The organism is Clostridium sp. Marseille-P2415 (assembly GCF_900155545.1).
Classification (GTDB): domain Bacteria; phylum Bacillota; class Clostridia; order Lachnospirales; family Lachnospiraceae; genus Lacrimispora.
On the sequence record NZ_LT732525.1, the window covers coordinates 577,581 to 943,740 of the forward strand.

The following is a 366,160-nucleotide window of genomic DNA, read 5'->3' on the forward strand; positions in this document are numbered from 1 at the left end:
TGCCATAGGAGGAAGCATTACCGATACCACCCAGGCCAGGACCCGGTAGACTCCATGAATGAGAAGATTTGAAATAAGAGCCGGCACACCTGCCGTTTCCGCCATTCTGCTTAACCATTCTTCAAAACGGAATAACGTGGTGCTTAAAAGTTCTGACGGATAATTGGCTCCCGTTATGGTGAGCCAGAAGATTCCCAGCAAGATCAGGAACATAATGGGGAAGCCTGTAAGCCTGCTGGTAAAAAACTGGTCCAGCTTCCGGTCCCTCCGGTTGTAGGTCTGATTCTCATATACCACAACACCTCTGCATAAATATTCTGCCTTTTTTATAAAGACAGCAGCCATATCATCACTTGCTTTTTCCTGGGTGATTCCTCTGGCCTTCCACTCGCTGTGGATATCATCAAGACATGCGGCAACTTCTTCGGATTCGGCAACCGGCTGCAAGTATTTCCTTACAGCTCCAATTAAGTTCTCATTGGCGTCTAACAGTCTGGCACATAACCAACGGGGCTCTGCCTTTCCTTCGGATGCTATTTCTACTGCCGGTAATAACCTGGCTATGGCTTCTTCGATGTATTCGGGATAGCGGATAAGTATGTTTTTTTCTGTTTCCTCCTCTTTCTCATCAAAGCATTGTCTTAAGCCTATGTAAATCTGATCCAGGCCCTTTTTGCTCCTGGCTGCCGTCCCCGCTACCGGAACGCCCAGGCGCTGCTCCAATAAATCCAGCCTTATGAGGATCTTCTTCTTTTTGGCTTCATCCATAAGGTTTACGCATACCACAACATTTGGAGAGGCTTCCATGATCTGCAGCACCAGATTCAAATTTCTCTCCAGGCACGTAGCATCACAGACCACCACTACGGCATCCGGGTTCTCAAAACAGATAAAGTCCCTGGCCACTTCCTCTTCCGTGGAATGCGCCATTAAAGAATAGCAGCCCGGAATGTCCACCATAACATATCCCCGGGAACCATCGCTGCACCAGCCCTGGGCATTGGCTACGGTTTTTCCGGGCCAGTTTCCTGTCGGTTAATTTGTTTAAAGGTAAATACAATTTCATTTTATAATACAGGACTTTCCACTAACTATCAATATTAAGTTCTCAATGTACCACCTTCTTTCACAAACTCTTCACAATTCCATCAAAAATTTGTCACATTTCTCCAGTATATTAAAAACTGCAAAAAGGCAATGACCTTTTAATATAAACTTTTTTTCATACAGCCGGCAGGACCTCCCCAATCTTGCCGGCCACCTCCCTCTTAAATCTCGCTATATCCGCCGTTATCGGCTTCACTAACCTCCTCACTCAACGTTCAATCATCAGTCAAAGCTATGAGCTTGTCCATGCATGCCGGATTTATCCGGCTTTCTCTGGCTTCCATCAGCCAGTTCCCTGTTTGCCCTCTTCCTCTTTTTTCTTGAGGCTTTTCAGAGTAATTTCTACCCCCTCTTTATCCCCGATAATTCTTGCCAAGGCTTCAAATGCCTTTACCGGATCAGCAGCGTTTACTGTGGTAACAGTATCTCCCATGGTATCAACTCCTTCCTGGTTAAGTGTATGAAGCACAGTTTGTACTTGTTTCTTATAAAATAGATTGTATTATCCTCACCCCATTTAAAATGAGCTGCTGCATAATAAACGCATGAGTAAATAAATAATGAACAAAATCATTTTTTCTGTTATAATGGAAAGAAAACAGGCGGGGTGTCAATGAAACACTTAGAAAAAATACCAGAGTTATAAATTTTAAAAAGTGATTTTAGATATGTACTTTGAAAGTATAATATATTTAACCGGGGAACCGTTGGGGCGATATGTCCAGCCGCTGGATTTTTATACGAAGGAGGCTGGTGCTTATGATTACATACTCTGATTTATTCACATTTGTAATTATGCTTTGTGCTGTTATCACTCTTGTCAGACACAAAAAATAGCGCCCCCGCTCTGGTAAAGTAAGGCGCTATTTTATAAAACACTTCACCGGCGGCTAGGCTTTATCTAGTCAACGGCTCTCTTGTTAAGTATATTATATGTCAATCTGCATTATTTGTCAAATTCAGAAATTGCTCCGCACTGGTAACACCAAATTAAGATTAAAATAGCCTATGGCTTTTTAATAAAAAACATAAGAATAAAATAAAGGGGAATTATTAAGTATGAAAAAATTAAAGTTATTGGTAACAGCAATCCTTTTCTCCGTATCAGTTTTCCTGACTGGCTGCAACAAAAATACAGACAGTGCTTCCACGACATCTGAAACGGCCAGCATTGAGAGTTCCATTGAAGAATCCAATCCGTCCAGTGAAACAAACAGTGACTTGGAGGCTGTTGGAGATGTGGGGGTAGAAAAAGGACTGTTTTATGTTGAGCTAAATATTCCAGCTAAATTTGTTGGAGAGCAAACACAGGAAGATCTCAATGAATTGTGTAAAGAAAAAGGGTATAAGTCTATCACCTTGAATGATGATGGAAGTGCTGCCTATCTATTAACAAAACAGCAGCATAAACAAATGATGAATGAAATCAAAGATAATATTAACTCATCTATAACAGAAATGATTGGTTCAGAAGATTATCCGAATTATACAAATATAACGGCTAATGAAAATTTTACTGAATTTGAGGTAACCACAAAATCCGCTGAATTGAGCATGGCAGAATCTTTTTCTGTATTAGGCTTTTATATGTACGGCGGTATGTATAATATTTTTAATGGAACGGCTGTTGACAATGTTTCTGTAAAATTTATCAATGCCGATACTGGAGAAGTAATTTCAACCACAAATTCCAAAGACATGGGCGAATGATATAAAATAGCCAATGGCTTTTTAATAAATACAAAAGAAAAAGAGGGAATGAATATGAAAGAGATATTAAAGATACTCGCAATCATTGAACTAATTGGAGGAGCAATTGCAGGTTTTTTCTTTGCTAAGTTTTACGGCGTAAATATTCTACTGAGTGGGGACTTGGAAAGAGACTGGTTATTGACAATTATTATTTTTGTTTTTATCCTGTTTTGTTCCTTCATTAGCTTTGTAATTCTAATGGCAATTTATGAGATATTAGACAATCAACACCATATCTACGAAAAACTAACTCAAATAACAGCAAAGATTGATAAGCAAGTAGAAAATGAACCTTCTCCAAATAAATGGAAATGTTCTAAATGCGGAAAATACAATATGAATTATGTCGGAACCTGTAGTTGTGGAAATACAAAGTAATTGATTATTTTAAGCAAATACCGCCCGGTGCTGCCAACGCCGGGCGGTTTCACATGGATTTTTTCGGACCGTCCTGACAAGGGGCGTATTTTTTATACCTAAAATGAGTAATATCTACTAGGAGATGATGAAATGAAAAAATCCCAGGAACCAGAGAAGCTTCTTCGTGTAGCTGTCTACGTCCGTGTTTCCTCCGACGAACAGGCAGAGCGCGGGGATTCCGTTCGCGATCAGAAAGAGCGCGGGATAAAATACATAGACGACCATAAGAATATGATCTTACAAGACATATACCTGGACGACGGCGTGTCCGGACAGAAAATAGACCGTGACGACTTTACCCGCCTTATCCATAATGTAAAAGAGGGCCTTGTTGATTTGATTATATTCACGAAATTAGATCGTTGGTTCCGCAGCTTGCGCCATTACCTCAATACCCAGGCTATCTTAGAAAAGCATAATGCCGCTTGGACTGCCATCGACCAGCCTTATTTCGATACGTCCACTCCCTACGGCAGAGCCTTCGTGGCCCAATCCATGACCTGGGCAGAGCTGGAAGCCCAGAACGACGGCATCCGTGTATCCGATGTTTTCCGGACAAAGGTGGAACACGGAGAAGTCATAACCGGTAAAGTACCTCGGGGATATAAGATCGAAAACAAGCGAATGGTATTATCCGAAGAAGCCCCGGCTATCTATGACGGTATCATGCACTTCCTTAAATATCAATCTATGAACAAGACGGTCTTATACATGAAGGACAAATACGGTATTGTTATGACATTGCAGAACTTCAGGCAATCACTCCTGAGAAACGAAAAAATCACCGGGCGCTACAGAGGGAATGAAAGTTATTGTCCACGCCTGGTATCCGATGATACTTTCAAAGAGATCCAGCGCATTCTGGATCAGAATAGCAACATCAAATCCAGCCAGAAATACTCCTATGTTTTTTCCGGTCTTCTGGTGTGTGATGAGTGCGGCTATAAAATGGGCGGCTGCCATATAAACGTACTCACGAAACGTAAAAATGGAGATACCGTCCGGTATAAATATCCAGCCTATGAGTGCAAGCAATACAGAGTATATAAAAAATGTGATAACGGTGGGGAGATCAGAGAAGTGCGTATCGAAGAATACCTTCTGAAAAATGTTCGTGAACAATTCAGTTCTTACATTGCAGACTTTGAAACCAACAGCAGACGTATGATTGATAATCGGGCAAAGAAGAACCAGATCCGTAAGAAAATCGGACGATTAAAAGATTTGTATTTGAATGAAGCCATTACATTAGAAGAATTTAAAACAGACAAAGCCAAATTTGAGAGCCAGTTAGAAGAACTGCCTGACATAGAGCAACCGGCGCAGGACCCAGGCACTTTAAAAAGTATCCTTAACACTGACTTCGAAAGTATGTATCTGCACCTTGACAACGATCAAAAGCGCCTGTTTTGGAGGTCTGTCATCAAGGAAATCCGCGTAAGTAAAAGCTCTGACCGCCATCGGGAATACACGGTAATTTTTTTATAAAACATTTACCGCTAACAACATCATCCAGTATGCTGATTCATCCCTGTAAGCTGATTAAAGACCGTACTCTTTCCCACATTGGGATTTCCCGCCAGGGCTATTACTTTATCATCTTCCTTCCGTTTTTTAATTTCCAGGCCGCAGTCCACAGACTTTATGCCCACCGAATCTCTGCTTAATCCCATACCCGCTCCTCCATCGATACGGTTAATGCCGATATTTCCTCTCCATAGCGGAGTTTTACTTCATCCTCTTTTTTGGGGTCCACGAGAACACGCCCGGATTCCTCGCTTCTGAGTGCAATCACAGCACCGCGGATTAAGTATGCCGTAGGATCCCCCAGCGGGCTTTTTCCCAGACATTCCACGACGGTCCCCTCAATGAGACCGATATCCTGCAGGCGTCTTCTCATATCATCATAGGCAGCCAGCTTCGCGATGACCGCTCTCTGCCCCCTTTTTAAATCTGCTAAACAAACGTTATCTGACATCCTTCTTACCTCCAAAATGTTTCCATATCCTAACATATGCAGATAGCAAAATTCAGGTTCCTCCCTAAACCTGTTTTATTTAAAATTTACTTTTCTGCAATCATAGAACTGTCTTGCAGAGAATAGATATAAAAATATCCATAGAAATGAAAGAGGAAATATACATGACCAAAACCGATAATTTCTATACCCTGAAAGGTTACTCTCTTTTGGAGCATACTGAAATTACTTCCTCTATGGAAGATTATCTGGAAATGATCTGCAGGCTCCATCACATCGGACACACTGTCCGCATTAAGGAGCTGGCCGAATGCCTTCATGTAAAGCCTTCTTCCGCATCGAAAATGTCCGGGAACCTAAAGAAGCAGGGCCTGGTGCGCTTTGAAAAATATGGTACAGTTTCTTTGACCCGTGACGGCCTGCAGCTGGGAGAATACTTATTATTCCGTCATGAAGTCCTTCAGCGTTTCTTCTGTTATGTCAACCAAAAGGCCGATGAACTGGAACAGGTGGAAAAGGTCGAGCATTTTATTGAACCGGAAACTGTGTATAATATTCAAAAATGGCTGGATAAATTTACATAGACAGGCTTGTGTGATTTTATAATTCGTCGTATACTATAGCATAACACGAACATTTCTAAGGAGGACAAACACATGGATAAGATTAAGATGACAACCCCCATCGTCGAAATGGATGGCGACGAGATGACCAGGATTCTCTGGCAGATGATCAAAGATAACCTTCTGTTGCCATATATCGATCTAAAGACAGAATATTATGACCTGGGCCTGGAGTACCGTGATGAGACAAATGACCAGGTAACCATCGACTCCGCCACTGCCACGAAGAAATATAAGGTTGCCGTTAAGTGCGCCACCATCACCCCCAATGCCGCCCGTGTAAAAGAATATCATTTAAAGGAGATGTGGAAGAGCCCAAACGGCACGATCCGTGCAATCTTAGATGGAACCGTATTCCGCGCTCCAATTGTTGTCAAAGGGATCGAACCATGTGTTATGAACTGGAAAAAGCCGATTACCATCGCAAGACATGCGTATGGTGATGTTTATAAGGGTTCTGAGATGAAGATACCCGGAGCCGGAAAGGTAGAGCTTGTTTATACCGCAGAGGACGGAACCGAGGTGCGGGAACCGGTTCATTCCTTTAACGGACCTGGTATCGTTCAGGGCATGCATAACTTAAACGGGTCCATTGAAAGCTTTGCAAGAAGCTGCTTTAACTACGCTCTGGATACCAGACAGGATTTATGGTTCGCCACCAAGGATACCATTTCCAAAAAGTATGACCACACCTTCAAGGACATTTTCCAGGAAATCTTTGATGCAGACTATACGGATAAATTTAAGGAAGCAGGCATTACCTATTTTTATACCCTGATTGACGATGCGGTTGCCCGTGTTATGAAATCAGAAGGCGGCTACATCTGGGCCTGCAAGAACTACGACGGCGATGTCATGAGCGATATGGTGTCATCTGCCTTTGGCTCTCTGGCCATGATGACTTCCGTTCTGGTATCTCCGGACGGAGATTATGAATATGAGGCGGCTCACGGAACCGTACAGCGCCACTACTACAAGCATTTAAAAGGGGAAGAAACCTCCACGAACTCCGTTGCGACCATCTTTGCCTGGACCGGGGCCTTAAGAAAGCGCGGGGAGCTGGACGGAAACGCTGAGCTGTCGGCTTTCGCAGACAAGCTGGAGCAGGCTACCATTGATACCATTGAGGCCGGTGAAATGACGAAGGATCTGGCGCTGATCACAACCATACCAAATCCAACGGTATTAAACAGTGAGGAATTTATCAAGGCCATTGCAAAACGGCTGTAAGGGCTGCCTGGTTTTTGATGGATCGGAAAAAGAAAGCCGCTTAAACCAGCTGCTTTCTTTTTTATTTTAAGGAGGTAACGCGATTATGGAATACAAACCCCAAAAGGTCCTGTTAAAGAACGGAATTCCCTGCATTTTAAAAAGCCCGGGCCCCAACGACGCCGCAGCTATTATCCACATTATGCAGGTCACATCAGAGGAAACCAACTACATGGCCAGATACGCGGATGAAATCAACACCCCCCTCCATCAGGAACAGCATTTTCTGTATTCCACCCTGCGGAGCAGAAAAGATTTATTGGTCTGTGCCACGGTAAACGAAAAGATCATTGCAAACGCCGGGATAAATCCCATTGCCGACCGGGAACGTTATGCACACCGGGNATGCTGATTCATCCCTGTAAGCTGATTAAAGACCGTACTCTTTCCCACATTGGGATTTCCCGCCAGGGCTATTACTTTATCATCTTCCTTCCGTTTTTTAATTTCCAGGCCGCAGTCCACAGACTTTATGCCCACCGAATCTCTGCTTAATCCCATACCCGCTCCTCCATCGATACGGTTAATGCCGATATTTCCTCTCCATAGCGGAGTTTTACTTCATCCTCTTTTTTGGGGTCCACGAGAACACGCCCGGATTCCTCGCTTCTGAGTGCAATCACAGCACCGCGGATTAAGTATGCCGTAGGATCCCCCAGCGGGCTTTTTCCCAGACATTCCACGACGGTCCCCTCAATGAGACCGATATCCTGCAGGCGTCTTCTCATATCATCATAGGCAGCCAGCTTCGCGATGACCGCTCTCTGCCCCCTTTTTAAATCTGCTAAACAAACGTTATCTGACATCCTTCTTACCTCCAAAATGTTTCCATATCCTAACATATGCAGATAGCAAAATTCAGGTTCCTCCCTAAACCTGTTTTATTTAAAATTTACTTTTCTGCAATCATAGAACTGTCTTGCAGAGAATAGATATAAAAATATCCATAGAAATGAAAGAGGAAATATACATGACCAAAACCGATAATTTCTATACCCTGAAAGGTTACTCTCTTTTGGAGCATACTGAAATTACTTCCTCTATGGAAGATTATCTGGAAATGATCTGCAGGCTCCATCACATCGGACACACTGTCCGCATTAAGGAGCTGGCCGAATGCCTTCATGTAAAGCCTTCTTCCGCATCGAAAATGTCCGGGAACCTAAAGAAGCAGGGCCTGGTGCGCTTTGAAAAATATGGTACAGTTTCTTTGACCCGTGACGGCCTGCAGCTGGGAGAATACTTATTATTCCGTCATGAAGTCCTTCAGCGTTTCTTCTGTTATGTCAACCAAAAGGCCGATGAACTGGAACAGGTGGAAAAGGTCGAGCATTTTATTGAACCGGAAACTGTGTATAATATTCAAAAATGGCTGGATAAATTTACATAGACAGGCTTGTGTGATTTTATAATTCGTCGTATACTATAGCATAACACGAACATTTCTAAGGAGGACAAACACATGGATAAGATTAAGATGACAACCCCCATCGTCGAAATGGATGGCGACGAGATGACCAGGATTCTCTGGCAGATGATCAAAGATAACCTTCTGTTGCCATATATCGATCTAAAGACAGAATATTATGACCTGGGCCTGGAGTACCGTGATGAGACAAATGACCAGGTAACCATCGACTCCGCCACTGCCACGAAGAAATATAAGGTTGCCGTTAAGTGCGCCACCATCACCCCCAATGCCGCCCGTGTAAAAGAATATCATTTAAAGGAGATGTGGAAGAGCCCAAACGGCACGATCCGTGCAATCTTAGATGGAACCGTATTCCGCGCTCCAATTGTTGTCAAAGGGATCGAACCATGTGTTATGAACTGGAAAAAGCCGATTACCATCGCAAGACATGCGTATGGTGATGTTTATAAGGGTTCTGAGATGAAGATACCCGGAGCCGGAAAGGTAGAGCTTGTTTATACCGCAGAGGACGGAACCGAGGTGCGGGAACCGGTTCATTCCTTTAACGGACCTGGTATCGTTCAGGGCATGCATAACTTAAACGGGTCCATTGAAAGCTTTGCAAGAAGCTGCTTTAACTACGCTCTGGATACCAGACAGGATTTATGGTTCGCCACCAAGGATACCATTTCCAAAAAGTATGACCACACCTTCAAGGACATTTTCCAGGAAATCTTTGATGCAGACTATACGGATAAATTTAAGGAAGCAGGCATTACCTATTTTTATACCCTGATTGACGATGCGGTTGCCCGTGTTATGAAATCAGAAGGCGGCTACATCTGGGCCTGCAAGAACTACGACGGCGATGTCATGAGCGATATGGTGTCATCTGCCTTTGGCTCTCTGGCCATGATGACTTCCGTTCTGGTATCTCCGGACGGAGATTATGAATATGAGGCGGCTCACGGAACCGTACAGCGCCACTACTACAAGCATTTAAAAGGGGAAGAAACCTCCACGAACTCCGTTGCGACCATCTTTGCCTGGACCGGGGCCTTAAGAAAGCGCGGGGAGCTGGACGGAAACGCTGAGCTGTCGGCTTTCGCAGACAAGCTGGAGCAGGCTACCATTGATACCATTGAGGCCGGTGAAATGACGAAGGATCTGGCGCTGATCACAACCATACCAAATCCAACGGTATTAAACAGTGAGGAATTTATCAAGGCCATTGCAAAACGGCTGTAAGGGCTGCCTGGTTTTTGATGGATCGGAAAAAGAAAGCCGCTTAAACCAGCTGCTTTCTTTTTTATTTTAAGGAGGTAACGCGATTATGGAATACAAACCCCAAAAGGTCCTGTTAAAGAACGGAATTCCCTGCATTTTAAAAAGCCCGGGCCCCAACGACGCCGCAGCTATTATCCACATTATGCAGGTCACATCAGAGGAAACCAACTACATGGCCAGATACGCGGATGAAATCAACACCCCCCTCCATCAGGAACAGCATTTTCTGTATTCCACCCTGCGGAGCAGAAAAGATTTATTGGTCTGTGCCACGGTAAACGAAAAGATCATTGCAAACGCCGGGATAAATCCCATTGCCGACCGGGAACGTTATGCACACCGGGCATCCTTTGGCATATCCATATGCAAAGAATACTGGGGGCTTGGAATCGGTTCCCATCTGCTTGCCGCCATCATAAGCGGAGCACGTGAAATGGGCTATGAACAGCTGGAGCTGGAAGTGGTATGCGAAAATGAACGCGGCCTGGCCCTTTACAAAAAGTACGGCTTCGAAATTTACGGTACCAGGGAACACTGCTTTAAATACCGGGACGGAAGCTATGCAGACGTACATCTGATGATGCGGAAGCTATAAAATTCTTTCCACATTTTTTTCAAAATCCCTGTTCATACCATTATCAAAATGATATAATGAGGATTGTCATATGACACATTGGTAATGGAAGGATCGCTAACATGAACTTAAGACATCTTACTATCTTTAAAACGGTGTGTGAAGAAGGCAGCATCACCGGAGCGGCCAGGACGCTGTCCATGACCCAGCCTGCTATCTCCCACGCTATCAATGAACTGGAAGAATCCGTTGGTTCTCCCCTGTTTGACCGTGTATCCCGCAGAGTCGTGATCAATGAGAATGGAAAATTTTATCTGTCAAAAGTCATCCCTCTTCTGGAATTGTACCAGGACCTGGAAAATTACTCCGGTTCCCTGCACCTCCAGGCACCCCTGCGGATCGGTTCCTGCGTAACCCTGGCCAGTTACCTGCTTCCGAAAGTGGTATCCCGTTTTACGCTTACCAATCCGGATACCCAGTTAAAGGTCACAGTAGACAATTCCCAGGAGGTTACAAACAAACTTCTGAAAAACGAACTGGACATCGGTCTTGTTGAAGGTGTCATCGCTGATGACCAGCTGGAAAAGATCCCTTTCTCATCCTATCCCATGGCTGTTATCTGCGCCCCCGGCCATCCCTTTGCAGAACGCTCTGCCCAGCCGGTCCCGTTAGACCGTCTCATAGAAGAACCGCTTCTGTTAAGAGAACAGGGCTGCACCATCCGGGATACCTTTGACTGTGCCCTCTCCTTAAGCAATTTATCTGCGGACCCCCTTTGGACCAGCACCAACTCCGATGTGATCCTGCAGGCAGTGAAAGAAAATATCGGGATCGGAGTTGTTCCCAGAATCCTTGCCGATGAATCCGTCAAACGGGGGGAAATCATTGAAATAGAAGTGAAAGACCTTGATATCAGCTGTATGAACCATGTGGTGTTCCATAAAGACAAATTCCAGACAGAGGCATTTCAGGCTTTTATCAATCTGGTTTTATTCGATTAAAGAAATCACAGCCCCAGGCTGCATATCCATACGAAAAAATCCGCTCATCTTTTCTCCGGCAGCCCGGAGCGATAAGCGGATTTCATTTTTTATTCCTTCTCAGCCAGGATCTTGTCAATGCTTACAATCTTCACACAGAGTGCAAACAATTCCATGGCTAAAATCAGATCAGATAACGGAGGATAGGATGGAGCGATACGAATGTTGCTGTCGTGAGGATCCTTGCCGTATGGGTAAGTCGCTCCGGCACCGGTCATGATCAGACCGGACTTTTTGCACCTTGCTACAATGGCCTTTGCACATCCGTCCAGGGAGTCAAAGGAAATGAAATATCCTCCCTTTGGACTGGTCCATTCGCCGATCCCAAGGCCGCCCAGCTCTCTTTCCAGAATCTCGATCACAGCCTCAAATTTCGGTCTCATGATATCTGCATGCTTTCTCATATGCTCCACCATACCATGGATATCTCCAAAGAAACGTACATGGCGCAGCTGATTCACCTTATCATGGCCAATGGTCTGGATCTTTAACTGCTTCATGATGTCCACCAGGTTGTTCTGGCTGGCAGCGATGGCTGCAATGCCGGAACCAGGGAAGCTTACCTTTGAGGTGGAAGCAAATTTATAAACCATATCCGGATTTCCGGCTCTCTTACACTCAGCAAGGATCTCAATCAGATGATCCTGGTCGTGATCGTATAAATGATGGATGGTGTAAGCATTATCCCAGTAAATGCGGAAGTCGCTTGCAGCCGGTTTTAAACGGGCGAAACGGCGGACGGTATCATCCGAATAGGAAATTCCCTGAGGATTGGAGTATTTCGGAACACACCAGATCCCTTTGATGGAATCATCGTTTGCAACCAGCTCTTCCACCATATCCATATCCGGACCGGCCGGGGTCATGGGGACATTCACCATCTCGATACCAAAGTATTCGGTTATGGAAAAATGCCTGTCGTACCCGGGGACCGGACAGAGGAATTTCACTTTATCCAGCTTGCACCAGGGAGTACTTCCCATAACACCGTGAGTCATGGAGCGGGAAACCGTATCATACATTACATTTAAGCTGGAATTGCCGTAAATGATGATATGGTCAGGTGAAACCTCCATCATATCGGCGAGAAGCTCTTTTGCTTCCTTGATCCCGTCAAGCACACCATAGTTCCGGCAGTCCGTACCGTCATCACAGGTTAAATCGTCATTGCTGCTCAATACATCCATCATCCCCATGGATATATCCAGCTGTTCGGTGCTTGGCTTTCCCCTGGACATATCAAGCTTTAAATCCTTGGCCTGAAACTCCTTGTACTGTGCGGAAAGCTGTTTTCTCAATCCCTGTAACTCTTCCTTTGTCATTTCAACATACGGCTTCATAGATCTCTTCTTCCTCCTCATATAGACTCCTTTAACCTAATAGTTCCTTAAGTATCCTGTTGACCGCTCCCGGATCGGCTTTTCCCTTCATGGACCGCATGGTCTGGCCTACCAGAAAGCCCATGGCTTTCTCCTTTCCGCCCCGGTAATCCTCCACAGACTGCGGATTGGCGGCAACAATCCCCTCAATGACCGTGCGCAGTTCCCCTTCGTCATTTACAACCTTTAATCCTTTTTCTTCTACATATTGTTCCGGATCGACATCTTCTGCAAAAATTTTCTCGAAAACTCCCTTGCCCACGGTACGGTTAATGGTACCATTATCCACTAATTCAATCAATTTTGCAAGGTTTTCCGGGGAAAATGTCATTTTTTCAGGTTCTGTTTCTGTCTCTTTTAAAAGGCGCATGGCCTCTACCATCAGCCAGTTGGCCGCTTCTTTCGGCTTTTTGCAGACAGCGGTGACCGCCTCGAAAATATCTGCCATGTGCTTGGAGCCGGTGATGATATCGGCATCGTATTCAGAAAGCCCCAGCTCTTCCTGATACCTGGCCATTTTCTCCGTCTTAAGCTCCGGCTGTCTGTCCTTTATGATTTGGATCCATTCATCGCTTATGACCACCGGAGGCAGATCCGGGTCCGGGAAATAGCGGTAATCCCTGGCATCCTCCTTGGAACGCATGGCATGGGAAGACTCTTTGTTATCATCCCACCGTCTGGTTTCCTGAATGACCTTTTTCCCTTCCTCCAGTAACTCGATCTGGCGCTTTTTCTCCCCTTCGATGGCACGTGCAATGGCCTTAAAGGAGTTTAAGTTCTTCATTTCCGTTCTGGTTCCGAATTCAGGGGCCCCGATCTCACGGACAGATAAGTTCACATCGGCTCTCATGGAGCCTTCCTGAAGCTTGCAGTCAGAGGCGCCTAAGTACTGAATGATCAGTCTCAGCTTTTCCAGATAGGCGATCACCTCATCCGCACTTCTCATGTCAGGCTCTGAAACGATTTCGATCAGCGGAACTCCGCTTCGGTTGAAATCTACCAGGGAACAGTCCTCCCATTCATCATGAATCAGTTTTCCCGCATCCTCTTCCATATGGATCTCATGGATCCCGATTTTCTTCTTTCCTGCCGACGTGCCGATCTCCACGTAACCGTCATGGCAGATGGGAAGATAAAGCTGGGAAATCTGGTAGTTTTGTGGATTGTCAGGGTAGAAATAATTCTTCCGGTCAAATTTGCAGTACTGGTTGATCCGGCAGTCTGCCGCCAGCCCCACCGCAAGAGCGTATTCCACCACCTGCTTGTTAAGGACCGGAAGGGAACCCGGCATACCGGTACAGACCGGGCATGTATGGGTATTTGGCGCTCCGCCGAATTCCGTGGAGCAGGAGCAGAAGATTTTGGTTTTGGTGGCAAGTTCCACATGAACCTCCAGACCGATGACTGTCTCATACTGTTTGCTCATTTACTTCTCCTCCCTTCCGGAAATGGCGTCTGCCGCCACTTTGGGCATCTCATAGCTTCTGCCCTGTTCAAAGGCAAAACCAGCCCGGATGATGTTATTTTCTTTAAAACAGTCCCCGATAAACTGAACTCCGATCGGCAGTCCCTTCGAATCCTTACCGCAGGGGACCGTAAGGCCCGGAAGTCCGGCAAGGTTCACTGAAATGGTATAAATATCGCCCAGGTACATCTTTAAGGGATCGCTTAAGCTCTCTCCAAGCTTTGGCGCTGTGGACGGGGAAGCCGGCCCCAGAATTACATCGTATTTTGAAAATGCCTCATCAAAAGCTTTCTTAATAAGCGCCTTTGTTCTTAAAGCCTTCAGATAATAAGCGTCATAATAACCGGAGCTTAACACAAAGGAACCAAGCATGATGCGGCGTTTTACCTCCGGCCCAAAGCCCTCGGAACGGCTCTTTTTATACATGCCGTGAAGCCCCTCGTATTCCTTCGCACGATAGCCGTATTTGACACCGTCAAATCTGGATAAGTTGGAGCTGGCCTCTGCGGATGCGATCACATAGTAGGCAGGAATCGCATATTCCACCATTCCCAGATCAAAGGTCTCCACAACGGCTCCCTTTTCCTTTAATATCTCTGCTGTTTTTAAAACAGCCTCTTTTACTTCCGGATCCAGGCCCTCTCCTAAGTAATCTGCCGGAATCCCTATCCGTAAGCCTTTCACATCCTCTTTCAAAGCTTCCGTAAAGTCACAGTCCTTCCGCTCCACAGATGTGCTGTCCTTCCCGTCATGGGAAGCGAGAACCTCCAGAACCGCAGCACAATCCGTCACATCCTTTGCAACGGGCCCGATCTGGTCTAAGGAAGAACCGTAGGCAATGAGTCCATATCTGGAAATGGTCCCGTAAGTAGGCTTTAGCCCCGTAACCCCGCAGAAGGAAGCCGGCTGTCTTATGGAACCTCCGGTATCCGAACCTAAGGCATAAAAGCATTCTGCCGCCGCAACTGCCGCACAGGAACCGCCGGAGGAACCGCCGGGAACATGCTCCGGGTTCCATGGGTTTCTCGTAACCCCGTAAGCCGATGTTTCCGTGGTGCTCCCCATGGCAAACTCATCCATGTTGGTCTTCCCGAGGATCACTGCTCCGGCCTTTTTTAAATTCTCCACTGCCTGAGCCGTATAAGCAGGAACAAAATCGGAAAGGATTTTGGAACTGCAGGTAGTCCTCATGCCCTCAATGCAGATGTTATCCTTCACCGCTGCCGGTACGCCTGCCAAAGGCCCGGTAAGCTCACCGGATTCGATCCGTTTCTGCACAGCCTCCGCCTGCTTTAGCGCTTTTTCTTCCTCTATTGTTACAAAGCTGTTAAGCACCGGCTCCATGGCCTTAATCTGGCTAAGAGCCGCTTTTACCGCTTCCACGGAGGTAACCTCTCCGCTTTTTATCTTTTTACCCAGCTGCACCGCAGTCAGGGCTAATATTTCTTTTTCTGTCATCCGGACTCCCCCTATTCCACTGTTTTCGGCACCTTAAAAGCTCCATCCTTGCTTTCCGGAGCATTCTTTAAGATGTTCTCTCTGTCATCCCCGTTTTCCACCACATCTTCACGGAAAACATTGTGTACCGGGAAAACATGGGACATGGGTTCCACTCCGTCTGTGTCCAGTTCATTTAATTTATCAATATAATCCAGCATGCGGCCCATATCTTTTTTTGCCGCTTCCTTTTCTGCTTCATCAAGCTCAAGCTTTGCCAGGATTCCTACGTATTCGATCGTTGCATCATCAATGATGTGCGCCATTTTTTCCTGCCTCCTTTCCCTATGGTTCCAGTCTCGTTACATCCCTTGGAAACAGGGTGGTCTCTCTTACGTTTGCTTCATCAAGAAGCCGCATGGTAAGACGCTCCAAACCGATTCCCAAACCTCCGTGAGGCGGCATGCCGTATTGGAATATCATTAAATAGGAAGAAATATCCTCCGGGTTCATGCCGCGGGCTTCCATTTTTTTGATAATTGTATCATAATCATGGATTCTCTGGCCACCGGTGGTGATTTCCAGTCCCTTGAACAATAAGTCAAAGCTTAAGGTAAATTTAGGGTCTGCGGGATCATCCATGGCGTAGAAGGGACGTTTCTTTGAGGGATAATGTGTGACAAATACGAAATCGCTGCCATACTCTTCCTTAAAATAACGGCCGATCAGCACTTCCTCTTCCGGCTCCAGGTCATAGGGGTTTTTGATCTTACGGCTGTATTTCTCCGCAACCAGTTCCTTCGCTTCTGCAAAGCGGACCGTTGGGATGTTGGATACATCCGGAAGCGTGATCTTTAGCATCTTAAGCTCCGCCGCATACTCTTCACAAAGAAGCCCAAAGGTATATTGAAGCACAGCTGTTTCCATTTCCATGATCTCCTCAAAGCTGTCAATGTACCCCATTTCAAAATCCATGCTGGTATATTCATTTAAATGTCTTGTAGTATTATGCTTTTCCGCACGGAAGACAGGTGCGACTTCAAAAACCCGGTCATATACGCCCACCATAGTCTGCTTATAAAACTGCGGGCTCTGCCCCAGTTCTGCCTTCTTATTAAAATAATCCAGTTTAAATACATTGGATCCACCTTCTGCACCGCGGGCTACGATCTTTGGTGTACGGATTTCCGTAAATTCCTGGGAATGAAGAAAATCCCGGAATCCTCTTACGATCCCTTCCTGGATGCGGAATTTTGCCCGCTCCATGGGATTTCTTAACGTAATGGGACGCAGAGCCAGCTTCGTCTCAAGGGAGGTGTTCAGCTTCCATTTGCTGATGGCGATGGGCAGCACTTCTGCAGGCTGTGACAGTACCTCGATACCTAAAAGGCGGAGCTCAAATCCGTGAGGAGCTCTCTCCTCTGCCGATACGACTCCGGTAACCCGGATGGCGGACTCTTCTTTTAAAAGACTTAAATCAAAATCCGTCTTTCCTTCCTCGAATACGCACTGTACCAGACCCGCCCCTTTCCGAAGGATCACAAAGGCGACCTCGCCCATATCCCGGATGGTGTGGACGCTGCCCTCCATTTTAACGGTCTTTCCTGCATAATCACCGGATCCAAGCTCTTCCATTCCGATTGTTTCTTTCTGTTTTACACCACTGATAAATTCCATATCTGCATTCTCCTTACCTAAATGTAAATGCTTTGATTCCGGTAAAGGGATTTTCTGACAACAAAACATCCCGCCCCGGAATACAGTTACATATTCCGGGACGGGATTTATATGGCTATAAGTTCCCGCGGTACCACCCGCATTGAGACAGCTGCCTCTTCTTCCATCCGCAGATATGACAGACGGATAAGCAAATGCCCCCACTCAAACATTTAACGCATGTGTACGGATAAGTCTACTCATGTCACCGTAATCCTTCAAAGAATTTCCGGCCGCTTCGGCTTACCGGCTCCGGAGTGTTCCCTTGGCAAAGTCCCACATGACGGCGCTCTCAGTCGGTGACGCCCTCTTCCTGTTGAGGTCCATAAGCCAGAGTCTCCTTCTCTGCCTTTTTCAGTATATCTTCTGAACTCCTGTAGTTCATGATTCCCCGTTCAGGCCTGTTTTATGACAGTTCATCACTTCACTACAATGAATTGCACTTATAATATCACAATCTTTTTTTTCGTGCAATATTTATTTTTCACAAATTCTCTCCCCTTCCGGAAAAAGATCTTTTAAAAAGCTCACAATGTTGACTTTTCCTGTCGAAAAGGTTACAATTAGGACCACGCTTACTAAGGGGTGACAAGAATGAGTTCCGATTATCTTCTGGTAGATGGTTACAACATCATATTCGCCTGGCCCGAGCTTAAGGAACTGGCCGGGACCAACATGGATTCAGCCAGAACCAGGCTTCAGGATGTGCTCTGCAATTACCAGGGTTATAAAAAATGCAATGTAATCCTTGTCTTTGACGGCTACAAAGTCAAGGGAAATCCCGGCACTGTGATGGAATACCACAACATCCATGTAATTTTTACCAAGGAAGCCGAAACCGCAGACCAGTATATCGAAAAGGTCTCCCAGCAGATCGGCAGGCAGTATCAGGTGCGGGTGGCCACCTCGGACAAACTGGAGCAGATAATCATCCTGGGAAAAGGCTGCACACGCCTTTCCGCCAGAGATTTAAAGAAAGAGATCGAGGAGACAAATTCCGAGATAAAAAAAGAACACCTGGAACGAATTCCCTCAAAGAAAAACCGCCTCTTCGACAATGTGGATCCGGAGCTGTTCGAATATCTGGAGAAAATCAGGCTGAATAAAAAAGATTAATGGGTGGTTATATTTTCCCCGGTAGGTTGTGAGGAAAATGGAACGCTGCCCATAAGTTTTTGGATGAAAATGAGGAAAGGCCCCTCGGATGCGGCTCATGGTTTCGGACGGGATAGGTGTTCTCTCCCTAACGCCTATCGACGTCCTGCAAAAATCGCCGCATCCGAGGGGCCTTTCCTCATTTTCCAGCCAGAATTTCAGCAGCGCTCCATTTTCCGCCTAAGGTATTGGCGAAAGCAAAAAAATTTCTTTCTGTTTTATATTTTTTACCCCAAACTGTCAGTTATTTCTGCAGCGGGGCCAGTACACAGTGGACTTTTTAGAAAACCTTGCCGGGAAAAAAGACAGAGGCGGGAGGGGCAGCGGGTTGATTTGCAGGCTGGTTAGAGTTACTTAGGCCGGAAGGGTGCAAAAAACGTGGGTGAGGAATTGGCTTCCAAGCCAATTTCTCAAGGAAACCCGGAGCGCGAATTTCTTTCAGAAATTCGGGCGTAGTTTTCCGGTCCCATGTTTTTTGTACCCTTCCGGCCTTAGTAACTCTCCTGCCGAAACCACAACCGCTGCCCCTCCCGCCTCTGTCTTTTTTCCCCCAATACCTTCCCAAAAGTCCACGTAACTCCTTCAACAAAATGAGAAATATTCTTGACATCCCCCTCTCCATACAGTAGAATAAGCAGAAGATGAGGGAGTAGTCAGCACATCCATGGGTCAAACGGAGTGCCTGCAAAGTCAACATACTGGCAGAGGAATCTGTCTGGCTTTGCTAATTTGCTTTCTGCAAAAAGATGAGACTTATCTGTGTGTTTTTCCTGCACACAGATAAGTCTTTTTGTTTGTATCGAAAATTCTATCTCCTTTTTCGACTGCATATACTTATTAAGCTTATACACAGGAGGAATATCACATGTCATTAGTCGAATTGTTCATCATTGCAGTAGGCTTATCCATGGATGCCTTTGCTGTCTCCATCTGCAAGGGCTTAAGCATGCCAAAGATGAACTGGAACAATGGGGTCGTTACAGGTCTGTACTTCGGTGGCTTTCAGTCAGGAATGCCTCTGATCGGATACCTTTTGGGGTCACAATTCAAGGAGACTATCACTTCTTTCGATCACTGGATCGCTTTTATTTTGCTGGGGATCATCGGCTTCAATATGATCAAGGAATCCTTCAGCAAAGAGGTGGAAGAATGTACGGACTGCACCATGGATCCGAAAAACATGATCATGATGGCGGTAGCAACCAGCATTGACGCCCTGGCAGTAGGAGTTACCTTTGCATTCTTACAGGTTCAGATCATACCTGCGGTATCCTTTATCGGAGCCACCACCTTTACCCTGTCTGTTCTGGGTGTAAAGGTGGGAAATGTGTTTGGTGCACGCTATAAATCAAAGGCTGAGTTCACAGGAGGCCTGATCCTGATTTTCATGGGTATAAAAATCCTGCTTCAGCACATGTTAGGAATTTGACTTTTTCCACTTCCCGGTGCTGTCCGGCAGGACAATCCTCAAAATGAGATTGTGCCGGAAACCGTCACATCGGCAGCCGCGATCTCTCCGCCTGCCGCACCGGCACTCTCCACAGCTCCTTCCGTCGAAATGCCCGCTGACAGCATGTCTGTCCCGGATATCCGGCTTCCTTCATACTCCTCTTTTAACTTCCGGTAGTGCCTGTATCCTCTGATGTATGCCTCGACCGCACTTCCTTCCATTACAAGAGAATGATCGGAACCGGTCTTTCCGGCCCGTATTCTCTTCATTTCCTGTCTTGCCTGCTCCGCCTTTTTTTCCTCTTGTTCTTTTTCCGCTCTTTTTTTCTTAAGAGCGGCCAGCTGCTCTTTGTTCAAGCGGCTGATTTTCCTATTTCCTCTTGCCAGAAGCTTCTTAAGTGAACGCAGCGCACGGCTTGCTTTTACTTTCTCCTCATCATCGCCATAAACAGCTGTCATTTGAAGATTTCCTATGCTTCTTTGAACATCTGCCATTACGGTCTGAACCTGCCCCTTTGTACGGGCGCCTGCCAACCTGGAATAATGTCTGGATACGGAAACGGCCGCTGTCTTCGATAACTGATTGGTGAGGATATTATTTTTATCTGCGGAGGTATCCGAAAATCCGGAAAAGCCCGCCAGTCTCCCCTCACCCGTTTCCGGCCTATTGCCAGCCGTCCAAAAGGCCGCACCTGACTGTCCCACATATGCGCCTGAAGCCATGCTGCTTCCTTCCTGGCAGGCAAGCTGTTTTGCAATGCCGGTAAGCACTGAGCTGCATTTGCCAAATTCCTCAGTACTGCTTCCCATACGCTCTAAAAACTTCTGGGAAATGACAAGATGGGTGCCCCTTCCCAAGCCGGCGGCCAGCCCCGGAAGTTCTCCTACACTCTCTTTCTCATCTATAACGATGTCGATGGAAGGATATTGCTCCTTTAAACAGTCGAGCGCCTTTTTAACGATATCTTTTAAGTCCATACCGGACCATTCTTCCGAGAATTCAACCCGGTCTTTCACAATCCGGCCGGATGAAAGCTCATTTAAATTCACCGCAGTTCCTTCCTCTTTCGTTCCTGCAGCCTGTACCTTTTCCCACCGGGTCTTGGGATTTCCGTTAACAGCCGAAACCTGACTCACATCGTTTCCTCCTCTCTGGATGCCTTTATATCTCATTTCGGCAAAAATCCCAAAATATAAAGTCCGGCAGAGGATAAGAAAACTCTATTTATAACTTTATCCGGCATCCACCCGGTATTTCCACCTTTTTCCCGTCAATGCTGATCCACACGCCGGCCGCTGACGGATTGTAAACCAGATCTCCGTCAATGGTAAATTTTAAGCCGGCGGCTGCCTTCATATAATCTACGATCTCGATGTTGGTCGCATACCAGATATCCTCTCTTCCGCCCAGCATGCGGCAGAATTCCTCCATTACCTCCCAGTTGTCATCTCTGGGAAATTCAAAGCTGTGTCCCCATACATACATCATATAGAGATACTGGGTTTTAAAAAGCTCAGCAAAACGCTTTCCGTTTTCCAGAAGGTTATGGTTATGATGACAGGTGGACTTCCATTTTAAGAAATCGTCTGGCATGGCAAAATCGTCGGTGTTCCCAACCACCCTGCAATATTCTATGCCCAGGCAAGGGAGCATATCCACAATTTCCTGCGTATAGGAGCCATTGGGATAGGACATTCCCCGCACCGGATAACCAACCGCCCGCTCCAGGGCCCTCCGGTCCTCTAAAACCTGCAGGGCCACCTGGGGAAGCGGGCACCGCGCAATGGTCGGGTGGAGTACCGTATGGCAGGAAACCTCATGTCCCTCATACACCGCCTTCCACTCATCCGGTTTTAACCGCATTTCATCATCCGTAAGTCCGGAATTCACATGAAAGGTGGCTTTGATGCCATTTCGGTTGAAAATATCAACCAGCCTCCGGTCCTCGGCCCGTCCGTCATCGTAGCTCATGGTGAGGACCTTGTGCCTGCCTCCCGGAAAGCAAATATAAATATTTTTAATGTTTTCCATCATAACGCCCCGTCTCCTGCTCTTGTATCATAATCTAAAACCGCGGCAAAGAATGCCAGAGCCATGCCCTGTCCCCAGCCCTGGATCCATTTTTTTGAAATATTCCGGTAGCCCTCCCGGTCCTTCATCACTGCGGTTCCGCCGGAAACATCGGTCACTCTTCCGTCAGGAGCCACATGAGACAGCACGCCGTCAATGGATTTCTCAATGTATTTGATGTGAAGCGGGTTTCCCTTTAATGTCATGGCTGCCGCGATTCCGGCGGAAGCGGAAACCTCCTCATAGGATTCCTCATCATTTAAAATGGTCCTCCAGAGACCATGCTCTGTCTGCAAAAGCTTTAATGCGGACAGCTGCTCGTTTAAGCTTCCCACGATCTCCAGATACTGGGGATAGAGATAGCATTCCGGTAATATAAGGCCAACCTTGCTCATGGTATAAGCTGCCCAGCAGTTGGCTCTTCCCCAGTAAAAGCCTGACATATGGTCCCCGGTGATGTGATTGTATCCGTGATACCACAGGCCGGTATCTTCATCCTGCAAGTACTGAATATGCCAGTAATACTGATTTAAGGCATCGCCGATCAGCTCATCGTCCTTTGTCATGACGCCCACCCTCAGCAGAAAGAATGCCGCCATAAACAAGGTGTCTGCCCAGCACTGCTCCGGAAAATCATTGGCGGCTGAAACCGTATGCTGAAGCACACGGTCGCCAAAACGCAGGGCATCCTTTCTTAAATATTCCACCTTGGACCGGATTACATCCATATACTTATCTTCTCCGGTCGCCTCATACAGGGTAATGAGGCAATGACCCATGGCGCAGGTGTTTACCGTCCACACCGGAAGCCCCAGTTCCATGAGCTCATCCACACGTTCTTTTAAGAAATCCAGATATCCTTCCTTTTTCGTTACCTCATAGGCCTCCGCAAGGCCATAATAAGCCACTCCACAGGGCCAGTCCCAGGACATGTCCATACGTTTCGTCCGCTCCAGAATGCGGTCCATGGCCTCTGATAGCCCGGCTCTGTCATACTGAATTTTACCCATAACACAATCCTTCGCCTTTCTCCGGCTCCTGCCGGTCCATTTGTTATTATTTTCCTTCTATTATAAACTTGTTCACTTCATTTGCCAATAACCCGGCATAGCAATCCGCCCCTTTTTCGGATAAATGGACTAGATCCGGCATGTAGAGCTTTCGAGCCCCGGCTTCTCCCGATTTTTTACAATACTCTTTCGTAAGACGGTACATATCCACAAAAGGAACACATTCTTTTTTCGCAAACGCTTTCATCGTCCGGCTGTACCGGGGGAGCAGCCGTGCGATTTCTCCTTTCTCTCCCTTTTCATTCTCTTTGCAGGGACATAAGCAGACCGGAGATATCAAAACCGGGAACGCTCCGGCTTTTTCAGCCGCTTCCACGTACTGTTTCAAATACAATGGAAAGCAGGAAACCGGCACATAGCGTTCTTCCTTCGCTGCGGATGCATCGTTATGACCAAACTGGATCAGGAGATAATCTCCTTCTCTTATATGTTGTTTTATATCCTCAAGACGTCCCTCCTCCAGAAATGTTCTGGAGGACCTCCCTGCCATGGCGCAGTTATCCACGATCAGATGACGGCTTTCATAACGCATTTCCTGCTCATAGGAACTGTCTTCCCTGTGATAAATCTGATAGCAGTTTCCTTCATCCAGATGTTTCAAAAGCTGTTCCCCCAGCCCCACCCTGGGCCTTTCCGCTTCTCCGGCCGTCTGGGCAATGGAATCTCCGGCCAGATAAATCACCGGCTTCCGCTTCATATAAGGGAGAACCCGGTCAAAATCCATATCTGAGGCATAGTAGAACCTGGTATAGCAGGGCTGGTTGTAGCAGTTATTCTGCCAGGCCACACCGCAGCGGTACTGGGAATCGTGCATCAGGGTAAACAGCTTATGGCCCGTGATCCCGGTATTGGTATAGATGCGGATGGCAGAGCTGTCCCCGGTCCGCAAAAGGAGCTCTTCCCGGAAATCCCCGAAGATATCAGCTGTCAGACAGGGATTTCCCTTTGTGCCGTTGTTCGTTAAGGTGTCCTCCGGTTCAAGCATGATCCCATGGGTAAAATCATTGATCACTCCTGTTGATCTTTGTTTTAGGTAGTCCGCCCCATCCGTGATCTGCGTGCTTAAATCCCCGGCCCACCGGATGGACATATTGCTTCCCAGGGTTTCCTTCTTTAAAAGCTTCCCATGGCAATCGTATGTCCCCATTCCATTGACCCAGCACTGCAGTCCTCTTACCTCCGGGACCACATCGCCGGTCATGCAGCGGCCCAAGTCGCTCTCAGCATACTCACCGAAAAGAACCTCCCCGGTCTCTCCATCCCGCAGGGCGTAGCCATAGGGAGCATGGCTGGCGCCTTCAAATACATTGAATATCTCAAGGCCCGGCCGGTCCGGGTCAATGTCCGCCACATGCATGGCATCTCCATGCCCAAGCTTTGCTTCCCTGCCATCCGGCAGCTTATCCTTTGAACTGTAAAGCAGGCTTCCATCGTGGTCAATGCAGGCGGCACCGTAGATGATCTCCATGAAGCCATCTCCATCCACATCGGAAGCCGCCACCGAATGATTCCCCTGCCCTGCCAGCTCCCCATAGACCGGATCGGTTCCGCACCCTTCATGTGGATTGTCACAGAACGGGTTCTTCATGGGCACAAAACCGCTGTCTGCAGACCATACCTTTTGAAAGCGGTTTTTAAAAAAATGATAAGCAGCTACAGCGGCTCTGGTATAATACCCCCGGCAGACCACAAGATAAGGCCGTTTTCCGTCTAAATATGCCACAGTGGACAGGAAACGGTCCACCCGGTTGCAGGGCTCAATGCGGTTCATGGCATAATCGCCCCACAAAAGACCGTCATCCACCCGTTCAAAGGGAAACGGAATGGTTTGAAGCTCTCTTCCATCTCCTCCAAACATGGTTAAGTACTCCGGCCCCCGAAAGATAAAGCCTTCAAATTCCCGCAGCTTGTTTTTCGGGCTTCTGAGCGGCGCATATTCATCCAGGAAGTAATCCACCAGCCGCTCTGCATCCCCCTCACTCAGAGGATAGGAAGCAGTCTCCGGAATCCCAAAGCACTGTTCCAGACTCTTGGGCCAATGCCCTGCTTTCACCTCCGGATGGTCCTGCCAGGAGCGGAATACTTGAGTTAAATGTCTGCGGTAATCACCAGAGCTGCACACATAAGAGTCCTCATGACTGTATCCCCTGTTTCGGTCTTTTTTTGGCATGGTAACGAAGAATTCCTCCCTTGGCGCTCCGTCTGGCCCGTAGATGGTCATCCTGGTTCCGGGAGCAGTTTTTAATGCCATTTCCGCCTTTCCGTCTCCGTTGAAATCATAGCACATAAATTGGGTGTAATGGGCGCCCGCCCGGATGTTAGGTCCCATGTCAAGCCGCCAAAGAAGAGTTCCGTCAAGCTTATAACAATCCAGGTAACAGCGGCCCGTATAACCCTTATGAGACACATCATGGGAATTGGACGGATCCCATTTGACGATGTATTCATATTCTCCGTCTCCATCCACATCCGCCACGGACATGTCATTGGCGGAATAGGTAAAAGCCTCTCCGGAAGGTGTCACGCCTGACTCCGGCTTTTGGACAGGAATGTCTAAATATTCCTTATCCCACACCTTTACAGGCGGGCAGACATCATATTCCACCCCGTTTATGGCAGGGGCTACCCCATACTCTGAGTCTGCATCCCCTTCCGCATCCAGATAGTTTGTACTGTCTCTTATTTCCGCAATTTTCTTTCCATTTCGATAGAGGATAAAATAGGCGCCGGTCAACCCGCCTTTTCCGGAACCGGTAACCTCAGTCAGAAACAGTCTCCAGCTCACAAACACCCCGTTCTTCGTCAAAACAGCGATCAGCCCTCTGTTAAGAGTTTCCAGCTGTTCCCTTTTTATATAGTGAACCGGTGTTACATACACCTCTTCGCGCTCTGTACCGCTGTCCTTTTTCACTGCACAGATCCTGATATAATGTGGAATATGAGTGGATTTTCGCAGAGTAAACCGCAGCCTGTCATCTGCTTTCACTTCCTTCATAAAGCGGAACTTCTCCGGCTTTAAATCCCGGTCGGACCAATAGATGCGGTAGGCCTCCGCTCCCTCCACCCGGTCCCAGGAAACCGTCACCTCCTGGTTTGAGATATTTTGTATCCTGATCATGTCTTCCTCCATTTCTTTTGCCTTCAACCCAAACTTCTCCTGTCGGCAAATCCTGAGCATCAGCCTTTATGCCTTGCGGAATGAGTCTTCCGGTATATTTTCTAATAATTCATCTGCTTCCTTCAGCGTTTCCGGAAGATCACTGCGGATGAATTCAAGAACTACGATAACATTGAGACACCACTGTGCCGTAAAATTCGTAGATATCCATGGGATCTCCCTCAATTTTTCCTGATTTCCCTGATTGGAAACGGGAAAAGTCCTGAATCCGTCATGGTTTCCCTGACTGATAGAAGCATGAAGTAAATGGCACCACGTTCTTGCTGCCAGTACCTCATCGCCCAGATACTCTGCTCCATAGGCTCCCATGGCTGAGGCCATAAACGGAAAGCTGAATTCCCTTTTGCCTATGATTCCATTTGACGCTTCCATCTTCTGCTGTACGGGCAGATAGTAAAACCTTCCGTAATCCGCCAGCATCCCTTTCCACTCCTCATCATCCAACAGATCGGCCAACTCCATCCATATCTCAGGGGCCCCCATGCAGATTTGGAGATGGGTGCCTCCTGTCGTCCGCTCTCCGATGTAGCGCAGATGAACATCAGCCGGATTAAATTCAAAATCAGGACCGGATATCAGCTTTAACGGTGACTTCTTAATATCTCCCATTCCGGTCACGATCTTATCTCTGTACCTTTTATCGTTGAACCGCTCCCATTCCGTCATCCAGTTTGCACATAGAGAAGACCAATCCGGGCCGCTTCTTGCATGGCTCGGATAAACCATTTTCTCCTTTTCATAGAAATCCCCCAGCGGATCCCTGTTCAAAAAAGTCATTTCATTGTCCTTCAGCTCTTCAAATATATCTTCCATTCTCCGGTCTCCGGTCAGATAATAGTAAAAACGGTGATGGGCCGCCATGGCAATTCTCGCTTCCTTACAGGGACAACCCCAGTGCCGGACATTGTGGCGGGATCCCAATCCCTTGTATTTTCCCATATGATATACGTCTACCTCGGAAGTGTGTCTCGACAGCTTCTCCGCCAGAACAAAGACATCTTCCCGTCCGGTTCTCATGAATTCATACCATAACCACAGCGTCGGAACAAGCTCCGTATTGTCCCAGGCATAGCCTCCCATATCATACCGCCACTGATGCCGCTCCCTGTCGTAGGAATGCATGAAATCACCATAATTGAACATGCCGTACCAATTCCTCTGAACTACTTCATTCCGGTAAAAGTCCACGGCCATGTCAAGCTGGTCCTCCAGCCAGTTTTCCGTCTCAGTTCCCCGTTCCGGCATGGACCAGTATCCAAAAGCCCTCCTCTTATGATAATATTCCGGCGTCCCCACATACTGGACCGGTCTTTTTACGGCTTCAGCAAAAACCTTTAAGCTCTGATCTTCCGGAATCATCTCTTCGGAAACCATAACGGAGAATTCGCTGGTACACGCGATTCCATAAGGCTCAGCGCCTTTATAATCATAGCCTTCGTAATATACCTGGTTATAGCCTCTGTTTGCATAGTGGCGGAAGTCCATGGCTTCTGCCTTAGGAGACCACAGCCATATGACAGCTTCTGCCGTATCCCCATCCAGATTCCGAAAGGTATAGCCGGACGGATACTTTTCCCAAAAATCCCGGATAGAAAATGATATGGAGCCATGCTCCGATCCGAATGCGGCTCCTCCTTCCGTCTTATTTCCATGAAGACAGTCCAGATAGCAGCAGTTCTCATCCCTGATTTTCTTTTTGATGCAGAAATGACTTACGCTGTCCTGGCACAAATCATATTCACTCCAAAACGGCATATCTTTTAAAACCGTGTCCACCGTCTCCTTATCAGCCTTCTCAAGCTCCAGCTTTTCTCCCCGAACCTGTTTTGCATAGATTTCCTGAGGAACTCCGGGCCGCCAGGTCAGAAGCTGCGCCATGCTTTCGTGGAACACACCATGGTCTCCCATGAATTTTACGTGACGGTTGTAAATATTTCCCTCTAACGGAGATTGAAAGCGGATGCCGATCCCTTTTAAAAAATCCTTTTCCTCATCTCCATCATATAAAAACGTATGTACAAAATCAATGCGGGGGCTGTCAAGCCCGATTTTCATACGGAGGATAAACGGAATCTTTTTATCTCCATCGCCGGATTCATGATGCCCGGTATATTTCACAATAACCTGTAAGGCTCCCTCTTCCTCCAGTGACAGCCCGGTGATCCTGGAATCATACTTTTTTTCAATTTTCACCGGATTGCCATTCCAAACGGAAGGTTCCTCCAAAAGCAGAACCGGCGTGGCATCCGTCAGAAACTTTATTTCATGAAAGGATATGGTATCAAACAGCCTTTTTCCGTCACAGGTGATTTTCACCTCCATACTTCCGGCCAGTATCTCCAGAAAGCCATCTTTCTTCACGACCCGGATTTTTTTCTCCGGTTGGACAGGGGTTCCGGGTACGACTTCAATCTCCTTTCCCATAAGAGCAGCATCTGCCGTATGGGCGGTCCATTTCACGGAACCATCGGGCCACCACGCCGTGATCCGGCTCTGCATGGGCACGTTTTCCTTCTTTTGGTTTTTTAACAGGTACTCCGTTTCTTTCGCGCAGCAGCCTTTCTCCCACATGCAGCCCCATATGGTATAACCGGTCAGCCTTCTGTCTCCCAAACTATGTAATATCATTCCTGTTTCCCTCCCAAAAATGCGGTCTGCTTAAAAGGCTTCAACCGTTCACTCACGCTTGAAGCCTCTCTTTTCCATTTCCTGTTTATTTATTTCGCCGTATCTTCCTGATAAAGCTTATTTACTTCCTCTACCAGCCTATCACCGCCGCGGTCCAGCCACTGTTTTGCAGCAGCTTCCAGACCTGCATCATCAATCTGTCCGCAGATATACTGAGTTCTGGCATCATCGATAATCTGCTCAATATCCGTACCGACCTCTGCGTTTACTTCCGAGTTTGCCAGATATCCAAGAGCCGGATTAAAGACTGCGAACTGTTCATTATATTCATAAGCCTCATCCTGCGCCTTCATTGGTTCTGTTTTTTCCAGTAACGGTTTTAAAGCAGTCTGGTTGGGAATATAGCAAACACTCTGGTTAAGCCCGGCTGAAGGAGAATATTGAGGTTCCATTTCCCCTTTTTTCACAACATTTCCAGCCTCATTCAAATCATAGGTAACGCCCTCTAAGCCGTAGTCAGCCAGTACAAGCATCTCATCATCGCACATTTTATCCAGGAAATGCAGACAGTTCTTTACATCTTCCTCAGTCTTTGCCCCAGCCTTTGTAATCAGATAATATCCGTTAAAACCGCTGGTCGCCAGTGTTTTATCATTGATCGGTCCTGCCATTGTCATGGAAGCATTCTTAGACGGATCGGTCACTGACTTCACGCCATTCATATCGTAATATTCCCAGATTCTTTTTGCGCCATCCATAACATCGATGAATGCACCTGCTTCCCCCTTTTTACAGCTGTCCTGAAACGTTCCGGAATCAACCGTTGCCCAGTCTTTTCTGATCAGACCGTCTTCATAGATCTTTCTCATCCATTTTAAAGCTTCCAGGTACTCTTCCGTCTGATGAACCGGAACCAGCTTCCCGTCTTTTTCCACCCATTCATTGCCGCATCCAAACCATGTCTGGATAATATCGATGGGCCCCGTATATTTGGTCATTTCCAGGCCATAGGTATCATCTTCCCCATTGCCATCCGGATCTTCGTAGGTAAATTTGTAAAGCATATTGTAAACATCCTCGACCGTCTTCGGCTTCTCGGTAATTCCTACCGCTTCCGCCCAGTCCGTGCGGTAAGAGAAGCCGTAGCGGCCGATAACCCTGGCCCGGTAGATACCAATGATTTTTCCATCCACAGTCAATGCCTTTAATACATCAGGATTTGCTTTCGACAGGTTCGGATAGCTCTCCTTATCCTGCAAAAAGGCCGTCAGATCCCAGAAGGCCCCCTTTCTGGCCGCATCCACCACATTGGCCGTTAAGTCTCCCGAAGAGGTAAGTACCATGGGCATATTGTCCTTATCCATCAAAGTAAGTCCAAGCTTTTCTTTATACGTATCATTGGATTCCCATTGCCAGTTCACATGAATGCCGGTGTGATCCTCATATCTCTTAATGACCTCATCAGATTTTTCATTCTTTAAGTCGGTACCGTGAAAGGAAGGCGCCATAAATGTAATAGTTGGCTTTCCGTCTGCGGAAGCAGCGGCCACATCCGTTTTAACGGAACCGCCCGAGCCGCCGCAGGCAGTTAAGGACCATGCCATAGCCCCCGTTAATGCTGCCGATAATGCTTTTTTCCATGTTTTTTTCATCATACACTTCTCCTTTAATAATAAATATTTATGATTGCACTCAGCCCTTAACCGAGCCTACCATGACACCCTGGGTAAAATATTTCTGGATAAATGGATATATTACTAAAATCGGGATTGTAGCTACCACAGTTGTGGCCATCTTCACCGCTTTTTCCGGAGGCATGCCAAACGGTCCCCAGTCAAATCCGCTTTCTGTTGCCACAGAAGAAGTCATGAAAATGATTCTCCTCAGCACAATCTGAATGACTTCTTTATTTTTATCGGAAATATACATCATTGCATCGAAGTAGGAATTCCAATGGGTTACCGCATAGAACAGAGAAACGCTTGCCAGTACCGGTTTGGAAAGGGGGAGAATGATCCTTACAAATATCTGTAAATCATTCGAGCCATCCATCCTGGCTGCCTCCTCCAATTCCACGGGAAGTCCCTGAAAATAATTCTTTATGATAATCATATTAAAGGGGTTGATTGCTGCCGGAAGCCACAATGCCCAAAAGGTATTTTTTAAATGAAGCACATTGGACACCAGCATGTAGCTTGGGACCATACCGCCGGAAAACAGCATCGTGATGATGACCATGTTGGTAAATAATAATCTCCCTTTGAAATATGGCCTGGAGAGCGGATAAGCCAGGGTACAGGAAAAAAACATATTGATCAATACCCCTACTAAAGTTACAATAAGGGAGTTCATCAATCCGTGTATGGCATCCCCGCTTTTAAATATGTACTGGTACGCATTCATGGATAGGGTACGGGGAAAAAGAAAGAAGGCCCGCTCTGTCAGCTCCCTTTCTGTTGCAAAGGAACCTGCTACGATGTACACAAACGGAAGCAGGGTAACCAGGGCCAACAATCCCACAAAAAGATAGATGAAAACCTGAACCAGCTGATCCCCCGGGCTTCTTTTAATTTTCATATGATTCGTCTTTGCCATTGCTTTGTTCTCCTTATCAATAGAATCCTGATTCTCCGAAAACTTTCGCCAGCCTGTTGGCTCCTAATACCATGATCATGCTGACTACCGATTTAAACATGCCGGCTGCCGTTGCCATGGAATAATTTCCGTTTACAACACCTTTCGTATAAATATAAGTGTCAAATACATCGGAAACCGACCGGTTCATGGAATTCTGCATCAGGAATATCTGCTCATAGCCTGTATTTAAGATGGTGCCGACCCTTAAGATCAGCATGATGACAATGGTCGACCGGATGGCCGGTAACGTTATATGCCACATCTTCTGCCAGCGGTTTGCGCCATCCACCTCTGCCGCTTCATAAAGCTGCACGTCAACGCCGGAAAGAGCAGCCAGGAAGATGATGGTGCCGTAACCGGTCTCCTTCCACATGCTCTGGCCCACGATCATGTGAACGAACAGCCTGGGATTGGACATGATATCCGGCGCATTTTCCCGCCCGAAAAGCTGGACCAGATTGTGGTATACCAGTCCGTCCGTGGTGCTGAAAAGCTGTGCGGTAAGTGCTGCTACAATGACCATGGATATAAAATGGGGAATATAAACCATCGTCTGTGCAACACGCTTAAAAGCCGCATTCTTTATCTCATTTAAGAGTAATGCCAGAATGATCGGTGCGGGAAAGTAAAAGATCAGGCTGGCAATGGAAATGGATAACGTATTCTTAAGAACCTGTAAAAAATCGGGACCCGTAAAAAATTTTTTAAAAATACGAAGTCCTACAAAGGGGCTCTCAAAAAACGCACCGATCATGGAATTGCCGTTATACGGGCTGAAATCCTGAAACGCCATTACCAGTCCGCCCATAGGCAGATATTTAAATACCAGCATGTAAAGCACACCCGGTATGATCATGATGTACAGCCACTTATGTACTGACAGCGCATGTTTCCAGGTGCCCGCCCTGGCTTTTGCATTGCTTTGAATCTTTTCCATATGCTCTCCTTTTCAATTTCCTTTTTCCATAATGCCAACATGAATTGGTAATTATGTCAGTTTTTTATATTTTGCGGTACCGCTTTGTGAGCATATTCTATACACAGGGGCAGGCATTTGTAAATAATCATTTTATGACCGGTTTTTCTTTGGAAAAAAGCCTCATATCCCGCATAGTTAAACGGTTTTATGAGGCTTGTGTACTAAAATAATCATTTTATTCCATCACTTCCGGTGCTCTTTGCGGAATGCCGCCGGTGTAAATCCAACATGATTTTTAAAAAAGCGGATAAAATTTTGTACATTATTATACATCAGCTTCTCCGAAATCTCGGCCACGGAATATTCTGTTGTTAAAAGCATATATTTTGCCTGTTTCAATTTCTCTTCATTTGCCATATCGGTAAATGTCACGCCCTTTTCCCGTTTCAGAATCTTACTTAAATAATTGGGATGATAGGACAGCTGATCCGCACAGTCGTTCAGGCTCATATTCCCTTTGCTGTCTTTAATAAGCGCTACCATATGTTTTACAACTTCCGATTCCTCTCCCTCCTGTCTTTTTTTTACCAGCGTTGCAATGATCGGGTGAATGATTTCTCCGCTGACGGCTGCGACGACTTTTTTCTTATCATAAATCCGGGTAACGGAATTGAGTACATTGTATTGTTCACTGTCAAACACATCGGAAAGGGGAATATCTGCGGCTGCCGGAATATTTAACATTGCAGTCAAAAGCCGGTTCCAATAAAAGTTACGTTCAATTCCCACCACGTTTTTTCTTTCCATACGGTCAATGATCAGCTCCAGAAGACATGCCGATTCCTCTTCCTTACAGCTGATGATCGCCTGGATCAGCTCATTTTCCATAATCATATCGTAAACATTTCCCACAGGGCCCCTGATTAAAAAGTCATCAAACAGAACCAGCGAGGAATTATTCATGTCCGCCTGATTGGATTTGTTATACAATGCCTCCGTACATTCACTGTATGCGCGCCGTACATGATGGAGTTTGTGGAACGGCTGGCTGATGCCTGATGCAGTGGCAAACCCATAAGTTTTTGCAATATGATCCTTCAGTCCCTTATAAAGAAGGGCCGTCCTGGAGTCCACATCCGTATCATCAGCAGCTCCTGTTATGAATATCAGCTTATCCCGATAATAAACAGGAGCAATGAATATGTCTTTTTTCAATCCCTCCGGAAGGTCTGAAAGAATTGCAGCATAATCCGGCTGGTCCGTTTTACAGTTCATGGCGATCATCCGGTAAGCCGGCCATGGGACTATTTCCGATTTTTTCAATGCATCCTCAATATTTTTCACATTCAGTTCCCCTTCAATCAAGTTGGAAACCAAAAGCTTTTTTATCTGCTGATCCTGGTCATCCACAAATTTTTCCAGCCTCCGGAGCGGTTTGGCAAATGCCACCGCAGTCAGCCGTACCGCAAACAGGATCAATGCAAATCCTGCCAATACGGCAAAAGAGGCGAAAATGAATACAATGGCATCCTTTTTTACCTCTGCCGCATTATAGCCCACCAGATAAGTCAGACCGCTTATATCCTCTGTCCGCACGCTGATATGATATTTTGTCCCATTTTCCCCCTTATAGACTCCTGAGCCCTCTCTATTGCTGTTTAAATACAGCTCGGCCATCCCTGGACCTGTTTCCATCAGCACTTTCCCCCTGCTGATGATCGCAACATCATATCCCATCGTTTTATAGGTCTGAGACATTTCCTTCAATTCGTTTTCATCGATCTTAATGGTGAGAAGCCAGGATATCCCGTCAATGCCCCGCTCTTTTTTCACAACCAGACGAAGACCGGAGGTGTCGATTGTATTGGTAGCCCGCATGCTTCCGGACATGGGAGTGACCGCCTCCGGCCGGTTCAGCCAGTAAACAGACAAAAGCATCTTCTCCTGTTCCTCCAAAAAACGCTGTGCCTCTTCCCGGTTCTTCATCTGTTCAAAACGGAACATTCCGTAATTATTAAAAACCCAGCCATAATTTACATTGATAAATTCATAATCCGCAATATATTTTGCCATGAAATAATTGCCTTCCATGATCCTCTGTGCCTGCTTTAAATTGCTGAATGTGGAAAATGGCGGCTCCTCCTGCCTCCCCATCCACCGGACTGCATCTCCGTTCGCTGCTTCGATATAATACTCTTTTAAGGAAGATAAAATATTTTCATATTCCCGGGAAACCTCATCACTATAGGAGTTTAAAGCCATCTGGTTTTTGGAGGTTTCTCCCTTAATATAAATATTGCATGATACGATCCCCATAACAATGAGCGGCAGCGTCACCAGCCCCAAAAGTCTCATAAACATCTGCTTTTCATAGGTTAATGAGCTTATAATTTTTTTAATCCGCATAATCCCCAATCCTTACTCTTTGATTTTGCTATCTTAATCTTATTTGCCTTTTCCGTCCCGCATGCTTTCAGGCATAAAAAAAGAGAGCAAAAGCTGCGCATTTTATATGAACGCAGCTTTTGTTCCATTCTATCTTCCTGTTTCAATACGGAATACGCCTACCCTCTCGTCGTATAATGCAGTTACTCCTTTGATATAAGGAATCAATGCATTCACTTCCATGACAAAGCTTCCCTCCGGTGTAACATACGGTTCTCCATCCATCAGGTTTTCTTTTCCGTTTACCAGAAGATGGGTTCTTCCTGCTTCCGCCTCCACCGTTTCATTTCCTGATACCAGTATCAGCTTTTTTTCATCTGGCAGATACGTATAGGAAAATTCATTCCCCCACTCCAGCTTAAGCCTTTCCAGGATACACAGAACTGCCCCCCAAATGCTGCCATTTTTATTGATACTCCTGACACCTCTGGTATCAGGCTCCTGCCCATTCACCAGAATTTTGCAGTATTGCCGGTCTTCCGGCACGTACTTGCAGGAATCCGCCAAAGGAATAGCAGGAAACGCCGGGGTTATTACCGGAGCTTCCTCAGAATACGCCTGGTACCACACTGCCGGGCCTTCCTCAGTCAGAGGAGACAGGTCCACAAAAGTGCTTTCCCACCGGATACACGCTTCAGGAACATCTGCCATTTTCGCACTTAACATAATCTTCCCGGGTTTCCTGGTGGAACGGATAAAAACTCTATTTATCCCGCACTCAGAATATACATAATTCTCGTGTATCACGCTGTCATCCCTGCCATAGCCTGCGAAGCGTCCGCTATTATATCCGCCTAAAAATACGCCTTCCCCTTCCAGAGTGAAGCCGATCCTGTCCCCGCAGAGGGGGCAGATCCTTCCATCTTTGTCTACCACCTTTACATCAACATAAGCCACGTCCGCTCCATCCGCATACATGCCTTTCGGTGATGTATGCAATTGAAGCTTTAATCCGGCAGGATCGCTGGCCGTATGGATTTCATCCTTTGCTGCCAGCCTGCCATCGTACCCATATCCATGGGCTTCAATAACTCCATGCTCCGTTACATTCACATCAGGGAATGCAAATACAAATGTATCCTGTGGCTTTTCACAGGCTCCGGCCTTTTTTCCATTTACAAAAAGCAGGATCTTTTCAGTGCTGTAGCTGCCTATGACATAAACGGTCTTATGCTTCGGATCCCTGTATTTCACTGTCCCGTTCTCTTCCCAATAACTGCCGTTAAAGCTCTTATCTATGTAACGGTAATTGATCCCGTCTTCCGGAGGATAATTCCAGTGGCCCATGATCCGTATCAGAGGTACCGGTGACTGCATCACTGAAAAAACATCAAAGCTCTGCTTTTTTATCCGCACAGGATCTACCCGCCCGCTCATACGGCCATTTTCACTAAAGGACTGGCGTCCATGCTGAGCGGAATCTGTCCAGCAAAGTGCGGCACATGCACTGTAATAGTTTTTTCCCGAAGCGCCGCCGATCCTGTCATGAAAAAATTCGCTGTAACCTTTGGCTGCAGTTAAGGCAAAATCCTCGGAAGTCAGGTCATAAAAATCCATTCCGACCTGTTTTTTCCCTCCTTTTCCGAGCCACTTATTTTTATAATCAAAATCCGGCGGTGTAAAATCATCCCATATGCGCCTGGGGGCTTCTTCTCTTGCATATTCTGTTTCCGTCACCGGACCATGTTCCGCCAGGAAGCGTGCTGCATGGCGGTTCAGCATGGTGCCCGCATACTCCGATTCCTTTACCACATCTTCTGTATTTATTGTACGGCATCCCATGAAGCGTCCGCCCTTCGGGTCCAGCTTTTCCTTTAATAAACGCATTTCTCTCATATGTTCACTGCTGATGGAATTATTTCCCGCCTCCCAGAAGAAGATAGATGGATGATTGCGAAACGAAATAATAACATCACGCATCAGTTCCACTCTCTGATCCCACTGTCTTCCGAAATTCTCTCTTTCCTTATCCCCGGCCGGCTGGGTACATACGATCCCATGACGGTCACAGGAACGGATATCGGCGGGAGAGGCAGCCACATGCATAAAGCGCAGATGATTGCTGTTGCTTTCCCGTATCCACATCGTATCCTGGTCTTTGAGCCATTCCGGAGCAATTCCGATGGCAGCCCATTCATTGGATGCCCGCTGGGCATAACCGGTCAGCCAGACAGGGACTTCATTGACCCGTATTCCGCGGTCCTTATGATAATCCACAAACCGGAATCCGGTCTCAATGACTGCGCTGTCTGCCCTGTGGCCTTCTACATATAACTGAACCTCGATCCGGTAAAGGTACGGATCCTCAATGCTCCAGAAACGGACCTCCGTCCGCGGTGACAAAGCGGAAATCACGGAAACCGACCGGGAGTCCGTCACTGTTTCCCTTACCATTTTTTCATCCTCTACCGGCATGTACTGATCTGCATCCTTATCCCATATATACGCATCTTCCGGCGTAATGGAAAGCTCCGGCCGGACCTTTCCTGCGGGGGCAATCTGCTGTTTTTCGGAAAGGAAACGAATGACTTCCGTTCCTTTTAAGTCTTTGACAGAAATATCCAGCCATGCGGTCACACGTTCCCGGCCTTCATTGCGTATCTCCGCTTCTGTCCCGATCTGAACACTTTTTTCATCAATATGGTAATCCTGCCCGTAAATATAAACTCCCTTTGTCTGCAGGTTGCTGTAGAGCGGAAGGGTCAAATAAACTTCCGGCTTAAAATGAAGTTTTACCGGCCGGGTAATCCCTCCCACGGACGGGTTAAAATCATTACAGTTCCAGAAAAATCCTACCCCCTTTTTATAGCCGGGCTCCTCACGGCCCTGGGGAAGCAGATAGGTGCCCGGTACTGCATCCGGCTTATTCGGTGTCTCAGCGATACAGAAATCAATGTTTCTTGTGGAGGTATTATCGGTAGCTACCGCAATCAGATTCGGGGCATCGTAGCGGACCCAGGGGGTGAGATCAAATCCAAAGGGCGCGACTCCTGCTTCGTAATATCCCGCCATACACCCATTGATATAAAGATAACAGGTCTGGCGCATTCCTTCAAATTCTATCAGCACTTTCTGTCCCCGGTGCTTTTCCGGTACCGGGAACCATTTCCGGTAAAAGGCCGACGTTCTTTTCTGTCCGCTTCCTGCATCCTGAATCCTGTCCCGGAATAAGTCCTTGTCATTGAACGTATGGGGAATGGTAACGGTCTGCCAGCCCTCTTCAGAATATTCTTTTTCAAAAAAGCAATGCCCGCTGCCATCACATGTTTTTTTAACCGCCTGATCCATCGGGAATGCATCTGCCAACAGGAATTTCCAGCCGTTATGAAAATAATATGTTTTTCCAGGTACGTTTTTTTCCGGTTCCATAATACTCCCTTCTTTCCGATTTCTTCTTGTTAGGGTATTATAGCTTCGGCCTCATCCTTTGTAAACAATCATTTTCTATCCATTTTTCATTGCGGCGGGTCCTTACAGATCAAGAACTTTCCTGCATTTAATACCCGGATTATCAATTTATGCCCGTTTTATTTTTCCCGTAAAGCGATGTTTATGATAATTCATATACCTTTAAATTCCTGTAATCCGCTGTCAGGGGTGCCAATTGGCGGAACCCGATTTTCCCTCTCCCCAGAACCTCCCCAAAGGTCCGGCCATCGTCAGAATATTCGAATACCGTTAATTCATTGATGGAAAAGCTGATATGGTTATGGTATTTGCGGATGGATATCCGGTAAAAACCGGAGGCATCCTCTGCACCCGGAAGCGGGTCCGCCCCCTGGGCTGCCAGATGGAAGCCGCAGCTCTTCCTTAAGTTGCAGGTATGAAAGGCTCTCTCATCCGGCTCCTTCCGCCTGAAATAGGAGACATGAAAAGCATTGATATCCCCGCTGTGGTACTGGGGATATTCCCCGGTGCGCTCCGAAAGGGACGGGTCAAATAAATCTTTTCCCTCCTTTCCGGAAGCCGCAAAGAACATGATGCAAAGCCCCTGATCTGTGACAGGCTTAAATTCCCATGTGATTTTCACATCCTCCGGGAAATCCTCAGGACACCACAGCACATAATTGGCCTTCTGCCCAAGATCATTGTCCAGTGCGTTCTTTAAGCGCATACAGCCATCCTCAAAGCTTATTCGTGCATTGCCCTCTAGAATAAAACCGTCAATGTCTTTATTTTTTGACATCGGATTATCATAGATCAATTTTTCCTCAATAAGCTTCACATAACATGTTGCATTGTTCTTCATGCTAATCCCTCCATAAAATAACCTTCATTAATATAACACAATAAAGTTATTATACAACTCCTGAAAATTATTCACAATCGCTTTTCCATACTTGAGTAGCTCCGTCGAACTGAGCTTGTGGGGGAATGATTCTTTTATGCCCAATGGGTACAGACACTCTATCTAAGCGGCCAGCTTAAGTCAAAATTGACACTACTTCGGGCGCTTTGTCCGAAACCATAGCCTGATGCCTTATTTCGCATACAACAGTATGCCTGTGATGCCTTTCACCAGCCTATAATATCAGAATTGTACCTTTTCCTTTATAGGGGCTACTGTTTCCATGATGGAAACCTTCAGTTCATTTGTTTCTGGTTTCATAGACATCTGACCCAGAAATGCCGTGTACACGACTCTTAATAATAAGAAAGAAAAATGATCTACCTTAAGCCATCACAGAAATGTGGCTACTTTCTCTAAGTACAAATATAACAATCAGAGCACCGGTTCCATGGATATTAAAAAAATGCAAAGTAGATAAATCCTTAGCGTCCTATTGACAATTCTGTTCTACTGGAGTAAAATAACATCAAAACAATTCTACTGGAGTAAAATATTTTTGTATAGGAGTTTAACAATGCAAATCAAATTATTCGATTCAGAACTAAAGATAATGGCTGTTCTATGGAAAAACGGTGACACCACTGCAAAGCAAATAGCGGAAATACTTAAGGAGCAAGTGGGTTGGAATAAAACTACGACCTACACCTTGATCAAAAGGTGTATTAATAAGGGAGCTATTGAGCGTATTGAGCCGAATTTTGTATGCCGCCCACTTGTAACCATTGAACAGGTAAGAGAACTTGAAACAACGGAACTTATTAACAAAATGTATGATGGTGCTGCCGACCAGCTTGTTGCTTCCATTTTAGGACGTCAAAACCTATCACCGGAAGAAATTGAAAGGCTAAAGCAGCTAGTCAATATTCTGGAATAAGGAGGGTGGCTATGAGCCTATTAAAAATGAGTTTTTCTACTACTATTCTTATTCTGGCCATTGTGGTAATCCGTGCGTTGCTATTGTACAAACTACCCAAAAAAACATTCCTTGTGCTGTGGGGAGTAGTGTTGTACCACTTGTTGATTCCTTTTTCTATTCCTTCAAAGTTCAGTATTTTTACTGTTGTAGATAATCTTAGAAACCAAATTTATAAAGAGGATTTGCCCCTAACTGGGACACCTATTCCCTTTAACGGTACAATAATTGCATCTACAGTATCAATTTCGCCGGATTCGGCATCTGTGAGCATATCACCCATCTTAATTTTATGGATTGTGGGTTCGTTTGTTTGTGCCCTATGTTTCATTATAACGCACCTTCGTTGCCGTAGGGAGTATAAAACTGCTTTGCCGCTTGACAACGAATTTGTGAAAGACTGGCAGCAAAAGCATCTGACCAGGCGCAGGGTAAAAATCCAGCAGTTGGATAAGATTTCCACTCCGTTGACCTATGGAATATTTCGACCAGTTGTACTTCTGCCCAAGCAAACAGATTGGACAGATGAAACGCGGTTAAACTATATCCTAATGCATGAGTTTGTGCATATCCGGCGATTTGACATACTAACAAAGCTATTGATGGCAACGGCATTATGCATACACTGGTTCAATCCTTTTGTATGGCTGATGTATATACTTGCAAACCGTGATATCGAACTGTCCTGTGATGAATCGGTTGTAAGAACGTTTGGAGTAAATATGAAATCGGCCTATGCTTTGACTTTGATTGGGCTAGAGGAAAAGAAAAGCCGTCTAACCCCACTTGTTAATAGTTTCAGCAAAAATGCGATTGAAGAAAGGATTGTATCTATTATGAAAATGAAGAAAACTTCCTTTGTAGGAATACTGTTGGCCTTAACCTTAGTTATTGGAACGACAACTGTTTTTGCTACGAGTGCATTAGCTATAAATAATGAATCCAAAGATAAATTAATTAATAATTCTCTTATGAGTCAAGCAGAAGTTATTGATAGTGAAAATCGTAATTTAATTGGAACAAGTGTCCAAGATAATTCTACGCCTTTCCAATCAGCACATACACCTAATACTACATCAAATAACATCAACAATGATGCAGACTTAAGTGTGCCTGAAAATTCCCTTGTTAATAAATTAGCTTCTCAAGATATGTTATCTCCAAGTAGTATTACAGAATTTGAAGCCACGGATAATATTACTCCTGAAATTATTATGCCCAATGGGAGTGCGGCAATCTTTTCAGAAAATGACCATCAAGGCTGGACTTGTAAAAAGGGTGATAGTCTAGTATATAAATTTGAGAAATATCCATCAGAAGTAACGGATTCTCAAACAATTATTGTTGGCTATTCTTTGGATGGCGTTTTATATCCTGGAGAAGAATTTAAAGGTTCAAGCGGAACATATCAATTAAACATCACAAAAGGAGGCGATTACTATATCTATGTCATCAGCGCAACATCTGACTATCTCGCACTAAAACAAGGTACAATTTCTATTTTGAATAATTAAATCAATAATTAATCTTATGAGGAGGTACATCATGAATAAGCTCAGAAAACTTTGTGGCTTTTTACTTTCAATTGTTATGGTTGTGACTCTTTGCATTCCAGCAAGTGCGGCGGCATCTAGTAATATCACAGGTGGAATTGATTACGTGGTTTACAATCAAAACGGTGAGATTGTTGAAGAAGGAACTATACCACCAAGTAACGCGAATTACCATTGGTCAGGTATAACTCTGGACAATGGGTGGTATACATCTTTTATGCCATCTAATTCATCTGCTAGAGGTTTTTATGTTACAGACGGAACAAAGATGAAGTTTTCTTACACATTAAATAGAAGTGCAACAATGAAATATCAATTTATCAAAACTAACTATAATGGTACTGATGATGAATATGATTGGAAAAGCGGCACTAAAACTGGAAAGAGTGCTACTGTATACGCAACTGCTGATGAGACAAAATATTATCGTGTAGGCATTACAAATGCGTCTTCAGATCGTGTAACTCTTACTTCTGTAAATTTTACATTTTAACTGAACTTAACTCTTTAATTGCCAAAATATTATAGGGAAGTACATACAATTTAAAAGTTTTTATTCAAAATAGTTTGTACCTTTATAAATATCTCCTTTCCGATGTCATAATTCTTATCGGAAAGGAGTTTTTTCATACGCTTTTCCAATAGCGTCCTATCCACTCAGGTAATCTGATTACAGCAAAATGATAGAGCATGATGCCATTCACCACGCTCTGCCATCACTTCATATTATCTAACAGCATGACACACCTCCCAGTATGGTTAAAAAACAATGTATTGTTATTAAGATTTTAACATATAAGGAATGTATTTACCAATGGCTTTTTCCTGAACCACATACTTGTACCAAAGCCCCTCAATCTTTTCTTTCCATATCTGGGTTAATATGGTAAACTATTTTCCAGAGACTACAAAGGAGGAATCATGCATGCAAATGCAATATACGAAAAATATAAATAATAAAAGCGTTCTCGGCATCATCCGGCGTTTCTGTAATTACATTGACCCACGGCTTACGGAACACGGATCCCATGTCGCTTACATCGTCTTTTGCATGCTTCGGGGAACCGGGCAGTATTCCGGACAGGAACTCCGCGATATCTGTTTTGCAGCCCAGCTCCACGATGTGGGAGCGTACAAAACAGAGGAGATTTCCAGGATGATTCAATTTGAGACCAGTGATGTCTGGGATCATTCGTTCTATGGATATCTCTTCATACGGTATTTCTCTCCTCTTAAGGAATTAGCTCCCGCAGTACTCCTGCACCATATCACCTGGAAATTTCTGGAAAATGAAAAAGAGCTCTGCCCGAAGCTAAAAGATTTGTCCCAGCTCATCCACATCGCAGACCGCATCGATGTCTCCATGTCTTTGGAAAACCGTTCCTGGGAACAGACGCTTCCATCTTTCATGGAGGGAAAGAGAACTATCTTTGCTCCGCATATCGTGGATCTTGCAGCCAAATTGGATTTTCACGGATCCATTGAAGAGGAATGGAGGAAAGATTCGGAGTATTTTGACTTCTTAACCCGTATCCCCCTTTCCGGAGAAGAAATTACAAACTATTTGAAAATGCTGGTGTTTATCATTGACTTCAGAAGCCATTATACCGTAACCCATACCATAGCCACCACCAGCATCAGCTATGAGCTGGGAAAACTGCTTTCCCTGGGTGAAGACCGTTTAAACCAGGTTCTCTGCGGCGCACTGCTTCATGATCTGGGCAAGATCGCCATTCCGGTAGATATTCTTGAATCCCCCGGAAAATTAAGCGATCAGGCTATGACGGTCATGCGGACTCACGTAAATCTGACGGAAGAAATATTCGGAGGCAGCATAGACGAAACCATTGCACGCATCGCTCTTCGCCACCATGAGAAGTTAAATGGATCCGGATATCCGGGAGGGCTTACTGCCGGTGACTTGACCACAGAAGAACGGCTTGTGGCCATTGCGGATATCATCAGCGCTCTGACCGGAACAAGAAGCTATAAGGACTCCTTCCCTACAGAACGCATCCGGTCCATACTTACCAGGATGAAAACGGATGGTCTCTTAGACCCTTCCATCGTTGGCCTGGCTGTTGAGAATCTGGAGGAGATTCTTGAAACAACCGCCGTACGCTGTCAGCCCATATTAAGCATTTACGATAAGCTGAAAACGGAATACGAAGCCCTTCTTCCATTACAGTCTTTAAGCGATAAGCTTCACTTTGCGCTTGCCCTGAAAGAGCCGGACCATGCGCTGTTGTGGCCATGACGGCTGAAAGGAAAGGATGCGCCGCATCATAACTTAACCAGCTATTTTGCAGCGCATCCTTTTCTTTATTTCGCAATAACCTTTACAAATTTTTTCTTCCCGCGCTTTACTACTACGCCCTCTCCGGATAACTGCTCTTTTGCGAAAACAGCCTTCACATCAGAAACAGCCTCTCCCTCTACGGTCACTCCTCCCTGCTCCACATTTCTTCTTGCCTCGGAACGGGTCGGAGCCAGGCCGGATTTCTGGAGTATGGTCAGGATATCAACGCTTCCGTCCGTAAAATCTGTCTCTTCCAGCTCGCAGGTCGGCATGTTGGCCGCATTGCCGCCGGTAAACAGTTCTCTGGCACTTTTCTTTACTTTTTCCGCTTCCTCCTCACCGTGCACCAGCTTGGTCAGTTCATAAGCAAGGATTTCCTTGGCCTGATTTAACTGGCTGCCTTCCCAGCTGTCCATATCGTCGATCTGCTCAATGGGAAGGAAGGTCAGCATACGCAGGCATTTTAACACATCTGCATCGGCAACGTTTCTCCAGTACTGGAAAAAGTCAAAGGGGGAAGTCTTTTCCGGGTCAAGCCATACCGCACCTGACTGGGTCTTGCCCATCTTCTTGCCTTCGGAATTTAAGAGCAGGGTAATGGTCATGGCATGGGCATCCTTCCCTAATTTCCGGCGGATCAGTTCCGTACCTCCAAGCATATTGCTCCACTGGTCATCCCCGCCGAACTGCATGTTACAGCCGTAACGCTTAAATAACTCATAGAAGTCATAGCTCTGCATGATCATGTAGTTGAATTCCAGGAAGCTCAAGCCCTTTTCCATGCGCTGCTTGTAGCATTCTGCAGTCAGCATGCGGTTAACGGAAAAATGAGGGCCGATCTCACGAAGGAAATCAATGTAATTAAGCTCCATCAGCCAGTCTGCATTGTTGACCATAAGAGCCTTTCCATCGGAAAAATCAATGAAACGGCTCATCTGCTTTTTAAAGCAGTCACAGTTATGCTGGATCATTTCCACAGTCATCATCTGACGCATGTCGCTGCGGCCGGAGGGATCTCCTACCATGCCGGTACCACCGCCGATTAAGGCAATGGGCTTATTGCCTGCCTCCTGAAGGCGCTTCATTAAGCACAGAGCCATGAAATGGCCTACGTGCAGGCTGTCTGCCGTGGGGTCGAATCCGATATAAAATACGGCTTTTCCTTCATTTACCATCTTGCTGATCTCTTCTTCATTTGTCACCTGGGCGATCAGGCCCCGGGCTTTCAGCTCTTCATAAATTGTCATCGCAATTCTCCTTTTTCATAAAAAAATAAACCCCGTCCTATCAAAAGGACGAGGCGAATGTCTCGTGTTACCACCTTAAGTTTATAAACAGCTCACGCTGCTTACCTCTTCGAGTACCTGATGCGATACTCTAGCACAATAACGGGTGCGGGAATCCGTCACAGCCTACTGGGCATCTCTGCCGTTGGGTGTGAAGCTCAAAGATGTATTCGCAATCCGTTTTCCACGCGCCTCTCATCAGCCGGCTGCTTTCTGTGTGGTCTTTCGCACTGCTACTTGTTCTTATCTGCGCTTTTACTTGTTTATGAAGTTATTGACTAGTATATGTTGGTTTGATTGATTTGTCAAGAGGGGGGTTCCTTGAAATTCCATCAAAAAATAAACTGAGGTCCGGACTCTTGACATTAAGGCTGCACGATGAAAAGGAATATGTTACCATGGTGATACGGAACAATCGTGTCACTGCAAGGGCGTTGGCCTTCCATCATACATAGATGGGAGGTGGTGCGGATGAAATATGACTTTTAGGACCTTATGGCCTTTGGTATGTTCATAATCGCATTACTTACCTTTATTTTCATTAATTGTAAGTAGCGTTTTTCTTTAAAGTCCTGGAAACAGGCATAGAAAAACCACCCTTGTATACTTTGGCCGGTATCGGGTGGAATTTCTACCTAACGGCTAACCCCTTGTAGGGGGGCGATTGTTCCTTTTGTAATTCTAATATAGCATATCTGGAGCGGCATTGCAATGGTTCTTTCAAAAAGGCCCTTCTATTTACCCTTTCATCAGGCCGGACATAATGCACATGCCCTGCCATAATATAAGAGGCTCCCAGCTTTTCTGCCATCTGTGCTTCCTACACAGAATGGACCGAAGCACCTATAACAGAAAACGATTTTACCGCTCCTTCTTGTTCCTGTAATTTCCATAGAGGTAAATGAATCTTATCCACATGGGTTACACCACTTTAGAAATTTAAAAAGCAATGCCCCCCTGAATACTGATTGAATATTCATAATAAAGCCAAAATTAATCTTTATAATCTTTCTTTCATTTTCTTTTGAGATTATATATAACTTATAACATATTTTTCCAATTTTTTCCATTTTATTTATGTGTATTCAATATATAAACCTGTTTATGTAAGAGCCACCAGAGAGAATTGTAAAAATACAAAAAAAGCAGTCCATGATTATCATAATTTCACAGGAAAGAGTATTATTTCCTGATATATGAAAAAAGTTCACAAAGAAATACACCCGTAGTGGTGTACCCCTTCGTGAACTTTCGATTCCTTATGGCTCATTTTACATCAAGTACTTATCAAACAGGAAATTTTAATTTTTTAAATAAAATTTTAAGAAATAAACTGAGGAAATAGGTATAGATTACCCTTTCATCAGTCCGGACATAACGCACATTCCCGCTGCACCCCTTTCCTTTATCTCCTTTAAGCAGCTCCCGGCAAGCTGCATCCCTCCAATGGCATAAACAGGAATGCTGACAGCGCCGCATACTTCTTCCAGAAAATCAAGTCCTCTGGGAGGCACGCCGGGTTTGCAGCCGGTTTCAAAAATATGCCCGGCAATGACATAAGCGGCTCCCAGTTCCTCTGCTCTTCGCGCCTCCTTTACCGAATGAACGGAAGTGCCTATGACAGAAAACTCCCGTCCCGGCTTTCCTTGTTCCTGCAATTTCAACAGAGGCAAATGGATCTTATCCACATGCAGCCTCTTCGCCGTATCGGAAAAAGAATGAAGGATACAGGGCACCCGAAAGGTTTCGCAAATTGGAAGCACAAGACGGGCCAGCCTTTCGTATTCTTCCTCCTCCATGTCGTTTTCCCTCAGGACCAATGCCCTGGGCCGCTGCCTGCAGACAGATTCTATTTGTTCTAAAAATGGACGGCTGCATAAATGCCGGTTGGTCACTGCTATGATTTCGTGATAAAATTCGTTCGATTCCATAAATTCCACCCCCTGTTATACATACAGATAATCACTCATGACCGGCTGCATGCCCAGCCTTAACAAATCCTTCATGACCGCGTCCACGGAACGGCCGTCTGAAATCTCAAACTGGCTGTCCCCCATTTGCTCCGTTTTATCTGCATGTCCGCCGATTCCGGTACTCACCCCTGCGGATATTTTTGTAGCTGCAATGTTTACCAGGTTATCCCGTACCCGGGCACATTCCCTGGTGGAAACCGTAATGCCTGCAAAGGGCATGAACAGGCGGTATGCCGTTACCACCTGCAAAAGCTGGGGCTCATGAACATCCATGGGATTGATTTTATCATTGTTGATGATCGGACGCAGGCGGGGGCATGAAAAGGAAATTTCCGCATGAGGATACTTTCGCTGCAGCAGGTAGGCGTGCATACCGGCCGCAAATGCATCTTTCCGGAAATCATCCAGTCCCAGAAGGGCGGCGATCCCCACTCCCCGCATTCCTCCCTTCAGGGCCCTCTCCTGGGCTGCAAAGCGGTAGGGAAAAATCCGTTTGTGCCCGGCCAGATGCAGAGTCTCATATTTCTCAGTATGGTAAGTTTCCTGAAAGACCGTTACATAATCGGCACCGCACCGGTGAAGAAAGGCATATTCATCCGAATTCATGGGATACACCTCCACCCCCACTGCCTTAAAATACTTCCGGGCAATTTTACAGGCTTCCCCTATGTATTTCACATCCGACATTTTCCTGCTTTCCCCTGTCAGGATCAGGACCTCCTTAAGCCCGCTTTTGGCAACAGCCCTCATTTCCTTCTCAATGTCTTCCTCCCCCAGCCTGGCCCGGCTGATCCGGTTATGACAATGAAAACCGCAGTAAATGCAGAAATTTTCACAGTAATTGGAAATATAAACCGGAGTAAAGAGATTCACACTGTTGCCAAAATATCTTCTGGTCTCCTTTCTCGCCATACAGGCCATCTCCTCCAGAAACGGCATTGCTGCCGGCGAAAGCAGCGCCGCAAAATCTTCCGGGGACCGGTTCTCATGGGCCAGGGCATTTTTTACATCCGCTTCGGTGTATCTGTCATAATCATAGCTTTCCATGGCCTTTATCACCCGGTCCTGTATGTCTGACTGCAAAACCTCCATATCCGGCAGATAGGTCATATGGTCGATCCGGTTTTTTTTCTGCCATTCCTTGATTTCTTCATTTAAAATACTTTCGTTGGTATAAGATTCCTTACTCATGATTTCCTCCTTACTCCCGTAAAAATCCGGTCAGGGGCGACGAAGGGCTGGCACCCTTTTCCATGACCCGGCCCATACCGGCCAGATAAGCCTTTCTGCCTGCCTCAACAGCATTTTTAAAGGCCTCCGCCATAAGCCGGACATCCCCGGCCGTGGCGATCCCCGTATTGGCCATGACCGCAGCAGCTCCCATTTCCATGGCTTCACATGCCTGGGATGGTTTTCCAATACCTGCATCCACAATAATGGGCAGGTCGATCTCATCAATGAGAATACGGATGAACTCTTTGGTGCATAAGCCTTTATTGGAGCCGATCGGAGCACCTAACGGCATGATGGATGAAGCCCCGGCATTTACCAGATCTCTGGCCGCATTTAAATCCGGATACATATAAGGCATAACGATAAATCCCTCCTTTGCCAGGATTTCCGTTGCTTTTATGGTTTCCTGATTATCCGGAAGCAGATATTTGGAATCACGGATCACTTCAATCTTTATAAAATCTCCGCTTCCTGCTTCCCTTGCCATACAGGCGATCCGTACGGCCTCCTCTGCATTTCTCGCCCCTGAAGTATTGGGGAGAAGGGTGATGCCTTTCGGTATGTAATCCAGGATATTAGCAGTTCCTCCTGCATTGGCTCTCCGGAGAGCCAGAGTGATAATCTCTGCTCCCGCCCTTTCTATGGCCGACTGGATTAAATCCAGGGAATATTTTCCCGATCCCAGGATGAACCTGGATGTAAATTCATGGCCCCCTATTACCAGCTTATCTTCTTCTAAAGAATTCATTTTGTGTCCCTCCTATTTGTTTTTATAATTCCGGCTGAAGAATCAATTGGGTTATCATATTGGCCTCATGGGCAGCACAGATCGCCACCCTGGGAGCCATCAGCCCGTTTCCGTACTCCGGCTCTGATATTCCGTCGCCGCAAAGATAAAAATTCCGGCTTATCTTCCTGGTACGGATCTCATTACTGTCCCCGTATCCTGCCATCCCTGATGCAGAGACCAGCTTTTTATCCGGGAAATGCTCCATCACACCGTTCACCAGCATGGCTTTCATTTCCGGCACATCAAACGCTTCGCAGATGATATCCTCTGATTCAAATAACCCGGGCAGGTTATGCTCTGTTACTTTTACACAATCCGCAGCAATCTGCAGATAAGGATTTATTGCCTTAAGCTCTTCCTTAAGAGCATCCGTCTTATACATTCCAATATGATGGATAAAATACTGCTGTCGGTTCAGATTACTGATATCCACTCTGTCAAAATCAATCAAATGCAGATGTCCCACACCGATACGGGCCAGGGCAAAGGCTACATTGGAGCCCAGTCCTCCCAGGCCCGCTATTGCCACTCTGGCCTGATTCAATTTCGCCTGAACCTCCGGGGAATGACGCTTTTTTAATGCTTCCTGAATTTCTGATTTGCTTAAAATTCCATGTTCCAGTTTCATGTTATCTCCCTTTTATTCTAATCTTTCTGAAAGTCCCCGGCTGCATTCCTGTAATCAGCCGCCACCTACAAAGCTGACGACCTCCAGGGTGTCGCCATCCTTTATAGTCGTTTCCGAAAGTCTGGATCTGGGAATCATACGGCCGTTATGCTCTACCGCAACCCGGTCTGCCTGATAGCCCATAAGCTCCAGCAGCTCTGAGATCAGGATCTCTTCTGACAGCTCCTGCTCCTTTCCGTTAACCATAACCATGTCTTATTCCTCCTCTCTTGTCTGGCAGGATTTTTTCAAGAAAAAAAGTTCACAAAGAAATACACCCGCGGTGGTGTACCCCTTCGTGAACTTTCATTCACTCACAATAAAAATCCTATCCGATTATACATCAAACCGGAAGAAACACGCTTTGCGGATTTCTCCGGTTATCGCAGCAGTCGCCAAGTAAACATGTTCGTTTGGCTCGTTGCCTGCGTAAAAAAAGCGGAAAATGCCCGCAGCACCTTCCGCAATAATTCCTTAAGCGTCCGTCCCTACGTTGGCATTATCCAAATCAGGTATATGAGTCGAAGTTCATAACTTCCTCTCAGCCTATTACATAAGCTCCTCTTTTGACGTATATAGTATAAAACAGAAAATCCGGTATGTCAACAGAATTTCCATATTTCACTTTAATGATAGCTGATGATGACCGTTTCTCCTGCCTTTGCCATTCCGGTACAGGGTATGAGCTCCTGGAAAGAATCCTGATTCAGAATCAAAACCGGTGTGATCATGTTGTAACCTCTGGACTTAAGCAGTTCCAGATCAACTTCCATCAGAAGGTCACCGGCATGGACCTTCTGCCCGCCGGTCACGTGAGGTTTAAATCCCTCTCCTTTGAGCTCCACGGTTTCCAGACCGATATGGATCAGGATCTGGGCTCCATCCTCCGCCACGATCGCCAGCGCATGTCCCGTATCCATCACATTGTCCACGGTTCCGTCAACCGGGCTGTAAATTTTGCCTTCCTCCGGGATAATGGCAACACCATCTCCCAGCACCTTCTGTGAAAATACCGGGTCCGGCACCTCCTCTATGGAAACCACGTTCCCGCTCTGAACGGCCAGAATCCGGCCTTCGGCTTTTTCTTTTTCTTTTCTTCCTCCAAATAACCTGCTAAACATATGAAAACTCCTCTTTAACTCTCTGCTTACTTTAATTCCGGCCAGTACTCCTTATTGACTTCAATGAAATCGTCCAAAATCTGTTTTGCAACCGCAGCGCTTGGCACGGTCTTTGAAAGGGTCAGGGCCTGCCAGAGCTTTAAATAGCTTCCCTCGGTCCACGACTCCACCACAAGGCGCTCCACTGCAAGCTGCTCCTCCATCATGCCCTTTTCAAAGGTAGGTATATCCCCCTGGCACAATGGTTCCGGACCTTCATTTCCCACCAGACAGGGCACTTCCACCATGGCAGTGGGGTCAAAATTGGAGATGGCCCCTTTGTTTTCCACAATACAAAGCATCTGCTCATGGGTATTAAAGGCAATGGCACAAGCTAAATCTACAATAAAAGAAGCATGGTTGTCAATGGAGAATTTCCCGCCTTTGGCAGTTCCTGCCTGAATAATGGCCTTAGCGGCTCCGAACACCTCTTTTTCTCTTCCCTCCATGACCTCATTGGCTCTGGTATGCTGGGGATTGGTATGTTCTACTACATAGTCCGGATAAAGGTAATATTTCAAATACGTATTCGGAAGAAAATCTGGATCCAGCTTTAATAAGTCAGCGGCTTTTTTATGAGTCAGCTGCCAGCTCTCATCCAGATGCTGAGTCTCCACCGCTTTATCGGTCAGATATCCGTTCTTAGATACATAATCCAAAAGCCGGGGCATCAGATCGGTCCCATCCTTGTCCTTCACGCCGGTCCACCAGCCAAAGTGGTTCAGTCCGAAATACTTTACCTCAAGGTCCTTCGGGTCCCTGCCCACAATATACCCCATGCGCCGCTTGGTTCCCACCGGCATGTCACAGATATTTAAGACTCTGGAATGAGGTCTTAATACACGGCAGGCCTCAGCCACAATAGAAGCCGGATTGGAGTAGTTTAACATCCAGCAGTCCGGAGAATACTTTTCCATGAAATCGATCAGCTCCAGCATCCCGCCGATACTTCTCATCCCGTAAGCAATGCCGCCGGGACCACAGGTTTCCTGTCCCACTACATGATATTTCATGGGAATCTTTTCATCCATCTCCCGCATGGCATATTTTCCGACCCGGATATGGGCCATGCAGAAATCCACATCCGTAAAGGCTTCCTTCGGGTCAGTGGTATAGGTAAATTCTACATCCGGCGCGGTTTCCTTCATGACAATTTTAAGAGCCTCTGCAATGGTCTCCTGACGCTCCCCGTCATTGTCATATAGTTTCAGCGAACGGATGGGGAACCGGTGCAGGTTGTCCATCAGCATCATGACAATACCGGGTGTATAAGTGCTTCCTCCCCCGGCGATTACGATTGAAAACTTTTTCATAATTGTTCTCCTCCTCTATCTTTCTGATTCATCAGTTATTTCCGGTGTTACCCAGTTCTTCGTCAACCGCCCTTCTCACGGCACTTATTTTTAAGCCGTATACCACTTGAACGTTATTACCTTTCCTGACCACCGCATTCGCTCCGGTATCATTTTTCAGAATCTCTTCTTTTACCAGATCCGGATTCGTAAGGATCAGGCGCAGGCGGGTATAGCAATTGTCTACCTTTTCAATGTTCCCGGCGCCGCCCAGGGCTTCAATGATCAAGGCAGCATTCACTTCGCCGCCTTCTTTTTTGTCCTTCCCGGCGGCCACCTTCTCTTTGTACTCCGCTTTTGTATGGAGCTTCATCTCCATGCCCTCTGTTTCCCGTCCCAGAGTGTTTAAATTCAACTTTGTAATAAGAACACGGAATACCAGGTAGTAGACCACAAAAAATCCAAGGCCCACCAGGATGTACATCGGCCAGCCGGTCTTCTGAATTCCCAGCGGCACATTATAAAGCAGGAAGTCAAGGAAACCGTTGGGACCGATCGACCGGACACTTAAAACGTTTAAGACGACCATACTCAGTCCGCTTAAAGCCGCATGTACGACAAAGAGGACCGGCGCTACGAACATAAAGGAAAATTCAATAGGTTCCGTTACCCCTGCAATAAAAGAAGTAAAGGCTGCAGGAATCAGGATCGCCTTTATCTTGAAGCGGTTTTCCGGCCTTGCCGTATGGTACATGGCAAGACAGGCACCGATCAGGCCGAACATCTTGGAAATACCCCTGGCATCCCAGATGACGGACTGTGACAGCACTCCAATGGAAGGGTCGGCCATTTCCGCATAGTAAATGTTTCTGGCTCCTTCGAATACCTGTCCTCCTATGGTTTCCACGCCTCCAAGGGATGTATAAAGGAATGGGGTATAGACCAGATGATGAAGACCGGTAGGAATGAGCAGGCGCTCTAAGGCACCATAAATAAAAAGCCCGAAGTTGCCGGAGCGGTTGATGAACACGCCAAGGCTTGTAATTCCTAACTGCACAAAGGGCCATACATAGGTAAGCACGACCACCAGAAGAACGGCCACAGGGATCAGTACGATGAATACGAACCTGGATCCGCCGTAAATCTGAAAGGCATTGCGAAACTCAATCTCGCAGAACCTGTTATGAACCATGGCGGCGGTGATTCCAAGAATAATTCCTAAAAATACCCCCATATCCAGGATCTGTACACCCAACACCATAGCCTGGCCCGTTCCTCTTAAGGATTCGCCCGTGAACAGGATTCCCGTCAGGGCCATGAATTTGTTCATGGCGTTAATAAATACCAAAAAGCCTAAAAGAGCTGTAAATCCGGCTTCGGATTTCTTCTTATCTGCAAGGCCTACCGCAAGCCCCACACAGAATATCAGGCCCAGATTATTTAAGATAGCGACCAGGGAACCGGAGAGGATGCTGCCAAAGCCTTTGGTCGCCGGATTATCAAGAAAGGGCAGAAGCTCCAGTAATTTTGCATTGGTAAACAGGTTCCCGACAGCGATTAAGATCCCTGCGATCGGCAGGATCAAAACCGGGATGAACATTGCTTTTGAAAAGCGCTGCAGCTGATCCATCACTTTTTCCTTCATTCTCATATCCTCCAATATCAATCATTTATTTGCTGAACTTTATCCTTCCACGTGAAATTCATATCTGTATTATATCCATGCGCTCTCCCATTGTACATACTTTGGCCCGGGATAGGAACCTGTTATTCCAGGTCGTAACATGTTTCACAGGAATGAGTCTGACTTGTCAAACGCCAGCATAGACGTACTGTCACTTCAGTGACATCTTTGCTGTAAAATAAAAAAGCCCTGTATGCCGGTAATAAATCGGCATACAGGGCCATTATTCTTCTTTTTTATCCATATTTTGAAGTACCTTGTGATATTCATAGACCAAAAGCTCCATCAGCATGAGCACATTGGGAAAAAACGTGTTAGCCATCATATTCCGGTCATCTAACTTATTACTGTCCTCAATGCGAAACTGCATATCCGTCATGGCGCTGACCCGGTTTTCGACCTCATTGGTAAAGGATACCGTAAAAACACCGTTCTCCCTGGCCGTTTTCACCCGGTCTGCCACCCAGTCCGTTTCCCCTGACCGGGAAACTACGATTAACATTTCCATGTTTTCTAAGTTGTTTTCAAAGACTCCGATGGAATCCATCCCGTTGGAATAAATGCATTTTATCCCAAGCACCAGAAGCTTTTTCGTTAAGTATTCCACCGGAATGGCGGAAAATCCGGTTGCGTATAAAAATACGTATCCGCTTCCCAGCCGGCTGATCCGGCTGGCAAATTCCCGGATATCGTCATAAGAATTGTGCTTTAAAAGAGAATTGCTGCAGAAGCTGTTCATAAACTGCAAATCCGCACTTATATTGTCCAGGACCCGGTTCACAAGAGGAAGCAGCTTGTAATACATGTCCACAAATCCGTTATACCCCAGTTTTTTCGTCAGACGCATGATGGTGGAGGTGGAGGTAAAATTCTCCTTAGCCACTCCCCGTACCCCCATTTTAAGCATGGAATCCATGTGTTCAATAATATAGCGGAGAACACTGTCCTCAACTTCTGTCAGGTTCTTTCCTACTGTCAACTTGCTTAAATCCACCATTCCTGCCATCTTTTTCCCCATTCCCATTTCCTTTTCTATATAATATAACCCATTTTATTCATTTACGCAAACGGCAAACAGAATTGTCCTATTCTTCCATAATTTCATACCGGAACCAGTCAAAATCTGCAAAATTATCCGTAATTTCATGGCCGGAGGAAGCATACATTCCCAGATAAGCTCCCACATACCCATCCGCCACCAATGTGCTCAAAATGGAACCATCCTCATTTAATGCCAGAGGAATGAATTCCCGCTCGCTGTTTCCGTAATAAAAATGATAAAAGCCTTCATTGCCTTCTATCATCAGATAGATTTTTCCGCAACCTGCTTCCACTGACCTGATCCGTTCCCGGACTCCATTTACAACCCGGTAACAGCTGACTGTTATCCGGTTGTTCTGCATCTGTTTCAAAATAAGAAAACTAAACCGTTCATTCTGGGTTATGACCAATCCGGCCTCTTCTCCGTTTTTTCCAGGTTTAAACTCCATTTTAAGGCCTGCCTGGAAATGATAATGCTGCTGGCGCCTTACAAGCATGGACGGCGTCCGGGTGTCTTCGATCATGACCGGACGCAGGTTCATCCGCAAATACCCCGGGCGCTCTGTTAACGAATAGAAAGGAGTCTGTACCGGACGCCTCATACACCAGATCATATCCAGTGTCTCCTCTTCAAAATTATCGACTCTGCTGTGAAGATGGGGCCTGTGCACCGGAAGGTCAGGCCTGCGTTCTATCAGATTAACCATTCCGTTGTGATTGTCCACCAGGGGCCAGCCGTCATAATCCCATGCCATCGGTATGATAAACACTTCTCTCCCCAAATTAAACTGCGCATTTTTGTTTCTGTCAGGCGTGCGGATCCATTTCCTCGGCTGATAGCGGTCATAGTCATCAATATGATGTTCATAAGGCCTGATTCCCAGCAAAGCCATATACCACTCACCATTCTGGGTTTCTACCAGGTCCCCGTGGCCTGTAACCGCTACGCCTAACGGATTGATCAGCCGCAGGTTCCGGTTTGTAACGACCGGATTTCTCGGACACGGTTCATACGGGCCAAAAAGATGATCGCTCCGCGAAATATTCACACAATGGTTGGTCTGGGTCCCTCCGCAGGCGGTTGTAAGATAATACCTGCCATTTATGTGATAAATATGAGGGGCCTCCATGTACAGGCTGCGGTCAATATTTCCATCGTAGATGATGCGGCGGTTTCCAATAAACTGAAATGTTACTTTGTCCAGTTCACTGAGATAGATCAGCTTATGGGACGGATATTTCTCTTTCTCAGGTACCATATTTCCGCAATACCACATTCTGCCCTTTTCATCAAAATACAGGGAAGGATCAATTCCGTCAGCGCCTTCAATGATCACTGCATCCGACCATTCCCCGGCCGGATCTTTTGCTGTAAGAATAAAATTATACCGGTATGTCCTCCCCTGAACGTCCAGTGTATTTACGATATAAAATATACCGTCATAATACCGGATCGTTGCTGCCCAGAGGCCTTCCGAGCTGTCACAGTTTCTATAATCAAGCTGACCGGGCCTGGAGACCGCATTGCCGATCTGCTCCCAATGTACCAGATCCCGGCTCTTAAAAACAGGAAGCCCCGGAAAATAACAGAAGGAGGAGGTCACCATATAATAATCTTCCCCCACTCTGCAGACCGACGGGTCCGGATATCCGCCCCGGATAACCGGATTGTAAAATATGTTGTCTTTCATAATCAAACCTCTGAAAATCACTCTTTGACCGCGCCTGCTGTCATGCCTGCGATCAGATATTTCTGCATTATTACAAATACTGCTAACGTAGGGATACTGGAAATAAGCGCCGCGCACATCAGATAATTCCACTGGATCTTATACGCATCGGCCATAGTGCTTATTGCATACGTAATTGTTTTCTTTTCATCTGCTGACATAAGAACGGATGCAAACATGTATTCATTCCAGTTCTGCAGGAATGCATATATGACTGTGGCCACCAGCCCCGGCAGAGCAATTGGCAGAATAATCTTATAAAATGTATGGAATGCACTGCTTCCGTCTACTCTTGCCGCTTCATCAAGCCCTGTTGGAATGCTTTTAAAGTATCCGTACATCATCCAGGTGCAAAACGGAATGCTGAAGGAAGCATATACAACCAGAAGACCTGTTCTCGTATTATTGAGATTTACAGAGCAGAGGATCTTATAATAAGGAATAATCTTCATGACTGCAGGAAACATCTGAGTCACCAGTAAAAAACCAAGAAGAAATGATTTTCCTTTAAAGTCATATCTGGAAAGGCTATATCCGCAAAGAGCTGCACATATCACTCCGAATACGGTGGATCCGCCAACGGATATTGTGCTATTTTTTATGTAAACTGCAATAGGATATTCCTTCCATATATTTATATAATTTTCCAGAGAGGGACCTGATGGAAACAGCCCCAGCCCTTTTGATAAGGTAATATCCGCCATGGATTTAAGTGAAGTGATCCCCATCCAGGACAATGGAAGCAAAACCCCAAGACAGCCGATGGTTAAAATCAGATATCCCAATGCGAATACGATTCTGTTCTTATTTTTCTTAGTCATCCCGTAACAACCTCCTGAACACTACGCCGATAAGGTAACATATAACAAGAATATAGACGGACTGCGCCGATGCGAATCCATATTTAAAATATGAGAATGCATTTTTATAAATTTCAATTGCAGAGACCATCGTGGAGCTTCCAGGGCCTCCGGAAGTCATCAGCCAGATCATCGTAAACTGCTTAAATACCCAGACAGTATCCAGGATCAGAATGGTTGTAAGAATGGGCTTTAACGCAGGGATCGTAATAAACCGGAACTTCTGCCAGGCATTCGCGCCATCGATCTTTGCTGCCTCATACATATCATTGGAGATCGTCTGAATGCCTGCCAATACCTGTACCATGACCAGGGGATATCCCTTCCAGATACTTACCAGGATTACACATGGAAACGCTGTTGCCGAAGTACTGAGCCAGCCTATGGGAGCAGACACCAGTTTATAGTGCAGGAGCAGTTCATTTATAATGCCGCCCTGGGTATTTAAAATCCATTTAAACAAATATGCGATCACCACATCGGGAAACAACCACGGAAGAATCAGGATTCCCCGGAAAAGTGTGCGCATTTTAATCTTCATATTCAGAATTGATGCAAAAATAAATCCGAATATAAAATGACCGGAAACGACAGTCACGGTAAAAATCAGGGTTTTCAAAAGACTATGCAGAAAGGAAGAATCTGTCAGTGCCTTTATATAATACTTCAGTCCTGTAAAACTCCATTTATTCACCAGGTTCGTGTCAAAGAAACTGATGTATATTCCGTAAAGGATCGGATATACGACCAGGAGCAGTATGGTCAGCGCTGCCGGGGCAATGAAACCATATGGCGTAAGTGCTGATTTTCGTTTATAACTGCTTACACTCTGAATTTTTTCCTTCAAAATCTTACCTCCCTCATAAAGAATGCCATGCATTACCGGGTAACACATGACATTCTTTCATACAGCAGCTAGTTGCCGTATGATTTTGCTATCTCCTCTGCTTTCGAAGCCGCTGCTTCTACCGCATCCTCAACAGATACCCCTTCCGATACAACGGACTGCCAGCATTTCCCGCAGGCATCCCTGAGTTCTGCCAGTCCTGCAAAAGCAGGGTAAATAACGGCATCATCCGATGCTTCTGTAAATCCGGAATATGCATCATCTTTTTCACATATTGCCGTCAGAGCATCTTTCACAACAGGGAGGCGGCAGGTAGCCTCGTTCCACGCCACACTATTATCCACGCTCGTCATAAATTTAAGAAAATCTGCAGCAACCTCAGGATTTTTACAAGTATTGCTGATGGCCATGCCTACACTGGAAAAGGAAGTCACAGGATCCACTCCTTCTGCCGTCGGCATGGGAAAGCTTCCCATTTTCCCCCGCATTTCAGGGTTTGCATTGTAAATACCGCCCAGAACATTTGATGCACTGAAGAACATGCAGGCTTTATCAGCAGCAAGCATGGTGTAGGCTTCCGAGTAGCCGGTCTCAATAAATCCAGGAGGTGTTACTCCCTCATTGGCTGCCATATCCACAAAAGACGCCATGGCACTCCGAAACGCATCGGTACCAAACCCGGACGTAAAACTGCCATCCTGATTGGGAGTTATAAAATCACAGCCATAGGTAAGTGCAAATGTCTGGAATCTTGACTCAGCAGAATCATTTCTTGTTCCGGCAAACGTGCAGCCATACCGGTCAGGCGTGCCATCTCCATTCAGATCTTCCGTAAGAGTTTTGGCGGCCTTGCGGAATTCGTCCCAGGTTTTAGGAATTTCAATCCCCTTCTCCTCAAAAAGATCTTTTCTATATACCATAGCCGTAACATTATTCTGCCATGGCATATATACCAGGGTTCCGTCAACCGTTGCATTCTCAACCGCAACATCCATCAGCCCGTTTAAATACTCCTCTCCTAACAGTTCCGCCATGTTGCCTACATTCATTCCCATCTCTAAGCAGTTAGCCGAGTAAGCTTCTGTCATTGTGAAAATATCAGGAAGAGTACCTGCGGTGGATTGTGTGATAAGTGTCGTATACAGATCATTCATGGAGCACTCTACGGGATTCAGCTTTACATTTGGATACATGGACATATACTCATCCATCACGTTCCTTAAATACGGGCCGCCGTCTGAATCACCCAATGATGTAATCATGACATCAAGCGTTACATCTCCTGCATTTGCAACATCATAGGTGCTGCAATAGTTTTTCCCTGCCCCATTTGCGCTTGTTTCCTGTGAGGCAGATGATGTCTGGGCTGCATCTGTTTCTACAGGATCCTGCTTTGTATCCGAACTGCCGCAGGCGCTCAGTGCCGAGCCAACCATAAATGCGGTGGCTGCAGCAAGGAACATTCCTCTTTTTTTCATAAACCCGTCCTCCTCTTGGTATAATTGTTCATTTTTATTTGCATTTTCACTTGTTTTTTGAACATTTTTATTATATAAATAAAGTAAATGTAAGTCAACTTAATCAAATTAAACTCATCTTTAGAATTTCTAACATTAGTTGTTCAACATTTACACTAAAGGAGTCGTTCAGAGAGGGATTTTATATTATGGAGACAAAACTGATTGAATATATCGTAACAATAGCAAAACATAAGAGTATATCAAGAGCCGCAGAAGAACTCTACGTCACACAGTCCGCTTTAAACCAACAGCTGTTGAAGCTGGAAAAGGAACTTGACGCTCCATTATTCTGCCGGGCAAGAAATAACTGGGAATTAACCGAAATCGGAAAACTTTATGTGGAAAATTCTGAACGCATTCTGCAGATCAAGAGAGAAACCTATGATCAGATCCAGGACATGTCCCAAAAATGGAAAGGCACCATAACCATCCGGCTTACTCCTGAGCGTGGAATTCAGATGTTCACCGCTATCTATCCGAAAATCCATGCTAAATATCCGGATACGACCTTTCAGCCCATAGAGGCAGATGTTGATTCCCAGGTCAGATTGCTGGATTCCAATGAACTTGATATCAGCTTTCAGACGATTTATGAAAGAAAATATAAGCACCTGGTATATAAAGAAATATTTAAGGAGCCATTTTATCTTTGCATACCCAAAACCCATCCTCTGGCATACAAGGAAAAACTGGCCCCTGAACACTATCCCGAAATATCCCTCACCGAATTCCGCAATGACTTATTTACGCTGGTAAAAAAATCCTCTACCATGCGCGTTGTGATAGACCGCCTGTTTGAAGAATCTGCTTTCAAACCAAAGCTTCTTTTTGAATCGACCAGCATGAGGACCATGCAGAAACTGACAGAGAACGGCCAGTGCTGCTCCATTATCCCACGCTGCTATGCCATCTCCAGCGATGGTGTATCTTATTATTCTTTAGGACAGAATGCAAGCTGGGAATTAGCGGCTGTATATACCAAAAACCACTATATTACCCTTGCTGCAAAAGACTTCATTTATATGGCTTCTGATTATTGGACCGCACATCCTTATATTGAATGATTCCTTTCCCTGCGGCTGGCATCTCTCATTTCCATTTTACACCGGTACATATTGGCATCGGCATTTAATATCACTTTATGTAAATCATCTCCCGGATGATATTCGGCAACTCCATAGGCAAAGGAAAGCGAAACTCCATGAACCATTTCGCAGTATTCCTGGGCCTCCTGCAGAACCTTCTTCATCTCATCGCCGCATAACCTGCTGCTGAGCAGGACAAATTCATCACCGCCGTACCGGTAAAGCTGCATATGCCTCAATTTCACCTTCAGAATGGCCGTCGCAGCACCGCAGATCGCAGCATCTCCGACAGAATGCCCAAACCGGTCATTCACCTTTTTCAAATGATTCAAATCAATCATTGCTACGGTACACACGGTCCGGCAATTTATTTTTTCCAGACGTTTTTCATAGGCTATCCGGCTGAAAGTACCGGTCAAAGGGTCGTATAGAATTTTCTGAGTCGTAAGCAGCAGCAAATAAAGGATAAAAGAAACCTCCGATACGCTCCATACCATAAAGCGCAGAGCCAAAAAAATCTCCATCACAACAGCCAGTCCAATGGCTCCCATGATCACCGTCAATAGGGCTGTTTCCGCCTTGCGGTTTGGCTTATCCTTTTGTTTTGCAGAACAGAAAATAAGATAAAAAAGATAGAACGCCGATACTGCAAACGGAACAATAAATAAAGGCCCCCGGGCATAGATATTTTCGCTGTTTATATGAAATACCCACCCTGACCATATACTTACCATACACAGGAAAATATTCAAAACCACCGGTAGAAAAAACAATTTCGGAAACCTCTTGGATCCTTCTGTCTCATAAATCAGCGCAAGAATCATAGGAGAAAACGGACTCATTGCGAAATTGATCCATGCCGTCACAGTCCTCAATTTCCATGCCAGCCCTTTAAGCACCACGGTACTTAAGCACTGGTCGGTCCAGGTAGTTGCAATCATTAGAAATATAACGCCGCTTTCCCAAAGGAGCAGCCGCTTTATGCGTTTTGAAAAAAGTTTGTCTGCCATGATCATTACCGTAAAAATCAGCAAAGTCACAACAGGAGTATAATAGGATTGCAGTGCATCAAAAAACATGGATTCCCCCTAAACGGTCTGATAATGTTTATTGCTGTTAAATCCCCGTTTTTTCTTTAAACAGAAAAACACAGGAGACGCTGCCAATGTATTTATGGTAGCACCTCCTGCATTTTTTTACAATTTCTTATTCTTTAATATTTTCAAAATAATATTCATTGACTTCCGTTCTATTCCAATATATCATATACTATCGGCACTAAAATTAAATTAATAACCATAGCAACCGCCAATCCTGCCATCATAAGTCTTGCCATAGGAACAAACAGCGCGTCTCCTCCAAATCCGAGCGGGATCAATCCCAGTACAGTAGTCATGGTACTCATAAGGATCGGACGGAACCTCCTTTGTCCTGCCGCACGGCATGCTTCATCCACAGTCGCACCTGCCGCCCTTTCCTCGTTGATAAATTCCACCAGCACAATCGCATTGGCAAGCACACACCCAAGAAGGCTGACAGCACCCAGCAGCGCGAAAAATGTCAAACGTTCCCCGGTTATAAACAGTCCCGCCACCCCTGACAGCACCCCAAAAGGAACGGATATAAAGATCAGCAGCGGGATTCGTATGGAATTGAACTGGAACAGCAAAATCATGAATATAATTGCTGCGGACAAAACAGCAACCCCGGCAATTGAAGTCAATACATCCATAAAATCGTGCTTCATACCTGATTTTTCCAGCGTCACTCCATCTGGAAACTTTGCAGTTTCCAACATCTTTTCCAGTTTCATCTGCAGTGTGATATCACTGTATTTTGACATATAATAACAGCCTACGGCCCGCCCACGCCGTCCGTCAATCCGTGTGATCGCACTGATTTCCGGATTCAGCTCCAATTCTGCAAACTGCTGGAGGGCATACTTATTTTGGCTGGCCGAGGATTTAATCCGGTAATTCTTCATTGAATTCTGAGCCTCTATATTGCTGTCCAGTTTAATCTCATATTCCTTGCCCTGATTACGGTAAAGGGAAACATCTCTTCCCATCAATGCAATGCTCAGTTCATTCTGCACTTCCGCTTTTGTAAGCCCAAGGCTGTTGAGCTTTTTCGTATCCATATTGACATAATAATTGTAAGTAGAAATTTCCTGTCCCGCGTCTATGTATTTTGTCCCCTCTAACTGCCGCATGAGGCCGGCCACTGTTTCCGCCGCCTGATTTAAGTCATCCAAATCCTCACTGTAAACCTTCATTTCAATAGGTTTTGATGTGAATGCGAAAATGCCCAGTTCATCCACCAGAACCGTACCGCCGCCAATCTTCGCATCCAATTCATTTTGCAGAAAATCAACCATTTCATGGGTTTCTTTAAAACGTCCGCCCTTTGATAAGTCCACTTTCACAAAAATATCTCCTATATTTTTTCCTGTTGACTTTGGCATTACGGAAAAATCATATCTGGGAATTCCGGTCCCGATTCCAGACAGATAGTATCTTGTCTCCGGCTGTTCATCCAGAACCCCCTCAATTTGGCGGATTACCGCCTCTGTTTTCTTAATATCATTTTCATCACTGCCCTTTAAGTCAATGGTTACCACATCCTTGTATGCTTTTGGGATGACCTGCATATCGATGATTGGCAGTGTCAAGGCACATACAGCCATGAAAATCAATGCAATCAGAATTGTACGCTTCTTATGCCGAAACGCTTTTTCAAACAGGCGGTCATATATCATAGCCAATTTCTGGGAGCCATCTTTTTTTACCTGAGCCGGTTTCAGAAATAAATAGGAGAAAAGCGGAGTAACCAGGAGTGATACCAGGAAAGATGCCGCCAGACAGGTGATAATCACAACCGGCAGAGTAAACGCCAGCTGACGGTACGCTCCAGACAACGCCAGCNGAATGGCCGTCGCAGCACCGCAGATCGCAGCATCTCCGACAGAATGCCCAAACCGGTCATTCACCTTTTTCAAATGATTCAAATCAATCATTGCTACGGTACACACGGTCCGGCAATTTATTTTTTCCAGACGTTTTTCATAGGCTATCCGGCTGAAAGTACCGGTCAAAGGGTCGTATAGAATTTTCTGAGTCGTAAGCAGCAGCAAATAAAGGATAAAAGAAACCTCCGATACGCTCCATACCATAAAGCGCAGAGCCAAAAAAATCTCCATCACAACAGCCAGTCCAATGGCTCCCATGATCACCGTCAATAGGGCTGTTTCCGCCTTGCGGTTTGGCTTATCCTTTTGTTTTGCAGAACAGAAAATAAGATAAAAAAGATAGAACGCCGATACTGCAAACGGAACAATAAATAAAGGCCCCCGGGCATAGATATTTTCGCTGTTTATATGAAATACCCACCCTGACCATATACTTACCATACACAGGAAAATATTCAAAACCACCGGTAGAAAAAACAATTTCGGAAACCTCTTGGATCCTTCTGTCTCATAAATCAGCGCAAGAATCATAGGAGAAAACGGACTCATTGCGAAATTGATCCATGCCGTCACAGTCCTCAATTTCCATGCCAGCCCTTTAAGCACCACGGTACTTAAGCACTGGTCGGTCCAGGTAGTTGCAATCATTAGAAATATAACGCCGCTTTCCCAAAGGAGCAGCCGCTTTATGCGTTTTGAAAAAAGTTTGTCTGCCATGATCATTACCGTAAAAATCAGCAAAGTCACAACAGGAGTATAATAGGATTGCAGTGCATCAAAAAACATGGATTCCCCCTAAACGGTCTGATAATGTTTATTGCTGTTAAATCCCCGTTTTTTCTTTAAACAGAAAAACACAGGAGACGCTGCCAATGTATTTATGGTAGCACCTCCTGCATTTTTTTACAATTTCTTATTCTTTAATATTTTCAAAATAATATTCATTGACTTCCGTTCTATTCCAATATATCATATACTATCGGCACTAAAATTAAATTAATAACCATAGCAACCGCCAATCCTGCCATCATAAGTCTTGCCATAGGAACAAACAGCGCGTCTCCTCCAAATCCGAGCGGGATCAATCCCAGTACAGTAGTCATGGTACTCATAAGGATCGGACGGAACCTCCTTTGTCCTGCCGCACGGCATGCTTCATCCACAGTCGCACCTGCCGCCCTTTCCTCGTTGATAAATTCCACCAGCACAATCGCATTGGCAAGCACACACCCAAGAAGGCTGACAGCACCCAGCAGCGCGAAAAATGTCAAACGTTCCCCGGTTATAAACAGTCCCGCCACCCCTGACAGCACCCCAAAAGGAACGGATATAAAGATCAGCAGCGGGATTCGTATGGAATTGAACTGGAACAGCAAAATCATGAATATAATTGCTGCGGACAAAACAGCAACCCCGGCAATTGAAGTCAATACATCCATAAAATCGTGCTTCATACCTGATTTTTCCAGCGTCACTCCATCTGGAAACTTTGCAGTTTCCAACATCTTTTCCAGTTTCATCTGCAGTGTGATATCACTGTATTTTGACATATAATAACAGCCTACGGCCCGCCCACGCCGTCCGTCAATCCGTGTGATCGCACTGATTTCCGGATTCAGCTCCAATTCTGCAAACTGCTGGAGGGCATACTTATTTTGGCTGGCCGAGGATTTAATCCGGTAATTCTTCATTGAATTCTGAGCCTCTATATTGCTGTCCAGTTTAATCTCATATTCCTTGCCCTGATTACGGTAAAGGGAAACATCTCTTCCCATCAATGCAATGCTCAGTTCATTCTGCACTTCCGCTTTTGTAAGCCCAAGGCTGTTGAGCTTTTTCGTATCCATATTGACATAATAATTGTAAGTAGAAATTTCCTGTCCCGCGTCTATGTATTTTGTCCCCTCTAACTGCCGCATGAGGCCGGCCACTGTTTCCGCCGCCTGATTTAAGTCATCCAAATCCTCACTGTAAACCTTCATTTCAATAGGTTTTGATGTGAATGCGAAAATGCCCAGTTCATCCACCAGAACCGTACCGCCGCCAATCTTCGCATCCAATTCATTTTGCAGAAAATCAACCATTTCATGGGTTTCTTTAAAACGTCCGCCCTTTGATAAGTCCACTTTCACAAAAATATCTCCTATATTTTTTCCTGTTGACTTTGGCATTACGGAAAAATCATATCTGGGAATTCCGGTCCCGATTCCAGACAGATAGTATCTTGTCTCCGGCTGTTCATCCAGAACCCCCTCAATTTGGCGGATTACCGCCTCTGTTTTCTTAATATCATTTTCATCACTGCCCTTTAAGTCAATGGTTACCACATCCTTGTATGCTTTTGGGATGACCTGCATATCGATGATTGGCAGTGTCAAGGCACATACAGCCATGAAAATCAATGCAATCAGAATTGTACGCTTCTTATGCCGAAACGCTTTTTCAAACAGGCGGTCATATATCATAGCCAATTTCTGGGAGCCATCTTTTTTTACCTGAGCCGGTTTCAGAAATAAATAGGAGAAAAGCGGAGTAACCAGGAGTGATACCAGGAAAGATGCCGCCAGACAGGTGATAATCACAACCGGCAGAGTAAACGCCAGCTGACGGTACGCTCCAGACAACGCCAGCAGGGAAGCAAACGCGCTGACCGTTGTCAGCATGGATATGAACACCGGAACCACCATTTCCTGCGTCCCCTCTATTGCCGCACTTACCCGGTCCTTTCCTTGGTCCAGCTTTGTCTGGATTGAGTCACTGATTACAATCGCATTATCCACAAGCATTCCCAGCACAATAATCAACGCCGCGAGAGAAACAAACTGAATCTGTGTTCCCATGATCTTCATAACGATAAAGTTAATCAGGATAGAAAGTGGGATTGCAATGGAAACAACGAGGCCATTGCGGAAATTCATCCCCAGCATGACCACAACCAGAACCAGCAGAACGGATTCCAGAAGATTCCAAAGGAAGTTGTTCACGGCATCCGATACCACATCCGGCTGGAAGTATACCTCATTCACTTGGATATTGGAAGGAGTCGAACTGTGGTACTGACCAATGCACTGGCGGATGGAATCTCCAAAATCTACTACGTTGATTCCAGAGTTAAAATACAGCGCAATCAGGTTTGCCTCCTCGCTGTTGTAAGTATAATGGGCACTGTCTTCGGGGCTCTGAATCTGAATATCCGCCACATCCGAAAGCCGGATAACCGTTCCCGCTTCTGATTGGCCAATAACAATATTTCTGATTTCATCCAGGCTCTCAAATTTTCCATTTGAGTTCACTGTCATAACGCTGTCATCTACATCAATGGTTCCCGTCGGGATAATACTATTTTGCGCCCCAATGATATTCGCTATTTCTGAGAGAGACACATCCAATGCATTCAGCCGGTCTGCATCCACATGAATCGCTGCTTCGGACTTCTGCTGGCCATAGACCTCTACCTTTCGGACGCCCTCCAAAAGCTTCAGCTGATCCTTTAGATCATCCGTCCTCTCAGCCAGTTCATCCCCCGTAAACCCGTTTCCGGTGACCGCCACAATCATGCCTGCCGTCTCCATTATATCTGTGTCAATGGACACAGACGTCACTCCGGAAGGAAGTGATGCCTTCAGTTCCTGCAGCCGGTTTCTCAAATCATCAAAGCTTTCATCCACTTCTTTCTGGCTGATATCCATGCTCAAAGACACCATAACTGCACTAACGCTGTTCATAGTGGTGGAGGTACAGGAATCAAATCCTTCCGTTTCCCGTATTACCTCCTCCAGTTTTTTTGTCACCAGTTCTTCCATATCCTCCGCTGAGGCCCCTGGATATACAACGCTGACAGAAGCCACCGGCAAAACCACTTCCGGAAAATGCTGTTTCGGTATGGACAGGTAGCTGATCATGCCGCTGATTGCTATCATTGCAACGATAATCAAGACTATAAATTTTTTCTTGATAATTATACTTACATATCCTTTTTTCATGACCTGTTTCCCTCATCTTGGCGGCTGCCTGTACCTGCGGTCTTCCCGGCTGCGGTTGACGGTGATGCGACAACGACAATATCCTGCTCTTTTACGTTTTTTACCCCATCGCTTACTACGGTCATTCCTTCCTCCAGCCCCTCTACCTGTACCATATCCTCCCGCAGTTCACACCGAATGATCTGTTTACGGGATACAAGGCCGCTTTCATCCACGACATAGACATAATCCAGGCCGTCTATATTGAAAATACTCTGTACCGGAACAAAGCATCCGTTTGTCTTCCCCGTGTTGACCTGCACATGTACCATGTCCCCGATCGCGTACTCATCTGAGTTAAAAACCACATCCACAATATAGGCCCTGGTCTTCTCGTCAGGATACTGTCCAATACTGTCAATCCGGGCATCCAGCCTCCCATCGATCTTCACCGCGCTTGTCAGGGTAACTTTGGAAATATCATCAGTCGAGACCCCTATGGAGACTACCTTCCGGCTGCTTTTCATGACGGCCACCGGATAACCGGCGGCAACCACTTCCCCCTCTTTATACGGCACTTCCATCACATAGCCGTCCGCATCCGCGTAAAGGACAGAGTCCTTTAAATTCTTTTCCGCCTGCTTTAAGTTATCCAGTGCTACTTCATAATTTCCGGCCAGCGTAACATACTGGCTTTCTTGCGCCTCCCACTCCTTGTCAGCAATATAACCGCTGCTATGCAGGGCTGCCGATGCATCCAATGCAGACTTAGCGGTATCCAATGATTTTTTTAAACCGTTGACATTTGCCCTGGCTTTATTTACATTGATTTCCAGGTCGAAAGTGTCCAGCTTCGCAAGCGGTGCGCCCGCATTCACCTCTTCACCTGCTTTTATATATACAGCTTCCAGTTTTCCTCCTGACAAAAATGAATAGTTTTTCGTTTCTTTCGCACGAATGATCCCCAGGTAATCCAGTCCGGTTTCATATTCCATAACATTGACCGATGTCGCATTTACGGTTTTCTGCTCTTTCAGCGCCGCATTTGTATCAGAGCACCCGGCAAGAAGAACCGTTATGGTAAGCATTACAATCAAATATCCTTTTCTCATATTGTTGTACCTCTCCTTTTCTGAATTCTGCCTTACTGTAAAATCATACAAAAAAGTCAAATTACATACAATGGACAATAATTTTCATTCAGTTACTTTTAGGACACTATGCGTGATATTTTTCAAAATTTATTGAATTAATGTTTTAACTCTGATAATATAAAATCAAATATTGTGATGGGCGGGGAATAGAATGGAAAAAAGAGAGGATCTGCGCACACTAAAAAGCAAACGCTTAATGAAAAACACATTTTTAGAACTGATAAAAGAAAAGGGATACCAGCATATTACGGTCATGGACATTTCCCGGCGCGCGCTTATTAATCGAAAAACATTTTATTTCCATTATGAAACCATAGAAGCCCTTTATGAAGAAATGACGAATGAGTATCTCCACCTGCTGGATTTCTCTGTACTGCTTCCAACCCTCCAGATTGATTTAAGACATTCGGATTTTTTGACAAAGGCTACCTTTGTTCTTGAGAAAATAAAAGAACAGAAAGAACCGTTTCAAATTATGATGAATGACCCAACCAACAACCGCTTTAATGAAAAGCTGAAGCACTTTCTATCTCTTTTCCTGACCGATACGATGAAATTGAACGACTACGCTGCTGCAAAAACGCTTCCTGGTCCCTTAATCCAGAACATTTACAGTTCTATTTTTTTTGAAATTATCAAATGGTGGATCGACCAGAATGATATTCCCGCAGAACGGGCTATTGCTCTAATGCTGTCCATGTTTTCAGATAATATGCTGGATGCGTTGGGTATCCGGATTATATCGTGACCCGCATGTATGACCTCTGTGATATTTTAAATCATTAAAACACAAATGAAAAACAACTCCTGCAATACTGTAGGAGTTGTTTCAGACTGCTCTGAATGTTACAATATACGTAACATTCAGGTGTTTTTATTGCTCCAGATTCCTTAAATAAATTTCTATTCTTTCTCAAAAATCTTCAATCTTCTCGCAATCTCTTCCGGTTCTGGTAGCATCTCCTTCATATCTTCTGGTAGTGAATTACTTAACTGATATGTTGCCACACCTATAGGCGCATTTGATTGCTTTAAAGCATATTCTACAAAAGTCTTGTCTTTATTCTTACAAATAATAATCCCAATAGAAGGATTCTCCTCTGGCAGCTTAACCTGTTCGTCCAGAACAGTAAGATATAATTGCATTTTCCCAGCATACTCTGCTTCAAACTCACCTATTTTAAGTTCTATTGCTATTAAACTCCGCAATCTTCTGTGAAAAAGCAATAAATCAATATATAAGTCTTTACTTCCAGCTACCAAATGATATTGATTTCCAACAAAGGCAAAATCCCCACCCATTTCTATTAAAAACGCCCGAATATGATTTACCAGTTGTATCTCCAACTCATGTTCTGAATACTCTGGTGACAGTTCCGCAAAATCAAAAGTATATTCATCTTTTACTGCCAATTTTGCCTGCACCCTCCGCTCTGGCGGTAATGTCAAATCAAAATTAGTCTGGTTGAGTAAGTATTTTTCGTATGTTTTTGCCTCAATAAAATTTGTTAAAATTCGTTTTGTCCATCCATAACGTTTTGTCATCTGAATATAAAATTCTTTCTGCAAATCTTCTTTACACTTTTCCATAATGACAATATTGTTACTCCAGCTAATTTCTCGCACCAGTGGTGCGAGTTTTTCAGACTCTCGATAACTCAAGTAAAAATTTCACATCCTCCATAGGTTTGCAGCCGAATATCCCTTTGCTCCGGGAAATTCTTTTTGTAATTCTTTTGATAAAACTTGTACAATGGATTTTCCCCACCCCTTCTCCTCTTGCTGTCTATATATTTCTTCACCAATTTCCCAATATAGATTTATTGTTTCAGCATTTATAATTTTTAGAACTTCAAATTGCTTCTTATGTATCAATCCTTTTATTTCATCAAGTAATGGCTCATATCCCATAATATCTATTTCATTCATTCTTACCTCCAAATCTCGCACCACTGGTGCGACAAATACAACAACATTATTCCTTCTTAGACTTCCTACGTAATTTCAGCTCAATTCCCTGTTCCTCTGCCACATTCTGAAACAGACCCACAACATAAGCAGCCCTTTCCTTAATCGCCCTATTCTCCAATTCCTTATTATCGTCTACCATTTCTATAATATCTTTTAATCTATAAGATTTACAGCAACGCAGAAAAAAGTTTTTCTTCTCCCATCATTTTTGTCTATTAAAATCTTTCATCTTATCATGTCACTACCACTTAAGAAATACTATATTAACTTTATCATAATTACCTTATTTTTTCTACCCTCGGCATTTGAAATAACGAAGTAAATAACGAAGTAGTTTCCTACTCCGCCCTATCAGCAATATACCAATTCACGCAATACAACTTCTTCCGCTAAACTCCGGATATTATTCATTCTTCCAACCCATAACATCTGATTTTCTGCCTTTAACTGCTCTGTCACTCCCTGCACCTTTTTCATTTGCTCAATTAGCAATTCCTCCATTTCATAACATTCCACATCAACCCCATGCAAATATTCATTCAGCTTGGATACTCCCAACTCGTCAGCAACTTCTTGTACACTCATAAAAATTTTGTTCTCCATATCGTTTCCTCCTCTTTCTTAACTAAACTATTTTGTTTAAGTTATATATGTATAATACTAAACATTTTAAGTTAAGTTAATAGGTTTTCAAAAAAATACTAACTTTTTTTGTTTAGTTATTCTTGCTATCTCAAATCACTCGTGCTATACTGTTTATAAACAAATAAGTTTAGGAGGTTTGCTATGGCAATTGGACAACGTATCAAATTCTTTCGTAACAGAAAGGGAATGACACAAAAGCAACTTGGGGAAATTCTCGGCTTTCTTGGTAAGACTTCTGACGTCCGCATGGCACAATATGAGTCAGAAACCAGAGTTCCCAAAACAGAACTGGTAAAGGAGATGGCTCACATTTTTGATGTCAGTGCACATGCCCTTACTGTACCAGATATAGATACCTATGTTGGTCTTATGCATACGCTTTTTACTTTGGAAGATATGTATGGACTGAAAATAGGAGAGATCGATGGAGAACTCTGCCTACGTCTGGATAAATCTGTTGGTACTTCATACCTTTCCATATTCGATATGTTCCTTGCTTGGCAAAAGGAAGCATCTCGGCTGGAAAGCAGAGAAATTACAAAAGACGAATATGACGAATGGCGATATAAATATCCAGAACTGGAAACTCTACAGACATCAAAGCTCATTAAAAAATCTAACAAGAAAAAATATTTTGCTCTGAGGTGATCCATGAAAATAATAAAAGAATTTTTACAAAGTGTATGGACTTTAAACACTGAACAAATCGCCATAATTTCTCTGCTAATCACACTCTTACTTTTTGTATTAGGAAAATATTATGAAAATCACATTAAGGTTTATGAAACCCGAAAAGCTGAGTATCAAAAGTTAATAGATTTCTTCCAAAAAATGTTTAGTACTACAGAAACTGATGCAGACAAACTGGCTTATGATATAACTCTAAAAAAAGATTTTTTAGATATGGGAGCCTCCCTAGCCATTTATGGATCTAAAAAGTTATACAAAACCTATTGCTTCTATCGTTGGCTTGCACTTGACGAAAATCTTCAAAAGAATCGTTGGTACTCAAAAGATATGCTAATATACTCATTAGGTGAAATGTACCAAATAATGCGCAGGGAAATAGGTTTAAATCATGAACTAATTCGTATTGATGTACCTGATATTTTAGCCTTCTATATCAATGATTTTACAAAGCCCGAATTCAAGAAAAAATTTTACATTTATCACTTTAATAAATATGCTCTTAAATCAGCTATTTTCTGGGGTAAAATAGAAGAATTTATCCCATTTGTATGGATTCAAAACTACATAATTAAGCCTCTATTCTTTCTTCTCTTTTGCATTATTCGTTTTCCTATTAAGTTAATTATTTTTACGCCTTTAAAATTCATAAAAAAACAAGTCACAGAATCTAAAAACAAGTAAAAAAACCTTACCAATTTTCAGTTATCATTTCTAAAAATCAGTAAGGTTTTTCTATGTTTATTAAAATAAATTATTCTTTGAGTTAGAGTCATATGTTGCCATATTGTTGCCAATTCCTAAACAAATTTGTTTGGAACCCCTCATAAATACTGGATTCTTTTAGGATCCAAATCACTCAAACTCATTGCCAGACCCCATTCTCATCAACCTGATATCCATCCGGCGTGACCGTATTCATCAGGCATTCTCCTGTCTGACTCAAATAATACCATTTGTCATGAACATTGATCCAGCCAACGGCCATACAGCCGTCTAAATTCATAAAATACCATTTTCCGTCCGTCAAAATCCAGTCCGTCTTCATTGCACCACTCTGGTCCATAAAGTACCAGACCCCGTTAACCTGATTCCAGCCGGTTGTCATATAACCTGTCTGACCAAAATAGTACCACATTCCATGGACCTTCACCCACTCTTCTTTCGGATAAGTCCCATCCTGTTTCTGGAAGCGCCAGCCGTTTGAATCCTTTAGCCAGTCTCCCTTTGTTTCATCGGAGCGGGTTTTTATGCCGTAGTCTCTGTCAGAATCAGAACCGCCATTGCCGGAATCCTTTCCCGGGGCCGGCTCAGGCTCAGGAGTTGGTGCCGGATTCGGATTAGGTTCCGCTCCGTTCCACTCCGCTTCCGGGCCGCTGTTGGTCCAATGGAACGGCCCGGTCCCATTTAAGGCTTTCCACCAGCGGTCCGCTGCTTCCACGCGGAATGTGTGATGCACAGCCGGATTCAGTCCTGTTACCGTACAGGAAGTGTCCTTCGTTGTATAAGCGCCGTTGACATGGTTAAAATAGTCCCCGTCCGCTGCATACACAGGCTTCCCGTCCGCATAAACGCGGTATGCGTAAATGCCTGATTCATCCTTGGGTTCTTTCCATGACAGGATTATGTCATTGCCGGCAGAAGAAACCGTTATCGCATCACTGGTCCATACCGGTGCAAGATAATCATAAGCCTTCGTCGTTTTTACCGAGGCATCCTCATACTTATAGGTCTGGTCTGAATCCGTAAATGCTTCCAGATATACTTCATTGCTGTCCTCCAGCATGCGGCCGATGGTCATGCTGATCTCATCCGCTTCCGGTTTTTCAAGCTGGTAATTATAAACCTCAGAAGCCAGCTCACCGTTTACATAGGCACGGTAACCCCGTACTCTGGAATCCGCCGCCTTTGCCGATTTGAATCTGGCGGTTCCCCAGGTATACCCGATCCCGCTGAATGTGAGCTTGCCATCCGGGGGTTCTTTTACCTCCGGGTCTTCTCCTCCGGATGTGGTCCAGTCATATTGGAGCCCCAAGACCCTGTTTCCCGGAGCATCGACCGCATATACCTTAAATACATAGGATGTATCAGGAGAAAGTCCTCCCAGTTCACAGGACGTACCTGTCACAGGCTTTGTAACATCGATCAATTCATCATTTAAATAAGTCTCTACGATATAGCCTTTTATTCCTCCGCTGCCGGCCTCCTGTTCCCCGTCTTCTGCCGCAGGCCACTTTAACTTCACCTTTCGTTCCGATCCGCCCTTTGAAGCTTCCGATGCGCTGGCAACCATCAGGACATCATCCGGCCATACCGGCTTTGCCATGGCATCACAGGAAGCGGCGGACTGGGTCGTGGTTCCCGTAAAGCTTAAGTCATTGCAGAAGTTTATGGATCCCCACGCCTTATAATCGGAGGCCGCAGCATCGTTATCATTTTTTTCGATCCCCTTCCAGTTCATGACCACGTTATGGAAGGCGGCATTGGAGACACCTGCCAGCTTTTCCGAACTTTTTGCCAGCGACGGATCAATATTTGTAAACGTAATATCCTGGAAATACAAATCGTGGTGGGTATGCCACGGCTGATACATCTTTTCATAATCCACAGATGCCGCTATTTCAAACGTATTCGTTGTAATGGTATCTGCCGTAATATGATACGCATCAATATTATGAAACTCCGCCGGCTTATCTGCCGGTTCTACTGTTACCGTCTGATTTACATCGGAATAGGAAGTGCTGAAGGTAAATACCTGTTTCGCATCCCCCACGGCGCAGTCGCGGATCAGGACATCGTATACCCCGCCGCCGTTTGCAGGGGCGCTTTTGAACCGGAACGGCATATCACTGTGGTTTAAGACATTATCCTCCACCAGCATTTCACCGATGCCCGCTCCGGTGTGGCTGCCTGCCGCAATGGCTCCGCCATGGCATTCGCGGAGAAAATTGTTAAAGGTCCAGATATTGCTTGATGGCTTCTGTTCCGTATCCAGTACGCCTTTTCCCATGCCGGTGGCAAAATTGACCGCATCATCACCCGTATCGAAAAAATTGTTAAAAACCATGGCATTTTGGGTATTGCCAAGTTCGATCCCATCCCCATTATTTGCATCGTATGTAATGTATTTTACATTATCAGAAACCACATTTTCACTGTCAAGGACTGCAATGGTGTGATTGGCAGGATTTTCCGCCGTAATGCCTTCGATATAAACCCCATTTACGCCGCGGAGTACAATCAGATTCGGCCTCGTCGCATAGGCTTCACTGTTACTTAACCCATTACTTTTCCCATTGTCAAAAGCACTCTTAGCCAAAATGCCAAAATTACTGCTTCCGGAAACCTTGCTGTTGCTTCCTGCCACCCAGTTCTTCAGCGCATATTTCTGAAGATCTGCTTTTGTCCAGTCAGGGTCACCGCTTTTTCTTTCCTGATAAGCGGGTGAATAACCGTCTCCGCTTATGGTACTTCCGGAGCCATATTTCCACCCATTGCCATAAACCGTACCTTTTCCGACAATACGGATATTTTCAAACATTCCGTTTTCATCCGCGCTGTAGGCATTGATCAAAGCCCAGGACCTGGTATCGGTGGAATAGGGATACAGCAGGTAGTTCCGGTCATAATGGTCCACATTCGGAGAACCGAAAAGAACCGCCCCTTCCTCCAGTTCCAGAGTCATGTTACTCTTTAAATACAAAGAACCTGACATATAGATTCCGGCCGGAATCACCACCTTACCTCCTTCGGTACAGGCATCAATGGCGCTCTGGATCGCTTTTGTATTCTTTTCAATAAAGGCATCTGTTTCTTCATCACAGGAGGTAATGCCTGCTTCTGCCGGCTCCGCTCCGTAATCCCGGATATCGAATACTTCCGGCGTCCCTGTGGTAGACCATGTGACGGAAGCCTTATCCCCCAGCTCTGTCCCATCCGCATCCACCGCCACAACGGAAAATGTATAATTTGTGTCCGGTGTGAGCCCGTCTGCCCGGAAGGTATGGATATCCGCCTTCACCATATCAATGTCCTGAGCATCATAATAATCGTAAAAAGCGTTCATATAGGTATTTGCCCAGTCCGCATGCTCTGCAAAGCTGCTCCTCGCATCCCCTATCTTTGCATCATCACGGTATACATAGTAATTTGCCACATCCGCATAATTCTCCGGCTTATCCCAAACCAGAGTAATGGATGTATCATCATAAGCAAGTTCAGGTACTCTTACATTTGTCACGTCGCTGCTTCCTTCCGACCTGCTGTAACGGCTTTCAGCCATCAGCGGGAGTGATGCATTGGATGCCGAGGCAATTGCAGCCGAAGGCGTGGCCGCTTTCTCCAATAACGAGACAGCCCCATAAGCCTGGGAAGCATCCGCTTCGGATTGCGTGGCTGCTGCTTCGGATGGTGTGGCTGTATTTCTGCCATTTAAATCCGAGAACAATTCTGCATATGCTATGCCCCCGCCCGATACTCCAAGCGGAAACAGCATGGCCACGGTAAGGATTACCGATAATGCCTTCCTGCACCGTTTCAATATGACATTCATTTTGCTGCCCTCCCAAATAGTAGTGTAAGCGCTTACAAAATCATTCTACAGCGAGGAAATTAATTAAGCAACTATTTTCTAACCTCTTTTCCATTTTTTGTAAATAAGCCATAAGTTCATTTGGCATTTTTATACAAGTATCCCTTTTCATGGTTTTACTTTTTGTACTTTTCCACTATATTATTTTAATTATTTTTAGTTAAGTTTTCTGTGGTTAAGTACTTACATTTTTCGACATTTTTTGTAACAAGTAAGCGCACCAACGAAAAAAGCTAAACAATCTTTAAGACAGAATCTTATTCCTTATTAAGGTTTTTCCTTTATCATGAATCTAATTCTATAAAAAGGAGGCAGATTATGATTGAAGAAATATTAAAGTACAATGATATTTTTGTAAACAGCGGTTTTTATAAACCTTTTGCTTCAAACAAATATCCCAGAAAAAGGCTCGCCATATTAACCTGTATGGATACCAGACTGGTAGAACTTCTGCCGGCTGCACTTGGAATCCATAACGGAGATGTAAAGTTAATAAAAAATGCAGGCGGTATGATTTCAGACCCTTTTGACAGCACAATCCGCAGCCTGTTGATCGCTGTTCTGGAATTCGGCGTGGAAGAAGTCATGGTCATAGGCCACACCGATTGCGGAGCAGCCGCCATATCCCCGGAAACCATCATCACCCATCTGATCCAGCGCGGCATTACAAGGGAAACCATACTCCGGCTGAAAGAGGAAGGACTGGACTTTGAATCCTGGTTCCAGGGCTTTGAAAACACGAAATCTTCTGTTCAGAATTCAGTCTCCCTGCTTAAGGACCATCCTCTTATGCCGGCCAATGTGGTGATCCGGGGCTTTGTAATGGATATTACGTGCGGCAGGCTGGACCCGGTCTCTTAATCCGTACATAGAAACAGCGCCGGAATCAGATTCCGGCGCTGTTTCTAAATTTGGATTTTATTTTAGGATTCTATTAAATAGACAGTACACCAAGTAAAAGGCCAGCCACCAGGCAAACAAGACTCACTCCCCATATCCACAGGAAACAGGTCTTAATATGGTCTTTGATCTCCACTCCCGCTAAGCCGATTCCCAGGAAGGTAGCCGGTACAACAGGGCTTATAAAGGTTGCGCAGTTGCGGCATACCACCATGGCGATTGCAATATGCGCAGGATCTACGCCAAAACTGTTTCCCACACTGATCAAAACCGGGAGAAGCCCATAGAAATAGGAATCCGTACAGAACATTAAGGTTAACGGCACGGACAATACTCCGATGATCAATGGCAGGAAGTGTCCCATGGACTGCGGTATGAATGCCGCCAGCACACTGGCCATATGGTTCATGATCTCACTGTCTTCCAATACTCCGAGGAATACACCGGCAGCAAGAATGGTGGAAGCCATCATAAGGGCAGGGCCTGCATGGGACTTAATGATCTTATTCTGCATTTTAGCGCCCGGATAGTTGACTAAAAGCGCAACGACACATCCGATCATAAACGTATAATAAGACGGTACCGGCAGGAAAATAAGACAAACAATGATAAATAATGTCAGGATCACGTTGAAGGCAAACAGCTTAGGCCTTGCCAGTTCCCCGATTTCAGCGGCAGAAGCGCTTTCTTCCAGAGCTTCGGTATCTTCCATGACAAGAGTGCTGTTGATTCCGGCCCCTCTCTTCTTTTCAACAACTCCCCAGAAAAACGCAGTAAACAGAGCAACTACGATGCCCACCAGCTGCATTGGCAAAAGCTTCATCCAAAGGACATTGGCTTCTACCTCCAATACGGAGGCCGCACGCATGGTAGGGCCGCCCCACGGAAGCAGGTTCATAACGCCCATGGAGGTGACACATATTAAAAGCAGCGTTGTCGGACGCATTCTTAATTTCTTATAAACAGGCAGCATGGCCGGAATGGTGATCAAAAATGTAGAGGCACCGCCTCCATCCAGATGGCCGATCATGGCGATAATGCAGGTCATAAATGCCACACCTACCACATTATTCCCCACTTTTTTCATCAGCGCGTTTATGATGCGGTCAAACATTCCCGCATCGGTCATAATTCCGAAAAACAGAACGGAAAATATGAACAGCGCAGCAGTAGAGTGTACCCCGGATACCCCTTTCTTTATAAAATCCCCAACTTCACTGACTGTAAAGGTTCCGGTCAGGACCAGGATCAGCGCACTTATGGTAGATACACCGATAAATGCCAGTGCCGGAACAGTAACATTTTTCAGCAGTAAAACAATGATCATGATAATGGTTGCAAATCCCAATAATGCAAGCATTGTCTCATTCATGTTTTCTTCCTCCTCAATTTTTTTATTTATGAGAACAGTATAAAAGCCCAACCTTACACCCTTCCTCCTTCTCTCTTTCATTTCTTTAAGAGAAAAATTAAAAGTTATTAAGATTAGGCTTTTCTTTTATACTCTTTCCTTGCAGTTCTTTACCGCTTTTAAAATGGCGGAATCGGAAACCGGTTTGTCGATGTATTCATCAATTATTTTCCGTTTCTTGGCCTCCAGAATTTCCCTCGTCACCCGGTCCGTCATAATGATCCGGATGATGTCCGGATATTGCCCCTGGAGGGACATGCAGAAATCCGTGCCGCTTTTCCCGGCAATATAATGCTCCGTCACAATGGTATCCACTTCCTGCTCCTTCAAAACTCTCCTGGCCTCCTCAAAGTCCATACAGGCCATCAAGGGCACATGAAGCCTGTTAAAATTCTTTTCCAGCAGTCTTAATACCTTTGGATTGTCGTCCACGACCAGAAGCCTTAAAAGGTCCCCGCTTTCCTCCTCTGTTTCCTGCTGCCCTTCCTGCTCCTTCTGTTCATTCACAGGAAGGTAAACATGAAAGACACTGCCTTCTCCCAGTCTGCTTTCGGCAAAAACATATCCTTTGTGGGAATGAACAATCTGCTCTACCAGAGAAAGGCCCAGGCCCGTTCCGGCCCCATTTTTCTTTGTCGTAAAAAACGGATCGAAAATCTGCTTTAGCACCTCTTCGCTCATGCCTTCCCCATCGTCTGCAATGTCGATCCGGATGTAATGATTCCACTCTTCCGAAACAGAAGAAAGCTTGTACTGTTTTAATTCCTCCGGCCCTACCTCGCTTCCCGTAATGGTTATATTTCCTTCCCTGTGACCGATCGCATGGATCGCGTTCACGCAAATATTTAATATGACCTGATTCATCTGGGTTTCATTTCCCAGAAAGCATTCATCGGTTAATATAATTTCCACCTTTAAATGAACATGGGCCGGACACACGGAGCTTACCATTTTTATGGCACGGCCCAGCACCTTTTCAGCGTTTATGTTTTTAAAGGCGGTCTCCATATTTTTTCTGCTTAAGGAAGAAATCTGCTGGATGATCTCTTTTGCCTTTCCGGAAGCCTCATAAATCTCCGATGCGCTGTCATAGCTTTCCGAATCCCCGGGAAGATCAAGCATCAGCAGTTCGGCATATCCCATGATCGGCGTGAGTAAGTTGTTAAACTCATGGGCAATGCCTCCGGTCATGGTCCCCATAACCTGAAGCCTCTGTTGGTGGGCAATTGTTTCTTCACTCTGATGCAGTTCCTCCAAAATTTTATTAAGCTCCCAGAGATAGGCGATTTCTTCTGTATCCTTCCTCTTCTGGACCCGCAAGTCCCCGATGTAGAATACCATTCCGAGGACCACTGCAACGATTCCGAAAAAGACCAGGCCCAGCTTAAAAAATCCTGCTGCAACCGGGATATAAATATCATTGTAATCAATGACCGCACTGACCACTAAAAAGCTGTCTCCTATGACAGCCGGGGAATAGGCGCTGATCTTTTTCACTTCCGGCACCCCCGGGTCGGTCCACCAGTAGGAATAGTACTCGGAGACCCCCGCCTCTCCTCTGTTCTGCTTTTCAATCATCTTCTGAAGGCTGGTTAAATCCTTATCCGGAAACATCTCCTGCCGGCCTGAAATTACATTGATCCCCCACTGGCTTTCCTGGGGGTGAATGAGGATGATACCTTTTGAATCCTTTATTATCACATATCCATTGGTTCCAAGGCGGATATTGGAAACCAGTGACTTGTAATAATTTTTTTCATTTATGACAACGGAAATGGAGTTACCGTCGGTAAGATTCTTCTTTAAAATCAGATACAATTCCCCATTTTCCAGTCTGCACTGCCGAAAGCTTACATCCTGGCTGATTTTCGTCACGGAATAGGTTTGTGTTACCCCATATCCATGGATGCTTTTTAACAGTTTTCCGTCTTCATTCTCCAGAATGACATCATAAACAAACCGGTTATGATAAGTGACATAATCCTGAAGCAAGCTCCAATCCTTCCTCCCGGTTTTTTTATAATTCTCTTCTTCCATGGAACACAGGGTGTTTAAGTCCGCCTGATATCCTTCAATAAAAACCTTTAAATTTTCTCCCATGGTCTGGGTCGTCAAAATCATCTGTCTCTTTTGATTGTCTATGATCGCCTCTTTATATTCCTCCCAGATGCTGAATACAAGACAACAAAAAATAAGCAGTACGGCTGCCATAGCACAAAACATGAATACCGCCGCATATTTCTTATTCTCTTTTATTTTGTTCATGAATCTGCCCCTCATTTGTCTGTTCCTCATTGACTTGTCTCCAGGTTAATATTATAATATTTTTAGACTTATTTCGATCTATTTCAACATTATTTTTAATTTGGGGGAAGCTATGTCTGATAAAGTATTAATTGTGGATGACGATCCGGCTGTTTGTAAGTTATTAGAGAAAGTTATGCACAGCAATGATTTGGAAACCACCATTGCGGACAGCGGACTTGCTGCATTGAATTATTTAAAGAACCATAACTATGATATGATCCTCATGGATGTGATGCTGGGTGATATGGAAGGCTTTGAGGTCATCAAGCGGCTCAGAAGCCAGGGCGTTCAGACTCCGGTCATGATCGTAAGCGGAAGAAACGAGGATTACGATTCTCTCTACGGCCTTTCTCTCGGCGCAGATGATTACATAACCAAGCCCTTCCGCCCCTTAGTCCTGGGAGCCAAGGTCAAGGCGCTGATCCGCCGCAACAAAAACCAGGTGCTGGACAGCTCGGATATTCTGGAATGCGGACCTTTCACCTACAATACTTCCACCATGCGGTTTTATAAAAACGGAGAAGAGATTGTTCTTTCTTCCAAAGAAAGCAGCCTGATGCTGCTGTTCTTAAAGCATACGGGCCAGGTATTTACAAAAGACATGATTTACGAGCATGTGTGGGGAAACAGCTTTGCCGTAGACGATAATGCCATCATGGTGTACATCAACCGCCTGCGCAGTAAAATCGAAGAGGACCGGCAAAAGCCGGCCCATATCGTAACAGTCAGAGGCCTGGGATACCGGTTCAACCCATAGGCCTCCGGCCTTTTTTTCTGTTTATCAGATATTCCAGTGTCGTTTGGGGCACCAGACCTTTTATCCGTTCAAAATCTTCCTTTTCATACCATTTCCGTACCACAGATGCGCTGATCGCCTCTCCTTCGGAACCCTTCCTCTCGATTTCCTTCACAGAGATTCCATACAGGGGCAGGATCTTCTTCATTTCCTCATTATAATGACCTGTTACGGCACATACCGGTTCGGTTCCCACAAAGCGCGTTGTTATCCCGAGAGCCGGAGCGATGCGCCTGCCGAAGAGCTCCAGATCCAGACGGCAGTTGGCCCTTTCTGCATGGACCTTTTCCTTCATGAAATAGGTTGGAAAGGTTGCTGCGGATATGACAAAATCAGAAGCCTGATGGACGATCGCCCGGGGAAGATCTCCGGTTCCTTCCCGGACCATGGAAAATCGTTCTTCCGCCCCAAAGCTGCTTCGGTTATCGGCAAGAACCAGCACATGGACATAGTCACAGCAGTTAAGGGCCTGTTCGATCAGATACCGGTGCCCATAAGTAAACGGATTGCAATTGGCAACAATGGAGCCGATCACCATACCCGGGGTTAAAGCCTCTGTCGGAGATTCTGAAACCAGACGGTTCACAAACTCGTCAAACCCGTTTTTCCTGTTTTCCATAAAAAGGACATCTTCGGTCATAAGAACCGTATAAAATCCCAGATCCTCAAACATTTCCCTGTTTTTCGGTTTCGTGTACATAAGAATGTGGGATCTGCCGTTCTCAAATTCATACTGGGTAAGACACGAGATAATTGACCCGGATAAGCCAAGCCCCCGTGCGCTTTTATCAACCGCAATGCATTTTAAAACATTCTGTTCCGCAGAGCCTGCGGCCAGGATCCGGTCATCCTCATCAAGCAGGCATACACTGTATTCGATCCCCTGGTCATAATCCAAGTCATTCCGGTCTAAGAAATCCTTTAACCGTTCCAGCTCTTTCCCTTTTAACGGCCTTCCTTCCAGCTTCTTAAATTCCATAAAATACTCCTTTTCACAGGTCCCTTTAACAGCTCCGCCATGAATATGGCCACAGCCAGAAGATCCGCACACCCTCCGGCACTTATATTCCTCTTTATAAAATCCGCATCCATGCGCTTCAGTTCCAGCATGCTTTCGTCCCTGTAGGCCCCTCCGGCACGTAAGAAATCCCTTGCCAGACTCTGGACCTTAAAAAGGACATCCGGATCGTGTCTTGCAAGGATGTTGGAATCATCGACCCGGCTCATGAGCATAAACAGCGTTTCCAGCTTGATCCGGTTCCAGTCCCGGCCCTCCCTGAGCCCTTTTGCCATGGCCGGAAGCGCGATCCTGCGTACGGAAGCATAGCCGCTTATGGCTTCCCCTCTGGCACCGGTGGTCCCGTATTGATGCAGGTTTTTTTCCCCGTTGCTGGTAAATTTCCGCATTTCCTCCACCTCTCTAATCAGGGTCTCCCTTACCATGGCCTGCTCCATTTCCATCAGGCGATCTGCGGTCACAGCTCCATGGGCGCGGATGCATGCCCCTGCAGCTGCGCTTAAGACTCCCATGTGAAAGATCAGCCCTTTGTGGGTATTCACCCCGGCCGTGGCCTTGTACATGGCCTTCTCCGCTGACAGGCCGGTCTTTCGGATGCTGTCAAACAGCAGTCTGGGAGCGCCCGGAAACCTCATGCCTTCCAGAGCCATGGATGCAAAATATGGCTCCAGGGCCGCCGCACTCCGCTCAAAGTCGGCAACATCCATGTCTTTATGGGCACCTGTGGAATACAGATCCACAAGCCCGGGCTTTGGGGAGGTATAGACCTCCTCAAGCATTGCCCGGTAAGCCATGTTCCCAATATGGAAAGCTGTCTTTTCCAATGTCTTTTGGGGATTCACACAAGAACTGCCATGCATCGTTTATTCTCCTGCAAATTGAAACTCTTTTATTTTACGCACCACATCCATGATAGTTCCGTCCCGGCTCTCAATGATCCCTACTACCTTATCATCAAATTGCACCTTTTCCGGCTCTCCCACGATGGAGTATGCGATATCCCTCAGCTCCTCTATGGTCTTAAACGGCAGATCCACGTCTTTCATGCACTCGATCAGATCCTGCCTTGCCGGATTGACCGCAATGCCATAATCCGTAATCACCACATCAATGGATTCGCCCGGAGTCGTGACCGTCGTGACCTCAGAGCAGACAGCCGGAATCCTTCCCTGCAGCAGCGGGGCGATCACTATGGTACATTTCGCTCCGGCCGCAGTGTCCGGATGTCCGCCCTGGGCACCGGTGATCACGCCGTCAGAACCCACGACCACATTGCAGTTAAAATTCACATCCACTTCCAATGCTGCAAGGATCACGAAATCCAGCTTATTCACAACAGCACCCTTATTAAAGGGATCGGCATATTCCCCTGCGCTGATCCGGAAATGCTTAGGATTGATGACCGATTCCACTGCATCCAGGTCGAAATCCTGGGTATCTAAAAGGGCATCGACCTGATTGTTCTCCAATAAGTCGCACATTGGCTTTGTAAGGCCTCCCACTCCAAAGCGCATGCGCACATTTCTCTCATTCATGATTTTGGCGAGAGAAACGGTAGAAGCGATGGAAGCTCCGCCTACCCCGGTCTGGTAGGAAAATCCATCCTTAAAATAAGGGGTATTCACAACAAACCGGGTACAGTAATCGGCCATCATAAGCTTGCGCATATCCGTGGTCGGCTTTGCGGCCCCGGTTGCGATCTTATCCGGATTTCCGATTTCATCTGCAACTACCACATAATCCACTTTCGTCATGGAAATATGGGCGGGGAAGTTGGGGAATGGAACCAGACAGTCAGTAACTGCCACTACCTTATCGGCATAGTCCGCATCCACCATGGAATAGGAAAGCACGCCGCAGTCCGATTTTCCGCCGATGCCCCGGCAGTTACCATAGTCATCGCAGGTGGGCGCACCGATAAATGCAATATCGATCCTCACCTCTCCGGTTTCAATAGCACGGACTCTTCCGCCGTGGGAGCGCATGACGGCCAGACCCTTTAATTTGCCTTCCGATATGGCCCTGCCGATTTTCCCCCGGACGCCTGAGGACTGGATTCCCACAATGGTTCCATCCTCGATATAATCCACCAGCTTGTCATGGGCCTTCCCAAGGGAACTTGCGCAGATGGTGATATCCTTGATCCCCATGTTATGGATCTCCTCCATCACCATATTTACCACATAGTCACCTTCCCGGAAATGATGATGAAAGCCCAGGGTCATGCCATCCCTGATCCCGCATTTCACCAGACAATCGTGAATGCTGTCCACCAGCTTGCTTCCCTCCGAATTGATCACACACTTCGTGACCGGGCCGTCTTTTTTATACTCATATCCATCAAAGTGATGAACTCCCATAAAGGGCTCTTTTCCTGTCTGCTTTAAGATTTCTTCCGGAATCTCTCTCCCTACTGCATTAATCATCTTACAAATCTCCTTTATACACGCCGGAGGCCTTGGCCAGCTCTATGGTTCTCTTAGCTCCGTCATAGAACGCAATGTCGATCATCTTTCCGTCCACGGTAAATACTCCGATACCCTTTGCCTTTTTGTCCTCAATTTCCTTAACGACCTTTTCTGCAAAGGTGATATCCTTCCGGGTCGGCGTAAAGATCTCATGGACAACCGGAATCTGGCGCGGATTGATAATGGATTTCCCGTCAAAGCCCATTAAATGAATGGTTTCCACATCCCGCCGGAAGCCTTCCATATCATCAAGGTCGGTATAAACCGTATCAAAGCACTGGACCTTTGCCGCTCTGGCCGCAATGATCATGTTCTGTCTGGCTCCCATCAGTTCAATTCCGGTTCCGGTGATATGAGTCTGAAGGTCTTTGGTATAGTCCCCGCCGGAAAGCGCGATTCCAAACAGGCGTCCGGAAGCTTCACAGACATCCAACGCCTTCATCACGCCTCTTGCGGATTCAATGGCAGCCATAATGAGGGTTCTTCCTTCCGGAATGCCGAAATCCTCTTCCGCAGCCCGGATCTCCGTTTCTACTGCTTTTACGTCCTCAGGACTTTCTGTCTTTGGAATCCGGATGGCATCACAGCCGCCTGCAACCGCACAACGGATATCTTCTTTCCAGTAGGGAGTATCCAGTCCATTGATCCGGACCACCCGCTCGCAGCCCCTGTAATCAATCTCTTTCAGTGCATGGTAAAGGGAAAATCTGGCTGCATCCTTCTGGTTCTCTGCGACCGCATCCTCTAAATCCAACATGATGGAATCCGGCTTATAAATGTACGGATCCTTAATGAGGCCCGGTTTCTGGGCATTTAAAAACATCATGGTTCTTCTGAGCCGTTTCTTATTCGGATTCATCGTTTCGTTCCGCCTCCCCAAAGAATATTTTCAAACTGGTCTGTGGAACGGGATACCGCTCCCTCTACACGCGCCTTAATGGTGCAATCCAGTGCCCCTTTATCAACAACCGTAATTTTCACATTGTCGACTCCGAGATTCTTAAGGTTCTCCATGACCACCTTCCGGATTCTGTTGCCAAACTGGTTTATTACCGCGCTTTCCAGCGCAAAATCGATTTTACCATCACCTGGCTCTACGGTCACCTGACAGTCGCTGGACTCCAATGTACCGGCCATGGCTGGTTTTTTTATCTCCATTTTGCTTAAAGCCTCCCTTTTATTTTCGTATGATTTCATTTTATAGGGAGAATCTTAACCAGGGAAAAAAGGAACCTTAAAATTTATTAAGAAAGAGACAGACTCTCATCCGCCCCCTTCTTTCAACCAGGAATCTATGATATTTTCTACACGGCAGTAAAGCTCCTCCACCGTATGGTTCCGGCTGCGGCCGCATATCTTTGCATCCTTTTCACAAATCAGGCATTTCCGCACAGAGGCGCCCAGTTCCTCCCTGCTGATCCCTCTTCCTGCCCCATCGTATACGTCAATGTCGAACAGCCTTCCCAAAGGGTGGGTTTCTTCCAGCCGGACCGTTATCTTTTTCACAAAAAGGTGGTCCAGGCTTTTCACAGCATAAAGCTTCAGATAACCCGCCTTCTCTTTTATTACGGCTTCTTCTGTCACATGCAGCCCATTACCGGAAAACAACCGGTCCAGCGCTTCTCCCCCTTCGGTAAATGCCAGCAGGATGGCGGGAGAGGTTTTCCTTGGGCCGGGAACATTCATCCCAAGGGCCACAATGGTAACTCCCTCATGCTTTTTTCGCAGTTCTTCCTGCATTCTTACTTTTTCTTCACGGAAATAAAGCATTTCTTCCAATGTTACATTTTCTTCCATTCTGCTTTTTCCCTCTTTTCTTCCTATCTGCTGTTACAGGAGGGCGGTACGATTACAAAAAATCCTCATGGCCCGGAATCATGGGGTAAGGCGCGCAGTCTTTCAAAGGTGCAGTAATGGTTCCCTTTACGCAAAAGCTGAACGCCGGGCGGCGAAAGTTATCTTTTGTTTTATTCTTTATAAGCCGGTCGTTTCTGCCCGGTTCTCCTATGTAATTCCCGTTCTGGTCATAAATTTCCTTCCCATAGAATTTTCCGAGAATCGTTCCGTCACAGGCCACCAGATAATCCCTCTGCCTGACGCCGATATAGCGTCCTCCCCAATTCCAATATTTTACCATCCTGTATACACCTTTCCTGTTTTCATTATTTATCATCATACACCATTTTTCAGGAAAAAGGAACACTTAAGCTGCAGCACATTGCTAAAATTTCATTGGGCACTGGATTTTTCCTACGTTCTGTTATATAATCAACTGCAAAAATACAGAATAACCACATGCACAGGAGGATATCATGGGATTTCAATATGTTAACAATCTGCCAAGCCCGGAAGAGATCAAGGAACGCTTTCCGCTTCCGGCAGAATTTAAAGCCCTTAAAATAAAACGAGATCAGGCCATCAGCGACGTACTCACCGGGATAAGCGATAAATTCCTTGTTATAATTGGTCCCTGTTCCGCTGACAATGAAGAGGCTGTATGTGACTATGCAAGCCGCCTTATAAAAGTGCAGGAAAAAACAAAGGACCGTTTGATCCTCATCCCCAGGATTTACACCAACAAGCCCAGGACCACGGGCGAAGGCTACAAAGGAATGCTCCACCAGCCTGACCCGGAAAAAAAGCCGGACATGCACGAAGGACTGATCGCCATCCGAAAAATGCACATGAAGGTGTTCTTGGAAACCGGATTATCCACAGCAGACGAGATGCTGTATCCGGAAAATCTTGGATATATGGATGACATTATGTCCTACATTGCCATAGGCGCCCGTTCCGTAGAAAACCAGCAGCACCGGCTGACTTCCAGTGCCTGTGATGTTGCCGTAGGCATGAAAAATCCAACCAGCGGCGACTTATCCGTTATGCTCAATTCCGTTGTGGCCGCACAGCAGGCTCATGATTTCACCTACCGTGGCTGGGAAGTGAAGAGCGATGGGAACCCGCTCGCTCATACCATCCTCCGCGGTGCGGTCAATAAGCATGGCCAGTGCAGCCCCAACTACCATTTTGAAGATCTGTTCCTGCTCCATGAGATGTACAGCCGGCGTAATTTAAAAAATCCCGCCTGCATCGTGGACTCCAACCACTCCAATTCCAATAAGAAATACAAAGAACAGATCCGTATTTCCAAAGAAGTTCTGCACAGCCGGAAGCACGCAGCCGAAGTCCGGACTCTGGTAAAGGGCCTGATGATTGAAAGCTACATCGAACCTGGCTGCCAGAAGGTAAGCGAGCACTGCTACGGGAAATCCATCACCGATCCATGTCTGGGATGGGAGGATTCCGAACGTCTTATTTATGAAATCGCTGAAAACGCATAAAAAATGCTTTTTAAACCGGAGGAAACACGCTTTGCGAGTTTCTCCGGTTATGGCTGCAGGCCCAAAAGATAATCCGTGTTCCGGGCAGTCTGCGGCGATATTAAAATTTTCCTGAATATTTTTCTTGGTTCTCCTCTATATCTATTTATAAGTACTCTGCTGCATTTTTTAGTTTTTCACTATTAATACCACTAAAACCCTCATGTAATTACAGGCATGTTCTCACCGGGGTTACTCCGGCCATCAGGAAAAGGAGGCATGGGTATGCGGACAATCGAAGTCGATATCCAGCTGCGTTGTACCCCAATTCCACTCGCACTTTTAATCAACACCGCCAATGCCTTCGACTGCGATATCTATATCGATTACGGTATAACAAAAGTAAATGTCAAGGACTACGACGAGATGAAAAAAGGGCTTAACACGCAGAATCGGAATCTACAATTTTATTTCGACGGCATTGACGAGCAGGCCGCCGAGGGACGGATCGGAATGCTGTTTCAACCGTGAGCCGTCAGAAAGGAACCTTTATGACTTATCATCCAAAAGAGAGTTGATCTCAGCAGACTGCTGATGATCAACTCTCTTTTTCCTAACCAAGGATTGCCGTAATGCCAAAATACAATAGAACCACCGCTCCCAGAACGATCCTGTAATACCCAAAGAATTTAAAATCATGCTGTCTGATATATCCCATCAAAAACTTAATGGCATAAACAGAAACAACAAAGGCGATCACCATTCCTAATACCAGATAGAAAATCTGGGGGCCGGTGAAATTCATGCCGTATTTCACAATCTTTAAGAGGCTGGCACCGAACATGACCGGAATTCCCAGGAAAAAGGAAAACTCTGCCGAAGCGGCCCGGGAGCAGCCTAAGATCATGGCGCCCAGAATGGTGGAGCCGGACCGTGACGTACCGGGAATCAGTGACAAAAGCTGGAACAGACCGATCGAAAGGGCTGTCTGATAGGAAATATCCCCTACCTTCTGCACGTCAAAATTCCGGTACTGGTTCCGGTTCTCGATGACCAGAAACAGCACGCCATAGATAATCAGGGTCGCTGCCACCACATACCCGTTCATCAGATACTTGTCAAGGATGTCATCCACCAGTAATCCAATCACAGCCGCGGGAATACAGGCCAGGACGATCTTGGACCACAATACCATGGTTGCTTTCTTCTGTGCCGGCTTTTTCCCGGTTGAAAACGGGTTCAGTTTGTCAAAATACAGTACGACCACTGCCAGGATCGCTCCCAGCTGGATTACTACCAAAAACATATTTTTAAAGTCAGACGGCTGGTTTAGATGTATGATCTCATCCACCAGGATCATATGTCCTGTGCTGCTGATGGGCAGCCATTCCGTAAAGCCTTCCACGATTCCCAGAACAACTACTTTTAAAATTTCAATTATATTCATTCCATTTCCCCTATCTCTTTAAATATTTTCAATCTGCCAGTCAATGGGTTTTAACCCGCCCGCCTCTAAAAAGGCGTTGGTCCTGCTGAAGTGCTTACAGCCAAAGAATCCCCGGTATGCGGAAAGCGGACTCGGATGGGGCGCTTCCAGGATCAGATGCTTTGGATTTGTGAGCATCCCCTTCTTATTCTGGGCCGGACGGCCCCATAAGAGGAATACCATAGGCCGGTCCTGCCCGTTAAGGATCTGAATGGCCGCATCCGTAAACTGCTCCCAGCCGATCCCCTGATGGGAATTCGCTGCATGGGCCCGCACCGTAAGAACCGTGTTAAGAAGCATGACCCCCTGATCCGACCATTTTTTCAAATACCCGTTATTCGGTATCTCACAGCCTAAATCATCCCGAAGCTCCTGATAAATATTCACAAGCGACGGCGGTATCTCCACATCAGGCTTTACGGAAAAGCACAGCCCGTGTGCCTGCCCGTAATTATGGTAGGGGTCCTGCCCCAAAATCACCACCTTTACGTTCGAAAGAGGCGTGAATTGAAATGCATTAAAGATATCATCCGGATCCGGAAAGACCTGTCTGGTTTCATATTCATGCTTCACCTTCTGATAAAGTTCCCTGTAATATGGCTTTTTAAATTCCCCGCTTAAGGGGCTCAGCCAGTCGTTATCAATTGCTCCCATTTTTTTCTCCTTTGTATATCCATGGGGAAATCCCCATCTTTAAATCNCCAATTCCAATAAGAAATACAAAGAACAGATCCGTATTTCCAAAGAAGTTCTGCACAGCCGGAAGCACGCAGCCGAAGTCCGGACTCTGGTAAAGGGCCTGATGATTGAAAGCTACATCGAACCTGGCTGCCAGAAGGTAAGCGAGCACTGCTACGGGAAATCCATCACCGATCCATGTCTGGGATGGGAGGATTCCGAACGTCTTATTTATGAAATCGCTGAAAACGCATAAAAAATGCTTTTTAAACCGGAGGAAACACGCTTTGCGAGTTTCTCCGGTTATGGCTGCAGGCCCAAAAGATAATCCGTGTTCCGGGCAGTCTGCGGCGATATTAAAATTTTCCTGAATATTTTTCTTGGTTCTCCTCTATATCTATTTATAAGTACTCTGCTGCATTTTTTAGTTTTTCACTATTAATACCACTAAAACCCTCATGTAATTACAGGCATGTTCTCACCGGGGTTACTCCGGCCATCAGGAAAAGGAGGCATGGGTATGCGGACAATCGAAGTCGATATCCAGCTGCGTTGTACCCCAATTCCACTCGCACTTTTAATCAACACCGCCAATGCCTTCGACTGCGATATCTATATCGATTACGGTATAACAAAAGTAAATGTCAAGGACTACGACGAGATGAAAAAAGGGCTTAACACGCAGAATCGGAATCTACAATTTTATTTCGACGGCATTGACGAGCAGGCCGCCGAGGGACGGATCGGAATGCTGTTTCAACCGTGAGCCGTCAGAAAGGAACCTTTATGACTTATCATCCAAAAGAGAGTTGATCTCAGCAGACTGCTGATGATCAACTCTCTTTTTCCTAACCAAGGATTGCCGTAATGCCAAAATACAATAGAACCACCGCTCCCAGAACGATCCTGTAATACCCAAAGAATTTAAAATCATGCTGTCTGATATATCCCATCAAAAACTTAATGGCATAAACAGAAACAACAAAGGCGATCACCATTCCTAATACCAGATAGAAAATCTGGGGGCCGGTGAAATTCATGCCGTATTTCACAATCTTTAAGAGGCTGGCACCGAACATGACCGGAATTCCCAGGAAAAAGGAAAACTCTGCCGAAGCGGCCCGGGAGCAGCCTAAGATCATGGCGCCCAGAATGGTGGAGCCGGACCGTGACGTACCGGGAATCAGTGACAAAAGCTGGAACAGACCGATCGAAAGGGCTGTCTGATAGGAAATATCCCCTACCTTCTGCACGTCAAAATTCCGGTACTGGTTCCGGTTCTCGATGACCAGAAACAGCACGCCATAGATAATCAGGGTCGCTGCCACCACATACCCGTTCATCAGATACTTGTCAAGGATGTCATCCACCAGTAATCCAATCACAGCCGCGGGAATACAGGCCAGGACGATCTTGGACCACAATACCATGGTTGCTTTCTTCTGTGCCGGCTTTTTCCCGGTTGAAAACGGGTTCAGTTTGTCAAAATACAGTACGACCACTGCCAGGATCGCTCCCAGCTGGATTACTACCAAAAACATATTTTTAAAGTCAGACGGCTGGTTTAGATGTATGATCTCATCCACCAGGATCATATGTCCTGTGCTGCTGATGGGCAGCCATTCCGTAAAGCCTTCCACGATTCCCAGAACAACTACTTTTAAAATTTCAATTATATTCATTCCATTTCCCCTATCTCTTTAAATATTTTCAATCTGCCAGTCAATGGGTTTTAACCCGCCCGCCTCTAAAAAGGCGTTGGTCCTGCTGAAGTGCTTACAGCCAAAGAATCCCCGGTATGCGGAAAGCGGACTCGGATGGGGCGCTTCCAGGATCAGATGCTTTGGATTTGTGAGCATCCCCTTCTTATTCTGGGCCGGACGGCCCCATAAGAGGAATACCATAGGCCGGTCCTGCCCGTTAAGGATCTGAATGGCCGCATCCGTAAACTGCTCCCAGCCGATCCCCTGATGGGAATTCGCTGCATGGGCCCGCACCGTAAGAACCGTGTTAAGAAGCATGACCCCCTGATCCGACCATTTTTTCAAATACCCGTTATTCGGTATCTCACAGCCTAAATCATCCCGAAGCTCCTGATAAATATTCACAAGCGACGGCGGTATCTCCACATCAGGCTTTACGGAAAAGCACAGCCCGTGTGCCTGCCCGTAATTATGGTAGGGGTCCTGCCCCAAAATCACCACCTTTACGTTCGAAAGAGGCGTGAATTGAAATGCATTAAAGATATCATCCGGATCCGGAAAGACCTGTCTGGTTTCATATTCATGCTTCACCTTCTGATAAAGTTCCCTGTAATATGGCTTTTTAAATTCCCCGCTTAAGGGGCTCAGCCAGTCGTTATCAATTGCTCCCATTTTTTTCTCCTTTGTATATCCATGGGGAAATCCCCATCTTTAAATCCTTACCGGTACTCCCATATTGCTTAAATACCGTTTTAATTCCGTAATCTCCAATTCTCTGTAATGAAACAGGGATGCCGCCAGAGCCGCATCCGCCTTTCCTTCTGTCAGGGCATGATGAAAATGCTCCATGGTTCCGGCACCTCCGGAAGCGATCACCGGAACCGAAACATGCTCCGCTATGACACGGTTCAGCCCGTTATCGTATCCGGCCTTTGTTCCGTCGCAGTCCATGCTGGTAAGCAGTATCTCCCCTGCCCCCAGGCGGTCTGCCTCCATGGCCCATTCCACCGCATCCAGTCCGGTATCAATGCGTCCGCCGTTCTTAAATACGTTCCAGCCGCTTCCATCCGGTCTCCTCCTGGCATCAATGGCAACTACCACGCACTGGCGCCCGAACTTATCCGCCGCATCGGAAATCAGCCGGGGCGTATTGATGGCAGAGGAGTTAATGGATATCTTATCCGCTCCTTCCCGCAAGAGCATCCGGAAATCGTCCACCGTACGGATCCCGCCGCCCACGGTAAACGGGATAAACACCTTTTCCGCCACCCGGCGCACCATATCCACCACCGTATTCCGGTTATCGGAGGACGCGGTTATATCAAGAAACACCAGCTCGTCGGCACCTGCCCTGTCATAGGCCGCAGCGATCTCCACCGGGTCCCCGGCATCCTTTAAATTCACAAAATTTACACCCTTTACCACCCTTCCGCCCAGTACATCCAGGCATGGGATAATTCTCTTCGTAAGCATCCGGCACCTCCTTAAGCCAGTTCAATGAAATTTCTCAATATCTTTAAGCCCGTATCACTGCTCTTCTCCGGATGGAACTGGCAGGCAAAAAGATTTCCCCGCTCCACAGAAGCGCCGAATCTGACACCATAATCCGCAGATGCGGCCACATCGGATTCCTCGCCGGCCTCTAAATAATATGAATGGACAAAATACACATATGCCCCTGATCCTATCCCTTTAAAAAGTTTTGCACCAGGCTTTATGTCCAGGCAGTTCCAGCCCATATGGGGGACTTTAAGCCCCGGCGTATCCGGGAATTTCACAATTTTCCCCGGAAGCAGGGAAAGGCCCTTAACGCCCCGGCACTCTTCACTGCTTTCAAAGAAAAGCTGAAGTCCCAGACATATCCCCAGAAAGGGCGTTCCCTGATCTGCCACCTGACGGATCACATCCACCAGTCCATATTGACGGAGCTTTTCCATGGCATCGCCAAAGGACCCGACTCCCGGCAGGATCACCTTATCCGCAGAAAGAATGGTTTCCTTCTCCCGGCTCACCACCGGCTTTTCCCCCAATGCGGTCAGAGCCTTCTCCACACTCTTCAAGTTACCAGCATCATAGTCAATGATCGCTATCACGTCCGTCACCTCTTTACGCCTTTTTTCAACATTTTAACACAGGACAGGTCAATGTACAACGCAAAATATTCCTACAAAAAGCGAAAGAATTCCACAGAATTTTCTGAAACAGAATCTGCTTTTCCCTTAATGCCTTCCGGTAACTGTGCAAATTTCCCATGTATCCGGTACATTCTGGCTTTCTTGTTCACAGTTACGGTTTTCTCAAATGGCCAGCGGATGACCGTGGGAGTCGGAAACCCTGCCCCCAGTTCCAGGATCAGCAGCTTTTTATTAAGGGTTCCGGCCAGCCAGCCGGTATATTCGTTCCACTGGGGAAGATAGCCCTCTTCAATGTAATCGTCCGCCTCTATGGTATTCCCTGTAAGAGGCGCTTTGCAATGAGGACAGATATCATCCGGAATCTCTCCCGGCTCCCAGATATCCCTGGTGCAGGATTTGGAACACTGCCTCCAGGTCACATTCCCGCAGGGAGCCGTGATCCGCCTCTGATCCAGAGAAGACTTCCGGATTTCCCCATCGGTAACAGTTGTGACAATAAAAAAATCCTTCTCCTTGATAAGTCCGTTCATCTTTTCATAAAGGCTCCTGATATCCGGTACCCCTTCTGCCCTCCATTCCTCGCCGATTCCGATCAAAAGCTTCTCACAAGCTGTTATTTCTTCTAAAATCTGTTCATTTCCAACCATTTTCATCCACCTTTTCATCAAACAATACCTGTCCATTATACATCAGGAGGTATTTTAAGAAAAGATGGAAATTCTGTTCTTGCGGCACTCCATATATTTATGCTATACTTATCCATGCATTCTAATAATGAAAAAGGAAGTCAGCAGACCATGAATAAATTTAAAAGGCTCTCTCCCTTTTGGGGAGCCTGTGCAGCTATCGCAGTCCTGGCACTGCTGTTAGTGATATATTCCCTAACAAAACCGGTCCCCATGGCAGGAACAAAAAATATTTCCATTGATATGGTATATGAAAACGGAGTCCGGGACCATTACCAGATAACCACCGAAGCACAGTATCTGCTAGAAGCTCTGAAATCCATACCGGATCTTGAAATAGACGGAACCACGTCAGAGGAATCGGGTCTCATGGTCATCACCATAAACGGCAAACGGGCGGATTACCAGAAGGACGGCGCTTACTGGGCTATTCTCTGCGACGGAGACCCCTGCAGCTACGGAGTCAGCAAGCAGGCCATCAAGGATGGGGAAAGCTACACCTTCCAGTATACGAAAGCCGTCAAAGAAAGCAGGAAATCATGAAAGACCGTCCCCGTTTAACCACCGGAGAGCTGGTGTCGGACGCACTGCTGTCGGCCCTTTTGTTTGTAAGCCAGGTCAGTCTGTCCTGGCTTTCCAATGTGGAACTGGTATCCCTGCTGCTAATTTTATACACCCTTGTATTCCGCAGACACGTATGGTTCATCCTATACGTGTTTGTTGTATTGGAAGGATTGGTCTACGGCTTCGGTCTTTGGTGGTTTTCTTACCTTTATGTATGGGCCGTTCTTCCTGCATCCATATTCCTGATCTACAAAAACAGGATTCCGGGGCCCTTTGGCATATCCCTGCTTTCCGGCATATTCGGAATGCTGTTCGGATTATTCTGCACCATCTCCTACCTAATCACCGGAGGACCCGGCGCAGCCCTCACCTGGTGGACAGCAGGGATTCCTTATGACATCGTCCACGGGATCAGCAATTTTATACTGTCCCTCATTCTGTTTCAGCCGCTGTACCGGCTGCTCACCTCATTGAAACGGGGTCAATTGAAACGATAAAGGAGTAAAACGCTTATGGAACAGGCAACTGTAAGAATCAAAAAAGGAGAAGGCCGCTCTCTGAAAGCCGGCGGCATGTGGATCTATGACAATGAAATCGATACGGTTACCGGGGATTTTGCCAATGGAGATTTGGTATCCGTAGAGGACTTTGACGGCTATTTCCTGGGTCACGGCTTCATCAATACCAATTCAAAGATAACCGTCCGCATCTTATCCCGAAAAAAAGACAGCAAAATAAATGATGACTTTATTGAAATGCGGGTCCGCAATGTCTGGGAATACCGCAAAGCCACCGTGGATACGGAGAGCTGCCGCCTCATCTTCGGAGAAGCAGACTTCCTTCCCGGCATCGTGGTGGACAAGTTCTCCGACGTACTGGTCGTAGAATCCCTGGCCCTTGGCATTGACCGCTTAAAACCCACGATCCTGGAAAAACTAAAAAAAGTCCTGGAAGAGGACGGCATTACGATACGGGGGATTTACGAACGCAGCGATGCCAAGGTCCGCCTCCAGGAAGGGCTGGAACGTTACAAAGGCTTTATCGGCGAGCCCTTTGACACGAAGGTAGAAATCATGGAAAACGGGGTCAAATACTTAGTCGACGTCCAGGATGGCCAGAAAACCGGATTTTTCCTCGACCAGAAATACAACCGTCTTGCCATTCAGCGCTTATGCAAAGACAAGCGGGTCTTAGACTGCTTCACCCACACCGGATCCTTTGCCTTAAACGCAGGAATCGCCGGAGCAAGGGAAGTTCTTGGCGTGGATGCCTCGGAGCTTGGTGTTGCCCAGGCAAGAGAAAATGCCGAGCTTAACGGCCTGTCCGGCCTGGTAACCTTCCAGTGTGCCGATGTCTTCGAACTCCTGCCGGAGTTAGAGAAAAACGGCGAAAAATTCGATGTGGTGATCCTGGATCCGCCGGCCTTCACCAAATCCAGGAACTCCGTAAAAAACGCTGTAAAAGGCTACCGTGAGATCAACCTCCGGGGCATGAAGCTGGTCAGGGACGGCGGCTATCTTGCCACCTGCTCCTGCTCCCACTTCATGACTCCCGAACTCTTTACCAAAACCATCCGGGAAGCCGCCGGAAACGTCCACAAACGCCTCCGCCAGGTAGAATACCGGACCCAGGCCGCAGACCACCCCATTTTATGGTCCGGAGAAGATACCTCTTATTATTTAAAATTCTACATCTTCCAGGTTTGCGATGAGAAATAGATAAAAACCCGCGGTTCCTTTACGCTGGCTCAGTACATGCTATTGAGCCAGCTTTTATTTTTTAGCCGAAGCTGCTGCAACGCTCTGGGAATCTGGGCAAAATGATCTTTAATAGTATTTTTATAATTAAATATTTCTAAAAAGCAAAAATCATTACAACAAATCATTATATTTTCGATATTTTATCAAAATGTAACTTGACGTTTGAAATTAAATCACATATAGTAAACTCTAGGACGGTTAGCTTCCAATTACTTTTACCAACCGCTGCCGGCCAAATTCACCATTACAGCATTTCAACGCTTTACGCGATGTTAAAAATAGAGAGGTGTGTGGAACATATATGAGAAAAATAATTAAAAAAGCAGTGGCCTTTGTAACGGCGGTTGTTTTGGCATCAACCGGCAGTTTCATGAGCAGTTCAGCAATTGCCTTAGCAGAAACAGGAAAACGGACATTTATACATCCGGGTATGCTGCATACTGATGAATCCTTTGAGGCTATGAATGAAGCAATAAACAATAAACTTTATCCTAATTACGATACATGGAATGCGCTTAAAAGCAATGGATTTTCAGCTTCAGACTGGCAGCCCAGGGAAGTTGAGACTATTATAAGGGACAACAGCGGTTCAAATTGCTCCGCTTTTTATATTGATCTGAGACGTGCATATCAAAATGCTTTAATCTGGAAGCTAAGCGGAAGTAAGGCAAACGGTGAGGCCGCATGCAGGATCCTTAACGCGTGGTCAGCAAAAACCACAAATATCACCGGCAATGCAGACCGGTATCTTGCTGCAGGAATCTACGGCTACCAGCTGGCTAATGTCGCAGAGATTATGCGTGACCATCCGGACTTTAACAAAAGTTCAATGGACACTCTGCTTCTAAATGTTTTTTATCCGAAGAACAACGAATTCTTAACAAAGCACAACGACGCTCATATTGGTAATTACTGGGCAAACTGGGATCTGTGCAATATTGCCTCCATGATTTCCATCGGTATCTTCACAGACCGGGAGGACATCTACAATCAGGCAGTGGACTACTTTAAAACCGGACTTGGAAACGGTTCCATATACAATTGTATTCCATTTGTATATGATGACGGGACTGCCCAATGGCAGGAATCAGGCAGGGATCAGGGACACACCACACTTGGCATCAGCTTATATGGCTCCATTTGCGAAATGGCCTGGAACCAGGGAGATGATCTCTACAGCCTGTCAGACAACCGTTTCTTAAAGGCCGCGGAATACGTCGCAAAGTATAATAACATGGAAGAAGTTCAATATACTCCTTATGAATGGTTAAAAGGCCAAAAGGGTAATTCAGACTGGATGAACTCCATAAGCGCCGACTCAAGAGGCTCCATTAGACCTGTTTACTCTTTGATTTATAATCATTATGTAAAAAGAATGGGACTGCCGGCTCCCAATATTGAAAAAGTGCTGAACGGAAGGCTGGAAAAGGAACAGAGCAATGGAGATGAACTTGGCTGGCAGTCCCTTACCTTTGCCAATACCGGGAAAGCTACTGAGCGAAAATATATTAAGGGAGACTTTGCAGACGGAAAATACCGGATTGTTTCAGTTTTAACAGGGAAATCACTTGTTGTTAATTCCAACGGTGAACTAGCATCTGCGGATAAAGGTACAAAGAACGAAGAGATATGGAGACTTGAAAATACCGGAGACGGAGAATACATAGTAATCAATCAGGTGACCAATAAAGCAATTCAGATTTCAAAAGATTATTATACCAAAGGCTCTGTGGCTGAAACAGGAGAAAATACCAGTGCTCTTAATCAAAAGTTTGCTTTTATAAAAAACAGCACGGGCGATTACAGGATTATATCATCTGCCAGCGACTATTCCTTATGTCTCAGTGGAGCCGGACAAACGGATAATACACCGGTGATACAGTGGAGATATCTGAGCCAAAAGGAACAACGGTGGATCTTGGAAAAAGTTCAATGATCTAACGTGGCTGAAGCTGCAAAGCCGAAAATACAGAAATAAAATATACAGATACTACAGCCGGGGAGATAATAAGAGCCGCTGGCAGAGTATCCTGGCGTTTGTGTAAAGGGCTGCCGCACTAGTGCGACAGCCTCTTTTATTTTTGGGCCGAAGCCGCTGCGCTTAAATATTCCGTGATGATATGTAATACATTTCTGTCATACTCAATTACTGCATGTTGAAATGCTATCCTCAACCTGTCCGAACTGTGTTTCAATGCTTCTTCTGCTGCTATAAGAGACGGCGCCCATCATAGTCACCAATAATACCAATTCTAACTTTTGAATTCATGATTATCCCTCCGGATCAAATGGTTAATTTATGGATAAAAATGAGAATACACGCCGCCGGCCGCCGCACCGCCGCGTAACTGGGCCATTTCACTGACCGTCACCAGCTGGTATCCAGCCTCCGTAAGCCTTGGAATGATCTCAAGAGCCGCTGACCCGCTCTGGGAATAGAGCTCGTGCATCAGCACGATATCCCCGTCCCGGACCTGGCTTAGCACCGCATTCACGGTCTTTCCGGCATTTCTCGTCTTCCAGTCCAGGGTATCAATGCTCCACATGATCATGGGAGCCTGAACATTTGCAAGAACCGTACCATTTTTTAACCCGCCCGGAAGCCTTACCAGTGTGGGCCTGACACCGCAGACAGCCTGTACCGCATCGTTACAGCGGTTGATCTGGTTCTGGATCTGCGCCCCGTTCAGTTTGGTCAGATACTTATGTTCGTAGGTATGGTTGCCGATTTCATGTCCCTCCGCGACCATGCGCTGAAGCTCCGTCTGATAAGCCGCCGCCCGGTTCCCAACTACGAAAAAAGTGGCCTTTCCGCCGTATTGAGCCAGACAATCCATGATTTGATTTCCCACCGGAGCAAAAGGGCCGTCATCAAAGGTCAGTGCCACCATGGGCCTTGCAGGATCAATCTGACGGCCCGCCGGGACCTGTTCCTGGCTTTCCTGAGAAGCTGCCTCCTGCTGCCCCTGCTCCTCCGTACTGCTCTGGCTGTCCGCGCCGGAAGACTCTTCTTCGTGTTTTCCGGTCTGCTCCGAAACATTTCCGTTCTCATCTACCCACCTGGCCACACCAGGACCCAGGTTTTCATCTATCCAGTCATTCCGTACCTCTGACCCTTCCTGGGCCGGTGCCGTTTCATCCGCCATGGAGGCGGATTGGGCGGCCGGTACAAAAGCTGTCACAAGTACTACGGCCATCAGGACGCAGCCCCATTGTAATAGTTTTTTCATGTTCCATCTCTCCTTTCCCTGATACTATTCCTTACTATACAGGAAACAGGTAAAAAATGGAAGTCCATCTCCGAACTTATTTTCGTCAAACTCACGTCTTGGGAACCAGACTTCGGATTGTATGCAGATTTTTCAAATTTCTCTCTCAATATCTTTTTGCAGAAAACATTCTTTTAATATCAGTTCACGTTTTGTTAATTTATCATCTCCACCAGTAAGCAGATTTTTATAAAATTTTTCCAGAAATTCATTGGTTTCTACAATTCCTTTTGCATATGCAGCATAGTTTGCCCGTACCAGAGCATTCCTGAAATATTGGCTGTAATCTTTAAACATCTTATTATCTGCCTGAAAGCCCATATTATTTAGATAGCATTCCATAAATACCGCTGTTGTTCTGGTGTTACCCTCCATAAAAGGATGCGCTTGCCATATAGAAGACGTAAAGGCTGCAATTCTTTTTATTATCTGTTCTTGCGTAAATCCGGAATAACTTTTATTTTTCTCAGCATTAAAATCATATTCCAAGGTATCGTCTAAAGCCGTATAATTTGTATATTTTACAGTTGCTCCATTTAGAATTGGTTCCTGCTTATAAATATTAACCTTTCTAAATTGTCCTGCATGATCGTAAATATCCTTAAAAAGCTCTCTATGAATAGCTTTTAGTGAAGCAATCTGAAGAGGATAGCCAGGGCTGTCAAGGATATGTGCAATTCTGGCAGCAACAAGATCTGCCTCCTTATTTCGATTCTTGATATCTTCTGGTGTTTCATCTTCATAACGCTTATATAATAACCCCTCCACTTCGTCATAAGACAATTCGCCTTCAATATTTGCTTCTGCCAGCTCTGAAAGGTATTGTGTCGGAGTAAGACCATCGACCCGTTGAAGGCCTTTCGCAGCATCCCAGTATGATTTTTTAACGCTCTTATCAGGGCTTTCCCCATAAACCTTATATTCACTTTCTGCCATATTCTATCCTCCTCTTGCTATTTACTTCTCTTATTTTGAATTCTTTCAAGATTTAATAATTCATTGTATCTATCAAGTGTGATCATTACAAGATCATCGTATCCGTTACTGTGTATAATCGCTTCTTCGCCTTCATTTACCCTTTGTCTAATACCTTTCATCCTGGTCTGAAGGTCACGGCTTGTGACAACAAACATATATAACCCCTTCCATATGATATACGTATTTATGTACGTATATCATACCGCTTTTATGAGGAAAAATCAAGGATTATTCTAACCTTGATTTTCCATAAATATTTTAAGCGAAAGTACTCTCTTCCCGATTTTTTTAAATTATAAATCATATCGACAATTAATTTTACGCTATGGTTTTAGAAGATTTTTTGAGACTTTATTTTACTTACAAAACGTAACAGGTCACCGGCCGCTACTGCCTTATCATGGCAAAGCAATTGTTAACCTCTTTTTATTTTTGGTTGACATTAAAAGCAGTTTATTCTATACTGCAATTAATTGTCCGGTATAAAGCTGCGCAGCTTCCCACAAAAAAATTCAAGCAAAAGGAATTAAAATCATGAAGACAACCTTAAAAACAAAAGACATGATTCTTTGTGCCATGTTCACCACTCTGACAGCCGCAGGCGCGTTTATCCGCATCCCCATTCCGGTTGTGCCCTTTACGCTGCAATTTCTCTTCACCATGCTGGCAGGCCTGCTGCTTGGCCCAAAGCTTGGCGCGATCAGCGTTCTGACTTACATACTTCTTGGACTTGCCGGGCTGCCGGTTTTTGCGGAGGGCGGCGGAATCTATTACATTTTCAAACCCAGCTTCGGTTATCTGACCGGCTTTCTGGCCGGTGCCTATGTAACCGGAAAAATCGCAGGTCAGGTCGCCAGGCCATCCTATAAACGCCTGCTTGCAGCCAACTTTACAGGACTCTTCCTGGTCTATGCCTTCGGGATGATCTACTACTGGGCAATCAGTAACTACTACCTGGGAACCGGAATCGGCCTGTGGCCGCTGTTTCTCTACTGCTTCATTCTGGCTGTGCCCGGAGACATTTTCCTGTGTATTCTTGCCGCCATTCTTGGAAAGCGCCTGATTCCAATCCTGAAAAACTATCTGTAAGAGGTGTTAAATGGATACGATTAGAAATTACCATTGAAACTGATAAAAAAATGTTACAAAAACTTGGATATAAGGCGGTAATATTAAATGAGTAAAGGAATATTTATAACAGCTACGGGAACTGATGTAGGAAAAACTTATGTGACAGCCCTTCTGGTCAGGAAATTAAGGGAATCGGGAATGAATGCAGGGTATTATAAGGCTGCTCTCAGCGGGGCAGACTCTCTGGAGGAAAGCGATGCGGGATATGTAAACCGGGTGGCTTCCATCGGGCAGAACCCGGACACCCTGATCTCCTATCTATATAAAAATGCCTATTCCCCCCATCTGGCAGCACAAGTGGAAGGAAATCCTCTGGACATGGACCGGATTCCGGCCGATTTTAACAGGGTAAAAGAAACCTATGATTACGTTGTAATGGAGGGAAGCGGAGGCATCATCTGCCCCATCCGTTATGATGAAAAGGCCCACATTTTCCTGGAGGACATCATAAAAGCCTTAAACTTAGATACTCTCCTTATCGCGGATGCCGGCCTGGGTACCATTAACGCAGTAGTCCTGACGGCAGAATATATGAAGCAGAAGGGTATAGCCATCCGCGGCATTATTCTGAACCGCTATACGGGAACCATCATTGAAAACGACAATGTGAAAATGATCGAAGAAATGACAGGAATACCGGTCATCGCACTGGTAAGGCCCGGAGATACGAACCTTCACATGGATGAACAGACATTAAAAAGGGTTTTTGAGGAGGAATCGAAATGAACTGGGCAGAAAAAGATTTGAAACTTATCTGGCATCCCTGTTCCCAGATGAAGGATTATGAGGAATTACCGCCGATTATCATTGATCACGGAAAGGGCTGCTGCCTTTATGACATCGAGGGAAAAGAATACATTGACATCGTAAGCTCCTGGTGGTGCAATCTGCTGGGGCACTGCAATCCCAGGATCAATGAATCCATCAAAGCACAGCTGGACAAGCTGGAGCATGTGATCTTCGCTAATTTCTCCCATATTCCGGCTATTACGCTCTGTGAACAGTTAATTCAGATCATCCCAAAGGGACTGACCAGATTCAATTTTTCCGATAACGGTTCGGCCGCCGTAGAATGCGCCCTGAAAATGGCCTTCCAGTACCAGTACCAAACCGGAAACCCAAAGAAAAAGCGCTTCATGTGCCTGACCGAGGGCTATCACGGAGAAACCATCGGGGCTCTTTCTGTCGGCAGCATGGACTTATATGCCAAAATTTATAAGCCAATGCTGATGGATGCCATTCATGTAGAGGCTCCGGACTGCTACCGCTGCCCTTACGGAAAATGCCGTGACACCTGTGAGGCCCAATGCCTGGAACGTGCAGGGAAAGCCTTTTTAAACTATGGAGAGGAAACCTGCGCCATCATTGTGGAACCCCTTCTTCAGGGAAGTGCGGGTATGCGTATTTATCCGCCGGTATACTTAAAAAAGCTCCGCAGCCTGTGCAGCCAATACCAGGTCCTGCTGATTGCCGATGAAATTGCCACCGGCTTCGGGCGGACCGGTAAAATGTTCGCCTGTGACCATGCGGGAATCACTCCCGATATCATGTGCATTTCCAAAGGTCTGACCGGAGGATATATGCCCATGGCCATTACCATAACAACCGACAAAATCTACGATGCTTTTTATGCGGATTATAACGAAGGCAGGGCGTTCATGCACAGCCATACCTACAGCGGCAATCCGCTGGGCTGCAGCGCAGCCCTGGCTGTACAGAAGATCCTTAAGGAGGACCGCATTCTGGAACAGGCCGCCGTCCGTTCTGCCTATCTTACTGAAAAACTGAACACAGCTCTTCTGGACCATCCTAATGTAGGCGAAATCCGGCACATCGGCCTGATTCACGCCATAGAACTGGTAACAGACAAAAAAACAAAAACAGGCTTTGACGGATCCCTGCGTTTAGGTTATCAAATCTATAAAAAAGCCCTGAAACACGGCCTGCTTTTAAGGCCTTTGGGAAACGTCCTGTATTTCAATCCACCGTTAATTATTAACGAAGAAGAAATCAATAAGGCCGTCCACCGGTGTTTCAGGGCAATTCATGAAGTTTTATAGCTTAGTCAAGCGGATATTCGCAATCCGCTTCGCTACTTACTTGATTCGGTTAAATGTGGTTTGCCACCTCAAAGGCATCCCAGATCCCATACATAATGTTGGATACTTTTTTCGCATCTCCCAGGAGATAGATTTCCGGAATATCAAATTCCAGCTGTTTATATAAGCTGTCCTCTTCCTGATAGCCGACCGCTAAGATCACGCTGTCGCAGGCGACTTCCTTTTCCTCGCCGGAAACAGTGACAGACAGCTTTCCATCCTGATGTTTCGTAACCTTGGCTCCGGTCATCACATCCACGCCTTCATAAGGAACCAGTTTTTCCAGCATGTCCTTGTTGGCGTGGCATAATGGGCCGTTCACTGCCAGAAGCTTAGGAAGAGCCTCGATCAGGGTCACCTTTTTCCCCTGTTCTGCCAGCCACAGGGCAAGTTCACAGCCAACCAGGCCTCCGCCGATCACTGCCGTTGTTTCGCCGCAGTCCTTTTCCTTTAACAGCACATCAACCGCGGTATAAACATGTTCGTCGTCTCCGAGGGAAAATACCTTTGGCTTGGAACCGGTGGCAATGATGACCGTATCATAGCCGCCTGCCAGCACGTCTTCCCTTGTCACCTCCGTATTCATATGAAGCGGGACATTTAAGATTTCCATCTGTGTCTGATACCAGTTTGCCAGAGCAATATCATCTTCCTTAAAATCCGGCGCACCTCCCGGAATCAGGTTCCCGCCCAGACGGTCCCCCTTTTCGAACAGTTCCGGCTTGTGGCCCCGGAGTGCCAGAACCCTGGCCGCCTCGCAGCCTGCCACACCTCCGCCTACGATCATGACCTTTTTGGGAGACAGAATGGGTTCATAGGACGTGACCCGCTCTCTGGCGGCCTGAGGATTGACCGCACAGTTAATCATGGAATACTCCTGGATTCTTCCCATGCAGCCTTCCTGGCAGGAAATGCACGGACGGATCTCCCTGCCTCTTTGAGACCGCAGCTTGTTTACATAATCCGGATCGGCAAGTAACGGCCGGCCAAGGCTGATGATATCGCATTCCCCCTGTTCAATGGCTTCCGACGCCATTTCAGGATTATCCATACGGCCCGCACAGAGAACCGGGACATCCACCGCTTCCTTCACCAGCTTGCAGTATGGCCGGTAAAGCCCTTTCTTCTGATACATCGGGGGATGATTCCACCACCAGGCATCGTAGGTCCCCACATCCGTATCCAGCGCATCGTAACCATATTGGACCAGAAGCCTGGCAGCTTCCAGGCCTTCCCCGATGTCACGGCCTTTTTCCTCAAATTCCTCTCCCGGAAGGGCACCTTCCCGCCAGTCCTTGATCATGCTCTTTAAGCTGAACCGGAGCGCTACCGGGAAATCCTCTCCGCAGCGGGCCTTGATCTCTTCTACCACCTCTTTTGCAAAGCGGAGACGGTTCTCCAGAGAACCGCCGTATTCATCGTTTCTCAAATTGAACATGGAAATGGCAAACTGGTCGAGTAAATATCCTTCGTGGACCGCATGGATCTCAACTCCGTCAAAGCCTCCGCGTTTGGCGTTGTGGGCTCCATCCCCAAAGGATTTTACAATGCTTTTGATCTCCTCCACGGTAAGAGGCCGGCACATCTTATCCAGCCAGCGGTGAGGGATGGCGGAAGGTGCCACAGGCGGGAATTCGCCCAGATTGGTCGGGATGGTCACCCGTCCGAATCCTGCGGACATCATTAAGAATATCTTGCTTCCATAGGCATGTACCCGCTCCGTCATCTCTTTGCTGGTGCGGACGAAATGCACGGGATTGTAGGTGGAATTGGGACAGTTTGGCATGCTGGTGACTTCCACTTTACAGTCGGAAAAGGTGACCCCTGTAATGATCAGGCCTGTCCCGCCCTTGGCCCGCTCCGTGTAATAATCAATCCCCCTCTGGTTAAAACCGCCTTCGGCATCCGCAAGACCTAAAGGTCCCATAGGGGCTAATGCAAACCGGTTCTTAATGGTCACAGAACCGATTTTTACTGGTGTGAACAGATTCTCGTATTTCATAGCGTCCTCCTTGTTATTTTCTTAACAACTCTAACAGCATTATACTTCTATTTTAGCCGGAAACGCTATCAACCAATCATTGACATCTGACAACTTATTTTTACTATGTATTTTGCTTTAAAAATTCATCAAACAGCCTGACCGCCTCATAATTTCTGTTATCCTCCCGGAAAGCCCCGTAGACATCCCATTTTAACTTTTCCCGGAACGGAAGAGCCTTTACATGATCCAGACGGAAATCCTCCAGCACAAAGCCCGGTACCACTGCCAGCCCGAATTTCTGCAGGCACAGCTTATAAAGGAAATTGGGGTCCGCGGTCTTCGCCACGATCCGGGGTTTAAAGCCTCTTATCAGGCACGCTTCGATAAAATCCTGAAACATGTGAAAATGCTCATTCATCAGAATCAGGTTTTCATCCCTTACCTTATCAAAAGAAATCTGATCCAGTCCGTAAAACGGGTGGCCTTCATAAACCAGAAGATATATCTCCCGGCTCGCCAGCTTTCTCTGACTGATTCCAGGCTCCTTCCATTCTCCCACAATAACCCCATATTCCAGCTTGGAGTCCGCCACCCGTTCCTTTACCTCCTGGTTGGGATATTCGTTCCATTCCACCCGGATGCGGCTGTTTTCCTCCGTAAACCTCTGCACCAGACGAAAAGGAAGCACGTTAAAAACCCCGCACGCACATCCGATCCGAAGGACGATCCCCCGGTTTTTCAATTGGCGGATTCCATTTTCCACCGCCTTAAACTGGCGGATCAATACTTCCGCCCTGTCATAGAGGAGACAGGCACTTTCCGTCGGCTTTACGCCCTGCCTGGTCCTCTCGAACAGTACCGTATCCAGTTCCGTTTCCAGAGCCCTGATATTCTTACTGAGCCCCTGGGGCGTGATAAATAATTTTTTAGCGGCCTGATTGATGCTGCGCTCTTCGTATACGGCCTTAAAGCTTTTTAAATCCTTTGTATTCATAAAAATATCTCCAATCTTAAGCATATCCGGACACCACCTATAAAAGTGCCCGGATGACTGCCTCCATGCTCTTTTCCTCCACTTCCATGAAAAGCCCCGGTTCCTGAATGTCCTCCAGGCAATGGGCATCGGAATTGCTTATGATCCGGCAGCCCTCCAGATAGGGATTCCTTCTCTTAAGCTCAGGAAGCCTGGTCAAATCCTTTACTTCCGCCGTGGTGAACCGGCTGCCGTCCGGCACAAAGCCCAGGTTCGAGATCAGGCTGTTGGCCGGCTTGTCGATATGGGCCGGAAACATGACTCCCCCATAAGACCGGACCAGCTCCCACAGCCCGTCAAAGGAGATATGGGCCCGGTTGATCAGAAGGTACGGCTCGGTCCCGCATACGGTATCTTCCTCATTATATATCTGCTGTTTCCCGAATATCTCTTCCTTATTGGGAAACAGCATCAGCCGCTGATAAACATATTCATCAAACTCCATGGCCTTTTTAAGCGCTGGAAAAAGACAAACCGCATGTACCTCTTCCGAGGTACAGATTTCCATTCCCGGCACGGCAAGCGCCCCGTACTTCTCTGCAAAATGCAGCACAGCCGGACAGTTTCTGCAGGAATTGTGATCCGTGACCGCAATCACATCAAGCCCTTTTAAGGCTGCCATCCCCACAATATTGGCCGGTGTCATATCGTCATCCCCGCACGGTGACAAGCAGGAATGAATGTGAAGATCATAAGTGAGATTCATCATGGTCCAGACTTTGATATACCAGAAGAGCTGCCTCGAAAACCGGCATTCCGGTTTTCAGAACCGTAATGTTCTGATCCTTTGCCTTTTTCACCGCCGCCTCATCGAGGGCACTCCCTTCCGCCATGATCACACAGGCTGCATCTGTAAGGGATGCCACTGCAAGGGTGTTCATGTTTCCCATCACCGTTACCCATGCACAGCCTTCCGGTGCCTTTCCCATGGCAATGCTTAGCAGATCACAGCAAAATGGCTTCGTGATCTGCCGCGTAAGCCCCTCACCCACATTTACCACTTCAAAAAATCCACTGTCAATCAGTTTCCCTACCGTCATTTCGGTTCCTCCCATCCTTCCTGTCAAGCTGAGTCATTTCATCGGAAATTCTCTGGATATATTTGGTCAGTACTTTAAATTTTTCATAACTTTCGCTGTCGCCCTCCACGATATCGGCGGCCAGCCTGGAAACCTCCTCCGACAGCTTATGCACATTGTCCCTTAAGAAATAAACGCAGTCCGATTCTGCCGCTTCCCCCCGGACGATATCCTCCGCCAGAGCCTTGCAGGTGGGCGCCCCGCAGGAGCCGCAGTCTAATCCCGGAAGCTTTTTTAATAGCCGTTCCACCTGATTTAGGCGCGCAAAGCTTTCCATCATGGTCTCACCCAAATGGAACACCGGCTCATACCGGACTTCATCAGTCCATTTCACCAGCTCTTCCGCCTCCACCTGCATATGACTTCTCGCTACGGGCATGTACTTGCGCAGACGTTTTAGCTTTACTTCCGCTACATAGGGGTTCTCTACCGTGAGCACGCCTCCCACACAGCCGCCGTTGCAGGCGTTCAATTCCACAAACTTCAAATTTGTGAATTTCTGGTCCTCCATATCCTCCAGGACCCGGATCACATTTTCTATGCCATCCGCAGCCAGATAATCCTCGGTAAACAGGCCGCTGGCCTCCCCGCCGCTGCGCCCCCAGCTGATCCCGATCTTCCCGGAGGTCCCGATCTCAGGCGGGTCCTCCCCCACCGCCTTCATACAGGGAAGAAGCTGCGGATATAAATCCTTAATGGCAAGTACCTTATCCACTTCACTGTGTTCCGTCCCCAGCGGAGACCGGGCATAAGTCACCTTGGAAGGACAGGGAGAAATAAATATGATCCCGATTTTTTCCCTTTCAAATCCCGTCTTTTCCATAGCCCTTCTGGCTGCAAGGATGGCAGCTACCTCCACCGGAGGATTAAGGGGCAGTAAATTCGGAATCAGGTTTGGAAACCTGACCCGTATGAGCCGCACCACAGAAGGACATGCCGTACTGATCGCCGGAAGCTTGTCCGGGTTTTCACTTAAATACTCCCTGGTCGCTTCACTTACCAGCTCTGCTGCCGCACTCACTTCAAATACATCATCAAACCCCATCATCAGAAGGGCATTTAAAACGATATTCACATCATCCAGATTGTTAAACTGGCTGTACAGGGACGGCGCCGGTAAAGCTACCGTGTATTCATACTGCTTTAAATCCTCCAGCTTGTCATAGGTCGCATGCTTTGCGTGATGGGGACATACCCTGATGCACTCCCCACAGTCAATGCAGAACTTGCTGTTGATCTGTGCCTTCCCGTTTCTTACCCGGATGGCCTGAGTCGGGCAGCGCTTGATGCAATTGATGCATCCCATGCACAGCTCTTCATCAAGCCTCACGGAATGATAAAATTTATCCACCTTCTCACCCCATTTGCCGCTAATTTGCCGCTATATATTTTGCAGCGCTTCCTGATATGGAAGGCGCTTTATAAGTACACTACCATGCGTATGGCCGTTCCCTTTCCTATTACCGTATCGATCTCCATCTCATCCGAATACTTCTTCATGTTCGGAAGCCCCATACCGGCTCCAAATCCCAGGGAACGCACTGCATCCGGGGCGGTGGAATATCCTTCCTGCATGGCTAAACCGATATCCGGTATTCCGGGCCCCACATCAGCCAGAAGCATCTCGATCCGGTCCGGTGTAATATTGACCGTGATCTCCCCGCCTTCCGCATGGATCACCATGTTTAACTCCCCCTCGTACATGGCAATGGCCGCCTTGCGGACCGCTTCCGGGCTGACCCCCATCTTTTTTAACTTGCTCTTAACATCGCTGCTGGCCTCTCCGGCCCTGGTAAAATCATCCGGAGAGATCCTGTAATGATACGTTATCATATCCGCCATCAGACCGCACCTCCACGAAGCCCTGCCTCATAGAGCATGCCGCAGGCTGAGAACATGCGGTGCCCTGTGGAAAGGATGATCAGATTCCGTTCCTCTGCCATCAGAAGCATGGCTTCATCCGGCTTCTTTCCCCTGACAAAAACAATGCAGACAATGTCTAACATTTCCGCCGTGCGAATGACCTGGGGGTTGCACAAACCGGTAAGAAGAACCGAATGGTCTTTGGAAAATGCCAGCACATCGCTCATCATGTCAGAACCGCAGGCGCTTCTGACCTCATCATCCAGGTGGCTTTCCCCTGCCAGCACCCGGGCGCCCAGTATATCCCTCACATCTCTAGCTGTCAAAATACCACTCTCCTTTCCTCTATTCACTCTATTCACACAATTCATAACATTATTGATAATTATATCATAAATACAGCATCTGGTATAGAAATATTATACGAAATGTTTGTTATTTTTTTGTCGAATTTTGATTAAAACTATAGATTTTTTCTCAATAACATGTTAAAATATCAGTACATTGCATAAGCAACATTTAAGGAGGTTATAAGATGGCTTGTAAAAAACAAGGTGTCCGGTTTAACGGGACAAAAGAGCAGGAAGCCGCGTTAAAAGAAGCGGTCTCCCTGCTCAAAGACACAAAAGGATCTCTGATGCCTATCATGCAGAAGGCACAGGAGATTTATGGTTATCTTCCAATCGAAGTCCAAACCATGATTTCTGATGAAACAGGTATACCGCTTGAGAAAATTTATGGTGTTGCAACCTTTTATGCCCAGTTTGCACTTCAGCCAAAGGGTAAATATCAGATATCTGTTTGTCTGGGAACCGCCTGCTATGTGAAGGGTTCCGGAGACATCTTCCATAAACTTGAGGAAATCCTTGGGATCACCAACGGAGAATGCACTCCGGATGGCAAGTACTCTCTTGATTCCTGCCGCTGTGTAGGTGCCTGCGGCCTTGCTCCCGTCATGATGGTGAACGGGGAAGTTTACGGAAGGCTGACGGCTGATGATGTTCCAGGCATTCTTGCCAAGTATGAATAACAAACCACGCTTATGATGACAGAGATTTCTTTAAATATACTGGATATAGCAGAAAACTCCACGCGGGCAGGGGCATCCCTGGTTACCATTACCGTTTCTGTTGATACATCCGCAGATAAGCTGACCGTCACCGTGAAAGATAATGGCTGCGGTATGACGGAAGAAGAAGTATCCCAGGTAACTGACCCGTTTTTTACCACGCGCAAGACCAGAAAGGCAGGCCTTGGCATTCCGTTTTTCAAATATGCGGCGGAAAGCACAGGGGGGAGTTTTTCCATTGAGTCAGAACCAGGCATAGGAACGGCAGTAACCGCTGTTTTCGGACTGTCACACATTGACCGCATGCCTCTCGGTGATATGAACAGCACCATCGAGACGCTGATCACCTGCCATCCGGTTACAGATTTTCTCTATATATACCGTTATGATAAAGCGTCCTTTGAGCTTGATACCAGAGATTTCCGCGAAATTTTAGGGGACATCCCCTTTGACACGCCGGAGGTATCGGCTTACATAAAGGAATTCTTAAGTGAGAACAAATTGGAAACAGATGGAGGCGCGGCCATTTAGGCCCGTTAGAATTGGAGGAATAACATGAAGACTCTTGAAGAATTAAAAGTAATTCGGGAAAAGATGCAGAGTCAGGTCAGCATGCGGGGAGAAGATCATGCGCGTACCCGCGTCCTGGTCGGCATGGCTACATGCGGAATTGCCAGCGGTGCAAGACCTGTTCTTAATAAATTGTCAACCCTGGTTCAGGAAAACCATATGACGGACCGTTTTTCCGTTACCCAGACCGGCTGTATCGGCTTATGCCAGTATGAGCCAATCGTTGAGATCCTGGAACCCGGAAGAGAAAAAGTAACTTATATCAAGATGACCCCGGAAAAGGCAGAAGAAGTTTACAAAGAGCATTTACTGGGCGGTCACATTGTTCAAAACTACACATTAGCTTCAGCTGACATCAAATAAGGAGGAAACAAGATGTATCGTTCACATGTATTAGTTTGCGGCGGCACGGGATGCACTTCCTCCGGAAGCCAGCAGATTATGGTTAAATTAAGAGATGAGTTAAAAAAACAGGGTCTGGCTGATGAAGTATCAGTGGTACAGACCGGCTGCCATGGTCTTTGTGCATTAGGCCCGATCATGATCGTTTATCCGGATGCGGCCTTCTATGCCATGGTAAAGGAAGAAGATATTCCTGAAATCGTATCCGAGCACTTATTAAAAGGACGTCCGGTGGAAAGACTGTTATATGATGAGACAGTGACTCCGGCTGGGATCAAGTCCTTAAGTGATACGGATTTCTATAAGAAACAGCACCGGATCGCTCTCCGCAACTGCGGTGTCATCAATCCGGAGGTGATTGAAGAGTACATTGGGACCGGCGGATATCAGGCACTTGGCAAAGTCCTTACCGAGATGACTCCTGACGAGGTGATCCAGGTTCTTTTAGACAGCGGATTAAGAGGACGGGGCGGCGCAGGCTTCCCAACCGGCCTTAAATGGAAGCTGGCAAAGCAGAATGATGCGGACCAGAAGTATGTCTGCTGTAATGCGGATGAAGGTGACCCGGGAGCATTCATGGACCGTTCCGTTCTGGAAGGCGATCCTCATGCACTTCTGGAGGCCATGACCATCGCAGGTTACGCCATCGGCGCTTCCCAGGGTTACATTTACGTACGTGCAGAGTACCCCATTGCCGTACAGCGTTTAAAAATCGCTATCGACCAGGCAAGAGAGATGGAGCTCTTAGGCGGCGATATTTTCGGGAGCGGCTTCTCCTTTAACATTGATCTGCGTTTGGGTGCAGGCGCATTCGTATGCGGCGAAGAAACTGCCCTCATGGTTTCCATCGAAGGCAACCGCGGTGAACCAAGGCCACGTCCTCCGTTCCCGGCACAGAAAGGTCTGTTCGGCAAGCCAACCATATTAAATAACGTTGAAACTTATGCAAATATCCCTCAGATCATCTTAAACGGCCCGGAATGGTTTGCTTCCATGGGTACTGAGAAATCCAAGGGAACCAAAGTGTTCGCTTTAGGCGGAAAGATCCACAACACAGGACTTGTGGAAGTTCCGATGGGAACGACCCTGCGTGAGATTATTGAAGAAATCGGCGGCGGCATTCCAAACGGCAAAAAATTCAAAGCGGCTCAGACCGGCGGCCCATCCGGCGGATGCATCCCGACTGAACACTATGACATTCCGATCGATTATGATAACCTGATCGCCATCGGCTCCATGATGGGATCCGGCGGTCTGATCGTTATGGATGAAACCGACTGTATGGTGGATATCGCGAAATTCTTCCTGGAATTCACCGTAGAGGAATCCTGCGGGAAATGTACGCCATGCCGGATCGGTACAAAACGCATGCTGGAAATTCTTGATAAGATCACAAAAGGGCAGGCGAAGCTGGAAGATTTAGACCGTCTGGAAGAGCTGTGCTACTACGTAAAGGCAAACTCTGCCTGCGGCCTTGGCCAGACAGCCCCAAACCCGGTTCTGTCAACCCTTAAGTTCTTCCGTGACGAATACAATGCCCACATTATTGATAAGACATGTCCGGCAGGTGTATGCAAGGCACTGCTTTCCTATCATATTGATGCGGAGAAGTGTAAGGGATGTACGCTCTGTGCCAGAAACTGTCCGGCTAACGCAATCTCCGGTTCTGTTAAGAACCCGCACGTCATTGATCCGGAAAAGTGTATCAAATGCGGCGTATGCATGGAGAAATGTAAATTTGGCGCTGTCTACAAGAAATAATGGAGGGAGATTGTATCATGGAGAATATCACAATTAAAATCAATGGCATGGACGTAAGCGCTCCGGCAGGCTCCACCATTCTGGAAGCTGCCAGGCTTGCCCATGTCGAGATACCAACTTTATGCTTTTTAAAAGACATCAATGAAATTGCCGCCTGCCGCATCTGTACCGTTGAAATTAACGGAGGCAGACTGGCCGCTTCCTGTGTATACCCCATTAATCCGGGTATGGAGGTATGGACCAATACACCGAAGCTTCGTGAATACAGAAAGAAAACGCTTCAGCTGATCCTGTCCAATCATGACCGTTCCTGCTTGTCCTGCGTACGCAGCGGAAACTGTGAATTGCAGACCCTATGCAAGGAGCTGGGGGTTGATGCGGATGATTATTATGACGGCGATAAGACACCTTCCACCCTTGACGAAAGCGCAGCCCATATGGTACGTGATAACAGCAAGTGCATCCTGTGCCGCCGCTGCTCCGCTGTCTGTGAAAGGGTTCAGGGCATTGGCGTTATCGGACCGAACGAGCGCGGTTTCGCCACCTTTATCGGCTCCGCCTTTGACATGGGCCTTGGTGAAACAAGCTGTGTATCCTGCGGACAGTGTATCGCAGTCTGCCCGACCGGTGCGCTCTATGAGAAGAGCAGCATCGATGAGGTAGCTGCCTTAATCGCAGATCCGGCCAAGCACGTGATCGTTCAGACCGCTCCTGCTGTCCGCGCAGGCCTTGGCGAAGAATTCGGCTATCCGATCGGAACCAATGTGGAAGGCAGGATGGTGGCCGCCCTCAGAAGACTTGGTTTTGACAAAGTATTTGATACCAATTTCAGTGCCGATTTAACCATTATGGAAGAGGCACACGAATTCATTGGCCGTGTACAAAACGGCGGCGTTCTTCCGATGATCACCTCCTGTTCTCCAGGATGGATCAAATACTGCGAACACTACTTCCCGGATATGACAGAGAACTTATCCTCCTGCAAATCCCCCCAGCAGATGTTCGGCGCCATCGCCAAATCCTATTATGCGGATAAGATGGGCTTAAAACCGGAGGATATCGTATCCGTCAGCGTGATGCCATGTACCGCTAAAAAATTCGAGATCGGAAGAGACGACCAGGATGCCAACGGTGTTCCGGATGTAGACTATTCCCTGACCACCAGAGAGTTAGCCAGGATGATCAAGCAGGCCGGTATCAAGTTTACAGAACTTCCGGATGAAGATTTTGATGCTCCGTTGGGACTTGGCACCGGTGCCGCTGTCATCTTCGGCACCACCGGAGGTGTCATGGAAGCAGCCTTAAGAACCGCTGTGGAAAGCCTGACCGGAGAAGAGCTTAAAAAGCCTGACTTTACCGATGTACGGGGGACAGAAGGAATTAAAGAAGCCACCTACCATGTGGGTGATATGGATGTGAACGTAGCGGTTGCTTCGGGTCTTGGAAATGCAAGAGAACTCCTTAACCGCGTAAAATCCGGAGAAGCCAATTATCACTTCATTGAGATCATGGGATGTCCCGGCGGCTGTGTAAACGGCGGCGGTCAGCCTCAGCAGCCAGGTTTCGTGCGCAATACGACCGATATCCGCGCCCTGCGTGCCAAGGTTCTTTACGATGTGGATGCTGCAAAGACCATCCGCAAGTCTCATGAGAATCCGGCTATTAAGGAATTGTATGAGACCTATCTTGGAGAGCCTGGCAGTGAAAAGGCTCATCATCTGCTGCATACAACCTATGTAAAGAGAAAAATCAACCAAATCTAACCTTTCTGAAACTCCTTCTGTTTTTTAAGCAGAGGGAGTTTTTTTCCTGCCCTATGCATGAATTACCAGAAAATCTCCATACTATGACTGGAGGTGATGAAACATGAGCCCAAAGGAATTAAATTATATCGAAGATGCTCTTGGCCATGAAAATTTTTTAAAAACTCAGTGTCAGGAAGCGGTACAGAACCTGCAGGATCCTGAATTAAAGGCTTGCGCACAGCAGCTTTTGGATAAGCACCAGCAGATTTTTGACAGCTTCTATAACTTAGTGTAAGGAGGAATCATATATGGATGACAAAAGTATTATGGAAAATCTGCTCAACACTGCCAAAGGAGCGTGTGACTTATATCTGCATGGAACCATTGAATCCCCTACCATGGACGTGCATCAGGCTTTTGATAACGCATTAAATGACAACCTGTGCATGGAGGACGATATTTTTAAAAAAATGTCCGCAAAGGGATGGTACACCACAGAGAAGGCAGAGCAGAAGAAAATCGACAAGGTAAGAAGCCAGTTTTCCGGAATGTAACAAAAAGCTATGGGAGGTTCTCAAAAAAGGACCGGCCCATAGCTTTTTATTCTTTTCCGTTCATAATAAAATTTAATGTCTGTGCATCGGCACTTCCTGCAGATCCTGATTCTTTAAGTTCTCGTGAACTTCCCTTGCGTCCGCCTGGCTGATCAGTAAGTCACGGGCTCTTTTTGCCTCGCTCTCACTCTTATGCTTGCTTGGACCGCCTACACAGCCTCCCACACATGCCATGCCTTCTATAAAGTCCGCAGGAAGCTTACCGACTTTAAGAAGCATCAGCGCCTTCTTGCACTCTGCCGCCCCATTGCACTTCATGACTTCAATATCCGTGTTTTCTCCGGATTCTTTTAAACATTCCAGGACAGCTGCGGTCACACCACCTCCATTTCCGAAACGTTTTCCAAACACAGAACCTGCCTGGTAAGTATTCTCCTCCGGCTCCAGTTCCACCCCATTTGCCACCATCATGGCATGGGCTTCTCCCAGAGTCAGGACATAATCCGCATTATCCTTAATGTTTAAATCCAGAGTCTCGCTCTTCTTGGCAATACACGGGCCGATGAAAACGCTGATGGTCTCGGGATCTTTTTCCTTTAACATTCTGGATACCGCGCACATGGGGGAAACGGTTGTGGACATATTCTCAAGCAGAGCAGGATAATGCTGTTTGATCATGTTAACAAATGCCGGACAGCAGGAAGTTGTCATCTTCTTGCCTTCCCGATAAGCTTCCGCCCATTCCGCGGCTTCTGCAGCAGCGGTCAGATCACCGCCTAAAGCCACCTCAACCATATCTGCGAAACCGATTTTCTTTAAAGCCGTTCTCCAGCTTGCCATGGTAATTTCCGGACCGTACTGGCCTTCAATCGCCGGAGCGACCATGGCAACTACCTTTTTCCCGGCTTTGATCAGGTTTATCACATCCACCAGAAATGTCTTAGAACCAATGGCTCCAAATGGGCAGCTATGGATGCAGGCTCCGCACTGGATGCACTTACTCTCATCAATGACAACAATGCTGTTTTCATCCATTGTAATCGCATCCACCGGGCAGCTCTTCTTGCATGGACGTGTTAAGTCCGCAATGGCGTTGTAAGGGCATGCCTGGGAACATTTTCCGCATTCCTTGCACTTATCCGGATCAATATGGGCACGGTCATGGCCCATGCTTATCGCTCCGAAATGGCAGGAATTCTGGCATGCCTTGCCCATACAGAGCTGGCAGTTATCCGTTACCACATAACGGGCAATGGGACAGCCTTCACAGGCTGAACTGATCACCTGAACCACGTTTGTAGTATCTTTCCCGCTCGGACAAAATCCTTCCGCAAGCCGGACTCTCTCCCGGATGATCTCCCTTTCCCTGTAAATGCAGCAGCGGAACTGGGCCTTTGGGCCTGGAATGATATTATAAGGGATCTCATTCCTCTTTTCTTCCAGTCTACCTTCCCAGGCAAGCTTCGCCACTTCATACAAAACCTGATGCTTTATGCGAAGTAATGTTGCATCATTTGTTACCATAATTTTCCTCCTCGTAACTTCCACTTGCGTGGCTGTGTGAATATCTGTCATGAATTTAATAATAAGTTACTGTAACTTTCTTTCCCATTTCTTCCACCGCGTGCTTTAACTGCTCCACAAGATTCTGCCGGATTCCTAAATCAAAGGGCAGACCGGGATTCTGATAGGCACTGTTGATGGCTTTTCCAACATATAAATTCAGCTCCGTACAATCCTCAATGATCATCTTGGCTGCCATGGAAGCGCCGTTCTGTTTATCCAGTTCCAGGAAAAAATCCTCCGTGACCGACTCATTTCTTACATAACGCCTTAAAAGCTGCAGCACCCTGTTTAAGGTCAGAACCCCTTCCGTGACCAGTTCAATGCCGTCAATATAGGCAATCGGGGGGAGGTCCGGGTCATTGTAATCCAGAGAAACGGAAAGCTTCTTACCGGTTATTCTGGAAACAATATTGGCACTTGTTCCTCCGCAGACGATCCTCTTGGCGGTATCATCTCCCAACAGAAAATCCTCCACCATGGTTTTATCATCATCCGGATTCCTGGGGGGGCCTGTCATCAAATGCACCGGCTTCTGGTCAATGATCCGCATGACCGACACAGTGGTATCGTCACCGGGACGGTACTGATAAAGCTCATCGCAGGCGCGGCTTAAGGAAGAAGCCAGACGTGCCGCGGATATGGTCAGGCGGTACTGCTTTACCGCATAGGAAGCAACGTCTTCCCACAGCCAGCCAAAGTTTAACAGCTGTCCCACCCCTGCATGAATGGTTCCGTCGCTCATGAGAATCAGCGCATCCCCTTTTTTCACCTGAAAGCGGTACTCATTGATCTTTTTATCCCGGATGATCCTGGTGTTCTGAGGTATGGGAACCAGCTCCCCGTTCCGGATAAAGATGCAGCCGGGATTATCAAATTCCACCAGATAAGCATCGCCATTGTTAAACACCTGCAGGATGCTGAAGGTTGAATAAGCCACCTGGCGCACCTGGCATACCGGAAGGGTCTCTACGATGGTTTCCACACATTCCTCCAGGGTCGCACCGTTTAGAAACATAGTTCCCAGAATCTTGGAGGTCATGGTCGCCAGAATATTCGCCTTTACCCCGCTTCCCATGCCGTCTGCAAGAATCATAATATTGGAATTTTCCGTTTGCAAAAGCTCTACCTTGTCGCCGCACAGGACTTCATTGAATTTATTCAGGCTTTTGTATGCAACGTCTACTGTAACTCCCATCACTTGACCTCGCTTTCGCTTCCCTCATCCAATAAGGATCTGCAAAGCTTTGTTAAGGTGGTCTTGGTCTCCGCCGTCGTTTCTCCCAGAAGGCCGGCAATCTCCTGGGCTACCATCATCTGCTTGTGAATGACCTTCTGCGCCAGATCAATGGTTTCCAGCTTCTTTTCGTATTCCTGCTTTGCCTGCTCTTCTTCCTTTGTGATATCGATGAAGGTAGCCAGCACCACATCTTCTTTCTCAATGTAAACAATATTCTGCAGGGTGGAAAAACGGTATTCCCCATAAGTCACCTTTTTTCCATGGATCTTCTGATGGGAATCATATACCCACTGAAAATCAGAAGGGTCGATGAATTCATATAAATACATGCTTAAAGCTTCCTGCCTGGTTTTTCCAAAGTACTTTTCCCCCACTGCGGAATACTCCAGAATTTTCATATCTTTATCCACGATCAAAACAATGTTCGGAGAAGTTTCCATTACAAGATTTGATAAGGATTCCGCTTTTTCATGCATAAACGGAATGCACATGTTAAGTTCCGCCTTTTTCTGGAAAACCGCAATGGCCTTTTCCCGGCATGTGGAATAACCGCAGGCACCGCAGTTCAATTCGTCCTCCGGCTTGGTCTTTCCGGTCTTTTTTAATATTTCCTGAACCTGGACTTCTGTTGGCATGATGTCCCTGGGGGAACGGTCCAAAAACCGTTTACGGAACGATATCCGCCTGATAACAGGCTCCACCTCTTCCCCTGGAACTGCTTCTTTTTCAATGGTTTCCTCCATATCCAGCTTCACCTTGAATCTGGATACGTTTTCATCATCCACAGTAGGCCCCTTGATACAGCCGCCGGAGCACATATTCATCTCGATGAAGCAGCCCTGAATCCCTCCCCTCAGCATGCTTTCACACAGATCCATGCAATTGCGGCAGCCATGGACATAAAATTTCCGGTAACTGTCCCGTTCCTCTTCCGTGGCAAGAACAGAATTCACAACCCCGTTTGTAACCGGGTAAAGCCGGTTGATCCTGGGGTTTATATTGGTAAACGGAATATCCTCGCAATCCTCAATGGTGATCTCTTCTTCAGAAAGCCACCTGGAAATGTCATTGAAATTGAGGACCGCATCAATATAGCCCTCATGACGGATATCTCCGGCTTCTTTTTTCTTTGCAATGCACGGGCCCAGAAATACCACCTTCACATCCGGACCCAGTTCTTCCTTTAACATCTTTCCATGGGCGATCATAGGGGATACCACAGGGGCCATATAAGGAATCAGCTGGGGATAATAGATCTCAATCAAGTCATTAACGCTGGGACAGCAGGTGGTGATGATGTTCTCCATCTCCCCTTCCTTAAGGAGCCTGGCATATTCCGCTGTTACCACAGCCGCACCTTCCGATGTCTCACGGACGTCGGCAAAGCCCAGCTTCCGGAGCGCCGCATTCACCTGACCGATGGTTTTATATTTTAACAGGCCCATATAGGATGGGGCCAGGGAAATGACCGTCCGGAGCCCATCATCAATATAGCCTTTGACCAGTTCCAGATCACTGATCAGGGTTTTGGCCGACTGGGGACATACCTGCATGCATTTTCCGCATAAAATGCATTTATCCGGCATGATTTCAGCCCGTTCGTCTTTAATCATGACCGCCTTGACTTCACAGTTACGGACACATTTATAGCAGTGCTTGCATTTGGTAGCCTTGAAATCAATGATCCCCATGATTACAGCCTCCCCATAATTTCTTTATCAAAAAACTCCTTTGTATCTTCTGGTTTTAAAGAATAGATCTGGCCATCCACGGTTACGCAGACACCATTGACACAGTTGCCGCTGCAGAAGGAACCATTCAAATCCACGTTATCTTCCAGGTGGTTCTCTTTTACAAGCGTCTGCAGCCGGGCTATGATCTCTCTGGAGCCCTTTAAATGGCATGCACTTCCGATACATATTGTTACTCTCATGAATATTCTCCCTCCAAATTTCGTACCTTGCTCTTGATTGCCCTTTTTGAACATTATCGCATGTCGTTATATTTATATCAATATAAATTTACTGATTGTCTGTATTTTTTGAAATACAGGAAATCATTACATCTGCTATCTTTTGTTCCTCTACGTCAATGAGGCCGTATGTATTCAATCTCAGCTTGGGTATGACCGGAAGGCTGGCGAATGCAAGGGTCATAAACGGGTCAATGCCCTCTCCGATTCCCAGCTCCCTGGTACGGGCCTTTAACTCTTCCAGCTTTTCATCCACCCATTCCGCCGGCTCCTCGCTCATAAGCCCGGCAATGGGAAGGGGCAGTTCTCCTAAAACCTTACCACCGGCTGCAACAGCCAGGCCTCCCCGGTTCTTTCTCACGGCGTTGCCGGCCAGGGCCATATCAATGTCATTGGTCCCCGCAATGATCAGGTTATGGGAGTCATGGGCAATGCTGGTGGCAACCGCACCGCGTTTCAGCCCATAACCGCCCAAAAAGCCCAGTCCGATATGGCCGGTACCCTGGTGGCGTTCCAGTACTGCCATTTTCACGATGTCCTGTTCCACACAGACTCCCGGTGCAAACCCTTCCTTCTCCACCCATGGCGCCAGTCGGGGCCTGGTGGTCAGCTCTCCGGGAGTCAGACAAAGCACCCGAATGCCGGCCCCCTTTTTCTCTATACGGAAGTCCTCCGGGCGAATCTCTTTTAAACGGAAGGAATCCCCGACCCGGACAGGCATTTCTGCGTTCCGCATTTCTGCCGCCCGGATTTCCGTCTTCATCACGCCGTTTTCTGCAACCAGCTTTCCGTCTTTATAAACCTGTCTGACACAAAAATCCTTTAAATCGGAAACGACCATGAAATTTGCCTTATATCCCGGCGCGATGGCTCCTACCTCAGGAAGGCCGAAATACTGGGCCGCATGGAAGGATCCCATCATGACCGCATGGATCGGATCGGCACCCAGGCTTACCGCTTTTTTTATGATATAGTCCAGATGGCCCAGCCGGATTAAATCTCCCGGATGCCTGTCATCGGTCACCAGCATACAGCGGCGGTAATATGGCTCCTCAAACAGCGGCAGTAAGGCCTCTAAATTCCTTGCTGCCGTACCTTCCCTTATCATGACCCACTGGCCCCGGCCAATCTTTTCCATGGCCTCTTCTGCATTCGAGCATTCATGATCCGAACGCACCCCTGCAGTTATATAAGCATTCAGTTCTCTGCCGGAAAGCCCGGGTGCATGGCCGTCGATCAGCAGATTCCTTTTTCTGGCTTCCTCTACCTTTTCAAGAATCTCCCGGTCGGCCCTTATGGTCCCATAGGAGTTCATAAGCTCTGCCAGTCCCAGCACCCGTTTCTCCCCATAGAGGGGTGCCAGTTTTTCTGCGGTCAGAACTGCGCCTGATTCATCCAGTCCTGTGGACGGAACACAGGAAGGAAGCATGAAATACACATCAAGGATAAGCCCGCTTGTCCGTTCCATCATGAAGCTGATTCCCTCCACTCCTGCCACATTGGCAATTTCATGGGGATCCGTAATGACTGCCTGGGTCCCATGGGGCACCACGGAGCGTTCGAACTCTTCAGGTGCCACCATGGAGCTTTCCATGTGAATGTGGCCGTCGATCAGGCCGGGACAGACCACCAGGCCCCCCAGCTCGATCTCCCTTTGTCCCTCGTAATCTCCCACTCCGACAATGCAGCCATCCTCAATGGCAATATCCCCAGTCTCCAGTTTTGCCGAAAAAACATTGACTATCCTGGCATGTTTTAATACCAGGGACGCTTTTTTCGCCCCTGACGCTGCCAGGATCCGTTCAGCCAGCATCCGGTCCATAAGAAACATCCCCCTTCTACTTTCCGGCAAGCTTTGTAATGGAAGCCGTAATCAGCTTTTTAAACAGCGGTGCGACCCGGTCTGCAGTCTCCTGCACTTCCGTATGGCTTAAAGGCTGCTCCGTTATGCCGCAGGCCATATTGGTGATACAGGAAATACCGCATACCTTCATTCCCATATGGTTTGCCGCAACCGCCTCACAGGCTGTGCTCATTCCCACTGCATCAGCTCCCAGAATGCGGCACATCCGGACCTCTGACGGGGATTCATATGCCGGACCGGAAAGCTGCATGTAAACGCCCTCTCTAAGACCGATTCCTTCTTTCCCCGCGGCATCCCGGATGATCTGCTGCAGTTCCTTACCGTAGACATCACTCATATCCGGGAATCTGGGGCCCAGTTCTTCCAAATTTGCCCCGATTAACGGAGATGGAACAAAGCTTGCGATATGATCCTTTATAAGCATGAAATCTCCTGGCTCAAAGTCCTTATTAACCCCGCCGGAGGCATTGGTCAGGAACAGTATCTTCGCCCCCATAAGTCCCATCAGTCTGGCCGGAAGCACCACATCAGTCATTGGATATCCCTCATAATAATGCACGCGGCCCTGCATGATCACCACCGGAACCTGATTTACATATCCGAAAATAAATCTGCCCTTGTGGCCGGCAACCGTTGATACAGGAAAGCCTTCAATGTCTTTATAATCAATGGCAGCGGACACTTCGATCTCCTCTGCATATTCCCCAAGGCCAGACCCAAGAACCAGGGCTACTTCCGGGACAAAATCAGTTTTCTCCCTAACGCTTTTCAAACAGTTCTGCAGCTTTTCATATACTTCATTCATATGCCTTTTTTCTCCCTTCCAATTTCTATCGGTGTTACCAGTATATCATATTTTCAGATATATCTGTATCTATATTTATCTGCATCTATATTTTGACAATTAAGGTGGAATAATGGTATACTGAAGCTGTTCGTACTAACCCAAAAGGAATACCTGACGGAGAAGGCGAGGAGAATACGTAAAGCCGGAAATCCATGCCTCTTGGCGTGGATTTTTTAGATGTACGTAAATCAATAAGAATAGTTACCTGTACGGACAGAAAGCGAGGATCATTATGAAAAAAGCATTACCAGTATTGATGGCATTAGCTGTGACAGCCGCCGTTTTAACCGGCTGCGCCAAAGGCAGTACAGAAACCACTGCAGCAAGCGCTGCAGAGACCACAGAAGCCTCTTCTGCGGCGGAAGAATCCGCTTCCGTGACAACGGCGGAAACATCAGAGGCCGAAGAAACCGCCGACTATTATACCTTAAAAATCGGCTCCTTAAAGGGACCTACTTCCATGGGGCTTGTGGAGCTGATGGACAAGTCTGAAAAAGGCAAGGCAAAAGGCTCCTATGAATTTACCATGGTAACCGCTGCCGATGAACTGCTCGGAAAAGTTGTGAGCGGAGAACTGGATGCCGCACTGGTACCGGCGAATATGGCTTCTATTATTTACAACAAAAGCAATCATGGCATAAGTGTCATTGATATCAACACTCTGGGCGTTCTCTACGGGGTGTCCGCTGACAAATCCATTAAAACCACGAAAGACTTAAAGGGAAAGACCATTTACTTAACCGGCAAGGGAACCACACCGGATTATGTGCTCCAGCATGTGCTGAAGGCCAACGGTTTAACCACCGACGATGTTACCCTGGAATATAAATCGGAGTCGGCAGAGGTTGCTGCTATTCTGAAGGAAAAGCCGGATGCTGTCGGACTTCTTCCCCAGCCATTTGCACTGGCCGCCGTTGCCCAGAATAACACCCTTAAAATGGTTCTTGACTTAACAAAGGAATGGGATGCTGCTGCGGACGAAAACAGCGGAAGCCTGGTGACCGGGGTTACCATCTGCCGCAACGATGTGCTGAACGATCACAAGGAGGCCGTCCAGACCTTTATGGCCGAGCATAAGACTTCTGCCGAATACGCCAATACCAATGCCGCCGAAGTTGCTGTTCTGGTGGCTGCTGCCGGAATCATTGAAAAAGCCCCCATTGCGGAAATGGCCATTCCTTACTGCAGCATCACCTACATTGACGGAGATAAAATGAAATCCCAGTTAAGCGGATACCTTAAAGTTCTGTTCGATATGGATCCGTCTACGGTTGGAGGAACTCTGCCAGACGATGATTTCTACTATCTGCCATAGTCACGGAAAAACCGGTACGCCCTGCGGGCATCCCTTTATGCCCAGAAAGCGGGGCAGGAAAGAGGTAATTATGAAATTAGCAGTCCGGCCTTTCAAAAAGGCCGGTATCATCATTTTCTGGCTTATGGTGTGGCAGGCAGTAAGCCTGGCCGTGCATAACAGCATTATACTGGTAGGTCCTCCGGAGGTAATCCGGGCTTTATGGACCCAGGCAGCGGTGCCGGATTTCTGGAAAACCATAGTTCTCTCTTTTGGCAAGATCAGCCTCGGATTCATCCTGGCTTTTGCAGCCGGAATCCTGGCAGGAGGTGTTTCTTACCGTTTTCCAGTTTTCAAAGACTTGCTGGAACCGCTTATGTCACTCCTGAAATCGGTTCCTGTGGCTTCCTTTGTCATTCTGGCACTTATTTGGATCGGCTCTGAAAATCTATCCATTTTTATTTCTTTTCTGGTGGTATTTCCCATGATTTACGTAAATACCATGGCGGGATTCCTAAATACCGATCCCAGGCTCCTTGAAATGGCCGAGGTCTTTCATATGCCCGCCGGGAAAAAACTTATTTACATTTACCGTCCCGCCCTTCTTCCTTACCTCATAAGCGGATGCCGGGTGGCTCTGGGCATGAGCTGGAAATCAGGCATTGCCGCAGAGGTCATCGGAGTTCCGGGCTATTCCATCGGTGAAAAATTATATATGGCAAAGATTTACTTGAGTACTGCGGATCTGTTTGCCTGGACACTGGTGATTATTGTAATCAGTGCATTCCTTGAAAAATTCGCGTTATGGCTCTTAAGCCTGGCGGACCCGGGATCGCTGAACTTAAGAGAAGGGAGGTTTCGTCCATGGAGCTAAAAGTGAATGGGCTTTCAAAAGCATTTGGAAACCTCAATGTATTAAATCAGGTAAATCTCTCCCTTCACTCAGGCCGTATCTATTGTCTCATGGGGCCTTCAGGCTCCGGAAAAACTACATTTTTCCAGATTCTGCTGGGACTTGAACAGGCAGATTCCGGTACCCTGGAAGGGCTTCATGGCATAAGAACCTCTGCCGTATTTCAGGAGGACCGGCTGTGCGAGGCATTTAGTCCGGTTGATAACATCACCATGGTATTGCCTGGCCGTTCTTCCCGGATCAGGCAATGGGCTCATGAGGAGCTTTTACGGCTGCTGCCGGAAGAATCCCTTACCCGTCCCGTATCCACTTTAAGCGGCGGCATGAAGCGCCGCGTTGCCATTGTAAGGGCCGTAGCGGTTCCTTCTGACATGGTCCTGATGGATGAACCGTTTACCGGGCTCGATGAAGATACCAAACGGAATGTAATTCAATATGTAAAAGAAAAATCAGTAAATAAACTGGTCATGATCAGCACACACCAGGAGGAAGATGCAGCGCTCCTTCACGGAACGCTCATAAAACTATAAAAGCCAGTGGGAAAAACCGGAATTGCCTGCTCCTGTTAACAATTCCGGTTTTCACCACTGGCTCACTCTATATTTTGCTTTTATTACTTCAGTTTTAAGGTATCCAGGGCCGCCTCAATCTGGCCTTCTACCGCGCTGTCCGGTGACACAATGCTTCCGGCTGCACTGATATATTTCTTTGCTGCGGCATTATAGGAACCGGATATGGAATAATAGCGGACTCCGTCCTGAGGAGTCTTATAACGGATGGCATAGCGGAAAGTCTGGCTTCCATCGCTGCCATTCTCTACATTATAACGAACAAATTCCATGTCTTCTCCACGGCTGATTAATTTCTTGTATTCTTCCATGGTATCCGGATAAACCTCTCGTGCGCTGTCAGCATCCTCGCCTTCAATATAGGTAACTTCAAGCATATCGCTGCCATTGGGAGAAGTGAAAGCTACTGCGCTCTCATCACCATCTTCTTCAATGGTCCAGCCCTGCGGAGGCGTAATCTGATATTTTCCTGATACAGATGTAAAGACACCGGAGACAAGACTCCCCGCCTCGGATGCGGTCTCCTGGGTTGGTTCGGTTGTTTCCTCTCCTTCCCCTTCGGAAGTCTCCTCACTTCCCACTGTTTCTCCTGCATTTTTTGTATCTTCCGTATTTGTCCCGGTTGTTTCTGCGGCGTTTACCTCTGTAGGAGCCCCCTGCTTTGAGCCGGATTTTGTATTATCTTTGGATCCACAGGCTGTAGCCGCCATCATGACTGCCATCGCAATGGCCGTTACTGCCAACAATTTGTTTTTTCTCATTTTAATCACTCCTCATAATCAATATCATTCCTTGTGACGATGAGGATTATATCATTATCTGTACCAAATGTATAGGGGATTAAAGGAACTGAAAGAAACACAAAGAATTCTTAATAATTTTTCCATAAAAACCCCGGTTGCTCCAGCTCCAGTAATTTTACTTTAATATCCAGTCCGCCGCCATAGCCGACCAGGCTGCCGCCGGCTCCGATTATCCGATGGCACGGAATGATGATGGGAATGGGATTACGGTTGTTCGCCATACCGACAGCCCTGAATGCTTTTGGATTATCGATCTGAACTGCAATATCTCCATAGCTTCTGGTCTCTCCATAGGGAACCGTTAACAGCGCATTCCAGACCTTTTTTTGAAACGCTGTACCTTCAGGCTTAAGGGGCAGCTCAAATACCTGTCTCCTTCCAGCCAGATATTCCTTTAATTGTCCTGCAGTTTTTTCTATCATCTCCGTATGCTTCCTTATAGCACCCTGAGGCTCTGTTTCTCCAAAATCTATGCACAAAAGTGCCTCTTCATCGCATACAACCGTAAGTGCTCCCAAATCTGTCTCAAAGGTTTCCCAGAACTTCATTCCAATGTCCCCTCTTTCTTCTTATTATATGTATCAGGCTTTGAATAATTATGAAGGAACAACCCGGTGTTGGTACAAACTATCTGTTTTTTCAATTATTCCTCATAATTCTTTTAGTTTTTTTATGAAATGTTTATGGGTTAGTCAAACTTCTGTCATATTTTCCTCGTATACTAAATATTGTAAAGGAACCCCACCCTTTTAACATTGACTTTTTATTTTTCATACTCAGCCGGCAGGAACATCATCGATGTGACTGCCGGTTCCTCCCATTTCAGGGGCTTTTTCTCAAGAGAAATTAAGTACATACGGACTACCATACGAATTTGTAATTTTTTCTAAAATATTGTTGACAAAATGGTGGCCATCATATATAATAACTCTTGCGTTGCGGAAAAGCAATCGAAAAATGAAGGGAAATACCTTCGGGGTGTGGCTCAGCTTGGCTAGAGCGCCTGGTTTGGGACCAGGAAGTCGCAGGTTCGAATCCTGTCACCCCGACTTGAGAGGAAGACTGTTTCTGTAGTTCCTGCCTTTCATGTTAATATGCGGGTGTAGTTCAATGGTAGAACACCAGCCTTCCAAGCTGGATACGTGGGTTCGATTCCCATCACCCGCTTTTGAGTCTGTAGCTCAGTTGGATAGAGCAACGGCCTTCTAAGCCGTGGGTCGGGGGTTCGAATCCCTTCAGGCTCGTTTCACATCTCAGACCAAAGGTGTGAAATTTATGGTGGGTATGGCGAAGTTGGTTATCGCGCCAGATTGTGGCTCTGGAGGCCCAGGGTTCGAATCCCTGTACTCACCTTTCCCTTTAGGGGAATTTTTTTTTATCAGGATATGTTATTGGGCTATCGCCAAGCGGTAAGGCACAGGACTTTGACTCCTGCACTCGTTGGTTCGAATCCAACTAGCCCAGTATGGGATACTAGCTCAGGTGGTAGAGCACTTGACTTTTAATCAAGTTGTCCGGGGTTCGAATCCCCGGTGTCTCATGAATGACAGAGAAAGCGGAATCTGGTGACAGAATCCGCTTTTTTTAATTTCTGTCTCCTATCTGCTTTGACTTCCTGAAAAACTTTTAGTATACCTAACTTTTTTTGTATATTCTATTTTAAAATCAATTCTTTCCTTCTTCTTTTTTAGATATAATGTAGATTGTTCTTTCCAGACTTCAATACTATAATGGTTTTATCAAAGGAAAGAGAGGTGTTATTTATGACATTCCTTGCTTATATCGTAGTTTTCTCACTGCTTGCATTGGACATCTATCCGATTATCCGCAAAGAGACCCGCGAGGTTTAATTGATCGACACGCTTAACTATAAATTCTTGACAATTCCCTCATCAAATGGTATCATCTATGTTGTGTGTCAGCGGGTATGGCGGAATTGGCAGACGCGCCAGATTTAGGTTCTGGTGGGAGACCGTGCAGGTTCAAGTCCTGTTACCCGCATTGCTTAAAGGCCCTAGTAAATACAAGAATTCCTTGTAAATACTAGGGCCTTTGTATATTAGACATTGCAGCAAATTGCTGAATAAGGAACACTTATACCTATAAATACAACATGATATCACACGAAAATGCAGTCAGAAAATGATATAATTCACTCATGAAATAGGCGGGCCCGGAATATCGGATACCGCCTGTATTAGTTTGTCAATATTCAATTAAGCCACTTTGGATTTATGCGGTTTTCAGCCGTTTTTATGTATTACAAGTATATGGCGTATTTGTTCTTATTAAATCGAACTCGTATTATAATAAGGAAAGAACTGATTATTTTCTATCTTAAATTAGTGAATTATAGAAACTAAATACCTTCCAAAATCTGCCTTTGACTTTCAGAATTTCTATATGTATCACCATTCCTTTCTTGTAAAATTTCCCATTTCTCCTTATACTGTACTTACAGGCTCCTGCCAGAGCTGAGTACGAAAGAAAGGCGAAAAATATGAGTACGATTTCTATTTCAGATATAATTCAACTGTTTGGTATTTTAATTTCTTTAATTACAGGTATCATTGCTATAGTAATTTCTGTAAAAACATTAACTCAAAATAATCAAATGATTGAGGAGTCCACGCGCCCATACCTTACAATTTACACTGGAACTACTTATTTCCAAGATACTGCATACTTCATAATTCTTAAAAATTTCGGACAAAGCGGTGCGTACATTACCAATTTTAGTTGTAATAGAAGCTTTGAAGAATATACGTGTCTTGGGAACAGCATCCCCTTTCGACATATAATCAATACTCACATTGCCCCAGGGCAGTCCTTCCGCTATAGAATAGATAGTACTAAATTGCTTGAAGATCGGGATCCATTAGTTTTTTCTATTGAATACAAGACTCAAGAAAAAAGTTATAGCGAATCTATTGTTATTAACATAGAAGCGGATCTCGATGTAGTACATTCCAGAGCTAATTCCAAGGATAAAGAACTACGCACAATTTCATTTGCCCTGCAAGATATTGCTGAAAAAATGCTATAAGATAATTTTCTTAGTATTTAACAAATCTTTGCATTCACCTAATATGAATTCATACACCTGATGGGAGTGCGCTTCTTCCGGAAGTTCACTCTCTATAGTCTTTAATACACTCTCACAGACATTATCAATTGCAGACCGTTTTAAACATACCTCATTATCAAAAGAAATAGCTGCATCAATCAGCCTCTCTCTCCTCCTCATTTTCAATGTGCTGTTAAGCGTCCTGATTTTCTTCCAGCAGACTGTCTACCGTTACGCCCAGTAGCTTTGCTACTTTTTGAATCTTCAGCTAATAAGCCAAAACAATACTTCTCAATCTGAACTAGAAAAGGCTTTAGGTTTTGGAAAAGGAACTATAACGAAATGGAAAGGAACTACCGCCCCTTCTGCCGACAAATTATTGAAAATCGCAGAATATTTCGGAGTGACAATTGATTACCTCATGACTGGGCGAACGGGTAATGATGTTGGTTCGCCATGTCCAGACTGTGGATTAATGTATGAACCTAATGATGTTGATGATGTAAAATATCACGAACGACTACACTCGTCTTGGGAAAAAGCCGTTGAAAAATATGGAAAATTATATTGTGATTATGCAGAAAGAGAAAAAATCAAAGGGAAAAACAGAACTATCAGAAGCAACATTTTGCTTCCATTAATTGAGAGGTATAATGCCGAACTTTTAGTTCTGAAATGCTTATTTTCAAGAAGTCTTCAGCGAAATCAATTTGAACTAGACCATGTAAACTTTGAAGGATATGTTGCAATGATGATGAACAATGAAAAGTACCGCAGCTACCTAGATGAAGAATTATGTCAAAAATTAATAGATGAATACGGTACCTTACCAGGAATTAGAAATGGGGAATCATATTACTACCCTGAAGAGAATACTGCTGATTTTAACAAATTAGCTTCATCCTATACTCAGCTAAATTCCAATAACAAAAAAAAGATTATTAATTATGGTAAAAGTCTTCTTAATATACAGCAAGCCGAAGAAGAACAGAAACATCTTATGCCAGATGCCGCCCACCAACGTACAGACCTTTCAAAAGACGAATTAAACAATGCAGCAAGAAATAAACATGATGACGATATCATGGACGATTCAAATTTCTAGGGGGATGAATTATTATTGAGCTATGAAGAACTATTAGAGGAAGCAGAAGTGGCCGGGCTTATCGTAAAAGAAAAGCCTCTCCTGAATAATGATAGGCGGGTCAAAGGCAAGAGAATAGCTATAAGGCAGAACAATACCTACTCTTACAAAGAAAGCTGATGTTCTGGCAGAAGAAATGGGACATTATTATACTACGGTGGGGCGAATTGTTGAACAGGACAATGTCGATAGCGTAAAGCAGGAGCGGGCTGCCCGCTTATGGGGATATAATAAAAGAATTGGCTTTATAAAAATATGAGATTAAAATAACTATTTTTCACTGAACCATGATAATATAATATACTTACCCAGGCAGCCAGTAGAGCGGCTGCGGCACCCGTCCTGAGTCTTGACAGGAGGGATGCTTATGAGTACATATGAAGAATTTATGGTTATCATAGCTGTTGCTGGATTAATCGTATCTATCCTGAATTATACACATAAGAATTAGCCGCCCTGCTCCTGACAAAGTAGACGGCTATTCTTAGTTAATTATTTCGCCAGGACGGGGAGCCTTAACCTCCCTTACTGACTGTCTTGTTAAGTATATTATATGTCAATCTGCATTATTTGTCAAATTCAAAAATCGCTCCATGCAGATAACACCAAATTAAGATTAAAACAGCTTAAGGCTTTTTAATAAAAAACAAAAGAAAAGAGGGTATGAGTATGGGAACACAAGAATCTTATTTTGACGGAGGCCTTCTTCAGTTAATTGGCTGGCATTTATTGGGAGGTTTAATCACAATGTTTACCTTAGGTATCTGTTACCCTTGGGCATGCTGCATGATTTACAATTGGGAGATTAAGCACACAGTTATTGAAGGCCGTCGCCTACGTTTTACCGGAACTGCCATACAGCTTTTTGGTAACTGGATTAAATGGTTTTTGCTTTGCGTTATAACTCTAGGCATTTATAGCTTCTGGATGAGAATTGCCTTAATGAAATGGAAAGCGAAACATACGGAATTTGTAAATTAAAAAAATAAAAAACCCCAGGAGCTGCGAACTCCCAGAGCTTTTCACATAGATTTTCTCTTACCGGGCTTCCGGAAAGATACAATCACCTTAGACAAGTGAATTATATCATTTTCGGAACGTCCTGGCAAGGGGCGTTATTTTTATATTCAAAATAGAAAGACGTCCAGGTATTTGATTACGTGGATGAAAACAAAAAGAAGCATTACAAATCTTTTACCGCACCTACCAGGAAAGAAGCTGAATTCCTGGCCTTGCAATGGCGAAATAATAAAGAAGCTGAAATATCCGATATCACGGTATATGACGCTGTGACAAGGATATTGATTCAAAGCGCGGGGTCTTATCGCCAAGCACGGTCAGAACCTACGAGGGAACACAAAGAAACTACTTTAGCGGAAAGTTTGGAGTACTGCACTTAAAGAAGCTTGACAGTACAACGGTTCAGATATGGATAAGCGGTCTAGCCAAGGACTTAAGTCCAAAAACATGCGCCCTTACATCAGATGACATTAAGGGAAACACGGTTGATGTTAATAAAAGCATGGTTCTTGGACCTGATGGACAATGGCATGTTAAGCAACCCAAGACTTATAGCAGTTATCGCCAGATTGTCTTCCCTGATTTTGTGATGTCAAAATTAAAAGGAATAGTAGGAAAGAACTGATTCTTTTTTATGATTGCGGGCCCGGAATATGTACCGTATCCCATCCATAAATGATCTGTCACACTTTCTTGTCTGCTGTCATATTATTAAAGTGCATATCTGTCAAGGTGGAACTCTGAAACCTTTTTATATCCACCACATTTCAGGGCGGAAGCTTTCATCTACTGTAGACTTCCGCCTATCCTCATTATGGCACACAACTGCCATCACCAGTTACATCTATTATTACAGCCGCTGTTCCATAAGTGATTACTCATCTCTTATGCAGCAGCTCTCCGTTAAAAAATTTTATTTCAGAAGCTTTGCCAGCTGATCCGCATCAGGAATATCATCAAGCACCTTTGCATAATGGGCGAAAGTTACCGTAAGATCCGGCAGTAAAACGAACGAAGCCGGCAGCTGCAGTTCTTCTCCCTCATACCTTCCGTGACTAAAGCCAGCCGCCATTGCTTTTTCAACTTTAAGCATGGTTGCAGGTCCGGCAATATCCTTCTCGCTGGCCGCCGGAAGAATCTCAAACTCCCGATAAAGCTCTTCTTCGGGATCACATATGATTTCAAATGGCAGCGCATCTTCACTGCCCAGTTCCTCCTTCAACAGATCCGGATCACTTTGAAGCACCACAAGCAATTTTCCGCCGGACGCCTGGATCTTTTCATAATTCCGGACGTACTGTGCAAGATCATACTGACACAGCGTGCAGCCGTAATAACGCAGGAACACCAGCGCAACCTTCTTGCCGTCTGCCGCTTCACTCATCCGGACATCCTTCCGGAACGGCGTGGAAAAGGTAAAATCAGGCATTCTGTCATTGACATAAATTTTTGCCATATATCTCTCCTTTCTTCCCATTCAGGAAATTGTCATGCGCGAAAAACGTACTGGTCCAGTCGCCTCATAGCTTCCTCAACTCTGCTGAAAGGAAGTGCCAGATTTAAACGGATCGAGCATGGTCCATGGAACATGCGTCCGTCCTGCCAGGCAACCCCCACATCCCAGCCCCTCTTTTCCAGTTCATCAATCGTCCTGCCATTTCGTTCGCACCATTCCGTACAGTCCAGGAAAAGCATATACGTGCCCTGAGGCTTGGACAGCTTCACACCTTCAAAATGCTTCGTAATGTAATCATAAGCGTAATTTACATTGCCGCTGAGAACCTCACACAGCTGATCCACCCACTCACTGCCCTCCGGCTTATAGGCGCCGATCAGCGCATGCATGCTCAACACGTTCATGTCATTGTAATGGGGCTTGCTGCTCTGGGCACGCACACGGTCACGCAGATATTTGTTATAAATGATATGGTAGGAGCCGATCAGGCCGGCCAGATTGAAGGTCTTGCTGGGCGCATACAGGGCTGCCGTACGCTTCCGGGCATCTTCACTGACAGACTGCACCGGAATATGCTTATGGCCGTTTAAAAGAATATCGGACCAGATCTCATCGGAGATGACTACACAGTCATTGGATTGATAGACCTCCATGGCCTTTTCGATCTCCCATTTTTCCCATACACGTCCGCAGGGATTATGAGGATTGCAAAAAATCGCAACATGAATATTGCGAGCTTTGATTTTGGCATCCATGTCCTCATAGTCCATGCGCCATACACCGTTTTCGTCCAGCTTGAGAGGGCTGTGAATGATTTTACGGCCATTGTTTTCCACACTCATGGTAAAGCCAATATAGGTAGGTGAGTGAAGCAGAACCGAATCACCTGGTGCGGAAAATGCGTTCAGGACAGAAATGACGCCGCCCAGAACGCCGTTTTCGTATCCAACACACTCCTTCGTCAGGCCGGTCACTCCGTTGCGTGTCTCGTGCCACCGGATGATGGAGCTGTAATACTCTTCCACCGGACTAAAATACCCGAATGCCGGATGCTTGGCCCGTTCAATAATAGCTTCCGGAATTGTCGGAACAGTAGGAAAATTCATATCGGCAACCCACATGGGTATAATATCAAATCCGGCCTTTGGAAGATCCGGTGTAAAACCAGGCATTGTCCCCAAACCGTCCACTGCAATGGCGTCTTTGCCTCTGCGGTCGATAATAGAAGTAAAATCATATTTCATCGCATTGTTCTCCTTTTTCATTATCCGGCCTTTTCGGACGGAAACCCGTCTGAAAAAGCAACATATAATTTGTATACAATCTCATTTTATCAGTCCTGATCATCTGCAAGCGCCTGGTTAATAATCATCTGTTTATTTGTTTCCAGGCTCTCTTTATTTACCGCACCTGATTTTATTCGTAACAGCGAAAAGCCCCAGCACACAGCCAGTATAACTACAGAAGCAATAATATCCATTCCCTTTAAATCTTTAAACAAATTGTAAGCTACGATCCCGGCGCAAACTGCAGACAGCACGCATATTACGTTATACAAGGGAATCGGCATGCGAAGCGTACATTTTTCCCACTGGTCCGGGTACTGTTTCGGAAGGGCGATGCAGGCCAGATTCAGGTATACGTTCATCAGCATGGAAGGAATCATTACCAGGGAAATTATGGAGTCAAGGCTGAATCCAAGCAGGATCGGCAGCACGCTGAGCAGGTAAAAGATCAGCTGGATCACCCATGGGTAACCGCTTTTTGTGGTCTTTTTAAAAACTGGAGGAAGCCATCCGTCTTCGGCTATTTTCATCAGGGGATAGCGCAGCATGGCAATCCCTCCCAACAGGCTGGTTGCAATGGTAAATACACCTCCCCCCAGGACAAACATGATATAAATGCTGATCAGATTACCCGGGATCAGCTCTACAAAACACAGGATTTTCTCACCAATTATCATGGTGTCAGCAAAAGTAAAAATTTCATTTCCAATACGTATTTTATCAAAAATGAAAACCGTCTCATTGGCTTGCTTTGTGTCAACCGTAATATAACTGCCATTCATAATCTGGATCTGGCTTTGTCAAATTTGAAAAAACAATATAATTTGTCAGAAGGAAGAAATGATATTCAGGAAGATCTGGGTACTCCAGTGGAAGAGATGCTCTCCACACTTGTGGCTCAGGCTGTAAAAAAAGTGGGAATCTCACCGCAGCGCATGTCGCGTCAGGAAAAGATAAATATTGTCCATCAGCTAAACGAGCAGGGCGTTCTGACAATGAAGGGAGCCGTTTCCGAAATTGCACAACAGCTTTTCATTTCTGAACCTACGGTTTACCGTTACTTAAAACGAAAATGACGCCCAGCGATTCAGATGGCAGAAGAAAAATCAGAATAATAGATATGTGTTACTGTACACATATTCAGGGCGGAAATCTCATCTTTTTACAGATTTCCGCCCATCTTGTCTTAATCACAGTCGCAATCATCGTCACAATCACAATCATCATCGCAATCACAATCATCATCGCAATCACAATCATGGCCGCAATCATAATCATGGCCGCAATCACAATCATGGCCGCAATCACAATCATGGTCGCAATCACAATCGTCATTATTATCAGGATCATTCTGCCAGCGGCATCGAGGATTTCTACAGCCATCTCTGAAACCAGCCCAGTAAGCTTCTTTTCTTTCCCGTTCGCACCGGTTACGATTCCGGTCACGGTCCCAATCACCGTTACGATCCCAATCACCGTCACGATTCCAATCACCGTTACGATCCCAATCACGGTCACGGTCCCAATCACCGTTACGACCCCAATCACGGTTACGGTTCCAATCACCGTTACGACCCCAATCACGGTTACAATCCCAATCACGGTTACCCCAGTTACGTCTGTTACATCCGCTATTAAAGCAACTCATACATTTCACTCCCTCTCAATCATAATTATACTATATTATATAGGACATGTAGAAAAGATGTGAAAATGAGGGAGCCTGTCCAAAATCAAAGTTGTCCGCATTCATAATATTCGTAACTTTTTCCATTTTATAATATTGGGGCTTTACAACCGTTATATAATTTTCTGGGAGGTGATAATTTGAAACATTGGAAAAAGAAATGCGAAGAAAAATTGGCAAAAGAATTTGACCAGCTGGAGGCTTCCAGCAGAGAGTTGAAAGTTCCTCCTGCGCCGCCAGGAGAATTTGAAGACATCATAGCCGAAATGGAGCGCAGAGGAATCAAACCCAGAATCAGAAAAGAATTAAAAGAAAGGAAGTAGGCGGGCCGGGTTACCGAAAACCCGCCATTTGACCCATGCTCTGAGAATTTCTCAAGAGTCGGGAGACATTCCGGATCCAGATCAAAAAAAGCTTGTCATTTTATTCTGATAATCTGCATGGAATCCACCATTGAGTTGAAAATTTTATATCAAAACACCTAACAGCTGATCAAATATTCCCTCCGCATCCACCCGGCCATATCCCCATATATTATTGGGATACGTATTTGTATCGTCACGCTGTGCTCCGCGTATTATCAGACGGTTGACCTGATTTCCGGTAACAGCAGTGTAATTGCCCTTGCTGTAAGCCCATTCCATAACCATGGCTGCGATCCCGGCCGCATGAGCTGCTGCTGCTCCGGTACCGGTGGCCGTACCATATTGGTTATCCGGAATCGCGCAGGGAAGCTGGTAACCCGGAGCCCCTACATCGGGTTTGACCTGCGCCAGCCTGGTATAGCCTCTGCTTGATTCGTTTAAGATATTGTTATTCAGCTGATTATAAGCAGTAACCGTGAGCGGGTGTACGGCGTCTCCCGGAGAGGTTATGGTCGTATCTGGATTTGCATTCAGGAAAAAGGTCTCATTGGATATCAGATTTCCAGAAGGCAGCCAGCAATGAAATGAAAATGGTTCATTGTCTTCGCTGCCGACCCGAAAATACCACATTCCCGGATCTGCATTTTGAAAACGCACTAAAATCAACTGATCCCCTGTTTCTTCTTCAAAAATTATGTTGTTAATCCAGATAACGCTCTGGCTTGATTGAAAGACGATTCTCTGACATCCGTCAAATGTGGGATAGATGATTTGCGAAGATTCCCGGGTTGGTGTGGAAATCTCTATAAAAAGCCTTGACGGTATATAAGGCCAGATTTCCATAGAAAATTGTCTGTCATAATTCCCTATCTTTAACTGGAAATCGTTAAAGTAAGGGGCCGTCTGCGTATTATTATAATAATGTCTCAAACTATTTCCTTCATTTCCGGCAGAAACTGTTACACCAATTCTGGGAAGCTGTACAAGATAATCCAGATAAACACTGGAAGCGGAACGCCCGTCATGTCCCCCCTGGCTGCTTCCGAGAGCAATGCATATTACAATAGGACGGTTCAGTCTTTGAGCCATAGATACCAAATACCGGACTCCGAGTATGATATCTGATTCCTGGTAGCATAGAGCTCCCCCCGGGACAAAAAAAAGACTCTTCAGATTATCCTTGGCCTCTTTCAGCTTTACAACTATTAAATCAGCATTTGGAACAACGCCGCTGAAGGTGGAATCCTCATTAGGCCTTCCCGCGATAATGCTTGCAATTGCAGTTCCGTGCCGGCTGATATCAACGGATGGAACAATCGCCAGAGGATCCTCTGATAACAATGCAAAATTTATAAGTTCCCTGGTGTATTCAGCTCCATAAGTAAAGCCCTGGGGAGGCGTGCCGCCCTGTATTGTCTGGTCCCATATGGCAAGGATCCGGGTCGTCTTGTCATTATGCATAAATACCGGATGCCTGTAATCAATGCCGGTATCAACAATTCCAATGATTACTCCTCTTCCAAACAGATTAAGGCCTGGGTTATTCTGAACGGCTGAAATACCGGATTTCTCAATGCTTACCATAGACTCCAGTGTATATAAATTGGGAAAGGAATGATATGCGTTTATACCTAAGTCACAGATATCCACCTCTTCTTTCAGAATATGAAGCAAAGAATGCGTTTCATTCAGAATCGTAATATTATCGCCGGTATTATAGGACGGAACCACAGCATTACTTATGATCAGGTCATAATACCTATTGTCCAGTATTTTTTCCATATTTTAGTCTCCCGCCTGTTTCTATGGAGCATTTGGTATATTTTATGCAGCAAAGCTCCCATTATGAGTATAAGAACGGCTATGGCTGAAGGATAAAATATCAAAATCCCGCATTTAATCCGTATATTGGTCTTTTAATAGGTTTAATCACTTTATATATTCATAATTACCCGGTATTTACAAGAAATTATCTATAAATACATAAAAAATTACTTATTTTACTTTACTAAAATCATTTCTTGCGTTATAATTTATGTAACTCTTCTTAGGAGTGCCGTATTTCCCCAATCCTGCGGTGCTCCATTTTTTATTTTATCTTCCATCCCAAGTCCGCTTTTTTCTTTCTTTCACAGACTCTTCACATTTCCATCAAATTCTAAACACATTTTCAAGGTATAGTAATTCCTGTAAACAGGCCAGAGAGACCTTTTATATAAACTTTTTTTCATACTCAGCCGGCAGGATTCCCCCCTGCCGGCTTCCTCCATGGTATTTCACATGAAGCAGGAACTGATACCGGGCTTCATCGATCCATTTCCATAATATTTCTCAAGCTTATCCTCAAACACTTCCTCACCGGTTTTCATTCCTCTCTGCAGCCAGCTCCATCTGCGTATCCCTCCCTTATTCGGATCATATGGCACTATAATGGATCTATTATATTCCATATGATCCGGAGCGGCTACGCATTGCTTGCCAAATCCCATGGGAGAGCTTACATTTCTTGCAGGATCCGGCAGAACCGGATTCTCAGGCAGACATCACTATTTTTTTATCTTTATGGTTTTAATTTCATAAGGCTTAAACAGAATTTCCAAGACCCCATTGCTGCTGCTTAACTGGTTTTTCTCCTCTTCCATGCAGGTGCACTCCACAAAAGAAGCTTCTCCTGTTACAGGGAAACTTATATGAGCCCTGGTCTGCTTTCCATAAGACTCATAGAAACGGATCACGATTCCATCACCTTCCTCTGAAAGCTTCACCGTATCCGCCAGCACATTTTCTTCTTCTATCTCAAGAAGGGAGCAGGCTGCCGGCCCATTTCCATGAACCACAATTCCATGCAACGGACAATTCAGATCATAAGCTTCCTGTACCACGCCTCCGGTACGGAAATCCCCTCTGTGCGGATACAGGGAATACGTAAATGCATGCTCTCCCTGATCAGCGTCCGGATTTGGGAATATGCCGGATTTCAACAGCGTCAGACGGATTACAGAATCATGGATATCATAACCGTACTTGCAGTCATTTAACAATGCCGCCCCATATCCTGCCTCGGATATATCCGCCCATTTATGAGCACATACCTCAAATCTTGCCTGGTCCCAGCTGGTATTCCTGTGAACCGGACGGCTTACATTGCCAAACTGAATGTCATAATTAGCTTCCCTGCAGAGAATATCAAGAGGAAAGGCAGCTTTTAACAGCATCTGGTGCTCCTTCCACAGGATCCTGGTCTTAAAATCAATTCTGGCGGTATGCCTATAAAAACAGATTTTCTGTTCCAGTTCGGAATCCATAAACCGGCGTCTTACCAGGATACAGCCTCTTACCGGCCCATTTTCCAAAAGCTTCATTTCCCGGACCTGGCTTACCGGCCAGACCTTTTCCTCATACGTGGAATCAATGTTCCAGGCATCAAATTCCAGAGGCCGGTCCTCAAAGACAAGAAGTTCATTGCCGGAAGCGCCCTCTTTTAACAGGTTCCTCTCTTCCCTCCTGTCATAGAGCCTGGCAATATTTCCGTTGGCATCAAATTCCACCTCATAAAATGGGGTGGTTATTTTTACCGGTTTATCTTCTGAATCCTTTTCAACCGAAACAAAGACAGCCGAATCCTCCGCAGAAGGCTCACCGGATGCTTTCTTAAATACCTTAAATCCTTTGGAGGCCACATCGTCAGCCAGACAGATGACGCCTCCGTCAGAGGTCTCCTGAGATAAAAGAGCAATTCCCTTAACCGGTTGATCCAGTTCAACGATACCGGTTCTTGCAAAGCTCAGGGAGTTCCATACAGCCAGAGCTTCTCCTTTCTCCTGCTCTTCTTCATAACCAATCGCCTTTAAAACCCGGCTGCGGCTTTTGTCTATGATTTCCTGCCCTGACTTTAATATCTGCTCATACTGGACCTCTGAGTCCTTATATACTTCCCCTATGGAAGATCCCGGAAGGATATCATGGAACTGGTTAAGCAGCAGAAGCTTCCAGTTTTCTTCCAGCGTTTTAACCGGATATTCCGCTCCTTCCGTAAGCATTAAGTCAAGAACAGAATAAAATTCCGCATCTCCGTTTAAGAATTCACAGGTTCTGTTATACTTTTTATTTTTAGCCATGGACGTATAGGTTCCCCGGTGGGACTCCAGATATAATTCACCTGACCAGACCGGAAGCCGCTTTGCATCCATCCGCTCCTCTAAAAGATGGAAAAAGTCCTTCACAAACGTCTGCCTGGTCTTGGGGCAGCTGGCCACACTATGCTCCAAACGGCGGCTCTGTTCCAGCATTTCTTCTGTCGGTCCGCCGCCTCCGTCTCCATATCCGTAGCAGGTGAGCACTTCCCTGCTCACATCTTTGTTCTGATACCTCTGCCACGTTCCCATTACCTGTCCGGCATCCTGCCTGCCGTTATAAGTAGTGCTGAAATTCCGTACGGGCTGGTCCTTTTTATGGTAATCCCTGGTTGAAATGAGATAGGTCAGAACCTCGCTTCCATCAATTCCCCTCCAGCGGAAGGTATCATAAGGGAACTGGTTGTATTCATTCCAGCCAAGCTTTGTGGTCATAAAATAATGCAGTCCTGACTGCTTCATGATCTGGGGAATGGCGGCGCTGTATCCAAATACATCCGGAAGCCAGAGGACTTCATTGACAGAGCCTCCAAGCTCCTTTTCAAAAAAACTCCTGCCATAGAGGATATGGCGGATCAGAGATTCTCCTGAGGCCAGGTTACAATCCGGCTCCAGCCACATGGCACCTTCCGTTTCCCAACGTCCCTCTTTGACCCTATTCCTGATCTCTTCAAACAATTCCGGAGCCTCTTCCTTTACAAACTCATAAAGCTGAGGCTGGCTGGACATGAATTTATATTCCGGATACCGCTCCATTAAGTTCAACACCGTACGGAAGCTTCTTACCGCCTTTTGCCTTGTCTGCTTCAAAGGCCATTTCCAGGCCACATCAATGTGGGTATGGCCGATGCTGTGCACGGTTACCGGATTTTCCGGTCTGTTTTCATAGTAGTTCTTTAAGAGCCAGGTGTCTGCCTCTCTTACGGAAGAGAAAAAATTCTCAGAAAACGGCCTGGAAAGATCCAGCCTGTTTACGGCCTCTAAAAGGATTTTATAGGTGTCGATCTGTTCCATATCCTCGTCTTCCAAAAGTTCCGCCGCCTCAAACGGTACCTTTAAATCATAATAAAGCTTAGCCACCTCTTCATGATACTTCGCAATCTCCAGATGAAAGAAATTAGTAAGACCCGGACTGTTTGAATAAGCGTAAAACGCCAGTTCAAATGCTTCGCCTCCCAGGGCGTTCCTAGTCAGAATGTGATCCTGATGGTTCATATCCATGGTACCGGAAAGCTTTCCGTTTAAGTAGACCATGACCTGGGGATTATCCGTATTCCAGATATCCGCAGCTCCCGTATTAAGTATTGCCCTTACCTGAGACCCTTTAAAATCCTCCGGCAATGTAACAGAGGTCATAAACCAGTAATGCTTATCCCCTCCCCCCCATGTCTCATCCACCCCAAAAGGCTTCCAGGACAGGCTTCTGCTGTCAAACACCTCATTAAACTCATAATTCCCCGGACTGACCTTTATACATTTTGCCGGTTCGGAGTCCGAATAGCGCAGAGGTCCCAATGCTTCCACCGCTGCTTTTAATCTGTTTCTGATAGGATTCATACGTTATTCCGCCTTTTTATAAAATTTTAAAAAGGCGGGAAACTGCGCAAAGCGGGTCTCCCACCTGAAAAACTTTTTTCAGCCCTTGATTCCTGTTGATGCGATTCCTTCTACCAGGTACTTCTGCATGGTTAAGAAAATCAGGAAAATCGGAATCAGGGATAAAGTTGCCATTGCAAACATTGCGCCCCAGTCTGAACCGGCTGTGGGGTCTGAGAACATTTTAAGTGCATAGCTGACCGGATATTTTATCGGGTCGCTTAAGTAGAGCAAAGCCGCAAGGAAATCATCCCATCTCCACATAAAGGAGAAAATGGCGCTTGTAACCAGAGACGGCTTTATGAGCGGAAGGATGATCCGGATAAATATAGAGTATACGGTACAGCCGTCCATTCTGGCAGCTTCATCCAAATCAATAGGAATTCCCTTAATAAACTGTACATTCAGGAAAATGAAAAAGCCCTGACCGAAAAACTGAGGTACAATGATGGGAAGATAGCTCCCTACCCAGCCCATCTGGTTGAATATGATGTACTGTGGGATCATGATGACCTGGAACGGAAGCATCATGGCCAACAGCATACAGCCAAACCAGAAGTTTTTGAATTTAAAATCTATCCGGGCAAATCCGTAGCCCACGATGGCGGAAGATACGACCGCTCCAAAGGTGGACAGGCCTGCGATAATAAAGGAATTTTTAAAAAATGTAGAGAAACCGTAGCCGGCGAAGCCCTGCCAGCCTGCCAGGTAGTTACCAAAGGAAAACTTATCCGGTAAAAGTTTGGCTGCGGTCCGGAATATCTCATTGGTGTTCTTAAAGGAACTCATCACCATCCATACAAGCGGATATATCATAATACATGCAAACAAAAAGGTAAACACATGATAAACCACTGTGGTGGCTGTTCTTCTTTCTTTATATCCTGTTTTCATATTTCATCACCCTTCTGATTCGTAATATACCCACTTTTTCTGGGTCTTGAACAGTATCAGAGTCAAAAGACCCACTACGAATACCATGAACCATGCCATGGCGCATCCGTAACCAAGCTTATTATAAGTAAAGGAATTCTGGTACATGTACACCGTATAAAAAAGTGTGCTGTCCCTTGGCTTTCCCTGGGTGATAATATAGCTTTGGGTAAATGCCATAAATCCATTGATCAGCTGATTGATCAGGTTGAAGAAAATGGTTGGTGTCAGCATTGGAATCGTAATCTTAAAGAAACGCTGAATACCGTTTGCCCCGTCCACGGTAGCTGCCTCATAAAGGCTTACCGGTATCTGCTTTAACCCGGATAAAAATATGAGCATAGAAGAACCAAACTGCCAGACCGCAAGGATGATCAGGGTCCAGATCGCGGTATCCGATCTCCCCAGCCATGCAATATCAGACGGCAGTCCAATTACCTTTAAAAGTGCATTGATCACACCGTCGCTGGCAAACATCCGCTTCCATAGTATAGCCACAGCCACGCTGGAACCAATGATGGAAGGCAGATAGTAAACAGCCCTGTAAAAACCGGATAATTTAGTGCTTTTTACAAGCAGCATAGCCACAATAAGGGCCATGATAAGCCGGAGAGGAACCGAAAACAGAACATAGTACATGGTCACTCCGAATACCTTCCAGAACTTTGGATCGGCTGTGAACATGGTCTTGTAATTTTCCAGACCTATAAAAACCGGTGACTTTAAAATATTGTATCTGGTGAATGAAAACCCTAAAGATAAAATCATGGGAACCGCCATAAAAGCCAGGAAGCCTATGATGAAGGGCAGGATAAATACATATCCTGCAACCTTCGGTGTGTTCATGACCTGGCCAAATGATTTTTTTCTTTTCGGGATCATTTGATTGTTCTTCATCTTATCCCCTCCAGACCTTATTCCTGCTATTTCGCTGCTTCTTCCAGAATCTTCTGGGATTCAGAAACGAACTGAGCAGTCGCATCGTCTGCAGTCGCATCTCCGTAACGGACTGCTTCTACAATTGTTTTTCCTAATGCTTCTACCTCACCCTTCCCGGCTGGGTCCGGAGCATCAATGGTAGTTGCAATTTCAGAAACCTGTGCAATATAATCAAAAATTTTCTGGGAAACAGCATCTGCATTTGGCTTGATTGCGTCTGCTACCTCACTGTTGATCGGTATTCCTCTTTCTGCCATGAGGATCTCATTGCATTCCACGCTGTTGACAAACCAGTCAATAAATTTAGCCGCTTCCTCTTTGTTCTGGGAAGTTTCAGCAACAGAATAGAACTGGCTTGGCTTTAAATACATAGGCTGTGTCTTGGCATCGGTCAAGGTTGGGTACATGGTAATTCCAAGCTCTCTTCCAGCTGTACTGGATATGCTGATAAACTGATTGGAGTATGCGAAATCATTCCATGTCGTTTCGTCAATGATCGGCTTTGTTTCTACAACGTCAGGATTCTTTTCTGCCAGTAAGTCTGCGGAAATGCTGAATTCTGCTTTTGCGAATTTTTCAACATTGGCGAAATGTACTTTCATGGAATCTGTGGTACCCGCATTTAATTCGTCAAAGAGATGGGAACCGTTGGCTCTTGCAACGATCTGCATCATATTAATCCAGCCGTCATAATATGTCTTTACACCTGTTTTTTCATAAATGGTCTTGGAAATGTCATATAACTCGTCAATGGTCATCTGCTCCGGAATGGTCACGCCAGCCTTCTCAACAATGGCTTTGTCATAAACCATTAATGGTGCATTGCTTCCCAGGCTGATGGCATAACACTTGCCGTCAATGGAGCCGCTTTCGATAATGCTCTCCGGAATCTTAGACGTATCAATGGCTCCGTTAGATACGAACTCAGATAAATCTGCTAACTGTCCGCTCTTCTGATACTGGTTTAAATAGGAATAGTCCATCTGAATGATATCCGGAAGATTCCCGCCGGCTGCCATTGCAGAAAGCTTATCCCAGTAACCGGACCAGTCTGTAAACTCTACCTTAATATCCACATTCGGATTCTGGCTCATGTACAGATCGACTGCTTTTTTAGTTACATCATTTCTGGTCTGGTTCCCCCACCAGCAAAGATTTAATGTTACCTTATCCCCGGTTGCTGCCGCTGTATCTCCGGCTGACTTTGTGGTTGCCGCTTCTGTTGAATTCGCTCCCGTTGTCGGTGTTTCCGTTGGCTCTGTCTTTGAGCCGCAGGCCGTTAAAGAAGCTGCTGCAAGAAGAGCTGCAAGTGTTGTTGCTAATAGTCTCTTTCTCATTGTAAAACCTCCCTTTCAAATTAAGATAACCATATTTTATGGCAAATATGCACAATGGTAAAGTTAAAATATGGCTTTTTATGGTTAAAAAAACATCTTTCTGTAATTTTAGGAGGTTTTGCAATTTTCTTTTTCGTACTTTTACTATATAATAACGAGTAAGAAGAAAGGTCGGATAAATATGAAACGAAGTGCAATCTGGTTTAACAACCTATCCTTATACAAAAAAATACTGACCATTTTCCTGCTGGCCATGGTGGCCATTTGCATTACTTTCTCTGTAAGCATTAAGATTCTGACTGTCCGCTATAACGAAGAGCTGTACCGCACCAATGCAAATTCCTTAAACCATGTGACCACATATTTAGAGTCTGAAATGCTGATGATCCAGTCCATATCAGACGGTATGATCGGTGATCAGGTCATTCAGGATAATCTGGCATTTTTAGCTGAAAATCCTTACAGCAACCGACGGTCACTGGCACGCCGCGATATTTACCAGCAGCTTTATTCCTATATTTACCGCAGCAGCTATATCAAATCCATTAACATCATTCTGGCTGACGGGACAAACATCTGTATGGGAAGTTCGGATGAAATCCTTAAATTCAATTTAAGAGAGCTGGACGGAACGCTCAGCAGCTTAAAAGGCAAAGCCACCTGGGCTTCCGGCATGGAACCGGGGGAGGATACGGTGTGTGCCAGACAGATATTAAAATTAAAATATTTAAGCCTGCGGAAACTGGCCGGCCTCTATATCACCGTGGATATGGAAGGTATGATCGAAGACGGCCTTAAAAATGCCGGGAGCCTTGCGGAAAATTCCAATTTTATCCTGATGTCCGGCCAGAAGAGGATCTATCCGGCCGCTCCATTTCACGATGAATACTGTATGGAAATCATTGCCGGCAATGAGCAGAAGGAAAACGCCTACCTCATTTCCACACTGGATGGAAAAAAGGAATTTATCATCTCCGGCCATGTCCCTTATGTGGGATGGGATTATATTTATTTCAGGGATTATGATCCGCTTTTTTACAGGATCCGGCTGGTGAGCCTGCAAATTCTGATTTTTACCACATGCATCATTTTCACCACCGCAGTTTGTGTCAGCCTGGTTTTACGCCACATCTTCCGACACCTGGATTACTTAATTGAAAAGATCCAGCGTTTCGGAAGCGGGGAATCTCCTGCCTGCAAAGTAAAATGCTATGACTATGAAAGCCGCCAGGATGAAATCGGCCAGCTTCACCGCAGCTTTGATGAGATGACTCACAGCGTCAAGGTTCTCCGGGATGAAAACTATGACAAGCAGCTTCTGGTCAGGGATTCCACCATTAAGATGCTCCAGCAGCAGATCAATCCTCATTTTTTATACAATACTCTGGACACCATTAACTGGATGGCACAAAAATACGGCGCTGACGATATTTCTGTCATGGTCCGTTCCCTTGGGAACCTGTTTCGGGCCTCCATTGCCGGTCAGAAGGACATCATTCCTCTTGCAGAAGAACTGGAGGTGCTGGATAATTACATTCGGATACAGGAAATACGTTTTAAGGACAGGCTCCACTTTGATCTGGAAACGCCGGAGAACATTGCCCATATCTTCATCCCAAAGCTCTGTATCCAGCCTCTGGTTGAAAATGCTTTGAAGCATGCCATGGAGGATACCGATGAAATGTGCACCATCCGGGTTATAATACAGGAGATGGGCAAGGATTATCAGATCAGGGTAGCCAATACCGGTTCCCGGTTTGAACCGGATCTGCTGTGGAAAATTGAACACAAAGAAATAAGGCCCCAGGGCTCCGGCGTGGGGCTGGTCAATATTAATTCCCGGCTGAAGCTGCTATACGGAGATCAATATGGCCTGAATTTTTACAATGAAAACGGAATGGCAGTTGTGATGCTGTCCATCCCCAAGGAACAGGAGGTTTGATATGCTGAGACTGATGATTGTTGATGATGAGCAGATTATAAGAGAGGCGCTTTCCCAGATGATCGACTATGAATCCATTGGCTACGAATTAATAGCTACCGCCAAAAACGGCATGGAGGCTTACGATATCATCTGCGACGATTATCCGGATGTGGTGATCACGGATATCCGAATGCCCATATTAAACGGTCTGGATCTTATTGAACGTTCCATGAAATCAGATTCCCGGATCACGTTTATTCTGCTTTCGGGCTATAACGATTTTGAATATGCCAAGCAGGCCATGAAATACGGAGTCCGGTATTATATTTTAAAACCAACGGACAAAAATGAGCTGATCGAATCCCTGGCATCCATACGGAAGGAACGCCTTCAGGAAGAGGAAAACCGGAAAATGCAGCAGCAGGATTTTTTAAGAAGCCTGCATGTTCCGCTTGAACAGAGCTTCATTATGGAGGCATTGGAGCATCAGGATTCCTTTCCATCCGTATTCCGCAAATACCAGGCTCTCCTGTCCCTGCCCAAGGACTGCTACTACGCCTGCATCTGTTCTTTTGTAGAAGAAAGCTACTTAAAAAGCTTTGCCTGCGATGTAAGAAAGGTTTTAGAGGCTTCCAAGGTTCCCCTGCAGTTTTCCATCCTTTATGTTAAAAATTCTGCAGTTCTTATTTTCCCTGCTTCCACCCTGGCGATTCAGGAGCAGATGAAAAATTCGATCATCAGCCTTCGGTATCCGGGCCAGTCCGTCACCTTTGAAGCTGAGTTTCTGCACAGGGAAGGGGCGGAAAAGCTTTTCCAGGAGGTCATTCAGAAAGTCTCCAGGTTTGAGCGGATTCTCCTCATTGGAGAGGGAGGGGATATCCATGAGATCAAGAACCACATCGCCTCCCCCTGGATGGTCAGGAGGATCGAGGACTCCATTACCTCTGCAGCGGATCCCTCACAGGCTGCGGAGCTTCTTAACTCTGTTTTCATGGAATCCATGCCTCCGGCTACCGCCAGAAATCTTGCCTTAAGTCTGTTCCTCCAGGCTGGGATGGTTTTAGAGAAACCGTCCGTGGACGCTGCCTGCGATTTTTTCCGGCGCCTCTATTCCTGCGATACGGTATCAGGCATCCGGGAACTTCTGCAGGTAGTCATGCTTCAAAAAAACACAGGTCCCGGCTGCCGCAAAACAAGCTCCAACATCGCTCTGTTAAAAACCTATATCAGAGAACATCTGGATTCTGAAAATCTTTCTTTAAAATGGCTGGCTGAGAATTATCTTTTTGTAAGCGTGGGATACTTAAGCAAGCAATTCATTAAGGAAGAGGGGATGCGTTTTTCCGATTATCTCAATAAGGAACGGATGGAGGAAGCCATCCGGCTGATGACATACTATCACAATGATAACGTAAAGCACATTGCCCGCCAGGTAGGCTTCGGCAGCAATCCCCAGTACTTCAGCCAGGTATTTAAGCGGTATACCGGCCTTCCGCCGACCGAATATATAGAAAAATTAAAAAACAAATTTGAAAAGTAAACAAAAAGGAGAAAAACATGATGTCGAATGAACAGCTGCTTGAAAAAATCCATTTGGTTGTGGAGAAACTGATGAACCTCGGAGGATGCGACTATGACAAAGATAAGACAGTCAGCCGTACCGATACCAGAAAAGGGATCATCCAAAGGGATTTTGGAATTGAAGAATGGGACTGGCCCCAGGGCGTAGGTTTATACGGCTTATATAAGCTTCAGGAGTTCTACGGAGATGACCGGTATCTTCCATTTTTTGAAAAATGGTACAGCGGCCACCAGAAGAACGGCCTTCCCTCTAAGAATATCAACACCACCGCCCCATTCCTCCCTCTGGCTTTTCTGTATGAAAAGTTTGAAAGCCCCGATGAATTTTACAGGCTTTGTACCGAACGGGCGGACTGGCTCATAAATAACCTTCCCAAAACCCGGGATGGCGGCTTCCAGCATGTGACCAGTGCCATCGGAAACCGGGATGGCGTGTCATTAAATGAAGGACAGCTCTGGGTGGATACCCTGTTCATGTCCGTCCTTTTCTTAAATAAAATAGGCTGCAAGACGGATAATCCGGTCTGGAAAAACGAGTCCATCCACCAGTTCCTGGTCCATATCAAATATCTGTATGATAAACAGACCGGTCTCTTCCATCATGGCTTCAGCTTTGAACGTATGGACAATTTTGGCGGCATCTTCTGGTGCAGAGGAAATTCCTGGTTCACCTACGGTGTCATGGAATATTTAGATACCTGCGGCGAGGACTTGAATGAGGGGATCAGGACCTACCTGACCGATACTTACAAATCCCAGGCCGCCTCCCTTCTCCGCCTTCAGGCTCCATCCGGACTCTGGTACACCGTTCTCACCGATGAAACCAGCTACGAAGAAGTTTCCGGCTCAGCCGCCATTGCCGCAGGGTTTTTAAAAGGGGTAAAGGCAGGAATCCTGGATGAATCTTATAAAGCCGCAGCCGACCGTGCCATCGAAGCCATCTGTGCCAGCGTGTCAGAGGCTGGAACCGTGCTTAACGTATCTGCGGGAACCGGGATCGGCATGGATGCAGACCATTATAAAAACATATCCATCATGCCAATGGCTTACGGACAGGCTCTTGCATTATCCGCGCTTTGCGAAGCGCTGAACAAGGAATAAGAATGTTATCCTGAACATTTTTCGGGGAAAGCAGACCGTTATTTTGCTTTCCCCACTTTTTTTCTATATTTTAACGGTGTTAAGTCCGCATGCTTTTTAAATACCCGTTCAAAATAGGTAACGCTTTCAAATCCAAGAATTTCCGATATTTCCGTGATCGAATATCCGCTGTTTGCCAAAAACTCCCGCGCCTTTCTCACTCTGGCGAGATTCCGGTATTCATTTACGGAGAACCCTGTCACTTCCCGGAAAATTCTGCTTAAATAGGATTTGCTGATGAAAAACCGCTTTGCCAGTTCCTCTAAACTCTCTCCTGTCTCACAATGAAATGTCAGATATTCTGCCACTTCATGCACCTTCCCATGCTTTGCGGTCTGCACTGTCGGAGGCATTTCCTTCAGCACGCTTTTTTTTCTGCTGCGGCAGACCATCAAAAGGATCTGGAAAAGCTTCAGCCGGACCATGATCTCATACCGCTCTTTCCGATGGCTTAACTCCTCTCCGATCCCCAATAAAAGCTCCTTCATTTCCACCCATTCCGGTTCCGTAAGCCTGGCTACCCCATAATAATCCCCAAACATCTTCTCCAGGGTATACAGTCCGGCACCCTTAAGCCAGGGCTCCAAAACCTTCCCATTCAACTGCAGGAGAATCCGGTCATGTCTCCGGCTGCCCGCCTGGCTCGTCTTATGGACCTGCTGCCGGTTTACCAAAACGACGTCTCCGGTTTTTACATAATATGTTTCTTTCTCTATGAAGTAATAACGTTCCCCATCCAGGAGAAAATAAAGCTCATAGGTATCGTGAAAATGCTTCATAGCCATAGAATATTCCTGATCCCGGACCACCTCATCAATGGTAATGCCCTCCATGCTTTCCGAAAATATTTTCTTTTCCATTTTTTCCTCCATATGAGTAGCCAAAAGTATGATTTTATTTAAATAGGCCCCAATAATATGAGAATATAATACTATAATCCATTATAATATGCAATATAGAGCCAAACCAACCGTTTCGACCCGAAATCATTGAACAGGAGGATAACCTTATGAATTATGAGAATAACAAAGTAAGTGATATTAACATCGCCTACATCGGAGGCGGCTCCAGAGGCTGGGCCTGGACCTTTATGACCGACCTCTCCATGGACGATTCCTTAAGCGGGACCATCCGCTTATACGACATCGATGAATCTGCCGCAAAAAACAATGAAATCATCGGCAGCAAACTGACAGACAGAGGGGATACCAAAGGAAAGTGGAATTATGTGACCTCCCCTTCCTTAAAGGATGCCCTGACAGGCTGTGACTTCGTAGTCATCTCCATCCTGCCGGGAACCTTTGATGAGATGAATTCCGACGTCCATCTGCCGGAAAGGCTTGGCATCTACCAGTCCGTAGGCGATACTGCCGGCCCGGGAGGAATGATCCGTGCCCTCCGCACCATCCCCATGTTTGTGACCATCGCGGAAGCGGTCAGAGAATACTCGCCGCAAGCCTGGGTCATTAACTACACAAACCCAATGTCCTTATGCGTAAAGACCCTTTACCATGTATTCCCGCAGATCAAAGCCTTCGGTTGCTGCCACGAAGTATTCGGCACCCAGAAGGTCTTAAAAGGGATCTGCCAACAAACCTTTGGCTTTGAAAACGTTGACCGCCGTGATATCCATGTAAATGTTCTCGGAATCAACCATTTTACCTGGTTTGACCAGGCTTCCTACAAGGGAATCGACTTATTCCCGGTTTACCGCAATTATATCGATGCCCATTACGAAGAAGGCTACAGCGAGCCCGACAAGAACTGGGCAAACAACACCTTTGAATGTGCTCACAGAGTTAAATTTGACCTTTTCCGCCGCTATGGACTTATCGCTGCCGCCGGTGACCGCCACCTTGCCGAATTCATGCCGGGAAGCGATTACTTAAAAGACCCGGAAACCGTAAAAGGCTGGAAATTCGGCCTTACGACCGTAGACTGGAGAAAACAGGATTTAAAAAACCGTCTGGCTAAAAGTCATCGCCTGGTAAGCGGGGAAGAAGAAATCGAGCTCAAGCCATCCGGCGAAGAGGGAATCCTTTTAATCAAGTCCTTATGCGGCCTTGAAAGAACCATCAGCAACGTCAACATTCCAAACTCCTGCTTACAGATTCCAAACCTGCCGGCAGAAGCCGTAGTCGAGACTAACGCAGTATTCAGCCGGGACAGCATCAAACCGGCCGTTGCCGGTGCCATACCGGAAAATGTCCTCGAATTAATCAAGCCACACGTTGCCAACCACGAGCGGATCCTGGAAGCCGCTCTTACCTTCGACCGTTCCCTGGTATACGAGGCATTTTTAAACGATCCTCTGGTAACAGGCCGCGGTACCGAAGAAGAGATTAAAAAACTGGCAGACGACATGATTGGTAATACAGCCGCTTATCTTCCTGACGCCTGGAAGGTTGTGACGAAATAAAAAGCTGCTCTAATAGATTCTGGCTGGAAAATGAGGGGAGCATTCCCTCATTTTCCAGCCAGGATTCTTCATTCTATTTAAAAAATTTTAGTAATATCTTGAAACCTGTTCACTACCCTATAAATTTCAAGAAAATTCATCTAAGGTCAACCAACTATCCCCGTCATTTACAGCTTCTTCCGCTTCCTGCAGCTTCATCAGTAATTTTTTCTCTACTTTCTCACGTTCATAATCCTCAATATCCATAACTACAAAACGACCCCTGCCGTTCTTAGTCAAGAAAACAGGCTCTCCTATCTGACAGTTTTTCAATACTTCGTTATAATTTCTCAAATCTGAAACTGGTAATATATTTGGCATAAAATCACGCTTCCTTTCATAATGCACCTCTTTATTTTATATTTATCAAAATGGTGCTGTAAAATTCAACGTAATATTTTACACATCAAAAGTCCACGTAACTTTAAAGAAAATTCAAAGTAAAATGTGCCTCCCCCTCCTCATCAATCTCCATAAGCATATAAGAAGGCCTCCTTCCTTCCTGACGGGGATAGGAAAGGCTGCCCGGATTCAGGATAATCATTCCGTTATGTACCTCATAAAAGGGCCTGTGTGTATGCCCGTACATAGCGATATCAATATTTCTTTCCCTTGCCTCCTGCTCCAGGCGCTCAACACCAAGGGATACATTATAATAATGTCCATGGGTCAAAAGGACCCGGTATTGCCCGATCTTCAATTCCTTCTCCCGGTCCAGGTCCGAAAAGAAATCATTATTTCCCAGAACCATATGAAGTTCACAGTCTTCCCCCGCCCAGCCGGCAATTTTTCCTTCGCTGCCTTCGGAATCTCCCAGATGGATCAGCATATCAAGGGGGGCATTTTCTGCAATGACTCTCTGTAAGTTTTCATCCTTACGGTGCGTATCACTGACAATCAGTATCTTCATCCTTCTCCCCCCTGTAAATTTCTTTAAGCTTCCGCTTCATGGCCTCCAGGGCCTTTCCCCGGTGGCTGATCTTATTCTTCTGTTCCATGGTAAGCTCAGCGCAGGTCTTACCAAATTCCGGGATATAGAGGATCGGATCATAGCCAAATCCGCCGTCTCCGGACGGACGGTCTGGCAGAATCCCCTCCATGGCTTCCTCTGTATGAAGGACCTGTCCATCCGGCAGTACTGCCGCAATATTGCAAATGAAACGGGCGCTTCTTTCCCTCCCCTTTGCATTTGCGGCCCGGTCGAGGATATTCTGGTTTTTGATTTCATAGGACGTATCCTCTCCCATGTATCTGGCGGACAGGATCCCCGGTTCTCCGTTTATGCAGTCCACCACAAGGCCGGAATCGTCCGCAAGCACGATTCCGCCGGTCTCTTTCCACACTGCCCTGGCCTTGATTTCAGCGTTTTCCCCAAATGTATTTTCATCCTCCACAATAACAGGATCTGCACCAGCCTCTTTCATGGACAGGATCTCCATTCCAAGATCCTTTAAGATCTCCCTGATCTCCCGCATCTTTCCTTCATTGCCTGTGGCAAATACAATTCTTTTATCATTCATCTGTTCTCTCCTTTTTAACCTTCTCTGCCGGACCTTTCGTGTACGCCTTCAGACACAAATTACAGTTCTGTTTTTTCTCAACCCGTTCCCAGGCCGAACCGTCGGCACTGATATAGCCTTCTCCATCCGTAATATCCACGAAAGTGCGCCCATCTCCGGCATCGTATTCAATGGCTGCCGGATGAATGGCATCCGGTGTCGTGATTTTCACAATTACCGCAAAACGCTCCCCCTGCGAAAGTTCCAGGTTTTCCGGCTGGTTCTCTAAAAGAGGAACGGTATAAAATCCCCCATAGTCAAAACTGCCCTGTGCCGCCAGGACCTTTCGATCAAAGTCTCCGCCCTTCACGATGTCCGGTTCTTCTCCCACCTGGCGTACCACATAAACCTCATAGGAGGTATGAGAACCTGTGGCATAGAAACCAACTGCCCGAAGCCGCTCGAAATCCCCGGACTCATACACATTGGAAAACCAGGCCGTTTCTTCCCCATATCCCAGCTGTCCGGCCCAGCCCCGGAGATCCGTCTGGTAGATATGGTCATAATTGTCCGTATCTTCCACGGCTGTATAAACAATGTTGTTAAGTCCAATATTGGAATCATAATAGGATACATAAAAATATCCCTGTTCCCCAAATCCGCTTCCCCAGCTGTTCATGCAGATAAACGCCCCGTCTCCATTGACCCCGGCATTGAAATTCTCTTTCGGATAATGATCATCCCAGCCAATGATTACGGAATCGTGGTTCGGCGGTTCGGAACCTATGTAACAATAGGCAAAAGCCTCTTCATTATAGGAAACAGACCGGCTGTCCTCATTGGTCATGGAGGTATAGAGGGAACTCTGAACCCCGCCGTACAAAAGGACAGCCCGTTTGATTTTCTCATAATCCTTACCAGGTATCATCTGGATTTCCTGGACGTGTTTTACTGCTTTTACTCCATCCGGCGAAATGCCATCGCCATAAGGGTCTTCCGTTTCCGTTACCGGCCCTCTCCACGACAGCAAATAAGCCATGGACATGGTATATTCCCCGCCCTCTTCCTGAGGAATGCAAAAGCCGTTGTTAAGGGACATGTGGTCCTCTGAGAAATCATAGGATTCTTTTGGAAGAAGCCTGGCTTCCAGGGCCTGCAGCGAAGCGAATGCCCAACAGGTGCCAAGGTTTCCCTGGTTCTTCACGTCAGGAACGCGGCCTTCCTTCCTCCCATCATAGGAGGCGGGAAGCTCTCCGTCTTCCGCCTCATTTGGCTGCCACTCTCCGTTAACCGGAACGGTCTTCAATCCGAAATACCAGAATCCTGCCGCGAAACAAAATGCCGCTAAGAACAGGAACAGAAACTTTTTATTCATCTTCAACCGAATCGCCCGCTTTTCTTCTGGGAGGCTTTGGCCCCATAAACTGATAGAAATAGGTTTTCATCATTCCATTATAGATCTTCCGGTTCTTATCCGCTTTCCTGCCGATATATTTCTCCGCGTCTTCAAAGGCGGTTATCATATACAGGGACCAGGCATCCAGGGCTTTGTACCGTTCTCCGATCCGGCGGTACAGCTCCGGTAAATCCTTTTTATCCTCAAGCCGCTCCCCATAAGGGGGATTTGTAATGATAAAACCATATTTTTTCGGATGGCTTAAGGCGCTCAACGGTCTTTGCTGAAAATGGATCATATGATCCACTCCGGCTGACTCCGCATTGGCTCTGGCCGCTTTCACAATATCGCCGTCAATGTCATACCCCTGTATATCCGCCTTCACATGGCTGTCCACAAGGTCACCTGCCTCATCCATGGTCTCATACCAGCACTTCCTCGGAATCAGGTTTTTCCAATCCTCAGCCAGAAAAGAACGGTTCATGCCGGGAGCCATATTCGCCGCCATCATGGCAGCTTCAATGAGAAAGGTTCCGCTTCCGCAGAATGGATCCACAAGAATCCGTTCTTTGTTCCATGGAGTCAGCAAAATAAGTGCCGCAGCAAGAGTTTCCGTAATCGGAGCCTTGCTGGTTAAAGTACGGTAACCTCTCTTATGAAGGGAATCTCCGGTCGTATCAATGCCCACGGTCACTTCATCTTTATAAAGGAAAACGCGCAGAGGATAGCTGCTTCCGTTCTCCTGGAACCATTCCACACCATAGGCCCCTTTCAGACGCTCGACCATGGCTTTCTTCATGATGGACTGGATATCAGAAGGGCTGAACAGCCTGCTTTTGATGGAAGATGCCTTTGCCACCCAGAATTTACCGTCCTGTGGAACGTAATCCTCCCAATGAATGGACCTGGTACCTTGAAAAAGTTCTTCAAAGGATTCCGCATGGAAGCTTCCCACCTTTAAAAGAACCCTCTCTGCCGTACGAAGAAAAACATTGGCACGGCAGACCGCTTCATCATCACCGATGAATGTCACCCTTCCATCTTCTACCATGGCAATATCGTAGCCCAAATCAATAATTTCTCTTTTCAATACCGCTTCCATGCCGAAATGGCAGGGAGCAATGAGTTCGAATGTCTTTTTCACCTTATTCTCCTAAGTTTATTTCTTTTACTGCATTCCCGTCAAAATCCAGAACCCGGAACACCTTTTCCTCAAGTACCGCATAGGTAGGCGGATTGCCGCCCTTTGGAATGGATACGGAACCTGGGTTTAAAATGGTGACATCCCCAAAATGCTCCGCAGTCAGGATATGAGTATGTCCATGAAGCAGGATATCTCCCTTCTGAAGCGGGGGCAGATGATCCTTATTGTAAATGTGCCCATGGGTAGCATAAATCATCAAACCATCGATGGCAAGCAGGGCATAATCCGCAAGGACGGGAAATTCCAGCACCATCTGATCTACTTCTGTGTCACAGTTTCCCCGCACACTGTAAATCCGGTCCTTATAGCCGTTTAACATGGAAATTACTTCCTTTGGAGCATATTCCTTTGGAAGATCATTTCTGGGACCATGGTAAAGAATATCGCCTAACAGGATCAGCCTGCCTGCCCCGGAACTTTTATATGCGTTTAACAGCTCCCTGCAATAATAGGCAGAACCATGGATGTCGGAAGCAATCATATATTTCATAAGTTATTTTCTCCTTCTGCAGTTAATAGGTATATTTTAAAGCCAGCGGGGTATTTCTGTCAATGACATGCCTTGATTTTCCCTACCCGCGGACCATATATTTTCCTCTGTAATACGAGATTCCATTGGCTATATTCACCACATTATATCCCTGTGGCTCTAAATTTCTGCAGACCAACATGCTTTGTCCGCCCCTTGAGCAGTAAAATATATAAAATTTATCCTTTGGTAAGCTGTTTATCCAGCTGTCCATTTCTTCATATGGCAGATTCACCGCCCCCTTAATATGACTCTTCCTGTAAGAGGCGGGGCTGCGAAGATCTATGAGCATCACATCACTGTAATTATCTATATAATAGTCGACTTCCCAAATTGGTATGGTCCTGAACATACTATCACCTGTCCTTTCTAGTAATAATATATTCCATATTTTGAGGAATGCGAAAATCTAATAAGTCCATAGCAATTTCGGCAAAAAAAAACGCAGGAAAGGACCCCTTTGTCTCTTTCCCACGCCTTTTTCTAATTTGTTTTTTCAGATCTGCTGATTAGTTGAATCTGTTCTGGTTGTTGTTACGGCTGCTGTCACGGCTGGAATCACGGCTGCTGTCGCGGCTGGAATCACGGCTGCTGTCACGGCTGGTATTGCGACTGGTACTCTGAGTTTTGTTCTGAGTGTCGTTCTGAGTTCTGTTCTGAGTGTCGTTCTGAGTCCTGTTCTGAGTGTCGTTCTGAGTTCTGTTTTGAGTTCTGTTCTGAGTGTCATTCTGAGTTGTGCTATGGAAATTTCTGGTAGAATTGTCCATATCATTATAGCTATCGTTCTTAGACATTTCAATACCTCCTGTCGGTGTTTTTTGTTACATGGTCTAGTATGGCGAGATTCCGACAGAATATACTATCATTTTTTTATTTTATTTTTTAACAAAAAAATTAAGAACCCTTCAGCCAGGCCGTCCATCTGCCTTTTACTAAATGAAAACTATGCCAGGCATTTATAAAAAATAACTTTGCATTTTTACCAAGGCTATATTATAATTAGAATGAGGAATCTCTATTCCTCATCCTTATTAATTATTTATACTCCCCTCAGAAACGGCCGGATAGCTCCCCTATCACGGCTGTTTCTCTTTGGCAGAAACATCCCAAAATTCAAAAGACCTTCGGCAATCCCATGCCGAAGGCCCTATATCCCTTTCCGAAATCCGGTTGTCCGCTATGTTATTAATCGCCAAGAACATTGACAATTTTTACAGGTGTCCGATAAGTCCACGGAGATGTCTTAATACCTGTTCTGTAAGTTGAAGAATGTACCACCTGGCCATTGCCGATGTACATTGCAACATGGTTTATGGATCTGCCGCTTCCATAAAAAATCAAATCTCCCGGGCGCATCTGATCCGCGCTTACTGCTTTCCCCTGGGAAGCCTGTCCACCTGAGGAACGGCTTATGTTAATACCGGCCGCATGCTGCATCACATATCTGGTAAATCCGGAGCAATCTACTCCTGTATGAGGATCACTGCCGCCATAAGCATAACGTCCGCCTACAAACTGCAGTGCATAATTAACAATGCTTTGTCTGAAATCGACAGCTGCATCAGCCTGGGTTTTCACTTCCAGTGCAGCCAGAGTGGCCTCATCGGTTGAGGATACGGTTGCATTACCGTCTACCGGAAGATAACCGTATGTATCATTTATCTTAACCTTAAAATATCCGCCACCCATATCTTCCACAACTTCAAAGGAAGATCCTTTGGAAGCAGTCATCAATGCTTCCTGACCTGCTTCATCTTTACTGATCGTAACACTATCTGCATTAACGGTCACCATATAGTTCCCATAACTGAGACCTGGACCTGATATTTCATCTGCTCTTACATCTGAAGGACCTGCAAGTACAATTGCGCCGCAAAAAGCCATAAGGCCTAACGTTTTCCATGTATTATTTATCATCGGGAAATCTGCTCCTATTTTTACTTTTTGATTTTCAAATGTTACGTAAATATTAAATTCATTACGGTTATTATACATTTATTTTATCTTTTCGTCAAGTATTATTTAAATCTGCACGAATTATAAAATATTTCATTCTAAAACATTGACAAATTTCACAGGCTTGCGATACATGACATTTGTTACAATTATTCCTGTCTTTTCTGTGGAGGCGTGGACGACACGGCCGTCTCCCATATACAGGGCAACATGGTTAATGGAACCATTTTTCCCATAAAATACCAGATCACCGGGACGGGCCTCTTCATAGCTTACAGTGCGTCCTTCCCCTGCCTGTGACTTCGAGCTGTGGCTTAAGTTTACGCCTGCCGCATATTTTAGCACATATCTGGTAAATCCGGAACAGTCTACTCCGGTGCTTGGATTTACCCCGCCATATACATAACGTCCGCCCACAAACTGCAGGGCATAGTCCACAACCTGCCGGCGCTGTATGACAGACTCATCCACCTTTTCCTGTGTCTTTTCGATCAGAGTCGCGGAACCGCTCTGTATGTATCCTTCTCCCTCCGGAGTCTTTATCTTTATCCAGCCATCCTTTGAGGACTCTACCACCTCATAAGTCTGACCCGCTGCGGCCTGGGACATATCCGCCCCCGCCGTCCGGGCAGTTTCCTTTACAGACACAGGTACATCCATCTTAGCATAAAGTGTCGTGCTGGTTTCTACTGCAATTTCCGCCGCTTCTGCTTCTGCCGGCATCCCCCAGCTTAAAGCTGTACAAAGCCCCAAAAGCCCCATCGCCTTCCACATTTTATTTTTCATATACGAATCTCCTGTTTTACGGTTTTCGGTCAATCCCGCAAAGATTTGACTTAAATGTTACATAATTGTTACATTTCAGAGTATACACTTTTTCCCTGTTTTTGTCAAGCAAAAAGGCAGCTACGGCGCTTCGCGCGCCATAACTGCCGTTACACTTTTGTAATATTTGTATTATATTGTTAAATATTCCAGACGTTATCGCTTCATTCCCCTTACAAACCAGATAATGAGAAATACCAGAAGCAAAGGTCCCATGAGAGGCATCAGCAGGCTGAATATCCCTGTCAGAATACTGGCTGCCAGGAAGAAAAACAGGATCAGCACCCCGATTCCCAACAGCTTCCAGTACCATTTATTCAAGTCAATATAATGCATATGGCGTCCGGAATCCCCTGACTGCTCATACACGTTCTGGCCCTGGCCGGAATGGGATTCATAATAAGTCCTTCCCGTTCCCCCGTCCTTCGCATTCTCGCTGGCCTCCATGATCGTCTTGGCGATCAGCCTTGGATCACCGATGGATGCGATCACCTCATCTTCCGCCGCGCCATTTCTCACTTCCGTGCTGATATATTCATCATAATACCTGATATTTTCCTCAATCACGTTACCGGGTACCTCACCCGACAAAGCCTCCCTTAAACGCTGTAAAAATTCCTGTCTGCTCATCTGAGCCTCCTTCAACTAAGTAAATAACTTTGATTATTGTACCATCTGACAGGGACGTCGTAAAGAAATCTTCTCTGAAAAATTTCTTAAAATTTCATAATATGACAGACTACTCTACCTTTTCCTTAATAGCGCCTTCCCGGTAAGCGGCTACCAGCTCCTTTAAGTCGCCAATCCGTTCTGCCAGTTCCACACCCTTATCCGTATCGGCCACCATGACGCGGTGCTTCATATTCTCAACAACGGAAACCCGGGGCGTGTTCTCCTTATTGGGATCAAAGGGCTTATGCTCCGCAAGGATCAGGTGATTGGAATTATAAATCAAAGTATAGCCTGCGATCCCTGTCTTGGACTGGTAAGCCTTTGATAAGCCTCCGTCTATCAGAAACAGCTTGCCTCCCGCCTTCACCGGAGATTCCCCCTCTTTGATTTTCACCGGAACATGGCCGTTAATGATATGGGACCCTTTTTTCGGAAGGCCGAACTCTTCTAAAATCTTATCGCAGTATTCTTCTTTTACACTGAGTCTGTAATAGGGATTCATGGGCTCCCTGTGGGTTTCATGATCTGCTATGAAATAATGCTCAAACGTCGTCATTTTCCCCTTTCCATAGACCGGAGACTTGGCTCCGCACCATAGATACCACATGAAATCCCTGGAATCCTCGTTCTCTTGTGAATCTTCCGGCATAAAATATGCATTTTGGACCTTCCGGTCCACATAATCCATCAGAGCCCGCCCGGAATAAGCATGATGGTCCACTACGATTTCCTCAAAGGTCCCGTCTTCCTTCATGGGAATGCAGCCATGGTAAAGCAGGTTGGAATTATAGCATTTATACATGCTGCCATGAGAATACAGAAAACGGACATGTTTATGAAGAAGCTCGTTATGCTTAAAGGAAAGCTGCAATGTATGAAGCAGCTCTTCCTCCTCTTTGCTGAGCTTAAGGGGATCTTTCGGATCAACCGTTGGGAAGGACATATCAAGCATGGGATACTCCCTGCCTTCCACAGCCACAACACCACGTTTAAAATCAATGGCTTCCAAAAGAATCCGGTGACTCATCTCATATTCCGGGTGGCGCTTTATAATCTGCCCCTCTACCTTAAACTGAATCATGGCAATGGCCTTATGCATCTTGGCCGCCAAACCAGGATCTACCGCATCATAAATATTCTCATCAAGAATCTGCGGAGTAAACCGCTCACAGGGATCCTCCCGGTAAACCCTGGCCGCGAACATGGACAAAGGCCGTAAGTTAATGCCATATCCGTCCTCCAGTACATCAAAGCTGTTATAGCTGATGGCTATCCGCAATACGTTGCAGATGCACGCCAGATTCCCGGTGGCTGCCCCCATCCAGGAAATGTCATGATTGCCCCACTGGATATCCACATCATGGAACTGAAGAAGTTCGTTCATAATAATATCCGCCCTGGGGCCACGGTCAAAAATATCACCGATAATATGCAGGCTGTCAATGGTTAAATTCTGGATCAGTTCACATAAAGCTATGACAAACTTATCTCCGACCCGGATATCAATAATGGACCTGATTATCTCACTATAGTATACACGTTTATTGTCATCATTATAATCCACATGAAGGAGCTCATCAATGATATAGGCAAACTCCGGCGGCATTTTCTTCCTCACCTTAGACCGGGTGTACTTGGAAGATACCACCTTGCATATCTGCACCAGACGGTAAATGGTCACTCTCTGCCAGTCATCGTCCGCCTTTCCGCTTATTTCCAGCTGGTTCACGACCCGCTCCGGATAGTAAATTAAGTTAGCTAATTCCACTTCCTCTTTCTCCGGTATGATGTGGCTGAATGTTTCGGTGATTTTTTCCCGGATAATACCGGAGGCACTTTTTAAAAGATGTATAAATGCCTCGTATTCGCCATGCAGGTCACTGAAAAAATACTCCGTTCCCTTTGGAAGCCCCTGAATGGCAGTCAGATTGATTATTTCACTGGAAGCAGCCTTAATCGTCGGATACTCCCTCGCTATCAGTTTCAGATAAGCCAAATCTCTCATAATACTCTCTCTCCCTCTCCATGAAGCGCAGTTGCATTTCTGTTTTAAGTTATAGTAACATAAAAAGCTGCAATTTAAAACCCTTTTTAGATAGGCGTTTTCCTTATAGGTTCGATGTTTTATGGGATTGGGTGCCCCGTCCTGATCCGGTGTAAGCGTTACCGGCTGCGCAGCTATCTCAATTTACTTTCTATTGTAATCTCCTCGCCTCTAATATATAATTAATTACAAAATGTCTACAATAGGAGGTTTCCCATGGTTACTTATTTTGCGCTGTTTTTACAGATATGTGAAATTTTTAAATTTATCGTTTATATCATGGTGTTCTTATGCTGCATCAAATATTTAAAGAAATGATATAATTCCTAATAATCTGACCTTACTATCTAACAACGTATAAGATATTATGGAGGAAAAAAATGTATAGCTTACTTGATTTAATTGCAGATTTAGTTGATTTTTTCCTTGATCTTCGGATCATAAAAAGTTTCCGGAAAAAGAAATAGCATCATTACTTTTCCAGATTGATCTGCTCCGCCGGCTCAAAATTCATCCACAACGTTTCTACCCGCAGAAGGCTATTCTGCGCCCTAACCGGAATCCGCAATCTACGTCAGTCCCTTAAATACCGCTCATACAATTCGCAGCCATTACTGTTCCATGTTTTGTTAAATTAGTAACAAATGCCCCCATAACCCCAGATAAAATAAAGGGTTGCGGGGATTTTAAATTTATAGTAACATAATTTCAGAAAACCCCGCATAAAAAAGGAGACTCAAATGGATCAATTATATGTTTTCGGAACCGGAAATGCTGCTGTTACCCGGTGCTATAATACCTGCTTTGCCATAAAAAAAGACGATGAATACTTTATGACCGATGCCGGCGGCGGCAATGGAATCCTGCGGATCCTGGACGATATGAATGTGGACATGTCCCATATCCACCACATCTTCGCAACACACGAACATACCGACCACATACTTGGAATTGTATGGATGGTCCGTTTCATTGGAACAAAAATCAAATCCGGCAAGTATGAAGGCGATCTTTTTATCTACAGCCATGCCAACCTGGTTCCTGTCATTGACACCCTCTGCCGGCTGACTCTCCAGAGCAAATTTTATGAACTCATTGGGAAACGCATTCACTTAACTGCGGTTGCCGACGGGGAAACCAGAAGCATTCTTGGAAATGACGTGACATTTTTTGATATTCATTCCACCAAAGCCGAGCAGTACGGATTTACCGCCACCCTGGAAAGCGGAAAACGCTTGACCTTCTGCGGGGACGAGCCCTTTCATCCCGCCTGCTCCCAATACGCAATGGGCAGCAGCTGGCTGCTTCATGAAGCCTTCTGCCTCTTTCAGGAACAGGAACGCTTCCGGCCATACGAAAAGCATCACAGCACCGTAAAGGATGCCTGTGAGCTGGCACGGCATATGATGGCGGAAAATCTGGTCCTGTGGCATACAGAGGACAGCAACCTGGCCGAACGGAAGGAACTCTACAAAAAAGAAGGGCGTCCCTATTTTTCCGGAAATCTGTATGTGCCGGACGATGGGGAAATTATCAACCTCTGATTATATCGTACATAACGAAAGGATATCACGCTCGTCCCCGGAGCCGCATATGATATAACAATAGAAAAAGCAAAGGAGTTTCTCGTATGCACTGCCCAGGCAGATTTACCCCCTTTCGCGATGTGAACTGTAAAGATCTGGTCATTTTCCATGAGGCCACCAGGGATTTACGCGGCGCTACCTATAAGCCCTATCTGGTAGCCATCCAAGAAACCAGGGGAATTAATTTCCGCTTTGTTTGTAATTCAACGATCATGACCCGTCCTCCCCAGAACGCTATTACCATGGTATCCATTTATAAACCCTTTTGCAAAGATATTGAAAAAGAAAAATTCAAGGCGTTTGTAACCGATATATGCAAAATGGGCTGCTATAGGGATTGAGAGAAAAACGCAGAAAAATTGAATGAGACATCGAAAAGCATATATAAAAAATTACAAATCAAAACGTGATATGATAAATAAGCAGATGTATCCTCTTAAAACTGCATGAGGATACATCCGCTTAAATCAGAGGTTTAAAACGCCATCCGATAAATATCAACCATTTCCGCCTTCCCCAACACCCGGATTCCGGACAATGTTCTGGTACCTTTCGCGGAACATTTATCAGCCATTTCTTCCAGATCCTCTTCTTTTATACCGGCATTTAATTCCCTTAAGCTGACCGGCATACCAAGGCTTCTAAAGAATTCTTCCAATCTCCCAATCCCACCTAAGGCCGTTTTTACCGGTTCTTCAAAATTCATCTCCTGATTCAGCACCCGGACAGCCAGCTGGGCAAATCTCATAGGATCGGCTTTACACACATATCTGGCCCAGGAACAGAACAGTGCGGACAGTCCTGCTCCATGGGCAACGGACGGATACATACCGGACAGCTCATGCTCAAGCTGATGGACCTGCATCAGGTATTCCCTTCCCAGACCGGTAAGATCATTGTGGGAAAGGCTCCCCGCCCACATAAGCGTTGCACGGGCTTCATAATCTTCCGGAGCCTTGTCCGCAGCGGCTCCTGCTTCCATGACAGAGGTTAAGAGGCCCTCTGCAATTCGGTCTGTCAAAGGCGTATTCCTGGTCTTTCCGCCCAGATACCGTTCCAATGTGTGCATCATAATGTCCACGGTTCCGCATCCGGTCTGAAAATGATTCACCGTAAAGGTCAGCTCCGGATTGCAGATGGCAAACAGGGGGCGGTGGGTAGGGCTGTTAAATCCCCGCTTAAAGCCTCCGTCTTCATTGGTAATGACACAGGATAAGCTCGTTTCACTTCCGGAAGCAGACAAGGTAAGAATATTCCCATGAGGCAGGGCCTTCGCAGGAACTGCTTTCTTTAAAAAGAATTTCCATGGATCAATTTCCGGGTTCAGGGTTCCGTCAGCAATGCACTTGGCTGAATCGATGACACTTCCTCCGCCCACGGCCAGGATAAACTCCACCTTTTCCTTCCTGCAAAGCTCCATGCCTTCCTTAGCTAAGGACAGGGTGGGGTTTGGCTGCACTCCGCCAAAGAGCACGTATTCCACTCCATGCTCCTTTAAGGAATTTGTGACCAGATCAAGCAGTCCGCTTTTCTTTACGCTGCCGCCTCCATAATGAATCATGATCTTATGAAATCCATACTCTTTCACGACCGCTCCCACCTTTTTGTGGGTATCACGTCCGAACATCACCCTTGTGGGTACACAATACTCAAAATTATTCATTCTTAACCTCACTTTCCGCTGCGGGCTTCTTCATTTTCCGCACTATTTTTGTTCCTAATCAGGATTATACCACGAACGCTTCCTATTTCCAATACGGACTCTCTCCGCCTGTTTGCGTCATATTCTTAACTCTTTTTGCATATCTTATATGGGAAAGCCATTAAAGCCTGCTTTCCTTTTTCACATGTATTTCTCATGGAATGACAAGGAGAACGCTTATGAACCGATTCAAAAAAGTTATCAAACTTTCTCAGGTACCCAGACATCAACTCATCATTTACATAGAAGTTTTCATTTTAACCTTTCTGCTGGTTTCCCTCTTTTTCATATCCCCAGGCGGGAAGTTCTCCTTTCCGGTTGTAAATCAGGACGAAAATGCCAGTCCCTCAGAAGCAAAAAAATTTATTAAATGGGTGGATTTTGACGTGACTTCCAAGGCTATGCAGGAAGCATTCCGTTACGACGTAAACACCTGCCAGTCAGAAATCCATTTAAACTGGGTGGATTTGCTCGCCTATCTTGGAGCCAGGTACGGCGGAGATTTCTCTAGGTATTCCACCAAAGATTTAGATGGACTGGCAGAACAGCTGCTTTCCGGTAAGACCATGGCTGAGCTGACAGCTAAGATGAAATATTATTCTTATTACAGAGAAGCCTATGGTGCTGTGTTAGATGGCCTTGTGGGCCAGTATGAGATTGAAATTCCTTCTGATAATGCTCCCCTCTACGCCACTCCTGCCCTCCTTCCTGACGGTTCCGTGGACCCGGATAAGGTCTGGGTTAAAAAATATGGCCTAAAAGGCTTTTCTCCCATTGCAAAGGGCTTCCCTTATAATGACTTTGATGATTTTGGAGTTGCACGGTCTTATGGTTACAAACGGCAGCATCTGGGGCATGATATGATGGGGCAGACCGGAACTCCCATTATTGCAGTAGAAAGCGGTTATGTGGAAGCCATAGGCTGGAACCAGTACGGAGGATGGCGTCTGGGAATCCGCAGCTTTGACGGGAGACGGTATTATTATTACGCTCATTTAAGGCAAAATTACCCTTATCATAAATCTTTAAAACAAGGCAGTATCGTCACTGCCGGAGATGTGATCGGCTATCTGGGTCATACCGGATACAGCCGGAAAGAAAATACCAATAACATCAATCAGCCCCATCTCCATTTTGGGCTTCAGCTCATTTTTGATGAGTCCCAAAAGGAAGGGAACAATGAGATCTGGGTGAGCTGCTACGAACTTACCAAATTCCTTTCCCTGAACCGGTCCGAGACCCTTAAAAATCAGGAGACAAAGGAGTATAACCGGGTTTATGATATGAAGGATCCCGGAATTCCTGAAAACTTTGTGGCTCCGGAACCTCCTGAGAAAGAAAATTAATGCTTTTATTTAAAAACGGCATCTCCTTAATCCGCTTCGGATTATTGGGATGCCGTCTTTTTATGCGCTAGTCCTTTTCTCTTCCCCAAAAGCGGGAATGCGAAACCAAGTCTGGCTAACTATTGTTGCCTCAGAGATAATAGCCTAACGTGATAAAGCAACAACAATAAGTATTTATAAGGGTACCAATTGCTAATGCGGCTCCTCCTGATAGTCCCAAAGCTTTAATTATAAAACCAGCAGCAGTACTAGTACCACTAACACTAACAGTATTTTTTGTTCTGCAGCCTCTTTTATAGTTAGTTGGTCATTTTAACCTATATGCACTAATCTTCAATGGCTGTGGGGATACATGTATCAGGACGATTGTTTTTACATTCTTCTACTAGTGTATCTATAAGAACGTCAGTAGGCGAGCCTTCCATTTCCTTTTTTACTAGTAGAAAATCTTTTGGTAGGTCATGAACTAGATTACATACATTTGTTAAATAATCTGCATCATCCAATCTATCGGTATTATCCGAAAGTAGATAAAGTAAATTGCGATTTTCTTCAAAAATGATAATTACTATATCAATATTAAAACAATCCTTAGTTTTACTATAAACCGTCCAGCCTTCAACATTGCCTTCAAATAAGATTCTCCGTAGTGTAACCTCCATAATAAACATCTCCTTTTAAAAGAATTATATCATCGTAATCTAGCTATGTAAATAATTTATAGTAAAAAAACTACTCATTTAAGCATTGACAAGGTCCAGTTGCTGGAACAAATGAATCTTGAGTATGTTCCAAAAAATCCTCATAACCGAAATTCACATATACCAAACTTTTATATCCGTTTTCGCTTAAATAATTAAAGACTTGCGACGAACGATTCCCTGAATAGCAGAGTAAGTATATGGTCTTATTTTTCGAGTTGTGTTTAGATAAATAGGCATCAATTTCACTTGCATCTACAAAAGGCAGATTTATAGTATTTTTGATATGTGAGGCTTCATAATCCTCACGGTCCCGTAAATCAATAATAAGTTTATTCACTGCACCTTCTTCAGCTATGTTTAGTAATTCCATGGGATCAACTAATATTCTGTAATCCCTTTTAAAAACATTGCTTATTGTAATGATAAAAAATACAAATATAGTGAGAACTATAAGCAAAATGAAAATATTTTTATGGTTAAATTTTCTTCTCCATTTATCCATGTTCCTTTATCCTTTCAAATTTGAGAAATAATTAGAATTTCATTATGCCTTGTACGTTTTTTTGTGAAATAAAATATTTGTAAAGTACGAAATCATAATCACAAGTAAAACAGATACTAAAAATATAATTGTCCAATACCAAAGTGCAGATATAGTGGAATGTACACCAAGTTCATAGAACACTATATCACTCATTAAAATTCCGGAAATTTTGTTGCGGATAATACCGAAAGGTAAAAAATAGTTATCTTCGCCATGTGACGATATAAAAATGCCGATGAAAATTGCCTGTATTATAGCAATAAGTTCTCGTTTAGTATTTAAAAATAATAGTACTGAAGAAATCAAATAACCGATGCAGGCAATGAAAATAGTGCCAATAAACACAGGAATCATTAAAGCCAAATAGTTTTTAATATCTGCAATTAGCCCGCCCGCTGATAGTATTATGATAAATGATAAAATATTCACCAGGAATGCTTTGATAATTTTAAGGAAAATCCTTGTTGAAAGCAACCACTCTATATTAAAGCCAATTATAGGTTGTTTGAGAAGCAGGTCATTTGTTGTGAACTCGGTATTCAAAACTTCATATGGAATACTTATCCCACTCAAAACAATCCTTGCAATAATATATAGCAGCATATAGTTACATATTACTATATTTTCAACATTAGAACGATTTAAAAGTTGACTTTTTTGAAATGCAAAAAAAATATATATGCCAACAAACATTAGAAAAGATATGATTTGCATAATATACCTATTTCTACATTCAAACTTTAAATACCTAATCTGTGATAAAAGGACTTTGTGCAATGTTATTCACCACCTCTGTTATATTTTCCTCGCTACAATCGTATCTTGAGTCAAATAGAGAAAAAAACTCCTTTTCATGAGTTGAAATTATTATGGTTTTGTTACTTTTAAGAATTTTTTGTATAAATTTATGACTGACATCATCATCCATTCCTAATGTAGGTTCATCTAGAATAATAAACTCTTTAGTTGATAATAGAGCAAGTACTGCTACTATTTTTTGCTTTGTACCAAGGGAAAGTTTGCTTATAGGCTTCTCGAGAGGTTCAGTTATTTCTAGCAATTCAAGTGTATTCTCTATTTCTGATGTGTTATACTCGTCTAAACCAATATAATACGTTAAATTTTGAACGATTGAGAAATTTTCATATAATAGCGAATGTCCTTCAGCGTAAAAGATATTTTTTTGAACGATTCTAAATAAATGCCCATATAATAATAGTTTGAGCGGAAATTTGAAAGAATCGTTACCATAAATCATTATTCCAGAATCAGGAATACAAATTCCGGCAAGCATCCTAATAAAGGTGGTCTTTCCAGTTCCGTTCTTTCCAGTAATTACAATATGTTGTCCATCATTTATTTTCATCGATGTTGGTTTAATGATTTTGTTTTTTTTCACATTTTCTAAAATAATCATAAAAACCACCTCCTAAAAAATATTTAAGTTATATCGGTGTTAGATTTGAAATCTAACACCGATACTATTCAGCTTTAACCTGCGATAGCTTTGAGGAACAAGGTCCAAGCAGCTAAATCATCTGCTGGGCCAGCAAAGATATTAAGTGCTGCCAAAATTACAAGTATTCCAGTTCCTGCTATCAATAACCCATGAATGAAACCGCTATTATTTTGTACAGAAGGATTATATTGACTAATTCGCTCCTGCACTTTTGAATTATCCATAGCTTCTTTCATTAGCCACTCAGGAACCTTGCTTCTGTCTGAGTTCTTCTTGTCGCATACTTGGAGGTTGTCTAGACGCATACAATAGATATGCGTACTTTTCTTGTAGAAATGAACGTGGTATACGTCACCGTTAAAATGCGGTGAATCAAGGCGGATACTATATGCAGTATTTTTTCCATCGCCATAGATCCATTGATTGCTGGCAGCAGACGCAGGGATTTCTAATATGAAAACGAGCGTCAGAATAAGTAAAAGACTTGTAACTAGATTTTGGATTTTTGTACTTGTTTTTATCATATGATTACCTCCTTTACATATCGGTAGTGTTAAGGTTTCTACTACTTAAATCGGCTTACCCCAGTAAAACAATGGTTCCGGATTTCATTTACCCCGATTAGACTGTAACTTCCCTATTTCTTCCTCTGAGTGACTAGGTATTTTTGTATTTTGCTTTTCAATCCATGTCAAACCAGGATTGAAGGCTCGTTTATTTTATGTTTTAAAGGGACAGGGATTAATAAAGCATAAATATAATGGCACAAGAGGATAGAATGGGGTCACTTTTTATACACTACCTACATATTACATACTACTTTTTCCATTCATTATATGCCTACGTACTTTTTTGAACCATATAATCACCTCCTTGAATGAGGTCAGCAGCCATGAGAAAAACTCAAAAGGCGCAGTAGTAATGAATTTTACGAAAGCTGATGACTTCTCACTCCAAAATTTATAGAGACAACCAGCTAAAAAGGGTATAATTTGCCGAGAAAATACGCCAAAAGGAGCTGGTCATATCCACCAAAAGGAACTTTTACAAGACATCAGTCTGCTCACATCATAATCCAAAGCAAAGTTTTACGATAAATTATTTTTGCATTTGTATCTAATGGTGCCTGAGATCAATGCATACCAAAACCGGAAGAATGCAAAAAGGGAATTTACCAGTTATCACAGACCACCTTAGATAATGCACTTGATACATATTTAGGCGGCTTGCAATCAGATATCGAAGCTGTAAAAAATGGCATTGATTAGAAATACAATAATGGCCTCACTTCAGGAAGCGTCAATAAGATCAAGTTTACCAAGCGTAACATGTATGGTCGGAACAACTTTCAATTGCTACGAGCCAAGCCTCTTTTGAATGATTGTTTTAAAGATGTTAGGGTATTTTATTATTGGAAACATGCCTTTTGTTTAATCACCTTTTCATAATATCTCATAAATAACAAGCAACATGTTGAGCCTAAAGTAAATACTGTCTCACTTTTTATTTTATAGTCTCTCAATATTCCATCATCTCCTCCAATTAATATAGGCTGCAAACTTCATATTTAACTCATGCTTATTTAACGTTTTTTATCTCTCCCTTAATCTGATATGCAATATGTAAATATTCTGTTTTAAAGAGATCGTTCGCCTTTAATGTATACCAATATTACGCTCATTGCAATCCATGTTCCAAAATTATACACGTTAAGTGCCAAAATTTGCACATTTCCAACTAAATAAGTATTAACCTGATAAAAAAAAAATAGCGTTAGGCCATTCAGCCTAAAAAGAGCCGCTGCTCTATAGGTAAAAATTCACCTATAGAGCAGCGGCTCCCATTACTCAATATGACGACAGATGCAGGCTATAAAAGCGAGGAGACACACTGGCTCCCCCCTTCTTATACATTTGAAGAGATAACGTGTTTATCTCATTATTTCACTTTTGGCTGCTGCTGAGTGATACAGTGGATATTTCCACCTCCAAATGCAATTTCTTCGGTACGGACACCAACCACTTTACGTTCCGGGTACATTTCCTGAACCTGCCTCAGAGCCAAAGCATCGTTTTCATCCCCATATTGCGGAACGATCACGCCGCCGTTCACTACAAGGAAATTCATATAAGAGGCAATGGATATTTCCCCGTTTTCCCGCGGAAGCGTTCCCTCTACCATATCAATGGCATCTGCCCCCTGTAACAATACCGGTTTTTTCGTAAGGCAGAGCTTATGTACTTTTAATCTGCGCCCCTTTGCATCCACTGCTTCGGATAATGCCTTATAAGCAGCCTGTGCCTCTTTATAAAAAGGATTCCCTTCATCCTCCGTCCAGATACATGCAACCTCTCCAGGTCTCACATACTGGACAACATCATCAATGTGCCCATTTGTTTCATTGGGATCAATGCCCTCCTTAATCCAGATCACTTTCCGGCAATTCAGATATTCATCCAGCATATTTTCGATTTCTTCTTTTGTTAAATGAGGATTCCTTCCTTCACTTAACAGGCACATCTCCGTTGTAATGACAGTTCCCTCTCCATCAACATGGAAGGATCCGCCTTCCAGCACAAAGCCTTCCGTACGATAGGAATCGATTTCTTCCATATCACATACTTTTTGTGCTACAAGGTCATCCTGATCCCAGGGGAAGTACAGTCCGTCTACCAGACCGCCCCATGCATTAAAGGTCCAGTCACAGCCCCGGATGCCGCCTTTATCATTGATTACAAAGGTCGGTCCGCAATCCCGGATCCAGGAATCATTGCTTGTCATTTCAACTACCCGTATATCAGAAGGAAGATGCGCACGGCAGTTTTGAAACTGCACAGGAGATGCGCATACCGTGACCGGTTCAAACCGGCGAATGGCTTTTGCCACTTCGGTAAATACAACCTGAGCAGGCTTTGCACCATTTCTCCAGTTGTCCGGCCTTTCCGGCCATAACATCCATATCCGTTCCTGTTCTTCGAATTCAGCAGGCATACGGTATCCGTCCTGCTTTGGAGTTGTATTTTCAATTCTCTTTGCCATGATTCATACCTTCTCTTTCTTATTTATCTCGTTTCCTGTTAACAATTGCCTCGCCTAATATGATGAATATCACCGCACCGATCGTAATCGGAAGAACTCCTTCCAGGGTTTCTGGATCAAAGCTTAAGGGAACAGCCGTAAAAATCAGGGCAACAACGATCAGCATCATTGGAATACCTGCTAAAACCTTTAAGAAAAACGAGCTTCCGGGGACTCGAAACGGCCGCTCTGTATCCGGGTCCAGCCTTCTAAGCTTTAGAAATGCCGGAAAAACCGGCAGGTAAGAAAGCAAAAACATAACCAGGTTCAATGCGAAGAAGCACCAGAATAAGTCCTGATTGGGGATAAACGGGGCAATGATCAAAACCAGGCTGGCGACCAGTCCGTTCATGATTGCTGCACCGACAGGCATATCATTCTTTTTACTTCTTATCTTAAATATCTTTGGCATATCTCCGTTATCCGCCGCATAGGCTGCCACGTTATTGACGCCCAGGGACCAGGAAATCATATTTCCAAAAAGTGTAAGCAGAAAACCAATGGCAACAACCGTTACGATGATCCCTCTCGTACTGCCTGTCAAAAGCTGGACACTTGCGATCAGACCGGTGCTGGTGCTGATCTGGTCAGAAGGAATCGCAACACCGATTCCGAATGCCATAAAAATATAAATGGCTGCTATGACCAGGCCGCCTGCGATGATCGACTGGGGGATCTGCTTTTTGGGATTTTCCATATCACCTGCAAAGGTACAGACCACTTCAAACCCAAGGCAGTTAAACAAAATAACTGATATGTAGGATAAGCTGTTTAAATCAAAGCTCGGAAGCAATGAGGATAATGTGTATTCGTTGGCAACTCCATGAGTGACCGCCCCATAAATGCCAAGGCCTCCCAGTGTCAGCGCTATTAAAATCTTGATAACGGCCGCTCCGTTTAAGATCCAGGCACTGTCACAAACCGAATAAAAGCTGATAAAAACAATAATCCATACAAAAGTAAGCTCGATCAACAAAGACGGTAGAAATCCCATCGGACTGCCGGTCAGCAGGTTTATGACCTCGGGGAACATCAGCGCCAAAGAAGCCATCCAAAGCGGAAAATTGATCCAGTAATACCAGGACACCCTTCCTCCCCATTTTTTCCCAAAGGCTTTTGACACCCAGTCATACAATCCACCATCCCCCTCATAGGTTGTCCCCAATTCTGATGAGATCAAGCCATATGGCAGTAAAAATGTTATTAAGAGGAAAATCCACCAGAAATACTGTGAATTACCGATCGCTGCCACCGGACCTGCTGCTTCTGCCACGAATACAACGCATATTACTGTCATAATGGCATCAATTAAACGAAACTTTTTCTTTGGCGCTTCCGACATAAGTACTCCCCCTATCTGATATGTCTTTCATTCATGAATGTCTCTAACTGTTCCTTTGCCGCTGCCATCTGCAGCTCACTGGGTGCCTGTTCTCTCTGATACTGGGTAAAATAAACCAGCAGGCCTCTCATTGCGGTCAGACGGTTTCCTGCTTCCAGAAATGCGATGGAGCTTTCACTGTCAAGCACTTCATCGGTTACATCTTCCCCTCTTGTCGCCGGCAGGCAGTGCATGAATTTGCAGCCGATATTTCCAAGAGACATCAAATCCCTGTTTACCTGATAATCCTTAAATGTAGCGACCCGCTCTTCCTTAGGAGTCTCGTTTTCATACAGTCCATACCACACATCCGTATAAATGAAGTCTGCGCCCCTCACGCTTTCACGGTTATCGGTTACTTCCCAGGTACCGCCGGAAATCCTGCAGTTCTCTTCCATGATCTTTTTGTGTTCTTCTAATAACTGGTTATTCTTAGGTCCGTAATGAACGAAATGCATTCCAAGCTTTGTGGTGATAAATCCAAGAGAAGCACATACCTGGGTTCCGTCACCGACAAAAACGACCTTGCATTCTTCCAGTTTCCTGCCTCTTGGCAGATGTTCTACTATGGTACAAAGATCACCGATTTCCTGGGTCGGGTGATTGTAGTCGCTCATGCCGTTTAATACAGGTATGGTGCATGATTTGGCTAATTCCACCACTGTCTTGTGCTCAATGACCCGGGTCATGACCACATCAATCATCTGGGACAGCACTCTTCCGGTATCTCCGATGGTCTCATGACCTCCAAGCTGAATCATGCCAGGTCCTAAGTACTGGGCATGTCCGCCAAGCTGTTCCATTGCGGTTTCAAAGGAAACCCGGGTTCTTGTAGAAGATTGCTGGAAAATCATCCCCAGTGTTTTGCCTTTCATCAAAGGCGGATTATAACCTGCTCTGATGCTTTTTTTAATTGCTAAAGACAGATCGATGATGTCCAGTAACTCCTCCTTTGTAAAATCATTGGTGTCAATAAAATGTGTTATTCCGTTTGCTTTCATGGCAAATCCTCCTTGAATAATTTTTAATGAATCAGTTAAATGTAAATGCCGTGCCTGTTTTTCCATCCAGGGCATCGATCGCCTTATCCAGGGATGTGATGATCGCCCGTTTTGATGGATTGGATCTTACAAATTTCATAGCTGCCTGAACCTTGGGCAGCATGCTTCCCGGGGCAAACTGGCCTTCCTCACAATACCTGTGTGCTTCATTAAGACTAAGATGATCCAGGTTCTTCTGATCCGGTTTATTGTAATTTACCGCCACCTTTTCAACTTCCGTTAAAATCATGAGTATGTCCGCATTCACCTGTTCTGCCAAAAGCTCCGCCGCAAAATCCTTATCAATGACAGCCGCTGTTCCATGTAAGGAACCCGTGGGATTTTCAATGACAGGAACTCCTCCTCCTCCGCATGTGATCACAATGGCCTTGGGCCACAACTCCTTAACCGCTTCCATTTCTACAATCTTTTTTGGTATGGGGGACGCAACCACCCTGCGGTATCCGCGGCCGGCATCCTCTTTCATGACGTATCCTTTTTCCGCTGTCAGAACGTCGGCTTCTTCTTTTGTATAGAAAGGCCCGATTGGTTTCGTTGGATTCTGAAAGGCCGGATCATTTTCCTCTACAACCACCTGGGTTGTGATGGTGACAACCGGAAAATTCTGATTCCGCTTATTGAGTGCATACTTCAGCCCCTGCTGCAAATGATATCCGATGTACCCCTGGGACATTGCTCCGCATACATCAAACGGCATGGGGGGTGTTACATTTTTTGCAGTTTCAGATGCCAGCAGGATTCTGCCGACCTGTGGTCCGTTTCCATGTACAATGGCCATTTCATACCCGCGCTCATTCAGTTCTGCTATATACCCGCAAGTCTTATGAACGACTGCAAGCTGCGCTTCGGCGGTTGCTTCTCCTTTTCCTGACTGGAGCGCATTTCCGCCTAAAGCAAGAACTATTTTTTCTGCCACCTGTAAAACCTCCTTTTTCTTTGTTTTGCTGTGATTTGCAGATCCACTGCGTTCTCACAAGACGAAAATAGCAGTTCACAAGCCGGTTGAGAATGCAACTGAGAGTTAGATATTTATAACACTTTACACCTTAATTCACATAAACTCTTCTAAACTTTTGTGCATTATGCACTAAAAAATGAGCTTTTTCTGAAATTTAACAGTTGAAAAAACTTTTTTATTTGCTATACTGTTAATAAATTACAACCGGGTTGACAAAAGACAGGAGGCATATATGACAAAGGGCATAACATTCATTTACAATCTGATTTTAATCATGGTTTATTCCGGCATCCTTTGGATGTCGTTCTCACTTTTTTTAAATGGGAAAGAAAAAATCCTGCTGTGGACAGGCATTTTATTCGGGGCAGCTTTGACGGATGATATTGTGATTTTCATGTCAGAAATGTTTGAGAATTTTGCGGAGTATTATAATAAGATTTTTATGATCGTTCCAACCCATAAAACATTGCTTTATCTAATCATGTCCCTGGGCTATCTGACCATTTTCAAGCGATTAGTAAATAAAAAAATCACCTGGTATGATTATGGAATCTTAGCAGTTTACGTGATTTTCATGCTTTTTGTACCTGCTATGAATAACAGTGCGTGGAAGATATGGCTTTATTTCCTGCCCAGCCAGCTTTATAATGCTTATATAGGTGCGGAAGTCTTAAGGATAATAAAAAAGAACCCTGAGGAATATCAGGATCCTTTCTATAAATGGTGTAAAAGACTTTTTTATATTACAGTTATCATGAATATCTGCATTATTGCGGAAGATACCATTGTAATTTTTCATTTTGATACTTATTCAAAATATTACATCAATATGAATAACAGAAGCTTTACCTCTGATATCTTATACCTTATCCACGCAGCGTTTTCTGCCGGTTACATTATGTACTACTTAAAAATATCATTCAGGAATAACACCATAGTGTCGAACGTAACCAGCCATACCCGGGAAAGCCTGCCCTCCGATATCGAAGAAAGCATATTGTATCATTTCAGTGATGAATACCATCTGACAGCCCGGGAACGTGAGATTTTAAAAGTGCTTCTCATGGATAAGACCAATCAGGAAATAAGCGATGATTTCTATATCTCACTTGGAACCGCGAAAACCCATGTTCATAACATTTTCCAAAAGATAGGGGTTGTAAAACGTCCTCAGCTCCTTGATATCTATGAAATATACCGCAAAGAACAATTAAAAAAAGAACCGGAAAATGAAACACCGGCCCCATAAGCCTTACCCGGCCTGGGAACGGTGTGTTTTTATTTCAGCATATGAATAAATAGCCCGCTGCGCAGCTTTGGTTCGAACCAGGTGGATTTCGGAGGCATCAGCCGTCCTGCATCCGCCACGTCAAACAGTTCTTCAATGGATGTGGGATACATGGAAAATGCCACCGTCATATCCTCGGCACAACGCTTTTCCAACTCCTTAAGTCCCCGGATCCCACCGATAAAATCAATTCTCTTATCCGTTCTTGGATCTCCAATCCCCAGAACAGGGCCTAAGAGATTGTCCTGAAGAATGGATACGTCAAGGCCTTTTACCGGATCCGGTGATTTCAATGAATCCCTGGCCTTTAAACAGTACCACGTCTGATTCAGATACAATCCAAACATTCCTTTTTCCGAAGGCGCATAAGGCTCCGCTCCGACGCAGGCCACTTCAAAGAACTCCTGTATGTTATGAAGAAAATCCGTTTCCGAAAGTCCGTTTAAATCCTTTACCACACGGTTATAAGGCATAATCATCAGCTGATCATCGGGAAACAGCACGGAAAGAAAATAATTAAACGGTTCCTCTCCCGTAAATCCCTGATTTTCCCGGCGTCTTTTTAAACCTACCTTAACAGCGGAAGCAGCCCTGTGATGGCCATCCGCTATATAAGTGGCCGGAATTCCATGAAAAGCCTCTTCAATCATATGGATCATATCTGCATTATCAATCCGCCATACCTTGTGGCTGATCCCATCTTCTAAGACGAAATCATAGAGCGGCTTTGTGCCTGTTTTTAAATCCACAATTTTATTAATCGCTTCATTGGAACGGTAAGCCAGGAAAATGGGACCGGTCTGGGCGTCTGTGGTATCCACATGGCGGATCCGGTCCACTTCCTTTTCCTCCCTGGTGTTTTCGTGTTTTTTGATCACGCCGTTTATGTAATCATCAATGGAGGAGCAGGCCACAATTCCGGTCTGGCTCCGCCCGTCCATGATCAGCTTATAAATATAATAGGCTTCCAGACGGTCTTCCTCGAAAATTCCGTCCTTGATCCAGCTATTCAGCATTTCGCCGGCCTTTTCATAGACACGGTCATCATAGATGTCCACATCATCGGAAAACTGGGTTTCCGGCCTGTCTATGTTTAAAAATGACTTAGGATTGGCTGCCGTCACCTGACAGGCCTCCCTACGGTTATATACATCATAAGGAAGGGCTGCCACCAGATGGGCATACCGTTCATCCGGCCGGACGCATTGAAATGGTTTTACAATCGCCATAGTATCTCCTTTATTTAATGACTCTCACCCGGAGTACGCCTTTGATGGCGTTTAACTTCTGTATGCTCACGGCATCTGCGGCACTCTCTAAATCAAGCAGGGTATAAGCGTACTTTTCGCGGCTCTTATTGGTCATATCGGAGATGTTTACGTCTCCTGCTGCCAGCGTTCCCGTGATCTGTCCGATCATGTTCGGAATATTTAAGTGAAGCACCGCGATACGGCTGGCCGCCTTGCATATTCCCATGTCACAGGCAGGGAAGTTTACGGAGTTGCGGATGTTGCCGTTATCAATGTAATCCATGATTTCCTCTACTGCCATCCTGGCGCAGTTATCCTCGGATTCTTCCGTGGAGGCACCTAAATGGGGAATCACAATGGCTCCTTCCATATGAATGGACTTGGGATTCGGAAAATCCGTCACATATTTCTTTACCTTGCCGGATTTTAAGGCAGCCGCCATATCGTCCTCATTGACCAGGACATCTCTTGCAAAGTTCAGGACTACAACACCATCCTTCATGTTATCCAGAGCGGCTTTGTCAATCATGCCCTTTGTGGCATCCAATAACGGAACATGAAGGGTTATGTAATCGCACTCCTTGTAAATGGTATCCACAGAGGTGATATGCTTGATGTTTCTGGAAAGTCTCCATGCCGCGTTTACGGAAATAAACGGGTCATATCCATAGACCTCCATCCCAAGAGAGGAGCAGGCATTGGCCACTTCTGCTCCAATGGCGCCAAGGCCGATGACTCCCAGCTTCTTGCCCTTAATCTCACAGCCTGCAAATGCTTTCTTGGCTTTTTCCGCGGATTTTGCAATGTTTTCGTCGCCCTTGTTGGCCTTGCACCAGTCAATGCCTCCATCAATATCGCGGGAAGCCAGCATGAGTCCTGCAATGACCAGTTCCTTCACTCCATTGGCATTGGCTCCCGGCGTATTAAACACCACGATCCCCTCTCCGGCACATGCATCCAGAGGGATGTTATTGACTCCGGCACCGGCTCTTGCAATTGCTAAAAGCCCCTCCGGCAGTTCCATTTCATGCATGGAAGCGCTTCGGACCAGAACGCCTTCTGCTTCCTTTATCTCATCCGTTAGCGTGTAATCTTCTGTAAACAATGCGGTGCCATAACCGGAAATCGCATTGAGGCAATGAATCTTTTTCATGGTTTCTAATCCCCTTCCTGTATGCTTATTTCGTGTACTTCGCTTCAAAATCCTTCATAAAGGATACCAGCGCCTCCACGCCTTCGGTTGGCATGGCATTATAAATGCTGGCACGCATACCGCCTACGGTCCTGTGGCCTTTTAAGTTTTCGAATCCTGCTGCCTTGGACTCTTTTACAAACAACGCATCCAGTTCTTCCTTTCCGGTTACAAATGGAACGTTCATAAGAGAACGGTCCTTCTTTACTACCGTACCGGTAAACATCCGGCTCTGATCCAGATAATCGTAAAGGAGGGCTGCTTTCTTTTCATTGGTTTCTTTCATGGCAGAAAGGCCGCCCCGGTTCTTTAACCATTTAAACACCTTTCCGCATATGTAAATGCCATAAGCAGGCGGTGTGTTATAAAGTGAATCCGCATCGGCATGGGTCTTATAACGGAGCATGGTAGGCGTTTCCGGAAGTACGTCCTCCCGGATTAAATCTTCCCGGATGATGGTGATGACCACTCCTGCAGGCCCCACATTTTTCTGGGCGCCGGCAAAAATCAGGCCGTATTTTGAAACGTCAACAGGTTCAGATAAGAAACAGGAGGAGAGGTCAGCTACCAGTGTTTTTCCTTTTGTATTCGGCAATGTTTTGTACTTTGTGCCGTAAATCGTATTGTTTTCACAGATGTAGACATAATCCGCATTCCCGGAAATCGGTAAATCCGAAACATCCGGGATATAACTGAAGGTCTTATCAGCGCTTGATGCGACCGCATTGGCCGTACCGTAAAGCTTCGCTTCCTGATATGCCTTTTTCGCCCACTGTCCTGTGATGATGTAATCTCCCACACGGTTCTTAAATAAGTTCATCGGAACCATGGCAAACTGCTGGGAGGCACCGCCCTGCAAAAACAATACCTTATAATTGTCCGGAATACCCATTAAGTCCCGTAAATCCGCTTCTGCTTCGCCTATGATGGTCTCGAACATTTTTGACCTGTGGCTCATCTCCATTACGGACATTCCACAGCCCCTGTAATCCATCATTTCTTCCGCGGCTTCTCTTAAGACTTCTTCCGGCAGTACGGCTGGTCCTGCGGAAAAATTGTACACTCTGCTCATATCTCTTCCTCCTCATATTTGGGGATTTTCTCCCCTGAATTACTGATTGTTAAATCTTTAAATCTTCTGCGTCAAAAACATCCTGAATCGGCGCTCCCGGAGATACCATAGGAAACACCTTGTCATCACAATGGATCTGACAATCTATAACAACAGGAACGTTTCGCTCCATGGCCTCCTTAAGAACCGGCTCAAATTCTTCCTTGCTGGTTACCCGGTAAGCCTTAGCTCCCATTCCTTCTGCTACCTTTACAAAATCTACCTGGTCATTAAGTACTGTATGTGAATAACGCTTTCCATAGAACAGGGTCTGCCACTGGCGGACCATGCCCAGCACATGGTTGTTTAAAACCACCTGGATAATGGGAACGTTATAACGGACTGCCGTGGCGATCTCATTCATATTCATACGGAAACACCCGTCTCCGGCTATATTTATGACCACCTTATCCTTACAGCCAAGCTTTGCTCCGATGGACGCTCCCAGTCCGTAGCCCATGGTTCCAAGGCCTCCGGAAGTAATAAAGCTTCTTGGATATTTATACTGATAAAACTGGGCCGCCCACATCTGATGCTGCCCTACTTCCGTAGTAATGACAGCATCGCCCTGGGTCATCTCATAAATCTTTTCTATGATATAAGGTCCGGTCAGAATGCTCTTATCGTAGCGCATGGGGTACATATCCTTCATGCGGTCAATGTGTGCCCGCCATTCCTCATGGTTTATGGGATCCAGGCGGGCATTTAACTTCTTTAAGATCACCTTTACATCACCGATCACACTGGCATAGGCTTTTACATTCTTATTGATTTCTGCCGGGTCTACATCAAACTGAAGGATCTTTGCTTTCCGCGCGAACCTGGATGCATTGCCGGTCACCCGGTCGCTGAACCGGGCTCCCACTACGATCAGAAGGTCGCACTCGGTTATTCCGAAATTTGAGGTTTTGGTCCCGTGCATACCAACCATTCCGGTATACAGTTCATCGGTCCCGTTAAATGCCCCTTTTCCCATAAGGCTGTCTGCCACCGGGGCCTGGATCTTGTGAGCGAAGCAATGGAGTTCTTCCGACGCATTGGCCGTAACCGCACCGCCGCCTACAAAAATATACGGTTTTTCCGATTTCCGGATCAGCTGCAATGCTGTTTCCAAGTCCTCTGACCGGATCGTATCCTCCTGCCGTACGATTGGCTCCGGAGCCTGATATTCATACTCATAGGTGCTGGCTGTTACATCCTTTGTAATGTCTACCAGCACAGGACCCGGTCTGCCGGTCTGTGCGATTTCAAAGGCCCGGCGTATGGTGTCCGCCAGCTTTGTGATATCCTTCACAATGAAGTTGTATTTGGTAATGGGCATGGTTACACCGGTAATATCGATTTCCTGAAAGCTGTCACGTCCCAGCATGCCAACAGCCACGTTACACGTAATTGCCACCATTGGGATGGAGTCCATAAACGCGGTAGCAATACCGGTTACCAGATTAGTGGCCCCAGGCCCTGAGGTTGCCATGCAAACCCCAACTTTCCCGGTAGCCCTTGCATATCCGTCAGCCGCATGGGCCGCTCCCTGTTCGTGGGCGGGCAGGATATGATTTATCTCATCCTGATATTTATAAAGGGCATCGTATATATTCAGGATCGTGCCGCCAGGATATCCGAAAACAGTATCCACTCCCTGTTCCTTCAGGCATTCTATTACAATCTCTGCTCCTTTTAATGTCTTCATAGGCTGCTCTCCTTTATCTTTATATTTCCAGAATGGCTCCCCGGCTTGCAGGGGCTGCCATAGCCGCATAGCGGGCCAGATATCCTGAGGTCACCTGTGGCTTTCTTGGCTGCCACTTTGCCTTTCTTGCAGTCATTTCTTCGTCCGATACGTTTACGTCCAGCCGGTGGTTATCAATATCGATGGAAATGATGTCTCCCTCTTCTACCAGGGCAATGGGACCTCCCACTGCCGCCTCCGGACATGCATGCCCGATGGAAGCGCCTCTGGAAGCGCCGCTGAAACGGCCGTCTGTAATGAGCGCCACTGAAGAACCAAGCCCCATGCCTGCAATGGCGGAGGTCGGATTTAACATTTCTCTCATGCCGGGGCCTCCCTTTGGACCTTCGTAGCGGATAACGACCACATCCCCGGCCACGATCCTGCCGCCCTTGATGGCTGCAATGGCATCCTCTTCACAGTCAAATACTCTTGCCGGGCCTTCATGCTTTAACATCTCAGGTGCCACAGCAGAGCGTTTTACCACTGCAGAATCGGGAGCCAGGTTTCCTTTTAAAATGGCAATGCCGCCGGTCTGGCTGTAAGGATTTTCCACCGGCCGGATCACATCCGGATCTTTATTTACACAGTCCCTTATATTCTTTCCGACCGTTTTCCCTGTCACGGTCATACAGTCTAATTCCAGAAGCCCCAGCTTGCTGATCTCATTCATGACTGCGTAAATGCCGCCCGCTTCATTCAGATCTTCTATATAAGTAGGACCTGCCGGAGCCAGGTGGCAAAGGTTGGGAGTTTTTGCGCTGATTTCATTTGCAATCTCCAAATTTAGATCCACACCCGCCTCATGAGCGATAGCCGGAAGGTGAAGCATGCTGTTGGTACTGCATCCAAGCGCCATATCCATGGTCAGGGCATTGCGGAATGCTTTTTCTGTCATGATATCGCGGGGGCAGATATTTTCCCGGAACATTTCCATAACCGCCATTCCCGCGTGCTTTGCTAATTTAAGCCGTTCGGAATACACTGCCGGTATGGTTCCATTTCCGCGTAATCCCATACCGAGAACTTCGGTCAGACAGTTCATGCTGTTGGCCGTATACATACCGGAGCAGGAGCCGCAGGTCGGACATGCCTTTTGCTCAAATTCCTTTACATCCTCTTCCGTCATATTCCCTGCAGCATAAGCGCCGACCGCTTCAAACATGCTGGATAAGCTGGTTTTATGCCCATGCACACGTCCTGCCAACATTGGTCCGCCGCTGACGAACACTGTAGGTATATTAATACGGGCTGCTGCCATTAAAAGTCCAGGTACATTCTTATCACAGTTGGGAACCATAACCAATGCATCAAAGGCGTGGGCTCTAGCAAGACATTCAGTAGAATCCGCAACCAGGTCCCTGGTAACCAGTGAGTACTTCATGCCGATATGTCCCATGGCAATTCCATCGCAGACCGCAATGGCGGGGACCATCACCGGTGTGCCGCCTGCCATGGCGACTCCCATTTTGACGGCATCGACTATTTTGTCCAGGTTCATATGGCCCGGTACGATTTCATTATAAGAACTGACAATACCGACCAGAGGCTTCTCCATCTCTTCCTCAGTCATTCCCAGCGCGTTAAACAGGGAACGGTGAGGTGCCTGCTGCATTCCTTTTTTTACTGAATCACTCTTCATCTGCTGCACACTCCTTTTCTTTTTTCATAACTTTCTGATTATATGGAAATCCGGGAGCGGTCAAAAACGATACGTTTTCTTCCGCTTCCGGCAATTATCTTCCTATCCGCTCTGCGATAAGATCGCCCATCTCAGCCGTGGAAGCTTTTTTACAACTCTCAGACATAATATCAGCCGTCCGGTACCCTTCCGCTAACACCTTCTGCACCGCAGCTTCCACTGCATCCGCTTCCCTGTCTAAATCAAAGGAATAACGAAGCATCATGGCCCCCGAAAGAATGGTGGCTATGGGATTTGCAATATTCCTGCCCGCAATATCCGGTGCTGAACCATGGCTTGGTTCGTACATGCCAAATTTGCTTTCATTCATGCTGGCCGAAGAGAGCATTCCGATGGACCCGGTAATCATGCTGGCTTCATCGGATAAAATATCACCGAACATGTTCTCCGTCAGAATTACATCGAACTGTCCCGGATTCATGACAAGCTGCATCGCACAGTTATCAACCAGCATATGGGACAGTGCAACTTCCGGATAATCCTTTGCCACTTCTTCCACCACGCTTCTCCAAAGTCTGGAAGAATCCAGCACATTTGCTTTATCCACGCTGACCACCCGTTTCTTCCGTTTCATGGCAATATCAAAAGCTTTAACGGCAATTCTTCTGATCTCATTCTCATTATAGGTAAGAGTATCCACAGCAGTCATCACGCCATCCACTTCTTTGGTATACCGGTCCCCGAAATACAGGCCGCCCGTCAGTTCTCTCATAATGACCATATCAAAGCCTTCCCCGATGATCTCTTTCTTTAAGGGACAGGCCCCAGCCAGTTCTTTATAGAGATAAGCAGGACGGATATTGGCAAATAAATTAAGACCCTTGCGGATTGCCAGCAGCCCCGCTTCAGGTCTCAGATCCGGTGCCACATCGTACCATCTTGAATTTCCCACATTTCCGCCAACTGCTCCAAGAAGGACGGAATCACTGTTTTTTGCTGTTTCCAATGCTTCCTTCGTTAAGGGAACACCATACGTATCAATGGAAATACCGCCCATTAAAACTTCCGTATACTGAAATTCATGGCCGTATACAATTCCCACTTTATCAAGAACCTTTCTCGCTTCGCCAATGATTTCAGGCCCAATCCCGTCACCAGGGATCACTGCAATGTTGTAATTCATCTCTACTTCTCCCTCTATGTCACTGTACTATGCTAATGTATTTCTTCTCATAATAGAACATTTATCGGGATTTTTCAACTAAAATAAAATAATTTTACTGGAAAAGAATATATGAGATTGGAATTGAAACCATAAATGTAAGTTATGGAAGAGCTAAACAAGGCTTTTTCGCTAAATACAAAGCAATCGTATCGTTAAGTATTATTTTATTTCCCGCATTTATAATAGCTTCACGAACTCCGTTATAGAAGTTTGATTTATATGGTTCTTGTAATGTAATATGTTCTACCTGGGTACTGGCTAAGTATTCAATATACTCCTCCGCGGTATACACTCTTGTCCTTTTCCAATCACGGTAATTGTAATCAACAAAACCGTAATTGACAACATTATCGTAATTCAGACTGCATGTATATTTTGTTTCAACATGGAAATGTTCATCATATACTTTTTGTATTGCATCATACAATGCTCTATTCGATGTTTTTTCATCTGTAAGCGTCATAAACATCGCTAATGTTCCTCCGCTATTAAGAAGATTATACACCTTCGGAAAACAGATTTTTTCCGGTATCCACTGTATCGTTGCCGCTGAGAAAACCAAGTCGAATTTTTGATTGCCAAAGTCATGGATTTCAAAGTCGTCGTTTACTATATTGAAATTAATATAAGAACCGAATTTCTTCTTTGTAAAATCCACAAAATGTTCACCGAGTTCAATTGCTGAATAATTGCAGCCGGTTTTTAGAAAAGGCTCGGTGGCCTGCCCCGTTCCAGGGCCAATCTCAAGTACTGATTTACTTGCATCAATTTCTGCATAATTAATCACATCAGCAAAAAGTTCATCACAATAGCGTGATCTCCATTTATCAAACTTCTCTGGAATTGTATCAAATGTTTTTCGAAAATCCATACCATTCACCTCCACATAATATAAAAAATCTTATCTAAAATAGAATTTATCAGGATAACCTCATGTATAAGATCAGATAGGGATTTCCTTGTTCATCTGTATCAGACCGTTTATAAACATGAAATCCCATATGTTCGTAAAACCCTATTGCTTGTGGGTTTTGTTCATTTACACCTAATTCATTTACATTATATTTTTCTATTCCGTATTGAAGAAGTTCCTTTCCGACTCCTCTGCCCTGCTCATCTGGGGAAACAAAAAGCATTTCTAGCTTTTGTTCCTCAATTCCCATAAATGCGATGGGTTCGTCATTATTTGTTGCAATTATCAAGTGTGCAACACCATTTAAAGCATTTGGAACATATTCTGCAATCTTCTCAATTTCATCATCTGTTAAAAACATATGAGTAGCTTTTACTGACTTTTTCCAGACCTTAAACAACTTATCTATTAGTATTTTGTCTCTATTTTCTGCATTAACAATATTCATGATATACCGCCTTTGATTTTTCGATGTCTAATTTATTTTCTACTGCAAACCAAACTCAGATTTCAGATTTTCAAATCTAACTTTTTCATGCTCTGCCACATCTAATAGAGGGTTATATAAACAGTGTTGCATAACATCCGCATCGATTAATACCTCATCAAAAGAAGAATGTCTTACACCTTTCCTGCTATGGTTATAAATTGCACTGCAAATCATATCAATTTCCTTACTGTCAAAAATACATAGAGAGTTTAAAATTTCCCTTGCCATGAGAGAACCTTTATGGGCATGATCTTTTGTATCCAAGGTTGAATAGGAATAAATATCATGAAGCATACCCGCTATTGTTGCTAACTCCACATTTTCACTTCTTTTTATGGCTATCATTGCACAAGCTTGTGAAACACCATACAAATGCAAATAACCACATCTTCTTTCTGCAGGATCTGACATATTCAAAAGTACGATGTCCACATATTCTCTCACTTTTTCAATTCTATTCATGTTCAGCGCTCCTTAGCCTAATACAAATAATCTTAATAAATAGAATACTACTGATCTTACTAACTAACAATAAAAATTTTTAATATTCAACAATGCGTTAAATTATACATAAAAAACTACTAACTATATAGCTAGTAGTTTTTTATGTATAATTTAACTTTATAGGCTTCGTATTACGCTCAAAATGGGAAAATTTTTAAATATATAGCTTATTAACTTCTCCATTCATAATATAGGGTAAAAATTGCTGTATCTTATTAAAAGGCCAATTCCACCATTGTATCTGCTGTAATTTATTAATTGTTTCTTCATTAAAACGCCTTTTGACTTCTTTTGCAGGAATACCGCCAACAACTGTATATGGAGGGACATCCTTTGTTACGACTGCTCTCGTCCCTATGATTGCACCGTCACCAATATGAACGCCAGATAATATAACTGCTTCATATCCTATCCAAACATCATTACCAATTACAATATCACCTTTATTATCCCATGCTGATTTAACATGTATTTTATCTAAATCCCATTCTTCAAAGAATATTGGAAACGGATAGGTTGAAAGTGATTTAAGGGTGTGATTGGCACTGGTAAACAGGAACTTTGCACCACAGGCTATGGAACAAAACTTGCCAATAATCAATTTGTCATTATTAACAGGATAGTGATATAGTACATTATTCTTCTCAAAATGCGCAGGGTCCGAAACAAAATCATTATACATAGTATAATCGCCAACTATAATATTGGGATTTGTAATTATATCTTTTAAATATACTGTTTCAAAGTCATTGGTCCGCGGATATACTTTTTTATCTGGAATAGTCATAAAATCCTCCTGATTTTTATTCTTTACTCAACTATTCCAGTCATTACAATGCACATTTTCACTTTATCACCAGCCTTAAATTATATAAATAAGCTTCATGAATAGAGTACCACACAGCTTACTAACTATCAATATTGATTTTTCAATGCCTAACAACTTATTTAAATCCTGATTGAATCATTAATCTATTTCCCAATTATTGCTTTGCATTCCATTTTTTATATATTACATATCTATTACATTTATGTTACAATAAAATCACTTCAAAGAAAGCAAAAAAATAAGGGAGGTTATGTATCATGACTTTTGACTTTAGCTCATGTAACTTTAGTGATTTACTAGAATTGATTTCCCAGTTTTGCAAATAGTTTTTCACAACAGGTTCAGCCATAAAGGCTGAACCTGTTTTAATTTTATACCTCTGTAAATATCTCTTTTCCATCATTGTTATTATAAAATGTAAATTGTAAAATGAACTATAACTTTATCGCTTTTATTATAAAAGATAATGGAAAATACTGTAATGCTGTCACACCAAACCAACTGTCAGCCATTTTATCCCACCCAGCCTTATTATTGCTTAATATTACTGACCCCATTTGAAAAAGGCAGAAAAGGGAAAGTCATCCCTTTCGGTTCCGGTCTTAATAACTCTCCTGCCGAAACGGATAACTTACCCTTCTCTATCTTTTTTCCTTTATGTATCCCACCTAAATTCCTTTTTCCACAGTAAGGCACTTATCAATGGAAGCCTTTTCAATTTCATTAATATTGGAAGAATCTTCTGTGCGTGTGTAATAGCAGCTTGAATCGTCATTTAATGAGCCTACGAACAGGGTAAATGTCTCATCCTTGCCATTTTTCTCATAGGTATAGGAGATAACGGCAGTAGGATTATCCAGCCCGTAGCCGGCCAGCTCGCTGTCCTGTACCTTATAATTGGGACAGCTTTTCACCGTCAGGCTGCATAGGGAATCTGCCAGGACATTTAAACCGGAGTTGTCGGAGAGCTTATTGTCCGGTTTATCTGCTGAATCCCGGTACCATTCAATGGTCCCTTTCTCATCATCAAGCTTTTTTTTCACGTAATATTCCCTGTTCCCGGCTTTTGTTATGGTTATACTCTGTATATCGGTTCCTGCAATGGAAGGAAATTCTTCCAGGGCCATTAAATCGTCAAGTCCGCTGTCTGTCTCACTGTAAAGGGAAGAACTGATCAGATAAGGCATATCTTCTCCTTCAATGATAGCATAATAATTGCCGTCCTGGGTGGAATTGCCCAGCAAGATTACTGATTTCTTTCCGTCACCGGAGGTGACAGTTACCTTCCGCACCGGTTTATCCAGGCCATAAGCGCTTAAACTGTCGCCTCCATCAAGTTTCCGCAAAGCCTCCAGCTTTGATGCCGTCGATGCCAGAGAATCGATTTTCATCTGCTTTACCGGGAATATCTCATCCCCATCATATTTCCATGTACCGTCTTTTTTCGTGAAGGACAGCTCCTGGCCGTTAAAATCATAGGAAACAGCGGAAACCGATGAGAGGTCCGTCATATAAACTTTGGACTCCTCCTCTTGTTTTTTCGTTTTTTCCTGGGAGCGGTCCATATACTGTCCCACTCCCACATAAACCACACAAAGAACTGCCAGGGCTGCCACTCCGTATAAAAGGCCGTTTTTCTTTTTCATTTCTGCTCCTCCTTCTACAAACGCCGGCGTTTCAGCCAGATGACCAGCCCGGCCGCCAGTGTCACGACTGGAATAACAAAGATGAACAGGATTCCCCACATACCGCCGTGAGTCACGGTATTATACGTTACCTCCAGACTCTTTGACGGAATTGACACATTGGAAACGTCATCGAAATTGGCTGTTACCGCGTTCATGAAAAGGCGCAGGTTTGTCAAATTGGAAAAGCTGGTGTTCAGCCCCTCATCGATAAGAGAAGGTGTGCTGAGCACGGTTAAACGGGCGGATCCGGAATCCAGGGTCTTCACGGATACCGCGCCCAGGATATAGGTCCCCTTTGTCTGCTTGTCAGCCGTTACTAACATGCCGCCGTCGCTTGTCTGCATAAAGGCCGTTACTTCCACGCCTTCCGGTAAGTCTTTTTTCTGGGTCAACGCCGCGGACTGAAGCACCAGGGCCGCGCTTTTCGTATCAATACCGTTTGTTATTTCACTTCCTGCCTGGATGGACGGGAAGATGTAATATGGGTTGTTCTGGTAAAAGCTCTTAGTGTCTGCCGCCAGGCCATTTTCCAGATTCAGGCCGTAATCATTGATCAGAGCATTGAGATTGGGCCGGTCCTTATCCGAGTATCCGGCAAGTATCATCACATTACCGCCGCTGTTTAAGTACTTAGAAATCATTTCCTTTTCATCCTTTGCCAGGTCGGCAGACGGAGCATTGAGAAGCAAAAGCTCGCAGTCTTCCGGAATACCGCCCCCGGTAAGAAGATTTAAGGAAGTTACCGTTAAGCTGGATTTTTTAAGCATATCGGAAACCGTTGCTCCGAGAGCGGTTTCTCCATGCCCCTCTGTCACATAAACCGTTTTCTGTACATCACTGGTTATGTGGGAAATGGCTCCGGTAAGCTGGCCTTCTCCGTCAAATTCCGTTTCCTTGGCCTGCCCATAGTAATAGTACGACATTTCATCCATTTTGATGATATCCGCCAAAGCAATGGTTTCTGTCTTGTTTGTGGAATCACAGCTTACCAAAAGTGTGTTGTCCTCTGCCTTTAATTTCTTCACCTGATCCGGATGAAGGACGGAATCCACGGTTACTACTTTAATGTGTCCGGATAAATCCTCATACCGTTTTAAAAAGCTTGTGATCCGTTTGTCTACGGATTCCGGATTGGCCACCACATAAATCGTAACGTCTTTATCAAGCGCTGCAAGCAGATCCCGGGTGGTTCCGCCCAGTGTATAAATCTGGGTGCTGCTCATATCCCATTGCCGTACCTTTTCCGGAAGACGGCCTACTATCATGTTTAATATCACCACGGCAGCTATGACAATCACGGAAAGTATCGCCGTATAGCCGCCTTTTTTTAATTTTCTGGTCATTTCCATCCTCCTAACTCCATCTGCGTTTCTCTACGGACTGTACGGTCAAGAATATCAGCAGGAATATAATGCTGATATAATAGACCAGCCCGCCCGCGTCAAAGATGTAATGATCGGCAAAATTCTGGAATACATCCGTTACCGCGATCTTTCCCATAACGTTTGTCAGGGCGCGGTCAAAAAGGTCTTTTTTCACAAGATAGAACCCCACAATGCAAAGGATACCAGCCACCTCCAGAATGGCTGCGAGCAGATTGTGGTTTGTCACCCGGTAAATGATAAAGACAGCCAGAGTCCACAGGATCAGAAAGCCTGCCGCAGAGCCTGAGGCTGTCGTAGGAAGAAATCCTGTCAGGCTGGGCCATAAAAGCAGCAGTAAAATGATTCCAAAGGTTCCTACCGCGGCAATGATCTGGCTTTCAGTCAGGGATGAGAGGAACATCCCGATTGCAATGTAAACACATCCCAGCAGGAAAAAAGCCAGGATAGCGGCATAATCCGCTTTTAAATGAGCCGTTCCGTTCATCTTAATGATGAGAGGACAGATGCCGGAAAGCAATACCGGAACCGCAAATACGGTTATCATGGAAAAATATTTTCCCAGCACCATTTTGGTAACCGATACGGGAGAAGTAAGCAGGAGCTGGTCCGTCTTCGTCTTTCTGTCATCTGCAAAGCTTCTCATAGTCAGTACCGGAATGCCGATCATAATGATGGTCACCATGCCGGAAAGAGTATAGGAAAAGTACGGATATCCGCTCATCATGTTATAAGCCATAAAATAAATTCCTACGAACAATACCATAAAGGCAATAAATACGTATCCGGTCATGGACTGGAAGTAGGATTTTAATTCTCTTTTATAGATTGCAGCCATTATTCTTCATCCCCCTCTCCGCTTTCTTCCTCTTCCGGCAGGTCTTCGCCGGTAAGACCTGTGTCTTCATCGTTCTCTGCCCGGTCCGCGTTCTCTGTCTCTTCTTCCGCTTCTGTACCGGCTGCTTCCGCGTCGGCGGTCAGTTCAAGGAATACTTCCTCCAGCGATGCCTTTGTGGACTGCATGGAAAGAATGGGAAGCCTCTGGCCGGCAAATGCAAAGAAAATGGCTTCACGGATATCGTCTCCGTTCCCTTTCTCCTCCGTGCTGATGCGGAAAGCCACCTTTCTGATTCCTTCCTCGCCGCTCTCCCGGACCGTTACATCCACTGCCTGCACAATGGCCTCCAGGGTCTCATGTATCTGCTCCTCTGTCGCTTTCACCAAAAGCTCCATGCCGGCCGTACCGGCCATCTGCCGTTCCAGATTCTCCGGAGTATCGCTGGCTATCAGCCTGCCACGGTCAATGATCATGATGTGGTCGCATACCGCGCTGACCTCTGAAAGAATATGAGAGCTTAAAATAACCGTATGCTCCCGCCCAAGCTTTCGGATCGTATCCCGGATCTCAATGATCTGCTTCGGATCCAGGCCTACGGTCGGCTCATCCAGTATGATCACCGGAGGCAGCCCGAGGACCGCCTGTGCCAGGCCCACACGCTGTTTGTAGCCCTTGGACAGATTCCGGATCAGACGTCCTTTTACATCGGTAAGCTTTGCAAGTTCCATTGCCTCTGCAACGGACTCACTTCGTTCCTTTTTGGGGATCTTTTTTAATTCCGCTGCAAACATCAGCTGCTCTTCTACGGTCATGTCCATATAAAGCGGGGGCTGCTCCGGCAGATAGCCGATGCATTTCTTTGCTTCCTCCGCATCTTCCAGAATGTTGTGGCCGTTGATCAGTACATCGCCCTCCGTAGCACCGATGTATCCGGTCATAATGTTCATAGTGGTGGATTTCCCGGCTCCATTTGGTCCCAAAAAACCATAAATCTGGCCATCATGGATGGTAAAGCTCAAATGATCCACAGCCAGATGTCCGCCATAATCCTTTACCAGGTTCCTGACTTCAATCAACTCTTTCTCCTCCTGTTCTTCTTTTCGCATTTTTGCGTCCTTACATAGGTTAAAAGGGAATTGTGAAAATTGTGTGATATATTTTTGATTATTGTGTGATAAAAGTATGAAATATTTCGACATAAAACGCACAAAAAGCCTGGGCGGCGGCCGCTGCCCAGGCAATCCGGATCATTTAAATGATCACTTTACTGCTAACTTATTTACCTTATAGTAAAACATATACTGCTGAAGGATCCCGGCATAGCCCTGATACCGTTTAAGCGGAAATCCCTGCGGATAGTGGAGCTCTAATATCTGTTTTACATGAGTATCCACCGGAAACGCTCCAATATGGTGAAGGCCGAACAGGCAGACGCAGTCCGCTACCTTCCGCCCGATCCCGTACTGTTCCATTAACATGCTGTGGGCCCCTTCATATTCCGCCTTTTTTAAGTCCTCAAGCCACGCCTTTCCCTCCGGCCCGCTGCATTTTTCGGCAATGGCCAGAATGTATTTGTCCCGGTAACCGAGGCCCAGACCGGAAAGTCCCTCCATACCGGCCCCGGCGATCACCTCCGGCTCCGGAAACGCATGATAGCCTCTTTCCTCTTCTTTCCAGTCCCCATCGGAAGACAGAAAGAAACCGGTCGCCTTCTTTTTGACGCCGAACCGGTTACATAGTTCTTCCACGCTTCCTGTAATCCGGGTGATGTTATTGTTCTGGGAGATTAAAAAGGTCACAATCATTTCCCATAAGTCCTGATTTAAGATCCGTACGCCCCAGCCCCATTTCACGGCTTCCTTAAGGTAAGTATCTTCCGGAGATACATGCTTTTTATAGTTGCCGTAATCGGTCTGCAGGTCAAAATAACCGGCCCACCTTTCGTTAAATTCTGTTTCCTCACAGGAAAACAGAAAACCATCCGTTTCCTTGACTGCTTCCACATAATCCCCTGCTGCCGCAACCGCCCAGACTTTGTTTTTCTCATCCCTTCTCCGAATGCGGAAGCACTGGCCGGATCTGGCAATCTGCTCTAAATCCATATCATTTATCTGAATCCGGTACATATTAAGCATCTCTCCATTCTCTTATGCGCATCGTCACGATCAGTAGATTCACCTTATGGCCGGTTTTCATTTAAATGAGACAGAAATTCCCTGAGCCTTCCAATATTCCCGTCGGCAAAACAGTATCCGTCCATGCCGCACGCTCTGGCGCCCTCGATATTCATGGGAACGTCATCAATAAAAAAGCATTCCTCCGGCTTTAAATGAAACCGTTGGAATAAATGGCCGTACATTTCCTTCTGAGGTTTCATGCACTTTACCTCCGCGGAAAATAAAATCCCATCAAAATATTCAATTCCAGGAATGATCTTATAGCAATCCAAAAGACGGAGAGAGGCATTGGAGCATAAGTATATTCCATATCCTTCCTTCTTGAGCTGTACCACCAGTTCTCCCATCTCCCCGACAGGCCACATGTTGTATTCATGCCAGTGCTTCAGACAATCGGCTGCCATTTCCCTCGCATGGCCGGTATCAAGGCGCGCCTGCATTCTCTTTAAAGCGTCTTCCTCTGAGATCAGCCCCATATCGAGAAGCAGCCATTCCTGGGAATCAAACACAGCCGCACTTACTGCCTTCCGCTCTGCCTCATCCTCTATAAAATACCGGCATACCCTGTCTCCTTCATAATTTACCAGCACTCTTCCCATGTCAAATACGATATTTTTAATCATTGATTTTCTCCTGTAATAATTCATTCCTCTTTTTAAACCAGAAATAGTACGGAACCTCCGCAAGCAGCATACAGGCCCAGCCGGCGAGGCAGGCGAATGCAACGCCTTTCATTCCCATAACCGGAACCAGCAGATAGACGAATATGACCCGGACGGATATCTGGATCAGGGTCGAAATCAGGGTGATGGACATATTCCCCATCCCCCTGAAAAATCCCTGAATCCCATTGGTAAAGGCCGGCATCAGGTAGAAAAATGCCATGAGGCTTAAATATTCCACGCCGATCGCCACCATTCCCGTATCCCCTCCTGATACAAACAGCCTCATCACGGGCTCTTTCATGAGCAGAATAACGGCGCAGATGATCACCCAGTAGCCGGCCTCAACAAAAAGTCCGGTCCGGAAACCCTTCATTACCCGTTCCCTGTTTCCGGCTCCCCGGTTCTGGGCCACAAAGGTCATCATTCCGCTGGAAATGCTCTGTTCCGGAGTAAAGGCGAAGTCATCTACCCGGTTTACCGCGTTGAACGCTGCAATGGTGCTGACCCCTAAGGGATTGATCACCCCCTGGATCAAAAGCTTGCCAATGGGCTGACAGGATTGCTGCAGGGCCGTAATAGCCCCCTGCCTTAATGTAAGGCTCAAAAGCCCGCGGTCCATACGGACGTCTTTGGCCCCGAGCTTAAGAAGCGGAACCTTTTTATATATGTATATAACGCACAGAAAAGCGGAGACAGCCTCAGCAATGTCCGTAGCCAGCGCTGCTCCCAATACTCCCATATCAAATCCTGCCACAAACACCACATCCAGGAAACCGTTTAACACCGATGCCAGAGCCAGAAACCGGACCGGAGTCCTGGAATCGCCTACACTCCTTAAAGCTGAGGCTACCGCATTATAAAAAAAGGTGAAAGGCATACCCAGAAATATAATTCTTAAATATAACGTCGCATCCCCCATGATCTGGTCCGGCACATGGAGAAGCCGCATGATTCCGCCGGAAAAAAGCACCCCAAAAACCACAACAGCAAGAGAAAAATAACAGCCGAACAAGAGAGTGGTGGCCACCTCCTGTTTTAGTTTCCCGTACTTTCCGGCACCGAAGAATTCGCTCATCAGCACCGATGCCCCGATGCAGATCCCGGTGATCCCCAGGATCACAATGCTCATAACCGGATTGGCCGTACCGACTGCAGCCAGAGCATCCTCCCCCGCAAACCGTCCCACTACAATGGAATCCACCGCATTATAGGTAAGCTGGAATAAGTTTCCCAAAACCAGTGGAATGGAAAACCGTATCAGCTGGGACGGGATGTTTCCCTTTGTCATGTCCTTCATCATTTCAACCAATTCCTCCGGCAGATTAATAGCTTCTCAGCTTATCACTGCCATCATCTTTTGTATTTTCCAGGTGCTTTACTACCACATAATACCCGGTCTTATCATTGACTTTTACGTAAATCCGGTCTCCGACCTTATGCCCCATGATGGCGCTTCCAAGAGGAGACTCCGAACTGATAAGCCCCTTCATGGAGTTTCCCCTAACTGTCGTTACCAATTTGTAGGTTTCCAGTTCATCATCCTCTTCAAAATACAAGTCCACCGTATTATAGAGCCCGATTTCGTCCTCACTGGATTCATCGGATATGATCTGGGCCGTCTTAATCATCTTTTCCAGATACCGGATTCTGCTCTCGTTCTGGTTCTTGTCCTTTTTTGCAGCATGGTATTCAAAATTTTCGCTTAAATCCCCATGAGCCCTGGCCTCTTTTACCGCTTCCAGGGCCTCCTTTCGAACGACCAGTTTCCGGTGGTCGATTTCTTCCTGCATTTTTTTAATATCATTTTCCGTTAATTTATCAAACACGTTACCGCTTCCTTTTTTCTTCTTTCTGATCCACTTAACCGTTTTCCGCTCCCTGGACATTGCCTTCGGAAGTCTTCTTTTTATAAAGGGATATGAGCCGGTCCAAATAAATGGATTTTAACTGTTTGCTGGCTAAAGCCTGTTTCACCGGCGGAAGCTTTAAGACCGTTTCAAAGAGCGCTGCCATGGCCCTGTGACTGGCAAAGGCCTGATTGTCAAAGACCAGGTTCTGCAGGGTCCCCTTTTCAATGGCCTGAAGCACGAACCTGTGGGTGCTGTTGACCGGTGTGATGATCTGCTTCGGCCTTCTTTTCAGCTCAATGGCCTTAACGGCGCAGTTTCTGGCACAGACACCGCAGCCTAAGCAGATTTCCTCGTCCACTTCCGCTTTTTTCTTCCCATCCGGCCCTTCCTTCATGGATATGGCAAGTATAGGGCAGACTTTGGCACACTTTCCGCATCCCACGCAGGCTTCTTCCGCAATATGGGGAATATAATTGGTGGTGGCAACAGGCTGCATTGGGCTGAATTTTCTGGCTGCCTGAAGTGCCTCGCAGCAGCATCCGCAGCAGTTGCAGATAAATGCCGGATGCTCCCGTACATTTTCTCCGATCTGCACCAGATTGCTGGCATAAGAGCGTTCCAGTGCATCAAGAGCTTCCTCCTTGGAAATGAGCCTTGCGTAATCCCCATGCTCCGCCAGGGAACGGGCCACATTGTCAAAGGTCAGGCACACATCCCAGGGAGCATCGATCTCGCAGGGATGGCCGGCATGATACATCTTATGGCGGCAATAACACAGCCCCAGCCCAATGTACTCTGCCTCCTCCACGATATGTGTGGCCCTCTCATAATCCAGGATGTGATTGGTCTTATCATTGGCCAGGACCGGCTCCTGGACATAGACCCGTCCCAGCTTTGTTTCCGTAGCAAAGAAAAGATCCTTGATAAAGTCCTCTTCCACGTTCATGTATTGATAGTAAAGCTCGCCTAAGTATTTCTGGTCGATATCTCCTCTGGTCCTCATCAGGGCAAATTCAATAAATCCTGCCATGGGAGGCGGCATCACGAACTTCCGGACTCCGTTGTGCAAGGAGTCCACCAACAGGGCCTTCTCACAGAGATGGTCCAAAAGCCTTTCTGCTTTGTATTCCGTTGTCCCCCAGATTTTAGCAGCCTTTTTTGCAGTAAATGGCCGCACCGGAAGCAGCGAAACCCATTTGGCCTCTTTTTCCGTATACAAAACCTGCAGAATCTTATAAAGCGTCTCCGACGCAGGCGCGCCTTGTGTAAACCAGTTGATGCGGTCACTTAAATTTAAGTAAGCATCGCGTGTTGTCAGATGCCCCATATCTCATTCCTTCTTTCAGACTAATTTTTCTGCAATGACCTCAATGCGCCCCGAAGCTTTCCCAACATGGCGGTATGATTTTATGGAAAGTCCGCATTTTTCCGCCAGCGTTTCCATACCATCATCCGTTAAACATACCTCAGCCGCCTCTCCCTTCCACATGGAGGATCCCTTTTTCTCCAGATTGCGCATGGATTTTTCCAGATCTGGCCCGTCAAACCAGAGGATCCCGTCATCCGCCAGGTATTCTGCTGCCTGTGTCAGGATCATCTTCATATCCTGGGTCCGGGATATCCGGTCAATGAGCACGATCCGGTATGTTTCTTTTCCCATATCCGTCCCATGAACGGGTTCCTCTAAGGATATGGCCTTGGGGAAGTATCCGGCCTTCAATGCTTCTTTATATAATTGACTCCTTTCTTCTCCGATAAACAGCATGGTGCCTTCCGGCACAAATTCACCAATGTCAGCCAGAAGCCTTTCGCATCTTGTTTTCGTACGGCGCAGCCCCTTCTTCCCATCCAAGGGTCCGCCCTCCTCCTTTGCAAGATAATAATTTCCGCAATCCCTGCACTTCATGAAGACGCGGACCGGCTCCATCACATATCCGTCCTTCTCTCCGCCTTCCATATAGAATATTGCACTATAATGAGGAAGGCCTTTCCCCGCGCAAACCGGACACCTCTCTGTTTCTGCCGTCATCAGTTTCCGCAGTTCCTTTAAAGCAGAGCAATACCACCGGTGCAGCCGGCTCTCAAATTCCCGGTCATAAACAAACAGCCAGCTTTTTATGACTTCTGCAATCCATCTCGTTTCATGGATCACGGAACTATCCGCCTTAAGCCCCCTTAAATTCTCTTCCAGGGTGAGGAGCCCGTTTACAGCATCCTCCTTCAGCCGTTCATTCCCCTGATAGGCCATAAGGTGCTCGATTCCTTCCACAACGCTGCTGCATAAGCCTACCATTACCACCAACTGATTCATTCTGCCTGTTGCCATAACCATTTCCTTTCTTTCCATTCCAGCACTCGTTCACGCATACCCTTTTATATTAGCATTTTTAAAGGGGGAAAAGCAAGATGCAATCATTCGTAAATTTTAACCGCATCGGCTGGGAGGCCATAAACCGCTCTGGTACGTTCATCCCTTCTGGCCGTGCCGATTATTAACTCATACATTTCCTGTTCCGTTCTCATCGCATTCACCTGCCCTCCTCCAATAACAATATTTCAGCAATTCCATAAAGCAAACTCAACCTTGTTTAAAAAAGCCACTCTGCTCTTTTTTTATGCATTCCGTCAACTGGCTGAACCGGTCGATCCGGTAATCTGCATCCCTTAAAAGGAGGGTTCTCTTCTCCTGTGGTTTTTTCTCCAGAAATTCCGTAAAAACGGTTCTCATACCGGCCAGTTTTGCACCGTTTAACTCATTTGAGCCGCCGTCACCTACAAACATGCTGTCTGCCGGCATCACATTCATTTTCTCCATTGCATATTGATAGATTTTTATGTCTGGTTTCATCATTCCTACATTACATGAAAATACGGCCAAATCAAAAAATTTGCTTAAAGGAGAATCCTTCCAATATTTACAATCAATAATATCCGCATTACTGATAAGACCCATATAAATACCTTTATTTTTTATTTTATTTAAAGTTTCTAATATTTCTTCATCAATCTTCCTCATGGCATTCTTCATTCTATTTTCACGCCTGATCAAAATTTCCTGCTTCTGTACTTCCGTCAGGGAAAATGGTGTTTTTGCAGTAAGATTTTCAATGATCGCCTGCTCTGTTTTAATTATCCCCAATGCCCGTTCCTCATACAGGGAATCCTCTTCTGCATATTTCTCCCACTCAGATTGGGTGATATTTAAAATATCGTATTCATTATCCGCGGAATACTCAGGATTGATTAATGTAAAAAACAAATCAAAGAATAATGCTTTTACCATGCCGGCCTCCTGTACCTCATGACAATAATCTCCTTCCAAAATTATAACACGGACTGCTTTGTTTTGCATCCTTCAAGGCAAATCAAACGTAGGATTTCACTCATAGCTTCCCGGCTTCCATACGATGAAAATACCTCTTGACAATGGGATCTTGCAATAGTACCATATATCTAATGATATTATTTTATATCGTTTCATAGAGATTTATATCAATGAGAGGAATATGCAATGCCAAACTACTCCAAGGAAAACAGACACAATGAAATTTTAGAATCAGCAACAGAGCTATTATCTTTAAAGCCCACGGCGACCCTTCAGGAAATTGCCGATTATGCGAATATCGGAATCGCAACATTGCATCGGCATTTTGCCTCGCGGGAAGCGCTTCTGGATGAGCTTGCCATCAACGCAATCGAATTGGTAGAACATTCTCTTAAGGAAATAACATTCCCCGGGCATGATATAAAAAAATCGCTGGAAGAATTATTTAACAGGCTCATCCCCTTAGGGGATAAAATATATTTCCTGGCTTACGCTGCTTCTGTTGATGAAAACCAGGCAATCGCCGAAAGGGAAGACAGAATAAAACAGCCCCATACAAACGCCATTGATATATGGAAGGAGCAGGGACTTCTGAACAATGCCATCTCCACCAAATGGATGGTCACTGTCATATACAACTTATTGTTTGTCACATGGCAGGAAATACATTCCGGAAACATTGCCAAAAATGATGCTGCTGATTTACTCGTGACAACTGTACTGAACGGTTTCTTAAAATGATCCGCAGTTGAAACAGCTTATTATGCAAGATAGAAAGGAAGCAAGCATGGATATGAAAAATCTAAGGATCACCAACACGCTCAATGAAAAACAAAAACGCGAAGTAGCCAGGCTGTACTATCAGGCATTTCCAAAGAAATTCAGTTCCCTATGGATATTTACCAAGAATGAATCACAGGCAGTCCGTGTCCTGGCAAAAAGCCTGCGATACAAAAGCGGACTTTATGTCTTGAGTGAGGACACTGTTTTAGGTTTTATTGGACTTGAAAAAGGAAATGGTTTTTATGCTCCGTTGCGTTATTCTTCCTTTCGGGAGGCATTCAATATTTTCAGCGCGGGATGGCGTTACGCGGCCTATTGCATTTACCGTTTATTCCATGGTGATATGGGAAGCAGAACCATGCACATCGATCCGATCGTTGTTGCCAGATATACCAGGGGAATGGGCATCGGATCAGGACTCCTTAAAACAACATTTGAGTATGCGAAAAAGCTTGGAAAAAGAAAAGTCGTGTTAGAAGTTGTTGATACCAATCCAATGGCCAGGAGACTCTATGAGAGGCATGGGTTCCGGGTCGTAAAAGCAGAGCATTTATCCTTGCTGACCCGCCGCGCCGGATTTGACAAGTTATACCATATGGCTAAGGATTTATAAAATTGAAATTAATTTTCCAGGAAGCAGCAAATGAACTCCAGAGTAAATTTGCTGCTTCCTGTGTATGGAATCACGTTATATTTCTGCTGAATAAGTCCGTTTCCTCTAACAAGCTTTCAATACTGTCCAGTTCAAGCCGGTGCAACAGTTCAATGACATATGGATTTTCAGCCGGATGCTGATAGGTCGCCTTTTCCCCGTAGTCATTAACCAGTTCCGTTCCCTGCTCTACTCCTAAAATAGCTCTTGGCCCTCCGACACAGCCGCCGACGCAGCCCATACCTTCATAAAAGTTGGCTTCGATCTTTCCATCCATGATATCCTGAATCATCTTCTTGCATGCGGGCACTCCATCGGCCTGTTTGGTGCGGATCTCGGTCTTTTTCCTGGGGTTGATGGCCTTTACCGTATTCTCGACCGCTTCGCTGACTCCGCCCTTTCTGGCATAAATCCTTCCTGCTTTTGAAGAATGGTCCTTTTCACTCTCCTCCATGGCAGCGGGATCAATTCCCAGCGCATCAAATATATTCTTTACTTCCTGAAATGTAAGTACAAAATCAACCGCACCGGCCAGATCCTTTTCACGGGCTTCCGCCTTTTTTGCAAGACACGGACCAATAAATACGGTCAGAGCATCGGGGTGCAGTGCTTTTACCACTCTGGCACAGGCAACCATAGGAGAAACCGAACCCGGCACATGGGGAATAAGCTGGTGATAAACCTTGCGGATCATGCCGATCCACATGGGACAGCAGCAGCTTGTCAGCTGAAAATCATTGATATCGTTAATATTCTTATCAAACTCAAGAGCTTCCTTTAGTGTCAGGATGTCTGCGAATAAGGCAACTTCCAGCATCCCATCAAACCCGACCTCTTTTAACGCAGTCCTTAATTTACCAGGAGTAACGTCCTTTGAAAACTGGCCCAAAAACGCCGGTGCTATCATTGCATACACCAATCCCTTTGAACTTCTGATTGCTTTCAATGCCGGAATAATGTCCGTACTGGCTGTGAGTTTTTCACTCGCACATCCATCGATACACTTTTCGCAGCCCAGGCATAAATCCGGATCAACCGCTACCCCATCCTTTTCGATGCGCAATGCTCCGAAAGGACACCGCTCCAGGCATTCCTTCTCTTCCTCTTTTGAACAGTTGCATGTACCTGTGCGAATCACGATCGGATGCTTCTTTGGATTTAAAAGACAGTCCAGATGATAGGGATCATAGGAATTCGCCCCGTCTGCCGCCGAATCCGTATTGTTATCCAATACGGCTCGAACCGTACTTTCATACAATTGCTTAAATGTCTGCATAAAATACCTCCCGCATGTATGCTTTGATTTTCTGTATAACCTTGTAGTTGATATGATTTCAGCTGTTGTATTACGATTAACATTATAATACCTTTTCTGAATTCTTACTATACCATAAACGGCAAATATCATGTTTTTCCGTCTCCCATTCATTCCGTTCATTGTCGAGTTTTAACATTTGCCTTACCGCTTTGCATTTCATATAAAAAAAGATGGCAGAATCATAAGCTTTTCTGCCATCTTATTATAAAGTTTAAAATATCAATCAAAAATGTGCTTGCTGAAATAACGGTCTCCCCTGTCCGGAAAGATAACAACGATGCTGCCGGAAGAAACCGTTTCCGCCAGTTTCTTAGCAACCGCCAGTGCTGCTCCGGATGATGACCCTGCAAAAATCCCTTCATATTTCGCAATGTTTTTTACCTCTTCATAAGCTTCCGGATCACTTATTTTAATCACCTTATCAACGAGAGACATATCCATTGTATCAGCGATAAAATCATTGCCGATCCCTTCAATGTCGTAATTCGAGTGTTCGCCGCCTCCCATCGTGGAGCCGATGGGATCGGCCAGAATCCCTTTGATATCAGGATTCTGCTCTTTTAAGTATTTCACAATACCTGAAAATGTGCCTCCGCTTCCAGCACCTGCAACCACATAATCAATGTTTCCCTTCAAGTCACAATATATTTCAGGGCCGGTGGTCTCATAGTGGGCAAGGGGATTTGCCATATTTTTAAACTGCTCAAGTGTTACGGAATCCGGAATTTCAGCACGGAGCTCCTCCGCTTTTCTTGCTGCTCCAAGCATGCCTTCATCCAGCGGCGTATTTACAATTTCTGCTCCTAATGCTTTTAACAGGATCTGCTTCTCCTGAGAAAATTTTTCCGGAACAATGAAAATCAGCTTATATCCTTGATTGAGCGCCGCAAATGCAATTCCAAGCCCTGTGTTTCCTGCGGTGGCTTCAATGATCGTATATCCGGGCTTTAAGATTCCCTGTTTCCTGGCATCCTCGATCATATATTTTCCGATCCTGTCCTTTACACTTCCGGAAGGATTATAAAGCTCAAGCTTTGCATAAACCTGTAACCCGTCCGGGAAGCCTGAATGATTCAGTCTGACAATGGGGGTATTGCCAATCAGTTCTTTCATTGAGTTATACAGGCTCATAGCTTTGCCTCCCCGATTGCCGTCCGCAAATCTCTGGCAAGGTCTTTCTCATTTTCAATGCCCACGGAAAGACGGATAAGACCATCCGTAATGCCGACTTTTTCACGAATCTCCTTCGGAATGGAAGCGTGCGTCATACTGGCCGGATGGCATACAAGAGACTCTACGCCCCCCAGACTTTCGGCCAGTGCAATGAGTCTGAGCCCTTCAAAAAACCGGTTGATGTCATATCCTTCTTTCAGTTCAAATGAAATCATTGCTCCGCCATTTTTTGCCTGCTTCCTGTTGATATCATATCCCTGCGAATCCGGAAGCCCGGGATAATACACGGTCTTGACCGCTTCGTGCTTTTGAAGCAGTTCTGCAAGCTCCAGAGCGTTTTCCACATGCCGGTCCATTCTGACCCCCAGAGTTTTTATGCTTCGGATCAGAAGAAAAGTATCGAATGGCTGAAGCACTCCCCCCGTTGCATTCTGTATAAAATGGAGCTTTTCTGCAAGCTCCTTTGTCTTCACCACAACAAGGCCGGCAATGATGTCGCTATGGCCTCCGAGATACTTTGTGGCCGAATGAATCACAATGTCCGCACCAAGCTCCAATGGGCGTTGGATATAAGGTGTCATAAAGGTATTGTCCACAATAAGCAATACCCCTCTGCTTTTTGCAAGCTCAGCCACAGCCCGAATGTCCGTTATCGTCAAAAGCGGATTTGCCGGACTCTCAATCAGGACCGCTTTTACATCCGGTGTAAGAGCTTCTGAGAGTGCGGATAAGTCTGTCGTATCGGCGATCGTATACCGGAATCCGAATTTTTTGAATACCTTATCCAGGACCCGGAAGGTACCGCCGTAGACGTTGCTTGACAGAACGACCCTGTCACCGTTTTCAAAAAGGCTGAGTACCGCAGTGACCGCCGCCATACCGGAAGCAAAAGCAAAGCCTGAGACTCCGCCTTCCAATTCGGCGATCAGTGATTCCATCGCCTCTCTTGTCGGATTACCCGTTCGGGAATATTCATATCCTCTGTGTTTTCCCAATCCATCCTGCTTATAGGTTGATGTCTGGTACACCGGAGTATTCACCGCACCTGTGCGTTCATCCCCATAAATGCCGCCATGAATCAAAGCGGATTCGATATACTCATAGTTTTTCAAAATAATAAGCCTCCTTTTTGGAAATGATAATCTAGACTGCCTTACTCTCCTTCCGGCATTTCGCCCGTTCATTACATAGTAAATTTATATGTATTATATGTATTAGTATTCCGCCTGTCAATTAATAATAGAACAAAAATTGCAGTTATGGAACAGCATTTCTGTTCTATAACTGCAATTGGGGTAATTGGCGGTACTCTCTTTTTTTTAATAAATCTGCAGGCAATCATGCATCAGATAAAGTATTCGATTGTATCCGCCGGCTTTTTCTGTGTCTCTGTGTTATAAATTATGATCGCCTCTCTTGTTTCCCCGGGTCCAAGGGCATAAGGGCCTTTTCCCGTGTTGTTAAGCATTTCCCAGGGTACGCACCGGTTCATGCTGTAAGGCATGTCTGTAATCAGCTCCAGTTCTTTTTGCTTAAAAGGCTTTTTTCTGAAATAAGGATCAAACATGTAAACGCGCTGATGACCGGCTCCTGTCAGCAGTACATAATGCCAGCAGCCATACATAACGCGAACCGCCACAACCCCGTCCTGCTGCAATGCATACATAACCTTGCTGTTTTCCCCGATATACACCTCTTCCCCGGTCAGGTACTCACTATGGACAGGAAACTTTTTCATCTTGCCAAATTGGTTGAGCCAGTTGCTTAAAAACATCATAGCCATTCGTGAGGTCCCATTTTTTCCAAACTCCCCCTTCGCATTATAGGAGTCAAGACAAAAAAGCATAATATGTTTTATAATATCGGGCGGAATCTGCTCCCGTCGGAACAAATAACTCATTGCATTTAGCAATGTAGTCGGGCCGCAGTCATATTCCGTAATTTGATAATTCAGCGGGTTCTTCATGTTGTATTCACTTCCTTATCCAATAGCATTTTTACCGGATTACTTACCTCCATGACTCCAATCCACATTAAGGCTCTTCATCACATTTTTCTTAACAGCTTACACCTGTATTATTTCTTATAAGCATTATTTATATCATTCCAATTACTACTAATATCGTCTCATTCCGTTCAGTAATTCTGCAAATACAGACAAGCTTTTTATTCTTCTAAGCTTAATCCCACATAATTTACAAATCTGTTTAAGCGTTGCTTCAACGAGCACATTACTGACTCGTATTTCCTTCGGTGCGCCATATGTAAAAATAAAACCAATAATTTCCTTTGCAAGATTCACATTTGCGTCATCATCTGGTTCTATCATATCAGCCTTCAATATCATGCCGTTTAATGAATCTCCCAGAAGGCATAACCGGGGGTTAGCTGGCCGGCCATATTTTTTATCATCAACGGATACTCCCAAGTAAGCAATATCCGCTTCTAACACAAACTTGCTTTTCTTCACTTTACAAAGTTCCTGCATCAATTTTTCATCTGTCAGAACAAGATTCTGGTATTGGTACATTGTAAACGGAAGTTCTCGTTCGCAGCCAGCCCATCGCCTGGTATTCAGATCATAAGAAAAGAGATACATATTCCCATGTTCAAAATCAATTGTAAGATTATCATGAGAATAATATTCCAATGCGTCTTTCAGATATGTCAGATATCGAATCATTCTTTGCACTTCTTCCTGGTCGAAGTTATATGGATAGTAACCCGATTGATAGGACATAAAATATAACCACTGATTCTTCCCCCGATACCTATACCCCAGTTCTTTAATAATTGAACGTTGCTTTTCTGATAATTCTTCCCTGTTTCCCCAATAACAGGAAAGATTATTCTGACTGAACATAGCATATTCAACAGAAATGTTCAGCCTCTCCTGCATTGTCAACATTAAAAAATCATTCAAACCCTCATACCCTTCATATATAGAAAGTCCATAACAGTCCCCGCCTCTGCCAAGTGTACTAATAAATACTGTATCTTCCTCTTCACCTTCCTGGATTCCAATAATATCCACATCCCAGAAATTCTCCCATGGCTCTAACTCTTTGATTCTTGTTGCCAGTTCATACAGTTTCTTCCATTCATTCATTGTTGCGTCCTTCCTCATATTTCACTATCCTTTCATCTAAACGGCAGAATTTCTTCACGCTCTTCTGTTTCACTATTACCAAGTTCTTCCCATGTCAGTCCATATGGAAATCCTCCTTCTGTATATCCGGCGATAAACGCAAAAGTATTGTCTGATTCTATTGTTTTCTCCATCTCCCGTTTATCTTTTTTTCGTCTTAAATCCATATTGTTTTTTGAGCCTTTCCCATATCTCACATGAAACCGGGCAGATCCATAAAGCCTCCACCATTGATAACAAACTCCACAATCGTTCCGGCTTATTTGTATATGGATACTCTTTGCAATTTTCCGGCCTGTAATCCCCTAATAAACAGGAACCGTCTTCCTGTAAAAAATCACAAGGCTTATGCTTTGTGATGTACTGAATTTCTAAATCATCTAGTTTCAAGTATTTTTCTACGAATTCATCTTTTGATATATTCAGAATTTTCGCATCCCGGGCAATATCTGCCTCTGGAATAGAACCATGATACTCCTTACAGCATCTACGGCACTGGGAACAGTCATATGACTCAAAAATCTCTTTATGTAATTCTGCAAATTGCTCATCCAGTTTTGTTTCATCTGCATGATTCTTTAAAAAAGCACGAAATCGTAGATTTTGATTTTCTTTCTTTTTTGCATATTCTTCTACTTCTTCTGGCTTTATCATTCTTTTCTCCTATATGTGCTCAACTACGTATTTTTAAACACTTATATCGTAACACAATTTCTATACAATACTATTTTACCACAGCCAGCTGAAAAAATATACCAAAAAACCTCCCAGAACAAACGTCCTGAGAGGTCCTGAATCGATTTGAATTGTAATACGGTGTGCTGAGAATTATCTCTTTGAGAACTGTGGAGCACGACGAGCTGACTTTAAGCCGTACTTCTTTCTTTCTTTCATTCTCGGATCTCTTGTTAAGAAACCAGCCTTCTTAAGAATCGGACGGTATTCCGCATCTGCCTGAAGCAAAGCTCTTGAGATACCGTGTCTGATCGCACCGGCCTGTCCGGTGAATCCACCGCCATGAACGTTAACTAAAACGTCAAACTTATCAACAGTCTCCGTAGCAACCAGTGGCTGACGGACAACAACCTTTAATGTCTCAAGACCTAAATACTGGTCAATATCTCTCTTATTGATGGTGATCTTACCTGTACCCGGTACTAAATATACTCTAGCGATAGATTTTTTTCTTCTACCTGTTCCGTAAAATTTTGCATTAGCCATGATAACTTCCTCCTTTCAGCGCCTCTGATTAAAATTTGAACTCTAAAACTTCTGGTTTCTGAGCAGCATGGTCATGTTCCGCACCAGCATATACGTGAAGTTTCGTTATCATGCTTCTTCCTAAAGGTCCCTTTGGAAGCATACCCTTAACCGCTAATTCGATTACTTTCTCAGGCTTTTTCGCCATCATTTCTCTTAAAGTTGTTTCCTTCATACCGCCAACATATTCAGAATGGCTGTAGTAAATCTTCTGATCTAATTTTTTACCGGTTACGGAAACCTTATCTGCATTTACAACGATTACATAATCGCCGCAATCCATATGTGGTGTGTAAATCGGTTTGTTCTTACCTCTTAATACTTTAGCTACTTCTGAAGCCAAGCGTCCTAATGTATATCCTGTAGCGTCAACTACGTACCATTTTCTTTCAATTGTTGCTGGACTAGCCATAAAAGTCTTCATTGGACAACCTCCTGTAAATTATGGTGTTATTAAGCATAACTATATTATGAAAACAAGTTTTCATAATCGGATGGACGATGCCAGAAAAAGCGGCACCTTTTATGAAAAGTCAAAAAACAGCTTCTCATAAGTTGTATTACAAAATGCTCACTCCGGGGCTTTGGCTGAACATTTTCGTCTAACGTCACAGTTATACATTATATTACATTCTTCCGGGTGTGTCAACCTCTTTTTCCCATAAAAGAAAGGTTTCCCAGCCTATTTTTGCACCGCATACCACCCCTGGCTCCCATCATCGGCCTGAAAGGTATAAAATCCATAAGACTTCCCGGGTATGATACGCCCGGTCTTTTCTTCATCCCTTACATAAACAATCTGAGCACCGTTGCGCACCGCCTGATGGACCACCCGGATAAGCAGCCTTTCGAAATCTTCTTCCCGGCACCGGTGAATCTTGAGATACGCTTTTCCCTCAGAAACAATCTTATCCTGAAAGAGGGTATAGTTCCATTCCTTATTTTCCCCTTGAATCCGTTCCGGAAGCTCGGTTTCATAATCAAGGCTTATCAATGTAAGCCCCTTGGCCGCCGCCTTTGGCCCTGCTGCCTTCCGGTCCCTGGCATCCAGAATTTCTTCCACATGCGCCGGGGGGTACACCCCCATCCCCACCTTCATCAGGGTCCCTGCAATAATCCGCACCATGTTATATAAAAAACCGCTTCCTTTAATGCGGATTATAATCAAATCCCCGCTCTTTTCGATGTCCAGGCTATAAATGGTCCGCACCGTTTCTTCCGCCTGTCCACGGGCCGTACAGAAGCTTTTAAAGTCATGTTCCCCTACAAGATATGCCGCCCCCTCCCGCATCCTTTCCACATTCAAAGGAAAATAACAGAAATGGCTGTAAAGCCGCATGGTAGGCACTTCAATTTTCCGGTTCATAATTTTATATTCATAGGTTTTAACACAGTTTTGCTTTCTCGGATGATAATCCGGAGCCACTTCTCCGGATTGCAGAATCCGGATATCCTCCGGCAGTCTCTGATTCAGGGCAAAGCATATCTTATCAGCGGGCATCCGGTTCTCTGTATCAAAGACCGCCACATTTCCCTCAGAGTGAACCCCGGAATCGGTCCTGCTGGCCCCGGTTACTGTTATCGGCTCCCTCAATAAACCGGTCAGAGTTTTATTGAGAACCTCCTCGATGGTGATTCCGTTTTTCTGAATCTGCCATCCGCAGTAATTGGTACCGTCATAGGCCACAATCATTTTAACCCGTTTCATATATCCTCCTTTTTCATGGGATACGCTATCCCATCAGGCGAAGCCCTGCGATGGCAGTCAGATAACCCAGAAATACCAGATAGGTGAGCCGGTCCCGTCTTTCATACCGGAGAGGCTTCATTTTTGTTCTTCCTTCCCCGCCCCGGTAGCATCTGGCCTCCATAGCCATAGCCAGATCCGTGGCGCGGCGGAACGCGGAAATAAATAATGGAACCAGAAGGGGAATCATGTTCTTTGCCTTCCGGATCAGGTTTCCGGTTTCAAAATCAGCTCCCCTCGCCATCTGGGCCTTCATGATCTTATCGGTTTCCTCCACAAGAATCGGTATAAACCGCAGAGCAATGGACATCATCATGGATACCTCATGAACCGGTACTCCCACCTTGTTTAAAAAGCCAAGGCTCTTTTCCAGGCCATCGGTCAGCTGGTTCGGAGTCGTGGTGAGGGTCATAATAGAGGAACCAACGACCAGATAAATGAGCCTGACTCCCATAAATCCCGCCATTTTAACGCCCTCTTTCGTCATTTTCAAAAATCCAAGCCGGAAAACCGCTTCTCCCGGAGTCAGGAACAGATTAAAGCTGACGCTGATCAATAGCAGAAAAACGATGGCCTTCAACCCACGAACCATGAACTTAAAAGGAACATGGCTTAGCCGGATCGCCAAACCTAAGAAAAGGGTAGCTATCAAATACGCCCATATATCGTTTGCAATAAAAAGGGATATGATGAAAACCATAGTCCCAAACAGTTTCGTCCGCGGATCCAGCCTGTGTAAAATTGAGTCCACAGGATAGTACTGTCCCAAAGTAATATCTTTCAGCATAATTTCTCCCGACCTATTTCCCCAGAAGCCGTAAAATCTCGTCTCTGGCTTCCTCTATTGTTGTAATATTATTATCAATGGGAACGCCATGCTCCCGCAGCGTATGGATAACATAAGTAATACGGGGCGCTGCCAGGCCGATGGCTTCCAATTCCTTATAATGCTTGAACACTTCCTTTGGCGTGTCATCAAACACCTTTTCCCCCTGTTTCATGACCAGGATCCGGTCCACATAACGGGCAATGTCTTCCATGCTGTGGGAAACCAGAATGATGGTCATGTTCCTTTCCCTGTGCAGCTGTTCGATCTGATCCAAAATCTCGTCCCGTCCCTTAGGGTCTAAGCCTGCAGTGGGTTCGTCCAGGATCAGGACATCCGGCTTCATAGCCAGAACGCCTGCAATGGCAACCCGGCGCTTCTGGCCCCCGGAGAGCTCAAACGGAGACTGCTTATAAAAACTCTCATCCAGCCCTACCATGGCAAGAGCCTCTTTGGCCCTGCTTTCAACCTCTTCCCTTGAAAGCCCCTGGTTCTTAGGTCCAAAGCATACATCCGTAAATACATCGATCTCAAAGAGCTGATGCTCCGGATACTGAAATACAAGGCCCACATGGCTTCTTAATGCCCGCATATCGTATCCTTCCTCATAAATATTCTTTCCTTTGTAATAGATGGAGCCGCCAGTCGCCTTCAGCAATCCGTTTAAATGCTGGATCAGTGTCGATTTTCCGGAACCTGTATGGCCGATAAGTCCCACAAATTCGCCGTCTTCAATTTCCAGGTTCACATCCTTTAACGCATGCTGCTCAAAGGCTGTTCCCTGTCCGTAAATATAATTCAAATGCTCTACTTTAATTGCCATCATTTACTCCATCTCCCAGAGTCACTTTACCAGGAAAACGTTCTGCGAACTTTGGAAGCAGATTCTCCATCAACTCTTCCAATGTCAGTATCCCATCCGGCAAGTCTACACCGTTCTTTTGCAGTTCATAAGCCAGCTCAGTCACCTGGGGAACATCAAGGCGGTATGACTTAAGCTCTTCCACCTTCGAAAAGACTTCCTTCGGGGTGCCATCCATGACCACTTTACCGGCGTCCATAACAATGACCCGGTCCGCATCTATGACTTCTTCCATATAGTGAGTGATAAGAATCACGGTAATGCCTTCCTTCCGGTTTAATTCCCGCACGGTCTTCACAACCTCTTTCCGCCCATTCGGGTCCAGCATGGCCGTAGGTTCATCTAAAACAATGCACTGAGGCCGCATCGCCATGACACCGGCAATGGCAACCCTCTGCTTCTGTCCCCCGGAAAGCTTATTGGGGGACTTTAGCCGGTACGCTGCCATGCCGACTCCTTCCAGACTCTCGTCCACCCTTTTCCATATCTCCTCCGTAGGAACTCCCAGATTTTCGGGACCGAATCCTACATCTTCTTCCACGATATTGCCGATGATCTGATTGTCCGGGTTCTGGAAGACCATCCCCGTCCTTTTACGCACTTCCCATAAATTCTCTTCTCTGGAGGTATCCAGATCCTGTATCCATACCGTTCCCTCCGTTGGAAGCAGAATCGCATCCAGCTGTTTCGCGAAGGTAGACTTTCCGGAACCATTGTGCCCCAGGACGGCTACAAACTGCCCTGTCTCAATTTCCACACTAACCCCGTCAATGGCACGCCTTACTTCTTCAATCTTTTCTTCCTCATCTCTTCTGATATAATCAAATATCAGCTTTGACGTTTTTATTATTCCCATAGCAGACCTTTCTCTGATTATCATACATTCATATGTCACATAATTTTAGATGAATATTCCATAACAGTCAAGCATCGATACGAATCTTTTGAAATTTATCCAGCCTTCAAATGTACTTACATATTCAATTGTTTTATATTGATTAGCGTATCCATTCGGAATTATTTTGGTAATCCTTCATTATTTAGCTTCTCCTTGTTCAAAATAATTTCGTGTTTATCTTTTACATTTTCACGAACATAATAGAAAGCACAAGCCAGAAGTGTAAATGCGGCTGCTACTGCCGCAGACATTCCTATTTGAAACAAAGATGGATCCGGCTTCCTGCTTGCAAAATAAGCGTAAGGTATTCTGACAAGAAAGATAGCGCACAATCCCTGTGCCATAACAAAAGAGGTTTTTCCAAGTCCATTGTAATATCCAGTAAAGCAATATGCAATAGACAGGATAAAGCATTCAATCGCGGTTGCCTTTAAAAACTCGGAAGAAGCCTTTATAACTACAGGCTCTTTTATAAAAATGGAGGATAGCATATCTCCATGGTAAAATGATAGATATGACATGATACCTCCCAAAAGAACCGCTGTCAGCATTCCAAGCCACATAGATTTCTTTGCCCGTTCTTTCTGTCCGGCACCGGCATTCTGTGCCGCAAAAGCCGAAATTGAAGACATATAAGACATAGGTATCAGTAGGATAAACATGACGAGCCTTTCGGCAATCCCCACTCCAGCAGAAGTAATTACGCCTAAGGTATTTACAAGTCCAATTAAAATCAGATAGGACATTTCATTACACATATCTTGAAGCGCAATCGGTGAACCGAGCTTTACTAACCTTTTTGCAGTTCCTTTGTCAAAACGCATATTTTCTTTTGTAAAGGGAAACGGTAAGCCCTCTCTTTTTACCAGTACAAGAGAAAGTACCACGCTGACAGCCTGTGCTGAAACTGTGGCAAGGGCAACTCCGGCAGTTCCCATATCAAATATACGAATGAGTACAATATCTCCAATAACATTGACGATGCAGGCTATCGTAACGAACAGCAGCGGAGCTTTAGAGTTCCCCATTCCACGGAAAATACTGCTCATTGCATTATAGCCTACGATAAAAAGAATTCCTGCACCACAAATTCTAATATAATGGACCGTTTTATCCAAGGCCTCAGCTGGGGCGTGCATTAGAATAGTAATCATGGGTGCCGCAATCACCATTACAATCGTAAGGATAATACCCAGCCCAGCAAAAATCCATATGCTTGTTCCAATTACATTGGCTGCACTCTTATAATCCTTTTCTCCAAATCTCTGCCCAAGCAGGATTGTAGCTCCCATGGAAAGCCCTGTTATGGCACCTGTAACAATAAGCATGGTCTGACTGCCTGTTGCCACAGCCGAAACATCAGCGGAACCACAAAATCTGCCGACTGCCCATAAATCAACCGCGCCATAGAGTGCCTGCAAAAATAAAGCCAATAAAACAGGCATTGCAAAGCGCAGCAATGAAGGTAAAATAGGACCTTCCAGAAATGTATTATTTGTTTTTTGCATATTTCGCCTCAATTAATTTTCTCAAAATTAATGTCAGAAAGAATATTCAGCATTTCGCAGAACTTTTGAATATCCTGCCCGGAGTAACGATCTGTTATCTTTCTAATTGCCAAATCGTCCTGCTGACGATAGACCTTATATTTAGGAATAGCATTCTCATTAACAGATAAAAGATTTTGCCTGTGATCGTTTGAGTCTACCGTTTTTGTGACAAGCCCCTGTTTAATCAGTTCATTGATTTTCAGCGTAACGGCAGGCTTCGAAATATAGAGTAATTCTGCAATTTTGGATGCAGTACACTTACCGTTCATGGAAAAAATCAATTCAAGATACAGCAAGCTGTTATAAGTGATATTTTTATCGACAAATTGCTGGTTCATCAGCCTTAAATCACATAAAGCTGTACTGTAATAAAACGAGTCTAATGCTTTGCGTAATTCCATAGCTTCCTCCATTTATTTAAGATATAATAATTATTATGGCTTAACTATTTGAAATTGTCAATAGAACTTTGGGAGAAGTTACAAAATGTTACCATTCACAACATGCTCTATTTCTATCAGAACAATGATATGTATACTCATATTTTAAAAGTGAGGTGAACCGTAAGATGCTATAGGTTGAGATATGATGAAGTGTGAAGTCGAGAAATATGATTTTAAGGCTTTCGGTCAAGCAATAATAGCAGCAAGAAAACAAAAAAATGGTACAGATGCAACCATCTGTACCATCCATTTCCTATTACTGTACCCAAAGCCCGGAGCTGTCAATCTGGTAAATACCGCTAACTTTCGTATTCTCCGCCATGCTTCCGTCACTGTAGAGGTAATACCATTTTCCCGGCTGAGGCTGTATCCAGCCCGTCGCCATATCACCATCCGAATTCAGATAATACCACTTTCCGTTTACCCGCTGCCAGCCGGTTGTCATCTGGGCATCGGCGCCCATGTAATACCACTTACCGTTTAAAAACTGCCAGCCGGTAGCTGCATATCCATCATTGTTAAAATAGTACCATTTTCCACTGATCATCCACCAGCCGCCTGTAACGTAGTTGCCATCCTCACCCCGGTACTTTTTCCCATTCTGGTATTCCGCCCAGGTACCGGCGGTTTCCCCTAACTCCTGTAATACGGAATCATCCGAAGTGGTTTCTTCACCCTCTTCTAAGTAATCTTCCTCTGAAGAATCTTTCAAAATGGCTTTTACGGTATAGTAATATTTATAGCCTCCATCCATGTACTGTAAAAGATCCACAGAAGTAGATGAGGTGGTCAGGCTCTTAATCCAGATACCGCCTTCCCTGTACAGCACCACCTGATATCTGGAAGCAAAGGGAACCTTTTTCCATGAGGCCTTTGTTTTTGCCGCATCACTCCAGCCTGCCTTTTCCGGGGATTCCAGCTTTGCCACCGGGGTGTAAGAAACCTTTATAACAGTCTCTCCGTCTTCCGCTTTTACAGAAACAAGGCCGCCTCCGTATATGGTACAGTCTGTTCTGGAGTAAGTACCGGAAACACGGATGGTACCGGTTATCTTCTTCCCGGGCACCCAGTCATCCACGTCCTTCTTGCTCCACTCCGGACTTTCCTCAGAATAATTAACCGTGACAGCAGGAACCTGGATTCCTTCCGTCCAACTGCTCTTACTCCCATTATCCAGGCGGATCTTTAAGCTTCCCGAAGCCGAAGCTGTCATCCCGGTTCCCAGAGTCATGACTGCACAAAAAAGAATCAGCCACTTTCCCTTCCCCTTCATCCATATCATCCACTTCCACTTCCTTTCCTGTTATTACTTATGCCATATACCATTGGCATCTACCGGGAATCCACTGATCGTGGTGCTTACTGCTTTGGAACAATCTCCCGGATAGAAATAATACCAGTTACCGTCTACCTGTTTCCAGCCTTCCTGCATAGCACCGGTGGAATCGGCATAATACCATTTATTATTATGGTTGATCCATCCGGTCATCATGGCTCCTTCCACCCCACTGGTAGTAGAAGGATTTAAATAATACCACTTATTATTTGTTTTGTTCCAGCCGGTCACCATGTCTCCATCGTTGTTAAGATAATACCATATATTGTTTTTCTGCTGCCAGCCGTTTACCATGGTTCCGTTGGCATCAAATAAATACCACTTATTATTGATCTTCGCCCAGTTGTTTTTCTGATAGGACCCATCCGGATAGCGGTAATGCCAGGCGTTCCCGTCTCTGATCCAGCCGACTTCTCCGTTGGATCCGGGAGTCCCGTTATCCTGCCCGCTTCCATCCGAGACTTTCTCCTCCGGCAGATACACCTCATCGGACTCCGTCCAGTCACTGTTTTTGCCATACTTCTGCTCGCTATCGCTATAAGAAACCGTGCGCACCTTAAAGGTATAGGTACCTGCCTTTGTCATATAAGGATAGAAATTATAAGAGGTAGCCTTAAGCCCTTCTACCTTCTTCACTACGCTGCTTCCACGATATAGGTAAACATCATAGGCACCGGAACTGTTATCCACAGAACTCCATCTGGCGTTGCCATATCCCGAATCCCTCCAGGTGGCATCCTCAGGAGAATCATAAGTACCTTTTACAGGCTTAAACGTAAAGGTAACATACAGCGTATCCGTTCCTGACCTGTTGGAAGATACATAGGTTCCTCCCTTAATGGAAACGTTACTGGACTGATATCCGCCCTTAAAAGCATATTCATCGGAATCAGTCGCCCTTAGGGTTGCCTTCATCTTTGGTTCGGAACCAATCTTCATTTCCTTACTGTCTGATGTGATCCAGTCCAGATCCGTCACTTCGTATCTGTTGTTATTCGTATAAACATAATTACCGGTTCCTTCTGTGGTCTTGAAGGAAGTCTCTGACGGCAGGGTATCCCCTGATTCAATCTCTTCCAGCCCCACGTACAGGGTAACCGATGAAATTGTCTTTGCAGAGGCTGCTAATGCCTCAAATGGGATACTAAGTCCCAGCATGCTTACCACAGAGGTCAAAGCCACCAACCTCTTAAAATGCTTCATAAATAATACCTCCCGTTCTCTAAATTAGCGTAATCTGACAAATTAGTCATTTTATTCTATTTATTATATTATAGTCTGTGAAGTCATTAACCGTCAACTTACGATATTCTTTCTTTATTCTTGCTTTTCTTAGAAGAATACCGGAATAAGAAAGCGTCTGACTTGTCTGACTCTGGCGCTGAGGTGCTGTCACGTCAGTATTCGGAGAACTTTCCTATAAAATAAAAAATTCCCGATAGAGAGTTAACTCTTATACCGGGATAAGTCCGTAATTCAAACTGGTAAGTCCGTAATTCAAACTGGTAAGTCCGTAATTCAAACTGGTAAGTCCGCAGTGCAAGCCGGCAAATCCTGCGGATTTGCCGGCTCACGGGCATTCGCCCTATGAATAAGGGTTCGGAAAGATTTTCTTATGTGCCAGCACAACGAAAATTTTTCCGAACCCTTATTCAGCACTGCTCATTGCTTTCGTGTATGTTATACCAGTTCAAGTAACACAGCCATAGCTCCGTCACCCTTACGCTGGCCGATCTTCACGATTCGTGTGTAACCACCGTTACGGGATACATACTTTGGTGCAACTTCCTCAAACAGCTTCTTTGGCAAATCAACAGATTTTGTATTTTTCTTTCTTCCGGCAGCCTGTGCAGGAACTTCTGTTACATCGTAAAGAACCTTTAACATCTGTCTTCTGGCATGAAGTCTGGAAGGAAGGTCTTTCTTGATTTCTTTCTCAACTTCATCGTATACGGTAACTTTCTTGCCGTTAACAACTTCTTTCACTCTCTTGCCGTCTTTATCTTTACGTGCAACCTTTGCTGTGACCTTAACAGTCTCAAAGTTATCTTTTTCTTTTACCGCTAATGCAATGAGGCCTTCTGCTGCCTTGCGGATTTCCTTTGCTCTTGCCTCTGTTGTCACGATTTTGCCATTGTATAATAATGCAGTTACCTGGCTTCTGATTAATGCTTTTCTCTGACTGGAAGTTCTTCCCAGCTTTCTATATCCTGCCATTTTTATATTCCTCCATTTGTGGAACACAGATACATGCTTCTTCGGGCTTACTGTACCGGTGCTTAATCTCCATAAATCAGCTGCTTCAAGCGTACCAATTATACATTGGTATCGTCGCTTGGGTTAAGCTGTAAGCCTAACTCTTTTAACTTGGCCAGCACTTCTTCCAAAGACTTGCGGCCCAGATTGCGAACCTTCATCATGTCTTCTGAAGTCCGGTTGCACAGTTCTTCTACCGTATTGATGCCGGCTCTCTTCAGACAATTGTATGAACGGACAGAAAGCTCCAGTTCATCAATGTTCATCTCCAGGACTTTTTCCTTTTCATTATCTTCCTTTTCCACCATGACTTCAGCAGTCTTGGCGTTTTCAGATAAATCAATGAACAGGTTCAAATGTTCACTTAACACCTTTGCAGCGAGGCTGACTGCCTCATCCGGTGCCAAGGTACCGTTTGTAAATACATCTAATGTCAGCTTATCATAATCGGTAACCTGACCTACTCGGGTGTTTTCTACCGTCATGTTGACGCGCTCTACTGGTGTATAGATAGAATCAACGGCAATTACGCCAATCGGTAAATCTTCACTCTTATTCTTGTCTGCACTTACGTAGCCGCGGCCTTTTGTAATGGTAAGCTCCATATAGAACTTGCTGTCCGTGCCGCCGCTGAGCGTAGCGATAACCTGTTCCGGATTCATGACCTCAATATCGGGATCTGCCTGGATATCCGCACCTGTTACAACACCTTCGCCTTCAAACTCAATGTATGCAACTTTTGCTTCGTTGGTATCGCTGTTATTTTTAATAGATAAGCTCTTGATGTTCATAATGATCTCAGTTACATCCTCTTTTACGCCCGGAATAGAACTGAATTCATGCAAAACGCCGTCGATTTTTACCTGACTGACTGCAGCGCCCGGTAAGGAAGAAAGCATGATTCTTCTTAAGGAATTACCTAAAGTCGTGCCATAACCTCTTTCAAGCGGTTCAACTACAAATTTGCCATATTTCTTGTCTTCTGAGATTTCAGCAATCTCAATGTTTGGTTTTTCAAAATCGAACACTAATAGCCCCTCCTTTTGGGTATTTTGTATCGAGGGTCTTATACTCAAACCTTGCCCGGGAACGGAACAGCCCCGGGCGAAAGCCGGCTTCTATCAACAGACTTTCAATTATTTGGAGTACAACTCGACGATAAGCATTTCATTCACTGGAACATCAATCTCATCTCTTGTTGGTAACTCTTTTACAGTACCACGTAAATTCTCATGGTCAACATCAAGCCATGCCGGAACCATACGTCCGGCCGTTGTTTCCTGAACGTCCTTGAATCTTGCATTGGTTTTGCTTTTTTCTTTTACTTCGATCACATCACCAGCTTTAACCAGGTAAGAAGGGATGTTTACGCATTTCCCGTTTACAAGGATGCTCTTGTGGTCAACCATCTGTCTGGTCTCTCTTCTTGTTCTTCCGAATCCCATACGGAATACTACATTGTCAAGTCTTCTTTCCAGAAGGATCATCAGGTTTTCACCGACCATACCATTCATTCTGGAAGCCTTGGCATAGTAATTACGGAAAGGTTTCTCAAGAACGCCGTAGATGAATTTAGCCTTCTGCTTTTCTCTAAGCTGAATGCCGTACTCACTCATCTTTCTGTTAGCTCTTTTTAATTCTCTTTTTGATTTTTTATCTATTCCTAAATAGATCGGATCAAGACCAAGGGATCTACATCTTTTAAGAACAGGAACTCTGTCAACTGCCACTGTAATTACCTCCTAATTAAACTCTTCTACGTTTTGGTGGACGACAACCGTTATGTGGAACCGGTGTTACATCCTTAATGCTGGTTACCTCTAATCCGCATGCCTGAAGTGCACGAATAGCTGCTTCACGGCCTGAACCAGGACCTTTAACCATAACGTCTACTGATTTTAAACCATGTACAAGAGCTGCCTTAGTAGCAGTTTCTGCCGCCATCTGAGCTGCATATGGAGTAGATTTCCTTGAACCTCTAAATCCCAGACCACCAGCACTTGCCCAGGATAATGCATTACCCTGTGTATCCGTTAATGTCACGATTGTGTTATTAAAAGATGACTGGATATGTGCTTGTCCGCGTTCAACGTTTTTCTTTACGCGCTTTTTTGTCACTTTTTTAGTAGTGGACACTTTTTTAGCCATTTTAAACTAACCTACTTTCTTTTTACTTGCTCCGCCCTGGCCTCCCCGGACATAAGGAGCCGGCACAGGGTACGAATATCTGAATCCTGTTATTCCTGTTTTTAAAACATGTAACGTGATTCGCTGTGAGTTACCGGGATACTTATTTCTTCTTGTTTGCTACAGTCTTTCTCGGACCCTTACGAGTTCTTGCATTGGTCTTTGTCTTCTGACCGCGAACCGGAAGGCTCTTTCTGTGACGAATGCCGCGATAACAGCCGATTTCCTGAAGTCTCTTGATGTTCATAGCGATTTCTCTGCGTAAATCACCTTCAACCATCTGGGATTCAGTAATCACTGCTGCAATTCTCTTCACTTCGTCATCTGTTAAGTCCTTAACGCGAGTGTCAGGATTAACGCCAGCTTCTGTAAGAATGCGGTTTGAACTTGCTCTACCGATACCGTAGATATAAGTTAAGCCGATTTCAACACGTTTTTCTCTTGGTAAATCAACACCTGAAATACGAGCCATTTGTGTAGTACACCTCCATTAATTATTTTTAACCTTGTCTCTGCTTATGCTTAGGATTTTCACAGATTACTCTGATACTGCCTTTTCTCTTGATGATTTTGCACTTTTCGCAAATCGGTTTGACTGATGATCTAACCTTCACAGCAATTCTCCTTTCCGTTATGCGCCCTTCATAATAAAGGACCTCCAGGTATACCCGCAGTGTGTTTTATCGTAAAACCAGTGCTGCCCAAATGGGCATAATACACCCAGTATTTCAACAAAGTCGCTATAGCATTATAACATCCATCGTTTTAAAATGCAAGCGCTTTTTCCTATATATTTATTAACCCTTTCCCCTGGCGTGTCGCGCGCAGGAAAGGGGGAGCGTTCCGTACGGCAACGCTTTATTTGTCTCTCCAGATGATTCTTCCCTTGCTTAAATCATAAGGAGACATCTCAATGGTTACCTTATCTCCCGGTAAAATACGAATGTAGTTCATGCGAAGTTTCCCGCTGATGTGGGCTAACACCTGATGTCCATTCTCCAGTTCTACCTGGAACATGGCATTGGGAAGCTTCTCCACAACGGTTCCTTCAATTTCAATAACATCTGCTTTTGACATAAAGCTTACCTCCTAACAACCTGTTCTTCTCTTTTGAAACATCTGATGAAATGTTTGATCTCTTCATCGGTGACTTTTTTATTTTCCCGGATCTTCTCTCCGGGAGAATGTTTCTCCCATAAAAGGGCTTCCACATGCTTTTTCTTTTTCCTCTTCGGGCAGTCCAGACGTCTGTATTTTCCGTCCACCAGATATATATATTCGCCTTCCTCCCGAAATATGAAGAAATAACCGCCTTTATCGTGTCCCGCCACAGATTTTACAAATGACCCGTTTTCTATCTTCATGGGCACAACCCTAACGGACATCGGAAACCAGGCTTAAGAGCTCCGGTTCACCCTCTGTAATCAACACGGTATTTTCATAATGGGCGGAAAGACTTCCATCCTCTGTTACCACGGTCCAATCATCATCAAGCCAAACCACATCCGGTGTTCCGCCGTTGATCATGGGTTCGATGGCCAGCGTCATGCCCGGCCTCAGCTTAATTCCCCGCCTTTTCTGCGCAAAGTTCGGCACCTCAGGCTCCTCGTGGAGACGGGAACCGATTCCATGGCCCACCAGATCGCGTACGACTCCAAACCCAAATTTTTCAGCATACTTCTGGATTGCAGCGGATATATCATTCAGATGATTGCCAGATTTTGCAAATTTAATCCCTTCAAAGAAACATTGTCTTGTCACTTCTATGAGTTGTCCTGCCTCAGGAGTAATTTCTCCGATCCCATAAGTCCTTGCCGCATCGGAATGGTATCCTTTGTAAATGACGCCGGCATCCAGGCTGACTATATCGCCTTCCCTTAAAACACGCTTCCTGCTCGGGATTCCATGAACGACTTCATCGTTTACGGAAACACAAATGGAAGCCGGGTAACCGTTATAATTCAAAAAGGATGGCGTACAGCCGTAACTCCTTATGATCTCTTCTCCCAGATGGTCAATATCCCAGGTTGTCATGCCTGGCTTCAAGGCTTTTGAAAGCTCTTCGTGAGTTTTACTGAGAATCTTCCCCGCCTCTCTCATAAGTTCTATCTCTCTTGCAGATTTAATCGTAACTGACATAAACTATGCTCCTAAAATGGCAGCGATATCAGAGAACACTTTATTTAACTCCTGTGTTCCGTCAATATTCACTAACACACCGGCTTCTTTATAATAATCAATCAGAGGCTGTGTCTGGTCATGGTAGACTGACAAACGCTTCTTAACGGTCTCCGGCTTATCATCATCTCTTAAAATAAGCTTTTCGCCGCAGACATCGCATACATCCAGAATTTTGCTTGGATTGTATACAATGTGATATGTAGCTCCGCAGGAAATGCAGGCGCGGCGTCCTGACATTCTGTTAATGATATTCTCATCCGGTACATCAACATTAATAGCAAAGTCAATCTTCTGTCCCATTCCGGAAAGAGCCTTCTTAAGGCTTTCTGCCTGCGGAATGGTTCTTGGAAAACCATCCAGAACATAGCCGTTTTCGCAGTCTTTCTTCTGTATACGGTCCATCAGCATACCAATGGTCAGTTCATCCGGCACCAGCTCGCCCTGATCCATGTATTCCTTCGCCTTTCTGCCTAACTCTGTTCCTTCCTTGATATTGGAACGGAAAATATCTCCGGTAGAAATATGCGGAATCTGATATTTTTCAGCAATTTTTTTTGCCTGGGTACCTTTGCCGGCACCAGGGGCACCTAACATGATGATCTTCATCAACAGTCCCTCCCTTGCATGAAATACGTAACTTTCTTAAGGTTAAATGATAAGAAACATGCTTTACGAGTTTCTTATCATTATCGCGGCAGCCGCCACATGAACATGCAAGCATGCTCATTCGGCTCGTCGCCCGCGTAAATGCATAAATCCCAAGGAAAACACGCATAGCGTGTTTCCCTTGGTTTGTCCTCTAATCGTTTAAAAAGCCTTTATAATAACGTACAAGCATCTGAGATTCAACCGCCTTAATTGTCTCAAGTACTACACTGACGATGATGATCAGGGATGTACCTCCAAATGACAAACGGCTTACATTAAACAAGCCGGATACCATAATGGGGATGATACAGATGATCGTCAGACCGCATGCACCTATAAATACGATATAGTTCAAAATAGAATTGAGGTAATCACTGGTCGGTTTTCCCGGACGGATACCCGGAATAAAGCCGCCGGACTTCTTCATGTTATTCGCTACTTCCAGCGGATTAAAAGTAATCGATGTATAGAAGTAAGCAAACACAATAATAAGAGCCACGTAAACGATCAGACCGACAGAGTACACCGGTTTCTCCGGTTTGAACCAGCTGGAAGAATTGAGTGCCATCAAAATGTGGCCTCCAATGCCATTGTAGTTGATCTTATTGCCTAAAAACTGGGCGATCACTACCGGAAAAGACAGGATAGAGGAAGCGAAAATAACCGGAATAACGCCGGCAGTATTCACTTTTAACGGAATGTTGGTGGCTTGTCCGCCGACCATCTTCCGTCCCTGCATCTTTTTGGAGTATTGCACAGGAATTCTTCTTTCCCCATCCTGAAGGATAATGACAAATACGACAATCGCTACGATAACTGCAAAAATGATAATGGCTGCTACTGCCGCTACTGCGACCGACTTTCCAGACATAAATCTGGTATATAAGGTCGACGCATCAGACGGGAAGCTGGATATGATGTTAAATAACAGGACTATGGAAATACCATTTCCCACACCATTCTCCGTAATACGTTCCCCGATCCACATCAGAAGAGCACTGCCTGCCGTCATGGTAACGACTGCAATGATAACGCTTAATGCATTAAATTCTTTTAACAGCCCCTGGCCGCCGAATCCGATCGCCATAGCGATGGATTCGATTAAAGCCAGACCAACTGTTACATAACGGGTGTATTCCGCAATCTTTTTTCTTCCGTCTTCCCCATCTTTCTGCATCTCCTCCAGCTTTGGAATTGCAATGGTCAAAAGCTGCATGATAATGGAAGATGTGATGTATGGGGTAATGCTCAGTGCGAATACGGACATATTGGTAAAGGAACTGCCCGTCACAGCGTTAAAGAAACCGAACGCATCGTTATTCTGTTGAGTAAAAAAATCTTTAAAAAAACTTGTTTCAACTCCTGGAATCGGCAATTGAGAACCGATTCTGGTAACCACCAGCATCAGGAACGTATAGATAAGCTTCTTTCTTACGTCCTTGACCTTGAATGCATTACGGAGTGTTTTTAACATATTAGATCACCTCGCAGGTTCCACCTAAAGCCTCGATTTTGGTTTTTGCGCCTTCGCTGAAAGCATCTACCTTTATTGTAAGCTTTTTGGTTAATTCTCCATTTCCAAGGATCTTAACGCCATCACGCGGATTCTTAACGATACCGCTCTCTAATAAAGTTTCAACTGTAACAACCGTATCGTTGTCGAAACCTTCCAAAGCGCCTACATTGATACCAATAATAGTCTTAGTATTTCTATTTTTAAAGCCTCTCTTAGGAAGACGCCTGTATAAAGGCATCTGACCGCCTTCAAAACCCGGTCTGGTCGCACCGGAACGAGCCTTCTGTCCTTTATGGCCTTTTCCTGCGGTCTTGCCGTTTCCTGAACCATGTCCGCGGCCTCTTCTGAAGTTATCGCTGTGTTTGGAACCTAACGCAGGCTGTAAATTTGATAAATCCATTGCTTGCACCTCCTTACTGTTCTCTCTTAAATCTCTTCCACTTTTACTAAATGACGCACGCTGGCAATCATACCTCTTACAGCGCCATTGTCCGGCATTTCAACTGTCTTATGAAGCTTCTTTAAGCCTAACGCTAAAACGGTTGCTTTCTGCTTCGGAACTGCGCCGATCGGGGATTTCACCAATGTGATTTTTAATTTATCTGCCATCTTCTTATCCTCCTTAGCCTAAAATCTCTTCAACAGATTTGCCGCGAAGCTTTGCAACTTCCTCAGGAGTCTTTAACTGAGTTAATCCCTCGATCGTAGCTAAAACTACATTCGTCTTGTTATTGGAACCTAAGGACTTTGAATGGATATTCTTGATACCTGCAAGCTCTATAACAGCACGGGCAGGACCTCCTGCAATTACTCCGGTACCTTCGGAAGCTCTCTTAAGAAGTACGGATGAACTTCCAAAGTATCCGATCAGGTCATGAGGAATACTGTTGTTCTCATCGATCGGAACGGTAACCATATTCTTAATAGCAGCCTCTTTTCCTTTGCGGATTGCTTCCGGAACTTCACCTGCTTTACCAAGACCAGCACCTACGTGGCCGTTGCCATCGCCTACGACTACTAAAGCAGAGAATCTCATGGTACGTCCACCCTTAACGGTTTTAGATACGCGCTTGATAGCAACTACTCTGTCGTTTAATTCTAACTGACTTGCATCAATAATTGTACGTTTCACGCTGTCATTCTCCTCTCTACTAGAATTCCAGACCAGCTTCTCTGGCTGCGTCTGCTAATGCCTGAATCTTACCCTGATATATAAAACCGCCTCTGTCAAAGACAACTTCCTTAATACCTTTTTCAATAGCCCTCTTTGCAACTACGGTACCTACATATGCTGCAGCATCAACGTCGTTAGTTTTCTCTAATTCTGCCTTTACTTCTTTTTCTACTGTAGAAGCAGCGACTAAAGTCTTACCAACTGTATCGTCAATAATTTGAGCATACATATGATTATTACTTCTAAACACAGCTAAACGTGGTCTTTCTGCAGTGCCTGCAAAACGATTACGTAATCTGTTGTGCTTTTTAACGCGAATTTCGCTTCTTGACTGTTTGCTAACCATCTTTACACTCTCCTTAATTATTTCTTACCAGTCTTACCAACTTTACGTCTGATCACTTCGTCAGCATACTTGATACCCTTACCCTTATACGGCTCAGGTCTTCTCTTATCTCTGATTTCAGCAGCGTACTGGCCAACTTTTTCTTTATCGATACCTTTAATGATGATGGTGTTCTGTCCATCCATAGCAGATTCAATGCCTTCCGGATCTTCCATCTCTACCGGGTGGGAGTAACCAAGAGAAAGAACCAGCTTCTTTCCCTGCTTCTGCGCTCTGTAACCAACACCATTGATTTCCAGCTTCTTCTCATACCCTTCCGTAACACCAACGATCATGTTGTTCACTAATGTTCTGGTCAGACCATGTAAAGATTTCATTTTCTTTAAATCATTTGGTCTTGTAACGACGATATGACCATCTTCTTCTTTGATCGTCATCTCAGTCGGTAATACTCTCTCAAGAGTTCCCTTAGGACCTTTTACAGTCACTTTGTTATTTTCTGCGATTGTAACAGTTACGCCTGCCGGAATCGCGATAGGCATTCTTCCAATACGTGACATGCCGTTTACCTCCTTAAATTTTCGGAAGGAACCTTTTCGTTCCCTCTGTTTTCAGATGCTGCAGTAATTACCAAATGAATGCTAATACTTCTCCGCCAACGCCCTGTGTGCGTGCTTCCTTATCGGTAATTACGCCCTGGTTTGTGGAGATGATAGCTGTTCCTAAGCCGCCAAGTACCTTCGGTAACTCTTCCTTGTTTGCATATACACGTAAACCTGGCTTGGAGATTCTCTTAATACCTGTGATGATTTTTTCGTTTTTATCTTTTCCGTATTTTAAGGTGATCCGGATTGTCTGGAATGCACCGTCTTCTACGAGATCGTATTTTTTAATGTAACCCTCTTTCACAAGGATATCAGCAATAGCTATTTTCATCTTGGATGAAGGTACATCTACTGTATCATGTTTTGCAGTATTTGCATTACGGATTCTTGTAAGCATATCTGCGATTGGATCGCTCATTGTCATTTTGAAATTGCCTCCTTCCTTATTTTACCAGCTTGCTTTTTTAACGCCTGGGATCTGGCCCTTGTATGCTAATTCACGGAAGCAGATTCTGCAGATTCCGTATTTTCTTAAATAAGCATGTGGACGACCACAGATTCTGCAACGATTGTATTCTCTTGAGGAGAATTTTGCAGGTTTCTGCTGTTTGATCTTCATTGAAGTCTTAGCCATGGATTATTCCTCCTACTATTTTGCAAATGGCATATTGAATAATGTCAAAAGTTCACGGGCTTCTTCGTCTGTCTTAGCGGTAGTTACGAAAATAACGTCCATACCTCTTACCTTGTCAACTTTATCGTACTCAATTTCAGGGAAAATAAGCTGTTCCTTAATGCCAAGGGCATAGTTTCCTCTGCCATCAAATGCGTTAGGATTCACACCTCTGAAGTCACGTACACGAGGAAGTGCAAGGTTGATCAGACGATCCGCAAACTCATACATTCTCTCGCCGCGTAACGTTACTTTACAGCCGATCGGCATACCTTCTCTGATTTTGAAGTTAGCAACTGATTTTTTAGCCTTTGTTAAGACTGCCTTCTGTCCGGAGATGATTTCCAAATCTCTTACTGCAGAGTCTAAAATCTTGGCATTTTCCTTTGCTTCACCAATACCCATATTGATGACAATCTTATTTAACTTCGGTACTTCCATGATGTTCTTATATCCAAATTTCTTGATCATAGCGTCTACGATCTCTGTCTGGTACATCTCTTTTAATCTAGCCAATTTTTATTCCTCCTCTCCGAATTAATCAATTACTTTACCGGTTGCTTTTGCAACACGGACTTTTTTACCGTCTTTTACTTCAAAGCCAACTCTGGTCGCTTTTCCGTCGACAACAAGCATTACATTGGAGATATCAAATGCAGCTTCCTTCTGTACGATACCGCCCTGTGGGCTGCTTGGGCCTGGTTTCACATGCTTTGTGATCATGTTAACGCCTTCCACTACCACTTTGTTATTCTTCGTATCCACGTGAAGAACTTTGCCCTGTTTGTCTTTATCTTTTCCTGTGATAACCTTTACCAGGTCATCTCTTTTAATTTTATGCACAGTCCGACACCTCCTTATAATACTTCCGGAGCTAAGGAAACAATCTTCATGAACTGTTTCTCTCTTAACTCTCTGGCAACCGGTCCAAAGATACGAGTTCCTTTTGGAGTCTTGTCATCTTTGATAATTACGGCAGCATTCTCATCGAACTTGATATAAGAACCGTCTCTGCGGCGTGCGCCCTTAACGGTGCGTACGACAACGGCCTTTACAACGTCGCCTTTCTTCACAACACCGCCAGGTGTTGCGTCTTTTACGCTGGCAACGATAACATCACCAATATTAGCATATCTTCTTGTAGATCCGCCCATAACACGGATACAAAGCAATTCTTTTGCACCGGTATTGTCGGCAACCTTTAATCTGGTTTCCTGCTGAATCATGCCTGTTACTCCTTCCTGGAAATAAATTATTTCGCTCTTTCGAGAATCTCAACAAGTCTCCATCTCTTGTCTTTGGACAGCGGTCTTGTTTCCATTACTTTTACGGTATCGCCCATGTTGCAGTCATTGTTCTCATCATGAGCTTTTAATTTATACGTTCTTTTTACGATCTTGCCGTATAAAGGATGTTCTACATGGTCTTCAATCGCTACAACGATGGTCTTATCCATCTTGCTGCTCACAACCTTACCAGTACGGGTTTTTCTTAAATTTCTTTCCACGTTCGGTATTCTCCTTTCGAGTTTTGGCCGCTATGGACCCTATATATAAGTTTACACACAGTCGTGTGTGTCATGCTTTTAAAATCAATCGCAACTTAAGCTAATTTAGCCTTCTCAGTTATAACAGTCTGAATTCTGGCAATGTTCTTGCGAACATCTTTGATCCTGCTTGTGTTATCAAGCTGATTGGTCGCATTCTGAAATCTTAAGTTGAAAAGTTCTTTCTTTGCAGCTACTAATTCTTCGTTCAGTTCTGCAACTGATTTTCCTTTTAATTCTTCAACATACTTATTAATTTTCACTGTCATTCACCGCCTTCTAAATCTGCTTTAGCAGCAATTTTACATTTGCATGGCAACTTATGCATAGCAAGACGTAAAGCTTCACGTGCTGTTTCTTCAGGTACTCCAGCGATTTCGAATAATACACGGCCTGGTTTCACTACTGCTACCCAGTATTCCAGAGCGCCCTTACCGGAACCCATACGGGTTTCTGCTGGCTTTGCTGTTACAGGTTTATCCGGGAAAATCTTGATCCAGACTTTACCGCCACGCTTGATGTAACGAGTCATAGCAACACGGGCTGCCTCGATCTGGTTCGATTTGATCCAGCATGGTTCTAAAGATACTAAACCGAACTCACCGTTGCTGATTGTATTGCCTCTTAACGCTTTACCAGCCATGGAACCACGGAACTGTTTACGACGTTTTACTCTCTTAGGCATTAACATTATTTATCGCTCCCTTCCTTGTTTCCTTTAGTTGGAAGTATTTCGCCATTGTAGATCCATACCTTAACGCCAATCTTGCCAAAGGTTGTATCTGCTTCAGCGAAACCATAGTCAATATCTGCTCTCAGTGTCTGTAACGGAATGGTTCCTTCACTGTAGAACTCGGTACGAGCCATATCAGCGCCGCCAAGACGTCCTGCAACTGCAGTCTTGATCCCCTTTACGCCAGCCTTCATGGAACGGCCCATGGTGGACTTCATAGCGCGGCGGAAGGATATACGGTTCTCTAACTGCTGTGCAATGGATTCAGCTACTAACTGAGCATCTTTGTCAGGTCTCTTGATTTCTTTGATATCAACAAATAATTTTTTATCTGTAAGCTTCTGAACTTCAGCTTTTAATTTTTCAATCTCAGCTCCGCCCTTACCGATAACAACGCCTGGCTTTGCTGTGTGGATGATAACTTTCACGCGGTCAGATGCCCGTTCAATTTCGATGCCAGAAATACCGGCGCTGTATAATCTCTTTTTAAGAAACTTTCTGATTGCATAATCTTCTACTAAGTTGTCTGCGAAATCAGCTTCAGCATACCATTTTGAGTCCCAGTCTTTAATAACACCGACTCTTAAGCCGTGTGGATTAACTTTCTGTCCCATTATTTGCCTCCTTATCTTTCATTAAGCACGATGGTGATGTGGCTCATTCTCTTTTCGATCCTGTAAGCGCGGCCCTGTGCTCTCGGTTTTACTCTCTTCATTGTCGGTCCCTTGTTTGCAAAACATTCCTCTACGTAAAGCTTTGCCGGGTCCATTCCGTTGTTATTCTCAGCGTTGGCGATAGCTGATTTTAATAACTTCTCTATCAAAGTAGAAGCATATCTGGGATTGTAAGTTACAATACCAAGTGCTGTCTGAATGTCTTTGCCTCTGATGGCATCTAATACGAAGCATGCTTTCTGAACAGAAACCCTAGCATAGGATAACTTTGCTGACGGTCTGGTGTCCTTCTCGGCATTTCTTTCTCTCTTAATCTGGCTTCTATGTCCCTTAGCCATTGGTGAATCCTCCTTTCAACTTTAACGCCCTTTGGAAATCTGCAAATATATCCGAAGGGTGTTTGTCTCTATAATTACTTACGGCCTGACTTTTTCTCGTCCTTGCCATGTCCTCTGTAAGTTCTTGTAGCAACGAATTCACCCAGTTTATGTCCAACCATATCCTCTGTAACATATACCGGAACGTGCTTTCTGCCATCATGAACTGCAATTGTATGTCCAACCATCTGCGGGAAGATCGTAGAACGGCGGGACCAGGTCTTGATTACCTGCTTCTGTCCTGCTGCGTTCATAGCATCTACTTTTTTCAGTAAATGAGCATCTGCAAACGGTCCTTTTTTAAGTGAGCGAGCCATAGGTTCTAACCTCCTTCAATTATTTAACGGTCTTTCCATCTCTTCTTCTAACGATTAACTTGTTAGACTGCTTGTGTTTCTTTCTGGTCTTTAAGCCAAGCGCCGGTTTGCCCCATGGTGTACATGGACCCGGACGTCCGATACCGGTCTTGCCTTCACCACCGCCGTGAGGATGGTCATTGGGGTTCATAACAGAACCGCGTACGGTAGGACGGAAGCCCATATGGCGTTTTCTGCCGGCTTTACCGATATTGATCAGGTTATGGTCGCCATTGCCTACAACACCGATGGTTGCTCTGCATCCGATCGGAACCATTCTCATCTCACCGGAAGGTAAACGAAGCGTTGCATATTTTCCTTCCTTTGCCATTAACTGTGCTGCGTTACCGGCAGAACGAACCAACTGTCCGCCTTTTCCAGGATAAAGCTCTATGTTATGAACCTGAGCACCGACCGGAATCTGGCTTAACGGTAAGCAGTTGCCGACTTTTGCCTCTGCCATCTCACCGCTCATAACCTTCATGCCGTCTGTTAAACCAGCCGGAGCAAGGATATAAGACTTTGTACCGTCTGTATAGCAGATTAATGCGATGTTGGCAGTTCTGTTCGGATCGTACTCAATACCGATAACAGTTGCTGCAATACCATCTTTGCTGTTTCTCTTGAAGTCAATGATTCTATATTTTCTCTTAACGCCGCCTCCGCGATGTCTGACAGTGATCTTACCCTGATTATTACGGCCGGCTGTTTTATTAATGGTCTTGCTGATTAAGGATTTCTCAGGAGTGGTCTTTGTGATCTCGCTGAAATCAGAACCGGTCATGTGTCTTCTGGAAGGGGTATATGGGTTATACTTTTTGATTCCCATGATTGTTTCTCCTTTCTTCTTTACTGCCCACGCTCTTTGGGCATAAAGGTATGCCTGCTAGGCGTTTCTTCCTGATCTCCGCATTTCCCCGGACATACAAGTATCAACGCCACCTGGCGTATCTTAATTATTGTGATATAATGTTCATCACATAGGTTGGCTGATGGTTTTCCCCCACCGCCTACAGTCCTTCAAAGATTTCGATATCTTTGCTGTCAGCTGTTAACTGAACGATAGCCTTCTTTGTCTTAGCGGTCTTACCGAAGGTCATTCCTCTTCTTTTGGTCTTTCCATCTAAGTTCATGGTGTTCACACTGGCAACCTTGGTGCCTGGGAACATCTTCTCAACAGCTTCCTTGATCATAGCCTTGTTAGCTTCCGTGTGTACTATAAATGTGTACTTCCTGGACGCCATAGCGTTCATGCTCTTCTCAGTTACTACAGGCTTCTGGATTACGTCGTAATACTTTATATCTGCCATTATGCGTACACCTCCTCGATTGCTGCAACAGCAGTCTTGGTAGCAACAACTGTGTTGTACTTTAAGATATCGTATACGTTGATCGTGTTAGCAAAAGCAGTCTTAACAGCAGCGATGTTTCTTGCGCTTATTACTGCATTTGTGCTGTCATCACCAACAACAACCAGAGCCTTGGATACCTTTAAGTTATTTAATACAGTCTGGAACTTCTTTGTCTTAATTTCATCAAACTTTAATTCGTCAACAACGATGAACTTATTCTCATTTACTCTGCTGGTCAGAGCGGACTTAAGAGCAAGTCTTCTTTCCTTCTTGTTAAGTCTGATTGTATAATCTCTTGGAGTCGGAGCGAAAACAATTCCGCCGCCTGTCCACTGCGGAGATCTTGTTGAACCCTGTCTTGCATGACCGGTTCCTTTCTGCTTCCACGGTTTTCTTCCGCCGCCGGATACTTCAGCACGTGTTTTTGCTTTCTGTGTGCCCTGGCGTTTATTTGCGAGCTGGCTTACGACTGCCATGTGTACGAGATGTTCATTAACATCAACACCAAACACTGCATCGTTTAACTCTAATGTGCCAACTTCTTTACCTTCCATATTGTAAACAGATACGTTTGCCATCTGTATGATCCTCCTTTCTTATAAAAGCATTAGTTCGCTGCTTTTACTGTTTCCTTGATTGTTACTAAAGACTTCTTAGGTCCTGGTACAGCACCCCTAACCAGAATCAGGTTATTCTCGGCATCAACCTTAACGATTTCAAGATTCTGGATTGTTACCCTTTTGTTACCCATCTGGCCAGGCATCTTTTTGCCCTTGAATACCTTGCTCGGATCAGAACATGCACCGTTGGAACCTGCATGACGATGGAACTTGGAACCGTGAGCCATAGGTCCTCTGGACTGTCCGTGTCTCTTAATAGCGCCCTGGAAACCTTTACCTTTGGAGATTGCTGTTGCATCGATCTTATCGCCTGCAGCGAAGACTTCTGCTTTGATTTCATCTTTTACGGAATACTCGGAAGCATTCTCAAGCTTAAATTCTCTTACGTATCTCTTATAAGATACACCGGCCTTATCAAAATGGCCCTTAATCGGCTTGCTGATAAGTTTTTCTCTCTTATCAACGAAACCAACCTGTACTGCACTGTAACCATCGTTCTCAACTGTCTTAACCTGTGTTACTACACAAGGACCAGCCTGGAGAACCGTTACCGGAGTTAATACTCCGTTCTCATTGAAGATCTGTGTCATTCCGACTTTGGTAGCTAAAATACCCTTCTTCATGTTTTTACCTCCTGTTTGTTAATTCTACAGCGGATTGCTTTCGCAATCATCCTAGAACAGCCCAATATACATGGAACACTATGACTCCGCCCGGCGGTATCATGATTACAGCACAATCATGATCACCATTCGCCGCTCGCCGAAAGTGCAAACACTTTCTTCTCACTTTCGCTCATGGAGATGTTGATTCCTTACAGGAAAAAGTGTCGCTTCTATATTAAAACCCTTCAGGACATGCATGGAACAATTTCCATAATGGTTCTGATGAAGATTATTTATTCTTCATCTTGATATCAATGTACACACCTGCCGGCATTTCCAGTCTGGATAATGCATCAACAGTCTTCTGGCTTGGTGTAATGATATCAATGAGTCTCTTATGCGTTCTCTGCTCGAACTGCTCTCTGGAATCTTTGTATTTGTGAACCGCTCTTAAGATGGTTACCACTTCCTTCTTGGTTGGTAACGGCACCGGTCCGCTCACTTTAGATCCTGTCTTTTTTACAGTGTCGATGATTTTGCCTGCAGACTGATCAACTAACTGGTGATCATACGCTTTTAATGTGATTCTCATTACTTGACTTGCCATAAAAAAAGTCGCCTCCTTTTCGCACTTAGTAGAAGTACGACAAGCGGTGACTGTACACGTTCCCGTGTGTGTCCTTCCGGACCTCACACTGACTTTCTGTTTACAAAAACAGAATTTTAAATTGTACAGTGACTTGTCGCCAGTTTCCTAACTTGACATTCGCTCCGCGGAAAACCTGCTTTTGTAAGCAGCAACCTCACGCTTCACAGCTATCATGCCACAGCCTTTACAGGATAGCATATTTTTTTTTACTTTGCAAGCCTTTTTTTCAAAAAAATGGCGCAAAATCTGATTTTTCTCAGGTTTTACGCCACTATCGTGATTCTTCTTAATTCCAGTTTGGTTCGTAAGGTTCTCTGCCTTTGGTTGGGGCTTCATCGTCAACCTTTAACAAGTTTCCGTTGCTGCCGGTCTTATACTTTACTCCCTCGGAGTTCTTTACGGTGGTACCCTTAGCCACTTTGCCGGAGGCATTCACCACATAAGTCGTGGTCGTACTTCCTGTAGGTATGGCAATGGGTTCATACTTGGTTCCATCATCGGCGCACTGGAGTTTTCCCATATAATACAGGTAACCATCTTTTACGCCGGTATAACCGCGGCCGCTGTCACTGAAATAATAAGTCCATTCGCTGCCATCGCCCTCAGTCACCTTTATTCTTCCCTTCTGCATGGTGCTGGTCTTCTTATCACCAAAATAATATGACGTATATTCCGAGCTGCTTCCGATTGTAACTTTCTGCAGCCCGTAAACAGGATTTCCAAGATTATTGAATAAATAGGTCTTATCGTTAATTTTCGTTAAGTTCTGTGTGCTGGCCTCTCCTTCCTTGGGACCGGTTTTGGGAACTCCGGCACTGGAAAAATAAAACCACTCCACATTCTCTTCATACCCGGAAAGCTCTTCCGGCGGCTCGATCGAATACCAGCCCACTCTCAGTTTCCCGTTGCTGTCATAGTATTTATAGTTCTGGATCTCATATTCGGCATTGTCAACTCCCACATTCTTCCAGCCGGTCTGAAGAGCCCCGTCAGAATCAAAACAATAAGCGACACCGTCAATCTTATAGGTGTTGTAGTCCCCGGACATATCCTTAGGAACATACTTTTTTCCGCTTTCGTTAAAATAGTACCAGGATTTCCCATCATCACCGTCCCCGGGGGTGACACGGTCCGGATCATAGTCGCTGTCCGGTGATAAGAGTTTCTGCCACCCGGTGCGCATAGCTCCATCCGTCCCGCAATAATACGTGTTATCCAGAACCCATCCGGTCTGCATCTCACCGTTGGAATCAAAGTAATACCACTTATTGTTAATCTTAGACCAATTGTCCATAATGGCTTTTCCGCTGCTGCCGAAATAATACCATTTATATTTAGAACTTCCCGAATCCTGAAACTTCATCCATTTATCGGTTACCAAGATTCCGTTGGTATCCATATAATAGGTATTTTCTACCCAGGTATTTACCGCCATCTCACCATAGCTGTTTAAATAACGCCAAAGGTTGTCCGCACCCTTTTTCCAGGTATTGGTTAATTTATTTCCGCTTGAATCATAGTAAACCCAGGTGCTTCCCGACTGAGCCCAGCCTTCCGCCGCCCAGGCATCCACAGATGCAGCACCAAGCGCCAGCATGGCAGTGGCAGCCAGCACAATGAGACCTTTTCTTTTCATATCTTCACTCCTTACAGGGATTTCCTTTTTTGCTATAATTTATTTTAACAATTAATTTTAGATTATTCAACTGTTTTAATCTTTCAATTCTATTACGAAATTATTTCCCCGGACAGCCTTTCTCAATCGTTTCCCCCGTACTTGACGCTCCAGGCTCCATCCAGTATAATCATAGAATCATCTGATAAAACTAATATTTATGATTGACAGAAAGAAAGGGCGGCACCAAATATGTGGATTGCAGACGGCTGGAAAGATTACGAAGTAATAGATTGTTCAGAAGGAGAAAAGCTGGAGCGCTGGGGAAAATATCTCCTTGTACGTCCTGACCCACAGGTTATCTGGTCCACTCCCCGGATGGAAAAGGGGTGGAAGAAAATGAACGGCCACTATCACCGGAGCTCCAAGGGCGGCGGTGAGTGGGAATTCTTTGACTTACCCGAGCAGTGGACGATCAGTTACAGGGATCTGACCTTTCAGTTAAAGCCATTTAGTTTTAAGCATACCGGTCTTTTCCCGGAACAGGCTGCGAACTGGGATTGGTTCGGGGAAAAAATAAAACAGGCCGGGCGGCCTGTAAAGGTACTTAACCTATTCGCCTATACGGGTGGGGCTACATTAGCGGCCGCAAAAGCAGGGGCTTCTGTTACCCATGTGGATGCTTCTAAGGGAATGGTCGGCTGGGCAAAGGAAAACGCCCGCTCCTCAGGACTTGAATCCGCGTCCATCCGCTGGATCGTAGATGACTGTGTGAAATTCGTTGAACGGGAGATCAGGCGGGGGAACCATTATGATGCCGTCATCATGGACCCTCCCTCCTATGGAAGAGGACCAAAAGGTGAAATCTGGAAAATCGAGGATGCCATTCATCCGTTTGTTAAACTCTGCGCACAGCTCTTGTCCGATAAGCCTCTGTTTTTCCTGATCAATTCCTATACGACAGGGCTGGCTCCATCCGTATTGTCTTACATGATCTCCCTGGAAGTGGGACAAAAGTTCGGAGGTACCGTGCAGTCCGAAGAAGTGGGACTCCCGGTTACAAGCCGCGGCCTGGTTCTCCCCTGCGGCGCATCCGGAAGATGGTCGGCTGAACAATAAAAGCCTCTTTAACGGCCTCCGTTCAACAGGTACCACAAGGCCGGAAGAAAACGCCTTAAAAAGCGCCCAATCTGATAGCTGAAAAAAACGCATAAAACCGGCATGAAAAGAAAAAGCCCAAAAGGCACTGCCGGAACAGCCGGGAGCAGCAATGCTCCCGTTTTGTTTATCAGCCTCACCATAGCAAAGTGAATGGCATACAGAAAAAAATTCTGCTTCATCCATTCCTTTGCTTCTGTAAGATAATTCTCCGGCACAAGAAGCCATAGCCCCAATGGAGCAAGAAGCCGGTAGAATACGACGGAAGCCGCCAGCTCTCCTCTGATATTACCTGGAAAATCAAGCCCTTTTAAGAAAAAGGCAGCTATGAGAACTGCAGCACCTGCAGCGAAATGTTTAAGATCCCAGGATCTCTCCACTATTTTTTTTCCATGGACAGCCGCGAACGCTCCAAAGGTATAATAAAGAAGGGCATCCAGATTTAAAAGCGGAAGAACTTCTCCCAAATAAATGGCAGTCAATATCCCGGCCATAAACAGGCACCCGGCCTGCCAGCGTTTCACCAAAAGGAAAATGAGCGGAGCCAGAAGGATCAACAAAATCAGCTGGTTTAAATACCAGAATACATAGTTATAGGTAAAATGAAGGACTGCTTCAGCAGCCTTTAAAAAAGTAAAGGGTATTTTCCCTTTCCCAATCACGGCTGACAATAGCGGGACCCGGCTGCCTATGACATATCCGAGATAATAAAGGAAATTCCATATGATATAGGGAACCAATACGCTCCGTATTCTGGAATTCCATTTAACCCAAAGCCGTTCCAGGGTAAACCCCCGGAAGAAAAGATAGGATGAAATCAAAAAGAATCCCGGTACTGCAATCTGTGCCACCGTATCTCCCAAAAAGCGCTCCATCCAGTCTGTTTTATAAGCGGTTCTTGTGTTTCCTAAAAAAAGCACTGCATTATAGGAATGGACCCAAATTACCAGAAGACTGTACAGAAATGTAAACCATGTTATTTTATTACGAAAATCTTTTTCTTCCATAAGGGCCCTCCTTCCGGTATTTTTCTATTCTATCACAGGACGGGAAATTTTATCAAACTATTTTATTCTGGTCCGGATCGAACAAACACCCATAAGCGTACGGGCCGGAAAGAAAATAATATTTCTTTCCGGCCCGTCATCGGAGTCATAACCGCTTAACACATTTTATCCAAAACGGAAGCGGAAACCTTTTCATTATTCTTGTTGCACCGCTCGAAATACCTTCTGTAATACTCCGTATACATTAAGTCAATGAGAAATAACTGGCTGATTTCCGAAGAAGTGGACCCCCCCTGCAAGGGACCCTCATTTGCTCCGCAAAGCAGCGTCACGTCAGAAAATGAGGTCAGGGGAGATTTCACAAATCTGGTAACGCAGACGGTCACCGCACCTGCTTTTTGGGCAAGCTCTGCTACATGAATGGTATCCTTGGTAGCGCCGGAATAGGAAAAAATTACCGCAACTTCTCCTTCTCCCATCATGGAAGCAACCATAGCCTGCATATGAGAATCCTGTATACAGTATACCTTTGGTTCGATCCGTAAAAATTTATTGGCTGCCTTCATGGCTGACAGCATGCTTGCACCTACGCCAAAAAAACAAATCCGCTTTGCTTCATGAAGATAATGGATGACCTTATCGAAATGCTCCTCGTTTAACAGGGAATACGTTTCCTCTAAGGCACTCATATTGGTGTTCAGCACTTTTCTGGACAGCTCCGCAAAGGAATCCTCCAGGCGGATATCGCCTTCCAGCCTGCCCTGCCCTGTTTTCTCATCGTGGAGGCTTAATGAAAGCATCATCTTAAATTCCTGATATCCTTTTAAATCTAAAGTCTTGCAAAAACGAAAAACACTTGTATCCCCCACTTCACAGGCTTCTGCCAGATCGGTAATCGACATGAATAATACTTCTCTGTAATTTTGCAGTATGTAATCGGCTACCTTTTTTTCAGCCTTTGTAAATTGATTGTATTCCGCTCTGATCTTTGTTAAAAAGTCCCCCTGCATGATCTGATTCTCCCTTTTCATCTTTCCATATTATAAAAAAGCATGGTGGATGTTCCATCCCCATCCGCCACACCTAAGCCATTCTTACTATAAGCATAAACAAGAAATACCACTTTGTCAATTTAGAGAAATTTATTTCAGATAAATATACAATGTTATTCCCTGCTCCTGCAGCCGGACCCTGTTATAAAATATTTCGTTATTTCTCTCGGCCTTGTTATGGCCGTGCCCACTACGGCTGCCAGGACTCCGGTGGATAATGCTGCTTTTAACTGCCCGGGCGTCCAGATCCCTCCTTCTGCAATGACCGGCTTTCCGGAATCCTTTACCAGCCGTTTCATTAAGTCCAGGTTGGGAAGGCCCGAATCCCTGGTATACTCCGTATAACCGCTCAAGGTCGTCCCGATCAAATCAAAGCCAATACATGCCGCATGAATCCCTTCTTCATAGTTGGAACAGTCAGCCATAAAAAGCTGGTCCGGATATTTTGCACGCACTTCGGAAAAGAACTCATCCAGGCTCTTCCCATTGGGGCGGGTTCTTTTTGTACCGTCTGCAGCAATGATATTTACACCACACGCAACCAGGGCATCCACTTCCTCCATGGTAGAAGTAATATATACATCACTGTCCTTATATTCCCGCTTCACAATGCCGATAATGGGAATATCCACGATCTTCCTTATTTCTGTAATATCCTCCACAGAATTGGCACGGATTCCTGCTGCACCGCCTTCCATGGCCGCATAAGCCATGCGGGACATAATATAAGGACTGTGCAGTGGTTCATCCTTTAATGCCTGACAGGATACAATCAGGCCGCCTTTTAACTTGTCCGGTAATTCCTGCTTCATGACAGGCCTCCTTCTATCTTTATATAGCCTTATCATAACACATGTGAAAATGATATTTCAATGACAGCCTGCATTTCAGACTGATTTCACAATTCATGCTCAAAAAGGTGCAACAGCTCTTTTCAGCAGAATACTATAAAATTTAAAATATTTTTCACATATTTTTCAAGTCTGTTGCGTAGGGTTTATGGTATAATAGGAACAATCTGGATGATCGCTTCATATATAAGGAGAAAGAAAACATGAAAAAAACAACTCGCGCTGCCTGTCTATCCCTTGCTTTCCTACTTGCAGGACTGTCTCTTCCAGTCAGCCTGACGCCGCAGGAAGGCGGAAAGGAGACTATAACCAACGCGCTTCAATCATTTTCATCTGACAGCGGACAGGCTCTTAAGTCCCTGGCTCTTGGCCCTGGCCTTGTAAACCTATCGCCTTCGGATGAATTTTCCACCTACCAGTGGGGTTTAAAAAATGACGGAGAATTCCGCCTGGTGGAACTGCAATCAAAATTTCAGTCCGTAGACAATATTTACGACGGACGGAAGTTAAAGGCCGGCATCGGCAACTCTCAGCCAGGGCCCGGAGATTATGAATCAAAAGTAACAGAAGCAGTCACAGGCATTGACATCAACATCCAGCCTGCCTGGGATCTGTATGATAAAGCTCAGAACAAGCGCTCTGTCACCGTCGCCATCATTGATACCGGCATTGATATCAATCATCTGGAGCTTAAGAATGCCATCTGGACAAACCCCGGCGAAATCGACGGGGACGGCATTGATAACGATGGAAACGGATTTGTGGATGACATTCACGGCTGGAACTTTTTTTCCGGTAACAATCAGGTTTTCGTCGGCAGCGAGGACAGTCACGGGACCCATGCGGCAGGAACCATCGGTGCCGCCCGCGGAGCTTATGGCATTGCAGGAATTACGGATAACAATTATGTAAAAATCATGCCGTTAAAGGCGCTGGGCGGTGAAGACGGTGTCGGCTCTCCGGAGGCGGTGATTAAGGCGATCAAATATGCCGAAGCAAACGGGGCGTCCATCTGCAACTTAAGCATGGGAACCTCATCCTACAGCGAAGAACTGGCCCAGGCAATAAGAAATTCCGGCATGTTATTTGTAGTTTCCTGCGGAAACGGAGGCGTTTCCGGACTTGGATATGATACGGACACCTATCCGGTATATCCGTCCTCCCTCCCTTACGATAACGTGATTTCCGTAGCAAATCTCCTGTTTGACGGCAGCTTAAGCAAGGACTCTAATTACGGCGCGACCAGCGTCGATATCGCAGCTCCCGGCAGCTACATATTAAGCACCGTGCCAGGGAACGCCTACGGCTTTATGAGCGGTACCTCCATGGCGGCTCCTATGGTAACAGGCGTGGCTGCCATGCTCTACTCCTACCGGCAGGATATTACCCTGTCCGATGTAAAGAATATCATATTAAACTCCAGCAGGAAGTTAGACAGTCTTTCAGGGAAGATGGTAAGCGGAGGCCTTTTGGATGCATATGCCGCCCTGGCCTGGCAATAAAATAAAACATAAAAAAGATACTGTAAGAAAGGAATGACAAAAACCTTTCTGCAGTATCTTTTTAATTACTTATTATTTCTCCAATGATCTCCACCTGAAGTTAGGAATGGCATCAGACCACTTCTCAATCCCGATAATCGATTTTGCGAATTCGGTAGATTCCAGTGTATATTTCTTTTTATCAATATTACGGAATACCTCCCATATCTTACGGCGCTTTGTAGCTACGATATCATCGCCGCGGTCCATGGCACATTCCCAAAGGCCAAAGGATAAGCCGCTTCTCACTTCCAGAGGGGCATCCACCTGCCGGCTTAAAATATAAGCGTCAATATATGGGTTGCTGTCAACCAGGTAATAGGAATAGGCATAAGCTGCTGCCTGGATCTGCGCTACATTGCCCCTTGTCTGGCTCGTTGCTGTAAATCCCTGCTCTGTCAGAATGATATGGCGTACGTGTCCGGTTGGGGATTTTAAAGCATCCTGTGCCATGTAATCAGTCAAAGTCGTCAGGTTCTTGAAATTGATGACCGGTGAGTTAAAATCATTGGTAAACAGCCCGGTCTGGTCATCATCCCAGAATTCCGGCTCTGTCATGGGACAGGGATATGGGTGATAGGATAGGCCCCAGTCCATCTGCCCCTGTTCATTGGCAATGGAATTAAAGTAATCTACAATGGCTTTTCCGCCATATTTTACCTTGTTGTCAATCTCATTGTTCCAGTTATAATCCAGGGAGAAATATACCCGGTCATTGGCACTGGTACTCTTAATTGCCGTGTAGAAGACACGGAACGCGTTCTGAAAAGCCTGAACGTAGCTGGTAATATCTCTGGCTCCTACGTAATTCCACTGCTGGTTATTGATCTCATTGCCGATGATCCAGTTGGAAATCTTGCCGTGGTCCGGATTGGTACCGTTGTACCGTTCTGCCAGGAAGGAAGCTATGGCTCTGGTCTGGTCCAGGCCTTCCTGTGTTGCCACATTAAACATATAGTAAAATGCATTGGCATTTTTCTTAGTTCCAGGATAGATTAAATCCGGTGTTGCCTCGTTCCAGCCATTTAAGATAATAGCAGTTACGGTCATACCCTTCCCGGATAAGGCGCTGATGGTCTCATCATAGCTTGCGATCGCATTCTTATCAAAATGATACGTCTTTCCATCGTATTGATAGTCAATGCCCTGACCCAGGATCTGGTGAAAGGAAATATTGGTAGCAACGTGCTTAACACCTAATTCAAATGCATCGCCCAGCATATTAAGCTGGATGTTTAAGCCCTTCTTGGTCAGCGGATCATTAAACGGCTGCGCATTGGCTGCAACCATCTCAGGGTTTGTAATATAATGAGGCTTGCTGATCTCTATGTACTTCGTTCCATCCCAGACAGCCACAACAAACTTGCTGTAAAGTCTGTCCTGGGCTGTATTGCGGTTTAACGGAAACGTAAATGAAACCGTATCTCCCGGTGCTGCAGATGCTGCATAATCCGTTCTGCCATCCAGATTGGTCTGGTACGGCTGCATCTCTACCAGATAGAGAACGCCATCCGTTCCCTCCATATTGGCGCTGCCGGACACTTTAACTGTCACAGTATTCTTGTCTGAACTAATCAAACAGGACTGAATCGTAGCCTGTACTCCGGCGGCACCTACATCCGCCAATGAAACAAAGGCAGAAGCACAGCACAAAAACGCGGCGGAAAGCAGCCCGGTCACGGTCCTGCCTATATTTATTTTCTTCATCTTCGCATTCCTCCATGTAGTCATTATCAGATCCTATACAATAATAACCAATTTCCCTGATTTTTACAATAACGTTTTTATTACTTATTTGTAATAAAACCTTAAGGCGCATCCACTAATTTCCAATCCCCAGAGTAAACATCTCCTTATATTTTTTTCCGTCAAATATGTGGTTATATACCAGGTACTCATAGTCCTTTATCAATCCCCGATAAGGGCTTCCTTCCTCTTCCAATGCCTCCCAGGTGTAATAGGTTCCGGCCTTATTATAGCATCCGATCGGATGCACCACCGGAAATGTCTCTTCCATTGATAAAAGGAACTTCTGAAAAGGCGTCATCTCAAGCCTGGCTCTTTTTAACAGCTCTGAGGACAGATAAATTGCCCCCATTTTCCCTTTTTCTTCCGGCTGGGTCTCATAATTGGTCCAGATAATAAACGGAGTCTGATACCACATCAGACGGTCTTTATTGGAAACTTCACTGCTGGGCACTCCGGCAATCTCGTCAAAAAACTCATCCTCCACACTCGGCTGATGGTCCCCGAACAGAACGATCATGGTAGGCTCTGTACTCTGTTCAAAATAGGAAATCAAATATTCCAAAGCTTCATCGGACCGTTTCATCAGGGATAAATACTGATCTGCCTTGGGATATTTTCCTTTCAGATCTCCGGTCAGCCATACCTCCTGGTTGAAGTTATCATACTGGGACTCATAACCTCCGTGGTTCTGCATGGTCACATTGAAAAGAAACAGTTTATCTGTGGGATCCTCTTTGGATTCCACCTTTTCGATCAGCTTCCCATAATCTGCACGGTCGCTGACATAATCCCTCAACTGTTCTCTGTCTTCATATTCTTCTATATCGAAAAATTCATCAATGCCCATATTCCGATAGCATTCCTCCCGATTCCAGTTCTCCTTCGGATATGGATGCATGGCGACCGTTTCATAGCCCTGTGACTTTAAGGTACTCACAAGGCTGTACGTATTCGGCTTAACATTGAACTGATAAGCAATGCTGTTGGCAGGGAGAAGCGCAATGGAATCCCCTGTCAGAAATTCAAATTCAGAGTTGCTTGTCATGGAGCCAAAAACAGGAACACAGAGGCTTCCCTTCACCGTATTCTCCTTTAAGCTGTTCAAAAAAGGAAAATATTCCCGGTTCGTCTCAAATTCCCCCGCCGCCTTTAAATCAGAAAGGCTCTCATTCATGATGCAGATAATATTTACCGGCGATACCGTATTTTCCCCTTCTGCATCCACATCTCCTGCGGAGGCCGTCAGGACCTGATTCTCTTCCCGTATGGAATCATAAATCTGTTCTACCTTTGAAAGGCTGTAGCCTTCCGGCTTCTTTTTTACCGCATAACTGCAGGAAACCGCGGTTGACAGCACATAGCCGTATTCCTGGTAGGTTTCATTAACCGCCCACATATTAATTCCAAGGCCCATATATGGGATTAAATATGTATAAAACCATAAACCAAAGCTGATGACCACACCCGCACTTCCTCCGGCGAAAAACAAACGCATCTTTTTCCCCTTTACTCTTTTGGGAAATATGAGAGCAAACAGACAAATAGCCTGGACCGCCAGGCATGAAAGATACATTTCCTCCGTTAATACGAATTCATAATTTCCAGCTACACTCATCGCAGTCTGAAAAGCCAGTACATCCCAGAACATGATCGGTCTGTCTCTGAACCCTACAACCAGATATTCTGCCACGGATACAGCATACAGAAGGACAGATACAACCGGTATGGCTATCCTTGTGCTACCGCTGACAGCGAATGCCACCAGATACAGTATGTAGACCCAGCTTATGTTCAGAATGGCCTTGGACAGGGGAATAGCGGCCAGATTTCCCGTTACATATTCGAACAGGAGAAAAGAAATACAGGGAATCAGAAGCAGAATGGTGCCCGTTATAAAATTACCTGCAGTTTTACACCACTTTAATAGTCGTTGCTTTGTCACAAATAACATCCTCTTTTTCTAATACAGAATAATTTAATCGTACCATAAAGAGGCCTCGCCAGCAATAGACAATTTATAACAACATTTCCTTGGCTTTCCCCAAAAAACTCCACATTCAGCAGTAAGGAATTAGTGCTGCAAGACAAAAAGAAAGAGCCGAAGCCCCTATAAATAAAGGGTTCGGCTCTAAAATTTAATTATTTAACGATAGAAACAACTCTACCGGAACCTACTGTACGGCCGCCTTCACGGATAGCAAAACGAAGACCCTGCTCCATAGCTACCGGATGAATCAGCTCTACAGACATTTCTACGTTATCGCCAGGCATACACATCTCTGTGCCGGCTGGTAATTCGCAAACACCGGTAACGTCTGTTGTTCTGAAGTAGAACTGCGGTCTGTAGTTATTGAAGAATGGTGTATGACGACCACCTTCATCTTTTGTCAAAACGTAAACCTGAGCGGTGAACTTGTTATGGCAGGTTACAGAACCTGGCTTGCACAGACACTGTCCTCTTTCGATTTCGTTTCTCTGAACACCACGAAGTAATGCACCGATGTTATCACCAGCCTGTGCTTCGTCAAGTAACTTACGGAACATCTCGATACCGGTTACAACAACTTTACGTGTTTCTTCATGGATACCAACGATTTCAACTTCGTCAGATACGTGTAATGTACCACGCTCTACTCTACCGGTAGCAACAGTACCACGGCCTGTGATGGAGAAAACGTCCTCAACTGGCATTAAGAATGGCTTATCTGTTTCACGTACAGGATCTGGAATGTAGCTGTCAACTGCATTCATTAATTCAAGGATCTTATCGCCCCAGGAACCGCTTGGATCTTCGAGAGCCTTTAATGCAGAACCCTGGATGACAGGAGTATCATCGCCTGGGAATTCATACTCGTTTAACAGTTCACGGATTTCCATGTCTACTAATTCAAGTAATTCTGCATCATCAACCATATCGCACTTGTTCATGAATACAACGATGTAAGGAACACCTACCTGACGGGAAAGCAGGATGTGCTCTCTTGTCTGAGCCATAACACCATCGGTAGCAGCTACAACTAAGATAGCGCCGTCCATCTGAGCAGCACCAGTGATCATGTTCTTAACGTAGTCCGCATGTCCTGGGCAGTCAACGTGTGCATAGTGTCTCTTCTCTGTCTCGTACTCAACGTGGGAAGTAGAAATTGTGATACCACGCTCTCTCTCTTCCGGAGCCTTATCGATATTCTCGAAAGCTACTGCCTGTCCAGTACCTAATCTTTCGTGAAGAGTCTTTGTGATAGCAGCTGTTAAAGTAGTTTTGCCGTGGTCAACGTGACCGATGGTACCGATGTTACAATGTGGTTTGTTTCTTTCAAACTTAGCTTTAGCCATTTTATAACGTCCTCCTTAATTTATGCTCTATTGAGCTTTAATTTTTATGTTAGGCTGTTTTTTATTATATGCTATTTGTGCACTATTTTCAAGCCTATTTGATGGATTCCAGGCAGTTTTGACTGCCCGGAATTCAGTGGAACCTGTTCGAAATTATTTATCCTTTTTATCAGCAAGAACTTTTTCCTGTACACTCTTCGGAACCTGCTCATACTTTTCAAAGAACATAGAGAAGTTACCGCGCCCCTGGGTTCTGGAACGTAAGTCTGTGGAATAGCCGAACATCTCTGAAAGCGGTACATAGGCCTTAACCATCTTACCGCCGCCGATGTCTTCCATACCTTCGATACGGCCACGACGGGAGTTGATATCACCGATAACATCACCCATGTAATCCTCTGGCATGGTTACTTCTACTTTCATGATCGGTTCAAGAAGGATGGAGCCGCCCTTGTTCATCGCATCCTTAAACGCCATGGAACCGGCGATGTGGAATGCCATTTCACTGGAATCGACTTCATGGTAAGAACCATCGTATACAGTAGCTTTTACACCAACTACAGGGAATCCGCCAAGTACACCGGCCTTTGTTGCTTCCTCGATACCTTCCCCAACTGCAGGAATGTATTCCTTCGGGATCGCACCGCCGACAACGCTGGACTCAAACTTAAACAGCTCTTCGCCATTGGCATCCATGGGCTCAAAGCGAACCTTACAGTGACCGTACTGGCCACGTCCGCCAGACTGCTTCGCATACTTGCTGTCAACTTCTACAGTCTTTGTAAAGGTCTCCTTGTAAGCAACCTGAGGAGCACCTACATTAGCTTCTACATTGAACTCGCGAAGCAGACGGTCTACGATGATCTCCAGATGGAGCTCTCCCATACCGGAAATAATAACCTGGCCTGTTTCCTGGTTGGTCTTGGCACGGAAAGTAGGATCTTCTTCTGCAAGCTTTGCTAAAGCCTCGCCCATCTTGCCCTGGCCGGCTTTGGTCTTCGGCTCGATCGCGATATCAATAACCGGCTCCGGGAATTCCATGGATTCCAGAATTACCGGATGCTGTTCGTCACAGATAGTATCACCAGTCGTTGTTACTTTAAAACCAACGGCTGCAGCGATATCACCCGAATATACCTTATCCAGCTCGGATCTCTTGTTGGCATGCATCTGAAGGATACGGCCAACACGCTCTTTCTTGCCCTTCGTTGCATTCAGCACATAGGAACCGGAATTCATGATACCGGAATATACACGGAAGAACGCCAGCTTTCCAACGAATGGGTCTGTCATGATCTTGAATGCAAGAGCTGCAAACGGTTCTTCGTCGGAAGAATGCCGTTCGATCTCATTGCCGTCCATATCAACACCCTTGATAGAAGGGATATCGGTCGGAGCCGGCATATATTCAAGAATCGCATCAAGGAGTTTCTGTACGCCCTTGTTTCTGTATGCGCTTCCGCAGCATACCGGAATAGCTGTACATTCACAGGTTGCTTTTCTCAATGCTTTCTTTAATGCTTCTGTAGATGGCTCTTCCCCTTCCAGGTACACCATCATTAAGTCATCATCTAACTCACAAATCTTCTCTATCAACTCTGCGCGGTAAAGTTCTGCATCGTCCTTTAAATCCTCAGGGATATCAATGATATCGATGTCATCACCCTTGTCATCATTGTAGATATAAGCCTTCATCTCGAACAGATCGATGATTCCTTTGAATTCATCTTCTGCTCCGATCGGCAGCTGAATGCAGATCGCGTTCTTGCCCAGACGGGTCTTGATCTGCTCCACAGCGCCGTAGAAATTTGCGCCCATGATATCCATCTTGTTGATGAATGCCATACGGGGTACGTTATAGGTATCAGCCTGACGCCATACGTTTTCGGACTGTGGCTCAACACCGCCCTTTGCACAGAATACGCCTACGGCGCCATCCAGTACACGTAAGGAACGTTCAACCTCTACTGTAAAGTCAACGTGTCCTGGAGTATCAATGATGTTGATACGGTGCTCCAGAGCGCCCGGCTTTACTTTGGTGTTTTCATGCATGGTCCAGTGGCAGGTTGTAGCAGCTGAAGTAATTGTAATACCTCTTTCCTGCTCCTGCTCCATCCAGTCCATGGTAGCTGTACCTTCGTGAGTATCACCAATTTTGTAATTTACGCCAGTATAATAGAGGATACGCTCGGTCAATGTAGTTTTACCTGCATCGATGTGGGCCATAATACCAATATTTCTGGTTCTTTCCAATGGATATTCTCTTCCAGCCAAAGCTTTTTCCTCCTATTAGAATCTGTAATGAGCAAATGCCTTGTTTGCCTCAGCCATCTTGTGCATATCTTCTTTCTTCTTTACAGCAGCACCGGTGTTATTGGCAGCATCCATGATCTCATTCGCAAGTCTTTCCTCCTGAGTCTTCTCGCCTCTCTTACGAGAGTACAGAGTGATCCATCTCAGGGCTAATGCCTGTCTTCTCTCCGGTTTCACTTCGATCGGCACCTGATAGGTAGCACCACCGATACGTTTTGCCTTTACCTCAAGTACAGGCATAATGTTATTCATCGCTTCTTCGAATACTTCAACGGCTGGTTTGCCCGCCTTTTCTTCTACACGGCCGAATGCACCGTATACGATCTTCTGAGCAACTCCCCTTTTACCATCATACATAATGTTGTTGATTAACTTTGTAACAACCTTATTATTGTAAAGCGGGTCTGCTAATACGTCTCTCTTCTGAGTATGTCCTTTACGTGGCACGTTACTTCCCTCCTTAATATCGCCGTGCACCCTTTACGGTTCACAGCTATTCATTAGATCCTAGGTACTCACAAACATTGAAGTTGCGTTCGCGCTCGGTTTCTATATATATAATCCTGCAACCTACAGGTTCAATATCTAAAGTCCGGCACTGAAAATTCAAATGTGTGGTTCTAATTATTTTTTATCTTTCGGTCTCTTAGCACCGTACTTGGAACGAGCCTGTTTTCTGTTAGCTACGCCCGCAGTATCCAGGGTACCTCTAACAATGTGGTATCTGGTACCTGGTAAGTCTTTTACTCTGCCGCCGCGGATTAAAACAACGCTATGCTCCTGAAGGTTATGACCCTCACCCGGGATGTAACTTGTTACTTCGATACCGTTAGAAAGACGAACTCTGGCGATCTTTCTAAGAGCTGAGTTAGGCTTCTTAGGTGTAGCAGTCTTAACTGCCGTACAAACGCCTCTCTTCTGTGGAGCAGAAATATCAGTCGCCTTCTTCTGTAAAGAGTTGTAACCCTTCTGCAGAGCCGGTGCTGTGGATTTCTTTGCGCTTGTCTGTCTTCCCTTTCTTACTAACTGGTTAAATGTTGGCATTCCATTCACCTCCTGTGATATTGTCTGTGGTTGCTGTTATCATCAGCTTAATTTACGCACAAAAACATGACGTGTTTATGCACGCCTAATCATTATATACATATTGTATTTTTCTGTCAAGGATTTTTTTTGTTATGACCGATGCCGGCTTGAATCAGGCAATCCTTATGAAAAAACGGAGGGGGAATTTTAATGATACATTCCCGCTCCGTTTTTCCGGCTTTACGTTTCCATATTTACTTAATTTCCTTGAGTGTATCCGAGATCATTCCATCCATTTCTTTTACATACTGGTCCACAGTGAGCTTCCCTGCCAGAACCTCGATAAGCTTATCTCTTAAATCATTCTGGACTGCTCCGGTAAACTCCTGGTGCCCCCACTCTGATCCGGGCTGGGAATCCGTAGCGGCCAGTTCCTTTGAAAAGATATCAAAAAATTCTTTTCCGTACTCATAATCCAGACTCTCGTTTCCCTTTACCTGGGATAAGTAACTGTTCTCTTTGCAGTACCAGGCATTATTTTCTGCTTTTGAAATCCATTCTATAAATTCCGCAGCCTCTTTTTCCACGCCTGTATTCTGAAATGCAGCCAGATACTTGCCGCCCGGTACGGAAGAACGTCTGACTTCCTTTGGAAGGTAAGTCACTCCCCATTCAAAGTCTGTAATCTGGTCCTTGTAGTTGGCGATCATCCAGCTTCCCGATAAATGCATGGCCACCTGACCGGTCCGGAACAAATTGTTGGGATTTTCGGAGCCAAGCCAAACAGAGGCCGGAATGATTTCTTCGTCATGAAGCTCTTTAAAGAAGCTTACCGCACGTCTGGTTTCCTCCGTATCGAAATTAGACGCATTTAAATTTGCGTTTAACAAGCTGCCGCCTGCCTCATAAAGCAGTGTGGTAAAACGCTGAGGGGACTTGTCATATACAAGGCCATATTTGCAGCCGCTCTTCTCCATAACTGTTTTCATGGCAGCCTTCCATTCATCCCACGTCCAGACTTCATCCTCTGACTGGGGAACCGGCACACCGGCCTTCTCAAAAGCCGTCTTGTTATAAATCAGTCCATTTGCAGTCACATCCATGGGGGCTGCCAGGACCTTGCCGTCAAAAACAAACTTAAGCCCTTCGCCAAAGCTGTTTACAAATGCGTTCTTATCAGATACATACTGGCCTAAATCCACCAGCTGGTTCTGAAACGGCCCTAAATTGGTAAGCCTGGCCAGCGCCGGAGCTTCTTTACCGTTCAGCATATTTTTAATTTTACTCTCTAAATCCGCATAGGGAACCTCGATCAGTTCAATTTTGATATTTGGATGCTCTGTCATATATTGATCTGCCAGCTTAAGAAAGGATTCCCCCTCTTTCCCATCACTAAACCATACTACATCCAGAGTTTTCACTTCACTGTCTGCCTTTTTCCCCCCGCCGGAGCAGCCAGTGAGCGAGCCAAATGCCAATGCCCCTGCCAACACCAATGATACCGCTTTCCTCATAAATAACCTCTCCTTTTTCATTTGATACCTTATTTTATCAGTTGCCCTGTATAAAAAACCGCACATTTAAGACAGGAAATCATTCATTATTGCTCTTTTGGAACTGGGCATATTTTTTCGGCGTGATCCCTGTCAGTTTTTTAAAAACTGCGATGAAATGACTGTCGCTGTTATAGGAGAGCCTCAAAGCCACATCCGTTACAGAATGACCTTCTTTTAAAAGTGCTTTTGCTGCGATGATCTTCTGATTTGCCACATACTGCATAAGCGTAAAGCCCGTTTCCTTTTTAAAATAATGGCTCAGATAATAACGGTTCATATAAAATCTCCGGGATATCTCATCAAGATCCAGCCGTTCCTCCGCATGGGCCGCTATGTATTTTTTCAGCTGCTCGATCCTTTCCCGGTATAAAATGGGATCCTTGAATTCCTGTCTCCTCCGCTCTTCCTCCCAGCCCACGAAATGTTTGTTTTTTTCTTCTTCTATAAAAAACTGATACATCTCATTAACCGCTGTTATCAGTTCTAAAATAGACAGTTTAACCCTTACGGAAGACTCCTTACGGTTCTCAGAGTTCATATTCCGTTCAATTTTCCCAAACAGCTTCTCCACCTTTTCAAGCTTTTCTCCCGCAAGATGAAGCCTGTGGATAAATGGATCCGGCCGCTCTTCAAAGAACATAGCGAAATCATAATGAAACGCTTCCGCCATCTGTGTAAGAAGCTCCGGTTCAAACATCAGGACATAGCGGTTATGGTTTTTTCCCTCGGGACCGCTGGTCCTGTGATATTCCTTATTGTTGATGAAAAACAAATCCCCGGCTTTTACGTGGTACGTGCGGTTTCCTATTTCCATTAACGCTCCATCCGTAAGGAACAAAATGATTTCATACTGGTTGTGAAAATGGAACCCCTGCATCGCCCAGTTCTCGGAACTTCCATGAAAATAGTACAGTGAATCGAATTCTTCAAAAAAAACCCTTTCTTTCATTTCCACAACCAAACCTTTCTAATGCCAATAGGGAAGCAGGGCCTCCTGCAGTACCAAAATCATAAGTGCCTGTCCATAGGTCATGGGACAGCATGGGATCGTCTTATAAAAATCCCCGTCCATTCCAATGGGTGTTCCATAGGATACGTTTAATACAGTTCCGTCTTCTCCGATATAATCCATCAGACTTCCCATGGCTTTCCTGATAAACTCCCAGAACTCTTCTTTATTTAAGATTCCCAGCCTCACGCCTTTCATGATCCCATAAAGGAATGCAGCACTTGCAGACAATTCTATATAGGAAGAACTGTCGTTAAGGATGGTATGCCATAGTCCGCTTTCCGGATCCGCATATTGTTTGAGTGCTTTCACCTGGTTCTCATATACATTGAGGAAATAACGTTTCAGGCCTTCATCTAGAGGAATTTCCTCCAAAAGTTCCATAACGACAATGGTATACCAGCAATTCCCTCTTCCCCATAATATCCCGCCGTAATTATCATTCCGTTTAAAATTAAAGCCATGATAGAAAAGCCCTTCCTCTTTATTTAAAAGGTATTTGATATGGCTTAAAATCTGATAATTGGCTTCATCCAGATAATCCTGCCGGTTTAACAGCTTACCGGCTCTTGCGAGAAACAAAACAGCCATGAACAATGTATCAATGAGAATTTCATCATCATTGGGATCTCCGGTTATCATATGCTGAAAACAGCCGTCTCCGGTGCGTATCAGCTTCTTATCCTTCATGATCCAGTCCGCCCATTCCTGAATGAAGGTCCGGTATTCCTCTTTTCCTGTTTTCTCATAAAGATGCGTAAGGGTCAGCATGGGAGATGTGGTGTTCACATTCCGTTCCGGAATCCCTTCCCCGATCCGCTTATCATACCAGCCGGTCAGAAAATCCAGGATTTCTTCCTTCCCGCTGACTTCATAATATTTATAAAGCCCGAAGATTCCCACGCCCTGAGGCCATTCCCAGCAGTTAATGTCAATGAGGCTGATGGGATACTTTTCCTTCATCCCATTGTTTTTCAGTGTCATCATCTTCCTGGACACAAGGTTCAGTTTTTCGTCAATCACCTTTTTTTCAATCACCTTATTTCTTCTCCCTTAATAATATTTTTCCTTTTACACCTAACGGATAATCATAAACGGCTTTTCCATTTACCCTTAAGAGAAATTCTTTATCAACGAGATATTTGTCTCCTCTGTCATCAACTACCGCAGCAGCCTCTCCATTCAAGGTGATTTCTATTTTCTTAAAGGCTTCGAAAACTCCGTCAAGGGTTCCGTATTCTTCCAGGCTTCCGACTCTAACCACCCATACATTATCTCTTCCCATGCTTATGAACTCCCGGAACCGGTTCGGTCCCTCTTCCTGCATGGTCAGGCCGTTTAAAGCCTTTACTGCCAGATATGCTCCATCTTTTTCCAGTACCAGCACGCCGTTTTCTCCCTTGTAGCGGGAAAACGCACTGATCGGAATATAGGCATGAGTATAATCGATCCGTTCTCCTTCTTCCATATGGTATCTTAAAATCCCCGTATCCCGGTACTGGACTCCCAAAGGCAGCACTCCGTTGCCAGCCCAGAAATTAGGCCTGCCGCTGCCATAAGGGAAGGATTCTCCCGGATGGTTTATGAAAGCCTGGGCCATTTCATCAATGGCCGCCTGCATGATATGCTCCTGATACCCTTTTTGGAAGGGCTTAAAGCCGACTGCTGTCGATAAAAGCGCATGGCTGTTTTTATATAGATACAGGTTCACATGGCCTTCAAACCCCTGGGTATTCTGAAATATCATTTCCTGGTTTTTTTTCAGCATCGCATAGTCCCTGTATTCTTCCGGGGCCTCATAATCTCCCAATATCAAAGAAATATAGCCGATGCAGGCCCTGTTTAAATATCCTGCATTGTATGCAACATACAGCAAAGACGTGGTCCCGGCGTTATAATTGCCTTTCATTTCTTTCTCATAGGTCCGGCCGAAGCTGGTCATGACAGCTCCTTTATGGGCATTTACGGCGAGGGAATAAAAAATCATATCCAGAGCCTTCCCGGCCTTTTCGTGAAGAAGACTTCCCTTGTCCGTCAGATTATACAGGGTGCCGATTCCCAGAACATCCACCGGAATGTAAGCGTTGGAATTCCATTCCGTAATGAATTCCCGGAAAAATTCATCAAACCACTGATGGAGCAGCTCTTCTCCCCGTTCCTTTACCTGTGTCCCGGTTTTCCCGCTGTTGGTGAAAACACGGTCCGGCAGATAACTGCCTGCCAGATATTGGCAGCAATGAAACAGGAGCGCATGGTTCTCACTGAAAAACCACATGACATCATCCCCTGGCTCATCAATCCAATACCGGTAATTCAGCATGGCTTCTTCCAGGGCTTCCTTAAGCTGATCCGATATCCGGTCTCTATAGGTACGGTAAATATAAATCATGATGATAAAATGAAAGTCCGAGCAGTCTTTTCTGCTTCTCACCCCCTCCAGTTCTGAAAGAATGATGCGCTCTGCTCTCTGGTATTCCCTTTCTGCCTGGAACAACGCAGCGGCCTTATAGGTATTTTCCGGTGCAAGCCGGATGACGGTTTCCAGGGCACGGCGTTTCCGGGCCTTAAGTTCTTCCTCACGGCAGGCCAGGAATTCCTTCTGCACAAGCTGATTTCCGATTTTTCGCTTCACATGAATTCCCATATAGGATAGGGAAGCCGTAAAGTAATAATATCCGGGCGGCATCTCGTCCGTTTCAAACAATTCAAGTCCCTTTTGTCCAGGCTCCATGCAGTAATGCTTTGTCGTGACCATTTTCCAGGCTTCCTGCATTTTCTCAATAAATTCCCCCGGTGTTACGGTAACATCGAGACCGAGAGGGACTTCAAACGGATTATTGAGATTCATTTTGACCGGTTCGCTTATGTATGCTTCCTTATCAAAACTCATTCCATGAAGCATCTGCTCCATCTTTTTTAAAACAGTCTCATCCACCTCATCACCTGCGGGAAGCAACTGTCTTAAAGCCGTATGGCCCAGCCGCTTCATGCGGAAATAATAATCCGTATCCCTTTCTGCCAGATCGTCAAGACAGACTATTACCTTATTTTGCCCCTGCATAAGCGGTACGGATACCACGGTTTTCTTCACCAGATTTCTGGTGAATGGCGTGAAATCCGTAATGAGCTGATCATTGACCCACAGCGTAAGTCCTCCGCAGGTCTCCAGCTCAAAGTCCACCCTTCCTTCTTCCTGTGCCCATAATTCCACATAACCATACTGCCGCAGATAAGTTGGCTGATAATAAAATCCGGAAGCATCCACTCCGGTATTGCCAAACGGAAAATAAAGCTTCACAGGTTTTGTCTGCCCAAATACGGTAACAGAGTCCCCATTTTTCATCCCGCCAAGGTCCATGCAGAGAGGAATTTCTTCCCTTCTTTTCGATACAAACTCCTTTCTGCAGGGATTTTCATGTATGGCAAACCCCTTTTTCAGCCATTCATTCACCCGTCCGCTCAAGGTTGATCTCGTAAACTGCTGGATTTGTGTATATACTTCAGTTATTAAGAAACGGTTTACAAATCCTTCCGCAAACAGCGGATATTCCAGATATTTCATGTCTTCCCATCCTCTCAATTATTCTTTCACCCCGCCGGCCGTCATGCCGCCGATGATATATTTCTGCAATGTGATAAATACAACAATAACCGGAATCATGGAAACAACCGACATGGCAAGCAGACTGTTCCAATCCACCGAATATTCACCGGAATAGTTTGCCAGAGCCAGCTGAATAGTGTATCGCTCCCTGCTGTTGATAACCAGCTTCGGCCACAGATAATCATTCCATCTCCACATAAAGGAAAAAATACAGAGCACGGAAATGACCGGTTTCACAAGGGGAAGCATGACCCGCATCAGGATGTTTGATTCAGAAGCTCCGTCGATCCTGGCCGCCTCCATATAGGCATCCGGAATACCCATATAATACTGCCTTACGAGAAATACCGCTGTCGGTGACGCCACTGCCGGAATGATCAACCCCCACAGGCTGTTGTACAGGTTGACAGCTACAATGACCTTGAAAATCGGAATCATAATGACCTCCAGCGGTACCATTAAGGTGGCAAGCACAATGCCAAAGAGGATCTTCTCCCCTTTGAAATGATATTTTGCAAAGGCATAACCGGACATAACATTTACCACAATGGTCAAAAATGTGGCGATCAGACTGGTAAACACGGTATTGAAGAAATAAATTCCGAAATAACCTTCCTCCAGCGCTCTCTGATAATTGTCAAGGGAAGGCTTCTTGCCAAACAGGCTCGGGGGCCAGGAAAAGAGTTCCGCCGCGCTTTTAAAGGAAGAACCGATCACCCAGATAACAGGCATCAGAAACAGAAAGGTAAGAAACAATAAAAGAACCCACCGGATTCCCGACATAAAACCTCTTTTCATTTTAGTCTGCATCCTGTTCTCCTCCCTTGTTAGCCTGAAACTGTACCGCAGTGAACAGTGCCAATATCATAAACAATATCATGGTCATGGAACTGGCATACCCCATCTGATTCTTCTCAAAGCCTGTCTCCTGTATGGTCTGAACCATAAACTTCGTGGCTCCTGCCGGCCCGCCCTGGGTCAGGGCATATACCAGGGGGTATGTTTTTATGACGGTAACGGTGGAAAGAACAATGACTAACAGGCTGGTAGGCTTTAACAGCGGAAGGGTGATATAACAGAACTGATGCCAGGCCCCCGCGCCATCAATCCGCGCAGCCTCATAATAGGTTTCGGAAATCGACTTGATGCCTGAAACGAACATGACCATATAATATCCGGCCATACTCCAGGCTGTAATAAAAATCACAACCCCCATTGCATGGTCCGGATCGGTCAGCCACTTCACCGGGATCTTACCAATGGCAGTCAACAGGTAATTGATGACCCCGAAATCCTCTCCCAACAAAAATCTCCAGGTTAACCCCACAATGATGCTGGAAATCATGGTCGGCCAGTAAAACACCGCCCGGAAAAAATCACTTCCTTTGATATCTCCGGTTAAAAGTACCGCCAGCCCCAATGCCGATGCGTAAATCGCGGGAACCGTAACCGCAGTAAAAAACACGGTCCGTAAAAACGCTTCCCAAAATCCTCTGTCAGACAGAAGCTTTGCATAATTTTGGATTCCGACAAATTTCTGCGGATTCACTCCATCCCATTTTGTCAAAGAAATCCACATTCCATTTATGGCCGGAAAGAACAAAAACAACCCGAATATGACCAGGGTGGGCGCCAGCATAAGGTATGGAAATACTTTCTGCTCAAAACTTCTCATTTACTCTACCTCCTCTTTTTTAAAATTATAGCATAGAAAAATAAAGAAAAACCTTGTTTTATTATGCAAATATCACAAAATATTGCCATAAAAAAAGCCCCTGGCAGTCTAATCCTGCCAGGGGCCTTTCCATTCCTTTATTCTTCTGTATCGTTTTCGTCGATGTTTAAAACCTCTTCCGCCTCATCAAATTTATCTTCTGTCAGCAGAATCTCATCGTCATCGGAAAGCATGATTTCATCATCTTCCTCGAAAGCAGCATCCGTATTAAGCCGGATGGTGCGATAGCGCTTCATACCGGTACCGGCCGGGATCGGTTTTCCGATGATAACGTTCTCCTTCAGGCCGATCAGGTGGTCGACCTTGCCGTTAATTGCAGCTTCGGTCAGAACCTTTGTGGTCTCCTGGAAGGAAGCAGCGGATAAGAAGGAATCGGTAGCAAGAGATGCCTTGGTAATACCGAGCATGACCTGTTTTCCTTCCGCCGGCTCCTTGCCTTGCGCAAGAAGTTCTTCATTTAAATCATTATAATCAAGAACATCCATCGAGGTTCCCGGAAGCACTTCGCTGTCCCCGCTCTCCTCGATTTTGATCTTCTTAAGCATCTGTCTTACAATCATCTCAACGTGCTTGTCGTTGATTTCTACACCCTGTAAACGGTATACGCGCTGTACTTCCTGGATCATATAATCCTGAACCGCACGAACACCCTTGATCTTTAAGATATCATGGGGGTTTACGCTGCCTTCTGTCAGCTCGTCACCGGCCTCCAGCACCTGGCCATCCTGAACCTTGATTCTGGAACCATATGGGATCAGATAGGTCTTGGAATTGCCGGTCTCATTCTCGGTCACTATGATTTCACGCTTTTTCTTGGTATCCTTTATGGTTACCACTCCGCCAAACTCTGCAATGATTGCAAGACCCTTCGGTTTCCGTGCCTCAAAAAGCTCCTCGACACGGGGAAGACCCTGTGTGATATCGCCGCCGGCAACACCGCCGGTATGGAAGGTACGCATGGTCAGCTGGGTACCAGGCTCACCGATGGACTGGGCAGCAATGATACCAACTGCCTCACCTACCTGAACCGGCTGTCCGGTAGCCATATTGGCGCCGTAACATTTCGCACAGACACCCAGATGAGATTTACAGGTTAAAACGGTACGGATCTTCACAGAATCACGGCCAAGTTTCTTTAGTACGTTCATAACCGCTGCCGCACGCTTTGGTGTACACATGTGATTTGCCTTCACGATCACTTCCCCGGTGTCCGGATCCGTAATGGTTTCTGCAATAAACCGGCCTGTGAGGCGCTCCTGCAGGCTTTCAATGGTTTCCTGACCATCCGTAAATGCCTTGATTTCCATAAACGGAATATCCTTGCCTTCACAGCAGTCTATTTCACGGATAATCAGGTCCTGGGATACGTCTACCAGACGTCTGGTCAAGTAACCGGAGTCTGCAGTACGCAGTGCCGTATCGGAAAGTCCCTTCCGGGCTCCGTGAGCGGAGATGAAATACTCCAATACGTCAAGACCTTCACGGAAGTTGGACTTGATCGGAAGTTCGATGGTATGGCCGGTTGTATCGGCCATAAGTCCACGCATACCGGCCAGCTGTTTGATCTGCTTGTCAGAACCACGGGCTCCGGAATCGGCCATCATGTAGATGTTGTTGTATTTGTCAAGTCCGGTTAACAGGTCATGGGTCAGCTGATCATCAGTCGCCTTCCATGTGTCAATCACTTCTTTATAACGCTCCTCCTCCGTAATAAGACCGCGGCGGAAGTTCTTTGCAATCTGGTCAACCGTTGACTGGGCATCTGCGATCAGCTTCGGTTTGCTCTCCGGTACGGTCATGTCGGAAATGGATACGGTCATAGCGGCTCTGGTAGAATACTTATAGCCAATGGCCTTGATGTCATCCAGGGTTTCCGCTGTCTGCACAGCACCATGAACATTGATGACCTTTTCAAGGATCTGCTTTAACTGCTTCTTTCCAACATGGAAATCAACTTCCATCAGAAGTTCATTATCCGGAACGGACCGGTCTACAAAGCCAAGATCCTGAGGAACGATCTCATTGAAAATGAAGCGGCCTACGGTTGATTCTACGATTCCGGTTTTCACGGTTCCATCCGGCATCTTTTTGCTTACTCTGGCCTTAATTCTGGAATGAAGGGTAACGGCCTGGTTTTCATAGGCCAGAATGGCTTCATTCACACTCTTAAATACCATTCCTTCCCCCTTGGCTCCAGGTCTTTCCTGAGTCAGGTAATAAATACCGAGGACCATATCCTGAGACGGAACTGCCACAGGGCCGCCATCTGACGGTTTTAACAGGTTATTCGGTGATAACAGAAGGAAACGGCATTCTGCCTGGGCTTCGACGGAAAGAGGCAGATGAACAGCCATCTGATCTCCGTCGAAGTCGGCGTTAAACGCGGTACAAACCAGAGGATGGAGCTTAATCGCTTTTCCTTCTACCAGGATCGGTTCGAATGCCTGGATACCAAGCCTGTGGAGGGTAGGCGCACGGTTTAACATAACCGGATGCTCTTTAATTACATCCTCAAGTACATCCCAGACTTCGGTCTGAAGACGCTCCACCATCTTTTTCGCGTTCTTTATATTATGGGCTGTTCCGTTGGAAACCAGCTCCTTCATTACAAAAGGCTTAAATAATTCAATTGCCATTTCTTTCGGAAGACCGCACTGGTAAATCTTAAGCTCAGGTCCGACTACGATAACGGAACGGCCGGAATAGTCAACACGCTTTCCTAACAGGTTCTGACGGAAACGGCCCTGTTTTCCCTTTAACATATCGGAAAGGGATTTTAAAGCACGGTTTCCCGGTCCTGTTACCGGTCTTCCGCGTCTGCCGTTGTCAATGAGGGCATCAACTGCTTCCTGGAGCATACGCTTTTCGTTGCGGACGATGATGTCCGGAGCGCCCAGCTCCAATAAACGGGCAAGACGGTTGTTACGGTTAATGATCCTTCTGTACAGATCATTTAAGTCGGAAGTAGCGAAACGGCCGCCGTCAAGCTGTACCATAGGACGGATATCCGGAGGAATGACCGGAACCACGGTCATGATCATCCACTCCGGTAAGTTGCCGGAATTGCGGAATGCCTCAACGACTTCCAGTCTCTTGATGATTCTTGCACGCTTCTGTCCGGTTGCGTCTTTTAAGCCTTTTTTAAGCTCCTCGGAGTCCTTTAAAAGGTCAATGGACTGCAAAAGTTCCAGAATCGCTTCTGCTCCCATTCCTACGCGGAAGGAGCCATAGCCGTATTTTTCAATTTCTTCCCGGTATTCCTTTTCCGATAATACCTGTTTATACTGTAATCCGGTATTGCCGGCATCCAGCACCACATAAGATGCAAAATACAGCACCTTTTCCAGGGTTCTCGGAGAAATGTCGAGAATCAGGCCCATACGGCTGGGGATACCCTTAAAATACCAGATATGGGAAACAGGGGCAGCAAGCTGGATATGCCCCATACGTTCTCTGCGGACACTGGCCTTTGTTACTTCAACGCCGCATCGGTCACAGATAACGCCTTTATACCGGATTTTCTTGTATTTTCCACAATGGCATTCCCAGTCCTTGCTCGGTCCGAAGATTCTTTCACAGAACAGACCATCTTTTTCCGGCTTTAAGGTCCTGTAGTTGATGGTCTCAGGCTTTTTTACCTCACCGTGGGACCATTCCAGAATCTTCTCCGGAGATGCCAGACCGATCTTTATGGCATCAAAGGTCATTGGGTGGTAAGTTTCATTATTTTCAGGCATGAGCGGTTCTCCCTTCTATTATTCTTCGTCTGAATCATCAAAATCTGCGTCATCGAAATCCTCAAAAGAATCGTCGGCACCGTCTGCATCCTCTTCTTCATCGACGTTTACCAGTTCTTGATCCTGGAATTCCTGCTTCTGGTAACCGTAATCACCAAAGGATTCTTCTTCACGGTAATGTCTGTCCCCTTCGATGATGGATCTTAAATCAGTTTCTTCATAATCGGTACTCTCTGCGATCTGAACCTCTGTATTATCATCACGAAGCACTCTTACATCCAGCGCCAGTGACTGAAGCTCCTTAAGCAGTACCTTGAAGGATTCCGGAATGCCCGGCTCAGGAATATTCTCACCCTTGATGATTGCCTCGTAGGTCTTTACACGTCCTACCACATCATCGGATTTCACAGTCATGATCTCCTGCAGCGTATAGGAAGCACCATATGCCTCCAGAGCCCAAACCTCCATCTCTCCGAACCGCTGGCCGCCGAACTGGGCTTTCCCGCCAAGAGGCTGCTGGGTAACCAGAGAGTATGGTCCTGTGGAACGGGCATGGATCTTGTCATCAACCAGATGGTGCAGCTTCAGATAATGCATGTGTCCGATAGTAACCGGGCTGTCGAAATATTCACCGGTACGTCCGTCGCGGAGGCGTACTTTACCGTCTCGGTTGATCGGAACGCCCCTCCACAATTCCTTATGGTCAAGGTGTCCGCCAAGATATTCAATTACCTGAGGCTTTAATGTTTCTTTATATTTCTCCTGGAAGTCCTCCCACTCCATGTTTACGTAGTCGTTGGCTACATCCAGGGTATCCATAATATCAATTTCGTTTGCACCGTCAAATACCGGAGTTGATACGTTAAATCCAAGGGCTCTTGCAGCAAGGCTCAAATGGATCTCAAGCACCTGTCCGATGTTCATACGGGATGGCACGCCCAACGGGTTCAGCACGATATCAAGAGGACGGCCATTCGGAAGGAACGGCATATCTTCTACCGGAAGCACGCGGGAAACAACACCCTTGTTACCGTGACGTCCGGCCATCTTATCTCCGACAGAGATTTTTCTCTTCTGGGCAATGTAAATGCGGACGGTCTGGTTTACACCCGGTGAAAGCTCGTCGCCGTTTTCTCTTGTAAATACTTTCGCATCCACGATGATTCCGTAAGCACCATGGGGTACCTTTAAGGAAGTATCACGGACCTCTCTGGCCTTTTCCCCGAATATGGCACGTAAAAGCCTTTCCTCTGCAGTCAGCTCGGTCTCTCCCTTAGGAGTAACTTTTCCAACCAGAATATCACCGGCACGGACTTCCGCACCGATCCGGATGATTCCTCGCTCATCAAGGTCCTTTAAAGCATCCTCGCCCACACCGGGAACGTCACGGGTGATCTCTTCCGGCCCTAACTTGGTGTCACGGGCTTCCGCCTCATATTCCTCGATATGAACAGAGGTGTAAACATCCTCCTGAACCAGTCTCTCGCTTAGGAGGACCGCATCCTCGTAGTTATAGCCTTCCCAGGTCATGAATCCGATTAACGGGTTCTTACCGAGAGCGATCTCACCGTTCTGGGTGGACGGACCGTCTGCGATCACCTCACCCTTTTCCACATGGTCGTTCTTATATACGATAGGCTTCTGGTTATAACAGTTGGACTGGTTGCTTCTCTTGAATTTCGTCAGCCGGTAAACATCTTTTCCGCCGTCAGAATCTCTTCTTATGATGATTTCATTGGAAGCGGAACGTTCCACTACACCGGCATTCCTTGCAACAACGCAGACGCCGGAGTCCACCGCTGCTTTCGCTTCCATTCCGGTACCCACTACCGGCGCTTCCGTCGTTAACAGAGGAACTGCCTGACGCTGCATGTTGGAACCCATCAGAGCACGGTTCGCATCGTCGTTTTCAAGGAACGGAATCATGGCAGTCGCAACGGAGAATACCATCTTGGGAGAAACGTCCATCAGATCTATATTTTTTCTCTGGAATTCGGAAGTTTCCTCGCGGTAGCGTCCGGAAATATTCTTATGAATGAAATGGCCATCTTCATCCAAAGGCTCATTCGCCTGAGCAACCACAAAGTTATCTTCTTCATCGGCGGTTAAGTAAACCACTTCATCGGTAACCATCGGGTTATTGGCATCGGTTTTATCCACCAACCGGTAAGGAGCCTCTACAAATCCATACTGGTTCACTCTTGCATAAGTAGCAAGGGAGTTAATAAGACCGATGTTGGGACCTTCCGGGGTCTCAATCGGACACATACGGCCGTAATGGGTATAATGAACGTCCCGGACCTCGAATCCGGCACGGTCTCTGGAAAGACCGCCAGGTCCCAATGCGGACAGACGCCTCTTATGGGTCAGCTCAGCCAGCGGGTTGTTCTGATCCATGAACTGGGACAGCTGGGAACTTCCGAAAAATTCCTTTACCGCTGCAGTGACTGGTTTGATATTGATCAGGGACTGTGGGGTAATGCCATCCATATCCTGTGTTGTCATTCTTTCCCGGACCACTCGTTCCATTCTGGAAAGACCGATGCGGTACTGGTTTTGAAGCAGCTCGCCGACGGCACGGATTCTGCGGTTTCCCAGATGGTCGATATCATCGGAAGTACCCACTTCTTCTTCCAGATGCATATTATAATTAATAGAAGCGAGGATATCTTCCTTTGTGATGTGCTTCGGAATTAATTCGTTTATATTTCTATGAATCGCTTTCTTAAGCGCCTCTTCGCCATCATTCCCAACTTCTGCCAGAATTTTTTCGAGAGCAGGATAGAATACTAATTCTGTAACACCTGCTTCCTTCGGATCAAAGCTTACAAAGGATGACAAATCAACCATTAAGTTGGAAAGGACCTTCTGCTTATGCTCCATTCCTTCCAGCCACACAAAAGGAACAGCTGCATTCTGAATATCGGTTGCAAGCTGCTTGTCTACTGTCGTTCCAGCCTCAGCTAAGATTTCACCGGTTGTAGTATCCACTACATCCTCAGCCAGCACATGACCGGTGATGCGGTTCTTGAAATGAAGCTTTTTATTGAATTTATATCTTCCGACCTTGGCAAGATCGTATCTCCTTGGATCGAAGAACATACTATTTAATAAACTTTCAGCACTATCAACAGATAAAGGTTCACCTGGGCGGATCTTCTTATATAACTCCAATAAGCCATCCTGGTAATTATCCGATGTATCCTTACCAAAGCTGGCTAATAATTTCGGTTCTTCACCGAACAGTTCAATAATTTCTGCGTTGGTACCAAAGCCCAGCGCCCGGATCAGTACGGTTACCGGAACCTTTCTGGTTCTGTCTACACGCACGTAGAAGATGTCATTGGAATCGGTTTCATACTCCAGCCATGCACCCCGGTTTGGAATTACCGTACATGCATAAAGCTCCTTCCCTACCTTGTCGTGTTCGATACCATAATATATACCTGGGGAACGTACCAACTGGCTTACAATAACTCGTTCGGCACCGTTAATCACGAAGGAACCGGTATCTGTCATAAGCGGAAGATCACCCATGAAGATCTCATGTTCATTTATTTCATCTTTATCCTTATTGCAAAGCCTTACTTTTACCTTTAAAGGAGCCGCGTAGGTTGCATCTCTTTCTTTGCATTCTTCAATCGTATACTTGATATCGTCTTTACATAATGTAAAGTCGACAAACTCAAGACTCAGGTGTCCTGCAAAGTCTGCAATCGGAGAGATGTCTTCAAAGACTTCCTTCAATCCTTCATCAAGGAACCACTGATAGGAATTCTTCTGAATCTCAATCAGGTTTGGCATCTCAAGCACTTCTTTTTGTCTTGAGAAACTCATTCTCAGGCTCTTACCGGCCGGGACCGGACGCATTCTGCTTTTCTCCATTGACGTTTCACCCCTGTTTTCTTTCTAATCGTTTCTGTTTTGGGCATAAATGTCCCTTTAAGGCACACAAAGCCACAATAGTGCACATTCCATAATATCATAGTGCCGTCAAGGTGTCAAGCATTTTTTGCTTGTATTTCCTAATAAAATGTGTTATACTATTACAGATAGGCCCAATTTACAAAATGAACTATTGGAGGTATTCCCGGTGAGCACATTTTTAAACGTATTATTAGTGATTCTTTTCATCGTAGTTGTGGCTCTGGCAGTCCTTTATTTTCTCGGAAGAAAGCTGGAAAAGCGTCAGGTGGAACAGCAGCAGGCACTGGAAGCTGCGGCGCAGACCGTATCCATGCTGGTGATCGATAAGAAGAAGATGAAGCTAAAGGATGCAGGGCTTCCAAAGATCGTGTTTGAACAGACACCCAAGTATATGCGCCGCACAAAGCTGCCGATCGTAAAGGCAAAGGTTGGCCCAAAGGTTATGACGCTGATTGCTGACGCAAAGGTATTCGAGGTGCTTCCGGTTAAAACAGAGGCTAAGGTTGTGGTAAGCGGTATCTACATAACCGAGATTAAGAGCCTTCGGGGGAAAGCGGTGCCGCCGGCGCCAAAAAAGAAGAAATTCATGGACAGGTTCAAGAAGAGCGAAAAATAAGATATCCGGTTTCTGTATTTACGAATACATTGATACCCGTTTTTTAGAAAGTGATCTGTATCACCGAAAAAGATCTGTGCTGAATGCTGGAGCGCGAGTAAATCGCACTGCCGGCATTCTTTTTTTTGTCATAAATAGCATATTTCGTGGGATATCTCCACCTTATGACACCACGAAACGACAACATGGGCGTTCTGCCGCCATAAAGGCGCATTGATCAATACATGTTTAACAATCACCGGATTTTGTATGGCTGATTAATTCCCGGGAATTAACTCATGAAAAAGATCGGTCCCGCTTCCTTATATTAATAGGAAGAAACCCCTTTTTATTTTATCGCACATAAGAACACCTTTTATTTACTCCTGCTTTTAAATTTTTTTATTATGCTATCCAATTTCTTATTTTATTAAATCAAAATCATAATTTGTATTTTTCTTTTAATTTAACTTTAATTTCATATTAATCTTAATTTTCCCCATTAATCCACAAGAATATAATCATTATTATTATTTTAATATAAAAGTGTGAAAAAGCCACTTGACATGGCTAGTATTCATGATATATAATCAAGTCACAAGGTTGTTAGTCGTTACTAACTCAATCATAAGATAACCTTTTCCTTATAAAATTTGAAACGAAAGGAGAACTACTATGTTTAATCAAATAAAATTACCTTATGCGTATGACGCTTTTGAACCCTATATCGACGCCCTCACCATGGAGACCCATTATTCCAAGCATCATGCAGCTTACACCAAAAACTTAAACGATGCTGCACAGAAGGCCGGTCTTGCAGACAGGGAAATCACCTCCCTCCTCTCCTCACTGGACAGCATTTCCGATGAATCCCTCCGGAAGGCCATCCGTAACAACGGCGGAGGCTTCTACAATCATAATCTCTACTTTTCCACCATGAGCCCGAACGGCGGGGGACAGCCCGTTGGCAGCCTCAAAGATGCGTTGGAAAAAGCTTTCGGCAGCTTCCCCGCCTTTCAGGCTGAATTAAGCAGCCTGGCTGCCGGCCAATTTGGTTCCGGCTGGGGATGGCTGTCGGCCAACCGGGAAGGCAAATTGGTCCTTTCTGCCAGTGCCAATCAGGACAACCCGCTCATGGAAGGCGGCGGCTTTATCCCCATATTGGGCATTGACGTTTGGGAACACGCCTACTACTTAAAATATAAGAATCTCAGGGCCGATTATATTAAAGCGTTCTTCAACGTTATTGATTGGAAGGTTGTCGCCGGCAATTATGACAGCGTGGTGAACGGCTGAGTGAACGGAAATGCCGCTCCATAACTAAATTTATAGTTACGGAGCGGCATTTCCATTCTACAGTTTTTATAGGAACAGATGACCTTTCATTTTCTCATTTTATATTTTTACATGCAGCTTATTGATGCTGCTAATTCCAGTAAAGTAAAAGAATCTCCTGTCTTATTGAACCGGAAAAGGAGCCGCTGCTCCATGGCTGATTACTCAGCTATTTTACAACGGCCCCTGATTAGCAATTAGAATTATTTAATTCAATAATGAATTAGTCCTCTACAAATACAGCTTCAATTTCCTTGCTGCTGTTAACTTTATAGCAACGGTCATCACCATCTTTTGCTTTGCTCTTGCTCTTCTGAACATTTCCGGCTGTGTTAACCAGTCTGTATTCAATCTGATTACCCTTATCATCGGCATGATCTTTTGCTGCAGCTTTTACATCATAATACTCATCGTAATCATCTGCTTTTCCTTCCGGAATAGAAGAAGTTGCATCCACATCTTCCAAGAATTCTTCTGTTGTTAATAATTTAATTTCTTCATATCCTTCTGCTGATTTTACAGTCTTAACAACAGAATACTTATCATCCTTGTCAGCCTTCATCAGCATACCGCCCAGATAATACTTATCATCGTCAACGCCGAACTTACCCTGACCTTTTGTGCTGCCAGACTTGTTGAATAAGAAGGAGAAAGAATCTCCATCAATTTCTACATTCTGTTTTCCGGTCTTCATTGCGCCATCATCTTCATCACCGAAATAATATAACTTATAGTTTGCGACAGTATATAACTCCGATACATTGTCCTTAAATTCATCTTCTGTATCAAAGTGGTAATTTGCCAAATCATCATCACCCTGTACATCCTCGATATCAGTTGTGCTGTTTCCTTCAAACTTAATGGCAACCAGACCATCCTGCATTACACCATATGAATCAAAGGCGTACTTTTTGCCATTGATTGTCTTGATTTCTGAAGCAACCAGCTTACCATCTTTATCAGAATAGTACCAGTTAGACTCATCATCATTATAATCTTCAACGCTCAGATAAGAATCCGGAACAACCTGGAACCAGCCCTTTGTTACTCTGGCGCCGTCTTCTGGGCTTCCGTAATATCTGTAACCTTCCGTATATTTTTTACTTCCCTGAGTGCTGTTACTATCTGTAGCTGTTCCTGCTGATGCCACAGTCGTGCTAGGTGAAGCTTCCCAGTTAACCCACTCAGCGTTCATACGGCCATCTTCATCAAAGCTGTATTTCTTACCGTTGATGGTCTTGCCCTTTTCATCTACCATTTTCTTACCATTGGTCTTGAAATAGAAATAACGGGTCTGTTCCTCATCATCAAACAGATTGTCACTGGAAACACCACGATCAGTATCATCATAGTTGTTATCGGTAATGTCCAGATATTCCCACTGACCGGTTCTCTGCGCGCCATCGTTTTCATCGCCACAATAGTAAATACCTTCGCGCCAGTCATCATCACCGGTTACTCTTTCACCATTGTCATCAATCCAGCCATATAACATCTTTCCTTCATCATCAAAAATGTACTTCTTACCGTTGATGGACTTAAAGGAAGCATTGCTGCCTGTTGAAGAGCTCTTGTATGCCTTACCGTTAGAGCCGAAGTAGTACCAATGATTCATTGGTTCATCTTCATCATCACCGTCATAATCCTCATTTTCCATGGATACCCACTTGTTGGTTACCATAGCACCGTTCTCATCTACATAGTAGTAGTTATCATCATCCTCAACCAGATAATCGGTAGCCATTTCGCCGTCTTCGTTTAAGTAAAACCAGTTGTCTCCTGATTTTGCCCATTTCTCGGTCTCTAAATCTCCGCTCTTATTGTAGTACACCCATGTACCATTTTCTTCCTGCCAGCCTGTTGCTGCGAAAGAGGACATGGAAGCGCCTAATGCCAGCAGTGCTGCTGTGGATAATACAGCAACTAATTTGGTCTGCTTTCTCATAATTAATGCACTCTCCTTTTTTCTTTTTGAAATACTTTCTGAAATTCCTAATTGCATCACGAGGTAATTATACTTCTAATATTGGAAATTATCGAAAGCAACGGGTGTTTTTCATACATTTAATCAATATTTTTTACTATTTTTTCGAAATTTTCTTGATTTTTTTACATGATATTTATATACTTGTGTTAAACTGTTTTTGCATCATTGTACGAGGAGAGAGAAAAGATATGACAAAAGAAAATACTGTAACTGATTCAGAAGCAGAGAAAAAAAGTGCCGCCGAGCAAAGCCTTGATGATTTCCATGATTATCTGGAATTCAACAACATGTCACCCAATACCATTCATGTTTATTTATATGCAGTAAAACAATTTCTTGGATTATATCATGTGATCAGCCATGATAATCTGATGCTTTATAAATGTTATCTCATGGAACATTACAAGCCACAGACAGTCAACTTGAGAATCAGGGCCCTCAACTGTTACATGGAGTCCTTAAAGCTGTCCTCCTCTAAAATGCTGATGATACGCGTCCAGCAGAAAACATTTCTGGAAAACGTTATCAGCCAGGCAGATTACGAATATTTAAAAAAATGTCTGATACGCTCCGGAAACATGCTGTATTATTTTGTCATACGTTTTATGGCAGCCACAGGCGTCCGGGTCAGTGAACTGGTACAGATCAAGGTAGAGCATGTAAAATGCGGCTATATGGATATTTACTCCAAGGATAATAAAATAAGAAGAATCTACATACCCAGAAGCCTCCGTATTGATGCACTGAAATGGCTCCATCAGATTGACCGGGTAAGCGGATACGTATTTTTAAACCGATACGGGGATCCGATCACACCTGCCGGGATCCGGGGCCAGCTAAAAAAATTTACCGTCCTTTACGATTTGGACCCCAAGGTTGTTTACCCCCATTCCTTCCGTCACCGATTTGCTAAAAATTTCATTGAAAGTTGTGGGGATATTTCCATGCTTTCCGATATTTTAGGGCATGAAAGCATCGAAACCACAAGGATCTATCTTCACCGAAGCAGCACCGAACAAAAACAGATCGTAAATCAAATTGTGAATTGGTAGGACATTATGTTAAATGAAGAATTGCTGAATGATTTTAAAAGATTCTTGAAGAAAAAGAATTTGTCGAACAATACTATCACAGCCTATGCGGGCAGTGTCCGCCTTTTTTTCAATATGTATAAAGAAATCACGCCGGAGAACCTTCAACGTTATAAAAACTACCTGATCACCCGCTACCGGCCGACAACCATTAACCAACGGATCTATGCCATAAATCACTATTCCCGTTTTCTGGCGGAAACGAGTGGAGAGGAATTCATTTTAATAGCTTCTTACCACCTGCCTTCTGTAAAGGTCCAGCAAAAAACATTTCTGGATACGGTTATTTCAAACGAAGACTACGAGCTCTTAAAAAGTAAATTAAAGGAAGAAAAAAATTACTTCTGGTATTTTACCGTCCGCTTTCTGGCAGCAACGGGCGCCCGGGTCAGCGAACTGATCCAGATCAAGGTGGAGCATTTAAACCTGGGTTATCTGGACCTTTATTCCAAAGGCGGAAAGGTACGCCGTATCTATTTCCCCGATTCACTCTGTGAGGAGGCGCTGGACTGGTGTCATGGACGGGGCAGGCAAAGCGGTTTCCTCTTTTTAAATAAAGACGGACATCTGATTACCCCCCGTGGTATCAATTTTCAGCTGAAGCATCTGGCCAGGCGCTATGGGATAGATCCCGACACGGTTTACCCCCATTCCTTCCGCCACCGTTTTGCAAAAAACTTTTTGTCCTGCTTTAATGATATTTCTCTATTAGCCGATTTAATGGGGCATGAAAGCATTGAAACCACAAGAATTTATCTCACCCGTTCCAGCAGGGAACAGCAGCAGCTCCTTGACGAAATTATCACATGGTAGGTGCATTTTTTTACATTTTTGTTTATTTTTATCTATTTTTACGGTATAATTTCGAAAAAGGAGGATACTATACCATGATAATTTCTTTTCGTTTTAAAAACTTCCGTTCCTTTCTGGAGGAAACTTTTATCGACATGAAAGCGGTTAATTACAAGGAACACCCAAACCATTTGGTAATGGCCGGTAACAAAAGACTGATTAAGACTCTGGCTGTATATGGAGCAAATGCCAGCGGGAAAACCAATCTTTTTCTCGCTTTAGCCAGCTTTCACTCTTTTATTTTCTGGCAGCTTTTTTCACTGAAGGACATCCCCAGAAAACATTTTATGTCGATCCTGCAGTTCAGCTCTATGGATAAGATCCTTCCATTTCATACGGATGAAGAAGACCCCCAGCCCACGGAAATGGAACTTTCCTTTATTAGCGGTCAGCGGATCTATGAATACGGCTTCTCTATCTGCGGACAGAAAATTCTCACGGAACATCTGACAGTGGATAGCCATGTGGTATTCACACGGACGGCCGGTGAGCTTTCCATCGGACGCCAGTATGAAAAAGCCTTACGCCAGAGAACAGGGATCCGTCCTCACGGCAACCGGTTATTCTGTTCGGTTTTATTGTGCCTGGATATTCCCGAAATCTCAGCAATTATGGAACCTTTTGAAGCCTTTTTTTCGAAACAGATTGCTTATTATTATGATTTCCTTGAACCCTTCCAGCTTGCAGGGAATATGATCATGGATGGCAGGATATACAAAGCCCTTGAGTGCCCCGATGCGCTCAATTATGGTTTAGCACAGCTAAGAAAGCTGGGAATCCCTGCAGAAGAATTTATTGTTGACAGGGGAATCCCTAAGCTTGGATACCGTTTTAAATCCCGGGCTACCGGTGAATACCGGATACACTATATGGACCATACAAAGGTTTCTATGGGGACAATGAAATATCTTCAATTATTCATAAAGATTTATTATCTGTCCAAAAGTGGAGGTGTTCTGATCATTGATAACATATCAAATGAGTTCCATCCGACCGTGACAAAATTTCTTATAGATTCTTTTCAGCAGGAAAAAAATAAAAATATACAGCTCATTTTCACAACCTATGATATCTCGATATTAAATAACCAGCAGTTCCGCCGCGATGAAGTGGCTTTTGTGGATATCAACGAATATCAGGAATCCAGGCTCTACACCTTAGCTGACATAAAAGTCCGGTCTGATGCCAGCTTTTCCAAGGACTATCTTTTAGGTAAATACGGAGCGATCCCTCTTCTTAAAGATTGCATTTTCTAATTATTGAAAAAAGTCATACTGCCAACGGCATATGTCTTTTTTTAATTTAAAAGGTGGATATCCGCAGTAGCTTTGGAATGAATATCTAATACAATGTTGCATTCCGATACATGCTGGTAATTGATGTCAAGGGAATAGGCTACCTGTACCTTTAAGCGGTCCTCTTCCTCATCAATCCGGATATCATTGGTATTTATCCCAATCATAAGTTCTCCGAAGGGCGTGGCATAGCAGGATATGCTTTTCTTATCCTTTTCAAATGTCATATGAACGCTGGAACTGCCGCGTTTGATGATTTCCAGTCCTGACCGGCGGATCTTGACGGTGTTCTTGATCACTCCCTCCGCTCCTTCCTGAATCTCATCATACAGGATGTAGTGATTGCCGTTCTTCAGAAAATAATCTCCGGCCGTTATCATCTCTACTGCATTGTTATCATCTTCTACAATCTGCATCCCGCTGATGCTGATCAGAACATCTCTAGTCATAGTAAAAACTCCTTTAAAACTTCTCGATATTTATCTGTTTTGTCTCTTTTACCTGTCCCGGAAGAATGGATGCAGCAAAATCCGTGAACTTCTCCGCCAGGTCGCTGACATAGAAGCAGTATTTTTCTGCGCAATTGACTTCCGGTTCACATAACAGGCCTTTTTCTTCCAAAACCTGTTTTAATTCCAGAGCGGTTTCATAGGCGGGATTCACAAGAGTCACCTCCGGCCCCATCAGTCTTCCGACGGTGGAACGCAAAAGAGGATAATGGGTGCATCCAAGTACCAGTGTGTCAATATACTTGCCCTTTAATTCACTTAAATACCTGGAAGCGATTTCATCCGTAACGGAATCGTGAAGAAGACCTTCTTCCACCAGCGGTACCAGAAGAGGGCATGGTTTTCCGGTCACGTCTATGTCCGCCCTCATTTCCTTCAAAACTCTGGTGTAAACTCCGCTGCGTATGGTTCCTTCCGTTCCAATGATACCGATTTTTCCGTTTTTTGTGGACGCAACAGCGGTTTTCGCTCCGGCATGGATCACGCCGATAATGGGAACAGCCAGCTCCTTCTCCACGGCCTCAAGGGCATAGGCTGTCGCGGTATTACATGCAATTACAATTGCCTTCACATCCTGGGTCAGGAGAAACCGGATGATCTGCCTGGTAAAATGGATTACCGTACTGCAGGATTTATTGCCGTACGGCACTCTGGCCGTATCCCCGAAATATACGATCCTCTCATCCGGCATCTGCCTCATGATCTCCCTTGCTACCGTAAGACCGCCCACACCGGAATCAAATACCCCTATGGGTGAATTTCTATCTGCCATCGAACTTCTCCCCTACAGCTGGCAGCGGCCCATAGCGTGTTCCATCAGCCGGTCAACCAGCTGATCTTTATTTACTCCGGCTGCTTCCCAAAGCATGGGATACATACTGATAGCGGTAAATCCCGGCATGGTATTGATCTCATTGAATACCACGCTTCCATCTTCTTTCACAAAAAAGTCTACCCGGGCCAGACCATAACCGTCTACCGCCTGGAAAATAGCCTTAGCGTCCTCTCTCACCCGTTCCGCTGCGCCAGCCGGCAGAGACGGATTTACAACTGTTCTGGAATCAGAGTTATAATACTTGGCATCAAAATCGTAGAATTCTGCTGCCGCAAGAATTTCACCTACTCCCGAGCTTTCAACCGGTACGTTACCGCCTCCAAATACTGCGCATTCGATTTCACGGCCCACAATCATTTCCTCTACCAGTATTTTCCGGTCATGCCTTGCCGCTTCTAATAAAGCCGCGATGAGTTCCTTTTGATTATTAGCCCGGCTGACTCCCTTGGAAGATCCGGCATTGGACGGCTTTACAAAAACCGGATAGGAAAACCTGCCTTCCACCTTTTCCACGATCCCGTCCATATCTTTTAAATCATGCCGTATCACCGGTACATAGGCAGCCTGGCTGACACCTAAATCCTCTACAATGATCTTTGTATATAATTTATCCATGGAAACAGCGGAAGCCAGCACGCCACAGCCTACATAAGGGATACCGGCCAGATCCAAAAGCCCCTGGATGGTCCCATCCTCTCCAAATAAGCCATGGAGCACAGGGAATACCACATCCGCCTTTACAAGCTCCGTTTTCACTCCATCCATGAAAACAACGCATTTCATGGTTGCATCCGGGGAAATAATGGCAGAAACCGTACCGTTTCTCCATGTACCATTCTCGATCTCTGCCGCCGAATCCGTCTTAATCCAGCGGCCTTCCTCTGTGATCCCAATCAAAACTAAATCATATTTTTCTCTATTAATATGGTTAATGACATTGATGACCGACATACAGGACACAATGTGCTCCGAAGACTGGCCGCCAAATAAAACAACCGCAGTTTTTTTATCCATTCTTATCTCCTCACCAATTTCTTGATTTTACAGCGTTTATATTATAGCACATATGGTTACAATTACAAATAGATTCCAGAAAAAAGGAGGAACCCCTATGAAACGAAAACGTGATTTATTCTTATGTATTACATGCTTATTGCTTGCATTTTTATTTACTCTGTCGGAAGGAAGGCAAAAGGATGAAGCCCTGGCCGCACGCATCGCTCCGGAAATCCTGCGTTTTCACGTGCTGGCGAACAGCGACAGCACAGAAGATCAAAAGCTGAAATTAAAAGTGCGTACCCTGCTCCTCAATTCAATATATGAAAACCTGGGAGAAAGTGCATCCCTGGAAGAAACAAAAAGCTATGTTCTCTCCCACAAGAACAGCCTGGAAGAAGAGGCTGAACACTACATGAAAAAACTGGGATATGATTATCCCGCACATATGGAACTGACCAGCTACTACTTTCCTACCAAAACCTATGGCGACATGGTATTCCCCTGCGGAAACTATGAAGCCGTCCGGGTAAAAATAGGCGAAGGAAAAGGACGCAACTGGTGGTGCGTCCTTTATCCTCCGCTCTGCTTCGTAGATTCATCTTATGCAGTCGTACCCGATACATCAAAAGAAATACTCCGGGAATCCATCGATGAGTCCGATTATAAAAAAATCAGCCGGGAAAGTCCGAAAATCCATATCCGTTTAAAACTGGTTGATTTGTTTTCCAAAAAACCACAGCCTACTGTTCCGAAGTCATAATAATTCCGTCAACCGCCCACTGATAGGTATCATAAGCCTGATACAGGGTGTTATAGGCGCTCTGCTTTGCGCTTTCCGCCTGTAAAAATGCCATCTGGGCCTGCAGGTTACTGATCTTGCTTAACATGCCAAGCTGGAAGGAGCGGTCCGCNAGGTCGCTGACATAGAAGCAGTATTTTTCTGCGCAATTGACTTCCGGTTCACATAACAGGCCTTTTTCTTCCAAAACCTGTTTTAATTCCAGAGCGGTTTCATAGGCGGGATTCACAAGAGTCACCTCCGGCCCCATCAGTCTTCCGACGGTGGAACGCAAAAGAGGATAATGGGTGCATCCAAGTACCAGTGTGTCAATATACTTGCCCTTTAATTCACTTAAATACCTGGAAGCGATTTCATCCGTAACGGAATCGTGAAGAAGACCTTCTTCCACCAGCGGTACCAGAAGAGGGCATGGTTTTCCGGTCACGTCTATGTCCGCCCTCATTTCCTTCAAAACTCTGGTGTAAACTCCGCTGCGTATGGTTCCTTCCGTTCCAATGATACCGATTTTTCCGTTTTTTGTGGACGCAACAGCGGTTTTCGCTCCGGCATGGATCACGCCGATAATGGGAACAGCCAGCTCCTTCTCCACGGCCTCAAGGGCATAGGCTGTCGCGGTATTACATGCAATTACAATTGCCTTCACATCCTGGGTCAGGAGAAACCGGATGATCTGCCTGGTAAAATGGATTACCGTACTGCAGGATTTATTGCCGTACGGCACTCTGGCCGTATCCCCGAAATATACGATCCTCTCATCCGGCATCTGCCTCATGATCTCCCTTGCTACCGTAAGACCGCCCACACCGGAATCAAATACCCCTATGGGTGAATTTCTATCTGCCATCGAACTTCTCCCCTACAGCTGGCAGCGGCCCATAGCGTGTTCCATCAGCCGGTCAACCAGCTGATCTTTATTTACTCCGGCTGCTTCCCAAAGCATGGGATACATACTGATAGCGGTAAATCCCGGCATGGTATTGATCTCATTGAATACCACGCTTCCATCTTCTTTCACAAAAAAGTCTACCCGGGCCAGACCATAACCGTCTACCGCCTGGAAAATAGCCTTAGCGTCCTCTCTCACCCGTTCCGCTGCGCCAGCCGGCAGAGACGGATTTACAACTGTTCTGGAATCAGAGTTATAATACTTGGCATCAAAATCGTAGAATTCTGCTGCCGCAAGAATTTCACCTACTCCCGAGCTTTCAACCGGTACGTTACCGCCTCCAAATACTGCGCATTCGATTTCACGGCCCACAATCATTTCCTCTACCAGTATTTTCCGGTCATGCCTTGCCGCTTCTAATAAAGCCGCGATGAGTTCCTTTTGATTATTAGCCCGGCTGACTCCCTTGGAAGATCCGGCATTGGACGGCTTTACAAAAACCGGATAGGAAAACCTGCCTTCCACCTTTTCCACGATCCCGTCCATATCTTTTAAATCATGCCGTATCACCGGTACATAGGCAGCCTGGCTGACACCTAAATCCTCTACAATGATCTTTGTATATAATTTATCCATGGAAACAGCGGAAGCCAGCACGCCACAGCCTACATAAGGGATACCGGCCAGATCCAAAAGCCCCTGGATGGTCCCATCCTCTCCAAATAAGCCATGGAGCACAGGGAATACCACATCCGCCTTTACAAGCTCCGTTTTCACTCCATCCATGAAAACAACGCATTTCATGGTTGCATCCGGGGAAATAATGGCAGAAACCGTACCGTTTCTCCATGTACCATTCTCGATCTCTGCCGCCGAATCCGTCTTAATCCAGCGGCCTTCCTCTGTGATCCCAATCAAAACTAAATCATATTTTTCTCTATTAATATGGTTAATGACATTGATGACCGACATACAGGACACAATGTGCTCCGAAGACTGGCCGCCAAATAAAACAACCGCAGTTTTTTTATCCATTCTTATCTCCTCACCAATTTCTTGATTTTACAGCGTTTATATTATAGCACATATGGTTACAATTACAAATAGATTCCAGAAAAAAGGAGGAACCCCTATGAAACGAAAACGTGATTTATTCTTATGTATTACATGCTTATTGCTTGCATTTTTATTTACTCTGTCGGAAGGAAGGCAAAAGGATGAAGCCCTGGCCGCACGCATCGCTCCGGAAATCCTGCGTTTTCACGTGCTGGCGAACAGCGACAGCACAGAAGATCAAAAGCTGAAATTAAAAGTGCGTACCCTGCTCCTCAATTCAATATATGAAAACCTGGGAGAAAGTGCATCCCTGGAAGAAACAAAAAGCTATGTTCTCTCCCACAAGAACAGCCTGGAAGAAGAGGCTGAACACTACATGAAAAAACTGGGATATGATTATCCCGCACATATGGAACTGACCAGCTACTACTTTCCTACCAAAACCTATGGCGACATGGTATTCCCCTGCGGAAACTATGAAGCCGTCCGGGTAAAAATAGGCGAAGGAAAAGGACGCAACTGGTGGTGCGTCCTTTATCCTCCGCTCTGCTTCGTAGATTCATCTTATGCAGTCGTACCCGATACATCAAAAGAAATACTCCGGGAATCCATCGATGAGTCCGATTATAAAAAAATCAGCCGGGAAAGTCCGAAAATCCATATCCGTTTAAAACTGGTTGATTTGTTTTCCAAAAAACCACAGCCTACTGTTCCGAAGTCATAATAATTCCGTCAACCGCCCACTGATAGGTATCATAAGCCTGATACAGGGTGTTATAGGCGCTCTGCTTTGCGCTTTCCGCCTGTAAAAATGCCATCTGGGCCTGCAGGTTACTGATCTTGCTTAACATGCCAAGCTGGAAGGAGCGGTCCGCCTTTCCCTTTTCCAACACCGCTTTTTCGTAAGAGGTACAGGAAGCATCATATGCAGATTTTGCCTGTATCACCGCCTGATAAAGGGACTGCATGGTTACGGCAACATTCTGCTCTCCCTCGGAAACCCTGTCTTCCTTGTTCTTCATCCCGGTCGTAGTCTGATTGGATTTCCCATGACGTTCGGAGATGAGGTTATAGTTATTTCCTATGGCTTTTGCCGTGTCAGCCTCTAAATCAATGGCAGATATAGCTCCCATATCCAGTTCCGGAATCCCACCGATCGTTGGCGCTGCATCCGTAGAATACCCGGTCATAAAACACAGGGACCGCCGCAAACTGTCAATGGTATTGTTTATGTTCAGAAGAGAGGACTGGGCGGACAGTACTTCCTTATTGGCGGACAGCAAATCTGCTTCCGTTGCCATTCCAAGCTGATGGCTTAACTTCTGGGCTTCCAAAGCTGCAGAGCTGATCTCCGCTACCTTCTGAAGCGTGGCCTGGCTGGCCACAGCGCTGTTATAGCCGATCATTACCTGATTGGCATAATAAGTATAGTTTTTCGCAGCATAGGTGATATTGGAATTCACCGAGGAATTGGGACGGCTCATGTACTCTAAGGACCTTCCCATGCCTTCTGCTGAGATTTTCATTTTCTTTACCGTCCCATCCAGGATCATGTATTGCTCCATTCCTTCCGGGGTGTTTGTGGCACCTGAATCCTTTAATTCATCTGCATCATCTTTAAGGTCAGATATAGAGAGTCTCATCTCATCGTGGATGTACTGTAAATTGCCTATGGAATTATTGATAGTATCTACAGTATTTAACATACTGGGATTAAAATACCGGACCAGATCCGGCAGCTCATCAAATTCAATGGCCTGATCGTTCAGTTTGCTCCATTGCTCCTCTGTCACCCCATCCGGAATGGGTTCTTCTGCCTGACCGGGACCGACTGCCCCGTAAGATGGCATGACCGTAGCTGCAGTGAGCAAAGCTGCCAGGCAGAACGATTGAAAACATCTTCTTCTCATCTCATCAGCCTCCCGCCGAAGCCAGCCCATTTACTGCGTTATCATAAGTCTGAACTGCCTGGAACAAAGTAAGCTCAGCCGTCTTTACGGCAATGCTCTTTGTGTTATACGCATTTTTCTGCTTTTGGTAATCCAGCTGGCTCATCATGCCGACCTGATGTTTCCGCTCGGCCGTATCCATGTTTTTGCTTTCCAGATCGTATTCCGCAGCCGCCTGTTCATAGGATGCCTTGGCCTGCAGAACTGCCTGATAGCTCTTAACAAGTTCCGTGTTTATGTTCTGTTCGTTACTGGAAATCGTTCGTTTCAATGTATTCTTGGTGATGTCCGCCATTGCATTTTCCAATTTCCGTTTATTGATTTTCAAGGTGTAATTATTCTGAAGGGCGGTTTCCTTATCCGTTTCCGGGTTCATGGACGCAATGCGTTCCATATCCACGGCCGGAATATCCTTTATTTCGGGAGCATCGTTATACTTCCAGCCCAGCATAATACAGAGCTTCTGCCTTGTCTCTTCGATTGATCCACGAAGTTTTTCAATGGAGGTCTGGGTATTTTGTATGCTCTCCTGGGCTGTCAGCACGTCGGTCTGGGTTGCCATACCTGCGCTCTGCTTTGCCAGTGTGGACTGGTATACCGCCTGCTGAAGCACTAAACTGTCCTCTGCGCTTTCCAGCTCATATGTCTGCTGAAAATAGGAAATCATGGAAGACTGGGCTGTTGCCACCAGATTTGCTTCTTCCTGATCATAAGTGAGCTGGTATACAGTAAGATCCTCTACGTTTTTGTCTGCCTGCTCATCAGCCGTTGCGGCATTGACCGCATTCTGGGCGTCTGAAGCCGGATCATCTCCGCTTATAGAACTCCGGTAATCGCTGGCCGCATCCCGGTACTTTTGGGCATAATCGTCGCTGGTGATCCGGTCATCCTTTTTCTTGTCATTGATATCAAGCTGGTTTTTCTGGACCGTCACATTGTATTCATGAATCAGACCTGACAGTTCATCATACTCCATCACATTATCTTTAAGCTTCGCCCATTCCTCCGGGGTCCTGGCAAATTCCGGACTGCCGGCCCAGGCTGTGGCCGCCGGTCCGGAAACAGTGAGCACTGCCGCAAGACAGCATGCGCTGATCTGTTTCCATTTTCTCATCCTGAATCCTCCTTAATTGGGATTTTTATGCTGTAATATATGCACTCTTATCTTACCATATCTTTTTTGAAACTTAAAAACCACTTTCTTCCAGCAGGGAACCGGATATCCCAAAAGACATGGTCCCCTGTCATACTTTTAATCCGGCATTTCACTCTTATCCACCTTGCCGCTCATAAGAGAATAATATACCGGCAGCATCAGCAGAGAGAGGATCGTGGAAGCAGTCAGACCGCCAACATTGACCAACGCAAGGCCCTGCATGGTTTCACCACTGTCTCCCACCGCCATGGCCATAGGGATCATGGAGACTACCGTAGTAAGGGTGGTCATAAGAATGGGACGAAGTCTGGTCGCACCTGCTTCAATAAGGGCGGTACGTTTATCCATGGAAGAGCGGTATTGATTTACCGTATCCACATATAGGATACCCGAGTTTACTACCGTACCGATGAGCATCAGGAATCCCAAGAGCGACGGCATACTGATGGCGACACCCGCAGCCGCCAGGAATCCAAAGGAACCAATCAGACTGAACGGGATGGTGGTCATAACCATCATTGAGAATTTAGGTGATTCAAACTGGGCGGCCATAACTACGAATATCAGAAAAACGGCTATGGCGATCGCCCTTAACAGATTGCCAAATTCCTCCTGCATGGATTCATCTTCACTGTTTTTGGCTCTTGTAACAGTAGTGTCCAAATACTTGTTAACGACTTTCTGATCAATTTCCTTTATTGCTGCCGCTTTGTCTTTGTTCGTCTTGACCTCATCGGTAAAGGAACCTGTAATGGTAACTAAATATTGTTTGTTCTTTCTGCTGATTGCAGATGGGCTGTCTTCATAACCGATGTCAGCGATATCCGTAAGAGCTACGGAACCGCCTGAGCTGTTGGGAATCATGATTCCTTCTACCTTATCAAGCGTATCATAAGTATCTTCCGGATATTCTACCTGTACGTCAACATCCTCTCCTGCCACTTCCATGGTGGTCGCTTTCGTACCGCTCAGCATACTGTTTAACAGTCCGCCTACGTTGGATGGAACAACTCCTTCTGCTGCTGCTTTTATGGGATCTACCCGAACCTTGATTATTGGTGCCGCATTCTCAAGATCAGAATGTACCTTGATCAATTCCGGACGTTCCGTCAGCTCTGCCACCATCTGATCGGAAATACTTTTCAGTTCATCAAGCTGAGCGCTTTGAAGGATTACTTCAAAATCATTGCTGCTGCTCATCATGCTCATGCTGGAAGAAGACTCCACGGTAATATTACAGTCCGGAAGCTGGTTCATTTCCTTTTTCCACTTATTTACAATCTGATTGGTAGTAAGCTTTCTGTCATCCTTCAGATAGGCGGTCAAAGTTCCCTTCGTACCGCCGCTAAAGCTTAAGCCGCTGCCGCCATAGCTGACCATATAAGATTTTAAATCCCCTTCACTGGTGACGATGCCCTCCAGCTTCTGCAGGATCTTATCCGCTTCCTCTACCTTAAGACCCGGTTTCATCTCCGCACTGACGGTTATCGTTCCCTGATCAACTGCCGGCATCAGTTCAAAGCCAAGTTTTGTGGCCAGGAAAAAGGAGGCAACCAACAGCAGGACCGAAACGATCATAACCATCGCACGTCTGCGGAGCAGCTTATCGACCAGTTTACGGTAGCCGTTCTGCATGGCTCTAACGATACCGCCCATAGGAGAATTCTGTTTTTCAATCGGACGGAACCGGCTGTAACAAAGAGGAACAATGGTCATGGCGGAAAGCAGGGAGGCCAGCATACAGAACACAATGGTATAGCCCAAAGGCTTAAACAGCTGACCGGTCATACCTTCCAAAAGAGCCAGAGGGATAAATACAACACAGGTCGTAATGGTACCGCCAAGAATGGATTGTAATACGACTCCCGTACCTTCCAGCGCCGCATTCATATATTCCCGGAACCCGGTCCCTTTTTGTGAACGGAAGCAGCTTTCCAGTACAACAATGGAGTTATCCACCATCATACCTACACCAAGAACGATACTGCTCATGGTGATAACGTTCATGGAAAAGCCCATGGCGGACATTAAAATCAGGGATACCAGAATGGATACCGGAATAGAGCTTCCGACGATCAGAGACGCCTTGATATCTCCGAAGAACAGGAAAATGATGATCATGGAAATGACAACTGCCATAATCATGGTGTCCTTAACGCTGCTAAGCGCTGATGTGATCTGATCACTGGTATCATCAATAACAACAATATCCAGATTCGGATGTTCCTGCTTTAATGTATTGATCGTCCGGGTTACAGACTTTGATACATCGACCGCACTGTCCTTCTNCTTTTGGTAATCCAGCTGGCTCATCATGCCGACCTGATGTTTCCGCTCGGCCGTATCCATGTTTTTGCTTTCCAGATCGTATTCCGCAGCCGCCTGTTCATAGGATGCCTTGGCCTGCAGAACTGCCTGATAGCTCTTAACAAGTTCCGTGTTTATGTTCTGTTCGTTACTGGAAATCGTTCGTTTCAATGTATTCTTGGTGATGTCCGCCATTGCATTTTCCAATTTCCGTTTATTGATTTTCAAGGTGTAATTATTCTGAAGGGCGGTTTCCTTATCCGTTTCCGGGTTCATGGACGCAATGCGTTCCATATCCACGGCCGGAATATCCTTTATTTCGGGAGCATCGTTATACTTCCAGCCCAGCATAATACAGAGCTTCTGCCTTGTCTCTTCGATTGATCCACGAAGTTTTTCAATGGAGGTCTGGGTATTTTGTATGCTCTCCTGGGCTGTCAGCACGTCGGTCTGGGTTGCCATACCTGCGCTCTGCTTTGCCAGTGTGGACTGGTATACCGCCTGCTGAAGCACTAAACTGTCCTCTGCGCTTTCCAGCTCATATGTCTGCTGAAAATAGGAAATCATGGAAGACTGGGCTGTTGCCACCAGATTTGCTTCTTCCTGATCATAAGTGAGCTGGTATACAGTAAGATCCTCTACGTTTTTGTCTGCCTGCTCATCAGCCGTTGCGGCATTGACCGCATTCTGGGCGTCTGAAGCCGGATCATCTCCGCTTATAGAACTCCGGTAATCGCTGGCCGCATCCCGGTACTTTTGGGCATAATCGTCGCTGGTGATCCGGTCATCCTTTTTCTTGTCATTGATATCAAGCTGGTTTTTCTGGACCGTCACATTGTATTCATGAATCAGACCTGACAGTTCATCATACTCCATCACATTATCTTTAAGCTTCGCCCATTCCTCCGGGGTCCTGGCAAATTCCGGACTGCCGGCCCAGGCTGTGGCCGCCGGTCCGGAAACAGTGAGCACTGCCGCAAGACAGCATGCGCTGATCTGTTTCCATTTTCTCATCCTGAATCCTCCTTAATTGGGATTTTTATGCTGTAATATATGCACTCTTATCTTACCATATCTTTTTTGAAACTTAAAAACCACTTTCTTCCAGCAGGGAACCGGATATCCCAAAAGACATGGTCCCCTGTCATACTTTTAATCCGGCATTTCACTCTTATCCACCTTGCCGCTCATAAGAGAATAATATACCGGCAGCATCAGCAGAGAGAGGATCGTGGAAGCAGTCAGACCGCCAACATTGACCAACGCAAGGCCCTGCATGGTTTCACCACTGTCTCCCACCGCCATGGCCATAGGGATCATGGAGACTACCGTAGTAAGGGTGGTCATAAGAATGGGACGAAGTCTGGTCGCACCTGCTTCAATAAGGGCGGTACGTTTATCCATGGAAGAGCGGTATTGATTTACCGTATCCACATATAGGATACCCGAGTTTACTACCGTACCGATGAGCATCAGGAATCCCAAGAGCGACGGCATACTGATGGCGACACCCGCAGCCGCCAGGAATCCAAAGGAACCAATCAGACTGAACGGGATGGTGGTCATAACCATCATTGAGAATTTAGGTGATTCAAACTGGGCGGCCATAACTACGAATATCAGAAAAACGGCTATGGCGATCGCCCTTAACAGATTGCCAAATTCCTCCTGCATGGATTCATCTTCACTGTTTTTGGCTCTTGTAACAGTAGTGTCCAAATACTTGTTAACGACTTTCTGATCAATTTCCTTTATTGCTGCCGCTTTGTCTTTGTTCGTCTTGACCTCATCGGTAAAGGAACCTGTAATGGTAACTAAATATTGTTTGTTCTTTCTGCTGATTGCAGATGGGCTGTCTTCATAACCGATGTCAGCGATATCCGTAAGAGCTACGGAACCGCCTGAGCTGTTGGGAATCATGATTCCTTCTACCTTATCAAGCGTATCATAAGTATCTTCCGGATATTCTACCTGTACGTCAACATCCTCTCCTGCCACTTCCATGGTGGTCGCTTTCGTACCGCTCAGCATACTGTTTAACAGTCCGCCTACGTTGGATGGAACAACTCCTTCTGCTGCTGCTTTTATGGGATCTACCCGAACCTTGATTATTGGTGCCGCATTCTCAAGATCAGAATGTACCTTGATCAATTCCGGACGTTCCGTCAGCTCTGCCACCATCTGATCGGAAATACTTTTCAGTTCATCAAGCTGAGCGCTTTGAAGGATTACTTCAAAATCATTGCTGCTGCTCATCATGCTCATGCTGGAAGAAGACTCCACGGTAATATTACAGTCCGGAAGCTGGTTCATTTCCTTTTTCCACTTATTTACAATCTGATTGGTAGTAAGCTTTCTGTCATCCTTCAGATAGGCGGTCAAAGTTCCCTTCGTACCGCCGCTAAAGCTTAAGCCGCTGCCGCCATAGCTGACCATATAAGATTTTAAATCCCCTTCACTGGTGACGATGCCCTCCAGCTTCTGCAGGATCTTATCCGCTTCCTCTACCTTAAGACCCGGTTTCATCTCCGCACTGACGGTTATCGTTCCCTGATCAACTGCCGGCATCAGTTCAAAGCCAAGTTTTGTGGCCAGGAAAAAGGAGGCAACCAACAGCAGGACCGAAACGATCATAACCATCGCACGTCTGCGGAGCAGCTTATCGACCAGTTTACGGTAGCCGTTCTGCATGGCTCTAACGATACCGCCCATAGGAGAATTCTGTTTTTCAATCGGACGGAACCGGCTGTAACAAAGAGGAACAATGGTCATGGCGGAAAGCAGGGAGGCCAGCATACAGAACACAATGGTATAGCCCAAAGGCTTAAACAGCTGACCGGTCATACCTTCCAAAAGAGCCAGAGGGATAAATACAACACAGGTCGTAATGGTACCGCCAAGAATGGATTGTAATACGACTCCCGTACCTTCCAGCGCCGCATTCATATATTCCCGGAACCCGGTCCCTTTTTGTGAACGGAAGCAGCTTTCCAGTACAACAATGGAGTTATCCACCATCATACCTACACCAAGAACGATACTGCTCATGGTGATAACGTTCATGGAAAAGCCCATGGCGGACATTAAAATCAGGGATACCAGAATGGATACCGGAATAGAGCTTCCGACGATCAGAGACGCCTTGATATCTCCGAAGAACAGGAAAATGATGATCATGGAAATGACAACTGCCATAATCATGGTGTCCTTAACGCTGCTAAGCGCTGATGTGATCTGATCACTGGTATCATCAATAACAACAATATCCAGATTCGGATGTTCCTGCTTTAATGTATTGATCGTCCGGGTTACAGACTTTGATACATCGACCGCACTGTCCTTCTGCTGTTTATTAATGGATAATGTAATGGTATCTTCCCCATTGTACCGTCCAATTGCTTCCTGCTCTTTTGAGGTTTCCGAAATATCGGCAATATCCTCCATGTAGATGGTCTTTCCGTCGCCTGCCACCACCGGAACCTTTTTTAAGCTTTCAACCGTCTTCACTTCCACACCTGTACTGACGGATAAATCCCGCTTTCCCACTCCGGTATTTCCTGCCGGATAGGTAAAGTCAGCCGCCTTGATGGCCTGGCTGATGGAATTCATGGTCAGATGGTACTGGTTCATCTTTTCCGGTATCAGCCGGACGCTGATATAACCTTCCCGGCCGCCGCTGACATCTACACTGGCAACCGAAGAAATTTTCTCAAATTCCGGCACAATCTTATCATTCACATAGTTATAAAGATTCTCCTGGGATGGATCATTCACTGACAGGGTCACCGCAGGCATGTCATTCATGTTGAATTCCATAATGCTGGGTGTCTCCNGGGGTCCTGGCAAATTCCGGACTGCCGGCCCAGGCTGTGGCCGCCGGTCCGGAAACAGTGAGCACTGCCGCAAGACAGCATGCGCTGATCTGTTTCCATTTTCTCATCCTGAATCCTCCTTAATTGGGATTTTTATGCTGTAATATATGCACTCTTATCTTACCATATCTTTTTTGAAACTTAAAAACCACTTTCTTCCAGCAGGGAACCGGATATCCCAAAAGACATGGTCCCCTGTCATACTTTTAATCCGGCATTTCACTCTTATCCACCTTGCCGCTCATAAGAGAATAATATACCGGCAGCATCAGCAGAGAGAGGATCGTGGAAGCAGTCAGACCGCCAACATTGACCAACGCAAGGCCCTGCATGGTTTCACCACTGTCTCCCACCGCCATGGCCATAGGGATCATGGAGACTACCGTAGTAAGGGTGGTCATAAGAATGGGACGAAGTCTGGTCGCACCTGCTTCAATAAGGGCGGTACGTTTATCCATGGAAGAGCGGTATTGATTTACCGTATCCACATATAGGATACCCGAGTTTACTACCGTACCGATGAGCATCAGGAATCCCAAGAGCGACGGCATACTGATGGCGACACCCGCAGCCGCCAGGAATCCAAAGGAACCAATCAGACTGAACGGGATGGTGGTCATAACCATCATTGAGAATTTAGGTGATTCAAACTGGGCGGCCATAACTACGAATATCAGAAAAACGGCTATGGCGATCGCCCTTAACAGATTGCCAAATTCCTCCTGCATGGATTCATCTTCACTGTTTTTGGCTCTTGTAACAGTAGTGTCCAAATACTTGTTAACGACTTTCTGATCAATTTCCTTTATTGCTGCCGCTTTGTCTTTGTTCGTCTTGACCTCATCGGTAAAGGAACCTGTAATGGTAACTAAATATTGTTTGTTCTTTCTGCTGATTGCAGATGGGCTGTCTTCATAACCGATGTCAGCGATATCCGTAAGAGCTACGGAACCGCCTGAGCTGTTGGGAATCATGATTCCTTCTACCTTATCAAGCGTATCATAAGTATCTTCCGGATATTCTACCTGTACGTCAACATCCTCTCCTGCCACTTCCATGGTGGTCGCTTTCGTACCGCTCAGCATACTGTTTAACAGTCCGCCTACGTTGGATGGAACAACTCCTTCTGCTGCTGCTTTTATGGGATCTACCCGAACCTTGATTATTGGTGCCGCATTCTCAAGATCAGAATGTACCTTGATCAATTCCGGACGTTCCGTCAGCTCTGCCACCATCTGATCGGAAATACTTTTCAGTTCATCAAGCTGAGCGCTTTGAAGGATTACTTCAAAATCATTGCTGCTGCTCATCATGCTCATGCTGGAAGAAGACTCCACGGTAATATTACAGTCCGGAAGCTGGTTCATTTCCTTTTTCCACTTATTTACAATCTGATTGGTAGTAAGCTTTCTGTCATCCTTCAGATAGGCGGTCAAAGTTCCCTTCGTACCGCCGCTAAAGCTTAAGCCGCTGCCGCCATAGCTGACCATATAAGATTTTAAATCCCCTTCACTGGTGACGATGCCCTCCAGCTTCTGCAGGATCTTATCCGCTTCCTCTACCTTAAGACCCGGTTTCATCTCCGCACTGACGGTTATCGTTCCCTGATCAACTGCCGGCATCAGTTCAAAGCCAAGTTTTGTGGCCAGGAAAAAGGAGGCAACCAACAGCAGGACCGAAACGATCATAACCATCGCACGTCTGCGGAGCAGCTTATCGACCAGTTTACGGTAGCCGTTCTGCATGGCTCTAACGATACCGCCCATAGGAGAATTCTGTTTTTCAATCGGACGGAACCGGCTGTAACAAAGAGGAACAATGGTCATGGCGGAAAGCAGGGAGGCCAGCATACAGAACACAATGGTATAGCCCAAAGGCTTAAACAGCTGACCGGTCATACCTTCCAAAAGAGCCAGAGGGATAAATACAACACAGGTCGTAATGGTACCGCCAAGAATGGATTGTAATACGACTCCCGTACCTTCCAGCGCCGCATTCATATATTCCCGGAACCCGGTCCCTTTTTGTGAACGGAAGCAGCTTTCCAGTACAACAATGGAGTTATCCACCATCATACCTACACCAAGAACGATACTGCTCATGGTGATAACGTTCATGGAAAAGCCCATGGCGGACATTAAAATCAGGGATACCAGAATGGATACCGGAATAGAGCTTCCGACGATCAGAGACGCCTTGATATCTCCGAAGAACAGGAAAATGATGATCATGGAAATGACAACTGCCATAATCATGGTGTCCTTAACGCTGCTAAGCGCTGATGTGATCTGATCACTGGTATCATCAATAACAACAATATCCAGATTCGGATGTTCCTGCTTTAATGTATTGATCGTCCGGGTTACAGACTTTGATACATCGACCGCACTGTCCTTCTGCTGTTTATTAATGGATAATGTAATGGTATCTTCCCCATTGTACCGTCCAATTGCTTCCTGCTCTTTTGAGGTTTCCGAAATATCGGCAATATCCTCCATGTAGATGGTCTTTCCGTCGCCTGCCACCACCGGAACCTTTTTTAAGCTTTCAACCGTCTTCACTTCCACACCTGTACTGACGGATAAATCCCGCTTTCCCACTCCGGTATTTCCTGCCGGATAGGTAAAGTCAGCCGCCTTGATGGCCTGGCTGATGGAATTCATGGTCAGATGGTACTGGTTCATCTTTTCCGGTATCAGCCGGACGCTGATATAACCTTCCCGGCCGCCGCTGACATCTACACTGGCAACCGAAGAAATTTTCTCAAATTCCGGCACAATCTTATCATTCACATAGTTATAAAGATTCTCCTGGGATGGATCATTCACTGACAGGGTCACCGCAGGCATGTCATTCATGTTGAATTCCATAATGCTGGGTGTCTCCACATCATCAGGCAAATCAATGTTATCCATCTTCTTCTTCAAATCAGAATACGCCTTATCCATATCCGTACCGTATTCATATTCCAGCATAACGATGGAAACATTCTCCTGAGAACTGGACTGAACATTCTTAATGCCGGAAAGAGTACCCACGGCCTCTTCTACCGGCTTGGTAACAAGATCATTTACGTCCTCCGGGTTAGCACCGGCATATACACTGTTGATTAAGAGCATCGGGAAATTCATTTCCGGGGTCAGCTCCATCTTGGAGGACAAAACAGAGGACAAACCAAATACGATCAGACACAAAACTACTAAGACGGTGGTCACGGGCCGCTTTAAAACGCCTTTTGTAATTCCCATTCTACCGCCCCCTTACTGTACAGACTCAGAAGTTTCCGCCTCGGTTCCTTCTGTTTCTGTCGTACCATCTGCTGCCTGAGTCTCTTCCCCGGCTTCAGTTGCAAGGGTAACCTTGGAGCCGTCATATAATTCACTGGTCCATGTGGTGACTACCTGATCATCAGCCGTAATTCCGTCTTTAACTTCCATATAATCATTGTCTGACAGTCCTACGGTTACTGCATTCTTTTTAAGGGTTCCGTCTAAATATGTATAAATGAACGGATTTCCGCCCTCATAATAAACACTGTCCACAGGAACAGTCAGAACGTTCTCCGCTTTCTGGGAGATAACATAAAGCTTTACCGATGTTCCGGTAGCCAGGGTATCTCCGCTCGGTATGGAAGCTTTTACTTTGAATAAACCGCTCGAGTCATCGACCATGGTACTTACTTCTGTTATGGTCGCCGTATGGTCGGTTCCATTCTTTTCCACTCTTATGCTGTCTCCTGCCTTCAGTCCGCCAACGATGCGTTCTGAAACATAAAAGGTTACCGCTTTTCCTCCTTCTCCGGATATTACACATAAGGTAGTCTGAGGGGAAACCATATCGTGTACGCTAATGCTTAAGCTTTCCACCCGGCCGGCAATCGGTGACGTCACCTGGCTGCTTTCCAACTGGAGGTTATATGCAATCTTGGCATTCTCGTACTGAAGCCTTGCCGTTTCCGTCTTATCAACAAGAGACTGATAATCTGCCTCTGCCACATCGCCTGCCGCATAAAGAACGCTATAGCGGTCCAGATTCTTCTTGGCGTCTTCGTAGGCGATCCTGGTAGTCTCAGCAGTGATCCTGGAACTCTCCACCTGTTTCGTATCAATGACACAAAGAAGCTGGCCTGCCGTAACCACATCGCCGGTCTTAACGCCGATATTGGTAACTTCTCCTGAGCCAAGAGGCGTCACATAAACAATGCTGTCCGGCTCTATGGTCCCGATTAATTCATTGCTCAACTCAATGGAACGGATCTGAGGCTTCTCTGCTGTTACGGTAGGAGGAACTTCAGCCACAAGCTCTTCCTTATTTCCTCCCAATACCTTTGGAAGGATCAGTCCTGCCAGGACAGCTGCAACTACAACTGCACCTGCAATTATGAATGTCTTTTTCTTCGTCATGATGCACTCCTTATTTGGCCACATTTTGATTCTAATTATTGTTTACAAATTCCATATTGCAGAATTTCTAATTTTTCATGGAAAATTTTCTTAATTTTTTCCATGTCCTCTGGATGATGATAATACCACCCCATGCAATGGGCCAGTTCAAAAAAAATCATTGATATCAGTTTTCCAAAGGTTTCGATGCTTTGATCCTTAAAGTCAGATTTGTCAATGGAGTTGAACATTACCTCCTGCATGGCATATTGGCCGGTACCGCTATCCTTGCACAGGCAATGGGTTATAGCAAACATTTTATCACTGTCAACAATGTTCTTAACCAGCTTTAGCACATTCTCTTCTGTATTGGATATGCTGTAATCCATAAATGCTTCGGCAGTTCTCCACAAATCTCCATTGTGTCTTTGAGCACTGCCAACCCAGCCATTCAAAAAGTGTTCCGCAGCATCCTCAAAAATATATCCCAGAACATCATACTTATCCTCAAAATAAGTATAAAAGCTTCCTCTTGATATTCCTGCAGTTTTGATTATCTTATTAATCGATGCTTTTTCAAGCGGTACACGGATAAATTCTTCCATTGCAGCTTCGCGAATTGTTTTCTTTTTTCCCGCCGGAAGATTATAAAATCGCTCCGTTGGCATTTTCCCACCTCTCTTTTCCTTCCCCCTGTGAATCAAGCTGAAACACACAAAGGTGACAACATGCCACTTATTATAATGACACGTTGTCACCTTGTCAAGAAATGTTATACTTATTTAATAATTTTTCCATTTTCGTTTATTTTTTACTGTCAAGAATTTCCTTAAGGGCTTCATCGCTGTCCTCAATCCACACATCCTCTTCCTCTTCATCAAGGCCCAGGAACTTGGCCAGGGTTTCCGGTGTGCTGCTATGATTCCATTCTTCAATATAATCATCAATGGCTTCGAATTCTATTTCACCGGCCAGATACTTCTCCTTAAACGCCATAGGCTTCCCCTCCTTAATAATCCTGTTCTTTGATATTCTTTGAAACCGTGATCTCCTGGTTATCAATATGTTCTCTCATGGCTTCCTTGGCTTCTTCAACCCTCCGCAGCCGTACTGCCTTTAAGATATTATCATGCTCTATAATAAGGACCTGACGTTTGTCCTCATCCTTAATGTATTCCAGACGGTAACGGTACATCTGTTCCCTTAAGTTATTGATCATCTGAACCAGCCTGTCGTTGCAGGTTCCTTTAAAGATCACATCGTGATAGGCTTCATCGGTTTCAGCGATTTCCATTGCATTGCCGTTTAATACAGCATTCCGGAATTCCTCCTGCTTTATTTCAAGTTCAGCCACAGCCTCCGGTGTCATGCGCTGGCAGGCCAGTTCAATGGCCAGCTCCTCTAAGGACCTACGTACCTCCAGAACATCCCTTAAGCTTTTTTCAGAGATTTTTGCTACCTCAGCACCCTTTCTCGGTATCATTAAAACAAGCCCTTCCAGTTCAAGTTTCCGGATGGCTTCCCGGATCGGGGTACGGCTGACTCCAAGGCGTTCTGCAAGCTGGATCTCCATAAGCCGCTCCCCCGGCGCCAGTTCTCCCTTTAAAATGGCCTGTCGCAAAGTGTTGAAAACCACATCCCGAAGCGGCAGATATTCATTCATGTTAACTTTTAAATCACTACCCATTGGTAACCTCCTTGGTATTATAAAAATTAGTCAGATAAACTTGTTTTACAAGGACCTTGCTCTCACCGTACCGCAGCTCTTCATAAGCGTTTTCTGCGGCTTTGGGACTGGTAAAAATACCAAACACCGTAGGGCCGCTTCCGCTCATTAAGGCGTTCACCGCTCCCAGCTCCCTTATTTTGTCCTTAATCTGTGCGATCACCGGATATTCCGGAATCGTGACCGTCTCAAGCACATTTCCCAGGCGTTCCGACACCTGATATATGTTATGGTTCCGAATGGCTTCGATCATCCCGTCAATGTCCGGATGGTCTTCCGCCCTTAACCCTACCGCATCCAGATGCTCGTATACGAACTTTGTGGATACGCTTACTCCAGGCTTTGCTATCAGCACCTGGCACTGAGGCATATCCGGAAGCGGAGTCAGAATTTCTCCGATTCCTTCGGACAGTGCGGTTCCTCTCATTACACAATAAGGAACATCCGCCCCGATCTTAACCCCCCGCTCCATCAGCTCTTCTCTTGTAAGGCCAAGCTGGAACATCTTATTGACCCCAAACAGAACGGCCGCCGCATCGCTGCTGCCGCCGGCCATTCCCGCAGAAACCGGAATGAATTTCTTAAGATGAATGCGGATTCCATGCGTGACATGAAACTCATCCATGAGCAGCCTGGCTGCCTTATAAACCAGATTATTTTCATTAACCGGCAAATAAAAAAGATTGGTCACCACTTCGATTCCCGGCGTCTCTTTTAAGTAAATGTCGATCTTATCATAAAGGCCGACGGTCTGCATGATCATTCTCACTTCATGGTATCCGTCTTCCCGTCTTCTTAAAACATCAAGCCCCAGATTAATCTTTCCATACGCTTTTAATCCCAGGTGTCTTATCATAAGCAAACATTCCTCACTTTTTGGTTTTTCGGATTGTATTTTTAAATTTTTTTGTATACAGTATTTAGTATATAACGAAATAAAAAAAAGTACAAGCGTTTTATTCTGATATGTATTTTTTGCTCTTGTTAATTTTTCATAAAAATTTTGTTAATATTTTTTCGAAAATCTATTTGACAAAAAACGTCAGTCATGTATAATGTTGATATACTGAACGAGGGCGTTCCGAAACTGGAATTGCCCTCGTTTTCTGTAAACAAAATTGAGGAGGATGTGCTGTATGAAAAAACTGGAAATTATCATCAAGCCGGAAAAGCTTGAAAACTTAAAGGCTGTCCTGGAAGGCTGCAAGGTCAACGGGCTAATGATCAGCAATGTCATGGGATATGGCAATCAGAAGGGCTACACTCAGATGTACCGCGGTACCAAGTATAATGTGAACCTGCTCCCTAAAGTTAAAGTTGAAACCGTTGTACCAAAGGAGCTGGCTGATCCAATCATTGATGCGGTAGTAGAGGAAATTAATTCCGGTAATTACGGCGACGGTAAGATTTTCGTTTACGATGTGCAGGATGCAGTGCGGATCCGAACCGGTGAACACGGCAGGGAAGCTCTGTAATTCAAAAAGGAAACAGACATTCAATTTTCATACAGAACTTAAATAAATTATCAACGGGGATAATTGCTTTTCTGAAAGCAGTTATCCCTGTTTTGTATTTATGATTCTGTAAAGATTCCATTAAAAAATATTAAGAGGAGTTATGATTATGGAAAATACAACCTTATTATTGAATATTATATGGACCATGCTGGCCGCAATTCTGGTCTATTTCATGCAGGCCGGCTTTGCCCTGGTAGAAACAGGTTTTACAAGAGCAAAAAATGCAGGAAACATATGCATGAAGAACATGATGGACTTTGTTCTCGGGTCCCTCTTCTTCTTCATCCTGGGTTTCCCGCTCATGTTTGGCAGCAATATCGCAGGCCTCTTCGGCGGTTCCGGATTTTTCAATCCTTATTCTCTGGCTGACGGGGATGGATTATTTAACGGCCTTCCAATCGCCGTATTCATGATTTTCCACACCGTATTCTGCGCGACCTCAGCTACCATCGTCTCAGGTGCCATGGCAGAACGTACGAAGTTCTCCTCTTATCTGATTTACTCAGCAGCCATCAGCGTAATTATTTATCCCATAACCGGACATTGGATCTGGGGCGGCGGCTGGTTAGCGGACATGGGATTCCATGATTTTGCAGGCTCTACCGCAGTTCATATGGTCGGCGGCATCTGCGCCTTTGTAGGTGCGAAAATTGTTGGTCCCCGTATTGGCAAATACAATGAAAACGGAACTGCAAATGCAATTCCCGGTCACAATATTCCCCTGGGTGTTCTGGGAGTATTTATCCTCTGGTTCTGCTGGTTTGGTTTCAACTGCGGTTCCACAACAGCTGCCACCACCACCATAGGTAATATTGCCATGACTACCAACCTTGCCGCTGCAGCTTCCACACTTACAACCCTGCTGTTTACCTGGGCGCGTTACGGAAAGCCCGATGTATCCATGACATTAAACGGTTCCCTGGCCGGTCTGGTGGCGATCACGGCAGGCTGTGATGTGGTGACCCCTTACGAAGCGATCATCATCGGCGTGATTGCAGGTTTTGTAGTAGTTCTTGCCATTGAATTCATCGATAAAGCCGTAAAAGTCGATGACCCGGTCGGCGCGGTTGGCGTACACGGCTGCTGCGGTCTTCTAGGTACTCTTATGACCGGCATCTTTGGAGAAGGATGCAATTTATTGACACAGTTAACGGGGATTGTTTCTGTTCTCGCCTATACGGCTGTGATGGCATTTATCATATTTACCTTACTTAAGAAAACAATAGGTTTAAGAGTATCCGATCAGGAACAGTTAGACGGTCTCGACCTGCATGAACACGGTATGACCGCTTATTCGGGATTCCGAATCGATAAATAATCCGCTTTCCCTCATATTTATATACAAACTTCCGAGAACCCCCGGCAGAACACCGCCGGGGCTATCATTTTATTAAATATCTGAAAGAAATCCTTCCATCTCTTCTTCCATCTGCTTTAAAGCTTGAGCATATTCCTTAAATTCCTTTACTGCCCGCTTCTTCTGTTCTCCTTTGTAACAAATGCGGTGTTCCATGCTGGCCCATAAATCCATGGCCATGGTGCGAAGCTGTATTTCTACCGGATAATATTCCATACCATCCGTATGATAAACCGGAACGCCAAAGACAATGTGATAGCTTCGGTATCCATTAGGCTTTGGATCGGCAATATAGTCGCTTTCCTTTATTACTACGATATCGGTCTGCTTCTTCAGCAGGCAGACGATGGCATATATATCCCTTACAAAATAGCAGATGACCCGGATCCCCGCAATATCAGTTAAATAATTTCCAGCGGAATCCGTGCTGATCTCATATCCGTTCTTTTCCAGCTTATTCTCGATGCTTTCCTTTTGTTTGATCCTGTGCTGAATATGATGAATCGGATAATTCTGATTTTTTCTTCTATAATCATTATTCAGCACATCCACTCTGACTCTGATATTTTTGAGCGCATCCTCATAGGGCTGGATAAAACAGAAATACTCTTCTTCGGTCATATTCCACCTCCCAGACGTATCCTCATCCCGAATCTTAAGTATACCTTTCTTTTGTGTCCATATAGTGTCTAAAATATGAAATACAGGGGAGACCGGAAAGTCCATGCTTTTTATTTTACAGTGGAGTTCGGAGAATTTTCCTGTAAAATAAAAAACAGCCGGACAAGGATTATTGAAACGTTCCCTGCCCGGCCGTATACAGAGCTTATTCCTGCTCGTTTTGTATCTCTTCGGCTTCTGTCTCTTCTTTAGGTCCCTCTTTTGAATGCTCGTCTCCCTTTGCCAAAAGAATACTGCTTACATCCTCTTCCTCATCCGCAAACAGCGGCCTTAACTCTTCCTCTTTCTGCTCTTCCTTCGGCATATAAATCTGAAACACCGGAGTCAGAATATAGGAATTTATAAACGCCAGCAGGGGAAAGCCAAACAGCATAAATATCATCAGCATCGGCGGAATCACAAATACGAATCCGGCCGCCACCAGAACCCCGTCGATCACGATCATTCCGATGGTGCGGAACAAATGGCGTATGGACATGAAAAATGCATTGAAAAAGGTACGCTTTACGGTATTGAAAAACCTGGCCTGAAGCGGGAAAATATAAGTAAAAACAGCTGCATAAACAATTATCATCGCAAGGAATACGGTAAGCATCACAGTCCGAAAGGTTTGTCCCCCTGTAAACAGCCTGGTGAAAAAATACATATCGACCCCGAGAACAATACCTGCCGCCAACAGGATCAGCCAGATTATGGTGGACTGCTTGAAGTTTTCTTTAAAGGATTTAAAAAAAGAACGGATGGTGTATCCATCGTCATCTCTGGCAAGCTTCAGCGTCACATAATAAACCGCTGTCGTAGACGCGCCTATGGTAAAAACCGGGATGCTGCACACCAGCCACAGGATATTTAAGATGATCAAATCTCCGAATTTACCGATAAACCGCCATACCGGATTATCATAATTAAAAAAACCAGATAACATAAGTCATTCCCCTTCTCATAATAGCATCAAAAATATTATAGCGGATTTGCCTGTAAAAAGCAAACGTTCTTCTTTATTTCATCAAAATTTTAGAATTATTTTTAGGAAAATCAGCCGCTATGTGTTATAATCAAAAAGTACCTGTAATTAAAAAAGAAAGAGGCGCGAATGATGACCCCCTACGAAGACAAAAACTTTAAGGATATCTTGCAAGAGGAACGAAGCAAGTTAAAGGACATGAGTTTTAAAAATAAGCTGTGGTACATCTGGGAATATTATAAAATTCCGATCATCAGTGTGGTGGTAGCCATAGTCCTCATCTCCTCCATCGGCTCCGCCATCTATAACAACCGGTTTGAAACGGCCATGTCCTGCATCATTTTAAACAGCCGCCCTGCCGGTGAAGCCGACTCTGTAAACGATTATTTTGAACAGGGCTTCCGCCAGTATATCGGACTTGAAGCTGATAAGGAAATTGATGTGGACTACTCCATGTCCCTGACCTTTGATGAATCGTCCATGAGCGAATTCACTTATGCGGAGCTGGCCAAAATCACCGCCATGATATCCAGCAAGGAACTGGACGTTATGATCGGAAAGCAGGATACCATCGACCACTACGGTGCCATGGGCGGCTTTACCGATTTAAAGGAGGTCCTCCCCGGCAATGTTTATGATAAGGTAAAGGATCACCTCTATATGGTGACCAATCAGGAAACCGGAGAAAGGACGGCCTGCGGCATCCTCATCGGGGAAACGGATTTCTGTGAAAAGACCGGACTCATTATGGATGAACCGGTTCTGGCCATTATGAGCAATTCCACTCATACAGACACATGCGTGGAACTGATCCGCTATGTGTTTGGTCTATAAGCCGGAACCCCAGACTCTCCGCCAGTTTTACCGAAGGACGGTTTCTCTGGTCAATCCTGGCATAAATCCGTTCAGAAACAGCGGAAGCTGCATATCGAAGTATGGCCTGGCAGGCTTCTTTTCCATATCCCTGCCGCCTGTATGGGGAAAAGATATGATATCCCAGTTCCACCGGGGTATCATTATTTTTTATAGCTTTTAAAAACTCCTGCTGCAAGGATAATTCCAGGTTGCAGATGCCGGCCTTTCCCACCAGCCTTCCGGTATGGTTATCCACAACTGCCCAGATTCCATATTCATAGAAACCGTACTGGCAGCGAATGTAGTCTTTTAAGGATTCTTCTTTTAAAAACAACCGGTCAGCCTCTCCGCCCCCGGGCTCATCCGGAATAAAGGAACAATCGCCGGGAGTAAACTCCCGGATTGTCAAACGCTGCGTTTTCGCGATCTGCCACGGCAATCCCTCTTTTCTCCTTACGACCCGTTCCAGGAATTCATCGTCTATGTCTTCCAGTGACTCCGCCACATAGCCGGCCGGCGTAAGGCACTGGTCCGTTCTCTCAGGATCCCACAAACCAATAACGGCCCTGCCTTCCGCATACGCAGAACGCAGGGCCTCGCAATCATCGGATATGGTAACCCGGAAAACGTTTCCTTCTATTATAATCTCCCGTTCCCAGGTCATCGCTTAGCAAGTTTCCGGCTCGGGATACTCTTCGTCAAAGGTTTCCACAGTCATGGAACGGATCTTCTGCTCTTTCATGGGGCGGTCATTGTAATCCGTTTTCACATCAGCAATCTTATTCACAATATCCATGCCTTCCGTGATCTTACCGAATGCAGCATAGGAACCATCCAGATGCGGTGAAGCCTTGTGCATGATGAAAAACTGGGAGCCGGCTGAATCCGGGCTCATGGCTCTTGCCATGGACAACACGCCTTCCTCATGCTTAAAAGCGTTGGAAAATCCATTCTGGCTGAACTCTCCCTTAATGGAATAGCCCGGGCCGCCCATTCCGCTTCCCTCCGGGCAGCCGCCCTGAATCATAAAACCATTGATGACCCTGTGGAAAATCAATCCGTCATAAAAACCTTTTTTTACAAGACTGATAAAATTATTTACTGTGTTTGGTGCAATTTTCGGATACAGCTCAGCTTTCATCACATCGCCGTTTTCCATTGTAATCGTTACAACCGGATTCTTCATTTTTTCTCCCTTTCCTCCTTACCGCCCATGCTTTTTGGGCAGGGCCCGCCCCGCTTTATCGGGCGTAAAGGTATACCTGTAAGGCACTTCTGCGTCAGATTTCGCATATAAATGTATTTTATCAAATACTCATGTTTTTGTCCAGCTGTTCATATTTTGTTTAAATTTTATTCAAAAACCTTTTACATAAATAACACGGTTTCTTCATGTTTCATGGATATACTTAGAATGTAAATACAAATTGCTTATAAGATTTTTTTCATAATACTCGAGCTGATAATTTATTATCAGCTCTCCTCCCTTTTTTGATAACTTTACAGGACGTATTGCTTAACTGATCTGCATCATCAGTGAGGCAATACGTCCTTCCTTTATTATTAAGTTAAAAGGGAAAGATCATGGAATTTACTTATATCATAACCAGATTTTAACTTAACATTCATGCTATAAAGTTTCCAATAAGTTTTTTAAAGCTTCGATGCCGTCTACAGGCTGCAAACAGGAACCGTTGCGGCAGACATAATATTTACTTCCGGCAGTATTTATGGGATAATCCTTTGTGTATGGAGCTGCTTTTGTCAATTCGTTTTCGTTCAATGGAGTTTTTAATACTACGTTGAAATCAGGCATGATTCTTTTCTGCAGATCCTTCAGTTCATTTAAGATAGATTCCTCAGCGGAAACACATATGATTTCAGTGGAAGGGTACAGAACGCTTTGAAGCGCAAGCAATGAAAAACAATAGTTTGCAGGGCTTCGGCGCATTTCTTTTGACAGATAAGCGATCTGTTTCTCAAGGAAATTCTGCCACTTTATTTCCCCGGTCAGATGATAGATCCTGCTCAGCACATATGCCGCCACGGAATTCCCAGATGGAAGCGCACCGTCATAAAGTTCCTTGGGGCGGCTTATAAGCTTATCCCGGTCATGGGCATACATATAAAACCCTCCATGAGGTTCATCAAAAAAAAGCTCAAGCATTTTCTCAGAGATTTTCACGAATTCTTCCAGATACTTAACATCAAAGGACGCTTCATACAATTCCAGCAGGCCAAAAGCATAAAACGCATAATCATCAAGCTGTCCATCGTGAATCGCCTGACCATCCCGGTACCGGATATAAAGCCTTCCGCTTTCGGCCGTCAGTTTGTTTTCCAGGAAGGCCTGTGCTTTTTTCGCAGCTTCCAGGTACTGACCGTCGCCCAGTATCTGATACGCTTTTGCAATTGCGGCAATCATAAGTCCATTCCAGGAGGTCAGTATCTTATCATCCGTGTGAAGGATGGTTCTTTTTAAACGGTAGCCATATAGCATTTGGCAAAGATCGTCTATTTTTTCATTGCTGATTTCAAAGGCTTCATTTCCGATCAGGTTCGGAATATTTTTTCCCTCAAAATTACCTTTTTCCGTTATACCGAACCATTTACAGAATACGTCTGCATCTTCTTTCCCAAGAACATTTACAACTTCTTTTTTATCAAAGGTATAAAATTTTCCTTCCACACCTTCACTGTCCGCATCCTGACCGCAGTAAAATCCCCCCATTTCATCAGTCAGTACGGAAAGAACATAGCGGAGGATTCCCCGGGACACCCTGGCATAAAGCCTGTCCCCTGTTATCTGATAAGCTTCCACATAAGCATAAAGCAGGAGCGCATTGTCGTAAAGCATTTTTTCAAAATGGGGAACCAGCCATTTATCATCGGTGGAATAGCGTGAAAATCCTCCTCCGATGTGATCGTATATGCCGCCCCGGTACATTTGCTTCAGGGTTTTTTCTGCCATGGAAAGGACCGTGTCATCCTTTTCAAAAACATGATGTCTGATGAGAAAGATCAGGTTATGAGCCATCGGGAATTTTGGTGCTCTGCCGAAGCCGCCCCACGTCCCGTCAAAAGATCTCTTCAGCAAATCTGCGGCTGAGTACAGCAATTCTTTTGCAGGTTCACCGCTTTCATTTGATTCGGACTGTTCTTCTCCATTTAAATACCTGGTTATTTCATCTCCTGCTTCCAGCAGCTTATGCTTTTCATGATCCCAGAGCTTCCGAATGGAAACCAGTACATCCATGAGCCCCGAAGATCCCCACCTGGAAAACTTGGGCAGATAGGTTGCGGCATAAAAAGGTTTTTGTTCCGGCGTCATAATAATCGTAAGTGGCCAGCCTCCTGAACCGGTCAGGGCCTGGCAGACAGACATATATACCGAATCAATGTCCGGTCTCTCTTCCCGGTCCACTTTTATTGCCACATAATTCTTATTCAGAAATTCAGCTACCTCTTCATCATCAAAGGACTCATGAGACATGACATGACACCAGTGACAAGTACACGTATGCAACCGCAGTTAGCTATACCCAATCGATAAAAAAACCGGCTTGTCTTCAGCCGCAGCTTTGGCAAAAGCTTCCTCCCCCCAGGGGAACCATTCCACCGGATTGTATGCATGCTGAAGCAAATAAGGAGATTTTTCATTTATTAATCGATTGGGTATTCTATCAACGTTTGACATATGGCATCACCTCCTTTATTTTTAATCATTTTACTATTATGTCCGGAAAGCTCTGATTCTATGATTCCGGTTAAATAAAAGGTAAGCCGTACAAAGCACAGCAAGGCTTAGAAGTCAGCCCCTGACTGATTCTAAGCCCTGTTTTTCAATCACGTTATTTTCCTAATAGCTCGCGTTCAATTCGTTCTCTGGCCTCCGGTGCCTGTTTTTCCATCTTCTCCGGAAAACCAAACATGGAAACGCAGGCGATATTGTCTCCTCCCGCTTTCGGAGCATTTTGACCCAGCTGCTTCCTGGCAAAATTCATTTCACGAAGAGTTTTAAAAATACCGTCAAAATCCACCTCTCCTTCTCCCATGGCCAGATGCTGATGCACCGTTACATCCGCTGCTCCTCTTTTGTTAAGCCACGGCGGATTAACAATATACCTGCAGTCCATGGTCTGGTTAAATGTATCCGCAAACAGGACATGGGGTAATTCATCTCCCGCATAGCGAAGCATGGAGGATACATCTCCTTTTCCCTTGTCATAGAAGAATCCGTGGGGAGCAGAGTACACATAACCAAGGTTCTTTGAGCGGAAAGATTTTACGAGATCGCAGGTCTCATCATTCAGCTCGCAGAAATCATAGGGATGGGACTGAATCTCCACACGCAGCCCTTCCCGCTCTATGATTGGAAGCAATTCTTCCATAGAGCGAAACCACATACCGTTGCAGATTTCCTCCTGGTTCGGATCTCCCGATAATTCTGTATTAATGACCCGGACTCCCATATCAACAGCGATCCGTATCATTCTCTTCCAGTTTTCCACGGCCATCTTCCGCTGCTCTTCCGTCGGTCCGGACCAGCGGTATACAACGATAAAGGAAGAAATCTCCACCCCTGTTTCCCGCAGCGCCTGACGGTATTCCCGCTCACATTCTTCCGAAAATAAGGGATGCTTATAAAACGGATTAATCCTGGGATGAGGAGACTGTTCTATGTATTTATATCCCCAGTCAGCCACCTGATGTACCATACGATTGATATCCATTTGCTTTGCAAGCACGTCTACGTCAAATGCTATTTTCAAAACCAACCACCTCCTGGCTTCCTTTATACTTCATTTAGAGTCCTGTTTTTTCGGCAATATACTTTCTTGCCTTGATTGCGTACTCCAGCGGATTGGCAACGGCCGGATCCTGTTCCGCTTCCACCACTACATATCCTTCATAATCCGCTTCTTCCAGGACACGGAAAATCGGTTCAAAATCCACATCTCCATCACCGGGCACCGTAAAGACTCCCTCTCTGACACCCCGTAAGAAACTCCATCTTTCTTTTGCTGATTTTTCCACCATTTTCTTTCGGATATCTTTTAAATGCACATGTCTTACACGGTCAGCATATTTTTTTAATACCCTTACCGGATCCACACCGGCAAAAGATAAGTGACCGCTGTCAAAGAGCAGGGATACGAATTCGGGATTTACTTCCTGCATAAAACGGTCAATTTCCTCTTCCGTCTGCACGACAGTCCCCATATGATGATGAAAGGTAAGGGTCATGCCCTTATCTTTTGCTGCTTTTCCCAGCTTGTTAAGGCCCTGGGCCAGCAGCTTCCACTCCTTCTCACTCATCACGTATTTGCCTTCCCATACAGGCTGGTTCAAATTGCCTTGAATGCTATAGCTTTGCTCGGACACTCCGATCACTTTTGCTCCCATTGCTTTCAAAAAATCAATTTGCCGGATAAATTCTTTTTCCGTTTCTTCAAATGGCTTTGAAATCAGAAAGGAAGAAAACCAGCAATTGCATATCCGGATCCCGCGCAAATCCAGGGCTTTTTTTAAGATGCTTACATCAGCCGGATATTTTCCGCCTATCTCCGATCCTGTAAATCCGGCAAGAGCCATTTCACTGACGCATTGCTCGAAGGTATTTTCCTTTCCCAGATCCGGCATATCATCATTGGTCCATGCAATTGGAGCAATCCCCAGTTTTACTTTATTCTTATTTAACATCCTCTTCACCTTCTTTTTCCTTTTCTCCAATATAGGATAATATCATTTGTACTGCACCATCAACTCCGGTCTTGGATACATTGATAACCAGATCATAGTTTTCCGGGTCATGCCGGTCCATTCCCGTGAACCTGTGGTAATACTCATTTCTCTGCTCATCTCTTTTTTTCAGCTCTTCCAGGCTCTGTCCCTGATAGTACTCTTTTCCTTCCTGCTTTCTGTATTCATCATCGGCATAAATAAAGAAGGAATACGTATGAGGCATATCAGATAACACGAAATTAGCACATCTCCCAAGGAACACTCCCGGACATTTCTGCGCAATGCTTAATATCAGCTGACTTTGCTTTTCAAAAATTTCCAGATCGCTGTAATCCTTGGCTGCGCCCGAAACGGAATAAGAATATGGAGAAAATGTCACCTTCTCATTCATACCGTCATAGTTAAGATACTTTTCCACCTCTTCCAGATTGGCCGTTTCCATTCCTAGCTTTTCTGCCATCAGACAAATAATCTGACGGTCATATACCCGGCAGCCCAAAGCCTTGGCAGTTTCTTCCGCAACCCTTCTTCCGCTGCTTCCATAGAGCCGGCCTATGGCGACATTAACACGGTTACTGTTTCTTAAGAAAGCTTCCTTTTCCGGTCCATTCTCAGGAACCGTTTTTCCTTCTCTTGCCACCAGCTCCCGCATCATCCTGTCATATACCTTATCCAGCTTGTAGCAGGCTGCAATAAAAAACATGATGATCCAGATTGCGATCGGAACATATAAATAAAATCCTTTAATCACAGAAACCGCTGCCACGGTTTGTTCGGCTGCAGTTGCTTTTATTCCATCAAAGGCAGCCATTGAGAGAACCGCTCCCATGATCGCTGAGGTAAGTCCGCTGCCTGCCTTCTGTCCCATGCTCATAGAAGAAAACATCAGGCCTTCTACCCGGATTCCTGTCTTCCAGTGGCCATACTCAATCGCATCACTTGGCAAAGAATACTGCACACCGTAAAAAGGCGCGATTCCAAGTCCTCTCATGATACAGGTCACCACCCCCAGGGGAATGCTCGTAATATTAAAAAGAAACAGGAACTGACCGGCAATTCCAAGCAGACAGCCCGCACAGATTAAATTTCTTTTTCCAAACCTCGGCAATGCCTTAGGCAAAAGAGCGATTCCGATAATCGTAGCTACCTTTTCAGATGCGGAAAGAGGCATCACCAGATCCACATCATTTAATACATATTGGCAGTAATAGGTCAAATCCGTACCGATAATAATCTGATATGCCGTATAGAAAATCATTAATCCCAATGCAATTAAAAAATACCGGTTCGTTACCGTCGCCTTAAATGCGGTTAAAAACGGAATATCCGACTTTTCCTTTCTTTCCTTCTTATCCGCCTGAACCCGCTCCGTACAGGTAACATACGTATTAATCAGTACAAAAACAGAGATTACCGCGTACACTGCCGTTACAAGGATCCACGCCATCTGCTTGTTTCCCGTTTTCTCAGCCACCAGATTAATAAGCGGCAGGGTAAACGCCGTAATAATCATACTCGCCGTAATAGAAAGCACCATTCTGATATTACAGATTATATCCCGCTCTCTTCTGTCCCGGCTCATCAGCGAACCCAGAGCATGAAACGGCTGACTGATCGCCGTATAGACCACTGTATTCATAATGTTATATGTAACAAAAGCATAGACCGCCTTGCCCATATCCCCTATAGCCGGCATCGTAAACAAAAGGATCGCCGCCAGCGCATAGGGAATTGCCAGGCGCAGGATCCAGATTCTGGCTTTCCCGTATTTTGAATGAGTTCTGTCAATGACAGTCCCCATCAACACATCCGAGAACCCGTCAAACACACGGGATACAAGCATGATCATTCCCACTGTGCCAACAGAAATACCGGCTACATTTGTGTAGAAATAAATCAGGAGTGTTGTTGTCATTGTATACATTAATGTCAGTGCCGGATCCCCGAAACAATACGCAAGCTTTTCCGGTACCGGAACCTGAATGAACTCATTCATATCTTTATTCTTCTGTTTGAAATTCAGAATCTCTGCTATTGTGCCCCTTATCAAAAAAAGCCTCCTTCCACCGCTCATAAAGAACGTTATACCTTCTGTTTAAAATATTCCTTCTTCTGTCACCCGAAATATTTTTTAACAAATTCCCTGGTCACCTGAGCTGCTTTTTTCACATTTTCTTCATGAGAAAGCTTATAGTACTCAGGACGGAATTCTTCAATCGTACATACGCCGTCAAAACCGATCTTCCTTAGTGCTGCTGCGATCCCCCCATGATCAACAACGCCCTCTCCCGGCCATAATCTCTTATCATCCCCGCAGGAACCTAACGGAAGGTCTTCACAGTCATTCAAGTGATATGCAAAAATTTTCTTTCCGTCAGCTTTTTCCAAATCTTCTAATCTGGAACACATTTCATGGAAATGGAATGTATCCACCGTTACTCCTACATTGTCACGGTTAACCGCTTTTACAACATCATAGGCCGTTCCGAACTGGTTGATCGAGCAATTAGGCGCACCGCAGAATTCAAGGGATATCTTCATATCCGATCCCACTTTATCTGCCAGATACTGCAGCCTGGCCACTGCCTCAGCCTTGATCTCCGGCACTGTTTTGTTTTTGACATCAAAAGACGGGACCGTGATAAGCATTTTCATTCCGATCGCCTTAGATACTTCCATGATAAAATCCACTTCATCATCGATTTCCTTTTCCCCTGCCTTATCCCTTTGATTAAAAAAGATAAGGGTGTTGTATGCCCAGGGTTTTAAGTGATGATTTTTAAACCAGCCGGAAAGCTCTTCCAGGGAATGTTCCTTTAAGTAATCCCTGATGCAGTCAAAACGGATTTCTATGTAATCAAACCCATACTTCTCACACATTTCAAGATCTGCAATGAGAGACTGACCTTTACATTCCAATGCTGTCGCTTCGTTAAATCCAATTTTCATATTTTTTTCCTCCATTTTAACATCATTGTTTTTTATTTATAAAAATCCGGTTTTTCTACTTCTGTCACAACAGGTTCTATTCCGCCTGTCTCCTGTGCCTTTACCAGCGCATCCGCTGTTACGGCTGCAAGATAACCATCCCATGCGGTAGGACCTGTAATAATCCCCTTAGAAGCGCTGTCAACCCAGTCCTGCACTTCCTCGTCGTAGGCATCTTCAAATCTTACAAAGCAATCGGTATCAATGGTGGTGGACAGCTTTGCATCCTTACGGATAACCGGATAATTCGGAACTGCCATTTGAATCGCTCCGTCTTCACACACCGCTTCACAGTTAATGTCATACCCGAACTTGCAGTTCACAAACACCTCAACATCAATGCAAACTCCTTTTTTGGTGCGCATCAGCATAATCTGCGGATCATTCAATTTGCTGTGGGAATATTTCGTCACTCTCGGCATGATAACCTGAACGGATTCATATTCATCATCTACCAGCCAGTGAAGCACATCAATTTCATGAATGGCGGTATCATGAACTGCCATGGGAGTGGTATAACCGGTTCCCACTTCCGGATTCCGGTGTGTGCAGTGCAGCATCAGCGGCTCCCCGTACTCCCCCGACTGAAGCGCTGCCTTTACCTGACGGTAACCTCTGTCATAACGTCTCATGAATCCAAGCTGGATCAGATGCTTTCCGGAAGCCTCCTCTGCCTTTACTACCTTTAAACAGTCCTCCGCCGTTGTACATAACGGCTTCTCACAAAATACTCTTTTCCCTGCCTCAATCGCCATAAGAAGGTGCTCTATATGAGCAAACCCCGGAGATACGATAAATACTGCGTCTACTTCCGGAGCGTTGATCAAATCTTTCCCCTCCTTATAAATTTTAGCTCCGCATAAAGCTGCCGCAGCTTTTGCATTTTCCCCGGATACGTCCGTAACTGCCACAACTTCCGCTCCCTGGATTTTGTTTGTTAACCTCTTAATGTGGTCGCGCCCCATTCCGCCGCATCCGATCATACCTACTCTTAACATCTGTTTTCCTCCATTTTCCTAGTTTTTGGTACTGCATTTTAGTATACGTATTATATCATTCGCGTGCACGTGAACGCAATTCGCAAAATCTCCAATTTTACTGCAATATTTTTGGTAATTATTGCCATATTTCATTTGTCATATTATGTTTTTTATTTCCATTTGCCAACTTTTCTTTGTTGTTTTAATTATTTCCATAGATTTGGATCCGGAATTCCATGCTTCCTTAACGCATTTTTTCCTGTCGCGCTTGCGTGCACTTGAACGCAAAAAAACTCTTTAAATGCAAATTCAAAGAGTTTCCGGGATCCTATATATTATATTTTGTTTTTATGACAATGTCCGTATACTGCAGTTCCTTTTCGGGCTTAATGCCTTCAAATAACAGCCTGTATAAGATCATTGTCGGTTCAAACCCCTGCGCAAAGGGATCCTGTCCTATGAGAAAGTTAATGCTCCCATTTTCAAGATAAGGAAGATTCTCCTTTACCAGGTCATTTGCCACCACTTTTATTTTCAGATTTAACTTCTTCTTCCGGAGACACTCACAAACGCCCTTCTCTCCATGCCCGGTAATATATACTCCTTTCAAATCACAATGATTCTCCAGAATTTCTTCCATGATTTTTTCTGCGACCCAGTCATCATCATAAGTATACCTTGGCTCCAGTACTTCTATTTCAGGAAATTTATCTTTCATTTCCCCTGCAAATCCCGCCAAACGGTTATTTAAAGCTTTATTGTTCTCATTCCCCGAAAGAATGCACACTTTCCCCGATTCCCCGACAATCTCCCCCAGAAGGCCGGCTGCCGCCCGTCCGCTTTGTATCGCATCCTGCCCCACAAAACAGATTCTTTTTGTATCTTCCAGATCTGCGTTAAAGGTTACAATAGGGATTCCATATTCCTGGACAAACTTGTCAATGGTCCTTCTAAGCAACTGGTCATCCGAAGGCATCAGAGCAATTGCATGAAACTCCTTTTTTCGGAGCTTCTCCATAATGTTTATCACCCTGCCCGCATCAATTCCTTTTATTTTATGGATTTCCAACGTTCCCCCAAGGCCCTCCACCTCGGTTTTGGCCACCTCAATCCCCTTTATTACCCCTTTCATAAAAGGAGTTTCAGCCGATTGCGCAATGACAGCGATCTTCAGTCCCTTTTTTGCCATAGCCATAGCTCTTCCTGCTTTGTTCGGCTGGTACCCCATCTGTCTTGCGATCTCCCGGATATTCTCCGCCACTTCCGGACGGATCCTGCCTCTGTTATTTAAAGCTCTGTCTACGGTTCCTCTCGAAACCCCTGCTTTTTCTGCAATCTGCTGTAACGTTACGGCCATTTTCACTTTCTCCTTTTCATTCCCATGTAATTCATTATACATGAAAATTTTATCCCGTGCAACGCTTCCGGTTATTCCGGAAAGGTCACCTCTTTCATTAAAAATATCAGAGCTGTAATATTGGGAATTGCCATCAGCCCATTCCAGATATCGGAAAGCTCCCATACAGTCTCCAGCTTTGCAAGACAGCCAAGGAACACGGCTCCCAGGTAAAGGAAGGTATACACCTTTCCTCTCAGAATCCGCTGCAAGAGGGAAAGGGCGTTCCGCTTCTTTAAACTCTCCGCCAGGTACACGGCCGCCTGACGACCCAGATAGTACCAGGCAATGATGGTTGCAAAGGCAAAAACCAGCATGGCGCCCGATACCACAAACTGTCCAAGAGCGCCTAAGCGCCTGGAAAAGCAGTAGGCAGTCAGAGCTGCCCCATCATAGCCGGAACCGGCCGCATCCCCTTCCGTCATGCACAGGATCACAAACGCAGTCATGGTACAGATTAAAATGGTATCGAAAAACACCTCAAACATGGCCCACATTCCCTGCTTTTCCGGTGTGGTATCCTCTGCGGCACCATGCAGAACTGCCATGCTCCCAAGTCCTGCTTCATGGGAAAACACGCCCCGGGACACGCCATATTGCAGGCTTCTGCTGATTCCGTACCCGGCTGCTCCGGAAAAGACGGATACCGGCCGGAAGGCATCCTGAAAAATGCATTGAAAAATATACGGGATCCTATCATAACAGGACATAATGACAACCATGGAGAACAGCATATAAATGCCTGCCGACAGAGGAATCAGCCGTTCGGAAACAAACGCGATCCTTCCGATTCCTCCCAGTACAACCAGAAATACGATTCCCGTTAACAGGACACCGATGGGAACAGACGGGAGGCCAAAGGTATATTCCAAAGTTTCTGCAATAGAATTGGACTGGACCATGCTCCCCATTCCAAGAGAAACCATAATACAAAAAAAGCTGTACAACATGCCAAGTCCGGGCAGCTTAAGCCCATGCTCCAAATATACCATGGGACCGCAGATCCAGGCTCCGTTTTTATCCCGGTAACGGTAGCGGATCCCGAGCATGGTCTCCGCATAGCCTGTCATCATACCGATCACGGCGGATACCCACATCCAGAATATGGCTCCCGGCCCGCCGGCTGTCAGCGCCGTGGCAACTCCGACGATATTTCCGGTCCCAATGGTGGCTGCCAGAGCCGTGCATGCGGTTTGGAATTTCGTTACTTCCCCTTTGTCTTCTTCCGCATCCTCGTGTATGCTTCCAATGGTCTGCTTCCACCAGTAAGGCAGCTTCCTGACCTGAAAAAATCCTGATTTTACCGTATAAATGATCCCGATTCCAAGAAACAGAACCAAAAGCCACGGTCCCCAAACCAATTCATGTATGCTATGTATCATAGGATCAGCTCCTGTACGCTCTCCTTAACACTTATTCGTACTGGCCGGATAGTATGAAAATTTCCAATGATTTTTATACAAAATAAAATATCCTATGGTATAATCAAATTACATGAAACTGTATCAAAAAAAATGAGAGGTGAACAATATGCCCGGTTTTACCACCCACTATCTGTTAGGAGTCAGGGTTTTTAACGATATGCCAAACAATCCTCTAAAACGTATCATCTCCAAATACCGCTGGCTTTATCAGCTCGGTCTTCAGGGCCCGGATATATTTTTTTACAACATACCCATTCTCCGCCACCGGGACTACCGGAATGTGGGGTCCTATATGCACGAAAACCACGTACATGATTTTTTTGTCTCCTGCTTAAATCACTTATCCCAGATAGAATCCAAGCAGCAGCGCGAGCAGGCCATTTCCTATATGAGCGGCTATTTCTGCCACTATATGGGAGATTCCATCTGCCATCCATATGTATACGGCAGGATTGATTACGATGTTAAAAATTCCGGAAACTATCATCACGGACTTCATGCCATGCTGGAAAACGATATTGATGCATTGCTTCTGATGAAATATAAGAAGAAAAAGCCATCCCAGTTCAATCAGGCTGCCACCATCTGTTTAAACGGTCAGGAGATGCAGTTTATCTCCGGCTTTTTGTCTGTATGCATCAATGAAGCTTATTACCCCTTAAATTACCGGAACAATTTCCGCGTAAACTCCAAGATGGTATCCCGCTCCATTCTGGCAATGCGTTTAGGCTGCCGGACCCTTGCCGATCCCTCCAGCCGCAAGAAAAACAGCATAGAATTTGTGGAATCCCTTTTTCTGCGGACGCCCTTCGCCTCGCGGAAGCTGATAACCGACATCCCCCCTGACCCGGTTTCTACCATGAACTTAAATCATGAAACCTGGTGCAATCCCTGGAACCGCCGCCTTGCATCCCAGGCCTCATTCCCGGAGCTTTTTCACCTTACCATGGGGAAATGCAGCGATGTGTTCTTCCTTCTGAACGAAGAACTCACCTCGCCGGTTCCCTTAAAAAGCCTGGATCATAACAAGCTTTTAAAAGAACTCGGCAATTATTCTTTCCACAGCGGGCTGGCGGTTGATACGGATTAGGACAGGTGGCTCTCAGGATAAAAAAGAAACATGAACGGGGATTGACTTCGCGTCAATTCCCCGGTCATGTTTCTTTTTCTCTGCACTTATGTAAAAGCCTTAGCTGGCTGATTTCACCTCTTCTGTCTGTTCCGCTTCTTCGGTTCCCTCCTCCGGCTGTGACCCATCATCTCCCTGATCCTCTGCCGTACTCTCCTTCACGACGGCTCCTTCCTTTGGAACGATCTTTTCATCGGAACCCTTGGGAATATCCATATCCACAAGCCAGTACTTTTCTTCTTTCATCGTATAGTCCGGCATTACGATCAGATGCAAATCATAATCCTTAAAAAATCCGCCATAAGAGGTATCGCTTGATTTCTCAAAGGAAAAATCCTGCATAGCAGCCTCATCATTTAAATACCGTACCGCAGCATTGGCAAATTCTACTGCTTCCTCCGGTGAGGTTCCATCTTTTACCATCAACGTCAAATCTATGGCTTTCTTCTCCGGATCCAGGCTGTAATTGACGCTTAACGCCATAGGATATTCCTCGTTGTCAACAAATTCCTCGTCCATATCATTTCCAATCTGAGTCCAGTCCAGAACAATTCCCTGCTGCGTTTCAAAAACCGGCTCTGCAGGGCCTCCTGAACTAAGGATGTGGCTTTCTGTGCAGCCAGTTAACAGCAATGCTGACATTGCACATATCACGAACACTTTGTTCTTCATCATAATTTCCTCCTTATTGAACATCTAACATTATATCGGATGGAAAGACTTTTTTGTAGTGGTTTCAGCAAAATGTCAGAAAATCTTCACATTTATTTCTTGCATTTTCTGGATATCCGTGGTATTATGTTCAATATTAATATTATACAAACATTTTTGAACACCATTAGGAGGTAACATTACATGGACCGCAATGACAAAAAGACTTTGATAAAAAAGCTGGACTGGATGACAACGCTGATTCCTTTCGTGAGCATCGTCCTCTTATGTCTTGTTTTTATTATAAACCCCGGCCAGTCTGCGGATACACTGGCTGCAATCCGGTCATTCCTGGGGGATGAGCTGGGAAGCTACTATCTTATTATCGGACTTTTTACATTTCTGTGCTCCCTTTACATAGCCTTTTCCAAATATGGTACCATCAGGCTCGGGAACTCAGAAAAACCCCAATTCTCAAATTTCAAATGGGGTACTATGATGTTCACGGCCGGCCTTGCTGCGGATATTCTTTTCTACTCTCTTTGCGAATGGATTCTTTATGCAGGAGAGTCCCACATTGCAGATATGGGAACCATGCAGGACTGGGCGTCCACTTATCCGCTGTTCCATTGGGGCCCCATTCCCTGGAGCTTTTACATGGTATTAGCCGTTGCATTTGGTTTCATGCTCCATGTTAAGAAACGTACCAAGCAGAAATATTCGGAAGCCTGCCGGCCTCTTCTTGGAAAATATGTGGATAGTCTTGGCGGAAAGTTCATTGACTTAATTGCAGTATTTGCCCTGCTGGCCGGTACTGCTACCACATTTTCTCTGGCGACTCCTCTCCTTTCCATGGCAATCAGCAAGGTAACCGGTCTGCCGGAATCCAGACTATTGACCATAGCCATCCTGGTTATTATCTGCATTGTTTATACCGTCACGGTTTATTTCGGCATGAAAGGGATTGCCAAGCTGGCAGCTTCCTGTACCTATCTGTTTTTCGGACTGCTCCTTTACGTACTGATTGGCGGCGGAGAAGCCAGATATACCATTGAAACCGGAATTACGGCGGTGGGAAACATGGCGCAGAACTTCATCGCCCTGTCCACATGGACCGATGCCCTAAGGACCTCTTCCTTTCCGCAGAACTGGACCATCTTTTACTGGGCTTATTGGATGGTATGGTGTGTAGCGACCCCTTTCTTTATCGGAACCATCAGTAAGGGACGCACCATTAAGCAGACCATACTCGGCGGATATATCTTTGGTCTTTCGGGTACCTTCACTTCCTTTATTATATTAGGAAACTACAGCCTTGCCCTGCAGACCAAGGGAGTCCTGGACGTGATGGGTATTTACGCCGCAACAGGGGACCTTTATCAGACGATTATGGCAATCCTTAATACTCTGCCATTCGCAAAGCTGGGACTGCTCCTTTTAGCAGTTACCATGGTAGCCTTTTACGCTACGTCCTTTGATGCATTAACTCTGGTAGCAGCCTCCTATTCCTATAAGGAGCTTCCTGAGGACGCAGAGCCTGATAAACACGTAAAGCTGTTCTGGGCCCTGCTGCTGATGCTCTTTCCCATTGCCCTGATTTTCTCTGAAAATTCCATGGCCAATCTGCAGACCGTATCCATCATTGCAGCATTTCCCATAGGAATTATCATTCTGCTTATTATTTTCAGCTTCTTCAAAGACGCGAAGGAATATTTGGGGCAGCAATAAATAAGAGGAAAATAAGATCGTATATATTTTTTTACAATTCATAAAAGAGGAAAATATCGCATTCGATTCGAAGTATTTACCTGAAAACTATGAGAATGCCGTAACAGATGAACGAAGGGGATATTCCATTTACCTGTTTTTTGGGCGTAACGGTGATGGCACTTTTATTTATTAACCTGAAATTCAGATATTCGGAACATACTAAAAAGGCCGGACGGAAGCTCCCTAAATCAGCTTCTGTCCGGCCTTTTTAACGAAAAACCTCTATTTCCGTACTGGAATGGCTGGGAACCCGCTTTTCTTCCGGAGGGAGTTTCTTATAATCCCCATAAATCCAGGTGAGCACCTCATGCCAGCCCCTGGGAGCCATCAGCCTGGTATCCTCAAAATCCAGGTCTATCGTCTCTTCGCACCATTCCTTTTTAAGAGTTACATAAAGATAATCCGGTTGGTAATTGCTGTAGTACCGAAGGCCGCTCCTGCCCTTCCGGTCCTTGACCGCTGCCACATGCTGCAGCTTTCTCAGCGTTTTCATCGGAATCAGTTTGCCAATATAGGCCAAAATGCTTACACATATCTTATTGGTCATACTATATTTCTTAAAATCCAGCTTATAGCGGTGCCCCATAGCCAGGCCATAGATCACCGTATGGAGAAGCAGGGTAATGGTGGAAGCTGCCTTATTCTCAGGAAGTTCATCAATGGTGAATAAATCCACCCAAAGATGGTTTAACTTCCCTTCGTAGAACCGCATCTCTTCCGAATCCTCATGGGTCCGGCTTTTTTTATAAATGATCCTGGCCGTAAAGTCATAAAAAGCCTTTCCGCCTTTCAAATCCCCGGGTTCCAGCAGCTCCATTTCCTCGGGAAGCTCCCGGCGCACTACCTTTAAAAAAGCATCATAATTGGAACGGGTAAATGCCACATCCGCATCATCGTCCCATGGGATAAAGCCCCTATGCCTTACCGCTCCCAAAAGGGTTCCTGCATCCAGAAGATATTTGATCTTGTATTTCCGGCAGATCCGGTCGATTTCCTTTAAAACAGCCAGATTAGCCTGATGCACTTCTGTTAAATCATATTGTTCCATTTTCGAAGTTTCCTCTTTCCTGCCCACGCCTTTTGGGCATAAAGGTATACCCGCAGGGTGTTTCCTCTTTCCTGCCCACGCTTCTTGGGCATAAAGGTATACCCGCAGGGTGTTTCCTCTTTCCTGCCCACGCTTTTTGGGCATAAAGGTATACCCGCAGGGTGTTCCTCTTTCCTGCCCACGCCTCTTGGGCGTAAAGGTAATCCGGCCTGTTACAGGCTTAATGCCTCTTTTATGGTCTTTGCCATATAGTCAATCATATCATCGGTCATTCCGGGATATACGCCCACCCAGAAGGTATCCTCCATGATCCGGTTGGTATTGATTAACTCTCCTGCGATCCGATAGCCTTCTCCTGATTCTCTCATCTGGTCAAAGCAGGGGTGCTTGGTCAAATTTCCCGCAAACAGCATTCTTGTCTGAACCCCTTTGGATTCCACATACTGCACGATCCGGTTCCTGTCCACGCCCTCTCTGCAGGTTATCAGGAAGCCAAACCAGCTCGGTCTGGAATTCGGACAGGCTTCCGGCAGAATCAGCTTATCGGAAGCCTCTTCCAGGGCTTTGTGGAGCCGGTCGAAATTATGCCGCCTGCGTTCCACAAAGGACGGGAATTTCTCCAGCTGGGCACAGCCTATGGCAGCCTGCATGTCGGTCGCTTTTAAATTATAACCGAAATGGGAATAAACATATTTGTGATCATAACCCAGCGGCAGTTCTCCGTACTGCCGGTCGAAACGGTGTCCGCACAGGTTATCACGCCCGGAAGGACAGACACAGTCCCTTCCCCAGTCACGGAAGGATCGGATGATTTTATTCAGCAGCGGATTATCGGTATAGACCGCTCCGCCCTCTCCCATGGTCATATGATGGGGAGGATAGAAGCTGGATGTACCGATGTCACCGATGGTGCCGGAAAAACGCTCTTCTCCATCAATGGTGTATTTTGTTCCCAGAGCATCACAGTTATCTTCCACCAGCCACAATCCATGCTTCCGGCAAAATGCCTTAACTGCAGCTAAGTCAAACGGATTCCCCAGGGTATGGGCGATCATGACCGCTTTCGTCTTTTCAGATAACGCCTTCTCCAGCATGGTCACATCAATGTTATACTGGGGAATGGTCACATCCACGAATACAGGAACTGCCCCAAACTGAATCAGAGGAGTTACCGTAGTCGGGAATCCGGCAGCCACCGTGATCACTTCATCCCCGCTCCTGATCCGGCGTTCCTTTAACAGCGGGGAAGTCAGGGTCATAAATGCCACCAGATTGGCAGATGACCCGGAATTCACAAGGGAACAGAACCGGACCTTTAAATATTCTGCCAGCTTTTTTTCAAATTCATCGGTATAGCGCCCGGAAGTAAGCCAGAACTCCAGGGAGCTGTCCACCAGGTTTACCATCTCCCGGTGATCGTATACCCGGGAAGCGTAAGGGATCCGGTCTCCCTCTTCAAATGGCTTTCTCTGATTGTGGTAAGTACTGCAATATTCTTTTACCAGCGCAAGAATCTCCTCCCGCGCCTCTTTTTCTGTCTTGTGTTCAAACATTCTATTATTCCTCTCATACTCTTTTCAACTGAAAAATTCCCTGATCTGCTGATCCATGATATCCAACATATCCGCCCCAGCCAGATAGGCTCTGGTCCACTCCACGGTCTTCCAAACCGCATCCTTCACCCCATATCTGGGAGACCATTCAAAAACACGTTTGATCTTTGAGCAGTCCAGCTTTAAAAAGCCGGCCTCATGAGGGCCTCCTTCAAATTTGTCGATCCACTTGATTCCCTGCCCCCATGCTTCGCAGAATAAGTCCGCCAGCCTGCCGGTGGTGATACAGTCTCTGTCATCCGGACCCACATTATAGTATCCCTGGAAGTTTAAATCTTCATACTGCTTCATGGCGATTGTCATATATACGGCCAGAGGTTCCAGCACATGCTGGTATGGCCTGGTAGAATGCGGATTTCTTACGATAATATCCTGCTTTGCCGATGCAGCCCGGATGCAGTCCGGGATGATCCGGTCGCCCGCAAAGTCTCCGCCGCCGATCACATTGCCTGCACGGGAAGTGGACACTGCCGCACATCCGTCGGCAAAAAAGGATTTGGCATAGCTGTGGGTCACCAGTTCGGAGCAGGACTTACTGTTGGAATAGGGATCGTAGCCGTCCAACGGGTCACACTCCCGGTACCCATACTCCCATTCTTTATTTTCATACACCTTATCGGTAGTCACGTTCAAAAAGGACTTAACAGAGGGAGTCAGGCGCACGCATTCTAAAATGTTAACCGTTCCCATCACATTGGTCTCATAGGTATAAACCGGTTCCTTATAGGATTCCCGGACAATGGGCTGAGCCGCTAAGTGAAATACGATTTCAGGTTTGACCTTAAAAAACACTTCTTTTAAATGTCCCAGGTCCCGGATGTCCCCAATTATGGAATCCATGGTATCCTCAAGTCCCGCTACACCGAACAGGCTGGGGTCCGTAGGAGGCATTAAGGAATAACCGGTCACCGATGCACCGGCACTAACGAGAATCCGGCTCAGCCAGGACCCCTTAAAACCTGTGTGCCCTGTAATAAGAACCTTCTTTCCCTTATAAAATCCGCAAAATTCATTCCATTTCACACTTGTCCAACTCATCCTGTTATTTCTCCCATATTTTCCAAGGTGCTTTGCCGGACTGCCATAAATCTTCCAGCTTCTTCATCTCCCTCTGAGTGTCCATACACTGCCAGAAACCGGAGTGGTGGAAGCTCATAAGCTGCCCCTCCGCCGCCAGCCTCTGCAGCGGCTCCTTTTCCAACACCGTAGTATCGTCTTTTAAATAAGAAAAGACTTCCGGATTCATAACCATAAAGCCTCCGTTTATCAGACTGGCATCGGTTTCATCCTTCTCCCGGAAAGAACGTACCACATCGCTTTCATCAATATCCAGAACGCCTTTTAACTGGGCAATATTCACTGTGGTCATGGTAGCGGTCTTTCCATGGCTCTGATGGAATTTTAAGAGTTCATTTAAATCCACGTCGCAGACACCGTCACCGTAAGTCAGCATAAAGGGTTCATCGCCGATATAAGGCTGGATGCGCCTGATACGTCCGCCTGTCATGGTATTTAACCCGGTATCCACCAAAGTCACTTTCCAGGGCTCAGAATAATTGTTATGTACCTCCATCTTATTATTGGCAAGATCAAAGGTTACATCCGATGTATGAAGGAAATAATCCGCAAAAAATTCCTTAACCACATACTGTTTATAACCAAGACATATAACAAAATCATGAAAGCCGTATTGGGAGTAATATTTCATAATATGCCATAAGATTGGTTTTTCGCCGATCTCAATCATTGGCTTTGGCTTCAAATGGCTTTCCTCGCTGATCCTTGTCCCAAATCCTCCGGCTAATAATACTACTTTCATTGTTTCATCCTCCTGCGTCTTTTTATTCATATTCTTTATAAGCCTTTCGGTAAAAATGCATGAGCACCTTCACAAACGGTCCCGGCCACATCTTTTTAAACATATCGGTTTCCTCTGTTACCCTGCTGTTGTCCCTGATACACGCCTTTGTGGCCGCCTCTTCATGGACCCGGTAATACAGGACCGGTTTCTCCACACAAATAAAACGCCCGGGCAGCCTGGAAAGTTTAAAAAGCGTATCCCAGTCCAGCGCAAACCGATAAGGGGAGGTAAAGAGCGGCTCCCCTAATCTTTCTTTATTATATGCGCACGCCGGACAGCAGATGGAGTTACCAAACATCAGGACGCTTTTTTTAATCCAGGATAAATGGCTTAAATGACGGAAGCGAAGGGGCAGGCGCAGAAACCGTTTTACAAACTCTACTTTTTCAAAGCCTGCCGGTCTCTCCCCTTTGACGACGGTATATCCTCCTGTAAACAGCGTCATATCCGGGTACTTTTCATAGCATTCCAGAAGTTTTTTCACATAATCCTTCCGATATAAATCATCCTGATGGGCAATGGTGACAAAACGGGCATCGGCCATATAGTAGGCAAAATTCCAGTCGTCCCGGATGCTGCTCTTTCCATGGCGTATAAATACGGGAATTCCGTATTTGTCCGCCAATTCTTCGATATAGGGGCTCGGAGTGGATGTGCATAATATAATATCCGATTCCACACTCTGTCCCTTTAAAGAGCGGATACAGGCCTCCAGATATGGCGAGTCTTTGTATGCGCAGATTGCAAATGCATGTAGTTTCATATTGGTTCCTCTAATGGTGCTTCTGATAGTCTGGGTATGATTATACCATAAAAGCTGTAAAACATTCCACCATATTCATTATTTTGAAAGAAATTATCTGCCTGGCTCCGCCGCATTGACGAACAGGGCAATTTAAGATAAGCTTAGTATTAAGTAAATTTTTTCAGACAAAGGAGATTACCTGCTATGAGCATCCGACTGATTGCCTCCGATATGGATGGCACCCTTCTAAACCCCCAGGCCAATATTTCAAAAGCCAATGCAGACGCGATCCGCAGGCTTGACCATACAAGTGTGGAATTCTTAATCTGCACCGGACGTGACTATCAAGACGCCAGAGCCATCATGGAGTCAGCCGGCATCACATGCAGCTACATCTGTTTAAGCGGAGCTGCTGTTTATGACCAGGCTGGAACACTGCTAAAAGAGATTCCCCTTTCCCGCCGGAATATCAGTGATATTGAAAGAATCTTTACGGAACAGCATGCGGATATGGACATCCTGACTTCCCATGGACGGTATACCACTGCTGCAAAAGACCAGAAAATCAAGGAACTTTATTCCTTTTTAAACGGCGGAAACGGTACTCCTGTTTTCATTACCGAAGAACTTGAGGCTGCCGCCCGGGAACGCATCAACTTCATGACATTTATTGAATCCATAAAAGACCTGCCGGAAAATGAAACGGTTTTCAAGATATGCAGCAATGGGATTTTACCTGAAAAGGTGGCTGAATTAAAGAAATTATTTTCCAATTACCCGGATCTGGCCGCGGCTTCCTCTTTTCCTACCAATATTGAACTGACCAACCATGCTGCACAGAAAGGCATTGCATTAAAAGCCTATGCGGACCGGAAAGGCATTCCCCTTGCGGATGTGATGGTCCTGGGCGACAGTGATAATGATTTATCCATGTTTACACCGGACTTTGGCTGGACGGTAGCCATGGCCAACGCCATGCCATGTATCCGCGACGCTGCTAAATACCATACGAAATCAAACGCAGAGGATGGGGTTGCGTGGGCCATAGGTCAATATGTATTTCATGAGTAAATGGGAAAGAATTCCATTATAAGAAAAATTAGCAATAAACAGATTTATTTTTATATGGCCGCAGCAAATTGTTTATTGATAATTGTAGTTCCAGAAAAAATGTGATAAAATAACAAATGATACAGGTGGATTTTTAAATTATTTTGCCGAAAATATTTTGAGGTCAGACCATACAAAACAGAAAACATACACAAAATCAGATGAAATGCGTTATTTTCATTGTTAAAATAATATATATAAATATATAAATTCGCTTTATTTACAAATTGCTGTTTTAGAGTACCAGAGAATTCTATGAATCAATGCAGGAAGGAATGGAAATATGGAAGTTGACAAAAGCGATTGGACAACGGTTCCTAAAACAAAGCGATTACCTAAGTGGAAAATGACAATAGACAAAGAAAATGAATTACTGCAAATCATCTTAAATCTCGTTCAGGATGGTATTTGTATTTTGAATTCTGATTTGGATATTCTTTATGCAAATTCTACAATGGAGTTCTGGTATAATGTAAAAAATATGGAAGGCAGCAAATGCTATGCTACCTATCATGGACGAACAGAACCGTGCGGGGATTGCCCCGTTCTCCGCGCCATGAACCGCTGTGAGCCGGCGACAGATATACACCTTCTGGAAAATATAAATGGAAGAGGATGGCATCGTACATTTTGCGTTCCAGTACTTGGTAGTAGCGGAGAGATAAGTTTGGTCGTAGAGTATATCCGGGATATTACACGTGAAAAAAAATCAAATCTTTCGATGGGACTAATGGAGGAGCAGACTCAATTACTGCAGGACCTTCTTGAGGAGAGCAAGGGAGAATCAAAGCGGCATGAGCAGGATCTGATTAATAATTTTAACAAAGCGATAGAAAGTGTTGTAAAATATTTAAATGGAATGTTAGATACGGACACAGCAACAGTTGTGCAGAAGCAATTAGAATTAGCCATACAGGGGGAAAAGTCAGAGAAACTGCCGCTGTTTGCGGAATTTAACGAAAAAGAGCTGGACATTGCCCGCTATATCAGAGATGGCTATCTTAGTAAGGAGATTGCGATCAGACTGAATTTATCAAAAAAGACTGTAGATTATTACCGTATGAATATCCGTAAAAAATTGGGACTTGGGGCGAAAAGTAACTTGAAGCAGTTCTTAAAAGATAATTTAAAAACTATTTTATAGCGGCGTACAATATAAAAATCAGTTATCAGGCATATGCGTCATACAGTAAATTGAGGTTGCTGTATGACGCGTATTTTATTTACATCAGCCAGAGAAATAAAAGTTGTTCAATACTGATGCTTATTAGTATCGGATTGGTATCTGACTGGGATTGTTAATAGCATGTTTTTTGTATAAAATAGCTATATCAAACAAATTAACAGTCTGTTTTTTGAACAAAACAGATAAGGAAAGGAGAAGCTATGGAAGAATTATTTACCCCTATGCAAATAGGAACACGCACTGCCCCTAATCGATTTGTGATTAATGCCATGGAATGCTGTGACGCATTGGATAACGGTGATCCGAGTCCGGCTACATACAAGCGTTATGAGGACTATTTTAAAGGAAAAGCTGGTATCGTAGTATTGGAGGCCATTACGCCGCAGTATGATTACATTGCCAGAAGAAACCAGCTTTCTATTAAAGAACACAACCTGCCAGCTCTGAAGAAGTTTGTTGCTCATTTAAAAGAGATTAATCCGGACACGCTGCTTCTCTTTCAGATAACACATTCTGGAGAGATTAGCAATAATGTTTATTCTCAGCGTATTCGCGTAACAGAAGAGCCGTTGCCGGGATACGAAGATTCAATACTGGTAAGAGAGAAAGAAATCGATCAGGTTATTGAAGATTATGTTATAGGCTGCCGTTACGCGTATGAAGTTGGTGCGGATGGTGTTGACATCAAGCTGTGTCATGGATACCTCGGTACTCAAATCCTTCGTCCGTATAACAAAGATGATTGGAAATATGGCGGAAAATGGGAAAACCGCCGTCAATTTGTAATTGATCTTTATGAACGCATTAAAGCGGCAATTCCGGACGAAAACTTCATTTTAGGGTCTAAGATTTCTATGTATGAAGGGTTTCCGGGCGGGGCAGGAACGTTGGGACCGGACAGTGCTTGTATGGATCTCACGGAATCCATTGATCTAATTAAGACTTTGGAGGTACACGGAGCTCATTATATTCTTCAGTCTGCCGGCTCCCCGTCACATACTCTGGATTTGGCTCATCCGGACCGCCGAACGCCGGATTATGCATATATGCATTTCTACTTCCAGAAGGTCTGCCGTGATAATTTGAAGCCGGAAACAAAAGTACTTGGTTCAGCGTATACGATTTACAGAGACGGAAAACAGCCGTTCTGTGCAGTTAAACCTGAAAAGAATACTTTACGTTTTTGGGGCAATAAAAATATCAGCGAGGGCATCGTAGACGCGGTTGCTATCGGACGTCAGTCATTTGCGGATCCTTATTTACCGGTAAAAATGCTGGAAGGCAGAGAGAAAGAGATTCATTGGTGCACATTATGCGATCACTGTGTTGAGTTTCTCATCAGGCAGCATCATGTGGGATGTGCTACCTACGATCCTCATTTCACGGATGAGTATGTAAAGATGATTAAAGAAGAAGGCAAACTTAAGGCAAAGCATACTTAAGAGCACGCTGAATTTTAGAATGCCCCGTTCATGCAGTATAACCTAAGTCATAGCTGATGGATAACAATGCGCCGGGGATTTTTTCCCGGCGCATTCATGGTTTTAGCAGGAAAGATGATAAAATTTAAGCGAAAGGATGATAAGAATGATGAATGAAACGAAAGGACGTATCGTAACACTCTGTACCTGCCAATGGGCAGATTTAGAATTTGAAGAGCTTTGCAGACTGGCAAGGAAGATGGGTTATGATGGATTGGAAATTGCACTGTGGGGGAATAGTTTTGATCTGGAACGGGCCTATAAAGATGATAAGTACATTCCGTTTATTCAGGACACTCTCTCTAAATATGATCTGGTCTGCAAAGCATTTGCAGCACATATTATCGGGCAGTGTGTCGGAGACGCTCCGGATCCGCGTTTAAATAATTTTGCACCTGCAGAATTGGCTGACCGGCCGGAGGCTATTCGCGCATGGGGAATCGAAAGCATGAAGAAAGCGGCAGCAGTGGCAAATAAAATGGGTGTGAAGGTGATTACAGGGTTTACCGGATCTCCTATCTGGAAATGGATGTATTCCTTCCCGCAGACAACGGAAGAGATGGTTGCAAAGGGATATGAAGAAATCTATCAATTATGGAAGCCGATTCTGGAAGATTTTCGTAAATACGGTGTAAAATTTGCTTTGGAAGTACATCCGGCAGAAATTGCATTTGATTACTATTCTACAGTACGGCTTTTAGAAAAATTCAATGATATTCCGGAATTCGGTTTAAATTTTGATCCGAGTCACTTATTATGGCAGGGAATAACTCCGCATCTGTTCCTGAAGGATTTTATGGAAATGGACAGAGTATACCATGTTCATATGAAAGATGCAGCAATAACATTAGACGGACGTTCCGGACTGATGTGCTCTCATATCGATTTCGGAGATCTGCGGCGTGGATGGAACTTCCGTTCTTTGGGACATGGGCAAGTAAATTTTGAGGAAATCATACGGGTGCTGAATGCATATGGCTATGACGGACCGCTTTCCGTAGAATGGGAAGATTCAGGAATGGATCGTGTTGATGGCGCAACCGAAGCAGCCGCCTTTGTTCGTAAAATTGATTTTAAAAAGTCCGAAATTAAATTTGATGATGCAATTTCAAATAGTTGAAATTAACAAGGAGGTGAATCTTATATGCAAAAGATATTAAAATATGGTATGGTCGGCGGAGATTTAGATGCATTTATTGGAGGTGTTCACAGAATTGCGATCAATTTTGATGGCCGCGCGTTTCTGACTGCGGGCTGCTTCAACCCGAATCCCGATAAAAACAGAGAATGCGGAGAATTTTATCAATTGGACCATGAAAGAATTTATTCTGATTATAGAGAGATGGCTCAGAAGGAAAGCGCAAGGGAAGATGGCATCGATTTTGTGACTATTGCGACTCCTAACCGCATGCATTACGAGATTGCAAAAGAGTTTCTGAATCATGGGATCCATGTGCTGTGTGAGAAACCATTAAGTTTTGAGGTGAAAGAAGCGGAAGAGCTGAAAAATATTGCAGAAAAGAAGGGCTTATTATTTGCGGTGAACTATTCCTATTCAGGTAATAATATGGTTAAGGAAGCAAAGGAATTAGTAAAAAGTGGCGTAATTGGAAATATCATTAACGTAAATGCCGAATATTTTCAGGAATATCTGGTTGATGATGTGGGAAAAGGTGACCAGAAGATGGTAAAGCTCTCTTCCTGGAGAAAGAATCCTGATATTGCCGGAATTTCCAACTGTGTGGGAGATATTGGCTCCCATATTGAACACACGGTTTCTTATATTACAGGACTCCGGGTAAAGAAAGTGGCTGCTGTGCTGGACTATTTTGATCAACCGCTGGATTTAAACGCCAATATCCTTGTAGAACTTGAAAATGGCGCCCACGGCGTATATTGTTCCTCTCAGGTGTGTGTAGGGCATATGAATGGTCTGGTTGTGCGCATTTTCGGTACAGAGGGAGCGATTGAATGGGTACAGGAGAATCCGAATGTTTTAAGCGTGACCTTAAAAGGTCAGCCGACTCAGATTTATAACCGCGGTATGGGCTATATGTCAGAGCGCTCGGTTCAGGTAAACCGTTTACCGTCGGGTCATCCGGAAGGACTGTACGTTGCCTTTGCCAATATTTATAAAAGCTATATTTCAGCAGTTTTAAAAACAATAAATGGAGAAGAATTGTTGACGGAAGATTTAGATTTTCCGACCGTTTCAGATGGTTTGGAAGGCGTAAAATTCATTCACGCTGTTGTCGAAAGCGCGCATAAAGATTCTAATTGGATATGTTTATAAATTAAGGCATCCAGATTTAGCCACCATTTTAGTCTATCTATATTTTTTTCCACGGTTTCAAGCTGTTAGCCTTTGCTGTTTCAGCGATACTATACATATTCAAATGATAAAAAAATTTTAATAAGTTAGCACTCACGCCTTGACAGTGCTAATCATGTGTGTTATATTACATGTAGAACAAAAAATTTGAAAACGATGAATGGTTTTCGATTTTAGTTCCATAATAAAAATAAGCAACACCCCGGATTTCTCCGACAGTGTTGGCTCAAATGTCATTTGAAAGGAGATACGACTTATGATGATGCCTAGTATTTTTGGAGAAAATTTATTTGAAAACTGGATGGATTTCCCGTTTGAGAGATCTTTCTTCGGTGAGAGGAATCCTTTGTATGGAAAGAATACGAAGAATATGATGAAAACTGATGTACGGGAAACGGAAAACGGCTATGAAGTGGACATCGACCTCCCAGGATTTAAGAAAGAGGAAATAAATGCCCAACTCTCCAATGGTTATTTAACCATTTCCGCAGCTAAGGGACTTGATAAAGAAGAAAAAGATAAGGAAGGCCGCTATATCCGGCGTGAGCGCTATGCGGGCAGCATGAGCCGCAGCTTTTACGTAGGAGAAGGGGTAAAGGAGCAGGATATTCATGCGAAGTTTGATAACGGCATCCTGAAGCTGGCAATTCCGAAAAAGGATGAGAATGCGGTAGAACAGAATAACTATATTGAAATAGAAGGATAAACGGATAAAGGCCTCACCGGCCCGGCAGCATATCGGATGCGCCGGGCCGGTGAGGCCTTTCTTCTTTTCATCCCTGCAGGTAATTTATAATTCTATATATCCTTCGATAAGCTTCAGGGTCTGTTCCAGCCCCTTTACATGTGTCCTCTCCGTTCCATGGGAGGCGTGGACCCCTTGTCCGATTAAGGCTCCGCGAATGTTATGTCCGCCCCGGATGGCGGCTCCTACATCAGAACCGTAATGAGGGAAAACATCCACCGCGTAATCCAGGTTCCGCTCTCTGGCAATTGCGATCAGGCGGCTTGTCATTTCATAGTCGTAGGGACCGGAGGAGTCGTGGGCACAGATGGACACTTTCCGTTCATCTCCTGCTAAGTCATCTCCCAGGGCGCCCATGTCTACAGCAATAAATTCTTCTATGTCCTCCGGGATCCAGCTTGCACCGAATCCTACCTCTTCATAATTGCTGATTACTATTTTAAGGGTTCTTTCCGGGCGCCTGCGGGTATCGGAAAGGTCTTTGAGTACTCCCAGGAGCACAGCTACGGAGGCTTTGTCATCCAGATGGCGGGATTTGATAAAACCGCTGTCGGTATGTACAAACATGGGATCAAAGCTGATGTAATCTCCTGCGGAGATATCCAGTGCTTTTACGTCGTCGGCATTGTCCACCAGTTCATCAAGACGGACTTCCATGTTTTTGGCCTTCCGCTCTAAGGTTCTTGCGTCGTCGTAGGTATGGACGGACGGCTCTTTTGTAAGAACGGTTCCGGTGTAGGTTTTTCCGGTTCTCGTGTGTATTTTACAATACATGCCTTCTATGGTCTCCATCATGTAACCGCCTACCGGGACAAGGGTCAGCATTCCTTTGGGAGTGATGGAACGGACCATGGCCCCTAAGGTATCCACATGGGCGGATAGGCCCAGGACCTCTTTTTTCTTTCCGGGGACTTCGATGATGAGGCCGCCTTTTCGATTGTAGGTGGAGGGGTAGCCGAATTTTGAGGCTTCTTCTTCGACTGCTTTCAGGACTTCTTTGGTGTAGCCGCTGGGGCTTGGGATGTTTATGATTTTTTCCAGGATTGATAGTATGTATGATGTGGTGTTCATGGGATTTTGGATTCTTCTTTCTTTATTTGTTTGTTTTTTCTTTATTTTAGCAGATTTGGGGGGAGATGGCTAGTGAATTGGAAGAGTAGAGATAAAAAAAGATGAGTTTGATTGTGCGGCCCGCTAGTCCGCAGTGCACAAGCTCGAATCCGCTGACGCTCCTTCTCGCTCGTCGGCTGTCGCCGAATGCCCATAAAATCAAAAGAGTCCGGAAAAAAGCTTGCTTTTTTCCGGACTCTTCCGCTTTTACGGGCGCACTGCTCGTTACACTTCGAATATCAAATCCCCATAACTAGGCATTGGCCATAACTCTTTATCCACAATCATCTCCAGCTTATCTGCAGGCGCTCTAAGGGCTGCCATGGCTGGTACTACCTCATCGTGATAAGCAGTTGCCTGCTCTTTGTTCTCTCCGATTGCGGCGCTCTTATCGGTCGCATCTGTCAGAGCGGCCAGGGCTACCTTCATATCGGAAAGGTATGCGCTTACTTCTGTGAGAAGCTCTTCCTGTACACTGGTATCCGCATCAGGACATGCTGCTTTTACTTTCCCTAAGGAATCTGCCAGTACGGTCGCATATTTTACAGCTGCCGGAATGATCTGCTTTCCGGCCATGTCGATCATGGTCCTTGCTTCAATGTTAATGGCTTTGCTGTAAGCTTCATATTCAATCTCAACGCGGGATTCCAGCTCTGCCTTTGTAAATACCTTGAACGCTTCGAACATCTTCACGGAAGCATCCGTAGTCAGTGCCGGGATCGCTTCTACCATGGATTTGATGTTTGGAAGTCCTCTTCTCCCGGCTTCTTCTACCCATGCATCGGAGTAGCCGTTGCCGTTGAAAATAACTCTTCTATGTGTAGCTAATTGCTCTTTAATCATATCATGTACCGCAGTATCAAAGTCATCTGCCTTCTCCAGAATATCCGCTGCTTCTTTAAATGTCTCGGCTGCGATGGTGTTTAAAACAACATTCGGAGAAGATATGGAATCCGAGGAACCAACCATACGGAACTCGAACTTATTGCCGGTAAATGCAAATGGGGAAGTCCTGTTCCTGTCTGTTGCATCCTTAAATAAATCAGGCAGCGTCCTTACGCCTGTCTTTAACGTGCCGCCTGCCTTGGAATGGGTGGCCTCTCCGGTGCTACAAAGCTGATCTACCACATCCTCTAACTGCTCGCCGATGAATACGGAAATGATGGCTGGCGGTGCCTCGTTTGCACCAAGTCTGTGGTCGTTTCCAACATCCGCTGCGGATTCACGAAGCAGATCTGCATGTTTGTCAACCGCTTTTAAGATACAGGAAAGAACCAGTAAGAACTGGATGTTCTCATGAGGCGTCTCACCCGGGTTTAACAGATTGATTCCATCGTCAGTGGTTAAGGACCAGTTGTTGTGCTTGCCGGAACCATTCACGCCTGCAAATGGTTTTTCGTGAAGCAGACAGTTTAATCCATGACGTCCTGCCACCTTCTTTAAGGTCTCCATAACCAGCTGATTATGATCGACCGCTACGTTTGCCTGCTCGTATATCGGAGCCAGCTCATGCTGCGCAGGAGCAACTTCATTATGCTGTGTTTTTGCAGGAACACCTAACTTCCAGAGCTCTTCGTTCACTTCCTTCATGTAAGCCGCGATTCTTTCACGGATGGAGCCGAAGTAATGATCTTCCAGTTCCTGTCCCTTTGGAGGCATTGCTCCGAATAAGGTACGTCCGGCATAAATCAGGTCTTTTCTCTGCAAGTATTTTTCATGGTCAACCAGGAAATACTCCTGCTCCGGTCCTACGGAAGGAGTGACTCTCTTTGAAGTGGTATTTCCGAATAATCTTAAAATTCTTAAGGCCTGTTCATCAACGGCCTCCATGGATCTTAAGAGAGGTGTCTTTTTATCAAGCGCTTCTCCGGTATAAGAACAGAATGCGGTAGGAATGCAAAGGGTCACGCCGATGGCATCTTCTCTTAAGAACGCCGGGGAGGTGCAGTCCCATGCCGTATACCCTCTTGCTTCAAAGGTTGCTCTCAAGCCCCCGGAAGGGAAGGAAGAAGCATCCGGTTCGCCTTTTACCAGCTCTTTTCCGGAAAATTCCATGATTACCTTTCCCTCTGATGTGGGTGCGGAGATGAAGGAATCATGCTTTTCTGCAGTAATGCCGGTAAGCGGCTGGAACCAGTGGGTGTAGTGAGTTGCGCCTCTCTCAATCGCCCAGTCCTTCATTGCATGTGCAACCACGTCAGCAATGGAAGGATCCAGCTCTGCGCCATCTTCTATCGTTTTCTTTAATTTTTTGAAAACAGACTTTGGTAAACGCTCTCTCATTACGGTTTCGTTAAATACATTCTTACCAAACAGCTCGGCTACGTTTACAACTTCGCTCATAAATTTTCCATCCTCTCATATTAATTTCTACTTAATATAATTAAGTCAAATTGCCTTTTTTTAGTCTCCTCATTATCTGAATATGCGCATAAATCAGAAAAGGCGCCCTCCTGGTATTAGGAGAACGCCATCGTTCTTAATTAAAATAAACCATTTTCCTAAAAAAATCAAGTACTTTTTTGAAAAAAAAATTTATTAAGAGGTAATCCGCTTAAGCTTTTCCAACAGAACCAAATAATTCCATCTTTTCTTTGACGGTTGCCTTGATTGCCTCTGTGCCGGGTAAAAGAAGCTTACGCGGATCAAAGCCCTTGCCTTCCAAGTCCTTGCCTGCCTCAATGTACTTACGGGTGGCTTCCGCAAAGGTAAGCTGGCACTCGGTGTTTACATTGATCTTTGCAACGCCAAGGCTGATGGCCTTCTTGATCTGATCCTCCGGAATGCCTGTCCCGCCATGAAGAACGAGAGGCATGCTGCCCACCTTCTCTTTTACAGCAGCCAGGGTCTCAAAGCTTAAACCAGCCCAGTTTGCCGGATATTTTCCGTGGATATTGCCGATTCCTGCAGCCAGCATGGTCACTCCTAAATCAGCGATCTGCTTGCACTCATCCGGATCCGCACACTCACCCATGCCTACAACACCGTCTTCCTCGCCGCCGATGGAGCCAACCTCCGCCTCTAAGGAAAGTCCTTTTTCAGCGCAGACCTTTACTAATTCTGTTGTCTTTTCCACGTTCTCGGCGATCGGATAATGGGAACCATCAAACATGATGGAAGAAAATCCTGCTTCGATACACTTATAACATCCGTCATAAGAACCATGGTCCAGATGAAGTGCTACGGGAACTGTAATATTTAATTCTTCAATCATGGCTTTCACCATAGCAGCTACGGTCTTATAGCCTGTCATGTATTTGCCAGCACCTTCGGAAACACCCAGGATCACCGGGGATTTTAACTCCTGTGCTGTCTGTAAAACAGCTTTCGTCCACTCAAGGTTGTTGATGTTGAACTGTCCAACTGCGTACTTTCCGTCTCTAGCTTTTTCAAGCATCTCTTTTGCTGAAACTAACATATCACAAACCTCCATTTTGATTTTTTATCTTACATTTTTTCATTATATACTATTTTACCCCATTTGGAAAGAATAATTTTTCCAATTCGTTTATTTTATAACAAAGTTACATTTTGCTTTCATCCAGGCTTTGTACTATAATGAGTACAGGATTTAAATACATAATGGGAGAAATATTATGAAACCAAAGATGAGAGAAGGCAATTTATCATGCCCGGGTTCCGATGCTCAGGAAATACGCACACGGCAGGGGTTGCCGGATCTGTTTTCAAACAGGCAGCTGCGCCAGCTGATCTTCCCGCTGGTCATCGAACAGATTCTGGCTGTTTTCATGGGAATGGCGGATACCATCATGGTGGCTTCCTGTGGAGAAGCGGCCGTATCCGGCATATCCATCGTAGATACCATCAGCGTCCTATTGATCGGCTTGTTCGGAGCCATGGCAGCCGGAGGATCTGTGGTCGCGGCCCAGTACATCGGCCGAAAGGATGAAAGAAATGTCGCCCGGGCTTCCGGTCAGCTTTTTCTTGCCGTAGGCGGGCTTTCCCTGGGGCTTATGGCGGTGACGCTTCTTTTTAACCAGCCTCTTTTAAGGCTTATATACGGGGCGATCGACCAGGAGGTCATGTCCAATGCGAGAATTTATTTCTACCTGTCGTCCCTTTCCTATCCGTTTCTGGCATTTTATAACAGCGCGGCAGCACTTTTCAGGGCCGTTGGAAATTCCAGGGTATCCATGCAGATTTCCCTGGTTGCCAACTTAATTAATATCGCCGGAAACGCACTGCTCATCTACGTATTCCAAATGGGTGTGGCAGGTGCGGGGCTTTCCACCCTGTTCTCCAGAATTCTTTCCGCAGTGATCATACTGGTGCTTTTGCGCAGGAAAAGCCATCTCCCTGTGGAGTTCCGCCTTCGCATGGACAAAAGCATGCTTCGCCAGATTCTCTACATCGGTGTGCCGAACGGCCTGGAAAACAGCATCTTTCAGCTCGGAAAGCTTCTGCTGTCCAGCTTAACGGCCAGCTTCGGAACCGTGGCAATTGCAGCCAATGCCGTTGCCAGCACCATCTGCGGACTGGAAACCATACCGGCCAATGCCATCGGAATCGCCATGATAACCGTGGTGGGACAGTGCATCGGCGCCAGAGAGCTGGGGCAGGCCCGCAGATACATGGGAAAACTGTTAAAAACAGCATATCTATGGCTTCTGGTCTTAAACCTCGCCATTATACCGCTGTTAAACCCCATCTGCGGACTGTTCCATCTATCCGGTGAAACCAGCTCCCTGGCGGTGAAACTGATGCTTTACCACAGCATCTGCTGTATGATCATCCATCCGCTTTCCTTCTGTCTGACCAACGGCCTGCGGGCTGCCAATGATGTCCGCTTTACCATGACAGTCTCCATCTGTTCCATGTGGATCTGCCGTATCGTACTGGCTTACATATTAAGCTTATATTTCGGCCTTGGCCTGATGGGGATCTGGATCGCCATGACCATTGACTGGCTGGTGCGGGCTATTTTCTTCAGCACCCGGGTCTTAAGCGGGAAATGGTGCCGGTATGCCAACCGGAACATCAGTTAGCTTAAGAAATTTAAAACCGCTTCCTTCATCTTATCCGCATCGCATTCTGTATTGTGTCGTACCGGCGCGGTGCGGATTTCTTCTACTGCCTGCGGGATCCGGACTCCGGAAATTTCAGCCAGATGTCCGATGATCCGGAATTCGTCATCCGTCTTCTGCTCTCCCTCAATGGCTTCCAGGACACTTCTGGAGAATTTATAAGGACTTGCCGTGGAGGCGATGATGTTTTTCGTATCATCGTTTGATCCCGCTCTGTACTGTTCATACACAGCAGCTGCCACACCGGTATGCGTATCGATCAAATAGCCTGTGTCTTTAAAAATTTTTTTCATTGCGGCTCTGTTTTCTTCTTCCGACGCAAAACCGCCCTGAAAATCTTCCATAAACGTTTTCATCTCAGCGGTTACCGTATAGCTGCCTTTTTCACTCAGTTCCTTCATGAGTGCTGCATTTGCTGCTGCATCGCATCCGGTGCTTAAATAAATCAGCCGCTCTAAGTTGCTGGATATGAGGATGTCCATGGATGGAGAGCTGGTAAGGATAAAATCCCGGTTCCTGTCATAGGTCCCTGTCCGGAAGAAATCATAAAGGACCTTGTTCTCGTTGGAAGCACAGATGAGCTTCCTGATCGGAACTCCGGCCTGCTTTGCGAAATAAGCTGCCAGAATGTTGCCGAAATTACCGGTAGGCACGGTTACGTTGACCGGTTCGCCATCGGTAATTTCTCCGCCTGCAAGAAGCTTTGCATAAGCGTAAACGTAATACACCACCTGCGGAACCAGCCTTCCGATGTTGATGGAGTTGGCCGATGATAACTGGAAGCCTTTTTCATCAAGGGTGCGGGCAAATTCTTTGTCACCGAAAATCCTCTTGACCCCGGTCTGTGCATCATCAAAGTTTCCATGAATGGCAGCAACATGAGTGTTCTCCCCTTTCTGGGTCACCATCTGCAGCTCCTGGACACGGCTTACGCCATCCTTTGGATAGAATACGATGATCTCCGTCCCCTCCACATCAGCAAAGCCGGCCATGGCTGCCTTTCCTGTGTCGCCGGAGGTAGCAGTCAGGACGACAATTTTATTCTTCACCTGATTCTTTTTCGCAGCGGCAGTCATCAGATGAGGCAGAATGGAAAGCGCCATATCCTTAAACGCAATGGTGCTTCCATGGTATAATTCCAGGTAATAGGAGCCGCCGGCCTTTTTAAGAGGCGCGATCTCCTCTGTATCAAATTTGCTGTCATAGGCGCGTTCAATACAGCTTTTAAGCTCTTCTTCGGTGTAGTCCGTAAGGAACAGCTTCATAACCTCATAGGCTGTTTCCTGATATGTCATTCCTGACAGTTCTTTCATGGTTTTGTCAAGCTTTGGGATAAAGCATGGCATAAACAGGCCGCCGTCTTCTGCCAGCCCTTTTAAGATTGCCTGGGATGCCGTCACATTGGCTTCCCCGCCCCGGGTACTTTGATAGGATATTTCCATGGTATCTTATTCCTTTCCTGCTCTCTCATATTATAAATGGATCAAAAACCTTGCCAGCATTGTAGCATACTTTATTCAATGGTGCAAGGAAAAAGGGCAAAAAAGTTCTTATCCAGCGCACAAATGTGTTCACTCGAAGGACATGCAGAAGCTTACATTTTTCCCCAAAATATGGTAAAATACTTTCATTGTTATAGAAAGGATGAAACGGGTTCATGCGATACGAACATATTTTAAAAGGAACATTTTTAAGCCGCCCCAACCGCTTTATCGCCCATGTCCGGATATCCCGGGAAGGCAGAGGGGAAGAAACTGTCGTCTGTCATGTAAAAAATACGGGACGATGCCGGGAACTCCTCCTCCCCGGTGTCACGGTGCTGGTGCAGTTTCATCCGGAAGCCGCAGCGCTTGGAAGAAAAACGGAGTATTCCCTGATCAGCGTGTGGAAAGAACGGGAGAATGGTCCTCTTCTCATTAATATGGATTCCCAGGCCCCCAACCAGGTGGCTTATGAATGGCTCCTGTCTATCAGCGATAATCCACCTCTGCCGTTTCACCGGACAGAGGAAAATCAATCACGCTTAAGACCAGCCATAAGAAACTTAAGGCGGAAAGTTACCTATGACCAGTCACGGTTCGACCTGGCCTTTGAAGCGGCCTTTCCGGCCGGCAGGGACCAAAAACAGGAGAAGATTCCTGCATTCATGGAGGTAAAGGGGGTCACTCTGGAAGAAGACGGCCTTGCCATGTTCCCGGATGCGCCCACGGAACGGGGAGTCAAGCACATTATGGAACTGGTAAATGCTCATTGGGAGGGTTATGAGGCTTTCCTTTTCTTCGTCATTCAAATGAAAGGAATGAAGGCTTTTACGCCGAATAAAAAAACGCATCCGGAATTTGCGGAGGCGTTAAAGGCTGCAGACAGGGCCGGAGTCCATATTCTGGCTTATGACTGTGCTGTTACAGAGAACACCCTCTCCATAGACCAGCCGGTTCCGGTATCCTTTAATTATCAGGTGTCAGAATTTCCCGGCTGCTTATGATAATACCGCTTCTTAAAGCGCTCTCACCCGTTTTTCTTCCCATTTTCAGTTATATATTTTTTCATATATTGACAATATTTTCCTTTTTTGTTACCATATCCTTACGGCAGAATATCCATGAAACCATAGGTCCGATCTTTCTGCCGACTCAAAGAAGGTGGGAAAAAATGTATGATTAAAAGCGTAGCCGAATGGCTGGGGATATCTCCCTCAACCCTGATTATCGGGGTCTCAGTATTTATTATTTTTGTTATCGTTGTTCTTATTAAAACCTCTTTTGACGAAAAAAAGGGCGTGAACAGCCAGGAAAAACAGGATATCCGTAAACTTGTCAGTAAGATTGTCCCCAACGGGCAGGATTATATGGCAGCGTATGCCCATGGAAAGGATGTACATCGCGACAGAACCTCAACACTGGAAACCTATTACTATTATGCCATAGGATTCCGTCCGGATCAGACCGATCACCTCTGGCTGATTCCGATTGGTTTCGAAAATGGCCGGGTCACCTATATAGAGCCCATGCGGATGGATGCAGATTCTCTCTCTTACATAAGCGGCAATGAGTTTTATATGGAACTTCACCACCCTGCCACAAATCAAACCTACACGATCACCGTAGAGGCAAGCAACACAAAGCTTGGCAAAGAATGTCCGGTAAATATCCAGCAGAAGGAAGAAACGGATGCCTTCCTGACATTCGGCAAAACATTTCAGGAAACGGTTAACCGGAAATTAGGGGTGGATAAAAAAGGACGCCCTCTTAAAAATAAATAAAAGGGAGAAATTAATATAACATGAAAAAATTGTTTTCTTCCCTGAGCCGGGGCGTTATCATGCTTTTTGCGCTTGGGATTATGGGAATTTTTATGAATGCACGTTCTTTCGTTACTTCATTTCTTCCGGCAGTAAGCTTTGAGGATCTGTTGGATGGGGAAAAGGTTAAGGAGGGAAGCCACGTGGCGGGGAATGTGGTATTTTCCATGGATCCTTTTGCTTCGGAAAGCACTTATACAAAATATAAAGACGGCTCCCGCAGCGGAGACCGCAAATCAGGTAACTATTACACAATCCCCACTGCTGATGGTTATATTGCCCTTAAATCTACCCAAAAGGAGGTCTCCTCCCTCAACCAACTGGTAGATGAAACCTACATATATATAGATGGAGGGGAAGAGCCTGCAACCATGGTTCGCATAGAAGGGGAAGTTCATACCCTGGAACCTGAGCTTGTAAAATATTTTCGCGAATATTTAGTTGATATGGGCTACACAGAGGAAGAGATTGACAATATGGGGGATTTTCAAGTGATCAAGTCCATTCCCTTTCTGTATATCCGGATCATGTTTTCCCTCAGCATAGTTTGTTTGTTATTGGCTGTGGGAATTGTATTGCGCCGATGCTGTCAGCCCCCATTGCCCGTTGGAAGAGTCTCAGAATTGGATTAAAACTTCCGGCCGCCGCCACCCATAGTACGTCCTGAAGAGGTGTGGGTGGTGCTCCGGCCGCCGGAGGAAAAACCGCCTCCGCCTCCTTGACCGCTCCCCCCGTGATTCCGCGGTATGATCACATGAGTTACCGTCTTGTTGACCAGATCATCGGCCTGGTCCGAGTACCAGAACTGACAGTCGGCGCGGTAAGCCATAAGCGAATTCTTTGCCCAGCCTCTCTCTTTTTTCATGGAATACTGCCGGACTACTCCACTGCAGGAAACTCCTGCTGCAAACAGCCCCACGAGAACTGCCAAAGCCGCTTCGTACCACTTAATGCTGCGGTAGACGCTTATTTTGCCTGTTTCCTTATCATAATTATACTGCCCGCCGGGAATCCCGGCCTTATAGTATTTGGCAACACCTGTTAAAAAGCTTTGGGCGCAGGTTCCATATTCTCCGCTGCTTACCGAATCATAGGCATCATCCAGTATGGCATTCCAGCGCTTATCCGTCAGAAAACGGTTCATCTTCCCAACCGGAAGAATGTAAAGCTCCCGGTTATCCATATCAATCAGGAATAATACACCGCTGTGATCCTTTCCCACCCCGAATCCTCCGTCAATGTAGAAATCCTCGGCATATTTTCCTGCGGTCTTACCGCCGGCATCTTCTGTGGTCACAATCACCACATCCATGTTCATATCTTCTTTCATGGACTGGATCTGTGTCTCAAACCTTTTCGTTTCTTCCCCGGAAAACAGTCCCCCTTCATCAAATACCCGCTTTTCTCCGCGGCTGATCCCTGACTCCTGAGCTCCGGCAAAGGACCGCATGCCTCCCCCAAAAACTGAAAGGAACAGGAAAAGCATAGTCAGAAAGACTGCACCATTGCACAACCGTTCTATTTTTCTCATATCAGATACCCCACAATCAGCATGGCAAAAAATACCGGTAAGAATATTTCTGCAAACAGAAGCATCAGCTTATATCGGTCTACAGGCAGCTTGCCGCACACCTTTCCGGTCTGCCCGTTTACTGTAAAATAATACATTTGATCCTTTGCTTCATCATGATAGGTAAGGGTCCAGACCGGAAGAAGGGCATATTCCCATTTTTCATCCTCCAGGCGGACAGAATTATCCTGGGTCCTCACCGAGTCATAGGATGTAATGCTGTTCTTTAAGGTGTCTTCTGCGAATGAACGCACCTCAGACTCCACCTCGCTTTGAAACTCCTGTTCCCCCATGTCCCTGCGTTCTGCCAGAAAGCCGGAGAGGCAGGACATGGAAAACGGCTTCATTTTCTCTGTTTCATAAGGCAATACGCCTTCCACCAGTTCCCGGTTAGCTTTTTTTAATGCATTGCGGGGAACGAATTTTACAGGCATGGAGCCTTCCCTGCGCACCTCATAGGTCTGGGTTTCCGTAAATCTCCGGTCACCGCTTACCCACACCCTTAAGCGGTCAGCCCTTGCAGTTAAGCTTCCCTCCGCCCGGCAGCTGTAGAGCATATAGGGAAAATATACGCCGGAAATCTTCTCGATCTGATCTTCACTGTAAAAAGCCTTTGGCACGAACCGCTTCTTTTTCATCCACAGCTGAAAGATATCCACAGCCTTTTCCTTTTCAATGGCAAATGGAATCACATAATCCGGGTGGTATTCCCCGGAAAGCCTGCGGGATAAGATAACCGGATTATGGCAGTAATAGCAAAAGGTCGCTGCGGTAGTCCCATCTGTCACGATTTCAGCACCACAGCTCGGGCAGGAATAAAGAAGAGGTTCGCCGCCTTCTATCTCTTTATTTGATTCTTCCGTCCAGGCATCTTCCGCCTCTTTTTGTGTGAATTGTGATAAGCAGTATTCACAGGCATATTTCTGGCTTTCCGGATCAAATTTAAGAGGTCCGCCGCAACTTGGACATTTATAAGTTAAAGTCTCACTCATGGTTTTGGCTTTCCGCATTCGGAGCAGAATTTACCGCTGTTTACGGTTCCGCATTCACAGGTCCATGGCCCTGCCGGCCTGGGATTTCCGCACTCCGGACAAAACTTTCCTGCATTCACACTTCCGCAGCTGCAGGTCCATGTTCCTTCTGCCGGACTGCCGGCCGGACTCTGCCCTCCGGCTGCCCCGCCTCCTGCTGCCATCCCTGCCTGCGGATTCATCTGCATCTGCTGTAAATTGGCGCCGGAAGCCGCTCCAAGAAAACTGCCTCCTGCATTCATTCCCATGCCCATTCCCATAAACCCGGCCATGGAGCCATTTGCGTTGCTTCCCGCCTTTTCCATGCCTCTGGCTACCGCGCCCTGGACATAACCTTCCCGGACGCTGGGATCACTTAACATGGCACCCTGGTTCCGTAAGTGGATCAGATCCTTTGATTCCTCATCATAGGAAATGCTGGCAATTCCTACCGACTGGATTTCAATCCCTCTCCGGGCCCTCCACTGATCATCCAGCACATCAGACATATACTGTCCCAGCTCCCTTCCCTTGGAAGCCACATAGGAGATCCGGATTCCGTCGGCGGACATCTGGTTGATGGAAGACTGAAGCGCCTCTAAAAACTCAGACAGATACTGGAGGTTGATGTCATCCACATCAACTCTGGAAGCACTCTTTGGTATGGCTTCCGCATAGAACAAAAGCGGGTCCGTCACTTTCATGGAGTAGGTTCCGTGAGCCCGTAAAAATAATTCCGCATTATAAAACTGGTCAAAATAATTGATGGGATTGGGGGTACCAAACTTGATTCCCTTGATTTCCTGCAGGTTGATGAAATATACCTTTTGGGCCGTAGGCGTCTGTCCGCCGTAGCGTATGCGGTCAAAGGATTCCTTTAAAGCCTCTCCGAACTGGCCGTTAAAAAGGGAGGGCAGGGAAGAGTTCTTTACTGAAAAATACCCCGGTTCCCCCGTATAGTCGATCACCTTTCCGCCGTCAACCAAAAGCATGAACTGATTGGGATAAACATGAATGATGGAACCGTCTGATACGGTGTTGTCCGTTCCCTTTGTATTGGATCCTCTCCGGATCTTTACTCCGCCGGCAAATACAGTCTGGTCTCCCATATTTCCCGCTTCTATCACTTCAAGCCACTGGTCTGCCAGTGAGCCGCCTACAGCGGTAGTCAGCGCCTTAACAATTCCCATGTCTTTTCCTCCTCAAATGTTTTTATTTTCATTATTATACTATATGATCGTACCATTGGCTATACCGCTTCCCGCATCATGGCAATTTCTCTGGCATATCCGTCAATGTCATTGGGAGTTTCCAGATAAAACGGGAGATCCTTTAATGCCGGATGAGCCACCACACGCTTCAGGGCTTCGAATCCGATCCGGCCTTCCCCGATCCTGGCATGGCGGTCCTTATGAGCCCCCAGTGAATTTAAACTGTCATTTAAATGGATGGCCTTTAACCTTTCAAGGCCGATGATCCGGTCAAACCGGTTTAATACCCCGTCCAGGTCATTGGAAATATCATATCCGGCATCCCATACGTGACAGGTATCCAGGCAGACTCCCATGCGGCTGTTCCATTCCACCCGGTCAAGAATTTCTCTCAGTTCTTCAAATTCCCGCCCAACTTCACTGCCTTTGCCGGCCATGGTTTCCAGTAAGACCGTAGTATGCTGCTCCGGTGTCAGAATCTGATTCAGCATATCCGCAATATAGCGGATGCCTGCTTCTGCTCCCTGGCCTACATGGCTTCCCGGATGGAAGTTGTAACAGTTTCCGGGCGTATATTCCAGGCGTTCCAAATCATCCTTCATGGTGTCCCTTGCAAGGATCCGCAGGCCTTCATCGGCCGAACAGGCATTTAAGGTATAGGGAGCATGAGCCAGTATCCGGCCTATTCCATGTTCTCCTGCATATTGAAGATAACGTTCCACATCATCCGGATCAATGGCCTTCGCTTTGGTCCCTCTTGGATTTCTGGTAAAAAACTGAAATGTATTGGCATCAATCTTCACAGCCTCTTTTCCCATGGCGAAATAGCCTTTTGACGAAGACAGATGGCATCCGATCGTAAGCATAAAAGCCTCCTGTTATTTTATTTTTCTTTTCTTTTTCCCTTTTGCCGGACTAATGGCCTTTATGGCAATAAAAAGGAATACGGCGGCCAGCACAAGCTGGATAAAGATGCTTAAAACCACCCAGTTTTCCATGATAAAGCTTTCCGGATGAGGACCGAACCAGCTGTTTAAACTCTTCATCACCTGATTATCCCCAGCCTGGTCATTTATCATTACATAAAAAGTCGCCACCGGGTTTAAAAGAAGCAGATACAAAAAATCACCGGAATTCGCCTGATCCGCCATTCCGCTGGCAGATAAGGCATAGGTGCTGTTCATGTTCAGCCGGGCAATGGACAATGCAAAGACATTGACTGCATAAGTGCCTGCAGCTATCAGGACCAGTACGGCATAGCTCACAACCGTCGCAATGGTAGAACGCTTGAATACGGAAGAAAAACAGATCCCCATGCTTCCGCATAAGAGTGCCACGGCCAGATAACATAAAAGCAAAAGGAACACATCATAAAGCATCACTCCGCCGTATACAAAGGATACGGTCAGAAGAGGAAAGCTGGACATGATCATGAGAAACATGGTGGCAAAGGATGAAGTCAGCTTTCCCCAGACGATTTCCGAGGGCTTCATGGTTGTGGTAAGGAGAAGATCAAGAGTCTGACGTTCCCGCTCTCCGCTGATGCTCGCTGCTGTTAAAGCCGGCATGATGAACATAAGCATGACAAATTCCACAACCGCCACAAATGTGTATAAATTGGTAAACGAAGAATACTGAATCTCAGCTGTCAGCTTTACCCGCTCCAGGACCGAGTACATGTTGAGCAGAGCCACCAGAGCCAGAATTGCATTAAAAAGTACCAGAATCAAAGCCAGACGGAAGCTTCTGGCGCTGACCGTTGTCTCCCGTTTATAGACCGGATTCAATTTCATGTACAAGCACCGCCTTTTCTTTATCATGATCCGTAATCTGCATGAACAGGGACTCTAAGCTTCCCTGTTCCCGATAGAACCCGTGTACCATCACTTCTGCATCCACCAGCTGCTGTAAGAGAAGGGCTTCATCCTGTTCATCTCCAATAAAATTTACACGGATGTCCTCTTCCTTCACTGCAATCGTCTGGACACAGGGCTGGCTCTTTAAGATGGTCAGCGCTTTTTCCTTGTTTCCAAGTATGGAAATGATCAAAGGATTTGAGGCATTGATCCGCCGCAGGATGTCATCCATGCTTCCGCTGAGAATCATTTTTCCCTGATCAATGACTCCAATGTCCGTACACAGCTCCGACAATTCCGACAGAACATGGGAGCTTATGAAAATCGTTTTCCCCTGTTCCCGGAGTTCTTTTAAAATTTCCTTGAACTCAAACCGGGTTCTTGGGTCCAAACCGGAGGCCGGCTCATCAAGGACCAGAAGAAGGGGATCGTGGATCAGGGCTCTTGCCAGGCAGAGACGCTGTTTCATACCTCTTGATAAACTGTCCACATAAAAATTCACCTTATCCTCTAACCCGACCTGCTCCAGAAGCGTCATATACCGGGTCCTGGCCTTGAGTCCGCATGTTCCGTAGCAGGAGGCAAAAAATTCCAGATATTCATTGACTTTTAAATTGTCATATACGCCGAAAAAATCCGGTACATAGCCGATCTTAAGCTTTAATTCATTTAAGCCTCCCGACACGTCCACTCCATCAATGATCACCTGGCCGCTATCCGCATAAAGCAGCCCTGTCATGATCTTAATGGTTGTGGTCTTTCCAGCCCCGTTGGGCCCTACGAAACCATAGAGGGCCCCTTTGGGGATATGAAGATCCAGGCCGTTTAAGGCATGGAATTTTCCAAAGCTTTTCCTTAAATCCTTAATCTCTAACATCATTTATCCTTTCCCACGACCGTTAACATGGGCAGCGTCACATACCAGTTATTATCGGCCGAGCTGTCACAAACATATTTCACGGTCAGCGTATTTCCCGGCGACAGATAAGAGGAAAGCTCCCGGGCCTTATAAACCCTTTTGTCCGGATCCATGGCATCGTAGTTTCCGGTATCGTGATTGTAGAAATAGATATTTCCCTTAAAAATGGTGGTGTAGTATAGGCCCTCGCTGTTTAAGAACTCCTCAGAAGGGTCCTCAAAGGTCAGCTTTTCCACCTCCAGATCATTTCCAAGAGAATACTCCAAAGCTACCGGATCTACGCCGTAAATGGCATTTGAATCCGCATAATACTGTCCGTTTACCACCGTAGGCGTTTTCATGAGAGCCGAGCGGGAAGTCTTTCCAGCCTTCTTCGTTTTTACATCAATGGTAGAGGTAAACATGGACATGCCGTAGGTTTCGTAATTGCCTCTGGCAAGAAACTGGCTGTCCGTCTGATCTTCGCTGAAAGCCACGATCCTGGCTTCCGGATTGTAGAACGAGGAAAACTTATCTAAGTAAAAGCTTAAAATATTGGTTCTGGAAAGGGCCAGCATATATGCGGGATCCTCAATATCCGCTTTGGGATACCGGTAGCTTCCCGTCACGCGGGCGGACACCAGAAAGGAATTATTAATGGGGTAATTAATGACAGGAAGCCCATTGAGCTCCATGGTCTCCCCGGGCTTCAATTCCTCGATGACCACCATTTTCCCATACATCAGAATCCCCACCTTTTCTACCGGGAAAGGATATTCGTTGGTCACGGTACCATATACGTTTCCTTCAAACAGGGTAATGTCCCCGATCAGGCCCTTGTGGTCCGTATTGGGGGTCTTTTTCCTTAAGGAATAGTATTTGGGAGTAAAGGCTGCCACGTTCTGAACGGAAACCTTTGTCTCATTTTCATCATAAGAGATCCTTACCTTGTAATCTTCATTCCCCGTAAATTTCGGAACCGGAGCCATCTCGTAGGAATTGCTTCTGGTTATGGGAAGAAGGTCATAGGAAGGGTCCAGGGAAATGGTATAAGCCTTATTGTATGGTGTCCTCATATTGATATAGGTATATTCATCCACAGATTTTTCCGTGGTATCCATAATGGTGGCATAGGTAAAAAAGGTATCCTTAAACCTGGTACCGATCCCCATTAAATACACCACTGTGGTAAAAAGAATGGAAACCGTCACCACTGCGGTCCGGTAAAACCTCCTCCGTTCCTGTTTTTTTAAGAACAGGTAGAGACCCGGTCCTACTAACAGAATGTATCCCAGAATCACAACGATATAAAGAACCAGATTCGGCAGTTTATCTACGTTCCCGGTGTTGAGCATATTCTGTACCGACCAGTACTGACCGGAATTGCCGCTGTAAAGGTAGGAAGATAAGTTATTTAACTTGGCTTCCCCTAAAAGTGCGGTAAAAAGCTTATCCACATAGGAACGCTGTACCTGGCAGAAGGATGCAATATCCACAAAATCATAGGCAGCTACGCCCACGCTTCCTTTTCCCTTTGACACAGAGGTAAGGACCGGAAATTCATCATTGGACAGCACTCCAGTTCCCCCTTTTAAGGAAACATCGGCGCACACCAGATTCATAAAGGAATCTCCGGGGCCGTTGGTGGCGTACTCCACGCCCATATCCACGGGCTTTTCCACCGGGGCAGCATAGTCTTCCTCCAGGATATCGGACCGGAACGCATAAAGGGTATCATCCGCCCGGGCACCGGTGCCAAGAAGAAGGGTCCCTCCTCCTTTTACCCATTCCCAGATAGCGGATACCTGATCGGAGGACAGCTTTTTCGTATCATAATCCGTAATGACCAGCACATCGAGAAGATCCAGCCCGATGACATTATCCGGCATCTTCTCTGTGTCCATCTCAAAGGTTTTGATCCTGACAGAGCTGTAATTCACTCCAACTCCGTCCATATAGGTAAGCTTATCCGGCTCATCCGAAAGGATCCCCACAAACATCTCCGCGATATCTGCTGTGACATTCATCTTTAAGCGTTTGCGGATCAGTTCTTTTCCCTGGGCATCCAAAAGCTTCACATAGAGAATATCCGCCCTTCCTACGGGAATATCCAGGGATTCCTCTGCCGAAGCGTATGCCTCTAAAGAAACCGGATAGTCATATTCGTAAATGTCATAATCGGATTCCATGGCCTCAACCCGCACCGTTCCCTCAAAGGAAGAATCGGACTGGCTGTTTAATGTAAAGTTTACAGGCACGTAACGTCCGCTTTTCGCATTTCCCTCATAACCGTAGGAAACATCCATGGAAACTGCGGAGCCGGTAACCGCATAATATTCGTCTGAAAAAGAATTTCCTGCCTCTGTTCCATAAGCCCCGCCATGATCTGTCATGCCGAAAGCAGGCAGCCGGAAGCTGCCTGCTATGGTCACCGCCATGGCACAGACCAGGAATATCTGTCTGAATTTCATCCTCTGTCACCCTATCTTTCCAAAGTTCTCTTTATTGATATCAAAATCAACCTGCAGCTTTACCGTAAAAACCGTACCGGATAAATCGCTGGTCACATCAATGGTGCCGCCATGCATATCCACGATGTTCTTCGCAATGGCAAGCCCCAGCCCGGTTCCCCCCGTATTGGTGGAACGGGACTGCTCCACACGGTAAAACTTATTGAAGATAAGAGGCAGCTCTTCCGCCGGAATCACATAACCGTAATTAATCACCTGAATGGTAACCAGCTCTTCGCCTCCATGAACCTTTACCAGGATGCGCTTCCCATCGGCTCCATACTTGATGGCATTGTTAATCAGATTGTCAAACAGACGTGCTAAAAGGTTGCCATCCGCCGAGATCGTCTGGGCGGGGACATTGCTTTGAAGTTCATAAGAGAGATTCTTATCCACAAAACTGGGATAAAATTCTTCCAGAAGCTGACTTAAAAGCTTCACCACATCCACCCGGGATACATGCATGGAAATCCTTCCGTAGTTCAGCTTTGTAAATCCGAATAAGTCCTCTATCAGCTTTTCCAGCCGCTTTGTCTTCACGTATGCAATACCTATGTACTTTTTCCGGACCTCCGGGTCAAGATACGTATCCCCGGACAAAAGTTCCAGATAACCAATGATGGAAGTAAGGGGTGTCCTCAAGTCATGAGCAATATTGGTGATCAGCTCATTCTTGGTGCGTTCCGCCTCCCGTTCCTTATCCATCAGTTCCTTTAGATCACCTGCCATCTTATTTAAGCTGGCAGCCATGACGGAGAACTCATCGTCTCCTTCAATGTCAACCGTAACATTTAAATCTCCTTCGGAAATGCTCAGCATGGCATCGGAAATTCTGCCGATGTAACGCATGGACTTTTCCTGAAGGAGGAGAAAGGTAACCGTGAATATGCCGATTCCAAAAACGACATAAATCAGGATCACTACCACATCGAAGGTTGTCAGCATCTCCACAAATGCGTTGTCCTTCTGAGTATTTCTCATATAGGAGGCCACCAGGGATACATTGGTCACCAGGAATATTTCGATTAAAACCGTGACCACTGCACTGTAAAAAATATTGGCAATGACGCGGGTGTGGAAACGGCGATTGATATCATTTTTCAATTTTGTATCCTACCCCCCAAACGGTGGTGATGATCTTATTCTGTCTGGTGTCTTCCTTCATCTTGCCGCGAAGACGCCTGATATGTACCATTACTGTGTTATTCGCCTCATATACTTTTTCATTCCAAACTTTTTCAAATATCTCATCTGTGCTGAAAACTCTTCCCGGATTGGAGGCCAGAAGATAAAGAATATCAAACTCGATGGGGGTCAGCTTGATCTCTTCCCCATAAACAGTCACCTTATGGTTATCCTTGTTTACGGTCAGTCCGCGTATCGCAATTTCATTCTTAGCAGCTTCATTCACTGCACTGTTGGGATTTAACTGAGTGTAACGGCGAAGCTGGGATTTCACCCGCGCAGTCAGTTCCAATGGATTAAAGGGCTTTGTCACATAATCATCCGCCCCGGTTCCAAGTCCCAGGATTTTATCCAGATCCGTAGACTTGGCACTCAGCATAATGATAGGAATGTTGTTCGTCTCCCGTATCTTCTTGCACATCTGCAGTCCGTCCATTCCAGGCATCATAATGTCTAAAAGAACCAGGTGGATCTGGTTATTTTCCAGTATTTCCAGACCCTCTTCCGCATTATTTGCCTTGTATACTTTATATCCGTCACTGACCAGATAGATTTCCACCAGATCTGCAATCTCTTTCTCATCATCCACAACCAAAATGCTTATTGTTTCGGACATGAAAAAATACCTCCCTTGTCGTTATGTAAGCGGCTTTTCTCATTTTTTGAGAAAACCTGCATCCATTTTACCACAAGAAAGGTATCTTTGCCTTACTATTTTCTTACAAAAAAGCTATAAAACGGTAATTTTACCCCTGACTTTCTATGGGGTGAAATAACCGTTTCCCCAAAGGATCAAGCCGGCCAAGTTCGGTCTTTACGTTTAAAACGGCCTCTTCACAGAAGTACTCCTGGCTGTTGACCAGGACTTTGCCCCTTTTATCCGGTTTTTCGTAGGTTCCGTCCGATTGTAAGATGTGAGCCTTCACATTATCCTCCAGCTGGACCTTCATAACATGAAGGATCTGCTCCTTTAACCTATTATCCTCCACCGGGAACATAATCTCCACCCGTTTATCCAGATTCCTTGGCATCCAGTCCGCACTTCCCAGATAAAGCTCCGGACTCCCGTCATTTTCAAAATAAAAAATACGTGCGTGCTCCAGGAAATTTCCAATTATGGAATGCACCGTAATGTTTTCACTCAGCCCCGGCACCCCCGGTTTTAAACAGCAGATTCCCCGGACGATCAATTCTATCCGTACTCCTGCAAAAGAGGCTTCGTAGAGAGCGGCTATCACCTCTTTATCGCAGAGGGAATTCATCTTTGCCATGATATGGGCGTTTTTGCCTGCAAGAGCATTTTTTGTCTCCCTGCGGATCATCTTTAAGAATCTGGCCCTCAGCCAGATCGGCGCCATCACCAGCTTATTCCAGTGAAGGGGCTCGGAATAACCGGACAGCATGTTAAATACAGCGGTAGCGTCTTCTCCAATCCGGGGATTGCAGGTCATGAGTCCAAAATCCGTGTAGAGCTTTGCAGTAGAATCGTTGTAATTTCCGGTCCCAAGATGGACATATCGGCGGATCCCGTCTTCTTCCCTGCGCACGACCAGGGTAATCTTGCTGTGGGTCTTTAAGCCTACCAGGCCGTAGATGACATGGCAGCCGGCTTTTTCAAGTTTTTTCGCCCAGTTAATGTTGTTTTCCTCGTCGAAACGGGCCTTTAATTCCACCAGGACCGACACCTGCTTCCGGTTGTCAGCGGCCTCTGCCAGAGCAGCAATGATGGGGGAATTGCCGCTGACCCGGTAAAGGGTCTGCTTGATCGCCAGTACCTCCGGATCCTTTGCCGCTGCTTTCACAAAATTCACCACAGGATCAAAGGTCTCATAGGGGTGGTGAAGCAGGATGTCGCCTTCCCGGATATTGGAAAAGATATCATCTTCGTTCATGAGCTCGGGAACCTGCTGCGGAATATACGGAACCGCTTTTAGATGATCAAACCCTTTTATTCCGTACATCTTCATCAGAAAAGTCAGATCCAGGGGCCCTGCGATTTCAAAAATATCACCGGAGCTGATGCTCAGTTCCCGTTTCAGGATCTTTAACAGGCGTTTATCCATCTTCTCTTCCGCTTCCAGGCGAATGACCTCGCCCCATTGGCGCTTTTTCAGCTGCTTCTGGATTTCTTCCAGTAAGTCTACCGCTTCCTCTTCGTCAATGGTCAGATCCGCATTTCTCATGATGCGGAACGGATGAGCGGTTATGACATTGTAGTTTAAAAACAGGCTTTCCATATTCCGCTCTATGATCTGCTCCAGCAAAATGACCGCGCGCTCTCCTTCCTTTTTTACAGGAAGCTCCACAATTCTCGGCAGAACACTTGGAACCTGCACCATGGCAAATTCCAGATCCTCTTCCCCGCTCTTTTTCCGAAGCAGTGCCGCAATGTTTAAGGATTTGTTGCGGATGAGCGGAAACGGCCGGGAAGAATCCACAGCCATGGGAGTCAGAACCGGATATACATTCTGTTCAAAATACCGGTCTGCATAATTTCCCTCTTCCTCCGTTAAGTCTTCATGGACCGAAATCACCCGGAGGCCATTTAGTTTTAATGCGGGGAGAATGGAACGGTTATAGGTGGAGTACTGCAGCGCTACCAGCCCATGGGTCCGCTCACTGATCTTCTCAAGCTGCTCCGACGGCTTCATGCCTGCAATATCGGGCTTTGTATATTTTGCATGGACCATATCCTTTAAGGAAGCCACGCGGACCATATAGAATTCATCTAAGTTGGAAGCGGTGATGCTTAAAAATTTCAGCCGTTCAAAAAGAGGAAGGCTCTTATCCCTCGCCTCACTGAGCACCCGGTAATCGAATTCGATCCAGCTCAATTCCCGGTTAACATAATTTTCAGGATTGTAAAATTTTTCATCGGTACCTGCCATCAGGACAACCTCCTCTTCTGCTTTAATACCGGCCTGATTCCGAATATTTCTTCAAAAAAATCTGCCTTTTGTTCAAATGCCACAGCCTCCAGTGTAATATCTCCTTCGTAGGAGGTGGTTACCACAAGCTGCCCTTCTTTCACGCTCATGCGGCTGTCAGACAGCTTCTGCCTGTGGCTCCGGTCCATGGAATTGGCCAGCCTTAATATGGCGGTCAGCTTTGCCATTAAAATGGTAATATCCTCATGGGATATCTCCCCCTTTGTATTGCGGAACAGGTCTTCATTCAAGTGTATCCGGTTATAATCAAATTCCACGCCATTATACCGGACAACATTGGCAATGATCTCCCGCTCCATATGGGATAAGCCGATGATTTCCGTTGACATAATAATGTTGTAGGCCGATTCACTGGGTTTTCTCATGCTGATAAATTTACCGCAGGCATGAAGGATCGCGGCGATCTGCAGGAGCAGGCGTTCCCGTTTTCCCATGCCATGGTATTTCTTCATACTGTCAAAGACAGCAAGCACATATTTTTCCATATTAACCGTATGGGGCCCATGGCATTTGTAGCGCTTTGCCATGTTCCTGGAAGCCGCCAGAATGTCCTCGGAGAAATCATGATTAAATTTTACAGCCTTTGTCTCTTCGGCATATTCGGCAGCTATGCTGTCGCAAAGACGGATTCCGGGAATCCAGAACATCTCTGCACCCGTCAGTTCCAGGACCCGTTTAAAGATGATGACGGCCGGGATCAGAAGGGCGGCATATTCGGCATTGACCCCAAACCGGTCCTCAATCTGATCCAGCGACATCTCCCCTATTTTTTCATAATAGTCTATGAATTCCTCTGCGGTGATCTTCTCCACAGGTCTTTCCCCATGGGTTAAACGGGAAAGATAGAGGATGCTCTCCCCGATCCCGATCAGATTCTTTACTTCCCTGTCCTTTAAATACAGCTTCCGGAATGTGTCCAATTCATTGTCGACCATCTCTTCAATCAGAGCATTCTGCATCCCAGCGTTGACCTGGACATATCCCAGCATTTCCCGGATCCTTAAGACGCCAAGCATCAGATTCTGGGTGGAAATCAGGGCATCCTTATCAAACAGAGACACCTGCATGCTCCCAAAGCCGACATCCACAATGGCGGTTCCTTTTTGTATGATCTTATTAAATTCCGCATCCTTTGAGGCAATGGCTTTGTAACTGATAAAACGCTGTTCGGAATTGCTGATGATCTGGACTTCAATTCCGGTCCTCACCCGGATCTGGTCCAGTACAATCTGGTTATTCTTTGCTTCTCTTATGGCGCTGGTGGCATAAGCCCGGTAACCGGCCACCTTATAAGTCTGCATCATATCAACGAATTGTTTGATAACGCAGCACATTTCATCCACCAGCCCGTAGCTGATTTTTCCGTTTTTATAGGTATCCCTTCCAAGGGCGATGACATGGCGTACGTGGTCGACCCTTCGGATTCCGGTTTTGGCGGAAATCTCATAGATGCCAAGTTCCAGCTCGAACGATCCCACATCGATGGCAGCAAATAATTTAATTGCCATACTTGTCCTGCTACTCAAAATACGGACAAATATATCCATATCGAGATTTTTCTTGTTTCATCCTATCTGTCCTCGTTTGATATAATCGCACTGACAACATTTGATGTGATAGTCCACAAGCTTAAATTCCGACCTAGCCAGCCGTACATACTTACAACCGCTTATTTATGCGGTTTCGTAAGTTAACGCATCTCTCAAATTAAGACTTGCATTATAATCTCTATCAGCATGATACCCACATTCACAAATATATTCTCTGTCAGATAGTTTTAAGTCTTTCTTGATACAACCACATCCATGACATCGTTTACTTGATGGATACCATCTGTCTACAATTCTTAATTCAATATTATTCTGTTTACACTTATTTTCAAGCTTCACTCTGAATTCATAGAACTTTTGTTGTGCTACAGCTTTTGAAAGGTGCTTATTCTTCATCATACCTTTTACATTTAAATCTTCAATAGTTATTGAACTTGGATTTTGTTCAATTATTTCAGATATTGCTTTATTTAAATAATCAGTTCTTATATTATTAAGTCTCTGATGAAGTCTTTGTACTTTAACGACTTGCTTTGATATATTTTGTCTGGTAGCTTCTCCTTTCTTATTTTTGTTCTTCTTTAAACTCTCGTATTTCCTCGAAAGTTTTCTTTGCTCTCTTTTTTGTTTCTTTTCTAATTTTTTAACTTTACATGTTTTATTGATATTTTTCTTAGTTAATCCATTACTGCATACAGCAAAATTTTTCAGTCCCAAATCAATTCCGATTGGTTCTGATTTTTCTTTTATACATTTTGCGTCTTTAACTTCTAACGTAATTGAAACATAGTATTTGTCAGCCTGTTTTGATACATATCCACATATAACTTTAGAATTACCCGGTATGTAACCAAATTCTTTAAGTTTTACCCATTTAAAAGTTGGAATATTGATTCTATGTCTTTCAATTTTCCAATCTGTCTTATTATTTTTAGGAAAATACAATTTAACTTTTTGTTTATTTTTCTTTTTAAATTTTGGAAAACCAGACTTCCCATGAAAGAATCTTTTAAATGCAGCTTCGGCGTTACATATTGATTTTTTTCTTGCCTTTGCTCCACAATTACCGATCCACTTCCATTCATCTTGTGTTTTAACTTCATGATTCATATACTTATCAAAATCATTGGCTGACATAAATGCTTTATCTGATTTTCCTTCTTTATATAGTTCATACAGTTCTTTGTTTTTAGCTATATATGAATTGTATAAAAATCTGCATGTTCCAATAGATTGATTAATCTTGGTAATCTGTCGCTGCGTTGGTTTTATTTCTGTCCTGTAACTCTTTAGCAATATCAGAATCCTCCTCAATTTTCTATTTATACTTTCTCAATCCATGGATCCTACAGGAAAAAACATAATAAGATTCCTTTTATTTATTATAAGTATACTTTGCCACATTTATTTGTATTTTTCAATGTTTTTAATAATCTATCAATCTATCCTTAGTACCCGCTACCGGGCAATTTTCTTTATTCTTACTCTTTCCCCAGAAGGTGGGTGATAAACTGGCTGGCCGTTCTGCCTGATAAACCGCCGTGGTTTAATTCCCACACATTTGCCCTGGCATACAGTTCCTCCAGCGGCATGTTAACCTCATAACGGACTGCAAGCTCCTTTACGATATCCTGGAACTCCTTTCTATCCGGTGATCCATAATAGATGGTCACGCCAAAACGGGCTACCAGGGAAAGCTTTTCCTGGACGGTATCATTATTATGTAAATCATCATCCAGTTCTCGCTTGTCACTGAATTTCTCCCGTATGAGATGGCGGCGGTTGGAGGTTGCATAGATGAGTACATTGCCCGGCTTCTTACCCAGGCCGCCTTCGATGATCGCCTTTAAATATTTATATTCTAATTCCGAATCTTCAAAAGACAGATCATCCATATAAATTATAAATTTGTAATTCCGGTCCTTTATCAGCTCCTGGAGCTTCGAAAGAGCCTTAAACTGATGCTTATAGACCTCGATGATCCGAAGCCCCCGGTCATAATATTCATTGAGTATGGCCTTGATGCTGGAAGACTTTCCGGTTCCGCTGTCGCCAAATAAAAGGACGTTGTTGGCTGCACGCCCGCTTAAGAAGGCCTCTGTATTTTCAATCAGCTTCTGTTTTTGAAGCTGGTATCCTATGATATCGTCCAAATGAATGGGTTCTATATTGGTAATTGGAATGATCTGAGGCTCATTGCCGGCCTCTTCGATCCGGAATGCTTTGTTTAAGCCGAATTTTCCTACTCCGAACCTGCGGTAGAACTCCGTTACTTCCCATGCAAAAGTCTTTACATCTTCCGCTTGTTCCAGAGCAACAGCCAGAGCCACGATCTGATCCCTGATTCGTTTATTGTAGACCTTGCTGCCGCTGTCTGCTGCCTGATAATCGGACAGAGCAGACCATATACCCTTTCCTTCTAAATGATCCGAATTGTCCAGCACCCGGATGTCACAATCAAACAATTCCTTCATCACCCGGAAATCATGGGCTGCCAATTCATTTAAAGTTCCTTCAATGGGACCTACGATCTCACAGGAGGTGCTGTAGGCATTTTCATTATTTGACAGGCAGAATGCTAAAAAACAATGCCAGAGATTTCCCTCAAAGCCATAAGAAGCTGCCAGCTCGACCAGCTGACCGGCACAGGCATGGGAATCCGGCATTGTCTCTGTACTCTCATCTGGTTTCATACTCAAAAGCCCTGCGATCCGGTCAAAAAGTTCACGGTAATTCAAATTGCGGTATAGAATTAATTCCTGTGATTTCATAAATTCCTCCTTGTGTAAACCGGAAGAAACACGCTTAGCGTGCCTTCCTCGGTTGGGAACTGCAAACATGTTCGTTTACTCGTTGCCCGCGTAAAATTCAGGTTCGACCTGAAGATCAGGCCGAACCCGGAAAAACACTCAATAATTTCCTAAAATTCTCATATTGCTTCCCTCTTCGGATATCCCTTTTAAGGCATTCTGAATCGGCGCATCGCTTAGATTTCCCTCAATATCTACGAAAAACCGGTACTCCCAGTTTTTTCCCGGAATGGGTCTTGATTCAATCATCATCATATTGACCCCGTTATAGATAAAATTGCTCAACATATTATAAAGAGAACCGCTCTTATGAGGCAGCTCAAAGCTTATGCTTATTTTTCCCGCATCTTCCCGGTATACCGGCTCCTTTGACAGGATCATGAACCGGGTCGTATTATTCTTATTATGGTTGATACATGGTTTTAAGACTTTCAGTCCGTAAATCTTCCCTGCGATCTCACTGGCTACGGCCGCCTGGGATGGATCCCGGTCTTCAATAACCTTCTTGGCAGCTACCGCTGTGTTCTCCACGCTGATCTGTTTCCACTGCCTGTTGTCATTTAAATACTCGGAACACTGCATAAGTGCCTGGGGATGGGAAAATACAGTCCGGATATCTTTCGTTTCCGCCTCCGGAAGCCCCAGCAGTGCGTGGTTTACGGTAAGGAATGTCTCGGCTGCAATATAATTATGGTATTTTATGAGCAGATCATAATTATCCATGACCGCTCCTGCCGATGAGTTCTCAATCGGAAGCACGGCATAGTCCGCTTTTCCTTCCTCCACCTCTTTCATTGCATCCTCCCAGGATGGAACATGATACACATCTGCATCCGTTCCAAAATACTGGAGCGCCGCACCGTGGCTGTAAGCTCCCTCCACTCCCTGGTACACCACCCGTACCCGGGAAACGGGAAGGCTTTTTACCGGACGAAAACCGTGTTCAGCCGTAAATCCGTGTTCTGCCATAAGCTTATACTGAAAATGGCGGCTTATGGTCATCATCTGGGTAAACAGCTCCCAAACCGCCTGTTTCTGGAACTTGTCTTCCACCATACCTGTCACGGCTTCTATCTTCTGCTGCTCTCTTTCCCTGTCATAAACCGGCTTACCTGTCCCGATCTTAAATTCCGCTACATCGCCGCTCAGCTTCATCCGCTCTTCAAATAAAGATACAATCTCTCTGTCAATCCTGTCAAGCTGTTTTCTGATCTCCTGCAAATCTAATGTCTTCATAGGTTCCCATCATTCCTTTGCCTTATCTGTCTGTAAATCGTGGTTCTTATCCGTAAGCTTTCCCTGTGTCATCAGTTCTGCCTCCAGCATGGCCTTTATCTGTTTTTCTGCATAGGCACCCGGAAATTTCTTAAGTTCCGGTTCCAGTTCTTTGGGTATAAAGGGCTTGCCAAATTCAATGGTTACATGGGATGGCCGGATAAATGGAAAATGCTGTTCAAAAACTTCCGCAGTCCCTGTAATGGCCACCGGGATCACCGGGCAGCCGCTTTTTTCTGCAATTTTTAAACTTCCTTCCTTAAATGGAAGAAGGTCCATGGGATTTTCCTGTTTATTCCGGGTTCCTTCCGGAAAAATCCAGACGGAAACGCCCCGTTTAACCTGATCAATACCTGCCAGAATTGTCTTTAAGCCTTCCTTTAAATTCTGTCTGTCAAGAAACAGGCAATTTACATATTTCATCCAGGTGGAAAGCAGAGGCAGCTGCTCCATCTCTTTTTTCGCCACAAATCCCATAAGGCCCGGAACCGTCACATAGCCTGCAAGAATGTCAAAATAACTTCTGTGATTTCCTACATACAGAACAGCACAGTCTGCCGGGACATGCTCCCTTCCCTTTACCGTGATCTTCACGCCGGCGATCCGTAGGATCAACCGGAATATCCACCGGATCACCGCCAGGCTCTGCACATCGCGCAAATGGCGGTTCCTTCTGCCGATCAGCCATTCCAGCAGCATGACCGGTATGCTTAAAATCAAAAATATAATGACTGTTGCTGCTACAAGAATAAAACGTATCATTGGTCTAATCCTCCATTTCATCTATTATATAAAATGGAGTCTTTAATTACAATACTACCCGCCTTTCTTTTTTGTAATTTGTTCAAACAACAGTCCTGTGGCAAACCACAGCGGCGCGAAATCCAGACGGATCAGACCGTCAATGTTGGTGCTGTGTCCGGTATAATCCCATGGACACACTCCCTGCCCCCGCAAAAGTAACCCGTAAAAATATTCCGCCACAAATATGAGGACCATGTAAAGAAACCCATGGCGGATCGCCAGGTCCGACCTTCTTACCGCCAGCCCGGAACCCGGATTTACCCATTGATCGATCAGGCTGCTGATCGGGCCTAAAAGAGCTCCGCAGCCATAGATGGGAAACATTAACAGGGAGGTCTGCCCCATCAGCCGCCAATCATGGCGTAAGATGGATTCTGTGGAAGTAAATATAACCTCCAGGCACCAGCCTGTCACCCCGCATTTACAGAAATTAAGGGGCAGTTGTTTTAAGTGTTGTGATAGTGTCTTCATAACCTTCATTATGCGCCGGTTACGGAGATATTATGTTTTGCTGCAAAGAATTTATAAAAGAGGAGAAAACAGCCTGCTCCCCTGCTCCTTGATCCGGATCAGGAGGCTTCTCTCTTCATACAGCTCCGGCGTGATTTCCTTGCATACCTTTAAATCTTCCAGGAACAACGCTTCCAGCCTTCCGGTCGTTTCTTCGTCATAGATTACCGCATTCACCTCAAAATTCAGTTCAAAGCTTCGAATATCCATATTGGCAGTACCGTAGGAGCTGACCTTCCCATCGGTCATGACTCCTTTGGAATGGAGAAATCCATTTTCATAGGTATAGCATTTTGCCCCTGCAGAGAGTAAGTCCCCCACATAGGAATAAGAGGCCCAGTAAACGAAGGGATGGTCGGGTTTGCAGGGAATCATGAGTCTCACATCCACGCCGGAACGGGCCGCTACCTGCAGAGTGGACAGGACCGCATCATCCGGAACGAAATACGGAGTCTGAATGTAAATGTGATCCCGGGCTTTTGAAAACAGGCGGATATAATTATCCCGGATCTGCCGGCTCCCTGCATCCGGGCCGCTTGCAATGATCTGTATCCCCAGATGTTTTTCTTCCTTACTTATGTCAACCAACCCAAAGGATTCCAGGCACATTCCATCCTCATCCTCACAAAAATATTTCATATTCTTGAACAGATTTTCTCCCGCCGCATAATTCCAGTCCAGGGCAAAACGAATCTGAAGGCTTAAAACGGCTCCTCCCTGAAGCTTCAAATGAGTATCTCTCCAATACCCGAATTTCGGATCCCTGGAAATATATTCCCGGCCAATATTAAAGCCTCCCACATAACCCACCCGGTTATCGATGACCACGATCTTCCTGTGGTTGCGGTAATTCATGCGGAGCTGAAGCCTGCCCAGTATGGGAGGAAAAAAGATACCGACTCTTACACCGCTTTCCTTAAGCCTGTTCCATTTGGATTTCGGCATGAAACGGCCTCCCATGCCATCGCAGAGGATCCGGACCTCGACTCCTGCCTTGGCCCGTTCAATCAGGATCGGAATGATGGAATCAAACAGTTCATCGTCCTTAATAATGTAATATTGCAGATGAATGAAATGGGTTGCCTTAGAAAGCTCCATTCTTAAATCTTTAAATTTTTCTTCTCCATCTGTAAAAATCACGACGCTGTTATTAACAGTCAGCACAGCTCCCGATGTTTCCAGATTATATACGACCAGATCCTCATAATCACGGGACAGGGAAGAAACCAGGCTGATATCATTGTTTTTTAAAAACTCTTCCTGATTTTTTGCGGAATAACGCATGCGGTCTTCCACTTCCTTGACCCGGAACATCTTGCCCTTACGCATATCCTGCCCCAAAAGCAGATAAAAAAGGATCCCGAATACCGGAATAAAATACAGGGCTAAAAGCCAGGTCCAGACCGCTTTCGGATCACGCCGCTGAAAAAATACAATTATAATTGAAAGAACCAGATTAATATAAATCAGATGATCCATTAACCAGTTCCATACATCTAATGCCTGCAGCCAGATCGTCTGCATGATAAATTCCTCCCGTCTCACCGGTTATTTTTCCCGGTCATTCTTCCCGCTTATTCTACACATAACAGCACGCTTGGCACCATTTTTGCGTTCGCTTAAAGATGATGTTTCATACTCAGTAAGCATTTTACCTATATATTGCTCTTTCATTCTCCATATTTTATGGTTGCTACGTTAAATAGTATTACTTCATTTCTCATCCTTAATGCCAAAAAAGAGCCACCGCTGCAGCGACGACCCTCTTAAAATCTTTTTCTCCCCCAGGACTCATGATCTAATGTCCGCTTTATAGAAACTGATTTCTCTCTCTATCATAATGATAGTCAATTGCAGCTAATGGAAGGGTAAGATCCTCCGGCTGAATTCCAAGGCTATGGCAGCATTCTTCCAAAGAGGGATAATAATCTCTTAACTGGGTATTGATATAACTTAACAACATTGCCGGATCTTTTGGTATATTAGGCATTTCTTGATTCTCCTGTTCTGAACTCAGAATTATTTTATCATAGTTTTCTACTATTTTCAAGAAATGGCCTGTACGAATGAATGAAGAAATGCTACAATCAGTTTCAGAATCCTTCAGGAGGTAAAATCGTATGAAAAAAATACTGATGCTCGGAACAGGCGGCACCATAGCATGCAAGCGGGGCGGCAGCGGATTAAAACCTCTTCTCACCTCGGATGAGCTCTTGTCCTATGTCCCGGATGCAGTAAAATTCTGCCAGGCAGACAGCCTGCAGATATTCAATATAGACAGTACCAATATGCAGCCAAAGCATTGGCTGATCATAGCGGAGGCCATTGAAAAGCATTACGGGGACTATGACGGCTTTGTCATCTGCCACGGTACGGACACCATGGCCTATACAGCCGCTGCCCTTTCCTATCTGGTTCAGGACTCGGAAAAGCCCATTGTCATTACCGGGGCTCAAAGGCCCATTGACATGGAGAACACCGATGCCCGCACCAACTTATCAGACAGCCTGCGTTTTGCAAGTGAGGCCAGAGCCCACGGCGTTAACATTGTATTTGACGGCAAGGTCATTGCCGGCACGCGCGGCAAAAAGGAACGTACAAAAAGTTACAACGCCTTTTCCAGCATCAATTTTCCCTATATCGCAACGATCCAGGATGGACAGGTAATATTTTACCTTGATGACAAAGATTCATGCACCGGGCAGGTAAATTTCTTCCGCAAAATGAACCCTCACGTTGCGTTAATGAAATTGATCCCCTCCATGGGAGCTGATGTTCTGGATTATATGGCAGAGCATTATGATGCAGTGATTATCGAATCCTTCGGAGTCGGCGGTCTCCCTTCCTATGACTCAGGGGACTTTTACAAGGCCATTGAAAAATGGATTTCCCTTGGAAAAACCGTGGTCATGACTACCCAGGTGACCAATGAGGGCAGCAATATGTCCGTATATGAAGTGGGACATTCCATTAAAAAGGAATTTGGACTTCTGGAAGCCTATGACATGACTCTGGAAGCCACGGTGACAAAGCTGATGTGGATCCTTGGGCAGACAGACGACAGAAAAGAGATCCGGGAATTGTTTTATCGTACGGTCAACAGGGATATTTTATGGCGGGTATAAAGGTCCTTTTATTACCGGAATCCGTCAGCATAAAAGGAGGAAAGATTTCTTTCCTCCTCATTGATTTATAACCATCATTCTCATTCAAGATACGCGATCAACTGCTGCCCATCTTCTGATACATCAACCACAATGGTGTTGCCGGCCCGGACCTCATCGCCAAGAATGATCTTGGCTGCCAGAGTTTCTACATGTTTTTGCAGGTAACGTTTTAATGGACGGGCACCGTAAACAGGATCGTATCCCTGCTCCACCGCAAAGTCTTTCGCCTGGCCGGTCAGTTCGATCCTTAACTCCCGGTCAGCCATCCGTTTATTTAAATCCGCAATGAGCAGATCAATGATTCCGGCAATGTTTCCTTTATTAAGCGGCTTAAACAGAATAATTTCATCAAGCCGGTTTAGGAATTCCGGACGGAAGTGGGCTCTTAAATCATTCATGGCCATTGTTTCTGCTTCTTCTTTCATGTCTCCGGCTTCATCAATGCCTGCCAGCAGATACTGGGAGCCGATATTAGAGGTCATAATGATGATCGTGTTCTTAAAATCCACGGTTTTTCCGGTAGAATCTGTGATCCGTCCATCATCCAAGACCTGTAACAGTACGTTAAACACATCCGGATGCGCCTTTTCCACTTCATCAAACAATACCACGGAATATGGTTTTCTGCGGACTGCCTCAGTCAGCTGCCCTCCCTCGTCGTAGCCGACATATCCTGGCGGCGCTCCGATTAATCGTGATACGGAATGCTTTTCCATATATTCGCTCATATCAATCCGGACAATGTTATTCTCGTCATCAAACAGGCTTTCCGCAAGAGCCTTGGCAAGCTCCGTTTTCCCTACGCCGGTAGGCCCTAAAAACAGGAAGGAACCAATGGGCTTTGTGGGATCTTTGATTCCTGCCTTGGAACGGATGATAGCCTCGGTTACCTTTAAAACCGCCTCTTCCTGTCCGATAACCCTCTTATGAAGCTCTTTATCAAGATGAAGTGTCTTATTCCTTTCACTTTCCGTCAGCCTGGTGACCGGAATTCCCGTCCACTTGGATACGATCCTGGCAATTTCGTCCTCTGTTACGCTTTCATGAACCAGACTCAAATCCTGATTCTTTACCCGTTCCTCTTCTTCTGCCAGTTCTTTCTGAAGCTGGGGAAGCTTGCCGTATTGCAGTTCTGCCGCACGGTTTAAATCATACTTTTGCTGTGCATCCTGTATTTCCCGGTTCAGGCTTTCAATTTCTTCCCGCAGGGAGGACAAACGGTCCACAGAAGCCTTTTCGTTTTCCCACTGGGCCTTCTGGGAAGCGAATTGATCATGGAGTTCTGCCAGCTCTTTCTGAAGCTCTGCCAGACGGTCCTGGCTTAACCGGTCGGTCTCCTTTTTCAGTGCTGCCTCTTCGATTTCCATCTGCATAATACGCCTGGACAGCTCATCCAGTTCTGCCGGCATGGAGTCCATTTCTGTCTTAATCATGGCGCAGGCCTCATCCACCAGGTCGATCGCCTTATCCGGAAGAAAACGTTCGCTGATATAGCGGTCGGATAAGGCAGCTGCCGAAACCAGCGCGGAGTCTGTTATCTTTACGCCATGGTAAACCTCATACCGCTCCTTCAGCCCTCTTAATATGGAAATGGTATCCTCCACCGTCGGTTCATCTACCATGACTGGCTGAAAACGCCGTTCCAGAGCCTGGTCTTTTTCAATATACTGGCGGTATTCATCAAGAGTCGTTGCACCGATGCAATGGAGTTCGCCTCTGGCCAGCATGGGCTTTAACATATTGCCCGCGTCCATGGAACCTTCTGTCTTACCGGCGCCTACTATGGTATGGAGCTCATCTATGAACAGAATGATCTGCCCATCGCTTTTTTTCACTTCATCAAGTACCGCTTTTAAGCGTTCTTCAAATTCCCCCCGGTACTTGGCTCCTGCCAGCAATGCGCCCATATCAAGGGCAAACAGCTTTTTGTCTTTTAATCCCTCCGGAACATCGCCCCTGACAATACGCTGGGCAAGACCTTCTACCACTGCGGTCTTTCCTACTCCAGGCTCGCCGATCAAAACAGGATTGTTCTTCGTCTTTCTGGAAAGAATCCGGATCACATTCCGGATTTCACTGTCACGGCCAATGACAGGGTCCAGCTTTTGATCCCTGGCCCGTTCCACCATATCATATCCGTATTTGGCAAGCGTATCATAGGTAGCCTCCGGGTTATCGTTTACTACCCGCTGGTTTCCTCTGACTGTTGTAAGGGCCTTTAAAAAGTTATCCTTGGTTATTCCATAGGTCCGGAACAATTCTTTTACCGGCTTTGAAGGCTGCTTTAACATTGCCAGGAACAGGTGCTCTACCGAAACGTATTCATCCCCCATAGCCTTCGCTTCATCCTCGGCACTGATTAAAACCTTATTTAAATCATTGCTGATGTAAAGATGTCCCCCGCTTACCTTAGGCAGTTTTTCTATGGACCGGGCCGTTTCATGGAAGAATTGCTCCTTTTGTATATTCATCTTGGTAATCAGCTTTAAAATCAGGCTGTCTTCAATGGTAAGAAGGCTGTAAAGCATGTGCTCCTGCTCAATCTGCTGATTCCCATATTCATATGCAAGCTTTTCGCAGTTCTGGACGGCTTCTACAGACTTTTGCGTAAATTTATTAATGTTCATGATAGTACCCTCCTTTTTTCTTTGCTATGTACGATCATTGTTTCATTTGTTCTATGTGTAATATAACAAATACAAAGTCGTGTGTCAAGTTAAATTCATACAAAATCAGAAGGAATTTAAACGAAAATCTTACAGTTCTCTTTCACACATTGTTTTTTCTTCCGGCATCACGTATAATCGAAACAAATATTTTATAATCGTTACTTTCAGGAGGTGGCCGTTTTCATGATAAATTTTCCGCGTTGTATCCGGGCGCGCTCTGCCGCAGCAATTGCCGCCATTTTCCTGTTTCAATCCGCAGGAACCGGAAGCATCACCAGCCTGGCCCACACAAAAGATGAGTCTGTCTACTTAACCGGCATCTGGCAGCAGGACGAGAATGGCTGGCGGTTCTTCAATCAATGGAATTCTACCTCCCCTGCCGGGCAATGGGCGGAATATCAGGGCAATTCTTATTATTTTATGGATAATGGGTATATGGCTGCCGGCTGGCTTTTTCTCAGCAACCGCTGGTATTATTTTAATCCCTGCAAAGGAAAGCAGGAAGGCTCCATGGTAACCGGCTGGATCAACGATCCCTCTTATGGCGGTTGGTTTTATACAAATCAGAACGGAATCATTGTAAACGGCCGGCATAGAT

333 protein-coding genes, 7 tRNA genes, 11 pseudogenes, 1 riboswitch and 1 other annotated feature are annotated in these 366,160 nt (G+C 45.3%); of the genes and pseudogenes, 93 read left to right on the forward strand and 258 right to left on the reverse strand.

The window, feature by feature from the left end; genetic code table 11:
* From BQ9856_RS02750 to BQ9856_RS24450, 3 genes and pseudogenes are all read right to left on the reverse strand, one after another.
* A pseudogene (locus tag BQ9856_RS02750) lies at positions 1-666 on the reverse strand (ferrous iron transport protein B); the annotation flags it as partial.
* Positions 667-1,020 (reverse strand): annotated as a pseudogene (locus BQ9856_RS25090) (FeoB small GTPase domain-containing protein); the annotation flags it as partial.
* A gap of 370 nt (positions 1,021-1,390) precedes the next feature.
* Positions 1,391-1,540, reverse strand: a complete 150-nt coding sequence (locus BQ9856_RS24450; protein WP_159441930.1) for a hypothetical protein — start codon at positions 1,538-1,540, stop codon at positions 1,391-1,393.
* Positions 1,541-2,166: 626 nt separating this feature from the next.
* Between BQ9856_RS24450 and BQ9856_RS02755 the strand changes: the two genes are divergently transcribed.
* The 3 genes from BQ9856_RS02755 to BQ9856_RS02765 all read left to right on the forward strand — a co-directional run bounded on the left by BQ9856_RS02755 (position 2,167) and on the right by BQ9856_RS02765 (position 4,767).
* Positions 2,167-2,817 carry a hypothetical protein gene (locus tag BQ9856_RS02755; RefSeq protein WP_077609605.1) on the forward strand — a complete coding sequence of 217 codons (651 nt, stop codon included), beginning with the start codon at positions 2,167-2,169 and terminating at the stop codon, positions 2,815-2,817.
* Between the two features lie 54 nt (positions 2,818-2,871).
* Entirely contained in the window at positions 2,872-3,237 is a 366-nt protein-coding gene (locus BQ9856_RS02760; protein WP_077609606.1) for a hypothetical protein, read from the forward strand.
* Positions 3,238-3,369: 132 nt separating this feature from the next.
* Positions 3,370-4,767, forward strand: a complete 1,398-nt coding sequence (locus tag BQ9856_RS02765; RefSeq protein ID WP_077609607.1) for a recombinase family protein — start codon at positions 3,370-3,372, stop codon at positions 4,765-4,767.
* 23 nt (positions 4,768-4,790) lie between these two features.
* Here the strand turns inward: BQ9856_RS02765 and BQ9856_RS02770 are convergent.
* Positions 4,791-4,952: pseudogene (locus BQ9856_RS02770) on the reverse strand (FeoB small GTPase domain-containing protein); the annotation flags it as partial.
* Between the two features lie 77 nt (positions 4,953-5,029).
* Positions 5,030-5,257, reverse strand: a pseudogene (locus tag BQ9856_RS02775) (FeoA family protein); the annotation flags it as partial.
* Positions 5,258-5,421: 164 nt separating this feature from the next.
* Between BQ9856_RS02775 and BQ9856_RS02780 the strand changes: the two are divergent.
* Both BQ9856_RS02780 and BQ9856_RS02785 read left to right on the forward strand, forming a co-directional pair.
* Entirely contained in the window at positions 5,422-5,841 is a 420-nt protein-coding gene (locus tag BQ9856_RS02780) for a metal-dependent transcriptional regulator (RefSeq protein ID WP_077609609.1), read from the forward strand.
* Between the two features lie 72 nt (positions 5,842-5,913).
* Entirely contained in the window at positions 5,914-7,110 is a 1,197-nt protein-coding gene (locus BQ9856_RS02785) for an NADP-dependent isocitrate dehydrogenase (RefSeq protein WP_077609610.1), read from the forward strand.
* 384 nt (positions 7,111-7,494) lie between these two features.
* Here BQ9856_RS02785 and BQ9856_RS25620 read toward each other — a convergent pair.
* Positions 7,495-7,650: pseudogene (locus BQ9856_RS25620) on the reverse strand (FeoB small GTPase domain-containing protein); the annotation flags it as partial.
* Positions 7,651-7,727: 77 nt separating this feature from the next.
* Positions 7,728-7,955: pseudogene (locus BQ9856_RS02800) on the reverse strand (FeoA family protein); the annotation flags it as partial.
* A gap of 164 nt (positions 7,956-8,119) precedes the next feature.
* Between BQ9856_RS02800 and BQ9856_RS02805 the strand changes: the two are divergent.
* The 4 genes from BQ9856_RS02805 to BQ9856_RS02820 all read left to right on the forward strand — a co-directional run bounded on the left by BQ9856_RS02805 (position 8,120) and on the right by BQ9856_RS02820 (position 11,422).
* Entirely contained in the window at positions 8,120-8,539 is a 420-nt protein-coding gene (locus BQ9856_RS02805) for a metal-dependent transcriptional regulator (RefSeq protein WP_077609609.1), read from the forward strand.
* Between the two features lie 72 nt (positions 8,540-8,611).
* Positions 8,612-9,808: an NADP-dependent isocitrate dehydrogenase gene (locus tag BQ9856_RS02810; protein WP_077609610.1), complete on the forward strand. Its 1,197-nt coding sequence runs from the start codon at positions 8,612-8,614 to the stop codon at positions 9,806-9,808.
* Positions 9,809-9,893: 85 nt separating this feature from the next.
* Positions 9,894-10,442: a GNAT family N-acetyltransferase gene (locus tag BQ9856_RS02815; RefSeq protein ID WP_077609613.1), complete on the forward strand. Its 549-nt coding sequence runs from the start codon at positions 9,894-9,896 to the stop codon at positions 10,440-10,442.
* A gap of 101 nt (positions 10,443-10,543) precedes the next feature.
* Positions 10,544-11,422 (forward strand): LysR family transcriptional regulator, encoded by an 879-nt coding sequence (locus BQ9856_RS02820; RefSeq protein WP_077609614.1) that lies wholly within the window; start codon positions 10,544-10,546, stop codon positions 11,420-11,422.
* 89 nt (positions 11,423-11,511) lie between these two features.
* On the opposite strand, the gene BQ9856_RS02825 is transcribed toward BQ9856_RS02820, so the two are convergent.
* From BQ9856_RS02825 to aspS, 5 genes are read right to left on the reverse strand one after another with little or no spacing between them, the layout of a single operon-like run.
* Entirely contained in the window at positions 11,512-12,801 is a 1,290-nt protein-coding gene (locus tag BQ9856_RS02825) for an aminotransferase class I/II-fold pyridoxal phosphate-dependent enzyme (protein WP_077609615.1), read from the reverse strand.
* A 31-nt stretch (positions 12,802-12,832) separates the two neighbouring features.
* Positions 12,833-14,266 carry an Asp-tRNA(Asn)/Glu-tRNA(Gln) amidotransferase subunit GatB gene (gene gatB / locus BQ9856_RS02830; RefSeq protein ID WP_077609616.1) on the reverse strand — a complete coding sequence of 478 codons (1,434 nt, stop codon included), beginning with the start codon at positions 14,264-14,266 and terminating at the stop codon, positions 12,833-12,835.
* Positions 14,267-15,763, reverse strand: a complete 1,497-nt coding sequence (gatA, locus tag BQ9856_RS02835) for an Asp-tRNA(Asn)/Glu-tRNA(Gln) amidotransferase subunit GatA (protein WP_077609617.1) — start codon at positions 15,761-15,763, stop codon at positions 14,267-14,269.
* 11 nt (positions 15,764-15,774) lie between these two features.
* A complete protein-coding gene (gatC, locus tag BQ9856_RS02840; RefSeq protein WP_077609618.1) occupies positions 15,775-16,068 on the reverse strand; it encodes an Asp-tRNA(Asn)/Glu-tRNA(Gln) amidotransferase subunit GatC in 294 nt (97 codons plus the stop codon).
* A gap of 19 nt (positions 16,069-16,087) precedes the next feature.
* Positions 16,088-17,419: an aspartate--tRNA(Asn) ligase gene (gene aspS / locus BQ9856_RS02845; protein ID WP_077610012.1), complete on the reverse strand. Its 1,332-nt coding sequence runs from the start codon at positions 17,417-17,419 to the stop codon at positions 16,088-16,090.
* 633 nt (positions 17,420-18,052) lie between these two features.
* Between aspS and BQ9856_RS02850 the strand changes: the two genes are divergently transcribed.
* Positions 18,053-18,574, forward strand: coding sequence for an NYN domain-containing protein (locus BQ9856_RS02850; protein WP_077609619.1), 522 nt, complete (start codon positions 18,053-18,055; stop codon positions 18,572-18,574).
* Positions 18,575-19,478: 904 nt separating this feature from the next.
* Positions 19,479-20,042, forward strand: a complete 564-nt coding sequence (locus tag BQ9856_RS02860) for a manganese efflux pump MntP (RefSeq protein WP_077609621.1) — start codon at positions 19,479-19,481, stop codon at positions 20,040-20,042.
* A gap of 38 nt (positions 20,043-20,080) precedes the next feature.
* On the opposite strand, the gene BQ9856_RS02865 is transcribed toward BQ9856_RS02860, so the two are convergent.
* From BQ9856_RS02865 to BQ9856_RS02915, 11 genes are all read right to left on the reverse strand, one after another.
* Positions 20,081-21,199 carry a hypothetical protein gene (locus BQ9856_RS02865; protein WP_077609622.1) on the reverse strand — a complete coding sequence of 373 codons (1,119 nt, stop codon included), beginning with the start codon at positions 21,197-21,199 and terminating at the stop codon, positions 20,081-20,083.
* An 88-nt stretch (positions 21,200-21,287) separates the two neighbouring features.
* The gene (locus tag BQ9856_RS02870) at positions 21,288-22,085 is read right to left on the reverse strand and encodes a polysaccharide deacetylase family protein (RefSeq protein WP_139348655.1); all 798 of its coding nucleotides are present in this window, start codon (positions 22,083-22,085) and stop codon (positions 21,288-21,290) included.
* 8 nt (positions 22,086-22,093) lie between these two features.
* Positions 22,094-23,143 (reverse strand): glycoside hydrolase family 88/105 protein, encoded by a 1,050-nt coding sequence (locus BQ9856_RS02875; protein ID WP_077609624.1) that lies wholly within the window; start codon positions 23,141-23,143, stop codon positions 22,094-22,096.
* A 46-nt stretch (positions 23,144-23,189) separates the two neighbouring features.
* Positions 23,190-26,348 carry a rhamnogalacturonan lyase family protein gene (locus BQ9856_RS02880; protein ID WP_235839107.1) on the reverse strand — a complete coding sequence of 1,053 codons (3,159 nt, stop codon included), beginning with the start codon at positions 26,346-26,348 and terminating at the stop codon, positions 23,190-23,192.
* A gap of 39 nt (positions 26,349-26,387) precedes the next feature.
* Complete coding sequence (locus BQ9856_RS02885) at positions 26,388-29,009, reverse strand: exo-rhamnogalacturonan lyase family protein (protein WP_077609625.1); 2,622 nt, start codon at positions 29,007-29,009, stop codon at positions 26,388-26,390.
* Positions 29,010-29,098: 89 nt separating this feature from the next.
* Positions 29,099-30,664: an extracellular solute-binding protein gene (locus BQ9856_RS02890; protein ID WP_077609626.1), complete on the reverse strand. Its 1,566-nt coding sequence runs from the start codon at positions 30,662-30,664 to the stop codon at positions 29,099-29,101.
* Positions 30,665-30,701: 37 nt separating this feature from the next.
* Complete coding sequence (locus BQ9856_RS02895) at positions 30,702-31,604, reverse strand: carbohydrate ABC transporter permease (RefSeq protein ID WP_077609627.1); 903 nt, start codon at positions 31,602-31,604, stop codon at positions 30,702-30,704.
* A gap of 16 nt (positions 31,605-31,620) precedes the next feature.
* On the reverse strand, positions 31,621-32,583 hold the full coding sequence (locus tag BQ9856_RS02900) for an ABC transporter permease (protein WP_077609628.1): 963 nt from the start codon (positions 32,581-32,583) through the stop codon (positions 31,621-31,623).
* Between the two features lie 225 nt (positions 32,584-32,808).
* Complete coding sequence (locus BQ9856_RS02905; RefSeq protein WP_077609629.1) at positions 32,809-34,971, reverse strand: helix-turn-helix domain-containing protein; 2,163 nt, start codon at positions 34,969-34,971, stop codon at positions 32,809-32,811.
* A 129-nt stretch (positions 34,972-35,100) separates the two neighbouring features.
* A complete protein-coding gene (locus BQ9856_RS02910) occupies positions 35,101-38,379 on the reverse strand; it encodes a glycoside hydrolase family 2 (RefSeq protein WP_077609630.1) in 3,279 nt (1,092 codons plus the stop codon).
* 181 nt (positions 38,380-38,560) lie between these two features.
* Positions 38,561-39,259 carry a DUF1961 family protein gene (locus BQ9856_RS02915; RefSeq protein ID WP_077609631.1) on the reverse strand — a complete coding sequence of 233 codons (699 nt, stop codon included), beginning with the start codon at positions 39,257-39,259 and terminating at the stop codon, positions 38,561-38,563.
* 616 nt (positions 39,260-39,875) lie between these two features.
* Between BQ9856_RS02915 and BQ9856_RS02920 the strand changes: the two genes are divergently transcribed.
* The 4 genes from BQ9856_RS02920 (at position 39,876) to BQ9856_RS02935 (ending at position 44,084) form a co-directional block, all read left to right on the forward strand.
* Positions 39,876-40,235: a BlaI/MecI/CopY family transcriptional regulator gene (locus BQ9856_RS02920; RefSeq protein WP_077609632.1), complete on the forward strand. Its 360-nt coding sequence runs from the start codon at positions 39,876-39,878 to the stop codon at positions 40,233-40,235.
* Between the two features lie 11 nt (positions 40,236-40,246).
* Positions 40,247-41,788 (forward strand): M56 family metallopeptidase, encoded by a 1,542-nt coding sequence (locus tag BQ9856_RS02925; RefSeq protein WP_077609633.1) that lies wholly within the window; start codon positions 40,247-40,249, stop codon positions 41,786-41,788.
* Positions 41,789-41,819: 31 nt separating this feature from the next.
* Entirely contained in the window at positions 41,820-42,320 is a 501-nt protein-coding gene (locus BQ9856_RS02930) for a hypothetical protein (protein ID WP_077609634.1), read from the forward strand.
* 432 nt (positions 42,321-42,752) lie between these two features.
* On the forward strand, positions 42,753-44,084 hold the full coding sequence (locus BQ9856_RS02935; RefSeq protein WP_200801242.1) for an HD-GYP domain-containing protein: 1,332 nt from the start codon (positions 42,753-42,755) through the stop codon (positions 44,082-44,084).
* 65 nt (positions 44,085-44,149) lie between these two features.
* Here the strand turns inward: BQ9856_RS02935 and tyrS are convergent, their stop codons facing one another.
* Complete coding sequence (gene tyrS / locus BQ9856_RS02940; protein WP_077609635.1) at positions 44,150-45,373, reverse strand: tyrosine--tRNA ligase; 1,224 nt, start codon at positions 45,371-45,373, stop codon at positions 44,150-44,152.
* Between the two features lie 41 nt (positions 45,374-45,414).
* Positions 45,415-45,671, reverse strand: a binding site (T-box leader).
* 236 nt (positions 45,672-45,907) lie between these two features.
* Here tyrS and BQ9856_RS25095 point away from each other — a divergent pair.
* Entirely contained in the window at positions 45,908-45,967 is a 60-nt protein-coding gene (locus BQ9856_RS25095) for a putative holin-like toxin (RefSeq protein WP_268875578.1), read from the forward strand.
* 797 nt (positions 45,968-46,764) lie between these two features.
* Here BQ9856_RS25095 and BQ9856_RS02950 read toward each other — a convergent pair.
* The 13 genes from BQ9856_RS02950 to BQ9856_RS03010 form a co-directional block, all read right to left on the reverse strand.
* On the reverse strand, positions 46,765-47,343 hold the full coding sequence (locus BQ9856_RS02950; protein ID WP_077609637.1) for a thiamine phosphate synthase: 579 nt from the start codon (positions 47,341-47,343) through the stop codon (positions 46,765-46,767).
* 15 nt (positions 47,344-47,358) lie between these two features.
* Positions 47,359-48,495, reverse strand: coding sequence for a 2-iminoacetate synthase ThiH (gene thiH, locus BQ9856_RS02955; RefSeq protein WP_442855479.1), 1,137 nt, complete (start codon positions 48,493-48,495; stop codon positions 47,359-47,361).
* A gap of 91 nt (positions 48,496-48,586) precedes the next feature.
* Positions 48,587-49,366 carry a thiazole synthase gene (locus BQ9856_RS02960; protein WP_077609639.1) on the reverse strand — a complete coding sequence of 260 codons (780 nt, stop codon included), beginning with the start codon at positions 49,364-49,366 and terminating at the stop codon, positions 48,587-48,589.
* Between the two features lie 22 nt (positions 49,367-49,388).
* On the reverse strand, positions 49,389-50,036 hold the full coding sequence (gene thiF, locus BQ9856_RS02965) for a sulfur carrier protein ThiS adenylyltransferase ThiF (RefSeq protein ID WP_200801243.1): 648 nt from the start codon (positions 50,034-50,036) through the stop codon (positions 49,389-49,391).
* Positions 50,037-50,090: 54 nt separating this feature from the next.
* On the reverse strand, positions 50,091-50,288 hold the full coding sequence (gene thiS, locus BQ9856_RS02970) for a sulfur carrier protein ThiS (RefSeq protein ID WP_077609640.1): 198 nt from the start codon (positions 50,286-50,288) through the stop codon (positions 50,091-50,093).
* A 254-nt stretch (positions 50,289-50,542) separates the two neighbouring features.
* A riboswitch (TPP riboswitch) is annotated at positions 50,543-50,652 on the reverse strand.
* A gap of 49 nt (positions 50,653-50,701) precedes the next feature.
* On the reverse strand, positions 50,702-51,196 hold the full coding sequence (locus tag BQ9856_RS02975) for a PTS sugar transporter subunit IIA (protein ID WP_077609641.1): 495 nt from the start codon (positions 51,194-51,196) through the stop codon (positions 50,702-50,704).
* A 26-nt stretch (positions 51,197-51,222) separates the two neighbouring features.
* Positions 51,223-52,548 carry a 6-phospho-alpha-glucosidase gene (locus tag BQ9856_RS02980; RefSeq protein ID WP_077609642.1) on the reverse strand — a complete coding sequence of 442 codons (1,326 nt, stop codon included), beginning with the start codon at positions 52,546-52,548 and terminating at the stop codon, positions 51,223-51,225.
* A gap of 31 nt (positions 52,549-52,579) precedes the next feature.
* The gene (locus BQ9856_RS02985) at positions 52,580-54,172 is read right to left on the reverse strand and encodes a PTS transporter subunit EIIC (RefSeq protein ID WP_077609643.1); all 1,593 of its coding nucleotides are present in this window, start codon (positions 54,170-54,172) and stop codon (positions 52,580-52,582) included.
* 262 nt (positions 54,173-54,434) lie between these two features.
* Positions 54,435-55,205: a MurR/RpiR family transcriptional regulator gene (locus tag BQ9856_RS02990; RefSeq protein WP_200801258.1), complete on the reverse strand. Its 771-nt coding sequence runs from the start codon at positions 55,203-55,205 to the stop codon at positions 54,435-54,437.
* A gap of 91 nt (positions 55,206-55,296) precedes the next feature.
* Entirely contained in the window at positions 55,297-56,943 is a 1,647-nt protein-coding gene (locus tag BQ9856_RS02995; RefSeq protein WP_077609644.1) for a glycoside hydrolase family 43 protein, read from the reverse strand.
* A 17-nt stretch (positions 56,944-56,960) separates the two neighbouring features.
* The gene (locus BQ9856_RS03000) at positions 56,961-57,803 is read right to left on the reverse strand and encodes a carbohydrate ABC transporter permease (RefSeq protein WP_077609645.1); all 843 of its coding nucleotides are present in this window, start codon (positions 57,801-57,803) and stop codon (positions 56,961-56,963) included.
* Positions 57,796-58,689: a carbohydrate ABC transporter permease gene (locus tag BQ9856_RS03005; protein WP_077610017.1), complete on the reverse strand. Its 894-nt coding sequence runs from the start codon at positions 58,687-58,689 to the stop codon at positions 57,796-57,798. Before BQ9856_RS03005 ends, BQ9856_RS03000 begins: the two co-directional genes overlap by 8 nt.
* A 68-nt stretch (positions 58,690-58,757) precedes the next feature.
* Positions 58,758-60,167 carry an ABC transporter substrate-binding protein gene (locus tag BQ9856_RS03010; protein WP_077609646.1) on the reverse strand — a complete coding sequence of 470 codons (1,410 nt, stop codon included), beginning with the start codon at positions 60,165-60,167 and terminating at the stop codon, positions 58,758-58,760.
* 188 nt (positions 60,168-60,355) lie between these two features.
* Between BQ9856_RS03010 and BQ9856_RS03015 the strand changes: the two genes are divergently transcribed.
* Positions 60,356-61,273 carry a LysR family transcriptional regulator gene (locus tag BQ9856_RS03015; protein WP_077609647.1) on the forward strand — a complete coding sequence of 306 codons (918 nt, stop codon included), beginning with the start codon at positions 60,356-60,358 and terminating at the stop codon, positions 61,271-61,273.
* Here the strand turns inward: BQ9856_RS03015 and BQ9856_RS03020 are convergent.
* The 4 genes from BQ9856_RS03020 to BQ9856_RS03035 all read right to left on the reverse strand — a co-directional run bounded on the left by BQ9856_RS03020 (position 61,261) and on the right by BQ9856_RS03035 (position 69,336).
* The gene (locus BQ9856_RS03020) at positions 61,261-62,373 is read right to left on the reverse strand and encodes a GGDEF domain-containing protein (RefSeq protein ID WP_077609648.1); all 1,113 of its coding nucleotides are present in this window, start codon (positions 62,371-62,373) and stop codon (positions 61,261-61,263) included. The genes BQ9856_RS03015 and BQ9856_RS03020 overlap by 13 nt on opposite strands.
* A 170-nt stretch (positions 62,374-62,543) precedes the next feature.
* Positions 62,544-65,048 (reverse strand): efflux RND transporter permease subunit, encoded by a 2,505-nt coding sequence (locus BQ9856_RS03025; RefSeq protein WP_077609649.1) that lies wholly within the window; start codon positions 65,046-65,048, stop codon positions 62,544-62,546.
* Between the two features lie 170 nt (positions 65,049-65,218).
* Complete coding sequence (locus tag BQ9856_RS03030) at positions 65,219-68,245, reverse strand: efflux RND transporter permease subunit (protein WP_077609650.1); 3,027 nt, start codon at positions 68,243-68,245, stop codon at positions 65,219-65,221.
* Entirely contained in the window at positions 68,242-69,336 is a 1,095-nt protein-coding gene (locus BQ9856_RS03035) for an efflux RND transporter periplasmic adaptor subunit (RefSeq protein ID WP_077609651.1), read from the reverse strand. Before BQ9856_RS03035 ends, BQ9856_RS03030 begins: the two co-directional genes overlap by 4 nt.
* A gap of 193 nt (positions 69,337-69,529) precedes the next feature.
* On the opposite strand from BQ9856_RS03035, the gene BQ9856_RS03040 reads away from it, so the two are divergent.
* A complete protein-coding gene (locus BQ9856_RS03040; RefSeq protein WP_077609652.1) occupies positions 69,530-70,126 on the forward strand; it encodes a TetR/AcrR family transcriptional regulator in 597 nt (198 codons plus the stop codon).
* A 155-nt stretch (positions 70,127-70,281) separates the two neighbouring features.
* On the opposite strand, the gene BQ9856_RS25100 is transcribed toward BQ9856_RS03040, so the two are convergent.
* From BQ9856_RS25100 to BQ9856_RS03050, 4 genes and pseudogenes are all read right to left on the reverse strand, one after another.
* On the reverse strand, positions 70,282-70,803 hold the full coding sequence (locus BQ9856_RS25100) for a DUF1016 domain-containing protein (protein WP_268875579.1): 522 nt from the start codon (positions 70,801-70,803) through the stop codon (positions 70,282-70,284).
* Positions 70,804-70,866: 63 nt separating this feature from the next.
* A pseudogene (locus BQ9856_RS25105) lies at positions 70,867-71,307 on the reverse strand (DUF1016 N-terminal domain-containing protein); the annotation flags it as partial.
* A 46-nt stretch (positions 71,308-71,353) separates the two neighbouring features.
* Positions 71,354-71,488 (reverse strand): hypothetical protein, encoded by a 135-nt coding sequence (locus BQ9856_RS25420; protein ID WP_268875573.1) that lies wholly within the window; start codon positions 71,486-71,488, stop codon positions 71,354-71,356.
* Between the two features lie 212 nt (positions 71,489-71,700).
* A complete protein-coding gene (locus tag BQ9856_RS03050) occupies positions 71,701-71,952 on the reverse strand; it encodes a TnpV protein (protein ID WP_077609653.1) in 252 nt (83 codons plus the stop codon).
* Positions 71,953-72,135: 183 nt separating this feature from the next.
* Between BQ9856_RS03050 and BQ9856_RS03055 the strand changes: the two genes are divergently transcribed.
* Together BQ9856_RS03055 and BQ9856_RS03060 are read left to right on the forward strand one after the other, a co-directional pair.
* Entirely contained in the window at positions 72,136-72,642 is a 507-nt protein-coding gene (locus tag BQ9856_RS03055; protein ID WP_077609654.1) for a helix-turn-helix domain-containing protein, read from the forward strand.
* A 3-nt stretch (positions 72,643-72,645) separates the two neighbouring features.
* Positions 72,646-73,365, forward strand: a complete 720-nt coding sequence (locus BQ9856_RS03060) for a hypothetical protein (RefSeq protein ID WP_077609655.1) — start codon at positions 72,646-72,648, stop codon at positions 73,363-73,365.
* Between the two features lie 181 nt (positions 73,366-73,546).
* Here BQ9856_RS03060 and BQ9856_RS03065 read toward each other — a convergent pair whose 3' ends face one another.
* A complete protein-coding gene (locus tag BQ9856_RS03065) occupies positions 73,547-77,233 on the reverse strand; it encodes a fibronectin type III domain-containing protein (protein ID WP_077609656.1) in 3,687 nt (1,228 codons plus the stop codon).
* A gap of 357 nt (positions 77,234-77,590) precedes the next feature.
* On the opposite strand from BQ9856_RS03065, the gene BQ9856_RS03070 reads away from it, so the two are divergent.
* Positions 77,591-78,133, forward strand: coding sequence for a beta-class carbonic anhydrase (locus BQ9856_RS03070; RefSeq protein ID WP_077609657.1), 543 nt, complete (start codon positions 77,591-77,593; stop codon positions 78,131-78,133).
* Positions 78,134-78,206: 73 nt separating this feature from the next.
* Here the strand turns inward: BQ9856_RS03070 and BQ9856_RS03075 are convergent, their stop codons facing one another.
* Together BQ9856_RS03075 and BQ9856_RS03080 are read right to left on the reverse strand one after the other, a co-directional pair.
* Positions 78,207-79,544, reverse strand: coding sequence for a CitMHS family transporter (locus tag BQ9856_RS03075; RefSeq protein WP_077610018.1), 1,338 nt, complete (start codon positions 79,542-79,544; stop codon positions 78,207-78,209).
* Between the two features lie 126 nt (positions 79,545-79,670).
* A complete protein-coding gene (locus tag BQ9856_RS03080; RefSeq protein ID WP_077610019.1) occupies positions 79,671-81,848 on the reverse strand; it encodes an ATP-binding protein in 2,178 nt (725 codons plus the stop codon).
* A gap of 112 nt (positions 81,849-81,960) precedes the next feature.
* Here BQ9856_RS03080 and BQ9856_RS03085 point away from each other — a divergent pair, with 112 nt between their 5' ends.
* Positions 81,961-82,647: a response regulator transcription factor gene (locus tag BQ9856_RS03085; protein ID WP_077609658.1), complete on the forward strand. Its 687-nt coding sequence runs from the start codon at positions 81,961-81,963 to the stop codon at positions 82,645-82,647.
* Here BQ9856_RS03085 and citC read toward each other — a convergent pair.
* The 7 genes from citC to BQ9856_RS03120 form a co-directional block, all read right to left on the reverse strand.
* Positions 82,637-83,665 (reverse strand): [citrate (pro-3S)-lyase] ligase, encoded by a 1,029-nt coding sequence (gene citC, locus BQ9856_RS03090; protein WP_077609659.1) that lies wholly within the window; start codon positions 83,663-83,665, stop codon positions 82,637-82,639. The two genes, BQ9856_RS03085 and citC, sit on opposite strands and share 11 nt — an antisense overlap.
* Positions 83,632-84,564: a triphosphoribosyl-dephospho-CoA synthase CitG gene (gene citG, locus BQ9856_RS03095; RefSeq protein WP_077609660.1), complete on the reverse strand. Its 933-nt coding sequence runs from the start codon at positions 84,562-84,564 to the stop codon at positions 83,632-83,634. The genes citC and citG overlap by 34 nt, the downstream gene beginning before the upstream one ends.
* Positions 84,565-84,567: 3 nt before the next feature.
* Complete coding sequence (citF, locus tag BQ9856_RS03100) at positions 84,568-86,130, reverse strand: citrate lyase subunit alpha (protein WP_077609661.1); 1,563 nt, start codon at positions 86,128-86,130, stop codon at positions 84,568-84,570.
* Position 86,131: 1 nt separating this feature from the next.
* Positions 86,132-87,031, reverse strand: a complete 900-nt coding sequence (locus tag BQ9856_RS03105) for an aldolase/citrate lyase family protein (RefSeq protein ID WP_077609662.1) — start codon at positions 87,029-87,031, stop codon at positions 86,132-86,134.
* Positions 87,028-87,330, reverse strand: a complete 303-nt coding sequence (citD, locus tag BQ9856_RS03110; protein WP_077609663.1) for a citrate lyase acyl carrier protein — start codon at positions 87,328-87,330, stop codon at positions 87,028-87,030. Before citD ends, BQ9856_RS03105 begins: the two co-directional genes overlap by 4 nt.
* A 105-nt stretch (positions 87,331-87,435) precedes the next feature.
* Positions 87,436-87,969, reverse strand: coding sequence for a citrate lyase holo-[acyl-carrier protein] synthase (citX, locus tag BQ9856_RS03115; protein ID WP_077609664.1), 534 nt, complete (start codon positions 87,967-87,969; stop codon positions 87,436-87,438).
* A 52-nt stretch (positions 87,970-88,021) separates the two neighbouring features.
* Positions 88,022-88,309 carry a hypothetical protein gene (locus BQ9856_RS03120; RefSeq protein ID WP_077610020.1) on the reverse strand — a complete coding sequence of 96 codons (288 nt, stop codon included), beginning with the start codon at positions 88,307-88,309 and terminating at the stop codon, positions 88,022-88,024.
* A gap of 175 nt (positions 88,310-88,484) precedes the next feature.
* Between BQ9856_RS03120 and BQ9856_RS03125 the strand changes: the two genes are divergently transcribed.
* Together BQ9856_RS03125 and BQ9856_RS03130 are read left to right on the forward strand one after the other, a co-directional pair.
* Positions 88,485-89,513, forward strand: coding sequence for a 3-deoxy-7-phosphoheptulonate synthase (locus BQ9856_RS03125; protein ID WP_077609665.1), 1,029 nt, complete (start codon positions 88,485-88,487; stop codon positions 89,511-89,513).
* A 264-nt stretch (positions 89,514-89,777) separates the two neighbouring features.
* On the forward strand, positions 89,778-90,023 hold the full coding sequence (locus BQ9856_RS03130; RefSeq protein ID WP_077609666.1) for an HPr family phosphocarrier protein: 246 nt from the start codon (positions 89,778-89,780) through the stop codon (positions 90,021-90,023).
* Between the two features lie 82 nt (positions 90,024-90,105).
* On the opposite strand, the gene BQ9856_RS03135 is transcribed toward BQ9856_RS03130, so the two are convergent.
* Both BQ9856_RS03135 and BQ9856_RS03140 read right to left on the reverse strand, forming a co-directional pair.
* A complete protein-coding gene (locus BQ9856_RS03135; protein ID WP_077609667.1) occupies positions 90,106-90,939 on the reverse strand; it encodes an undecaprenyl-diphosphate phosphatase in 834 nt (277 codons plus the stop codon).
* A gap of 18 nt (positions 90,940-90,957) precedes the next feature.
* A complete protein-coding gene (locus tag BQ9856_RS03140) occupies positions 90,958-91,632 on the reverse strand; it encodes a uracil-DNA glycosylase (protein ID WP_077609668.1) in 675 nt (224 codons plus the stop codon).
* Positions 91,633-91,681: 49 nt separating this feature from the next.
* Here BQ9856_RS03140 and BQ9856_RS03145 point away from each other — a divergent pair.
* Positions 91,682-91,912 (forward strand): annotated as a pseudogene (locus tag BQ9856_RS03145) (3-deoxy-7-phosphoheptulonate synthase); the annotation flags it as partial.
* A 264-nt stretch (positions 91,913-92,176) separates the two neighbouring features.
* Entirely contained in the window at positions 92,177-92,422 is a 246-nt protein-coding gene (locus BQ9856_RS03150; RefSeq protein WP_077609666.1) for an HPr family phosphocarrier protein, read from the forward strand.
* Positions 92,423-92,504: 82 nt separating this feature from the next.
* Here the strand turns inward: BQ9856_RS03150 and BQ9856_RS03155 are convergent, their stop codons facing one another.
* The 5 genes from BQ9856_RS03155 to BQ9856_RS03175 form a co-directional block, all read right to left on the reverse strand.
* Positions 92,505-93,338 carry an undecaprenyl-diphosphate phosphatase gene (locus tag BQ9856_RS03155; protein ID WP_077609667.1) on the reverse strand — a complete coding sequence of 278 codons (834 nt, stop codon included), beginning with the start codon at positions 93,336-93,338 and terminating at the stop codon, positions 92,505-92,507.
* A gap of 18 nt (positions 93,339-93,356) precedes the next feature.
* Complete coding sequence (locus BQ9856_RS03160; protein WP_077609668.1) at positions 93,357-94,031, reverse strand: uracil-DNA glycosylase; 675 nt, start codon at positions 94,029-94,031, stop codon at positions 93,357-93,359.
* A 39-nt stretch (positions 94,032-94,070) separates the two neighbouring features.
* Positions 94,071-94,832 carry an imidazole glycerol phosphate synthase subunit HisF gene (gene hisF, locus BQ9856_RS03165; protein WP_077609669.1) on the reverse strand — a complete coding sequence of 254 codons (762 nt, stop codon included), beginning with the start codon at positions 94,830-94,832 and terminating at the stop codon, positions 94,071-94,073.
* A gap of 11 nt (positions 94,833-94,843) precedes the next feature.
* The gene (hisH, locus tag BQ9856_RS03170; protein WP_077609670.1) at positions 94,844-95,452 is read right to left on the reverse strand and encodes an imidazole glycerol phosphate synthase subunit HisH; all 609 of its coding nucleotides are present in this window, start codon (positions 95,450-95,452) and stop codon (positions 94,844-94,846) included.
* A 71-nt stretch (positions 95,453-95,523) separates the two neighbouring features.
* Positions 95,524-96,141 carry a hypothetical protein gene (locus tag BQ9856_RS03175; RefSeq protein WP_139348640.1) on the reverse strand — a complete coding sequence of 206 codons (618 nt, stop codon included), beginning with the start codon at positions 96,139-96,141 and terminating at the stop codon, positions 95,524-95,526.
* 150 nt (positions 96,142-96,291) lie between these two features.
* On the opposite strand from BQ9856_RS03175, the gene BQ9856_RS03180 reads away from it, so the two are divergent.
* The 4 genes from BQ9856_RS03180 (at position 96,292) to BQ9856_RS03195 (ending at position 100,440) form a co-directional block, all read left to right on the forward strand.
* Positions 96,292-96,723 carry a DUF4430 domain-containing protein gene (locus BQ9856_RS03180; protein ID WP_077609672.1) on the forward strand — a complete coding sequence of 144 codons (432 nt, stop codon included), beginning with the start codon at positions 96,292-96,294 and terminating at the stop codon, positions 96,721-96,723.
* On the forward strand, positions 96,720-97,241 hold the full coding sequence (locus tag BQ9856_RS03185; protein WP_077609673.1) for a hypothetical protein: 522 nt from the start codon (positions 96,720-96,722) through the stop codon (positions 97,239-97,241). Before BQ9856_RS03180 ends, BQ9856_RS03185 begins: the two co-directional genes overlap by 4 nt.
* 15 nt (positions 97,242-97,256) lie before the next feature.
* A complete protein-coding gene (locus BQ9856_RS03190; RefSeq protein ID WP_077609674.1) occupies positions 97,257-98,462 on the forward strand; it encodes a class I SAM-dependent rRNA methyltransferase in 1,206 nt (401 codons plus the stop codon).
* 343 nt (positions 98,463-98,805) lie between these two features.
* Positions 98,806-100,440 carry an RICIN domain-containing protein gene (locus BQ9856_RS03195; protein ID WP_077609675.1) on the forward strand — a complete coding sequence of 545 codons (1,635 nt, stop codon included), beginning with the start codon at positions 98,806-98,808 and terminating at the stop codon, positions 100,438-100,440.
* 361 nt (positions 100,441-100,801) lie between these two features.
* On the opposite strand, the gene BQ9856_RS03200 is transcribed toward BQ9856_RS03195, so the two are convergent.
* Both BQ9856_RS03200 and BQ9856_RS03205 read right to left on the reverse strand, forming a co-directional pair.
* On the reverse strand, positions 100,802-101,734 hold the full coding sequence (locus BQ9856_RS03200) for a polysaccharide deacetylase family protein (protein ID WP_077609676.1): 933 nt from the start codon (positions 101,732-101,734) through the stop codon (positions 100,802-100,804).
* Positions 101,735-101,866: 132 nt separating this feature from the next.
* Positions 101,867-102,709, reverse strand: a complete 843-nt coding sequence (locus tag BQ9856_RS03205) for a Fic family protein (RefSeq protein ID WP_077609677.1) — start codon at positions 102,707-102,709, stop codon at positions 101,867-101,869.
* Between the two features lie 576 nt (positions 102,710-103,285).
* On the opposite strand from BQ9856_RS03205, the gene BQ9856_RS03215 reads away from it, so the two are divergent.
* The 3 genes from BQ9856_RS03215 (at position 103,286) to bioA (ending at position 105,942) form a co-directional block, all read left to right on the forward strand.
* On the forward strand, positions 103,286-103,840 hold the full coding sequence (locus tag BQ9856_RS03215) for a biotin transporter BioY (RefSeq protein WP_077609679.1): 555 nt from the start codon (positions 103,286-103,288) through the stop codon (positions 103,838-103,840).
* Positions 103,841-103,927: 87 nt separating this feature from the next.
* Positions 103,928-104,608, forward strand: a complete 681-nt coding sequence (gene bioD / locus BQ9856_RS03220) for a dethiobiotin synthase (protein WP_077609680.1) — start codon at positions 103,928-103,930, stop codon at positions 104,606-104,608.
* Positions 104,605-105,942 carry an adenosylmethionine--8-amino-7-oxononanoate transaminase gene (gene bioA, locus BQ9856_RS03225; RefSeq protein ID WP_077609681.1) on the forward strand — a complete coding sequence of 446 codons (1,338 nt, stop codon included), beginning with the start codon at positions 104,605-104,607 and terminating at the stop codon, positions 105,940-105,942. The genes bioD and bioA overlap by 4 nt, the downstream gene beginning before the upstream one ends.
* Positions 105,943-105,991: 49 nt before the next feature.
* Here bioA and BQ9856_RS03230 read toward each other — a convergent pair whose 3' ends face one another.
* From BQ9856_RS03230 to BQ9856_RS03260, 7 genes are all read right to left on the reverse strand, one after another.
* A complete protein-coding gene (locus tag BQ9856_RS03230) occupies positions 105,992-107,983 on the reverse strand; it encodes an oxidoreductase (protein ID WP_077609682.1) in 1,992 nt (663 codons plus the stop codon).
* Between the two features lie 103 nt (positions 107,984-108,086).
* A complete protein-coding gene (locus BQ9856_RS03235; protein ID WP_235839108.1) occupies positions 108,087-108,983 on the reverse strand; it encodes a LysR family transcriptional regulator in 897 nt (298 codons plus the stop codon).
* 13 nt (positions 108,984-108,996) lie between these two features.
* Positions 108,997-109,707: a PHP domain-containing protein gene (locus BQ9856_RS03240; RefSeq protein ID WP_077609683.1), complete on the reverse strand. Its 711-nt coding sequence runs from the start codon at positions 109,705-109,707 to the stop codon at positions 108,997-108,999.
* Entirely contained in the window at positions 109,688-110,038 is a 351-nt protein-coding gene (locus BQ9856_RS03245) for a hypothetical protein (RefSeq protein WP_077609684.1), read from the reverse strand. Before BQ9856_RS03245 ends, BQ9856_RS03240 begins: the two co-directional genes overlap by 20 nt.
* A complete protein-coding gene (locus BQ9856_RS03250) occupies positions 110,016-111,428 on the reverse strand; it encodes a [Fe-Fe] hydrogenase large subunit C-terminal domain-containing protein (RefSeq protein ID WP_077609685.1) in 1,413 nt (470 codons plus the stop codon). The genes BQ9856_RS03245 and BQ9856_RS03250 overlap by 23 nt, the downstream gene beginning before the upstream one ends.
* Positions 111,429-111,496: 68 nt before the next feature.
* Positions 111,497-111,919, reverse strand: a complete 423-nt coding sequence (locus BQ9856_RS03255) for an ATP-binding protein (RefSeq protein ID WP_077609686.1) — start codon at positions 111,917-111,919, stop codon at positions 111,497-111,499.
* Positions 111,919-112,266 carry a DRTGG domain-containing protein gene (locus BQ9856_RS03260; RefSeq protein ID WP_077609687.1) on the reverse strand — a complete coding sequence of 116 codons (348 nt, stop codon included), beginning with the start codon at positions 112,264-112,266 and terminating at the stop codon, positions 111,919-111,921. Before BQ9856_RS03260 ends, BQ9856_RS03255 begins: the two co-directional genes overlap by 1 nt.
* Before the next feature lie 209 nt (positions 112,267-112,475).
* Between BQ9856_RS03260 and BQ9856_RS03265 the strand changes: the two genes are divergently transcribed.
* From BQ9856_RS03265 to BQ9856_RS03290, 7 genes are all read left to right on the forward strand, one after another.
* Positions 112,476-112,970, forward strand: coding sequence for an NADH-quinone oxidoreductase subunit NuoE family protein (locus tag BQ9856_RS03265; RefSeq protein ID WP_077609688.1), 495 nt, complete (start codon positions 112,476-112,478; stop codon positions 112,968-112,970).
* A gap of 12 nt (positions 112,971-112,982) precedes the next feature.
* Positions 112,983-113,540 (forward strand): ATP-binding protein, encoded by a 558-nt coding sequence (locus BQ9856_RS03270; protein WP_077609689.1) that lies wholly within the window; start codon positions 112,983-112,985, stop codon positions 113,538-113,540.
* Positions 113,541-113,564: 24 nt separating this feature from the next.
* The gene (locus BQ9856_RS03275; protein WP_077609690.1) at positions 113,565-113,942 is read left to right on the forward strand and encodes a (2Fe-2S) ferredoxin domain-containing protein; all 378 of its coding nucleotides are present in this window, start codon (positions 113,565-113,567) and stop codon (positions 113,940-113,942) included.
* A 12-nt stretch (positions 113,943-113,954) separates the two neighbouring features.
* Positions 113,955-115,742, forward strand: a complete 1,788-nt coding sequence (nuoF, locus tag BQ9856_RS03280; RefSeq protein ID WP_077609691.1) for an NADH-quinone oxidoreductase subunit NuoF — start codon at positions 113,955-113,957, stop codon at positions 115,740-115,742.
* A 17-nt stretch (positions 115,743-115,759) separates the two neighbouring features.
* Entirely contained in the window at positions 115,760-117,505 is a 1,746-nt protein-coding gene (locus tag BQ9856_RS03285) for an NADH-dependent [FeFe] hydrogenase, group A6 (protein WP_077609692.1), read from the forward strand.
* A gap of 103 nt (positions 117,506-117,608) precedes the next feature.
* Positions 117,609-117,782 carry a hypothetical protein gene (locus BQ9856_RS24710; RefSeq protein ID WP_200801244.1) on the forward strand — a complete coding sequence of 58 codons (174 nt, stop codon included), beginning with the start codon at positions 117,609-117,611 and terminating at the stop codon, positions 117,780-117,782.
* 13 nt (positions 117,783-117,795) lie between these two features.
* A complete protein-coding gene (locus tag BQ9856_RS03290; RefSeq protein WP_077609693.1) occupies positions 117,796-118,041 on the forward strand; it encodes a spore coat protein in 246 nt (81 codons plus the stop codon).
* Between the two features lie 72 nt (positions 118,042-118,113).
* Here BQ9856_RS03290 and BQ9856_RS03295 read toward each other — a convergent pair whose 3' ends face one another.
* From BQ9856_RS03295 to BQ9856_RS03320, 6 genes are all read right to left on the reverse strand, one after another.
* Positions 118,114-119,565 (reverse strand): 4Fe-4S dicluster domain-containing protein, encoded by a 1,452-nt coding sequence (locus tag BQ9856_RS03295; RefSeq protein ID WP_077609694.1) that lies wholly within the window; start codon positions 119,563-119,565, stop codon positions 118,114-118,116.
* A gap of 55 nt (positions 119,566-119,620) precedes the next feature.
* The gene (locus tag BQ9856_RS03300; RefSeq protein WP_077609695.1) at positions 119,621-120,802 is read right to left on the reverse strand and encodes a SpoIIE family protein phosphatase; all 1,182 of its coding nucleotides are present in this window, start codon (positions 120,800-120,802) and stop codon (positions 119,621-119,623) included.
* Entirely contained in the window at positions 120,802-122,535 is a 1,734-nt protein-coding gene (locus BQ9856_RS03305; protein ID WP_077609696.1) for a [Fe-Fe] hydrogenase large subunit C-terminal domain-containing protein, read from the reverse strand. Before BQ9856_RS03305 ends, BQ9856_RS03300 begins: the two co-directional genes overlap by 1 nt.
* Before the next feature lie 2 nt (positions 122,536-122,537).
* Positions 122,538-122,777 carry a (2Fe-2S) ferredoxin domain-containing protein gene (locus BQ9856_RS03310; protein WP_077609697.1) on the reverse strand — a complete coding sequence of 80 codons (240 nt, stop codon included), beginning with the start codon at positions 122,775-122,777 and terminating at the stop codon, positions 122,538-122,540.
* Between the two features lie 88 nt (positions 122,778-122,865).
* A complete protein-coding gene (gene ade / locus BQ9856_RS03315; protein WP_077609698.1) occupies positions 122,866-124,638 on the reverse strand; it encodes an adenine deaminase in 1,773 nt (590 codons plus the stop codon).
* Positions 124,639-124,654: 16 nt separating this feature from the next.
* Positions 124,655-125,485, reverse strand: a complete 831-nt coding sequence (locus BQ9856_RS03320) for a purine-nucleoside phosphorylase (protein ID WP_077609699.1) — start codon at positions 125,483-125,485, stop codon at positions 124,655-124,657.
* A gap of 274 nt (positions 125,486-125,759) precedes the next feature.
* On the opposite strand from BQ9856_RS03320, the gene BQ9856_RS03325 reads away from it, so the two are divergent.
* From BQ9856_RS03325 to BQ9856_RS03335, 3 genes are all read left to right on the forward strand, one after another.
* On the forward strand, positions 125,760-126,842 hold the full coding sequence (locus BQ9856_RS03325; RefSeq protein WP_077609700.1) for an ABC transporter substrate-binding protein: 1,083 nt from the start codon (positions 125,760-125,762) through the stop codon (positions 126,840-126,842).
* 70 nt (positions 126,843-126,912) lie between these two features.
* On the forward strand, positions 126,913-127,695 hold the full coding sequence (locus BQ9856_RS03330) for an ABC transporter permease (protein ID WP_077610022.1): 783 nt from the start codon (positions 126,913-126,915) through the stop codon (positions 127,693-127,695).
* Positions 127,686-128,264 carry an ATP-binding cassette domain-containing protein gene (locus BQ9856_RS03335; RefSeq protein ID WP_077609701.1) on the forward strand — a complete coding sequence of 193 codons (579 nt, stop codon included), beginning with the start codon at positions 127,686-127,688 and terminating at the stop codon, positions 128,262-128,264. The genes BQ9856_RS03330 and BQ9856_RS03335 overlap by 10 nt, the downstream gene beginning before the upstream one ends.
* Positions 128,265-128,347: 83 nt before the next feature.
* Here BQ9856_RS03335 and BQ9856_RS03340 read toward each other — a convergent pair whose 3' ends face one another.
* On the reverse strand, positions 128,348-129,064 hold the full coding sequence (locus BQ9856_RS03340; RefSeq protein ID WP_077609702.1) for a hypothetical protein: 717 nt from the start codon (positions 129,062-129,064) through the stop codon (positions 128,348-128,350).
* Positions 129,065-129,174: 110 nt separating this feature from the next.
* Positions 129,175-129,654 carry a methylated-DNA--[protein]-cysteine S-methyltransferase gene (locus tag BQ9856_RS03345; RefSeq protein WP_077609703.1) on the reverse strand — a complete coding sequence of 160 codons (480 nt, stop codon included), beginning with the start codon at positions 129,652-129,654 and terminating at the stop codon, positions 129,175-129,177.
* 426 nt (positions 129,655-130,080) lie between these two features.
* Between BQ9856_RS03345 and BQ9856_RS03350 the strand changes: the two genes are divergently transcribed.
* From BQ9856_RS03350 to BQ9856_RS03400, 11 genes are all read left to right on the forward strand, one after another.
* Positions 130,081-130,155 (forward strand) — tRNA-Pro (locus BQ9856_RS03350).
* Positions 130,156-130,202: 47 nt separating this feature from the next.
* A tRNA-Gly gene (locus tag BQ9856_RS03355) sits at positions 130,203-130,273 on the forward strand.
* Positions 130,274-130,276: 3 nt separating this feature from the next.
* Positions 130,277-130,350 (forward strand) — tRNA-Arg (locus tag BQ9856_RS03360).
* A gap of 33 nt (positions 130,351-130,383) precedes the next feature.
* Positions 130,384-130,459 (forward strand) — tRNA-His (locus BQ9856_RS03365).
* Positions 130,460-130,498: 39 nt separating this feature from the next.
* Positions 130,499-130,570: transfer RNA gene (locus tag BQ9856_RS03370), tRNA-Gln, on the forward strand.
* A 3-nt stretch (positions 130,571-130,573) separates the two neighbouring features.
* Positions 130,574-130,646: transfer RNA gene (locus tag BQ9856_RS03375), tRNA-Lys, on the forward strand.
* Positions 130,647-131,027: 381 nt separating this feature from the next.
* Positions 131,028-131,107 (forward strand) — tRNA-Leu (locus BQ9856_RS03380).
* A gap of 499 nt (positions 131,108-131,606) precedes the next feature.
* A complete protein-coding gene (locus tag BQ9856_RS03385) occupies positions 131,607-132,152 on the forward strand; it encodes a hypothetical protein (protein ID WP_077609704.1) in 546 nt (181 codons plus the stop codon).
* A gap of 277 nt (positions 132,153-132,429) precedes the next feature.
* Positions 132,430-133,278, forward strand: a complete 849-nt coding sequence (locus BQ9856_RS24455; protein ID WP_159441931.1) for a helix-turn-helix domain-containing protein — start codon at positions 132,430-132,432, stop codon at positions 133,276-133,278.
* 15 nt (positions 133,279-133,293) lie between these two features.
* Positions 133,294-133,437: a hypothetical protein gene (locus BQ9856_RS24460; RefSeq protein WP_159441932.1), complete on the forward strand. Its 144-nt coding sequence runs from the start codon at positions 133,294-133,296 to the stop codon at positions 133,435-133,437.
* A gap of 549 nt (positions 133,438-133,986) precedes the next feature.
* Positions 133,987-134,298, forward strand: a complete 312-nt coding sequence (locus tag BQ9856_RS03400) for a DUF898 family protein (RefSeq protein WP_077609706.1) — start codon at positions 133,987-133,989, stop codon at positions 134,296-134,298.
* Positions 134,299-135,250: 952 nt separating this feature from the next.
* On the opposite strand, the gene BQ9856_RS03405 is transcribed toward BQ9856_RS03400, so the two are convergent.
* From BQ9856_RS03405 to BQ9856_RS03415, 3 genes are all read right to left on the reverse strand, one after another.
* Positions 135,251-135,793 carry a peroxiredoxin-like family protein gene (locus tag BQ9856_RS03405; RefSeq protein WP_077609707.1) on the reverse strand — a complete coding sequence of 181 codons (543 nt, stop codon included), beginning with the start codon at positions 135,791-135,793 and terminating at the stop codon, positions 135,251-135,253.
* A gap of 32 nt (positions 135,794-135,825) precedes the next feature.
* The gene (locus tag BQ9856_RS03410; RefSeq protein WP_077609708.1) at positions 135,826-137,037 is read right to left on the reverse strand and encodes a MalY/PatB family protein; all 1,212 of its coding nucleotides are present in this window, start codon (positions 137,035-137,037) and stop codon (positions 135,826-135,828) included.
* An 89-nt stretch (positions 137,038-137,126) separates the two neighbouring features.
* Positions 137,127-137,687 carry an amino acid permease gene (locus BQ9856_RS03415; protein ID WP_442855480.1) on the reverse strand — a complete coding sequence of 187 codons (561 nt, stop codon included), beginning with the start codon at positions 137,685-137,687 and terminating at the stop codon, positions 137,127-137,129.
* An 18-nt stretch (positions 137,688-137,705) separates the two neighbouring features.
* On the opposite strand from BQ9856_RS03415, the pseudogene BQ9856_RS25625 reads away from it, so the two are divergent.
* A pseudogene (locus BQ9856_RS25625) lies at positions 137,706-137,807 on the forward strand (hypothetical protein); the annotation flags it as partial.
* A gap of 69 nt (positions 137,808-137,876) precedes the next feature.
* A complete protein-coding gene (locus tag BQ9856_RS03420) occupies positions 137,877-138,155 on the forward strand; it encodes a helix-turn-helix domain-containing protein (RefSeq protein WP_159441933.1) in 279 nt (92 codons plus the stop codon).
* A 64-nt stretch (positions 138,156-138,219) separates the two neighbouring features.
* On the opposite strand, the gene BQ9856_RS24465 is transcribed toward BQ9856_RS03420, so the two are convergent.
* On the reverse strand, positions 138,220-138,681 hold the full coding sequence (locus BQ9856_RS24465; RefSeq protein ID WP_159441934.1) for a hypothetical protein: 462 nt from the start codon (positions 138,679-138,681) through the stop codon (positions 138,220-138,222).
* 225 nt (positions 138,682-138,906) lie between these two features.
* Here BQ9856_RS24465 and BQ9856_RS03430 point away from each other — a divergent pair, with 225 nt between their 5' ends.
* Positions 138,907-139,089 (forward strand): hypothetical protein, encoded by a 183-nt coding sequence (locus BQ9856_RS03430; protein WP_077609712.1) that lies wholly within the window; start codon positions 138,907-138,909, stop codon positions 139,087-139,089.
* Between the two features lie 144 nt (positions 139,090-139,233).
* Here BQ9856_RS03430 and BQ9856_RS03435 read toward each other — a convergent pair whose 3' ends face one another.
* From BQ9856_RS03435 to BQ9856_RS03460, 6 genes are all read right to left on the reverse strand, one after another.
* Positions 139,234-140,913, reverse strand: coding sequence for a S8 family peptidase (locus BQ9856_RS03435; protein WP_077609713.1), 1,680 nt, complete (start codon positions 140,911-140,913; stop codon positions 139,234-139,236).
* Positions 140,914-141,407: 494 nt separating this feature from the next.
* Positions 141,408-141,620, reverse strand: coding sequence for a hypothetical protein (locus tag BQ9856_RS03440; RefSeq protein WP_077609714.1), 213 nt, complete (start codon positions 141,618-141,620; stop codon positions 141,408-141,410).
* Between the two features lie 57 nt (positions 141,621-141,677).
* Positions 141,678-144,821, reverse strand: a complete 3,144-nt coding sequence (locus tag BQ9856_RS03445) for an alpha-mannosidase (protein ID WP_077609715.1) — start codon at positions 144,819-144,821, stop codon at positions 141,678-141,680.
* Positions 144,822-144,899: 78 nt separating this feature from the next.
* Positions 144,900-145,754, reverse strand: a complete 855-nt coding sequence (locus BQ9856_RS03450) for a carbohydrate ABC transporter permease (RefSeq protein WP_077609716.1) — start codon at positions 145,752-145,754, stop codon at positions 144,900-144,902.
* A gap of 6 nt (positions 145,755-145,760) precedes the next feature.
* Positions 145,761-146,690: a carbohydrate ABC transporter permease gene (locus tag BQ9856_RS03455; protein WP_442855463.1), complete on the reverse strand. Its 930-nt coding sequence runs from the start codon at positions 146,688-146,690 to the stop codon at positions 145,761-145,763.
* Positions 146,691-146,716: 26 nt separating this feature from the next.
* A complete protein-coding gene (locus tag BQ9856_RS03460) occupies positions 146,717-148,069 on the reverse strand; it encodes an ABC transporter substrate-binding protein (RefSeq protein WP_077609717.1) in 1,353 nt (450 codons plus the stop codon).
* Between the two features lie 181 nt (positions 148,070-148,250).
* Here BQ9856_RS03460 and BQ9856_RS03465 point away from each other — a divergent pair, with 181 nt between their 5' ends.
* The 3 genes from BQ9856_RS03465 to BQ9856_RS03475 are packed head-to-tail and all read left to right on the forward strand — an operon-like array spanning position 148,251 to position 152,675.
* A complete protein-coding gene (locus tag BQ9856_RS03465) occupies positions 148,251-150,011 on the forward strand; it encodes a sensor histidine kinase (RefSeq protein WP_077609718.1) in 1,761 nt (586 codons plus the stop codon).
* 1 nt (position 150,012) lies between these two features.
* Positions 150,013-151,533, forward strand: a complete 1,521-nt coding sequence (locus tag BQ9856_RS03470; protein WP_077609719.1) for a response regulator transcription factor — start codon at positions 150,013-150,015, stop codon at positions 151,531-151,533.
* A 17-nt stretch (positions 151,534-151,550) separates the two neighbouring features.
* Positions 151,551-152,675 (forward strand): glycoside hydrolase family 88/105 protein, encoded by a 1,125-nt coding sequence (locus BQ9856_RS03475; RefSeq protein WP_442855464.1) that lies wholly within the window; start codon positions 151,551-151,553, stop codon positions 152,673-152,675.
* A gap of 38 nt (positions 152,676-152,713) precedes the next feature.
* Here BQ9856_RS03475 and BQ9856_RS03480 read toward each other — a convergent pair whose 3' ends face one another.
* The gene (locus tag BQ9856_RS03480; RefSeq protein WP_077609721.1) at positions 152,714-153,574 is read right to left on the reverse strand and encodes an AraC family transcriptional regulator; all 861 of its coding nucleotides are present in this window, start codon (positions 153,572-153,574) and stop codon (positions 152,714-152,716) included.
* 149 nt (positions 153,575-153,723) lie between these two features.
* Between BQ9856_RS03480 and BQ9856_RS03485 the strand changes: the two genes are divergently transcribed.
* Complete coding sequence (locus BQ9856_RS03485) at positions 153,724-155,133, forward strand: alpha-glucosidase/alpha-galactosidase (RefSeq protein ID WP_077609722.1); 1,410 nt, start codon at positions 153,724-153,726, stop codon at positions 155,131-155,133.
* A 126-nt stretch (positions 155,134-155,259) separates the two neighbouring features.
* Here BQ9856_RS03485 and BQ9856_RS03490 read toward each other — a convergent pair whose 3' ends face one another.
* The 12 genes from BQ9856_RS03490 to BQ9856_RS03545 form a co-directional block, all read right to left on the reverse strand.
* Complete coding sequence (locus tag BQ9856_RS03490) at positions 155,260-155,493, reverse strand: type II toxin-antitoxin system prevent-host-death family antitoxin (protein ID WP_077609723.1); 234 nt, start codon at positions 155,491-155,493, stop codon at positions 155,260-155,262.
* A gap of 103 nt (positions 155,494-155,596) precedes the next feature.
* On the reverse strand, positions 155,597-156,082 hold the full coding sequence (locus BQ9856_RS03495; protein ID WP_077609724.1) for a metallophosphoesterase: 486 nt from the start codon (positions 156,080-156,082) through the stop codon (positions 155,597-155,599).
* Positions 156,060-156,692 carry an RdgB/HAM1 family non-canonical purine NTP pyrophosphatase gene (gene rdgB / locus BQ9856_RS03500; RefSeq protein ID WP_077609725.1) on the reverse strand — a complete coding sequence of 211 codons (633 nt, stop codon included), beginning with the start codon at positions 156,690-156,692 and terminating at the stop codon, positions 156,060-156,062. The genes BQ9856_RS03495 and rdgB overlap by 23 nt, the downstream gene beginning before the upstream one ends.
* Positions 156,685-158,046: a lectin like domain-containing protein gene (locus BQ9856_RS03505; RefSeq protein WP_077609726.1), complete on the reverse strand. Its 1,362-nt coding sequence runs from the start codon at positions 158,044-158,046 to the stop codon at positions 156,685-156,687. Before BQ9856_RS03505 ends, rdgB begins: the two co-directional genes overlap by 8 nt.
* The gene (locus BQ9856_RS03510; RefSeq protein WP_442855465.1) at positions 158,039-159,211 is read right to left on the reverse strand and encodes a THUMP domain-containing class I SAM-dependent RNA methyltransferase; all 1,173 of its coding nucleotides are present in this window, start codon (positions 159,209-159,211) and stop codon (positions 158,039-158,041) included. The genes BQ9856_RS03505 and BQ9856_RS03510 overlap by 8 nt, the downstream gene beginning before the upstream one ends.
* Position 159,212: 1 nt before the next feature.
* Positions 159,213-159,761, reverse strand: a complete 549-nt coding sequence (gene yfcE, locus BQ9856_RS03515; RefSeq protein ID WP_077609727.1) for a phosphodiesterase — start codon at positions 159,759-159,761, stop codon at positions 159,213-159,215.
* A gap of 82 nt (positions 159,762-159,843) precedes the next feature.
* A complete protein-coding gene (locus BQ9856_RS03520; protein ID WP_077609728.1) occupies positions 159,844-160,152 on the reverse strand; it encodes a rhodanese-like domain-containing protein in 309 nt (102 codons plus the stop codon).
* Positions 160,153-160,309: 157 nt separating this feature from the next.
* Positions 160,310-160,594: a hypothetical protein gene (locus BQ9856_RS03525; protein ID WP_077609729.1), complete on the reverse strand. Its 285-nt coding sequence runs from the start codon at positions 160,592-160,594 to the stop codon at positions 160,310-160,312.
* A 391-nt stretch (positions 160,595-160,985) separates the two neighbouring features.
* A complete protein-coding gene (locus BQ9856_RS03530) occupies positions 160,986-161,717 on the reverse strand; it encodes a C40 family peptidase (protein WP_077610025.1) in 732 nt (243 codons plus the stop codon).
* Positions 161,718-161,849: 132 nt separating this feature from the next.
* Positions 161,850-162,542 carry a C40 family peptidase gene (locus tag BQ9856_RS03535; protein ID WP_077609730.1) on the reverse strand — a complete coding sequence of 231 codons (693 nt, stop codon included), beginning with the start codon at positions 162,540-162,542 and terminating at the stop codon, positions 161,850-161,852.
* Between the two features lie 195 nt (positions 162,543-162,737).
* Positions 162,738-163,211 (reverse strand): DUF1700 domain-containing protein, encoded by a 474-nt coding sequence (locus BQ9856_RS03540; protein WP_077609731.1) that lies wholly within the window; start codon positions 163,209-163,211, stop codon positions 162,738-162,740.
* Between the two features lie 109 nt (positions 163,212-163,320).
* The gene (locus BQ9856_RS03545; protein ID WP_077609732.1) at positions 163,321-165,258 is read right to left on the reverse strand and encodes a fructose-1,6-bisphosphatase; all 1,938 of its coding nucleotides are present in this window, start codon (positions 165,256-165,258) and stop codon (positions 163,321-163,323) included.
* 779 nt (positions 165,259-166,037) lie between these two features.
* Here BQ9856_RS03545 and BQ9856_RS03550 point away from each other — a divergent pair.
* Positions 166,038-166,841: an MBL fold metallo-hydrolase gene (locus BQ9856_RS03550; protein WP_077609733.1), complete on the forward strand. Its 804-nt coding sequence runs from the start codon at positions 166,038-166,040 to the stop codon at positions 166,839-166,841.
* A gap of 86 nt (positions 166,842-166,927) precedes the next feature.
* Complete coding sequence (locus tag BQ9856_RS03555; protein WP_077609734.1) at positions 166,928-167,224, forward strand: hypothetical protein; 297 nt, start codon at positions 166,928-166,930, stop codon at positions 167,222-167,224.
* A 134-nt stretch (positions 167,225-167,358) separates the two neighbouring features.
* On the opposite strand, the gene BQ9856_RS03560 is transcribed toward BQ9856_RS03555, so the two are convergent.
* Positions 167,359-168,546 (reverse strand): iron-containing alcohol dehydrogenase, encoded by a 1,188-nt coding sequence (locus BQ9856_RS03560; protein WP_077609735.1) that lies wholly within the window; start codon positions 168,544-168,546, stop codon positions 167,359-167,361.
* Between the two features lie 218 nt (positions 168,547-168,764).
* On the opposite strand from BQ9856_RS03560, the gene BQ9856_RS03565 reads away from it, so the two are divergent.
* Positions 168,765-169,931 carry a M23 family metallopeptidase gene (locus BQ9856_RS03565; RefSeq protein ID WP_077609736.1) on the forward strand — a complete coding sequence of 389 codons (1,167 nt, stop codon included), beginning with the start codon at positions 168,765-168,767 and terminating at the stop codon, positions 169,929-169,931.
* Between the two features lie 326 nt (positions 169,932-170,257).
* Here BQ9856_RS03565 and BQ9856_RS03570 read toward each other — a convergent pair whose 3' ends face one another.
* From BQ9856_RS03570 to arcC, 9 genes are all read right to left on the reverse strand, one after another.
* Positions 170,258-170,593: a hypothetical protein gene (locus tag BQ9856_RS03570; protein WP_077609737.1), complete on the reverse strand. Its 336-nt coding sequence runs from the start codon at positions 170,591-170,593 to the stop codon at positions 170,258-170,260.
* A gap of 70 nt (positions 170,594-170,663) precedes the next feature.
* On the reverse strand, positions 170,664-171,137 hold the full coding sequence (locus BQ9856_RS03575; RefSeq protein WP_077609738.1) for a rhodanese-like domain-containing protein: 474 nt from the start codon (positions 171,135-171,137) through the stop codon (positions 170,664-170,666).
* Between the two features lie 42 nt (positions 171,138-171,179).
* Positions 171,180-171,752: a hypothetical protein gene (locus tag BQ9856_RS03580; RefSeq protein ID WP_159441935.1), complete on the reverse strand. Its 573-nt coding sequence runs from the start codon at positions 171,750-171,752 to the stop codon at positions 171,180-171,182.
* A 175-nt stretch (positions 171,753-171,927) separates the two neighbouring features.
* Entirely contained in the window at positions 171,928-172,596 is a 669-nt protein-coding gene (locus tag BQ9856_RS03585) for an ATP-binding cassette domain-containing protein (protein ID WP_077609740.1), read from the reverse strand.
* A gap of 74 nt (positions 172,597-172,670) precedes the next feature.
* Complete coding sequence (locus BQ9856_RS03590) at positions 172,671-173,162, reverse strand: hypothetical protein (protein ID WP_077609741.1); 492 nt, start codon at positions 173,160-173,162, stop codon at positions 172,671-172,673.
* 1,414 nt (positions 173,163-174,576) lie between these two features.
* Positions 174,577-175,677, reverse strand: coding sequence for an agmatine deiminase (gene aguA, locus BQ9856_RS03595; protein ID WP_077609742.1), 1,101 nt, complete (start codon positions 175,675-175,677; stop codon positions 174,577-174,579).
* Between the two features lie 19 nt (positions 175,678-175,696).
* Positions 175,697-177,058, reverse strand: coding sequence for an APC family permease (locus BQ9856_RS03600; protein WP_077609743.1), 1,362 nt, complete (start codon positions 177,056-177,058; stop codon positions 175,697-175,699).
* An 11-nt stretch (positions 177,059-177,069) separates the two neighbouring features.
* Positions 177,070-178,098 (reverse strand): putrescine carbamoyltransferase, encoded by a 1,029-nt coding sequence (gene ptcA / locus BQ9856_RS03605; protein ID WP_077609744.1) that lies wholly within the window; start codon positions 178,096-178,098, stop codon positions 177,070-177,072.
* A gap of 31 nt (positions 178,099-178,129) precedes the next feature.
* On the reverse strand, positions 178,130-179,074 hold the full coding sequence (gene arcC / locus BQ9856_RS03610) for a carbamate kinase (protein ID WP_077609745.1): 945 nt from the start codon (positions 179,072-179,074) through the stop codon (positions 178,130-178,132).
* A gap of 274 nt (positions 179,075-179,348) precedes the next feature.
* On the opposite strand from arcC, the gene BQ9856_RS03615 reads away from it, so the two are divergent.
* Complete coding sequence (locus BQ9856_RS03615; protein ID WP_077609746.1) at positions 179,349-180,365, forward strand: response regulator transcription factor; 1,017 nt, start codon at positions 179,349-179,351, stop codon at positions 180,363-180,365.
* Positions 180,366-180,394: 29 nt separating this feature from the next.
* Here BQ9856_RS03615 and BQ9856_RS03620 read toward each other — a convergent pair whose 3' ends face one another.
* From BQ9856_RS03620 to BQ9856_RS03720, 22 genes are all read right to left on the reverse strand, one after another.
* A complete protein-coding gene (locus tag BQ9856_RS03620; protein ID WP_077609747.1) occupies positions 180,395-181,633 on the reverse strand; it encodes a DUF1015 domain-containing protein in 1,239 nt (412 codons plus the stop codon).
* Between the two features lie 10 nt (positions 181,634-181,643).
* The gene (locus BQ9856_RS03625; RefSeq protein WP_077609748.1) at positions 181,644-182,807 is read right to left on the reverse strand and encodes a phosphoglycerate dehydrogenase; all 1,164 of its coding nucleotides are present in this window, start codon (positions 182,805-182,807) and stop codon (positions 181,644-181,646) included.
* A gap of 25 nt (positions 182,808-182,832) precedes the next feature.
* Positions 182,833-183,918 (reverse strand): 3-phosphoserine/phosphohydroxythreonine transaminase, encoded by a 1,086-nt coding sequence (gene serC / locus BQ9856_RS03630; RefSeq protein ID WP_077609749.1) that lies wholly within the window; start codon positions 183,916-183,918, stop codon positions 182,833-182,835.
* A 49-nt stretch (positions 183,919-183,967) separates the two neighbouring features.
* Entirely contained in the window at positions 183,968-185,647 is a 1,680-nt protein-coding gene (gene ilvB / locus BQ9856_RS03635; RefSeq protein WP_077609750.1) for a biosynthetic-type acetolactate synthase large subunit, read from the reverse strand.
* Between the two features lie 19 nt (positions 185,648-185,666).
* On the reverse strand, positions 185,667-187,328 hold the full coding sequence (gene ilvD / locus BQ9856_RS03640; protein WP_077609751.1) for a dihydroxy-acid dehydratase: 1,662 nt from the start codon (positions 187,326-187,328) through the stop codon (positions 185,667-185,669).
* A gap of 94 nt (positions 187,329-187,422) precedes the next feature.
* Positions 187,423-188,511, reverse strand: coding sequence for a 3-isopropylmalate dehydrogenase (leuB, locus tag BQ9856_RS03645; protein ID WP_077609752.1), 1,089 nt, complete (start codon positions 188,509-188,511; stop codon positions 187,423-187,425).
* Between the two features lie 142 nt (positions 188,512-188,653).
* Positions 188,654-189,424, reverse strand: a complete 771-nt coding sequence (locus tag BQ9856_RS03650) for a class I SAM-dependent methyltransferase (RefSeq protein ID WP_077609753.1) — start codon at positions 189,422-189,424, stop codon at positions 188,654-188,656.
* A 49-nt stretch (positions 189,425-189,473) separates the two neighbouring features.
* A complete protein-coding gene (locus BQ9856_RS03655; RefSeq protein ID WP_077609754.1) occupies positions 189,474-189,914 on the reverse strand; it encodes a GNAT family N-acetyltransferase in 441 nt (146 codons plus the stop codon).
* Between the two features lie 39 nt (positions 189,915-189,953).
* Entirely contained in the window at positions 189,954-190,418 is a 465-nt protein-coding gene (locus BQ9856_RS03660) for an HD domain-containing protein (protein WP_077609755.1), read from the reverse strand.
* A gap of 196 nt (positions 190,419-190,614) precedes the next feature.
* On the reverse strand, positions 190,615-191,247 hold the full coding sequence (locus tag BQ9856_RS03665; RefSeq protein ID WP_077609756.1) for a CatB-related O-acetyltransferase: 633 nt from the start codon (positions 191,245-191,247) through the stop codon (positions 190,615-190,617).
* 710 nt (positions 191,248-191,957) lie between these two features.
* The gene (locus BQ9856_RS03670) at positions 191,958-192,935 is read right to left on the reverse strand and encodes a DUF4340 domain-containing protein (RefSeq protein ID WP_077609757.1); all 978 of its coding nucleotides are present in this window, start codon (positions 192,933-192,935) and stop codon (positions 191,958-191,960) included.
* Positions 192,936-192,949: 14 nt separating this feature from the next.
* Positions 192,950-194,320, reverse strand: a complete 1,371-nt coding sequence (locus BQ9856_RS03675; protein ID WP_077609758.1) for a GldG family protein — start codon at positions 194,318-194,320, stop codon at positions 192,950-192,952.
* Positions 194,321-194,330: 10 nt separating this feature from the next.
* A complete protein-coding gene (locus BQ9856_RS03680; protein ID WP_077609759.1) occupies positions 194,331-195,197 on the reverse strand; it encodes an ABC transporter permease in 867 nt (288 codons plus the stop codon).
* The gene (locus BQ9856_RS03685; RefSeq protein ID WP_442855467.1) at positions 195,197-196,303 is read right to left on the reverse strand and encodes an ABC transporter ATP-binding protein; all 1,107 of its coding nucleotides are present in this window, start codon (positions 196,301-196,303) and stop codon (positions 195,197-195,199) included. Before BQ9856_RS03685 ends, BQ9856_RS03680 begins: the two co-directional genes overlap by 1 nt.
* A gap of 153 nt (positions 196,304-196,456) precedes the next feature.
* Positions 196,457-197,323 carry a DNA glycosylase gene (locus BQ9856_RS03690; protein ID WP_077610027.1) on the reverse strand — a complete coding sequence of 289 codons (867 nt, stop codon included), beginning with the start codon at positions 197,321-197,323 and terminating at the stop codon, positions 196,457-196,459.
* Between the two features lie 53 nt (positions 197,324-197,376).
* Positions 197,377-197,997 carry an HAD family hydrolase gene (locus BQ9856_RS03695; RefSeq protein WP_077609760.1) on the reverse strand — a complete coding sequence of 207 codons (621 nt, stop codon included), beginning with the start codon at positions 197,995-197,997 and terminating at the stop codon, positions 197,377-197,379.
* Entirely contained in the window at positions 197,990-199,339 is a 1,350-nt protein-coding gene (locus BQ9856_RS03700; RefSeq protein WP_077609761.1) for an MATE family efflux transporter, read from the reverse strand. Before BQ9856_RS03700 ends, BQ9856_RS03695 begins: the two co-directional genes overlap by 8 nt.
* Before the next feature lie 22 nt (positions 199,340-199,361).
* Positions 199,362-199,865: a GreA/GreB family elongation factor gene (locus tag BQ9856_RS03705; RefSeq protein WP_077610028.1), complete on the reverse strand. Its 504-nt coding sequence runs from the start codon at positions 199,863-199,865 to the stop codon at positions 199,362-199,364.
* A 34-nt stretch (positions 199,866-199,899) separates the two neighbouring features.
* A complete protein-coding gene (locus BQ9856_RS03710; protein WP_077609762.1) occupies positions 199,900-201,216 on the reverse strand; it encodes a 4Fe-4S dicluster domain-containing protein in 1,317 nt (438 codons plus the stop codon).
* 15 nt (positions 201,217-201,231) lie between these two features.
* Positions 201,232-202,215 (reverse strand): hypothetical protein, encoded by a 984-nt coding sequence (locus tag BQ9856_RS03715; protein WP_139348646.1) that lies wholly within the window; start codon positions 202,213-202,215, stop codon positions 201,232-201,234.
* Between the two features lie 86 nt (positions 202,216-202,301).
* Positions 202,302-202,412: an aminoglycoside 6-adenylyltransferase gene (locus tag BQ9856_RS24715; protein WP_442855481.1), complete on the reverse strand. Its 111-nt coding sequence runs from the start codon at positions 202,410-202,412 to the stop codon at positions 202,302-202,304.
* A gap of 55 nt (positions 202,413-202,467) precedes the next feature.
* Positions 202,468-203,172, reverse strand: coding sequence for an HAD family hydrolase (locus BQ9856_RS03720; protein WP_159441936.1), 705 nt, complete (start codon positions 203,170-203,172; stop codon positions 202,468-202,470).
* A gap of 228 nt (positions 203,173-203,400) precedes the next feature.
* Here BQ9856_RS03720 and BQ9856_RS03725 point away from each other — a divergent pair, with 228 nt between their 5' ends.
* Positions 203,401-203,955 carry a TetR/AcrR family transcriptional regulator gene (locus BQ9856_RS03725; RefSeq protein WP_077609765.1) on the forward strand — a complete coding sequence of 185 codons (555 nt, stop codon included), beginning with the start codon at positions 203,401-203,403 and terminating at the stop codon, positions 203,953-203,955.
* A gap of 46 nt (positions 203,956-204,001) precedes the next feature.
* Positions 204,002-204,610 carry a GNAT family N-acetyltransferase gene (locus tag BQ9856_RS03730; RefSeq protein WP_159441937.1) on the forward strand — a complete coding sequence of 203 codons (609 nt, stop codon included), beginning with the start codon at positions 204,002-204,004 and terminating at the stop codon, positions 204,608-204,610.
* 70 nt (positions 204,611-204,680) lie between these two features.
* Here BQ9856_RS03730 and BQ9856_RS03735 read toward each other — a convergent pair whose 3' ends face one another.
* The 50 genes from BQ9856_RS03735 to BQ9856_RS03975 all read right to left on the reverse strand — a co-directional run bounded on the left by BQ9856_RS03735 (position 204,681) and on the right by BQ9856_RS03975 (position 239,344).
* The gene (locus BQ9856_RS03735; RefSeq protein WP_077609767.1) at positions 204,681-205,925 is read right to left on the reverse strand and encodes a [Fe-Fe] hydrogenase large subunit C-terminal domain-containing protein; all 1,245 of its coding nucleotides are present in this window, start codon (positions 205,923-205,925) and stop codon (positions 204,681-204,683) included.
* Positions 205,926-206,186: 261 nt separating this feature from the next.
* Complete coding sequence (locus BQ9856_RS03740) at positions 206,187-207,098, reverse strand: PLP-dependent cysteine synthase family protein (RefSeq protein WP_077609768.1); 912 nt, start codon at positions 207,096-207,098, stop codon at positions 206,187-206,189.
* On the reverse strand, positions 207,095-208,252 hold the full coding sequence (locus BQ9856_RS03745) for a trans-sulfuration enzyme family protein (RefSeq protein ID WP_077609769.1): 1,158 nt from the start codon (positions 208,250-208,252) through the stop codon (positions 207,095-207,097). Before BQ9856_RS03745 ends, BQ9856_RS03740 begins: the two co-directional genes overlap by 4 nt.
* A gap of 233 nt (positions 208,253-208,485) precedes the next feature.
* A complete protein-coding gene (locus BQ9856_RS03750; protein WP_077609770.1) occupies positions 208,486-209,106 on the reverse strand; it encodes a peptidase C39 in 621 nt (206 codons plus the stop codon).
* A 150-nt stretch (positions 209,107-209,256) separates the two neighbouring features.
* On the reverse strand, positions 209,257-210,267 hold the full coding sequence (locus tag BQ9856_RS03755) for a DUF7309 domain-containing protein (protein ID WP_077609771.1): 1,011 nt from the start codon (positions 210,265-210,267) through the stop codon (positions 209,257-209,259).
* 14 nt (positions 210,268-210,281) lie between these two features.
* Complete coding sequence (locus BQ9856_RS24470) at positions 210,282-210,422, reverse strand: hypothetical protein (RefSeq protein ID WP_159441938.1); 141 nt, start codon at positions 210,420-210,422, stop codon at positions 210,282-210,284.
* Positions 210,423-210,429: 7 nt separating this feature from the next.
* Positions 210,430-210,942, reverse strand: coding sequence for a YkgJ family cysteine cluster protein (locus BQ9856_RS03760; protein WP_077609772.1), 513 nt, complete (start codon positions 210,940-210,942; stop codon positions 210,430-210,432).
* Between the two features lie 174 nt (positions 210,943-211,116).
* Entirely contained in the window at positions 211,117-211,509 is a 393-nt protein-coding gene (gene rpsI, locus BQ9856_RS03765) for a 30S ribosomal protein S9 (protein ID WP_077609773.1), read from the reverse strand.
* Positions 211,510-211,537: 28 nt separating this feature from the next.
* Positions 211,538-211,972, reverse strand: a complete 435-nt coding sequence (rplM, locus tag BQ9856_RS03770) for a 50S ribosomal protein L13 (RefSeq protein ID WP_077609774.1) — start codon at positions 211,970-211,972, stop codon at positions 211,538-211,540.
* A gap of 258 nt (positions 211,973-212,230) precedes the next feature.
* Positions 212,231-213,256, reverse strand: coding sequence for a tRNA pseudouridine(38-40) synthase TruA (gene truA, locus BQ9856_RS03775; RefSeq protein ID WP_077609775.1), 1,026 nt, complete (start codon positions 213,254-213,256; stop codon positions 212,231-212,233).
* A gap of 25 nt (positions 213,257-213,281) precedes the next feature.
* Positions 213,282-214,082: an energy-coupling factor transporter transmembrane component T family protein gene (locus tag BQ9856_RS03780; protein WP_077609776.1), complete on the reverse strand. Its 801-nt coding sequence runs from the start codon at positions 214,080-214,082 to the stop codon at positions 213,282-213,284.
* A gap of 13 nt (positions 214,083-214,095) precedes the next feature.
* The gene (locus BQ9856_RS03785; protein WP_077610029.1) at positions 214,096-214,944 is read right to left on the reverse strand and encodes an energy-coupling factor transporter ATPase; all 849 of its coding nucleotides are present in this window, start codon (positions 214,942-214,944) and stop codon (positions 214,096-214,098) included.
* Positions 214,934-215,839 carry an energy-coupling factor transporter ATPase gene (locus BQ9856_RS03790; protein ID WP_077609777.1) on the reverse strand — a complete coding sequence of 302 codons (906 nt, stop codon included), beginning with the start codon at positions 215,837-215,839 and terminating at the stop codon, positions 214,934-214,936. Before BQ9856_RS03790 ends, BQ9856_RS03785 begins: the two co-directional genes overlap by 11 nt.
* Positions 215,840-216,000: 161 nt before the next feature.
* Positions 216,001-217,389, reverse strand: a complete 1,389-nt coding sequence (locus tag BQ9856_RS03795; RefSeq protein ID WP_077609778.1) for an MATE family efflux transporter — start codon at positions 217,387-217,389, stop codon at positions 216,001-216,003.
* 8 nt (positions 217,390-217,397) lie between these two features.
* Positions 217,398-217,832, reverse strand: a complete 435-nt coding sequence (locus BQ9856_RS03800) for a MarR family winged helix-turn-helix transcriptional regulator (RefSeq protein WP_159441939.1) — start codon at positions 217,830-217,832, stop codon at positions 217,398-217,400.
* Positions 217,833-218,130: 298 nt separating this feature from the next.
* Positions 218,131-219,156 (reverse strand): N-acetylmuramoyl-L-alanine amidase family protein, encoded by a 1,026-nt coding sequence (locus BQ9856_RS03805; protein WP_077609780.1) that lies wholly within the window; start codon positions 219,154-219,156, stop codon positions 218,131-218,133.
* A gap of 24 nt (positions 219,157-219,180) precedes the next feature.
* Complete coding sequence (locus BQ9856_RS03810) at positions 219,181-220,413, reverse strand: N-acetylmuramoyl-L-alanine amidase family protein (protein WP_077609781.1); 1,233 nt, start codon at positions 220,411-220,413, stop codon at positions 219,181-219,183.
* Positions 220,414-220,890: 477 nt separating this feature from the next.
* The gene (locus BQ9856_RS03815; RefSeq protein WP_077609782.1) at positions 220,891-221,427 is read right to left on the reverse strand and encodes a bL17 family ribosomal protein; all 537 of its coding nucleotides are present in this window, start codon (positions 221,425-221,427) and stop codon (positions 220,891-220,893) included.
* Positions 221,428-221,525: 98 nt separating this feature from the next.
* On the reverse strand, positions 221,526-222,494 hold the full coding sequence (locus BQ9856_RS03820; protein WP_077609783.1) for a DNA-directed RNA polymerase subunit alpha: 969 nt from the start codon (positions 222,492-222,494) through the stop codon (positions 221,526-221,528).
* A gap of 108 nt (positions 222,495-222,602) precedes the next feature.
* The gene (gene rpsD, locus BQ9856_RS03825; protein ID WP_077609784.1) at positions 222,603-223,196 is read right to left on the reverse strand and encodes a 30S ribosomal protein S4; all 594 of its coding nucleotides are present in this window, start codon (positions 223,194-223,196) and stop codon (positions 222,603-222,605) included.
* A gap of 16 nt (positions 223,197-223,212) precedes the next feature.
* Positions 223,213-223,614 (reverse strand): 30S ribosomal protein S11, encoded by a 402-nt coding sequence (gene rpsK, locus BQ9856_RS03830; protein WP_006771855.1) that lies wholly within the window; start codon positions 223,612-223,614, stop codon positions 223,213-223,215.
* A gap of 142 nt (positions 223,615-223,756) precedes the next feature.
* A complete protein-coding gene (gene rpsM / locus BQ9856_RS03835; protein WP_077609785.1) occupies positions 223,757-224,125 on the reverse strand; it encodes a 30S ribosomal protein S13 in 369 nt (122 codons plus the stop codon).
* 28 nt (positions 224,126-224,153) lie between these two features.
* Complete coding sequence (gene rpmJ, locus BQ9856_RS03840) at positions 224,154-224,267, reverse strand: 50S ribosomal protein L36 (protein ID WP_003497809.1); 114 nt, start codon at positions 224,265-224,267, stop codon at positions 224,154-224,156.
* A gap of 244 nt (positions 224,268-224,511) precedes the next feature.
* The gene (gene infA, locus BQ9856_RS03845) at positions 224,512-224,730 is read right to left on the reverse strand and encodes a translation initiation factor IF-1 (protein ID WP_013274317.1); all 219 of its coding nucleotides are present in this window, start codon (positions 224,728-224,730) and stop codon (positions 224,512-224,514) included.
* A gap of 5 nt (positions 224,731-224,735) precedes the next feature.
* Positions 224,736-225,017, reverse strand: coding sequence for a KOW domain-containing RNA-binding protein (locus tag BQ9856_RS03850; RefSeq protein ID WP_139348657.1), 282 nt, complete (start codon positions 225,015-225,017; stop codon positions 224,736-224,738).
* 10 nt (positions 225,018-225,027) lie between these two features.
* Positions 225,028-225,792, reverse strand: coding sequence for a type I methionyl aminopeptidase (gene map / locus BQ9856_RS03855; RefSeq protein WP_077609786.1), 765 nt, complete (start codon positions 225,790-225,792; stop codon positions 225,028-225,030).
* Between the two features lie 3 nt (positions 225,793-225,795).
* Complete coding sequence (locus tag BQ9856_RS03860) at positions 225,796-226,440, reverse strand: adenylate kinase (RefSeq protein WP_077609787.1); 645 nt, start codon at positions 226,438-226,440, stop codon at positions 225,796-225,798.
* 193 nt (positions 226,441-226,633) lie between these two features.
* Positions 226,634-227,956 (reverse strand): preprotein translocase subunit SecY, encoded by a 1,323-nt coding sequence (gene secY / locus BQ9856_RS03865; RefSeq protein WP_077609788.1) that lies wholly within the window; start codon positions 227,954-227,956, stop codon positions 226,634-226,636.
* A 1-nt stretch (position 227,957) separates the two neighbouring features.
* Positions 227,958-228,398 (reverse strand): 50S ribosomal protein L15, encoded by a 441-nt coding sequence (rplO, locus tag BQ9856_RS03870; RefSeq protein WP_077609789.1) that lies wholly within the window; start codon positions 228,396-228,398, stop codon positions 227,958-227,960.
* Positions 228,399-228,424: 26 nt separating this feature from the next.
* Positions 228,425-228,607: a 50S ribosomal protein L30 gene (gene rpmD / locus BQ9856_RS03875; protein ID WP_077609790.1), complete on the reverse strand. Its 183-nt coding sequence runs from the start codon at positions 228,605-228,607 to the stop codon at positions 228,425-228,427.
* Between the two features lie 13 nt (positions 228,608-228,620).
* Entirely contained in the window at positions 228,621-229,130 is a 510-nt protein-coding gene (gene rpsE, locus BQ9856_RS03880) for a 30S ribosomal protein S5 (protein ID WP_077609791.1), read from the reverse strand.
* A gap of 19 nt (positions 229,131-229,149) precedes the next feature.
* The gene (gene rplR / locus BQ9856_RS03885; RefSeq protein WP_077609792.1) at positions 229,150-229,518 is read right to left on the reverse strand and encodes a 50S ribosomal protein L18; all 369 of its coding nucleotides are present in this window, start codon (positions 229,516-229,518) and stop codon (positions 229,150-229,152) included.
* Positions 229,519-229,535: 17 nt separating this feature from the next.
* Complete coding sequence (gene rplF / locus BQ9856_RS03890; RefSeq protein ID WP_077609793.1) at positions 229,536-230,078, reverse strand: 50S ribosomal protein L6; 543 nt, start codon at positions 230,076-230,078, stop codon at positions 229,536-229,538.
* A gap of 67 nt (positions 230,079-230,145) precedes the next feature.
* Positions 230,146-230,547: a 30S ribosomal protein S8 gene (rpsH, locus tag BQ9856_RS03895; RefSeq protein WP_077609794.1), complete on the reverse strand. Its 402-nt coding sequence runs from the start codon at positions 230,545-230,547 to the stop codon at positions 230,146-230,148.
* 24 nt (positions 230,548-230,571) lie between these two features.
* A complete protein-coding gene (locus BQ9856_RS03900) occupies positions 230,572-230,757 on the reverse strand; it encodes a type Z 30S ribosomal protein S14 (protein WP_077609795.1) in 186 nt (61 codons plus the stop codon).
* Positions 230,758-230,772: 15 nt separating this feature from the next.
* Positions 230,773-231,312, reverse strand: a complete 540-nt coding sequence (gene rplE / locus BQ9856_RS03905) for a 50S ribosomal protein L5 (RefSeq protein WP_077609796.1) — start codon at positions 231,310-231,312, stop codon at positions 230,773-230,775.
* A gap of 21 nt (positions 231,313-231,333) precedes the next feature.
* The gene (rplX, locus tag BQ9856_RS03910) at positions 231,334-231,639 is read right to left on the reverse strand and encodes a 50S ribosomal protein L24 (protein ID WP_077609797.1); all 306 of its coding nucleotides are present in this window, start codon (positions 231,637-231,639) and stop codon (positions 231,334-231,336) included.
* A gap of 14 nt (positions 231,640-231,653) precedes the next feature.
* Positions 231,654-232,022 (reverse strand): 50S ribosomal protein L14, encoded by a 369-nt coding sequence (gene rplN, locus BQ9856_RS03915; protein WP_077609798.1) that lies wholly within the window; start codon positions 232,020-232,022, stop codon positions 231,654-231,656.
* 26 nt (positions 232,023-232,048) lie between these two features.
* Positions 232,049-232,303, reverse strand: coding sequence for a 30S ribosomal protein S17 (rpsQ, locus tag BQ9856_RS03920; RefSeq protein ID WP_013274331.1), 255 nt, complete (start codon positions 232,301-232,303; stop codon positions 232,049-232,051).
* Positions 232,304-232,398: 95 nt separating this feature from the next.
* Complete coding sequence (rpmC, locus tag BQ9856_RS03925; RefSeq protein WP_077610031.1) at positions 232,399-232,605, reverse strand: 50S ribosomal protein L29; 207 nt, start codon at positions 232,603-232,605, stop codon at positions 232,399-232,401.
* Positions 232,606-232,607: 2 nt separating this feature from the next.
* Positions 232,608-233,033 carry a 50S ribosomal protein L16 gene (rplP, locus tag BQ9856_RS03930; RefSeq protein ID WP_077609799.1) on the reverse strand — a complete coding sequence of 142 codons (426 nt, stop codon included), beginning with the start codon at positions 233,031-233,033 and terminating at the stop codon, positions 232,608-232,610.
* Positions 233,033-233,689, reverse strand: coding sequence for a 30S ribosomal protein S3 (rpsC, locus tag BQ9856_RS03935; RefSeq protein ID WP_077609800.1), 657 nt, complete (start codon positions 233,687-233,689; stop codon positions 233,033-233,035). The genes rplP and rpsC overlap by 1 nt, the downstream gene beginning before the upstream one ends.
* An 11-nt stretch (positions 233,690-233,700) precedes the next feature.
* Positions 233,701-234,087, reverse strand: a complete 387-nt coding sequence (gene rplV, locus BQ9856_RS03940; RefSeq protein WP_077609801.1) for a 50S ribosomal protein L22 — start codon at positions 234,085-234,087, stop codon at positions 233,701-233,703.
* Positions 234,088-234,161: 74 nt separating this feature from the next.
* Positions 234,162-234,443, reverse strand: a complete 282-nt coding sequence (gene rpsS / locus BQ9856_RS03945; RefSeq protein WP_024834874.1) for a 30S ribosomal protein S19 — start codon at positions 234,441-234,443, stop codon at positions 234,162-234,164.
* Positions 234,444-234,462: 19 nt separating this feature from the next.
* Positions 234,463-235,311, reverse strand: a complete 849-nt coding sequence (rplB, locus tag BQ9856_RS03950) for a 50S ribosomal protein L2 (RefSeq protein WP_077609802.1) — start codon at positions 235,309-235,311, stop codon at positions 234,463-234,465.
* Between the two features lie 181 nt (positions 235,312-235,492).
* On the reverse strand, positions 235,493-235,792 hold the full coding sequence (rplW, locus tag BQ9856_RS03955) for a 50S ribosomal protein L23 (protein WP_077609803.1): 300 nt from the start codon (positions 235,790-235,792) through the stop codon (positions 235,493-235,495).
* Positions 235,792-236,412, reverse strand: coding sequence for a 50S ribosomal protein L4 (gene rplD / locus BQ9856_RS03960; RefSeq protein ID WP_077609804.1), 621 nt, complete (start codon positions 236,410-236,412; stop codon positions 235,792-235,794). The genes rplW and rplD overlap by 1 nt, the downstream gene beginning before the upstream one ends.
* 29 nt (positions 236,413-236,441) lie before the next feature.
* On the reverse strand, positions 236,442-237,077 hold the full coding sequence (rplC, locus tag BQ9856_RS03965) for a 50S ribosomal protein L3 (protein WP_077609805.1): 636 nt from the start codon (positions 237,075-237,077) through the stop codon (positions 236,442-236,444).
* A gap of 271 nt (positions 237,078-237,348) precedes the next feature.
* Entirely contained in the window at positions 237,349-237,666 is a 318-nt protein-coding gene (gene rpsJ / locus BQ9856_RS03970) for a 30S ribosomal protein S10 (protein WP_013274341.1), read from the reverse strand.
* Positions 237,667-237,994: 328 nt separating this feature from the next.
* Positions 237,995-239,344 carry a cell wall-binding protein gene (locus BQ9856_RS03975; protein ID WP_077609806.1) on the reverse strand — a complete coding sequence of 450 codons (1,350 nt, stop codon included), beginning with the start codon at positions 239,342-239,344 and terminating at the stop codon, positions 237,995-237,997.
* A 231-nt stretch (positions 239,345-239,575) separates the two neighbouring features.
* On the opposite strand from BQ9856_RS03975, the gene BQ9856_RS03980 reads away from it, so the two are divergent.
* Positions 239,576-240,442, forward strand: a complete 867-nt coding sequence (locus BQ9856_RS03980; protein ID WP_077609807.1) for a class I SAM-dependent methyltransferase — start codon at positions 239,576-239,578, stop codon at positions 240,440-240,442.
* Between the two features lie 8 nt (positions 240,443-240,450).
* On the opposite strand, the gene BQ9856_RS03985 is transcribed toward BQ9856_RS03980, so the two are convergent.
* The 3 genes from BQ9856_RS03985 to BQ9856_RS03995 form a co-directional block, all read right to left on the reverse strand.
* A complete protein-coding gene (locus BQ9856_RS03985; protein ID WP_077609808.1) occupies positions 240,451-241,488 on the reverse strand; it encodes an acyltransferase family protein in 1,038 nt (345 codons plus the stop codon).
* A 155-nt stretch (positions 241,489-241,643) separates the two neighbouring features.
* Complete coding sequence (locus BQ9856_RS03990; protein ID WP_442855468.1) at positions 241,644-242,519, reverse strand: MurR/RpiR family transcriptional regulator; 876 nt, start codon at positions 242,517-242,519, stop codon at positions 241,644-241,646.
* 134 nt (positions 242,520-242,653) lie between these two features.
* A complete protein-coding gene (locus BQ9856_RS03995; protein WP_077609810.1) occupies positions 242,654-243,352 on the reverse strand; it encodes an N-acetylmannosamine-6-phosphate 2-epimerase in 699 nt (232 codons plus the stop codon).
* A gap of 242 nt (positions 243,353-243,594) precedes the next feature.
* Between BQ9856_RS03995 and BQ9856_RS04000 the strand changes: the two genes are divergently transcribed.
* Positions 243,595-244,893 (forward strand): S8 family peptidase, encoded by a 1,299-nt coding sequence (locus BQ9856_RS04000; RefSeq protein ID WP_077609811.1) that lies wholly within the window; start codon positions 243,595-243,597, stop codon positions 244,891-244,893.
* 72 nt (positions 244,894-244,965) lie between these two features.
* Here the strand turns inward: BQ9856_RS04000 and BQ9856_RS04005 are convergent, their stop codons facing one another.
* The 14 genes from BQ9856_RS04005 to rpoB form a co-directional block, all read right to left on the reverse strand.
* Positions 244,966-246,639 (reverse strand): DUF5722 domain-containing protein, encoded by a 1,674-nt coding sequence (locus BQ9856_RS04005; protein ID WP_077609812.1) that lies wholly within the window; start codon positions 246,637-246,639, stop codon positions 244,966-244,968.
* Positions 246,640-246,754: 115 nt separating this feature from the next.
* Positions 246,755-248,623 (reverse strand): LTA synthase family protein, encoded by a 1,869-nt coding sequence (locus tag BQ9856_RS04010; protein ID WP_235839110.1) that lies wholly within the window; start codon positions 248,621-248,623, stop codon positions 246,755-246,757.
* Positions 248,624-248,820: 197 nt separating this feature from the next.
* Positions 248,821-250,014, reverse strand: coding sequence for an elongation factor Tu (gene tuf / locus BQ9856_RS04015; protein WP_077609814.1), 1,194 nt, complete (start codon positions 250,012-250,014; stop codon positions 248,821-248,823).
* Positions 250,015-250,167: 153 nt separating this feature from the next.
* Complete coding sequence (gene fusA / locus BQ9856_RS04020; RefSeq protein ID WP_077609815.1) at positions 250,168-252,288, reverse strand: elongation factor G; 2,121 nt, start codon at positions 252,286-252,288, stop codon at positions 250,168-250,170.
* A 15-nt stretch (positions 252,289-252,303) separates the two neighbouring features.
* Positions 252,304-252,774: a 30S ribosomal protein S7 gene (rpsG, locus tag BQ9856_RS04025; protein WP_077609816.1), complete on the reverse strand. Its 471-nt coding sequence runs from the start codon at positions 252,772-252,774 to the stop codon at positions 252,304-252,306.
* Between the two features lie 177 nt (positions 252,775-252,951).
* Positions 252,952-253,371 (reverse strand): 30S ribosomal protein S12, encoded by a 420-nt coding sequence (rpsL, locus tag BQ9856_RS04030; protein WP_077609817.1) that lies wholly within the window; start codon positions 253,369-253,371, stop codon positions 252,952-252,954.
* A gap of 236 nt (positions 253,372-253,607) precedes the next feature.
* A complete protein-coding gene (locus tag BQ9856_RS04035) occupies positions 253,608-254,867 on the reverse strand; it encodes an ABC transporter substrate-binding protein (protein WP_077609818.1) in 1,260 nt (419 codons plus the stop codon).
* Between the two features lie 79 nt (positions 254,868-254,946).
* Positions 254,947-255,858 (reverse strand): AraC family transcriptional regulator, encoded by a 912-nt coding sequence (locus tag BQ9856_RS04040; protein WP_077610032.1) that lies wholly within the window; start codon positions 255,856-255,858, stop codon positions 254,947-254,949.
* An 18-nt stretch (positions 255,859-255,876) separates the two neighbouring features.
* A complete protein-coding gene (locus BQ9856_RS04045; protein ID WP_077609819.1) occupies positions 255,877-256,956 on the reverse strand; it encodes a glycoside hydrolase family 88/105 protein in 1,080 nt (359 codons plus the stop codon).
* 1 nt (position 256,957) lies between these two features.
* Complete coding sequence (locus BQ9856_RS04050; protein ID WP_077609820.1) at positions 256,958-259,480, reverse strand: hypothetical protein; 2,523 nt, start codon at positions 259,478-259,480, stop codon at positions 256,958-256,960.
* Positions 259,481-259,498: 18 nt separating this feature from the next.
* The gene (locus BQ9856_RS04055; protein WP_077609821.1) at positions 259,499-260,332 is read right to left on the reverse strand and encodes a carbohydrate ABC transporter permease; all 834 of its coding nucleotides are present in this window, start codon (positions 260,330-260,332) and stop codon (positions 259,499-259,501) included.
* Entirely contained in the window at positions 260,322-261,197 is an 876-nt protein-coding gene (locus tag BQ9856_RS04060; protein ID WP_077609822.1) for a carbohydrate ABC transporter permease, read from the reverse strand. Before BQ9856_RS04060 ends, BQ9856_RS04055 begins: the two co-directional genes overlap by 11 nt.
* Before the next feature lie 137 nt (positions 261,198-261,334).
* A complete protein-coding gene (rpoC, locus tag BQ9856_RS04065; protein WP_077609823.1) occupies positions 261,335-264,994 on the reverse strand; it encodes a DNA-directed RNA polymerase subunit beta' in 3,660 nt (1,219 codons plus the stop codon).
* Positions 264,995-265,012: 18 nt separating this feature from the next.
* Positions 265,013-268,879: a DNA-directed RNA polymerase subunit beta gene (gene rpoB, locus BQ9856_RS04070; protein WP_200801248.1), complete on the reverse strand. Its 3,867-nt coding sequence runs from the start codon at positions 268,877-268,879 to the stop codon at positions 265,013-265,015.
* Positions 268,880-269,087: 208 nt separating this feature from the next.
* Here rpoB and BQ9856_RS04075 point away from each other — a divergent pair, with 208 nt between their 5' ends.
* The gene (locus tag BQ9856_RS04075) at positions 269,088-269,537 is read left to right on the forward strand and encodes a hypothetical protein (RefSeq protein ID WP_077609825.1); all 450 of its coding nucleotides are present in this window, start codon (positions 269,088-269,090) and stop codon (positions 269,535-269,537) included.
* Between the two features lie 654 nt (positions 269,538-270,191).
* Positions 270,192-270,812: a superoxide dismutase gene (locus BQ9856_RS04080; protein ID WP_077609826.1), complete on the forward strand. Its 621-nt coding sequence runs from the start codon at positions 270,192-270,194 to the stop codon at positions 270,810-270,812.
* Between the two features lie 262 nt (positions 270,813-271,074).
* Here the strand turns inward: BQ9856_RS04080 and BQ9856_RS04085 are convergent, their stop codons facing one another.
* A complete protein-coding gene (locus tag BQ9856_RS04085; RefSeq protein ID WP_077609827.1) occupies positions 271,075-272,796 on the reverse strand; it encodes a cell wall-binding protein in 1,722 nt (573 codons plus the stop codon).
* A gap of 230 nt (positions 272,797-273,026) precedes the next feature.
* Here BQ9856_RS04085 and BQ9856_RS04090 point away from each other — a divergent pair, with 230 nt between their 5' ends.
* The 3 genes from BQ9856_RS04090 to BQ9856_RS04100 all read left to right on the forward strand — a co-directional run bounded on the left by BQ9856_RS04090 (position 273,027) and on the right by BQ9856_RS04100 (position 276,037).
* A complete protein-coding gene (locus BQ9856_RS04090) occupies positions 273,027-273,890 on the forward strand; it encodes a tyrosine-type recombinase/integrase (RefSeq protein WP_077609828.1) in 864 nt (287 codons plus the stop codon).
* Between the two features lie 6 nt (positions 273,891-273,896).
* Positions 273,897-274,742, forward strand: coding sequence for a tyrosine-type recombinase/integrase (locus BQ9856_RS04095; RefSeq protein WP_077609829.1), 846 nt, complete (start codon positions 273,897-273,899; stop codon positions 274,740-274,742).
* A gap of 74 nt (positions 274,743-274,816) precedes the next feature.
* Positions 274,817-276,037 (forward strand): AAA family ATPase, encoded by a 1,221-nt coding sequence (locus BQ9856_RS04100; protein ID WP_159441940.1) that lies wholly within the window; start codon positions 274,817-274,819, stop codon positions 276,035-276,037.
* 41 nt (positions 276,038-276,078) lie between these two features.
* On the opposite strand, the gene BQ9856_RS04105 is transcribed toward BQ9856_RS04100, so the two are convergent.
* From BQ9856_RS04105 to BQ9856_RS04115, 3 genes are read right to left on the reverse strand one after another with little or no spacing between them, the layout of a single operon-like run.
* Positions 276,079-276,525: a DUF1934 domain-containing protein gene (locus BQ9856_RS04105; protein WP_077609831.1), complete on the reverse strand. Its 447-nt coding sequence runs from the start codon at positions 276,523-276,525 to the stop codon at positions 276,079-276,081.
* Between the two features lie 13 nt (positions 276,526-276,538).
* The gene (gene murI, locus BQ9856_RS04110) at positions 276,539-277,357 is read right to left on the reverse strand and encodes a glutamate racemase (protein WP_077609832.1); all 819 of its coding nucleotides are present in this window, start codon (positions 277,355-277,357) and stop codon (positions 276,539-276,541) included.
* Between the two features lie 12 nt (positions 277,358-277,369).
* Positions 277,370-278,434, reverse strand: coding sequence for a D-alanine--D-alanine ligase family protein (locus tag BQ9856_RS04115; protein ID WP_077609833.1), 1,065 nt, complete (start codon positions 278,432-278,434; stop codon positions 277,370-277,372).
* A 97-nt stretch (positions 278,435-278,531) separates the two neighbouring features.
* Here BQ9856_RS04115 and spoIIR (BQ9856_RS04120) point away from each other — a divergent pair, with 97 nt between their 5' ends.
* On the forward strand, positions 278,532-279,179 hold the full coding sequence (gene spoIIR / locus BQ9856_RS04120; RefSeq protein WP_077609834.1) for a stage II sporulation protein R: 648 nt from the start codon (positions 278,532-278,534) through the stop codon (positions 279,177-279,179).
* On the opposite strand, the gene murI (BQ9856_RS04125) is transcribed toward spoIIR (BQ9856_RS04120), so the two are convergent.
* Together murI (BQ9856_RS04125) and BQ9856_RS04130 are read right to left on the reverse strand one after the other, a co-directional pair.
* A complete protein-coding gene (gene murI, locus BQ9856_RS04125; RefSeq protein WP_077609835.1) occupies positions 279,160-280,065 on the reverse strand; it encodes a glutamate racemase in 906 nt (301 codons plus the stop codon). The genes spoIIR (BQ9856_RS04120) and murI (BQ9856_RS04125) overlap by 20 nt on opposite strands.
* A gap of 12 nt (positions 280,066-280,077) precedes the next feature.
* Complete coding sequence (locus BQ9856_RS04130) at positions 280,078-281,142, reverse strand: D-alanine--D-alanine ligase family protein (protein ID WP_077609833.1); 1,065 nt, start codon at positions 281,140-281,142, stop codon at positions 280,078-280,080.
* A gap of 97 nt (positions 281,143-281,239) precedes the next feature.
* Here BQ9856_RS04130 and spoIIR (BQ9856_RS04135) point away from each other — a divergent pair, with 97 nt between their 5' ends.
* Entirely contained in the window at positions 281,240-281,887 is a 648-nt protein-coding gene (gene spoIIR, locus BQ9856_RS04135) for a stage II sporulation protein R (protein ID WP_077609834.1), read from the forward strand.
* Here the strand turns inward: spoIIR (BQ9856_RS04135) and BQ9856_RS04140 are convergent.
* The 10 genes from BQ9856_RS04140 to ispE form a co-directional block, all read right to left on the reverse strand.
* Positions 281,868-283,073: a hypothetical protein gene (locus BQ9856_RS04140; protein ID WP_077609836.1), complete on the reverse strand. Its 1,206-nt coding sequence runs from the start codon at positions 283,071-283,073 to the stop codon at positions 281,868-281,870. The two genes, spoIIR (BQ9856_RS04135) and BQ9856_RS04140, sit on opposite strands and share 20 nt — an antisense overlap.
* 4 nt (positions 283,074-283,077) lie before the next feature.
* Entirely contained in the window at positions 283,078-284,226 is a 1,149-nt protein-coding gene (locus tag BQ9856_RS04145; RefSeq protein ID WP_077609837.1) for a TolC family protein, read from the reverse strand.
* A gap of 138 nt (positions 284,227-284,364) precedes the next feature.
* Positions 284,365-287,589 carry an efflux RND transporter permease subunit gene (locus BQ9856_RS04150; RefSeq protein WP_077609838.1) on the reverse strand — a complete coding sequence of 1,075 codons (3,225 nt, stop codon included), beginning with the start codon at positions 287,587-287,589 and terminating at the stop codon, positions 284,365-284,367.
* Between the two features lie 138 nt (positions 287,590-287,727).
* A complete protein-coding gene (locus tag BQ9856_RS04155; protein ID WP_235839111.1) occupies positions 287,728-290,391 on the reverse strand; it encodes an efflux RND transporter permease subunit in 2,664 nt (887 codons plus the stop codon).
* Positions 290,392-290,653: 262 nt separating this feature from the next.
* A complete protein-coding gene (locus BQ9856_RS04160) occupies positions 290,654-293,695 on the reverse strand; it encodes an efflux RND transporter permease subunit (RefSeq protein ID WP_077609839.1) in 3,042 nt (1,013 codons plus the stop codon).
* Positions 293,696-293,707: 12 nt separating this feature from the next.
* Positions 293,708-294,850 (reverse strand): efflux RND transporter periplasmic adaptor subunit, encoded by a 1,143-nt coding sequence (locus BQ9856_RS04165; RefSeq protein ID WP_077609840.1) that lies wholly within the window; start codon positions 294,848-294,850, stop codon positions 293,708-293,710.
* A gap of 35 nt (positions 294,851-294,885) precedes the next feature.
* Complete coding sequence (locus BQ9856_RS04170) at positions 294,886-295,497, reverse strand: TetR family transcriptional regulator (protein ID WP_077609841.1); 612 nt, start codon at positions 295,495-295,497, stop codon at positions 294,886-294,888.
* A 136-nt stretch (positions 295,498-295,633) separates the two neighbouring features.
* A complete protein-coding gene (locus tag BQ9856_RS04175) occupies positions 295,634-295,825 on the reverse strand; it encodes a hypothetical protein (protein ID WP_077609842.1) in 192 nt (63 codons plus the stop codon).
* Between the two features lie 13 nt (positions 295,826-295,838).
* Positions 295,839-296,516, reverse strand: a complete 678-nt coding sequence (locus BQ9856_RS04180) for a GntR family transcriptional regulator (RefSeq protein WP_077609843.1) — start codon at positions 296,514-296,516, stop codon at positions 295,839-295,841.
* Positions 296,509-297,411, reverse strand: a complete 903-nt coding sequence (gene ispE / locus BQ9856_RS04185) for a 4-(cytidine 5'-diphospho)-2-C-methyl-D-erythritol kinase (RefSeq protein ID WP_077609844.1) — start codon at positions 297,409-297,411, stop codon at positions 296,509-296,511. Before ispE ends, BQ9856_RS04180 begins: the two co-directional genes overlap by 8 nt.
* Positions 297,412-297,691: 280 nt before the next feature.
* Between ispE and BQ9856_RS04190 the strand changes: the two genes are divergently transcribed.
* Together BQ9856_RS04190 and BQ9856_RS04195 are read left to right on the forward strand one after the other, a co-directional pair.
* The gene (locus tag BQ9856_RS04190; RefSeq protein ID WP_077609845.1) at positions 297,692-298,030 is read left to right on the forward strand and encodes a P-II family nitrogen regulator; all 339 of its coding nucleotides are present in this window, start codon (positions 297,692-297,694) and stop codon (positions 298,028-298,030) included.
* A gap of 148 nt (positions 298,031-298,178) precedes the next feature.
* Positions 298,179-299,390: an ammonium transporter gene (locus tag BQ9856_RS04195; RefSeq protein ID WP_077609846.1), complete on the forward strand. Its 1,212-nt coding sequence runs from the start codon at positions 298,179-298,181 to the stop codon at positions 299,388-299,390.
* Between the two features lie 72 nt (positions 299,391-299,462).
* Here BQ9856_RS04195 and BQ9856_RS04200 read toward each other — a convergent pair whose 3' ends face one another.
* Both BQ9856_RS04200 and BQ9856_RS04205 read right to left on the reverse strand, forming a co-directional pair.
* Entirely contained in the window at positions 299,463-300,050 is a 588-nt protein-coding gene (locus BQ9856_RS04200; RefSeq protein WP_077609847.1) for a GTP pyrophosphokinase, read from the reverse strand.
* 205 nt (positions 300,051-300,255) lie between these two features.
* A complete protein-coding gene (locus tag BQ9856_RS04205) occupies positions 300,256-301,035 on the reverse strand; it encodes a YesL family protein (RefSeq protein ID WP_077609848.1) in 780 nt (259 codons plus the stop codon).
* Between the two features lie 168 nt (positions 301,036-301,203).
* Between BQ9856_RS04205 and BQ9856_RS04210 the strand changes: the two genes are divergently transcribed.
* Entirely contained in the window at positions 301,204-301,908 is a 705-nt protein-coding gene (locus tag BQ9856_RS04210; RefSeq protein ID WP_235839112.1) for a hypothetical protein, read from the forward strand.
* Here BQ9856_RS04210 and BQ9856_RS04215 read toward each other — a convergent pair.
* The 10 genes and pseudogenes from BQ9856_RS04215 to BQ9856_RS04265 form a co-directional block, all read right to left on the reverse strand.
* Positions 301,844-302,593, reverse strand: a complete 750-nt coding sequence (locus BQ9856_RS04215) for a GNAT family N-acetyltransferase (protein ID WP_077609850.1) — start codon at positions 302,591-302,593, stop codon at positions 301,844-301,846. The two genes, BQ9856_RS04210 and BQ9856_RS04215, sit on opposite strands and share 65 nt — an antisense overlap.
* Positions 302,594-302,596: 3 nt before the next feature.
* The gene (locus BQ9856_RS04220) at positions 302,597-303,115 is read right to left on the reverse strand and encodes a peptidylprolyl isomerase (protein ID WP_077609851.1); all 519 of its coding nucleotides are present in this window, start codon (positions 303,113-303,115) and stop codon (positions 302,597-302,599) included.
* Between the two features lie 444 nt (positions 303,116-303,559).
* A pseudogene (locus BQ9856_RS04225) lies at positions 303,560-305,626 on the reverse strand (thioredoxin domain-containing protein).
* Between the two features lie 154 nt (positions 305,627-305,780).
* Positions 305,781-306,701: a sugar phosphate isomerase/epimerase family protein gene (locus BQ9856_RS04235; protein ID WP_077609854.1), complete on the reverse strand. Its 921-nt coding sequence runs from the start codon at positions 306,699-306,701 to the stop codon at positions 305,781-305,783.
* A 34-nt stretch (positions 306,702-306,735) separates the two neighbouring features.
* Positions 306,736-307,632 carry a myo-inosose-2 dehydratase gene (gene iolE, locus BQ9856_RS04240; protein ID WP_077609855.1) on the reverse strand — a complete coding sequence of 299 codons (897 nt, stop codon included), beginning with the start codon at positions 307,630-307,632 and terminating at the stop codon, positions 306,736-306,738.
* Positions 307,622-309,724 (reverse strand): cytidylate kinase family protein, encoded by a 2,103-nt coding sequence (locus tag BQ9856_RS04245; protein WP_235839113.1) that lies wholly within the window; start codon positions 309,722-309,724, stop codon positions 307,622-307,624. The genes iolE and BQ9856_RS04245 overlap by 11 nt, the downstream gene beginning before the upstream one ends.
* A gap of 65 nt (positions 309,725-309,789) precedes the next feature.
* Positions 309,790-310,623, reverse strand: a complete 834-nt coding sequence (locus tag BQ9856_RS04250; protein WP_077609857.1) for a sugar phosphate isomerase/epimerase family protein — start codon at positions 310,621-310,623, stop codon at positions 309,790-309,792.
* Between the two features lie 32 nt (positions 310,624-310,655).
* Positions 310,656-311,660 carry a Gfo/Idh/MocA family protein gene (locus BQ9856_RS04255; RefSeq protein WP_077609858.1) on the reverse strand — a complete coding sequence of 335 codons (1,005 nt, stop codon included), beginning with the start codon at positions 311,658-311,660 and terminating at the stop codon, positions 310,656-310,658.
* A gap of 310 nt (positions 311,661-311,970) precedes the next feature.
* The gene (locus tag BQ9856_RS04260) at positions 311,971-312,999 is read right to left on the reverse strand and encodes a LacI family DNA-binding transcriptional regulator (RefSeq protein WP_077610033.1); all 1,029 of its coding nucleotides are present in this window, start codon (positions 312,997-312,999) and stop codon (positions 311,971-311,973) included.
* Positions 313,000-313,070: 71 nt separating this feature from the next.
* Entirely contained in the window at positions 313,071-314,420 is a 1,350-nt protein-coding gene (locus tag BQ9856_RS04265; protein WP_077609859.1) for an alanine/glycine:cation symporter family protein, read from the reverse strand.
* A 148-nt stretch (positions 314,421-314,568) separates the two neighbouring features.
* On the opposite strand from BQ9856_RS04265, the gene BQ9856_RS04270 reads away from it, so the two are divergent.
* Positions 314,569-315,552, forward strand: a complete 984-nt coding sequence (locus BQ9856_RS04270; protein WP_077609860.1) for a zinc dependent phospholipase C family protein — start codon at positions 314,569-314,571, stop codon at positions 315,550-315,552.
* Between the two features lie 99 nt (positions 315,553-315,651).
* Here BQ9856_RS04270 and BQ9856_RS04275 read toward each other — a convergent pair whose 3' ends face one another.
* A complete protein-coding gene (locus BQ9856_RS04275) occupies positions 315,652-316,266 on the reverse strand; it encodes a hypothetical protein (RefSeq protein ID WP_077609861.1) in 615 nt (204 codons plus the stop codon).
* 180 nt (positions 316,267-316,446) lie between these two features.
* Here BQ9856_RS04275 and BQ9856_RS04280 point away from each other — a divergent pair, with 180 nt between their 5' ends.
* Positions 316,447-317,970 (forward strand): BCCT family transporter, encoded by a 1,524-nt coding sequence (locus BQ9856_RS04280; RefSeq protein ID WP_077609862.1) that lies wholly within the window; start codon positions 316,447-316,449, stop codon positions 317,968-317,970.
* Positions 317,971-318,220: 250 nt separating this feature from the next.
* Here the strand turns inward: BQ9856_RS04280 and BQ9856_RS04285 are convergent, their stop codons facing one another.
* From BQ9856_RS04285 to BQ9856_RS04310, 5 genes are all read right to left on the reverse strand, one after another.
* Positions 318,221-319,060, reverse strand: a complete 840-nt coding sequence (locus BQ9856_RS04285) for a LicD family protein (protein WP_077610034.1) — start codon at positions 319,058-319,060, stop codon at positions 318,221-318,223.
* A gap of 212 nt (positions 319,061-319,272) precedes the next feature.
* Positions 319,273-320,613, reverse strand: a complete 1,341-nt coding sequence (gene rfbH / locus BQ9856_RS04295) for a lipopolysaccharide biosynthesis protein RfbH (RefSeq protein WP_077609863.1) — start codon at positions 320,611-320,613, stop codon at positions 319,273-319,275.
* Between the two features lie 24 nt (positions 320,614-320,637).
* Positions 320,638-321,711 (reverse strand): CDP-glucose 4,6-dehydratase, encoded by a 1,074-nt coding sequence (gene rfbG / locus BQ9856_RS04300; protein WP_077609864.1) that lies wholly within the window; start codon positions 321,709-321,711, stop codon positions 320,638-320,640.
* 4 nt (positions 321,712-321,715) lie between these two features.
* A complete protein-coding gene (gene rfbF, locus BQ9856_RS04305) occupies positions 321,716-322,492 on the reverse strand; it encodes a glucose-1-phosphate cytidylyltransferase (RefSeq protein WP_077609865.1) in 777 nt (258 codons plus the stop codon).
* A 22-nt stretch (positions 322,493-322,514) separates the two neighbouring features.
* Positions 322,515-323,297 (reverse strand): glycosyltransferase family 2 protein, encoded by a 783-nt coding sequence (locus BQ9856_RS04310; protein WP_077609866.1) that lies wholly within the window; start codon positions 323,295-323,297, stop codon positions 322,515-322,517.
* A gap of 186 nt (positions 323,298-323,483) precedes the next feature.
* On the opposite strand from BQ9856_RS04310, the gene BQ9856_RS04315 reads away from it, so the two are divergent.
* From BQ9856_RS04315 to BQ9856_RS04340, 6 genes are all read left to right on the forward strand, one after another.
* The gene (locus BQ9856_RS04315) at positions 323,484-324,350 is read left to right on the forward strand and encodes a Cof-type HAD-IIB family hydrolase (RefSeq protein WP_077609867.1); all 867 of its coding nucleotides are present in this window, start codon (positions 323,484-323,486) and stop codon (positions 324,348-324,350) included.
* A 322-nt stretch (positions 324,351-324,672) separates the two neighbouring features.
* The gene (locus BQ9856_RS04320) at positions 324,673-325,533 is read left to right on the forward strand and encodes a helix-turn-helix transcriptional regulator (protein WP_077609868.1); all 861 of its coding nucleotides are present in this window, start codon (positions 324,673-324,675) and stop codon (positions 325,531-325,533) included.
* A gap of 242 nt (positions 325,534-325,775) precedes the next feature.
* Positions 325,776-327,017, forward strand: a complete 1,242-nt coding sequence (locus BQ9856_RS04325; protein ID WP_077609869.1) for an oxidoreductase — start codon at positions 325,776-325,778, stop codon at positions 327,015-327,017.
* A gap of 145 nt (positions 327,018-327,162) precedes the next feature.
* Entirely contained in the window at positions 327,163-328,176 is a 1,014-nt protein-coding gene (locus BQ9856_RS04330) for a sugar phosphate isomerase/epimerase family protein (protein WP_235839114.1), read from the forward strand.
* Between the two features lie 24 nt (positions 328,177-328,200).
* Complete coding sequence (locus BQ9856_RS04335; protein WP_077609870.1) at positions 328,201-329,349, forward strand: Gfo/Idh/MocA family protein; 1,149 nt, start codon at positions 328,201-328,203, stop codon at positions 329,347-329,349.
* Positions 329,350-329,644: 295 nt separating this feature from the next.
* Positions 329,645-330,094, forward strand: coding sequence for an Hsp20/alpha crystallin family protein (locus tag BQ9856_RS04340; RefSeq protein ID WP_077609871.1), 450 nt, complete (start codon positions 329,645-329,647; stop codon positions 330,092-330,094).
* Between the two features lie 84 nt (positions 330,095-330,178).
* On the opposite strand, the gene BQ9856_RS04345 is transcribed toward BQ9856_RS04340, so the two are convergent.
* From BQ9856_RS04345 to fba, 3 genes are all read right to left on the reverse strand, one after another.
* Entirely contained in the window at positions 330,179-331,204 is a 1,026-nt protein-coding gene (locus tag BQ9856_RS04345; RefSeq protein WP_077609872.1) for a M42 family metallopeptidase, read from the reverse strand.
* A gap of 264 nt (positions 331,205-331,468) precedes the next feature.
* Entirely contained in the window at positions 331,469-333,586 is a 2,118-nt protein-coding gene (locus tag BQ9856_RS04350) for a glutamine synthetase III family protein (RefSeq protein WP_077609873.1), read from the reverse strand.
* 211 nt (positions 333,587-333,797) lie between these two features.
* Positions 333,798-334,661 carry a class II fructose-1,6-bisphosphate aldolase gene (gene fba / locus BQ9856_RS04355; protein ID WP_077609874.1) on the reverse strand — a complete coding sequence of 288 codons (864 nt, stop codon included), beginning with the start codon at positions 334,659-334,661 and terminating at the stop codon, positions 333,798-333,800.
* A gap of 178 nt (positions 334,662-334,839) precedes the next feature.
* Here fba and BQ9856_RS04360 point away from each other — a divergent pair, with 178 nt between their 5' ends.
* On the forward strand, positions 334,840-336,249 hold the full coding sequence (locus tag BQ9856_RS04360; protein WP_077609875.1) for an MATE family efflux transporter: 1,410 nt from the start codon (positions 334,840-334,842) through the stop codon (positions 336,247-336,249).
* Here BQ9856_RS04360 and thrC read toward each other — a convergent pair.
* Entirely contained in the window at positions 336,246-337,730 is a 1,485-nt protein-coding gene (gene thrC / locus BQ9856_RS04365) for a threonine synthase (protein WP_077609876.1), read from the reverse strand. The genes BQ9856_RS04360 and thrC overlap by 4 nt on opposite strands.
* A 215-nt stretch (positions 337,731-337,945) precedes the next feature.
* On the opposite strand from thrC, the gene sfsA reads away from it, so the two are divergent.
* From sfsA to BQ9856_RS04390, 3 genes are all read left to right on the forward strand, one after another.
* Positions 337,946-338,773: a DNA/RNA nuclease SfsA gene (gene sfsA / locus BQ9856_RS04375; protein WP_077609878.1), complete on the forward strand. Its 828-nt coding sequence runs from the start codon at positions 337,946-337,948 to the stop codon at positions 338,771-338,773.
* A 171-nt stretch (positions 338,774-338,944) separates the two neighbouring features.
* Complete coding sequence (locus tag BQ9856_RS04385; protein ID WP_077609880.1) at positions 338,945-339,550, forward strand: hypothetical protein; 606 nt, start codon at positions 338,945-338,947, stop codon at positions 339,548-339,550.
* Between the two features lie 20 nt (positions 339,551-339,570).
* Positions 339,571-340,221, forward strand: a complete 651-nt coding sequence (locus BQ9856_RS04390; protein ID WP_077609881.1) for a DUF6709 family protein — start codon at positions 339,571-339,573, stop codon at positions 340,219-340,221.
* Here BQ9856_RS04390 and BQ9856_RS04395 read toward each other — a convergent pair.
* The 18 genes from BQ9856_RS04395 to BQ9856_RS04480 all read right to left on the reverse strand — a co-directional run bounded on the left by BQ9856_RS04395 (position 340,218) and on the right by BQ9856_RS04480 (position 361,716).
* Entirely contained in the window at positions 340,218-341,120 is a 903-nt protein-coding gene (locus BQ9856_RS04395) for a TPM domain-containing protein (RefSeq protein WP_077609882.1), read from the reverse strand. The genes BQ9856_RS04390 and BQ9856_RS04395 overlap by 4 nt on opposite strands.
* On the reverse strand, positions 341,117-342,151 hold the full coding sequence (locus BQ9856_RS04400; RefSeq protein ID WP_077609883.1) for an ATP-binding protein: 1,035 nt from the start codon (positions 342,149-342,151) through the stop codon (positions 341,117-341,119). Before BQ9856_RS04400 ends, BQ9856_RS04395 begins: the two co-directional genes overlap by 4 nt.
* Complete coding sequence (locus BQ9856_RS04405) at positions 342,148-343,359, reverse strand: SPFH domain-containing protein (protein WP_077609884.1); 1,212 nt, start codon at positions 343,357-343,359, stop codon at positions 342,148-342,150. Before BQ9856_RS04405 ends, BQ9856_RS04400 begins: the two co-directional genes overlap by 4 nt.
* A 59-nt stretch (positions 343,360-343,418) precedes the next feature.
* Complete coding sequence (locus tag BQ9856_RS04410) at positions 343,419-344,246, reverse strand: deoxyribonuclease IV (protein WP_077609885.1); 828 nt, start codon at positions 344,244-344,246, stop codon at positions 343,419-343,421.
* Positions 344,247-344,258: 12 nt separating this feature from the next.
* On the reverse strand, positions 344,259-345,173 hold the full coding sequence (locus BQ9856_RS04415; RefSeq protein ID WP_077609886.1) for an ABC transporter permease: 915 nt from the start codon (positions 345,171-345,173) through the stop codon (positions 344,259-344,261).
* A complete protein-coding gene (locus BQ9856_RS04420; RefSeq protein ID WP_442855471.1) occupies positions 345,151-346,116 on the reverse strand; it encodes an ABC transporter ATP-binding protein in 966 nt (321 codons plus the stop codon). Before BQ9856_RS04420 ends, BQ9856_RS04415 begins: the two co-directional genes overlap by 23 nt.
* Positions 346,113-348,605, reverse strand: a complete 2,493-nt coding sequence (locus tag BQ9856_RS04425; RefSeq protein WP_077609887.1) for a hypothetical protein — start codon at positions 348,603-348,605, stop codon at positions 346,113-346,115. The genes BQ9856_RS04420 and BQ9856_RS04425 overlap by 4 nt, the downstream gene beginning before the upstream one ends.
* Positions 348,606-348,611: 6 nt before the next feature.
* Positions 348,612-349,748 carry a sensor histidine kinase gene (locus BQ9856_RS04430; RefSeq protein ID WP_077609888.1) on the reverse strand — a complete coding sequence of 379 codons (1,137 nt, stop codon included), beginning with the start codon at positions 349,746-349,748 and terminating at the stop codon, positions 348,612-348,614.
* A complete protein-coding gene (locus tag BQ9856_RS04435) occupies positions 349,738-350,445 on the reverse strand; it encodes a response regulator transcription factor (protein ID WP_077609889.1) in 708 nt (235 codons plus the stop codon). Before BQ9856_RS04435 ends, BQ9856_RS04430 begins: the two co-directional genes overlap by 11 nt.
* A 130-nt stretch (positions 350,446-350,575) precedes the next feature.
* On the reverse strand, positions 350,576-352,717 hold the full coding sequence (locus BQ9856_RS04440) for an RNA degradosome polyphosphate kinase (protein WP_077609890.1): 2,142 nt from the start codon (positions 352,715-352,717) through the stop codon (positions 350,576-350,578).
* Positions 352,717-354,285 (reverse strand): Ppx/GppA phosphatase family protein, encoded by a 1,569-nt coding sequence (locus BQ9856_RS04445; protein ID WP_077609891.1) that lies wholly within the window; start codon positions 354,283-354,285, stop codon positions 352,717-352,719. The genes BQ9856_RS04440 and BQ9856_RS04445 overlap by 1 nt, the downstream gene beginning before the upstream one ends.
* Before the next feature lie 165 nt (positions 354,286-354,450).
* A complete protein-coding gene (locus BQ9856_RS04450) occupies positions 354,451-355,623 on the reverse strand; it encodes an RNA-guided endonuclease InsQ/TnpB family protein (RefSeq protein WP_077609892.1) in 1,173 nt (390 codons plus the stop codon).
* A gap of 185 nt (positions 355,624-355,808) precedes the next feature.
* The gene (locus tag BQ9856_RS04455) at positions 355,809-357,098 is read right to left on the reverse strand and encodes an ATP-binding protein (protein WP_077609893.1); all 1,290 of its coding nucleotides are present in this window, start codon (positions 357,096-357,098) and stop codon (positions 355,809-355,811) included.
* 138 nt (positions 357,099-357,236) lie between these two features.
* Positions 357,237-358,373, reverse strand: coding sequence for a prephenate dehydratase (gene pheA / locus BQ9856_RS04460; protein WP_077609894.1), 1,137 nt, complete (start codon positions 358,371-358,373; stop codon positions 357,237-357,239).
* A 9-nt stretch (positions 358,374-358,382) separates the two neighbouring features.
* On the reverse strand, positions 358,383-359,174 hold the full coding sequence (locus BQ9856_RS04465; protein WP_077609895.1) for a lysophospholipid acyltransferase family protein: 792 nt from the start codon (positions 359,172-359,174) through the stop codon (positions 358,383-358,385).
* 54 nt (positions 359,175-359,228) lie between these two features.
* Entirely contained in the window at positions 359,229-359,687 is a 459-nt protein-coding gene (locus tag BQ9856_RS04470; RefSeq protein WP_442855472.1) for a putative ABC transporter permease, read from the reverse strand.
* Positions 359,688-359,738: 51 nt separating this feature from the next.
* Positions 359,739-361,250 carry a cardiolipin synthase gene (cls, locus tag BQ9856_RS04475; protein WP_077609897.1) on the reverse strand — a complete coding sequence of 504 codons (1,512 nt, stop codon included), beginning with the start codon at positions 361,248-361,250 and terminating at the stop codon, positions 359,739-359,741.
* Between the two features lie 286 nt (positions 361,251-361,536).
* A complete protein-coding gene (locus BQ9856_RS04480; protein WP_077609898.1) occupies positions 361,537-361,716 on the reverse strand; it encodes a DUF4250 domain-containing protein in 180 nt (59 codons plus the stop codon).
* A gap of 130 nt (positions 361,717-361,846) precedes the next feature.
* On the opposite strand from BQ9856_RS04480, the gene BQ9856_RS04485 reads away from it, so the two are divergent.
* Positions 361,847-362,851, forward strand: a complete 1,005-nt coding sequence (locus BQ9856_RS04485) for an asparaginase (RefSeq protein ID WP_077609899.1) — start codon at positions 361,847-361,849, stop codon at positions 362,849-362,851.
* An 80-nt stretch (positions 362,852-362,931) separates the two neighbouring features.
* Here BQ9856_RS04485 and clpB read toward each other — a convergent pair whose 3' ends face one another.
* On the reverse strand, positions 362,932-365,520 hold the full coding sequence (gene clpB, locus BQ9856_RS04490) for an ATP-dependent chaperone ClpB (protein ID WP_077609900.1): 2,589 nt from the start codon (positions 365,518-365,520) through the stop codon (positions 362,932-362,934).
* Between the two features lie 225 nt (positions 365,521-365,745).
* On the opposite strand from clpB, the pseudogene BQ9856_RS04495 reads away from it, so the two are divergent.
* Positions 365,746-366,160 (forward strand): annotated as a pseudogene (locus BQ9856_RS04495) (hypothetical protein); the annotation flags it as partial.

What these genes read in the sequence shown, in the direction of transcription:
- BQ9856_RS03060 (WP_077609655.1), top strand. Translation starts at nt 72,646, where the DNA reads ATGAAAATAATAAAAGAATTTTTACAAAGTGTATGGACTTTAAACACT.
- BQ9856_RS03230 (WP_077609682.1), bottom strand. Translation starts at nt 107,983, where the DNA reads ATGAAATACGAGAATCTGTTCACACCAGTAAAAATCGGTTCTGTGACC.
- BQ9856_RS03570 (WP_077609737.1), bottom strand. Translation starts at nt 170,593, where the DNA reads ATGGAGGTTACACTACGGAGAATCTTATTTGAAGGCAATGTTGAAGGC.
- BQ9856_RS02765 (WP_077609607.1), top strand. Translation starts at nt 3,370, where the DNA reads ATGAAAAAATCCCAGGAACCAGAGAAGCTTCTTCGTGTAGCTGTCTAC.
- rplD (WP_077609804.1), bottom strand. Translation starts at nt 236,412, where the DNA reads ATGGCAAACGTATCTGTTTACAATATGGAAGGTAAAGAAGTTGGCACA.
- BQ9856_RS03545 (WP_077609732.1), bottom strand. Translation starts at nt 165,258, where the DNA reads ATGAGAGATTTGGCTTATCTGAAACTGATAGCGAGGGAGTATCCGACG.
- BQ9856_RS04180 (WP_077609843.1), bottom strand. Translation starts at nt 296,516, where the DNA reads ATGGGTAGTGATTTAAAAGTTAACATGAATGAATATCTGCCGCTTCGG.
- BQ9856_RS04435 (WP_077609889.1), bottom strand. Translation starts at nt 350,445, where the DNA reads ATGTCCGAAACAATAAGCATTTTGGTTGTGGATGATGAGAAAGAGATT.
- BQ9856_RS03415 (WP_442855480.1), bottom strand. Translation starts at nt 137,687, where the DNA reads ATGTTTGTCCTGGGGGGAGGTGTATTTACCATTGCAACCAGCCTGTTG.
- gatA (WP_077609617.1), bottom strand. Translation starts at nt 15,763, where the DNA reads ATGACAGAAAAAGAAATATTAGCCCTGACTGCGGTGCAGCTGGGTAAA.
- iolE (WP_077609855.1), bottom strand. Translation starts at nt 307,632, where the DNA reads ATGTTAAATAAGAATAAAGTAAAACTGGGGATTGCTCCAATTGCATGG.
- BQ9856_RS04425 (WP_077609887.1), bottom strand. Translation starts at nt 348,605, where the DNA reads ATGAAATTCAGACAGATATTCCTGGTCTGTGCCATGGCGGTGACCATA.
- BQ9856_RS04080 (WP_077609826.1), top strand. Translation starts at nt 270,192, where the DNA reads ATGTTTAATCAAATAAAATTACCTTATGCGTATGACGCTTTTGAACCC.
- infA (WP_013274317.1), bottom strand. Translation starts at nt 224,730, where the DNA reads ATGTCAAAAGCAGATGTTATTGAAATTGAAGGAACCGTTGTGGAGAAG.
- BQ9856_RS02785 (WP_077609610.1), top strand. Translation starts at nt 5,914, where the DNA reads ATGGATAAGATTAAGATGACAACCCCCATCGTCGAAATGGATGGCGAC.
- BQ9856_RS03175 (WP_139348640.1), bottom strand. Translation starts at nt 96,141, where the DNA reads ATGGTTGGAAATGAACAGATTTTAGAAGAAATAACAGCTTGTGAGAAG.
- BQ9856_RS03055 (WP_077609654.1), top strand. Translation starts at nt 72,136, where the DNA reads ATGGCAATTGGACAACGTATCAAATTCTTTCGTAACAGAAAGGGAATG.
- BQ9856_RS03265 (WP_077609688.1), top strand. Translation starts at nt 112,476, where the DNA reads ATGGCTTGTAAAAAACAAGGTGTCCGGTTTAACGGGACAAAAGAGCAG.
- BQ9856_RS03495 (WP_077609724.1), bottom strand. Translation starts at nt 156,082, where the DNA reads ATGAAGATACTGATTGTCAGTGATACGCACCGTAAGGATGAAAACTTA.
- BQ9856_RS04440 (WP_077609890.1), bottom strand. Translation starts at nt 352,717, where the DNA reads ATGGCAGGTACCGATGAAAAATTTTACAATCCTGAAAATTATGTTAAC.
- BQ9856_RS03600 (WP_077609743.1), bottom strand. Translation starts at nt 177,058, where the DNA reads ATGTCGGAAGCGCCAAAGAAAAAGTTTCGTTTAATTGATGCCATTATG.
- BQ9856_RS04285 (WP_077610034.1), bottom strand. Translation starts at nt 319,060, where the DNA reads ATGGAACAATATGATTTAACAGAAGTGCATCAGGCTAATCTGGCTGTT.
- citD (WP_077609663.1), bottom strand. Translation starts at nt 87,330, where the DNA reads ATGGAGATAAAAAAACCAGCCATGGCCGGTACATTGGAGTCCAGCGAC.
- BQ9856_RS02950 (WP_077609637.1), bottom strand. Translation starts at nt 47,343, where the DNA reads ATGGAATCGAACGAATTTTATCACGAAATCATAGCAGTGACCAACCGG.
- BQ9856_RS04205 (WP_077609848.1), bottom strand. Translation starts at nt 301,035, where the DNA reads ATGTTATCTGGTTTTTTTAATTATGATAATCCGGTATGGCGGTTTATC.
- BQ9856_RS02960 (WP_077609639.1), bottom strand. Translation starts at nt 49,366, where the DNA reads ATGAATTCTTTAGAAGAAGATAAGCTGGTAATAGGGGGCCATGAATTT.
- BQ9856_RS03725 (WP_077609765.1), top strand. Translation starts at nt 203,401, where the DNA reads ATGCCAAACTACTCCAAGGAAAACAGACACAATGAAATTTTAGAATCA.
- BQ9856_RS04315 (WP_077609867.1), top strand. Translation starts at nt 323,484, where the DNA reads ATGAGCATCCGACTGATTGCCTCCGATATGGATGGCACCCTTCTAAAC.
- BQ9856_RS03650 (WP_077609753.1), bottom strand. Translation starts at nt 189,424, where the DNA reads ATGGATTTTCGAAAAACATTTGATACAATTCCAGAGAAGTTTGATAAA.
- BQ9856_RS03815 (WP_077609782.1), bottom strand. Translation starts at nt 221,427, where the DNA reads ATGGCAGGATATAGAAAGCTGGGAAGAACTTCCAGTCAGAGAAAAGCA.
- BQ9856_RS03155 (WP_077609667.1), bottom strand. Translation starts at nt 93,338, where the DNA reads ATGAATATAATTGAAATTTTAAAAGTAGTTGTTCTGGGAATCGTGGAA.
- BQ9856_RS04145 (WP_077609837.1), bottom strand. Translation starts at nt 284,226, where the DNA reads ATGAGAAAATGGAAACAGATCAGCGCATGCTGTCTTGCGGCAGTGCTC.
- BQ9856_RS04190 (WP_077609845.1), top strand. Translation starts at nt 297,692, where the DNA reads ATGAAAAAACTGGAAATTATCATCAAGCCGGAAAAGCTTGAAAACTTA.
- BQ9856_RS03320 (WP_077609699.1), bottom strand. Translation starts at nt 125,485, where the DNA reads ATGAATGAAGTATATGAAAAGCTGCAGAACTGTTTGAAAAGCGTTAGG.
- ptcA (WP_077609744.1), bottom strand. Translation starts at nt 178,098, where the DNA reads ATGAAAGCAAACGGAATAACACATTTTATTGACACCAATGATTTTACA.
- BQ9856_RS03975 (WP_077609806.1), bottom strand. Translation starts at nt 239,344, where the DNA reads ATGAAAAGAAAAGGTCTCATTGTGCTGGCTGCCACTGCCATGCTGGCG.
- BQ9856_RS03470 (WP_077609719.1), top strand. Translation starts at nt 150,013, where the DNA reads ATGCTGAGACTGATGATTGTTGATGATGAGCAGATTATAAGAGAGGCG.
- serC (WP_077609749.1), bottom strand. Translation starts at nt 183,918, where the DNA reads ATGAGCAGAGTGTACAATTTTTCCGCAGGACCAGCCGTACTGCCGGAA.
- BQ9856_RS03040 (WP_077609652.1), top strand. Translation starts at nt 69,530, where the DNA reads ATGGAAAAAAGAGAGGATCTGCGCACACTAAAAAGCAAACGCTTAATG.
- bioA (WP_077609681.1), top strand. Translation starts at nt 104,605, where the DNA reads ATGAACTGGGCAGAAAAAGATTTGAAACTTATCTGGCATCCCTGTTCC.
- BQ9856_RS04445 (WP_077609891.1), bottom strand. Translation starts at nt 354,285, where the DNA reads ATGGCAATTAAATTATTTGCTGCCATCGATGTGGGATCGTTCGAGCTG.
- BQ9856_RS03215 (WP_077609679.1), top strand. Translation starts at nt 103,286, where the DNA reads ATGAAGACAACCTTAAAAACAAAAGACATGATTCTTTGTGCCATGTTC.
- BQ9856_RS03050 (WP_077609653.1), bottom strand. Translation starts at nt 71,952, where the DNA reads ATGGAGAACAAAATTTTTATGAGTGTACAAGAAGTTGCTGACGAGTTG.
- BQ9856_RS02925 (WP_077609633.1), top strand. Translation starts at nt 40,247, where the DNA reads ATGAGCCTATTAAAAATGAGTTTTTCTACTACTATTCTTATTCTGGCC.
- BQ9856_RS03065 (WP_077609656.1), bottom strand. Translation starts at nt 77,233, where the DNA reads ATGAATGTCATATTGAAACGGTGCAGGAAGGCATTATCGGTAATCCTT.
- BQ9856_RS03615 (WP_077609746.1), top strand. Translation starts at nt 179,349, where the DNA reads ATGACAAAGGGCATAACATTCATTTACAATCTGATTTTAATCATGGTT.
- BQ9856_RS04060 (WP_077609822.1), bottom strand. Translation starts at nt 261,197, where the DNA reads ATGAGAAGTTTTGAGCAGAAAGTATTTCCATACCTTATGCTGGCGCCC.
- rplB (WP_077609802.1), bottom strand. Translation starts at nt 235,311, where the DNA reads ATGGGAATCAAAAAGTATAACCCATATACCCCTTCCAGAAGACACATG.
- clpB (WP_077609900.1), bottom strand. Translation starts at nt 365,520, where the DNA reads ATGAACATTAATAAATTTACGCAAAAGTCTGTAGAAGCCGTCCAGAAC.
- BQ9856_RS02875 (WP_077609624.1), bottom strand. Translation starts at nt 23,143, where the DNA reads ATGGGTAAAATTCAGTATGACAGAGCCGGGCTATCAGAGGCCATGGAC.
- BQ9856_RS04100 (WP_159441940.1), top strand. Translation starts at nt 274,817, where the DNA reads ATGATAATTTCTTTTCGTTTTAAAAACTTCCGTTCCTTTCTGGAGGAA.
- BQ9856_RS03780 (WP_077609776.1), bottom strand. Translation starts at nt 214,082, where the DNA reads ATGCTGAAAGATATTACTTTGGGACAGTACTATCCTGTGGACTCAATT.
- BQ9856_RS04200 (WP_077609847.1), bottom strand. Translation starts at nt 300,050, where the DNA reads ATGACCGAAGAAGAGTATTTCTGTTTTATCCAGCCCTATGAGGATGCG.
- BQ9856_RS03255 (WP_077609686.1), bottom strand. Translation starts at nt 111,919, where the DNA reads ATGGCGGATATGATAACGTATCATTACAGGATCTCTCCGGATGATTTT.
- BQ9856_RS04485 (WP_077609899.1), top strand. Translation starts at nt 361,847, where the DNA reads ATGAAAAAAATACTGATGCTCGGAACAGGCGGCACCATAGCATGCAAG.
- BQ9856_RS04175 (WP_077609842.1), bottom strand. Translation starts at nt 295,825, where the DNA reads ATGGCGTTTAAGGAGAAGTATCTGGCCGGTGAAATAGAATTCGAAGCC.
- BQ9856_RS24715 (WP_442855481.1), bottom strand. Translation starts at nt 202,412, where the DNA reads ATGAGAACGGAACAGGAAATGTATGAGTTAATAATCGGCACGGCCAGA.
- BQ9856_RS04310 (WP_077609866.1), bottom strand. Translation starts at nt 323,297, where the DNA reads ATGAAACTACATGCATTTGCAATCTGCGCATACAAAGACTCGCCATAT.
- BQ9856_RS04170 (WP_077609841.1), bottom strand. Translation starts at nt 295,497, where the DNA reads ATGCCAACGGAGCGATTTTATAATCTTCCGGCGGGAAAAAAGAAAACA.
- rpsS (WP_024834874.1), bottom strand. Translation starts at nt 234,443, where the DNA reads ATGGCTCGCTCACTTAAAAAAGGACCGTTTGCAGATGCTCATTTACTG.
- BQ9856_RS03995 (WP_077609810.1), bottom strand. Translation starts at nt 243,352, where the DNA reads ATGAAGCAGGAATTACCGGACAAGTTAAAAGGCGGCCTGATTGTATCC.
- BQ9856_RS04085 (WP_077609827.1), bottom strand. Translation starts at nt 272,796, where the DNA reads ATGAGAAAGCAGACCAAATTAGTTGCTGTATTATCCACAGCAGCACTG.
- aspS (WP_077610012.1), bottom strand. Translation starts at nt 17,419, where the DNA reads ATGGAATTTATCAGTGGTGTAAAACAGAAAGAAACAATCGGAATGGAA.
- BQ9856_RS03180 (WP_077609672.1), top strand. Translation starts at nt 96,292, where the DNA reads ATGAATAAATTTAAAAGGCTCTCTCCCTTTTGGGGAGCCTGTGCAGCT.
- BQ9856_RS03445 (WP_077609715.1), bottom strand. Translation starts at nt 144,821, where the DNA reads ATGAATCCTATCAGAAACAGATTAAAAGCAGCGGTGGAAGCATTGGGA.
- BQ9856_RS03750 (WP_077609770.1), bottom strand. Translation starts at nt 209,106, where the DNA reads ATGAAGAACCCGCTGAATTATCAAATTACGGAATATGACTGCGGCCCG.
- BQ9856_RS03655 (WP_077609754.1), bottom strand. Translation starts at nt 189,914, where the DNA reads ATGAATATTGTTAATGCAGAAAATAGAGACAAAATACTAATAGATAAG.
- citG (WP_077609660.1), bottom strand. Translation starts at nt 84,564, where the DNA reads ATGCATGGCAGTTCTTGTGTGAATCCCCAAAAGACATTGGAAAAGACA.
- BQ9856_RS03685 (WP_442855467.1), bottom strand. Translation starts at nt 196,303, where the DNA reads ATGCGAAAAGAAGAACAGGAGGAGAAAGAGTTGATTGAAGTCAGGAAC.
- BQ9856_RS03000 (WP_077609645.1), bottom strand. Translation starts at nt 57,803, where the DNA reads ATGACTAAGAAAAATAAGAACAGAATCGTATTCGCATTGGGATATCTG.
- BQ9856_RS03540 (WP_077609731.1), bottom strand. Translation starts at nt 163,211, where the DNA reads ATGAGCAGACAGGAATTTTTACAGCGTTTAAGGGAGGCTTTGTCGGGT.
- BQ9856_RS03715 (WP_139348646.1), bottom strand. Translation starts at nt 202,215, where the DNA reads ATGGCAACAGGCAGAATGAATCAGTTGGTGGTAATGGTAGGCTTATGC.
- BQ9856_RS02890 (WP_077609626.1), bottom strand. Translation starts at nt 30,664, where the DNA reads ATGATGAAAAAAACATGGAAAAAAGCATTATCGGCAGCATTAACGGGG.
- BQ9856_RS03525 (WP_077609729.1), bottom strand. Translation starts at nt 160,594, where the DNA reads ATGTCTAAGAACGATAGCTATAATGATATGGACAATTCTACCAGAAAT.
- BQ9856_RS03190 (WP_077609674.1), top strand. Translation starts at nt 97,257, where the DNA reads ATGGAACAGGCAACTGTAAGAATCAAAAAAGGAGAAGGCCGCTCTCTG.
- BQ9856_RS02850 (WP_077609619.1), top strand. Translation starts at nt 18,053, where the DNA reads ATGAGTTCCGATTATCTTCTGGTAGATGGTTACAACATCATATTCGCC.
- BQ9856_RS04420 (WP_442855471.1), bottom strand. Translation starts at nt 346,116, where the DNA reads ATGATGTTAGAGATTAAGGATTTAAGGAAAAGCTTTGGAAAATTCCAT.
- BQ9856_RS03980 (WP_077609807.1), top strand. Translation starts at nt 239,576, where the DNA reads ATGTGGATTGCAGACGGCTGGAAAGATTACGAAGTAATAGATTGTTCA.
- BQ9856_RS04455 (WP_077609893.1), bottom strand. Translation starts at nt 357,098, where the DNA reads ATGAAATCACAGGAATTAATTCTATACCGCAATTTGAATTACCGTGAA.
- BQ9856_RS02860 (WP_077609621.1), top strand. Translation starts at nt 19,479, where the DNA reads ATGTCATTAGTCGAATTGTTCATCATTGCAGTAGGCTTATCCATGGAT.
- BQ9856_RS03565 (WP_077609736.1), top strand. Translation starts at nt 168,765, where the DNA reads ATGAACCGATTCAAAAAAGTTATCAAACTTTCTCAGGTACCCAGACAT.
- nuoF (WP_077609691.1), top strand. Translation starts at nt 113,955, where the DNA reads ATGTATCGTTCACATGTATTAGTTTGCGGCGGCACGGGATGCACTTCC.
- truA (WP_077609775.1), bottom strand. Translation starts at nt 213,256, where the DNA reads ATGAAACGGGTTAAAATGATTGTGGCCTATGACGGTACCAATTACTGC.
- BQ9856_RS03245 (WP_077609684.1), bottom strand. Translation starts at nt 110,038, where the DNA reads ATGACGGTAGGGAAACTGATTGACAGTGGATTTTTTGAAGTGGTAAAT.
- BQ9856_RS02780 (WP_077609609.1), top strand. Translation starts at nt 5,422, where the DNA reads ATGACCAAAACCGATAATTTCTATACCCTGAAAGGTTACTCTCTTTTG.
- BQ9856_RS03985 (WP_077609808.1), bottom strand. Translation starts at nt 241,488, where the DNA reads ATGGAAGAAAAAGATTTTCGTAATAAAATAACATGGTTTACATTTCTG.
- BQ9856_RS02930 (WP_077609634.1), top strand. Translation starts at nt 41,820, where the DNA reads ATGAATAAGCTCAGAAAACTTTGTGGCTTTTTACTTTCAATTGTTATG.
- thiF (WP_200801243.1), bottom strand. Translation starts at nt 50,036, where the DNA reads ATGAAACTGGAACATGGAATTTTAAGCAAATCAGAAATTCAGGAAGCA.
- rpsM (WP_077609785.1), bottom strand. Translation starts at nt 224,125, where the DNA reads ATGGCTCGTATTTCAGGTGTTGATTTACCAAGAGAAAAACGTGTTGAA.
- BQ9856_RS02980 (WP_077609642.1), bottom strand. Translation starts at nt 52,548, where the DNA reads ATGAAAAAGTTTTCAATCGTAATCGCCGGGGGAGGAAGCACTTATACA.
- BQ9856_RS03140 (WP_077609668.1), bottom strand. Translation starts at nt 91,632, where the DNA reads ATGGGAGCAATTGATAACGACTGGCTGAGCCCCTTAAGCGGGGAATTT.
- rplW (WP_077609803.1), bottom strand. Translation starts at nt 235,792, where the DNA reads ATGGCAGATATAAAGTATTACGACGTAATCCAGAAGCCTGTAGTAACT.
- thiS (WP_077609640.1), bottom strand. Translation starts at nt 50,288, where the DNA reads ATGGTTATGGTTAACGGAAAGGAGCAGGAGCTGTCAGAAGAGATCCTG.
- bioD (WP_077609680.1), top strand. Translation starts at nt 103,928, where the DNA reads ATGAGTAAAGGAATATTTATAACAGCTACGGGAACTGATGTAGGAAAA.
- BQ9856_RS04220 (WP_077609851.1), bottom strand. Translation starts at nt 303,115, where the DNA reads ATGAAGAATCCGGTTGTAACGATTACAATGGAAAACGGCGATGTGATG.
- citC (WP_077609659.1), bottom strand. Translation starts at nt 83,665, where the DNA reads ATGGAATTTAAGAAGCTGGAAGGAAGGCCGTTAAAAGGGAAAGAGCTG.
- BQ9856_RS03755 (WP_077609771.1), bottom strand. Translation starts at nt 210,267, where the DNA reads ATGAGGAAGGACGCAACAATGAATGAATGGAAGAAACTGTATGAACTG.
- BQ9856_RS03400 (WP_077609706.1), top strand. Translation starts at nt 133,987, where the DNA reads ATGGGAACACAAGAATCTTATTTTGACGGAGGCCTTCTTCAGTTAATT.
- BQ9856_RS04395 (WP_077609882.1), bottom strand. Translation starts at nt 341,120, where the DNA reads ATGAGAAAAATAGAACGGTTGTGCAATGGTGCAGTCTTTCTGACTATG.
- BQ9856_RS03135 (WP_077609667.1), bottom strand. Translation starts at nt 90,939, where the DNA reads ATGAATATAATTGAAATTTTAAAAGTAGTTGTTCTGGGAATCGTGGAA.
- BQ9856_RS03325 (WP_077609700.1), top strand. Translation starts at nt 125,760, where the DNA reads ATGAAAAAAGCATTACCAGTATTGATGGCATTAGCTGTGACAGCCGCC.
- BQ9856_RS03740 (WP_077609768.1), bottom strand. Translation starts at nt 207,098, where the DNA reads ATGAGCCTGTATAACTCAATGAAAGAACTGATTGGCAATACCCCCATT.
- BQ9856_RS03690 (WP_077610027.1), bottom strand. Translation starts at nt 197,323, where the DNA reads ATGTACCGGATTCAGATAAATGATATGGATTTAGAGCAGATTGCCAGA.
- BQ9856_RS03530 (WP_077610025.1), bottom strand. Translation starts at nt 161,717, where the DNA reads ATGATAAATAATACATGGAAAACGTTAGGCCTTATGGCTTTTTGCGGC.
- murI (WP_077609832.1), bottom strand. Translation starts at nt 277,357, where the DNA reads ATGGCAGATAGAAATTCACCCATAGGGGTATTTGATTCCGGTGTGGGC.
- BQ9856_RS02815 (WP_077609613.1), top strand. Translation starts at nt 9,894, where the DNA reads ATGGAATACAAACCCCAAAAGGTCCTGTTAAAGAACGGAATTCCCTGC.
- BQ9856_RS04115 (WP_077609833.1), bottom strand. Translation starts at nt 278,434, where the DNA reads ATGGATAAAAAAACTGCGGTTGTTTTATTTGGCGGCCAGTCTTCGGAG.
- BQ9856_RS02905 (WP_077609629.1), bottom strand. Translation starts at nt 34,971, where the DNA reads ATGCGGATTAAAAAAATTATAAGCTCATTAACCTATGAAAAGCAGATG.
- BQ9856_RS03680 (WP_077609759.1), bottom strand. Translation starts at nt 195,197, where the DNA reads ATGGCTGCAATCTATAAAAGAGAATTAAAATCCTACTTCCAGTCCATG.
- BQ9856_RS04330 (WP_235839114.1), top strand. Translation starts at nt 327,163, where the DNA reads ATGATGAATGAAACGAAAGGACGTATCGTAACACTCTGTACCTGCCAA.
- BQ9856_RS02885 (WP_077609625.1), bottom strand. Translation starts at nt 29,009, where the DNA reads ATGATATTACATAGTTTGGGAGACAGAAGGCTGACCGGTTATACCATA.
- BQ9856_RS04000 (WP_077609811.1), top strand. Translation starts at nt 243,595, where the DNA reads ATGAAAAAAACAACTCGCGCTGCCTGTCTATCCCTTGCTTTCCTACTT.
- BQ9856_RS24710 (WP_200801244.1), top strand. Translation starts at nt 117,609, where the DNA reads ATGAGCCCAAAGGAATTAAATTATATCGAAGATGCTCTTGGCCATGAA.
- rpoC (WP_077609823.1), bottom strand. Translation starts at nt 264,994, where the DNA reads ATGCCTGAAAATAATGAAACTTACCACCCAATGACCTTTGATGCCATA.
- BQ9856_RS03235 (WP_235839108.1), bottom strand. Translation starts at nt 108,983, where the DNA reads ATGCTTAAGATTGGAGATATTTTTATGAATACAAAGGATTTAAAAAGC.
- BQ9856_RS04280 (WP_077609862.1), top strand. Translation starts at nt 316,447, where the DNA reads ATGGACCGCAATGACAAAAAGACTTTGATAAAAAAGCTGGACTGGATG.
- BQ9856_RS03720 (WP_159441936.1), bottom strand. Translation starts at nt 203,172, where the DNA reads ATGGTAAAAGCATTATTCTTTGATTTGTTTTTTACATTAATCAATCCT.
- rpsC (WP_077609800.1), bottom strand. Translation starts at nt 233,689, where the DNA reads ATGGGACAGAAAGTTAATCCACACGGCTTAAGAGTCGGTGTTATTAAA.
- BQ9856_RS04340 (WP_077609871.1), top strand. Translation starts at nt 329,645, where the DNA reads ATGATGATGCCTAGTATTTTTGGAGAAAATTTATTTGAAAACTGGATG.
- BQ9856_RS03760 (WP_077609772.1), bottom strand. Translation starts at nt 210,942, where the DNA reads ATGATAAAGCCAGAAGAAGTAGAAGAATATGCAAAAAAGAAAGAAAAT.
- BQ9856_RS24450 (WP_159441930.1), bottom strand. Translation starts at nt 1,540, where the DNA reads ATGGGAGATACTGTTACCACAGTAAACGCTGCTGATCCGGTAAAGGCA.
- rpsJ (WP_013274341.1), bottom strand. Translation starts at nt 237,666, where the DNA reads ATGGCAAGTCAAGTAATGAGAATCACATTAAAAGCGTATGATCACCAG.
- rfbG (WP_077609864.1), bottom strand. Translation starts at nt 321,711, where the DNA reads ATGAGTTGGACAAGTGTGAAATGGAATGAATTTTGCGGATTTTATAAG.
- rpmD (WP_077609790.1), bottom strand. Translation starts at nt 228,607, where the DNA reads ATGGCAGATAAATTAAAAATCACATTGGTGAAATCCCCGATCGGCGCA.
- BQ9856_RS03030 (WP_077609650.1), bottom strand. Translation starts at nt 68,245, where the DNA reads ATGAAAAAAGGATATGTAAGTATAATTATCAAGAAAAAATTTATAGTC.
- BQ9856_RS03490 (WP_077609723.1), bottom strand. Translation starts at nt 155,493, where the DNA reads ATGCCAAATATATTACCAGTTTCAGATTTGAGAAATTATAACGAAGTA.
- rplP (WP_077609799.1), bottom strand. Translation starts at nt 233,033, where the DNA reads ATGTTAATGCCTAAGAGAGTAAAACGTCGTAAACAGTTCCGTGGTTCC.
- BQ9856_RS03330 (WP_077610022.1), top strand. Translation starts at nt 126,913, where the DNA reads ATGAAATTAGCAGTCCGGCCTTTCAAAAAGGCCGGTATCATCATTTTC.
- rfbH (WP_077609863.1), bottom strand. Translation starts at nt 320,613, where the DNA reads ATGTTTGAACACAAGACAGAAAAAGAGGCGCGGGAGGAGATTCTTGCG.
- BQ9856_RS04465 (WP_077609895.1), bottom strand. Translation starts at nt 359,174, where the DNA reads ATGATACGTTTTATTCTTGTAGCAGCAACAGTCATTATATTTTTGATT.
- BQ9856_RS02995 (WP_077609644.1), bottom strand. Translation starts at nt 56,943, where the DNA reads ATGAAAGACAACATATTTTACAATCCGGTTATCCGGGGCGGATATCCG.
- BQ9856_RS03585 (WP_077609740.1), bottom strand. Translation starts at nt 172,596, where the DNA reads ATGATTATTTTAGAAAATGTGAAAAAAAACAAAATCATTAAACCAACA.
- rpsH (WP_077609794.1), bottom strand. Translation starts at nt 230,547, where the DNA reads ATGACAATGAGCGATCCAATCGCAGATATGCTTACAAGAATCCGTAAT.
- BQ9856_RS04155 (WP_235839111.1), bottom strand. Translation starts at nt 290,391, where the DNA reads ATGGAATTCAACATGAATGACATGCCTGCGGTGACCCTGTCAGTGAAT.
- BQ9856_RS04140 (WP_077609836.1), bottom strand. Translation starts at nt 283,073, where the DNA reads ATGAGAAGAAGATGTTTTCAATCGTTCTGCCTGGCAGCTTTGCTCACT.
- spoIIR (WP_077609834.1), top strand. Translation starts at nt 281,240, where the DNA reads ATGAAACGAAAACGTGATTTATTCTTATGTATTACATGCTTATTGCTT.
- citX (WP_077609664.1), bottom strand. Translation starts at nt 87,969, where the DNA reads ATGGAAGAAAATGTAACATTGGAAGAAATGCTTTATTTCCGTGAAGAA.
- BQ9856_RS03200 (WP_077609676.1), bottom strand. Translation starts at nt 101,734, where the DNA reads ATGAAAAAACTATTACAATGGGGCTGCGTCCTGATGGCCGTAGTACTT.
- BQ9856_RS03665 (WP_077609756.1), bottom strand. Translation starts at nt 191,247, where the DNA reads ATGACTATTCCAGATAAAAAAGTATATCCGCGGACCAATGACTTTGAA.
- BQ9856_RS03730 (WP_159441937.1), top strand. Translation starts at nt 204,002, where the DNA reads ATGGATATGAAAAATCTAAGGATCACCAACACGCTCAATGAAAAACAA.
- yfcE (WP_077609727.1), bottom strand. Translation starts at nt 159,761, where the DNA reads ATGAAATATATGATTGCTTCCGACATCCATGGTTCTGCCTATTATTGC.
- BQ9856_RS03465 (WP_077609718.1), top strand. Translation starts at nt 148,251, where the DNA reads ATGAAACGAAGTGCAATCTGGTTTAACAACCTATCCTTATACAAAAAA.
- BQ9856_RS03410 (WP_077609708.1), bottom strand. Translation starts at nt 137,037, where the DNA reads ATGAAATATGATTTTACTTCTATTATCGACCGCAGAGGCAAAGACGCC.
- BQ9856_RS04210 (WP_235839112.1), top strand. Translation starts at nt 301,204, where the DNA reads ATGATGACCCCCTACGAAGACAAAAACTTTAAGGATATCTTGCAAGAG.
- BQ9856_RS03485 (WP_077609722.1), top strand. Translation starts at nt 153,724, where the DNA reads ATGAATTATGAGAATAACAAAGTAAGTGATATTAACATCGCCTACATC.
- BQ9856_RS04345 (WP_077609872.1), bottom strand. Translation starts at nt 331,204, where the DNA reads ATGAACACCACATCATACATACTATCAATCCTGGAAAAAATCATAAAC.
- BQ9856_RS02910 (WP_077609630.1), bottom strand. Translation starts at nt 38,379, where the DNA reads ATGGAACCGGAAAAAAACGTACCTGGAAAAACATATTATTTTCATAAC.
- BQ9856_RS03105 (WP_077609662.1), bottom strand. Translation starts at nt 87,031, where the DNA reads ATGAATCCGAATAAGAAACGGCTCAGAAGAACCATGATGTTTTTAAAT.
- BQ9856_RS03990 (WP_442855468.1), bottom strand. Translation starts at nt 242,519, where the DNA reads ATGAAAAGGGAGAATCAGATCATGCAGGGGGACTTTTTAACAAAGATC.
- BQ9856_RS02760 (WP_077609606.1), top strand. Translation starts at nt 2,872, where the DNA reads ATGAAAGAGATATTAAAGATACTCGCAATCATTGAACTAATTGGAGGA.
- BQ9856_RS03660 (WP_077609755.1), bottom strand. Translation starts at nt 190,418, where the DNA reads ATGAATAGAATTGAAAAAGTGAGAGAATATGTGGACATCGTACTTTTG.
- BQ9856_RS04130 (WP_077609833.1), bottom strand. Translation starts at nt 281,142, where the DNA reads ATGGATAAAAAAACTGCGGTTGTTTTATTTGGCGGCCAGTCTTCGGAG.
- fba (WP_077609874.1), bottom strand. Translation starts at nt 334,661, where the DNA reads ATGTTAGTTTCAGCAAAAGAGATGCTTGAAAAAGCTAGAGACGGAAAG.
- BQ9856_RS04255 (WP_077609858.1), bottom strand. Translation starts at nt 311,660, where the DNA reads ATGTTAAGAGTAGGTATGATCGGATGCGGCGGAATGGGGCGCGACCAC.
- BQ9856_RS03270 (WP_077609689.1), top strand. Translation starts at nt 112,983, where the DNA reads ATGATGACAGAGATTTCTTTAAATATACTGGATATAGCAGAAAACTCC.
- rplO (WP_077609789.1), bottom strand. Translation starts at nt 228,398, where the DNA reads ATGGATTTATCAAATTTACAGCCTGCGTTAGGTTCCAAACACAGCGAT.
- BQ9856_RS02895 (WP_077609627.1), bottom strand. Translation starts at nt 31,604, where the DNA reads ATGGCAAAGACGAATCATATGAAAATTAAAAGAAGCCCGGGGGATCAG.
- rplM (WP_077609774.1), bottom strand. Translation starts at nt 211,972, where the DNA reads ATGAAGACTTTTATGGCTAGTCCAGCAACAATTGAAAGAAAATGGTAC.
- BQ9856_RS04095 (WP_077609829.1), top strand. Translation starts at nt 273,897, where the DNA reads ATGTTAAATGAAGAATTGCTGAATGATTTTAAAAGATTCTTGAAGAAA.
- BQ9856_RS03305 (WP_077609696.1), bottom strand. Translation starts at nt 122,535, where the DNA reads ATGGGGATCATTGATTTCAAGGCTACCAAATGCAAGCACTGCTATAAA.
- BQ9856_RS04415 (WP_077609886.1), bottom strand. Translation starts at nt 345,173, where the DNA reads ATGAAATTGAATCCGGTCTATAAACGGGAGACAACGGTCAGCGCCAGA.
- BQ9856_RS04275 (WP_077609861.1), bottom strand. Translation starts at nt 316,266, where the DNA reads ATGATGAAGAACAAAGTGTTCGTGATATGTGCAATGTCAGCATTGCTG.
- BQ9856_RS03735 (WP_077609767.1), bottom strand. Translation starts at nt 205,925, where the DNA reads ATGCAGACATTTAAGCAATTGTATGAAAGTACGGTTCGAGCCGTATTG.
- BQ9856_RS03130 (WP_077609666.1), top strand. Translation starts at nt 89,778, where the DNA reads ATGCGGACAATCGAAGTCGATATCCAGCTGCGTTGTACCCCAATTCCA.
- rpsL (WP_077609817.1), bottom strand. Translation starts at nt 253,371, where the DNA reads ATGCCAACATTTAACCAGTTAGTAAGAAAGGGAAGACAGACAAGCGCA.
- BQ9856_RS02915 (WP_077609631.1), bottom strand. Translation starts at nt 39,259, where the DNA reads ATGAAGAACAATGCAACATGTTATGTGAAGCTTATTGAGGAAAAATTG.
- ilvB (WP_077609750.1), bottom strand. Translation starts at nt 185,647, where the DNA reads ATGAAGACATTAAAAGGAGCAGAGATTGTAATAGAATGCCTGAAGGAA.
- BQ9856_RS03405 (WP_077609707.1), bottom strand. Translation starts at nt 135,793, where the DNA reads ATGGCAAAAATTTATGTCAATGACAGAATGCCTGATTTTACCTTTTCC.
- BQ9856_RS03670 (WP_077609757.1), bottom strand. Translation starts at nt 192,935, where the DNA reads ATGAAAAAGAAAAACGGCCTTTTATACGGAGTGGCAGCCCTGGCAGTT.
- BQ9856_RS04055 (WP_077609821.1), bottom strand. Translation starts at nt 260,332, where the DNA reads ATGCAGACTAAAATGAAAAGAGGTTTTATGTCGGGAATCCGGTGGGTT.
- BQ9856_RS03625 (WP_077609748.1), bottom strand. Translation starts at nt 182,807, where the DNA reads ATGAAAAAGATTCATTGCCTCAATGCGATTTCCGGTTATGGCACCGCA.
- BQ9856_RS03520 (WP_077609728.1), bottom strand. Translation starts at nt 160,152, where the DNA reads ATGTTCAGGACCATACCAATTTGGGAAGTCGACTATTATATAGATAAT.
- BQ9856_RS03275 (WP_077609690.1), top strand. Translation starts at nt 113,565, where the DNA reads ATGAAGACTCTTGAAGAATTAAAAGTAATTCGGGAAAAGATGCAGAGT.
- BQ9856_RS03205 (WP_077609677.1), bottom strand. Translation starts at nt 102,709, where the DNA reads ATGGCAGAAAGTGAATATAAGGTTTATGGGGAAAGCCCTGATAAGAGC.
- BQ9856_RS03475 (WP_442855464.1), top strand. Translation starts at nt 151,551, where the DNA reads ATGATGTCGAATGAACAGCTGCTTGAAAAAATCCATTTGGTTGTGGAG.
- BQ9856_RS04040 (WP_077610032.1), bottom strand. Translation starts at nt 255,858, where the DNA reads ATGAAAGAAAGGGTTTTTTTTGAAGAATTCGATTCACTGTACTATTTT.
- BQ9856_RS03810 (WP_077609781.1), bottom strand. Translation starts at nt 220,413, where the DNA reads ATGAAGCATTTTAAGAGGTTGGTGGCTTTGACCTCTGTGGTAAGCATG.
- BQ9856_RS04410 (WP_077609885.1), bottom strand. Translation starts at nt 344,246, where the DNA reads ATGCTTACGATCGGATGCCATCTGTCTTCGTCAAAAGGCTATTTCGCC.
- BQ9856_RS03695 (WP_077609760.1), bottom strand. Translation starts at nt 197,997, where the DNA reads ATGATTAAAAATATCGTATTTGACATGGGAAGAGTGCTGGTAAATTAT.
- BQ9856_RS02805 (WP_077609609.1), top strand. Translation starts at nt 8,120, where the DNA reads ATGACCAAAACCGATAATTTCTATACCCTGAAAGGTTACTCTCTTTTG.
- BQ9856_RS03015 (WP_077609647.1), top strand. Translation starts at nt 60,356, where the DNA reads ATGGAGACAAAACTGATTGAATATATCGTAACAATAGCAAAACATAAG.
- aguA (WP_077609742.1), bottom strand. Translation starts at nt 175,677, where the DNA reads ATGGCAAAGAGAATTGAAAATACAACTCCAAAGCAGGACGGATACCGT.
- rfbF (WP_077609865.1), bottom strand. Translation starts at nt 322,492, where the DNA reads ATGAAAGTAGTATTATTAGCCGGAGGATTTGGGACAAGGATCAGCGAG.
- BQ9856_RS03590 (WP_077609741.1), bottom strand. Translation starts at nt 173,162, where the DNA reads ATGATAAAAACAAGTACAAAAATCCAAAATCTAGTTACAAGTCTTTTA.
- BQ9856_RS03120 (WP_077610020.1), bottom strand. Translation starts at nt 88,309, where the DNA reads ATGGTAAAATATTGGAATTGGGGAGGACGCTATATCGGCGTCAGGCAG.
- BQ9856_RS04360 (WP_077609875.1), top strand. Translation starts at nt 334,840, where the DNA reads ATGAAACCAAAGATGAGAGAAGGCAATTTATCATGCCCGGGTTCCGAT.
- rdgB (WP_077609725.1), bottom strand. Translation starts at nt 156,692, where the DNA reads ATGAATGATAAAAGAATTGTATTTGCCACAGGCAATGAAGGAAAGATG.
- BQ9856_RS03480 (WP_077609721.1), bottom strand. Translation starts at nt 153,574, where the DNA reads ATGGAAAAGAAAATATTTTCGGAAAGCATGGAGGGCATTACCATTGAT.
- ade (WP_077609698.1), bottom strand. Translation starts at nt 124,638, where the DNA reads ATGGACCGGATGCTGGCTGAACGGATCCTGGCAGCGTCAGGGGCGAAA.
- BQ9856_RS03555 (WP_077609734.1), top strand. Translation starts at nt 166,928, where the DNA reads ATGCACTGCCCAGGCAGATTTACCCCCTTTCGCGATGTGAACTGTAAA.
- BQ9856_RS03455 (WP_442855463.1), bottom strand. Translation starts at nt 146,690, where the DNA reads ATGAAGAACAATCAAATGATCCCGAAAAGAAAAAAATCATTTGGCCAG.
- BQ9856_RS04105 (WP_077609831.1), bottom strand. Translation starts at nt 276,525, where the DNA reads ATGACTAGAGATGTTCTGATCAGCATCAGCGGGATGCAGATTGTAGAA.
- BQ9856_RS02985 (WP_077609643.1), bottom strand. Translation starts at nt 54,172, where the DNA reads ATGAAGGAAAAAGTGATGGATCAGCTGCAGCGCTTTTCAAAAGCAATG.
- BQ9856_RS04400 (WP_077609883.1), bottom strand. Translation starts at nt 342,151, where the DNA reads ATGAGTGAGACTTTAACTTATAAATGTCCAAGTTGCGGCGGACCTCTT.
- BQ9856_RS03550 (WP_077609733.1), top strand. Translation starts at nt 166,038, where the DNA reads ATGGATCAATTATATGTTTTCGGAACCGGAAATGCTGCTGTTACCCGG.
- BQ9856_RS03575 (WP_077609738.1), bottom strand. Translation starts at nt 171,137, where the DNA reads ATGGATAAATGGAGAAGAAAATTTAACCATAAAAATATTTTCATTTTG.
- BQ9856_RS03285 (WP_077609692.1), top strand. Translation starts at nt 115,760, where the DNA reads ATGGAGAATATCACAATTAAAATCAATGGCATGGACGTAAGCGCTCCG.
- gatB (WP_077609616.1), bottom strand. Translation starts at nt 14,266, where the DNA reads ATGAGCAAACAGTATGAGACAGTCATCGGTCTGGAGGTTCATGTGGAA.
- BQ9856_RS04350 (WP_077609873.1), bottom strand. Translation starts at nt 333,586, where the DNA reads ATGAGCGAAGTTGTAAACGTAGCCGAGCTGTTTGGTAAGAATGTATTT.
- BQ9856_RS03385 (WP_077609704.1), top strand. Translation starts at nt 131,607, where the DNA reads ATGAGTACGATTTCTATTTCAGATATAATTCAACTGTTTGGTATTTTA.
- ispE (WP_077609844.1), bottom strand. Translation starts at nt 297,411, where the DNA reads ATGATAAGACACCTGGGATTAAAAGCGTATGGAAAGATTAATCTGGGG.
- BQ9856_RS03850 (WP_139348657.1), bottom strand. Translation starts at nt 225,017, where the DNA reads ATGAAGATAGAAAACGGGTCATTTGTAAAATCTGTGGCGGGACACGAT.
- BQ9856_RS03080 (WP_077610019.1), bottom strand. Translation starts at nt 81,848, where the DNA reads ATGAACAAAATAAAAGAGAATAAGAAATATGCGGCGGTATTCATGTTT.
- BQ9856_RS25420 (WP_268875573.1), bottom strand. Translation starts at nt 71,488, where the DNA reads ATGGTAGACGATAATAAGGAATTGGAGAATAGGGCGATTAAGGAAAGG.
- rpoB (WP_200801248.1), bottom strand. Translation starts at nt 268,879, where the DNA reads ATGGAGAAAAGCAGAATGCGTCCGGTCCCGGCCGGTAAGAGCCTGAGA.
- BQ9856_RS04250 (WP_077609857.1), bottom strand. Translation starts at nt 310,623, where the DNA reads ATGAAAATTGGATTTAACGAAGCGACAGCATTGGAATGTAAAGGTCAG.
- BQ9856_RS04165 (WP_077609840.1), bottom strand. Translation starts at nt 294,850, where the DNA reads ATGACGAAGAAAAAGACATTCATAATTGCAGGTGCAGTTGTAGTTGCA.
- BQ9856_RS03700 (WP_077609761.1), bottom strand. Translation starts at nt 199,339, where the DNA reads ATGATGAAGGACATGACAAAGGGAAACATCCCGTCCCAGCTGATACGG.
- BQ9856_RS03860 (WP_077609787.1), bottom strand. Translation starts at nt 226,440, where the DNA reads ATGAAGATCATCATGTTAGGTGCCCCTGGTGCCGGCAAAGGTACCCAG.
- BQ9856_RS03345 (WP_077609703.1), bottom strand. Translation starts at nt 129,654, where the DNA reads ATGAAGTTCTGGGAAACCTTTGAGACAGATTTGGGAGCACTTACGGTT.
- BQ9856_RS03335 (WP_077609701.1), top strand. Translation starts at nt 127,686, where the DNA reads ATGGAGCTAAAAGTGAATGGGCTTTCAAAAGCATTTGGAAACCTCAAT.
- BQ9856_RS03785 (WP_077610029.1), bottom strand. Translation starts at nt 214,944, where the DNA reads ATGGCAATTAAAGTAGAGCATTTGAATTATATTTACGGACAGGGAACA.
- pheA (WP_077609894.1), bottom strand. Translation starts at nt 358,373, where the DNA reads ATGAAGACATTAGATTTGCAGGAGATCAGAAAACAGCTTGACAGGATT.
- tyrS (WP_077609635.1), bottom strand. Translation starts at nt 45,373, where the DNA reads ATGACAATTTATGAAGAGCTGAAAGCCCGGGGCCTGATCGCCCAGGTG.
- BQ9856_RS03790 (WP_077609777.1), bottom strand. Translation starts at nt 215,839, where the DNA reads ATGGGAATAATAAAAACGTCAAAGCTGATATTTGATTATATCAGAAGA.
- rpsI (WP_077609773.1), bottom strand. Translation starts at nt 211,509, where the DNA reads ATGGCTAATGCAAAATTTTACGGAACAGGTAGAAGAAAAAAATCTATC.
- leuB (WP_077609752.1), bottom strand. Translation starts at nt 188,511, where the DNA reads ATGAATTACAACATTGCAGTGATCCCTGGTGACGGGATTGGGCCTGAA.
- thiH (WP_442855479.1), bottom strand. Translation starts at nt 48,495, where the DNA reads ATGACCTATCTGCCGGATATGGAGGTTTTGCAGTCAGACATACAGGAC.
- map (WP_077609786.1), bottom strand. Translation starts at nt 225,792, where the DNA reads ATGTCAGTTACGATTAAATCTGCAAGAGAGATAGAACTTATGAGAGAG.
- BQ9856_RS02935 (WP_200801242.1), top strand. Translation starts at nt 42,753, where the DNA reads ATGCAAATGCAATATACGAAAAATATAAATAATAAAAGCGTTCTCGGC.
- BQ9856_RS03020 (WP_077609648.1), bottom strand. Translation starts at nt 62,373, where the DNA reads ATGTTTTTTGATGCACTGCAATCCTATTATACTCCTGTTGTGACTTTG.
- BQ9856_RS03125 (WP_077609665.1), top strand. Translation starts at nt 88,485, where the DNA reads ATGGGATTTCAATATGTTAACAATCTGCCAAGCCCGGAAGAGATCAAG.
- BQ9856_RS04265 (WP_077609859.1), bottom strand. Translation starts at nt 314,420, where the DNA reads ATGATACATAGCATACATGAATTGGTTTGGGGACCGTGGCTTTTGGTT.
- rplN (WP_077609798.1), bottom strand. Translation starts at nt 232,022, where the DNA reads ATGATTCAGCAGGAAACCAGATTAAAGGTTGCCGACAATACCGGTGCA.
- BQ9856_RS03440 (WP_077609714.1), bottom strand. Translation starts at nt 141,620, where the DNA reads ATGGGATTTGGCAAGCAATGCGTAGCCGCTCCGGATCATATGGAATAT.
- BQ9856_RS04195 (WP_077609846.1), top strand. Translation starts at nt 298,179, where the DNA reads ATGGAAAATACAACCTTATTATTGAATATTATATGGACCATGCTGGCC.
- BQ9856_RS04090 (WP_077609828.1), top strand. Translation starts at nt 273,027, where the DNA reads ATGACAAAAGAAAATACTGTAACTGATTCAGAAGCAGAGAAAAAAAGT.
- BQ9856_RS03185 (WP_077609673.1), top strand. Translation starts at nt 96,720, where the DNA reads ATGAAAGACCGTCCCCGTTTAACCACCGGAGAGCTGGTGTCGGACGCA.
- BQ9856_RS02920 (WP_077609632.1), top strand. Translation starts at nt 39,876, where the DNA reads ATGCAAATCAAATTATTCGATTCAGAACTAAAGATAATGGCTGTTCTA.
- rplC (WP_077609805.1), bottom strand. Translation starts at nt 237,077, where the DNA reads ATGAAGAAGGGTATTTTAGCTACCAAAGTCGGAATGACACAGATCTTC.
- BQ9856_RS03505 (WP_077609726.1), bottom strand. Translation starts at nt 158,046, where the DNA reads ATGAATAAAAAGTTTCTGTTCCTGTTCTTAGCGGCATTTTGTTTCGCG.
- BQ9856_RS04160 (WP_077609839.1), bottom strand. Translation starts at nt 293,695, where the DNA reads ATGGGAATTACAAAAGGCGTTTTAAAGCGGCCCGTGACCACCGTCTTA.
- BQ9856_RS04480 (WP_077609898.1), bottom strand. Translation starts at nt 361,716, where the DNA reads ATGCCTAATATACCAAAAGATCCGGCAATGTTGTTAAGTTATATCAAT.
- BQ9856_RS04405 (WP_077609884.1), bottom strand. Translation starts at nt 343,359, where the DNA reads ATGGGAATTGTTAAGGCGCTGACTACCGCTGTAGGCGGCTCACTGGCA.
- BQ9856_RS03035 (WP_077609651.1), bottom strand. Translation starts at nt 69,336, where the DNA reads ATGAGAAAAGGATATTTGATTGTAATGCTTACCATAACGGTTCTTCTT.
- BQ9856_RS04385 (WP_077609880.1), top strand. Translation starts at nt 338,945, where the DNA reads ATGATTAAAAGCGTAGCCGAATGGCTGGGGATATCTCCCTCAACCCTG.
- rplR (WP_077609792.1), bottom strand. Translation starts at nt 229,518, where the DNA reads ATGGTTAGCAAACAGTCAAGAAGCGAAATTCGCGTTAAAAAGCACAAC.
- BQ9856_RS03300 (WP_077609695.1), bottom strand. Translation starts at nt 120,802, where the DNA reads ATGGGAGTTACAGTAGACGTTGCATACAAAAGCCTGAATAAATTCAAT.
- BQ9856_RS03085 (WP_077609658.1), top strand. Translation starts at nt 81,961, where the DNA reads ATGTCTGATAAAGTATTAATTGTGGATGACGATCCGGCTGTTTGTAAG.
- BQ9856_RS02900 (WP_077609628.1), bottom strand. Translation starts at nt 32,583, where the DNA reads ATGGAAAAGATTCAAAGCAATGCAAAAGCCAGGGCGGGCACCTGGAAA.
- BQ9856_RS02820 (WP_077609614.1), top strand. Translation starts at nt 10,544, where the DNA reads ATGAACTTAAGACATCTTACTATCTTTAAAACGGTGTGTGAAGAAGGC.
- hisF (WP_077609669.1), bottom strand. Translation starts at nt 94,832, where the DNA reads ATGCTTACGAAGAGAATTATCCCATGCCTGGATGTACTGGGCGGAAGG.
- BQ9856_RS03535 (WP_077609730.1), bottom strand. Translation starts at nt 162,542, where the DNA reads ATGAAAAATAAAATGTGGAAGGCGATGGGGCTTTTGGGGCTTTGTACA.
- BQ9856_RS03795 (WP_077609778.1), bottom strand. Translation starts at nt 217,389, where the DNA reads ATGCAAAAAACAAATAATACATTTCTGGAAGGTCCTATTTTACCTTCA.
- BQ9856_RS04260 (WP_077610033.1), bottom strand. Translation starts at nt 312,999, where the DNA reads ATGGCCGTAACGTTACAGCAGATTGCAGAAAAAGCAGGGGTTTCGAGA.
- BQ9856_RS03195 (WP_077609675.1), top strand. Translation starts at nt 98,806, where the DNA reads ATGAGAAAAATAATTAAAAAAGCAGTGGCCTTTGTAACGGCGGTTGTT.
- BQ9856_RS02810 (WP_077609610.1), top strand. Translation starts at nt 8,612, where the DNA reads ATGGATAAGATTAAGATGACAACCCCCATCGTCGAAATGGATGGCGAC.
- BQ9856_RS03560 (WP_077609735.1), bottom strand. Translation starts at nt 168,546, where the DNA reads ATGAATAATTTTGAGTATTGTGTACCCACAAGGGTGATGTTCGGACGT.
- BQ9856_RS04470 (WP_442855472.1), bottom strand. Translation starts at nt 359,687, where the DNA reads ATGAAGACACTATCACAACACTTAAAACAACTGCCCCTTAATTTCTGT.
- BQ9856_RS04005 (WP_077609812.1), bottom strand. Translation starts at nt 246,639, where the DNA reads ATGAAGAAAATAAATATAGGCAGGACCGTGACCGGGCTGCTTTCCGCC.
- citF (WP_077609661.1), bottom strand. Translation starts at nt 86,130, where the DNA reads ATGATTAATGCAGTAGGGAGAGAGATTCCGGAAGAAATCTTAAAGCAG.
- BQ9856_RS02975 (WP_077609641.1), bottom strand. Translation starts at nt 51,196, where the DNA reads ATGTTTAGCAGGTTATTTGGAGGAAGAAAAGAAAAAGAAAAAGCCGAA.
- BQ9856_RS03710 (WP_077609762.1), bottom strand. Translation starts at nt 201,216, where the DNA reads ATGGGGCATCTGACAACACGCGATGCTTACTTAAATTTAAGTGACCGC.
- BQ9856_RS04325 (WP_077609869.1), top strand. Translation starts at nt 325,776, where the DNA reads ATGGAAGAATTATTTACCCCTATGCAAATAGGAACACGCACTGCCCCT.
- BQ9856_RS03620 (WP_077609747.1), bottom strand. Translation starts at nt 181,633, where the DNA reads ATGGCGATTGTAAAACCATTTCAATGCGTCCGGCCGGATGAACGGTAT.
- BQ9856_RS03075 (WP_077610018.1), bottom strand. Translation starts at nt 79,544, where the DNA reads ATGAATGAGACAATGCTTGCATTATTGGGATTTGCAACCATTATCATG.
- thrC (WP_077609876.1), bottom strand. Translation starts at nt 337,730, where the DNA reads ATGGAAATATCCTATCAAAGTACCCGGGGCGGGGAAGCCAATGTGACG.
- spoIIR (WP_077609834.1), top strand. Translation starts at nt 278,532, where the DNA reads ATGAAACGAAAACGTGATTTATTCTTATGTATTACATGCTTATTGCTT.
- BQ9856_RS03805 (WP_077609780.1), bottom strand. Translation starts at nt 219,156, where the DNA reads ATGATATGGATGAAGGGGAAGGGAAAGTGGCTGATTCTTTTTTGTGCA.
- BQ9856_RS03460 (WP_077609717.1), bottom strand. Translation starts at nt 148,069, where the DNA reads ATGAGAAAGAGACTATTAGCAACAACACTTGCAGCTCTTCTTGCAGCA.
- rplF (WP_077609793.1), bottom strand. Translation starts at nt 230,078, where the DNA reads ATGTCACGTATTGGAAGAATGCCTATCGCGATTCCGGCAGGCGTAACT.
- BQ9856_RS02825 (WP_077609615.1), bottom strand. Translation starts at nt 12,801, where the DNA reads ATGAAGCCGTATGTTGAAATGACAAAGGAAGAGTTACAGGGATTGAGA.
- BQ9856_RS04320 (WP_077609868.1), top strand. Translation starts at nt 324,673, where the DNA reads ATGGAAGTTGACAAAAGCGATTGGACAACGGTTCCTAAAACAAAGCGA.
- secY (WP_077609788.1), bottom strand. Translation starts at nt 227,956, where the DNA reads ATGTTAAAAACACTCCGTAATGCATTCAAGGTCAAGGACGTAAGAAAG.
- BQ9856_RS02755 (WP_077609605.1), top strand. Translation starts at nt 2,167, where the DNA reads ATGAAAAAATTAAAGTTATTGGTAACAGCAATCCTTTTCTCCGTATCA.
- ilvD (WP_077609751.1), bottom strand. Translation starts at nt 187,328, where the DNA reads ATGAAGAGTGATTCAGTAAAAAAAGGAATGCAGCAGGCACCTCACCGT.
- BQ9856_RS24470 (WP_159441938.1), bottom strand. Translation starts at nt 210,422, where the DNA reads ATGGAGAAAACAATAGAATCAGACAATACTTTTGCGTTTATCGCCGGA.
- sfsA (WP_077609878.1), top strand. Translation starts at nt 337,946, where the DNA reads ATGCGATACGAACATATTTTAAAAGGAACATTTTTAAGCCGCCCCAAC.
- BQ9856_RS04050 (WP_077609820.1), bottom strand. Translation starts at nt 259,480, where the DNA reads ATGAAATATCTGGAATATCCGCTGTTTGCGGAAGGATTTGTAAACCGT.
- BQ9856_RS04215 (WP_077609850.1), bottom strand. Translation starts at nt 302,593, where the DNA reads ATGACCTGGGAACGGGAGATTATAATAGAAGGAAACGTTTTCCGGGTT.
- BQ9856_RS03070 (WP_077609657.1), top strand. Translation starts at nt 77,591, where the DNA reads ATGATTGAAGAAATATTAAAGTACAATGATATTTTTGTAAACAGCGGT.
- BQ9856_RS03150 (WP_077609666.1), top strand. Translation starts at nt 92,177, where the DNA reads ATGCGGACAATCGAAGTCGATATCCAGCTGCGTTGTACCCCAATTCCA.
- tuf (WP_077609814.1), bottom strand. Translation starts at nt 250,014, where the DNA reads ATGGCTAAAGCTAAGTTTGAAAGAAACAAACCACATTGTAACATCGGT.
- BQ9856_RS04335 (WP_077609870.1), top strand. Translation starts at nt 328,201, where the DNA reads ATGCAAAAGATATTAAAATATGGTATGGTCGGCGGAGATTTAGATGCA.
- gatC (WP_077609618.1), bottom strand. Translation starts at nt 16,068, where the DNA reads ATGGCGCACATCATTGATGATGCAACGATCGAATACGTAGGAATCCTG.
- BQ9856_RS04270 (WP_077609860.1), top strand. Translation starts at nt 314,569, where the DNA reads ATGCCCGGTTTTACCACCCACTATCTGTTAGGAGTCAGGGTTTTTAAC.
- BQ9856_RS04035 (WP_077609818.1), bottom strand. Translation starts at nt 254,867, where the DNA reads ATGAGGAAAGCGGTATCATTGGTGTTGGCAGGGGCATTGGCATTTGGC.
- BQ9856_RS03435 (WP_077609713.1), bottom strand. Translation starts at nt 140,913, where the DNA reads ATGGAAAAAATACTGGACAATAGGTATTATGACCTGATCATAAGTAAT.
- BQ9856_RS03160 (WP_077609668.1), bottom strand. Translation starts at nt 94,031, where the DNA reads ATGGGAGCAATTGATAACGACTGGCTGAGCCCCTTAAGCGGGGAATTT.
- cls (WP_077609897.1), bottom strand. Translation starts at nt 361,250, where the DNA reads ATGCAGACGATCTGGCTGCAGGCATTAGATGTATGGAACTGGTTAATG.
- BQ9856_RS03290 (WP_077609693.1), top strand. Translation starts at nt 117,796, where the DNA reads ATGGATGACAAAAGTATTATGGAAAATCTGCTCAACACTGCCAAAGGA.
- BQ9856_RS03900 (WP_077609795.1), bottom strand. Translation starts at nt 230,757, where the DNA reads ATGGCTAAGACTTCAATGAAGATCAAACAGCAGAAACCTGCAAAATTC.
- BQ9856_RS03295 (WP_077609694.1), bottom strand. Translation starts at nt 119,565, where the DNA reads ATGGTAACAAATGATGCAACATTACTTCGCATAAAGCATCAGGTTTTG.
- BQ9856_RS03800 (WP_159441939.1), bottom strand. Translation starts at nt 217,832, where the DNA reads ATGGAATTACGCAAAGCATTAGACTCGTTTTATTACAGTACAGCTTTA.
- BQ9856_RS03240 (WP_077609683.1), bottom strand. Translation starts at nt 109,707, where the DNA reads ATGATGAATCTCACTTATGATCTTCACATTCATTCCTGCTTGTCACCG.
- BQ9856_RS04390 (WP_077609881.1), top strand. Translation starts at nt 339,571, where the DNA reads ATGAAAAAATTGTTTTCTTCCCTGAGCCGGGGCGTTATCATGCTTTTT.
- rplV (WP_077609801.1), bottom strand. Translation starts at nt 234,087, where the DNA reads ATGGCTAAGGGACATAGAAGCCAGATTAAGAGAGAAAGAAATGCCGAG.
- BQ9856_RS03010 (WP_077609646.1), bottom strand. Translation starts at nt 60,167, where the DNA reads ATGAAAAAAAGAGGAATGTTCCTTGCTGCAGCCACCGCATTTATGGTT.
- rpsK (WP_006771855.1), bottom strand. Translation starts at nt 223,614, where the DNA reads ATGGCTAAAAAAGTGTCCACTACTAAAAAAGTGACAAAAAAGCGCGTA.
- BQ9856_RS03450 (WP_077609716.1), bottom strand. Translation starts at nt 145,754, where the DNA reads ATGAAAACAGGATATAAAGAAAGAAGAACAGCCACCACAGTGGTTTAT.
- BQ9856_RS03675 (WP_077609758.1), bottom strand. Translation starts at nt 194,320, where the DNA reads ATGACCAGAAAATTAAAAAAAGGCGGCTATACGGCGATACTTTCCGTG.
- BQ9856_RS03340 (WP_077609702.1), bottom strand. Translation starts at nt 129,064, where the DNA reads ATGAGAAAAAACAAATTGTTGGCAGTAACGGCCATTGCGATGGCAGTC.
- BQ9856_RS03310 (WP_077609697.1), bottom strand. Translation starts at nt 122,777, where the DNA reads ATGAGAGTAACAATATGTATCGGAAGTGCATGCCATTTAAAGGGCTCC.